General features: G+C 62.0%; 443 protein-coding genes and 3 pseudogenes (1 of these 446 only partly in view). 229 read left to right on the plus strand and 217 right to left on the minus strand.

Annotated features, from left to right (window positions below):
• Positions 1-218: 218 nt before the first annotated feature.
• Complete coding sequence (locus M1L53_RS00005) at positions 219-1,382, minus strand: S9 family peptidase (protein ID WP_007729711.1); 1,164 nt, start codon at positions 1,380-1,382, stop codon at positions 219-221.
• 174 nt (positions 1,383-1,556) lie between these two features.
• Between M1L53_RS00005 and M1L53_RS00010 the strand changes: the two genes are divergently transcribed.
• A complete protein-coding gene (locus M1L53_RS00010) occupies positions 1,557-1,997 on the plus strand; it encodes a VOC family protein (RefSeq protein ID WP_007729713.1) in 441 nt (146 codons plus the stop codon).
• A 21-nt stretch (positions 1,998-2,018) separates the two neighbouring features.
• On the opposite strand, the gene M1L53_RS00015 is transcribed toward M1L53_RS00010, so the two are convergent.
• A complete protein-coding gene (locus M1L53_RS00015) occupies positions 2,019-2,618 on the minus strand; it encodes a TetR/AcrR family transcriptional regulator (RefSeq protein ID WP_003940389.1) in 600 nt (199 codons plus the stop codon).
• Between the two features lie 58 nt (positions 2,619-2,676).
• Complete coding sequence (locus tag M1L53_RS00020; protein ID WP_054188454.1) at positions 2,677-4,110, minus strand: FUSC family protein; 1,434 nt, start codon at positions 4,108-4,110, stop codon at positions 2,677-2,679.
• A 58-nt stretch (positions 4,111-4,168) separates the two neighbouring features.
• On the opposite strand from M1L53_RS00020, the gene M1L53_RS00025 reads away from it, so the two are divergent.
• Complete coding sequence (locus M1L53_RS00025) at positions 4,169-4,684, plus strand: MarR family winged helix-turn-helix transcriptional regulator (protein WP_003940222.1); 516 nt, start codon at positions 4,169-4,171, stop codon at positions 4,682-4,684.
• A gap of 1 nt (position 4,685) precedes the next feature.
• Here the strand turns inward: M1L53_RS00025 and M1L53_RS00030 are convergent, their stop codons facing one another.
• Positions 4,686-5,090: a PaaI family thioesterase gene (locus tag M1L53_RS00030; protein WP_019745591.1), complete on the minus strand. Its 405-nt coding sequence runs from the start codon at positions 5,088-5,090 to the stop codon at positions 4,686-4,688.
• A 117-nt stretch (positions 5,091-5,207) separates the two neighbouring features.
• Between M1L53_RS00030 and M1L53_RS00035 the strand changes: the two genes are divergently transcribed.
• Positions 5,208-5,651, plus strand: a complete 444-nt coding sequence (locus tag M1L53_RS00035) for a helix-turn-helix domain-containing protein (protein WP_042925941.1) — start codon at positions 5,208-5,210, stop codon at positions 5,649-5,651.
• 2 nt (positions 5,652-5,653) lie between these two features.
• On the opposite strand, the gene M1L53_RS00040 is transcribed toward M1L53_RS00035, so the two are convergent.
• The 4 genes from M1L53_RS00040 to M1L53_RS00055 form a co-directional block, all read right to left on the minus strand.
• Complete coding sequence (locus M1L53_RS00040; protein WP_030536493.1) at positions 5,654-6,109, minus strand: PPOX class F420-dependent oxidoreductase; 456 nt, start codon at positions 6,107-6,109, stop codon at positions 5,654-5,656.
• A gap of 33 nt (positions 6,110-6,142) precedes the next feature.
• A complete protein-coding gene (locus M1L53_RS00045) occupies positions 6,143-6,652 on the minus strand; it encodes a hypothetical protein (protein WP_030536492.1) in 510 nt (169 codons plus the stop codon).
• A gap of 70 nt (positions 6,653-6,722) precedes the next feature.
• Positions 6,723-7,538, minus strand: a complete 816-nt coding sequence (locus M1L53_RS00050; RefSeq protein WP_030536491.1) for a DUF72 domain-containing protein — start codon at positions 7,536-7,538, stop codon at positions 6,723-6,725.
• Between the two features lie 44 nt (positions 7,539-7,582).
• Positions 7,583-7,765, minus strand: coding sequence for a hypothetical protein (locus tag M1L53_RS00055; protein ID WP_007729726.1), 183 nt, complete (start codon positions 7,763-7,765; stop codon positions 7,583-7,585).
• An 81-nt stretch (positions 7,766-7,846) separates the two neighbouring features.
• On the opposite strand from M1L53_RS00055, the gene M1L53_RS00060 reads away from it, so the two are divergent.
• From M1L53_RS00060 to M1L53_RS00080, 5 genes are all read left to right on the plus strand, one after another.
• A complete protein-coding gene (locus tag M1L53_RS00060) occupies positions 7,847-8,167 on the plus strand; it encodes a GYD domain-containing protein (protein WP_007729728.1) in 321 nt (106 codons plus the stop codon).
• A gap of 44 nt (positions 8,168-8,211) precedes the next feature.
• On the plus strand, positions 8,212-9,060 hold the full coding sequence (locus M1L53_RS00065; RefSeq protein ID WP_039973116.1) for an LLM class F420-dependent oxidoreductase: 849 nt from the start codon (positions 8,212-8,214) through the stop codon (positions 9,058-9,060).
• Positions 9,061-9,134: 74 nt separating this feature from the next.
• A complete protein-coding gene (locus tag M1L53_RS00070) occupies positions 9,135-9,884 on the plus strand; it encodes an SDR family oxidoreductase (protein WP_054188455.1) in 750 nt (249 codons plus the stop codon).
• A gap of 62 nt (positions 9,885-9,946) precedes the next feature.
• Entirely contained in the window at positions 9,947-10,411 is a 465-nt protein-coding gene (locus tag M1L53_RS00075; protein ID WP_039973110.1) for an Rrf2 family transcriptional regulator, read from the plus strand.
• 118 nt (positions 10,412-10,529) lie between these two features.
• Entirely contained in the window at positions 10,530-11,672 is a 1,143-nt protein-coding gene (locus tag M1L53_RS00080) for a diguanylate cyclase (RefSeq protein WP_007729732.1), read from the plus strand.
• Between the two features lie 27 nt (positions 11,673-11,699).
• On the opposite strand, the gene M1L53_RS00085 is transcribed toward M1L53_RS00080, so the two are convergent.
• Positions 11,700-12,584, minus strand: a complete 885-nt coding sequence (locus M1L53_RS00085) for a helix-turn-helix transcriptional regulator (RefSeq protein ID WP_007729733.1) — start codon at positions 12,582-12,584, stop codon at positions 11,700-11,702.
• 167 nt (positions 12,585-12,751) lie between these two features.
• Here M1L53_RS00085 and M1L53_RS00090 point away from each other — a divergent pair, with 167 nt between their 5' ends.
• Genes M1L53_RS00090 through M1L53_RS00105 form a run of 4 tightly spaced genes read left to right on the plus strand, consistent with a single transcriptional unit; the run spans position 12,752 to position 16,108 of the window.
• Complete coding sequence (locus tag M1L53_RS00090; protein ID WP_030536486.1) at positions 12,752-13,789, plus strand: zinc-dependent alcohol dehydrogenase family protein; 1,038 nt, start codon at positions 12,752-12,754, stop codon at positions 13,787-13,789.
• A 36-nt stretch (positions 13,790-13,825) separates the two neighbouring features.
• Complete coding sequence (locus tag M1L53_RS00095; protein ID WP_232319093.1) at positions 13,826-15,304, plus strand: MFS transporter; 1,479 nt, start codon at positions 13,826-13,828, stop codon at positions 15,302-15,304.
• Entirely contained in the window at positions 15,279-15,665 is a 387-nt protein-coding gene (locus M1L53_RS00100; RefSeq protein WP_054188456.1) for a DUF2255 family protein, read from the plus strand. The genes M1L53_RS00095 and M1L53_RS00100 overlap by 26 nt, the downstream gene beginning before the upstream one ends.
• Before the next feature lie 29 nt (positions 15,666-15,694).
• Entirely contained in the window at positions 15,695-16,108 is a 414-nt protein-coding gene (locus M1L53_RS00105; protein ID WP_050656052.1) for a cupin domain-containing protein, read from the plus strand.
• A 13-nt stretch (positions 16,109-16,121) separates the two neighbouring features.
• Here M1L53_RS00105 and lexA read toward each other — a convergent pair whose 3' ends face one another.
• Positions 16,122-16,811: a transcriptional repressor LexA gene (lexA, locus tag M1L53_RS00110; RefSeq protein WP_185744514.1), complete on the minus strand. Its 690-nt coding sequence runs from the start codon at positions 16,809-16,811 to the stop codon at positions 16,122-16,124.
• Positions 16,812-16,888: 77 nt separating this feature from the next.
• On the opposite strand from lexA, the gene M1L53_RS00115 reads away from it, so the two are divergent.
• A complete protein-coding gene (locus M1L53_RS00115; protein WP_054188457.1) occupies positions 16,889-17,347 on the plus strand; it encodes a hypothetical protein in 459 nt (152 codons plus the stop codon).
• Positions 17,348-17,449: 102 nt separating this feature from the next.
• Here the strand turns inward: M1L53_RS00115 and M1L53_RS00120 are convergent, their stop codons facing one another.
• Positions 17,450-18,949, minus strand: coding sequence for an NAD(P)/FAD-dependent oxidoreductase (locus M1L53_RS00120; protein ID WP_003940522.1), 1,500 nt, complete (start codon positions 18,947-18,949; stop codon positions 17,450-17,452).
• A 516-nt stretch (positions 18,950-19,465) separates the two neighbouring features.
• Here M1L53_RS00120 and M1L53_RS00125 point away from each other — a divergent pair.
• Together M1L53_RS00125 and M1L53_RS00130 are read left to right on the plus strand one after the other, a co-directional pair.
• Positions 19,466-20,125 (plus strand): LuxR C-terminal-related transcriptional regulator, encoded by a 660-nt coding sequence (locus M1L53_RS00125; protein WP_047271918.1) that lies wholly within the window; start codon positions 19,466-19,468, stop codon positions 20,123-20,125.
• A 168-nt stretch (positions 20,126-20,293) separates the two neighbouring features.
• Entirely contained in the window at positions 20,294-21,181 is an 888-nt protein-coding gene (locus M1L53_RS00130) for a ScbA/BarX family gamma-butyrolactone biosynthesis protein (protein ID WP_021331802.1), read from the plus strand.
• Positions 21,182-21,219: 38 nt separating this feature from the next.
• On the opposite strand, the gene M1L53_RS00135 is transcribed toward M1L53_RS00130, so the two are convergent.
• A complete protein-coding gene (locus M1L53_RS00135; protein WP_003940238.1) occupies positions 21,220-21,864 on the minus strand; it encodes a ScbR family autoregulator-binding transcription factor in 645 nt (214 codons plus the stop codon).
• An 86-nt stretch (positions 21,865-21,950) separates the two neighbouring features.
• Between M1L53_RS00135 and M1L53_RS00140 the strand changes: the two genes are divergently transcribed.
• From M1L53_RS00140 to M1L53_RS00160, 5 genes are all read left to right on the plus strand, one after another.
• The gene (locus M1L53_RS00140) at positions 21,951-22,793 is read left to right on the plus strand and encodes an NAD(P)-dependent oxidoreductase (RefSeq protein ID WP_054188458.1); all 843 of its coding nucleotides are present in this window, start codon (positions 21,951-21,953) and stop codon (positions 22,791-22,793) included.
• A 360-nt stretch (positions 22,794-23,153) separates the two neighbouring features.
• The gene (locus M1L53_RS00145) at positions 23,154-24,272 is read left to right on the plus strand and encodes a hypothetical protein (RefSeq protein WP_054188490.1); all 1,119 of its coding nucleotides are present in this window, start codon (positions 23,154-23,156) and stop codon (positions 24,270-24,272) included.
• A 219-nt stretch (positions 24,273-24,491) separates the two neighbouring features.
• Entirely contained in the window at positions 24,492-25,205 is a 714-nt protein-coding gene (locus tag M1L53_RS00150; protein WP_003940486.1) for a FadR/GntR family transcriptional regulator, read from the plus strand.
• Positions 25,206-25,254: 49 nt separating this feature from the next.
• Complete coding sequence (locus M1L53_RS00155) at positions 25,255-26,490, plus strand: MFS transporter (protein ID WP_050656055.1); 1,236 nt, start codon at positions 25,255-25,257, stop codon at positions 26,488-26,490.
• A gap of 183 nt (positions 26,491-26,673) precedes the next feature.
• Positions 26,674-26,820 carry a hypothetical protein gene (locus tag M1L53_RS00160; RefSeq protein WP_020723613.1) on the plus strand — a complete coding sequence of 49 codons (147 nt, stop codon included), beginning with the start codon at positions 26,674-26,676 and terminating at the stop codon, positions 26,818-26,820.
• Between the two features lie 5 nt (positions 26,821-26,825).
• On the opposite strand, the gene M1L53_RS00165 is transcribed toward M1L53_RS00160, so the two are convergent.
• On the minus strand, positions 26,826-27,482 hold the full coding sequence (locus tag M1L53_RS00165) for an alpha-ketoglutarate-dependent dioxygenase AlkB (RefSeq protein ID WP_054188491.1): 657 nt from the start codon (positions 27,480-27,482) through the stop codon (positions 26,826-26,828).
• Positions 27,483-27,576: 94 nt separating this feature from the next.
• On the opposite strand from M1L53_RS00165, the gene M1L53_RS00170 reads away from it, so the two are divergent.
• From M1L53_RS00170 to M1L53_RS00180, 3 genes are read left to right on the plus strand one after another with little or no spacing between them, the layout of a single operon-like run.
• On the plus strand, positions 27,577-27,921 hold the full coding sequence (locus M1L53_RS00170; protein ID WP_003939956.1) for a helix-turn-helix transcriptional regulator: 345 nt from the start codon (positions 27,577-27,579) through the stop codon (positions 27,919-27,921).
• Between the two features lie 2 nt (positions 27,922-27,923).
• Positions 27,924-28,406, plus strand: a complete 483-nt coding sequence (locus M1L53_RS00175; RefSeq protein WP_054188459.1) for an SRPBCC family protein — start codon at positions 27,924-27,926, stop codon at positions 28,404-28,406.
• A gap of 40 nt (positions 28,407-28,446) precedes the next feature.
• Positions 28,447-28,875 carry a VOC family protein gene (locus tag M1L53_RS00180; RefSeq protein WP_007729747.1) on the plus strand — a complete coding sequence of 143 codons (429 nt, stop codon included), beginning with the start codon at positions 28,447-28,449 and terminating at the stop codon, positions 28,873-28,875.
• Here the strand turns inward: M1L53_RS00180 and M1L53_RS00185 are convergent.
• Genes M1L53_RS00185 through M1L53_RS00205 form a run of 5 tightly spaced genes read right to left on the minus strand, consistent with a single transcriptional unit; the run spans position 28,838 to position 32,720 of the window.
• Complete coding sequence (locus M1L53_RS00185) at positions 28,838-29,131, minus strand: Ada metal-binding domain-containing protein (RefSeq protein ID WP_083471237.1); 294 nt, start codon at positions 29,129-29,131, stop codon at positions 28,838-28,840. The genes M1L53_RS00180 and M1L53_RS00185 overlap by 38 nt on opposite strands.
• Positions 29,121-29,840, minus strand: a complete 720-nt coding sequence (locus M1L53_RS00190) for a 2OG-Fe(II) oxygenase (protein ID WP_054188460.1) — start codon at positions 29,838-29,840, stop codon at positions 29,121-29,123. Before M1L53_RS00190 ends, M1L53_RS00185 begins: the two co-directional genes overlap by 11 nt.
• A 21-nt stretch (positions 29,841-29,861) precedes the next feature.
• Complete coding sequence (locus M1L53_RS00195) at positions 29,862-30,881, minus strand: ABC transporter substrate-binding protein (RefSeq protein ID WP_054188461.1); 1,020 nt, start codon at positions 30,879-30,881, stop codon at positions 29,862-29,864.
• The gene (locus M1L53_RS00200; protein ID WP_054188462.1) at positions 30,878-32,254 is read right to left on the minus strand and encodes an MFS transporter; all 1,377 of its coding nucleotides are present in this window, start codon (positions 32,252-32,254) and stop codon (positions 30,878-30,880) included. Before M1L53_RS00200 ends, M1L53_RS00195 begins: the two co-directional genes overlap by 4 nt.
• Before the next feature lie 46 nt (positions 32,255-32,300).
• Complete coding sequence (locus tag M1L53_RS00205; RefSeq protein ID WP_003940592.1) at positions 32,301-32,720, minus strand: MerR family transcriptional regulator; 420 nt, start codon at positions 32,718-32,720, stop codon at positions 32,301-32,303.
• 132 nt (positions 32,721-32,852) lie between these two features.
• On the opposite strand from M1L53_RS00205, the gene M1L53_RS00210 reads away from it, so the two are divergent.
• From M1L53_RS00210 to M1L53_RS00220, 3 genes are all read left to right on the plus strand, one after another.
• On the plus strand, positions 32,853-34,262 hold the full coding sequence (locus M1L53_RS00210; protein WP_003940433.1) for an AarF/ABC1/UbiB kinase family protein: 1,410 nt from the start codon (positions 32,853-32,855) through the stop codon (positions 34,260-34,262).
• A 77-nt stretch (positions 34,263-34,339) separates the two neighbouring features.
• On the plus strand, positions 34,340-36,067 hold the full coding sequence (locus tag M1L53_RS00215; RefSeq protein WP_232319094.1) for a CdaR family transcriptional regulator: 1,728 nt from the start codon (positions 34,340-34,342) through the stop codon (positions 36,065-36,067).
• Positions 36,068-36,146: 79 nt separating this feature from the next.
• A complete protein-coding gene (locus M1L53_RS00220; RefSeq protein ID WP_054188464.1) occupies positions 36,147-37,262 on the plus strand; it encodes an NDMA-dependent alcohol dehydrogenase in 1,116 nt (371 codons plus the stop codon).
• 58 nt (positions 37,263-37,320) lie between these two features.
• Here M1L53_RS00220 and M1L53_RS00225 read toward each other — a convergent pair whose 3' ends face one another.
• Entirely contained in the window at positions 37,321-38,271 is a 951-nt protein-coding gene (locus M1L53_RS00225; RefSeq protein WP_003940156.1) for an alpha/beta hydrolase family protein, read from the minus strand.
• 246 nt (positions 38,272-38,517) lie between these two features.
• Positions 38,518-39,108 carry a heme-binding protein gene (locus M1L53_RS00230; RefSeq protein WP_054188465.1) on the minus strand — a complete coding sequence of 197 codons (591 nt, stop codon included), beginning with the start codon at positions 39,106-39,108 and terminating at the stop codon, positions 38,518-38,520.
• A gap of 184 nt (positions 39,109-39,292) precedes the next feature.
• Between M1L53_RS00230 and M1L53_RS00235 the strand changes: the two genes are divergently transcribed.
• Together M1L53_RS00235 and M1L53_RS00240 are read left to right on the plus strand one after the other, a co-directional pair.
• Positions 39,293-40,462, plus strand: coding sequence for a sensor histidine kinase (locus tag M1L53_RS00235; RefSeq protein WP_054188466.1), 1,170 nt, complete (start codon positions 39,293-39,295; stop codon positions 40,460-40,462).
• A complete protein-coding gene (locus M1L53_RS00240) occupies positions 40,459-41,088 on the plus strand; it encodes a response regulator transcription factor (RefSeq protein ID WP_054188467.1) in 630 nt (209 codons plus the stop codon). The genes M1L53_RS00235 and M1L53_RS00240 overlap by 4 nt, the downstream gene beginning before the upstream one ends.
• A 21-nt stretch (positions 41,089-41,109) precedes the next feature.
• On the opposite strand, the gene M1L53_RS00245 is transcribed toward M1L53_RS00240, so the two are convergent.
• From M1L53_RS00245 to catA, 6 genes are all read right to left on the minus strand, one after another.
• Positions 41,110-41,475: a hypothetical protein gene (locus M1L53_RS00245; protein ID WP_054188492.1), complete on the minus strand. Its 366-nt coding sequence runs from the start codon at positions 41,473-41,475 to the stop codon at positions 41,110-41,112.
• 17 nt (positions 41,476-41,492) lie between these two features.
• Positions 41,493-42,956 carry a benzaldehyde dehydrogenase gene (locus tag M1L53_RS00250; RefSeq protein WP_054188493.1) on the minus strand — a complete coding sequence of 488 codons (1,464 nt, stop codon included), beginning with the start codon at positions 42,954-42,956 and terminating at the stop codon, positions 41,493-41,495.
• Between the two features lie 154 nt (positions 42,957-43,110).
• Positions 43,111-44,058 carry a helix-turn-helix domain-containing protein gene (locus M1L53_RS00255; protein ID WP_039973112.1) on the minus strand — a complete coding sequence of 316 codons (948 nt, stop codon included), beginning with the start codon at positions 44,056-44,058 and terminating at the stop codon, positions 43,111-43,113.
• Positions 44,059-44,064: 6 nt separating this feature from the next.
• Positions 44,065-44,346 (minus strand): muconolactone Delta-isomerase, encoded by a 282-nt coding sequence (gene catC / locus M1L53_RS00260; RefSeq protein WP_003940264.1) that lies wholly within the window; start codon positions 44,344-44,346, stop codon positions 44,065-44,067.
• Positions 44,347-44,359: 13 nt separating this feature from the next.
• The gene (locus M1L53_RS00265) at positions 44,360-45,481 is read right to left on the minus strand and encodes a muconate/chloromuconate family cycloisomerase (RefSeq protein WP_054188468.1); all 1,122 of its coding nucleotides are present in this window, start codon (positions 45,479-45,481) and stop codon (positions 44,360-44,362) included.
• 29 nt (positions 45,482-45,510) lie between these two features.
• Positions 45,511-46,350: a catechol 1,2-dioxygenase gene (catA, locus tag M1L53_RS00270; RefSeq protein ID WP_054188469.1), complete on the minus strand. Its 840-nt coding sequence runs from the start codon at positions 46,348-46,350 to the stop codon at positions 45,511-45,513.
• 199 nt (positions 46,351-46,549) lie between these two features.
• On the opposite strand from catA, the gene M1L53_RS00275 reads away from it, so the two are divergent.
• A complete protein-coding gene (locus tag M1L53_RS00275) occupies positions 46,550-47,320 on the plus strand; it encodes an IclR family transcriptional regulator (protein WP_003939932.1) in 771 nt (256 codons plus the stop codon).
• On the opposite strand, the gene M1L53_RS00280 is transcribed toward M1L53_RS00275, so the two are convergent.
• Positions 47,317-48,255: an AraC family transcriptional regulator gene (locus M1L53_RS00280; protein ID WP_054188470.1), complete on the minus strand. Its 939-nt coding sequence runs from the start codon at positions 48,253-48,255 to the stop codon at positions 47,317-47,319. The genes M1L53_RS00275 and M1L53_RS00280 overlap by 4 nt on opposite strands.
• 273 nt (positions 48,256-48,528) lie before the next feature.
• On the opposite strand from M1L53_RS00280, the gene M1L53_RS00285 reads away from it, so the two are divergent.
• The 11 genes from M1L53_RS00285 (at position 48,529) to M1L53_RS00335 (ending at position 63,266) form a co-directional block, all read left to right on the plus strand.
• On the plus strand, positions 48,529-49,098 hold the full coding sequence (locus M1L53_RS00285) for a flavin reductase family protein (protein WP_007729773.1): 570 nt from the start codon (positions 48,529-48,531) through the stop codon (positions 49,096-49,098).
• A gap of 11 nt (positions 49,099-49,109) precedes the next feature.
• On the plus strand, positions 49,110-50,738 hold the full coding sequence (locus M1L53_RS00290; protein WP_054188471.1) for a 4-hydroxyphenylacetate 3-hydroxylase family protein: 1,629 nt from the start codon (positions 49,110-49,112) through the stop codon (positions 50,736-50,738).
• Positions 50,739-50,998: 260 nt separating this feature from the next.
• Positions 50,999-52,396: a benzoate 1,2-dioxygenase large subunit gene (gene benA / locus M1L53_RS00295; RefSeq protein WP_042447174.1), complete on the plus strand. Its 1,398-nt coding sequence runs from the start codon at positions 50,999-51,001 to the stop codon at positions 52,394-52,396.
• Between the two features lie 11 nt (positions 52,397-52,407).
• Complete coding sequence (gene benB / locus M1L53_RS00300) at positions 52,408-52,917, plus strand: benzoate 1,2-dioxygenase small subunit (RefSeq protein ID WP_003939939.1); 510 nt, start codon at positions 52,408-52,410, stop codon at positions 52,915-52,917.
• Between the two features lie 31 nt (positions 52,918-52,948).
• Positions 52,949-54,502 carry a benzoate 1,2-dioxygenase electron transfer component BenC gene (gene benC, locus M1L53_RS00305; protein WP_054188472.1) on the plus strand — a complete coding sequence of 518 codons (1,554 nt, stop codon included), beginning with the start codon at positions 52,949-52,951 and terminating at the stop codon, positions 54,500-54,502.
• Positions 54,499-55,281: a 1,6-dihydroxycyclohexa-2,4-diene-1-carboxylate dehydrogenase gene (locus tag M1L53_RS00310; protein WP_007729779.1), complete on the plus strand. Its 783-nt coding sequence runs from the start codon at positions 54,499-54,501 to the stop codon at positions 55,279-55,281. The genes benC and M1L53_RS00310 overlap by 4 nt, the downstream gene beginning before the upstream one ends.
• Positions 55,282-55,325: 44 nt before the next feature.
• Positions 55,326-56,711, plus strand: coding sequence for an aromatic acid/H+ symport family MFS transporter (locus M1L53_RS00315; protein ID WP_007729781.1), 1,386 nt, complete (start codon positions 55,326-55,328; stop codon positions 56,709-56,711).
• Positions 56,708-59,410 (plus strand): helix-turn-helix transcriptional regulator, encoded by a 2,703-nt coding sequence (locus tag M1L53_RS00320; RefSeq protein WP_054188473.1) that lies wholly within the window; start codon positions 56,708-56,710, stop codon positions 59,408-59,410. The genes M1L53_RS00315 and M1L53_RS00320 overlap by 4 nt, the downstream gene beginning before the upstream one ends.
• Before the next feature lie 4 nt (positions 59,411-59,414).
• Entirely contained in the window at positions 59,415-60,659 is a 1,245-nt protein-coding gene (locus M1L53_RS00325; protein ID WP_054188474.1) for a benzoate/H(+) symporter BenE family transporter, read from the plus strand.
• A gap of 62 nt (positions 60,660-60,721) precedes the next feature.
• Positions 60,722-61,969, plus strand: a complete 1,248-nt coding sequence (aztD, locus tag M1L53_RS00330; RefSeq protein WP_054188475.1) for a zinc metallochaperone AztD — start codon at positions 60,722-60,724, stop codon at positions 61,967-61,969.
• Between the two features lie 763 nt (positions 61,970-62,732).
• Positions 62,733-63,266 carry a GNAT family N-acetyltransferase gene (locus M1L53_RS00335; protein WP_007729791.1) on the plus strand — a complete coding sequence of 178 codons (534 nt, stop codon included), beginning with the start codon at positions 62,733-62,735 and terminating at the stop codon, positions 63,264-63,266.
• A gap of 88 nt (positions 63,267-63,354) precedes the next feature.
• Here M1L53_RS00335 and M1L53_RS00340 read toward each other — a convergent pair whose 3' ends face one another.
• Entirely contained in the window at positions 63,355-63,822 is a 468-nt protein-coding gene (locus tag M1L53_RS00340) for a VOC family protein (RefSeq protein ID WP_007729793.1), read from the minus strand.
• 102 nt (positions 63,823-63,924) lie between these two features.
• On the opposite strand from M1L53_RS00340, the gene M1L53_RS00345 reads away from it, so the two are divergent.
• From M1L53_RS00345 to M1L53_RS00370, 6 genes are all read left to right on the plus strand, one after another.
• A complete protein-coding gene (locus M1L53_RS00345; protein ID WP_054188476.1) occupies positions 63,925-64,899 on the plus strand; it encodes a YafY family protein in 975 nt (324 codons plus the stop codon).
• Positions 64,900-65,021: 122 nt separating this feature from the next.
• Positions 65,022-66,227, plus strand: a complete 1,206-nt coding sequence (locus M1L53_RS00350) for an MFS transporter (protein ID WP_054188494.1) — start codon at positions 65,022-65,024, stop codon at positions 66,225-66,227.
• A gap of 102 nt (positions 66,228-66,329) precedes the next feature.
• Positions 66,330-66,998 carry a FadR/GntR family transcriptional regulator gene (locus M1L53_RS00355; RefSeq protein ID WP_003939850.1) on the plus strand — a complete coding sequence of 223 codons (669 nt, stop codon included), beginning with the start codon at positions 66,330-66,332 and terminating at the stop codon, positions 66,996-66,998.
• Between the two features lie 21 nt (positions 66,999-67,019).
• Positions 67,020-67,448, plus strand: a complete 429-nt coding sequence (locus M1L53_RS00360; protein WP_228401410.1) for a hypothetical protein — start codon at positions 67,020-67,022, stop codon at positions 67,446-67,448.
• Between the two features lie 119 nt (positions 67,449-67,567).
• On the plus strand, positions 67,568-68,929 hold the full coding sequence (locus M1L53_RS00365) for an HNH endonuclease signature motif containing protein (protein WP_142006257.1): 1,362 nt from the start codon (positions 67,568-67,570) through the stop codon (positions 68,927-68,929).
• A 99-nt stretch (positions 68,930-69,028) separates the two neighbouring features.
• Entirely contained in the window at positions 69,029-69,577 is a 549-nt protein-coding gene (locus tag M1L53_RS00370; protein WP_231782607.1) for a hypothetical protein, read from the plus strand.
• 13 nt (positions 69,578-69,590) lie between these two features.
• Here the strand turns inward: M1L53_RS00370 and M1L53_RS00375 are convergent, their stop codons facing one another.
• Complete coding sequence (locus tag M1L53_RS00375) at positions 69,591-70,472, minus strand: DUF4190 domain-containing protein (protein ID WP_054187486.1); 882 nt, start codon at positions 70,470-70,472, stop codon at positions 69,591-69,593.
• 175 nt (positions 70,473-70,647) lie between these two features.
• Here M1L53_RS00375 and M1L53_RS00380 point away from each other — a divergent pair, with 175 nt between their 5' ends.
• The 3 genes from M1L53_RS00380 to M1L53_RS00390 all read left to right on the plus strand — a co-directional run bounded on the left by M1L53_RS00380 (position 70,648) and on the right by M1L53_RS00390 (position 73,476).
• Complete coding sequence (locus M1L53_RS00380) at positions 70,648-71,352, plus strand: TetR/AcrR family transcriptional regulator (RefSeq protein WP_042446242.1); 705 nt, start codon at positions 70,648-70,650, stop codon at positions 71,350-71,352.
• Entirely contained in the window at positions 71,349-72,086 is a 738-nt protein-coding gene (locus M1L53_RS00385; protein WP_050655985.1) for an SDR family oxidoreductase, read from the plus strand. Before M1L53_RS00380 ends, M1L53_RS00385 begins: the two co-directional genes overlap by 4 nt.
• 82 nt (positions 72,087-72,168) lie before the next feature.
• Entirely contained in the window at positions 72,169-73,476 is a 1,308-nt protein-coding gene (locus M1L53_RS00390; RefSeq protein ID WP_047269434.1) for a serine hydrolase, read from the plus strand.
• 19 nt (positions 73,477-73,495) lie between these two features.
• Here M1L53_RS00390 and M1L53_RS00395 read toward each other — a convergent pair whose 3' ends face one another.
• The 3 genes from M1L53_RS00395 to M1L53_RS00405 all read right to left on the minus strand — a co-directional run bounded on the left by M1L53_RS00395 (position 73,496) and on the right by M1L53_RS00405 (position 75,825).
• The gene (locus M1L53_RS00395; protein WP_054187487.1) at positions 73,496-74,332 is read right to left on the minus strand and encodes a DUF1206 domain-containing protein; all 837 of its coding nucleotides are present in this window, start codon (positions 74,330-74,332) and stop codon (positions 73,496-73,498) included.
• Between the two features lie 61 nt (positions 74,333-74,393).
• Complete coding sequence (locus tag M1L53_RS00400) at positions 74,394-74,795, minus strand: hypothetical protein (protein ID WP_037130583.1); 402 nt, start codon at positions 74,793-74,795, stop codon at positions 74,394-74,396.
• Between the two features lie 58 nt (positions 74,796-74,853).
• Positions 74,854-75,825, minus strand: coding sequence for a serine/threonine dehydratase (locus tag M1L53_RS00405; protein WP_054187488.1), 972 nt, complete (start codon positions 75,823-75,825; stop codon positions 74,854-74,856).
• 167 nt (positions 75,826-75,992) lie between these two features.
• Between M1L53_RS00405 and M1L53_RS00410 the strand changes: the two genes are divergently transcribed.
• Both M1L53_RS00410 and M1L53_RS00415 read left to right on the plus strand, forming a co-directional pair.
• Positions 75,993-76,631, plus strand: coding sequence for an NAD(P)-dependent oxidoreductase (locus M1L53_RS00410; protein WP_030536013.1), 639 nt, complete (start codon positions 75,993-75,995; stop codon positions 76,629-76,631).
• 32 nt (positions 76,632-76,663) lie between these two features.
• Complete coding sequence (locus M1L53_RS00415; protein ID WP_225320166.1) at positions 76,664-77,581, plus strand: nuclear transport factor 2 family protein; 918 nt, start codon at positions 76,664-76,666, stop codon at positions 77,579-77,581.
• A gap of 36 nt (positions 77,582-77,617) precedes the next feature.
• Here M1L53_RS00415 and M1L53_RS00420 read toward each other — a convergent pair whose 3' ends face one another.
• The 4 genes from M1L53_RS00420 to M1L53_RS00435 form a co-directional block, all read right to left on the minus strand.
• Positions 77,618-78,784, minus strand: a complete 1,167-nt coding sequence (locus M1L53_RS00420; RefSeq protein ID WP_007730881.1) for an alkane 1-monooxygenase — start codon at positions 78,782-78,784, stop codon at positions 77,618-77,620.
• 420 nt (positions 78,785-79,204) lie between these two features.
• Positions 79,205-80,188, minus strand: a complete 984-nt coding sequence (locus tag M1L53_RS00425) for an ABC transporter substrate-binding protein (RefSeq protein WP_030536016.1) — start codon at positions 80,186-80,188, stop codon at positions 79,205-79,207.
• A gap of 94 nt (positions 80,189-80,282) precedes the next feature.
• Positions 80,283-81,140: an AraC family transcriptional regulator gene (locus tag M1L53_RS00430; RefSeq protein WP_054187489.1), complete on the minus strand. Its 858-nt coding sequence runs from the start codon at positions 81,138-81,140 to the stop codon at positions 80,283-80,285.
• Positions 81,137-82,081: a D-cysteine desulfhydrase family protein gene (locus tag M1L53_RS00435; protein WP_054187490.1), complete on the minus strand. Its 945-nt coding sequence runs from the start codon at positions 82,079-82,081 to the stop codon at positions 81,137-81,139. The genes M1L53_RS00430 and M1L53_RS00435 overlap by 4 nt, the downstream gene beginning before the upstream one ends.
• 56 nt (positions 82,082-82,137) lie before the next feature.
• Here M1L53_RS00435 and M1L53_RS00440 point away from each other — a divergent pair, with 56 nt between their 5' ends.
• A complete protein-coding gene (locus M1L53_RS00440) occupies positions 82,138-82,824 on the plus strand; it encodes a dienelactone hydrolase family protein (protein WP_019745675.1) in 687 nt (228 codons plus the stop codon).
• Positions 82,825-82,837: 13 nt separating this feature from the next.
• Here M1L53_RS00440 and M1L53_RS00445 read toward each other — a convergent pair whose 3' ends face one another.
• From M1L53_RS00445 to kynB, 3 genes are read right to left on the minus strand one after another with little or no spacing between them, the layout of a single operon-like run.
• A complete protein-coding gene (locus M1L53_RS00445) occupies positions 82,838-84,271 on the minus strand; it encodes an amino acid permease (protein WP_003943087.1) in 1,434 nt (477 codons plus the stop codon).
• 52 nt (positions 84,272-84,323) lie between these two features.
• Positions 84,324-85,589 (minus strand): kynureninase, encoded by a 1,266-nt coding sequence (kynU, locus tag M1L53_RS00450; RefSeq protein ID WP_054187491.1) that lies wholly within the window; start codon positions 85,587-85,589, stop codon positions 84,324-84,326.
• Entirely contained in the window at positions 85,586-86,302 is a 717-nt protein-coding gene (kynB, locus tag M1L53_RS00455; RefSeq protein WP_054187492.1) for an arylformamidase, read from the minus strand. Before kynB ends, kynU begins: the two co-directional genes overlap by 4 nt.
• Before the next feature lie 137 nt (positions 86,303-86,439).
• Between kynB and M1L53_RS00460 the strand changes: the two genes are divergently transcribed.
• The gene (locus M1L53_RS00460; protein ID WP_007730865.1) at positions 86,440-86,931 is read left to right on the plus strand and encodes an Lrp/AsnC family transcriptional regulator; all 492 of its coding nucleotides are present in this window, start codon (positions 86,440-86,442) and stop codon (positions 86,929-86,931) included.
• A gap of 83 nt (positions 86,932-87,014) precedes the next feature.
• Complete coding sequence (locus M1L53_RS00465) at positions 87,015-87,989, plus strand: phosphotransferase enzyme family protein (protein WP_054187493.1); 975 nt, start codon at positions 87,015-87,017, stop codon at positions 87,987-87,989.
• Positions 87,990-88,038: 49 nt separating this feature from the next.
• On the opposite strand, the gene M1L53_RS00470 is transcribed toward M1L53_RS00465, so the two are convergent.
• The 5 genes from M1L53_RS00470 to M1L53_RS00490 all read right to left on the minus strand — a co-directional run bounded on the left by M1L53_RS00470 (position 88,039) and on the right by M1L53_RS00490 (position 93,099).
• A complete protein-coding gene (locus tag M1L53_RS00470) occupies positions 88,039-88,665 on the minus strand; it encodes an MBL fold metallo-hydrolase (protein WP_054187494.1) in 627 nt (208 codons plus the stop codon).
• A complete protein-coding gene (locus tag M1L53_RS00475) occupies positions 88,662-89,750 on the minus strand; it encodes an S-(hydroxymethyl)mycothiol dehydrogenase (RefSeq protein ID WP_007730860.1) in 1,089 nt (362 codons plus the stop codon). Before M1L53_RS00475 ends, M1L53_RS00470 begins: the two co-directional genes overlap by 4 nt.
• 148 nt (positions 89,751-89,898) lie before the next feature.
• Positions 89,899-91,161 (minus strand): response regulator transcription factor family protein, encoded by a 1,263-nt coding sequence (locus tag M1L53_RS00480; RefSeq protein ID WP_003943037.1) that lies wholly within the window; start codon positions 91,159-91,161, stop codon positions 89,899-89,901.
• A gap of 22 nt (positions 91,162-91,183) precedes the next feature.
• Positions 91,184-92,353, minus strand: coding sequence for a DUF4185 domain-containing protein (locus tag M1L53_RS00485; protein WP_054187495.1), 1,170 nt, complete (start codon positions 92,351-92,353; stop codon positions 91,184-91,186).
• A 119-nt stretch (positions 92,354-92,472) separates the two neighbouring features.
• A complete protein-coding gene (locus M1L53_RS00490) occupies positions 92,473-93,099 on the minus strand; it encodes a type 1 glutamine amidotransferase (protein ID WP_007730853.1) in 627 nt (208 codons plus the stop codon).
• Positions 93,100-93,308: 209 nt separating this feature from the next.
• On the opposite strand from M1L53_RS00490, the gene M1L53_RS00495 reads away from it, so the two are divergent.
• The 6 genes from M1L53_RS00495 to M1L53_RS00520 all read left to right on the plus strand — a co-directional run bounded on the left by M1L53_RS00495 (position 93,309) and on the right by M1L53_RS00520 (position 98,643).
• Positions 93,309-93,812: a PASTA domain-containing protein gene (locus tag M1L53_RS00495; RefSeq protein ID WP_054187496.1), complete on the plus strand. Its 504-nt coding sequence runs from the start codon at positions 93,309-93,311 to the stop codon at positions 93,810-93,812.
• Between the two features lie 129 nt (positions 93,813-93,941).
• On the plus strand, positions 93,942-94,718 hold the full coding sequence (locus M1L53_RS00500; RefSeq protein ID WP_223304559.1) for an aspartate/glutamate racemase family protein: 777 nt from the start codon (positions 93,942-93,944) through the stop codon (positions 94,716-94,718).
• 36 nt (positions 94,719-94,754) lie between these two features.
• Positions 94,755-95,438 (plus strand): GntR family transcriptional regulator, encoded by a 684-nt coding sequence (locus M1L53_RS00505; protein ID WP_003942830.1) that lies wholly within the window; start codon positions 94,755-94,757, stop codon positions 95,436-95,438.
• Positions 95,439-95,499: 61 nt separating this feature from the next.
• On the plus strand, positions 95,500-95,877 hold the full coding sequence (locus tag M1L53_RS00510; protein ID WP_054187497.1) for a helix-turn-helix transcriptional regulator: 378 nt from the start codon (positions 95,500-95,502) through the stop codon (positions 95,875-95,877).
• The gene (locus tag M1L53_RS00515) at positions 95,874-96,470 is read left to right on the plus strand and encodes an SRPBCC domain-containing protein (protein WP_054187498.1); all 597 of its coding nucleotides are present in this window, start codon (positions 95,874-95,876) and stop codon (positions 96,468-96,470) included. The genes M1L53_RS00510 and M1L53_RS00515 overlap by 4 nt, the downstream gene beginning before the upstream one ends.
• A gap of 133 nt (positions 96,471-96,603) precedes the next feature.
• Positions 96,604-98,643 carry a YhgE/Pip domain-containing protein gene (locus M1L53_RS00520; protein ID WP_007730843.1) on the plus strand — a complete coding sequence of 680 codons (2,040 nt, stop codon included), beginning with the start codon at positions 96,604-96,606 and terminating at the stop codon, positions 98,641-98,643.
• A gap of 6 nt (positions 98,644-98,649) precedes the next feature.
• Here M1L53_RS00520 and M1L53_RS00525 read toward each other — a convergent pair whose 3' ends face one another.
• The 12 genes from M1L53_RS00525 to M1L53_RS00580 form a co-directional block, all read right to left on the minus strand.
• Positions 98,650-99,849: a DUF4185 domain-containing protein gene (locus tag M1L53_RS00525; protein ID WP_039973188.1), complete on the minus strand. Its 1,200-nt coding sequence runs from the start codon at positions 99,847-99,849 to the stop codon at positions 98,650-98,652.
• 173 nt (positions 99,850-100,022) lie between these two features.
• Positions 100,023-100,808 carry a RhlG family 3-oxoacyl-ACP reductase gene (locus M1L53_RS00530; protein WP_007730838.1) on the minus strand — a complete coding sequence of 262 codons (786 nt, stop codon included), beginning with the start codon at positions 100,806-100,808 and terminating at the stop codon, positions 100,023-100,025.
• Complete coding sequence (locus M1L53_RS00535) at positions 100,805-102,004, minus strand: acetyl-CoA C-acyltransferase (RefSeq protein ID WP_007730836.1); 1,200 nt, start codon at positions 102,002-102,004, stop codon at positions 100,805-100,807. Before M1L53_RS00535 ends, M1L53_RS00530 begins: the two co-directional genes overlap by 4 nt.
• Before the next feature lie 79 nt (positions 102,005-102,083).
• Positions 102,084-103,067 (minus strand): NADPH:quinone oxidoreductase family protein, encoded by a 984-nt coding sequence (locus tag M1L53_RS00540; protein ID WP_003943088.1) that lies wholly within the window; start codon positions 103,065-103,067, stop codon positions 102,084-102,086.
• 31 nt (positions 103,068-103,098) lie between these two features.
• On the minus strand, positions 103,099-104,196 hold the full coding sequence (locus M1L53_RS00545; protein WP_054187499.1) for an acyl-CoA dehydrogenase family protein: 1,098 nt from the start codon (positions 104,194-104,196) through the stop codon (positions 103,099-103,101).
• Positions 104,193-105,386: an acyl-CoA dehydrogenase family protein gene (locus tag M1L53_RS00550; protein ID WP_003943047.1), complete on the minus strand. Its 1,194-nt coding sequence runs from the start codon at positions 105,384-105,386 to the stop codon at positions 104,193-104,195. The genes M1L53_RS00545 and M1L53_RS00550 overlap by 4 nt, the downstream gene beginning before the upstream one ends.
• A gap of 34 nt (positions 105,387-105,420) precedes the next feature.
• Entirely contained in the window at positions 105,421-106,179 is a 759-nt protein-coding gene (fabG, locus tag M1L53_RS00555; RefSeq protein WP_042446291.1) for a 3-oxoacyl-ACP reductase FabG, read from the minus strand.
• A 45-nt stretch (positions 106,180-106,224) separates the two neighbouring features.
• Positions 106,225-107,259 (minus strand): phosphotransferase family protein, encoded by a 1,035-nt coding sequence (locus M1L53_RS00560; protein ID WP_039973187.1) that lies wholly within the window; start codon positions 107,257-107,259, stop codon positions 106,225-106,227.
• Complete coding sequence (locus tag M1L53_RS00565) at positions 107,252-108,034, minus strand: SDR family oxidoreductase (protein WP_007730827.1); 783 nt, start codon at positions 108,032-108,034, stop codon at positions 107,252-107,254. Before M1L53_RS00565 ends, M1L53_RS00560 begins: the two co-directional genes overlap by 8 nt.
• Before the next feature lies 1 nt (position 108,035).
• Positions 108,036-109,256 (minus strand): acyl-CoA dehydrogenase family protein, encoded by a 1,221-nt coding sequence (locus M1L53_RS00570; RefSeq protein WP_019745701.1) that lies wholly within the window; start codon positions 109,254-109,256, stop codon positions 108,036-108,038.
• Complete coding sequence (locus tag M1L53_RS00575) at positions 109,243-110,046, minus strand: enoyl-CoA hydratase-related protein (RefSeq protein WP_054187500.1); 804 nt, start codon at positions 110,044-110,046, stop codon at positions 109,243-109,245. Before M1L53_RS00575 ends, M1L53_RS00570 begins: the two co-directional genes overlap by 14 nt.
• Positions 110,043-110,864 carry an SDR family oxidoreductase gene (locus tag M1L53_RS00580; RefSeq protein ID WP_054187501.1) on the minus strand — a complete coding sequence of 274 codons (822 nt, stop codon included), beginning with the start codon at positions 110,862-110,864 and terminating at the stop codon, positions 110,043-110,045. Before M1L53_RS00580 ends, M1L53_RS00575 begins: the two co-directional genes overlap by 4 nt.
• Positions 110,865-111,021: 157 nt before the next feature.
• Here M1L53_RS00580 and M1L53_RS00585 point away from each other — a divergent pair, with 157 nt between their 5' ends.
• The gene (locus M1L53_RS00585; protein WP_003942878.1) at positions 111,022-111,498 is read left to right on the plus strand and encodes a MaoC family dehydratase; all 477 of its coding nucleotides are present in this window, start codon (positions 111,022-111,024) and stop codon (positions 111,496-111,498) included.
• Between the two features lie 73 nt (positions 111,499-111,571).
• On the opposite strand, the gene M1L53_RS00590 is transcribed toward M1L53_RS00585, so the two are convergent.
• On the minus strand, positions 111,572-112,252 hold the full coding sequence (locus M1L53_RS00590) for a TetR/AcrR family transcriptional regulator (protein WP_054187502.1): 681 nt from the start codon (positions 112,250-112,252) through the stop codon (positions 111,572-111,574).
• A gap of 137 nt (positions 112,253-112,389) precedes the next feature.
• Between M1L53_RS00590 and M1L53_RS00595 the strand changes: the two genes are divergently transcribed.
• Entirely contained in the window at positions 112,390-113,892 is a 1,503-nt protein-coding gene (locus tag M1L53_RS00595) for an AMP-binding protein (RefSeq protein WP_054187503.1), read from the plus strand.
• 74 nt (positions 113,893-113,966) lie between these two features.
• On the opposite strand, the gene M1L53_RS00600 is transcribed toward M1L53_RS00595, so the two are convergent.
• From M1L53_RS00600 to M1L53_RS00625, 6 genes are all read right to left on the minus strand, one after another.
• Entirely contained in the window at positions 113,967-114,254 is a 288-nt protein-coding gene (locus M1L53_RS00600; RefSeq protein WP_007730819.1) for a putative quinol monooxygenase, read from the minus strand.
• A 55-nt stretch (positions 114,255-114,309) separates the two neighbouring features.
• A complete protein-coding gene (locus M1L53_RS00605) occupies positions 114,310-114,942 on the minus strand; it encodes an HAD family phosphatase (protein ID WP_042446307.1) in 633 nt (210 codons plus the stop codon).
• A 38-nt stretch (positions 114,943-114,980) separates the two neighbouring features.
• On the minus strand, positions 114,981-115,655 hold the full coding sequence (locus M1L53_RS00610) for a TetR/AcrR family transcriptional regulator (protein ID WP_054187504.1): 675 nt from the start codon (positions 115,653-115,655) through the stop codon (positions 114,981-114,983).
• Positions 115,656-115,723: 68 nt separating this feature from the next.
• Complete coding sequence (locus M1L53_RS00615) at positions 115,724-117,115, minus strand: MFS transporter (RefSeq protein WP_030536042.1); 1,392 nt, start codon at positions 117,113-117,115, stop codon at positions 115,724-115,726.
• A 250-nt stretch (positions 117,116-117,365) separates the two neighbouring features.
• A complete protein-coding gene (locus tag M1L53_RS00620) occupies positions 117,366-119,021 on the minus strand; it encodes an AMP-binding protein (protein ID WP_054187505.1) in 1,656 nt (551 codons plus the stop codon).
• 3 nt (positions 119,022-119,024) lie between these two features.
• The gene (locus tag M1L53_RS00625) at positions 119,025-119,996 is read right to left on the minus strand and encodes a phosphotriesterase (protein ID WP_003943005.1); all 972 of its coding nucleotides are present in this window, start codon (positions 119,994-119,996) and stop codon (positions 119,025-119,027) included.
• Positions 119,997-120,153: 157 nt separating this feature from the next.
• Here M1L53_RS00625 and M1L53_RS00630 point away from each other — a divergent pair, with 157 nt between their 5' ends.
• The 3 genes from M1L53_RS00630 to M1L53_RS00640 all read left to right on the plus strand — a co-directional run bounded on the left by M1L53_RS00630 (position 120,154) and on the right by M1L53_RS00640 (position 122,343).
• Positions 120,154-120,714: a QsdR family transcriptional regulator gene (locus M1L53_RS00630; protein WP_003943195.1), complete on the plus strand. Its 561-nt coding sequence runs from the start codon at positions 120,154-120,156 to the stop codon at positions 120,712-120,714.
• Positions 120,715-120,816: 102 nt separating this feature from the next.
• Positions 120,817-121,521, plus strand: a complete 705-nt coding sequence (locus M1L53_RS00635; protein ID WP_003943086.1) for a FadR/GntR family transcriptional regulator — start codon at positions 120,817-120,819, stop codon at positions 121,519-121,521.
• 15 nt (positions 121,522-121,536) lie between these two features.
• Positions 121,537-122,343, plus strand: coding sequence for an ABC transporter ATP-binding protein (locus M1L53_RS00640; protein ID WP_054187506.1), 807 nt, complete (start codon positions 121,537-121,539; stop codon positions 122,341-122,343).
• A gap of 12 nt (positions 122,344-122,355) precedes the next feature.
• Here M1L53_RS00640 and soxR read toward each other — a convergent pair whose 3' ends face one another.
• Positions 122,356-122,796: a redox-sensitive transcriptional activator SoxR gene (gene soxR / locus M1L53_RS00645; RefSeq protein ID WP_003943238.1), complete on the minus strand. Its 441-nt coding sequence runs from the start codon at positions 122,794-122,796 to the stop codon at positions 122,356-122,358.
• A gap of 63 nt (positions 122,797-122,859) precedes the next feature.
• On the opposite strand from soxR, the gene M1L53_RS00650 reads away from it, so the two are divergent.
• Positions 122,860-124,290: an MFS transporter gene (locus tag M1L53_RS00650; protein ID WP_054187507.1), complete on the plus strand. Its 1,431-nt coding sequence runs from the start codon at positions 122,860-122,862 to the stop codon at positions 124,288-124,290.
• 32 nt (positions 124,291-124,322) lie between these two features.
• Positions 124,323-124,535: a hypothetical protein gene (locus M1L53_RS00655; RefSeq protein ID WP_007730800.1), complete on the plus strand. Its 213-nt coding sequence runs from the start codon at positions 124,323-124,325 to the stop codon at positions 124,533-124,535.
• Between the two features lie 9 nt (positions 124,536-124,544).
• On the opposite strand, the gene M1L53_RS00660 is transcribed toward M1L53_RS00655, so the two are convergent.
• From M1L53_RS00660 to M1L53_RS00670, 3 genes are all read right to left on the minus strand, one after another.
• Positions 124,545-125,639 carry a GGDEF domain-containing protein gene (locus M1L53_RS00660; protein ID WP_042446343.1) on the minus strand — a complete coding sequence of 365 codons (1,095 nt, stop codon included), beginning with the start codon at positions 125,637-125,639 and terminating at the stop codon, positions 124,545-124,547.
• A 147-nt stretch (positions 125,640-125,786) separates the two neighbouring features.
• Positions 125,787-126,926 carry an EstA family serine hydrolase gene (locus M1L53_RS00665; protein ID WP_042446349.1) on the minus strand — a complete coding sequence of 380 codons (1,140 nt, stop codon included), beginning with the start codon at positions 126,924-126,926 and terminating at the stop codon, positions 125,787-125,789.
• Positions 126,927-127,030: 104 nt separating this feature from the next.
• Entirely contained in the window at positions 127,031-127,924 is an 894-nt protein-coding gene (locus tag M1L53_RS00670) for an oxygenase MpaB family protein (protein ID WP_003943120.1), read from the minus strand.
• Between the two features lie 95 nt (positions 127,925-128,019).
• On the opposite strand from M1L53_RS00670, the gene M1L53_RS00675 reads away from it, so the two are divergent.
• Complete coding sequence (locus M1L53_RS00675) at positions 128,020-128,640, plus strand: TetR/AcrR family transcriptional regulator (RefSeq protein WP_371736619.1); 621 nt, start codon at positions 128,020-128,022, stop codon at positions 128,638-128,640.
• A gap of 9 nt (positions 128,641-128,649) precedes the next feature.
• Here M1L53_RS00675 and M1L53_RS00680 read toward each other — a convergent pair whose 3' ends face one another.
• Positions 128,650-129,342, minus strand: coding sequence for a GntR family transcriptional regulator (locus M1L53_RS00680; RefSeq protein ID WP_003942905.1), 693 nt, complete (start codon positions 129,340-129,342; stop codon positions 128,650-128,652).
• A 9-nt stretch (positions 129,343-129,351) separates the two neighbouring features.
• Entirely contained in the window at positions 129,352-130,494 is a 1,143-nt protein-coding gene (locus tag M1L53_RS00685) for an acyl-CoA dehydrogenase family protein (protein WP_007730792.1), read from the minus strand.
• Positions 130,495-130,621: 127 nt separating this feature from the next.
• On the opposite strand from M1L53_RS00685, the gene M1L53_RS00690 reads away from it, so the two are divergent.
• Positions 130,622-132,148 carry an aldehyde dehydrogenase family protein gene (locus M1L53_RS00690; RefSeq protein ID WP_054187536.1) on the plus strand — a complete coding sequence of 509 codons (1,527 nt, stop codon included), beginning with the start codon at positions 130,622-130,624 and terminating at the stop codon, positions 132,146-132,148.
• 12 nt (positions 132,149-132,160) lie between these two features.
• Here the strand turns inward: M1L53_RS00690 and sfnG are convergent, their stop codons facing one another.
• Positions 132,161-133,285 carry a dimethylsulfone monooxygenase SfnG gene (sfnG, locus tag M1L53_RS00695; RefSeq protein WP_054187509.1) on the minus strand — a complete coding sequence of 375 codons (1,125 nt, stop codon included), beginning with the start codon at positions 133,283-133,285 and terminating at the stop codon, positions 132,161-132,163.
• A gap of 98 nt (positions 133,286-133,383) precedes the next feature.
• On the opposite strand from sfnG, the gene M1L53_RS00700 reads away from it, so the two are divergent.
• Entirely contained in the window at positions 133,384-134,604 is a 1,221-nt protein-coding gene (locus tag M1L53_RS00700; RefSeq protein ID WP_054187510.1) for an SfnB family sulfur acquisition oxidoreductase, read from the plus strand.
• Between the two features lie 6 nt (positions 134,605-134,610).
• Here M1L53_RS00700 and M1L53_RS00705 read toward each other — a convergent pair whose 3' ends face one another.
• On the minus strand, positions 134,611-135,273 hold the full coding sequence (locus M1L53_RS00705) for a TetR/AcrR family transcriptional regulator (protein ID WP_007730788.1): 663 nt from the start codon (positions 135,271-135,273) through the stop codon (positions 134,611-134,613).
• Between the two features lie 119 nt (positions 135,274-135,392).
• Between M1L53_RS00705 and M1L53_RS00710 the strand changes: the two genes are divergently transcribed.
• Positions 135,393-136,787 (plus strand): MFS transporter, encoded by a 1,395-nt coding sequence (locus tag M1L53_RS00710; protein ID WP_003942889.1) that lies wholly within the window; start codon positions 135,393-135,395, stop codon positions 136,785-136,787.
• A gap of 6 nt (positions 136,788-136,793) precedes the next feature.
• Positions 136,794-137,789, plus strand: coding sequence for an ABC transporter substrate-binding protein (locus tag M1L53_RS00715; protein ID WP_054187511.1), 996 nt, complete (start codon positions 136,794-136,796; stop codon positions 137,787-137,789).
• On the opposite strand, the gene M1L53_RS00720 is transcribed toward M1L53_RS00715, so the two are convergent.
• Entirely contained in the window at positions 137,776-138,603 is an 828-nt protein-coding gene (locus M1L53_RS00720) for an AraC family transcriptional regulator (RefSeq protein WP_030536057.1), read from the minus strand. The two genes, M1L53_RS00715 and M1L53_RS00720, sit on opposite strands and share 14 nt — an antisense overlap.
• Positions 138,604-138,743: 140 nt before the next feature.
• On the opposite strand from M1L53_RS00720, the gene M1L53_RS00725 reads away from it, so the two are divergent.
• Both M1L53_RS00725 and M1L53_RS00730 read left to right on the plus strand, forming a co-directional pair.
• Positions 138,744-139,412: a DsbA family protein gene (locus M1L53_RS00725; RefSeq protein WP_007730785.1), complete on the plus strand. Its 669-nt coding sequence runs from the start codon at positions 138,744-138,746 to the stop codon at positions 139,410-139,412.
• Between the two features lie 146 nt (positions 139,413-139,558).
• Complete coding sequence (locus M1L53_RS00730) at positions 139,559-139,990, plus strand: MarR family winged helix-turn-helix transcriptional regulator (protein ID WP_003942924.1); 432 nt, start codon at positions 139,559-139,561, stop codon at positions 139,988-139,990.
• A gap of 54 nt (positions 139,991-140,044) precedes the next feature.
• On the opposite strand, the gene M1L53_RS00735 is transcribed toward M1L53_RS00730, so the two are convergent.
• Positions 140,045-140,737, minus strand: coding sequence for an alpha/beta hydrolase (locus tag M1L53_RS00735; protein ID WP_007730784.1), 693 nt, complete (start codon positions 140,735-140,737; stop codon positions 140,045-140,047).
• A 174-nt stretch (positions 140,738-140,911) separates the two neighbouring features.
• Between M1L53_RS00735 and M1L53_RS00740 the strand changes: the two genes are divergently transcribed.
• Positions 140,912-141,820, plus strand: a complete 909-nt coding sequence (locus M1L53_RS00740) for an AraC family transcriptional regulator (RefSeq protein ID WP_083471174.1) — start codon at positions 140,912-140,914, stop codon at positions 141,818-141,820.
• A 2-nt stretch (positions 141,821-141,822) separates the two neighbouring features.
• Here M1L53_RS00740 and M1L53_RS00745 read toward each other — a convergent pair whose 3' ends face one another.
• Genes M1L53_RS00745 through M1L53_RS00755 form a run of 3 tightly spaced genes read right to left on the minus strand, consistent with a single transcriptional unit; the run spans position 141,823 to position 144,478 of the window.
• A complete protein-coding gene (locus tag M1L53_RS00745; RefSeq protein ID WP_030536059.1) occupies positions 141,823-142,551 on the minus strand; it encodes a YdcF family protein in 729 nt (242 codons plus the stop codon).
• Between the two features lie 55 nt (positions 142,552-142,606).
• Positions 142,607-143,134, minus strand: a complete 528-nt coding sequence (locus M1L53_RS00750) for a hypothetical protein (protein WP_007730781.1) — start codon at positions 143,132-143,134, stop codon at positions 142,607-142,609.
• A gap of 60 nt (positions 143,135-143,194) precedes the next feature.
• On the minus strand, positions 143,195-144,478 hold the full coding sequence (locus tag M1L53_RS00755; RefSeq protein WP_003943177.1) for a CdaR family transcriptional regulator: 1,284 nt from the start codon (positions 144,476-144,478) through the stop codon (positions 143,195-143,197).
• Between the two features lie 136 nt (positions 144,479-144,614).
• Here M1L53_RS00755 and M1L53_RS00760 point away from each other — a divergent pair, with 136 nt between their 5' ends.
• On the plus strand, positions 144,615-145,490 hold the full coding sequence (locus tag M1L53_RS00760) for an SGNH/GDSL hydrolase family protein (protein ID WP_054187512.1): 876 nt from the start codon (positions 144,615-144,617) through the stop codon (positions 145,488-145,490).
• A gap of 52 nt (positions 145,491-145,542) precedes the next feature.
• A complete protein-coding gene (locus M1L53_RS00765; RefSeq protein WP_054187513.1) occupies positions 145,543-146,919 on the plus strand; it encodes an MFS transporter in 1,377 nt (458 codons plus the stop codon).
• Between the two features lie 52 nt (positions 146,920-146,971).
• Here the strand turns inward: M1L53_RS00765 and M1L53_RS00770 are convergent, their stop codons facing one another.
• Together M1L53_RS00770 and M1L53_RS00775 are read right to left on the minus strand one after the other, a co-directional pair.
• On the minus strand, positions 146,972-148,228 hold the full coding sequence (locus M1L53_RS00770; protein ID WP_007730769.1) for a hypothetical protein: 1,257 nt from the start codon (positions 148,226-148,228) through the stop codon (positions 146,972-146,974).
• Positions 148,225-149,553: a lipase family protein gene (locus M1L53_RS00775; protein ID WP_007730767.1), complete on the minus strand. Its 1,329-nt coding sequence runs from the start codon at positions 149,551-149,553 to the stop codon at positions 148,225-148,227. The genes M1L53_RS00770 and M1L53_RS00775 overlap by 4 nt, the downstream gene beginning before the upstream one ends.
• A gap of 156 nt (positions 149,554-149,709) precedes the next feature.
• Between M1L53_RS00775 and M1L53_RS00780 the strand changes: the two genes are divergently transcribed.
• From M1L53_RS00780 to M1L53_RS00790, 3 genes are read left to right on the plus strand one after another with little or no spacing between them, the layout of a single operon-like run.
• Positions 149,710-150,459: a succinate dehydrogenase cytochrome b subunit gene (locus M1L53_RS00780; protein ID WP_047269404.1), complete on the plus strand. Its 750-nt coding sequence runs from the start codon at positions 149,710-149,712 to the stop codon at positions 150,457-150,459.
• Entirely contained in the window at positions 150,460-152,412 is a 1,953-nt protein-coding gene (locus tag M1L53_RS00785) for a fumarate reductase/succinate dehydrogenase flavoprotein subunit (protein WP_007730764.1), read from the plus strand.
• A complete protein-coding gene (locus M1L53_RS00790) occupies positions 152,409-153,158 on the plus strand; it encodes a succinate dehydrogenase/fumarate reductase iron-sulfur subunit (RefSeq protein WP_003943253.1) in 750 nt (249 codons plus the stop codon). The genes M1L53_RS00785 and M1L53_RS00790 overlap by 4 nt, the downstream gene beginning before the upstream one ends.
• Before the next feature lie 3 nt (positions 153,159-153,161).
• Here M1L53_RS00790 and M1L53_RS00795 read toward each other — a convergent pair whose 3' ends face one another.
• Positions 153,162-154,643 (minus strand): anion permease, encoded by a 1,482-nt coding sequence (locus tag M1L53_RS00795; RefSeq protein ID WP_030536065.1) that lies wholly within the window; start codon positions 154,641-154,643, stop codon positions 153,162-153,164.
• Positions 154,644-155,070: 427 nt separating this feature from the next.
• Between M1L53_RS00795 and lepB the strand changes: the two genes are divergently transcribed.
• The 10 genes from lepB to M1L53_RS00845 all read left to right on the plus strand — a co-directional run bounded on the left by lepB (position 155,071) and on the right by M1L53_RS00845 (position 163,345).
• A complete protein-coding gene (gene lepB, locus M1L53_RS00800) occupies positions 155,071-155,811 on the plus strand; it encodes a signal peptidase I (RefSeq protein WP_054187514.1) in 741 nt (246 codons plus the stop codon).
• A gap of 109 nt (positions 155,812-155,920) precedes the next feature.
• The gene (locus tag M1L53_RS00805) at positions 155,921-156,274 is read left to right on the plus strand and encodes a glyoxalase superfamily protein (protein WP_003942961.1); all 354 of its coding nucleotides are present in this window, start codon (positions 155,921-155,923) and stop codon (positions 156,272-156,274) included.
• A gap of 55 nt (positions 156,275-156,329) precedes the next feature.
• Positions 156,330-157,379 carry a saccharopine dehydrogenase family protein gene (locus M1L53_RS00810; RefSeq protein ID WP_054187515.1) on the plus strand — a complete coding sequence of 350 codons (1,050 nt, stop codon included), beginning with the start codon at positions 156,330-156,332 and terminating at the stop codon, positions 157,377-157,379.
• Positions 157,376-157,960, plus strand: coding sequence for a TetR/AcrR family transcriptional regulator (locus M1L53_RS00815; RefSeq protein WP_003943180.1), 585 nt, complete (start codon positions 157,376-157,378; stop codon positions 157,958-157,960). The genes M1L53_RS00810 and M1L53_RS00815 overlap by 4 nt, the downstream gene beginning before the upstream one ends.
• Before the next feature lie 21 nt (positions 157,961-157,981).
• Positions 157,982-158,608, plus strand: coding sequence for an SMI1/KNR4 family protein (locus M1L53_RS00820; RefSeq protein WP_054187516.1), 627 nt, complete (start codon positions 157,982-157,984; stop codon positions 158,606-158,608).
• Entirely contained in the window at positions 158,605-159,705 is a 1,101-nt protein-coding gene (galT, locus tag M1L53_RS00825) for a galactose-1-phosphate uridylyltransferase (RefSeq protein ID WP_054187517.1), read from the plus strand. The genes M1L53_RS00820 and galT overlap by 4 nt, the downstream gene beginning before the upstream one ends.
• Positions 159,705-160,835, plus strand: coding sequence for a galactokinase (gene galK / locus M1L53_RS00830; RefSeq protein WP_054187518.1), 1,131 nt, complete (start codon positions 159,705-159,707; stop codon positions 160,833-160,835). The genes galT and galK overlap by 1 nt, the downstream gene beginning before the upstream one ends.
• Positions 160,836-160,954: 119 nt before the next feature.
• The gene (locus M1L53_RS00835) at positions 160,955-161,404 is read left to right on the plus strand and encodes an Rrf2 family transcriptional regulator (RefSeq protein ID WP_042446409.1); all 450 of its coding nucleotides are present in this window, start codon (positions 160,955-160,957) and stop codon (positions 161,402-161,404) included.
• 31 nt (positions 161,405-161,435) lie between these two features.
• Positions 161,436-162,629: a globin domain-containing protein gene (locus M1L53_RS00840; RefSeq protein ID WP_054187519.1), complete on the plus strand. Its 1,194-nt coding sequence runs from the start codon at positions 161,436-161,438 to the stop codon at positions 162,627-162,629.
• Between the two features lie 92 nt (positions 162,630-162,721).
• Positions 162,722-163,345 carry a LysE family translocator gene (locus M1L53_RS00845; protein ID WP_007730629.1) on the plus strand — a complete coding sequence of 208 codons (624 nt, stop codon included), beginning with the start codon at positions 162,722-162,724 and terminating at the stop codon, positions 163,343-163,345.
• Positions 163,346-163,347: 2 nt separating this feature from the next.
• On the opposite strand, the gene paaK is transcribed toward M1L53_RS00845, so the two are convergent.
• From paaK to M1L53_RS00890, 9 genes are all read right to left on the minus strand, one after another.
• Complete coding sequence (paaK, locus tag M1L53_RS00850; protein ID WP_054187520.1) at positions 163,348-164,649, minus strand: phenylacetate--CoA ligase PaaK; 1,302 nt, start codon at positions 164,647-164,649, stop codon at positions 163,348-163,350.
• 41 nt (positions 164,650-164,690) lie between these two features.
• Complete coding sequence (gene paaE, locus M1L53_RS00855) at positions 164,691-165,770, minus strand: 1,2-phenylacetyl-CoA epoxidase subunit PaaE (protein WP_054187521.1); 1,080 nt, start codon at positions 165,768-165,770, stop codon at positions 164,691-164,693.
• A gap of 4 nt (positions 165,771-165,774) precedes the next feature.
• Complete coding sequence (gene paaD, locus M1L53_RS00860; protein WP_047269445.1) at positions 165,775-166,233, minus strand: 1,2-phenylacetyl-CoA epoxidase subunit PaaD; 459 nt, start codon at positions 166,231-166,233, stop codon at positions 165,775-165,777.
• A 65-nt stretch (positions 166,234-166,298) separates the two neighbouring features.
• Positions 166,299-167,216, minus strand: a complete 918-nt coding sequence (gene paaC / locus M1L53_RS00865) for a 1,2-phenylacetyl-CoA epoxidase subunit PaaC (RefSeq protein ID WP_054187522.1) — start codon at positions 167,214-167,216, stop codon at positions 166,299-166,301.
• Positions 167,217-167,244: 28 nt separating this feature from the next.
• Entirely contained in the window at positions 167,245-167,562 is a 318-nt protein-coding gene (gene paaB / locus M1L53_RS00870) for a 1,2-phenylacetyl-CoA epoxidase subunit PaaB (RefSeq protein WP_007730622.1), read from the minus strand.
• The gene (gene paaA, locus M1L53_RS00875; RefSeq protein ID WP_054187523.1) at positions 167,559-168,527 is read right to left on the minus strand and encodes a 1,2-phenylacetyl-CoA epoxidase subunit PaaA; all 969 of its coding nucleotides are present in this window, start codon (positions 168,525-168,527) and stop codon (positions 167,559-167,561) included. The genes paaB and paaA overlap by 4 nt, the downstream gene beginning before the upstream one ends.
• A 92-nt stretch (positions 168,528-168,619) precedes the next feature.
• Positions 168,620-169,405, minus strand: a complete 786-nt coding sequence (locus M1L53_RS00880; RefSeq protein WP_029256503.1) for an enoyl-CoA hydratase-related protein — start codon at positions 169,403-169,405, stop codon at positions 168,620-168,622.
• A 27-nt stretch (positions 169,406-169,432) separates the two neighbouring features.
• Positions 169,433-170,290: a 3-hydroxyacyl-CoA dehydrogenase family protein gene (locus M1L53_RS00885; protein ID WP_007730617.1), complete on the minus strand. Its 858-nt coding sequence runs from the start codon at positions 170,288-170,290 to the stop codon at positions 169,433-169,435.
• A complete protein-coding gene (locus M1L53_RS00890; protein WP_007730615.1) occupies positions 170,287-171,015 on the minus strand; it encodes an enoyl-CoA hydratase/isomerase family protein in 729 nt (242 codons plus the stop codon). Before M1L53_RS00890 ends, M1L53_RS00885 begins: the two co-directional genes overlap by 4 nt.
• A gap of 107 nt (positions 171,016-171,122) precedes the next feature.
• Between M1L53_RS00890 and M1L53_RS00895 the strand changes: the two genes are divergently transcribed.
• The 4 genes from M1L53_RS00895 (at position 171,123) to paaI (ending at position 174,618) form a co-directional block, all read left to right on the plus strand.
• Positions 171,123-171,734: a TetR/AcrR family transcriptional regulator gene (locus tag M1L53_RS00895; protein WP_007730612.1), complete on the plus strand. Its 612-nt coding sequence runs from the start codon at positions 171,123-171,125 to the stop codon at positions 171,732-171,734.
• Positions 171,735-171,822: 88 nt separating this feature from the next.
• A complete protein-coding gene (paaZ, locus tag M1L53_RS00900) occupies positions 171,823-173,865 on the plus strand; it encodes a phenylacetic acid degradation bifunctional protein PaaZ (protein WP_030536074.1) in 2,043 nt (680 codons plus the stop codon).
• A gap of 6 nt (positions 173,866-173,871) precedes the next feature.
• Positions 173,872-174,183 carry an EthD family reductase gene (locus M1L53_RS00905; protein WP_007730606.1) on the plus strand — a complete coding sequence of 104 codons (312 nt, stop codon included), beginning with the start codon at positions 173,872-173,874 and terminating at the stop codon, positions 174,181-174,183.
• Between the two features lie 66 nt (positions 174,184-174,249).
• Positions 174,250-174,618 carry a hydroxyphenylacetyl-CoA thioesterase PaaI gene (gene paaI, locus M1L53_RS00910; protein ID WP_054187538.1) on the plus strand — a complete coding sequence of 123 codons (369 nt, stop codon included), beginning with the start codon at positions 174,250-174,252 and terminating at the stop codon, positions 174,616-174,618.
• A gap of 18 nt (positions 174,619-174,636) precedes the next feature.
• On the opposite strand, the gene M1L53_RS00915 is transcribed toward paaI, so the two are convergent.
• Entirely contained in the window at positions 174,637-176,427 is a 1,791-nt protein-coding gene (locus tag M1L53_RS00915) for a CocE/NonD family hydrolase (protein WP_054187524.1), read from the minus strand.
• 81 nt (positions 176,428-176,508) lie between these two features.
• Positions 176,509-176,955: a cupredoxin domain-containing protein gene (locus M1L53_RS00920; RefSeq protein ID WP_054187525.1), complete on the minus strand. Its 447-nt coding sequence runs from the start codon at positions 176,953-176,955 to the stop codon at positions 176,509-176,511.
• A 272-nt stretch (positions 176,956-177,227) separates the two neighbouring features.
• On the opposite strand from M1L53_RS00920, the gene M1L53_RS00925 reads away from it, so the two are divergent.
• Positions 177,228-177,590, plus strand: coding sequence for a hypothetical protein (locus M1L53_RS00925; RefSeq protein WP_054187539.1), 363 nt, complete (start codon positions 177,228-177,230; stop codon positions 177,588-177,590).
• Between the two features lie 7 nt (positions 177,591-177,597).
• Positions 177,598-178,737: a cation:proton antiporter gene (locus tag M1L53_RS00930; protein WP_054187526.1), complete on the plus strand. Its 1,140-nt coding sequence runs from the start codon at positions 177,598-177,600 to the stop codon at positions 178,735-178,737.
• Here the strand turns inward: M1L53_RS00930 and M1L53_RS00935 are convergent.
• Positions 178,721-179,482 carry a DUF2127 domain-containing protein gene (locus tag M1L53_RS00935; RefSeq protein WP_054187527.1) on the minus strand — a complete coding sequence of 254 codons (762 nt, stop codon included), beginning with the start codon at positions 179,480-179,482 and terminating at the stop codon, positions 178,721-178,723. The genes M1L53_RS00930 and M1L53_RS00935 overlap by 17 nt on opposite strands.
• 75 nt (positions 179,483-179,557) lie before the next feature.
• Here M1L53_RS00935 and M1L53_RS00940 point away from each other — a divergent pair, with 75 nt between their 5' ends.
• The 3 genes from M1L53_RS00940 to M1L53_RS00950 all read left to right on the plus strand — a co-directional run bounded on the left by M1L53_RS00940 (position 179,558) and on the right by M1L53_RS00950 (position 183,289).
• A complete protein-coding gene (locus tag M1L53_RS00940; protein ID WP_003942939.1) occupies positions 179,558-180,364 on the plus strand; it encodes an alpha/beta fold hydrolase in 807 nt (268 codons plus the stop codon).
• 118 nt (positions 180,365-180,482) lie between these two features.
• Positions 180,483-181,856 carry a 4-aminobutyrate--2-oxoglutarate transaminase gene (gabT, locus tag M1L53_RS00945; RefSeq protein WP_054187528.1) on the plus strand — a complete coding sequence of 458 codons (1,374 nt, stop codon included), beginning with the start codon at positions 180,483-180,485 and terminating at the stop codon, positions 181,854-181,856.
• On the plus strand, positions 181,853-183,289 hold the full coding sequence (locus M1L53_RS00950) for an aldehyde dehydrogenase family protein (RefSeq protein ID WP_054187529.1): 1,437 nt from the start codon (positions 181,853-181,855) through the stop codon (positions 183,287-183,289). The genes gabT and M1L53_RS00950 overlap by 4 nt, the downstream gene beginning before the upstream one ends.
• Here M1L53_RS00950 and M1L53_RS00955 read toward each other — a convergent pair.
• The gene (locus tag M1L53_RS00955) at positions 183,265-184,797 is read right to left on the minus strand and encodes a PucR family transcriptional regulator (RefSeq protein WP_232319023.1); all 1,533 of its coding nucleotides are present in this window, start codon (positions 184,795-184,797) and stop codon (positions 183,265-183,267) included. The genes M1L53_RS00950 and M1L53_RS00955 overlap by 25 nt on opposite strands.
• Positions 184,798-184,960: 163 nt before the next feature.
• Here M1L53_RS00955 and M1L53_RS00960 point away from each other — a divergent pair, with 163 nt between their 5' ends.
• Both M1L53_RS00960 and M1L53_RS00965 read left to right on the plus strand, forming a co-directional pair.
• A complete protein-coding gene (locus M1L53_RS00960; RefSeq protein WP_054187531.1) occupies positions 184,961-186,400 on the plus strand; it encodes an amino acid permease in 1,440 nt (479 codons plus the stop codon).
• A 121-nt stretch (positions 186,401-186,521) separates the two neighbouring features.
• Entirely contained in the window at positions 186,522-187,646 is a 1,125-nt protein-coding gene (locus M1L53_RS00965) for a GGDEF domain-containing protein (protein ID WP_063836244.1), read from the plus strand.
• A gap of 1 nt (position 187,647) precedes the next feature.
• Here M1L53_RS00965 and M1L53_RS00970 read toward each other — a convergent pair whose 3' ends face one another.
• The 7 genes from M1L53_RS00970 to M1L53_RS01000 all read right to left on the minus strand — a co-directional run bounded on the left by M1L53_RS00970 (position 187,648) and on the right by M1L53_RS01000 (position 199,139).
• A complete protein-coding gene (locus tag M1L53_RS00970) occupies positions 187,648-189,975 on the minus strand; it encodes a bifunctional diguanylate cyclase/phosphodiesterase (RefSeq protein ID WP_054187532.1) in 2,328 nt (775 codons plus the stop codon).
• A gap of 237 nt (positions 189,976-190,212) precedes the next feature.
• Positions 190,213-191,835, minus strand: coding sequence for an MFS transporter (locus M1L53_RS00975; RefSeq protein ID WP_042446444.1), 1,623 nt, complete (start codon positions 191,833-191,835; stop codon positions 190,213-190,215).
• Positions 191,836-191,877: 42 nt separating this feature from the next.
• On the minus strand, positions 191,878-193,041 hold the full coding sequence (locus M1L53_RS00980) for a VWA domain-containing protein (RefSeq protein ID WP_047269390.1): 1,164 nt from the start codon (positions 193,039-193,041) through the stop codon (positions 191,878-191,880).
• Complete coding sequence (locus M1L53_RS00985; RefSeq protein WP_083471176.1) at positions 193,038-195,224, minus strand: DUF5682 family protein; 2,187 nt, start codon at positions 195,222-195,224, stop codon at positions 193,038-193,040. Before M1L53_RS00985 ends, M1L53_RS00980 begins: the two co-directional genes overlap by 4 nt.
• A complete protein-coding gene (locus tag M1L53_RS00990) occupies positions 195,221-196,291 on the minus strand; it encodes an AAA family ATPase (RefSeq protein WP_030536085.1) in 1,071 nt (356 codons plus the stop codon). The genes M1L53_RS00985 and M1L53_RS00990 overlap by 4 nt, the downstream gene beginning before the upstream one ends.
• A 59-nt stretch (positions 196,292-196,350) precedes the next feature.
• A complete protein-coding gene (locus tag M1L53_RS00995; RefSeq protein WP_054187534.1) occupies positions 196,351-197,835 on the minus strand; it encodes a DUF5691 domain-containing protein in 1,485 nt (494 codons plus the stop codon).
• Positions 197,832-199,139: an SWIM zinc finger family protein gene (locus tag M1L53_RS01000; RefSeq protein ID WP_054187535.1), complete on the minus strand. Its 1,308-nt coding sequence runs from the start codon at positions 199,137-199,139 to the stop codon at positions 197,832-197,834. Before M1L53_RS01000 ends, M1L53_RS00995 begins: the two co-directional genes overlap by 4 nt.
• Positions 199,140-199,255: 116 nt before the next feature.
• Here M1L53_RS01000 and M1L53_RS01005 point away from each other — a divergent pair.
• Positions 199,256-200,559, plus strand: a pseudogene (locus M1L53_RS01005) (DUF222 domain-containing protein).
• 91 nt (positions 200,560-200,650) lie between these two features.
• Here the strand turns inward: M1L53_RS01005 and M1L53_RS01010 are convergent.
• The 5 genes from M1L53_RS01010 to M1L53_RS01030 form a co-directional block, all read right to left on the minus strand.
• Entirely contained in the window at positions 200,651-201,940 is a 1,290-nt protein-coding gene (locus M1L53_RS01010) for a CdaR family transcriptional regulator (RefSeq protein WP_054187007.1), read from the minus strand.
• Positions 201,941-201,975: 35 nt separating this feature from the next.
• A complete protein-coding gene (locus M1L53_RS01015) occupies positions 201,976-203,409 on the minus strand; it encodes an NAD(P)/FAD-dependent oxidoreductase (RefSeq protein ID WP_030536102.1) in 1,434 nt (477 codons plus the stop codon).
• A complete protein-coding gene (locus tag M1L53_RS01020) occupies positions 203,406-205,253 on the minus strand; it encodes a DUF3556 domain-containing protein (protein ID WP_042451545.1) in 1,848 nt (615 codons plus the stop codon). The genes M1L53_RS01015 and M1L53_RS01020 overlap by 4 nt, the downstream gene beginning before the upstream one ends.
• A gap of 85 nt (positions 205,254-205,338) precedes the next feature.
• Positions 205,339-206,811 carry a class I adenylate-forming enzyme family protein gene (locus tag M1L53_RS01025; RefSeq protein ID WP_054187011.1) on the minus strand — a complete coding sequence of 491 codons (1,473 nt, stop codon included), beginning with the start codon at positions 206,809-206,811 and terminating at the stop codon, positions 205,339-205,341.
• Between the two features lie 148 nt (positions 206,812-206,959).
• On the minus strand, positions 206,960-207,853 hold the full coding sequence (locus M1L53_RS01030; RefSeq protein WP_003943053.1) for a LysR family transcriptional regulator ArgP: 894 nt from the start codon (positions 207,851-207,853) through the stop codon (positions 206,960-206,962).
• Positions 207,854-207,928: 75 nt separating this feature from the next.
• Between M1L53_RS01030 and M1L53_RS01035 the strand changes: the two genes are divergently transcribed.
• Positions 207,929-208,549 carry a LysE/ArgO family amino acid transporter gene (locus M1L53_RS01035; protein WP_042451547.1) on the plus strand — a complete coding sequence of 207 codons (621 nt, stop codon included), beginning with the start codon at positions 207,929-207,931 and terminating at the stop codon, positions 208,547-208,549.
• A gap of 114 nt (positions 208,550-208,663) precedes the next feature.
• The gene (locus M1L53_RS01040) at positions 208,664-209,986 is read left to right on the plus strand and encodes a ClC family H(+)/Cl(-) exchange transporter (protein ID WP_050656935.1); all 1,323 of its coding nucleotides are present in this window, start codon (positions 208,664-208,666) and stop codon (positions 209,984-209,986) included.
• A 43-nt stretch (positions 209,987-210,029) separates the two neighbouring features.
• Here the strand turns inward: M1L53_RS01040 and M1L53_RS01045 are convergent, their stop codons facing one another.
• The 4 genes from M1L53_RS01045 to M1L53_RS01060 all read right to left on the minus strand — a co-directional run bounded on the left by M1L53_RS01045 (position 210,030) and on the right by M1L53_RS01060 (position 214,680).
• Complete coding sequence (locus M1L53_RS01045) at positions 210,030-210,899, minus strand: TIGR03619 family F420-dependent LLM class oxidoreductase (RefSeq protein ID WP_054187010.1); 870 nt, start codon at positions 210,897-210,899, stop codon at positions 210,030-210,032.
• Positions 210,900-211,221: 322 nt separating this feature from the next.
• Positions 211,222-212,412 carry a 4-hydroxybenzoate 3-monooxygenase gene (locus M1L53_RS01050; protein ID WP_050656923.1) on the minus strand — a complete coding sequence of 397 codons (1,191 nt, stop codon included), beginning with the start codon at positions 212,410-212,412 and terminating at the stop codon, positions 211,222-211,224.
• A 98-nt stretch (positions 212,413-212,510) separates the two neighbouring features.
• The gene (locus M1L53_RS01055) at positions 212,511-213,263 is read right to left on the minus strand and encodes an IclR family transcriptional regulator (RefSeq protein WP_003943227.1); all 753 of its coding nucleotides are present in this window, start codon (positions 213,261-213,263) and stop codon (positions 212,511-212,513) included.
• Between the two features lie 49 nt (positions 213,264-213,312).
• Positions 213,313-214,680: an NAD(P)/FAD-dependent oxidoreductase gene (locus tag M1L53_RS01060; RefSeq protein ID WP_003942969.1), complete on the minus strand. Its 1,368-nt coding sequence runs from the start codon at positions 214,678-214,680 to the stop codon at positions 213,313-213,315.
• Between the two features lie 124 nt (positions 214,681-214,804).
• Here M1L53_RS01060 and M1L53_RS01065 point away from each other — a divergent pair, with 124 nt between their 5' ends.
• The 3 genes from M1L53_RS01065 (at position 214,805) to M1L53_RS01075 (ending at position 218,903) form a co-directional block, all read left to right on the plus strand.
• A complete protein-coding gene (locus tag M1L53_RS01065) occupies positions 214,805-215,695 on the plus strand; it encodes a LysR family transcriptional regulator (protein ID WP_003943104.1) in 891 nt (296 codons plus the stop codon).
• A 93-nt stretch (positions 215,696-215,788) separates the two neighbouring features.
• Positions 215,789-217,252, plus strand: coding sequence for a benzaldehyde dehydrogenase (locus M1L53_RS01070; protein ID WP_050656920.1), 1,464 nt, complete (start codon positions 215,789-215,791; stop codon positions 217,250-217,252).
• A gap of 154 nt (positions 217,253-217,406) precedes the next feature.
• Positions 217,407-218,903: an MFS transporter gene (locus M1L53_RS01075; protein ID WP_202426560.1), complete on the plus strand. Its 1,497-nt coding sequence runs from the start codon at positions 217,407-217,409 to the stop codon at positions 218,901-218,903.
• A 27-nt stretch (positions 218,904-218,930) separates the two neighbouring features.
• On the opposite strand, the gene M1L53_RS01080 is transcribed toward M1L53_RS01075, so the two are convergent.
• Together M1L53_RS01080 and M1L53_RS01085 are read right to left on the minus strand one after the other, a co-directional pair.
• Positions 218,931-219,794: an SDR family NAD(P)-dependent oxidoreductase gene (locus tag M1L53_RS01080; RefSeq protein WP_030536111.1), complete on the minus strand. Its 864-nt coding sequence runs from the start codon at positions 219,792-219,794 to the stop codon at positions 218,931-218,933.
• Between the two features lie 47 nt (positions 219,795-219,841).
• Complete coding sequence (locus tag M1L53_RS01085) at positions 219,842-220,729, minus strand: SDR family NAD(P)-dependent oxidoreductase (protein WP_042921616.1); 888 nt, start codon at positions 220,727-220,729, stop codon at positions 219,842-219,844.
• A 241-nt stretch (positions 220,730-220,970) separates the two neighbouring features.
• Here M1L53_RS01085 and M1L53_RS01090 point away from each other — a divergent pair, with 241 nt between their 5' ends.
• Positions 220,971-221,318: a hypothetical protein gene (locus tag M1L53_RS01090; protein ID WP_007730530.1), complete on the plus strand. Its 348-nt coding sequence runs from the start codon at positions 220,971-220,973 to the stop codon at positions 221,316-221,318.
• Positions 221,311-221,961 carry a Dabb family protein gene (locus M1L53_RS01095; protein WP_030536113.1) on the plus strand — a complete coding sequence of 217 codons (651 nt, stop codon included), beginning with the start codon at positions 221,311-221,313 and terminating at the stop codon, positions 221,959-221,961. The genes M1L53_RS01090 and M1L53_RS01095 overlap by 8 nt, the downstream gene beginning before the upstream one ends.
• Positions 221,962-221,966: 5 nt before the next feature.
• On the opposite strand, the gene M1L53_RS01100 is transcribed toward M1L53_RS01095, so the two are convergent.
• A complete protein-coding gene (locus M1L53_RS01100) occupies positions 221,967-222,893 on the minus strand; it encodes an alpha/beta hydrolase (RefSeq protein ID WP_007730522.1) in 927 nt (308 codons plus the stop codon).
• 280 nt (positions 222,894-223,173) lie between these two features.
• On the opposite strand from M1L53_RS01100, the gene M1L53_RS01105 reads away from it, so the two are divergent.
• Entirely contained in the window at positions 223,174-223,896 is a 723-nt protein-coding gene (locus M1L53_RS01105; protein WP_007730520.1) for an IclR family transcriptional regulator, read from the plus strand.
• A gap of 108 nt (positions 223,897-224,004) precedes the next feature.
• Here the strand turns inward: M1L53_RS01105 and M1L53_RS01110 are convergent, their stop codons facing one another.
• Together M1L53_RS01110 and M1L53_RS01115 are read right to left on the minus strand one after the other, a co-directional pair.
• Positions 224,005-224,586, minus strand: a complete 582-nt coding sequence (locus tag M1L53_RS01110) for a PadR family transcriptional regulator (protein WP_050656919.1) — start codon at positions 224,584-224,586, stop codon at positions 224,005-224,007.
• A 138-nt stretch (positions 224,587-224,724) separates the two neighbouring features.
• Positions 224,725-225,990, minus strand: a complete 1,266-nt coding sequence (locus M1L53_RS01115; protein WP_047269381.1) for a cytochrome P450 — start codon at positions 225,988-225,990, stop codon at positions 224,725-224,727.
• Between the two features lie 368 nt (positions 225,991-226,358).
• On the opposite strand from M1L53_RS01115, the gene M1L53_RS01120 reads away from it, so the two are divergent.
• Complete coding sequence (locus M1L53_RS01120; protein ID WP_054187009.1) at positions 226,359-227,405, plus strand: NADP-dependent oxidoreductase; 1,047 nt, start codon at positions 226,359-226,361, stop codon at positions 227,403-227,405.
• A gap of 61 nt (positions 227,406-227,466) precedes the next feature.
• Here the strand turns inward: M1L53_RS01120 and M1L53_RS01125 are convergent, their stop codons facing one another.
• On the minus strand, positions 227,467-228,552 hold the full coding sequence (locus M1L53_RS01125; protein ID WP_003942925.1) for a TerC family protein: 1,086 nt from the start codon (positions 228,550-228,552) through the stop codon (positions 227,467-227,469).
• Between the two features lie 225 nt (positions 228,553-228,777).
• On the opposite strand from M1L53_RS01125, the gene M1L53_RS01130 reads away from it, so the two are divergent.
• On the plus strand, positions 228,778-229,125 hold the full coding sequence (locus tag M1L53_RS01130; RefSeq protein WP_003943172.1) for a hypothetical protein: 348 nt from the start codon (positions 228,778-228,780) through the stop codon (positions 229,123-229,125).
• A gap of 4 nt (positions 229,126-229,129) precedes the next feature.
• On the opposite strand, the gene M1L53_RS01135 is transcribed toward M1L53_RS01130, so the two are convergent.
• Together M1L53_RS01135 and M1L53_RS01140 are read right to left on the minus strand one after the other, a co-directional pair.
• Complete coding sequence (locus M1L53_RS01135) at positions 229,130-230,044, minus strand: CdaR family transcriptional regulator (protein WP_232318990.1); 915 nt, start codon at positions 230,042-230,044, stop codon at positions 229,130-229,132.
• 36 nt (positions 230,045-230,080) lie between these two features.
• Positions 230,081-230,362 carry a hypothetical protein gene (locus tag M1L53_RS01140; protein WP_232318989.1) on the minus strand — a complete coding sequence of 94 codons (282 nt, stop codon included), beginning with the start codon at positions 230,360-230,362 and terminating at the stop codon, positions 230,081-230,083.
• 163 nt (positions 230,363-230,525) lie between these two features.
• On the opposite strand from M1L53_RS01140, the gene M1L53_RS01145 reads away from it, so the two are divergent.
• Entirely contained in the window at positions 230,526-231,353 is an 828-nt protein-coding gene (locus M1L53_RS01145) for an SDR family oxidoreductase (RefSeq protein WP_003942902.1), read from the plus strand.
• Here the strand turns inward: M1L53_RS01145 and M1L53_RS01150 are convergent, their stop codons facing one another.
• The 5 genes from M1L53_RS01150 to M1L53_RS01170 all read right to left on the minus strand — a co-directional run bounded on the left by M1L53_RS01150 (position 231,354) and on the right by M1L53_RS01170 (position 237,414).
• Entirely contained in the window at positions 231,354-232,565 is a 1,212-nt protein-coding gene (locus tag M1L53_RS01150) for a CdaR family transcriptional regulator (RefSeq protein WP_007730515.1), read from the minus strand.
• 37 nt (positions 232,566-232,602) lie between these two features.
• A complete protein-coding gene (locus M1L53_RS01155) occupies positions 232,603-234,156 on the minus strand; it encodes an acetyl-CoA hydrolase/transferase family protein (protein WP_054187006.1) in 1,554 nt (517 codons plus the stop codon).
• Between the two features lie 82 nt (positions 234,157-234,238).
• A complete protein-coding gene (locus M1L53_RS01160; RefSeq protein WP_054187005.1) occupies positions 234,239-235,882 on the minus strand; it encodes an AMP-binding protein in 1,644 nt (547 codons plus the stop codon).
• Between the two features lie 14 nt (positions 235,883-235,896).
• Positions 235,897-236,775, minus strand: coding sequence for a crotonase/enoyl-CoA hydratase family protein (locus M1L53_RS01165; RefSeq protein WP_223304467.1), 879 nt, complete (start codon positions 236,773-236,775; stop codon positions 235,897-235,899).
• A 45-nt stretch (positions 236,776-236,820) separates the two neighbouring features.
• Positions 236,821-237,414, minus strand: coding sequence for a TetR/AcrR family transcriptional regulator (locus M1L53_RS01170; RefSeq protein ID WP_007730510.1), 594 nt, complete (start codon positions 237,412-237,414; stop codon positions 236,821-236,823).
• A gap of 124 nt (positions 237,415-237,538) precedes the next feature.
• On the opposite strand from M1L53_RS01170, the gene M1L53_RS01175 reads away from it, so the two are divergent.
• Complete coding sequence (locus tag M1L53_RS01175) at positions 237,539-238,192, plus strand: nucleoside/nucleotide kinase family protein (protein ID WP_054187004.1); 654 nt, start codon at positions 237,539-237,541, stop codon at positions 238,190-238,192.
• A 14-nt stretch (positions 238,193-238,206) separates the two neighbouring features.
• Here the strand turns inward: M1L53_RS01175 and M1L53_RS01180 are convergent, their stop codons facing one another.
• The 5 genes from M1L53_RS01180 to M1L53_RS01200 form a co-directional block, all read right to left on the minus strand.
• Positions 238,207-238,341: a hypothetical protein gene (locus M1L53_RS01180; protein ID WP_003942853.1), complete on the minus strand. Its 135-nt coding sequence runs from the start codon at positions 238,339-238,341 to the stop codon at positions 238,207-238,209.
• 227 nt (positions 238,342-238,568) lie between these two features.
• Positions 238,569-239,996 (minus strand): aminobutyraldehyde dehydrogenase, encoded by a 1,428-nt coding sequence (locus M1L53_RS01185; protein WP_168421997.1) that lies wholly within the window; start codon positions 239,994-239,996, stop codon positions 238,569-238,571.
• 14 nt (positions 239,997-240,010) lie between these two features.
• Positions 240,011-240,373: a cupin domain-containing protein gene (locus M1L53_RS01190; protein WP_007730501.1), complete on the minus strand. Its 363-nt coding sequence runs from the start codon at positions 240,371-240,373 to the stop codon at positions 240,011-240,013.
• Between the two features lies 1 nt (position 240,374).
• Complete coding sequence (locus M1L53_RS01195; protein ID WP_042921484.1) at positions 240,375-241,979, minus strand: N,N-dimethylformamidase beta subunit family domain-containing protein; 1,605 nt, start codon at positions 241,977-241,979, stop codon at positions 240,375-240,377.
• A complete protein-coding gene (locus tag M1L53_RS01200; RefSeq protein ID WP_054187002.1) occupies positions 241,976-243,430 on the minus strand; it encodes an APC family permease in 1,455 nt (484 codons plus the stop codon). The genes M1L53_RS01195 and M1L53_RS01200 overlap by 4 nt, the downstream gene beginning before the upstream one ends.
• Before the next feature lie 248 nt (positions 243,431-243,678).
• Here M1L53_RS01200 and M1L53_RS01205 point away from each other — a divergent pair, with 248 nt between their 5' ends.
• The 3 genes from M1L53_RS01205 to M1L53_RS01215 all read left to right on the plus strand — a co-directional run bounded on the left by M1L53_RS01205 (position 243,679) and on the right by M1L53_RS01215 (position 246,384).
• On the plus strand, positions 243,679-244,725 hold the full coding sequence (locus M1L53_RS01205) for a LacI family DNA-binding transcriptional regulator (protein WP_054187001.1): 1,047 nt from the start codon (positions 243,679-243,681) through the stop codon (positions 244,723-244,725).
• A gap of 90 nt (positions 244,726-244,815) precedes the next feature.
• Positions 244,816-245,682 (plus strand): S9 family peptidase, encoded by an 867-nt coding sequence (locus M1L53_RS01210; RefSeq protein WP_232318988.1) that lies wholly within the window; start codon positions 244,816-244,818, stop codon positions 245,680-245,682.
• Between the two features lie 336 nt (positions 245,683-246,018).
• Positions 246,019-246,384 carry an antar domain protein gene (locus tag M1L53_RS01215; RefSeq protein WP_054187008.1) on the plus strand — a complete coding sequence of 122 codons (366 nt, stop codon included), beginning with the start codon at positions 246,019-246,021 and terminating at the stop codon, positions 246,382-246,384.
• Positions 246,385-246,496: 112 nt separating this feature from the next.
• Here M1L53_RS01215 and M1L53_RS01220 read toward each other — a convergent pair whose 3' ends face one another.
• Positions 246,497-247,831, minus strand: a complete 1,335-nt coding sequence (locus M1L53_RS01220) for an MFS transporter (protein ID WP_050656991.1) — start codon at positions 247,829-247,831, stop codon at positions 246,497-246,499.
• Positions 247,831-249,546 carry an amidohydrolase gene (locus M1L53_RS01225; RefSeq protein ID WP_054186999.1) on the minus strand — a complete coding sequence of 572 codons (1,716 nt, stop codon included), beginning with the start codon at positions 249,544-249,546 and terminating at the stop codon, positions 247,831-247,833. The genes M1L53_RS01220 and M1L53_RS01225 overlap by 1 nt, the downstream gene beginning before the upstream one ends.
• A gap of 224 nt (positions 249,547-249,770) precedes the next feature.
• On the opposite strand from M1L53_RS01225, the gene M1L53_RS01230 reads away from it, so the two are divergent.
• From M1L53_RS01230 to M1L53_RS01260, 7 genes are all read left to right on the plus strand, one after another.
• Complete coding sequence (locus tag M1L53_RS01230) at positions 249,771-250,673, plus strand: Lrp/AsnC family transcriptional regulator (protein ID WP_007730473.1); 903 nt, start codon at positions 249,771-249,773, stop codon at positions 250,671-250,673.
• A gap of 78 nt (positions 250,674-250,751) precedes the next feature.
• Positions 250,752-251,408, plus strand: a complete 657-nt coding sequence (locus tag M1L53_RS01235; RefSeq protein ID WP_054186998.1) for a FadR/GntR family transcriptional regulator — start codon at positions 250,752-250,754, stop codon at positions 251,406-251,408.
• On the plus strand, positions 251,405-252,208 hold the full coding sequence (locus tag M1L53_RS01240; RefSeq protein WP_054186997.1) for a class I SAM-dependent methyltransferase: 804 nt from the start codon (positions 251,405-251,407) through the stop codon (positions 252,206-252,208). Before M1L53_RS01235 ends, M1L53_RS01240 begins: the two co-directional genes overlap by 4 nt.
• 125 nt (positions 252,209-252,333) lie before the next feature.
• Complete coding sequence (locus M1L53_RS01245) at positions 252,334-252,816, plus strand: acyl-CoA thioesterase (protein ID WP_030536130.1); 483 nt, start codon at positions 252,334-252,336, stop codon at positions 252,814-252,816.
• 45 nt (positions 252,817-252,861) lie between these two features.
• Positions 252,862-254,142 (plus strand): NAD(P)/FAD-dependent oxidoreductase, encoded by a 1,281-nt coding sequence (locus M1L53_RS01250; protein WP_232318987.1) that lies wholly within the window; start codon positions 252,862-252,864, stop codon positions 254,140-254,142.
• A gap of 69 nt (positions 254,143-254,211) precedes the next feature.
• Entirely contained in the window at positions 254,212-254,535 is a 324-nt protein-coding gene (locus M1L53_RS01255; protein ID WP_019745820.1) for a DUF6292 family protein, read from the plus strand.
• An 80-nt stretch (positions 254,536-254,615) separates the two neighbouring features.
• Positions 254,616-256,037 (plus strand): DUF2252 domain-containing protein, encoded by a 1,422-nt coding sequence (locus M1L53_RS01260; RefSeq protein ID WP_030536132.1) that lies wholly within the window; start codon positions 254,616-254,618, stop codon positions 256,035-256,037.
• Between the two features lie 4 nt (positions 256,038-256,041).
• Here the strand turns inward: M1L53_RS01260 and M1L53_RS01265 are convergent, their stop codons facing one another.
• Together M1L53_RS01265 and M1L53_RS01270 are read right to left on the minus strand one after the other, a co-directional pair.
• Entirely contained in the window at positions 256,042-256,299 is a 258-nt protein-coding gene (locus tag M1L53_RS01265; RefSeq protein WP_007730463.1) for a WhiB family transcriptional regulator, read from the minus strand.
• Between the two features lie 19 nt (positions 256,300-256,318).
• Positions 256,319-256,849 (minus strand): HNH endonuclease, encoded by a 531-nt coding sequence (locus M1L53_RS01270; RefSeq protein WP_125052251.1) that lies wholly within the window; start codon positions 256,847-256,849, stop codon positions 256,319-256,321.
• Positions 256,850-257,184: 335 nt separating this feature from the next.
• On the opposite strand from M1L53_RS01270, the gene M1L53_RS01275 reads away from it, so the two are divergent.
• Positions 257,185-258,195: a low specificity L-threonine aldolase gene (locus tag M1L53_RS01275; RefSeq protein WP_007730456.1), complete on the plus strand. Its 1,011-nt coding sequence runs from the start codon at positions 257,185-257,187 to the stop codon at positions 258,193-258,195.
• A 1-nt stretch (position 258,196) separates the two neighbouring features.
• On the opposite strand, the gene M1L53_RS01280 is transcribed toward M1L53_RS01275, so the two are convergent.
• A complete protein-coding gene (locus M1L53_RS01280; protein ID WP_054186995.1) occupies positions 258,197-259,051 on the minus strand; it encodes an LLM class flavin-dependent oxidoreductase in 855 nt (284 codons plus the stop codon).
• On the minus strand, positions 259,048-259,911 hold the full coding sequence (locus M1L53_RS01285) for a patatin-like phospholipase family protein (protein WP_054186994.1): 864 nt from the start codon (positions 259,909-259,911) through the stop codon (positions 259,048-259,050). The genes M1L53_RS01280 and M1L53_RS01285 overlap by 4 nt, the downstream gene beginning before the upstream one ends.
• A 54-nt stretch (positions 259,912-259,965) precedes the next feature.
• On the opposite strand from M1L53_RS01285, the gene M1L53_RS01290 reads away from it, so the two are divergent.
• Together M1L53_RS01290 and M1L53_RS01295 are read left to right on the plus strand one after the other, a co-directional pair.
• Positions 259,966-261,651 (plus strand): dihydroxyacetone kinase family protein, encoded by a 1,686-nt coding sequence (locus M1L53_RS01290; RefSeq protein WP_030536136.1) that lies wholly within the window; start codon positions 259,966-259,968, stop codon positions 261,649-261,651.
• Between the two features lie 101 nt (positions 261,652-261,752).
• Positions 261,753-263,375, plus strand: coding sequence for a long-chain fatty acid--CoA ligase (locus tag M1L53_RS01295; RefSeq protein WP_003943212.1), 1,623 nt, complete (start codon positions 261,753-261,755; stop codon positions 263,373-263,375).
• Between the two features lie 86 nt (positions 263,376-263,461).
• On the opposite strand, the gene M1L53_RS01300 is transcribed toward M1L53_RS01295, so the two are convergent.
• From M1L53_RS01300 to M1L53_RS01310, 3 genes are read right to left on the minus strand one after another with little or no spacing between them, the layout of a single operon-like run.
• Positions 263,462-264,088, minus strand: a complete 627-nt coding sequence (locus M1L53_RS01300; protein WP_054186993.1) for a TetR/AcrR family transcriptional regulator — start codon at positions 264,086-264,088, stop codon at positions 263,462-263,464.
• 13 nt (positions 264,089-264,101) lie between these two features.
• Positions 264,102-264,863: a 3-hydroxyacyl-CoA dehydrogenase gene (locus M1L53_RS01305; protein WP_003942978.1), complete on the minus strand. Its 762-nt coding sequence runs from the start codon at positions 264,861-264,863 to the stop codon at positions 264,102-264,104.
• A 28-nt stretch (positions 264,864-264,891) separates the two neighbouring features.
• A complete protein-coding gene (locus M1L53_RS01310) occupies positions 264,892-266,085 on the minus strand; it encodes an acetyl-CoA C-acyltransferase (RefSeq protein WP_050656999.1) in 1,194 nt (397 codons plus the stop codon).
• A gap of 368 nt (positions 266,086-266,453) precedes the next feature.
• Between M1L53_RS01310 and lanKC the strand changes: the two genes are divergently transcribed.
• The gene (gene lanKC / locus M1L53_RS01315; RefSeq protein WP_054186992.1) at positions 266,454-269,036 is read left to right on the plus strand and encodes a class III lanthionine synthetase LanKC; all 2,583 of its coding nucleotides are present in this window, start codon (positions 266,454-266,456) and stop codon (positions 269,034-269,036) included.
• 669 nt (positions 269,037-269,705) lie between these two features.
• On the opposite strand, the gene M1L53_RS01320 is transcribed toward lanKC, so the two are convergent.
• Positions 269,706-270,329, minus strand: a complete 624-nt coding sequence (locus tag M1L53_RS01320) for a hypothetical protein (RefSeq protein WP_054186991.1) — start codon at positions 270,327-270,329, stop codon at positions 269,706-269,708.
• Between the two features lie 1,103 nt (positions 270,330-271,432).
• Here M1L53_RS01320 and M1L53_RS01325 point away from each other — a divergent pair.
• Entirely contained in the window at positions 271,433-272,671 is a 1,239-nt protein-coding gene (locus tag M1L53_RS01325) for an HNH endonuclease signature motif containing protein (RefSeq protein WP_142006261.1), read from the plus strand.
• Positions 272,672-272,782: 111 nt separating this feature from the next.
• Here M1L53_RS01325 and M1L53_RS01330 read toward each other — a convergent pair whose 3' ends face one another.
• Positions 272,783-273,625 (minus strand): SDR family oxidoreductase, encoded by an 843-nt coding sequence (locus M1L53_RS01330; protein WP_074447109.1) that lies wholly within the window; start codon positions 273,623-273,625, stop codon positions 272,783-272,785.
• Between the two features lie 277 nt (positions 273,626-273,902).
• Between M1L53_RS01330 and M1L53_RS01335 the strand changes: the two genes are divergently transcribed.
• The 4 genes from M1L53_RS01335 to M1L53_RS01350 all read left to right on the plus strand — a co-directional run bounded on the left by M1L53_RS01335 (position 273,903) and on the right by M1L53_RS01350 (position 278,545).
• Entirely contained in the window at positions 273,903-274,910 is a 1,008-nt protein-coding gene (locus M1L53_RS01335) for a diiron oxygenase (RefSeq protein ID WP_003943163.1), read from the plus strand.
• Positions 274,911-274,943: 33 nt separating this feature from the next.
• Positions 274,944-276,671 carry an FAD-dependent oxidoreductase gene (locus M1L53_RS01340; RefSeq protein WP_054188263.1) on the plus strand — a complete coding sequence of 576 codons (1,728 nt, stop codon included), beginning with the start codon at positions 274,944-274,946 and terminating at the stop codon, positions 276,669-276,671.
• A 210-nt stretch (positions 276,672-276,881) separates the two neighbouring features.
• On the plus strand, positions 276,882-277,358 hold the full coding sequence (locus M1L53_RS01345) for a Zn-ribbon domain-containing OB-fold protein (protein ID WP_003943075.1): 477 nt from the start codon (positions 276,882-276,884) through the stop codon (positions 277,356-277,358).
• Positions 277,355-278,545, plus strand: coding sequence for a lipid-transfer protein (locus M1L53_RS01350; RefSeq protein WP_030536146.1), 1,191 nt, complete (start codon positions 277,355-277,357; stop codon positions 278,543-278,545). Before M1L53_RS01345 ends, M1L53_RS01350 begins: the two co-directional genes overlap by 4 nt.
• 30 nt (positions 278,546-278,575) lie before the next feature.
• Here M1L53_RS01350 and M1L53_RS01355 read toward each other — a convergent pair whose 3' ends face one another.
• Positions 278,576-279,382, minus strand: coding sequence for an alpha/beta fold hydrolase (locus tag M1L53_RS01355; protein ID WP_030536147.1), 807 nt, complete (start codon positions 279,380-279,382; stop codon positions 278,576-278,578).
• A gap of 99 nt (positions 279,383-279,481) precedes the next feature.
• Here M1L53_RS01355 and M1L53_RS01360 point away from each other — a divergent pair, with 99 nt between their 5' ends.
• Positions 279,482-280,498 (plus strand): helix-turn-helix domain-containing protein, encoded by a 1,017-nt coding sequence (locus tag M1L53_RS01360; RefSeq protein ID WP_230587526.1) that lies wholly within the window; start codon positions 279,482-279,484, stop codon positions 280,496-280,498.
• On the opposite strand, the gene M1L53_RS01365 is transcribed toward M1L53_RS01360, so the two are convergent.
• Both M1L53_RS01365 and M1L53_RS01370 read right to left on the minus strand, forming a co-directional pair.
• Positions 280,483-281,241 (minus strand): ankyrin repeat domain-containing protein, encoded by a 759-nt coding sequence (locus M1L53_RS01365; RefSeq protein WP_007730406.1) that lies wholly within the window; start codon positions 281,239-281,241, stop codon positions 280,483-280,485. The two genes, M1L53_RS01360 and M1L53_RS01365, sit on opposite strands and share 16 nt — an antisense overlap.
• Positions 281,241-281,951 (minus strand): FadR/GntR family transcriptional regulator, encoded by a 711-nt coding sequence (locus tag M1L53_RS01370; protein ID WP_039973154.1) that lies wholly within the window; start codon positions 281,949-281,951, stop codon positions 281,241-281,243. Before M1L53_RS01370 ends, M1L53_RS01365 begins: the two co-directional genes overlap by 1 nt.
• A 216-nt stretch (positions 281,952-282,167) precedes the next feature.
• Here M1L53_RS01370 and M1L53_RS01375 point away from each other — a divergent pair, with 216 nt between their 5' ends.
• The 5 genes from M1L53_RS01375 (at position 282,168) to M1L53_RS01395 (ending at position 289,741) form a co-directional block, all read left to right on the plus strand.
• Positions 282,168-283,607, plus strand: coding sequence for an aspartate ammonia-lyase (locus M1L53_RS01375; RefSeq protein WP_050655022.1), 1,440 nt, complete (start codon positions 282,168-282,170; stop codon positions 283,605-283,607).
• Positions 283,607-285,052 carry an amino acid permease gene (locus M1L53_RS01380; RefSeq protein ID WP_007730398.1) on the plus strand — a complete coding sequence of 482 codons (1,446 nt, stop codon included), beginning with the start codon at positions 283,607-283,609 and terminating at the stop codon, positions 285,050-285,052. Before M1L53_RS01375 ends, M1L53_RS01380 begins: the two co-directional genes overlap by 1 nt.
• Before the next feature lie 15 nt (positions 285,053-285,067).
• A complete protein-coding gene (locus M1L53_RS01385; protein ID WP_054188264.1) occupies positions 285,068-286,030 on the plus strand; it encodes an asparaginase in 963 nt (320 codons plus the stop codon).
• Positions 286,031-286,205: 175 nt separating this feature from the next.
• Entirely contained in the window at positions 286,206-288,905 is a 2,700-nt protein-coding gene (locus M1L53_RS01390; protein WP_054188265.1) for a LuxR C-terminal-related transcriptional regulator, read from the plus strand.
• A 14-nt stretch (positions 288,906-288,919) separates the two neighbouring features.
• Positions 288,920-289,741, plus strand: a complete 822-nt coding sequence (locus M1L53_RS01395; protein WP_003942972.1) for a hypothetical protein — start codon at positions 288,920-288,922, stop codon at positions 289,739-289,741.
• Here the strand turns inward: M1L53_RS01395 and M1L53_RS01400 are convergent.
• Genes M1L53_RS01400 through M1L53_RS01410 form a run of 3 tightly spaced genes read right to left on the minus strand, consistent with a single transcriptional unit; the run spans position 289,733 to position 292,818 of the window.
• Positions 289,733-291,433 carry a SulP family inorganic anion transporter gene (locus tag M1L53_RS01400; RefSeq protein ID WP_050655018.1) on the minus strand — a complete coding sequence of 567 codons (1,701 nt, stop codon included), beginning with the start codon at positions 291,431-291,433 and terminating at the stop codon, positions 289,733-289,735. The two genes, M1L53_RS01395 and M1L53_RS01400, sit on opposite strands and share 9 nt — an antisense overlap.
• Entirely contained in the window at positions 291,430-292,143 is a 714-nt protein-coding gene (locus M1L53_RS01405) for a GAP family protein (protein WP_042451601.1), read from the minus strand. Before M1L53_RS01405 ends, M1L53_RS01400 begins: the two co-directional genes overlap by 4 nt.
• Positions 292,144-292,158: 15 nt before the next feature.
• Positions 292,159-292,818 (minus strand): GAP family protein, encoded by a 660-nt coding sequence (locus M1L53_RS01410; protein ID WP_007730384.1) that lies wholly within the window; start codon positions 292,816-292,818, stop codon positions 292,159-292,161.
• Positions 292,819-293,076: 258 nt separating this feature from the next.
• On the opposite strand from M1L53_RS01410, the gene M1L53_RS01415 reads away from it, so the two are divergent.
• Positions 293,077-293,289: a hypothetical protein gene (locus M1L53_RS01415; RefSeq protein WP_003943015.1), complete on the plus strand. Its 213-nt coding sequence runs from the start codon at positions 293,077-293,079 to the stop codon at positions 293,287-293,289.
• Between the two features lie 95 nt (positions 293,290-293,384).
• Here the strand turns inward: M1L53_RS01415 and M1L53_RS01420 are convergent, their stop codons facing one another.
• Positions 293,385-293,801: a hypothetical protein gene (locus tag M1L53_RS01420; protein WP_003943077.1), complete on the minus strand. Its 417-nt coding sequence runs from the start codon at positions 293,799-293,801 to the stop codon at positions 293,385-293,387.
• Between the two features lie 145 nt (positions 293,802-293,946).
• On the opposite strand from M1L53_RS01420, the gene M1L53_RS01425 reads away from it, so the two are divergent.
• Positions 293,947-294,420 carry an SRPBCC family protein gene (locus tag M1L53_RS01425; RefSeq protein ID WP_050655037.1) on the plus strand — a complete coding sequence of 158 codons (474 nt, stop codon included), beginning with the start codon at positions 293,947-293,949 and terminating at the stop codon, positions 294,418-294,420.
• Between the two features lie 54 nt (positions 294,421-294,474).
• Here M1L53_RS01425 and M1L53_RS01430 read toward each other — a convergent pair whose 3' ends face one another.
• Both M1L53_RS01430 and M1L53_RS01435 read right to left on the minus strand, forming a co-directional pair.
• Positions 294,475-295,146 (minus strand): cation transporter, encoded by a 672-nt coding sequence (locus M1L53_RS01430; RefSeq protein WP_228232295.1) that lies wholly within the window; start codon positions 295,144-295,146, stop codon positions 294,475-294,477.
• The gene (locus M1L53_RS01435) at positions 295,146-295,490 is read right to left on the minus strand and encodes a helix-turn-helix transcriptional regulator (protein WP_007730375.1); all 345 of its coding nucleotides are present in this window, start codon (positions 295,488-295,490) and stop codon (positions 295,146-295,148) included. The genes M1L53_RS01430 and M1L53_RS01435 overlap by 1 nt, the downstream gene beginning before the upstream one ends.
• Before the next feature lie 124 nt (positions 295,491-295,614).
• On the opposite strand from M1L53_RS01435, the gene M1L53_RS01440 reads away from it, so the two are divergent.
• Positions 295,615-296,385, plus strand: coding sequence for an acyl-[acyl-carrier-protein] thioesterase (locus tag M1L53_RS01440; protein WP_003943026.1), 771 nt, complete (start codon positions 295,615-295,617; stop codon positions 296,383-296,385).
• Here the strand turns inward: M1L53_RS01440 and M1L53_RS01445 are convergent.
• Positions 296,376-296,972, minus strand: coding sequence for a CHAP domain-containing protein (locus M1L53_RS01445; RefSeq protein ID WP_030536161.1), 597 nt, complete (start codon positions 296,970-296,972; stop codon positions 296,376-296,378). The genes M1L53_RS01440 and M1L53_RS01445 overlap by 10 nt on opposite strands.
• Positions 296,973-297,103: 131 nt before the next feature.
• Between M1L53_RS01445 and M1L53_RS01450 the strand changes: the two genes are divergently transcribed.
• From M1L53_RS01450 to M1L53_RS01465, 4 genes are all read left to right on the plus strand, one after another.
• A complete protein-coding gene (locus M1L53_RS01450; RefSeq protein WP_007730367.1) occupies positions 297,104-297,619 on the plus strand; it encodes a toxin-antitoxin system HicB family antitoxin in 516 nt (171 codons plus the stop codon).
• A 65-nt stretch (positions 297,620-297,684) separates the two neighbouring features.
• Positions 297,685-298,560, plus strand: a complete 876-nt coding sequence (locus M1L53_RS01455; protein WP_050655016.1) for a DUF4097 family beta strand repeat-containing protein — start codon at positions 297,685-297,687, stop codon at positions 298,558-298,560.
• Positions 298,561-298,574: 14 nt separating this feature from the next.
• Entirely contained in the window at positions 298,575-299,516 is a 942-nt protein-coding gene (locus M1L53_RS01460; protein WP_007730361.1) for a daunorubicin resistance protein DrrA family ABC transporter ATP-binding protein, read from the plus strand.
• Positions 299,513-300,304: an ABC transporter permease gene (locus tag M1L53_RS01465; RefSeq protein WP_050655015.1), complete on the plus strand. Its 792-nt coding sequence runs from the start codon at positions 299,513-299,515 to the stop codon at positions 300,302-300,304. The genes M1L53_RS01460 and M1L53_RS01465 overlap by 4 nt, the downstream gene beginning before the upstream one ends.
• On the opposite strand, the gene M1L53_RS01470 is transcribed toward M1L53_RS01465, so the two are convergent.
• Complete coding sequence (locus M1L53_RS01470; protein ID WP_050655014.1) at positions 300,259-301,053, minus strand: 2-phosphosulfolactate phosphatase; 795 nt, start codon at positions 301,051-301,053, stop codon at positions 300,259-300,261. The two genes, M1L53_RS01465 and M1L53_RS01470, sit on opposite strands and share 46 nt — an antisense overlap.
• Positions 301,054-301,065: 12 nt before the next feature.
• Positions 301,066-301,893: a transglutaminase domain-containing protein gene (locus M1L53_RS01475; protein ID WP_050655013.1), complete on the minus strand. Its 828-nt coding sequence runs from the start codon at positions 301,891-301,893 to the stop codon at positions 301,066-301,068.
• An 88-nt stretch (positions 301,894-301,981) separates the two neighbouring features.
• Here M1L53_RS01475 and M1L53_RS01480 point away from each other — a divergent pair, with 88 nt between their 5' ends.
• A complete protein-coding gene (locus tag M1L53_RS01480) occupies positions 301,982-302,995 on the plus strand; it encodes an ABC transporter substrate-binding protein (RefSeq protein ID WP_228232297.1) in 1,014 nt (337 codons plus the stop codon).
• Here the strand turns inward: M1L53_RS01480 and M1L53_RS01485 are convergent.
• Positions 302,970-304,262: an MFS transporter gene (locus M1L53_RS01485; protein WP_050655011.1), complete on the minus strand. Its 1,293-nt coding sequence runs from the start codon at positions 304,260-304,262 to the stop codon at positions 302,970-302,972. The two genes, M1L53_RS01480 and M1L53_RS01485, sit on opposite strands and share 26 nt — an antisense overlap.
• Positions 304,263-304,394: 132 nt before the next feature.
• Here M1L53_RS01485 and M1L53_RS01490 point away from each other — a divergent pair, with 132 nt between their 5' ends.
• The gene (locus tag M1L53_RS01490) at positions 304,395-305,516 is read left to right on the plus strand and encodes an endonuclease/exonuclease/phosphatase family protein (protein ID WP_050655010.1); all 1,122 of its coding nucleotides are present in this window, start codon (positions 304,395-304,397) and stop codon (positions 305,514-305,516) included.
• Here M1L53_RS01490 and M1L53_RS01495 read toward each other — a convergent pair.
• Positions 305,487-306,566 (minus strand): alpha/beta fold hydrolase, encoded by a 1,080-nt coding sequence (locus M1L53_RS01495; RefSeq protein ID WP_050655009.1) that lies wholly within the window; start codon positions 306,564-306,566, stop codon positions 305,487-305,489. The genes M1L53_RS01490 and M1L53_RS01495 overlap by 30 nt on opposite strands.
• Positions 306,567-306,672: 106 nt before the next feature.
• On the opposite strand from M1L53_RS01495, the gene M1L53_RS01500 reads away from it, so the two are divergent.
• Positions 306,673-307,275 carry a TetR/AcrR family transcriptional regulator gene (locus M1L53_RS01500; RefSeq protein ID WP_050655008.1) on the plus strand — a complete coding sequence of 201 codons (603 nt, stop codon included), beginning with the start codon at positions 306,673-306,675 and terminating at the stop codon, positions 307,273-307,275.
• Here M1L53_RS01500 and pip read toward each other — a convergent pair.
• Positions 307,263-308,222 carry a prolyl aminopeptidase gene (gene pip, locus M1L53_RS01505; protein WP_050655007.1) on the minus strand — a complete coding sequence of 320 codons (960 nt, stop codon included), beginning with the start codon at positions 308,220-308,222 and terminating at the stop codon, positions 307,263-307,265. The two genes, M1L53_RS01500 and pip, sit on opposite strands and share 13 nt — an antisense overlap.
• Positions 308,223-308,323: 101 nt before the next feature.
• Here pip and M1L53_RS01510 point away from each other — a divergent pair, with 101 nt between their 5' ends.
• From M1L53_RS01510 to M1L53_RS01555, 10 genes are all read left to right on the plus strand, one after another.
• Positions 308,324-308,782 (plus strand): hypothetical protein, encoded by a 459-nt coding sequence (locus M1L53_RS01510; protein WP_003942982.1) that lies wholly within the window; start codon positions 308,324-308,326, stop codon positions 308,780-308,782.
• A 4-nt stretch (positions 308,783-308,786) separates the two neighbouring features.
• Positions 308,787-309,383: a hypothetical protein gene (locus M1L53_RS01515; protein ID WP_007730333.1), complete on the plus strand. Its 597-nt coding sequence runs from the start codon at positions 308,787-308,789 to the stop codon at positions 309,381-309,383.
• An 84-nt stretch (positions 309,384-309,467) separates the two neighbouring features.
• A complete protein-coding gene (locus M1L53_RS01520; protein ID WP_007730330.1) occupies positions 309,468-310,082 on the plus strand; it encodes a TetR/AcrR family transcriptional regulator in 615 nt (204 codons plus the stop codon).
• Between the two features lie 15 nt (positions 310,083-310,097).
• Complete coding sequence (locus M1L53_RS01525; RefSeq protein WP_007730327.1) at positions 310,098-310,958, plus strand: 3-hydroxyacyl-CoA dehydrogenase; 861 nt, start codon at positions 310,098-310,100, stop codon at positions 310,956-310,958.
• 200 nt (positions 310,959-311,158) lie between these two features.
• Positions 311,159-312,202, plus strand: a complete 1,044-nt coding sequence (locus M1L53_RS01530; RefSeq protein WP_003942919.1) for a ParB/Srx family N-terminal domain-containing protein — start codon at positions 311,159-311,161, stop codon at positions 312,200-312,202.
• A 182-nt stretch (positions 312,203-312,384) separates the two neighbouring features.
• A complete protein-coding gene (locus M1L53_RS01535) occupies positions 312,385-317,853 on the plus strand; it encodes a glutamate synthase-related protein (protein ID WP_054188266.1) in 5,469 nt (1,822 codons plus the stop codon).
• A gap of 33 nt (positions 317,854-317,886) precedes the next feature.
• Entirely contained in the window at positions 317,887-319,659 is a 1,773-nt protein-coding gene (locus M1L53_RS01540; protein WP_054188267.1) for a sulfite reductase subunit alpha, read from the plus strand.
• Between the two features lie 46 nt (positions 319,660-319,705).
• Positions 319,706-320,599: a hypothetical protein gene (locus tag M1L53_RS01545; RefSeq protein WP_054188368.1), complete on the plus strand. Its 894-nt coding sequence runs from the start codon at positions 319,706-319,708 to the stop codon at positions 320,597-320,599.
• A 129-nt stretch (positions 320,600-320,728) separates the two neighbouring features.
• Complete coding sequence (locus M1L53_RS01550) at positions 320,729-322,360, plus strand: ABC transporter ATP-binding protein (protein ID WP_054188268.1); 1,632 nt, start codon at positions 320,729-320,731, stop codon at positions 322,358-322,360.
• The gene (locus M1L53_RS01555; protein WP_054188269.1) at positions 322,360-323,907 is read left to right on the plus strand and encodes an ABC transporter ATP-binding protein; all 1,548 of its coding nucleotides are present in this window, start codon (positions 322,360-322,362) and stop codon (positions 323,905-323,907) included. Before M1L53_RS01550 ends, M1L53_RS01555 begins: the two co-directional genes overlap by 1 nt.
• 72 nt (positions 323,908-323,979) lie before the next feature.
• On the opposite strand, the gene M1L53_RS01560 is transcribed toward M1L53_RS01555, so the two are convergent.
• Positions 323,980-325,137, minus strand: a complete 1,158-nt coding sequence (locus M1L53_RS01560; protein WP_054188369.1) for an acetyl-CoA C-acetyltransferase — start codon at positions 325,135-325,137, stop codon at positions 323,980-323,982.
• A gap of 655 nt (positions 325,138-325,792) precedes the next feature.
• Between M1L53_RS01560 and M1L53_RS01565 the strand changes: the two genes are divergently transcribed.
• Positions 325,793-326,173, plus strand: a complete 381-nt coding sequence (locus tag M1L53_RS01565) for a hypothetical protein (RefSeq protein ID WP_054188270.1) — start codon at positions 325,793-325,795, stop codon at positions 326,171-326,173.
• A gap of 96 nt (positions 326,174-326,269) precedes the next feature.
• On the opposite strand, the gene M1L53_RS01570 is transcribed toward M1L53_RS01565, so the two are convergent.
• On the minus strand, positions 326,270-327,355 hold the full coding sequence (locus M1L53_RS01570) for an ABC transporter substrate-binding protein (protein ID WP_030536179.1): 1,086 nt from the start codon (positions 327,353-327,355) through the stop codon (positions 326,270-326,272).
• 54 nt (positions 327,356-327,409) lie between these two features.
• Entirely contained in the window at positions 327,410-328,240 is an 831-nt protein-coding gene (locus M1L53_RS01575; protein ID WP_054188271.1) for a siderophore-interacting protein, read from the minus strand.
• A gap of 173 nt (positions 328,241-328,413) precedes the next feature.
• On the opposite strand from M1L53_RS01575, the gene M1L53_RS01580 reads away from it, so the two are divergent.
• The 3 genes from M1L53_RS01580 (at position 328,414) to M1L53_RS01590 (ending at position 331,879) form a co-directional block, all read left to right on the plus strand.
• Positions 328,414-329,997 (plus strand): AraC family transcriptional regulator, encoded by a 1,584-nt coding sequence (locus M1L53_RS01580; RefSeq protein WP_030536181.1) that lies wholly within the window; start codon positions 328,414-328,416, stop codon positions 329,995-329,997.
• 157 nt (positions 329,998-330,154) lie between these two features.
• A complete protein-coding gene (locus M1L53_RS01585; RefSeq protein ID WP_037130621.1) occupies positions 330,155-331,270 on the plus strand; it encodes an agmatine/peptidylarginine deiminase in 1,116 nt (371 codons plus the stop codon).
• Between the two features lie 36 nt (positions 331,271-331,306).
• Positions 331,307-331,879 (plus strand): TetR/AcrR family transcriptional regulator, encoded by a 573-nt coding sequence (locus M1L53_RS01590; protein ID WP_050654996.1) that lies wholly within the window; start codon positions 331,307-331,309, stop codon positions 331,877-331,879.
• Between the two features lie 3 nt (positions 331,880-331,882).
• Here the strand turns inward: M1L53_RS01590 and M1L53_RS01595 are convergent, their stop codons facing one another.
• Positions 331,883-332,539 carry a TetR/AcrR family transcriptional regulator gene (locus M1L53_RS01595; RefSeq protein ID WP_050654995.1) on the minus strand — a complete coding sequence of 219 codons (657 nt, stop codon included), beginning with the start codon at positions 332,537-332,539 and terminating at the stop codon, positions 331,883-331,885.
• A 167-nt stretch (positions 332,540-332,706) separates the two neighbouring features.
• Between M1L53_RS01595 and M1L53_RS01600 the strand changes: the two genes are divergently transcribed.
• The 6 genes from M1L53_RS01600 to M1L53_RS01625 are packed head-to-tail and all read left to right on the plus strand — an operon-like array spanning position 332,707 to position 340,484.
• Positions 332,707-334,095 carry an NAD(P)/FAD-dependent oxidoreductase gene (locus M1L53_RS01600; RefSeq protein WP_007730290.1) on the plus strand — a complete coding sequence of 463 codons (1,389 nt, stop codon included), beginning with the start codon at positions 332,707-332,709 and terminating at the stop codon, positions 334,093-334,095.
• Positions 334,092-335,246 (plus strand): serine hydrolase, encoded by a 1,155-nt coding sequence (locus M1L53_RS01605; protein ID WP_054188272.1) that lies wholly within the window; start codon positions 334,092-334,094, stop codon positions 335,244-335,246. Before M1L53_RS01600 ends, M1L53_RS01605 begins: the two co-directional genes overlap by 4 nt.
• Complete coding sequence (locus tag M1L53_RS01610) at positions 335,243-336,283, plus strand: NAD(P)-dependent alcohol dehydrogenase (RefSeq protein WP_054188273.1); 1,041 nt, start codon at positions 335,243-335,245, stop codon at positions 336,281-336,283. Before M1L53_RS01605 ends, M1L53_RS01610 begins: the two co-directional genes overlap by 4 nt.
• A 19-nt stretch (positions 336,284-336,302) precedes the next feature.
• Positions 336,303-337,964 (plus strand): class I adenylate-forming enzyme family protein, encoded by a 1,662-nt coding sequence (locus M1L53_RS01615; protein WP_054188274.1) that lies wholly within the window; start codon positions 336,303-336,305, stop codon positions 337,962-337,964.
• Positions 337,961-339,706 carry an amidohydrolase family protein gene (locus M1L53_RS01620; RefSeq protein ID WP_054188275.1) on the plus strand — a complete coding sequence of 582 codons (1,746 nt, stop codon included), beginning with the start codon at positions 337,961-337,963 and terminating at the stop codon, positions 339,704-339,706. Before M1L53_RS01615 ends, M1L53_RS01620 begins: the two co-directional genes overlap by 4 nt.
• A complete protein-coding gene (locus M1L53_RS01625; RefSeq protein ID WP_054188276.1) occupies positions 339,696-340,484 on the plus strand; it encodes an SDR family NAD(P)-dependent oxidoreductase in 789 nt (262 codons plus the stop codon). Before M1L53_RS01620 ends, M1L53_RS01625 begins: the two co-directional genes overlap by 11 nt.
• 1 nt (position 340,485) lies before the next feature.
• Here the strand turns inward: M1L53_RS01625 and M1L53_RS01630 are convergent, their stop codons facing one another.
• The 3 genes from M1L53_RS01630 to M1L53_RS01640 form a co-directional block, all read right to left on the minus strand.
• On the minus strand, positions 340,486-340,965 hold the full coding sequence (locus tag M1L53_RS01630) for a carboxymuconolactone decarboxylase family protein (RefSeq protein WP_019745891.1): 480 nt from the start codon (positions 340,963-340,965) through the stop codon (positions 340,486-340,488).
• Positions 340,962-342,086 carry a dihydrodipicolinate reductase gene (locus M1L53_RS01635; RefSeq protein WP_007730283.1) on the minus strand — a complete coding sequence of 375 codons (1,125 nt, stop codon included), beginning with the start codon at positions 342,084-342,086 and terminating at the stop codon, positions 340,962-340,964. Before M1L53_RS01635 ends, M1L53_RS01630 begins: the two co-directional genes overlap by 4 nt.
• Before the next feature lie 61 nt (positions 342,087-342,147).
• Entirely contained in the window at positions 342,148-342,828 is a 681-nt protein-coding gene (locus M1L53_RS01640) for an NrtR DNA-binding winged helix domain-containing protein (protein WP_054188277.1), read from the minus strand.
• Positions 342,829-342,906: 78 nt separating this feature from the next.
• On the opposite strand from M1L53_RS01640, the gene M1L53_RS01645 reads away from it, so the two are divergent.
• The 6 genes from M1L53_RS01645 to M1L53_RS01670 all read left to right on the plus strand — a co-directional run bounded on the left by M1L53_RS01645 (position 342,907) and on the right by M1L53_RS01670 (position 352,954).
• Entirely contained in the window at positions 342,907-344,844 is a 1,938-nt protein-coding gene (locus tag M1L53_RS01645) for an O-acetyl-ADP-ribose deacetylase (RefSeq protein ID WP_054188278.1), read from the plus strand.
• Between the two features lie 269 nt (positions 344,845-345,113).
• Positions 345,114-346,256, plus strand: coding sequence for an Ig-like domain-containing protein (locus M1L53_RS01650; RefSeq protein WP_042451633.1), 1,143 nt, complete (start codon positions 345,114-345,116; stop codon positions 346,254-346,256).
• Positions 346,253-348,031 carry an Ig-like domain-containing protein gene (locus tag M1L53_RS01655; RefSeq protein ID WP_054188279.1) on the plus strand — a complete coding sequence of 593 codons (1,779 nt, stop codon included), beginning with the start codon at positions 346,253-346,255 and terminating at the stop codon, positions 348,029-348,031. Before M1L53_RS01650 ends, M1L53_RS01655 begins: the two co-directional genes overlap by 4 nt.
• Positions 348,032-348,135: 104 nt before the next feature.
• Entirely contained in the window at positions 348,136-350,259 is a 2,124-nt protein-coding gene (locus tag M1L53_RS01660) for a phosphocholine-specific phospholipase C (RefSeq protein WP_054188280.1), read from the plus strand.
• A gap of 80 nt (positions 350,260-350,339) precedes the next feature.
• Positions 350,340-351,809 carry a cellulase family glycosylhydrolase gene (locus M1L53_RS01665; RefSeq protein WP_054188370.1) on the plus strand — a complete coding sequence of 490 codons (1,470 nt, stop codon included), beginning with the start codon at positions 350,340-350,342 and terminating at the stop codon, positions 351,807-351,809.
• 83 nt (positions 351,810-351,892) lie between these two features.
• Positions 351,893-352,954 (plus strand): alpha/beta hydrolase, encoded by a 1,062-nt coding sequence (locus M1L53_RS01670; RefSeq protein WP_083471231.1) that lies wholly within the window; start codon positions 351,893-351,895, stop codon positions 352,952-352,954.
• Between the two features lie 8 nt (positions 352,955-352,962).
• Here M1L53_RS01670 and M1L53_RS01675 read toward each other — a convergent pair whose 3' ends face one another.
• On the minus strand, positions 352,963-353,289 hold the full coding sequence (locus M1L53_RS01675) for a helix-turn-helix domain-containing protein (RefSeq protein ID WP_019745900.1): 327 nt from the start codon (positions 353,287-353,289) through the stop codon (positions 352,963-352,965).
• A gap of 56 nt (positions 353,290-353,345) precedes the next feature.
• On the opposite strand from M1L53_RS01675, the gene M1L53_RS01680 reads away from it, so the two are divergent.
• Positions 353,346-354,230 carry an SDR family oxidoreductase gene (locus tag M1L53_RS01680; protein ID WP_054188281.1) on the plus strand — a complete coding sequence of 295 codons (885 nt, stop codon included), beginning with the start codon at positions 353,346-353,348 and terminating at the stop codon, positions 354,228-354,230.
• Positions 354,231-354,291: 61 nt separating this feature from the next.
• Here the strand turns inward: M1L53_RS01680 and M1L53_RS01685 are convergent, their stop codons facing one another.
• Both M1L53_RS01685 and M1L53_RS01690 read right to left on the minus strand, forming a co-directional pair.
• The gene (locus M1L53_RS01685) at positions 354,292-354,420 is read right to left on the minus strand and encodes a hypothetical protein (RefSeq protein WP_003943237.1); all 129 of its coding nucleotides are present in this window, start codon (positions 354,418-354,420) and stop codon (positions 354,292-354,294) included.
• A gap of 179 nt (positions 354,421-354,599) precedes the next feature.
• Positions 354,600-355,172 (minus strand): TetR/AcrR family transcriptional regulator, encoded by a 573-nt coding sequence (locus tag M1L53_RS01690; RefSeq protein ID WP_054188282.1) that lies wholly within the window; start codon positions 355,170-355,172, stop codon positions 354,600-354,602.
• A gap of 53 nt (positions 355,173-355,225) precedes the next feature.
• Between M1L53_RS01690 and M1L53_RS01695 the strand changes: the two genes are divergently transcribed.
• Positions 355,226-355,663, plus strand: coding sequence for a DUF2867 domain-containing protein (locus M1L53_RS01695; RefSeq protein ID WP_007730272.1), 438 nt, complete (start codon positions 355,226-355,228; stop codon positions 355,661-355,663).
• Here M1L53_RS01695 and M1L53_RS01700 read toward each other — a convergent pair whose 3' ends face one another.
• The 3 genes from M1L53_RS01700 to M1L53_RS01710 are packed head-to-tail and all read right to left on the minus strand — an operon-like array spanning position 355,664 to position 359,562.
• Positions 355,664-357,289 carry a sodium:proton antiporter gene (locus M1L53_RS01700; protein ID WP_003943093.1) on the minus strand — a complete coding sequence of 542 codons (1,626 nt, stop codon included), beginning with the start codon at positions 357,287-357,289 and terminating at the stop codon, positions 355,664-355,666.
• 39 nt (positions 357,290-357,328) lie between these two features.
• The gene (locus M1L53_RS01705) at positions 357,329-357,994 is read right to left on the minus strand and encodes a YoaK family protein (protein ID WP_054188283.1); all 666 of its coding nucleotides are present in this window, start codon (positions 357,992-357,994) and stop codon (positions 357,329-357,331) included.
• Between the two features lie 14 nt (positions 357,995-358,008).
• A complete protein-coding gene (locus M1L53_RS01710; RefSeq protein WP_003942885.1) occupies positions 358,009-359,562 on the minus strand; it encodes an MBL fold metallo-hydrolase in 1,554 nt (517 codons plus the stop codon).
• A gap of 244 nt (positions 359,563-359,806) precedes the next feature.
• On the opposite strand from M1L53_RS01710, the gene M1L53_RS01715 reads away from it, so the two are divergent.
• Entirely contained in the window at positions 359,807-360,784 is a 978-nt protein-coding gene (locus tag M1L53_RS01715; RefSeq protein ID WP_003942949.1) for an ABC transporter substrate-binding protein, read from the plus strand.
• Between the two features lie 33 nt (positions 360,785-360,817).
• Here M1L53_RS01715 and M1L53_RS01720 read toward each other — a convergent pair whose 3' ends face one another.
• Positions 360,818-361,303, minus strand: coding sequence for a hypothetical protein (locus M1L53_RS01720; protein ID WP_042922885.1), 486 nt, complete (start codon positions 361,301-361,303; stop codon positions 360,818-360,820).
• 71 nt (positions 361,304-361,374) lie between these two features.
• Positions 361,375-362,253 carry an alpha/beta fold hydrolase gene (locus tag M1L53_RS01725; RefSeq protein WP_003942926.1) on the minus strand — a complete coding sequence of 293 codons (879 nt, stop codon included), beginning with the start codon at positions 362,251-362,253 and terminating at the stop codon, positions 361,375-361,377.
• A 98-nt stretch (positions 362,254-362,351) separates the two neighbouring features.
• Between M1L53_RS01725 and M1L53_RS01730 the strand changes: the two genes are divergently transcribed.
• Complete coding sequence (locus M1L53_RS01730) at positions 362,352-364,310, plus strand: BTAD domain-containing putative transcriptional regulator (RefSeq protein WP_054188284.1); 1,959 nt, start codon at positions 362,352-362,354, stop codon at positions 364,308-364,310.
• 4 nt (positions 364,311-364,314) lie between these two features.
• On the opposite strand, the gene M1L53_RS01735 is transcribed toward M1L53_RS01730, so the two are convergent.
• From M1L53_RS01735 to M1L53_RS01750, 4 genes are all read right to left on the minus strand, one after another.
• Positions 364,315-365,889 (minus strand): carboxylesterase/lipase family protein, encoded by a 1,575-nt coding sequence (locus M1L53_RS01735; protein WP_030536200.1) that lies wholly within the window; start codon positions 365,887-365,889, stop codon positions 364,315-364,317.
• 25 nt (positions 365,890-365,914) lie between these two features.
• Entirely contained in the window at positions 365,915-366,592 is a 678-nt protein-coding gene (locus M1L53_RS01740; RefSeq protein WP_054188372.1) for a GAP family protein, read from the minus strand.
• A gap of 74 nt (positions 366,593-366,666) precedes the next feature.
• A complete protein-coding gene (locus M1L53_RS01745; RefSeq protein WP_054188285.1) occupies positions 366,667-368,361 on the minus strand; it encodes a two-component system sensor protein in 1,695 nt (564 codons plus the stop codon).
• Positions 368,358-369,017 (minus strand): response regulator, encoded by a 660-nt coding sequence (locus M1L53_RS01750; RefSeq protein WP_054188286.1) that lies wholly within the window; start codon positions 369,015-369,017, stop codon positions 368,358-368,360. The genes M1L53_RS01745 and M1L53_RS01750 overlap by 4 nt, the downstream gene beginning before the upstream one ends.
• A 173-nt stretch (positions 369,018-369,190) precedes the next feature.
• On the opposite strand from M1L53_RS01750, the gene M1L53_RS01755 reads away from it, so the two are divergent.
• From M1L53_RS01755 to M1L53_RS01765, 3 genes are all read left to right on the plus strand, one after another.
• Positions 369,191-370,636, plus strand: a complete 1,446-nt coding sequence (locus tag M1L53_RS01755; RefSeq protein ID WP_054188287.1) for an MFS transporter — start codon at positions 369,191-369,193, stop codon at positions 370,634-370,636.
• 76 nt (positions 370,637-370,712) lie between these two features.
• Positions 370,713-374,108, plus strand: a complete 3,396-nt coding sequence (locus M1L53_RS01760; RefSeq protein ID WP_083471227.1) for a BTAD domain-containing putative transcriptional regulator — start codon at positions 370,713-370,715, stop codon at positions 374,106-374,108.
• Positions 374,109-374,226: 118 nt separating this feature from the next.
• Complete coding sequence (locus tag M1L53_RS01765) at positions 374,227-375,612, plus strand: FAD-binding oxidoreductase (protein ID WP_054188288.1); 1,386 nt, start codon at positions 374,227-374,229, stop codon at positions 375,610-375,612.
• Here the strand turns inward: M1L53_RS01765 and M1L53_RS01770 are convergent.
• A complete protein-coding gene (locus M1L53_RS01770) occupies positions 375,593-376,921 on the minus strand; it encodes a diacylglycerol kinase family protein (protein ID WP_003943249.1) in 1,329 nt (442 codons plus the stop codon). The two genes, M1L53_RS01765 and M1L53_RS01770, sit on opposite strands and share 20 nt — an antisense overlap.
• A gap of 140 nt (positions 376,922-377,061) precedes the next feature.
• On the opposite strand from M1L53_RS01770, the gene M1L53_RS01775 reads away from it, so the two are divergent.
• The 4 genes from M1L53_RS01775 to M1L53_RS01790 are packed head-to-tail and all read left to right on the plus strand — an operon-like array spanning position 377,062 to position 379,034.
• Positions 377,062-377,496, plus strand: coding sequence for a hypothetical protein (locus tag M1L53_RS01775; RefSeq protein ID WP_054188289.1), 435 nt, complete (start codon positions 377,062-377,064; stop codon positions 377,494-377,496).
• Positions 377,493-377,756: a hypothetical protein gene (locus tag M1L53_RS01780; protein WP_007730221.1), complete on the plus strand. Its 264-nt coding sequence runs from the start codon at positions 377,493-377,495 to the stop codon at positions 377,754-377,756. The genes M1L53_RS01775 and M1L53_RS01780 overlap by 4 nt, the downstream gene beginning before the upstream one ends.
• The gene (locus M1L53_RS01785) at positions 377,744-378,388 is read left to right on the plus strand and encodes a TetR/AcrR family transcriptional regulator (RefSeq protein WP_054188290.1); all 645 of its coding nucleotides are present in this window, start codon (positions 377,744-377,746) and stop codon (positions 378,386-378,388) included. Before M1L53_RS01780 ends, M1L53_RS01785 begins: the two co-directional genes overlap by 13 nt.
• Positions 378,389-378,398: 10 nt before the next feature.
• Positions 378,399-379,034, plus strand: a complete 636-nt coding sequence (locus tag M1L53_RS01790; protein WP_054188291.1) for a DUF5701 family protein — start codon at positions 378,399-378,401, stop codon at positions 379,032-379,034.
• Here M1L53_RS01790 and M1L53_RS01795 read toward each other — a convergent pair.
• Entirely contained in the window at positions 379,031-380,464 is a 1,434-nt protein-coding gene (locus M1L53_RS01795) for an amidase (protein WP_054188292.1), read from the minus strand. The genes M1L53_RS01790 and M1L53_RS01795 overlap by 4 nt on opposite strands.
• Positions 380,465-380,580: 116 nt before the next feature.
• Here M1L53_RS01795 and M1L53_RS01800 point away from each other — a divergent pair, with 116 nt between their 5' ends.
• Genes M1L53_RS01800 through M1L53_RS01810 form a run of 3 tightly spaced genes read left to right on the plus strand, consistent with a single transcriptional unit; the run spans position 380,581 to position 383,386 of the window.
• Entirely contained in the window at positions 380,581-381,165 is a 585-nt protein-coding gene (locus tag M1L53_RS01800) for a TetR/AcrR family transcriptional regulator (RefSeq protein ID WP_232319079.1), read from the plus strand.
• Positions 381,162-382,016, plus strand: coding sequence for an alpha/beta fold hydrolase (locus M1L53_RS01805; RefSeq protein ID WP_054188294.1), 855 nt, complete (start codon positions 381,162-381,164; stop codon positions 382,014-382,016). The genes M1L53_RS01800 and M1L53_RS01805 overlap by 4 nt, the downstream gene beginning before the upstream one ends.
• 59 nt (positions 382,017-382,075) lie before the next feature.
• On the plus strand, positions 382,076-383,386 hold the full coding sequence (locus M1L53_RS01810; RefSeq protein ID WP_054188295.1) for an HNH endonuclease signature motif containing protein: 1,311 nt from the start codon (positions 382,076-382,078) through the stop codon (positions 383,384-383,386).
• An 81-nt stretch (positions 383,387-383,467) separates the two neighbouring features.
• Here M1L53_RS01810 and M1L53_RS01815 read toward each other — a convergent pair whose 3' ends face one another.
• The 4 genes from M1L53_RS01815 to M1L53_RS01830 all read right to left on the minus strand — a co-directional run bounded on the left by M1L53_RS01815 (position 383,468) and on the right by M1L53_RS01830 (position 386,806).
• Entirely contained in the window at positions 383,468-384,166 is a 699-nt protein-coding gene (locus M1L53_RS01815; RefSeq protein ID WP_054188296.1) for a type 1 glutamine amidotransferase domain-containing protein, read from the minus strand.
• A gap of 139 nt (positions 384,167-384,305) precedes the next feature.
• Entirely contained in the window at positions 384,306-385,739 is a 1,434-nt protein-coding gene (locus M1L53_RS01820; RefSeq protein WP_054188297.1) for a lipase family protein, read from the minus strand.
• A gap of 145 nt (positions 385,740-385,884) precedes the next feature.
• Positions 385,885-386,577, minus strand: coding sequence for a TetR/AcrR family transcriptional regulator (locus tag M1L53_RS01825; RefSeq protein WP_007735740.1), 693 nt, complete (start codon positions 386,575-386,577; stop codon positions 385,885-385,887).
• Positions 386,578-386,635: 58 nt separating this feature from the next.
• Complete coding sequence (locus M1L53_RS01830) at positions 386,636-386,806, minus strand: hypothetical protein (protein WP_007735738.1); 171 nt, start codon at positions 386,804-386,806, stop codon at positions 386,636-386,638.
• Positions 386,807-386,960: 154 nt separating this feature from the next.
• Here M1L53_RS01830 and M1L53_RS01835 point away from each other — a divergent pair, with 154 nt between their 5' ends.
• Positions 386,961-387,374: a hypothetical protein gene (locus M1L53_RS01835; RefSeq protein ID WP_003942828.1), complete on the plus strand. Its 414-nt coding sequence runs from the start codon at positions 386,961-386,963 to the stop codon at positions 387,372-387,374.
• 30 nt (positions 387,375-387,404) lie between these two features.
• Here M1L53_RS01835 and M1L53_RS01840 read toward each other — a convergent pair whose 3' ends face one another.
• The 3 genes from M1L53_RS01840 to M1L53_RS01850 form a co-directional block, all read right to left on the minus strand.
• Positions 387,405-388,679 (minus strand): RNA polymerase sigma factor, encoded by a 1,275-nt coding sequence (locus M1L53_RS01840; RefSeq protein ID WP_054188298.1) that lies wholly within the window; start codon positions 388,677-388,679, stop codon positions 387,405-387,407.
• A gap of 3 nt (positions 388,680-388,682) precedes the next feature.
• On the minus strand, positions 388,683-389,111 hold the full coding sequence (locus M1L53_RS01845; RefSeq protein ID WP_007735729.1) for a YciI family protein: 429 nt from the start codon (positions 389,109-389,111) through the stop codon (positions 388,683-388,685).
• A 161-nt stretch (positions 389,112-389,272) separates the two neighbouring features.
• On the minus strand, positions 389,273-389,866 hold the full coding sequence (locus M1L53_RS01850; RefSeq protein ID WP_054188299.1) for a hypothetical protein: 594 nt from the start codon (positions 389,864-389,866) through the stop codon (positions 389,273-389,275).
• A 93-nt stretch (positions 389,867-389,959) separates the two neighbouring features.
• Here M1L53_RS01850 and M1L53_RS01855 point away from each other — a divergent pair, with 93 nt between their 5' ends.
• Positions 389,960-390,931 (plus strand): alpha/beta hydrolase, encoded by a 972-nt coding sequence (locus M1L53_RS01855; protein WP_007735725.1) that lies wholly within the window; start codon positions 389,960-389,962, stop codon positions 390,929-390,931.
• A gap of 9 nt (positions 390,932-390,940) precedes the next feature.
• On the plus strand, positions 390,941-392,020 hold the full coding sequence (locus M1L53_RS01860) for a helix-turn-helix domain-containing protein (RefSeq protein ID WP_232319080.1): 1,080 nt from the start codon (positions 390,941-390,943) through the stop codon (positions 392,018-392,020).
• Positions 392,021-392,042: 22 nt separating this feature from the next.
• On the opposite strand, the gene M1L53_RS01865 is transcribed toward M1L53_RS01860, so the two are convergent.
• Positions 392,043-392,942, minus strand: a complete 900-nt coding sequence (locus M1L53_RS01865; RefSeq protein ID WP_054188300.1) for a LysR family transcriptional regulator — start codon at positions 392,940-392,942, stop codon at positions 392,043-392,045.
• Between the two features lie 140 nt (positions 392,943-393,082).
• On the opposite strand from M1L53_RS01865, the gene M1L53_RS01870 reads away from it, so the two are divergent.
• The 5 genes from M1L53_RS01870 (at position 393,083) to M1L53_RS01890 (ending at position 398,672) form a co-directional block, all read left to right on the plus strand.
• On the plus strand, positions 393,083-394,489 hold the full coding sequence (locus M1L53_RS01870; RefSeq protein WP_054188301.1) for an FAD-binding oxidoreductase: 1,407 nt from the start codon (positions 393,083-393,085) through the stop codon (positions 394,487-394,489).
• Positions 394,490-394,503: 14 nt separating this feature from the next.
• Positions 394,504-395,145: a histidine phosphatase family protein gene (locus tag M1L53_RS01875; RefSeq protein ID WP_054188302.1), complete on the plus strand. Its 642-nt coding sequence runs from the start codon at positions 394,504-394,506 to the stop codon at positions 395,143-395,145.
• Positions 395,145-396,329, plus strand: a complete 1,185-nt coding sequence (locus M1L53_RS01880) for a winged helix DNA-binding domain-containing protein (protein WP_054188303.1) — start codon at positions 395,145-395,147, stop codon at positions 396,327-396,329. Before M1L53_RS01875 ends, M1L53_RS01880 begins: the two co-directional genes overlap by 1 nt.
• A gap of 133 nt (positions 396,330-396,462) precedes the next feature.
• Positions 396,463-397,938 (plus strand): aldehyde dehydrogenase, encoded by a 1,476-nt coding sequence (locus M1L53_RS01885; RefSeq protein ID WP_054188304.1) that lies wholly within the window; start codon positions 396,463-396,465, stop codon positions 397,936-397,938.
• On the plus strand, positions 397,935-398,672 hold the full coding sequence (locus M1L53_RS01890; protein WP_054188305.1) for an SDR family oxidoreductase: 738 nt from the start codon (positions 397,935-397,937) through the stop codon (positions 398,670-398,672). Before M1L53_RS01885 ends, M1L53_RS01890 begins: the two co-directional genes overlap by 4 nt.
• Before the next feature lie 82 nt (positions 398,673-398,754).
• Here the strand turns inward: M1L53_RS01890 and M1L53_RS01895 are convergent, their stop codons facing one another.
• A complete protein-coding gene (locus M1L53_RS01895) occupies positions 398,755-399,396 on the minus strand; it encodes a TetR/AcrR family transcriptional regulator (protein ID WP_261949198.1) in 642 nt (213 codons plus the stop codon).
• A gap of 293 nt (positions 399,397-399,689) precedes the next feature.
• Between M1L53_RS01895 and M1L53_RS01900 the strand changes: the two genes are divergently transcribed.
• The gene (locus M1L53_RS01900) at positions 399,690-401,039 is read left to right on the plus strand and encodes a lipase family protein (protein WP_030537416.1); all 1,350 of its coding nucleotides are present in this window, start codon (positions 399,690-399,692) and stop codon (positions 401,037-401,039) included.
• 17 nt (positions 401,040-401,056) lie between these two features.
• On the opposite strand, the gene M1L53_RS01905 is transcribed toward M1L53_RS01900, so the two are convergent.
• The 5 genes from M1L53_RS01905 to fepB are packed head-to-tail and all read right to left on the minus strand — an operon-like array spanning position 401,057 to position 405,886.
• Positions 401,057-401,899, minus strand: coding sequence for a siderophore-interacting protein (locus M1L53_RS01905; protein ID WP_054188306.1), 843 nt, complete (start codon positions 401,897-401,899; stop codon positions 401,057-401,059).
• 21 nt (positions 401,900-401,920) lie between these two features.
• Positions 401,921-402,745 (minus strand): ABC transporter ATP-binding protein, encoded by an 825-nt coding sequence (locus M1L53_RS01910; RefSeq protein ID WP_054188307.1) that lies wholly within the window; start codon positions 402,743-402,745, stop codon positions 401,921-401,923.
• A 24-nt stretch (positions 402,746-402,769) separates the two neighbouring features.
• Positions 402,770-403,825: an iron chelate uptake ABC transporter family permease subunit gene (locus M1L53_RS01915; RefSeq protein ID WP_083471228.1), complete on the minus strand. Its 1,056-nt coding sequence runs from the start codon at positions 403,823-403,825 to the stop codon at positions 402,770-402,772.
• Positions 403,822-404,868 (minus strand): iron ABC transporter permease, encoded by a 1,047-nt coding sequence (locus tag M1L53_RS01920; protein WP_232319081.1) that lies wholly within the window; start codon positions 404,866-404,868, stop codon positions 403,822-403,824. The genes M1L53_RS01915 and M1L53_RS01920 overlap by 4 nt, the downstream gene beginning before the upstream one ends.
• A gap of 4 nt (positions 404,869-404,872) precedes the next feature.
• Positions 404,873-405,886 (minus strand): Fe2+-enterobactin ABC transporter substrate-binding protein, encoded by a 1,014-nt coding sequence (fepB, locus tag M1L53_RS01925; RefSeq protein WP_054188309.1) that lies wholly within the window; start codon positions 405,884-405,886, stop codon positions 404,873-404,875.
• Between the two features lie 105 nt (positions 405,887-405,991).
• Between fepB and M1L53_RS01930 the strand changes: the two genes are divergently transcribed.
• A complete protein-coding gene (locus M1L53_RS01930) occupies positions 405,992-407,608 on the plus strand; it encodes an AraC family transcriptional regulator (protein ID WP_054188310.1) in 1,617 nt (538 codons plus the stop codon).
• Here M1L53_RS01930 and M1L53_RS01935 read toward each other — a convergent pair.
• The gene (locus M1L53_RS01935) at positions 407,596-407,973 is read right to left on the minus strand and encodes a glyoxalase/bleomycin resistance/extradiol dioxygenase family protein (RefSeq protein WP_003943112.1); all 378 of its coding nucleotides are present in this window, start codon (positions 407,971-407,973) and stop codon (positions 407,596-407,598) included. The genes M1L53_RS01930 and M1L53_RS01935 overlap by 13 nt on opposite strands.
• Positions 407,974-408,073: 100 nt before the next feature.
• Between M1L53_RS01935 and M1L53_RS01940 the strand changes: the two genes are divergently transcribed.
• From M1L53_RS01940 to M1L53_RS01950, 3 genes are all read left to right on the plus strand, one after another.
• Positions 408,074-408,790 carry a TetR/AcrR family transcriptional regulator gene (locus M1L53_RS01940; protein ID WP_054188311.1) on the plus strand — a complete coding sequence of 239 codons (717 nt, stop codon included), beginning with the start codon at positions 408,074-408,076 and terminating at the stop codon, positions 408,788-408,790.
• Entirely contained in the window at positions 408,787-409,224 is a 438-nt protein-coding gene (locus M1L53_RS01945) for a hypothetical protein (RefSeq protein ID WP_030537423.1), read from the plus strand. Before M1L53_RS01940 ends, M1L53_RS01945 begins: the two co-directional genes overlap by 4 nt.
• Before the next feature lie 88 nt (positions 409,225-409,312).
• Positions 409,313-409,675: a hypothetical protein gene (locus M1L53_RS01950; protein ID WP_225320185.1), complete on the plus strand. Its 363-nt coding sequence runs from the start codon at positions 409,313-409,315 to the stop codon at positions 409,673-409,675.
• Between the two features lie 7 nt (positions 409,676-409,682).
• On the opposite strand, the gene M1L53_RS01955 is transcribed toward M1L53_RS01950, so the two are convergent.
• The 3 genes from M1L53_RS01955 to M1L53_RS01965 are packed head-to-tail and all read right to left on the minus strand — an operon-like array spanning position 409,683 to position 413,184.
• Positions 409,683-411,320, minus strand: coding sequence for an AMP-binding protein (locus tag M1L53_RS01955; protein WP_054188312.1), 1,638 nt, complete (start codon positions 411,318-411,320; stop codon positions 409,683-409,685).
• A gap of 14 nt (positions 411,321-411,334) precedes the next feature.
• Positions 411,335-411,799, minus strand: a complete 465-nt coding sequence (locus M1L53_RS01960; RefSeq protein ID WP_003943225.1) for a MaoC/PaaZ C-terminal domain-containing protein — start codon at positions 411,797-411,799, stop codon at positions 411,335-411,337.
• Positions 411,800-411,813: 14 nt separating this feature from the next.
• A complete protein-coding gene (locus M1L53_RS01965; RefSeq protein WP_054188313.1) occupies positions 411,814-413,184 on the minus strand; it encodes an MFS transporter in 1,371 nt (456 codons plus the stop codon).
• A gap of 219 nt (positions 413,185-413,403) precedes the next feature.
• On the opposite strand from M1L53_RS01965, the gene M1L53_RS01970 reads away from it, so the two are divergent.
• Both M1L53_RS01970 and M1L53_RS01975 read left to right on the plus strand, forming a co-directional pair.
• The gene (locus M1L53_RS01970) at positions 413,404-414,102 is read left to right on the plus strand and encodes a TetR/AcrR family transcriptional regulator (RefSeq protein WP_225320187.1); all 699 of its coding nucleotides are present in this window, start codon (positions 413,404-413,406) and stop codon (positions 414,100-414,102) included.
• 38 nt (positions 414,103-414,140) lie between these two features.
• Positions 414,141-414,992 (plus strand): PHP domain-containing protein, encoded by an 852-nt coding sequence (locus M1L53_RS01975; protein WP_007735694.1) that lies wholly within the window; start codon positions 414,141-414,143, stop codon positions 414,990-414,992.
• Positions 414,993-415,290: 298 nt separating this feature from the next.
• Here M1L53_RS01975 and M1L53_RS01980 read toward each other — a convergent pair whose 3' ends face one another.
• Entirely contained in the window at positions 415,291-415,818 is a 528-nt protein-coding gene (locus tag M1L53_RS01980) for a CinA family protein (protein ID WP_007735692.1), read from the minus strand.
• Positions 415,819-415,895: 77 nt separating this feature from the next.
• Entirely contained in the window at positions 415,896-417,044 is a 1,149-nt protein-coding gene (locus tag M1L53_RS01985; protein ID WP_007735690.1) for a glutamate--cysteine ligase, read from the minus strand.
• A 160-nt stretch (positions 417,045-417,204) separates the two neighbouring features.
• On the opposite strand from M1L53_RS01985, the gene M1L53_RS01990 reads away from it, so the two are divergent.
• Complete coding sequence (locus M1L53_RS01990) at positions 417,205-417,510, plus strand: hypothetical protein (protein ID WP_007735689.1); 306 nt, start codon at positions 417,205-417,207, stop codon at positions 417,508-417,510.
• Between the two features lie 57 nt (positions 417,511-417,567).
• Here M1L53_RS01990 and M1L53_RS01995 read toward each other — a convergent pair whose 3' ends face one another.
• From M1L53_RS01995 to M1L53_RS02005, 3 genes are all read right to left on the minus strand, one after another.
• Entirely contained in the window at positions 417,568-417,837 is a 270-nt protein-coding gene (locus M1L53_RS01995) for a Rho termination factor N-terminal domain-containing protein (RefSeq protein WP_003943161.1), read from the minus strand.
• A gap of 87 nt (positions 417,838-417,924) precedes the next feature.
• A complete protein-coding gene (locus M1L53_RS02000) occupies positions 417,925-420,093 on the minus strand; it encodes a catalase (RefSeq protein WP_054188314.1) in 2,169 nt (722 codons plus the stop codon).
• A gap of 143 nt (positions 420,094-420,236) precedes the next feature.
• Complete coding sequence (locus tag M1L53_RS02005; RefSeq protein WP_003943084.1) at positions 420,237-420,473, minus strand: CsbD family protein; 237 nt, start codon at positions 420,471-420,473, stop codon at positions 420,237-420,239.
• Positions 420,474-420,653: 180 nt separating this feature from the next.
• On the opposite strand from M1L53_RS02005, the pseudogene M1L53_RS02010 reads away from it, so the two are divergent.
• The 8 genes and pseudogenes from M1L53_RS02010 to M1L53_RS02045 form a co-directional block, all read left to right on the plus strand.
• Positions 420,654-420,845 (plus strand): annotated as a pseudogene (locus tag M1L53_RS02010) (MurR/RpiR family transcriptional regulator); the annotation flags it as partial.
• 232 nt (positions 420,846-421,077) lie between these two features.
• Positions 421,078-421,530 carry an SIS domain-containing protein gene (locus tag M1L53_RS02015; RefSeq protein ID WP_232319083.1) on the plus strand — a complete coding sequence of 151 codons (453 nt, stop codon included), beginning with the start codon at positions 421,078-421,080 and terminating at the stop codon, positions 421,528-421,530.
• Positions 421,531-421,693: 163 nt separating this feature from the next.
• Positions 421,694-422,824: an ABC transporter ATP-binding protein gene (locus M1L53_RS02020; RefSeq protein ID WP_054188315.1), complete on the plus strand. Its 1,131-nt coding sequence runs from the start codon at positions 421,694-421,696 to the stop codon at positions 422,822-422,824.
• A 49-nt stretch (positions 422,825-422,873) separates the two neighbouring features.
• Positions 422,874-424,232 (plus strand): extracellular solute-binding protein, encoded by a 1,359-nt coding sequence (locus M1L53_RS02025; RefSeq protein WP_054188316.1) that lies wholly within the window; start codon positions 422,874-422,876, stop codon positions 424,230-424,232.
• 50 nt (positions 424,233-424,282) lie between these two features.
• On the plus strand, positions 424,283-425,035 hold the full coding sequence (locus M1L53_RS02030) for a tyrosine-protein phosphatase (RefSeq protein WP_054188317.1): 753 nt from the start codon (positions 424,283-424,285) through the stop codon (positions 425,033-425,035).
• Positions 425,036-425,059: 24 nt separating this feature from the next.
• Positions 425,060-425,953, plus strand: coding sequence for a phosphodiesterase (locus tag M1L53_RS02035; protein ID WP_054188318.1), 894 nt, complete (start codon positions 425,060-425,062; stop codon positions 425,951-425,953).
• Between the two features lie 9 nt (positions 425,954-425,962).
• The gene (locus tag M1L53_RS02040; RefSeq protein WP_054188319.1) at positions 425,963-426,913 is read left to right on the plus strand and encodes a carbohydrate ABC transporter permease; all 951 of its coding nucleotides are present in this window, start codon (positions 425,963-425,965) and stop codon (positions 426,911-426,913) included.
• Between the two features lie 8 nt (positions 426,914-426,921).
• The gene (locus M1L53_RS02045) at positions 426,922-427,839 is read left to right on the plus strand and encodes a carbohydrate ABC transporter permease (protein WP_054188320.1); all 918 of its coding nucleotides are present in this window, start codon (positions 426,922-426,924) and stop codon (positions 427,837-427,839) included.
• A 13-nt stretch (positions 427,840-427,852) separates the two neighbouring features.
• On the opposite strand, the gene M1L53_RS02050 is transcribed toward M1L53_RS02045, so the two are convergent.
• On the minus strand, positions 427,853-428,317 hold the full coding sequence (locus tag M1L53_RS02050) for a hypothetical protein (RefSeq protein ID WP_225320190.1): 465 nt from the start codon (positions 428,315-428,317) through the stop codon (positions 427,853-427,855).
• A gap of 281 nt (positions 428,318-428,598) precedes the next feature.
• Here M1L53_RS02050 and helR point away from each other — a divergent pair, with 281 nt between their 5' ends.
• A complete protein-coding gene (helR, locus tag M1L53_RS02055; RefSeq protein WP_083471229.1) occupies positions 428,599-430,821 on the plus strand; it encodes an RNA polymerase recycling motor ATPase HelR in 2,223 nt (740 codons plus the stop codon).
• On the opposite strand, the gene M1L53_RS02060 is transcribed toward helR, so the two are convergent.
• Positions 430,783-431,544, minus strand: a complete 762-nt coding sequence (locus M1L53_RS02060; protein ID WP_003942865.1) for an IclR family transcriptional regulator — start codon at positions 431,542-431,544, stop codon at positions 430,783-430,785. The genes helR and M1L53_RS02060 overlap by 39 nt on opposite strands.
• Positions 431,545-431,613: 69 nt before the next feature.
• On the opposite strand from M1L53_RS02060, the gene M1L53_RS02065 reads away from it, so the two are divergent.
• Genes M1L53_RS02065 through dmpG form a run of 3 tightly spaced genes read left to right on the plus strand, consistent with a single transcriptional unit; the run spans position 431,614 to position 434,407 of the window.
• A complete protein-coding gene (locus M1L53_RS02065) occupies positions 431,614-432,441 on the plus strand; it encodes a 2-keto-4-pentenoate hydratase (RefSeq protein ID WP_007735684.1) in 828 nt (275 codons plus the stop codon).
• Positions 432,438-433,382 carry an acetaldehyde dehydrogenase (acetylating) gene (locus tag M1L53_RS02070; protein WP_003943168.1) on the plus strand — a complete coding sequence of 315 codons (945 nt, stop codon included), beginning with the start codon at positions 432,438-432,440 and terminating at the stop codon, positions 433,380-433,382. Before M1L53_RS02065 ends, M1L53_RS02070 begins: the two co-directional genes overlap by 4 nt.
• On the plus strand, positions 433,379-434,407 hold the full coding sequence (gene dmpG / locus M1L53_RS02075) for a 4-hydroxy-2-oxovalerate aldolase (protein ID WP_007735683.1): 1,029 nt from the start codon (positions 433,379-433,381) through the stop codon (positions 434,405-434,407). The genes M1L53_RS02070 and dmpG overlap by 4 nt, the downstream gene beginning before the upstream one ends.
• Positions 434,408-434,518: 111 nt before the next feature.
• On the opposite strand, the gene M1L53_RS02080 is transcribed toward dmpG, so the two are convergent.
• Together M1L53_RS02080 and M1L53_RS02085 are read right to left on the minus strand one after the other, a co-directional pair.
• Positions 434,519-435,340: an alpha/beta fold hydrolase gene (locus tag M1L53_RS02080; RefSeq protein ID WP_054188321.1), complete on the minus strand. Its 822-nt coding sequence runs from the start codon at positions 435,338-435,340 to the stop codon at positions 434,519-434,521.
• A gap of 120 nt (positions 435,341-435,460) precedes the next feature.
• On the minus strand, positions 435,461-437,287 hold the full coding sequence (locus M1L53_RS02085) for an ATP-binding protein (RefSeq protein ID WP_054188322.1): 1,827 nt from the start codon (positions 437,285-437,287) through the stop codon (positions 435,461-435,463).
• Positions 437,288-437,362: 75 nt separating this feature from the next.
• Between M1L53_RS02085 and M1L53_RS02090 the strand changes: the two genes are divergently transcribed.
• Entirely contained in the window at positions 437,363-437,737 is a 375-nt protein-coding gene (locus tag M1L53_RS02090; RefSeq protein ID WP_223304479.1) for a response regulator transcription factor, read from the plus strand.
• A gap of 27 nt (positions 437,738-437,764) precedes the next feature.
• Here M1L53_RS02090 and M1L53_RS02095 read toward each other — a convergent pair whose 3' ends face one another.
• A complete protein-coding gene (locus M1L53_RS02095) occupies positions 437,765-438,421 on the minus strand; it encodes a response regulator transcription factor (RefSeq protein ID WP_030537435.1) in 657 nt (218 codons plus the stop codon).
• 356 nt (positions 438,422-438,777) lie between these two features.
• Here M1L53_RS02095 and M1L53_RS02100 point away from each other — a divergent pair, with 356 nt between their 5' ends.
• Entirely contained in the window at positions 438,778-439,239 is a 462-nt protein-coding gene (locus M1L53_RS02100) for a DUF6389 family protein (RefSeq protein WP_054188324.1), read from the plus strand.
• A gap of 62 nt (positions 439,240-439,301) precedes the next feature.
• Here M1L53_RS02100 and M1L53_RS34840 read toward each other — a convergent pair whose 3' ends face one another.
• The 3 genes and pseudogenes from M1L53_RS34840 to M1L53_RS02110 all read right to left on the minus strand — a co-directional run bounded on the left by M1L53_RS34840 (position 439,302) and on the right by M1L53_RS02110 (position 440,242).
• Positions 439,302-439,394 (minus strand): DUF664 domain-containing protein, encoded by a 93-nt coding sequence (locus M1L53_RS34840; protein WP_370852753.1) that lies wholly within the window; start codon positions 439,392-439,394, stop codon positions 439,302-439,304.
• Between the two features lie 79 nt (positions 439,395-439,473).
• A pseudogene (locus M1L53_RS34845) lies at positions 439,474-439,632 on the minus strand (mini-circle protein); the annotation flags it as partial.
• Between the two features lie 133 nt (positions 439,633-439,765).
• Positions 439,766-440,242: a hypothetical protein gene (locus tag M1L53_RS02110; protein WP_030537437.1), complete on the minus strand. Its 477-nt coding sequence runs from the start codon at positions 440,240-440,242 to the stop codon at positions 439,766-439,768.
• Positions 440,243-440,617: 375 nt separating this feature from the next.
• Between M1L53_RS02110 and M1L53_RS02115 the strand changes: the two genes are divergently transcribed.
• Positions 440,618-440,989 (plus strand): SdpI family protein, encoded by a 372-nt coding sequence (locus tag M1L53_RS02115; protein WP_054188325.1) that lies wholly within the window; start codon positions 440,618-440,620, stop codon positions 440,987-440,989.
• Between the two features lie 44 nt (positions 440,990-441,033).
• Here the strand turns inward: M1L53_RS02115 and M1L53_RS02120 are convergent, their stop codons facing one another.
• The 4 genes from M1L53_RS02120 to M1L53_RS02135 all read right to left on the minus strand — a co-directional run bounded on the left by M1L53_RS02120 (position 441,034) and on the right by M1L53_RS02135 (position 444,009).
• Positions 441,034-442,068, minus strand: coding sequence for a HEAT repeat domain-containing protein (locus M1L53_RS02120; RefSeq protein WP_054188326.1), 1,035 nt, complete (start codon positions 442,066-442,068; stop codon positions 441,034-441,036).
• A 13-nt stretch (positions 442,069-442,081) separates the two neighbouring features.
• A complete protein-coding gene (locus M1L53_RS02125; RefSeq protein WP_185744475.1) occupies positions 442,082-442,747 on the minus strand; it encodes a HEAT repeat domain-containing protein in 666 nt (221 codons plus the stop codon).
• 82 nt (positions 442,748-442,829) lie between these two features.
• Positions 442,830-443,300: a DUF2269 family protein gene (locus tag M1L53_RS02130; protein WP_054188327.1), complete on the minus strand. Its 471-nt coding sequence runs from the start codon at positions 443,298-443,300 to the stop codon at positions 442,830-442,832.
• A gap of 34 nt (positions 443,301-443,334) precedes the next feature.
• Positions 443,335-444,009 (minus strand): DJ-1/PfpI family protein, encoded by a 675-nt coding sequence (locus M1L53_RS02135; RefSeq protein ID WP_042448156.1) that lies wholly within the window; start codon positions 444,007-444,009, stop codon positions 443,335-443,337.
• A gap of 205 nt (positions 444,010-444,214) precedes the next feature.
• Here M1L53_RS02135 and M1L53_RS02140 point away from each other — a divergent pair, with 205 nt between their 5' ends.
• Positions 444,215-445,159 (plus strand): GlxA family transcriptional regulator, encoded by a 945-nt coding sequence (locus tag M1L53_RS02140; RefSeq protein ID WP_003942841.1) that lies wholly within the window; start codon positions 444,215-444,217, stop codon positions 445,157-445,159.
• A gap of 9 nt (positions 445,160-445,168) precedes the next feature.
• Here M1L53_RS02140 and M1L53_RS02145 read toward each other — a convergent pair whose 3' ends face one another.
• Both M1L53_RS02145 and M1L53_RS02150 read right to left on the minus strand, forming a co-directional pair.
• Positions 445,169-446,257: an iron-siderophore ABC transporter substrate-binding protein gene (locus M1L53_RS02145; protein WP_232319084.1), complete on the minus strand. Its 1,089-nt coding sequence runs from the start codon at positions 446,255-446,257 to the stop codon at positions 445,169-445,171.
• A 136-nt stretch (positions 446,258-446,393) separates the two neighbouring features.
• Positions 446,394-447,065 carry a DNA alkylation repair protein gene (locus M1L53_RS02150; protein WP_228401482.1) on the minus strand — a complete coding sequence of 224 codons (672 nt, stop codon included), beginning with the start codon at positions 447,063-447,065 and terminating at the stop codon, positions 446,394-446,396.
• A gap of 146 nt (positions 447,066-447,211) precedes the next feature.
• Between M1L53_RS02150 and M1L53_RS02155 the strand changes: the two genes are divergently transcribed.
• Complete coding sequence (locus M1L53_RS02155) at positions 447,212-448,558, plus strand: APC family permease (RefSeq protein ID WP_042922927.1); 1,347 nt, start codon at positions 447,212-447,214, stop codon at positions 448,556-448,558.
• Between the two features lie 25 nt (positions 448,559-448,583).
• Positions 448,584-448,952, plus strand: coding sequence for a hypothetical protein (locus M1L53_RS02160; RefSeq protein WP_054188379.1), 369 nt, complete (start codon positions 448,584-448,586; stop codon positions 448,950-448,952).
• Positions 448,953-449,002: 50 nt separating this feature from the next.
• On the opposite strand, the gene M1L53_RS02165 is transcribed toward M1L53_RS02160, so the two are convergent.
• Positions 449,003-449,707: an SDR family oxidoreductase gene (locus tag M1L53_RS02165; RefSeq protein ID WP_042448150.1), complete on the minus strand. Its 705-nt coding sequence runs from the start codon at positions 449,705-449,707 to the stop codon at positions 449,003-449,005.
• A gap of 108 nt (positions 449,708-449,815) precedes the next feature.
• Positions 449,816-451,150 (minus strand): aminotransferase class I/II-fold pyridoxal phosphate-dependent enzyme, encoded by a 1,335-nt coding sequence (locus tag M1L53_RS02170; protein WP_225320193.1) that lies wholly within the window; start codon positions 451,148-451,150, stop codon positions 449,816-449,818.
• Between the two features lie 79 nt (positions 451,151-451,229).
• Here M1L53_RS02170 and M1L53_RS02175 point away from each other — a divergent pair, with 79 nt between their 5' ends.
• Positions 451,230-451,856, plus strand: a complete 627-nt coding sequence (locus tag M1L53_RS02175; protein WP_030537447.1) for an FMN-binding negative transcriptional regulator — start codon at positions 451,230-451,232, stop codon at positions 451,854-451,856.
• Between the two features lie 39 nt (positions 451,857-451,895).
• Here M1L53_RS02175 and M1L53_RS02180 read toward each other — a convergent pair whose 3' ends face one another.
• Positions 451,896-452,792 carry an SDR family oxidoreductase gene (locus M1L53_RS02180; protein WP_007735622.1) on the minus strand — a complete coding sequence of 299 codons (897 nt, stop codon included), beginning with the start codon at positions 452,790-452,792 and terminating at the stop codon, positions 451,896-451,898.
• Between the two features lie 283 nt (positions 452,793-453,075).
• Between M1L53_RS02180 and M1L53_RS02185 the strand changes: the two genes are divergently transcribed.
• Positions 453,076-454,041 (plus strand): hypothetical protein, encoded by a 966-nt coding sequence (locus tag M1L53_RS02185; RefSeq protein WP_054188329.1) that lies wholly within the window; start codon positions 453,076-453,078, stop codon positions 454,039-454,041.
• A 94-nt stretch (positions 454,042-454,135) separates the two neighbouring features.
• Here M1L53_RS02185 and M1L53_RS02190 read toward each other — a convergent pair whose 3' ends face one another.
• Positions 454,136-454,744 (minus strand): TetR/AcrR family transcriptional regulator, encoded by a 609-nt coding sequence (locus M1L53_RS02190; RefSeq protein WP_221628833.1) that lies wholly within the window; start codon positions 454,742-454,744, stop codon positions 454,136-454,138.
• A 77-nt stretch (positions 454,745-454,821) separates the two neighbouring features.
• Here M1L53_RS02190 and M1L53_RS02195 point away from each other — a divergent pair, with 77 nt between their 5' ends.
• Positions 454,822-455,505: an SDR family oxidoreductase gene (locus M1L53_RS02195; RefSeq protein ID WP_007735616.1), complete on the plus strand. Its 684-nt coding sequence runs from the start codon at positions 454,822-454,824 to the stop codon at positions 455,503-455,505.
• Between the two features lie 25 nt (positions 455,506-455,530).
• Here M1L53_RS02195 and M1L53_RS02200 read toward each other — a convergent pair whose 3' ends face one another.
• Together M1L53_RS02200 and M1L53_RS02205 are read right to left on the minus strand one after the other, a co-directional pair.
• Positions 455,531-455,935 (minus strand): DUF4259 domain-containing protein, encoded by a 405-nt coding sequence (locus tag M1L53_RS02200; protein ID WP_003942974.1) that lies wholly within the window; start codon positions 455,933-455,935, stop codon positions 455,531-455,533.
• Between the two features lie 109 nt (positions 455,936-456,044).
• Positions 456,045-457,130 (minus strand): sorbosone dehydrogenase family protein, encoded by a 1,086-nt coding sequence (locus M1L53_RS02205; RefSeq protein ID WP_054188330.1) that lies wholly within the window; start codon positions 457,128-457,130, stop codon positions 456,045-456,047.
• A gap of 178 nt (positions 457,131-457,308) precedes the next feature.
• Here M1L53_RS02205 and M1L53_RS02210 point away from each other — a divergent pair, with 178 nt between their 5' ends.
• Positions 457,309-458,517 carry an MFS transporter gene (locus M1L53_RS02210; protein WP_054188381.1) on the plus strand — a complete coding sequence of 403 codons (1,209 nt, stop codon included), beginning with the start codon at positions 457,309-457,311 and terminating at the stop codon, positions 458,515-458,517.
• Positions 458,518-458,544: 27 nt separating this feature from the next.
• On the opposite strand, the gene M1L53_RS02215 is transcribed toward M1L53_RS02210, so the two are convergent.
• Complete coding sequence (locus M1L53_RS02215) at positions 458,545-459,441, minus strand: helix-turn-helix transcriptional regulator (RefSeq protein WP_030537174.1); 897 nt, start codon at positions 459,439-459,441, stop codon at positions 458,545-458,547.
• Positions 459,442-459,575: 134 nt separating this feature from the next.
• Here M1L53_RS02215 and M1L53_RS02220 point away from each other — a divergent pair, with 134 nt between their 5' ends.
• The gene (locus M1L53_RS02220; protein ID WP_054188331.1) at positions 459,576-460,598 is read left to right on the plus strand and encodes a zinc-dependent alcohol dehydrogenase family protein; all 1,023 of its coding nucleotides are present in this window, start codon (positions 459,576-459,578) and stop codon (positions 460,596-460,598) included.
• 397 nt (positions 460,599-460,995) lie between these two features.
• Positions 460,996-461,373, plus strand: partial view of an acyl-CoA dehydrogenase gene (locus M1L53_RS02225; RefSeq protein ID WP_054188332.1) — the start only. Its footprint extends 1,458 nt past the window's final position; 378 of the gene's 1,836 nt are visible here — the first part of the coding sequence; its start codon is at positions 460,996-460,998; the stop codon falls past the right edge of the window.

A 461,373-nucleotide genomic window follows, 5' to 3' on the forward strand; every position in this document is an offset into this window, starting at 1 on the left:
ATAATTCATTATTTCCCCCCACCCCCCCCGCTCCCGCCGCAAAACCCTCCCCCAAAATTTTGCCGGCCCACGGGGCGCGGCCCCCCCACCCCCCGCGCCGTGGCCCCCCCGCCCCGCGGGGGGGGCCTACACCAACCACTTGCGACCCCTAATGCCCGTGGGGTCGTGGCCCTGTTGGTGCCCCCCCGACCCTCGGATGAGTTGGATTCTCGATATGTCTAACGGAACAGGTTCGCGACGAACGGAATCGTGTCAGCCTGTGATTCGACCAAAGCGCCGCTGTGGTCGGTGTTGTATGTCTTGAACGTGACCGGTTCACCGTTGGCCACCAACGCTGCAACCAGCGAAAGCGCAGACGGTGCAGGGACATCCACGTCGAGCAAGCCCTGGCCGATGAAGATGGGGCGATCGTATCCACTGGTCGGTACACCCATGTAATCGTTCAGCAGACCCTGGAAGTTCGGGATCTGACTGAGCGGGCGGGAGAAGATGTCACCGAGGACCAGATCCTTGGATGCCTCGTCCAGGTCTGCGGCGCAGAGCTTTTCGGCCGAGTCGACCTTTTCCCTTCCCAAGTCGTTCAGGTAGGAATTCAAGTCGATCTCGGGGTGCGCTTCCCGCAAGCCCGCGAGGATGTAGAGCGCGTACGACGTCAACCCGCCGCCGAGGGCGATGGGAGGGAAGCCCGGACCGGCAGGCAGGAGGGTCAACTCGATGTTGGCCGGCACTCCGGTACCCACGCCACCGCGGTAGTCGAGCGAATCCCCTCCATACTCGGTTGCGTAGCGGGCCGTCGTGATGGCCGCACCGCCGCCCTGCGACTGCCCGACCACTGCCCAACGATTCGAGATCGAGGAGTCGATGACCCGTGCCGCCTTGACCGAGTCGACGACGCTGTGCGCCTCCACCTTTCCGTCGAGGTACGGCATCAGCCCTGGTGTACCCAGACCGACGTAGTCGGTGGCGACGACGGCGTAGCCCTCGGAGAGCCAACGCCCCAGGTAGGGGTAGTCACGCTCGGGCAGGCCAGGACCGACCAGCGAAGGGGCACAGGAATCGTCGAGTCCCGTGGTGCCGTGCGCCCAGGCGATGACGGGCCACCCGCCTTCCGGTGCCGGACCGGCCGGGACGTAGTACGCGCCACTGCTCAGCGCAGGCCCGCCGTTGGAACCGATGGTCCAGTACGTGAATCGCTTGGCGTCGGCGGTACCCGGAATCCACAGATCTTTCGGTAGCGGCTCACTCGACACCACAGTGCCGGTGGCTTGCGACGCGCTCGGTGCCTGTGCGGACGCGATGGGCGCAGCAACTGCGGAGCCGATCGTTGCAGCACAGAGGGCTGCGATGGATATGCGGGCAAACGACTTCGACTGGAATTTCACGTCTGACGACTCCGGTTCGTGCGGTGGGCGACCTCGTTGGACGTTATCGTAGATTTTGTTTAACCGATCGGTCAAGCAAAATCTTGCAGCTTCGTGAAACGTATATGTCGAGATTCCGGCCCCAACTCCGACCTAGCATCGAACCGCACGAAAAAACAGTAGGAGGATGTGTCCATGGCACACGTACAGCGTTTCGACCACATCGGCATCACCGTCGCGGACCTCGAATCAGCGACGGCATTCTTCGTCGGTCTGGGTCTCGAGGTGGAGGGCACCGGATCCGTGGAGGGTGAGTTCGTGGAAACCGTCTGCGGTATCCCTGGAGCCAAGTGCGAAATCGCCATGCTGCGCCCGCCGGGCGAAGGATCACGGCTCGAGCTCTCGTCCTTCGTCACGCCCGAGCACGTACCCGGATCGCCTGCTCCGATGGCCAACGAGATCGGGATACGCAACGTGTCTTTCGAGGTGGGCGATCTCCAGGTTGCGGTCGACGCGGTGGCTGCGGACGGTTACGGACTCATCGGCGGGATCGGCGAGTACGAGAACAGCGTGCGCATGGCCTACGTCCGGGGGCCTGAAGGGATCATCGTGTCCCTGTTCGAGCAGATCGCCTGAAGCGTCACGGCATTCGGAGCGTCAGATCGCCTTCCAGGAGCTGGCCAGAGCGCCCATCGCAGCCGCGAATTCGGCGAACGCCGCGTCGATTCTGACGCGGTCACCGGTGGTCACCAGATCGAGCGTCAACCCGCGAATCTGCGCCAACACGATCGTCGCGTAGCGATCAGCGCGATCGGGTGGACATCCGTGCGCGAGCGCAGCTTCCGCCAAACCACCCAACCAGTCCCCCACCACATGGTCGAGAAACTCGCGATACCGCTCCGGATGCAACAACGCCTGTCCGTAGATCTCGAACATCAAGCGAAAGTTCGGCAACGATTCCGCTGATGTGCGCCCATTCCAGTAACTCGTCAACATCTCGACGATGTCGGTCCCGGAAGAGATGTCGAGAGAAGAGCTGTCTCGCAGGGTGGCAACTACTTCAGTGAGCAGTTGTTCCTTCGAACCGAAATGATGGATGAGTGTCGCATGACTGATCCCCAGATCCTTGGCCAATGGCCGCATGGACAGTTCACCGACGCCGTTCGCCGTGACGTACGCGGTTACCTGCTCGAGCAATTCGGCACGGCGATGCTGGTAACGCAGTTTCCGGCCGTCGATCGGCGTGCTGTCCTCCACCTGCAGGAGCCTACGCAGTACCGGAAACACGGCAGTACCGGAAACACGGCAGAACCGGTTACACGGTGACGTGGTGGCGATCCGATCGACTGATCGTCACAGCGGCGACGACAACTCCGATCACCACGCCGATGAGAGTGTCCGCGACGCGAGCCACTGCCGCTTCGGTCCCGATCGGAGCACTGAAACCGATGAGGAGCAGTGCCATCGGGGTGACGGCCAGTGATGTCAGTGCATAGTTCTTGATCACGAGCAGCTCAGCAGCAGTCTGCAGAATCACGACCACGGCAACCGCTTGCCAGTAGCCGAGCGTCAATGCGATGAGAGCAGCAGCGACGACGGCGCCACCGACATTTCCCACCAACCGCTGAATCCCACGCTGGACGGTCTGCTTGTAGTTCAGCCCCTGCATCGCGGCGATGGCACCCATCGACGCCCAGAGCGGATGCTCCAACCCGGCTCCCGCCGCGAGCCAACCGGCCAGAGCCGACGCTGCCACGATGCGGAGAGCATTCATCCGCACCGGGCGCGAATACAGCCGATTCAATCCTTCGAGAAAATAGCCTTCGGGCGCGGCCAGGTTCTTTGCCGGTGCGAGATCGTGTTCGATCATGCTGGAACGCTTGAGCTTCCGAAGCTCCTTCTCGTGCCGAGCAATGCTGCGAATCAGGGTGGCGTCGCCGTGCAACTGCCACTCCTGAACTGCCGCTTCTGCTTCGTCGAGCACCGCCACCAGTTCGCGTCCGTGATCGGCGGTCGACTTGATCCGGCCACTCGACGCAATAACCAAGCGGGCGTTGGCAATCGATCCGAGCGCCGGTTCCACTCCGCCTGCGCCGGACTGTTCGAGACGCCCCACCGCAGAAACTGCACGGGCAACTGCCAGGCGGGCAGGTCCCATCGGCAGTACGAGCGCTGGGAGCATCGCGGCCGCCCAACCGACCAGAACTCCGAGCGCACCGGCAGTGACCAACCGCGCCAAATCATCAACGCTGGAGGCATATCCGGCTGCACCGGTCGCCGCGAAGACGAGGATGACGGGCCCTGGTCCGGTGATCCGGAAGCCCGACATGAAGCAGTACGACGCACCCGCAAGCAAAGAGAGGATGCCGATCTGCAACCACATCGGAACGCCCGCGACACCCATGGCGCCGCCGAAGGCAATCGAAACCACCAGTGCAGCACCCACCATTGCCAGCTTGCCGGCCAACCGTGGATACGGCTCGTACCTGCCGAACGCGGCGCACAGCGCGCCCAAGGCCGCGAAGCCGGCCAATTCCCGATGCCCGAGCAGTCCGCCGACCACGAGGACTACGGCGGTGGCGAGCCCGACCCTGATCGCGGGGGCGATGGTCGCGTCGGCAGATCCGACGCGAAAAGCCGCTCGCCACGTCGCCCCGGAGACGGTATGTGCAATGGCTTCACTCGAATGAGTGAGACGGCTGGGCGTCCTGGCTGCGGTTTCGGTTCGGGTCACCCACCCAGCATACATTTATTTCACTAGTAAATTACTTGTGAAGTAATGTGAAATCTGTCGCTAAGATGGGGCCATGGGCGCGGCGAACAGATCCGAAGACGACTTCATCGACAAAGTCCGTCGCGAATGGAAGCGCGCCTACCCGGAGTTCGACACCGCCCCCGTCGAAGTGATGGGCCGGATCGCCCGCATCAACGCGCAGTCTCTTCACCAGCTCGACCGCGCACTGGCGTCCAGCGGGGTCTCTCGCGCCGAATTCGACGTGATGAGTGCACTCGCTCGCAGTGACCGTCCCCTGCGGGCGAGCGAAGTCACCGCCGTCACGATGGTCAGCGGCGCCGCCACCACAAAACACGCAGACCGCCTGGCCAAGCTGGGCTTTGTCGAGCGTCAGCGCTTCGAACACGACGGACGAGTGGTTCTGCTTCAACTCACCGATGCCGGTCGCGCATTGGTCGAGGCAGAGTTTCCCCGACGCGTCGAGCGAGACCGTCAAGTACTCACCGGACTCGACGAGGACGAACGTGCCCAACTGACGGCACTGCTCAAACGCATCTCACTCAACATCGACTCGGGGATCTGGGACTGACCTACTTCGGCAGCGGCACGTTCTGCAAGCGCACCTGACCGCGCGCCACCTCTTTCCCCGATTCCGGATCGGTGATGACCACCGACCACAACTGCTGAACGCGTCCCTGCTGTATCGGCACAGCCACGACGTCCACGCGCCCACCCGTACGCGCCCGCAGGAAATCCGTTCCGTTGTGCACTCCGACGGCAAATTCGCCACGGTCCGCCACTGCGGTACTCGCCCCGATGCTCGCGGCCGACTCGACGGCAGTCGTGTAAACGCCGCCGTGGACAACGCCCCACGGAGTGTGGTGTGCCTCGGACAGATCGATGTGCCCGACAACCTTCGTGCCGGACACCTCGTCCAGTTGCAATCCGGCAGCGCTGACGAATCCGCTTGCTGCCTCGAGATTCAATTCCGTCATGTCGACCCCTCATCTGCTCCGTTGGATTTCTCGACCTACCTTCCGCCCTCGAATACATGCCGTCAAGTGCTAAGTTGGAATTCCCAACTAACATTTCCAACTAACAGGGGCCCAGAGATGACGGCGACAAAAGGACGCAACTGCTCCATCGCCAACGCCTTGGAGGTCGTCGGCGAGAAGTGGTCACTGTTGGTGCTCCGAGAAATCGTCCTCGGGCAACGACGGTTCGACGAGATCGCCGCGGGCACGGGAGCCAGCCGCGACATCCTCGCCGCGCGTCTACGCACCCTTGTCGACGCCGACGTCCTCGCAAAGCGTCGGTACGAAGAACATCCGCCGCGCTACGAATACATCGCCACCGAATCAGGGAAGGCGCTCTACCCGATCCTGATGGCACTCATGGAATGGGGAGACACCTTTGCGACGACGGGTCCACCGCCAACCGTCGTCGAACACCGTTGCGGTGAGATCCTGCACGCCCAAGTTGTGTGCGCGCACTGCAAAGAGCCGCTGGCCGCCAAAGACGCGCATGTAGTCGAACTCTCGCCGCCTGCTCGATAGCGTCAGCGTCCGGGCGGAAACCCGCCTGTTGCGATCGGACCCCAGGAGTCGACGGTGACGCGGATCAGGCTCTTACCCTGCTTGCGCATGGCTTCGCGGTACTCGTCCCAGTCGGGATGATCACCGGCGATGGATCGGTAGTAGTCGACCAACGGTTCCACCGAGTCCGGGAGGTCGATCAACTCCGCGGTTCCGTTCACCTGGACGTACGGGCCGTTCCACTCGTCGGAGTGGATACACAGAGACACCGCCGGGGTGCGGCGGACATTCGCGGCCTTGGCCCGTTCCGGGTACGTGGAGATGACGATCCGACCCTCGTCGTCGACCCCGCACGTCACCGGAGAGATCTGCAACTCGCCGGATTTCTTCACCGTGACGAACGTGGCCCGATGGCGCGGCCTGACGAATTCGAGGAGCTCGGCAAACGACACACGATCTGCGCTGGCGATCTTGGACATGACCTCAGCCTAATTCGATTTACGAACTGACGCTCAGGGCATCTCGATGGTCTGTGCACGTGCGATTTCGCCGATTGCACGAATGATGTACGCGCTCTGAGCTTTCTTCACTCCGGTCGACAAACTCCCGATGACCAGAACCGCCGAACGCAGGTACGCGCCGTGCCCGATACGGAACGAATCGTCTTCCAGATCCGAGATCCCGAGCGCCCCGGTGTAGACCGCAGCGAGCGCCTGCACGTCCAGATCCGGCAGCCACACGATCGTGGACTTGGCGCAGGCGGTGAGCGCATCCTGCACGTCCTCGCTGGACAAGCCGTCCGGATGCGTGTCCTCGAGCAATTCGCGCACGATCGCCGCGTGAACCGAGCTGACCTGCTCGAAAGAGAGCCCGCGCAGTTCCTCGACAGCCACGAGTAGTCCGTCACGATTTGCCGCCCGCACCGCGGCGAGTGCGTCGGCCGTGGCATCGGCGATGTCACGGGCGACCTTCGGCCAATGCGTCGGCCAGCTCTGTTCTGGCGTCCGCTGTTCTGGCGTCATCGTGGTATCTCCTCGGTCCTCGTGTTCATGCGGAAGCCTTCCACATCCCACCGACAGGCCAGGCGATCCGTCAGCGCAGCCGCTCCAACAAGGACATTGCGTTGTGCGGCGCAAAGCCTTTCATGTCGTTGTCGAAGTAGACGTACACGTCGAGGCCCTCGTCCATCCAATCCCGAAAGCGCTTGGACCACTTGTCCAGAGCTTCGTCGGTGTACCCACTCGCATACAGTTCCTTGTCCCCGTGCATCCGCACATAGACAAAATCGGCAGTAGGAGTGGTGATGCGGGGATACCTGCCGGCTGTGTCTGCGACGACAAAACCGATGGAGTGCTCGCGCATCAGGTCCACGGCTTCGTCGGTCTCGAAGCTGGCGTGCCGCGCTTCCACTGCGTAGCGAATCGGCACGTCCCTCTCGGTCTGGGCGAACACTCGGTCTTCGGTGAGTTTGTCGTCGTGCTGCGCTGCCAGATCGGCTGCAGCCTGAGTGGTACGGGGAAGACCGTCGAAGAAGTCGGCCAATCGCTGCGATTCGAACTGCAGCGTCGGAGGTAGTTGCCACAGAATCGGCCCGAGCTTGGGGCCGAGGGCGAGTGTTCCGGCGGCAAAGAAGTTGGCGAGTCCGTCACGGGCGTCGAGCAGCCGTTTCATGTGTGTGATGTACCGGCCGCCCTTGATCGCGAACACAAAATCTTCGGGAGTTTCGCTGCGCCATTTGGTGTAGCTTTCCGGCTTCTGCAGCGCGTAGAACGAGCCGTTGATCTCAATCGACGTCAATCTCTCTGCGGCATAAGACAATTCTTTGCGGTGAGCAAGACCTTTCGGATAGAAATCTCCGCGCCACGCGGGATACGTCCACCCGGAGATACCTACCCGAATATCTGCCATCGATTCAGACTAAGCGGCACTCGAGCGTTTTGGCACTCCGTGTTTCAAACTCCGGCGCTGAGCGCGACGGATACCGGTACGACGGTCAGGCACACCACCGCACCGACGAACAACGCGATCACGAGGCGACGGTCCCACTTTCCGCGTGCACCACTGGCAGCGAGCATGAAGATCACAAAACCTACACACACGGACACGATAGTCACGATCACCGGAGTTCCAACCATGCCGTGATTGTCCCCTACCCATTGCCACCGAGCGCCCTACGGGTACACGATCGAAGTACCCATCCCGAGCTAGGAGTGGAAATGCCGAAATACCTCTGGCAAGTGACGTACTCACCCTCCGGCGCCGCCGGTCTACAGCAGGAGGGAGGCACTGCGCGGCGCGACGCGATAACGCGAATGGTCGAAAGCATCGGTGGCACTGTCGAATCCTGCCACTTCGCACTGGGCGGTCACGACATGTTCGTGATCGGCAACCTGCCGGACGACGTCGCGGCAGCCGCATTGAGCATTCGCACGGCTGCGGCAGGTGCAGCACGCTCGGAGTCGATCACACTGCTCACGCCGGAGCAGATCGACGAGGCAGTCAAGCGACCGACCGACTACCGCGCGCCGGGCAAATGACGACGGAAGGAATAGATCCCGGCAGCAGCCGAGTTGCACCCGCTGTGACGGAGACTACGAAAACACCTGACCTGGGAACCTACGGAATCTGGCGAGGAGCGGCTGGTTTGCCGCCCGAGCTGGGAACTGCGATCGAGAAACTCGGTTTCGGCACCATCTGGATCGGCGGCTCCCCACGCGCCGATCTACGGATCGCCGAGAAACTTCTCGACGCGACCGAGCACATCACCGTGGCAACCGGAATCGTCAACATCTGGTCCTCACCTGCGGCTGAGGTGGCGGAGTCCTATCACCGACTCGAAGCCGCGCACCCAGGTCGATTCCTGCTCGGCGTAGGCGTCGGACATCCGGAGGCTACCGGCGACTACACCAAGCCGTACGCCTCGCTCGTGTCGTACCTCGACGAACTCGACGCGGCCCAGGTCCCGGAGGCGCGGCGCGTCCTCGCCGCACTGGGGCCGAAGGTGTTGAAACTGTCCGCCGCTCGCGCCGCCGGCGCGCATCCGTACCTGACCACCCCCGAACACACGGCCGAAGCTCGCGAAATCCTCGGCCCTTCGAAGATCCTGGCCCCCGAGCACAAGGTTGTCCTGGAAACCGATCCGGAGAAGGCCAGAGCAATCGGTCGCCCCGCCGTCGCCAACCCGTATCTGTATCTGCGCAACTACACGAGCAATCTCGAGCGCCTCGGTTTTGCGCCCGAAGAGTTGGCCAACGAGGGGAACGATCGCGTCATCGACGCCCTGGTTGCGCGGGGTACCGCGAAGTCCATCGCGGATCGACTTCGGGAGCATGTCGCGGCGGGTGCCGATCACGTTGCGATCCAAGCACTTCCCGCCGAAGGTGATCCGATCGCGACCTACGAAGCACTGGCCGCCGAACTCTTCGACTGACCGGACAACCCTTGACTTGGATAAGTAGTGTCCGAGTATACTTGGACACGACTTATCCGAGTAAAGGAGAAAACATGAAGATCGTCATTTTCGGAAGCGGACTCATCGGAAGCCAGGTCGCCGCCAAGCTCGCTGACGCCGGGCACGACGTGAAGGCGCTCGGTCGCGGCGACGGGATCGACATCACCACCGGCGCAGGTATCGCCGAGGCAGTCGAGGGTGCCGACGTCGTCGTGGATCTGACCAATTCCCCGTCGTGGTCGGACGACGACGTCTTGGCCTTCTTCCGCGACGGAACCGGCCACATCCTCGCCGCGGAAGAGAAGGCAGGCGTCGGGCACCACGTCATCCTGTCCATCGTGGGTGCCGATCGACTGCCCGATTCCGGGTACATGCGAGCCAAGGTCGCCCAGGAAGACCTGGTCAAAGCGGGCCCGACCCCCTACACGATCGTCCGATCGACCCAATTCTTCGAGTTCGTCGCCGGAATCGCCGACGCGGGAACCACCGACGGCGCCGTCCACGCAACGCCGGGACATCTGCAACCCATCGCGTCTCGAGACGTCGTGTCCCACGTCGCCGAGGTAGTGACCGCCGCGCCGCGAAACGGCACGGTCGAGATTGCCGGACCCGAACCGCTGGGCATCGACGAACTGGTCCGGCGCTTGTTCCTCGTCACCGGCGACAAGCGTTCGGTGATCTCCGATCCCGAAGCCGGCTACTTCGGCGCGAAACTCGACAACTCGGCACTGACCCCGACACCCGGTGCAGATGCATGGATCGCGCCGACAACATACGACGCGTGGCTTGCCGAGAAGGCCTGACGTCGACAACTCGAGCGACGTCCGGCCCGCACCGCTTTCCGCGGCGTCGATAGAGTCCAATCATGAAGCTTTCCGGAGGCGTGGAGTGGTCACTCCACTGCTGCGTGGTTCTGAGCCAGTCCGAAGGGCCGGTACCCACAGCCAGACTCGCCGAACTTCACGGGGTGTCGAAGACATACCTGGCGAAGCATCTGCGAGCGCTCGCGCACGCCGGTCTGGTCAATCCGACCGAGGGCCGAGACGGCGGGTACGTTCTCACCCGGGCTCCCGAGAAGATCACCGTTCTCGACGTCGTACAGGCCGTTGACGGCACCGAACCTGCGTTCCGGTGCACGGAGATTCGACAGCAAGGAATCCTCGCCGCCCCACCGGAACAGTGCCGTTCCGCCTGCGGAATCGCCAAGGTCATGGCCGACGCCGAAAAAGCCTGGCGCGCATCACTGTCGGGGGTCACTATTGCAGATCTTGCTGCAACCCTGGACCTTCCGGCACTCAGAAAGATCCTGACCACACCGATCACACCCTAGAGCAGCCCACACCCCACGAGACGGCAATCCATCGTTCAACTATCGGGTACCTTGTTCGGGGATCAAATCTTGACGAAGAATCTTCCGGGAATTTTCGCAAGATCTCGGAGGGGGTTTCATGGGAGTCAGTGGCGCTGCGGGGTTGGGGCAGAACATTCGTCAAACAACGGGACTGTTGAGTCGCTGGTGGTCTCTTGCGTACGACGGCGAATGGTTCCCGAGGTTCCTGGCTGCTCGATCGATGTTGGGGACAGCCAGGGTGGTCGTCACCTTTTGGTGTGCTGTGTTCGTGGCACTCGCCGTACTGGCTCAATTCGTGAAGGGTGGCGCAACCGAGCTCCCTGAACGGCTCGCGGCGGGCGCAGCATGCATGATCGCGCTCTACTGCATGATTCGCTGGTCACTCGGTCGGTCTTGGCCGAGTCACCATCAATCCGTTCGTTTCGTTTCGCTCACCAATATCTGCTTGTCCTTGATACTTCTCGCCGGAATCCATTCGAGCTTCCTGGCATTGACCGGCACCGTTCTGTTCGTGGTCGTCGCGAACTATTCGTCGGTATTCCACAGCCCTCGAATAGTCACCGCACAGATCACCGGTGCGCTGTTCGTCGTTGCGCTACTGACAATTCGAGCTGTAACCGATCCGGATACCGACTCTTCGCTGTCGGTGTCCACTGGATTCGTCATCGGGTGTGTTATCGCTTCAGCCTCGATGACCGTGCATTTCCTCGTCCTGTATTTGACCGACGACGCACGACACTCTTGGCGTGATCCACTCACCGCTGCCCTGAATCGACGTGGGCTGCACAATGTCTGGCAACAGTTGTTCGGTGTCGGCGAACTCCAAGGACACGTAGTCCTTGCGGTGGTGATCGATGTCGATTCGTTCAAGAGCGTCAACGACAAACTGGGTCACGCGGAAGGCGATCGGATGCTGGTGACAGTCGGCCGGCGCCTGAACTCGGTGGTCGGAGAGGTCGGGCTGGTGGCGCGGACTGGCGGCGACGAGTTCGTGATTCTCATGCCCGTGGAGCCACGTCGCATCGAACAAACCGTGGTGGACATTCACAATTCGATATCGCGGCCCGCCGGCCGGCAGTCGATTTCCGTGAGCGTCGGAGCCAGCGTGTGGCTGTCCTCGACAATCCCGGACGCTTCGGGAACCATCGATCGGATTCTTGCCGATGCTGACAACGCGATGTATCGGGCGAAACGACGAGGTGGAGACCAGGTAGCTTGGGCAGTAACGCATCTAAGCTGAATCGGCACGACTACCTGCCGATCGAATTCAGAGCGCCGCTTCGCTGTCGTTCGCCGGATCCAGCTGATCCTGGGTTGCCGCCCAACTCGCCAAGAGTTTGAGTGCGTCAGCCGTGGGCGTCCCGGGCGCCGCGGTGTAGACCAGCAGTGTCAGCCCGGGATTGGACGGCAGTTCCATCGCCTCGAAGTTCAGCTCCAGGTCTCCGACGACGGGGTGACGAACCTTCTTGAATCCCGTCCGATGAAAGCGCACATTGTGTTTCGCCCACCGGGTGCGGAATACCTCACTGCGAGTGGCAAGTTCACCGATGAGCTCGGTCAGCGCCTTGTCATGGGGATTGCGCCCCGCTTCCGAGCGGAGCATCGCGGCGATGTCGTCTGCCGCGCGCTCCCAATCCACGAAGAAGTCCTGCGATGCCGGGTCCAGGTACACGAACCGGGCGTTGTTCGCCGGCCTACGTGGATCGGCCAACACCGGCGAATACAACGCGCGCGCCATACGATTGGCCGCCAGCATGTCGTGCCTGGCATTACGTACCCACGCCGGTGCGTCGGTGATGGCGTCGAGTATCTGCTGAATCGCCGGGCTCACGCCCTTGGGGGCGGGCCGCTTTCTACTCGGTGCGCCTGCACTGGCCGCCTTCGCGAGGTCGTACAAGTGGGCAGTTTCGGCTTCGTCGAGTTGCAGTGCTCGGGAAAGGCTTTCGAGCACCGAGTCCGACGCTCCCGCCAGATTTCCGCGTTCCATGCGCACGTAGTAGTCGATGCTCACACCGGCGAGCAGAGCGACTTCCTCACGGCGCAACCCCTTGACGCGACGGTTTCCGCCGTAGGCCGGCAGCCCTGCCTGCTCGGGTGTGATGCGAGCACGACGGGAGCTGAGGAATTCGCGGATCTCGGCTCGGTTGTCCATGCAGTTCACGTTACTCGAGCGGAGAAGACCGAGGGAGGTACTGCCGTTACCTGGAACAACAGACACTCCCGCGCCCGCGAGGCGTGGCGTTGACTGATTGCAGTCGACCGGTCCACGCCGAAACGTCGACTTCGAAGCACGCGACACCAGAAGCAAGAGGGGACACCATGCGAGCAACCATCATGTACGGCGCCGGAGACGTTCGAGTCGAGACCGTGCCCGATCCGGCACTGCAGCAGCCGACGGACGCGATCGTGCGGGTCGTCAGGGCGTGCGTTTGCGGCTCTGACCTGCACCCTTACCACAACATGCCGGCCACGCCCGGTGGCTCCCCGATGGGCCACGAATTTGTCGGAGTGGTGGAAGAGACCGGTCGCGAGGTGTCCACGTTGAAGAAGGGCGACTTCGTCATCGCCCCCTTCGCCTGGTCCGACGGGACGTGCGACTTCTGCCGCGAAGGCTTGCAGACGTCTTGCCGACACGGTGGATTCTGGGCCGGAAACGGGATCGGAGGCGGTCAGGCAGAGGCCATCCGAGTGCCGTTGGCAGACGGCACCCTGGTCAAGGCGCCGGTCGGTGAGGATTCCGAACTCCTACCGTCACTGCTCACACTCTCCGACGTCTTCGGCACCGGCTATCACGCGGCGGTCAAGGGTGGCGTCAACCAACGCACGACGGTCACGGTCATCGGCGATGGAGCCGTGGGGCTGATGGCAGTGCTCTCCGCCAAACGCCTCGGCGCCGAGCGCATCATCCTCATGGGGCGCCACAAGACCCGCACGGATCTCGGTCTCGAGTTCGGAGCCACCGACGTGGTTGCCGAACGTGGAGACGAGGGCATCGAGAAAGTCCGCGAACTGACCGGAGGCGACGGCACTCATGTCGTCCTCGAAGCGGTAGGTCACATGCCTGCCTACGAGCAGTCGCTCGGAGTTGTCCGACCGGGCGGCGTCATCAGCCGAGTCGGAGTACCCCAATACGAAGAAGCTCCAATCGGATTCGGGACACTCTTCGGACCCAACATCACACTCACCGGTGGACCGGCCCCGGTGCGCGCGTACATCGAAGAGCTGATGCCGGATGTGCTCGATGGAAAGATCGAGCCGGGCAAGGTCTTCGACCACACCGTCGGACTCGACGACGTAGCGGAAGGCTACCGAGCCATGGACTCCCGTGAATCGTTGAAGGTCCTCGTCCGCCCGTAGTCCACCACTTGCGAAAGTCCACCACTTGCGAAGAAGATGCGCGTGACCCACATTGCCACCCGTCCTGTTGTCGGTCGCATCAATCCCACCGCGATCCTGGCGATCATTCTGATCAGCTATTTCATGATCCTGCTCGACAATTCGATCATCTTCACCGGGCTACCCAGCATCCAAAGCAGCATGGGTTACTCGGCAACCGGGCTGTCCTGGGTCCAGGACGCCTACACCCTGGTGTTCGGCGGGCTTCTCCTGCTGGGTGCTCGTCTCGGGGACATCTTCGGCCGTCGTCGCGTATTCGTGGCCGGTCTCGCGATTTTCGCGATTGCGTCGTTTCTCGTCGGGGTCGCTCCGAACGGTTGGTGGCTCATCGCAGCGCGCGCTCTCCAAGGCGTCGGAGCAGCAGTGGTCGCCCCGGCGTCGCTGTCACTGCTGACCGCCAGTTTCCCGCCCGGCCCGGAGCGAACGCGCGCTGTTGCCTGGTACGGCGCTGCTGCGGGAATAGGCGCCAGCCTCGGACTCGTGATCGGCGGCGCCCTTGCCGACTGGGTGTCTTGGCGCGCAGGCTTTTTCATCAACGTTCCGATCGGTATCGCGATGATCGCTCTCGCTCCCCGGTTCATTCCGGAAACCGAGCCCAACTCCGGACGTTTCGATGTGGCCGGCGCTGTTCTCGCCACACTCGGGATGACCGCGCTCGTCTTCGGCACCGTCAACTCGGCCGAAGCGGGGTGGACCTCACCGATCACCGTTGCGACACTGGCGGCCGGGGCGATACTACTGACCTTGCTCTTCCTCAACGAAGCGAGAGCGGAGCAGCCGATCATGCCACTGAGGTTGTTCCGTAGCCGGGAGCGATCCGGGGCGTACGCCGCCCGAATGCTCTATCTGGGTGCCATGATCGGATTCTTCTACTTCACGACTCAGCTACTCCAAGGCGTCATGGGCTTCAGCGCGTTCCAAGCAGGCATCGCCTTCTTCCCGATGACGATCGTCAATTTTGCTGTGGCGATGCTTATTCCGCGACTGACACCGCGATTCGGAAATTCCGCAATTCTGTCGGTTGGCATTGCCGTCACCCTAGCCGGGATGGCGTGGCTCAGTCTGGTCCATCCCGGCAGCACGTACCTCACTGCGATAGCACTTCCGATGATCTTGATCGGCGCCGGACAGGGGTTGGCTTTCGCCCCACTGACTTCTGCCGGCATCTCCGGGGTACAGGCCGAGGATGCCGGTGCCGCATCAGGATTGGTCAACACTGCACATCAACTGGGCAGTGCTCTCGGACTCGGCATCCTCGTCGCAGTCTCCGCGGGCGCCGGATCCTCTGCCGACGACGCTACAACGGCACTCACCGATCACGTATCAACGGCTCTCACCGCAGGCACCGCCCTGCTCGCCGCTTGTCTCGTCATCGTCCTCGCACTGATCGTCCCGGCTACGAGAACGCAAAGTACCGCAATGCAATTCGACCAGGAGAAAGGAAGCCGAGATGTCGCACTCGTGGACCGAGGCTGAACTGACCAAGATCGGCGACGCCGAGGAGTTGCAGATCTCCGCGTACCGCCGAGACGGAACCGCAAGGCCGTACGTCACGATTTGGGTTGTCCGTACCGACAACCAACTGTACGTTCGCTCGGCCTACGGAACCGACAACCCGTGGTTCGTCCGAGCAACGGCAAGTGGAACGGGCCGAATCCGAGCAGGAGGAATCGAGCGGGACGTGGCGTTCGAGTCCGCCGCACCGGATGCCCACTCGTCGATCGACTCCGCCTATCACACCAAGTACGACCGCTACGGCCCGCAGATCGTCGGCTCCGTCACCGGCCGCGCCGCCGCACCCAACACCATTCGACTTGTTCCGCTGACGCAGAACTGAACCGCCCCTTTCGATTCCGAGGAGACCTCATGGAAATCTTGAAGCCCCAGCCCACCAGCAAAGCACCCAGCGACTGGTTCACCGGCGACGTCTGGTGGGACGTCATCTACGCCGGCCAGGAGCCGTCGAGGATGCGCGCCAACATGGTTCGCTTTGCACCGTGCGCGCGAACCGACTGGCATTCCCACGCCCTCGGACAGACCCTCCACATCGTCTCCGGGACCGCGCTGGTTCAAGCTCGCGGCGGCGAGATCGTCGAAGTCCACCCGGGTGAGACCGTCTACACCCCAGCGGGAGAGGAACACTGGCACGGCGCGGCACCCGACCGTTTCATGAGCCACCTCGCACTGTGGGAAGGACCCGGCGACGGAGGCACCGAAACTACATGGGGCGACAAAGTCACCGATGAGGAATACGGCGGTCCCCGCGCCAGACGTCGTTGAGACCGGACACCTCTCAGATACGTCGCATCACGGAAACAACTTTGCCCAGGATGACCGCGCGATCGCCGTCGATAACGCTGTATGCGGGATTGCGAGGCTCGAGGTACACGTGACCGTCGCGACGCCGGAGCACCTTCACCGTGGCCTCGCCGTCGATCATCGCGGCGACGATCTCACCGGAATGAGCTTCGTCCTGGCGGCGCACCACGACGACGTCACCGTCACAGATCGCTGCGTCGACCATCGACTCACCACGCACCCGAAGTCCGAACACCGTGCCAGAGCCGACGAGCTCGCGAGGAAGCGCAAGCACCTCGTCGGCGTGCTCCTCCGCGAGGATCGGCGCGCCGGCCGCGATGTCACCGACGACCGGAACCGTCACCGTATTCGACGACGACTGTTCCTTCGCGCCTACGAGGAACGGCCGCACGTCCAACTGCCGAGCCATGGCCGCTCCCCTACGGAGGAAGCCCTTCTCGTCGAGACTCTTGAGGTGCTTGGACACCGTCGACGTCGAGCGCAGACCAACCGCGTCTCCGATCTGCCGTGTGCTCGGCGTGCACCCGTTGGCAGCCACGAGATCCCGGATGGTCATCAGAATCTGCTGCTGGCGGAGCGGCAGGGAGGAGGCGTCGAGGCCACCGAACATGTCGAGATCGTCGTAATCGGTCACGACGAGAATCGTAGTGAGGGGTCCCGACATCCAGGCCAGGCAGCCGGAGTCTGCCAGAAACGGCACAGGCAGTTTGTTTCCCGAGCGGCGCATGGCACGCTGAGCTGATGGAGCCTCTCGAACCGATGCGCCCGGTCAGTGTTGCAGTCGACACGCGGTCCAAGACTCCACTCTGGAAGATGGTGGTGCTCTATCCGGCAGTGACATCGGTGTTCATGTTTGCCGCGCTCACCACCCGAACGGGAATTGGTCTTGTCGTACTCGGACTGGCCATTTTCGTAGTCGGCGCGACCACTTACGCGATGTCGGAGCGACGGATGCTTCGGGAGAACTCAGGGGTTCGAGTTCCATACTTCGCCGGACCTCCCGTCGCCCCGCGGCACGTCGATCTACTCGCGGCAGCAGGGATGCCCCTGCTTACGAGTGGAGCTGTGTTGACCGTGCGAGCGTCCGAAGCAGCGCGCCCCTGGGTCTTCATATCGGTGTTCGTGATAGCGATGGTCCTGGCAATAACTGTCCCGATGGTTGTGCATAACGCGCGGGTCAAGCGGACAGAATCAGCCTGAGCAGTCACGCCATACCGACATCTTGCAGCGTCACGTTCAGCCTTCCCAGACGTCGGACCGGCGTCTGGGTGGTGCGACCGGTCCATCCCCCGGTGGAGCCGACTATGCGCTGGCGACCTTGCTATCAGGCACGACAGCAATATCGACCTTGCTGAACTGCAGCACGCCGTCTTCGATCTCGGCGTCGTGCATCAGCTTGCGGTCGCGGTAGTAATTGTTGACCACTTTCCACGCACCGCGGGCACCCTGACGCGGCATCTCTCCGTCGCCGCGCTGGATGTAGCCCGAGGTCAGGGCTCCGCCCATGAGAGATTCTTCGGCGAAGTCCTCAGGTTCGGCGTGAACCTCGAAAGTCGTGTAGTCGCGCTTACGCATGATCTTGAGTACGCGACACAGATAGGACGCGGCCAGGTCTGCCTTGAGCGTCCAGGATGCGTTGGTGTAGCCGAGGATCATCAGGAAGTTCGGGATGTCGGAGTAGAGCACGCTCTTGTAGGCGACCGTCTCGTTGAGCTTGACGGGCTCGCCGTCGATGCTCATGGTCGCCCCGCCCAGGATCTGTACGTTCAAGCCGGTCGCCGTGACGATGACGTCGGCCTCGATTTCGCGGCCCGACTCGGTCACGATGCCCTTCTCGGTGAACGTGGCGATACGGTCGGTGACGATGTCGGCCTTGCCGCTCTTGAGCACCTTGAACAGGTCCCCGTTGGGAACCACGCACAGGCGCTGATCCCACGGGTTGTAGTTGGGGGTGAAGTGACGCAGGTCCACGTTCTTGCCGAGTTGCAAGCGGATCTGGGTGAGGAACAGCTTCTTCGCCAGCTTCGGATTGGTACGTGAGAGCTGAAAGCTGGCGCGTTGCAGTGCGATATTGCGGGCTCGACCGATCTTGTAAGCGATCTGGTCGGGAACGCGTGCAAGCTTGAGACCCTTGGCAACAGGGTCCTCGGACGGAAGCGCCTGGATCCACGTGGGCGAGCGCTGCAGCATGGTGACGTGACCGGCAGTGGGGGCCATCGACGGGATCAGGGTGATCGCGGTGGCACCGGAACCGATGACCACTACCTTCTTTCCGGTGTAATCGAGATCCTCCGGCCAGTGCTGCGGGTGCACGATCTGACCACGGAAGTCGTCCTCACCGGGGAAGGCGGGGCGGTATCCCTTGTCGTAGTTGTAGTAACCACAGGCGCCGACGAGGACGTTCGCGGTCCACGTCTCGGTCTCCCCCGTCGCCTCGACCAGGACGGTCACGGACCACTGAGCAGTCGCGCGATCGAAGTCCATTGCCACGACCTTGCGGCCGAAGTTGATGTGGTCGGTGACGCCGTATTCCTTGGCGGTTTCCTCGACATAGTCACGGATACTGGCGCCGTCTGCGAGCACTTTGGTTCCGATCCACGGACGGAAACCGAATCCGAAGGTGAGCATGTCGGAATCCGATCGGATGCCGGGATACTTGAACAGGTCCCAGGTGCCACCGATGTTCTCGCGGCGTTCGAGGATCGCGTAAGTACTTCCGGTCTGCTCACGAATGAGGTGGCAAGCCGCGCCGATTCCGGACAAGCCAGCGCCGATGATCAGTACGTCGACATGCTGTGTCATGAGGAAACTCGTTTCGTCGGTCGTCGCGAAGCTACTTCTGGCGTCGGCAGTGACCGAGAACGATCGGCCGGTTCAGGCCGGGTTCCCTAAGGTCAGCGCCAATGAACAGGGTATGTGCAACTGACGGTAACAGTCAATATCTCGACCCGGCCGCGCACGGAACATTGAGGCGCGACGCACCGGCCTCGCGGAACTCGATCGAGACGCCTGAATGCCTCGAGACACCGGAGAGTTGTTCACGTCGTCGACGGAACGCCCAATGACTCGTCTACACGGGATGCTCATCGCCCAAATATTCAGCGCCCCAGCATAATTCGAAGGTCCATGATCAGGTGTCGAACGCGCGAGTTTCCATGGGAAGACGGGCAACTGCGATATCGCCGTAACCTTCGTGCGCATCAGCGGAAAGGTCACTGCGATAGCTAACCTGCTGACGAAACCACGCTGAAAGCAACGGTTTTGGTTTCGCAGCGAAGAGAGCGGGCGGAGCGGACCTCCACCGGAGATGTAGTCGCTATGACACTCTCCAGCACAGTCACCGTGTACACCACTCATAGCAATCGAGGGTTCGCCAATGCAATCGCTGCCGGAATCAGCGCCAGGGCTTATTCCGAGCCACAAACCGCAGACATGAGCCTGTTAAGGCATCACACCAGCGATCACGGTAGAGCGCTCGTTCTCCTACCACTCGGGGGCGTCGATTGGCAGGTGAAGGAGCTCTCCGCGCTCGAGGGATCGGTCCTGGTCGGCGATCTCAGTAGCGGCAACTCCATGATTCGGGGGCTCGCAGCGGGCGCCCACGCCGTGCTCAACTCTCAACTGCCATTCACATCCCTGCTCGATGAGCTGCAGGCCGCGATCAACCCCAACTCCGCTCGGTCTGCACACGACAAGTCCTCGCTCGTACAACGCATCCGGTTGCGCACCGAAGAATTCGCACGAATCAGCAGTCTCACCGATCGCGAGTTCGAGATCGTGGGCCTTCTCTACGGAGGCTCGAATGTCGACTCGATTGCTCGAACCGCCCACATCGCACCGACCACGGTTCGCGCCCACATCCGAAGCATCCTGCAAAAACTGGGGGTGCATTCCCAGCTGGAGGCATGCGCGATGCTCCGCCGCTCTGGTCACGACGCACGCAGACACCCACTGGAACTTCGGATCGGACGCTTCTAGCAGGAAGTGCCCCAGACACACTCGCCGAGATGGGGTGCCGCCCCTGATCGAACTCGACCTTCGAAAAGATCGTCAATTTTGACGATTCGATGACGCGCCCGGACGTCGAATATTAGGTCCTACACGACACCGAAGACACGAGTGAACATCGAAAGGTGCATTCAATCAATGGAATACACACGCACAGTGCCGCGGCATCTCGTCCACAGACATGCTGTTGCCGAGGTTTTCTTGACGGACTACCGGATCGAATCGGACTCGGCGTACCAGGTTGCTGTGCAACTCCCGGTCTCGCACCGGATATTCGACGTATCGAGCGAGCAACACGATCCGCTCGGGGTGGCAGAAGCATTTCGACAGGCAGTGGTGCTTCTGTGCCACACCCGATACGAGATTCCACTGCACTACAAGTTCCTCATGGAAACGTTCAGCTTCGAGATGCTGGACGCGCTCGACGTGCAATCAGTCGCGGAGCCGTTGAGTTTCTCGATGACAGTGGACAACCTCACTCATCGCGACGGAGCGGTTTCGGGGGTCGAAGTGTCGGGGATCCTCAGCGAGGGCAACCGGCACGTCGCCAGATGCAACGCTGTTGCGCGAGGAGTCAGCCCCGAGGGATACCGTCGAATTCGGCAAGGACGAGAAGACCACCGCCCGAGCCGGCGCATCCTTCCTTCCGGAGCCGCGGTGGTCGGATCGGAGCGAGTCGGACGCCTAACCGATGGAGATGTGCTCATCAGCACTGATCCTGCTCGGCACGCGATGTTCTGCGCTCCCGATCCGCGCAACCACTCCCTTTTCGACCACCCCGTCGACCACATCCCAGGAATGATACTTTTCGAGGCCGCCCGACAAGCGCTCCGATTTCACATCGGCAACCCAGCAACAAAGATCGCCTCACTCTCGGCGGTCTTTCCGAGGTTCACTGAATGGGAAACGCCGTGCGAGGTGTCAACGATCCCCCTTGACGCGTCGGGCCATGTGCACCGAGTTCGGTTCACTCAAGAACTGGAAACCACCGCGGAACTCGAAATTACAGTTGCGGACCAATCATGAGAGGGAACGAACACGTTCTTCTCGTCGCGTCTTCCACGTCAAGCGCTCGGTGCTTCCCACTCTCTCGGTGCAAGCGCCGCCAGTTGCATGACGTGCGCCAACTTGTCCTCGCGGACGATCGTTGGCAGCACCAGGTTCCACATCTGACTCAACCGCTCGTACAGATCGGTTCTGCCCGTCAGCATTTCCGAGAGAATCTGCACTCCGGTGAACGACCCCACCACAAATCGAGCCAACGCGTCGATATCGGTGCCCGGGACGATATCGCCGGCTTCGGCCGCTTGGGTTGCCACCTGCTTGATAGCCTCGATCCAATCGAGGTACGGCTGTTCGATGGGGCCTTGAATACTGCCGATCTCCATCGTCAACCGCATGCCACCTCGCGCGATGGGCTCGGTCACAAGCTGCCGAGCCATCTCCTGCGAAACGAGCACCAGGGTTTCGACCGCGATGTCGGAGTGCGCAGCAACCCGCCGGGTACCCTCCATCGCCATACCGTGCTGCGCTGCGATGACCGCGTGCGCAAGCTCCTCCTTGGACGCGAAATGAAAATACATCGCACCCTTCGACACACCCCCGTGCTGCAAGATCGTGCCCAAACTGGCGGAGTACCCGAACTTCTCGAAGCTCTTCGCAGCACCCAAAATGACGGCCTGGCGCGTCAGGACAGCACGCTCCTGCATGATCTACCCAGCTCTCGTTGCCGACGGAATGAATCTCAACGATACGTCGAAAGAGCCCGCAGCAACGCTCTCGACACGGACACACCGTGACGACTCTGGTACTCGGGGCCACTGGTTTCATCGGCTCGGCAGTGATGAAACAGCTGGTTTCCCGCCACGGAAACGCTGCAATCGGTTTCGTTCGCACGGCCACCGCAGCCAAACAGTTCGGCCGTGAAGGAATCGCCACCGTGATCGGCGACATCAACGAAAGTGCTTCTCTACGACTTGCAATGAGTCAGGCGTCGACCGTCATCTGTTGCGTGTCGTACGTGGGCGACGACGAACAACAGAGCGTTCACGTCAACCAACACGGCGTACAGAACGTTGCGTCGATGGCCGCCACCGTCGGCGTCGAACGCTTGCTCTACGTCAGTACCGCGGCCGTGTACGGGCCGGGACCGTTTCGAGACTTGCCGGTCAACGGCGCACCTCTCAGCCCCTTCTCACCTGCCAGTCGCACGCGCGCTCTCGCCGAGAAGTTCGTGCGCGACGCCGGAGGCCTGGTCGTCCGGCCGCATCTCGTGTACGGACCCGGCGACAGATGGTTTCTTCCGACACTGACGCGAATTGTCTCTCGCCTCGACTCGATCATCGACGGCGGTAGCGCTGTCCTGTCGGTAGTCGACGTAGACCTACTCGCCCGATCCATCTACGAGTTGTCGGTAGAACAGCAATTTCGCTACGGCTCAACACTTCACGTCAACGAGCCTGTCCCGCGGACAGTCATCGACCTTCTCGAGCAACATGCACGGGAGACCAACTGGACTCTGCCCCAGAACTCTATCCCCCGCGCCGACGCGGTGAAAGCTGCTGCCCAGCTGAGTCTCGACATGCACCAGATCGACATGATCAGCCTCGATCACTGGTTCCGGTCGAGACTGTACTGATGGCACACGGATCACTCCTGCCAAAACACCTGTCTCCCAAATTTTTCAGCCCTCTCTATTGTTCAGCCTCAGCAATCAATAGGACCTATTTCGCAGTCACTACAGGCGAACAGAGAGAGCTCTGATCGACGAAAACCACGGCTGCACAAAGACGGCAGTGATCGCGCACACCAAAGAAGCGGCGTTCACGCGACTGGCAGCAGCCTGGGGCTCCCTTCCGTCCGCCTTCGCCGGCGAATGCAGTGTGTGGCGATCATGTCGTGCGCGACGGGACCGTCGGGATTTCCGACATCAAAGGAGAAAGTTCTCCGTCTCAACGACCTCGGCTACCGTCATCTGAACCAGAAAACGGGAGAACAGATGCTCACTGCGGATATTTTGCTGTCGGGCCCGCGCGGACGCCGGATGCTGCTCGCGTATGCGATCGACGCCGAACGCGCCCTGCGTCCCGAGCCAGGCGACGACATGTTCCGCATCAACGCTCACCGGGCGGCGTATCACCTCGACATCGGACAAGGAACCTCCCAAGTGTTGTTCGGCCCGGGCGCCGAAGAGGCCTGGCAGACCATAGTCACCGCGGAGGGCGTGGCGCGCAGCCTCACGGAAATATCGCTCCCCGACGTCACCGCCGTCGATCTACGCTCCGCCCTCGCAGAAGCGGTCGATGCGGCGCGTTACTGGCAGGATCCCGACGGAGAAGACGTCCTCGTCGCCACCGAAGTTATGCGAGATGAGCTTCGACGCGTCGCCGAGCACATCGCCGGCTCCGAATGCGCGCGGTGGTGGTCAACCTCGCTCGCCTCATCCGACCAATGGTCGATTCTGAGCAGAGGTGAGGAATCTCCGGACACAGACGAAGTGCCTGCTGCGCAACAACTCCTCAGCGAGTGGCGCACGAGCACCCTGGAATCGGAAGCGAGAGCTGAACGTGACCGCCCGGTGGACCCCGCGGCGAACTGGTCAGGTTATTGGTGGTCGAATCCACCCACTCAGGGTTCGACGAGGGCGCTGTTCGACGGGACTCCGGCGGGCTTGTGGTTCGTCGAAGACAGCATGGGATGGGAACGGGTCGTCGTCCGAGCATTGCGGCCACCGACTGGCGCACGCATCTACGAGATCGACAGCGCGCAAGCCTGGTCGGAGCTGTGCAGACGGTTCCCGCTCGAGGTCACCGCAGAAACGCGGCAGGTTTGGTATCGGACTACCGGCCGATCAGGCAGGTGGGTCATCCCCGACTGGGTGCAGGTCGCGGAAAGATTTGAGGGAGTGCACCTTACCGTGACGGGATACCTCGCGGCAGCAGGAACCGCGATCGAGGTCGATACCGAGACGGCGAGCGTCATCGCGGGCTGGGCACCCGACGAAACATACTGGTTCACCGATGCTGCCACCTACATTTCCGAGCCGTGTGCTTGGGTGCTGCACGACGGCCCGGAAGTGACCGACCAGCCCGCATGGACGCTGGAATCGCAGCAATGACCCGCACGTGAGGGTCTGCTAGGCATGAGGTTCCGTGAGGAATCGATCGCAGTTGCCCTTCGAGTCGAGTCAACTGCCCCGTGCGCGGTCGGCAGGAGCACTCACGTGCACGCAGACATGCGGAAGGGCGGTACCCCGCCCAGGCCGATCCGAACCCGAGTGCCCTAGATCACAAAGGTAAACCTATCCACAAATCGCCAAATGTCCTACATTTGACTCATGCCGGATTCCCGTATCGCACCCACCGCACGCAACATCCCACTTTCAGTGCAGATCGCGGAACAACTGCGGTCCCAGATCACTTCTGGCAACTGGGAATTAGGGGAGAAGATCCCCGGCGAGCATCAACTTGTCGAAATGACCGGCGCGAGCCGCAATACGGTCCGGGAGGCCATTCGCGGCCTCGTCCATGCCGGCCTCCTCGAAGCACGCCCGGGAGACGGAACCTACGTCTGCGCGAGCTCAGAACTCGAAATTGCACTTCAAAGACGTGCAGCGGCGGAGAACGTGCTCGAAATCTTCGAAGCCCGTGAAGCTTTGGAGCTCTACGCCGCCCGACTCGCAGCCGAACGAGCCCTGCCCGAAGACATCGACCGAATGACTCGGGCTTTGGATGGCCGAGACGCTGAGCCCGACGTCGCCAAATCCGTCGAGTACGACCTCGACTTCCACCTGGAGATGTTCGCAGCGAGCGGGAACCAACTGATCACGGACATCTACCGCAGTCTCGATCGCTCTGACACCATGAGCATCCCACAAGGTAAGTCCGACAAGGAGACTCGACAGCTGTTCATCGGACCTTGGACCGACGACGACCCACACCGGCAGCTGCTTGCGGCCATCCGTGACCGCGATCCGGACGGCGCAGCCGCCGCAGTGGTCCGACTGATGGACCACAGCCGATCCCTCTTTCTGCAAAACATGCCGAAGTAGCTGACACACAAGAGGTTCAGCGCACAGACAATCTCAGAAGGGCACACCTATGGCTAACGTCATCTCCGACACCGAAAACGTGGCGTCTGCCCCGAGCGCGATACCGATAATGCGCCGAGGACTCGTTATCGCTGGCATTCTTCTCATCGCAGCCAATCTTCGAGCCTCAATCACAGTCGTCGGCCCGCTACTCGGTGAGGTACGCACCGATCTCGATATCTCGTCGACAACAGCATCAGCGCTGATCAGCCTTCCACTGCTGTGCTTCGCAGTGTTCTCCCCCGTTGCCCCGGTCATCGCAGCTCGGTGGGGAATGGAACGGACACTCGCAGCAGCACTCGGCATGCTCGCCTTAGCGATCGTGATCCGCTCTGTTCCGTGGATGCCTGCGCTGTGGATCGGTACCGTATCGCTCGGCATGTCCATCGCAACAATGAACGTTCTACTGCCGGCGCTCCTCAAACGAGACTTCCCGACCGAAGCCGGCCGTTTGACCGGCATCTTCTCGGCGGTCTCTGCAGCCGTCGCCGCAACCGCATCCGGACTTGCCGTGCCGATCGCCGGTCTCACCGATCACGGTTGGCGGATCGCATTCGGAATCTGGGCTGCTATGGCTCTCATAGGATTTGGGGTGTTCCTTCCCCAACTTCGCCGACGCACGCTTCCGAAACACGATCATGCTGCGGCTTTGGATTCCCATCCAGGCGGCCATCGCTCCCCCTGGCGCTCAGCACTCGGGTGGCAGATCACAATATTCATGGGCGTCCAATCTCTCTTCTTCTACACCGTTCTGACATGGTGGCCCACCATTGAAGAATCACACGGCACTACCGCGGCTACCGCCGGACTGCATCAAGGCATCATGCAAATATTCTCGATCGTCGGCAGCCTCCTCACAGCAGTGCTCCTGCACAAACTGCCCAAGGATCAGAGAGGAGCCGTCCTCGGGCTGGTGTCGGTCGCCGCAGTGGCAGTTCTCGGCCAACTCCTCCTCCCCTCCTGGGCCCTGCTGTGGAATGCATTCCTCGGCATCGGCATCGGCGGATCGATTGTCATTGCCTTGTCCTTCTTCGCAATACGCACTGTCAATCACGGTCAAGCAGCGGCACTCTCGGGTATGGCACAGTCCGTCGGATACCTTCTGGCCGCCACCGGTCCTCTCGTTTTCGGTGCACTGCACGACGCCGTCGATTCCTGGACGACTCCGCTGATCGCGTTGCTGGTGCTGCTGGCCGTGCAACTCGTCTTCGGCTCCCTCGCCGGCCGCAACAAGACACTGGGATAAGCGAACCACGGTCGCCTCGAATCCACCCACCAACCTCCCCAGACCCGTGCCGCGACCCGAACTGTCGTCGACGTGCTGAGGTCCGAGGATGTCGACGAGACAGCGGGGCGCTCAACGGCCTACCGAATTGCACCCGGCCCATCCCCGACTGGTGGATCGGAGCCGGAAGTCGATAATGAGGGCATGAACGAGACACAACCCCACAACCTCGAACGAGAGCGCTGGCGCACGCTGCCAACTCCACCGTCGACCGAGTTGATCGAGATGGTCGGGGACGGACCTTCGAGCGCAGACTTCGACCCTGCTGCACCAGTGGCACAGCAGGGGTGAGACAGTCACGACATTCCGGTATCCCGCAGGGTGATGTTCAGCCGCCCGGACGGCAGACCTATGTCGGGACTTGCACTTCCCGCAATAACTTTCGGCACTCCGTGATATGCGAACCGAGACTCTCCACCGAAGACGAAGAGATCACCCGAATGGAGTTCGACGTCGGTGTACGGCTTGTTCCGGTTCTCGGAATTCCCGAATCGAAAGACACAACTCTGCCCGACGCTCAGTGAGACGACGGGAGCGTCGCAGCGCTCGTCCTTGTCCTGGTGCATGCCCATCCGAGCGCCCTCGTCGTAGAAATTGATCAGCGCGGTGTCCGGCGTGTACCGCTCCCCCGCAGTCGGATCATCATAGGCAGCGGCAACTGCGGCCCGGCCGAGGTCGACGAGCCAGTCAGGCACCGCTACGACAGGCGCACCGTTCACGTCGTCGGCGGTGCGCGTGTACTTGTACGGCTGCCAATGCCAACCGAGACAGACTGTTTGCACCGACATCTTGTGCCCACCAGGGACAACAGCGGAGCGCATCGGTACGGGTGCGGTCGCCCACCGTCGGCACTCGGCCACCAAGAAGCGTTGCTGTTCGACGCTGAGCCAATCCGGAACGAGGATCGCCCCCGGCGCCACTTCCAATCGTGGCCGAGGAATCAGAGCGTTCATGGTTTCCACGCTAATCGGTTTCGAAGCATTGACACCCTCGGCATGGGCTCGTACCGTAATCAACAGGTTGGTTGATAAAGGAGATGGTTGACAAGTGATCGTGGATCCAGGGGCAGACGAGCGTCTCGACAAAGCGTTCATGGCGCTTGCCGACCCGGTACGACGGCGGATCATCGCCCGCCTGAGCACCGGCCCCCAAACGGTCAACGAGTTGGCCGAGCCGTTCGAGATCACGAAACAGGCCATCTCCAAACATATTCAGGTACTCGAAGCCGCGGGTTTGGTCACTCGCAGCCGCGAAGCCCAGAGGCGGCCGGTACATCTCAACGCCGCAACTCTCGAGGCTTTGACCGCCTGGATCGACCGCTATCGACTGATCCACGAACAACAGTTCCGCAAGCTCGATCACCTACTCAGCACCACACAGAAGGAGACTTAGCCATGGCTACCACCAATCCCGTCACCATCACGGCTCCTGAGGGCGTGCCGTACATCGACATCACCCGCGAATTCGACGCACCCGTCAGTGCCGTCTTCGCAGCTCATTCGAATCCCGATCTGGTCAAGCAGTGGCTCGGCCCCAACGGATACGAGATGGAGATCGACGAATACGAGTTCGTGAGCGGCGGTCGATACAAGTACGTCCATCGCAACCCCGAGGGCGAAGAGTTCCGGTTCAACGGTGCATTTCACGTCGTTCGCGAGAACGACTTTGCCATCCAGACCTTCGAATACGAGGGATTTCCCGACGTCGTCAGCATCGAATCGATCACGTTCGAGGATCTGGGCAACGGACGCACCCGCCTCTCCGGCCATTCCGTATATCCGAGCCTCGAAGCGCGAGACGGAATGATCGAGAGCAATATGGAGCTCGGCGTCACCGAAGGTTACGAACGCCTGGACAAGATCGTCGCGCAACTCTGACCACCTGTTTGCCCGAACCTCCTCAGCGAAAGGCAGTTTCATGGACTGGACCCTCGAAGTAGTCATCGTTCCCGTCAGTGACCTCGACCGCTCCATCGAGTTCTACCGTGACAAGGTCGGTTTCGATCTCGACCACCACACCGTCAACGAACACATGACGGTCGCCCAGCTCACTCCGCGTGGTTCGGGCTGCTCGATCGTCATCGGGAACCTGCCGTCGCAGACCGAGATGACCCCTGGTTCGTTGAAGGGATTGCAGTTGGTCGTGGCCGACGCTGCAGCGGCTCGCCAAGAGCTCATCGGCCGCGGCGTCGATGCCAGTGAGGTCACCGTCTTCGACGAGCGTGACGGGGGCACCTTCTTCGGATTCGCCGACCCGGACGGCAATACCTGGGCTGTCCAGCAGCTGAAGGTCCGCGGCGACAAGCCGCTCATTCCGAAGGAGTACCGCGACCGCTTCGGCGCGTAGCAACTGCCTTCCAGGCTGCGTAACCTTCGGGCATGCAGACGGCACAGGGGCGATAGCCGGCCGCAATCGCGGTCGGCTCGTCCGCGAAGAACACCCGACTGGCGACATACCCGCCACGCGCGATTGCCTGCGCGGCCCCTCGACAGTCGAGTCGCCCGTAGATCTTCGTTTCCCGGTGCCCGCCAAGCACACCGGGCGTCGAACTCTCGTAGGGTTTGTTGCGAGCGTCGCGGAGAATGTACGTCTTACTCGGCATCGTGAAGCACCAATCCCAATGTTCTACGCGTACCCGAGTGCACCACGCTGACACCATGTCGCACAGGGGCTCTCGACCACCCACGAGAACTCTGCACCGGTCGATCCCGCGTGGTGAAGATCAAAGCGTGACCTTGCCCGAGAACTGTCACCGTCCCTTTCGACTGGGCGCGCGGCCGCTGTTCCACGAGCAAGAACTCGCCGCCGACGTGGTCGATGCGAGGTCTGTCGAGCCCGATCACGACTTGCAAGGGAAACACCAACTCTCCGTACAAGTCCCGATGCAATGCATTCCAGTCACCAGGTCCGTAGGACAGAAGGATCGGGGTAGGGCGATTCTGACCGGCGTCGTGACACTGATCGATCCATTCTTCGAAAGAATCCGGCCACGGTGCACCCTCGCCCAGCTTGAACGCCCACTCCCGCGCCACGGGCAGGAGGTGTCGGTAGAAGGCGGATCGCATAGCCGTGATCGGCTCCGGTACGGGATCACCGAAGTATCGGTACTCCCCTTGGCCGAAACGGTATCGAGCCATGTCGACGGTGCTCCGGAACCGGTCGACCTCCGAGTACCAGGAAGCAATTTCGCGACATTCCGACTCGTCGAGTATCGGCGCCGTCTGGGCACACCCACTGGAGTCGATTCCCTCGATCAGCGCAGGCCAATCGAGGGATTCAACACGAGCAGACAGAGCGGTGAAGAGGTCCATACGTCGTAGACGACGCGGCGGTCAGGAATGTGAGAATGCCAGCAGCTGGTCAGCCAGATCGTTGTACGTACGGGCGATCCCGGCATAACTGAGCACGGGTTCCGGATTCCAGGTCCCGATCTTCCCCGCCTTCACCGCGGGCAAGTTGGACCACGCAGGATTGGTTCCGAGCGTATCCAGTTGCAAACTGGACGGGCGATCGTCGAGGAAGATCATGTCGGCCGGATAGTGGTCCGCCATCTCCCAAGCCAGTTTCTCGACGTAGACCGACGATCCCGCGGCCGGATCGACGACGGCAAGGCCCAATCCCGCCAGATCTGCAAGGATCGGGAAGCCCGAACGACTGACACGAATCGTGTCCGGATCTGCGGACGCGAACAAAACCTGTGAATTATTCAGCGAAGAAGCAACTTCGGAGATCCGTGCACGCGCAGCGTCGTAGTCTTTTCGCTGAGCCTCCATATCCTGGTCCGCCCCGAGTTCCACGGCCAGTTCCACGATCTCTTGCACGGCTCGGTCGATGGTTCCTGCTGCCGTTTCCACGAACAGTACTGTCGACAAGCCTTTCACCGCATCCAAGTTCGCCTCGTCGAGTAGTGCCGAACCACGCAGCTGAGGGACTATGACGACGTCCGGCTCCAGCGCAGCGATCTTCTCGAGTTCCACTTGTCCCCAGAGCTGCCCGACCATCTCGGTCTTCGAGAAATCCAAATTGCCGGAGATGCTGGTGTCCGTTGATCCCGGCGATCGTGTAAGTGCCCCGAAAACTCCGACAGGCACCAGTCCGTAATCCCACAGAGCACCCGCGATACCGGTGTAGGTGACAAATCTCCTTGGTGGTGAATCCAATTCGATCAGATTGCCGCGATCATCGGTGAAGGACCAGCCTGCATCGCCTTCGCCCCCGGCGTCTGCGTCCGAACGCGAGCAACCGGCCGCTGCCAGCGCAGCAGCCAATCCTGCTGCAGCGCCGAGGAACCTGCGGCGATTCCAGTCCATCTCGATACGCCGGTGCGGTCGTGGAGTGAACAGCGTGGTCATGTGTGTGCCCTTTCGGCGATTGGTTGAACTGTTGCAGGAGTTGACGAACGAGAAAAGAGAAGGATCGACACCAAACCCGTGAGCATTCCGACGCCGGCACAGAAGACCAACGGCCACAGCAAGGCGAACTCGTCCGGACCGACGAAGAGCGAGCCGCACAACGCGATTCCGACGGCAAGCCCGAATTGACGCGACGAGTTGGCTGTTGCCGAAGCCGTCCCGGCGCGCTCTGCCGGGGCGTCCGACATCGCGGCACCCGGCAGCACCGGCGACACCATCGCCGAACCGACACCGGTCAGAATCAGCCCGGCGATCAGTGCGGGCCAGACCGGCTCGGTGAGAACGTACAGCATGGCCACGCAACCGATTCCGCAAAGGATCGTCCCGAATCCGATCGACAGTCGAAGGTCGACTCGCTGAAGCCGTGATCCACACAAGGCCGATACGAAGACAAAAGCGAGCGGTTGAATCGAGAGCACGAGTGCGGCCGCCGATGCCGACAGTTCCAGCCCGTTCTGCAGCCACAGTGAAAGGACTACGAGCGGGCCGTAGGCCGCGAGGTAGTACCCGAAAGCAGCGACGAGGACGCCGTCGAATTTCAGGGATCGGAACAATGCCGGATCGAGCATCGGACTGCTGCCTCGACGCTGCCAGAACACAAACGCCGTCAGCGCACCGATTGCGATCAGGAAGGCAAGAGCTGTCGACGACGAAGCCCACCCGATGTCGCCGCCCCACGTCACGCCGAGAACCGCGGCAACGGCAGCGAGGGTGAACAAAACGATTCCGGCCCAGTCGATGTTGTCGTCGCCGCGCTCACTGTCGGCGAAACAGAACACACCCATTGCGAGCGCCACTGCGGCCATGGGGATTCCGAAATAGAAGACCGCACGCCAGTCGAAGAACTGCGTCAGCAGCCCTCCTGCAACATTGCCGATTCCCGCCGCCAATCCAGCGACGGCACCCCACGCGGCAAAAGCCACGTGCCGATCGCGGCCCGAATATGCGTCGCCGAGCAGAGGCAAGAGTGTCGCGAACATCGCCGCACCGGCAATTCCTTGCGCGCCGCGAGCAACGACCAGAACCGTGACGTCCGGAGCAATCGCGCACACGGCCGTTGCAACCAGGAACACGACCAGTCCGCAGATGTAGAGGCGTTTGCGTCCCCACGCATCGCCGAGTGCGCCCATGCCCACAAGAAGCGCGGCAAGAGCCAGCGTGTAGGCGTCGACGACCCATGACATCGCGCCCGTACTGCCGTCCAAGCCCACTGCGATGGCCGGCACCGCGATCGTTGTGATCGTGGCGTACGTCAGTAACAGGAAAGTTCCGATGCATGCGGCGATGAGCGGCAGCCATCGTCGTGCCGACATGGTCAACCTCCGGGTAGGACGGTAAGTGCGCCCTAACTATGAAGGTTCAAGTCAACTTGAAGTCAAGCGCCGCTTCGACACGAATGTCGAGCTGCTCGAGCAACCACGGGCACTGCATCGGACGCTCTTGCCGACACGTCAGGTGATGCTCGAGTATCAGTTTCGCTCGGTTGGCTGCGGAGATCTGTGCCTCGAGCGTCGACACTTGATCTGCGAGAACTGTGAAGAACTGCTCGGACGTGGTGTCGGTTTCGATGAAGGACCGCACCTGCTCCAAGGACATTCCCGTCTCGGTGTACATCCGGATCAATGCCAGCCGTCGCAGCTCACGCTGCCCGTACCAGCGTTTGCCGCCAGTTCGCGACCGCGCGGACAGCAGTCCTTCGTCCTCGTAATACCGCAAGGTCGACGCCGCGATTCCGAACGATTTTGCAACCTCGCCGATCGGGATCAAGTGCTCACGCATTCACCGATCGTAGGCTGAACGCGTAGGCGGTTCCGGCAGTTATGTGTGACTTGGCATACTGACTAACGGAAGGGGTCGCGTAAGTGATCTCACGGCAAAATGCTGGATGCGCTCGTTGAACGAGGGAGAGCTGTGCTGGATCCAACGCGACCTGTCGGGCCGTACTCGTCAGGAGTGCCCGCCACTGCCCTCGAAGTCCGCATGCCGGACCTCGAACGCTTCGGCCTCGCCCAGTTGTGGCGTTCCGCGATCATCGCCGTCGTGTTGTCCACATCGATCATGCTGGCACTGATCGTGTGGCCTTTCCGCAAGCGTGGACGCACCTGGGCGGACGCTGCTTCCGACGGGATGGTCGACGGCTTCATCGCGCTGGGGCCCACCTTCGTCAAGCTCGGCCAACTGGTCGCGTCGTCGTCCGGCCTGTTCCCGGCCCCCGTCGCCAATGCATGCCTACGCTGCCTCGACGATGTTCCGTCATTTCCTGCCGAGCAGGCCAGAAGCGTCGTGCAGAAGGACCTCGGTTACTCCGTGGACGACCTGTTCGCGAAATTCGACGACGTACCTCTCGCGGCCGCATCGGTAGCGCAGGTACACGCGTGCGTTCTGCACGACGGCCGAGAGGCGGTCATCAAGATCCAGCGTCCGGACATCTATGCGCGGATGCTGATCGACCTGCGGGCGGCGTACTGGGGCGCGAACATCCTCGAGAAATTTGTCGAGTTCCTTCGAATTGCCAATGCCACCGCCATCATTCGCGATCTGCACAACGCCACGATGACGGAATTGAACAGCGCGGTCGAGGCCGACCGGCAAACCACTTTCCGGAACAACATCAGTGCGTTCGGCGACAACAAAGGAGTCACGACACCAGAGGTGTACTGGGACTACTGTGGTCCCCGCGTCATCTGTATGGAACGCATGCGCGGCGTTCCACTGGATCGGTTCGTCGCCGGTCCGGACGGCATCGACGAAGCCCGCATGCTGATCCGGCGCGGAGTGAAGGTCTGGCTCGAATCAGTCATCGTTCACGGTCCGTTCCACGGAGATGTCCACGCGGGAAATTTGTGGGTCCTCGACGACGGCCGGATAGCGATGCTCGACTTCGGCATCGTCGGCGTCCTTCCCGAGACCTGGAGATCCATCCTTTCCGACATGTTCCGAGCCACCCTCATCGACGGTGATTTCGCCCGTGTCGCCCGCGGAATTCGATCCTTGGGATATGCAACCGACTACGAGGTCGACGACGATCAGCTCGGTATGCAGGTCGCAACGGCCCTGGCCCCGATTCTCGGCCGTGACCTGGGTGAACTCAAGCTCAGTGAATTGATCATGGCACTGATTCAGTTGGGCAAGCAGTGGGGCGTTGCGAGTCCCGAGGAATTGGTTCTTTTCGGTAAACAACTCGGATACTTCGAACGATATGCGACGGCTTTGGCACCTGGTTGGGTGATCGGACAAGACCTTTATCTGTTCAAGAACGTTTTTCCAGAGGCAGTCGCCGAAAAGGTGCAGGAACTCGGCATCACCATGCCCGACGAATAAATTTGTCCCCTATTTCCTTATTCTGCATTTCGTCTGTCGGGGTTAGCCTGTAGTGACCCACTGGCCGAGGAGCAAATGTGCAGCCACTTTCTGTAGCCCTCCCGCAAGCGTCGACAGGTCCGAGGAATAACGGGCCGAGTGTCGGCACCACCCTCGGCGCCCTCATGCATTCCACGGACAAGTCCGTGATCGAACTTCTGGAAAGCCCGGACGGACTCGATGTCGAAATCCGTTCGATCGCCCTCGTCGAGTCCTCCGATATCGACGGCACCGACAGCCGTGGTGCGATCTCCGACATTTACCTTCCCGTGGGAGTTCCCGAATCGACGTTGACGCAGTGGCTGCGAAAGTTCGAAGGCAGGCCGGCGAGGCGTCGTCCGAAGCTCTTGCTCGTCAAGAATGCGCGCGCGGCGACAACGCTTCTCACCGCCGCACGCAACATCGGAATCGCAGTGGCCGCGGTACATCCGCAGGCTAGTTCCGGACACGTCTATTCACTCGTACAACGACTTCTGACACAGAGCATGTACCGTTCGCGGGCCGTCTCAGGAGCTGTGGCCGGTGGCGATTCGGATCTGTTCGCGCTCTCGGAGACGATCGCCGAATTGACCGGCGGACTCGTGACGATCGACGACACGGCACTCCATGTCATCGCATATTCAGCTGCTCACGAAGGTGAAGACGAACTCCGTCAGCTCTCCATACTGGGCCGGGAGTGGCCGATCGAATACACCGAATGGATAGAGCGCAGAGGCGTGTTCGAGCATCTCAGGCGATCGGACGAGGTCATCAGTCTGCCCTCCGAGCCGAGCATCGGAGCCGCGCACAGGTTGGCTGTGAGCATCACCCGCCCGGACCTGTCAGCGCCGACGGGTTCTGTTGCACACCAACACAATCTCGGCAGCATCTGGGTGCAGCGCGCCTCTGAACCTCTTTCCGACGACGCCCAAGCGGTATTGCGGGGTGCAGCGGCAGTCGCCGCACGCATTCTCATGCGAACCTTGGACGCCTCCAGCCGCGAGAATGCCCAATTGCAAAGGCTGTTCGGCGTTCGCTCCGGCGGAGTCGACATGCACTCGCTGGCCGGCTCCTTCGGCATCAACACCGACGGACCGTCTGCGGTCATCGGATTTGCGACATCACTCGCGCCCGGATCGAATCTCGATCGAATCACCAACGCCTTGCGCCTGCGCGCCAGCGCATTCCGCAGCGACGCGGTCACAACGATCATCGACAACCGGATCTACGTGCTGTTTCCTCAGGCCGAACACGAGGTCGCGATCAGCGACTGGGCTTGCGACACCGTGGGAGTAGTCGAGGCCCGTGCGGGCATCAGCGTGCGCGCCGCCGTCGCGGTCCCGATCGCGCGATTGCACGGCGTACCCGAGGCGCGTCGAGAAGTGGACCGCGTGCTCGATACCACCGATGATCACGAAACCTCGAAGGTCACCACACTCGCGGCGTCACGCACCGCGGTGTTGCTGGGCGAGATACTCGACCTCGTTGCTGATCACGAGCGATTGCGGGACCCTCGTATCGACAGACTCGTCTCCTACGACGACAAGAACACCTCTGACATGCAGTTCACGCTCACGGCCTACCTGACAGCTTTCGGGGATGTGAAGAAGGCCGCCTCGTCTCTGAAAGTACATCCGAACACGCTGCGCTACCGCATTCGGCGCGCTGAACAGATCATGGGCATTTCGTTGGACGAGCCGGATACGCGACTGCTCACCGAACTGCAACTCGCCATCTTGGGACGCACCCCGGACGAGTCTGAAAGATACGAAACGTCCGATCAGTGAGATAGGCCTCGAGCCCGTCCTGAACTCTCGAGTAGACAACTGAGGAAGCCGAAGAACAACTCTTACCTCAGGAGATACCTTGCGCACTCGTGGAGCCGTCATTCGCCAAGCACCAGGCACATACGAGGTGGTCGATCTCGAACTCGATTCACCCCGCAGCGGCGAACTCACTGTCAAAATGGTCGCCTCAGGCCTGTGCCACTCGGACGATCACATCGCAAGCGGCGACCACGGAGTCGGCCGCTACCCCATCTGCGGCGGACACGAAGGCGCCGGAATCGTCGTCGAGGTCGGGCCGAACACGGAAGGATGGTCCGAGGGCGATCATGTCGTGTTCTCGTTCCTCGCCGCCTGCGGCCGTTGCCGTTGGTGTGCAAGCGGAATCCAGAACCTCTGCGACAACGGCGCCGCCATCATGACTGGCAGCAGACCCGGCGAAACCTCGAGTTACAGAATGTCTCTCGACGGTCAGCCCGTCGCACAAACCTGCGGCCTGTCCACCTTCAGTGAATACACCACGGTCAGCACTCTCTCGGCTGTGAAAGTCGACAAGCACCTGCCACTCGACGCTTTGTGTCTGCTCGGCTGCGGCGTCGGAACCGGTTGGGGCGCCGCGGTCAACTCCGCTCAGGTGTATCCCGGGCAGACTGTCATCGTCATGGGCGTCGGCGGAATCGGAATCAACGCGGTGCAGGGCGCCTCGCATGCCGGCGCCGCCCACGTGATCGCGGTGGATCCGGTTGCGTTCAAGCGCGACAGTGCATTGAAGTTGGGCGCCACCCACGCCGTGGCCACCATGGAGGAAGCCACCGACATAGCGCGCTCGTTCACCAACGGCCAGGGCGCGGATTCGGCCATCGTCACCGTCGGCGTGACCACCGGAGAACATGTCGCGCAGGCATTCTCGTCGATCCGCAAGGCAGGAACCTGCGTGGTCACCGGCCTCGGGAAGATGACGGACGTCGGAATTCCCGTGAGCCTGATGGAACTCACGCTGTACCAGAAGAGAATTCAGGGATCCCTGTTCGGTGCATCCAATCCCACCGCCGACATTCCCTGGATGATCGATCTCTACACCAGCGGCAAGCTCGAACTCGAAGGACTGATCACCAACCGGTACACCCTCGACCAGATCAACGACGGTTTCGCCGACATGCATGCCGGTCGCAACCTCCGTGGAATCATCGCCTTCTGAGCGAGTTCTCTCCGGACTTTCGATCGAGAGCAAGTCCGGAGAGATCCTCACTACAGCTTCACCAGGCGTTCATGGTGTCGAGGATTTGTCCTCTGGCCATCCACAATTCAGCAGACCAATACGGCCACGAGTGAATTCCGGCGGGCGGAAAGCTGTACGTCGCTGGGATTCCCAAGGATTTCAGGCGAATTTCGAATGCACGCGCGTGCACCCACGAGAGCGCCTCGAGCCCCATACCCGTCGCCGTGTGGAAGTAATCGATCGGCGCAGAGGGATGATCGTACGGTCCCGGGATGCCGTTGGACGACGAAATGTACATCGACAGTCCGCGAAGCGATTCCGCGTTGACGAACGGGTCGTTGCGAAGCCATCCGGATGACCACGGCGGGCCCCACATCGAATCGACGTTGTACCGGCCGGCGTCGAACATGGCTACGCGGATCGCTTCACGCATACCCGGACCCGAGATATTGATGTAGCCGGACAGCGAGCCGGCGAACTTGAACTGATCCCGATGATGCCCCGCCAGGTTCAACGCGGCACTGCCGCCCATCGACAACCCGATGATCGCATTGTTGGTTGGTGAAACGCCATACCCTGCAAGGAAGTCCGGAAGCTCGCGGGTGAGGAACGTTTCCCACCTGTACGTTATCGGCTGAGCGTTGAAATTGGACGGCGCGTACCAATCCGTGTAGAAACTCGACTCACCGCCGACCGGCATCACCAACGTGATGTTGTCATTGCGGTACTGATCGAGTGCGTTCGTTTCGAAACTCCAAGCATTTCTGTCGTTTTGCGCGCGAAGACCGTCGAGCAGGTACAACGCGGCGTTGCCACCGCGCGCGGCCCACTGCACCTGAACCTTGATGTTTCCCATCGAAGACGGGACCCACAACTCGTCGTACCCACCCCATGGCGCCGAGCGCGCCGGAGTAGCACTCGCAGCGGTCGGACCGAACATACCGCCGAGCAGGAATATCGACAACAACGCCGCTACGAGCACCCGCACCCGCCGTGTATTGCGTTCGGGCAACGTGAATCTGATTCTCTGCAAGGTTGTGTCTTTCCCCGAAACTGCGCATCAAGAAACTCGCTTCGGTAAGTGCATCGTCGGTTCCACTGTCGACGTGTTTGTCCCTTTCCGGGGGCTCCGGTGTTACAAAGTCGAGGTCATCGCAACAATCGGACAACTGTCGTGCCGAGCGAATCCAGGTGGCGAAAAGCACAATTCACGAAGCACGCTGAATGCGCTCACTCAGCCGAGTGACGAAGCGATCGCATCACGACCTGCGGCAGCACACGTTTGGTCCTGCATTCCGTCTGGAGCGCCACCGACACCGATACCGGCGATCGACCCGGCTCCAGCCTTCAATGTGACTCCACCTGCAAGGAAGAGAGTGCCGGGAAGGTCGGCGATGGTTGATCCTTCGCCTTTGGTACGCTGCGAGAGGTCACTGGTGTCGGCTCCGAAAGCTGCAGAGGTGTATGCCTTCTCGCGTGAGGCTTCCACCGTGTGCTGGGCTGCGTTGTCGCCGCGCACCATGGCGATGACATTTCCCGCACGGTCTACGACGGAGACGGTGACGAAGCCGAGACCGTCGGCGCGGCATTTCGCCAGGGCCGCACCAGCAGCCTTCACTGCTGCGTCGGCACTGAGTCGATTCTGAGTGACAATCGCCGAATCGCCGGTCGCAGCAGGCTGCTGCGTAGCAGAAATCGACGTCGTGCTCGATGCGTTCGCCACCGGTGTTTCGGTGGTCGAGCACGCGGCGCTGGCAAGGATTGCGACAACCGGAACGGCGACAGCGAGCGTACGGGGAAGTCGTGTGTAAATGCGGTGGTTCATATCGGGCACACTTTCAGTCGAATGATTCGAAACCGTCCACTACAGCGTCGCGTCCGGGTGCGGGTGCGCACATCGGGCGCTCGGGTGACGAACCGTGCCCCCTACAGCTACCCGGATATCATCCGAATGGTTGATACGACGGCCTGGCGCCCTCCGTAACATTCGAGGGATGAGTAACGGAGCCATGAACGCCGACGCCGAACACGGCCTACGCGGCCCGTTGGCGTATGCGATCCACGCGTCGTTCTTCGTACTGCTGTCTACATCGGGAGTTCGGTACGTCACAGTCCACGGGACCAGCGGTCGGTTCGGGGTGGTACTCGTCCTGGCCGTGGTCCTCGCCCTGCTCTACGCCGTCATGGCCACGGTGTCCTCGCGAGATGTGGTTCGCCAACGGCTGTGGATGTGGCCGGTACTGAGCGCATGGGCAGCGCTGGTCTGGCTTGCCCCGAGTTTCGCGTGGTGTGCGTTTCCCGTTCTCTTCCTCTGCATTCGTCTGTATCCGAGCAAGATCGCCTACCCCCTCGTCGGGATCCTGGGCGTCCTCGCCGGTATCGCGTTCTACCGGGTCACCGGTCGTGCCGAATTGGTGACACTTCTCGGGCCGCTGTGCACCGCGGCACTGGTCGCGGCCGCGTACGGGCAGATGGAACGAGATGCCCGAGAACGCCTTCGGCTTCTGCGTCAGGTAGCAGAAGCGCAATCTGCATTGGCAGATACCGAACGCGCTGCCGGCGTTGCCGCTGAGCGAGAGCGCCTCGCGCGCGAAATCCACGACACCGTTACCCAGGGACTGGCGAGCGCCCTTCTACGGCTCGAGGCAGCCGAACAAACGTGGAATACAACGGGTTCGCCGTCTCGAGCCGATGTCGATGCCGCAGCAGAGAACATCCGAACCAGCTTGATGCAGAGTCGCGACCTCGTCCACGATCTGGCGCCGACCAAGGGCGGTACGGGCGACTTCGACGCCTTGGTCGTGGCCGCCGCCCGCCAGTTCGTCCCGGCCGTTCGGATCCGCACCGTCGGTGAAGCCGTCATCTTGCCCTCGGACGTAGCTCATGCCGTCGTGCGAGTGGTCTCGAGCGCGTCCTCCAACATCGCCCGCCACGCTCGCGCCAAAACGGTGGGCGTGACGATCACGTATCTCGACCACTCCGTCTCCGTAGACATCTTCGACGACGGCGTCGGCTTCGATCCGGGAAAGCTCGCCGACCATTCTCGGTACGGTGGATACGGCCTGCGTGCGATGCGAAGCCGCGTCGCACAGCTCGGCGGATCGTTCACCGTGGAAAGTGCACCGGGAGACGGCACCGTCGTCGCGGCCCAGTTCCCTCTCGAACGGAGGATCCGGTGACCACCACCATTCGCGTGTTCCTCGTCGACGATCATCTGGTCGTGCGAGCCGGGCTGAGAGCGCTGCTGAACACTCAGCCGGACGTCGAAGTAGTCGGCGAAGCATCGTCCGGCGAGGAGGCGGCCACGGCGATACCGTCGGCCTCACCGGATCTGGTGATGATGGATCTGGACATGGGCACCGGCATGCACGGTGCAGAAGCGATCAAACGCCTGCGAAGCGACGGTGTCGATGTTCCCGTACTGGTTTTCACGACGTACGACACCGACGCCGACGTCGTGCGGGCCGTGGACGCCGGTGCCATCGGTTACCTACTCAAGGACTCGACGCCCGACGAGATCTTCGGCGCGGTGCGCGGCGCGGTAGCCGGGCGCAGCGTCCTCTCCCCCGCCGTGGCCTCTCGTCTCGTCCAGCAGATGCAGCGCCCGCAGGAAGCGCTCACCGCCCGTGAGTCCGAACTGCTCAGCCTGCTCGCCGAGGGGATGACCAACCGCGAGCTGGGTAAAGCACTCTTCATCAGCGAAGCGACGGTGAAAACACACCTCGGGCACATCTACGCCAAACTCGGTGTCGATACTCGCTCTGCCGCAGTGTCCGTCGCACTACGTCGCGACGGATTACGCTGACCTCGGCGGCGGCCGAACAGCTCAGCCGCCCATCGCCTTACGCACTCCGTCGATCAGTTCGAGGAATTCAGCCTTGGGAGCAAAGTCGACATACTCCGAGTCGTCGATCGCTCCGGGAACGTGACCGGGTGCCCAGTAGAACACGTCGCCGGCATCGTAGGTTTGCCGACCTGCTTCGGAATCTGTGTAGATCCTTCCTTTCAAGACGTATCCGCAGTGCGGACATTGACAGCGCCCGCCTTCCAATTGTGCGAACGGTTCGGCGAAGTCTGCACCAGCAGGGATTTTGACGAAGTTGACGATCATGTCGCCTTCTTCTCGCATCCGCAATTCGAATTCGCCGTCCTGCAACACGATGGGAAGATCGTGAGCCGAGATGGTGTGCATCGGAGTGCCTTTCGGCTTCAGAAGGGGAAGGTCTGCGCCGCTGGCCGGCTGGTTCGCCACTGCCAGGTGGTGAATTCGTCCCAACTGCTTTGAGTTCCGAATCTCGCGCCGTTTCCGGAGGCACCCGTGCCACCGAATGGTGCATAGGCATCGTTGTTCAAAGTCTGATCGTTGATGTGCACGATGCCGGTACGCAGTCGGTCCGCGATCCGCTCGCCGCGTTCAACCGATCCTGTTTGAATGGCAGCAACCAGACCGTATTCGCTGTCATTGGCCGACCTGACTGCCTCGTCTTCGTCCTTGACGATCACGACGGGCGCCACGGGCCCGAAGATTTCTTCACGGAACGCGGGCATGTCCGAGGTGACTCCGGCCAGGACGGTCGGCTGATAGAAGAGCCCTTCGTATGTTCCACCGGCGCGGATTTCGGCGCCGGCCGCCTTGGTGCCCTGGACGATTCGATCGACGTTCGCAATCTGCCGCGCGTTGATGAGCGGTCCGAGAGCGACGTCGCCTGTATTGGGATCCCCGACCGGCAGGACCGCTGCGCGCTTGGCCAGCAGGTCCAGGTACTGATCGGCGACCGATTCCAACACGATGTGGCGGCCTGCGGTCATGCAGACCTGCCCCTGATGCAGGAACGAACCCCACGCGCCCGCCGAGCTCGCGGCATCCAGGTCTGCGTCGTCGAGGACGATCAGCGCATTGTTCCCACCCAGTTCCAGCGAGACACGCTTGAGCGTGCGACCGGCAGTTGCCCCGACCTGACGGCCGACGGCGGTCGAACCCGTGAAGGACACCATCGCGATGCTCGGGCTCTCGCACAATGCCTGACCAGGTTCCGCGTCACCGGCGAGCACATGCAGGAGGCCTTCGGGAAGACCTGCGGACGTGAACAATTCCGCGATGACCGCACCCCCGCTGATCGCGGTTTGAACATCCGGCTTGAGAACGACGCCATTTCCGAGCGCCAAGGCGGGGGCGACAGCGCGCATGGCGAGGAGAAGCGGGAAATTCCACGGGCTGATCACGCCGACCACACCCAGGGGCACCCGGCGAGCGATGCTCGTGCGCCCCTCCTGGCTGGCGGGCAGAAGGTGCCCGAACGGCTGTGTCGGCAGTGCCGAGGCTTCCCACAGTTCGGAGATGACAAGATCAACTTCGAATGCGGCTTTCCCTGGTACGGAACCACCTTCACGGATCAACCAGCGCTCCACCTCGGCTCGCTCGGCTTCCAAAATCTGCGCTGCCTTACGGATCACCGAAGCGCGAGCCTGCCCGATCGTCGCCGCCCACGCCGGCTGCGCGGCCGACGCGATGTGTGCCGCTCGATCGATATCCGCAGCAGTCGCCGTGCCGATCACACCGAGCACCTCGCCGGTAGCCGGTTCGAGCGACTCGACGGAGTCACCGCCTCCGTCGATCCATTGGCCGTCGAAAATCTTTCCGTGCCATTGCTGATGAGCGAGCAGATTCGTCATGCGTTCCTCGATTCGTAGCTTTCGCTGCGGTCCTCGCTGTTCGTGGACCTGAGCTCTTCGCGAGCCTGAAAAAGCGATCTGAAACACACTCTGCCCCGGTATTCGGGCTCCCAGTTGTCGTGATCGGACACGTTTGTTGTTCGGATGCGACAGATCAGTGACGTTCGCGGGCGTTCGGATCAGGCGAGTTACGTACTTCCGACGGCGCCGCACCGAATTCCGCTTTGAACGCACGCGAAAACGCTGGTGCGTCATGGAAACACCATCGTGCGGCCAGGATGGAGATCGAATGACCCCGCAGTGAGACGTCGGTGAGATCGCGGCGTACGCGAATCAACCGTTCGCGGCGAATGAGCGCACTGAGGGTCAGATCCCCGTCACCGAAGTGACGCTGAACGGTTCGCGGCGACAGGTGCAACGCACCGGCGATCGACGCGACCGAGAGGTCTGGTGAGTCGAGATTCCGAAGCGCATATCGCAAGATCTCTTCTCGCGTCGCACGTCCGGGTGTCGCGGGCGCAGATCCTTGCATCAGAACTGCCGAAGCGAGATTGACTCCAGCATCTCCGAGAAGCCCGGCTGCGCTGCCGTCGACCTGGGATGCAACAGCGCCCGAGATGAAATTTTCCAGCAATGCACCGGACCCACGCCGACCGTCGTGGGTGCGCTCGAGCGCGCAATTCAGTTCTCGCTCGGTCAGACTCACCGCACTGCGCGGTAGGGTCATGACGGTACACGACCAGTGACCGTCGAAACGCAGCGCGTACGAATGCTCGACGTCGTAGAGAATCATCGCGCCGGGCGGGGCCGTCAACTCGCGGTCCGATTGGCGCAGTATCGCGCTCCCGGTTCGGACCGTGCAGATCTTGAGCAGATCACTACCGTGTCGCTTTGCTGCGCGTGCGCTCCGCCGCAGTATCTGCGGTGAACCGGAGATGTCGAAAGCGCCTACGTCCCCGAGACTTACACCGCTGACCGTACCGACAGGCGCGGCATCGACGGAACTCTCGGGGCACAGGCCACCGAAGGTCTCCGACATCTCGCAGTGCCACTGCTGCACAGATTCCGGCAGGCTCGGAGGCGTGGCAGACACGGCAGACACGGCGGGCTACTTGATCGAAGATCCGTGCTGCGTCAACGGCATGACCTCGATGGTCATGTACGGGAACAGGGGCAGGTTCCAGAGAATCTCATGGAGTTCGTCAGCCGACTCGACATCGAAGATGCTGATGTTGCTGAACTGTCCCACAATTCGCCACAGATGCACCCACTTTCCCTGTCGCTGAAGGTCTTGCGAGTACGCCTTCTCCGTTGCGACGGTATCGGCGCGTACTTCCGGATCCAGGTCGCGCGGAATATCGACGTCCATCCGAACGTGAAAGAGTGCCATGTTCTTCTATCCTCTAGTTCCTGGTCCAGGTCTTGACGGCGTCCATGTTCAGTTCGACTCCCAGGCCAGGTCCGGCGGGGAGGTGCAACTGACCCTCGGAATACTTCAGGGGTTCCTGAAGCAACTCTTCGCTGAAGAGCAGTGGGCCGAAAAGTTCTGTTCCGAAGTTGATTCCGGGCTCGGCGCACGCGAAGTGCAACGAAGCGGCGGTGCCGATCGGGCCTTCGATGGACGTCGCACCGTGGCACGCGATACCGGCGGCCTTGGCAATCGCGACGATGTCGCGGCTGCGCTGGAGGCCACCACATTTGGTGGTCTTGAGGGCGATGACATCGGCGGCGCTCCGGCGCGCGATTTCCAGAGCGTCGTGTGGGGTCTGCACACTCTCGTCGGCCATGATCGGAATCGGTAGAAGCCTACTGAGTTCGGCGAGGACCTCGATTTGGTCTGCCGGAGTGGGTTGTTCGATCAGTTCGACTCCACCCTCGGCGAGTTGTGGCAAGTACCGCAGGGCAGTGAAGCGATCCCACCGTGCGTTGACGTCGACACGGACTCCGGCGTAGCCGTCCAGCGCCTGCGCGATGTTGACGATGCGCGCGACGTCGACTGCTGGATCGAGTGCTCCCATCTTGAGTTTGAAGCTGAAATTGAGCCGGGATTCGAGCTTTTCGTGAGCTTCCTCGATGATCTCGTCCGCCGGCGCAGCACCCAGTGCCCACGTGACGTCGACACTCTCGCGGAAAGCCCCGCCGAGGAGCGTGTGCACGGGGACTCCCAGGCTACGCGCCCAGGCGTCGTGCAACGCCACGTCGACGGCGGCCTTCGCGAATCGTGCATTGGCAACAACTTTTTCGATGTCGGCCATGATCGCGGTGATGTGATCCACGCGCCTGCCGACCACCACGGGAGCGATGTACTTCTCGATGATGACCTGCATCGTCTCCACCGATTCGCCACCCCACCATGGCCCGCCCGGAACGACTCCTTCGCCGTATCCGATCACCCCGTCGGAGGTGCGAATCGCGACCAGCAACAACGGCTGCGCCGTCATCGACGTGGTGGCGAACTTGTGGGGGCGAACCAGCGGAACGTCGAGGATGGTCGTCTCGATGGAGACGATCGACAGGTCTGTCATCAAATCACTTTCTTCAGAGCAGTTGTGGATCAGGCCGGATCGAGCACGAAGTCGTATGTGACCCGGTTGGTTCCGTCGGCACCTGGCTTCGGATCGAGAATCAGTTCGGGCTTCGTCGCCGTTGCCACGTCGTTCTCGATCCACTCTCCATCCTTGAAATAGAGCTGGGTGGTGATGGTGCGCTTACCGGGAGCCTTCACCATGAGGTGCAGGTGAGCCGGACGCCACGGGTGCCAGCCGGCCTTCTCGATGAACCAGCCGGTGGGGCCGTCGGTCGGGATCTGGTACGGCGCAGGCTGAATCGTGGTGATCTCGAAGCGTCCCTCGTCGTCGGCGACGATCGTTCCGCGGAGGTTGCCGTCGGGGATGTGCGGCGCGAAATGGGAGTAGTAGCCCTCGTCGTCCGCGTGCCAGAGTTCGACGGTTGCACCGCCCAACCCCTTGCCGTCGAGATCGCGAACCTGGCCCTCGAAGACCAGCTTCGATCCAACCTCGTTGTCACGCATCGGAAGTTCACACTTGGCAGGCAACGTCTTGGCATCGGCAACGTAGTACGGGCCCTCGATGCTTCCCTTGGTGCCGTGCTGGCCGCGGTACGCGACCTCCTCGACGTTGTGCTCGAGGAAGACGTCCAGCCACAGGGGCCACTCGCCGAACTGGCTGATGTCGATGAGCCACTGCTTGAGGACGCGGTACTCGGGGTAGGTGATGCCGTGCTTGTCGATGACGCCTGCGAGTGCCTCGAGCACGTCCTTGGCGATGGCCGAGACGCGTTCGGGCGGGGTGTCCGCGCTGACTCGTTCCTGGAGGAACTTGTCGGTGGCGGCAGTACCCGAACCTACTGCGGTGGGGCTCTCGGAAGTGGTCATGTGGTCCTCCTCGGGGCCGTATGTGGCTGTTACCGGGTGGGTGCCGTACTGCTGGGCTGCGTCGGCTCCCCAAGTTTGGGTTGTACGCTCTGCGTACAACTGTTACGCTGTGCGTACGCTTGTACTGTGCGCCCAGTCACAAGGTTTGTCAACCTTCGAAGGCGCCGATCGGGCATACCCGCAGATGAAAGGCCATTCCGTGAGCGAGAACGATCGCGATTACATCCAGAGCATCGAGCGTGGATTTGCTGTGCTGACGGCCTTCGACGAGAAGAACCCCAACCCGTCGCTCGCCGATCTTGCCGCCGAAACGGGTCTCTCCCGCCCAGCGGTCCGGCGCATCCTCCTCACGCTGCAGAAGCTCGGATACGTCACCGGCAACAACAGTCGGTGGTCGCTCACCCCACGCGTTCTGAGCATCGGGCAGCACTTCTCGGCATCACATGCCTTGACGGAGGCGGCGCTCCCTCGTCTGTTGGAGATCGCAGAACACACCCACGAGTCGGCGTCGCTCGGGGTGCTCGACGGTGTCGACGTGGTCTACGCCGCGCGTGTACCCGTCCGGCGGATCATGAGCATCAACGTCAGCGTCGGCACCCGAGTGCCTGCATATGCCACCTCCATGGGTCGAGCCCTGCTAGCTTGGGCGCCAACCGAAATCGTCGACAACGTCATCGCGAACTCCACGTTCGACGCCCTCACACCCACCACGATCACCGACGAAGGCGCATTCCATACCGCCCTCCGGGTGGTGCGCGAGCAGGGATACGCGCTCACATCGGAGGAACTGGAAGACGGCCTGATTTCCCTCGCTGCTCCCGTCCGCGACGCCGGTGGAAGCGTCGTCGGAGTGACAGCGTGTTCGACCTCGGCCGGACGAACATCCCCGGAAGCTTTCCGCGCCGACGTCGCGCCTTTCCTCGTCGAAAAGGCGAACCAACTCAGCGCGGACATGGGGTACCGAAGCTAGCGCCTCAACACCTCGGAAGGCAGCAATCCGTACTTACGCCGAAAGGACGACGCGAACCGTCCGGTGTGCGTGAAACCCCATCTCACAGCGACATCGGTGACCGTCGTCGAGTCGTCGGCATCCACCAGATCTGCATGGACCCGCTCGAGACGGATGTCGAGCAGGCATTCCGACGGACTCCGGCCCACGTACTGCCGAAATCCCTCCTGCAATCTCCGTACGCTGACGCCCGCCACCTCCGCCATCTCGGCTGCGGTCCACACGCGGGCCGGGTCGTCGTGCATCTCGTCGAGCACCCGCTTGACGATGCGTGGCCTGGCGTGTCGCACCGCGTCCTCGCTTTCGGGCATTGCGGCAAGGACGAATGCCGTGACCACGGCGCCGGAGAGCTGACCTGCCACCAGTTCGTTGTGCAGCACGCCGACCGGGCCGAGTATCTGATCCGACAGTGAGCGAACAAATTTCAGCCATCTGGCTCCGTCGTCGCCCCGAAGATCCACCTGATCAGGCAAGTGCATTCCGGGTCGACCGAGAACCTTTTCCATCTCACGGTCGAGGTACTGACGGTCCATCCGGACTCCGACGATCTCGCAGTCCGCACTCCACCGCGTGATTCTCGTCGTGATGTCGGGTGGACATACCGTCGCAACACCCTGCGTCGAGAGCACGTGCGAGCCCGCGAACACCGACTCGAGCTCGCCCGAGAGCGGGATGTTCACCCCATAGGCACCGGGATGATCGGATTCGACGGCGACGTCAGCTCCCCACCGAATATGAGCGATCCTCAGCGGTCCCAACTCGGCGGTGCACACCCCGACTCCACTGGCCGCATGCCGAGACAACGGCGTCAGCGTGTGCGGAAAGTAGGCGTCCGAAACCGCATGACACGCCTCGTCCCAGTCGCGGGGAGCTGTACCGATCATGGAGTCGACCATCGTCCTTCTTCACCTTCCAAACCCGTGACCAGCCACATTGCCGAGCAAGGGCGCTGAACATCATTGAACACTGTGTCCCCGGTCACTTCCAAGAGAAAACGGGTACGGGCCGCGATCGGGTGCGCAATCCGGATAGCCACCGCGCTGTACGGATCGACCGAAGCCTGCGCCCGCCGTACGTTCGTCTTCACTCCCGGCGCGAGTCGCCCACTACTTCCCTCCCGCACTTCGCGGCACTCTCACTCAACCGCCATCCGACAAGGAGGTCCGGTCATGGAACAAAATCAGCTTCGAGGAATCTTCGGTCAATTCGCGAGCGGCGTCACCGTCATCACCTGTACCAATGCCGACGGTCAACCACACGGAGCCACGGTCACCGCATTCACGGCCATTTCCCTGGAACCACGGCTGTGCCAGATCACGATGACTCGCAAGTCCAAGGCGTGCGGCTACCTCGGCAACGCGCCGTTTGCGGTCAACATCCTTGCCTCCGACCAAGTGGACACGGCCATGCATTTTGCCGGCCGACCGCAGCGCACCGAACCGAGGTGGATCGACGGACCGACCGCTCCCCTGCTCGACGGCGCCGCAGCAACCATCTCGTGCGTCCCGTGGAGGGAGTACGACGGCGGTGACCACATCATCTTCATCGGCGAGATCGTCGACGCTCAGTCGAGTGGCAAGGATCCGCTTCTGTTCTACCGAAGCACTTTTCACGATCTAGGCGCTACCTCGTCGACCACAGTCTGGAACGGAAGTCAGGACGACCCACACAGCGGCTGGTTCGACGCCACCACTTCGTTCACCCCGATTCATCTTCAGCCCGCACCCCAAACGATCTGAAAGGCTTTGCCATGACGACCACCGAAATTCCTCCCACCGGCGTCGATCCCGCAGATTCCGGAGCGCCACAGGTCAATCCGGCCGCCGATTGCGAAGCCAACCGCACGAAGAACTTCGCCACCCGACCGATGACCGGTGACGAGTACATCTCGAGCCTGCAGGACGGTCGCGAGATCTGGCTTCACGGTGATCGCGTCAAGGACGTCACGTCACACCCCGCGTTCCGGAATCCGATCCGCATGACCGCGAGGCTGTACGACGCTCTGCATACGGGCGAGCACGTGGACGCCTTGACCGTTCCGACGGACACGGGCAACGGCGGTGTCACCATGCCGTTCTTCCGCACTCCGACGTCCTCGGCCGATCTGCTCAAGGAACGCGATGCCATAGCGACGTGGGCTCGTATGACCTACGGCTGGATGGGCCGTTCCCCCGACTACAAGGCGAGTTTCCTGGGCACCCTCCACGCCAACAAGGAGTTGTACGCACCGTTCCAGGACAACGCCGAACGCTGGTACCGCGAATCGCAGGAGAAGGTTCTGTACTGGAACCACGCGATCATCAATCCCCCGGTGGATCGCCAACTTCCACCGGACGAGGTCGGTGACGTCTTCATGAAGGTGGAGAAGGAAACCGACGCAGGTTTGATCGTCAGCGGCGCCAAAGTGGTCGCCACCGGATCGGCGATCACGAACTACAACTTCATCGCTCACTACGGTCTGCCGATCAAGAAGAAGCAGTTCGCCCTGATCTGCACGGTACCGATGGACGCGCCGGGTGTGAAGCTGATCTGCCGCACCTCGTACACCGAACATGCTGCGGTGATGGGCAGTCCGTTCGATTATCCGCTGTCGAGTCGCATGGACGAGAACGACACCATCTTCGTCTTCGACAAGGTGTTGGTTCCGTGGGAAAACGTCTTCATGTACGGCGACGTCGACCGGATCAACGCATTCTTCCCTCAATCGGGCTTCCTGCCGCGCTTCACCTTTCAGGGCTGCACTCGCCTGGCCGTCAAGCTCGACTTCATCGCCGGACTGTTGATGAAGGCACTCGAAGCCACCGGCGCCGGCGGCTTCCGCGGAGTCCAGACCCGTGTCGGTGAGGTGATCGGGTGGCGAAACCTCTTCTGGTCGTTGACCGAATCGATGGCACGCGATCCCGAAAAGTGGGTCGGCGATTCGGTGATCCCGAAGCTCGAGTACGGCCTCACCTATCGAATGTTCATGATTCAGGGGTACCCGCGGATCAAGGAGATCATCGAACAGGACGTCGCGTCGGGCTTGATCTACCTGCCTTCGAGTTCACTCGACTTCAAGAGCCCGGACGTGCGTCCGTACCTCGACAAGTACGTTCGCGGTTCCGACGGCATCACCGCCGTCGACCGCGTGAAAGTCATGAAGGCGCTGTGGGATTCGATCGGGACCGAGTTCGGCGGCCGACACGAACTCTACGAGCGCAACTACTCCGGCAATCACGAGAACGTCAAAGCGGAACTGCTGTTCGCAGCCCAGAATCGTGGACACGCAAGTTCCATGAAGGGACTGGCCGAGCAATGCCTGAGTGAATACGACCTCGACGGCTGGACGGTCCCTGACCTCATCGGCAACGACGACGTCTCGTTCTTCAAGAACCGGTAACCCCCGCGGCAGGTAGGGCGGACTCGCGATGTCGAGTCCGCCCTGGTCGTCGTCTTCAGCAGGCATGGCCCATCAGCAGAATTCGACGAACACTGCACCCTTGGTCAGGACTAGGCAATTGCCTAGTGTGACCCGAGACACACGATGTCAAGGTGAATTCAGTACCGGACGCAGCCCCGTCCGGAAAGCGGGTCCCACCGATTTGGTCCGACAGCCCTCGGCTTTCTCGGTAGGCGCCCACTCTTATCTGGAGGACACCCATGACGGATATGTTGGATGCTGCCCGCGGCACCGACCAGTTCGCGAACATCCGCGCCGCCCTCGACGACGCGCTCGTCGAGGACCCGGAGACCGGCCGCTACCAGGTGCGGCGCAGCGTCTTCACGGACGAGCAACTGTTCGAACTCGAGATGACGCACATCTTCGAAGGCAATTGGATCTACCTCGCGCACGAGAGCCAGATCCCGAACGTCGGCGACTACTTCACCACCTACATGGGCCGTCAGCCCATCGTGATCACCCGCAACAAGGACGGCGAATTGGGTGCGCTGATCAACGCATGCAGCCACCGCGGTGCGATGCTCTGTCGCCGTAAGACCGACAACCGAACCACCTTCACCTGCCCGTTCCACGGCTGGACCTTCAACAACAGCGGAAAACTCCTCAAGGCCAAGGACGCTCGCACCGGTGGCTATCCGGAGCAGTTCAACAAAGACGGCTCACACGACCTGACCAGGGTGGCGCGGTTCGAGAACTATCGCGGCTTCCTCTTCGGCAGCCTCAACCCCGACGTGCTGCCACTCGAAGAGCACCTCGGTGACACCACGAAGGTCATCGACATGATCGTCGATCAGTCACCTGACGGACTCGAAGTTCTGCGCGGTGCATCCACCTACACCTACGACGGCAACTGGAAGCTGCAGACCGAGAACGGTGCCGACGGCTACCACGTGTCTTCGACGCACTGGAACTACGCCGCTACCACCGCTCGCCGCACCGCCGGTGAATCGTCCAACGAGACCAAAGCCATGGACGCCGGCACCTGGGGGAAGCAGGGCGGTGGATACTTCTCCTACGACTACGGCCACCTCCTGCTCTGGATGTGGTGGGGCAATCCCGAGGACCGTCCCCTGTTCGAACGCAAGGCGGAGCTGGAAGCTCAGTTCGGTTCCAAGAAGGCCGAATTCATGGTCGGTGCGTCGAGAAACCTCTGCCTGTATCCGAACGTCTACCTCATGGATCAGTTCAGCAGCCAGATCCGGCACTTCCGTCCGATCTCCGTGGACCAGACCGAAGTCACCATCTACTGCATCGCGCCCAAGGGAGAGAGCGCCGAAGCGCGCAGCAACCGCATCCGTCAGTACGAGGACTTCTTCAATGCCAGCGGTATGGCCACCCCGGACGATCTCGAAGAGTTCCGTTCCTGCCAGAAGACCTACCAGGCAGCCGGCGCCCCGTGGAACGACCTCAGCCGTGGCGTCACACACCAGATTCCCGGTCCGAACGACGTCGCGAAGGATCTCGGCATGAATCGCGTGCTCTCGAGCGGAGCCAAGACCGAGGACGAAGGCTTGTATCCCATTCAGCACGGGTACTGGCGCGACGCCATGCTTGCGGCCGTAGATGCCGAGCAAGCCGCTTCCAACCGGACCATCTGAGGACGATCACCATGACTGTCACCACCACCAATGCCGTCGCCCTCGAAACAGTGCAGCAGTTTCTCTACCGTGAGGCTCGCTATCTGGACGATCGCGAGTTCGAGAAGTGGATCGAGTGCTACCACCCCGATTCCGAGTACTGGATGCCCGCATGGGCGGACGACGGCGAGCTGACCACGGACCCGGCCGCAGAGATCTCCCTGATCTACTACCCGAATCGCGGCGGTATCGAGGACCGCGTGTTCCGAATCAGGACTGACCGTTCCAGCGCGACAAGCCTTCCCGAGCCCCGCACCGGTCACAACATCACCAACGTGGAAGTGATCGAAGAACGCGGCTTCGTCGTCGACGTCCGCTTCAATTGGTTCACGCTGTACTTCCGCTACAACACAGTCGACACCTACTTCGGCACCTCGCACTACACGATCGACTTCTCGGGCGAGCAGCCGTTGATCATGAAGAAGAAGGTAGTCCTCAAGAACGACTACATCCATCACGTGGTCGACATCTACCACTTCTGACACGACTTCCCTTCGAATCGAGCTGTTTCCCATGAGCATTCAAGCTGCGCCGACCTTTCAAGTAGCCCTGAGTTTCGAAGACGGCATCACCCGCTTCGTCGAATGCAACACCGACGAGACCGTCGCGGACGCGTCGTACCGCGCACGAATCAACATTCCGCTCGACTGCCGCGACGGAGCATGTGGCACCTGCAAATCACTCTGTGAGTCAGGTACTTTCGACGCCGGCGACTACATCGAGGAGGCCCTGACGGACGACGAGGCCGAGCAGGGATACTGCCTTCCGTGCCAGATGGTGCCGGAATCTGATCTCGTGCTGCAGATTCCCACCACGTCGGCGGTCGCCAAGACCACTGCCGGTTCGTACACGTCCACCATCACCGAGATCATTCGCCATTCGGATTCCACGGTGGGTTTCACCGTCGCAGTCGACAACCGCGCAGATCTGGTCTTCCTCCCCGGTCAGTACGTGAACATCCTCGTTCCCGGAACCGAAGCGACGCGGTCGTACTCGTTCAGCTCCGGCCCTGAGGTCGCGTCGGCGTCGTTCCTGGTCAAGATCACCCCGGGTGGTCTGATGTCCGAGTATCTCAGTCAGCGTGCGCAGGTAGGCGACACTCTCGAATTGACCGGACCGATGGGTAGCTTCTTCCTCCGGTCAGGTCAACGGAGAGCCCTACTGCTTGCCGGTGGAACCGGCTTGGCCCCGCTGCTCTCCATACTGGAGAAGATGCGTACCGAAAGCTCCACTCGGCCCGTCCATCTGGTCTACGGCGTCAGCTCCGACACCGATCTCGTCGAACTCGACAAACTGCACGACTACGCGAAGTCTCTACCCCAGTTCACCTTCGACTACTGCGTATCCGATCCCGACAGCACAGCACCGAACAAGGGCTATGTCACGGGCTTGATCGAGCCCGATCACCTCGACGACGGCAACGTAGACGTCTACCTGTGCGGCCCGCCGCCGATGGTCGAAGCCGTACGTCTGCACTTCAAGGACGTATCGATCACACCCACGAACTTCTACTTCGAAAAGTTCAACAATGCGGCAGCACCGGCTGATTCACCGGCAGCCTCGGCCGAAGAATCAGCTGCCGGCACGTACGAGATCGGTGAAGAACATCTGCCGGTCACGGAGTCGGACGCACAGTTCGACGCTCGGATGGCCCTCGAACTCGGAGCAATGGAACTCACGATCGGCCGCCTCACTCCGGCACAGTTGACGGAGTACCGCATTCTGGCGGAGAACTCGGCTGCTTCCATCGACCGCGATCACTTCACGGACGCAGCGGCATTCACCGAAACCAATGCCCTGTTCCACGACTTCCTCTTCCGCTGCACCGGAAACGAAGTGCTGCTGCAGGCATACCACCGTCTCGAGGTCACACAACTGATGAACCGAGTGCTCCGCACCGCCGATTGGGTGGACGAACATGTCGCGGAGGATCACTCACGTATCGTGAGTGCATTCGAGCAGAATGATCGCGCCGCGGCCCGTGATCTGATCGTCCAGCACAGCGAACACGCCAAGTCGACGATGCACCGCGCCATCACCGACGCTCGGGAAAGTGTGGCGTCGTGAGCACGAGATTCTTCGCCGGCCGGTTCGACGACCGGGTCGTGGTCGTCACCGGAGCGGCTCAGGGGATCGGGCGCAGCGTTGCCGAAAGAGTTTCCGCAGAAGGTGGTTCCGTCGCGCTTGTGGATCGAGCTGAACTGGTTCACGACATCGCGACACCGCTGGAGCGTTCCCATTCGGTGACCGCGGACCTCGAGACGTTCGAAGGTGCCCAGAATGCAATAGATTCCGCATTGGAGCGCTTCGGACGCATCGACGTCCTGATCAACAACGTCGGTGGGACCATCTGGGCCAAACCCTACGAGCACTACACGCCGCAGCAGATACAAGCCGAGGTCACACGATCACTGTTCCCCACGCTCTGGACGTGTCGCGCCGTACTGCCCCATCTGATCGAGCAGGCGAGCGGCACCATCGTCAACGTCTCCTCGGTCGCCACCCGCGGTGTCAACCGTGTTCCTTACGCGGCGGCCAAGGGCGGGGTCAGCGCGATCACCGCTGCACTGGCGATGGAAGTCGCGCAGTACGGAATACGCGTCGTGGCAACCGCTCCCGGCGGAACCGAGGCGCCACCACGCGTCGTGGCACGCGGGCCGGGTGCCGAGACCGACGAGGAGAAAGCCTGGTACCAGCAGATCGTCGACCAGACCGTCGACTCGTCGCTACTCAAGCGTTACGGCACCCTGGACGAACAGGCTGCTGCTATCACTTTCCTTGCCTCCGAAGAGGCTTCGTATGTCACCGGAACGGTTCTGCCCGTCGCCGGTGGCGACCTCGGCTGAATCCAGCCTCCCCCGATTCCTGATCTCTCGAACGGAGATTCGCCATGTCCTCGATCGAACGTGGTTCCTGGGCCAGTGCCCGCCATCGCTCGTCAGTGTTGTGGGTGGTCACCATCGCCGCCATTGCCATTCTGTTCGACGGATACGACCTGGTCGTGTACGGCACGATCCTGCCCGTACTCATGGACGACCCCAGCCATATCGGCACCTTGACCGCATCTCAGGCCGGCGCGTTGGGTTCGTATGCACTCGTCGGAGTGATGGTCGGCGCACTGACGTGTGGAGCGATCGGCGATCACTTCGGTCGCCGAAAGATGATGCTGGTCAACATCATCTGGTTCTCGGTCGGAATGGCACTGGCAGCGTTCGCCACCAGCATCACCACCTTCGGTCTGCTGCGGTTCTTCACCGGCATCGGTGTCGGTGGGCTTGTCGCCACCGCCGGAGCCATGATTGCCGAGTTCGCGCCGCCGGGACGCCGCAATCTGTTCAACGCCATCGTCTACAGCGGTGTCCCGGCCGGTGGCGTCATGGCTTCCGTCCTGGCGATCGTTCTCCGTGATTCCATCGGATGGCGCGGACTGTTCCTCATCGGCGCCCTGCCATTGGTGTTCCTGTTCCCACTCGCCTGGTTCAAACTGCCCGAGTCTCCCGCGTGGCTGATTGCTCGCGGACGTGTCGAGGAAGCTCGCGCCATTTCCTCGAAAACCGGAATTCCATTGCCTGTCGGTACAGATCGACCCAACGACGCCGTAGCCGAGAAGGTCGGCTTCCGAGCGTTGGCGAGCAGACAATATGTCTGGGGCACCGCGCTTCTCGGCCTCATGAGCTTCGCCGGCCTCCTCCTGACCTACGGACTGAACACCTGGCTGCCCAAGATCATGGAAAACGCGGGATACAACGCGAAGGGTTCGCTCTCGTTCCTGTTGGTACTCAACGGCGGTGCCATCATCGGTGGACTTCTCGCCTCCAAGATCGCAGACGTAACCGGTCCACAGCGGGTTGTCGCAACCACCTTCGGCCTGGCCGCACTCGCCCTGCTCCTGTTCACATTCGGGTTCCCGCTTCCCGTACTCCTCGCCTCCGTTGCCATCGCGGGTGTCGGAACCATCGGTACTCAGGTTCTGATCTACGGATTCGTGTCCAACTACTATTCGACGGCCGCTCGGGCCGCAGGTGTCGCGTGGTGCGCCGGATTCGGACGTCTGGGCGGGATATTCGGGCCACTGATCGGCGGAAGTTTGATCAGCGCCGGAATCAGTTCCGAATCGGCGTTCTACGTCTTCGCCGGCATCGCGGTGCTTGGCGCCATCGTCACCTTCTTCGTGCCGAAGCAAGCACCTGATCTGGGTGCCACTGCACTTCGATCCGATGGAGACCGTGCCGAAAAGGAAACCCGTGGTGAGCCCGGCGTTACGGTAGTCGGGTGACACTTCGTGACCTGTTGCTCGGCCGAGAACGCGAGCTCGCCGTTCTCGGCCGAGCCTTGGCCGCGGCAGAGACAGGAGTGCCGACTCTCGTGCTGGTCGAGGGCGATGCCGGTAGCGGTAAGTCCACTCTCGTCGACCGGTTCGCCGAAATCTCTTCCGCTCATACGCTCCGCCGCGCTCGTGGGCTGGAGTGGGAATCGAACACTGCCTTCGGAGTAATCGAACAACTACTCGAACGTCCGGTTTCCAACTCGGACCCGGTCGCCGTTGCACACGAGATCGTCGACGCAGCGGAGCAACTGACCCTGATCGTCGTCGACGATGCCCATCACAGCGATGTCAGCTCGCTTCAGGCAATCACCTCCGCCCTCCATCGAGGCCGAACGGCACCACTGCTGTTCGTCCTCGTCGCCGAGGAAACGCCGTTCCTGCGCGAGGATGTCAGGCAGATTCTCGACCTGCACTGGTCGACGCGATTGCACATCAGCCCGATCGACGCACCCGTCATCATCGACATCGCGCGCATGCGAAGCGGAATCGACCTCAGCTCCGGCGTCGCGCTTGCCCTTCAGGACTTCACCGCGGGCAACACACTCGACATCGTCTCGCTTCTCGACGAGCTGCCACCTACCTATTGGACCCAGTGGCACCGAACTTTGCCCGTCCCTCGCCATCGTGCAGTATCGATCGCCGCCGCCCTCGCTACGTGTTCGGCGGGAGCACGAACGTTGATCGAAGCCGCAGCAGTTGTCGGGCGCAGCACGACGTTGTCGCATCTTGCTCAGCTAGCCGAAATCGACGACGTGGTCGGCGCCTTGGACAGCGCCTTCGCCAGCGGCCTCCTTTCTGTCCACGAGCAGCACGGCAGCACCGAGGTGTCACTGAGCAGCACGATGGTCACGGCCGCAGTGCGCGGGGCGTTGGGACCCGCGCACTTGCATCTGCTGCACACACGCGCAGCCGAGATCGCTTGGGGAGAAGGTGAACGGCTTTTCCACCTTGCCGCTGCCAGCACCACCCATGACGAGGACCTCGCCGCCGAACTCGTTGCGTACGCATCACTACGAGCATCCGACGGCGCGTGGTCGGAAGTCGCCGACGCCATGGTCACGGCAAGCCGTCTCACCACAGCCCGAACCGAACACGAGGACCGACTGCTCCGCGGAGTCGACGCGCTGACCGGATCGGGTGACATCCCCCGCGCCATGGTCTTCGTGCCGGAGATCGAGAGTATTTCGCGCGGGCCTCTCCGCGACGCCGTCCTCGGCTACCTCGCCATCCATAGAGGGCGACCGACCGAGGCCGCCGATCTTCTGACCAGAGCGTGGGACAGCTGCAGCGTGGATCGTGAGCCAGGCATCGCTGCGATGATCGCCCAACGAATGGTCCTGCATTCTCTGGCTCGGCTCGATGGCACGGCGCTCGTCGAGTGGGTTGACCGCGCAGTCGAATTGGTGGGCCCTTCTGATCCCGCAGCAGTGGAGTCCGAAGCGATCAAGGGTCTCGGGCTCGGTGCTACCGGAAGAACCGAGAATGCGCTCGCGGCATACGCCGAACTCTCCGATCGTGTCCGCCCCGGAGCCCAAGCACAGCGCTTCCAGATGGGACGCGGATGGCTCGAGCTTGCGTTGGACCACCCGGAGTCCGCCAGACGCGACCTCGAAAGCGCGGTGTCCACAGAGTTTTCCAGTGGTTCGGCAAGAATCTCACTGTGGGCACAGGCCTGGCTCGCCCGCACTCAATTCGCTCTCGGCGCTTGGGACGAAGCGCTCTCGACCGTCGAGGGCGCCGGTGCCGAGGTGGATCGGTTCGAGATCGAGATCATCCGGCCGTTGGTCCACTGGTCGGGAGCACAGATTCACGCTCTGCGCGGCAACTGGGAACTGGCCCGTGACCATGTGCGACGTGCGTACGCCGGCATTCACGCCTACGAAATCATGTATGTTCCCGCACTTCTCGCCAGGGCCCAGGTTGCCGAGGCCGCCGCCGACTACGCCGAAGTTCTGGTGGCGCTGGCTCCGCTCACCTCGAGCAAGGCGCAACAATGGCTCGACGAGCCGGGCTTCTGGCCGTGGGTCGATCTCTACGCCAATGCATTGGTCATGGTCGGGCGAGCTGATGATGCCGACGCCTTTCTGCAACCACACGAGCAGACCGCACGACGTCGGGAGCACCGCTCAGCTGCGGCACGTCTCGGCTACGTTCGCGGCCGGATCCACGGCGCACGGGGCGAACTCGACTCGGCAAGAGAAAGTTTCGATGCTGCACTACTCGGCATCGAGACGCTGCCGCTCCCCTACGACCGAGCCCGAATCAATTTTGCCTACGGCCAAACTCTCCGCCGGGCGGGGAAACGCGCGGAGGCCGACGTCGTCCTCCGCGCCGCCCGCGAGCTGTATCACTCGTTGGGCGCCGATACTTACGTCGAGCGCTGCGAGCGCGAACTCCGCGCGGGCGGGTTGAACCTCTCGCGGACGGAGAAGGGAATCACCGACCTGACCCCGCAAGAACGAGCCGTCGCCGACCTTGTCGCAGCGGGCAAGTCCAACAAGGAAGCTGCCGGCGAATTGTTCCTCTCCGTCAAGACCATTCAATATCACCTCACGCGCGCGTACGCGAAACTCGGACTGCGATCACGGAGCGAACTCGCGGCTTTGTTCCGCGACCGAGGGCTTTCGGATCCGCATCAGGAGAACTGAGAACATGCCGGACACTACGACGACCGCGCCCGTTCGCGTCGTCACCGAGCCACTCCCCCAACCGCTCTACGGCCCGAAGCGGGTCTTGCGCGACTTCGGCGGAACGTCCATTGCCAACGGAATCATCGGCATCGTCTTCTCGGCCACCGGGCCGGTGGCGGTCATTCTCGCTGCGGGGTTGGCGGGTGGACTGAGTCAAGCCCAATTGGCCTCTTGGCTTTTCGGTGCCTTCTTCGTCAACGGCATTCTCACCATCACGGCTTCCTGGCTGTACCGGCAGCCGCTGGCCTTCTTCTGGACGATTCCCGGAACCGTTGTCGTCGGAGCGTCGTTGGAGCATCTGCCGTGGGAGCAAGTGCTCGGAGCGTTCTTCGCGACCGGCGCCCTGATCTTGCTGTTGGGATTGACAGGGTGGGTCACACCGATCATGGCCGCATTACCCTTGCCCATCGTAATGGCAATGGTGGCAGGCGTTTTCCTTCATTTCGGAACGGATTTGGTCGAAGCGCCCGCCCACGACGCGGTGATCGCCCTGCCGATGATCGCCACCTTTGTCGCTCTGAGCGTGTTCGCCAAGCTGGGAAGATTCGTTCCGCCCGTTCTCGGCGCGTTGATCGTCGGCGTGGTCGTGATACTCGCGGCCGGAAGATTCAACTCCGCCGGCGACGCGCACGAGTGGCTGGCGCATCCGATGCTGACCACGCCAACCTGGTCTTGGCAGGCGATGATCGAACTGGTTGTACCGCTGGCGATCACAGTCGTCGTCGTGCAGAACGGCCAAGGAATCGCAGTCCTCCGCGCAGCGGGTCATCAACCGCCGATCGGGGCAGCAACGGTTGCCTGCGGTGTGTTCTCTCTCGTGAACGCGGCGGTGGGTTGTGTCTCGACGTGCCTTACCGGGCCGACGAACGCATTGCTCACGGCGTCGGGAGAGCGGACACGCCAATACACCGCCGGAATCTTCTGCGGCTTACTCGCCGTCGTCTTCGGACTGTTCGCCCCGACTTTCGTCGCGATGATGTTGGGAACTCCGACGGCATTCATCGTCACTCTGGGTGGTCTGGCCATGCTCAAGGCCTTACAGGGAGCCTTCGTGACCGCATTCGGCGGGAAATTCACCTTCGGCGCTTTGATCGCGTTCCTCGTGACGATCTCCGACATCGAACTACTCAATATCGGAGCCGCTTTCTGGGGACTCGTCTTCGGGGTCATCGCCTCGCGCATGCTCGAACGAGCCGACTACACATGACATGCGAATATTCGCATACTCGACTTTGACAATCATTTACATTAAGCAGTAGATCTATACCCATGCACCTCAACACCCGCATGTCGCGGCGCCTCACCCTTGCCACATCAGTAGGCCTCTCACTCGCCCTCGTTACGGGTTGCTCGTCCGACAACAAGGACTCCGCCCAGTCCGAAACCACGACCACGACGTCGGCCGCACCAACCGAACAGGCCTCGGCAACACCACGTCTCGCCGTGTCGTACGACGGCGGCGTCCTGGTGCTGGATGCAACTTCCCTCGGCGTGGTCGGCGAGACCGAGATCGACGGCTTCACCCGACTCAACCCGGCCGGCGACGGTCGCCACGTCATGATCTCTGCCGGCGAAGCATTCAAGGTGCTCGACACCGGCACGTGGTCTTCGGCTCACGGTGATCATTCTCATTACTACACAGCCGATCCCGCGATGTCCGAGGTCGAGTTCGCAGCAAACGAGCCCGGACACGTCGTACGCCATGCCGGAAAAACCGTTCTCTTCAACGACGGCTCGGGACTCGTCGAGATCTTCGATCCGGCGCAGTTGGCAAAACGCCAACCCCGCGTCGAGACGTACACCACGCCAGAACCCCATCACGGCGTTGCGGTCGCACTTGCCGACGGCAGCCTGTTGACTACCATCGGAAATTCGGAGTCCCGCAACGGCATTGCCATCCTCGATGCCGACCGCAAGGAAATCCTGCGCAACGAACAGTGCCCCGGTGTCCACGGCGAAGCAGTCGCTGCCGGCGAAGCCATCGTGCTGGGCTGCCAGGACGGGTTGCTCGTGTACAAGAACGGAGCGATCACCAAGGTCCAGAGTCCGGATGCATACGGCCGCATCGGAAATCAGGCAGGCTCGGAGGAGTCGGACATCGTGCTGGGTGATTACAAGACCGACAAGGACGCCGAACTCGAACGTCCGCAACGGGTCTCGCTGACCAACACGACGACGTCCGAACTCAAGCTCGTCGACCTCGGCACCAGCTACACCTTCCGCTCACTCGGCCGCGGACCACACGGAGAGGCACTGGTGCTCGGCACCGACGGCGCCATCCACGTCATCGACCCGAACACCGGCGTCGTCACCAAGAAGATCGCCGTCATAGACGCATGGACCGAGCCCACCAAATGGCAAGAGCCCAGGCCCGCGCTCTTCGTAGAAGATCACACCGCTTACGTCACCGACCCAGCGTCGAAGAAGCTGATCGCAGTCGACCTCGAGGACGGCAGCATCCTGACCGAGACCACTCTCGATCACGCCCCCAACGAATTGACCGGTGTCACCGGCTGATTCCCACCCTCGCTTCGGCCCCCATCTCACACCGAGATGGGGGCCGAAGCCGTTCTCGTCCTTCGCCTACTGACCAGGGAATCTCGATACCCAGGCAATCCTCGAGGTGCTACGAGGCGCACCTCAGAGAATCGAAGCCGTTGTCGCCAGCTCTGCTGGAGCTGAGCGATGAGCAGGACCACGATTGACCGCGGCACAAGTCAGCATGGAATAACTCCGTGTGGAGGTTCGTTGGAGATGGTGTCGGTGTTCGGTTCTTTGCCCCGGGTACCACCCCAGAATTGCCACTTCGAGTGGCCACTTGCCGAGAGGCGCAAGACGGGCACCGACGCGCTGGAGCCGCTGGACACCTGCAGGTGTCCGGCGGCTTCGTCGTGTCCGGGGTCGGACCTCGGTCCGTGACGGTCGAGGTCCACGATGTCGACCGCCGAATCTGCAATAACCGAAAACGCGTGGTTTTCCTACCGGAGGGTGGACACTCGATCATGCGCCAAAGCAGCTATGACCGTCCCTCTGCCGACAGGGCACTCCGATGGCTACTGCTGACATGGGGCCTCGGCAACTCTGTGGTGTGGTGGATCCACCTTTCACGGCGAGGCAGTCGCGCAGTCGAGACGTCACCGATACAGCCGGGCCCGTTCGGGGAGGCCAACTGGCTCGATATGGGAGGTTTCCTCGCATACTCCTCGGCCGCAACCTTGTTGATCATCGCGATTTGGTACGTCGCGGCCCGCAGGTGATCCGCACCGATAGAGTCCATGACATGGACGCCCTTTCACAGTCCGAACGGGAGAATTCGCTAGAGACCGACCGACTGCTTCTGCGACCGTTCCGTGTGCCCGATGCCGTTGTCTTGCGGGAGCTCTGGGGTGAGCGCGATCCTCGTGTCCCACCGCATCGTCGGATCGATTCCGATGGTCGACCCTCCATCGGAGACATCGAGGACCAGATTCGCAGTCGCTCACACCAACCCGGTCTACTGGCGGTGGAGCGTAAAGGATCCCATGACGTCATCGGCTACTGCGGCCTGATCGAGACTGAGCACGGACCTGACGGAGAGCCTGAACTGGCATTCGAATTTCTCCGTAGGGCATGGTGTCAGGGATATGCGACTGAGGCCTCATGGGCGGTAATCCAATGGGCGCAGGCATCAGGCTATCGACGTCTGTGGGCCACGGTCCGTGACTGGAACGGCGCTTCTCGCCGTGTGCTGGAAAAACTCGTATTCGTGGCGACCGACCATGCGGAGCCTCACGAAATCCACGGGGACCTGCTGTTCACGACAAAGGCACTGTGACTGCCTCGGCGACACAGGACTCGATGCCGCAATGACGAAGGTGCTGCGACGCGGTGACTCGGAACGCGCGCCGCAGCACGGGGAGTAGCTAGGCCGGGTTTTCGCCGGCAGCGACGTCGAGGATCCACGTCACCCCGAACGCATCGGTGAGCATGCCGAAACCGGGGCTCCACGCCGCGGCGGCAAGACCCTCGATGATCGATGCACCAGCAGAGAGTTTGGCCCAGTAGTTCTGCACCTCTTCGAGGGTTTCACCGCGAACCGAGACGAAGAACGGTTGGTCAGTGATCGTGGTGCCGTTCTCGCGGTGTGTCGAGCCTGCGTTGCCGGCCGAGCCGCCCGACTGTCCAGGGATGTCGTATGCCATCACACAGAAGCCGTCCTCTGTCTCCACCTGGCCGAACACGACGTTCTCAGCGCCGGGCACCTCCTTGGGCATCCCGAAGTCGCCGTAGGTTGCGATCGTGACCTGGCCACCGAAGACGGACTGGTAGAACTCCAGAGCCGCGCGGGCGTCTCCGCGGAAGTTGAGGTGGGTCGTTGTCTTGATGCTCATGTCTGCTCCTGGTGCGAACGTCGCTCGGGTTTTCCCTGACGACGTCGACTCTCACAGCCGTATAGGACTGTTTTCGTCCTAGACTCGTCGTAGTCTCACCGCATGGCGACCACCACTCGACTCTTGAATCTGCTGTCCCTCTTGCAGACGAGACGCGACTGGCCGGGCGCTCTACTCGCCGAGCGGCTCGACATCAGCCATCGCACGGTCCGCCGCGATATCGACCGGCTCAGGGAGATGGGTTACCGCATTGCGGCGACCATGGGCCCGGACGGCGGATACCGACTCGACGCCGGCAGCGAGCTGCCACCCCTGCTGTTCGACGACGATCAGGTCATCGCACTGGCAGTTGCGCTGCAGGCGGCGACGCTGACCGGCGTCGGTATCGAAGAGGATGCGGTTCGAGCGTTGACCACTGTGCGGCAAGTGATGCCGTCGCGTCTGCGCCATCGCCTCGACGCGCTCAGTTTCACCACGATTTCGGCCGGTTCCGGCGACGCAGACTCCGTGTCCCCTGAGGTGCTCGTAGCGATTTCCGCTGCAGTCCGCGGTCGCGAGGTGTTCCGCTTCGATTACTCGAACGACCACTCAACCGACAACAGCGAAATAACACCCCCGCGCCGAGTGGAGCCGCATCATCTGGTGACCTCCAAGCGTCGCTGGTATCTCGTCGCGTGGGATCTCGCGCGAGACGACTGGCGAATCTTCCGCGCCGATCGCATCACCCCACGCACCCCGAACGGTCCCCGGTTCACGCCGAAGGAAATCCCCGGCGGCGACGTCAGCGAATACGTGTCCGCGCGCTTCAAAGGATCGGAACATATCAACAATTGGCCGTGCCATGGCAAGGTCGTTCTCCATCGACCAGCCAGTTATGTTCTTCCCTTTGTCGGGGAAGGCATCGTCGAAGATCTTGGCCCCGAGCAGTGCAGTCTCGAAGCCGGATCATGGTCTTGGACGGCGCTGGCAGCCTCCTTCAACCGATTCGACACCGACATCGATGTCGTCGGCCCGGCAGAACTTACCCACGCTTTCGCGCAACTCGCCGCCCGCAACGCCGCGACTGCTGAGAGTTAGTCAGTCGTCTCGAATGAGATCCAGGTCTCCAACGCAACCGTGCGCCCGCGGGTTCGTGATAGCTTTCAAGTCCTCAGAGGACCTGAGGACTTGAAGACCTGAACGAAGGGATGCCCAAGGAGATGAAGAAGGGGCAAGTTGCATTTCTCACCGGCACACACGTCGTGAACGATCTGTACCAGGGTGCTGTGCCTGCGCTGTTGCCGTTCATGATGCTCGAACGCGGATATTCCTATTCCGCGGTCGCCGGAATCACGCTCGCCGCGACCGGACTATCCAGTGTCGTGCAACCTGCATTCGGCATGCTGGTCGATCGAAAGAGCCGAAACTGGCTGGTACCCACAGGTTTTGTGACGGCCGCAGCAGGCATTGTCGTGGCAGCGATGAGCACCACCTACATCGTCACTTGGCTGGCAATTGCCGTGGCCGGCATCGGCATCGCCGCATACCATCCTCCCGCCACAAATTTGGCACGCGCGGCTGGAGGTCATTCACAGAAAGCCATGAGCGTGTTCTCCGTGGGCGGTACGTTGGGCGCCTCGCTGGCGCCACCGTTTGTCACGCTCGTGGTTGGCTCACTCGGTTTGTCCGGCGGCTATCTACTCGCAGTTCCTGCAGTGGTGGCGGCTATTTGGTGGATGGTCGCCCAGTCGCGATCGGCCAACACGGGTGCGGCCGAGTCAGCCCAGTCGTTGAGTGCGCAACTGGCAGCGAACGGTCCCGTGTCAGACGATTGGCGCTCGTTCACACGACTCGTGCTGGTAACGGTCTGTTGGTCAATTCCGTACGTGACCACACTGTCGTTGGTCTCACCGTTCGTGCTCAACGCACTGAACGGATCGTCCTCGAGCGCTGCAATCGTGTTGTCCTCCTTCACATTGGCAGGAGCGGCCGGAACGCTACTGGGAGGAGTCCTCGCGGACCGTCGTGGTCGACGCGCATCCATCCGACTCGGCTACCTGCTTGCGGTACCTTCACTGGCGCTGCTCGCTGCCGCTCCGAACGTTGCAGTTGCCGAATTGGGAATCGTCTGTCTCGGATTTGCTATGTTCCTGCCCTTCGCGCCACAGGTGACATTGGCGCAGGACTACCTACCGAATCGCCCCGGCACAGCAAGTGGGGTGACGCTCGGACTCGCGATGTCCGTGGGAGGCATCGCATCTCCGCTGTTCGGCTACCTGGCAGATCACTTCGGACCGCGCCTGGCGATCGGGGCGACAACTGCAGTGCTGTTCGTCGGCGCCGTCATCGCATTCACGTTGCGCGATCGACGCCTCGCCCCGGAAGACGAGACGGAGCGCGAACTGGACGTCATCGCCCTTCGATAAACCATAAGACGGCCCCGTAGTCTGAAGATTCATCGGAGGACATGAAGTATTACTCGGCGAGCCGCTCCATTGCGGTTCACCGAGTCAGTCAGGAGCAGTCACATGGCAGTGCGCCAGATCAAGCAGCAGTCGCTGGTACAGAAAGCCGCGGACGAACTTGCGCGCCTCATCGGCGACGGCGAGTGGCCGGTCGGGACCAAAATCCCGAACGAACAGGATCTGAGCACACTCCTCGGAGTCGGGCGTTCGACCGGCAGAGAGGCCGTTCGCGCACTGATTGCGTCGGGCCAGCTCTACTCGCATCAAGGGTCCGGCACCTACGTCATGTCCTCGACACCGGTCACGGAACTCGAGCGAGAACTCAAACGCTCGGACCGCCGCGAAGTCTACGAAGTACGCCGACTTCTGGAAGTGGAAGCGGGCCGCCTGGCTGCCATGCGCCGGACTTCCGCCGACGTCGATCTGTTACAGGCAGCACTCGAAGCCCGTGAAAATGCTTCGACACCAACAGAATTTGTCGACGCTGACATGGAACTACATCGCGCCGTGGTGAATGCTGCGCACAACAGCGTGTTGTCGATGGTGTTCGATTCATTCATCGAAACGCTCCGCAACTCGGCCCTGGACGTGATCACCGACGTCGCGGCGCGAGACCCCGAATCGATCGACGACGAAGCCGCTGCCCACCGAGATCTAGTAGAAGCCATCGTCGCGGGTGATGCCGACGCTGCCAGCGCGGCAACGCGCAGGAACATGGACGGGCTCGACTGACCCTCTCTATCGTTGTCAGGCATGACGTCCACATCGCTCCCTCCACGGGGTCTCCGGATCGGTCTGTCCGCCATCGCGTGGCTAAACCTGCTCTCTGCGCTCGTAGGAATGGCGGGCCTGACGATCGGCGGCGGGATGGGCCTGCCTCCTGAGTGGATCGAGGGAACCGTCTTCCCTTCATATTTCTGGCCCGGAATCCTCCTCGGCGTTGTCGTCGGAGGCATCCAGGCCGCCGCGCTCTTCGCTCAGCACAACAGGTTCCGTCTGACGTGGGGCCTGCACGCGGCCGCCGGCCTGACCATGATGATCTGGATCTTCGTCGAGATCGCCATCGTTCTCGCCTGGTCGCCGCTGCAGGGCATCTTCTTCACCACCGGACTAGTCCAGACGATCCTCGCCGTTCTCGCACTCGGCGCCTGGCCTCACCCCTTCCTCCAACGAGTCGAGTAATGACGGAACCTGTTCTCGAACAACAGAATCACGACGTCCGGGCCCACCTCACCTTCTCGAAAAAGCCCTTGACTCGAAAGTATGTTCGAGTATGATGGGAGGTGGAACGGGGGGTTCTCATGACGATCAACATCACCGACGATGCCGTCACCGACGTGGTCAACAACTCCGCCGTGGGTGTGCGCGGACGATTGTGGCGGCTTCACCCCAGCGACGTCCGCGAGATCGCCATCACCGCGTCAGCGGAAATCCTTCGCCTGGAAGCCATTCGAGTGGCCGCCGTCGACACCCTGACGTTGAACCCGGACGAACAAGTACTCTGCTACCGCGGCACCGGACAATGGCTCGCGAACCACACCATGCTGCAGATCTCCACCGGCAGAAGAATCGCAGCCCTGGGCAAAGCGCTACGGTCGTTTCCCGAGATCGAAGACCAATTCGATGCCGGTGACCTCACTTTCGAGCACGCAGCACTGATCGTGGCGTTCTGCGAATCCCCACCCAAGGCAATGCCCGACGCCGCACTACCGTACTGCCGCGACACACTCCTCGCCGCAGCATCCGGAACCGAAGCAACCACCGTCAAACTGCGCTACGCCATCAGCGTCCTCGAGCACATGTTCGAATCCGACGACCCACCACCAAGCGAAGACACCGACCGCAACGAACTGCGCATCTCCCCCACCCTCAACGGAAGAGTCGCCGTCCGAGGCGATTTCGACGGAGTGACCGGCGAAATGCTTCTCTCCGCCCTCTCCAACCTCTCCATGCCCACCCCCGCCGAAGACGGCACACCCGACAAACGACCCGCCGCCACACGCAACGCAGACGCCATGGCAGAACTCATCCGGCGCTACCTCGACAACGCTGCCACCGGCATCGACGGCGGCCAACGCCCACACCTGAACGTGCACATCAACGCCAAAGACCTGGCCTACCACCGTGAATGCGCCACAACGAGTGATGGCTCAACACCTGTCCCCTCCGAGGACGACGATCCCGGCATGCTCGATCTCGACTTTCACGATCTCGACAAACAAGATCTCGATGTCGGCCACATGCCCTGGATGGGACCACTGAGCGTCGGCCGCACCCGCATGATCGCCTGCGACTGCATGCTCTCCAGCGTCCTCCTCGACGAAAACGGCGCCCCACTCGACGTCACCCCACTCAAAAGGCTTGTCACCGCAGCACAACGCACCGCCCTGATCGCCCGCGACAAAGGCTGCGCCTTCCCCGGCTGCGACTGCGTCCCCGCCTGGACCGACGCACACCACATCAAACACTGGGCCAAAGGAGGACCAACCGTCATGGACAACCTGGTCCTGCTCTGCCGAACCCACCACACCCTGATGCACCGAAAACCCGAATTCACCGGACAATGGGAAATCCGAATGGGCACCGATCACCTGCCCTGGTTCATCCAACCACCGGGCATCGACCCCGACCGGAAACCCCGCCGCTCCACCACACGACTCTGAACCCGGAGGTCACCGAGCAAACGCCTCGGTGACCCATTCCGGCGTGCTTCGATAGCCGGAAAGGGCGGCACGGTATCCCCTATTGCTAGCGTTGAGGGTGTGTTTGCACAGGGAACCAACGCGCTGACGGTAGACGGCCGACCGACGCTCGCGCATATCGATTTTGCCCTTATGGATTCCTATCGATTTCCCGACCGGCAGGGCTTCCCCGATTCATATCGCGCATTCATCGGGCACGCAGGTTGGGCGCGGACCTTCGGACTCTGGCTCATCTATCCGCCCGTCCTTCCCGGATTTGCCGACGGCTGGCAAGGGCGCGCCCGCAACCTCACCGCCCATCTTCATTCGGTCTACAGAGAAGGACAGGATGACGAGTTCGATTGGATGATCGAACCCGACGGCGATTGGTCACTCCCCGACTCGCTGCAGGTTTTCGGATGGAGCGAAAACGGTGACGCCCTCCTGTGGGACACAGCATCACGCGACACCGACGGAGAGTTTCCGGTTTGGGAATCACGCTCGTTCAACTCTCTCCACCGCCTCGGCGGGAGCATCCACGAAGCACTACCGTCCATTCGCACCCGGGCTATGGGCCTGTTCGGACCTCGCACCTCCGACATCGAGCCACTCCAGCCCACCCAACTCTGACGCGCGACCCAAATTATCGATAGGCCGCGGACACAGCCACGAATACGACACCTACGACGACGACCAGCGACAGATAACCGAGAACGAGTCCGGCCACTGCCAATCCTCGCCCACTTTCGCCGGAACGGCGAATCTGGTTCAACGACACATGGCCCACTGGAATAGCAAGAACTCCACCGAAGATTCCAAGTACAAGTGCGACGATGGCCAAGGCATTCGTGCCGACCGCTGGTCGCGCTGGATAACGCGCTTCAAGTTGATCTGCGAGTACCGGAATCCCGTCCGATGTGAAGCCCACTTGTGCAAAAACGGGTCGGCCATCGGCGGTGTAGCCGACCACCCCAGGGAGCGGTGCCGCCACCTGCCTGACAGGCCCGAACGTCGAACGAAGGCTCCTCCCTAACAGCAGCGCCGCGGCCATATACAGCAACAGCCCCGCCACAGATCCGGCTATCCAGGCTCCACGAAACGCCGGCCCGTCGACGTCGAGGATCCTCCCCGCCGCCCTCACACCGGATCCTGCTGCACCGACCGCGATACTCAAATTCACTGCGCCAGGAATAACGGCAAGCATGGCAATGGCACCGACACCAAGCGACAATGCCGGGCCACCGCGACGCCGCCACGCCAACGAACTCATCAGCGCTGCAAACAAAGTCACAGCGGCGCCTAGAAGCCCAGTCACAAATCCGACAACGACTACCGTCTCGAAGTCCCCACCTAGATGACGAGCAACCCACTGTGCCCAGGCCCGCGCGAATGGCGGCCCGAGCGTCAGCGAGACAACGACCGTTGCAACCGCAACGCACGCCACGACACTGATGACCCGCAGAATCCACCCCAGATAACCGAAATGCGAATTATTTTGCGCAACAGTAGTTTCCGAGTAAATCACCAGGATTCCTTCGTTCAGAGTGTGAGAACAGAACGGCTCTAGCCGTCACTCCACACAGAACCGTGGCCGGACCGGCTCACTCATCTGATCAAGTTCTGGCGCCTGTGTCTGTAGTTCGTTCGCACGACCAAACCGGCGATAGCAACGATTACATAGTTGTGTTAGCGTTGTTTTTATGAGCTCGAGAGCAAAGATTCTGGCCGCGGCAACCGAGCTGCTCAACACCTCCCCCAACGGCGACATATCCACCCGCGCCGTGTGCGAGATGGCCGGCGTCGGCGCCCCCGCGCTCTACCGTCAGTTCGGCGACAAGGACGGTCTGCTCGCAGCCGTCGTCGAGGCGGGCTTCTTCGAATACCTCGAAGGTAAACGCGCTGCGACACCTTCCGATGACCCCGTTGCCGATCTACGGGCCGGCTGGGATGCGCACACCGCCTTCGCGCTCGCGCATCCCGCTCACTACCGCTTGATGCACTCACCTTCCGCCCAGAGCGCCGACACCGCCCTGCAGGCCCAGGCGCTACTTCGATCCGTTCTCGAACGATGCGCTGCGGCAGGTGTTCTGACCGTATCGGTCGACGTGGCTACGCAGATGGTGATGTCCGCGAATGCGGGCGTCGCTCTGATGCTCGTCGTCAGGCCGGAACAGTACCCCGATCCGACGCTGTCACAGCGAGTTCGCGACGGAATCTTCGCGTCCATCATCGACGAATCCGGCGCCCACCCGGAAACCTCACTCAACAGAGTTGCATCTACTCTCGACGCCCAACTGGCCGCTGCAGATTCAACTTCTCTCTCCGCCAACGAAGTCGGCCTACTACGAGAGTGGCTTCGCAAGCTGTCCGATGCAACCGAAACCAGTTCAGGAGTTACATCATGACTGACACCACCACCCGCGTCGCCATCGTCACCGGAGCGTCCGGCGGCATCGGGCGAGCGACTGCCGAGAAGCTCGCCGCCGACGGAATGGCTGTCGCCGTGCACTATTCAGGAAACATTCAACGCGCCCAGGAAACAGCTGACGCCATCGTCGCTGCGGGCGGTCGCGCCATCGCGGTGCATGCGGACGTCGCCGACGAAGGTGAAGTCGCCACACTGTTCGATACGGTCGAGGAGGAGTTCGGGGGCATCGACGTCGTCGTTCACGCAGCCGGAATCATGATCCTCTCCACCGTCGCAGAACTGAACTTCGACGATTTCGATCGGATGCATCGGACCAACGTCCGAGGGACCTTCGTGGTCGACCAGCAGGCAGCCAGACGTGTCCGGCGCGGTGGTGCGATCATCAATTTCTCCACCTCCGTGAAGAAGCTGGCATTTCCGACTTATGCCGCGTACGCCGCCACCAAAGGTGCTGTCGACGCGATCACTCTGGTTCTCGCGAAAGAGCTACGGGGACGCGATATCACGGTCAACGCCGTAGCCCCAGGCCCCACGGCCACCGATCTGTTCCTTGACGGGAAAGACGAAGCTACAGTGGAGAACCTGTCCAAGCTGGCTCCCCTGGAACGCCTCGGCACACCGATGGACATCGCGGAGGCTGTCGCATTTCTCGCCGGCCCAGCTCGTTGGGTCAATGGCCAGGTCATCTACGTCAACGGCGGCGTGATTTAGCGAAACCATCGCCTAAGGACCACACCTTGGCAATTCCGACAAAACAGTCAAACCAGTCGACTTTGGTTGTAATGTGCAAACAATGGATAACCAGGATCGAGGGTCCGCCCGGACGTCACGACGGCAGTTCATCAGCGTTGCAGGGCTGGCGGCAACCGCGGTCATAACCCTCGCGACCTCCTCGACCGCCGGCGCCGCCGGCCCCACGGCACCCAATCCAGGTTCGCGGGTCGGCGATCCTGCGGAAGCCCAAGCGGTGCAGCGCGTCGCAGAGACACTGCTGAACAGCGGCGTTCCCGGCCTTGCCTTCGCTATCGTCAAACCGGATGAGAAGAACCGCAAGGCGAGTGTCACCACTACGTACCACTACGGCCAGGCCGACGTCGAAAACGGCGTGAGAGTCACTCCACGAACGCAATTCGAGATCGCCTCGGAGACCAAGACCTTCACCGCTGCACTACTGGCGAAACTGATCTCTCGGGGAGAAGTCGGATTGGACGACCTGGCGAGCAAGTATTCGGATGGCAACCCGCTGCCGAAAGGCATCGGCGGCGAGGAGATCACGCTTCGCCAACTGGTCACCCACCGTTCCGGCCTGAGCGACGACCCGCCCAATCTTTCGGCGGGGTGTGCCGATCCCACACGATCGTGCACGGACGAGAAGGCGAAGTACACCAGAAATATGCTCTGGAAAGGACTCCAAGACGCCGGCGCCTTGGAGTTCGCCCCCGGTAGCCACTGGCTGTACTCGGACTTCGGGTTCGGACTGCTCGGCACACTCATGGCCGACAAAATCATTCCGGGACAAGAGAAACCACCATTCGCGGCGGCAGTCGCCCGCGAAATCACCGACCCGCTCGGGATGATGGGTACCGTGATCGAGACCAAAGCAACCGACCTTGCCGTTCCGTACTACCTCGACGGCACACGAGCGCCTCTGTGGAACAACACGGGTGCGATCGCAGGCGGGGGTGGGCTGGTCAGCACCGCCGAGGACATGTCGATCTGGGCTGCAACAACTCTCGGCTACGGAAACAACCCGCTCAAACCAGTCCTGACCTCGATGCTCGAGCAGATCGACACGCAAGCTCCGGAGAATCCTGCATTCGGAATGGGAATGGCGTGGCAGCTCCAACCCCCGACGCCGAACTTCCCACAACGGTTCGCCAAGAAAAACGGAGACAGCTCGGGATCCAACTGCATCACCCTGCTGGTTCCCGACAGCGGCTGGTCGATCACGATTCTGGCGAACGGTGGAAATGCGGCGATGATCGACCCTGCAGCCGTGAACCTGATGCATGATCTGGTTCCGAGACGACCGATATTCGGTAGCTCGACGGGAAGTTCGTCGGGCAGCGACGTCGGCTTCCAGACCGGGTCATTCGGATAGGCCCACTTACCTACGGGCGCTACATCTTCGTCGAGCGTGCCATCACGAAGCAGTAGAGCCCGTAGGTGATGATGCCCAATCCGGCAAGGATCAGCAGCGCCACTCCGTACGGCTGCGCGCCCAGCGTCTTGAACGCTCCGTCGAGTCCGGAGGACTTGCCGGGTTCGGAACTGTTGACCGCAAGAAGAACCAGAATGCCGACTGCAGCGATGGCCAAGCCCTTGGCGACGTACCCGACGGTTCCGAGTCGGCGCACGAAGTTGCTGGGTGTGCCTTTCAGATCATCGAGGAAGTTCTGGCTCGCGCCCTTGTACACGTGGTACACACCAACAGCGATGATCGCCATCCCGCCGATCACCAATGCGATAGTTCCAAGCGTGTTCTCCATCAAACGCGCCGTGATCCCCGCACTCTGACCGCTGCTGGACTTCCCGCTACCGCGGGCGAATCCGAATGCAGTGAACGCAAAACCGAAATAGACGAGCGAAATGCCCAGAGCCTTTGCGCGGTTGAAGAACTCTTTCTTCTTGTCGTCAGAGGACGGCGACGACGAGCTTCCCAACGCAGCTTCGGCCAATCTCCACAACGCCATGGCAAGGAAGGCCACGACGCCGACCCACAGAGCGAAGACACCCCCTGGCTTTCCTGCCAACTCGGCCATCGCACCCGATTGGTCCGCAGACCCGGATCCACCGAGAGCAAGGCGGATCGCGATATATCCGATCAGCAGATGAACCACACCGCTGACGACGAATCCGGCACGGGCAAAGCGCTCGAAGACATTGTTCTGTGCGACGTCAGCCGCCGTGGACGCAACGCTCTTCTGGTCGTGCGGTGACGATTCGTTATTCATCATGATCGTCGAACCATATACGGGCAGACGCTTCCCTCGAACGCCTGCATCAAGTGTTTCGAGATCAAGGGTTTCGAGGGTTCTGATCCGGCGTCGACCGCGGTTCTTCGGGGTTGGGAACCTTGGGGTCGATCGTGTCTGCATGATCTCGTTGCTGGTTCAGTTCGTCGCGAGAACTCGTCGCCTCTTTCCGATGCTGCGCTGCATGATGTTGCAGCGCAGACGCTTCCGCCGCTTTGGCGTCGGCCTCTGCCTGCACCATGCGCGCTTTGGCTGCTGTCTCTTCTGCCCGCGCCTCGCGCTCGCCTACTTGCAGTGACTTGTCTGCGACGTCTTCGCGGATCTGTTCTGCCTCGATGTGACGACGCTCGTCACGCCTGTTTCGCGCCACCCACAGGAGTGCGGCCACGATCGCTATCACCACGACCACGGCAACAATTATCCAGATAATGCTGCTGGTACTCATACTGCGAGAGGTACCCACCTGCGACTTTCTCACACGCAGGCAAACAAATACGCTGAAATTACAGGTCGGTCGGATGTGTGTTGGCTCCGCATAGAACCACGCACAGTTCACCGTCGGACGGCGGCGACACCGTTCCGTTCAGAACCGGAGCCAATGCTGCTGCGGTTCCCAACTCCACCAGAATCCGGAACTCCCGCCACAGGAATGCCCGCGCTTGCCGGATCGAATCATCTTCGACCACAACACTGTCTACCGAACTCTCATGCAGTGTCTCCCAGGCAATGACGCCAATTCGTGTAGCCCCCAACGAGTCTCCGGCGATGCTGTTCACTTCGATATCCACCGGACGCCCCGCATCGAGCGAGGTGCGCAAGGTGGCAGCCCCGGTCGGCTCGACGGCTACCACGTGATCTTCGGGACGAGCCGCCGCGACGATTCCAGAGACCAATCCGCCGCCGCCGACTGCAACGCAATACGTGATCGGTCCGGATGCGTCGTCTTCGATCTCGAGAGCGATGGTGCCGGCCCCACTGACGATGTCGGGCAGGTCGTAGGCGTGCAGTTCGAGCGCACCGCTGGTGCGTGCGAGGTCCGCCGCAGCGGCAGCAGCGAGTGCATACCGGTCGCCTACCTTGTGAACGGTTGCACCCAACTCTCCGAGAGCCTTCACCTTGGCATCAGGCGCTGTCTCCGGCACCACCACTGTGCAGGTGAGTCCTCGTCGCCGCGCTGCCCACGCGGCCCCGATTGCAGCGTTGCCGCCAGACGCGATCACCACGCCGGCATCGGGCATGGTGCCGTCGGCGACCGCTCGTTCCACTGCATTGAGACTGCCGCGCACTTTGAAGGAACCGCCGTGCTGGAGGTACTCGAGCTTGAACAGAACCGGTACCTCACCCTGTGGCGTCGGTAGCGCAGTGCGAAAGATCGGAGTACGCCGCGCCAGTCCTGCGATACGAGTCCGCGCAGCTTCGACGTCCGAGCGCTCGATTGCCACTGGACCTGCATTGTTGTCGGCGGTGAGAGTCATGTACCAACCCTACGGTTCGCAACGTCGACCCGAAGCAGTCGGCCCATCGTCATCATGATGTCTGTTTTTCACCAAGGAATGCCCGCATCTGACCGAGACAATGCACCTCGGGGTGAATAAATTTACTACTACAAGCACAACGACGACATCAAGGAAAGGCACACCCCATGTCGAAGATCGCAGTATTCGGTGGAAACGGTTTTGCAGGAAGCGCAATCGCGAAAGAAGCCGCTTCACGCGGCCACGAGGTAACCGTCGTCGCTCGCAGCGCGCAGTCCGGAACCGACACGAATGTCGTGCAGGGTTCTGTTCACGACAACACGATCGTGGAGCAGATCACGGCAGACAACGACGTCGTTGTCGTTGCCATCCCCGCTCGCGAGATCGACGGCAAGCGCCTGCTCGACGCCGTCACTCCCCTCGCAGATGCCGCCGCTCGCAACGGTGCTCGCATTGCCGTAGTCGGTGGCGCCGGCAGCCTGTTGGTCTCCGAGGGTGGGCCACGCGTCGTCGACACCCCCGACTTCCCGGACGCATACAAGGGTGAGGCACTCGCTCACGCCGACGTCCTCGATGCGCTCCGCGCGACCGACAGCAATGTCGACTGGTTCTACGTGAGCCCGGCCGCTGCGTTCGGTGCCCATGCCGGCGTCGCCCCGAAGGGATCGTTCCAGTTGGGTGGCGACATTCTCCTGACGGACGCCGAGGGCAACTCCGCCATCGCGGGCGAAGACTACGCACACGCTTTTGTCGACGAGATCGAGACTCCGGCCCACCGTCGCCAGCGTTTCACCGTCGCACACTGAATATGAGCAACCTTCGTAGGCGCGCAGCCTGGATGACTGTTCCCGCTGCCGCCGCACTCCTGCTCACCGCGTGCTCCAACGACGCGGAATCCGCAACGCCCAGCAGTTCTACGACGTCCACGAGCGTTGTTGCCGAACAGGGCGATCAACTCGAATCCAACAAGACCGTCGTCACGGACTTCTACGAACTGGCGTTCAACGGCCGTCAGGTTCAGCAAGCCGCCGACCGGTACCTTGGCGACGTCTACATCCAGCACAACCCCACCGCCGCCGATGGGGCAGCCGGATTTGTCAGCGGCATAGGCGGTTACGTCGAGGCCACACCCGGATTGCATGCCGAGATCACTCGCGTTTTCGCCGAGGGCGATCTGGTTGCCCTCCAGTCCCACACCACGTCTGCACCCGGCGACCGCGGCCAGGCGGTATTCGACATCTTCCGCGTCGACAACGGCAAGATCGTCGAACACTGGGATGCCATTCAAGACGTGCCGGAAACGTCCGCGAATCCGAACACGATGTTCGACGGACCCACCTCGTCGCCGTCCAAGTCGTCAGAAGTCTTGGAGCGCAACACGGCCAACGCGTTGACGTTCCTGCAGCTCGCCTTCAACGAAGGCAAAGCCGCCGAGGCTGCCGACCAGCTGGTCGGTCCGACCTACACGCAGCACAACCCCTCGTTCGCTGACGGCAAGGACGCATTTGTCACCGCACTGGCCGGGATCGAACCCGTTACCGAAGACAAGGCCACCAAGTTTCCACGGACGGTAGCCGAGGGCGACTTCGTCTTTGTTCAGACCTTCGCTTCGTCCGGTGAGGGAACGGCCGGCAGCGGCTCGATGGACATCTTCCGATTCGACGAGAACGGCAAAATCGTCGAGCATTGGGACGCCGTCCAGGACTACCCGTCGACGACTGCAAGCGGCAACACCGTGTGGGACGACGGTCGCTGAGACGACAACTCCGAACAGTTCAGAGAGGGATGCGGATCAGCCGACGTTGATTCGTTCTGTGTCGCCGTCGTAGTAGTCCAACAATCTCTGATCCATCACCCGGCGCCACAGCGGTGGAATCCACGCGATCACGATCATCACTGCGTAGCCGGCCGGAAGTTGCGGCGCTTCGGCCGCGCTACGCAGACTTTGGTACCGCAGCTTCGGGTTGGCGTGGTGATCGCTGTGCCGCTGCAGTTGGTAGAGAAACAGATTGCTCACGACGTGATCGCTGTTCCAACTGTCAGCGGGGCTGCAGCGAACGTACGAGCCGTCGGCACGCTTGCCACGCAGCAGGCCGTAATGCTCGAGGTAGTTCGCGGCTTCGAGGAAGGTGAATCCGGCAACTGCCTGCAGCAGGAGCCAGGGCGCGACCTCCCAACCGAAGATACCGATCAGCGTCGCGAAAAGGACAACGCTCATCGCCCAAGCGTTGAGAATATTGTTCTCGAAGCTCCAGGTTCGTTTGCCTTTCCGCTGGAGTCGAGCGCTCTCGATCCGCCAGGCAGAACGCAGGCCGCCGAACACACTTCGTGGCAAGAACCTCCAGAAGCTCTCACCGAACCGCGAGCTGGCCGGGTCCTGCGGAGTCGCTACACGCACATGGTGGCCGAAATTATGTTCCACGTAGAAGTGCCCGTAGAGAGATTGCGCAAGCGCCACTTTCGCGAGCCACTGTTCGATCTTCTCGCTCTTGTGGCCGAGCTCGTGGGCCGCGTTGATACCGACGCCGGCGACGACGCCCACCGTGAACGACATCGCGATCTTCTCCGCGATTCCCATCGGAGCGTTGATCCAGCACCAGCAGGCGAAGACCAGACCGGCGTATTGCAAGGGGAGGAACGCGTAAGTGCACCAGCGGTAGTAGCGGTCCTTCTGCAGTCGTGGGATCGCATCGTCCGGCGGACTTTCGCCGTCTTCACCGGCCAGCATGTCGATGATCGGGATGACGATGACCAGTAGCCACGCGCCGGTCGCCCAGAACAATCCGAGACGAAGGTTGTCGACGAGAATCCAGGAGAGGAACGGGCTGAGTGGAATCAGCAATCCGAGCGGCCACAGGTACCTCTTGCGGTCGCGCCAGCGCGGATTTTCGCCGGACGGCGAGTCGGTGTTCTGGACAGCGTTCGATTCGGTACGCCGTGCGTCGGAAGTCGCTGTCATTCGCCGATCTCGCCTTTCGTCCCCTCGAACGATTCGCCCCACGCACCGTTCACGCTCAGCAAACCAGAACTAATGTCCGGACGGGTATGGTCCCGAAATCCAGAGCGCCCTGCTCGAAAGACGGCACGAGCGCTTGTACTCACCAAAAACTCCCCCGCACATCACTGCTCACCCCGACAGTAGATACGGACAAAATACCCCACGGATCTGCGGGGATGGCGACCACCTCCGCACGTCGCCGAGGATCGATGATCCCTGCCAGGGCAAGATCGAACCGCGTCGCCCTCGTCGAAGTAACGGTAACCGGCAGTGACAGAAATCATAAGCAGAGGACAGGATTTCCGCTCGTAGTGGCGACCAAAAAGACTGCGCGCCCTCAACTGGTCAGTTGCGGGCACGCAGTGAAAAGGTGAGCAAGCGTCAGAGCGTTGCAAACACCTTCGTTTTCACTTCGTTCAGCCAACCGTTCGCGGTCACGAAGTCTGTGACGCTCGACTGCAATCCGAAGACGTGCCCGGCCTGCGCCGCCGGCAGCCTCGTGAAGAGGTTGTCGTCGAGGACCGCCTGAACCGCCGCACTGGTCGACCCGTCCGCGTTCAGCGGATACAGCACGACCGTCACGCCGTTCAGGATGTCGGCCAACTGCTCCATCGGATAGGACGCGTATCCGGCATCGGTGTAATTGGTCGGAACACCGGGCCCGTACGCCAATCCGAGTTCGTTGACCACCAAATTGCCGATCGCACCGGTGGGCTGCTGAACCGAGAAAGCGCCGGGCGCGTCTCCGAGTGAAATGTGAATCCACTTGTTGGTCGCGATCACGTCGGCGTACTCGCCACGGACACGTTCGAGATTCTCTTCGTAAGCAGTCCGCGTCGACTCGAGCACGTCGGTTTTGCCAATTGCCTCAGCAAGCTCGGTGGTGATCTTCTTCCAGTCGCCTCGGCTCTCTCCCTTGACGATGACGGTGGGTGCAATGCCGGACAGACGGTCGAACGCCGCTTGGTCCACCTCGTCGGCGTCGCCGACAATGATGTCGGGATCCGCCGCAGCGATCGCTTCGAAGTTCATTTCCCCGAAAGGCCCGATGGTCGGGAGCCCGTCGACGAAGGCCTGCTGCTCCGGCGTGAATTCACTGATCCACTTGCCGTAGTCCTGCACAGCAGCCGGTTTCACTCCGAGAGACATGAGCTGCCAAGGAGTGTCGTACGACGCGGCGACGACGCGCTCAGGTGAAACCGGCACCTCGATGTCCCCGTACGCCGACGCGACGGTCCGGACGTCCGTCTGCTCGGAGTCGGCCGACGACGAGGAACAGCCGGTCACCACCATCGCACCTACGACGGCAACCGCCGCCGCTGCGATGACTCTGGAACCGAAAGAAAATGATCGAATTGCGCGCACGCAGAACTCCTACAGGGTGATTGTTTAGCCAACCCTAAGTTCATTCTGCGGCACGGCACAAGTCCGATCGAGGCACTTAGAGTCGCTGTTCGGACTAGTCCTGTAGCCAATCGGTCATTGGCGCGCGCGGATGATCGATCAGGCTTGCAAACTCCCCCGGCGTCACGCCCATCGTTCGACGAAAAGCCGCACCGAACGCGCTTTCGGAACGAAAACCCGTCTTCCGCGCCACAAACGAGATGCTTCGACCGAGTGCCAGAAGTTGCATCGCATGATGAGCCCGCAGTCGCATACGCCATTCCGAGAAGGTCAATCCGGTTTCGGCCGGAAACCGTTGTGTGAGAGTCCTCGTACTGACCTTCGCGTCGGTGGCCCACTCCTCGACCGATCGGGTGTCGGCCGGGCTGGCAACCAACTGATCTGCGATCTGCCGAAGCCACGGCGTCGTCGGCAGCGGCACATCGAAAATCAGTCGCGGAACGGGTTCGACGAGGTCGATGGCAAACGCCTCGGCTCGTCGACGAGCCGCGTCGGTCAAGTCGTCTCGGGTGAGGTGATCGAGTACTTGTTCGAGCAGCGGAGGGGTGGACAAGGCCACCACACGATCCAACCCGGTCACATCGGATGCCACCAACCACGTGCACGACAATTCTGTGCCGCTGCGCGCTGTCACCTCGTGGGGAACAAAGGACGGGATCCACAGACTGACTCCGCTCGGCACCGTGTACACAGTCTCCGGAGTACGGACCTCGAGAACACCGTCGATCGCCCACAGCAATTCGTGATCGCTGTGGCGGTGCATCTCCCAGGTGTAGTCGGAATCGACGGCCAGCCGATTGGTCGCCAACCGCAAGTACCCGTCGGCACTGACGCGCAGCGGTCGAACGACGCGTTGCCACTCGGACAGTTCGTCGAGCGGACTGCTGAGCGGGTAGTCGATCTGCTCGCTCACCGCAGCGTCGACAGTTCGGGATGTCCGAACAGGCCAGGCAACCCACCGGTGTGCAGGAAGACCGTTTTTGATCCCGCCGTGATGGCTTCGTCCTTCACGAGTTGGATCAATCCCGCAAAGGCTCGGCCGGTGTACGTCGGGTCGAGGAAGATGCCCTCAGTACGAGCCAAACATCGGATCGCGCCGGCTGATGCTTCCGTGAGCGTCGAATATCCTTGTCCAACTTGGTTTCGCAGGATCTGAAGATCTGCGGCTCGCGCGGTCGGACCAGGCATCTCGTCCAACAACCCAGCGACAGTCGACACCGGGTCGGCAACAGCCCCGACGTCGACGCCCACAACTCTGTCGACGCCCAGATGCGCGACAAGGCCTGCCATCGTTCCACCCGATCCGAGTGCAACCACGACGCGATCGACGCCGGCGAGTTGCTGTTCGATCTCGCGTGCGCAGTCCACGTATCCCTGCGCAGCCACCGCGCTGGTACCACCGAAGGGAATGACAAAAGGTACACCGCCCGAGTCCGCGACGGCCTGCACCGCGGCGTCGAGCGCGGATGCCGTGTCCCCACCGGCCCAGACGATCTCAGCGCCCGCGAGTGCATCCAGAACGAGATTTCCCTGCGCGGATTCCGGCTCGGCACCACCGAGCACCAGCACACAACGCAATCCCAAACGGGCTGCTGCCGACGCAGTCAAGCGAGCGTGATTGCTTTGCGGTGCACCGGTAGTGATCAGAGTCGTCGCGCCGACGGCCAAAGCCTGAGCGCAGGTGTACTGCAGCTTTCGGATCTTGTTGCCGCCGCCGCCCAGGCCGGTGACGTCGTCACGTTTGATCCACAGATCTTCCGGCCCCAATCCGAGTGCCTGCGCGCAACGCGCCAGAGGTTCGACGGGCGTCGGCCAACTGCCCAAGCTGATCGGCGGAACGGCGGAACTCAACATTTGACGAGTCTAGTTCGACCGTGCACCTACAGGCTGGGCTCGCATACAGTCGGGACATGGGAACTTTCACGACGACCACACGTGATGTACCGCTGACCGTCAGCCGACCGGATTCGCCGAGTGAACCGAGACATGCGGTAGTAGTTCTCCAAGAAGCGTGGGGCGTGAACCAACACATCGAGAGCATCCTCGAACGCCTCGCCGATGCCGGCTACCTTGCCGTCGCCCCGCATCTCTACCACCGCGGCGCACAGACCTCCTTCACCGACTTCCCGTCCGCGAAGGATGCGCTCATGGCACTCGACAGCACAAGCATCGGCCACGACGTACGTGCCGCCGTCGACTACAGCCGATCCGAGGGAGCAGACAAAGTCGGCTCCCTCGGATTCTGCATGGGCGGCACCGCATCCCTGTGGTGTGCCGCCGTACCCCTCGTCGATTCCGCTGTCACGTACTACGGTGGCGGCGTTGCAGAAGCCCGATGGGATGGGATTGCCGCAGGCACCGAACTTGCAGCGCAACTGCAGGTCCCGTGGCTCGGTCACTACGGCGACCTCGATCCGAGTATCCCGCCGGAGAGCGTCGAGCAATTGCGCGCAACCGCGTCCGATCTCGCCCGGGTGTACCGCTATGCCGACGCCGGCCACGCGTTCAACAACGACACTTCGACCAGCCACTACGCCCCGGATTCTGCTGCCCTCGCCTGGACCCGCACTATGGAGTTTTTCGCCGAAACCCTGTGATTGCCAATGTAAGTCAGGGAACCCGCTTGACCACCGTGCCGGTGATCTCGTCCTGAACCTGTTCAGCCGTTACCGCTCGACTCTGCGCCCGACGTGATCGGGTGAAGTAGTAGATGCCGATCACGGCAAGAACAAACGGCACCCCGAACACCAAGGTCATCTTGAAATCCTCGACCCACAATGTCGTGACGAGGATCGCGACCATGAGGACACCACCCAGTATCGTCCCCACCGGGAAGAACGGAATCGTGAACGAGAGGGTTCGTCCTTCGCTCGCCATCCGCTTGCGAAAGAACCAGTGCGTCACGAAGATCAGCAGCCACGTCGCCATCGCCCCGAACATCGACAGCGAGATCATCAAGGTGAATGCCTGCTCGGGAAAGAGCACGTAGACGATGGTTGCGACGGCGATACCCGACGTCGACAGCAGCAAGGCATTGACCGGTGAGCCGTTGGCCCTGACCTTGCCGAGAATGGCCGGCGCGTCACCAGCACGGGAGAGCGAGAACATCATTCGCGAAGACACGTACAGCTGACTGTTCATCGCGGACAGCGCGGCGATGATCACCACGAAGTTCAGCACACTGTCTGCGCCCGGAATCTTCACAACCTGCATCACCGTGACGAAGGGACTTCCGCCGCTCAAGATCTTGTCCATCGGAGCGATTGCCAGAATCAGGGCAAGCGTTGCGATGTAGAAGACGAACAGTCGGACGATCGTCACACGGAACGCCTTCTTCACCGCCACCGCGGGGTTTTCCGCCTCACCGGCTGCAATGGCGATCATCTCGATGCTCAAGTAGCTGAAGATCGATACGATCACGGCAAACCACATGCCGGACAAACCATTCGGGAAGAATCCGCCACCGGCCGTGTAGTTGTGAAATCCGTAGTCCGGGTTCCCGCTACCGAACACTACGTACGCTGCCATCACGATGAACGCCACGATCGCGAAGACCTTGATCGTCGAGAACCAGTACTCCATCGTTCCGAAGGCCTTGACGTTGAACATGTTCACGCCGATCAGCACTCCGGAGAACAACACGATCCACAGCCATGACGGTACGTCGGCGAACCAGAACTGCATATACTCACCGATTGCGGTGACCTCGGTACCGACCGCGAGGACGATGCACGACCAGTAGAGATAGCGAACGAGGAAGCCGATCAACGGTCCGACGTAGAACTCTGCGTACGCACCGAACGAACCTGATGTCGCATGTGCAACAGTCATTTCGGCGAGGGCACCCATCAGCAGGAGGGCGATCAACCCGCCGATCGCGTAACTGATGATGACGCTCGGGCCGGCAAAGCCGATGGCGAACTTACTGCCGAGGAAGAGTCCGGTGCCGATTGCACCGCCGAGCGCGATCATGCTCATCTGCTTGGGGCCGAGTTCGCGTTTGAGACCTGATTCTCGCTGCTGAATGTTTTTGAAATCACTCATGAAAGCTCCTTGCGAAAGGCGGTACCTCCCGGTCCGCGGAAACTTGGAAGAATCAGGTGACTGCGTCGCGCTCGCGGAATTCGGGGCGATCCCAGGACTTGTTCTCGAGGATGTCTCGCAACACGTCGACGGCGTTCCACACGTCGGCGTATCCGAGATAGAGCGGAGTGATACCGAACCTCAGCACTCCTGGTTCGCGGTAGTCGCCGATGACGCCCCGCGCGATGAGAGCCTTCATGATGGAATAGCCCTCGGGATGAACAAAACTCACGTGCGATCCACGACTCTCGTGTTCGCGCGGCGTGATCAACTCCAAACCGTAAGCAGCGCAACGCTCCTCGACGAGGCTGATGAAGAGATCGGCCAGCGCGAGCGACTTGCTGCGGATGTCGGCCATGTCAGCTTTGAGCATGACGTCGAGACCACACTCGACGAGTGACAACGACGTGATGGGTTGAGTACCACTCAGAAACCGTCGTATTCCTGCGCCGGGTTCGTAGGCCGACTCCATCGCAAATGGTCGCGCGTGCCCCCACCACCCGGACAGCGGCTGGATTCCGGTGTTCTGATGGCGACGGTTGACCCAGATGAATGCAGGTGAACCCGGACCACCGTTGAGGTACTTGTACGTACACCCCACCGCGAAGTCGGCGTCGGCACCGCTCAGATCGACAGTGACGGCGCCGGCCGAGTGTGCGAGATCCCAGATCATGAGGGCGCCACGTTCCTGCACTGCTGCAGTGACTTCCGTCATCGCATACAGGTTTCCGGTGCGGTAGTTGACGTGCGACAACATCACTACGGCGGTGTCCGGTCCTACTGCTTCGGTGAGGTCGCCCGGTTGGTCGATCAGGCGTAGTTCGTATCCCTGATCGAGCAGCGAGATGATGCCCTCCGCAATGTAGAGGTCAGTGGGGAAATTGTCGCGCTCGGAGACGATCACCTTCCGGCTGGGATCCTGTGCAGCCGCGATGGACAGCGCGGAGGCCAATGCCTTGAACAGGTTGATCGACGTCGAATCCGTTACTACCACTTCGCCTTCACCTGCTCCCAGCAACGGGGCAAGTTTGTCACCGAGGCGGACCGGGAGGTCGAACCATCCAGCCTCGTTCCAACTGCGAACCAAGCCGTTGCCCCACTCGTCGCCGATCACTCTCGCGGCGCATTCCTGCGCGGCAATGGGACGCGCGCCGAGCGAGTTTCCGTCGAAGTAGAGAACGCCCTCCGGAATCGCGAACTCGCGGCGGAACTCCCTCAGGGGATCCACTGCGTCGGCCTTGACGCAGTCTTCCAACGAAAGTGTGGTTGTCGATGTCATGACGATTCTTCTCCTGCATGTGTCGGCGTTGAGGGTGATGAAGGCAGAGTCCGGAGCACGGCGCGTACCGGGCTGGCATCGAGGTCGAGGAACTTCAGCGGCAGTGCGATCAACTCGTAGTAGCCTTCGTCGACGTCGTCGAGGCAAAGTCCTTCGAGGATCGCGACGCTACGATCGCTTGCCGCGTGGTGCCCGTCCATGGTCTTGCTGTCCATCGGATCGAACGAGGCGCCGTCGATTCCGATCAGAACTCCACCGCGGTCGGCGAACCAGTGGGTCAGCTCCGGAGATACACCGGCGAAGTCGTTGTCCCACTTGCGTGGGTACTTCGGGTACGTCCTCAGAATCAGCCGTTGCGGCAGATGTCCGCCGAGTCGCTCCACCGTCTCTTCGACGGGCCTGATGCAGGCGGCACCGTCGACCCCCGTCATGTCGACCACCAGTGCTTCGCCGAGATAGGGCTCGAGGGGAACGGAACCAATGGTCGCGCCGTCGATGCGAGTGTGCGCCGGCGCATCGGCGTGAGCACCGATATGCGGAGTGGTGGTGATTCGGTTGATGGTGACGGCGTCACTGCCGCCGAGGTCGGACGTGACAGCGCGGGTGAAGGCGGTATCGCCTGGCCACACGGGCGTCGATTCGGAGATCGGCGGGCTGATGTCGATCAACCGCGCCCTCCAGTCGCCCGTGTGGCGGCCGATCCTCGGAAACATCCAGACCCCTTCGTCGCAACAGTCGACTGTGTCGATCTCGACCGTTTGATAATTCGATGTGTTTGGCAAAAGCTAGGATCATCGACGGGCGCGGTCAATAGATGCTGAATATTTTCGCGACGGCAGGGAGAAATCGGATGATAAATGCGATCGAACGGGCAGCTGCCGCAGCTCGGCCGAATCATGTTCGGCTCGACGACGTCGATACAGCGATTCTCCGCGAACTCGTCCGGGATGCACGCATCCCCAACAACGCACTCGCCGAGAAGGTCGGGATAGCGCCGTCGACCGCTCTGGCGCGGATGCGTGCGCTACGCGAATCGGGCGTCATCAAAGGGTTTCACGCAGACATAGACCTCGAGCTACTCGGCCTCGAGATCTCGGCGATGGTGTCGATTCTGATTCACTCCCACGCCAGGAGCCGGATGACGGAAATTGCCGAGCACCTGAGCGGATTGGATTCCGTTCAGCGAGTGTTCCTGATGAGTGGGGACCGTGATCTCCTGGTACACGTGTCGTGTGAATCCCCCACTCGGCTTCGCGATTTCGTCAGCGCGCACCTCAACGATCCGGCCATCGCCAATACCCAGACCAACCTGATCTTCAGCGAACTGAGTCAAGGCGGCTGAACTGCAGCTGTCGCCAAGGCGTCTTCGAGTGCTTCCGAGATCGGCACCTCGATTCGAACTTCTCCCCACTAGAGTCGAACAGCATGTTGCCACTCGGGTTGTCCATGCTCTGGGAGTCGGTGGAGTCGGAAGCCGCTCTGAAGCAGCGATTCGGATTCAACAGCTTCGGCGCAGCCACCCATTGGGTCTCGGCGGTACTCGAGCAGACTTGGGGATTGACGGCCCTCGAGTGCTCGCGAATGGCGATCAGTGACCAGAACGCGATTGTGTGGGTTGCGAGCGACCGAGGTGGGCTGGTGGTGAAGTGGTCGCGCGACACAGAGCGCTTCGCGAACCTGGAGGCGTCGACGCGCCTGCTGAGCGCACTCGCCGCGCAGGGCGTGCCCGTTCCGTCACCAATCACGTCCCTGAACGGATTGGACCGGGAAACACTGCTGGACCGGGAAACACTGGAAGGGCCTTCGTGCGCAGTGTCATTCACCGTACTGCCGGAGTTGGCGGGAGATTGGTTGGACGTGCAAGACCGCGCGGCGGTCCGTTCGGCAGGAGCATGTCTGGCAGAAATACACCGAACGCTCGGCGCCACCCATGTCGACGGATCGGTTTTCTCGTCGCGCAGCACCGGGTTGAAGGAGCGCATCGGTGGTTGGCTCGAGAATTTCGACCGCGGGTTCGCGCCTGAGGCAACGCGTAGGCTCGTGGGCCTCCTGGCGCGTGCGTCCGAGCTCGATGACCAAACACAACTGGTACACAACGACTTCCGTGCAGCCAACATCTTGACTCGAAACTCTCGGACCACCGGAGTACTCGACTTCGACGACGTGGTGATCGACCACCGGGTGAGCGACCTGGCCAAGGCAAGCGTCTATCTGGGCACCCTGTTCACCGATTGGCGACCGACACCGATCGCGGTACGGCAGAGCCTGCGCGCCGGCTACGAATCCGTCCGTCCCCTCAGCCGATCCGAGACAGAATGGTTCGAGATCCTCGAACTGTGGCACGGCCTGATGGCGATCCCGGGTGAGAACGACACCGCCGGTTGGGCATCAGCGTTGTGACAAAAGTGGGGACGCCGGTACCGGCGTCCCCACTTCGCTTCTGATCACATCAGGATCCGGCGCGGATCCATTCTTCGAGATGCGGCGCCTCGGTACCGATCGTCGTGCCGTCGCCGTGACCGGTGTGAACCTTGGTCTCGGCGGGGAGCGCGAACAGCTTGTCGCGAATGGACCCGATGATGGTCGGGAAGTCTGAGTACGACCGCCCCGTTGCGCCGGGTCCACCGGAGAACAAGGTGTCGCCGCTGAACAGTTCCCCCGCCTCGGGCAGGTAGAGGCAGGTCGACCCCGGGGAATGGCCCGGTGTGTGGAGGGCCAGAATGTCCGTACCCGCCACAGCAATACGCTGATCATCTTCCAAGCTCAGATGCTTCACCCCGGGGTGAGTCATCTCCCAGAGGACATCGTCGGCCGGGTTCAGGTAGATCGGAGCGTCGAGTTTCTCGGCCAGCTCCGGCGCAACGGTGACGTGGTCGTTGTGGCCGTGGGTGCAGACGATTCCGATCACCTTGCGTCCACCGACAGCGTCGATGATCGGCTGCGCGGTGTGAGCTGCGTCGACGATCACCACTTCGTTGTCGTCACCGATCAGCCAGATGTTGTTGTCGACGTCCCATGTTCCGCCGTCGAGGCTGAACGTGCCCGAGGTGACGACGCGATCGACTCGCAATGTCACAGGACCACCACCGAACGGAGAACCTCGCCGCGGTGCATCGTCTCGAATGCCTTCTCGACCTCGTCGAGCTTGATGCGCTCGCTGACGAACTTCTCGAGCGGCAGACGCCCCTGCTGGTACAGGTCGACCAGAACGGGGAAGTCACGCTCGGGCAGGCAATCGCCGTACCACGACGACTTGAGGGCTCCGCCGCGCGAGAAGAAGTCCACCAGCGGCATTTCCAGCTTCATGTCCGGCGTCGGAACTCCCACCAGCACTACGGTTCCCGCGAGGTCGCGGGCGTAGAACGCCTGCTTCCAGGTCTCGGGACGGCCGACTGCGTCGACAACCACGTCGGCGCCGAAACCTCCGGTCAGCTCCTGGACCGCTTCGACGACGTCGTCGACCTCGGTCGCATTGATCGTGTGCGTGGCACCAAGTTCCGTGGCCCACTCCAGCTTTCGAGGATCCCGGTCGATGGCGATGATGGTATTGGCACCGGCCAGGCGTGAACCCATGATCGCTGCGTCGCCGACGCCGCCACACCCGATCACGGCCACCGAATCACCGCGTCCGACGTTGCCGGTGTTCATCGCGGCACCCATGCCGGCCATGACGCCGCAACCGAGCAGTCCGACGACAGCCGGATCGGCCGAGGCGTCGACCTTGGTGCACTGGCCTTCGTGAACCAGCGTCTTGTCTGCGAATGCGCCGATGCCGAGTGCCGGCGTCAGTTCGGTGCCGTCTTCGAGCGTCATCTTCTGCTCGGCGTTGAACGTGTCGAAGCAGTACTGCGGGCGGCCACGCTTACACGCACGACACTGCCCGCATACGGCACGCCAGTTGAGGACGACGAAGTCGCCCACCTCGACGTGAGTGACACCGGGGCCGACGCTCTCGACGATGCCCGACGCCTCGTGCCCGAGCAGGAACGGGTACTCGTCGTTGATTCCGCCGTCGCGGTAGGTCAGGTCGGTGTGGCACACACCGCACGCTGCAATGGCGACCACTACCTCGTTGGCGCCGGGATCGGGGATCGTGATGGGGACGATTTCGACGGGGGCACCCTTGGATCGGGCGATGACGCCGCGTACCTGCTGTGGCATGGCTTTGCTCCTGGCTTCGTGCGATTGAGGACGTGTCGTCACATGGCGCCGTGTTTTCACATTGCGATATGTGCACTCGTTGAAAGGTTAGCCCGAAGTAGGTGCCCGCAACCCTGGTCGAACTGACTGACCGACCTGGCCGAAAGGACTAGGGTGCAGGCTTCACGCCGGCCTCGGCGCCCGCGGCGGCCGCCGCACCCCGACTCTCGACGCCCAATTTCCGCAGGACCCCGGCAACATGAAACTTGACTGTGCTCTCACTGACGCCGAGTCGCTCCGAGATTGCCTTGTTGCGCCGTCCGGCCACCAGATGCTCGAGTACCTCGAACTCCCGCGGAGCCAGTTCCGTCAGGACGTCGCGGTTCGGTAGGGCGACGGGCGCGTCGAGCGGGATGGTTGCGCTGATCCGGTTCCCCCACCCGGGCGTCGACTCGGATTCGACGGTTCCACCCAAAGTCTCTACCCTCGAACGTAATTGGCGTTCCACGTCGATCACGTCGGCTTCACCACCACCGTCGTCGCGGATGTCGATCGAGAGCGAAGCCGCGTCGAGGGTCCAGGCCACCCGGATTCGCGAGAGCGTCTGCTGATCCGACAAGGCCAAGACCGCGCCGCGGACGACCGCGCGGGCGCCGTGCGCCACTTCACCGGGTAACCCACGCCCGTCGACGGGTGGCTCCACCAACTCCAACGCGATTTCCCGATGCTTGAGCAGCGAACGCAATTCCCCACGCATCCGCGCAAAAGCGGTGGTGGTCGACTCCTCGGCCAACTCGCGGTGCACGTCGACGGCCGAACGCAGGCCGATCAGGGCCGAAGCCGCAGTCTCCCTGGCCGAGGTTCGAGCACGCGTGTCGTCGAGATCCGCCGAGCGCAGCGTCGCCAGCATCGTCTCGAGGGTGGCCGCATGCACCTCCGTCATCTCTGCCACGGTGCGTGCACGCTCGGACGACGCTGCCCGCGACTCGGCGAGATATGCCGGACTCGCGTTCCGCACCTGGAGCTGAATTCCGGTTGCAGTCACCGCGAACAGTGCCTGGATCAATTCGAGGGATGCCGCCTTCACCGGTCCGGGGTGCGGCGTCAGCACGAGGAGGGTGTCTGTTCGATCGAGCATCGCGAGCACTTCACGGTCTCGGCCGGCGATAGCGCACTTTCCCCGAAATATCTGTCCGACAGTGAGATCCGTACGGATACGGTCGAGTTCGGCGATGGTCACACGATCGACGACAGCTGGATCCCCGGCAACCTTGCGCGGCCTACCGGTGCACTCGCGGGTGAAGATCACCAGAGAGGTGTGCGGCGCCATGTCCGCGATCAGCGTCGAAAATCGTCGGCCGATTTCGGGAAGTGGTCCCACCAACACGTCTCGAAGGGCGGTGATCAGTAGCGCATTGTCGGTGGTGCTCACTGTTCAACGATAACCATCCGGTTCACTGGTGCAGCGTGGTCTTCATGAGCATCACGTTGTAGTCGGACCACGTGGTGGCGAGAAAGTAGAGGTCCTGCCCCTGCGACCAGGGGTGCATGTACGCGCCGTAGAGTCCCGGAACCTCGTCGGTGCCGATCACGACGTCCGGTGCGCTCCACGGACCGGTCAGGTCCGAGGCCGTCCGCAGCACCAGCGCTCCCCACTCGTTGGAGTACATCGCGACGAACTTTCCGAGATAGTTGTTGTACTGCACCGACAGTTCGCTGACATCCCCGTCGAGAACTACTGCAGCGGCAGCAGGATTGTTGGGGACCCATGCCTTTCCGTCCCAGTATTCGTACGCCGCGACGTCCGCGATGGAGGCTTCCTTGACTCGCGAGAGACGCCCCTCGCCAAAGCGTCCGGCGGGGGTGCCGAAGTTGTAGACGTAACCACCGTCTTTGACGAAGGACCCCATCTGGAAGTTGTCGTTACCTGTCAACGGCAGATTGGGCCGGGACGAGGCCGGTTCGATCTGCCAGGTCTCACCGTTGTCGTGCGAGGACGCGATCTGCGAGAAGTTGGTGACCCACTCGCCCGACCCTCCCCACGAACGTATCGACATGTAGTTGACGTACTGAACGCCGCCCACGGAGATACCCGTCGTCGGAATGCTGCTGGTTTCGACGCCGGTGACTTTCAGACTTCCGATGATCTCGCGCGAGTGATTCGGTCGGTCGGTCGGTGAGGAGTCGATGTTCATGCCGTCGGACAGATTTCCGTCCGAGCTACGGAACAGGACGTTGCTGCGCCAGTCGCCGACCACCCCGGAGCACAGAGGGTCAGATCCGATACCGACGGTGTCACCGAAAGCTGTCAGGACCTGACCTGCGCCGTTGTCCCACATGATGCCCAGATCCGTGCCGAGAACGTTGAACCGCTCGACGGTTTGGTTGGGGCTCAGCGCGCCCGTGATGTACTCGACCGCCGAGGTGCGGCCTTGCAATTCCGGCAGTTTGCCATCCGTGCCGTTGAGCCAGGGAATCGGATTGGTCGGCCCACCTGATTGATCCAAGCTCCCGGTGACATTGCAATCCCACGGGGATGCATTGGCCTGGGTCGCCCCCAAGACCGCGGTCGACGCGAGTACACACGTCACTGATGCTGTCGATATCTTCCGCATCCGGCGCATCGCTCCCCTTTCGCGGGGGAGATCCGGACTCTACGAGGTGTGTTGCTCGACCGGATCGGTTCATCCACCCACGAGAACACAAGGTAACAGGTAAATCGGTCAATCAGGACAAAACGGGCTTATTCGGTGGAGATGGATTTCAACCATTTCTCCATCACGGCTGCGGCAATCTCGAGCCCCTGCGACTCGGCTGCACTCAACTGCTGCATGAAGATGCGCGGACCGTCCGCTCCCAGCGAAGCATGCAGCGAATCGCGGTACTCGGCCAGTTCCATCCACTCGCGCGCCACCGCGGAGGACGCTTCGAGGTGAAACTGAACGGCGTAACTCTGCTTGTATCGGAAGAGTTGATTCGGATACTTGGCTGAACCAGCGAGCCGCACCGCGCCGTTCGGAATGTCGAAGGTATCCGAATGCCATTGCATTGCAGGAAATGTGGAGGGCAGATCTCCCCACACGGGATCTTGCCGGCCCTCGACAGTCAAGGTGATCTCCTCAACTCCGACTTCAGGCACAGCGCCCGTGTAGACGCGAGCACCCAGCGCCGCGGCGAGCAACTGCGAACCCAGACACACTCCCCACACCGGGACGTCGCTCTCGACCAGATCGCGAATGTATTCGATCTCGGATGCCAACCACTCGACCTCGCCCTGATCGCCGACGCCCATCGGCCCGCCCATCACGATCACGGCGTCGAACCGTCGATGTGCCGGAAGCGGGTCGGTGCCCAGAAGAACAGTCTGCACGTCTCCGTAGCTCTCCAGGACAGGCGAATACGCCGCTGGGGGTTCACACTGCGCGTGTCGTAGTTCCAGAAAATGCATGTAGGCAATTCCTCTCGAATCCGGTGCCGAAAGCCTATGGTTCTATTCGACATAAGGCACATCGACGGCGTCGGATGTGCTCTGCGCTCGAATCTCCGCTTTCATCGCCCCTTTACCGACAAGGAACGTCTGTGCGCGCACCACACCTCTTTTCGACATCGATTCGCCCGCCCTCAACTGCCGTTCGCATCGGACTCAGCGCATTCGCCTTGGCGTCACTTGCCGCGTGCTCAGGAACAAGCACCGACAGCGAGGCCGAATCAACATCCACCGCGACCACCACTGCAACCTCGACAACTCAACCCACGACGACTCAGGCTCCATTGACCACCTCGGTGACCGGTACGACGAATTCTCCACTGGCCACGACCCCAGTCGCCGCGGAAGTGACGCCCGCTGCAGCTCCCGCGGTCATGCCCAACGTCGTGTGCATGAATCTTCAAGACGCACAGGACACCATTCAGTCGGCCGGAGTCTTCTTCTCCAGAAGTGCTGACGCAACCGGCGCGGGTCGACGCCAACTGGTCGATTCCAACTGGATTGTCGTCGATCAGACACCCTCTGCCGGAAGTCCTTTCGGGGAAATCGAAGCCGTGCTCTCGGCCGTGAAGATCGGCGAACCGAACCCCTGCTGATCGGCTGAGTTCTCGAACTTCGCAATTCCGGGAGCACTGCGCCTTACTTGACAACTACCTCCGACCTCCTTCACTGTAGTCAACATTACGAGTATCCAATATATTGGATGCGAAAGGTTGGATTGCAACATGAAGGTGCCACGAATACGGCAGAGCGCCAGCTCTCCGGCGTCCATGAGCGACCCCGTCATCGGAATACTCGGAGGCATGGGGCCCGCCGCTACTGCCGACTTCTACTCCAAACTCGTTGCGCTGACACCAGGTTCGACGGATCAGGAGCACCCCAAAGTTGTCATCTGGGCCGATCCCACCGTTCCCGACCGGACATTGGCACTCACCGAGAACGGCCCTGACCCCACTCCGTGGCTGATCCGCGGTGCGCGCGTTCTCCGAGAGTCGGGCGCGACGACGCTCGCCATCCCATGCAATACCGCCCACGCCTTCCTGCCCGCCATCTCGTCCCAACTGGGACTTCCCGTCGTCCACATGATCGACGAAGTCGCTCGGCACATCCGGACGCTCTCACCCGCCGTCACATCCGTCGGACTATTGGCCACCACGGGGACGGTCCGCACCGGGTTGTATCAACAATGGCTGTCGGAACACTCGATTGACGTCCTGGTGCCCGGACCTGCGATCCAGGACGAACTGGTGATGCCGGCGATCCGAGCAATCAAGAGCGGCAACGTCGGAGACGAGACCACCGACAAGCTCGTCAGGGCCGCTGATCTTCTCGTCGAATCGGGCGCGCAGGTCGTCGTGGCCGGATGCACCGAGATTCCGCTCGGACTGCCCGCCGACGCCACAACCTGTCAGATCATCGATCCGGCAACAATTCTCGCCCGCGCTCTGCTCCGGCGGGTTGCAGATGCCCGGAGACACCCTTCGATGGTCGTTTCGGGCTGACCTGCAGCAGGGAGGCTGCAGAGTACGCTATCCAGTATGTTGCGTGGCGGTAAACCGGTTGAGCGAGCACGAATGAGCGACATCGCTCTCGAACGCATTCGCGAAGCGATCGTCACCGGTGAACTGGCGCCGGGCTCGAAGATCAAGGACAGCGAACTCGCCGAGTATCTGGGACTGAGCAGAACTCCGGTCCGCGAAGCGCTCGCAAGGCTGGTCGACACCGGACTCGTGGAAGCGAAACCCGGTGCGTACACGCGCATCACCACCCTCGACCGCGGCGACGTCGAGGCAACACTCGCAGTCATCGAAGCTCTCGACCAACTGGCCGTCGTCACCGCTGTACCGAATCTCACCGACGAGATGATCGGGGCGATGCGTTCGGCCAACAAGGACTTCGCTGCCGCCGTCAAGCGAAACGACATAGGCCGAGCCCTGACCGCTGACGATCGCCTACACAGCGTCATCATCGATGCTGCGGCGAATCCGCTGTTGAAGAAGCTGATTCATCAGGTTCACCCACAAATTCACCGCATCTACTACCGCAAGTTCTCGAGCCTCCTCGGGAGCCAGGACTCCGTCGATCATCACAACAGACTGATCAAGCTGTGCGCAGACCACGATGCCGAGGCGGCAGCGACGCTGTCAGCCGAACATCGACGCCATCTCGGCGGGCTGATCGGCGAACTTTTCGACGCCGACGAGTTCGCGCTCTCGGACTGACCGAGTCCGGGTACAAGTTTCGGCGCTTGCCTATATTGGCCATTGCCGATATAAATGACTGGTGCATGCATTCGACGTTCTCGGAGACCCAGTGCGGCGACGAATCATGGAACTCCTGTCCGGCGGCGAGCGCTCGGCGGGTCAGATCGCCGAAGTCGTGGCAGCGGAGTTCGGAATCTCGCAACCGACCGCGTCCGGACACCTGCGAGTACTCCGAGAAAACGGATTCGCCACCGTCCGCAGCGAAGGCACCAGGCGTCTCTATGCCGTCGAGCCCGCGCCATTGCAAGAAGTGGACCAATGGCTCGACGGATTCCGGCAGTTCTGGAGCGGCCCTCTCGACGCATTGGCCACAGAACTCGCACGCGGGAAACGACGCGACTCGAAGCGGAGCAGATCTTCACAATCGAATTCTTCCGACGAAGGAGACTCACAATGACCGAGATCGCGAACCAGGACACCAGCCTCACCGCGGTGGAGCGGAGCATGGGTAAACGCGACATCGCAGAAGGTTCGGCTCGAACTGCCGTACTCAAGCGCCGCTACAACGCGTCGGTCGACGACGTCTGGGATGCCATCACGACCCCTGACCGCATCAACCGTTTCTTCCTTCCGGTGAGCGGAGACTTCCAGGTGGGCGGCTCGTACGCCTTCGAAGGCCAGGCAAGTGGCGAGATCCTGGCCTGCGACGCCCCACACCTGCTGCGACTGCAGTGGACACCGCCCGGCGATCGCGGATACAGCGATCAGGTCGAGATCCGGCTGACTGCAGACGGCCCCGACGCCACCTGGCTCGAGTTGGAGCACGCCTCCGTCGCCGATGTCTTCCGCAACGACCCGGACACCGGCTGCTACGGCGTCGGAACCGGTTGGGAAGGCCCACTTCACTACCTGGGCGAATACTTGCGCGGCACTCTCCCTGATGCGCCGAGCACCGAGTGGTACACCTTCGACGAAGCAGAGGAGCTTCGTCTGGCCAACTTCCGAGGGTGGGAGTGGGCAAAGATCGAGGCAGAGCACGGCGACCGATAACGCCCAATTCTTCGAAAACGGTCACAGGATGGCCGTTTGCTTTGTATCGTGACCGAGCTGGACGTATGTCCAGCAGTTTTGGTGGCTTCCTTTCGTGCCACACCTGCTTCGGTCCACGAGAAGAGAGCTCCACATGGCGCCACAACCCGTAGTCGACAACGCGGCCACGACGCGACGAACGCACATCATCCGGACAGTTCTCGCTGTCCTCGTCATCGCACCGCTGTCGATTGCGGCGTTCTACATGTGGGCACTGTGGGATCCGGGCGACACGGTCAACCGCTTGCCCGTCGCCATCGTCAACGCCGATGCGGGCACAGAACTCGACGGAACACGTCTGCAAGCCGGCGATGAAGTTGTTGCCGCGCTCGTCGAGAGCGGAGACGTTGCATGGAAGGTCGTCTCGGAACAGGAAGCCGCCGACGGCGTCAACGACGGCACCTATTACTTCTCGGTCGTCATTCCGAAAACTTTCAGCGCGGATGTGGCCAGTGCCGCATCAGGTTCGGGCCGCAAGGCCGAACTCGACGTCTTGTACAACGACTACAACAGTCTGGTCGCCGGCCCGGTCGGTGAAAGCATCATCGCTCAAGTGCGCTCGGCGGTCTCCGAGTCGATCGGCGAGCAGTCCATCGACCAGGTGCTGGTCGGGTTGGGTGAACTCGGAACAGGATTCGGTGAAGCAGCAGCAGGAGCGCAACAGCTGTCCGACGGATCCTCCGAAGCGCTTGCCGGAACCAACGAGCTCTACGCTGGAAGCAAGGAACTCGCCACCGGCATGGGCGAAGCAAATCAGGGCGGCAAGGAGCTGGCCGCCGGAGCCGGCGAGCTGGCTGCCGGAGCTGGCGAAGCTGCTGCAGGCTCGGGCGAGCTGAGCAGCGGACTCAACCAGTTGGTCGGGGGAACCGACGAACTCGGCGCAGGCGCCCGTCAGATCAGCGAAGTGGTCGACATGGTCACCACCCCGGTACTCGACCTCGCGGGGTCCTCGGACGCCGTCGTCGGTCAGATCGACGCCCTCACGTCGATGCTTCGAAACTCGGCCGATCCGGTCTCCGCCGGACTCGTCGAAGCCCTGGCTGGACTGCGGGCTTCCCTGACTGCACAACCGTCGGACGACGACGTGATCGGTCAGCTCGGCCAGCTTCGCGACGGAGCGCGGGAAATCTCGCGGCAGCTCACTGATCCGAGCAGCGACTACCGTGGTGGGCTCCTTGCCGCCGCGGCCGGTGCAGGTGAACTCAACACCGGCCTGGGCCAACTGTCCGACGGCGCAGGCCAACTCGCTACCGGTGCACAGGAACTCTCCACCGGGCTGGGGCAGTTGGACACTGGAAGTATTGCGCTCCGTGACGGTCTCGGGCAGCTATCGGCCGGCGTCGGCGAGCTCGACGCGGGCAGCGCGGAACTCGCCACCGGTTTGTCCGACGGTGCCGCCCAGGTGCCGCAGTTCACGGACGACGAGCGCGCCACCACGGCCAATCTTCTCTCGTCCCCGGTTGCCGTCGACGCGCGGAACAACTATCCCGCAGCCGGTTTCGGACCGGGAGCCGTCCCTGCCGTGATCTCAGTGGCACTGTTCCTGTGCGGAATTCTCACGTGGTTCGTCGTCCGCCCACGACGCGGACGTTCACTGAACTCGCACACCAGCGTGGTACGTGAGGGGCTGCGCCGCTACCGCATTCCCGCCCTGGTCACCTTGGTCGCGGCGCTCGTGTTGTCGGTGGTGTCACTGACCGTGGCAAACGTCGAACCACCTAGTGTTCTGGCGATGATCGCAGTGATGATCCTGGTGGGTGCCGCCGCGGTCAGCTCGGGCAGGCTCTTCACCGTTGTGTTCGGTGCCGTCAACGGAACCTTCATCGCTCTGGGCGCCTTGATGATTCAGATCTTCGCCTTCGGCGCGGTATACCCCATCGAACAGATGCCGACGGTTCTGCAGTGGCTGCACGCTCTGATGCCACTCACGTGGGCGCGCAACGCCATGCGCATGGTCCTTGTCGGATACTACGGCCCGAAATTCTGGGTGGCGGTAATCGCTCTGGCTGCCTTGGTGATCGGAGCCGTCCTGTTCACCATCTGGTGGCGCCGCCGACAAGAACCGCCGACCGACGCCGATGACGACGCGCCGATCACCGAGGAGATCGTGTACCTCCAGCAAACGCAAGCGTGAGCCGGATCAGCGAACGAGCGTCGTACGCATCAACATGACGTTGTAGTCGGCCCACGTGGTGGCAAGGAAATACAGATCCGAACCACTGGACCACGGGTGGATGTATGCGGCGTAGATACCGGGAACCTCGACCAGATTGACCAATGTTTCCGGTGCCGTCCACGGACCGACCGGACTGGGAGCGGTTCGCATCACGATCGAACTGAACGCATCGGCGTACATCGCCACGAACTTGCCGAGGAACTCGTTGTACTGAACTGAGATCTCCCCGATGCGGCCGTCCATGACGGGTACGGCCGCAGCGGGATCGGCAAGGATCCAGCCGTTTCCGTTCCAGTACTCGTAGGCGGAAAGATCGAGGATCGCCCCCTCGGGCACGCGAGAAAGTCGAACCTCGCCGGATCGTCCCGCGGGGGTTCCGTAGTTGTAGACGAACCCGCCGTCCTTCACCATCGAGCTCATCTGGAAGTTCTCGCTACCGGCGACGGGGGCGACACCCGCGGGAAGAACCCCACCGATGTTGGGGCGCAGAGTTTCCGGACGAGTGGTCCACGTCTCGCCGTTGTCCGAGGAGGTGGCAATCTGCGAGTAGTTCGTGCTCCACTGCCCGGCCTCGCCCCAGTTACGCACCGACATGTAGCTCAGATACTGCACACCGTTCACTGCGATGCCGCTCGTGGGGATGCTGGAGGCCTCGACACCCGGAATCTTCAGACCGGAAATGATCTCACGCGCCTGAGCTGTGCCGTCCATCGGCGCACTGTCGATGCGCATACCGTCGGCCAGTACCCGATCCGAGCTGCGGAAGAGTACATTGCTTCGCCACTCGCCCACCAAACCGTCGCAGCCGGGGTTACGACTGAGCCCGGTGGTATCGCCGAAAGCGGTCAGAATCTGCCCCGCACCGTTGTCCCACATGATGCCCAGGTCGGTACCCAGGACATTGAAGCGATCAACGGTCTTGTTTGGACTGTATGTCCCGGTGACCTTTTCGATCGCGGCAGTACGACCGGACAGACCTGGCAACCCTCCGGTGTTGCCGTTGAGCCACGGCGCCGCATTGGCCGGACCACCGCTACTACCGACGCCACTGACTCCGACGCAGCCCGGCGCAGCCATCGCCGGCGAAGCCACCGCCGTGACGGCAGCAGCTGCCAGAGCAGCAACTACCCCGAACACCCCCAACGATCTCCCCGCGCGAAACATGACTCCCCCATGGCCGGGATTGTTGGTGTTGTCGTCGTCGTTCCCCCCGAACCTCGGACAATCTAGCAACTGCAGTCACAGATAACCCAATCAGACAAAGACGCGAAAAGGCCTGAAAGTCATAGTAGTTCAGACTTTCAGGCCTTTTCGGACAGAGAAGATCAGTCAGTAGGTCAGCGCGCTCCGCTCGCACCGCCGTCGAGTGGAATCACCGCGCCGGTCAGATAAGCCCCGGCACGTGAAGCCAGGAAAATGGCAAGACCTGCAGCATCCTGGGGAGTTCCGACCCGGCCCAACGGGACCGAGTCCGCCACAGCCTTTGCACTCTGTTCGTCCTCGAGGAGGAATGCCATCATCTTCGACGGGAACGGGCCCGGCGCAATGGCATTGACCGTGATCTGTTCCCCCGCAAGCGTTGCCGCGAGCTTGCGCGTCAACATGTGCACCGCAGCCTTACTGGCTCCGTACGAGAAGTTCTCCGAACCCGACACCACGAGTCCGTCGATCGATCCGATATTGATCACGCGCGCGGGATCTTCCGCCGTGGCTGCAGACCGCAACTGCGGCAACAGCTTCTGCGTCAGTAGGAAGATTGCCTTGACATTGATGTCGAAAATCTTGTCGAAGCCTGCGGCCGGAAAATCGTCGACGGGAGCTCCCCACGTGGCACCGGCGTTGTTGACCAGTACGTCGAGCGTCGGCGAAATCTCGGCGACCTTCGCAGCGAGGCTCTCGACCCCCTCGTCCGTGGACAGATCGGCCGGATGCGAAATGCAGGTGCCGAACTCCGAAAGCTCTCGCGCGGCTTCGTCACAGGCTTCGGCTTTTCGGGCCGAAATGACGACCGTCGCTCCGCCTTCGACAAACCCGCGAGCGATCATGTATCCGATGCCGCGTGATCCACCGGTGACCACAACGGTCTTGCCACTGACGTCGAACAGTCCCTCGATCAAGCTCATGCGACCTCGAAAAGCCCGGCAGCACCCATACCGCCGCCGATGCACATGGTCACCACCACGAGCTTGGCTCCGCGCCGTTTTCCTTCAAGAAGAGCATGGCCGACCAGACGAGCCCCCGTCATTCCGTACGGATGGCCGACGGAGATACCGCCGCCGTCGACGTTGTACTTCTCGGGATCGATCCCGAGCTTGTCGCGGCAGTACAGGGCCTGAGAGGCGAAGGCCTCGTTGAGTTCCCAGAGATCGATGTCGTCGACCTTCAGCCCGTGAAGATCCAGCAGACGCGGAATCGCGAACACCGGTCCGATGCCCATCTCGTCGGGAGCGCAACCCGCGACAGCCATGCCACGGTAGATACCGAGAGGAGCCAACCCGCGGCGTTCCGCCTCGCCTGCCTCCATCAGCACCGACGCCGAAGCGCCGTCGGAGAGCTGAGACGAGTTGCCCGCAGTAATGGACGAATGAGCACTGACAGTCCCGTCGGCCAGAACCGGTCGCAGACTCGACAGCCCTTCCAACGTGGTGGAAGCGCGGTTGCCTTCGTCGCGGGTCAGCGTCACGGACTCGCTGCGGATCTCACCGGTCTCCTTGTCCTGCACCTGCTTGATCGAGGGCAGCGGGACGATCTCGAGATCGAACCGACCTGCGTCCTGGGCCGCTGCGGTCCGCTGCTGGGAGACGAGCGCGAACTCGTCCTGCTGCTCGCGGGTGACTCCGTAGCGCTCGGCGACGATCTCGGCCGTGTGCAGCATCGGCATGTAGATCGACGGCTTGTTTTCCTTCAGCCACGGATCAGCCGCGCGGAAGTTGTTCATGTGATCGTTCTGGACCAACGAGATCGATTCGACTCCGCCGCCGACCGCGATCTGCATTCCGTCGTCCACGATCTGCTTTGCTGCGGTCGCGATGGCCATGAGCCCGGACGAGCACTGCCGATCGATCGTCATTCCGGACACCGAGTCCGGAAGCCCGGCCCGCAGTACCGCTTGCCGCGCGACGTTGCCGCCGGAAGAGCCCTGCTGCAGCGCGGCGCCGAGGATGACGTCCTCGACCTCGCCACCTTCGAGGCCCGCGCGCTGAACTGCATTCGAAATAGCATGTGCAGCAAGCTCTTGAGCCTGAGTGTTGTTGAACGCGCCGCGGTACGCCTTACCGATCGGGGTACGGGCGGTGGAAACGATGACAGCTTGCCTCATCGGGGAATCCTTTCGTCGAACACGAAGTGCTGTGCGCCTTTATTAACCGCCGGGGGTTAATAAAGGCGCACAGCAAGAATCAGGGCTGGAACACGACGCGACCGACCGTGGTGCCGTCGCCGAGGCGACCGATACCGTCGGCAACGTCCGTCAACGACAGCCGCTCACTGATCAGTGGTTTGACCAAGCCGGCATCGGCGAGCCTGGTGAGCTCGACGTGGCAGTCGTCGATGGCCTGCTGGTTGTAGGCCTTGTACAGCCCCCAGTGCAGTCCGATGATCGAATAGTTCTTGATGAGAGCGTGATTGAGTGCCGGCTGCGGGATCGTGCCACCGGCGAAGCCGATGATGACGATCCGTCCCTCGAAGGCGATGCACTTGGTGGACTTCGCGTATGCGTCGCCGCCGACCGGATCGAAGACCACGTCGGCGCCCTTGCCGCCGGTGAACTCCTTGACCGCTGCCACGAAGTCCTCACTGTGACGGTCTACGACGAGGTCGGCGCCGAGCTTGCGCGCGTACTCGGCCTTGTCCGGGCCGCCGACGACACCGATCACCTTGGCGCCTGCCGCCTTGCCGAGTTGCACTGCCGCACTACCGACACCACCCGCAGCAGCGTGGACCAACAACGTCTCACCCTCGAGCAGTTGGGTGCGGCGATGCAGAGCGAACCACGCTGTCTGATAGCCGATGCTCAGAGCGGATGCTTCCGCGTCGTCGAGAGCCGACGGCGCCGGGAACGTGTTGTTCTGATCCAGTACCGAGTACTCGGCGAATCCGCCGGACGGCAGACTCGGATTACCGATCACCCGGTCCCCCACTGCGAATTTGGTCACCGATTCACCGACCGAGACCACTTCACCACACAGTTCGACACCGGGTGTGAAGGGCAGCGGCGGCTTGATCTGGTACTCACCGCGGCACATGAGGACGTCGGGGAAGTTGGCCGGAGCCGCCAGCACCTTGACCAACATCTCCGTCGCATTCGGGGTGGGATCCGCGGTCTCCTCCAACGCGAGCACATCGCGGGGTTGACCGAGTTCGTTGACGCGCCAAGCCTTCACAGCAATTCTCCAGACAGATAGTGGGTGAGTTTCAGGACGAGATCGGGAGGTCGACCAACTCGGCGAGGCGTGCCCGATGCTGATACGCGGTTCCCAGCGACAGCTGATCGCTCTTCGCCCGTTTGAGGTACAGGTGCGCCGGATACTCCCACGTCATTCCGATACCACCATGAAGTTGGACGCACTCCTCCGCAGCATGAACCGCGACGCCGCTGCAGAATGCCTGGGCCACCGTCGCTGCGATCGCCGCATCGGCGTCGCCGCGTGCATAGGTGTCCGCCGCATAGCGTGCTGCCGCGCCCGAAGAGCTGACTTCGAGCCAGAGATCGGCGAGGCGGTGCTTGATCGCCTGGTACGAACCGATCGCCCGGCCGAACTGCTTGCGCTCCTTCACATACGCGAGAGTCGTTTCGAGGCACCACTGAGCTACAGCGAACTGTTCGGACGCCAGAAGTGCGCTTCCGCAGAGCAACGCTTCCTCAACCGCTTGCGCCGCATTGCCGCTGTCGACACGGACCGACGACGAACCCGAGAACTCGACGTCCGCCAATCGGCGCGTCATGTCCAGGGACAGAACCGGCGTGACGGTGGCGTCGGCGATCCGAACGGTATGCAGCTCCAGGCCGCTCTCACCGGCAACCGGAACAACAAGAACATCGGACTCGGCGACGCCGGCAACCGTCGTGACGCTGCCGACGAGTCCACTCGCCGTTGCCTTGACAGTAGGTGTGAAAGTTCCTGATGCAGTGGACAACGGGACGACCAGAGCAGCCGTCGAATCCCCCGCTGCCAATTGACCGAGCACCTCGGTCTCGCCGGCCTTCAGCAACGCCGTCGTCGCCAGCACCGCGCTGGTGAAGAACGGAACGGGAGCGACCGCACGTCCGATCTCCTCCATCACGACCGCCGCCTCACGCGTCGACGCACCTGCCCCGCCCAGTTCCTCGGGTACCAGCAGTCCCGCCAAACCGAGTTCCGACGCCAGCGACTTCCACAGCCCGGTGAAGTCGGCGGACACGTCGTCGTACGCCGTGACCACGGTGTCGGCGCCGGCCCGCTCGCTCAGCAGTCGTCTGACGCTGGCTCGCAGATCTTGTTCGGTCTCGGAGTACAGCAGATCGGCGCTCATCGGGGTAGGTCCTTCCAGGCGATGTCCTTGTCGACGCGATGCTCGGGCGGCAACCCGAGTACACGTTCTGCGATGACGTTGCGCAGGATCTCCGACGTTCCGCCCTCGATCGAATTGCCCTTGGCTCGCAGGTACCGGTATCCGGGTTCACGCCCGGTGAAGTCGACGGAATCCGGTCGACGCAGTGTCCAGTCGTCGTAGCGCAGACCGGCTTCGCCGTGCAGTTCGAGGTCGAATCCAGAAATCTGCTGGGCCAAACCGGCAAACGCGAGCTTCATTCCCGAGCCTTCGGGGCCGGGCTGGCCGGCGGCGAGCTGCTGGCGCAGTCGCTCCCCGGTCAGACGCGCAACTTCGGATTCGGTCCAGAGTCGCATCAACTCGTCGTGCATCGCCGGGTTACGCAGCTCGGGCTCGTCACGCCAGGCCTGAGCGACCTTTCCGATCATGCCGCCCTCACGCGGTGCGCCCGAACCGATGGCAACACGCTCGTTGTTCAGGGTGGTGGTCGCAACCTTCCACCCCTGGCCTTCGGCTCCGAGGCGATTGGCGTCCGGAATCCTGACGTCCGTGAGGAATACCTCGTTGAATTCGGCCTCGCCGGTGATCTGACGCAGCGGCCGGACATCGACGCCCGGATCGGTCATGTCGCAGATGAAGTAGCTCAGACCCGCGTGCTTGGAACGTGACGGATCGGTCCTGGCCACGAGAATCGCCAGCTGCGCATTCTGCGCGCCCGACGTCCATACCTTCTGCCCGTTGACTATCCAGTCGTCGCCGTCGCGGACGGCGCGGGTAGCGACGGCCGCGAGGTCCGACCCTGCGCCCGGTTCACTGAACAGCTGGCAGTAGACCGTCTCCGCAGTCCACAACGGGCGCAGGAACTTCTGCTTCTGCTCCTCGGTGCCGAAGGCAGCGATGGTCGGTGCCGCCATGCCCAGTCCGATCCCGTTCTTGCCGGTGGCCGGGCCCGGTGCACCGGCGGCCTCCAGCTGAGCGTTCACCTGACGCTGAAAGCTCTGCGGTACACCGAGTCCCCCATGACCTTCGGGGAAATGAACCCACGCCAGTCCGGCGTCGAATCGTGCGCCGAGGAAGTCCGATACCGACACGCTGTTCGGATCGTTCTCCGCGAGAAGCGTGTTCACCTTCTCGGTGAGATCACGCGATACTGCCTCTTCGTCGAAAGCCATGCCCATTCCTTCGGTTCGAGCGGTGAGCGGACGGTCAGTCCTTCGGTCCACCGGCGACGTAGACGACCTGACCGGAAACAAAGCCTGCGCCTTCGCTGACAAAGAACGACGCGGTGTGCGCGATGTCCTCGGGCTGTCCGACGCGATTGACCGGAATCTGCGAAGCGGCAGCGGTCTTGAAGTCCTCGAAGCCGACGCCCATGCGCTCGGCCGTTGCGGCGGTCATCTCGGTTTCGATGAATCCGGGGGCAATAGCGTTCGCGGTCACGCCGAACTTGCCCAGCTCGAAGGCCAATGTCTTGGTGAAGCCCTGCATTCCGGCCTTCGCAGCGGAGTAGTTGACCTGTCCACGATTACCGAGAGCCGACGTGCTCGAGAGGTTCACGATGCGGCCGAACTTCGCTTCCACCATGTACTTCTGCACCGCACGCGACATGAGGAACGCTCCGCGCAGGTGGACGTTCATCACCGAATCCCACTCGGCAACGCTCATCTTGAACAGAAGGTTGTCGCGAGTGATACCGGCATTGTTGATCAGCACGGTAGGTGCACCCAGGTCTGCGGCCACACGATCCACCGCTGCGGCGACCGAAGCCTCGTCGGAGACGTCAGCGCCGACGGCCAGCGCCTGTCCGCCTGCGGCCTTGATCGCGTCGACGGTTCCGGCACACGCCGCTTCGTCGAGGTCGAGCACGGCGACGGCAAAACCGTCTTCCGACAGTCGCTTCGCTACTGCCGCACCGATTCCGCGTGCTGCACCCGTGACAATTGCGGTTCTACGTTCCTGGCTCACTGGCCCTCCATACTTTCGTGATTCGACGGACACCGGACGATCTCGTCAGATCCCGGCCTGATCTGCAATTTCCCTGGCTTTGGCGACCAAGGCGTCAATACGTTCCACGGTGGGAGTTCCGCTCTCGGCGGCATTCTGCGGTTCGTCGCGGGCGCGACGCATCACGCCCTCGGCGATCACGGCAATCTTCCACAGTCCCAACGTGTGCCAGAACTTCAGCGCAGCAGGATCCCGTCCGGTGGCCTCGAGATAGATCCGGGAGATCTCCTCTCGCGAGGGGAATCCCGGGAGTGCCGACGCCGGGAAATCGCCGCCGGTATTCTCACCAGCCGCCGGCCAGTACGCCAACAAGCTTCCGACGTCCGCCAACGGATCACCGAGTGTGCACAGTTCCCAGTCGAGGGCCGCGACAACTTCGCCGTTGCTCGCCGAGGTGATCACATTGCGTAGGTGAAAGTCGCCGTGCACCAACGTGGTTTCAGTGTGATCCGGCTGGGCTGCAATCAGGCGTCGGGTGAGATCGTCGAGATCAGGGCATTCCCGCGTCTTCGACTGTTCCCATTGACCTCCCCAACGCTTCAACTGCCGTGCAGCGTAGGGCTTGTGGCTTGCCAGGTCGTCGAGACCGGCCTGCTCGAGGTCGACGGCGTGTATCTTCGCCAGCGTCTGAGCGAGCGAGATTCCGATTGCCCGGCGACGATCTTCCGACAACGCCTCCGCAAGAGGCATTCGGTCCACCACTTCGCCGTCCACGAATTCCATGAGGAGCAGCGGAACTTCGGTGACGGCAGGATCCTCGGTCAACCCGAATACTCGCGGCGAAGGCACGTCGGTGGATTCGAGAGCGCTCAGGATTCGAGCCTCACGCGCCACGTCGTGAGCCGAGGCCAGCAGATGCCCCAGCGGTGGGCGTCGTAGCACCCAGCGATTGCCGTCCTGATCGCGAACCAGGTACGTGAGATTCGACTGCCCCAAGCCGATTCGATCGAAGGACAACGGCCCGGAAAAGTCGATCCCCAGGCCTGCGATCCACCCGGTGACCGCTTCGGTATCGAGTCCCACTACTCCGACGCTAGCCACCGACGGACGCTCCCTGCCGGAACGGGAGTGCGTCACCCAACAACTGGCCACCGTCGATGGTCATGATCTCGCCGGTGATCCACTGGGCTGCATCCGAAACCAGGAAGGCAATGGCAGCGGCCACGTCCTCGGGTTCACCGATGCGTCCGAGAGCAGTCGACGCGGACACCGCTTCTTCGTGTTCTTTCCACAGAGCTTCGGCGAGTTTGGTTCTCACCACTCCCGGCGCAACGGCGTTGACACGAATCTTCGGTGACAACTCGAGCGCCAACTGCTTGGTGATGTGGATCAGAGCAGCCTTCGACGCGTTGTACGTACCGATTCCCGCCTCGAACGCCATGCCGCCGATCGAAGCGGTGTTGACCACGGAACCACCGTGCTCGCCCATCCAGGCCCGCGCTGCGAGTCCGGTCCACAGGACTGGAGCCCACACGTTGACGTCGAAAGTCTTGGCGAAGCGCGAGTGATCCTGGTTGATGATCGGCCCGAACGACGGGTTGGTGCCCGCGTTGTTCACCAAGATGTCGAGACTGCCGAAACGCTCGATCGTCTGCTCGACGCACTTGCGTGCAGCATCCTCGTCCGTCGCGTGAGCGCCGACGCCGATCGCGTTGCCGTTCACCTGCGCGGCAGCCGCATCTGCGGATTCCTGTGAGCGCGAAGTCAGTACGACGTTTCCGCCCGCCGCCGCAATCGCCTGCGCGGTCGCGAGGCCGATGCCCCGCGATGCGCCTGTGACGATTGCCGTCTTACCGGTGAGATCCAGTCCTGCCATGTCAGTTCGCCTTGACTTCGCGGTACTTGCGCAGTTCCTGCTTGGCGATGGCGCGCTTGTGCACCTCGTCCGGGCCGTCGGCCAGGCGAAGGGTGCGCATGTGGGCGTAAGCCATCGCGAGCGGGAAGTCGTCGGTGACGCCGCCACCGCCGTGAACCTGGATGGCGCGGTCGATGATCTTGAGCGCGATGTTCGGTGCCGCAACCTTGATGGCTGCGATCTCGGTGCGCGCTTCCTTGTTGCCCACCGTGTCCATCATGTGTGCCGCCTTGAGCGTGAGGAGTCGAACCATCTCGATGTCGATACGAGCCTCGGCGATCCAGTCCTGGATATTCGCGTTGTCACTGACGGGCTTTCCGAAGGTGATGCGGGTGGATGCGCGCTTGCACATCAGTTCCAGTGCGCGCTCGGCCATTCCGATTGCACGCATGCAGTGGTGGATGCGGCCGGGGCCGAGGCGGGCCTGGCTGATCGCGAATCCTTCACCCTCACCGGCGAGAATGTCCTTGGCCGGGACGCGCACGTCCTCGAAAGTGATCTCGCCGTGTCCTTCGCGGTCCTGGTAGCCGAAAACCGGCAGGTTGCGCAGGATCGTGACGCCGGGAGCATCGATCGGCACGACCATCATCGACTGCTGACGGTGGGTGGCGGCATTGAAGTCGGTCTTACCCATGACGATCAGAACCTTGCAGTTCTGGTGCAAGGCGTTGGAAGCGAACCACTTACGGCCGTTCAGCACGTACTCGTCGCCGTCACGGTCCATACGGAGCTGGATGTTGGTGGCGTCGGAGCTGGCAACCTCGGGCTCGGTCATCGCGAAAGCGGAACGAATTTCGCCTTCGAGAAGCGGCTTGAGGTACTTCTCCTTGTGCTCGTCGGTGCCGAAGAGCGTGAGCACCTCCATGTTTCCCGTGTCCGGAGCGGCGCAGTTGGTGGCCTCGGAGGCCAGGTGGCTGCGGCCCATGATCTCCGCGAGCGGTGCGTATTCCAGATTGGTCAGGCCGGGGCCCCATTCGGGATGGGGATGGAAGAGGTTCCACAGCCCGCGGGCCTTGGCTTCCTTCTTCAAGTCGTCGATGATCGGCGGCTGAAAGTGCGGGTTACCGGACTCACGCATCTGCTCTTCGTAGACCGCTTCGGCCGGGTAAACGTGCTTGTCCATGAAATCGAGCAGTTCGGCCTGGTACTTCTTGGTGCGATCCGAGAACTCAAACACTGACATGTGAACTCCTGACAGAGAGGGAAGGAAAATTGGGGGCTCGATGTTCGAGATGGCTGTTGACACCCTCGACGACATCCGGGCCGTGAAATGCGTTCAGCATCAGCGATTCCGCATGCCTGGCGGAATCAGTGAAGGTCGAGTGCGCGTCGGCACTCATCTGAGATTTGATGACGGAGAGGGACGTCGGCGAGCAGTTCGCCGCGATGTCCTCGGCGTAAGCAATCGCCGCATCCAGAACGTCACCGCCGGTGACCAGGTGGTCGACCAGACCGATGCGGTACGCCTCGTCGGCGTCCACCATCCGGCTGGAAAGCAGAAGATCGACTGCTCGACTGTGCCCGACCAAGCGGGGCAACATCCAGGAGATGCCGTACTCCGCAATCAGGCCTCGACGCGCGAACGCGGTAGTGAATCGTGTTGCGCTCGAACCGAAACGAACGTCGCAGTACAGAGCCTCGACCATTCCGAGCCCGGCAGCGACGCCGTTGACGGCGGCGATCAGCGGCTTGCGGATGGTGGTCGGGAAATGACGGTCTCGCGGCCGGACAAGATCACTTTCGGAGACTTCGCCGACGTTCTTCAAATTGCCGAGGTCAGCCCCCGAGCAGAATCCTCGGCCGGAGCCGGTGACAACAATTGCTCGGACACTGGGATCTTCGTCTGCCACGGCCAGAAAGTCGTAGTACTGATCTTCGAGCTCGTTGGTCCACGCGTTGAGAACGCGGGGCCGATTGAATGTCAGAACCAGCACCGCTCCTCTCTGCTCGGAGAGGACGAGTTCCTCGGTCATCGTGTTCCCGCGAGGAGCGACGCCTGGTACCGGCGCATCCCGCGCAGCCAACGGTCGTAGTCGGCGCCCTTCTGCCGGTACATGTCCAGCACGTTCTTGTGCGGAAGGATGAGAAATTCTTCGGCATCCACTGCCGCAAGAACGATTTCGGCGCATTCGGCAGGCTCGAGAACATTGCCTGCCGCAAGCACGGCTCCGGTTGCGGCCTTGCCGACCGGATCGCCGGAGTTCTCACCTTCGTAGAGAAGCTTGGTGTTGACGCCCATCGGGCACAGGCAACTGACGCGAACACCCTGATCTCCGTAGGTGATCGAGAGCCACTCGGCAAACGCGACCGCGGCATGTTTGGTCACCGAGTACGCGGCGGACCCGACCTGACTGAGCAAGCCGGCCGCAGAGGCCGTGCTGATGAAGTAGCCCTCCCCGCGCTCCGTCCAGCCGGGGACGAGGAGCCTGGCAGCGCGAATGTGGGCGCGAACGTTGACGTCGATCGTCGTGTCCCAGACGTCTTCACTGATGTCGAGGCCCATGCCACCGGTAACGCCGGCATTGGCGAAGTAGAGGTCGACCGGGCCGAATTCCTTTTCCGCCTGCGCGATCAGGCCCGCAATGACCGCCTCGTCGGAGACGTCGCCACCGGCAGACACGGCCGCTCCGGGACGCTCCGCGTTGATCGCCTCTGCTACTGCCGAAGCTGCTGCCCCGTCCAGGTCAGCCACTACGACGCGAGCCCCCTCGGCAGCCAGTCGCTCGGCCAGTGCACCGCCGATTCCCCCGCCGCCACCGGTGACAATTGCTACCTTCTGGGCAACCTTCATGAGCGATTCCTCTCGCTTGCGTCATACCTACGCGCTGACAGTGATCCACGTCTCCCCTCATGTATAGTTGAATCCGGCGTCAGTTTCAACCGTCGAATCGCGACGGTCACCCGAACGGCCCGTTCCGTCCTCCTGAACTGCGAGTAAAGGGATAACGATGACTGAAAACCAATTGCCCGTCCGCCCGTCCACCTTCGCCGAGCTCGAGAAGCTCATCGGCCAGGAACTTGGCCCGACGGAGTGGTACGACATCACCCAGGAGCGCATCAACGCGTTCGCCGAAGCCACAAACGATCATCAGTGGATTCATGTCGACCCGGAACGAGCCGCATCGAGCCCGCTCGGCAGCACGATCGCGCACGGACTCTTCAGCCTCTCACTGGGACCCCAGTTCTCCTACCAACTCATCCACTTCGACGGCTTCGCCCACAGCCTCAATTACGGCTACGACAAGGTTCGCTTCCCCGCTCCCGTTCCCGTGGGATCCCGGGTCCGGATGCGCGCAACCGTCGTGTCCGCGGAGCAGTTGCCCGGCGGAATCCAAGTGAAGATGAGCCAGGTGGTCGAGCGCGAGGGTTCCGACAAGCCCGTCGTGGTCGCCGAATCCGTCGCTCGCGTCGTCGAAAAGAGCTGAACCGAAAAGAGCTGAACCGAGACTGGGACGCCCGGCCGCTCGAACATCGATGCAGCCGGGGCGGCCCACCTCGTCAGAGACGGTCGGGGAACTTCAGAGCGTTCGCCCACAGATCGGTCACAGTGGCGACAATCTGATCGAACTCCGGTGAACGCCCGTCCACCTCACCCTCACGAAGGGTGAACAGACTGTAGGCGAGTCGACTCACCATGCCGGACAGAGCAATCGACGCCGTCATCGGATCCAGCGCCGTGTCCGCGATGCCGCGGGACTGCAGATCTGCGATCCCGCGGGCATTACGGCGTATGAACGCATTGGCACGCTCGCTGCGGAACTTCCGGAACTCCGGGTCGATGTGAGCAACCTGCTCCATGAGCCCCATCAACTTCGCATTGCGTTGATACGCGGCCAGATACGCTCGATTACTTGCCTCGAGCACGGCGTACGGATCGTCCGCGCTCGCAACGCGTCCCATGCCCGGGTGCATCATGTCGTCTCGCGCGACCTCGAGGACGGCGGCGAACACCTCTTCCTTGTTCGCGAAGTACGTGTAGAACGATCCCGTCGCGCAACCGGCTTCTTTTGCGATGTCGATCAAACGTGCATCGAGATAGCCACTGCGCTCGAAAACCTTACGGGCAGCAGCAACCAATGCCGCACGCGTGCGTGTCCCCCGCTCGGTGGTCGGTCGATCCCGGAGCAGCGCGGGCGGAGCCACCGGTAAGGCGGCAATTCGCGATTCGTCGTCGAGCACGGTGCGCTCCTCATCCTTCCGATCAACATCATTTTCGGGACAATCCCAGCAGACTCGATGTTGACGCCGGATTCAAGTGTACGCTCTGGTGAGACCCAGGACACACAATCGGTCGATTCCTCCCGAAAGGCAGAACCATGGTTAGCGTTCTCGACCCGGTGACCCGTCACGCGGAAGCCACTCCGGAAAATATTGCAATTCGCGGCACGGATAGTCATTGGACATACCGACAGCTTCACGACGCGTCTCTGGCGTTTGCCGGCCGCATTCGCGACGAAGGGTTGAGCATCGGCGACCGGGTTCTGCTCGCGGCGCCGTCGGTGCCTGAATTCATCGTGGCGTACATGGGGATTCAGGCTGCAGGTTGTGTCGTGGTGCCCATCAACACGATGTCGGCGCAACCCGAAGTCGAGTACGTACTGGACGACGCCGAGATTTCGCTGGCGATCGCCTGGCACCAGCTCGGTCCCGCAGTTCAGGATGCAGGGAGTGCGCGCGGCGTCCCGGTGTGGACGCTCACCGAAGAATCGGCGAAGGCCGACCATCCACCGGCAACGGTGGTCGACCGCGACGCAGCGGACACCACGGCGATTCTCTACACCTCCGGTACCACCGGACGTCCGAAGGGCGCTCAGCTGACAGTCGGGAATCTGTTGTCTGCCGGTGAGATCGGCGCCGAGAGCAGCCGCGGAAATCCCTCGGACCGCACCGGTACCGGGCTGCCGCTCTTTCACATCTTCGGCCAGGGTTCGGTCATGATGGCAACCTTCACCGGCGGCGGATCGCTGTCCCTGCTCGCCCGGTTCGACCCGGCCGCCATGCTCGATCTGGTGCGTCTGGACAAGCTCACCATCATGGCCGGCGTCCCCACCATGTGGAATGCCATGCTGCACGCCGCAGCCGACGTGGACAGCTCCGACTTCGAACAACTGCGGATCGCAATCTCCGGTGGCGCATCACTTCCCGGTGAAGTCGCTCGCGCCTTCGAAGCACGGTTCAACTGCACAATCCTCGAGGGCTACGGCCTGACCGAGACGAGCGCATTCGGAACTTTCAACAGCATCGACCGCGTCGCAAAGATCGGATACACCGGCCGCGCCGTACCGCGCACCGAGGTCGAGGTCCGTGATCACGACGGAAATGTCTGCCAGGCAGGCACAGTGGGCGAGGTATTCATCAAAGGACCGACGGTCATGAAGGGCTACTGGAAGCGCCCGGCAGACACGGCCGCCGTCCTGTCCGACGACGGATGGTTCCGCACCGGAGACCTCGGCGAGACCGACGCCGACGGTGACCTTCGCATCGTCGACCGCGTCAAGGACCTCATCATCCGCGGTGGATACAACGTCTATCCAGGCGAGGTCGAAGAGGTGCTCTACCAGCACCCCGACATCCTCGAGGCCGCGGTGATCGGTATACCCGACGACTACTACGGCGAGGAGGTTGCGGCGGTGGTGGCCGTTCGCCCAGGCTCCGACCTCGAAGCAGATGACGTCACCTCGTGGGCTCGGGAACGTCTGTCCGCCTACAAGATTCCGCGGGTGGTCCAGTTCATCGACGCGCTCCCGAAGGGTTCGACGGGAAAGATCCTCAAGCGATCGATCGACCGCACCGAACTCCTCGCCCAGAAGCAGAACTGAAAACACAGGTGAACCCCGGCGAGATTTCGCCGGGGTTCACCTGTCCATGCGCTCAGAGTGCCCTGTCCATGCGCTCAGAGTGCGTCGAAGTACTCGATCTGCGGGGCGCCTGCGAGGAAGGGCGCCATCGCCTTTCCCGCGGCCTGGAAATGCTCGGACGATCCATGGGCCTTGATCGCAGCACTGTCTTGATACAGCTCCATGAACTTGTACGAATTCGTATCCGTCTTCGAGCGGATCAGTTGATACAGAACCGTTCCGGGCTCTTCCGTGCGCACCTTCTCGGCAAGTTCGGCGACTACGGCTTCGAACTGTTCGCCGCTTCCGTCTTTGACGGTGATATCCGCGATGACAGCAATCATTCATTCCTCCAAAAGTGTTCCAGCAGTATTCGAGTGTTACCGAGAACCTACAGTTTCACTGCATGGGCAGTAGTCCGAACGTCGATTCCAACTGACTGCGAGTGCTTTCCGCATCGGTGTGGAGAATGCCGGCGATCCCCAATCGTGCCGCGCCGTCGAGGTTCTGTTGCAGGTCGTCGATCATCACGGCGCCTTCGGGCGCTACACCCAGCCGCTCACACGCGATGGTGTAGATCTGACGAGAGGGCTTACGAATCCCTACTTCCGAGGAGATCACCACTTCGTCGGCGAGGTCCTCGAGCACAAAACCCGCGTAGCAATCACGCCCGAAAGCATTGGACACGAGCGCAACAGGGTGACCCGCCGCTCGGACGTCCGCAATCAGTCGCACCATCTCTTCGTCTCGGACAAGCCCGGCCTGCATACGGTCGACCAATCCTTCGCTGTCCACGACGGCGCCGTGCGCTCGTAGCCGTTCCCCGAATCCTGCTTCGAAGGCCTCCTGGTCGATCTTTCCGGATTCGTGATCGGAGAGCAGTTTCTTCGAGACGTCGTCGCGGGAGAGCAGGGTCAACGGAAGTCGTGGGTCGCCCCCAAGCGAGGCCCCGAAATCTTCGAAGGCCCGCAGCACACTGGAGGTGAGAACTCCACCGAAATCGACGAGCACTGCCGTACGCGTGGGTGTCATTGCTCCATCAGACACCAAACATGAACCCGGCGTCAACATCAATTTTGGCGTAGCGAGAATTGCAAAGTGTTGATCCACAACCGGTTGACCGTATCGAGCAGACCATCGAAGGTCACTCCGGCGGCGCCGTCCTCGCCGCCGCGGGATACGAAGTACCCGAACGCAAGTCGACTGATCATCCCGGAGAGTGCCCGAGACGTCAGTAGCGGATCCAGATTCGCGTCCGCCAGTCCGGCCTTCTGCAGCTTCTCGATACTGCGCGCGTTGCGTCGAACAAACGCGTCAGCACGCTCGAGGCGGAGAACCCGGAACTCCGGATCGATGCTTGCTACCTGCTCGAGCAGTCCCATCAGCTTCGCGTTCCGTCGGTATGCCTCGAGGTACGCGCGGTTACTCGCCGCGATGACCTCAGCAGGATCCGCGCCTTTCGGAGTGTGCGGCATACCCGGATGCATCATGTCTTCGCGCGCCAACTCCATCACTGCCGCGAAGATCTCTTCCTTGCTCGCGAAGTAGGTGTAGAAAGTACCGGCCGAGCACTGCGCCTCCACAGTGATGTCGATCAGCCGCGAGTCCAGATAGCCGGACCGTTCGAAAACGGTGCGGGCCGCATCGATCAACGCTCGACGCGTACGCAAGCCACGCTGAGTGGAGGGGAGTTCCCGTGACGCTGTCGACGAAGCATCTTCGGAGCCTGTGCGTGCTGCAGCCATGCTCCAGTTATACGTCAGACGCCCGCTACCGGTGACCGATAGCGGGCGTCTGCTCGAAACCGAAAGAGTTACTTGGCGTACAGGTGCGCGCCCGGAATTGCGTTCGGATCATCCCGAACTTCCTTCGGGTTGGTCTCTTTCAGCACCCAGGCACTGAAGAAGGTCACCAGACCCATGAGGGCTACGAACACGGCAACCCATGTAGTGGTCCCGGTCTTCGCGATGAGTGCCGTCATGATGAACGGAGTACCACCGCTGACCGTGATCGCCGCCAGCTGGTACGCCAACGATGCTGCCGAGTAACGCACGTTGGGCGCGAACAGCTCACCCATGTACGCAGCGATCGGCCCGTAGGTCATCGACTGGAACACGCTGCCGACTGTCACCGCGATGAAGAACAGCGGCAGGGACTTGGTGTTGATCAACCAGAAGTACGGGAATGCCCAGACCACGATCGCCGCGGCGCCGATCAGGATCATCGGACGACGACCGATCTTGTCGGACATCTTCCCGGACCACAGCACCACGCCGACTGTCAGCAACGCGCTCAGGAGCGAGATGATGAGCAGTGAGTTCCGCTTCAACCCCAGTTCGGTTGTGCCGTAGCTGAGCACGCCGGCGATGCTGATGTAGAACAGTGCATTGGTGGCGGCCAGAAGTCCGCAACCGAGCAGAATCTTGCGCCAGTGATCCTTGAGCGCCTGCGCCAGTGGAGCCTGAACGACGACGTCCTTTTGGTTCTTCTTGGCGTCTTCCTGCAACTCGAGGAATTCCGGCGTGTCCTCGACCTTCGTCTGGATGTACAGAACCACAGGGAAGAGCAGCGCGCTGGCGAAGAACGGAACTCGCCAACCCCAGCTCAGGAATGCATCATTGGAAATGGTCGCGGTCGCAACGAGGAAGACCAGGTTGCCCAGCACTACACCGAACGAGACACCCATCTGACCGAAAGTGCCTGAGAATCCGCGCTTCTTGGGACTCGCGGATTCGGTGAGGAGAAGGACGATTCCGCCCCACTGGCCACCGCAGGCGAGACCTTGGATGAATCGCAGTGTCACCAGAAGAATCGGAGCGACGACGCCGATTGCCGACGCACTCGGGATCGCGCCGATCAGGAACGTCGCGACGGCCATCAGCAACAGGCAGGTGACGACAGCGGGCTTACGCCCATACTTGTCGCCGAAGTGTCCGGCGACCAAACCGCCGATGGGGCGGGCAACGAAGCCGGCCCAGAACGTACTGAACGAGAGCAATGTGCCCATCAGTGCGGATGAATCGGGGAAGAACACATGCGGAAAGACCAGTGCCGCAGCCGTTCCGTACAAGAAGAAGTCGTACCACTCGATGGAACTGCCGAGCAGTCCCGCGCCTAGAAGTTTGCGGTGCGCCTTCTTCTTCTTCCGTTCCTGATCGGACAGGCCCCCTGCCTGCGTGCTCGAATCCACTGCCGATCTCGTCATGGGTTACTCCTCGATGGGTCGGACGCTCGTCGCGCCGGGAGTTGAGAAGCGGAGCCGGGCCAGAAGTAGAAACTGACACCAACTTCAACTCTGTGGCGTTGCGATCAGTCTGCGATACAAAAAGAGTGATGTCAATCACTGAAATGCATTGCCGCATAGGGGACTAAATCCCCTACCGATGCTCGTCAGCCACCACGACGAATGGCCGGCTCACCTTGTCGGCGGCCGGCAATTCGTTGGTCAGGTAGATCTAGTTCGGTACCCGCAGTTCACGACGAAGAATCTTGCCGCTCACTGTTTTCGGCAGGTCATTCATGACCTCGACGATGCGTGGATACTTGTATGCTGCAAGCCTTTCCTTGCAGAACTCGACCAGATCCTCGGTGGTCGCCTCGGCACCGTCCTTGAAGGACACGAAGGCCTTCACGGTTTCGCCGCGATACGGATCCATGACACCGACGACAGCAGCCTCTCGTACGGCAGGGTGTTCGTAGAGAACATCTTCCACTTCGCGTGGCCACACTTTGAAGCCCGAGGCATTTATCTGATCCTTCATCCGGTCGACGATGTAAAACCAACCGTCGCCGTCCATGAATCCGATGTCGCCGGTGTGAAAACGCCCGTCCGGCATGGCATGTGCGGTCTCGTCCGGCTTGTTCCAGTATCCGAGTGCAACCTGGGGACCGGAGACCACGATCTCGCCGTACTCCCCGACCTGTACCGGCTTGTCGTTCTCGTCCACCACCTCGGCGTACGTATTCGATACCGGTACGCCGACAGCAACGGCCCCCGACGCCGGATCTACCGGCGCTTCACGCGAATTCGGCACCACGATTGCCGGGCTGTTCGTCTCGGTCAGCCCGTAGCCGTTGTGAATGTAGTGACCGAACTTCGCCCGGAACGCTTCCAACGCCGCGTGCGGGATCGGCGCGCCACCTGAATACACCGACTCGAGAGAGCTCAAAGATTCCTTCGAGACTGCGGCGCTGTCCGTCCACGCGATGAATACCGTGATCGCTCCGATGATCGCGGTAGCCCGATGCTCCGAAATTGACTCCGCTGCAACGATGGGATGGAATCGGCAGGTCAGAATCGTGGGCGCGCCGGCCAGGAGTGGAGCCGCGACGTGCCCGATCAACCCGGTGATATGGAACAGTGGCGCCACCGCGAACATCGCGCCGCCGGGGCGCAACCCCAGCCAGTCCCGATAGATCTGCGCTGCGAACACGACATTTGCGTGCGAGTTCATCGACCCCTTCGGCGGGCCGGTTGTCCCTGACGTATAGGGAAGGTAGGCAAGGTCTTCCGGGGACAGATCGACCTTCTCGGGCTTCTGCCCTCGATGAGCCTCGATCAATTCCAGTAGATCCGGAAATCCATCGTGCCGAATCCTGGACGCCGAACCGAAGATCCGTTCATCGTCGCGCGACTGAAAATCCCGTTCCGACGTAGTGATGACCCGTCGCACTTCGGTGCCCTCGGACGCAGTCGCCACGGTCTCGGCCGAGGACTCGAGACAGATGACTGCTACCGCTCCGCTGTCGGCCAGTACGGTGGACAGCTCACGGTCGCGGTACATCGGATTGACCGGAACGACGACGGCACCGAGCTTCCAGACCGCGACTGTCGCGATCACGAACTGCGGAACATTCTGCAGGACAAAGGAAACTCTGTCTGCGAACCCGATTCCATCCTTGGCGAGGGCTACGGCAAGCGCATCCGACATCTCGTCGAGCTCGGCAAAGCTGACGGTCCTGTCGAAGTACCTGATGATCGGGGCGGTGCGATCGCGCTCCAGCGAAGCACGGAACATCGCGAGGGCGTCGACGTGCTCGATGTCTACGTTCGGCGGAGTGTCGGCGTCGTAATTGGCGAGCCAGGGCTTGCTCTCGTACACGTTGGTCATATCTCAGCTCTCGAAGTACCGACGTGGGTTGTCCACCAGCATCGCCTTGACCTGGTCTTCGGTGACACCACGTTCGAGCAGCGCCGGAATGACATCATCACTGATGTGGGTGTAGTTCCAGTTCGGAAGTGCCACTTCTCTTGCCGCGCTGGGGAAGTAGTCGATGAAACACGACGCGTCATGCGCCAGAACCATCTTCTCCGCGTAACCGCGACGGGCCATCTCCACCACGGTGTTGACACGATCCTCGAACGACAGGAACGGTTCGAGACCGAAACGGTCCATCCCCAATAGCGAACCGGCATCGGCCAGCGCACACAAGTAGTCGAGATCGGTGGTGTCGCCGGAGTGACCGATGACCACCTTGGTCAGATCCGCACCCTCTTCGGCCAGAACCTTCTGCGCGACCAGCCCGGATTCAGTGTGCGGATTGGTGTGCACGGTGATCGGCACTCCCGTTTCCACCTGCGACTGTCCGACCGCGCGCATGACCCGCTCGACGCCGGGGGTAAGGCCCGGCTCCTCGATGGCGCACTTCAGGAAGGAGGCTCGGACACCGGTTCCGGCGATTCCTTCCCTGATGTCCTTGACGAACAGTTCGACCATCGGCTCGGGGCCGTCGAACAGCAATCCCGGTCCGGTGTAATGGAATTGGAAGGGAATGTCGTTGTAGGTGTAGATGCCGGTAGCAACGATGATGTTGAGATCGACCTGCTCGTTGATCCGGACGATGCGCGGAATGTACCGGCCGAGGCCGATCACCGTGGGATCGACGATCGTGCTGATTCCGCGGGACTTCACCTCGGTCAGCTTTGCCACCGCGTCCGCTACCCGTACTTCCTCGTCCCAGGGTTCGGGGTAGTCGGGGTAGTTCTGGCGCAACTCCTCACCCAGAACGAAGACATGCTCGTGCATCAACACCTTTCCCAGATCGGCTGTATCCACCGGCCCACGAACGGTTTGTACTGAACTCATCGATCGAACCCCTGACTGTGATCGCCATCACTAACATGAGACAATGAGCTAGTGTGTCTCACGTGGCCAGGTTCGTCAATAGGCTCGATCCCCCGAGGCTCACCATTTTTCAACGGCCGAAATTGTGCAGTACCGGACAACCGGAGAGAATGTCCCGATGCCTACCGACCTCGAACGCCGACGCGCGATCGACACCGCCGCGAGCATGTACCTCGCGGAGGAACCACTCGACATGTCACTGCTCGCCGAACGTCTCGGCGTAGGCCGCGCGACGCTGTACCGCTGGGTCGGCAACCGCGACGAACTGCTCGGAACAGTGCTGGCCGAGGCCACCGAACGGACATACCGAAAGGCGATGTCACAGGCGTCGGGGCAAGGTCCGGAGTACATTCTCGACGTCTTCGGCCGCGTTATGCGATCGGTGGAATCGTCGACAGAACTGCGCGCGCTGACCAAACGCGAACCGATGGTGTTCATCAAACTCGCGATGATGCCCGGCTCCATCGAATCGATCTCCGCCTCCATCACCGCCGAAATCTTGCAGTCCCAGGTCGACGCCGGCCAACTGACGATCACGCTCTCGCCGCAAGTGCTGGGCGAAGCCCTCGTTCGCATCTGCGACGTACACCTCTACGCCCCCCTGCTCGGCCGAGAAAAGGCCGAGATCGAGACTGCCCTCGACCTGATCGCACTGCTCCTCGGCGTCACCCGCAACTGACACGCTTCGACCGCGTGAACACTACGGCGACACACCGGCCACCCGAGTCCTCAGACGTCTGATGAGTTGTTACTCTTTCGGTACCCACCCGAGAGGCGAGCCGTGTCCGACGACCACACAGGATTCACACTTCGCAGTGGTCCGCTGGTACCGCAACTCGAACAGTTGCTGCGCGGGCGAATCATGCATGGAACGTGGGCGCCGTCCGAGCGCATACCGAGCGAGGCGGCCCTCGCCGTCGAACTCGGCGTCGGGCGTTCCTCGATTCGCGAGGCAATCCGCCTCCTCGCTCGCGACGGACTACTCGAAGTCCGACACGGCGTCGGAACCTTCGTGGCTGCCGCGTCCGAACTCGAGCACGTCGACGAATTCACCAAACTTCTTCGACGCTCGAGGATCCTCGAGGTCTTCGAAGTCCGTCGCGCACTCGAGATCGAGGCCGCCAGACTGGCCGCGGAGCGGGTACAACCCGAGGACCTCGACGGCCTGCGGCGTCGACTGACCATGCGACACAGTCATTTCGAGGGTGATGTCGAGAAGTTCGTCGACGTCGACCTCGACTTCCACACCGAAGTCGTTCGACTGTCGGGAAACGCAGTTCTGCTCTCGCTTTTCACGTCGGTGCGTCCACTCCTTCGTGAATCCCTCGTCGAGATGATGGCCCACGAGGCCGGCGTCCCCGACACCTCACATGCCCATGATCAGTTGGTCGAGGCCCTTCAAGACGCCGACCCAGAAGCCGCGGTAGCGGCAACTCGAGCAAACATCGACACCGTCCTACGACGACTGCGTGTGCTCGACGCCTAAGAGAGGTTAGTTCTCGTGCAACACCCCACCGGCACAGTTCTGTCTACCGAACACGTGGATCTCGTCCGCGACGGCCGATACTTGTTGAAAGACATCAACATTTCGATCGAACCCGGACAACACTGGGTCCTCCTCGGCGCGAACGGCGCGGGCAAGAGCACGCTTCTGAGCCTGCTCGGAGCAACCGCCCACCCGACTCGCGGTTCCGTTTACGTCCTCGGCCACAAGTTGGGCCGCGTCGACATGAGGGAACTGCGGATGGACATCGGGCACGTGAACCCTCGTCACACGATCGGAATTCCGATCACCGTCCGCAACGTCGTGATCACCGGCCTCACCAACACCACCGAGGTGATGCCGCGCTGGTCACCGACGCCGGAGCAAGAGGCTCACGCCGACGCACTGATCGATCTACTCGGAATGAGTCCGCGTTCGGACGCGCTGTGGCCCAACTTGTCCCAAGGCGAACGGGGACGAGCCCTGATCGCCCGCGCACTCATGGTCGAACCGCGCCTGCTTCTGCTCGACGAACCGGCGACCGGGCTCGATCTTGCTGCACGCGAACAACTCTTGACGGCACTGGACGACCTCCGCAATCAGAACCCGTCACTTGCCAGCATCCTCGTGACGCACCACATCGAGGAGATCCCCAGCACCACCACACATGCTCTTCTGATCAAGGACGGCGTCGTGACCGCCAGCGGCCTCGCCGAGGATGTGATCACCACCCGGAACATCAGCGAGTGCTTCTCGCATCCCATCGAGATCGAGCGTCGTGGTGGTCGGTGGAATGCTCAGTCGCGGCCACGCGAAAGAGTGTGACCGACAGTAGTTTCAGAGACGTCTGGCGCCGGGTCCCTCCCGGCCCAGTTCGTCTCCAGGGTTGAGCAGGTTGCATGTTTTCAGTGACAGACACCCGCAGCCGATACAGCCCGTCAGTTCGTCCTGCATCCGGTTGATGGCCTGCTTGCGATCCTCGAGGCGCTGATTCCACTCCGTGGAAATCTTGCGCCAGTCTTTCTTCGTCGGAGTTCGCCCCTGCGGCAACGATCCGAATACTTCGGCAACTTCGGCCAGGGGTATCCCGAATCTGACTGCCAACTGGATCAGCGACACCCGCCGGATCGAATGCCGCGGGAACTTCCTCATATTTCCTGCCGTCCGCTCCGCAGGAACCAGACCGAGTGTTTCGTAGTAGCGCACAGCCGACACGGCGACGCCAGTGCGCTCCGATACCTCGCCGATCGAGAGAAGTTCGTCACTCTTACGGATCATTCTGCCTCCCAATGGCTGCGCGACATTGACCTGAAGCGCACTCGAGATTCTACCTTCGACAACATGCACTCCCCCACCGATGCTCCCGCCGGAACCTGGCGGCAACTCCTGAGCGGTCGATACCTCGGCACCGCTACCGTCCTCGCAGGCGGCGTTGCGCTCTACGCGACCAACGTCTACCTGACGACCAGCCTGCTTCCGACTGCCATCGACGACATCGGCGGTCAGCAGTACTACGCCTGGACCGCGACGGTCTTCCTCATTGCTTCCGTCATCTCTTCGATGTTGGTCACCAACGTCCTCGCCGCCAGGGGACCGCGCGGGGCCTACCTGATCGGCCTCGCGATCTTCGCGCTCGGCACCGTTGTCTGTGCGGTCAGCCCGACGATGGAATTGCTGTTGGTCGGCCGCACGATCCAGGGTTCGGGCGGTGGCCTGCTGGCCGGTCTCGGTTACGCCGTCATCAATGCCGCGCTCCCCAGACATCTGTGGACTCGCGGGGCCGCGCTGGTTTCGGCGATGTGGGGAGTCGGCACCTTCGCCGGCCCTGCAATCGGCGGTGTCTTTGCTCAGTTCGGAGCCTGGCGATGGGCTTTCGGCGTCCTGGTCATCGCGACGATCGCAGTCGCCGCTCTCGTCCCCAGCGCGCTACCGGCACATGAACCGGGCAGCACCACCAGTAGCCCGGTGCCGGTCCTCTCGCTGGCATTGCTGACTGCGGCAGCTTTGCTGGTCAGCGTTGCCGGAATTCTGTCCAACCTCGCCGTGACCGCCGCAATGGTTCTCGCCGCTGTGCTGCTACTGATCGCTTTTGTCGCCGCTGACCGTCGCTCGCGCCACGGCGTACTACCGCCGTCGACGTTCAACTCGTCATCTCTCAAATGGGTGTACCTGACCATCGTCGTCCTCGCCGTCGCGTCGACCGTCGAGACGTTCATTCCACTCTTCGGGCAACGACTTGCCGGCCTGGCGCCTCTCGCGGCCGGATTCCTCGGGGCCGCACTCGCTCTCGGCTGGACTCTCGGCGAAATCCCGAGCGCCTCGGCCACGACCCCTCGTATCGTGCGACGAATCGTTGTCAGCGGTCCGATCCTCGTCGCGATCGGGTTGGGCATCATGGCAGCATTTCTCACCGAACACGCCGGCGCCGGTGCGATGGTCGCGTGGGTGATCGGACTGCTGTTCGCCGGCGTCGGAATCGGCATCGCCTGGCCTCATCTTGCAGTCGGGGCGATGACCTCGGTCACCGATCCCGGAGAAGGTGCGCGTGCCTCGGCTGCCATCAACACCGTTCAGCTGATCGCCAATGCCTTCGGTGCAGCCCTGGCCGGAGTGCTGGTCAACATCGGCGAACCGTCGACGCTTCGTTCTGCGCAATTGCTTCTCTTCACCTTCGCCGCTGTCTCGATCATCGGCATTGCCGTGGCAGCTCGCGCACTTCCGCGAACGCCCGACAAAATCGGCAGCCCCGAAATCGTTCACGACGCTCGCTAAACTGTGAGAAACCCACACGGAGGAGTTGGCCAGTGACAGAACCGGATCCGGGCACAGTGGAAACCGACTTCCCGAAGACGGGAGCTCCCGCACAGCGCGCGCTGATCGCAGCGGGTTACACCCATCTCGCGCAGCTGACGTCCGTGTCCGAGAAGGAACTCGGCGCTTTGCACGGGATGGGACCGAAGGCCTTGAGGATTCTGCGCGAAGCACTCGCCGAACGTGGTCTGAGCTTCGCCGACTGAGCTCTCACATCAGACCAGGCTCGCCCGCACCTGGTTGCCACCTTCGCGCTTCGCTTCGTACATCACCGAGTCCGCGACGCGGAAGAGTTCGGCAAAAGCAGCGTCGACGGACTCACCCGGATTCCGGGGCGCGGTGCGGACCGCCATTCCGATGCTCGCGCTCGTCGGAGGGTCATCGTTCGCTCCGTCCATCGCGGAGCGGATCTGTCCTTCCAGCCTGGAGATCACGCTGACCGGTACCCGTTCGACCACGACGAACTCGTCACCGCCCATACGAGCAGTCAAGGCGGACTGGGTTGTCCACAAACGGATGCGCAGTGCAGTTCGCATGATCGTGCTGTCTCCTACGTCATGGCCGTGAACGTCGTTGATCGTCTTGAAGCGATCGAGGTCGATCACCACTACGAGCAGTGCATCCGCTTCGGTGACCGGAGCGCCCATCAAGTCATTCACCCGACGCGCCAATCCGCGACGGTTGAGCAGTCCGGTCAACGGGTCGATGTCGGAGGTAGTGGCATCCGAACCCAGGACCGCCAGAACAATCTGTGACACAACAGGAATCACGATGATCGTAGCCAGCACAACCGAGATCTTCGCCAGCCCCAAGCCGACGTCCGCTGCTGGCCCGAACAACAAAGTCCACCCCGAAAGCACCGTGACGGTCGAGGCGAAGACCAAGTGACCGACTTGGAGTTTCGGATTGTGGAAGAACGCGATGTAGCCGCCGATCGACGCGAAAACGACGCACGCGATGAGTCGTCCCAGCGGTTCCGAGTCGGTTGCGGCCGCCGCCGCAATCGCGACGTCGGAACCCACGACAAAGGTGTACGACCACAGCGGCGTAGGCGGAAACAGCCACCAGATCAGGGCCGCGCCGAGGCACAGCGCGATGACCGCCAGATTGACCGCTCGCCAGAACGTACCTTGCGGACCGACGTCACTGAATCGCGCCGACAGCAACACCAGCCCCATCCAGAATGCTGTTCCGCCGACCAGCGCCCGGCAGGAAGTCAAGAACCCGCGGTCCTGGAGGTACCTGCTGAAACTGTGGAACTGGTCCGGCAACTGCCACCAGCGCATGACGACGTCGACCAAACCGTTCATCGCCGATCAGCCGATGCAGCTCCGCAACTTTTGGGCGTACTTCGACGAAACGGACTCGCTGATTTCCCCCCGGAGCACACTGGCATATCCGGCAGCATAGTCAGCGGCGACAGACAAAAACCGTTCTGCCGGATTTGAATCGGTCGATCAACTCAAAGCGTCGTAGGCCGCCGATACGTACTGCGCCGATCTCTCGGAACCGAGCAGACCCGGCCCCATCTTGTTCATCACGTACGAGAACGTCATGCGCTTCTCGGTGTCGATGATGATCTGCGAGCCACCCCAACCTCCCCAGAAGCAGATTCGCCCCTCCGGAATGAACGGGACGGACTCGGGCGTCGGCAATCCGAATCCGACGCCGAAGCGGACCGGCACGCCGAGGACGAGGTCGACCCCGTACGACTGCTCCTCGAAGATCTTGTCGATCGTTTCCTCCGACAGCAGGCGAACGTCACCGACCTTGCCACCGCACGCGATCACCGATTGGATCCTTGCGAGTGCCCTCGCATTCGAATGACCGTTGGCCGCACCGATCTCGGCGGCGCGCCACCCGTCGGTCCACGAACCTGTAGCGTCAGCGGGCGGCGCGGTGAATGTCTTCACCATGATGTTGTCCATCCCGAGTGCCGCGATGTCGATCGGCAACGGCGGTGGCGCAATCACATTCGAGACTCGCCCGTATTCCGACTTCGGCAAGCCCAGGCGGAAATCAGCATCGAGTGGGCCGGCGATTTCCTCGTCGATGAAGCGGCCGAGGGTTCGTCCGTCGATGCGCCTGACGACCTCGCCGATCAGGTGGCCGTAGTTGAGGGCGTGGTATCCGGATGCCGTACCCGGTTCCCACCACGGAGCCTGCGTCGCCAACCGGGCGGTGGCATATTCGTCGTCGCAAATGTTCTCGAGGGTGAACGGTTGATCCCACCCCGACACACCCGAGGTGTGCGACAACAGTTGCCGGACCCGAATTCGGTCCTTGCCCGCTGCTGCGAATTCCGGCCAGTACTGCGCGACCGGGGCGTCGAGATCAAGCAACCCGCGGTCGACGAGCATGAGCGCGGCCAGTGCGGTCACGGTCTTGCTGCAGGACCAGACATTGGTAACGGTGTCGCGAGACCAAGGAGCAGTGTGCTCGACGTCGACCCAACCGCCCCACATGTCGACGACGGATTCGCCGTCGATCGTCAGTGCGATCGCTGCCCCGACGTCCTCGCCGGAATCGAGATTGCGTGCCAGCGCCTCCTTCAAGCCAGAGAATCGCTGGTCACATACGCCTTCGATGTTCGCCACTGACAGCCTCCACAGGAATGATGAAACTTGACGTCAACTTCAACTACGTTGAGTATGTGTCCGATTCACCTGTGGTGTCAATCACTTCAAGTGCCAGAGTCGGCTCAGACCAACGGGATTCCCTTGGCGATGCGCCGACGCAGATCCCAGAGATAGAAGTTGTAGGGAAACATCCGCAGAATCTTCGGACTGAACCGATTGACCAGCGCGGCGACGCGCATGGATCGGTCGAAGTTACGCTGCTGACGCACTGACCACGGGAGCCGCATTTCGTCACGAAAGGCTTGGGGCAGGAACCCGGTGGTGACAAATCGATTGAGCGGACCGACCACGGGATGCAACAACTTCGGCGTGAAGGTCGCCGACGCGATCCCGTAGAGATGCTCACGAATCGTCTCGTCGATCGCCACCTTGTCGAGGTTCTCGTTCCAGTAGACCTCGAACGCATCCCGGTCCGCCGGCCACATGTCGCGTCGCATCTGAAGGGTTGTACCGAACGTGGCGCTGCGCTGATAAAACGCATCCCGGGTTACCGGATCGAGATCCCCGTACAAGATTTTGTAGACGTCCTCGAAGCCTCGGTACAGACAGGCGGCCACCCACAACTGCAGTTCCGGATCGAACGCGTTGTACTCGACTGCACTGTTCTCATCGGAACGAACATGCTTGTGCGAGCCGTTGACTGCGCGTCGGTACAGCTTCTTTTCTTCGTCCGTCGCCAGGCTTGCGACGGCGAGATACGTCAGCGTCGTCCGGGTTCGCTTCACCGGATGCCGATCCAACCGACCCGTCTCGACCTTGCTCTCGTACACGCCGTACCCCACCGCCGGACGCGCGAGCTGCATGATGACATTCGCGCCGGCTGCCAACAACCCGAGACCGGACATCGCCTTTTCGACTTCCGCATCGATGTCGATCGCTTTGGTGTCGACCGCTTCGATACCGCCGACTGCCTCGGTTTCCCCGCGCCCGCCCGTCGAATCCCTACTCACCGTCATGGCAGAACCCCTTCGAGTCGATATCTGCGAACGCATGTTCTCAGATGAGTGAAACGCTGAAATGCCGAGATGTCAAGCAATCTCTGGATGCAAAGATGGTCTTCATGAATGACCAACCGCGTTCGTACGCTGGCGTCGACGGCGCGCTCCGCGTAGCCCAACGACGGGAGGCGCTGATCGAGGCCGGTCTGGAACTCATGGGCTCCGCCGAGCCCGAACTGACGGTCCGCGGAGTGTGCAAGAAGGCCGGTGTCGCGGCGCGGTACTTCTACGAGAGCTTCACCGATCGTGATGCTCTGATGTCGGCCGTCTACGACACCGTCATCACGGACATCGCCGTTTCAACCCAGGCTGCAGTGGACGCCGCCGAGACCGAACGCGGCAAGGCGCTCGCTGGAATCGCGAACATCGTCCGCACTATCGCGAACGATCCCCGTCGCGGACGTCTACTGTTCTCCAGCGCCCTGACGAGCCCTGTCCTGGCCGAGAAACGCCAAGCGTCGACGACGATATTCATCGGTCTCCTGGCCGCCAACGCGAAGACCTTCTACCGATTGAACGACAGCGGTCATCTGACCCTGACCGCCACGTTCCTGGTCGGCGGCCTGGCGCAGACCCTCAGTGCATGGCTCGACGGGTACATCGACGTGACGGAAGAAGAACTGGTCGCCGAATGTGCGGCGATCCTGCTCGCACCCGCCCTGCCGCCGTCTTGAGCTCCTGATTCAGTCCCAGATCCCGATGTTGTCGAGGTGAGCGAGAAGTCGAGCAGCGCCGTCGGAGAACTGCAGACTCATCTGCGCGTCCACCTGTTCTCGATCGTGCTTCTCGAACGCCGCGATCAAAGCATCGTGGCTCGATACCGCAAGCTCACCCCAGCCTGGATCCGTCGCGTAGAGACGAGCAGGGGTGTACCGAATCGCGCCGAACAGGAACCATGCCAACTTCGCACCACCCGCAGCGCGATTGATCAGGCGATGGAACTCGAATTCGCACTGCTCGATCGCAGCTGCATCCGAAGCGTCGACCGCCGCTCGCAAATCGGCATTGAGTTCCGTGAGTTCCGCGAGTTGATCAGCGGTGATGCTGTCCATCGCCCGCAACGCCAGCTTGACCGCGATCTGCCCCTGCAACCAGAAGATGTCTTCGATGTCCTGGCGACTGAGGGGCGAGACGAGATAGCCGCGATGCGGAACCAACTCGACCATCCCCTCGCCGCGTAATGCGACGAGGGCTTCTCGCACCGGCGTGACGCTGACCCCGAGGTCGGCCGCGGTTTCGTCCAGCCTGACGAACTCGCCCGGACGGACCGAGCCGGACATGATCAGGTTGCGAACGTGGTTGGCCACGTCCTCCGACAACTGTGGCCGTCTCCTCAGCTCAGATGTCGCTCTCCGAGTGCGTGCAGACGTTGCCACAACCGATCCTCACAGTCCGTACGTTTTGCCGATGATGTCTCGCTGAATCTCGTTGGTACCACCATAAATGGAGGACACAAGAGTCTTTCGCACATGGTGCTCCATGTCGAACTCAGTCGCGTAACCGTACCCACCCATCATCTGCATCCCCTCGAGCGCGACCTTCTTGGCGGTCTCGGTCAGCTTGAGCTTGGCCATCGACGCTTCCCGCGGGAACATCTTGGTCGGGTTGGCGTCGACCATCCTGGCCACGCTGTAGACCAGCAGACGGCCGCATTCGATCTCCGTGGCGAGATCCGCGATCCGATGGCGAAGCGCCTGAAACGATCCGACCGGACGGCCGAACTGCTTACGCGTGGTGACGAATTCGAGGGTGTCGTCGAAAGCGCGCTGCGCGGTCCCGAGCATCATCGCCGCGAGGATGAGGCGTTCGATGTTGAGTCCGGCCATGAGTTGACGCCAGCCGTTGCCGACTTCCCCAACCACCGCGTCCTCGGGCAGGAATGTGTCGGTGAAGTAGAGATCGTTGACCTCCTTGCCGCCCATGGTGTCGATTCCACTGATCTTCAATCCGGAGATGTCGGCCGGGACATGGAACATCGTCAGGCCCTCATGCTTGCCTTCACCTCGGGATGTGCGAGCCACCAGAAGGATGTTCTCGGCGAAGTGCGCGTTGGAGCACCACGTCTTCTGGCCGTTGATCAGCCACCCACCGTCGACCTTCTCGGCGCGGCAACTCAGATTTCCCACGTCGGAGCCCGCTTCGGGTTCGGACATCGAGATCGACTGAGACGCGCCACGGACGATCCCGCCGAGCACTGCCTCCTTCTGGGCCGGACTGCCGAACTTCTCGTATGCAGCCCCGGTGATGACGGTCGGGCCCAGTCCACCGATCGGCGCCATACCCTTGGCGGCTTCCTCCAGGAAGATGCACAGGTCGACCGTGCTTCCGGCGGATCCGCCGTATTCCTCCGGGACAGTCAGCCCGAGCCATCCCAATTCCGCCATCTTCTCGTAGAACGCCTGGTTGTGGTTATGGGCGCCATGATCGGTCAGCAGGTCTCGCTGCTCACGGGTACCACTTTCCTTCTTGCAGAACGACGCTACCGACTTGGCGAAATCAGACTGCTCCTGCGTGAAATCCATGTACATCGAAAACTCCCGAGTGAGATGAGGCTGGAGGCTTGTCGGAGCCCGGTCCGACGCATACTGTGACTACCAGCACAGTAAATCACATCACATATATGTGATGCACCGACATGTGGAGGATCTGAAGAACATGACAGAACAGCTCGGCCGCCAGAGCACGTCCACGTCGACAGATCCGAGATCGGACGATCACACTTTCGCGAGCCTCGACCCTCGCAATGATTCCGTGGTCGCGCAGCACCCCATTGCAGACCAGCAGGAGATCGAGAAAGCGGTCGCCGCAGCACGCACGGCGTCGAAGTGGTGGGATCAACTCGGATTCCAAGGCCGCCGGAAGGTGCTCGGCAATTTCCGCGCCGCGATCGCCACTCACGCCGAATCGATGGCGGCGATCATTTCCGCCGAGACCGGAAAACCCAGCGACGACGCACTACTCGAAGTCATGCTGGCCGTCGAACATCTCGACTGGGCGGCACGCAACGCACAGAAAGTGTTGCGCCGCAGACGCGTCGGTGCAGGACTGATCAGCGCCAACCAGTCTGCATCCGTTGGCTACCGGCCGATGGGCGTCGTCGGCGTGATCGGCCCCTGGAACTATCCGCTGTACACACCGATGGGGTCGATCGGCTACGCACTGGCCGCCGGCAACGCCGTAGTCTTCAAACCGAGCGAACTCTCACCAGGCGTCGGCGTCGAATTGGCCCGGCTGTGGAACATCGCCGCACCCGGACACCCTGTCCTGCAGACCATTACCGGTGACGGAAAAACCGGTGCACTTCTGTGTTCGTCCGGTGTCGACAAGATCGCATTCACCGGTTCGACCGCTACCGCAAAGCGCGTAATGGCCGCCTGCGCGGACACCCTCATCCCCCTGGTCGCCGAATGCGGCGGCAAGGACGCCATGCTGGTGGACTCCGACGCCAACCTCGATGCGGCCGTGAGCTTCGCGGCATTCGGGGCAGTGGGCAACGGCGGACAAACCTGTGCCGGCGTCGAACGAATCTACGTCGCAGCGCCCGTGTACGACGCCTTCCTGTCCAAGCTCACCGCCGCGCTACGAGACGCCCACGCCGGCGCCACCGACAGCTCGACCTACGGGCCGATGACGCTGGGAAAGCAGACTGGGATAGTCCGGGGCCAGATCGAAGACGCTCTCAGTCGCGGCGCGAAAGCTGTACTCGGCGGACTTGATTCGTTCAACGGTCCGTTCATCGATCCGATCATCCTGACGGATGTTCCGGAGGATTCCACGGCGATCACCGAGGAGACGTTCGGCCCGAGCGTCGTGGTGAACAAGGTCGCCGACATGAACGAGGGGATCGAACGCGCCAATGCGTCGAAGTACGGCTTGGGCGCCTCGGTGTTCACCAAGAGTTCGTCGAAGGGCCGAGCAATTGCCGAGAAGCTCGACTGCGGTGTCGTCACGGTCAATTCGGTTCTCGGTTTCGCCGGAATCGCCGCCCTGCCGTTCGGCGGGGTCGGCGATTCCGGATTCGGCCGTATCCACGGAGCCGATGGGCTGCGTGAGTTCAGCAGTGTGAAATCACTGGCCGTTCAGAAGTTCAGCGCTCCACTGGACCTGCTGACCATCGAGCGAAAAGCCAGGGACATGAAGATCTCACGTTGGATGCTGGCGAAACGCCACGCGAAGTCCTGAGAGATCAGGCGATCAGCCGGCGGTGACGAGCACCTGCTCGTCGCTGTCGGCTGCTTCGAGTTCACGAACCAGCGGAAGCACCTTGGCCCCGAAGTATTCGATCTCCTCCTGGAAATGCAGGAATCCGCCGAGAATCAGATCGACACCGCGACGGCGATATTCGACGATCCGATGCGCGATTCGTTCCGGCGTGCCGATCAGTTGCGAGCGGAAACCGTCGTTGTACTGAACCAAGTCCTCGAACGTCGAATCCGCCCACATCCCGTCCTTGGACGCGGTCGATGCGCCGGCCTGTTGGACTGCATTCTTGAATCCCTCGACCGCAGGGCGGTTGGCCTTGGCGATGATCTCGCGCAGTGTGTCCTTTGCTTCCGCCTCGGTGTCGCGGGCGATGATGAATCCGTTGAGCCCGAACTTGACCTCCCGATCGTTCTCACGAGCAACACGGCGAACGTCGACCAACTGTTCGGTGACGCCGTCGTAGTCCTTGCCGTTACTGAAGTACCAATCCGAATACCGGCCCGCGTTCTCACGGGCTGCCGCCGAGTTACCACCTTGGAACAGTTCGGGATTGGGGCGCTCCGGAGTGTTGAGAGGCTTCGGCTTCAACGTGAAGTCGTGGATGCGGTAGAAGTCGCCGCGGAAATCGACGTCGTCCTCCGTCCAGATCTTCCGAAGAACCTGAAGGAACTCGGCGCTACGCCGATAACGCTCGTCGTGCTCGAGCCACGGCTCGCCTAGATGTGTGAACTCGTCCTTGAACCAACCACTGACGACGTTGACGGCAAAACGACCGTTCGACAAGTGATCGGCGGTAGCGCCCAGTTTCGCCAACACGGCCGGCTGCCAGAGTCCCGGATGCACCGCGGCGATCACCTTGAGCTTCTCAGTGGCCAGGAGAAGCGCAAGGCTGAAGCTCGTGGATTCGTGCTGGAATTCGGCCCCGTAGCTCGCCTCGTAACGTACCTGACTCAGGGCGTACTCGAAGCCGTTGTTCTCGGCGGTCTGCGCCAGCTTCTTGTTGTACTCGTAGTCCCAGCTGGTCCGCTGCTCGATGTCGGAGGTGACCAGACCACCACTGACATTGGGCACCCAGTAGGCGAACTTGATCTCGTCGGCGATACGTTCAGTAGACATGAAACCCAGCAAACATGCAGTTCCCAGTGGTTTCCAGGGTAGCGATCACACAGGTTGTAAGTGTTGGGTGGGTGCTGCGACTGTGAAACGGTGGCAGCATGACTGCTGTGGACATTCAGGAGATCGCGCACCGCATCACCAGCGAGGACGAGGCGCTCTCGGTGGCGTCACAGCTGTCCGACGAGTTCGCGGCAGGTGCCGGAGTCCGCGATGCGCAGCGCCACCTTCCCCACGACGAGGTTCGCACCCTGGCGCGGTCCGGCTTGCTCGGACTCTCGGTGCCGAAGGAGTTCGGTGGCATCGACGCAAGCACCGAGACGTTGGCCGAGGTCTTCCGCCTACTCGCCGAGGGCGATCCCAGCATCGCGCAGATTCCGCACAGCCACTTCACTTTCCTGGAAGCGCTCCGGTACCAGGGGTCTAACGAGCAGAAGCAGTTCTTCTACGCCGAAGCATTGTCGGGCAAGCAGTTCGCCAACGCCCAGAGCGAGCGCGGCAACAAGACCATCGACATCGACCGCACCACTCTCACCCCCGACGGGGAAGACTTTGTGCTCGAAGGTCGAAAATTCTATTGCACAGGAGCACTTTTCGCAGATTGGATCGTGGTGCGTGCCGCCAATGCGGATCAATTCACCGAGACCGGCGCACAGGTGAAATCCGCGGTCTACCTACCCCCGAATACTCCCGGACTGTCGATCGTCGACGACTGGGACGGCATGGGACAGAAGACAACTGCAAGCGGAACTGTGACCCTGGAATCCGTTTCGGTGCCGCGGTTCAATGTCGTACCATTCACGTCGCTCTTCACTCACCCGACCACCTACGGAGCACAGGCCCAGATCCTGCACGCCGCGATCGACACCGGCATCGCGTCGGCTGCACTGCGTGAATCCGTGAAACTCGCGGCAAAGGCGCGTCCCTTCTTCGAGGCGAAAGTCGATACAGCGGTGGAGGATCCACTGCTCGTTCAACTCGCCGGCGAAGCGGCAATCGAGGTTCGCGCTGCCAGATCCCTCTTGGCGGAAGCAGCGCGATCGATCGACGTGGCGCGTCGTGATCCCACCGAGGACTCCACGGCCCGAGCATCCATCGACGCTGCAACTGCCAAAGTGGTCGGCGCCAGGGCGTCATTGGCGGCCACGAGCACTTTGTTCGAGATCGGTGGCACCAGAAGCGCGGGCGAATCGGCGAACCTCTCCCGATTCTGGCGTGACGCGCGCACGCACACCCTGCACGATCCGACGAGGTGGAAGGTCCAGCACATCGGCCGGTGGACACTGTCCGGGACAATCCCACCGCGGCACGGACTGCTGTGAACACACTCAGTCGGAGTTCATATATCCGCTGATCAAGACTTCCAGTCCTTCCAAGTAGCTCTCAGTCGTCGTCCCTCCCGGCCAGTCCTCGAGCACCTCACTGAGCACCGGCAGTTTCTCGGGCCCGATTTCTCGGATCTTGACCGCGAGAGGTGACACGCTGCCTTCCGGTCGCGTAGTGGTGTCGTAGATGTTGAGCAATGCGCCGAGTGTGTAGTTCCACAGCGCTCGATAGATCAACAGTGCGCGACGAGGTGACATACCGAGTTCGACACACGCGGCCATCGCCCGATCGACCAAGACCACAGCGCCGCTCCCACCACGGCCACCGCGCTGAAGCAACTCGATGATCCAGCGCTCCGACGCCAGCTTTTCGAAGATCGCGGTGAAGATCGTGCGAAGCCGTTCGACCTGATCCTGCGGCAGGACCAGCGCGCCGAGATCTTGTGAGTACACATCGAGCACCGCGCTGATCAGCTGTTCCTTGTCGCCCACGTGCCGGTACAGCGCCATCGGCGTGGTGCCGAGCGACTTCGCCAACGCGCGCATGCTCAACGCGTCGGCGCCGCCGGTCTGAAGCTGCCGTTTCGCCTCGTCGACTATCTGCTCCGACGTGATCGTCGGGGGACGTCCGAGCCGCGGTGATCTCGGTTCCATCTTTTCGGCCATCCGTCGATTGTGCGCGCCCCTGCTACGACGCTCTCGCCCGGGGAACCCCTTGCATCTCAGTCGCCAGCAAGGTAAACCTAACTACTTATGAGAACGCGTATACAAATTAGGTACCTGCAATGACAACAACAACTCGAGCGGTAGCCGCACCGGCTCTGGTCCTCACAGCCGCCGCGGCAGCGCAGTTCCTGGTGGCCTTCGACATGTCGGTCATCAACGTCGCGCTGCCCGACATCCAGGAATCGCTGAACTTTTCCGACGCCGGGTTGTCCTGGGTCGTCAACGCGTACGCCCTCGCCTTCGGCGGACTGCTGCTTCTCGGCGGTCGTCTGTGCGACGTGATGGGCACTCGTCGAGTTCTGGTTTCCGGGCTTCTGCTGTTCGCCCTCGTCAGCATCGTCGGCACCTTCTCCGTGTCCGCCGAAATGCTTGTCGGAGCTCGGGCGCTTCAAGGCGTCGGCGCTGCACTGATCGCGCCGGCCGGGCTCGCCGCCCTCAGTCAGGCCTTTCCCACCGGACGCGCCAGGGCCAAGGCATTCGGCATCGGCGCAATGTCGTCAGCACTGGGCGGCGCACTCGGTGTCGTCCTGAGCGGCATTTTGACCGAAGGGCTCAGTTGGCGATGGGTGATGTTCGCCGGCGCACCAGTGGCCCTGATCGCCGCAGTTGCCGGTGCCCGCGGCCTGCCGGCCGGCCAAGCCGCCAGAGGCGGCTCTCTCGATCTCCCCGGAGCCATCTTGGCGACGGCCGGAATCACCGCCCTTGTCGGCACAGTGATCGCCACGGAATCACATTCCTGGACTTCAGGTTACGTGCTGGGTGGATTCGCGCTCACGATCGCGCTGCTCACTGCTTTCGTTGTGGTCGAAAGCCGCTGCGCCACACCACTGGTACGACTGTCCACCCTGCTTCGACCCCGAATCGGACTGGCCAACGCCATCATGTGCCTGGTGTGCGCGGCACAGTTCAGCGCGTTCTTCTTCGTCTCACTCTTCCTGCAACGCGGGCTGGGCTATTCACCGACCACCACCGGTCTGGCTTTCCTGCCCTTCTGCTTCGGCCTGGTGATCGGCATCCTCGCGTCCACCAAACTCCTTCCGCGCTACGGAGTTCGACCGCTGCTCGTAGTCGGGACAGCAGTCGCCGCAATCGGAACTTTCATGTTTTCGACCATGAACCTCGACAGTCCCTTCTGGGCCGTCATCCTGGTGCCTTCGCTTCTGGCGAGCATCGGCATCGGTCTGTCGTTCATGCCGCTCAGTAACGTCGCCACCGCCGACGCTCCCCCCGAAGAAGTCGGCATGGCATCCGGGCTACTGAGTACATCGCGTCAGATCGGCGGTTCACTCGGACTAGCCGTTCTCGTGAGCGTCGCCGCTTCCTCGACGGCACGTTCGGACAGCGCGCCGACCGAAGCACTGGTTTCCGGATACTCCCAGGCCCTCTTCGTCTGCTCCGGCCTACTGCTGGCCGGTACCCTCCTGTCCTTCTTCTTCCCACGAATGGATCGTTGACCTCAGATGTTCACCACCCGAACCGCATTCGGCATCGTCTCGGCGCTTCTCCTGACCGTCGCCGGCGCAAGCGCGTGCAGCAGCTCCGCCGAGTCCGACACCGCCTCTGCAACTCGCTCCGTCACCCACGAACTCGGCACCGTCGAAGTTCCGGCCTCACCGCAGCGCATTCTCGCGCTCGACGAGTACGCGGGGTTGAGTGCACTCGCACTCGGCGTGAAGCCCACCGTCGTCTACAGCACCCTGCGATCGGACGTCGCCAAGTCGATTCTGGGCGAGCAGGGCGTCGAAGTTCTCGACAAGCCGACTTTCTTCGCCAACCCCGCCGTCGAGGAGATCGCGTCCGTCGAACCCGACGAGATCTTGATGAGCAATGCCGGTCCACTACCGAGCCTGTTCGCGCAGATCAATTCCGTGGCGCCAACCTTGGTCCTCCCGTACTCGGCGCCGTGGCGTGATGTGCTCGAACACGCTGGGGCACAGCTCGATCGAGGCAGCGAAGCTACCGCCATGATCGGAAAGCTGGAATCCGGCCTCGAAGGCGTCAAGTCCGCGGCTGCCGGCCAGAGCCTTGCGATCCTTCTCGGCTACAGCGGAAACCTGTTCACCGTGCCACCGACCACTCCCATCTCCACACTGGTCACCGAGGCCGGATTCACCAGGCCGGCATCGGAAGTCAACGCGACCAACAATCAAGACACCGGCACGATTTCCCCCGTCTCGCCGGAACTCCTACCCGAGCATGCGGCGCAGACCGTCGCCGTACTTTCCGGGCAGCAGTACGACGCATCCATCGTGCGAAACACTCCACTGTTCGACAACCTGACACCCGATCCGGCGCACGCTCTGGACGTCAGCGGTGATCTCTGGTTCGGCAGCCATCCTTTTGCCATCTACTGGATCATCCAGGATCTGGACGGCATCGCACATGGCAAGGGGCAGAACAGTATCGGAACCCTCGACAGCGCCGACGCGCGATGGGCGGCATTCAGCGCGCTCTGACGTCCTGACGGAAGGTCAGCGGAGAAACACCCACCCGGGTGGCGAAGAACTTCGTGAAGTTCGCAGAATCGTCGAACCCCAACTTCGACGCCACCTGGGTGACCGTGTCCGTGCCGAAAGACAGCAGACGTTTCGCTTCGAGAACCACACGCTGATCGATGTACTGCTTTGCCGTCATCCCGGCAGCGGCTCGGGTGGCCCGCAGCACAGTCTTCTCGGAGTACCCGATCTTGTTGGCGTACTCCGAAACCGAACGGACCGTGGCGAAGTCACGTTCGACAACGGCATGAAACCTTTCGAACACGTCATTGTGCGCCAGCACGGAACTCTGTTCCTGTCCACCGAGATGGGTCAGTTTCAACAGAATTGCTGTCAGCGTGTGCCGCAGAATGGCCGCGCGAACGACCGGCGCGGAAGTATCCGGGCAGCCGTAGTTCAGGTTCAGGTGTTTCATACCCGTGCTGATGGTCTCGAGGTTCTCGCCGGACAACTGCCACGCTGCCTGCCGACTGCGGGCGTTCCCGTCCAACAACTGCTGGCTGACGGCATCGAGCGACGAGGGCGTGAACAGAACAACCGTCGCCTCGAAGTCCTGGATTCGCCCCCACTGTTGCACCTGCCCCGGTCTGACCCAGAACACGGTCCCCGGGCTCACCGCGTAGTTCACGAAGTCGATGGTGTGTAGCGCCGAGCCCTCGGTCACCAGCGCGAGCAAGTGAAATTGCGGACGTTGGGGGCCGACGAACTCTGCGCTTCCCCCGTTGATGCGAATGGTGTCCAGGCTGAGTACTTCGATCTCGGTCGCGTCAGCCACCGACGATGCGTACCCGACGTCCCGGACGGGTACTTGTCTGTTTTTCACTAGTTCGGGACTCATCTTCACCGTGACCGAATACCCGAATGCGACATATCGTCAGGGTATCAATCAGTTCACGCTCGGATAGGAATCTTCCAGTGCAGACATCACGCTCGGAAACAGCAGGCAAGACGCAACTCACCTACGTCTTCGACGCCTATTGCGGGTGGTGTTTCGGCTTCGGCCCTGCGTTGACGGAGTTCGTCCGTCAAAATGCCGATTCCATCGACTTGTCCGTGGTCAGCGGCGGACTGTTCACCGGTGAGCGCGTCGCGCCCATGTCTTCGGCTCCGTACCTGAAATCAGCCAACGCGACCATCGCCGCCCAGACCGGCGCTGTCTTCGGTGACGGATATTCACAACTGGTGACTGATGGGCGGTTCGTCATGGATTCGACGGATGCAGCGATCGGACTCGCCGCACTGCGCGCGCAAGATCCGACACGCGCCCTCGACATCGCGGAGGCCATGCAGATCGCGTTCTACCGAGACGGTCGCAGCCTTTCCGATCCCGAGACGTACCGATCCATCGCGGAATCCCTCCAACTCGACCCATCTGCCGCGGTGTCTTCCCTGTTCACCGCCGCCTCGAAGGATGCCGCCCGCGCTGATTTCGTCCGAGCACGCAGGCTCGGCGCCACTTCGTTTCCGACGCTGTTGTTCCACGGGAGCGACGGGTCCGTCGTGAAATTCGGTTCTCCGACCAGTACCGCGGCCGATCTCACCCGCGACCTGAACACGTGCGTGCGGGCGTATGCGGTGGCTTGACCCACCCACCTTGCGAGCGAAAGGTACGCCCGGCGCCTTCAGTACGCCGAACGTACCTTTCGCTCAGCGTGACTTCACCCAAATCACTTCGGCCCCCCTTCTGGTTTGATGAACACCGAACGAATCGCACCAAAGGGGAAACGACAGTGGTTTCAGATCCGATCACGGGCCTGGAGATGGAACTTGCCGACATGTGGCAACGAGGACGCGCCCAGGCGCGCACCTATGCGCGCGCAATTCATCCCAAACTCGATCCGGCGCTCTACCCGGTTCTGGTCATCCTGAACCGTTCGGATGCGGTGCGGATGTCCGACCTGATCTGCACCCTCGATATCGAGAAGTCCACCTTGACCAGGCAAATCGACGCCGCAGCTCGACTCGGCCTGGTGGAACGAATCCCCGATCCCGACGACGCTCGCGCCAAGTTGGTAGCTCTGACCCCTGAGGCGCGAACGAAGCTCACGACCATCCGCAATCACCAGATAGATCGCTGGCGCGCCCGACTCGCGAAATGGGATACGGACGACATCACCACGCTGACAGCGCTGCTTCACCGACTGGGCAGTTCCGAGGACTGACGACAAATTAGTCGTGATGGGCAGCCCACTCGAACAGCCGGACGATTTACGCCGTCACGACAATTCTGCAGCAGCACGCAGGATCAACTGGGTGACCTCGTGCGGGTGGGACGCCAAGGATGCATGGCCTGCGTCGAGTTCCTCGATCTCGCGGGCACCGATACGCTCTGCCATCCATCGCTCGGTTTCCGGCGGAATCATTCGGTCCTGCCCTGAAACCTGATACCAACTGGGCTTCCCACGCCATGCCGGCGGCCCTGACGGGTCCGAGAAGCACTGACCCGCAATGGGTTTCTGCGTCAGTGCCATGACCAATGCTTCCGTGTCGTCGAGATCCTGACTGAAACTCTCCTGAAACTTGTCCGGGGCGATCCACAAGAAGCCCTCGGCGTCCGGCGCGATGTTCGCCGCGCCCGCCGGCTGATCCGTGCGGGCGAAGATACTTCCCAGGCTGTCACCCTCGTCCGGCGCGAAGGCAGCGATATATACCAGTCCCACAACGTTTTCCGCATGACCCGCGCCTGTGATCACCGCGCCGCCGTACGAGTGTCCGACCAGCAGGGTCGGGCCGTCCATCGATTCGGCCAACTTCCTGGTCCGGTCCACGTCGTCGGCGAGCGAAGTAAGCGGATTCTGGACCGCAACCACTCGATGCCCGGCGTTGTGCAGGGTGGGTATGACGTGACGCCAATGAGAACCGTCTCCCCAGGCTCCATGCACCAGAACGATGTTTACCTTCTCTGTCATGACCAACTCCTCCAGATACGCAGTGCGACGAATACTCCGACGATCGGCAAGCCTTCGAAACCCAGACCTTGCCTGTTACCCACGTTAAGGGGATCCTGGATCAATAACCATGACCAGATTGCCAAGTTTTTGTGCAGAAACGCCGAATGCTCAAGACATCGGAGTGATCGATCCATGAGGACAACATCATCACAGCGGTACGTACCCACCACCGACGAGACTCGAACCCGGGACACCCTCTCGCACGTTCTCGAAGTCGTCCACCTTCGCGGTGATCAGATTCATCGCTGCGTCCACGGCGAGAACTTCACCGTGGAGGTACCCACGGGGGTGCGAGCACTTCACATTGCCGAGCACGGTGACATCGTGATCAGAACGCAGGGCAAAGCCCCGATCGAACTCGGCCCCGGGGAACTCGTACTGTTACCCCATGGGCATGCTCATACGATCGAGAATGCGATGCTGATGCCCCCGAAAAACGAAACATGTTGGCTTTTCGGTACTTTCACACTCGACGACGTCGCAGCGCAGCGACTGCTGTCCGTTCTGCCGGACTTCGTCGAACTGCGCGCGACACAAGGGACCCCGGTCGAGTGGCTCGATGTGAGCAGCCGACTGTTGGGCGCCGAGGTGGACGATCCGAAACCTGGTTCCTCCGTGATGGTTTCCCGGATTCTCGACCTTCTCTTCGTCCAGATCCTCAGAGCGTGGGCTCGAGCGGACGGATCGAACGGCGGATGGTTGACCGCAGCAATGGATCCACGAATCGGGCAGGCCCTCGAGGCCGTCCACAACGACCCGTCACGCAACTGGACCATCGACGAACTGGCGACGCTGTCCACCCTGTCGAGATCGTCTTTTGCGGAGCGCTTCTCGCGACTGGTCGGCCAGACGCCCGGCGCTTACATCACCGAGCGCCGACTCGACCGTGCCGCCGAACTACTCGTGCAAACCACCGAGCCGGTCGGAACCATTGCGATAACTGTCGGCTACGAATCCGATGCCGCGTTCAGCCGCGCCTTCCGTCGACGATTCGACGCCTCGCCGTTGAACTGGCGAAAGTCCAACTCCCACAATCACTGACGTCAGGTCGCAGCGATTACGCCTGCGACCGGGATCCGGCCGAGAACTGCTACGCGGAAGTCCACCATCGCGCGCTCCACGTGATTGGCGCTCGAGACCACAACCACGCCGGTCGCGCCTCGATCGGCGAGAATCCGCGCAGAGTTGATCGCATTCTCGACTGTCGACCACGAAGTTCCCTCTTCGGTGATCCGGCCCGGGTTGACGCCGTTGGCAACGAGCCATTCGCGCATCGCCCTGGCTTCCGTTACTCCGGCCTTCGGAGCCCCACCGCTTGTGATGATCGGAGACTGCGGGTACTGACGGGCCAGCTGGAGCGCCGCCTGAAGCCGGTCGACCAACATCGGACGCATCGTGCCGTCGTCGAAGAGGCCGGCACCCAAGACGACGATGTTCGTGCCCACGGGGTTGAGGTCGAGCAGCACGGGCGACTGGCGTGTCAGCGTCTCAGCACTCGTGCACGCAAGAATGAGAGACCGCACCGGTGTTTGGCAGCCGCCCACCGTCGACAGGATGCCGTTGACGACCGTCGTCGGAGTGATGTCGGCACTCGCTGTCGCCGGCGACAATCCCACTCCGGCTGCGGCGATTACCGAAGCAGCAATCAATCCCTTCGTCAGAGACCTACGAACATTTGCCATGTAGCCGAACCCCCAGATTGTCGATTGTCCAGCCCACGGTAACGAACATTTCGTCGCGATTGCATCATTTGACTCAAATTTACTGTTCACTGACCGTCACACAGATTAAACATAAATATTGGGCAACAATTCGGGTTCGAAACCGTCATCTACCAGCATCTCGAATCGACGCGCCTGCCGCGTTACCGATCTGAGCTGCAGCATCCCCGAGCAGGCCGGCGACACTGAACGGCAACAATTCGTTGTTGCAGATCACGATGTTGCATCCGGGTGTTCCTGCTCTCCCCGTCCCGACCATCGTGTCGAAGATCAATTCGGGGTTCGCGAAGCCGACGAGCTGTGACGGATCGTCGATGAGCGGACCACCCGACCCATGCACGGGAGGCCCGACGTACGGCGGCGGTGGAACGTCCACGATCGAAGCGACGACAAGCCGCAAGAACTCCTGGAGATAGAGATCCCGAGGCGCGTTCTGCCACACCGGATGCGAAACATACTTGCTCACCGGCGCATTCACGGAGTAGAAGTCCTCGCCCGCGTTCACCCAGGTCAAGAAGCCGTACCCCCCATTGGACGGAGAGGGCGCGGACAACTCGTCGAGGTAGGCGGAGTCGATCAACGTCTGATCACGCCACGCGCCTCGTTGCACCATCAGCTGACCCAGTCTGGCCATGTCTCCCGGCCGGATTGCCAATCCGAGAATCAGACACGTTCACAGAGAACCACAGACGCATCACGTTTGGGAAGAGTCCGCCTCCATTCCGAGCGCGCGACGCGCTCCCAGCGCCATGGTGACCTGTACAAGATCTTTCGGTGACGACAGGTCAAGTCCCGTCAGGGAACTCGCTTTACGCAGGCGGTACACGACCGTGTTCGGGTGTACGTGCAACTGCCGAGCGGTGGTAGCTCGATCGAATCCGGAGTCGATGAAAGATTCGAGCGTCTCGAGCACGGCAGGATCGGACTCCAACCGCGACAACACATCTGCGAGGATCGGCAGCGCAGCGCTCGGGCGGGTCAGTTGATACTCGACTGCAAGATCCTCGAGACGCACGACCCCACTTGTACGGCCGTACTTTCGGGCAACGTTCAGCACCTCGCGCGCCTGCGACACCGCTGCGGGAATTGCCGGCGGTGCCGCGACATGTACGGCGGCAACCGTCGATGCACCGATGACCTTCTCGAGATCACCCAATCGTCGACACAATGAAAGATACTGCGGACTCGACGCCCAGTTCCCCTCAGCGGGTTCCGATTCCACAATAGGAATCAGTACGGCTCCGCCACTGCTCCCGAGCACCCCGAGCGCTTTGTCACGCCCCACCTGATCAAGCTCTCGTTGCAGGTGGCGCACCTTTCTCCGCTCGGCGACGGCAGTGTCCACCTCGGTCGAGGACTCGTCGTCATTCCGTTCGACGTGCAGCGCCACCACCCAGTACAGGCGCGCCAACCTGATGCCCACATCGTCGGAGACCCGATCAACATCGACACCCGTCGAAAGTGCTACGAACAATGACCTTCGCGCAGAATCCTCGTCCGTCTGGGTGGCGTGGTCGGAACCGTAGCCGGCAAGAACCGCCGACGCGGAGGCCGCGGTGTATGCATTCAAGAGTCGTCCGGTGCGGGCAAGTGCGACACCGTCTTCCGGGACCGCCCATTCGCTGATGGTCTCCCACCACAGCCCGGCAGCCAGGTGATATGCCCGCAGCACCTCACCGAGCGGAACCAATTCCTGAGCCCGTTGGCGAGCCGATTCGCTGATGTCGGCGAGCAACTCGGGCGCCAGATCGGCGCCGGTCCGCAGCATCGAAATGAACAGTTCCAGATTGCGCCTCACGATGGTGGTGACGTCGTTACGTAATGCCTCGTCAGGGAGCAACCGGTAGAAGGTGACGTCGCGGTGGACCAGATCGACTGTCTCAATGACCAGTGGATGGGTGCGTTGCGCCAGTCGGTCGGCCAGAGATCTGCCACCAACCAGGATCGGCTCGAACGGCAGATCTTTGTTTCCTGACACAAAACCCTCCACAGAATTGAATTGCCACCACAAGGCCGACCTGCCTTTTTCCTATCACTATGTAACCCACGCCACTCACGAATTCACAATCATCGGCGTAACTGGAAGTCCCACCTTCGACCAAGAGGAGCCTCGAGTGACGTGGAAAACGCGCAGCGCAGCCATTCTGGCAGGCGTCGTGGCTGCCGGTTCGATCGCGGCTCTCGGGACCGGTGTGTCGAGTGCCGAGACACCGGTCAGCACTATCCAGTACGTCGCACTCGGCGATTCCGCGGCGGCCGGCCCACTGGTCACCGCGCAGGACTCGTCGTCACCGGGCTGTCTACGATCACTCGACAACTACCCGTCCGTGGTGGCGCGAGAACTCGGCGCTGAACTCACGGATATGACCTGCTCGTCGGCGCGATCCGCCAACGTCACGGACACCGCACAATCGACGTTCTCCGGTCAAGTATCACCGCAGGCAACAGCATTGGGGCCTGATACCGACCTCGTCACCATCACCATCGGTGCCAACGACATCTCGTTGTTCCCGACAGTTCTGAGCTGCGTCAATCCACTCCCCGAACCCGCCGGAACGTCCTGCCGTGACAAGTTCACCTCCGGTGGCGTCGATCAACAGCGACAAATGATCGAAAATGCGTCCACAGGTTGGAGTTCCATGATCGAAGTCGCGCAGGATCGAGCACCGTCGGCGCGCATCGTCGTGGTCGGATACGGAACATACATCCGTGGTGGCGGCTGCCCCGGCACTCAGCCGTTCTGGCCGCGCGACGCCGACTATCTCCAGAGTGTGATCGACTACGGCAACACGGTCATGGCAGCAACTGCGGCCCGTCACGGCGTCGAGTACATCGACATCACCGAAACCACTGCCGGGCATGACATCTGCACAGACCCTGCCACTGCTTACTACACGGGAATCGTCCCTACCCAGCCGGCGGTTCCACTGCATCCCACTGCGGCCGGGATGCAGGCGATCGGGAAAACGGTCGCCGACGCTCTGTCCTGAGCCTCTCCCCCAACACAATTCATTCAGCACTCGCGAAAAGGGTGGAACAATCATGTCAATTCAACGAGACGCTCCGCCGCTGCCGTCCATCGACGGCGCCCCTGTCGGAACACGTGACAAACTTCTCGGCGGCACACTCGTCGCCCTGTTTCTCGCGAACATGCTCAACTTCTTCGACCGGGCGATCCCCTCGGTCGTTGCCGAGCCGATCAAGAACGAGTTTTCGCTCAGTGACTTGCAATTGGGATTGATCACCTCTGCATTCACCCTCGTCTACGCAGTCGCAGGACTGCCTCTGGGCCGGTTGGCCGACACGAAGAACCGTCCCAAGATCATCGGGATCGGACTCCTGGTGTGGAGCGGACTGACGGCAGCAACCGGTGCCGCCGGCAGCTACGTGCTGTTCATCCTCGCGCGTCTCGGCGTCGGTGTGGGCGAAGCGACCTTCACACCCGCAGCAAACTCGATGATCGGCGATATCTACCCGGCGGAACGACGCTCACGCGCACTTGGTGTCTTCATGCTCGGTTTGCCAATTGGCCTCATGCTCGCCTACTTCACCGTCGGCAAGATCGCCGAGGCATTCGACAGCTGGCGTGCACCGTTCTTCCTCGCGGCGATTCCCGGTGTCCTGCTGGCAGTCGTGCTCTACCGCATGGCAGATCCGGTTCGTGGTGGTTCCGAAAGTCCGGAGGCCCGCGCAGCCGCTGTTTCACAGGCACCGATCACCCGCCCGATCCGTCGTCTGCTCGCAATTCCCACGCTTCGTTGGCTCATCCTTGCCGGGCTGACGTTCAACTTCGCCGCCTACGCAGTGAATTCGTTTGTCGTCCCACTGCTCATGCGCCAGTACCACCTGAAACTGACTGCGGCGGCATCGGTCACGGGCATCATCGTCGGAATCACGGGCCTGATCGGATTGCTTCTCGGCGCTCGCTACGCTGACAAGGCCAGCGCACGCTCACCACGCGCACGGTTGATGATCGGTGTCGGAACCTCGGCATTGGCGGCACCTTTGACGGCGCTGGCACTGTTGCAACACGGCGGAAACGTCGTGATGTTCACGCTCTTGTTCTCGGCCGGGTGGCTTCTGGCCTACGGCTTCTACATCAGCGTCTACCCTGCCATTCACGACGTCGTGGTTCCCAGGCTCCGCGGCACTGCGACGGCGCTGTTCTTCGCTGCCATGTACCTTCTCGGCGGATTCTCCGGACCGGTTGCCGTTGGAGCGATCTCGGACTGGTTCGCCAAGCGTGCACTTGCAGATGCCGGTACCGGGAAGTTGGCTCAGTACGCCGGCGACGGGTTGAACTCGGCCATGTATCTCGTGCCGATCATGTTGGCACTCACCGCGGTATTCATCTACCTGGCTACCCGCACTGTCGGCAAGGACTCCGCGCGCATGCAAGCAGAGCTGAGCCAGGCCTGACCGACAAGTTCACGGGCGGTGGCGGGACCCTGAGGCCCCGCCACCGCCGAGTTCAGTTGACCGTAATCGCCAGAGTCGACAACATGGACCGCAACATGTCCGGCAAGCGAGCGATCATTCGCTGCTCGGTTATCCGAACGGAGACGGGCGCGGCCAGCGTCGCTCGCCACAGTTCCGGTTGATTCTTCATCAGGTTGTTGTAGACCGGGAGCAACTGATCGTTGATGTAGGTCCAACGACCATCCCGGTCCGCCCAGTTGAAGTCCGGAAGCGGCGTTTGCACAACAGCATTGCCCACCGCGAACGAGAGCGGGTTCGACTCGCGTGGCGGCACGACGCCAGGCATCGACGGTGATGCGGCGAAGGTGGTCAAGTAAGTCAACGAGCGACCAACGCTACCGCGGTAGGCCTTCGCCTCGTCCCACTGATCACCCACCGACTGGTACTGCTCCCTTCGCAGCAGACGCACATTGCCGTCGAAGACCGATTCCGGTGTCCCCGAAGCAATGTTGTTCCACGCGATACGGGCGTTCTCGTCGAGCAGCCCTGCGCGATCGAGTTCGGCGATGCCGTCGACACCGTCGTGAACCCACGCCATGTGCATGGGAATCAGGTCCGAGAAGATGTGTTTGCTCATCGCAATCACTTTCCCCTGGAACCACATCACGTCCTCGGGGCGAATCTCGTGGCCGACCTCGAGAAGTGCCGCAATGTCCTCGGGTGCTCCCATCGACGATGCAACCGGCGACCCGATGCGGTCGATCTCTCGCCAGACCAGTGCCATCGCCTCGCTGATCGCTTGGACTTCCAGCACAACCCGCCCGTAGTCCAAGTCGAGGAGTCCACCGGCGAAAGCGGGCCCGACCATTCCTCCCATACCTGCCCACTGCAGCTCTCGATGCTCAAGCTGGAGTCGCTCGTAGAACTGGAAAGTGTTGGTGAGGTTTCCGAGATTCGCGTGCACACCGTCGAACGGAGTCCACGAAGCGAGATCGATACCTGCCGACTCCGTCCCGACCGCGAGCCAGTACTGCTTGAGCAGTGTCTGATAGCGATGCGGATCCACTCCCGAGGCTCGGGCGGTATCCACCAAAGACCGCAGCGTCGCGGAATCCGATGGCAGAGAAGGATGCAGGCCGCCCGTGGCTTCGGCGTTTGCGTTCACTGCTTCCAGGTCGAGGTACCTGTCGAGCTCACCAGCACCCGCGGACGCCCTGCCTCCCAGTACGACGGCACCGCCGATACCTGCCGAAGCAACGAGAACCGTGCGCGCAAAATCCCTGCGCGTCAGAGACTTCCGCAAGCTCATCGTCCCTCGGCTTCGTCGAACGTCTTTGCCAGCCAGGCGATGTCCTGCATACCCAGCTGATCGGTCACCGTCTTGTACAGGTTGGTCACGTAATCGAGCGGCCCGCAATGCGACGGGAGCAGGTCCACGTTGCCGCCGTCTGCTCGATATGTCTGCGCCAATTGCTCTGCCTCACTGAAGGGAACGAGAAAGTCGTCCTCACAGGAAGAAATCAGAAGCTTGGAAGCCGGCGCCTGCTTTCCCAACGTGTTGTCCGCGTACGCCGCGGCCAGCGCAGGGATCGTTCGGGGCGAAGGGTTGGTGAGTAGGACGTCGAACGGAACGAATGGGAGTCCGAGGTAGAGCGCCTGGCAGGACGCGCGGAAGGCTGCGGCGACGTTGTGACCGATCGGAGTCAGATGGTCGTCGAGCCGAACGTCGGGGTAGCCCGCGTCGAATCCGAGAATGCTCGAGAAGACGAATCCGGAACCGATCCCACCGGCCGCTGTTTCCTCGAACGTTGCCGGGTCGATCATCATCGCCTGAATGGCACTGGCCTGGACGTTCAGTTCCGGCGCATATTCATGGGCCTGTTCCGCGGCAAAGCCCGCTGCGACACCGCCTCCGGCGACACCGTAGATGCCGACAGGGGTGTCTGATTCGAGGCCGCCTTCCGGAAGCGCGAGTGCTGCCCGAACGCCGTCGAGCGTTGCCTTCCCTGAGAACTGTCCGATCGAGAACGGATGGGGAGCAGTGTCGCCGTCGTTGCCGACGTCGCTCATCATCACTGCCCAGCCGTGGCCGAACATCTGAGCCACCGGGCCGAGCGCCGAGAACATCGCCGGGTCGCTCTGATTGCCGCCGGTCCACTGGTGACTTGGTGCGCAGTTCGCGCCGAGGCTGTCGTTCGCCTCGGCGTATCCGATGATCTTGCGATCACCTGGCGCAGTTCCGTCCTCGGGAATCATCAGAATTCCGGTGCTGATCACCTGCCGACCGAAGTGATCAGTGGTGGTGTACATCAGTTGATGAGCCGAGACCACGTCGGGGCGGACCTGGTAGACCTGCACGCTGACCGGACGCGCTTTGAGAAGTGTGCCGGGGGCGGTACCCGGCTCGATTTCGGGTTCGTCGAACCACGGATCATCGGACGAGAGCCCGAGTGGAGTCAATTCGGTGGAAATGTCAGCGCCTTGGAGTGCCTTCACGACCAACGGATTGAACACGTCGGCCAGGTCGACGGTCTCCTGCGCACCAGCCGGCGACCCCACCGCAAACAAGGCCACTGCCAGGGCCGATGCCGTTCCGGCGCGCCATGACCACCGTCGCCACGTCGAGTCAAACATCGTTCACGAGTTCCTTACTTTCGGGTAATGAGCACCCCTACACTCCCATTCACCTGCATTAACAGACAAGTCGGGCACCCATCCGTTGGCCGAAAACCCCGATCGGGCTTAGGCTGACGGCACCTGTCCGGCAAGTCTGGCGTGGGAGGTTTGTCTGTGAGTGCTCCGACCCGTGTATCGCGAGCTACCGGCGATTCACTCCAAGCTCGACCGCGGCCGTCCAACATCACGTGCAAGATTCTGATGGCCGTGACAGGACTGATCTTCGCCGCTTTCGTTCTCGTCCACATGATCGGAAACCTGAAGGTCTACACCGGTGCCGATCACTTCGACGACTACGCACACTGGCTACGAACGGTGTTCGAACCCTTCCTGCCTTACGAGGGACTTCTGTGGATTCTTCGCATCGTCTTGCTCGCGTCATTGGTCGCACACGTCTGGTGTGCCTGGCTGCTCACCGTCCGCGGACGCCGAGCTCGAGGAAAATTTCGACGTAAAGGTCTGGGAATCAAGTCCTTTACAGCGCGCACGATGCCCGTCACCGGAGCTGTGCTGCTGCTATTCGTCATTTTCCACATACTCGACCTCACGACCGGAACCCGACCCATCGGCAGCAGCGAGTACGAAGCGGCCACGCGCACACAGAGTTACGCATACGACAATCTGATTGCCAGCTTCGAGCGTCCGCTGGTGGCAGCGTTCTACATCGTCGCGATGGCTCTGCTGGCAATGCACCTCGCACACGGACTCTGGAGCGCGGTCAACGATCTCGGCGTGACCGGCCAACGACTGCGCCAGATTGGCGTTGCACTCTCCGGAATCTTTGCGCTCGTCGTGATGGTCGGAAACATGTCGATCCCCATCGCGGTCATGACCGGCGCCATCTCGAAGACAGGAGCGTCATAAGTGAACAGCTTCGAACTCGACGATCTGCGCAGCATCGGGACACCGGTGGACGGTAAGGTCCCGGCCGGCGATCCGGCGACGGCCTGGCCCACTCGCAAACTCGACTACAAGCTCGTCAGCCCACTCAACCGGCGCAAGTTCACGGTCATCGTCGTCGGTACCGGCCTCGCCGGCGCGGCCTGCGCCGCCTCCCTCGGTGAACTGGGCTACCACGTCGAGTCCTTCACCTTCCACGATGCACCCCGCCGTGCACACAGTGTCGCCGCGCAAGGAGGCATCAACGCTGCTCGCGCTCGAAAAGTGGACAACGACAGTCTCGCCCGCTTCGTGAAGGACACGGTGAAGGGCGGTGATTTCCGGGGCCGTGAGGCCGACTGTTTCCGTCTCGCCGAAGAATCCGTACGCGTCATCGATCACATGAATGCCATCGGGGCACCGTTTGCTCGCGAGTACGGCGGCACTCTGGCCACCCGATCCTTCGGCGGCGTTCAGGTGTCGCGCACGTACTACACGCGCGGGCAGACAGGCCAGCAGTTGCAGATAGCGTCGTCGCAGGCACTGCAGCGTCAGATCGCAGCCGGAACGGTCAACCTACACACCCGAACCGAGATGCTCGATCTCATCGTTTCGGACGGGCGAGCACAAGGGATAGTCACACGCGATCTCGTGACCGGTGAGATCGGCGCCACCACAGGCCATGCCGTCGTACTGGCATCCGGCGGCTACGGAACCGTATTCCACAAGTCCACACTTGCGAAGAATTCCAACGCCACGGCCGCCTGGCGAGCGCACCGACGCGGTGCGTTGATGGCTTCACCCTCGTTCATCCAATTCCATCCGACGGCACTTCCCGTCAACTCCGAGTGGCAGTCGAAAACCATTCTGATGAGCGAATCCCTGCGCAACGACGGCCGGATCTGGGTACCGGCCAAGCCCGGAGACGATCGTGAGCCCGGCGACATTCCCGAAAACGAACGCGACTACTACCTCGAGCGCAAATATCCGGCGTTCGGGAACCTCTCTCCCCGCGACGTCTCTTCACGGGCCGCCCGCGAGCAAATCGACTCCGGTCACGGCGTCGGCCCTCTGAAAAACAGTGTGTACCTGGATTTCCGCGATGCGTTGGCACGGCTCGGCCGCAAGACCATCGAGGAGCGATACGGAAATCTGTTCTCGATGTATCGCGACGCCACCAGCGAAGACCCCTATACGGTGCCGATGCGCATCGCCCCCGGAGCCCACTTCACCATGGGAGGACTGTGGAACGACTACGACCAGATGACCTCCATCCCCGGCTTGTTCGTCGGTGGTGAGGCAGGCTGGGGATACCACGGGGCCAACCGCCTCGGCGCCAATTCGTTGCTCTCGGCATGCGTCGACGGCTGGTTCACCCTCCCGTACGCGATTCCGAATTATCTTGCGCCGCTGCTCGGATCCACTCCACTCGAACTGTCCGATCCCGCTGTGACGTCGACGCTCACTGACGTGAGGGGTCGGGTGGACCTGCTGCTCTCGGTCGGCGGAACACACGGCCCCGACAGGTTCCATCGACAACTGGGCGAGATCCTCTATGCGGGTTGCGGTGTCACCCGAACGGCCGAGGGCTTGACCAAGGCGATCGCCGAAATCCGCGCACTGCGAACCGATTTCTGGTCGAACCTGCGAGTTGCCGGCAGCGGAAACCAGTTCAACCAGGAGTTGGAAAGGGCCGGCAGGGTAGCCGATTTCCTCGAGCTCGCCGAACTGATGTGCGTCGATGCTCTCGATCGTGACGAGTCCTGTGGAGCGCACTTTCGTGCCGAACATCAGACTCCCGACGGCGAAGCGCAGCGAAACGATCAGGACTGGTGCTTCGTCTCCGCGTGGGAAACCGCCCAGGACGGCAGACACGTTCGACACGACGAGCCGTTGTCCTTCACCGCTGTTCCACTGCAGACGAGGAACTACGTATGAAAATCACCGTGGACGTGTGGCGCCAATCCGGACCTGAGTCGTCCGGCGCATTCGACACCTACCAAATAGACGACGCGACGGTGGAGATGTCGCTGCTGGAGCTCCTCGACCGACTCAACGACCAACTCGTGGAGAGCGGCAACGAACCCATCGCCTTCGATTCCGACTGCCGAGAAGGGATCTGCGGGTCCTGCGGCATCACGGTCGACAATGTTCCCCATGGACCGGTTGCGAACACTCCCACGTGCCGTCAGCACCTGCGTAGCTTCTCCGACGGTGACCGAATCAAACTGGAGCCGTTCCGCTCCGCAGCCTTTCCAGTGGTCCGCGACCTCGTCGTCGATCGCTCTGCGCTCGACCGGGTGCTCGAAGCCGGTGGATACGTTTCGGTCAATGCAGGAACCGCGCCGGACGCAGACAGTCAGCCGCTCTCGCATCAAAGTGCCGAAGCTGCACTGGACTTCGCCGCGTGCATCGGCTGCGGCGCTTGCGTGGCAGCCTGCCCGAACGGTGCCGCGCACCTCTTCACCGGGTCCAAACTGACCCACCTGTCTCTCGTCACGCAGGGCCGCAACGAACGTGGCAAGCGGGCCCGAGCGATGTCGCACCAGATGGAGGCCGATTTCGGGCCGTGCTCGACCTACGGTGAATGTGCGCAGGTGTGTCCCGCGGAGATACCGCTGACCGCGATTGCCGCTGTCAACAAGGAATCGATGCGATTCGGATTGCGGCGCAAGGACAACTGATCGTCACCAGGCGCCGATCAGCTTCATCCACGCGCCGCCGATGATCGTCCAGATCAGGATGATCACGACGCTCATCACGAAACCGATTCGGAACCATTCCGAGGTCTTGATGTATCCGGAACCGTAGATCACTCCGGCCGGACCGGACGCGTAGTGCGAGATACCGCCGAACAGGCTGCCGATGAAGCCGAACACCAGGGCCGAGAACAGCGGCGGTGCACCGGTTGCCACCGCCGCGCCGAGAAACACCGCGTACATCGCGACGATCTGCGCGGTGTTCGACGCAAACAGATAGTGCGCGTAGAAGTACACCAAGGTCAGGATCGCAAAAGCCCAGATCCACGGCAAACCGTCGACGCTCGAGGAGACCTGGGTTCCGATCCACGAGATCACGCCGAGTTCTTCGAGATGGCTTGCCATACCGACCAGAACGGCAAAGAACACGAGCGTCTGCCACGCCCCGGTGTCGTGGACCAGGTTGTTCCACGTCAGCACCTTGGTCACCAACAGGATGCCGATTCCGACGAATGCTGTTGTAGTGGCATTGACGTTGAGCTGCGAGCCTAGGCACCAGAGCACCAGCAGCAGAACGAAGGTGGCGGCCATGATCTTCTCGTTGCGGCTGATCGGACCTGCCTTGCGCAGTTCCTCCCTGGCTTGCTCGGGTGCTTTCGGAGTCTTCAACATCGTGGGCGGGAAGATCTTCGACATCACCCACGGGATCGCGATGAGACTCGCAATTCCCGGAACCGATGCTGCCAGCGCCCATTTGCCCCACGAGATGTCGATGCCGATCTTGGCAGCCGCATCGACGGCGACGGGGTTACCCGCCATGGCGGTGATGAACATCGCGGAGGTCACGACGTTGACTTGCAGCGACGTGAGCAGCAGATATGCTCCGAGCTTCTTGCGAGAGTCCTCGGGCTCGGGATTGGAGTCCTCCAACTTGCTCAGTGAGACGATGATCGGATAGACGACGCCACCAGCGCGGGCGGTGTTCGACGGTGTCGCCGGAGCAAGTATCAAGTCCGTCAACGCCATTCCGTAGGACAAACCGAGGCTCGACTTGCCGAGCTTGGTCACGAACATGAGTGCAACCCGTTTCCCGAGTCCGGTGACCAGGAAGCCTTCGGCAATGAAGAACGACGCGACGATCAGCCAGATCGTGGTATTGCTGAAGCCGGACAACGCTTCCGTCGGCGTCTCGGTCTGGGTGATCATGGCGATCGACAGGCCTACCAGCGCCACAGAACCCGTCGGCAGAGGCTGCAAGATCAACGCCACGATGGTGCCGACGAAGATTCCGAGCATGTGCATGCCCTTGGGATCCACACCGTCCGGAACAGGCATGAAATAGATGATCAGGCCGAGGATGACGGGCACCGCAGCCGGGTAGTACCGCCTGAGCACCGATTGTTTCGACGGCTCCGCCGGCGGTGTCGTCTCAGAAAAAGACTCAGTGCTTTCGGATTTGGCCTCGGACATTTGCATCTCCTCGACTTGTCGCCCCAGGTGATCGCCCCAGATGATTGTCCCCCAAACATCAGGTTTTCGTGCGGTCAATCCAGGTTCGAGAGAAATTGCCCGGAAGTACAGTCGTCCTTACGAGGCGCTGTCTCGCACCGACGCTTCAGTGGGAGAATGCCCATCTCTCGCAAAAGATTGTGCCAATCGATCAACAGAGGCGCCGGCGTGCTGCACGCTTGAATCTCGGAGAGTTGTTCAACCTGCTTCTGCGAAAGGTATTCGTCGGCACGATGTTTGGGTCAGGACTGCGCGGATTGCCGATCTCGACCGGATCTTCGCGCGTGATGTGATCCAATTCCGAAGCATGTCAGCCGACAGACAGACCCACGAACCGAGAAGATTCGTATCGGGCCGACGAGTGGTTGCGCCATCTATTGTCGGGAGTGTGACGGAATCCGACGCCCACGAGGACTCGACCGACTCCACTGAATCGGCAGTGGCCGATCACCCGAGGAAACGTCCGCTGTGGCGTGAGATTCTGATCCTCGTTGTCGTCGCACTTGTCCTGAGTGTTGTCATTCAGAACTTCGTCGGACGCATTTTTCTGATCCCGTCGGAGTCCATGGAACCGACACTTCACGGCTGCACCGGCTGCACGGGAGACAAGATCTTCGTCGACAGAATCAGCTATCGATTCGGGGATCCGCAACCTGGGGATGTGGTCGTGTTCAAGGGACCCGAGTCCTGGAACGACGAGTACAAATCCATTCGATCCGACAATTCGATTGTTCGCGCGTTTCAGGGACTCGGGTCCATCGTCGGCTTGGTCCCGCCGGACGAAAACGACCTCGTGAAGCGGGTAGTCGCGGTCGGTGGCCAAACCGTACAGTGCCTGTCCGAGGAAGAGGGGCTTCGGGTGAACGGCAAGCCGCTGACCGAACCGTACCTCGACAAGCGCATTCCGGGCAACGATACCTCTTGTCAAGGAAAGTATTTCGGGCCGGTCACGGTTCCCGACGGGAACCTGTGGGTGATGGGCGACAACCGCGCCCATTCGAAGGATTCACGTTTCCATCTCGATGACGAACACAGTGGAACGGTGCCGATCGACAATGTCATCGGCAAGGTTCAATTGATCGTCCTTCCCTTCTCACGGTGGGGAACTGTGAGCTCGTTCGATCCGTAGTGACAGATCGAATCAACCAGGCGGCCCGCATCTTCGGACGGCACAGTCGACATGGCTCCGCTTTCGGACGATCATCGAGCGCATCTGTTACCGAGGGTAGGAGAACCACATGCGCGCTCGACGCATCACCGCCAATCTCAAAGTCGCCGATGTCGGAACCGCCAAGAGCTTCTACTCCGACTTTCTCGGCCTGAGCACCGAAGAGTTCAACATGGGGTGGGTCGCTCGCTACACCTCTCCCGACACCGGCGCGAACGTACAGCTCGTCACGCACGACGCCACTGCAGCCGAGGACTCGGTCATCTCAGTCCACACGGACGACGTCGACGGCGCCTACGAAGAGGCCCGCAGGCTCGGCTACGAAATCGTGCACCCCATAACGACCGAAGAGTGGGGTGTTCGCCGATTCCTCGTCCGGGCACCCGATGGCAACGTCGTCAACATCGTGCGACACCGGGACTGAGCAGCGGAAAGAACCCCATTCGACGTTTTAGGTCATTTGACCTAGAGTTAGGTGCATGACCGATTCATTGCAGTATTCAGCCGACGGCCCGATCCTCGTGGCCGGCGGATACGGAACCGTGGGCAGCGCCCTGACAGCGTTGCTCGCCCCCGACTTCCCACTACTCCTCACCGGACGCACCCCCGAGCGAGGCGACGAACTGGCCGGCCGTCACGGCGCTTCCGTCCGCCGCTGGGACCTCCTCGACCCGACACCCTTCGGCGCGTCCGTACGCGCGGTCGTGTCGACGGTCAACGATCCCCACGATCGTGTCCTGTCCGCCGCCGTCGAGGCGGGCATTCCGTACGTGGACATCACCCGCTGGACAACCCGCGTCGCTCGCGCCGCCACTCTGGCGGGTCAGAAGTCGCCGAGCGCACCGGTGTACCTGTCGTCCGGATGGATGGGCGGAGTCACCAATATCGTCGCCGCAGCGCTGGCCGAGGAACTGGGTGGCGCGAGCACGATCGACGTCTCGATTCGCTACGACGTCAACGACATTGCCGGGCTGGACTCCGTCGACTTCATCGATCGGCTCGGGCAGGATTTCGAGGTGATGCAGCAAGGAAACCCGATCACCGTCAGCCCGTTGACGGATACACGCTGGGTCGACTTCCCCGGATCGCGCACCAAGGTCGGAAGAATCGACACTCCGGAACAATTCACGTTCCCCATGACCTTGGGCGCCGAAACTGCCAGCACTCGAATAGGTTTCAGTTCGGATGCATCCACAACTGCGCTGCTCGCCGCCAAGAAGGTGGGTCTGTTCCGTTGGGGTCGCGGCGACCGCTTCACACCGCTACGACGCGGACTCCTGTACTCGCCGGGCAAGGGCGGGAGCGCGCAAGTACGCATCGATGTCACCGGCCCGAGCGGCACGACAAGCGCGACAATCGTCGACCGGCAGGGCCAGGCTCACCTCACCGCGGTGGGCGGCGCGCTGGCCGTCAGACGAGCTTTGGCCGACGATGCCCGGCCTGGAGTCACTTTCCCCGAATCGCTTCCGAACCCTCGCCGCACCGTCTCCGAGTTGGAGAGCTTCGGGGTGGCAGTATTGCGACCATGACCCTCTCCAAGGGCGCCGCCCGTGCGGCAGCACTTCTCGACGCAGCAGAACAGGTCCTCACTACTCAGGGCAATGCCAACTCGGCAATGCGCGATTTCGCAGCCGCGGCCGGAGTGCGGGTAGGACATCTGCAGCACTACTACCCCACCCGTGCAGATCTGATACGCGCAGTGATGTCACGTGCATTGACCCGCTCACTGGATCGCCTTGCCGTCGTCCCCGATACGGATCAGAGCCTTTCCCGCGAGGAATCCGAACACTTCATCGGAGTCCTGCTCGGAGAACAGGACGACCAGGCCACGGTGCGTCTGTACGTCGAAGTATGGGCCATTGCAGCGGCGGACCAAGAAGTCGCGGTCGTGCTTCGAGACTTCTACGCCCAGTACATCGCACACGTAGAGCGCGCAGTCGCGTGTGCACAACCGGAGCTGGATGCGGCGGAACTTGGCGCGACAGCGCAGACCATCGTGAGCCTGCTCGAGGGTTCCGCAATTCTCCGATCGGGAATCACCGGCCGAAAGTCCGAGGCTTCGGACCGAAAGCTCGTGGACACACTGCAGTACCTGATTCACGGGTCCTGACTCGGACGTATCGTAAAGCCCATGAGCGTTGCAAACGAATGGAGCCGAATCGAAGCGTGGTGCCGTACAAACGCACCGGTGACGGCTGCAGCGTTTCAACCAGGACTCGGTGACGCCGTTATCGAGGAATTCGAAGCCTCGACCGGCGTCACGTGGCCCCAGGAACTTCGCGACCTGTATCGGGTCCACAACGGCAGCCTGACCCACGACGACCGGACCGGCCTCTTTCTCGGCAGCGTGCTCCCGGACAAGTTCTTCTACCCCATAGACGTCGCAACCGAAGTTCGTCTCACTCTGCTCGAAACGTGGGACGAGACGATCTACGAGAATCCAGACCTCTACGCCGAGGACGAGATGGATCGACACGATCAACGCGACGCAGGCACTGCCGCAACCATGTTCATCCCCTCGTTCGTTCCCTTTGCCGGACTGGACGAGTACCACTACTTCGTGGACACCCGTAGCGGCGCACTCCACCATTGTGTGACCGAGTATGCCTCGGACGCCACTGACAACGGCGGTCCGATCTGGGCGTCCATCTCGGTAATGCTGGCCGCCCATGCCGTAGCGCTGGAAACAGGATCAACGATCGGAGTGTGGAAACCCGTTGTCAGCAAGGGTGTTCTGGAATGGGAAGTCGACGCATGACACCCAAGCAGGATCCGACCCGTCGCACCCTCGCCGACGGGCGTCAGATCTTCTACTTCGACGATGCCGGCAGTGCCCGCGCCCACTCTGCGCGAGATTCCCGCGAATTGCCGGCTCTCGACCACTCGTCTCGGATGAGATTCGACGTTCTCACCGGGGAGTGGATCACCATGGCTTCGCATCGCATGACACGGACACATCTCCCCTCCGCCGCCGAATGTCCATTGTGCCCGACCGACGAAACACGCACGCCCACAGAGATACCCGACGGAGACTACGACGTCGCGGTGTTCGAGAATCGGTTTCCGAGCTTTGCCGCGGCGCCTGAGGAAGCCATTGACAGTCCCGGAGACGGTGCGGGCGATCGCCCAGCGGCCGGTCACTGCGAAGTGATGTGCTTCTCGAGCGATCACACGGCGTCCGTCGCCGAGCTTCCACTCGAACGCATGCGCACGATTGTGGGCGCCTGGATTTCTCGGACCGAAGAGTTGTCGGCGGATCCGCTTGTGGAACAAGTGTTCTGCTTCGAGAACCGCGGCGAAGAAATCGGGGTGACACTCACCCATCCACACGGACAGATCTACGCATACCCGTATGTCACGCCACGCACCCGATCGATGCTGACGCAGGCGCACAAACACTTCGAGCGCACCGGTCGCTCACTACTCGCCGATGTTCTGGCGTTCGAGCGCGAGGACAAGGCCCGGTTGATCTACGACGGCGATCACTGGAGCGCCTACGTCCCGACCGCCGCACGATGGCCCATCGAGATTCACCTGGCACCGCACCGAGACGTCCCGGACCTTCCCTCGCTGAACGACCAAGAGCGCGAAGAGCTTGCGGTCGTCTACCAAGATCTCCTACGCCGTATCGATCGCTTCTATCCGGGCGTCGACCGGGTACCGTACATCGCGGCTTGGCACCAAGCTCCCGTCCGCATCAACCGACCTCTGGGCCGACTGCATCTTCAGCTGTTCTCGATCTTGCGCGCACCGGGCAAACTCAAATACCTCGCCGGGTCCGAGTCCGCCATGGGTGCCTGGGTGAACGACACCGTTCCCGAGGCAGTCGCGGCCCGTCTACGGGAGTTGAAATAGTGGATACCGCCTCGAACAATTCTGTGCTCCACCAGTTTCACGCCACCTACGGCTATCCGGCAACCGGAGTGTGGGCGGCACCCGGTCGAGTCAACCTGATCGGTGAACACACGGACTACAACGGTGGATTGTGCCTACCGGTCGCTCTCGAGCAGCGAACACTGGTTGCCGTCGCACTGCGCAGCGACGGGGTCGTCCGCGTGCACAGTCGGCAATCCGCCGAGACGTACACCGGGCCCCTCGGCGACATCGCCACAGGGTGGGCCGCCTACCCCACAGCCGTTCTGTGGTCTCTTGCGCGCAGAGGCCTCCCGATCGAAGGAATCGATCTTGCCGTCGACTCGTCGGTACCGGTCGGGGCCGGGCTGTCGAGCTCCGCTGCCCTCACCTGTTCGGTTGCGTTGGCCGTCAACGAACTTCATGATTCACCTTTCGCCCGCGATGAGCTGGTACAGGTGTGCATCCAGGCGGAGAACGACGGCGTCGGCGCACCGACCGGAGGGATGGATCAAACCATTGCCCTCTTTGCTCAGCCCTCGACTGCGCTCCTGCTGGACTGCCAGGACGGATCCACCGAACCCATACCTTTCGAACTCCACGGTGCAGGGTACGAACTGATCGCCATCGACACCCGGGTCAAACACTCGCTCGCAGACGGACAGTACGGAATGCGGCGCTCTCAATGCGTCGCTGCAGCAGCAGCTCTCGGCGTCGGCAGCTTGCGAGAGGCTACAGCAGACCAGGCCGAGACAGTGCGAGACCCGATCCTCCGGGCGCGGGCACGGCACGTCGTGACCGAGATCGAGAGGACGCGGAAGACCGCAGAACTTCTGCGCAGCAGCAGATTCAGTGACGTCGGCGAGCTGTTCGACAACTCGCACGCCTCGTTGCGCGACGACTTCGAGGTCTCGTGCGATGAACTCGACGTCGCCGTTGCCGCAGCACGACGCGGCGGCGCGATCGGTGCGCGGATGACCGGCGGCGGATTCGGAGGCTCAGCCATCGCGCTGGTTCCGGAAGGAAGCGGAGCGGAGGTCATCGCATCGGTGAGCCGCGACTTTGCGGCGCGAGGTTGGCGAGCACCACACTTTCTCGGCGTCGTTGCCGGGGGTTCGGCCGCCCGTCTCTGAGCGAACGGCACGTTCAGCGCACTGGAGGTGCCGAACGTACCGTTCGCCCTGGTTGGGGCACCTCGAGATCCCCCTCACATAAATAGTCATCTCAGATGCGAATTATGTAGGTTCAGATCATGCAACTGACGCAGTTCACCGATCTGGGATTGCGCGTCGTCATGCGGTTGGCCGTACTCGACGCGGATGCCTCCCCCAGCACTCGGGATGTTGCGCAGCAGCTCAACGTGTCGTACTCCCATGCCACCAAGGTGGTTACACGGCTCGGTGAGCTCGGCATCGTGACAACCAGGCGCGGCCGCGGCGGTGGGCTTTCCATCACCGAACTCGGCCGCACCGCCACCATCGGCTGGCTGGCCAGACGCCTCGAAGGCCCGGGTGAAGTCGTCGACTGCGAAGGCGACAAACCGTGCCCATTGCGCGGAGGTTGCCTCCTTCGAAGTGCGTTGCGCGACGCTCAGGAAGCGTTTTTCGTTTCACTCGACGCGGTCACGATCGAAGACGTCATCCGGCAGCCGTCCAAAACTGTCCTGCTACGCCTCACCACCCGGAGCGACGAAGCAGGCTGATCAATCGAATTTCGACCGAACGGAGCAGCTCATGCTTTCCCCACAGTCAACCGAGGTCATTCGCGCCACCCTTCCCGTGGTCGGCGCTGCCATCGGCGATATCACAACCCTGTTCTACCGCAGGATGTTCGACGCGCATCCTGAACTCGAACGCGATTTGTTCAATCGCGGCAATCAGAAGCAGGGCGAACAGCAGAAGGCTCTCGCCGGCGCCATCGCGGCATTCGCGACGCTTCAGCTCGAGCCGGACAGCGCCAAGGTCGATCTCATACTTTCACGTATCGCCCACAAGCATGCGTCGCTGGGAATCACGCCCGACCAGTACGCAATCGTGCACGAACACCTCTTTGCCGCGATCGTCGAAATACTCGGCGATGCAGTCACTCCCGACGTCGCAGCAGCCTGGGACGAGGTCTACTGGCTGATGGCGGAAACCCTCATCACGATGGAGCGTGGCCTCTACCAACTCGCCGGCGTGGACGCCGGTGACGTCTGGCGCACAGTCAGGATCAGTGAACGAGTTCTTCAGTCCGCCGACACCGTCTCACTGACGCTCACGTCGCTCGACGGCAGTGCACTCCCCACCTTCGCTCCCGGACAGTATCTTTCGGTCGGGGTTACGCTGCCCGACGGCGCCCGCCAGATCCGCCAATACAGCCTGTGTTCGATACCGAGCAGCGCAGACTGGCGGATCAGCGTCAAGCGAATCTCCGGAACTGCCGATGGCGAAGTGTCGAACTTCCTCTACAACAACGTATTCGAAGGTCAAGAACTCTCCGTCACCACACCTTTCGGTGATCTCACCATGCCGGACGACAACTCGCCGCTCCTGCTCGCGTCGGCCGGAATCGGTTGCACACCGATGATCGGGATGCTCAATCATCTCGTGGACACCGGCGCTGACCGTTCGGTATCTGTCATCCATGCGGATCGATCCATTGCGGATCACGCGCACCGCGCAGAACTCAGCACACTCGTCGACCAGATTCCCGCCGCAACCCTGCACCGTTGGTACGAGGATCTCGGCACGCACGTTGCGTTCGGATCGGTTCACGAAGGACGGGCGGATTTGCAAGGTATTGCAGTGGAGCCCGATACCCAAGCCTTCCTTTGCGGGCCGATGCCGTTCATGTTGGCGATGCGCGCATCGTTGCTCGAAAGGGACGTCCCGGCACAGAATATCCACTACGAGGTCTTCGGGCCCGACAGCTGGGCCAACACCTGAGCGGACCACTGCCTGCGAACTGGACCTTGGCGCGCGACTGCAAACCCTTGTGTACTCGACGAAACATACGCATCGAGTAGTGGGAGACCGACATGATCACGTCAGCGTCGATGACGGGAGTCGCGCTGATCGCCCTGGCGATGGTTCTGACACCGGGCCCCAACATGATCTATCTGGTGTCCCGCAGCATCAGCCAGGGCCGCCGGGCGGGTTTGATCTCGCTCGGCGGAGTCGCAACCGGTTTCCTGGTCTACCTCACCGCCACGTGTGCAGGGCTGACGGCGGTTCTCTTCGCCGTACCAACGGTGTTCACCGCGGTGAAAATCGGTGGTGCCCTGTACCTGGCCTATCTCGCCTGGTCGACACTCCGACCAGGTGGGAAGTCCGCTTTCGAGGTGGGCGAGGTCGACCGCCACGGTAGCGGCCGTCTGTTCGGGATGGGGTTGACCACCAATCTGCTCAATCCCAAGATTGCGCTGATGTACGCGGCCCTGATCCCCCAGTTCGTCGATCCCACTGCGGGTCCGGTCTGGCAACAGGCACTCGTACTCGGCGGCGTGCAGATCCTGGTCGCAGTCACCGTCAACGCGTTGATCGTGTGCTGTGCGGCAGCCGTGTCGACCTTCCTCATGGCGCGTCCGGTGTGGATGCGGGCTCAGAAATGGCTAGCTGGTGGCATTCTCGGAATCTTCGCCACCCGCATGGCCCTGGAGTAGTTTCAGTCCTTCGGACGTTGGTCGATCAGACGACGCGCTTTGCCGATCGAGCGTTCGAGTCCGCCGGGTTCGAGAACGCTCACCTCGACCGTGACACCGATCTTGTTCTTCACCAGCTTCTGCAACGCCGAAGACGCTGCCGCATGATCGGAAATTGCCGCGTCAGGACGAGCCTCGACGCGCACTGTCAGAGTATCCATCCGGCCCGGACGCTCCAGCACACACTGGAATTGGGGTGCCAGGGCGGGGACGGTCAGGATCAGCTCTTCGATCTGTGTGGGGAACAGATTGACCCCACGCAGGATGATCATGTCGTCGGTCCGGCCGGTGACCTTCTGCATCCGACGCATCGAGCGCGCCGTACCCGGCAACAGTCGGGTCAGGTCCCTGGTTCGGTAGCGAATGATGGGCAGCGCTTCCTTGGTGAGAGAGGTGAAAACCAGCTCACCTTCTTCACCGTCCGGCAGCACTTCGCCCGTGACCGGATCGATGATCTCCGGGTAGAAGTGGTCTTCCCAGATATGGAGCCCGTCTTTGGTTTCCACACATTCCATTGCCACACCCGGGCCCATGATCTCGGAGAGCCCGTAGATGTCGACCGCATGCATGTCGAGTTGCTGTTCCAGCTCGGTACGCATCTGTTCGGTCCACGGCTCCGCTCCGAAAACTCCCACCCTCAGTGAGGTCTTCGAGGGATCGATGCCTTTCTTGATCATCGCATCCACGATGGTCAACATGTACGACGGAGTCACCATGATGGCGTCGGGCTCGAAGTCCTCGATCAGTTGAATCTGCCGCTCGGTCATGCCACCGGACATGGGAATGACCAGGCAGCCCAAGCGCTCCGCACCGTAGTGTGCTCCCAACCCACCGGTGAACAGACCGTACCCGTAAGCCACGTGAACCTTGTCCGAAGACCGCACGCCGCCGGCCGAGAGACTGCGCGCGATGAGATCGGCCCAGTTGTTCAGGTCGTTGCTCGTGTACCCCACCACCGTCGGGCGACCGGTGGTCCCCGAAGACGCGTGAATTCGCGAGACCCGGTCCTGTGGCACCGCAAACATCTTGAACGGATAGTTCTCACGTAGATCCGCTTTGGTGGTGAAGGGAAACTTCGCGAGATCGCTCAGATCCTTCAAGTCGCTCGGGTGGACGCCGGCGTCGTCGAAAGCTTTGCGGTAGTGCGGAACATTGGTGTACGCGTGCATCAGGGACCATTGCATCCGCTCGAGTTGGAGCGTCGAAATGCGGTCCCGACTGGCAAATTCGATTTCTTGCGAAGTAGCAGTGACGAGTTCGGTCATGATTGTCTCCGGTGGGCTCAGTGAGGGCGCTGTGCGGGCGGTCAGGCGTCGAAATCGACTGTTATCTGTTCACCGACAGGGAAGGTCTGGCAGGTCAATACGAAACCCGCGTCGACTTCGTAGTCTTCGAGTGCGTAGTTCCTGCGCATCTCGACGTCACCGCAGGTGACCTTGGCGCGACACGTTCCACAGACCCCGCCCTTGCACGCGAAGGGCAGATCCGATCGGTACTGTTCCGCTGCATCGAGAATCGACTGGTCTCGCGGAAGTGTCGCGGTGGTCGATCGACCGTCGAGCGTGATGGTGACCTCGCTGCCTGGTCCCACAATTCCGGGCTCACGATGCACCGCGACCGGCGGCGCGACGTCGTCGACGTAGAACAGCTCGTGATGGATGCGATCCTTGGCAATTCCCAAGCCGGCCAGTACTTCCTGGGCGTCGTCGACCATCCCGAACGGACCACACAACCAGAAGCCGTCGACCTGGTCGCACGGAACGAGAGAGATGAAGATCTCGCGCAACCGGTCGGCGTCGAGACGGCCCGAGAACAACTCGACCTCGCGCGGCTCGCGAGAGAGAACATGAATAACGTCCAGGCGTGCACCGTACCGGTCCTTCAGGTCGGCGATTTCTTCGGCAAACATGACCGAACGGGTGCGCCTGTTCCCGTACAGCAGGGTGACATCGGCCTCGGGGTTCACCAGCAGTGTTGCAGCGATGGACAACATGGGCGTGATTCCGGAGCCCGCCGCGATCAGAACGTGCCGTCCACCCAATGCCGGATCGGCGACAAAATTGCCCGAAGGGCCCTGGACGTCGATTCGATCCCCGGCCTTGACGTCTCGCACCAACCAGGAGGAGAAGAGTCCGTCTGCCACTTCGCGAACCCCCACCCGTGGAGACGCCCCTACCGGTGCACAGATCGAGTAGGAGCGACGGTGTTCGACGCCGTCGATCATCCGCCGCAGTGTCAGTGACTGCCCGGCGCCGAAGTCGAATTGATCGGCGATATCGGCAGGCACGTCGAAGGTGACGGCAACTGCGTCGTCGCACAGTGATTCGACACCGGCGACCGTCAACGGGTGAAATGGTTTGTTCCGGTTCGTCGTTGCAGTACTCATCTGTTCAGATCTCCTTCACGTGATCGAACGGCTCGAGGCAGTCGAGGCAGCGATAGAGCGCTTTGCACAGGGTCGCACCGAATTCCGAACTCAGTCTGGTGTTTGCCGAACCGCACTGGGGGCACAGGATGTCGCGCGGCTTGGCCGTCAAGGTCAAGGCGATCGGGCCGGAGGTGCGACGCGGCGCGGCCCCCGGCACCGAGTACCCGGCCGTCCGAAGTTTCGCGAGCCCCTCTTCGCTGATCCAATCCGAACTCCAAGGCGGCGACAGTTGAGTCTTGATCTGGACGCTGCCGTACCCCGCGTCGGTCAGCTTGTGCTCGATGTCGTCTCGCATCGTCGCCATCGCCGGACACCCGGAATAGGTGGGAGTGATTGTCACACAGACCAAGTTCGCTTCGACGTCGACCGATCGGATGACGCCGAGATCGGCCAAGGTCAACAGTGGCATCTCCGGATCCATCACCGAGGCGACGATCTCCTGCGCCGAAGAGACAGTAGCGGAAGAGACGGTAGCGGCAGTCACGGTCACCACACCCCTTCCGGATGCTCCCGAGCGACGCTCTGCATTTCGGCGAGAAGTAGCCCCAGTGCCCCGGTGTGCAGTCCGGCACGCCCGCCGCGGCCGCCGACGAAACCGGAGAAACGCGAAGGGGGCTCTTCCATTTCGGCTGCATGGAGGACCTGGGCAAGAACAGCGTCGAACTCCGGCCGAACAGTACGCGGATCCACTCCGACGCCAACTTCTGCCAAAACGAGTTCGTCCTGGGTGGGAACAAAGAGTTCGTCCACGAACGGGAAGATCTCGAGCAGGGCCGCGGCAGTCCGACGCTTGGATTCTGCCGTGCCGGCGCCCAACGTGACGACCCATCTTGCCGCGTAGTCGCGGTGGTAGGTCAGTTCTTTGATGCCCTTGTTCGCCACAGCTGCGAGAACCGGATCGCGCGACATGCGCAGCCGATCGAACAGCGCCAGCCGCCAGGTCGAGAACACGAGTAGCCGAACGACCGTGTGCGCGAAGTCGCCGTTGGCGAGCTCCACCAGTCTCACGTTGCGGAAACCGAACTGATCACGAAAGAAGGCGAGCGCATCTTCGGCCGGCACCGGTGACGTATCGGAGATGAACGGAACCACAGTGGAATCGGCTGCTGCCGCGCGAGCCAGCAGCAGCCTGGCCTGCCCGATCAGATCCAGACCGACATTCGCGAGAGCTACCTCTTCTTCGAGTTCCGGTGCCCGCGTCGACCATTCGGCGAGGCGCTGCGAACTGACGAGCGCGTCGTCGCCGAGCATGAGGCAGTAGCGCGCCAGCGCACCGAGATCGACGTCATCCGGCACCGTGGTGTCGACTCCGGCGAGGGGGTCGTCGAAGCTGGTTCCGAACGCCCACTGACCGTGGCCGTCGCCGTCGACCAGGCCGTCGTAGGCACTGTCGTGATCGTTCATCTGTTGGTCCTCGAAGTCGAAGTGATTCTCACATGTGCGGAACGGAGTCCGGGATGTCGTAGAAAGTCGGGTGCCGGTAGACCTTGTCGCCGCTCGGCGCGAAGAACGGATCCTTTTCTGCCGGACTCGAAGCCACGATGTTCGCTGACGGCACGACCCAGATGCTCACGCCTTCGTTACGTCTGGTGTAGACGTCGCGCGCGTGGCGTAGGGCCATCTGATCGTCTGCCGCGCGCAGGGATCCGACATGCACGTGGTTCAGTCCGCGCTTTCCCCTCAGAAATACCTCGTACAAAGGCCATTCGCCCCGCACCTGATCGCGCTGTACCTGATCGTTCTCGCTCATGATGTTTCCCCAGTCGTGCGATCGTGCGCGAGTCTCTCGCGCTGTGCAAAGGCGTACGCGGCGTCGCGAACCCAGGCCCCGTTGTCGTGTGCGGCTTTCCGATTGGTGATCCGCTCGACGCTCGCCGCTCCGTTGCCGCGGACCACGTCCATGAATTCGCTCCAGTCCGGCTCGCCGAAATCGTGTGCGCCACGCTCGGGGTTCCAGCGCAGGTCGGGATCAGGGAAGGTCACACCGAGTATCTCGGCCTGCGGTATCGACATGTCCACGAATCGTTGCCGCAGTTCGTCGTTCGTGTGCCGCTTGATGCGCCACTTCATCGACTGCTCGGTGTTCGGCGATTCGTCGTCCGGCGGTCCGAACATCATCAGAGCGGGCCACCACCATCGGTCGACGGCTTCCTGCACCATTGCCCGTTGAGCGTCCGTGCCGCGCATCATCGTCGCCAACAGCTCGAAGCCTTGCCGCTGATGGAACGATTCCTCCTTGCACACACGGATCATCGCGCGCGCATACGGCCCGAAGGAGCTGCGGCACAGCGGAACCTGATTGCAGATAGCAGCTCCGTCGACCAGCCAGCCGATCACACCCACGTCGGCGTATGTCAGCGTCGGATAGTTGAAGATCGAGGAGTACTTCTGCTTTCCCTCGATCAGTTTGGTGGTCAGATCGCCACGATCGGCACCGAGCGTCTCGGCCGCGGAGTAGAGATACAGACCGTGCCCGGCTTCGTCCTGGACCTTCGCCATCAGGATCGCCTTGCGTCGCAACGAAGGCGCACGGGTGAGCCAGTTTCCCTCGGGCTGCATTCCGATGATTTCGGAGTGCGCATGCTGGGCAACCTGACGGATCAGAGTCTTGCGGTAGCCGTCCGGCATCCAGTCGCGAGGCTCGATGCGCTGGTCTGCCGCGATCGTCTCGTCGAACAGGTTCTGCAGGTCTTGTGGAGCTTCCACGTTGGTCATCGTACCTACCTTTTATTACCGAATGATCGGTTGGTAACTAGTATGCACCGAGGTGTCCCAGCACACAAGAGAATCTTTCGCCGCACCAGAAATCAGCGGCCCTCGAAAACCGGCTTCTGCTTCGACAGGAAAGCCGTGACTGCGCCTCGATGATCTGCCGTGGAACCCAGCTCCACCTGTGCGTTCGCCTCGGCCGCCAGCGTCTGGGAAAGCCCAGGAGCAACGGCACGGATCAGCGATTTCACGTGGGCGAAGGCCGCGGTGGGTCCGTCGGCAAGCCGACGCGCGAGTACCCGAGCCTCAGCTGCGACGTCCTCGTCGGCCACCACGCGATGAACCAAGCCCCACTCCAGCGCGCTCTGCGCGTCGAACTTGTCGCCGAGCAACATCAGGCCACTGGCGCGGCTAGGTCCGAGCGCGTGCACGAGCGCATGACTGAGCCCGGAGTCACTGGCCAGACCGATGCCGGTGAATGCCGTCGCAAAGCTCGCGCGAGCCCCCACGACACGGATGTCTCCGGCCAACGCGATTCCCAACCCGGCCCCGACGCAGGCTCCGCCGATACCCACCACCACCGGGACAGAGAGCGTCGACAGTGCCGTGACGATGGGGTTGTAGTGCGCCTCGACGGTATCCATCGCGTGCGCCGGATCAGCATCCAACGCTGCGGCGTGCTCGCCCAGATCCTGACCGACGCAGAAGTTCTTGCCTTCGGCGAGAATCAACACCGCTCGAACCTCTGCGTCCGCGTGGACCTGCAGCAACGCTTCGAGCAGCTGAGACTTCATTTCGCCGTTGACGGCATTGGCGGCCTTGGGTCGGTCGAGAGTGATTGTCGCCAAACCTCGCTCGATCTCCAAGCGAATCACGTCAGTCATCGATGTTCCTTTCGCAGGCAGTTCGGTTCAGCTCCATGTGTGAAAACCCTGTCCCGTCTTGCGCCCCAACTCGCCGCGAGCCACCTTCTCTCGCAGCAGTGCTGGAGGTGCAAATCGATCACCGAGCGTGCTCGCGAGGTGTTCGGCGATCGCCAGGCGCACATCCAACCCGACCAGATCTGTCGAACGCAGCGGGCCCATCGGATGCCGATACCCCAATTCCATTGCTCGGTCGATCGATTCCGCGTCCGCCACACCCTCTTCGAGCATGCGGATGGCTTCGAGCCCGAGACCGACACCAAGCCGGCTGGTTGCAAAACCAGGTGAGTCGTTGACGAGCACCTCGGCTTTGCCGAGCATCGACACCCATGCTCGTACCGAGTCGACAACCTCGGGGCGGGTCTGAGGCGCCCGGACGATCTCGACCAACAGCGACGCCGGGACTGGATTGAAGAAGTGCATACCGATGAACCGGCCCGGATCCGTCAGCGCTGCGCCGAGTTCGGCGATCGACATGGAACTGGTGTTGCTGGCGATCACGGTGCTTTCTCCGGCAACGGTTTCCGCAGCGGCGAGCACCTCGACCTTGAGGGCCGCAATTTCCGGGACCGCCTCGACGATCAGGTCGAGCGACGGCGGCAACGAGGTCACTGCGTCCACGGTGCTCACGCGCGCCAGCACCGTCGCGGGGTCCTGGTCGTCGAGTTTCCCTCGCTCGTGAGCTCTGTCGAGGCCGGCGGAAACACGCTGCAACGCGGCCGCGGTGTCGCCACTCTCCGCGATGGTGACCGCCCCGCCGAGACTGGCGAACACCTGGGCGATACCCGCACCCATGCGTCCACCGCCGATGACTCCGACGGTCTTCGGTGCAACTGCTTCAGTCATGATTTCTTCTCCAGGAAGGCCGTCATGCGATCGCGCTTGTCCGAACTCTCGAACAGGACGGCCTGGGCGATGTCGTCGGCAAACGGATGCGATCCCGGCGCATCGACGATGATCTTGGTCAATCGCAGTGCCAGCGGGGACAGTCGGGAAATGCGGTCGAGCAGCCGATGCGCTGCGTCGACGTGGCAGTTCGGTTCGGTTACCTCGACAACCAGGCCCGCTCGTAGCGCCTGCTCGGCGTCGAGGTTCCTGGCACCGAGGAGCACCTGCTTCGCGATCGAGACGCCGACGAGCTTCGGCAATCGATAGCTGGCGCCGGCGGCTGCCATTATGCCGAGATTGGGCTCCGGATTCCCGAAGACCGCCGTCGTTGTCGCGATGCGAATGTCGCAGGCGTAGGTCAACTCTGCCCCACCGCCGAGCGCGTAGCCGCTCACGGCGGCCACGGTGGGAAGCGGGAGCTTTCCGATTCGGTCGAACAGCGTGCGGTTGATACCCGCAAACGCTTCCTCTCGTCCGCGCTCTCGGAGCTCCGCGATGTCAGCGCCGCCTGCGAAGTGGTCGCCGCGCCCCGCAAGCAGGAGCAGCTTCGGATCCCGTTCGAGGCGTCCACAAACCTGATGCAGTTCGTCGATCATTTCCGCGTTGATCGCATTGCGTTGCGCGGGCCTGTCGAGGGTGACCACGACGCGATCCTCGCGCTCGTCCACGTGCAGGGTGTTCACATTCGCTCCTTCTCGCTCTTCTCCATTAGTAACCGAACATTCGGTCGTTTGGCAAGGGTGAGAACGAGGATGGTGCACAGCTTTGCCCGAACTGAGAAGATGGGGACATGACTACGGCACGCCCCACTCGACGCACCGGCCTCCCCGGACGTCCCGGCTACGACCTCGATTCGCTCCTGGCCGTGGCCGTGAAGGTGTTCAACGACAAGGGCTACGACGGCGCCAGCATGGAGGTGCTCGCCAAGAAACTCGGCATCACGAAGTCCTCGATCTACCACCATGTGTCCGGAAAGTCAGAACTTCTCGAACTCGCCCTTTCGCGTGCACTCAACGCCCTGTTTGCGGTCACGACCGAAGAGGGCGCCACCACCGGTCCGTACATCGACCGGCTCGAATACCTGGTCCGGCGCAGCGTAGAGGTGCTGGTCGCAGAGCTTCCATACGTCACCCTGCTCCTGCGCGTCCGCGGCAACACGACGGTCGAGCGCGCCGCGCTAGCTCGTCGACGCGAATTCGACAACTTCGTCGGAGGTCTCGTCGCGTCCGCCGCAGCGGAGGGAGACTTGCGCCCGGACATCGAACCAGCCCTCGCCAGCAAGCTGATGTTCGGCACCGTCAACTCACTGATCGAGTGGTACAAACCCCGAGCGGGTGAGTCCGTCTCCGACATCGCCGACGCGGTCGTCGCCGTCACTTTCGACGGACTTCGCAAGGCCTGACTCCAGGCAGTTCTGCCGAATCCTTGACAACGCGGCGTTACCGGGCGATCGTAATTACCGACCGAACGTACGGTGATATGGAGTTGTCGTGAGCAGACTGTTGGAAAGCTATGTGGCCGGTCAGTGGTACGCCGCACCGGACGCAGGTACCCCGTTGCCGAGCGCAGTGGACGGATCGGAGGTGGCCCGGATCTCCGCAACCGGCATCGACCTCGCCGAGATGGTTACGTACGCCCGCGAGGTCGGCGGGCCTGCACTGTCCGCGATGACCTTCCACGAACGTGCCGGCGCGCTCAAGGCTCTCGCCCTCACGTTGATGGCAGGAAAAGCCGAGTTCTACACACTCTCCACTGCCACCGGTGCGACGACGCGAGATTCCGGGGTGGACATCGACGGCGGATTCGGGACCCTGCTGAGCTACGCGAGCAAGGCTCGGCGCGAATTGCCCGACAGCACAGTCTTTCTGGACGGAAACGTCGAGCCTCTCGGCAAAGGCGGAACCTTCCTCGGGCAACACATCTATACATCACGTCGCGGCGTCGCCGTGCAGATCAACGCCTTCAATTTCCCGGTGTGGGGGTTCCTGGAGAAGCTGGCACCGGCATTCATCGCGGGGGTGCCGTCCATCGTCAAACCTGCCAGTTCCACGGCATATCTCACCGAACTCGTCTTCCGGCGCATCATCGAGTCAGGCTTGCTCCCAGAGGGTTCCGTCCAACTGCTCTCCGGTAGTGCACGCGGCCTCCTCGATCACCTCGGCGGGCAGGACTCAGTGGCATTCACCGGATCCGCCGACACCGCGGCAACGCTGCGTGCTCACCCGAACGTCGTCGGCAAGGGCGTCCATTTCAATGCCGAAGCCGATTCACTCAACGCGTCGATCCTCGGCGAGGACGCCGTACCAGGAACGCCCGAATTCGATTTGTACGTCAAACAACTCGTCACCGAGATGACGGTCAAGGCGGGCCAGAAGTGCACGGCGATCCGGCGCGCCCTGGTCCCGCTCTCGCTGGTCGACGCCGTTGTCGATGCCGCATCCGAGCGACTGAACAAAGTGGTCGTGGGACACCCCGATGCTGATGGCGTCACTATGGGAGCTCTCGCCAGCATCGAACAGCGTGACGAGGTCTTGAAATCCATTCGCGGTCTGACGAAGTCGGCAACCATCGTATTCGGAGACCCGGACAACGTCGACGTGGTCGGTGCCGACGGCCAGTCAGGAGCCTTCCTTTCCCCAGTCCTTCTCCGGGCGGAAGAGAATGCGCACGAGGTACACGAACTGGAGGCCTTCGGACCCGTCAGCACCGTCATCGGATACGACGGCATCGATCATGCGATCGAACTCGCGGCCCGTGGCGAGGGAAGCCTCGTCGCCTCGGTGGTCACTGCCGACACCGACATCGCACGTCGACTGGTGCTGGGTCTCGCAGCTTTTCACGGCAGAGTGCTCGTGCTGAACCGCGACGACGCCAAGGAATCCACCGGCCACGGCTCTCCCCTTCCAGTCCTCGTACACGGCGGTCCCGGCCGTGCCGGCGGCGGTGAGGAGCTGGGTGGCATCCGCGGAGTTCTGCACCACATGCAGCGGACCGCCGTACAGGGCACACCCGACGTCCTCACCGCAGTCGGCGAGCGCTGGTTCACCGGATCGCAGCGCACGACCGGATCCGAACATCCATTCCGAAAGAGTCTCGCCGAGTTGAAGATCGGTGACACTGTTGTCGGCGGTCCGCGCCAGGTCACACTCGCAGACATCGATCATTTTGCAGAGTTCACCGGTGACACCTTCTACGCTCACACCGATCCGGTGGCCGCTGCGGCGAATCCACTCTTCGGCGGCATCGTCGCGCACGGCTATCTTGTTGTCTCACTCGCTGCGGGCCTGTTCGTCGACCCGGCTCCCGGCCCGGTTCTCGCGAACTTCGGCGTGGACAGCCTCAGGTTCCTGACTCCGGTCAAAGCCGAAGACAGCCTGACGGTCACCCTCACAGCCAAGACCATCACACCTCGCAGCAGCGCCGACTACGGTGAGGTTCGTTGGGACGCCGTGGTGACGAACCAGGACAACGATCCGGTCGCGACATACGACGTCCTGACTCTGGTAGCCAAGACTCGCCCCGAAGGGAATTGAAAGCACATGACCTATCGAGTAGCAGTGTGTTACGGACGCCCCACCGATCCGGAGGCTTTCGACAAGTACTACAACGAGATCCACGTCCCGCTCGCCAGCGCAGTGCCAGGGCTCTCGGACTTCACGTTCAGCAAGTGCTCGACGCTGGACGGCTCCGATCCAGTCTTCTATGCCGTCGCCAACCTCGAGTTTCCCGATCTCGAGACTATGCAGAGCGGCCTGAAGTCCCCGGAGATGGGCGCCGCTGGAAAAGATGTCGCAAACTTTGCCACCGGCACGGTCGACATGTATGTCCAGGAAGTTGTCTCGGTCCTCTAGACCCCTGCAATTTCCCGATCACACAGGAGTTGTCTCGTGAGTACAGGAAGCATCACCGCCAGAGAGATGTTCGACGCGGACCAGGCATCGCAGGCACTCGGTATCGAGATTTCCGAGCTGGCGCCCGGTAGCGCAACCGTGACCGTCACCGTGGGCGAAACCATGGTGAACGGTCACGGAATCACACACGGCGGTTATGTTTTCCTGCTCGCGGACACCGCGTTTGCGCTCGCCTGCAACGGCTACGAGGATTCAGCCGTTGCAGCGCGCGCGGACATCAGATTTCTGCGTCCGACCCGTCTGGGCGACACCTTGACCGCGGTCGCCACCGAGAAGGCTCGAGGCGGCCGATGTGGGATCTACGACGTGACCGTTCGCAATGGCGACGCCGTCGTGGCCGAGTTCCGCGGCGACAGTCGAACCATCACCCGCTGAAATTCAGCCCACGGTGTATCAGCCCACGACGGGAAGTTCGAGGGGGCCGGAACCGTCGGCAAAGATCGTCACCGGCATACCTTGCAGTCCCCCACGGAAACTGATGTCGCCACCGGTGATCGCGAGACGCACGGAATGCCCTGGCTCGAATCGATGCACTATCGCCGGCATCGTCACCGGCACCGGCTGCGACGGATCACTGATGCGTATGGGTGCGATGAGTCCGTTGATCAGCGAGGAAGTTCCGTCCGGAGCCACGTCGTAGAGTTTCGCGAACACCACCGGCTGTCCGGGCGCCGCAACACGCAGCGTCACAGTGGGGGCTCCCACCACGTCCATCGCCTCGGTCATCGGCGCAGTGGTCCAGAGCGCCTCGGTTCCCGGAATCTGTGCATTCGGAATGTTTCCGGCCGGATTGATATTGAGTGGCTCTACGCCCGTCGGCAGCCCAGCCGGTGCGGTGACGATCGTCTTCGAACCCGGTATCACCGGCGTGCCGTCCGGTAGCAGTCCCCCGTCAGCGGACAGATGGAAGGCGCGAGCGGTCCCGACATCGACGGTGTCGGACGTCGCGTAGGCCGGTGCCGCGTTTCCCTCGTAGTCGATCCAGTTGCGGAAATACGCGAATTCCGGGCCGGTCTCCGTGTTCTCGTCCTTGAGGTAGTGATCGAACCAGTCCATGAAGCGACCGGTCTCGTACTGGGTATCCTCGTCGGGTGCGGAGAAGCTGAACTCGCCCGGCGCAGCGGCCAAGTGGCTGTGCCCCCACGAATGCCAGATCATCTTGGCATCGACGCCACGATCCTTCAGCGCGTCGTAAGTCGCGGTTGCCTCGTTCAGATCGAACAGGGTGTCCTGTTGCCCCTGAGCAAGCAGTACCGGAATGTTGATCCGGTCGACGAACGACGAGACCGACGACGCTCGGAGCTCACTCACTACTTGCGGTCCGATATCGCCGGTCACCACTGCCTCGGCGATCGCGTTGCACATGTAAGGGACGTAGTTCGGGCAGCCGGGTAGCCGTGCGGGATCTGCGATGTAACCGTCCACACCGGGATTCGCGATGCCCGCGCCGAAGAGCAGCGATGCAAAGAGCACCTTCGCTGCTCCCGGCTCCGCAGTCGACACTCCGGAGATGGTCCCGGTGCTGTTGGGCGCCAGAGAATACGAGAGATCGTTCCAGGTGATCATGGGGATGATGGTGTCGATGCGGGGATCGACACTCGCGGCGGCGAATTGAATGCCGCCGCCGTAAGAGCCACCCGTCATTCCGACCCGCGGGTCGTTCGTCGACGGTGCACCGGTGTGATCGACGGAGTCCTGAACGACCGTGGTGAGCGCCGGATAGGGCTGCGTCAGAGCCTGATCCGTGAAGGCAATCCCTTCTTGGCCGCCGAGGAAGCTGACCAACTGGGAAGCGGCGATACCGTCGTATGCGGGAGAGTCGAGTGTGATCTTGCAACTCGTGCCGCCGAAACCCAATCCCGAATACGTCAGTCCGACGTACCCGTTCTCGGCGAAGTTCTGCAGGGCAGGAATCTGGTCCTTGTACGAACCGCCGAACCCGTTGGTGGTCAGGATCGCGGGAGCTGGGTTGTCAGCGTCGACACCATCGGGAACAAAGAGTTCACCGACGACGGTGCACGGCGTCGAGAGTTCAGGCCCGACATCGACCGAGAAGTACAGCAGCTGTGACGAATACGAGCCGTTCGGTGAATCCGCGAGCGCCGGCGGCGAAAAGCCGAGGGCGCAAACCACGAGCGTGACGACACTGATCGCAATTCTCCGGCGCACCTGAAAACCGTACACCCGGATCTGTTCTCCACCAGCTCAATCCGGCGCGTGCCGCCAACGTTTTCTCGCGAAAGTCACGCCAGACCGAGCCGACCTCTACTTGACCGTCAAGGTGCCGCGCATGCTCGGATGATAGGTGCAGTGGAACGTGTACGTTCCCGGCTCGTTCGGCACCGTGATGGTTTCCGTCTCGCCGGCCTCGATGTCCTCACTGAACAGTCCTGCCGTATCGGACGTGACCGAGTGTTCGACGGTGTCGTTGTTCTGAATGGTCAGTACCTGACCAGGCATCACCGACTCCGGTGTCGAATACTCGAAGCCGCTGATCACGATTCCCATCGACGACGCTCCCGGCGTCGACATACCCAGAGGCATGCTCGGCATCGACATACTGGTCGGCATGCTGGTCATCGGCATACTGGTCATCGCCATGCCGTCGTGATCGGCCGAATCGTTGTCCGACGAATCGTTGTTGTCACTGCACGCGGTCAGTGCGAACACCGCCAGGATCAGCGCTGCGAGCACTGCGAGAATCCGCTTCATTGCTTCGCCTCCTGCTCGTTCCCCCGCAGTCTGCTGATTACCCGCCGCCTAGGGGGCCAAACAGCTCCGATGTGGTGCCTGCGGCGCTGATAGTGCACGATTTCTGCACCAGCTCCACTCGCGGACCGACACTGAAGGAAACAGCACAGATGGCCAAGAGCAAAACGTCGAAGGCAGCCCAGCCGAAGGCGTCGAAGGCAGCGCAGCCGAAGGCTCCCAAGACAGCAGAGCCGAAGGTAGCCGAGAAGGCTCCCGCCGTTCTCTGGAAGGACCTGCCGGACGAGCACGACTACCCGGCAGCCCGCGATTACCTCCAGTTGGGCGCGACGCCGGTTCAGGTCCAAGCTCTCGTGTACGCCCTCAAGACGGCGACGCTGGTCTCGAAGAAGGCCAAAGACATCCTGCGGGCTGCTGGGCTCCCTCTGCTTCCGGTCGACAACCCACACGTTGCTGCCGACCTGTTGAAGATCCGCAAGGGGATCGCGCTGTCGCCGATCCTGCTGGTGCAGGGAGACTTCCGCGCCGGAGTACCGGCGCAGATCGCCGACGGCTACCACCGTGTCTGTGCGAGCTACCACGTGGACCAGAACACCGCCATCCCCGCGAAGATCGCACCCTCGACAGTTAACTCGTAGGTCGTCGATGACCTTCGGCATCCTTGCCCTCGTCGCGCTGGCCGGCATTCTCGGCCCGCTGCTCGGCGCTCGCGTCAGCTGGCATGTCCCCGTGGTGGTCGGCGAACTTGCCGCGGGCGTCGTCTTCGGTGTCACAGGTTTCGGGCTGCTGGACTCTTCCGACCGGACTTTCACCTTCCTGGCCGATATCGGGTTCGCGCTCACGATGATGGTGGCCGGCTCACACGTCCCGGTCCGCGATCCGGCAGTTCGTGCGGCAATCGGCAAGGGTGCCGTTCGCTCGGTTGTCGTCGGGCTCCTGTCGGTTGTTGCCGGCTACGGTGCGGCGACGGCATTCGGCACCGGTCACGCCGCGCTGTACGCGGTCCTGATCGCGTCGTCGTCCGCGGCGTTGATTCTCCCCATCGTCGATTCGCTGGGGCTCGGTGGAACCTCGGTTCTGCAGATGACTGCCCAGGTCGCGATCGCGGACACCGTCTGCATTGTCGCGCTGCCTTTGGTGATCGATCCGGACAATGCCCCTCGTGCCGGTGTCGGCGCACTGGCTGTGGCGGCGTGTGCGGTTGCCTTGTTCTTCGTACTGCGAGCCTTCCACCGGTCCGGCCATTGGCGAAGGCTCCACAAATTCTCGGAGAAAAGAAAGTTTGCACTCGAACTCCGGATCAATCTGGTGATCCTCTTTTCTCTGGCAGCGCTGGCGTCGAGCACGCACGTGTCTATCATGCTCGCGGGCTTCGCCTTCGGGCTCGTTCTTGCCGCGATCGGTGAACCCCGCCGCCTCGCCAAACAGCTCTTCGCCATCACCGACGGCTTCTTCGCCCCCCTCTTCTTCGTCTGGTTGGGAGCGGCGATCAATCTGCGCGACCTCGTCACCCATCCGTCCGCCATCTGGCTCGGATTGGTCTTGGGCGGAGCAACTCTCGTGGTTCACGCCGCGATACGCGCCCTCGGTCTCCCGCTCCCTCTCGGCGTGCTGTCCGCCGCACAACTGGGAGTACCGGTTGCCGCAGTTACGGTGGGCACTCAATTGGGGGTGATGGGCGACGGTGAACCCGCAGCCATCCTCCTCGCCGCCATGATCACGATCGGTGCAGCAACGCTGGCGGGTGCTGCCGCGTCGAAAGCTGGTCTCACGAAGCCTGCTTGACCGCGGCCCTCTCCACCGTCAGCAAGCTCTCCTCCGAATGTTCGGCGTGATACGCCGCGCCGCCGCCGCGGACACCGAAGAGTCGCTTGCTCCAGATCAGCCATACGACGGCAGCGATGTTCACCAGCAGCAACCCGGCCCTCAACCACGTGATCTTCTCGGTCAATTCGTAGATTTCGAGGGGCAGGAACAAGCTGGTCGCCACCACCGCGAAGTACTCGCCCCAGCGTTCGACCATCCACAGGCCGACTGCCTCGATCACTTGAAGGCCGGCGTAGACCAACAGCCCGACTGCGATCCAGGTGAGCGTCGTAGCGGACAACGAAAACGCCTGCTCGATGTGATGGACCAGTTTGGAATCGTCGATGTTCCAGCCCAATTGACGGGCAAGTGGCCTGATCAACGGCAATTCGTTCTCGAAGGCGTCCTCGGCGCGACCCTTCGACGATCTCAGTTCGAACACACCGATCGCCAGAAGAACCAAACCCAGAGCGCGGAACATTCTCTCGGTGGCGAGAAGTCGCATGATCAACCGGTCGCGAAGCAGCCTCCCCCGCGGAACCTCGGGGGCGGCGTCCGCCGGTCCCGATGCTCGGGGCGCTCCCAGGACGAAGTTGCCGCAACGTAGGCACCGCCACGCCTGACCCACCGCAGTATCCACATGTAGTCGATCCCGCAGCTCAGGTTCGTCCGGAGCGTAGGTCTCGTGACCGTGCCAACTGCACGAGCGCAATGCGAAGTCCACGGGTGAACTCTATGCCGCATATGCCCGGTACCGTGGATACCCGCTGACCGTGCACTTCGAACGATGAGGATTCCGATGACAACCACCAAGATCGAAACCCGGCATGGCGTCATGGCAGTCGACGACAGTGCCACCGACGGTTTTCCGGTTGTCTTCATCCACGGGAACTCGGCCAGCCGCTCCATCTTCCGTCATCAGGTCGACGCCGACTGGGCCGGCGACTACCGCATGATCACTCTGGACCTACTCGGCCACGGCGACTCCGAGGACGCGAGCGATCCCGAAGCCGCATACACGCAGAACGGTTACGCCGACGCCATCGTCGATGTTCTGACCGAACTCGGCGTCGAAAGAGCCGTTGTCGTCGGCTGGTCGCTCGGCGGACACATCGCTCTCGAGTTGATCGCGAAATTCCCCGGGCTCACCGGAATCGTCATCACCGGTACGCCGCCGGCAAATCCCGAGACGCTCGGCGACGCCTTCAATGCCGGCGACGGATTGTCCATCGGCGGCACCGAGGTCATCACCGCGCAAGAAGCCGAACTCTACGCACGAATGACCGCCGTTCCCTTCGAGCAGGCTGCCCTCGACGCCGCGATACGCACGGACGGACGCGCTCGCAAGATCATGTTCGACGCATTCGGCGCCGGCCGCGAATCGGATCAGAAGGCTCTGGTTGCAACGGCGTCTGTGCCTCTCGCGGTGATCGACGGCGCCGAGGACCCGTTCGTGAACACGTCGTATGTCGCGTCGTTGACCTTCGCGAATCTCTGGGAGGGCACGTATCACGTGATTCCCGGTGTGGGGCATGCAGCGTTCTGGGAAGCCCCTGAGGTGTACAACCCACTGTTGCAACGATTCCTCGGCAGTTTCGCACAGTAACCTGCTGGACAACCTGCTGGACGCGGCGTCCTATGAGATAGAAGCCACTCGACAATCCGGCCATGTCCGGATCATTCATCGCCGTCCTACAGTTCGGAAAACGACTGGAGGCACTGCGATGACCATTCTCAAGCACGGCACGGAAACGTGCATCGGTGGACCGACCCTTCCCCAGATACGACGCCTCGTCACCGAAGTGCCCGGCCCCAACTCGCGCGCTTTGGCAAAGCGCCGGAGCGCCGCACTGCCGGCCGGGCTGACCAGCGGATCCAGCATTTACGTTGCCGCAGCGGGCGGAGGAGTTGTCGTCGACGTCGACGACAACTCGTTCATCGACTTCGGCAGCGGCATCGCCGTGACCACCGTCGGAAACAGTGCGCCGCGCGTGGTCGAACGCACCACGCGCCAGCTCGGTCAGTTCACCCATACGTGTTTCCTCGCAAACCCCTACGAGGGGTACCTCGAGGTCTGCGAAGCGCTCAACCGCCTGACCCCGGGAGATCACGAGAAGCGAACAGCGCTGTTCAACACCGGCAGCGAGGCGCTCGAGAACGCCGTGAAATACGCACGTGCCGCCACCGGTCGCCCGGCAGTTGTCGTCTTCGACCACGCATTCCACGGTCGCACGTTGATGACCATGACGATGACAGCCAAGAACCAGCCGTACAAGGCCACATTCGGCCCGTTCGCACCAGAGGTCTACCGGGTTCCGATGGCATACCCCTACCGTTGGCCGAGCGGCCCCGAAAACGCGGCCGACGAAGCATTCGCCCAGTTCCGTCTTGCGATCGACACTCAGATCGGCGCCGAATCGGTAGCCGCTGTGGTCGTGGAACCGATTCAGGGTGAGGGCGGTTTCATCGTTCCCGCTCCGGGATTCCTGAAGCGAATCTCGGAATTCTGCCGTGAGCGCGGCATTCTCGTCGTCGCGGACGAGGTCCAGACCGGTATCGCACGAACCGGAGCCTGGTTCGCCAGCGAGAGTGAGGACTTCGTCCCCGACATCATCACAACCGCAAAAGGTCTCGCCGGCGGAATGCCACTCGCCGCCGTGACCGGCCGTGCCGACGTCATGGACGCCGCGAATCCCGGTGGTATCGGCGGTACGTACAGCGGCAATCCCGTTGCCTGCGAGGCCGCCCTGGCAGTTTTCGAGACGATCGAGATGGAAGGGCTCCTCGACCGCGCCAAGGACATCGGCGACATTCTGACCACAGGTTTGTCCGAAATCGCTTCGGACACAGACATAATCGGCGACATTCGTGGACGCGGCGCCATGATTGCAATCGAACTCGTCCACGACGAGGACAAGGCTCCGAATCGCGAGGCCGTCGCCCAGATCGTCAGCTACGCCCACACGCACGGTCTCCTTCTGCTCACCGCCGGCACCTATGGAAACGTCGTCCGCTTCCTCCCGCCGCTGAGCATCTCCGACGAGTTGCTGACCGAAGGACTCGGTATTCTTCGCGACGCTGTGGCCGCAGTCCGATGAGCGTCGCAGTGCGCAGCTTGATCGGCGGAGCTTGGGTCACGGGCAGCGACGGCACACTGACGGACACCAACCCGGCCCGTCCCGACGAGGTTGTCGCCACCGGAGGCCGCGCCGGTGCCTCCGAAATGGCGACCGGTGTTCGCGTCGCCCGCATCGCCGCGAACGACTGGGCCCGCCTGCCGATGTCCGCACGCGGCGCATACCTCACTCGCGCAGCGGAAATCATCGAATCCAACGCTGAGGCCTGGGGCGAAGAACTCACCCGCGAAGAAGGGAAAACGCTGGCCGAGGGTATCGGAGAGGTGCGCCGCGCAGCGCAGATTCTGCGTTACTACGGCAACGCCGCCGACCGCGAGACCGGAACGGTGTATTCCTCCCCACGTAGCAGCGAGCAGATTCTCGTCACTCGCAAACCTCTCGGCGTGGTAGGCGTCGTCACGCCGTTCAACTTCCCGATCGCGATCCCGGCATGGAAGATTGCGCCTGCCTTGGTGTACGGAAACACCGTCGTCTGGAAACCGGCTGCCGCGGTGCCCCTTCTGGCCTTCCGTCTCGCGCAGGCACTGACCGAAGCGGGCCTACCCGACGGAGTCCTGAACATGATCCTCGCCGACAGCGCGGCCGGTGAAGCGCTGGTCGATCACCCGGACCTCGACGCCGTCACCTTCACCGGTTCCACCGGAGTCGGCCGAAAGGTCGCGGGATCTGCTGCGGCGCGCGGAGTTCCGGTACAGGCGGAAATGGGTGGAAAGAACGCAGCCGTCGTACTTGCCGACGCAGATCTCGAGCTTGCGGTCGAGCAGGTGATGCTGGGCGCATTCCGGTCAACCGGCCAGAAATGCACGGCCACTTCACGTCTGGTGCTCCATGAATCCATCGCCGAGGAATTCCTGGCCAGGCTGACCGTTGAAGTCAAGCAACTGAGAGTCGGAGATCCACTCGATCCCGACGTCACGACAGGTCCCGTGGTCAGCGCATACGCGCAGCAGTCGATCATCGAGGGGATCAATCGAGCCGTCGACGGCGGCGCCAGGGTTGTGGCCACCGCCGAAGCGCCGCAGTCGGGCTACTACGTCCAGCCGACAGTGCTGGAACTACCGTCGAGCACCGAACTGTGGTTCGAGGAACTCTTCGGCCCGGTACTGGCGGTGCAGCGGGCAGCAACAACCGCAGACGCATTCCGCTTGGCGAACGAGGGCGAATTCGGTTTGTCCGCAGCACTGTTCACGCAAGACCTGACCAGTGCACTTGCCGGTATCGACGATCTGGACGTGGGGATCCTGCACGTCAATTCGGAATCGGCGGGCGCTGATCCCCACGTACCTTTCGGCGGCGCGAAGAGGAGTGGATACGGGCCCAAGGAACAAGGCGACGCGGCACGAGAGTTCTTCACTCACACCACCACCGTCTATCTCAGGGGCGGCAGAGCATGATCTGAATTCGATTCCGCCTGCAGCAGTTCACGAGCTTTGAGTGCGATCCACAACTCGGACCGGGTGTGGGCGGAATCGAGATCTCGGCCGATCAACTCGGCAGCCTTGTCCATGCGATTACGCAGCGTGTGCCGGTGAACACCCAATTGCGCTGCAGCGGATTCCCATTGACCATTGTGGTGCAGGAACGCTTCGATCGAGTCCACCAGACGGGAACCGTTCTCGGCGTCGTAGCCTTCCAGCACACCGAGACCGCCGGCCGCGATCGACTGCAGAACATCGCTCGACTGCACACTCAACAAGAGACTGAAAGTCCCGAGTTCTGAGAACGGAACGAGCGTGTGTCCTTCGACCTGCCCCACTTTGGCAGCAGAGACGGCCTCGCGCAGACTGGCCGCAACACCGCTCATCGGCCGGACGCCACCGATTCCACCGTTGATACTCCGGCGTGAATTCTCCCGTACTCTCGCATACACACTGCGTGTGACCTTCTCCGCAACTTCACTTTTCACGACGAACCACACACCGGTTCCGTCAGTCAGCGGGGCCAACAGGTACGGCACCGACTCTTCTTCCAGGGCCGCTGAAGTGATGTCGGTGGCCGCAAGCAAAGGTCCGACATCGGTCAAGGCGGTTGCCACCACCGTGGTTTCGGATTCGAATCCGAAGTACCGCAACAGACTTTCGTCGACGTCACCGCCGGCCTGGCGCACCATCGTCGTAACGGCCAACCTCAGCCGCTGTTCGGCATCGACAACCCGCAACGGCTTGGCAAGCTCGATGGTCAACAGCGACACCGTGTGGCCCACCAACAATCGCTCGGACTGATCCAAGGCGGCCTCGGACGCCACGGCCAGCGTGCCGCTCACAGCAAGGCGGTGAATGGCCAGGTGACCGTCGTCGTCCACCACGATCCGGCTGCGCTCCTTACCTGATCGCTCCCTGATGCGTTCGGGCAGAGACGAACTCGCACCTTCCGTCAGAGCCAGCACCGCGCCGTCCCGATCGAGAACACAGACTGCTGCGTGAACGGCTCGACCCAGGGCAGTGATCAGAGCCGGCACCCCGTCGAGCAGGGCACGCGCCAACTTCTCCTGCGCGTCGACCACCGCCTGCACCGTTCGTATCTGGTCGGCGGTCAGTTCGTCGATCACGGCCCGCGAAATGGCGATGAACGGCGTCTCCTTGGCGACGGAAAGCACGGCGAAACCCAGTTCGTCGCCGGCCCTGATGATCGCGTCCGGCACCCTCTCGTGCACGGTGCCGGTGTCGAACGCCAGTGCCACCGCACCGGTCTGCGCGATGCGCTCGACGTACTCGTATTGCTTTGTCGCCGAACGCGGAAGGTGTAGCCCCGTCGTCATGACAAGCTCTCCACCGGCGAGCCAACGGGTCGGATCCTGCAATTCGATTGCGTGCGCCCAGCTGATCGACAGATCCACGTCGTCGTGACCGGCAACGATCGTGAGGCCGAGCGAGGTGGTGGCCGCCAGGCGCCGGACAGTCATCGGCATTACCGGAACCTCCGAAGGCAGTGAATAGAAAGGCAGTGGACAGAACTGACAGTTTCCAGTTCAGATTTGTACATCAAGTCCATGTTCTGGATCACACGATGAGCTTAGCGTCTCTCCGAAAGAACTGATCGCGTCATGCAATAGGAGCTGAGCCCAGATGCCCGACAGCAGCACCGAAACAGCCGAAGCCGCCAGCGTTCATTCGACACTCAAAACAGGCTTGAAGAAGCGCCACCTGACCATGCTTTCCATGGGCGGCGTCATCGGCGCCGGTTTCTTCGTCGGTCTGAGCGGAATCATCAACCAGGCCGGCCCCGGCGCAGTCATCACGTGCGCGATCTGCGGGATCATCGTGTTCCTGGTGATGCGCATGCTCGGCGAAATGGCCGTGGCCAAGCCGTGTACGGGATCGTTCACCGAATACGCCCGCATGGCGTTGGGCGACTGGGCGGGTTTCACCACTGGCTGGCTCTACTGGTATTTCTGGGTGATCGTCGTCGGCATCGAATCCGTCGTCGGAGCAACCTTGCTCTCCCGGTGGATCCATGGTGTCCCGCTCTGGCTCATGTCAGCGGTACTCCTGTTGGTGATGACCGGGGTCAATCTTCTCTCCGTCAGCAACTTCGGCGAGGCTGAATACTGGTTTGCGGGTATCAAGGTCGCCGTCATCATCGGCTTCATCGTGCTCGGCAGTCTGTTCGTCTTCGGCATCTGGCCCGGCAGTGAAGTCGATTTCAGCAATCTGACCGGCCACGGAGGATTTCTGCCGAACGGCTTCACCCCCGTACTGGTGGGCGTTGTCGCCGTGATCTTCTCCATGACCGGAGCCGAGCTTGTCACGATCGCCGCAGCGGAATCCGCCGAACCTGCCGGAGCGATCAGGCGGGCCACGAACACGGTCGTCTTCCGCATTCTCGCCTTCTTCGTTGTCGCCACCTTCCTCCTCGTGACGATGCTGCCGTGGGATTCGTTCGTCGTCGGCGATTCTCCGTTCATCTCCGCACTCGACCTGCTCGGAATTCCCGGCGCCGCCGACATTCTCAATCTCGTGGTTCTGGTCGCGGTGCTGTCCTGCCTCAATTCCGGCCTGTACACGGCGTCACGGATGCTCTTCGCACTCTCCGTCTACAACGACGCGCCGGCCTGGATGACACGGACCAACAGCCGCGGCGTGCCGGTGAAGGGCGTACTCGCCTGCACCGTGGCCGGGTACTTCTGTATCGCGGCCGGCTACATCTGGCCGGATACGATTTTCTTGTTCCTCGTGAATTCGTCGGGCGCAATCTGCTTGTTCGTTTACATCCTGATCTGTGTATCCGAACTACGCCTCCGACGCCGATGGGAACGCGAAAGCCCCGAGATTCTGAAATTCCGTGTCTGGTTGTATCCCGGCCTGCCGATAGTGGTCACTGGTCTGATTCTCGTGATCCTGGTGGGAATGGGGCTCAACGAACCCACGCGCGCGGAATTCGTCCAAAGCCTGGTCGCGCTGGGGGTCATCCTCGCCGCTTACGGCGTGAGAAAGTCTCGTACGCGAAAAGTCGTATCGTTCGCGACCGGCTCGAACAACGCACACAGCAGTTCGAAGAAGGCTTGAAACAAGCATCGAGTAAGCACTCGACTCGATAATTGAACCTCTTCCCCGAAAAGAGCCGATCCGATGGAAGCGGTCGAACATAGATTTTCTCTTTACCTAAATTCAAGGCAAAATGGACAGCATGCCGAGCCCTGTCATCGCCTCCGAGGGGCACAGTTCTTGGCGAACACTTCACGAATGGTTCAACGAACCACACGACTACGAGTGGATAAAGCACCAGAGATCCGGCCGGGCAATCATTCCGATCTTCCGAACCTTGCTCGGAATGATGACGATCATCTTCGGACTGTCCGCTTTCTACAAATTGATCGGTCCGGATACGCCGCCGACCACACCCGGCAAAGCTCTTTCGATTTTCATGATCTGTACGTGTGTGGGAATCGCCGCATGCTGGTTCACACAACCGTTTCCCGGACGCCGGGGGTTGCTTGCATTCGGAATATTCGCAGATCTCGGGATCGCGGCTGCCGTCCTCCTGGTGCCGGATCGCTCGTCCGGGACGTTCGGTTGCATCGTCTTTGCGGTCACCGGAACCTTTGCGACGCTTTTTGTCAGCGCAAAGTGGCTTGTCGCTCATGTCGTTTGGTCGACGACCGTCACGACTACCGTTTTCGTTCTTGCATATATGGAAGGCGACGTCGATATCACGACGCTTCTGGCCCGCGGCACCGTTCTTTTCGGAGCTGTCACACTCGTTCCCATTTTTGCGCACCTGACTTGGCGCACTCTCTACCGCGATGCCCAGTATTCGGACCGGGATCCCCTCACCGGACTGTTCAACCGTCGGGGACTGGAAGGGGCAGTCGGCGATCTCTTCGAGAGCGCCCGAGACGATTCTTCATCTCTCGCCTTCATCGTCGTCGATATCGACAAATTCAAAACAGTGAATGATCTTCACGGTCATGCCGAAGGCGATCATGTCATCAGGAGAACCGCGAACCGATTGAGCACACATCTCGGCGAACGCGGAGTCATCGCTCGAACCGGCGGGGAAGAATACCTGGCCGTCATCGCCGGCGATCCCGAATCGACAACCCTGTTGATCGAAGGGATAAACGCGGCGCTGTCGGATTGTTCCGACGCGATCCCCACAACGGTGAGCGTCGGAGCGGTGATGATGACCGCCGAATCGAAGGCGTGGAGCGGCGGTGCTTCCGCAATCCTGGCGGCGACAAATGTCGCGGATTCGATGATGTATCAAGCGAAAGCGGCAGGCGGTAATACGATCCGCTCGGCTCAGATCTGATTCACAGCCACGTAAGTGGGTGGACGCTGCGCCCGGTTTCCGTGTCCGTCGCGGCAAGATACACATCGACGCGCTCAGCGGTCAGAGCCTTGCTGATGTGGTAACCCTGGACCAGGTCACACCCGACCCACTGGACGCGGCGGAACTGCTCGATGGTCTCCACGCCCTCGGCCAACGATTTCATACCGAGGGCCGCGGCCAATTCGACAATGGACTTCACCACGGACATCTTCGGATCGTCCGAGTCGGTGACCAGCATGCGATCGATCTTGAGAACGTCGATTGGAAGTCTCTGGAGCGTGGCGAAGGACGAATAGCCGGTGCCGAAATCGTCGAGTGCGACGGTAACCCCGAGCTCACGCAGCTTGTAGAGATCCCGGATCGCGCGATCGTCCACAACACCTGTCTCGGTGATTTCGAGCTGCAGCAGTTGCGGAGGCAAGCCCGAATCCGTCAGCGCTTTCTTCACCATCGCACCGAACTCTCGCGACACCAACTGCACTGGTGAAACATTGACCGAGACGCCGATTCCGGTCGGCCACCCCGCAGCAGCGGCGGTCGCCATCGCCATTGCCTGCGCGCCGAGGGGAATGATCATTCCGGTTTCCTCCGCCACCGAGATGAACTGGCTGGGCCCGATGAGGCCGCGGCTGGGATGGTTCCACCGAAGAAGAGCTTCGAAGGCCACCACTTCACCGGTCTGAGTGTCGACCTGAGGCTGGTAGTGGAGATCGAACTGCCCTTCCTCGATCCCTCTGTCCAGCTCGTGCAACGCCGTTGCCCGCGCCGATGCCCTCGCCCGCAGCAGCGGTGAGAACTTGCCCACTCGATTGCGTCCCGTCGACTTCGCCTCGTACAGAGCCAGATCTGCCAGCATCACCAATCCGTCGGCGTCCGTCGAATCCTCGGGCGCGCTCGAGTAACCGATCGTGGCCCGCACTTCGATCCGATTGCCTTCGACGAACAATGGTTCGTGCAGCACTTCCAGGTACCGATCGAAGATCACACCGGGATCGTCGCGCGAAGAGGTGCAGACGATCAGCCCGAATTCGTCACCGCCCATCCGCGAGCACATGTCCGAACCGATCACGTCGCGAAGGCGTTTCGTGACTTCGAGAAGTAATTGGTCCCCGATCGGATGGCCAAGGGTGTCGTTCACCGATTTGAAGTTGTCGAGGTCGAGAATCCCGACGAGAACCTGCTTCTCCGGCGCGCGGGAGTCGATCGCTTCCTCGAGCGCCACTCCGAACGCACGACGGTTCGGTAACCCGGTCAACGAGTCGGTGGCCGCAAGGCGAAGGATCTCCTGCTCGTGGACATACCTCTCCGTGATGTCGGAACCGACACCGCGCCAACCCAGAATCACGCCGGATTCGAGGACCCGTGGATTGCCGGAAAGAGACCACCAGCGTCGCCTACCGTCGACATGCACCGGCACGACAGTGTCCCGGAAGGGAGCACTCGATTCGAGTTTGTCGATCATCTGGGCCGCGGCCGCACGCCCCTCCGGACTCGATGCGATCTGGAGTCTGGTGAGGAGTTGTCCGAAGGTGAGTTGCTGCAACTCGTCCACCGTCATACCTGCGACCTCGGCGAGACGTGCCGAGGTGTGGGAGAACCGGCCGTTGGTGTCGCACTCCCACAGCCAGTCGCGGGAACCGCCCTCGAAACCGTCGAGCAACAACGCCACAGTCTGACGCTCGGATTCCGCCTGAAACTCTGCGAGACAACGTCTCTGGAAAGAGGCCGACAGATAGACCGCCCCTACGGTGAGCGCAAACATGTAGATGCACAACTGAATCGCAAGTATGCGAAAGTGGGGTTCGGCGTGGACGACGAGAACAGTGAAGACGCCGAGGCCGTGAATGTAGATCCAGGTCAGGCTCACCGATCTCAGACTCGAGAACGTCACGGTCCCGGCGCCCATGATCCCGGCCATCGTCGCGATCAGAACCAAGTCGCGGAAGACGTCCATGTCGTGAAAGAGCAGAGCGAAAAGTGTGACGTCGAGGGTCGCGACCACGATCACTTCGACGAGCAGACCCACGTAGTCGTAGCGCGGGGTGTGCTTCGACGGCCGCCAGCGAAGGGGAATCCATACTCGGATCGAATTCGCGAGGACGAGAAAGATGAGGGCGCCACCCAACCACCTGAGCGTCTGACGTCCGGGCGGGACGGTGTAGGTCAGAATCACGACCAAACTCGCCATGTACGCAAGATTGGCGAACGGCGCGACGGCTGCAGCTTCGTCTATCTGACGGCGAAACAGGCTGTTGCAGTCGGCCTCCGAAGCAGGATCTTGCCTGCCCAATCGACTCGGACGGCTCATCAGCGAGGCATCCCGACATCTGCGCAGGCGCCATCAGCGGGCGTCGAATCCGCTCGCCTGGCCATCCGAACCTCCCCTGGCTCCCCACCGAACCCTTATCCGGTGAAACGTCAGTGTTTCAGACTCGCTGCTTGTTTCCTTCACAACGGTAGCCATCTGACGAATCGATTGTGCGCAGATCACTATATCCAGAGGTCGTTCCGTCGATCGTCCAGGTCGATCCGCGATTGCTGATTCTTAGCTCGAACCACGTTTGTCGCCGACCGCGACGCGGGGGATTCGAGCGGTCGGGAACAACGCGGCGATGGCGAGCAGCGCTGCCACGGCAAAAGCGACACGCAACGCGTCCAGCCTGGCTTCTTCGTTCACGTCCACGATCGCATCCGCCGTGGACTCGGCGACGCCGGCGTCATCGAGAGCGGATCGGAGTTGCGTCGTCGACAGGAACGGCACGCCCGAGGCCATGTCGGTGCTCGCTTGCTGCTGCACCGAAGTCGGAACCGCCGGATTGTCTTCGATTCCGGCGATCGCCGACGTCGTGAGAGTGGCAATGAGAACCGATCCGATCAGGGCAGTTCCCAAGGAAGCGCCGAGGTTGGTGGCGGTGTTCTGCAACCCGCCGACCTCGGTGCTGCGCTCGTCCGGGACCGAGGACACCGTGACGGCTCCGAGCTGCGAAGACAGGCACCCCAAGCCGAAACCCATGAACAGCATGGGAATCATCACGATCGCCGCATTGGCGCCGGGGTCCATGCCTGCAACGAGCATCAGAATGCCGACGACCATGACCAACAATCCGACTCGGACCACGCGTCGCGGGTTCGCGGTAGGCCGTAGCTTCGGAATACCGATCGCCGCCACGACGAGCGCCGCCGACAACGGCAGGATGCGAACTCCCGTCTCCAGGGCACTGAGCTCCAGAACTACGGACAAGAACAACGGGACCGCGAAGAACACGCCCGCCTGGACCAGAAACTGCGCGAAGAACATCGACAGCCCGCCACTGAGCTCGCGGTTTCGCAGCATCGCCGGATCAAGCAACGGCTCCTTCCCCGCAGCGGCCAGGCGTCCCTCCCAGCGCAGGAATCCGTACACGACCAGGAGCCCGGCGATCAGCAGCCACACCACCGGGGAAAGCCCGACCAACTGCGGTCCGTCGGGTTTGGCCTGCACCCAACCCCACTCGCTCGAGCGCAGTACGCCGAAGACGATCATGCCCAGCCCGACCACGGACAAGATCGATCCGACGTAGTCGAGGCGCGACTTCGACGGTGGGACGTCGACCACCTTGCTCAGCACCAGCAAGATCAGGACAACGATCACGACTTCGCCGACGAACACGTAACGCCATGACGCAAATGTCGTCGCGGCGCCGCCGATCAGCGGCCCGACCGCCACGGCCATCGCGCCGGCGGCAGCGACCAGACCGTAGGCAGCCGGGCGCTTCTGCGCCGGAAAGTTGGTGGCGACGAGCGCGACGATCGCGGGCATGATGAGTGCCGCACCGACGCCTTCGAGGAACGACCATCCGATCAGCAGGACCGCAAGATTGGGAGCGAGCGCCGTTGTCAGAGAACCTGCGCCGTAGATGATCAAGCCGAGCGCGAAAGCCCGGCGACGACCCATCATCGACCCCAGCTTGCTGCCCGTGATCATCAGCGTCGCCATGACCAGGGTGTACAGCGTGATCGCGGTTTGAATACCGGTGATGCTCGTGCCGACGTCCTCGGCGACGGTTGCCATCGAAACGTTCATGACCGAACTGTCCAAGGTCATCAGGAATTGGCTGGATGCCAACACCGTGAGAACCAGTCCTGAACCCGCCTGCGTCGTCGAACCAGCAACCTGTCCGTCACCCATCGTGCGGGTGTACCCGGTGTTCAGGTTCTCGAAGCAGACCGGTCAGTGCTGTTCGAGGCTGAGCTGATCCGCCCAAGCCGACACGTCCCCGCGTTCCAGAGCCACCGCCAGCAGTTCCGGAAACTTGTCCGGCGTGCACGCAAACGCGGGAATCCCGAGGGCACTCAGCGACGCTGCATTGTCGTGATCGAACGACGGTGCCCCGTCGTCCGAGAGTGCCAGTAGAACCACGACTTGAACGCCGGAGTTCTTCATGGCGGCCATCCGGCGCAACATCTCGTTGCGAATACCGCCCTCGTAGAGGTCCGAGATCAGAACGAACATCGACTCGGCAGGACGCGAGATCAGTGACTGGCTGTACGCGATAGCGCGGTTGATGTCCGTGCCCCCACCAAGTTGGGTCCCGAAAAGGACGTCGACTGGATCGGACAGTTTGTCCGTCAAGTCGACGACGGCAGTGTCGAAAACCACGAGCGAAGTCTTCAGCGCCTGCATCGACGCCAACACCGCGCCGAACACGGATGCGTAGACGACGCTGGACGCCATCGAACCCGATTGGTCGATCGCCAGGACTACGTCGCGCTGCACGGATTTCGACTTGCGGCCGTATCCGACGAGCCGCTCGGGGACGACGGTTCGATACTCCGGAAGGTAGTGCGACAGATTTGCTCGGATGGTTCGGTCCCAGTCGATGTCACGCAACTTCGGATTCGACGTTCTGGCCGAACGATTGAGTGCCCCGGTCACCGCGGCCTTCGTTTTCTGCGCGATTCGCTCTTCGACTTCCCGAACCACCTTGCCGACGACCATTCGAGCAGTGGCCTTGCTGGCCTCCGGCATGACCTGGTTGAGGCTCAGCAGCGTCCCGACCAGATGCACATCGGGCTCGACGGCATCGAGCAGTTCCGGTTCGAGCAGCAACTGCGCCAAACCCAGTCGGTCGATCGCGTCCTTCTGCATCACCTGCACCACCGTGCTGGGAAAGTACGTCCGGATATCGCCGAGCCATCTGGCGACGGACGGAGCCGACGCCCCCAATCCTGCTGAGCGGCGTCGCCCCTTGGTCGGGCCGGACGAATCGTAGAGTGCGGCAAGAGCTGCATCCATTCGACGCTCGCCCGGTTGGCCCAGCCCACCCGTCGATTCTTCGGCGGATTCCCCGAGCATCAGTCTCCAGCGTCGAAGGCGCTGATCGTCGTCGCTCATGCGCCCACCCCCAAGATGTCCGCAACGACCGCCATTGCCGCTCTGCCGCGTCGAGCATCGGTCTCCACTGTCGTTTCGACGCGTCGTCCACCTCTGACCGCCTGACCGATCGCTCGACGCTCCCCCGCCTCGAACGCTCCGAACGTACGTCGAAGCAGTGGAAGCGTGTCGATGAAGTCCTGCTCACGAAGTTGGCGAACCCACGTGTCGATCAGCGTGAGCAACGCTCGATCGTGAACGAGCACAAGCCCTCCTCCACCGAGAAACCCGTCGACCCACCCGGCTTTGGCGGTCGGCGTGCTTCCCACGGACAGGGCCCGAGACAAGCGCTGGGCTGCAGCGGTTTCCGTGATCGAACCGCTGTCGCGCAGTAGCCGCACCAACCGTCCGACGAGTAATCCGTTGACGTCGTCACGGTCGATCACGCCGGCCATGGCCTGCAGCCACCGTGCGCTCGCATCGCGATCGTCACGAACCATGACTGCCGAGTGAACCTTGTCGAGGTGTTCGCGAAACTCCTCGGCACTGGGATCGTCCAGGCCCGTGACGGCGACTGCGAGGCCGGTGCAAATGCGGATCAACAGGCTGTCGGCGACGTCGACCAAGGCAGACACGTCGGTTCCGCGCACATCGCCGTACCGCAGCGTTCGCGTCAGCGTGGGCAGCGCCGCCATCAGGTGCGACACGTCATGATCTAGTGCCGCCACCGTTTTCACACTTTCCAGCACAGCGGACAACGCTGCCGGCAGGTTTGCCAGGAGCGAGTTCTCCAGTAGTCCGATCAGTGACGCGAGAGTGATGTCCGGCTCGTTGATCTTCGAGACGACACGTGATGTTGCCGCTGCAGCCACCGTCGTGCCCCACAGCGACGCCTCGATCACCGAGACCGAGAATTCGGGCTTCCATTGCAGCGCCCAAGTCTCCCGGAACGTTCCGGTGGAACGGACCTCACTGTCGGCCGGGGTTCCCCAATCGATCTCGAGTATCCCCAGTCGGTGCAGGAACTGGGAACGCTCGACGTCGATGTCGCGTCGCAGGTCCAGATCGAGAGTCTTTGCTCCCGCTTGTTGTTTGAGCCGCAAGGTCTTCGAGCGTGCGCGCCGGTCTGCTTCGAGTGGGACTGTCGGAGTTTCCTCGGGCACCGCGCCCAGCGCTTCGCCCACAACCAATCTTCGCGTGATCAGATCCAGAAGAACGTCGTTCCCGTCGCACATCACCGACCTCGTTGCCTCGGTGACCTCCGACAATCCCGCCAAGGGTCGAGAACGCAGTGCCGCCAACGTATCTGCCAACCGGACAGCTTCGATGACGTGAGCACTCGAGATCGGAAGGTCCTCGTCCCTGAGCACCCGCGCAACTTTGGTGAGCCACCGCGTGATCGTCTTGTCGTTCGCGGTGAACAGGTGGTGATACCAGCCCGGCGAGGTGATTCCGGCGCCGTAACCCGATGCCGACGCCAGGCGTGAATGTGTCCAGGGAACCCAGGTCAGCGAGGTCTTGACCTTGGACATTCCTTTGAGGATGCGAGCATCGGGTGCCGCCGGCCCCAAGGCTCCGACCAACGCCGGCGCGTGCCAGGCTCCGCAGACGACCGCTACCCGCTCAGCGCCATCTTTCAACGTCTTTCGCAGCACCTGACGCATGTACGCTTCGCGATGCGCTGTCTCCTCGTCGATCGGCACTGTCTCACGCAGCGCCTCCATCGCCTCGGTGATCGCATCGAAAGAATCTGCGCCCGAGCTCGATTCGATCACCGAATCCCACCAGCGCTCGGTGTCGTCGAAACCCGCGGCCGCGGCCAGTTCCGACAGAGGATCGCCCTCGCGGACAGTACGAATCCCCTGATCCGCCAACACGTTGAAGGCGGGCAGATCGCAGAACCGTGCCTGCACACCGTTCTTCGCAGCCCACTGCAGCGCTTGCCATTCGGGTGAGAACACCGCAAACGGCCAGAAGGCCGCCTTCGACGGCTCGCCAGTGGCGTACGCGAGCAACGCAATCGGTGGTTCCATCGATTCCGACGCTGCCAGCATCACCAACGGGTCTGCGTCCGAAGGCCCTTCGATCAGGACGACGTCAGGCGAGAACTCTTCCAGACCCTGCCGAACCGAACGAGCAGATCCCGGGCCGTGGTGACGGATACCGAAGACCCGGACACGCAGGTCCGGAATCACGATGGTCACCCGGTGACCTCGCGGCACGCCCGGTAGAAGTCGGACCACTCGCCGCGTTCACGCACTACTGCCTCGAGGTACTCGTTCCACACCACCTTGTCTGCGACCGGATCCTTGATCACCGAACCCAGGATTCCGGCAGCGACGTCGGATGCCCGCAGTACGCCGTCCCCGAAATGCGCAGACAACGCCAAACCGTTGGTGACCACCGAGATCGCCTCCGCCGTCGACAGAGTTCCGGACGGGGACTTCAACTTGGTGCGGCCGTCGGTGGTCGCGCCTGATCGCAGTTCCCGGAACACGGTGACGACCCGGCGAATTTCCTCGGCTGCTGCGGGGGTTGTCGGCAATTCCAGTGCTGCGCCCAGCTGTTCGACTCGACGTGCCACGATGGCCACCTCGTCTTCCTCGCTGGCCGGCAACGGGAGGACTACGGTATTGAACCGTCGACGCAGTGCGGACGACAGATCGTTGACACCGCGATCGCGATCGTTGGCGGTAGCGATCAGATTGAAGCCCTTGGCGGCCTGCACCTCGATGCCCAGTTCCGGCACCGGCAACGTCTTCTCGGAGAGAATGGTGATGAGAGCGTCCTGCACGTCGGCCGGGATACGCGTCAACTCTTCGACGCGGGCGATCTTCCCGGTTTCCATCGCCGTCATCACGGGAGAAGGCACCAGCGCACCGGCGGTCGGCCCCTCGGAGAGAAGACGTGCGTAGTTCCAGCCGTAGCGGATAGCTTCCTCGGGCGTACCCGACGTGCCTTGAACCAGGAGCGTCGACGCACCCGAGATTGCGGCCGAAAGGTGTTCGGAGACCCAGGTCTTGGCCGTACCGGGAACCCCCAACAGCAGTAGCGCCCGGTCGGTGGCAAGAGTTGCGACGGCCACTTCCATCAACCTCCGTGGACCGACGTACTTCGGTGAAATGACGGTTCCGTCGTCGAGAGTGCCACCCAACAGATACGTCACGACGGCCCAGGGCGACAAGTTCCACGACGGTGGACGCGGACGAGCATCCTGCGCGGCCAGTGCTTCGAGTTCGAGCGCGTACTCCTGCTCTGCGTGGGGCCGCATCAGCTTTCCCGGTTGCGCGAGCTTTTCCGGTTCCGTGGTGGGCACGGTTACGCTGTCAGTCACTTGAGCTCCTCGAGCAGAGTCTTGCGGTGGGTGATGGCACTGGCAGTTCTGGCGAAGGTTTGCCGCCAGTCGGGGTCACGAGCACGCTCCGCCGCACGCTCCAGCAAAGTTACTGCGCTGTAAGGAAATCGAGTCTCGGCCAGGCGCAGCGATGCGACGTACTTGTAGCGTGAGAATTCGCCGGCCTTGGCGCCTCCGTCGGCACGTCTGGCCGCAACTCGTTCCCACTGGGCTACCACTGCCCGGGTGATGTCCTCGGGCCATGGACCTCGCAGAGCGTCGTAGATCGCTGCCCGGCCCGGGTGCAGAACATTGGCGTCGCCGTTTCCGGACCTCAACAGATCAGCCAGCGCCTTGGCCTGCACCAACGGGAGCACGCGTCGATCGGTTGCGGTGCCGCGCATACGAAAGAGTTCCAGCGCCCATTCCGTATTGTTCTGCGCGACTGCGGCGGTGGACCACGCGTCGTGAAGGATCGGCTCCCAGCTTTCGTCAACGCCCATCCCCAAGACCTTGCCTGGTCCACCGATCATGTTGTTCCACAGAGACAACGGCGCAGAACTGATCGCCTGACGCACATACTCGGCACGATAGTCGGTGTGTGGATTCGGCCGGTCTTCGATGCCGTCTCGCCTCGCCGCTGAATCGACTTCCTCAGGCGGGACGATGACGAGCGTGGACCGAACGAGTTTCCGTTCCACCCGCACCCATTTCCGAACCCGAGCAGCCATTCTCTCCCCGAACTCCGATTCGGGGAGTTGTCCGAGTACTTCCACTGCCGCGCGTCGCACGTCCTTGCGACGGTCGTCGAGGGCTTCCTCCAACAATGGTTGATCATCCGCGCTCAGTCCGTTTGCCAGCGCCGCGACGAAGGCAGCCTTCTGTTCGCCCCGCTCGGTGGCCCAGGACTTTCGGAGTTCGGCCAGCGCCAGCGCGGGATCTGTTCGACGAGTGTCTATCAGCCACTGTGTGCGCTGCGACGAACTTCCGTGACGCCACACGTCCGGGTTGGCATCCCTGGTTCGGACGAGTTTGCTCCACTCGGGGTTTTGCGCGGCAAGCCATCGACCACGCTCGCCGACAATCTGCAGGATGCTCTCCCGGTGAGCTTCACTTGCACGTGCAAAAGAAAGCAACTCGGCGACCAGATGATCAGGCGCACGGTAATTGTGCTCCAACGCGACTGCGAACCATTCGTCGAGCAAGGTCGCCTTGGCCGCGAGCATCGACAGCAGATGCGCCGATGAGGATTCCGGCAGCGTGAATCGAACATCGTCTGGCGCAGGTGTCGGCACCGCCGCCGTGGTGGAGCCCGCACCGCCACGGCGGTACGCCCTCTCCAACGCTGCTCCTGCGAGAAGCATCTCGGCAGGATCGCCGTCGAGTTCGCGAGCGTAGCCACGCACTTCAGCCGGCAGCTCCTCGAATGTTGTTGCTGTTCTGGCTGTCCCAAGGAGCGCCGCTGAGATCAATGTACTCACAGCACGATCACCTGCCCTCCCGTGAAAACCGAGATCGGAGTAAGAGCCAGCGCGTTCCACGTTCCGCAGACTGTGACCGGGTAACCGCCGGAAATGCCGAGCAACTTCCACAGAAGATCCGAATCACCCTCTGCCCGAAGCGCTGTGCCCGATTCGTCGACGACAAACCATGATCCGTCGACGAACGACGGGACCACCGAACTGATCACTGCCGGCCACGAGCGCAACCATGGATCCGCGGCGAGGGCATCGGTAAACTGCTGCAACGCAGTGTCGATGCTTCCGAACGGCATGGTTGTGAAGGGCTCCGGTTCTCCGTGCGTGACCCCTATCCGCGCCCGCAATGCCGCGGCACCGGGATAGAAATGAACATCGGCGTTGAGCAGAAACCCGACTGGCGGCGTTTCGGTGGCAAAATTGGCCGACCCGTGGGAGAAGTCGAGCAGCATGGCCCACCGCTTCGAATTCCTGCCGAGCATCCACACCGTTCGGGTGAACAGTCGCTTCTCCTCGGTGATCCCGGAACCGAGAATCATCCAGTTCTCTTTCACCGGAATCGATTCCATCACACTCTCGGTTGAGACCGGATAGCCGACGTGTGCTTTCACCGAATAGGCAAGATCTTCCGGCAACTCGGACAGCTTCTGATGCGCAGCAACCAGCAGGTGCAACCGAGCCAACTCGTCGAGGACTTTCTCGGGCCAGTTCTCGGTAGACGCAACGGTGCCCGCCAAGGCTCGAAGTGTGCCTGCGACACCAGGCGCCTGAGCATCCACCATTCGAGCAGCTACTGCGTCGAAGCCCGCCCAGGATGTGTCCATCGCTGCCAGACCACTGCGAATCTGATCGGTGATCCACAGGTCCAATTCGACGAGCCCGCTCGCAACGCGGTCGGCGCGCTTCTGCGCTGTCGCCGGGTCGGGAGCCCTCTTGGGAGCCTCGTCGCCGGTCTCAGCCCTTTCGCCGCGGGTCTCGGCCTTCTCCTCGCGGCGCAACAACCACTCTGCCGCGAAGTCGGCGGGCTCGTCCGCCGACGGCACACGCCCTTCCGACCATTCCACCAACAGCCCCAGAGCATGTTTGCACGGAAACTTTCGACTGGGGCACGAGCACTTGTATGCAGGGCCCCGCAGGTCGACCACTGCTTGATACGGCTTCGAGCCGCTGCCCTGACACAGCCCCCAGAGCGCGAGACCTATGTTGCCGGCATGGCTCCACGAACCAGCCAACTTGCGCGCAGCGGCCAGCGATGCGGCGTCCGGAGCTACCGACGCCACCTGCCCAGCTGTCCACGGCGAAGTCACTCGACCACAGTATGACAACCCGCTGACATCACAGAGCCAGGCCGATTCGGTGGTGAATGACCCCTTGACTCGAACACATATTCGAATATGATTTGGGGAGGGGATCGGGGGATTCAATGAGCGTCTTGTTGTCGGATGTGGTGTCGGGTTCTGCGGTGGGGTTACGCGGACGCCTGTGGCAGTTGACTGCTGCCGAGTTGCGCGCTGCTGCTGTCGAGGCGAGTGCGGAGATTCTGCGCCTGGAAGCCGTTCGAGTGGCGGTGGTCGACGAACTGTCGACGCGCCCGGATGATCAGGTGATTGCCAGCCGCGGTGTGGGGTCCTGGTTGGCGGCGAACACGATGTTGCAGGTTCGGGACGGGAAGAAGATCGCCGCGTTGGGTGCGGCTTTGCGGCCGTTTCCGGCTGTGGCGGCTCGGTTCGATGGCGGGGATTGCTCGTTCGATCATGCCGTGTTGATCGTGGCGTTCTGCGAGTCACCTCCGAAGGGGATGCCGGAGGAAGCACTACCGAAGTGCATCGACCTGTTGCTCGCAGCTGCGTCGGGGGTGGAAGCGACGACGACGAAAGTGCGGAACGTGATCGCGACCTTGGAGCGGTTGTTCGAATCCGATGAGATTCCGCCCGCCGAAGATGTCGACCGGAACGAGTTGCGGATCGCCTCGACATTGAACGGTCGGGTGGTGGTGCGCGGCGATTTCGACGCCCTCACCGGCGAAATGCTGCTCTCCGCGTTGTCGAATCTGACAATGCCGACCCCAGCACCGGACGGGACGCCGGATGCCCGGTCGGCGGCGAAACGCACCGCGGACGGGTTCACCGAACTGATCCGCCGGTATCTGGACTGCGCGAAAACCGGTACCGATGGTGGGCAGCGTCCGCATGTGAACGTGCACATCAATTGTCGGGATCTGGCGGAGCACCGGGACTGCGCCGCAACACCCTCCATGGCTGATGGTGAAGAGTCTCTGTCGGATCTTGATGTCGGGCACATGCCTGGCTCGGACCACTGTCCGTATCGCAGACCAGACTCCTCGGGTGCGATTGTTTCCTCTCCACCGTGCTGCTCGACGATCACGGCGCACCGCTCGATGCGAAACCCGGAAAACGATTGGTCACCCCCGAACAGCGAGTGGCGTTGATCGCCCGAGACAGGGGCTGCGCGTTCCCGGGGTGTTCATGTGTGCCTGCCTGGACGGATGCGCACCATATCCGGCACTGGGCGAACGGCGGCTCGACGGTGATGAACAACCTGGTCCTGCTGTGCCGTTCACACCACCGACTGATGCACCGCAAATCCGGGTTCGTCGGGAAATGGGCGATCCGCATCGGCGCCGACAACAAACCCTGGTTCATCCCGCCACCCTCGATCGACCCGCAGCAGCACCCGCGGCCGGCGAACACCACCTTCAAAACCTGAGAAGAACCTCAGGCACAACAGAACACGGCCAGGCTCCGCATCGGACATCAAACCCCGATACGGAGCCCACAGGCCGTGTCGCATCCACGACTCACGACGATTTGGCCGGGCGCAAGACCGATCTGCCCAACAACTCACAAACCTGCAGGGCCAGAGCAAGATCCAACTTGTCTCGGCCGGCAGCAACTGGATCGCCGAGCGCCTTGTTGATGCGATACTTCACCGTATTCCGGTGCAGATTCATGTGATTGGCAGTGTGCAGATGACTTTCACCATGTGCAAAGTACACACTCAACGTCGTCCGCAAGGATGCAGCAGAGGGCGTATCTTCCGCCAACGGGCCAAGCACCTCCCAGACCCATGACTTCGTCGAATCGATGTTCTCGGACAGAAGTGAAACCACAGCGACGCCGCGGTCTCCGAAGCTCACCACAGGTCGCTGCGGTGTATCCGGGACGGCAGCAACCGAATAGGCGGCGGTTGCCTGTTCGTGGGACCGTTTGAAACCGTCGACCCCTGACCCCGGCAGTCCGATTGCCACCCGCGCCCCGCCGTCCAACGGCACTGCCGCCGCGAGAACCTCCGGATCCGGCGCAGGCACCCGGCGACCGAACGGCAGCCACGCCCACACCGTGCGCCGATCGATGGCGGTGATGATCGGCGGCTTGTCCGCTCCCGCCGCTGCGCCGAGATCACGTACGAGTCGGTCCAGCGTATTGATGCCCATGACGTCGGCATCCCACGTCGACCAGACCACCAGGGCGACGTGGTTCTGACCGAGGCGGTACCCGGTCTCCGCTTCGAAAGCAGCGGTATCTGCGTTGGCGCCGGACAGGAGGGCGTGGATTGCGGCCGAATGGAGGTTTCCCTGCGCTGCCATCCATCGACTGCGTTCCCGCTCGTACGCGTCGAAGACGTAGAGCGTGATCCAGTCGATGTAGCTGTAGACCACGTCCGAAGTGTGTTTCAGGACAGCCAAAGTGAGTCGCGCCGGAATATCCAGTGTGCTGATCTCGTCGTGGCAGATCCGCATCAGATCGCCTTGGCCCATGTGATAGGCCCGGACAAGGGAGTTGGACGGGACATCCCGCTGCGCCAGACGCAGCGCGTATTCCACTGCAGCAGTGGTGGGTTGGAGATGATCGATCGGAATGTCGTTGGCCAATACGTGGATGATCGTCGTGATGTTTCCCTGCACGCTGGCCTCGAGCATTTCGAGCAATTTGGCGTCTGCATCCAATTGGTCGATTTCGTGAGCCATCATGAAGGCCATCTCACGCGCGATGTCGGCGCTGCGCTCGTCGAGTCGTCGTGCCAACTCGGCAACCACCGCAAGCACTTCCGGCTCCGCGGCTGCAGGCACTCGGGCGAGGCGCCGCATCGCACCGGCGCCTCGCTCCTTGTGCGATGGACTACTCACAGAACTTCCGCACCCTTTCGTCGCAGGTACTTCAGAGCCGATTCGGCTGCGTTGTACCCGCACATTCCATGTGCTCCGGCACCCGGCGGGGTCGAGGCCGAGCACAGGTAAGTGCCCGCGATCCCCGTGCTGTACGGATCGACTGCGACGCGCGGACGCAAGACAACCTGCAGTTCGGTGTTGGCACCTCCGATGATGTCGCCGCCTACCTGATTCGGATTGTCCTCTGCCAGGTCAGCTGTACCACTGCTCGACGTCGCGACAATCTGCTCCCGGAATCCTGGCGCAAACCTCTCGATCTGACGGATGATCGCCTCCGTAGCGTCGCCGGCGTAACCGTGAGGCACGTGCGCATAGGCATACAGCGGATGAACGTTCCCGGCAGATCGGGTGGGATCAGCCAGGTATTGCTGACCTAGCAGCACGAACGGCCGGTCCGGCATGCGGCCTGAATTCGTCTCACGCTCAGCGGCCACGATTTCGTCGAAACCACCTGCCAGATGGACAGTTCCGGCCCGAGCACAGTCCGGATTGGTCCACGGCACATGACCTTCGATCGCAAAATCGACCTTGAATGCTCCGGGAGCCTGCTTGAACTTTCGATAGGCCCTCGCCACTCGGCCAGGGAGTCGATCGCCCAGAATTTCGAGCGCACCCCCCGGATTGACATCCAGCAGAACAACATCGGCGTCCGGAATCTCGGAGGCCGTACGAACCCGAACGCCGGTGTCGATCTTGCCGCCGTGATCGAGGAGCATCGCAGCCATCGCGTCGGTGATCGACCGCGAACCTCCCTCGGCAACCGGCCAACCGTAGCGGTGACCAGCAGCAGTGATCATCAATCCCACCGCCGAGGTGGCCGGACGGTTGAGTGGATAGAAGGCGTGTGCGGCAACCCCGCCGAACAGCGCCTTCCCCTTGTCCGTCTTCCACAGTTTGGCGGTCACCGTTGCCGGAAGCAGCGCTCGCGGACCGAAAGCTGCGAGCCGCAGCGGATGGTGCGGAACATTGACGATCGGGCGCATCAGATCGGACGCCAGCGCATCGAACCCAGTCGACAAGTCACCGAACATGCGTTGCCATCGAGGCCCGTCAGCGCCGAGTCCCGCAGCCGTCTGCTCCAGCGAGCGGTACAGAACCCCGGCGTCCCCGTTGTCGAGCGGATGCGCGCAGTCCACCTCTGCCCATCTCCAGATCAGCCCGTATCGCTCGAGGTCCAGCTTGGACAGGTACGGCGAGCCGATACCCATCGGGTGAAACGCCGAGCAGTGATCATGGATCAACCCCGGCACGTCGATCGGACCGGAGCGGGTGCCTCCGCCGATCTGGTCGGCAGCCTCGAGCACCTGCACGTCCACACCGCTACGTGCGAGGTGTACCGCGGCAGCGAGCCCATTGGGCCCGCTGCCGACGACTACGGCCTTTGTCACTTACTCACCTCTTGCTCGCTACCGCTGACCCTCGTACGCATCTTCGGTTCGGAGACAACCTGCGGATCCGTTGCCGCGCGGTCGGCCCGTACGTCCAGTGTCCACTGAACGTCGAACGGAATGGGCCCGTTCGGCAACCACGGCTGTTCGGCGACTGCGTCGGCGACCTTGAAAGTACCTCGTTCGATGACACCGAGAGCGGCATCGATCACCTGGTACTCCTGCGTTCCCTTGTGGATGGGCTGCGATTCGATCCAGGTCACCAGGAACTCACCGGGTGCGAAATTGCAGCGACGCTGAATGGCTGCGATCAACTTCGCGTCGTGCAGGTGCCCGTCACCGAAGTTGAAGGCGACGATGGAGTTGCACATGAACTCTGCTTCCCGCAGTGAGTACGTGTTGATGTCGTCGCCGAGGTGCCTGATCATCAGAGAGAACAGCGCACGCCCCTGGCTGTGCATGGAACGCCAGCCCAACAGCTGATGCAGAACGACATCGGACACATCTTCGGGGTACATCGTCATCAACTGATTGCGCGTATCCGGCGACGGACGCTTGATGAACTGGTCGATCTTGGCTTCAGCGCCCGGCGCGAATGCCCACGTCGCGGATGCCCAGTTGCCGGCGTACTGACGCATCGACGGCAGGAAGGACACCAGATCGGGTCGAAGGTTTCCGAGAATGGGGAAGAAGGCAAGGGCTGCAACAATTCCCGCGGTAATCCACGGTGAGGACATGGCGCCGAGTCCGTAGCCGTCCCATGCCGGGAATCCCAGGAACAGGAAGACCGAGGCGTAGGCGAACAGAAGATTCCATTCGAGTGGGACGGCAAGCGGGAAGGTCGACGCGATGAACAGATGGAATCCGACCATGAGGATCACGGCGAGGATCGTGAGGGTCTTGTTCGTCGAGAACAGCAGTATCAACGGGGTGACGATTTCGACCATCGTTCCGGCCACGTGTGCGACGCCGCCGCCCAGGTGTGAAGGCCGCAGATCCTCCGGGAAATTCCGGTAGTGGGCGCGCTTGATCTTCTTCGACGGGATCCACGGGGTATTGCTGAGCATCGGAGGAACCACCAGCGAGAAATGGCGACCGAACTTCGAGACACCGGCACCGATCCACACCATGACGATCAGCAGTTTGAGCGCCAGGATCATGTCGACGAACGGCAGGAATGTGAAGAAGAAGATCGCCGGCAGGTACTGCTCACTACGGGCAGCGATGAAGGGCACCTTGTCCCGCAACCCGAGAATCACCATGAGTACCAGGAAGGAGTACAAGACCGTCGGGCGCACCAGTCCGGCATTGTCAGCGATTGCCGAGTCGATTCCTGTGGTGTGAACACCGGGGAGAACAGCGGCAACAAGGAGATTGGCGACTGCGGCGACATAGATGAAGACGTCGAACACCGTGCGGGTGTCACCCGAGGTGAGCGGCACTTTGCCCGGCCACGGTGGCAGACGTATGGTGCCGGGGCGGAGCCAGTAGAGAACTCCACCGGTCATCGGCTTGAAGTGGCCGGCGAGCGGCCCCCAGGATCCTGCCAAGCCCAGCATCTCGAGCATCATCGTCCAGATGATGAGTTTCTGGTAGACGATCGGCTGGTTCCACCACGATCCGATGTCGAACCACGAGAGACCGGAAGTCAAAGTGGCAACGGCTGTTCCAGCTGCCAGGTAGAGGAACAACAGTTTCATGATGTAGACGGTGTGGACCATCTTCGGCGTACCGAAGCCGTAATCCACCCAGTGCGTGGACATGTCACGCAGACGCTCGAGAAACGGCTTGTCCATGAACGTTGCCGGATCGACGGGAGGGAAGTTTCCTTCTTTGAATCCCATGATGTGCTCCTGAAATACGGAATGTGGGCATGACGGATCAACTCGACGGACGTCGTCGAGTTGTGCTGGTACTACGGGGAAGTGACTAGTGAGCGGGAGTTGCGCTCAAAGCTCGTCTCATTCCAGGTTTGTCGATCTTGCCCACCGGGTTTCGGGGAAGCGCATCGACGACGTAGATCGCCACTGGCACCTTTACTCGGGTGAGCAAGGCCGTGACATGTTCGAGCAGTTCGTCTTCGGTGACGGGCGCATCGGGGTAGGCGACAACATAGGCAACTGGCACCTCTCCGTAGACCTGGTGCGGAGCGCCGATGACGGCTGCCTCGAGCACGGAAGGGTGTGTAGCGAGCGAGTTTTCGATCTCCTTGGGGTAGATGTTCTCTCCCCCACGGATGATCATGTCCTTGATGCGATCGACCAGGGTCAGGTAGCCGTCCTCGTCGAGGACTCCGACGTCACCGGTATGCAACCAACCATCCTTGACGGTCTTCGCAGTTTCCTCCGGCTTACCCAGATAGCCACGCATCACGTTGTCACCCTTGATGACCACCTCTCCGGCAGTCCCGGCGGGCGCAAAGGTTCCGTCCTCGGCAAGAATGGCAATCTGCTGGCCGGGCAACGCCGGGCCGACCGTACCGAGTTTGCGCACGCCGTCCACAGGATTGCAGGCCGACGCACAGGTCCCCTCGGTGAGTCCGTAACCTTCCACGATCACGAAACCGAAACGCTGCTCAGCGCGTTCGAGGAGTTCCTTGCTGATCGGCGCCGCACCGCACACGGCAAACCTCAAGGACGACGTGTCGATCGAAGGGTCTTCCGGCTGTGAGGTCAGCATCGCGTAGATTGCCGGCACCGCCGAGAAATACGTGGGGCGAAGCCGCGCGACGTCGTCGAAGAATCTCGAAACCGAGAACTTCCCGGTGACACTCACCTGTCCGCCGACAAGTAAGGGCGTCAAGACGCTGACGCAGATCGCGTTGACATGGAACAGCGGCAGAATCAGCAGGCAGTGATCCGCGCCGGTAACACCGATGTTCTTGCCCATCGACGAAGCCATGAACTGCAGGTTGGCATGAGTCAGCATCACTCCCTTGGGCCGTCCGGTGGAGCCGCTGGTGTAGATGAGCAACGCCAGATCGTCTGCTGCAACATCGATTCCGGGTCGGGGATCGGTCGGCGGCACTGTCGCCAGATCCTCGACGGCCAACACTGCGCGGCCGCCCGAGGGTGCGTCGGCAGTGGCGGTGATGACCAACTCGGCCCCGGAGTCCGCGATCTGGTAGTCCGCTTCGTTCGCGGTGAACATCGGATTGATGGGTGTAGCGGCAGCACCGATGCGCCAGGCAGCCATGATCGCGATCAGCAACTCGACGCGATTGGGCAGCATGATCGCCACCACGTCACCGAGGCCGATTCCGAGTCCGGCCAATTGCGCGGCAACAGCTTCCGTGCGATCTGCGAACTCTTCATACGTGAGTTCGACGTGGTCGTCCCGCAAGCACGGCTTCTGCCCGTACTTCTCTGCAAGATCCCAAGCCAGATATCCGATGTTCGCCACGAGAGTCAGCACCTTTCATTCGTGTGTGACTCAAAACACTATCGGCGTCCTGCGGCCGAAGAAACGGTCCCAGGGGATCAACTTGTCCAGGTTCTTTGTTCCCTGAGCACAACACCGCCCGAGCACAACACCGCACGTGCGGTGCACATCAGCTCGACGGCTGATGCAACACCTCGTGGGCGCGTCTGGTCACCACCTCGGAGATCCGGCGCAAGACAGGTGACGACAGTTTCCACTGCTGCCAGTACAGCGGAACGTCGTCCACGAAGTCCGGATCGAATCCGATCAGCACGCCGGAGCGATCGTCGTCGCCGCGCTGCAGGTCCGGTATCAATCCCCAGCCGTATCCCCGCCTGACGGCGTCCGCGAAGTCTGCCGATGAAGGAACAAGATGACGGGGCGGATCGGCGGGGTGGCCGACCTTTTGATCGAGGTAGCGATCCTGCAGTAGATCCTTGCGATTGAACACAACCAGCGGCGCCTCCGAAAGGGATTCGGCCGTGACACCGTCTGCGAACCAACGACGGCAGAACTCTGCACTCGCCATCGGCCGATACCGCATGATGCCCAAACGGCTGGAGGTACACCCTTGAATCGGTGACGCAACAGAGGTGACGGCAGCCATGACCGAACCGTCGCGCAGTAGTTCGGTGGTGTGGTCTTGATCGTCGAGATGAAAATCGAAACCGACTTCTTGCGTGAACTCCGCGAGGGCCCCGAGAACCCAGGTGGACAGCGAATCGGCATTGACCGCGATCGAGACGCGTGCAAACATCCCTGAACCATTTTCAAGGCCGAGTTCTCGCACGGTGTCACGCGACAGTGCGTCTATCTGACGGGCAAGACGCAGGACTTCTCTCCCCGAATCGGTGACCCGGATGGGTTTGGTGCGCTGCACCAGGATCCGGCCAACCGAGGTCTCGAGACCTTTGATTCGTTGGCTGACCGCCGAAGGCGTGATGTGTAACTTCCGCGCCGCCGCCTCGAAGGTTCCCTCGTCGACCGCGGCGTGCAATGCCCTCAGTTGCTCGAAATCCAACATAATCTGAAGCTACTCTGATGCATCCTAAGAATCATTAGCTGGACTGACTGAAATCCGAGCGGCAGGCTCGACGACATGCTCAGCACCAACGACCCTGCGTCGGCCCTCGTCGGTTTCGGGGTCGGACTGTCTTTGATCGTCGCAATCGGCGCCCAGAATGCGTTTGTTCTTCGTCAAGGCCTGACGCGATCACACGTACTCCCGATCGTCGCAGTGTGCGCGTTGTCAGACGCAATTCTCATCCTCGCGGGCGTCAGCGGAATCGGGACCCTCCTCGAACACGCACCGTCGATGATCACGTTCGTTCGTATCGCCGGCGCCGTTTTCCTCCTCAGCTATGCGCTCTTCGCCGCCAAGCGGGCACTTCACCCCCAGACGTTGGCGCCGGATCGACATGGCAACGGGTCGAGGCTTGCCGCCGTCACGATGGCATTGGCTCTCACCTGGCTCAATCCACACGTGTACCTCGACACCGTCGTGCTCATGGGTTCCATCGCCAACGGTCGCGGCGAGATCGGACGTTGGTGGTTTGCCGCCGGTGCCATCACGGCAAGTGTGGTCTGGTTCGGCGCCCTCGGTTACGGCGCACGTCTGCTGACGCCGCTTTTTGCGAAACCCAACGCCTGGCGGGTTCTCGATGCTCTGATCGCCGTGATGATGGCGGTTCTCGGAATCAGCCTGCTTGTCGAATTGTGACCAGGCTGCACAACCTCGATCCGACCCTGCGGGTAGCGCGATGGGTTACCGTCCAAGGTGAGGAAGCTCAATTCACCTGTCGCGAGTTGTGACCATCAGGTAGGGCTGATCACGATGACCGAGGACGATGGCGGCACCGAACCGCGTGACTCCAACCGCGGACTGGGTTTGCTGTGTCTACTCGCTGCGGTCGCCGGCGTCGGGGTCGGATTTGTCGGCGGCGCGTTCCGTTGGTGTCTGATCAGGGCCGACGAACTTCGTCAGGCGATCGTGAACTGGGCGCATCACGTTCCGTACGTCGGGTGGCTCGTGCCGGTCCTCCTGGTGGCCCTGTGTACCGTACTTGCCGTACTGATCGTCAGACGAGTGCCCCTCGCAAAGGGAAGCGGCATCCAGCACGTCGAGGCGGTGTCCCGCGGTGAAGCGAAACCGCCGGGAATCAATCTCGTGCCCGCCAGATTCATCGGCGGCCTCTTGGCGATCGGCTCCGGTCTGGTTCTCGGTCGTGAAGGCCCCACCGTACACATGGGTGCGGCGATCGGAGCAGAAGCGGGACGGCGAGCCCGCCTCACCGAACCCGACGTCGCCATGCTGCAAACATCCACGGCCGGAGCAGGACTCGCTGTCGCATTCAACGCGCCGATCGCGGGGGCACTGTTCGTCTGCGAGGAGGTGACGCGCTCGTTCCGGCTGCGCACCGTGCTGCCAACCCTTTTCGGTGTTTCAGTGGCGGTGGGCTGTGCACGGATCGTCATCGGTGATCAACCCGATTTCGAAGTCGGCACCGTCCCGACACCTCAACTCGCATTCTTGCCACTGTTCGTCGTCTTCGGAATCCTCACGGGGCTACTGGGTATTGCGTACAACCGCCTGATTCTAGGACTACTCGACATCGTGGCACGGCTCGACAAGATCCCACCGACTGTCATCGGCGCAACGATCGGCGCCGTCATCGGCCTGACGCTGTTCCTCGACCCGTTGGCCAGTGAGGGCGGCGACGTTCTTGCACAGATGATCGTCGGCGGAAGGACCTTCGTACTGCCGATCCTGCTGCTGTACTTGGTGGTTCGGTTCTTCACCGGCCCGCTCTCGTATGCCGCTGGAACTCCCGGCGGACTGTTCGCTCCCTTACTCGCTCTCGGCGCGCTCTGGGGGTCGATCTTCACCGGACTGTCGAGCTTCGTGCCCGGAGTGGACGCCGGGCTCACGGTCACCATGGCCACCGTCGGTATGGCGGCCTTCTTCGGCGCCGTAGTACGCGCACCGTTCACCGGCATCGTGATCGTGGTCGAAATGACCGCGGTGACGTCGACGCTGGTCCCGATGCTCGCTGCCACTGCGGCAGCGGTATTCGTCACCACGTCGGCAGGGTCGGCACCTATCTACGACAGTCTGCGCGAACGGATGTTGGAGCCGCAACGCCCGCATACGGATTGATCCCCGCACACGGGTCATTGCAGCACAGGTGCGCTACGTGAATTCAGAATTTGCAGATGACTTCCTCGGAGAACCTGCGTACCGCATCTTTCTTCGCTTCCAGGTCGCAGTCGAACCCGAGGCCGTACATGGCCCAAGGAATGACGATCGATTCCGTCACTCCGCTATCGGCCAGTTCCAGGGAGCCGTCGAGACCGAAGCGATCGGCGCAGACGGCCTGAATTTCGAACGGGGACTCGGCGCGCCCGTACTCGACCCGCAGGACGCCGATCCTCGCGATGAGAGCTTGCAGATCAGCGAAAGAGACTGTAGCCGAGGTCCAACCGTCACCCACTCGCGCTGCACGGCGCAATGCGGCCGCGGAATGTCCTCCGATGTAGATGGGGACGGGATCGACCGGCGCCGGGCTCATCTGCAGCCTGTCGAAGTCGAAGAACTTGCCGTGATGTTCGACCATACCGCCGCCTAGAACCAGTCGCAGTACCTCGAGCATCTCGTCGACTCGCGGGCCTCGATCCTTGGGGGAAGCGCCGCACCACTCGAATTCCTCTGGCGCCCAGCCCACACCGACCCCGAGACCGAAGCGGCCTCCTGTCAGATTCGCGACCGACCCCACCTGGCTTGCCAGCAGCAGAGGATTGCGTGAGCTGAGCTCGAGCACCTGCGGATAAAAGCGAATCTTCGACGTTCCGGGTCCCATGAAGGCCGCGGCAATCATGGGGTCTACAAATGGTTTCTTCACGTCCCACATCCGCACACCGTCAGCGGTATACGGATACCCGGTAGCGCCCCGCTCGGGAAAGAACAGTGAGTCGGGCATCGTGATCGAAGAAAAGCCGCATTCTTCGGCCACTTTCGCAAGTGCAACGAGTTGAGAGAGGGGAATCATCGCCACGGCGAGGCTGAACTTCATCGGAAGATCCCTCTGTTCAGTTGACCGGAGCGACTGAAGTGCCTCGATGAGCTCGAAGTCGGTTCGCACCGATCGGCTTGGGAGACAGTGGATCCTGAACAGTCACTTCTTGCAACGCTCAGTCATACGACAACTCCCCCGCAGTGCGGTCGAAGCATCAGCCACCCTCGGTTGGACAAGGACGTGTTCGAGGTTACAAAGCTCCCGCTACTTCGGCTCGGCGGCTTCCCGCCAGGCGGACACATACCAAGAACTTCGGGGTCCTGGTGACACCTGGCACCCCACTCCCCCTGATTTCGCACCGTGCAACCTGCGAATCGGCCTACTGATGCAAGGGAGTTCCGACGTAGTTCTCGGCGATCAGCGTTCGTCCGGCCACCGAACGCGTGACCATGTCCAACTCGGCCAACTGTCGGCGATGCCCGAAACCGCTGTCGTCTGGCAAGCGATGGAGCATCGACGACATCCACCACGAGAAGTGCTGCGTCCGCCACACACGCGGCAACACCGTTTCGGTGTACCCGTCCAGCATCTTTCGGTCGGACGAGGTGAAGAAACCGTCCATTGCCTTCGCCAGTGCGTAGACGTCGGCGATCGCGAGATTCATTCCCTTCGCGCCGGTCGGCGGCACGGTGTGCGCCGCATCCCCTGCAAGAAACAGGTTGCCGTGCTGCATCGGCTCACACACGAAGCTGCGGAACTGGAGGATCGACTTCTGAAAGATCCTGCCGTCCTTGATCTCCGCCCCCTCACCGTCGACGCGCATGTGCAGCTCGTCCCAGATTCGATCGTCGGACCAGTTGTCCACGGAGTCGTCCGGATCGACCTGAAGGTAATGACGCTGTACCTCGGGCGTCCGTGTGCTGATCAGTGCAAACCCGCGCTCATGGTTGGCATAGATCAGTTCTTCGGACGACGGCGGCGCCTCGGCCAGGATGCCGAACCACGCGAAGGGATACTGGCGGAAATGATCTGTTCGGATCGACGGTTCGGGAATCAGCTTTCGCGTTCCGGTGCGTGAACCGTCGCAACCGGCCACCAGGGCGCACTCGAGCTTCTGATCATTTCCGTCCGAGTCGACAAAAGTGATACTCGGGCGATCCGATTCGTGATCGTGTACTTGCGCGTCGGACACTCCGAATCGAATGTCCCCGCCGTCAGCGAGACGCCGCGCGATCAGATCCTTGAGCACCTCGTGTTGCGGATACACCGTGACTGCTCGCCCGTCGGTCAGTTCGTCGAACGCGATTCGGTGCCCTCGTCCACCGAATCGCAACTCGATTCCGTGATGTTCGAGGCCCTCCCGCTTCAGTCGATCACCGAGTCCGGTCTCGACCATGAGATCAACCGTGTTCTGTTCGAGCACGCCGGCACGAATGGTGCCTTCTACCTCTTCGCGGGTGCGGCATTCCAGGACAACCGAATCGATTCCCTTCAGATCCAACAGATGCGAGAGCATCAACCCGGCGGGACCACCACCGACGATTCCGACCTGGGTGCGTGAAGAAGACATACAGAGAGCTCCTGAGGTGAGTGACGATTGAGACCACCCTCGACCACGATCACTCCTCTGAACAGCTGCAATTTCACTCAGTGAAAGACCGAAACGAGCTATCGAAACCCACCGCTACCAAGCCCGCGTGATATTCCACGGGCGGCCGCGACCAACGCCGGCAGTAAAGGAGCCGGATCCTGCTCCACCGGAACAACTGTCGAGACCGCTGCCACGACACTGCCCCCGGCTTCGCGGACAGGAGCGGCGACGGCAAGGGTTCCGACGTTCAGATACTCGCGACAGACCACGAATCCGGCGCGCCTGATCTCGTCGAGAGTTGCTCGCAAAATCCGCTCGGAAGTAATGGTTTTGGGAGTGAACGACTCGAGGCCGGCGCGAAGGACGTCGTCGAGAAGCTCGGTTCCGCCGTGCGCGAGGAGAATCAATCCACCGCTGGACGCGTGCAACGGCAATCTTCCGCCGGCACGGCCGACCACGGTGACGGCGCTACGCGAGGACAAGCGCTCGAGGTACAGAGCCTCGGTGCCCTCACGAACGACCAACTGCACGTTCTCTCGGGTGACCTCGTACAGGTCCTCGAGGAACGGCAACGCCACCTGCCGTAGGCCGTGAGCGCCGGGAGCGAGAGCGCCGATCTCCCACAACCGGACTCCGACCTGGTACTTGCCGTCACTCCGACGCTCGAGTGCGCCCTCAGCCACCAACTGCCCACACAGTCTATGGACGGTGGGCAGAGGCAAACCGCTGCGACGACTGATCTCCGACTGCGTCAACCGCGGCGATTTCGCGTCGAAGGCACCGAGCACGATAAATGCCCGGCCGATCAACGAACGCTCGCCTGATGCCATTCACACAGTGTGACTGACATCAGGCGAAACGTGTTCAGGCGGTGCGGAGCTACGCGGAGTGCGCCAATTCCGGTTCGCGTTCGGTCACCGGCGGCGTGGCCTCGATCTTCATCGGCTCCTGCGCGTAGTGGAAGTGCGGACGACGGTGACCGATGAACGAACCGAACCACGACATCACAGCGACATACCGGTTGCGGAAGCCCACCAGATACATCACGTGCACGGCCAGCCACATGAACCAGGCGATCGTGCCCTTGAACTCGACCTTGCGGACGCGACACACAGCGCTGAATCGGCTGATGATCGACATGCTGCCCTTGTCGAAGTATTTGAAAGGCGTTCCGGCCTTGACCTTTCCGTTCACAGTCTTCGCTGCGTGACGTCCACCCTGCATTGCAACGGGCGACTGACCAGGCAGACCGTTCAGCGAAGTCATGTCGCCGATGGCAAAGACGTTGGCGAACCCGCCGACGGTCAAGTCCGGATTGATGAGCAGACGACCTGCACGGTCACTCTCACAACCGGTCGCCTCGCCGAGCACTGCTGCGAAGTCGTTGGCGCGAACACCGGCCGACCAGATGACGGTCTCGGCGTCGATGCGCTTCTCTTCCTTGGTCTTTGCCGAAGAGACGGTGACACCGTGCTCGTCGATGGCGGTGACCATAGTGTTGAGAACAACCTCGACACCCGACTTCTCGAGCGAGGCCTGTGTGTACTCACTGAGCTTGCCGCCGAAGGCCGGAAGCGCAACGCCCGCGCCCTCGACCATGGTGACCGTGACCTCGTCGGCGCTGATGTTGTTGATGGACTTGGCGAAGTAGCGACGCGCCAGTTCCTTGATCTGTCCGGCGAGCTCGACGCCGGTCGCGCCTGCACCGACGACAACGAAGCTGAGCAGGTTGCGGCGAACCAGCGCGTCGTTGGTGGTGTGAGCCTCTTCGAAGCAACGCAGGATCTGCTTACGCAGGACCTCGGCATCCTCGACGGTCTTGAGCTTGTAGGTGACCTTTTCGAACTCGTCATGACCGAAGTACGCCTGGGTGGCACCGGTGGCTGCGATGAGCGAGCGGTATCCGAGAGTGTGGCGGGTGCCCGAAGCCTCGTAGACGACGGTGTTCTCTTCGGCGTTGACCTCGACGACGCGACCGAGACGCACGTCGGCGTTGGGGTACTTCTGCAGGATCGTGCGGATGGGCGGAGCAACTTCGCCTGCCGACAGAACGCCCGTCGCCACCTGGTAGAGCAGCGGCTGGAAGAGGTGCTCGGTGGTGGCGGAGATGAGGACGAACGGCGTCTTGGACTTCGCGAGGGTCTTGGCCGCGGCGAGGGCTCCGAATCCCGAACCGACGATGACTACCTGAGTCTGCTCGTGTCCAGTCGCGTCGATGTCAGCGCGACCCGCAGCTGTTCTATCCACAACAAATCTCCTCAACCAAATTGAAAGTATGACTATTACGGTATGGACTGATCATGGGTCGGGTCCAGCTAGCTGGAGTATTCGCAAGACTGTTATCTCGATTGCTCATAAGTAAGCTGTCCTCATGGACTTCCGCCAACTCAAGTACTTCCTCGTCGTGAGCGAGGAACTGAGCTTCAGTCGCGCTGCCGAGCGCTGCTTCATCTCGCAGTCGGCGATCAGCCATCAGGTCGCCCGACTGGAGAAGGAGCTTGGCGCGACACTCTTCGAACGCTCGACCCGAGCCGTTCGCCTTGCCCCGGCAGGATCGCGACTCGTGCCCATCGCGCAGCAAGTCCTCAGCCTCGAAACGATGGCCTACTCCGTCGCACGCGACCCACGAGCCCGGATCCGGATCACCGGAAACATGAGCTTCGCCGCTCAGACGCTGGACGCCATCGCACACGTGCGCGAACTTCATCCGGACCTGGACGTCGAGTTCGTCATCAAGAGTTTTGCCCACCGCATGGACGCCGTGGCCTCCGGTGACGCCGACATCGCGCTGATTCGCGGCGGCGTCGACCGCCCCGGACTCGAACCCTTGGACCTCGGCGTCGAAGATCTGCTGGTCGTCATGTCGAGCCGGCACCCCCTGGCCGGCCAGCAAAGCGTCGACCTCAATGATCTGGCCGCATACCCCCTGCTCCTGCCGCCGCGCCAAAGCCAGGTGCTCATTCACAAGGTGGTCGAGGACGCGTTCCGCGAGATAGATCGACGCGTCCAACTGGGCCCTGCAATTCCGAGCGATCACACAGCCACGCTGGACGTGATCACCAACCCGCGCGCCTGGACCCTGCTGTATTCGATCACCGCAGGCGAATCTCCACGCGCCGGCATCAGCTTCATGCGAGAATCGCACGGCCGCTTGCGAATTCCCGTCTCGGGAGTGACCCGCAGCGGCGCCACCCACTCGACCGAGTTCGCCGATCTGATCCAAGCGCTCAAGGACGCCATGAATCCGTCTTTCACTGAGTGAAAGTGCGATGGCGATCGACTCCCCTCACGGAGCAACGTGGTCCACAACCATGTGATGCGGCGCGCGGTTGCATCCCTTTACCGAGGAGCGGCCATGACGCGTTTGCTGAGCGAACCTGTGTGGGAATCGAAGATCTTCGACGGCGAATGGGTTCTCGGTAGCGCCGACGATCGTATTGTCGTCGAACCGGCCACCGGCAAGCAGTTGACGACGGTCGGCATGGCAACACCAGACGACGTGGCAGCCGCTGCAACAAAAGCTACTGCCGCTCAGAAGGATTGGGCAGCAAGGCCGTACACCGAACGAGCCGCCGTTCTACGCCGCGCCGGTCAACTGTTCGAGCGGTACGCCGACGAAATCGGCGAATGGGTAATCCGCGAGGCCGGCAGCATTCCCGCCAAAGCCGGACTGGAAACCCACACCGCTGCCGAAGAGTGCTACAACGCAGCAGCTTTGGCCGCACACCCCGTCGGCGAGGTGCTGCGCTCGGAGCAACCGCGGCTGAGCTTCTCTCGTCGCGTCCCCGTCGGCACCGTCGGCGTCATCGCACCGTTCAACTTCCCGATCATTCTGTCGATCCGTGCAGTCGCTCCCGCACTGGCACTGGGCAATTCGGTGATCCTCAAGCCTGATCCGCGCACGGCGATCTGTGGCGGTGTGGTTCTTGCCCGCATCTTCGAAGAAGCCGGTTTGCCTGCCGGAGTGTTCGGCATGCTGCCGGGTGGCGCTGACGCCGGTGAGGCAATCGTGGTTCATCCGAGCGTTCGCGTCATCGCATTCACCGGGTCGACCCGGGCAGGACGCGCTGTCGGTGAACTGGCGGGCCGCCATCTCAAACGAGCACACCTCGAACTCGGAGGAAACAACGCACTGATCGTCATGGACGACGTCGACCTCGAAAAGGCTGCATCTGTAGGCGCTTTCGGCTCGTTCATGCACCAGGGGCAGATCTGCATGACCACCGGCCGCCAGCTCGTCCACGAAAGCATCGCCGCCGATTACACCGCACTCCTTGCCGAACGCGCCGACAAGCTTCCGGTAGGCGACCCGTTCACCGGTCAGGTCGCACTCGGACCCATCATCGACGCCAAACAACGCGACCACATCCACTCCCTGGTCACCGGAAGCATCGCGGCCGGAGCAAAACTGGCGGCCGGCGGCACCTACGAGGATCTCTTCTACCGGCCCACCGTGCTGGCCGACACCCCACTCACCGCGCCGGCATTCGCCGACGAAGTCTTCGGGCCAGTCGCACCGGTCACCTCCTTCGCCACCGTCGAACAAGCCGTCGCCATAGCCAACGATTCCGAGTACGGGTTGTCGCTGGGCATTCTGACCTCCGACGCCATGCGCGGGCTCGAGCTCGCCCAACAAATCCCCACCGGCCTCGTACACATCAACGATCAGACCGTCGGCGACGAAGCAGTCATCCCGTTCGGCGGCATGGCGTCTTCGGGTAACGGTGGCCGCGTCGGCGGTATCGGCGCAAACCTCGACGCCTTCACCGAAACGCAGTGGGTGACTGCGCAGAGCGCACTCCCGGTCTACCCCTTCTAGTCCGGAACACGCCGAGTTGGTCCTGAATACACCGAGCTGGCCCCAGGGGCTCACTGACCAGCATTGACGGGATCGATCTCGCGGACTTACCATCCAGAGAAAATTACTTCGGCACATTAAGCAATTTCTCTTGTAATTCCCGAGAAGGACCCACTTGACGAATTCAGTGACGACCGACAGCGCCGCGCAGCCAACGGTCCACGACACCCCGGATGTATCCGTCGTAACATCGCCGCGCCGCGAGGCCGTCATCATCGGGGCGCTCAGCCTGGCCGCGATGATCGTCTCGATGATGCAGACACTGCCCGTCCCGATTTTGGGGCGTATTCAGTCCGATCTGGGCGCATCCGCGGCCGGCATCAGTTGGGTGACGACGGCGACGTTGCTGTCGGCCGCCGTTTTCACTCCCCTGTTGGGCCGCTACGGCGATCAGCACGGCAAGAAGCGCACGCTGGTCGGCGTTCTGGTCGTCATGGTCATCGGTTCGATCGTCGCCGCACTGGCACACAATCTGCCACTTCTCATCCTCGGACGCGTCCTCCAGGGGACCGCCACCGCCATCTTCCCGCTGGCTCTGTCGGTCCTGCGCGAAGAGGTCCGCCCACACAAGCTTCCCGGCGCGATGGCATTGGTCAGCGGAACTCTCGCATTCGGCAGCGGGCTCGCCCTCGTAGCCACCGGACTTCTCACATCGGCTCCGGATGCCGACTACCGCAACGCCTTCTGGATGGCCACCGGGTTCGCGTTGCTTGCCCTCGTCGCCGTCATCACGCTGGTTCCGGCAACCAAGCACAAGAGCGGCGGGCGCGTCGACGTCATCGGCGCGCTGAGCCTGGGTGCTGCACTCCTTCTGCTCCTGTTGTCGATTTCGCAAGGCCACCAATGGGGTTGGTTCTCACCCGTGACCATCGGTGTTTTCCTGGGCTCGATCGTGATGTTCGCAGTCTGGGTCTGGATCGAGAAGATCGTCGACGAACCACTGGTCGACATGCGAATGTTCGTCCACCGGCCCGTGATGATGGCGAATCTGGCGGGGGTCATGCTGGGCTTCGGAATGTTCGCCAACTTCCTGGGCATCTCCTATCTCGTCCAGCTTCCCCACGCCCTCACGGGATACGGATTCGACGCCAGCATTCTGCGTGCGTCGGTGGAATTCCTGCTGCCGGGTGCGATTGCCTCGCTGATCGCAGCACCGATCGGTGGGCGGCTCATCAGAGTGCGTGGGCCACGCTTCGTCCTGGGACTCACCGCCATCTGTGGTGCGGTGCCGTTCGCCTGGCTCGCGTACGACCACACGCACACCGCGTCGGTCATCGGTGCCGGCATCGTGATCGGCGCCGCCGTGAGCCTGGGCTACGCGGCCATGCCCGCGATCATCATGTCGAGCGTTCCGCGACACCAGAGTGGAATAGCCAACGGCATCAACTCGATCTCCCGTTCCACCGGCAGCGCCATGGGCAGTGCAGTGGTGACTACGATTCTCGCCTCGATGACCATCGCGAACCTGCCAGAGGGCGTATCCGCTCTGCCCAGCGAATCCGCCTTCACCGTCACCTTCGTCACTGCCGCCGTAGCTTTCGCTCTGGTCGGCCTGGTGGGTTGGTCAGGCCTCCCCAAGAGTGCGTCGACGTCTGTCAACGGCAGCGCGTGAACAGGCCTGCTCCGAACAGCTCCGCATTCACGAGATGCCCATGCGTGTGAGCATTGTGCGAGGATCGGCGGGAGGTAGCAGGTCTCGAAGCTGAGCGGCTCGGCGGTCGGTGAACTGCCGACACGCGTCGTCGTCGGAGAACACCCAGAAGTCCCCACGCGCTATTGCTTCGGTCATGTGCTCGGCGGCATCGAGCGGGTCGAGTCCGGATTCGACGTTCGCCTGTTGCATTGCATCGAAGACAGCGTTTGCCGTGACGTTCGTAGTCGGCGCGTCACGCTGGGCCGCACGAAAGATCTCACTCCGGATCGAGTGTGGAACAACAGCACTGACCTGAATCGGAGAGTCGACCAACGACAGATCTTGGTGCAAGCTCTCGGTCATCGCCAGCACCGCGAACTTACTGACGATGTACGGTCCTTGCACCGCGGCGCTGTTGATCCCGCCGACAGAAGACAGATTGGCCACACACGCCGGCCTACCCACCTTCAACATCAATGGCACGAAAGCACGAAGGCAATAGAAGACGCCGTCGACGTTGATCTCCATCAACCGTCTCCACCGCGCACCACTGACTTCCCACAGCAACCCGGCCGTCTCCACTCCGGCATTGTTGACAAGCAACTCGACGCTGCCGTGACGATCGAACACATTGTCCGCCATCCTCTTCACGGCATCGGCATCCGCTACGTCCACTCCATGGACGTCAGCTCTCCCACCGGCCGCGCGAATGTCCTCGGCGACGAGCGACGCACGCTCCTCGTCGATGTCGGCAACGACCACCGTCATTCCCAGCCGCGCAAGGTGACGGGCGAACCCTGCACCGATACCGGCCCCCGCACCGGTCACGACGGCCGTACCGGTACCGAACCGGCGTTCAGCGTGGGACATCTCCACTCCTCGGGTTGTGTCGCCGAAACTATTGCTCGACAAAGACTTCAGATTCCTTCGGGCAGAATGTTGGGATTGCACCACGTCGGTGGCTCACGTCTGGGCATCAGCCCTTGCCCGTCGAGCGCCTTCACGACCAGATCCTGATACCAGGGAAAATGAAGACTGAAGGCTACAAGGCCGGTCCGCTCGGCCGCGGGAAGAGAACACATGGCCAGTACCGTCTCGGCAAGATACTCGACGGGCTCGGTTTCGTATCCATCCGGAATGAGTGCGTCGGCGCCGGGAGTCGAGATCGCAGTGGAAGGCCCCACCGAGTTGACCGCGATATTGTCGTCCAGCACCTCCGCGGCGAGGCCCTGTGTGAACCTGTGCAGTGCTGCCTTCATCGACGCGTAAATCACGTCACCCGACGTCTTGTTGTAGTCGCGGAAGGGCCTGATCGGATTCAGTCCCGTCGAGGAACCGATGTTCACGATCCAGCCTGCGCCGCGCTCTCGCATGTAGGGGATGGCTGCCTTCGACAGGGCGAACGGCGCGCGAATGTAGTGGTCGAGGGTCCGATCGAACGTCGCCAGCGACATCTTCTCGATCGGCGCGTAGTCGGCAAACCCGGCATTGTTCACGAGGATGTCGATACCTCCGGTCCGCGAGACGACCTTCTCGATCAATCCGTCGCGAGCCTCGGAATCCTCGAGATCGGCCGGAATGGCAAGTGCACGACCGTGTTGCGACTCGATCATCTCGACGGTCTCGGACAACGTACCGCCGATGACGACATTACTGTCGGCACGGACTGCCGCGGTAGGCCGAGTCGACCGTGCGGTGACGACCACGGTTGCCCCCTCTGCCGCCAGTCGCCTGGCGATCGCCCTGCCGATGCCTCGACTGCTCCCGGTCACCAGCGCGGTCTTCCCTACCAGCGAGTGATTCAACTGCTCCTCCAAGGCTCTTCCACTTCACGACATCGAACACATGACGTATGTGTTCGACCTGAGTTCGACTGCATTTCACGCAATCGTTGTCCGCCATGTTGCATCATCCGATTCTGTTGCACAGCAACGATTCCCGCCTGACGGGAGGTGTCGAAATGCCGGGCACATGACCAAATTCGCTATCTCCCGCTGTGTGAGATCGAAAGCATCACAACGGGTTAGGGGAAAGTAATCTTCACCAATGGCAGATGAAACGCTCTACGTGATCGATCGGATAGTCACGAAACCGGGATGCGGTCGACAGTTCGTCGACGCGCTACTCGACCAGTATTTGCCGAGTGCACAGCGTCGCGGCATGACACTCGCCGACGTACTCGTCAGCCCTCCGTTGTGGTGCGATCAAGACCCGAACACCTTGACCGTCACCTGGACGGTCGACGGCACGGCCGGCTGGTGGTCGATGACGCGCCAGGGCCGCAGAGACTCCACCCTCAGGCAGTGGTGGGATGCAATGGCTCCGCTCATAATCGAACGGAGTCGCTCCATGGCCGCCGCAGCAAAGGACATCGAAGGACTGAGCAATGTATAACGTGACAAGAGTCGTGCACGCCGCCAACGGGGCGGGCGCCGACGAGTGGACCGCTGCAGTGAAGAACATTGCCGCAGTTGCCGAATCGTCGAACGCGCTGCGTCGTCTCGTCTGTACGACACTTCCCGGCGTCATCAACGGCGGAGATCTGATCGTCCATCTTCAGTTCGAAGACGAGATGGCTTGGCAGACAGCCCGAGATGCGGTCGACGACAGCCTGCGCTGCGCCGCCGTCGACCACTTCCACGGTGCCGAGTACTCGTCCGGGACCACGGGACGTTCCGGCGCCGAAGCCGCCGGTCAGGTGTACCGAGCGCTGTTCATCCGGGTATCCCCCAGCACACCCCAGGACGTACTCGAGGAATTCGAACGGGATCTGCTCAGGATGCCTACCCATATCTCGTCGATCTGCGCCTGGCGTCTCAGCCGAGTCGACGCAGCGATCGGGCACACACCATGGACTCATGTCTGGGAGCAGGAGTTCACCGACCTCGGCTCACTGCAGACCCAGTACCTCGATCATCCGATTCACTGGGCAGTGGTGGACCGGTGGTTCGACCCCGAATGTCCCGAGGCCGTGGTCCACGACAGAATCTGTCACACGTTCGGCAATCTCACCGAGAGACTCCTGACAGTGAAGTGATCTGCCTACTCGCTACCGAGCGCCTCGCGCGTCATCGCCCAAAGCTTCTGTCGCGCAGGCTCGGTCAGTGACAAAGACGGGATAGTGAGGAAGCCGTGGAACAATCCTTCGAAGCGATGATGGCGCACCGAAACGCCAGCCGTCGCGAGCATCTGCGCATACGCGTCACCTGACGAACACGGCGGATCGAGTTCGGCTGTCACGACGACAGCAGACGGAAGACCGGCGAGCGTCTCCGCACGCGTAGGAATCACACGGGCGTCGTCGCGACCTTCAGGCGCGTACTGCTGCCAGTACCATTCCATCGCTGCGGTGGTGTTGTAGTGACCCGTGCCGTAGAGCCGATACGACTCGGTTTCGAAGTCGTCGTCGATCACGGGGTAGATGAGAACCTGAAGGGCGATTTCCGGACCACCCCGATCCCGAGCGGCAATAGCCACGGTCGCCGCGAGGTTCCCTCCCGCACTGTCGCCCACAAGTGCGATTTTACCTGCGTCGGAACCGTATTCGGCAGCATGCTCGCTGGCCCACGCCACCGCGGCGTAGACGTCGTCGTGGGCTGCCGGTGCCGGATGCTCCGGCGCCAACCGATAGTCGACGGCAACCACTACTGCGCCGACTCCCTGCGCCATCGATCGACAGAATTCGTCGTGACTGTCCAGATCGCAGAACACGAAACCGCCCCCGTGAGCGAAGACCACGAGAGGAACGTCGTTCGAGGTTCCATGCGGACGAAAGACGCGAATTGCCAGATCTCCACCGGGACCGTCGATTACGTGATTCTCGACTGAAAGCATGTCGGGAAGACCCGTCAGCGGCGCACGTCGGTTCCGAATCAGAGTTCGTAGCTCCGACGGCGGGACACTGGTGACATCCGGGAATCCAGCGTTGAGGGTTGCAAGCATCGTGGTGACTTCCGCTTGAATCGTCATATCGTCTCCTGGTCTCTCAGCCCGGCGGGTGGCGCTACGTCTGCGCCGGCATCCGCGTTTGTCCACTTGGCGTGTGATCACGTCAACGTAGATCGCCCACCACCAAGCAAGGAACCCGCTCTCCCGATCAGTGGTCCGTTTCCGCCGACGAGCACCGGAGGCGTCCGATCCACAGGGTGGCCTTCTTCACAAAGCAGAAAAAACATGTCATCATTCCTAATCGAAATAGCCTTGTCCAGGGCAGTTGTCCAACTTGACTACGGGATAGCAGAGGGAACACATGTCGCTCCAGCTCGAGGTCGATCCCGCAACGCCGAACGCCTTCCTCGACCGAGTCTCTCTGCTACTGGATGCGTTCGGCGGTCGAGATCGTCTCACCCTCGCCGAGATTGTCCGACGAACCGGGCTTCCAAGGTCTTCAGCCCACCGCATACTCGACCATCTGGTCCAACTTCGGTGGCTGCACCGCAGCGGCCGCGATTACACGCTCGGGTTGCGGCTCGTGGAACTCGGCTCGTTGGCCGTGTACCAGGACAGACTTCACTCAGCTGCGCATCCGCACCTGTACGAATTGCACCGGCGTACCGGACTGATCGTCGAGATGACGATTCTCGACGGCTCAAATGTGGTGTGCCGCGCCCACATGGCAGGTCGTTTCGCCAGCATGATTCCGAATCGGATCGGTTTCAGCACGCGCGCAGACGGAACTCTCGTCGGCAGGGTCCTCCACACCTTCAACAACGAGCGAGGAGAGGCGGCCGACGAGGTCCGAAAAACCGGCGTGGGATACGGCCGTGACACGCCGATCGACGGATTCGGCACGATCGCCACTCCGATCGGCCCGATCGGCGTCGCGACCTCCGCGCTGTCGATCTGCGGACCGCTCCGACAAATGCCGCTCGACGAGCGGAACTCGCCTCTCACCGGGCTTCTTCGGGAAACAGCCGCTTCCCTGTGGCGAAATGCGGGCGTCCGGACCACCGAAAGCATGCGAGCTCAGTAGGCACGAAGACTAGGCACGAAGACTGGGCACGAAGACTGGGCACGAAAACCTCGACAGCACAATTCTATTGGCGTCGGGCAGAATCTGGAGAGTTGTACCTCCGCACGCTCAGATCAACTTCCAACTACCGGCATTGACGGGCTGCGGCAAGCCGAGAGCGTTGGCGTCGCCTTGCGCGAATCGAGCGGCGGCCTCATCGATGTCATCGAGCAACTGAGCGGCGAGGTCGATCTCCATCTGAAAATGGCGGCCTATCCATCGCAGACTCATCTCGGTAAATGCCCAGGCGGGTTCATTCTCCGAGTTATCGGCGTGTTCGATTGCCTTGAGCTTCTTTGCCTCGAGATTGTCGATGTGATCGAGCACTATCGACTTGAGCTGATCGGGGTCGTTGAGGTGGCCGACCCACAGTCTCAACATCACTCCATGTTTGAGAACGGGGGTTTCGATCTCCGATCGGCGTGACCATGATCTGAGAGCCTCGATACCGGATTCGGTTATCGTGAACACTCGTCGACGACGCCCACCCGACTCCGAAACCTCCCGCGAACTGACGAATCCCAGCGTTTCCAGCTTTTTGAGCTCGGTATAGACCTGGCTCACCGACGGGCTCCAGTAATAGAACCCGATGCTCCAGTCGGCCCAGCTTTTCAGATCGCTGCCACTGAGTTCTTCTCCGAATGTGAGCATTCCCAGCACTGCCCAACTTGTCGCGGGCAATGCCGGGTAACACGCAGTTGCGGGATCAGGCACCGGCCCAGACTAACAAGACGTCGACCATCTGACACCGACTTGCCCACCGAGTGGTCTGTTCACGAATTCGTGCAATCAGAAAAGGTTCAATCGCAGTTCGGAGACACCGCGGATAAAGGCCGTGCCACCCCACGTCACTCCACCGTCGACGAGCTCGGTCTTCGGCGCTTTGTCGATCAACGCCTTCAGGATGGTCTTGATCTCCAGCCGGGCCAACCACGCACCGAGGCAAGCGTGCGCACCGTGACCGAACGTGATGTGGTCCCGGACATTTGACCTCGACCAGTCCAATCTGTCCGCGTTCGGACCGAATCGAGTTTCATCGCGATTTGCCGACGCCAGCCACGTCACAATGTGATTTCCGGCCGGAATCACCGCATCTCCCACCGCGTAATCCTCGGGAGCAATGCGAATCATCAACTGCGCCGTCGGCTCATAGCGCAGGACTTCTTCTACCGCGTGATCGAGCAGTGCCCTGTCGTCGACGAGTCGTTCCCACTGATCACGATGGCCCATAAGTGCATTCATGGTGAGACCGACCTGATTGACTGTGGTGTCCAGTCCGGCGATGACCAAAGTCTGCACGGTAGCGGCAACTTGATCCGGCCCGATTATCTCGCCTTCGTCGCCGGCGGAGATGAAGTCCGACAGGATGTCGTCGCCAAGATTGTTGCGCTTCCAAGCGATAACGTCCTGAAGGTGTGCCGAGAAATCACGCTGAGCGGAAATGTAGTCGCTGGTCTGCTCGGCAGTCAGAAACGGATCGAGTAGGTTGAGTCCCTTACGGGTCCACTCGAACATCGTATCGGTGTCGGCAGGTACGGGGATACCGAAAATTTCGCAGACCAGGCGAATCGGTAGCGGATGAGCAACTTCCGTCACCAGCTCGATCTCGGAGCCCCGTCCATGATCGGCAAGCAACTCGTCGACGATTTCCTTCGCCCGCGCGTCGTAACGCTTGATTGCCCTGGGCGTGAACGGGCGCGCCAGTAGCTTGCGCAATGCCAGATGGTCCGGTGGATCCAGCTTCGACAACGATGGGCGCAACAAGTAGGCGTCGCTGCCACCGGCCGCCTTGATCCGCATATTGCGCGGTGCCTCGAGTGCATACTGTTCCGACGAACTCAGCGACTTGTCCGCCAGTGCGCGTTTCACGTCGTCGTAGGCGAAAAGCATGTATACGCCATTCGAATGCTGTTGTACCGGAGCAACTTCTCGCGCAATCGCGTACCGCGCGTACGGATCGGACAGGAAGCCTGGCTCCGTTGGATCGACCAATCCCGTTCTGAGCCAATCCGTTGTGTCATGAACCGCACGCTCCGAACCCACCGGCGAAGTCATAGTCAACCTCTCGTCCTCGACAAAATCACTCACACAAGATCTGGCAGATCATTGACGCCCTCGTAAAAATCCACAGCCGAATACCACTGGTGACGAGCGTCAGCGCTGCGCTGAACTGAACTGCGCAGAGCTTCACAGTCGGACTACGAGGCAACCAACAAACCGCCCGCTGTATGGGAAATGAAGTCGCGCTCCGGACGTCGGGTTGCCACATTCTCACTGAGCGGGCGGGAAGGTGCGCTCCTTGCTGCTCGAGGACAGAATTCCCAGACGTCTTCGCCGTGAATCAGTAAGGCGGCGAGATCAATTCCGGGCAATCGTCCCGAGAAGTGATGCGAACCGGTGTCGAAGCAGATTGGAAATTGCGCATGACCGAATATGTGAACCGCGCTGTGCGAGTCGTTCGAGCTCCCCGCGGCTTGCCTGTCGTAGAAGATTTTCGGATCGACGAGGTCCCGATCCGGCCGCCCGCGGACGGCGAAGTTCTGTTCCGCGCCCACTATCTTTCGATCGATCCGGCGATACGAAGACGCCTACCGTCCACCAGCTCTGCCCCCGGGCCGTTGGGAGCTACTGCCGGTATCGGCGACGTCGTCTTGGCTGGAGTAGTGCCTGCGCACTCCGGTTTGGACGGCATCGCAGTCGGCGAAGTGATTTCTTCGCGGCATCCTGACTTTGCGGCAGGTGATTTGGTTCGAGGCGGCACGCACTGGCAGGTTTATCACACAATCAAAGGCGCTGCCCTGGACCGCATACCGAGGGAGAATCGAGCTTCCCTAGGAGATGAACTCGGAATTCTAGGACAGCCAGGATTTGTCGCACACTGCGGAATGCGGTTGGTCGCCGACGTCCGAGAGCGAGACACAGTCGTGGTTTCGGCGGCCGGCGGAGCAGTCGGCATGGTTGCAGGCCAAATCGCGAAGCTGGCGGGCGCCCGGGTGATCGGAATCGCCGGGGGTGAGAAGACCGAATACGTTGTGGAGGAATTGGGGTTCGACGCCTGCATAGATAGGAAGACGGCGAACATCGGCGAGCAGTTGGACGAATTGTGTCCGAAGGGCGTCGACGTCTATTTCGACAACGTCGGAGGCTCGATCACGCGAGCGGTTTTCGATCGCATGGCCGATTTCGGAAGGGTCGTCGTGTGCGGAATGATCAGCGAATACAACCAGGATGAAAGCGAAGTCGGGCCTCCCCTACGCCCTGTACTACGCAAACGTCTACGCATCGAAGGGTTCATCTGCTACGACCACTACGACCGGTACCCGGAGTACCGGGCGTGGGCGTCCGCTCGAATCGCCGAAGGTGGACTGCGCTACCGCAACGATGTCACCGAGGGCATCGAAAATGCCCCAGCGGCCTTGATCGGGCAGCTTTCGGGGCACAACCGGGGGAAGCAGTTGGTGAGGATTTGACAAAGGGAGACCACACGTCGTTGTGTGGTCTCCCTTTTCGATTCGTTCAGCCGATCAGGCGTCAGCCTCTGGGCCGAGCATCTACCTTGTCGTCATCGTCGTCGCGCTCGCCGGTTGCGAGCTGGACGCCGGATTTCTCGATGCTGCCGTCAGCACCTGACTTCTCGAGGTCGATCGGTGCATCACCGGTCGCAACCTCTTCGGCCTCAGGCTCTTCCGGTAGCGGCTTCTTGAGACTCAGGATGATCGAGCCTGCCAACACCACGATGATCACCGCGAGGCTGACCAGTGAGGGAATCTCGGGGATCGACGTGCTGATCACCTTGTGGCTGGCCTGCATGATCAGCTTCACGCCGATGAAGGCGAGGATGATCGACAGACCCTTGGACAGGTAGTGGAACTTCTCGAGCAGGCCCGAGAGCAGGAAGTACAGGGCACGCAGACCCAAGATCGCAAACGCGTTGCTGGAGTACACGATGAATGGATCGTCACTCACTGCCAGCACTGCCGGGACACTGTCGACTGCGAACACGAGGTCGGCAGCTTCGATGGCGACGACGACGGCGAACAGTGGTGTTGCGACGCGCTTTCCGGCTTCCTTGACGAAGAACTTGGTTCCTGCGTATTCCTCACGGACCGGCATGATCTTGCGCAGCAAGCGAACCGCCAGCGAGGTTCCCGGATCGAAGTTCTCGTCGTCGTCCTTGAGCAGCTTGTAGGCGCTGTAGAGCAGGATGGCGGCGAAGACGAACAGCACGGCCGTGAACTTGCTGACCACGGCAACGCCGGCGGCGAGGAAGATACCGCGGAAGATCAGGGCGCCGATGACACCGAAGAACAACACGCGGTGCTGGTATTCACGGGGCACCTTGAAGTAACCGAAGATCAGGGCGAACACGAACAGGTTGTCGACGGAGAGGCTCTTCTCCAACAGCCAGGCCGTGGTGAATTCGACGCCCGAGTTCACCCCCAAGGTCAGGGTGACGACCACCGCGAATACGAGAGACAAACCGACCCAGAGTGCACTCCACCAGGCCGCTTCCTTGAAGCCGATGACGTGCGCGCCGCGGTGGGCGAGCAGGTCGATGAGCAACATGACGACGATGACTGCGGCGAACGCGGCCCACGCCCACATGGGAACGTTCATCGCTGACCACCTACCCGAATGGCACTGATGACTGCGGTCACGGGGAGCTCCTTCACTGGGTTCGGACGGCCGTCTCGCCGTCTTCTCCAGTGTTCCTTGCCGACTTCTATCCATCCCGGTCGAAATATCGACGACTTTCACACCTGAAGTTGCCGAAACCATGCAATCTGAGGGTGTTGCGTCCGAAACCGCCGCTGGACGGCATCTTGTTCTAGCCTGGCAAGCATGAGCACCTCGTTGTACTACTCCGCCGTCCGCACCACACCGCTGACCGACGACGAGAAGGCCGAAGTCGACCGACTCATCGCCGTCCACAACGACGAATTTCCGTTCGACTACGAGGTCCTGGACCTCTATCCGTCGGATATCCCCAACACTCTGCTCAACGGTTCGACAAAGATCTCGAGCGACCCGACCGAGGTAATCCCTTCGCTCGTCTACTGGTTCAACGCTCTGACCGAACTCCGGCGAGCGGTGCCCGACGCAGACTGGGACGTTTCACTCGACGACACCCCCGCCGATTGGGATGACAGCTCCGGCTATTCGCTCCCCGGGCTCGACGACATGCAGTAGCGAGTCACGGGTTCGCCAGGAGGGCGGCTCCGTAGCTCTCCAGCGCGATGAGCGCCAACTCTGTTGGCAGCCGACGCTGGTCCACGCTGCGGTCTAACAGCTTTTCGGCCTGATCGAGTCGATACCGCACGGTGTTCTTGTGCAGACCGAGCGCCACGGCAGTAGCGGCTGCAGTGCAATTGTTCTCGTAATAGACCCGAACGGTGTCACGGATACGCGTCGTGACACCGTCCGCGCCGGCGAGGCCTTTCAATTCCCGAGCCACCAACGCACGCAGTTCGTCCAGATCTTCGGTGAGCAGACAGGGAACCTGAACATCTTCGTAGACGGTGACCCCCGGCGAACCCGTCGAACGGACCGCGATGCGCTGCGCGGCGAGAGCCTCGCGGTGACTGCGCGCGAATCCTTCCATTCCGTAACCGCTGGCCCCCACCGCGACACGGAGATCCGAATTCCGAGCACGATCGAGCGCCGCCCACTCATGGTCGTCGAAATGCGCGACCCACGACCACACCTCGCGCGCCCCCGAAGGCAGCGTCAGCACGCGCTCGGCGTTCGACTCGTCCACAAAGGAACGCGCATACGAGTCCAATCGGGCCAATACGTCGGCGGCCGGATCGGTGTCGTCCGTCCAGAGAACAAACGCAGTGTGGCGCCGCCGCATCGGGTAGTCGAGAATCTGCGACACCTCATCGGAGTGAAGTGCTTCGCCTGCGACAATCGCGTGCACCGTCTCGGACCGACGCGCAAAAGCGCCGCGCGCCAAGCTCTCACGCTCCTTCGCATACGTTGCCACCAACAATTCGGTGGTCACTTCCAGCCATCTCATCGCCGAACCCCACACTCGGACCAGAAGTGCGCGCTTGAGTTCCGGACCGATCGGAAGTGCTTCTATCGACTCGTCGACGAAGCCCAGCATCGCGAGGCGTCCGGCACCGTAGATCTTGAGCAGGACTCAAAGATCCATACCGCGCCTGGCAACGGTGAGTGCAAGCGCAACCGACTCCGGCGGCGGCGTGACCTCCTGGGAACCGCCCGCGATCGCGGCCACGATGACGCGAAGCTGCGCCGCAGTGCTCGCATCCACATCGCGTCGTAGCTCCCGATCACCCGCCACTTCAGGATTGGCCACCGCAATGGCGTCGTCGATGCGTTGAACGAAACCGTCGATCACCTCCGGCTGGAGATAGATGGGCGCGAGATTTGCAATCCAGCCGTCCAACTCCGATGTGTCCATGGCGCCTCCCGACTTGTCACCCTGATTGTGACTTAGTCACAAATCTATCGTCTCACTTCGGCCAAGAAGCCCTAGCAACCCGGTTTCGACTGGTCCACAATCACATCTCACTGCAGATTCATCTCACTGCAACCAACCCCTATCTTTGGAGACGCTGGAGTAAATGAACAAACCTTTCGACGGTCAGGTAGTGGTCATCACCGGCGGCGCCCGGGGCATCGGATACGCCACCGCGAAGCGGCTGATCAGCCTGGGTGCGACGGTCGCGATCGGCGACATCGACGAAGCCACTCTCGCGCGAGCAGCCAAGGATTTGGGCATCCGCACGTTCGGGCGCCTCGACGTCACCGACCCCGCCTCGTTCTTCGACTTCCTCGACACCGTCGAAGGTGAACTCGGCCCGATCGACGTGCTGGTCAACAATGCGGGCATCATGCCGGTCGGACGGATCGTCGACGAGGACGACTCCGTGACCAGACGCATCATCGAGATCGACGTCCTCGGCGTGATCACGGGAACCAAGCTCGCATTGCGACGGATGCTTCCGCGCGGACGTGGACACGTCATCAACATCGCTTCGCTTGCAGGCGAACTCCCGTGCCCCGGTTTGTCGACGTACTGCGGCGCCAAGCATGCGGTGTTGGGCTTCACCGATTCTGTCCGCAAGGAAGTTCGTGGCACCGGAGTTCACATCTCGTCCGTGCTGCCGACGCTCACCAACACCCAACTCACCTCGGGCACTTCGGGAATGAAGGGATTCCGAGAGGTTCAGCCGGAGGAAATCGCCGAAGCCGTCGTCGGCTTGATCACCAAACCGCGTCCACGCGTACGTATTACGCGGGTTTCCGGGCTGCTCGTGCAGGCACAGGGCTTCTTCCCCCGGCGGCCGTACGAGGCATTGAGCCGACTGTTCGGCGTCGAGACGCAGTTTCTCGGCGACGTCGACACCGCGGCACGTGCTGCCTACGAAGAACGCGCCCGCGCAAGCTGATCAGGTCAGCTCGGTGGCCGGCCAGTCGAGCAGCTTCGCACCCAGTACGGCAGCGTGGAGCGCGAAGCTGTCGTTGGGATCGTTGACGTTCTGACCGGTGAGTTCACGGATGCGGTCCAACCGGTACGTCACGGCGCGGACGGACAAATGCAGGTCTCGGGCGGTCTTAGCCGTATTGCCGCCGGCGGAAAAGTACGCGAGCAGTGTGTCGATCATCGGTCCAGCGCCACCACGCGCCTCGAGCAGCGGTGTGAGAAGGGTGTGGATCAGGTCGGTGACCGCCGGTCTGTCGTTGACCAGAACCCGGTAGACCAGCAGGTCACGAGCATCGATGATCGGTGCGGTCAACGACAGGCGCTGCGCCAGGTCCAGTGCGTCCAGCGCCTCCCGGTACGACGCCACCACGCCCGAAGCGGTGGTTCGAGGGCGCCCGACAGCGATCTGCCACGTGCCGTCCAAAGGACGCCGCTGCAACTGCACTCGCCCGTCGTCATCGGTCCCCGGCCCGAGAGCCGACCGAATCCCTGCCAGCACGTGGTCGACGGCATCGCGATCCGGCGCCGCGAAAACGACCACCAGTTTGCCGCTCTTGCTGGCGACCAACGCATCGGCGTCACCCTTGCTACCCAGAACGGCACGTTCGACGGCGCGCACCAAAGGGTTGTCGTCGGTGAACTCACGGGCGGCGGTCACTACCGCCACGGCATGCGGACCACTGAGGTGGAGACCGAATCCTGAAGCGCGATCCAACAATCCGACGACGTCAGCGCCGCCGGTCAACAAGTCGTCGACGAACTCGCGGCGTGCCGATACCTGCGAGCGGACCAGAGAACGTCTGGCCAACTGAAACCCTTCGGCCAGTTCGGCGACGGCATCGTCGACGGCACGCAGCATCACTTCGCCGGCCGCGACGACGGCATTCGGATCCGATTGTGCCGCAATAACAGCAGGCAGTTCACGCCACAGACGCCAGGCCGAGGAGAGATACAGATCGAGCAGGGCTCGCAAGGCGACACCCTGCTGCGCTGCTTCTTCCCCGCGAGCGCGGAAGCGGTGCAGCTGGCGACGCTGCAGCGGTTTCCCTTCACAGACAGCGTCGCTGAGCACGTCGAGGAAATCACCCAGCAGTTCGACGGGCAGGCCACCGGCGTCATCGGCCCCCGCCGCGGCAACCCGGCGTATGGCGTCGTCAGGTACCCCGGTTCGGCTCACCCTCGCATTCTCTCACTGCCGGCAGCATTGCCTGGCGTCACGAAAGGCGCATCGAACCCGTGTCGATGTACCGCTGATGGAACGAGAATGCCTCGCCCAGGATGTGCGGCGTCTGCCCCGCACCCGGTTGAGCGTCGGCGCGAGCGATGTAATCGTGGAGCAGTGGCCGGAATTCCGGGTGAGCACACTTGTCGACGATCAGGCGCGCGCGTCGCCGCGGCGACAGACCTCGCAGATCCGCCAACCCCTGCTCGGTCACCAACACCTGAGTGTCGTGCTCGGTGTGGTCGACGTGCGGAACCATCGGCACGATCGCCGAGATCTCACCGCCGCGGGCCGTCGACGGGCTCAGGAACATGGACACGTAGCCGTTGCGGGCGAAGTCCCCCGAGCCGCCGATTCCGTTCATGATCTTCGTCCCCATGACGTGCGTCGAGTTCACGTTGCCGTAGATGTCGGCCTCGAGCATGCCGTTCATGGCGATGATTCCGAGTCTGCGCACCACCTCCGGGTGGTTGCTGATCTCCTGCGGACGGAGCGTGATGTGGTGGCGGTAGAAGTCGATGTTCGCGGTCAGTTCTTCGATGCCCTCTTCGGTGAGCGCCAAAGCCGTCGACGACGCATGCGCGACGGTTCCGTCCTTGATCAGCTTCAGCATCCCGTCCTGGATGACCTCGGAGTAGCAGGTCAGGCCGCGATACGACCCCCGATCGAGCCCTCCGAGCACCGCGTTGGCGACATTGCCGATGCCCGCCTGCAGCGGAAGCAACGTATCGGCCGGCATCCGTCCGGCGCGCACCTCGAAGTCGAAGAATTCCAGGACGTGGCCGGCGATCGCCTCACTGACGGCGTCGGGTGCAGTGAGAGGGCTCGCGCTGTCACGGCAGTTGGTCTCGACAACGGCCACAACCTTCGTGGGATCCACTCGGAACGTGGTCTGGCCGATCCGGTCCTCGACACGAATGATCTCGAGCGGCTTGCGATGCGGCGGCAGCGCGGTGCCGTAATAGACGTCGTGAATACCTTCCATCGCCTCGGGCACCCACGAGTTGACTTCGAGGATGACCCTGTCGGCGACGTCCAGCCAGGTCTTGTTGTTGCCAATCGACGCGGAGGGAATCAATTCCCCTGATTCGGTGATACCGGCGACCTCGACCACCGCGACGTCTACGTTGCCGTAGTAGCCCTCCCACACCTGCTGAGCCACGTGGGAGAGATGGATGTCCACGTAGTCCATACGACCGTCGTTGATCCGGCGACGTGCGGTGGCCTCGGACTGATACGGCATGCGCAGCGCGATTCCGTCGACCTCCGCGAGCAGCCTTTCGGTCTCGGTGGACACAGAAGCGCCGGTCAGGAGATTGATCGTGAAGTTCGATCCGTTGCCGCGGGTCCGGTGAATACGCTCGGCCAGGGCCGGAATGACAACCTTGGGTGTACCGGCGCTCGCGAAACCGCTGATCGCGACGGTGTCGCCCGGGTTGATGAACTTCACGGCGTCGGACGCGGACATCACCTTAGACGCAAACGCTGTGGCGCGAATACGGTTGGAGGTGGCGTTGTGTCCGGTCTCACCGAAGGTTGAACTCACGGCACCAGGATAAACAGGGCACGTCGAAGCGATTTACGGGGATAACCCAGACAGAATCGCTCCGACGTGCTATGAGCACCGATCAGTTGACGACGCCGTACACGCCTTCGCCGACCAGGCTCGCAATTCGATATTTCTGGATCTTGCCCGACCCTGTCAGTGGGAACGCCTCCGCGCTGAACCACTCCTTGGGCGCCTTGTGGCGCGCCAGTCGCTCGGTGCAGAACTCGACCAGCTCGGCGGCGGTCGGTTGGTCGGACTCGTCCTTCCAGCGGATGACGGCGACAACTCGCTCACCCCACACCTCGTCGGGCACACCCACGACCGCCACGTCGAGAATCTTCGGATGTGTGAAGATCACGGACTCGACCTCACGCGGATAGATGTTCTCACCGCCGCGGATGATCATGTCCTTGAGGCGGCCGGTAACCCGGACGTATCCACGTTCGTCCATCGTCCCCAAATCGCCGGTATGCAACCAACCGTCCTTGTCCACGGCGTCGGCCGAAGCCTCCGGATTACGGAAGTACTCGGTCATGACGAGGTACCCGCGCGCGCAGATCTCGCCTTGTTCGCCGAGCGGCACGCTGTCCCCGGTCACGACGTCGGAGATCTTCACTTCGACCTGCGGCAACGCGAGTCCGACCGTCTCCGACTTGTCCTCGGGGGTGTCGGCCGGGCTGGTCTGTGTGATGACGGGGCTGGCCTCGGTTTGTCCGTAGACGATGCTGAACCCCGCCCCGAAGGCCGACTCCACCGTGCTGACGAGTTCGGGCGGGACCGACGACCCGCCGGATACGACCACCGAACAGGCCGAAAAGTCGCGACTCGCGAAGCTGGCGTCGTTGATCATCGCGATCAGCATCGTCGGCACTCCACTGACCACGTCAGCGTGAAAGCGTTCCGCCGCATCGAGAACCGCAGTCGGATCGAAGTACTGGATCAGGCCGATGGACATTCTTCGCTGCGCGGCGCCGAGAACCAGGATGCCGCACCCGGCGGTGTGGAACAGCGGCATGGCCGACACAACCGAACCCCGCTCAGGGAATCGGCCTCTCCGACTCACAAAATCGGCATTGTTGACCAATCCGCGGTGATGCAACAGAGCACCTTTGGGAACTCCGGTGGTTCCCGACGTGTACTGGATCTGCGCATTGTCGTCAGGCGAGACTTCCGGCAGAGCGCCCCGTTCGCCCGCCCAACCTCGAACCTGGCGATCCCACTCCTCGAAGTTGACTGCGAGAACTTCTTCTCCCGAAATCGAAATCGCCTCGGATGCAACCGCTGCCATATCGCCACCGCGAAACTTTCCGGTGTGGAAGAGCCCCCGAGACTGGGACTGCGACAAGACGTACGCCAGCTCCTCCGCACCCAACGCCGGATTGGCGGTCACCAGAACCATCCCGGCGAGCGCGGCGCCGTATTGCAGAATCATCCATTCCGGAACGTTCGGAGCCCAGACAGTGATCCGATCTCCGCAGTCGAACTGAGACAAGAGGTAGTGCGCACACCCCTCTGCTTCGTCGAGAAGCTCCGCGAAGGTCCACGTGCGATCGGTTTCAGCCGCCCCGGAAAGCGAATGCGATTGCGTCGGAACCACTTCTCTGATTGCAATCAGATTCGGCGAGTCCGCGGCGCACTCTCGCAGCAGCCCACCCACCGTTTGCTCCTCTATCGGGTCAGACACGTCAGCGGGGAAGTACGACGTTTCGAGAACACTGCTCATCTCACATCCACTTTCTATCGAGGAGGGGTGTCGGACGCGGGGAGCGGCCCGCCTCCGTCTGGAATCTTGCGTCCGGAATCGCGGTACTGAACCGCGGCATGGAATCCGTCGCGCTCGGCAAAATCCTTGAACCAGCGCCCCTCCGGGGAGTGACGCGTAATTCCGTCGAACAGGGTTGCCAGTACCTGGGTGCCTTGCAATCCCATGTTGTCGTACGCCTGGTTGATCATCATCTTCTGCATGGCCAACTGATTGAGCGGAACACCGGCGATGCGATCCGCCAACGCTTCCACCGCCGAGTCCAATTCGTCGGCCGGCACCGCTTCGAGCGCCAATCCCCAGTCAGCCGCAGTGACACCGTCAATGGTGTCTCCCGTCAACAGCATTCGCTTGGCACGCTGGGCGCCGAGCCGGTACACCCACATCGCCGTCGTCGGGCAACCCCACACACGCGCAGGCGGGTATCCGATGCGAGCGTCGTCGGCCATGATCAGCATGTCGCAGGACAGCGCGATGTCACTCCCACCGGCAATCGCATATCCCTGAACCTTGCAGATCGTCGGCTTGAGCGATCGCCAGAGCGTGAAGAAGTCGTCGGTGTTCTGCTTCATCCCGCGAAAGTCCTTGATGGGGTCCCAGACCGGGCCCTGGTTCCACTTTCCGTCAAGGTCGCCTTCGGCAAACTTCTTGAGGTCGTACCCGGCACAAAACGCCTTGCCCGCACCTTGCAAGACGATCACACGGACCTCGTCGTCGTCATTGGCTGCTGCCACCGCGTTTCGAATGTCCGACGGCATCCGGTCGTCGATCGCGTTGAGCCGATCGGGACGGTTGAGCGTGATATACGCTTTACCACCGGACGTCTCGTACTTCAGGGTCGCAAAATCCGTCATCATCGGTCCTGTCGACAGAGCGCGCCTCGCTCGGAACGAGTTGCGCTAGTTCTGGGTGAGGAGCAGGCGAACGACGCCTGCCCATTGACTGATCGAACGACGCGCAGACGCGTCGCTCTTCTGCACTGCCCGGGACAGCGCCAAACCACGGAGCATCAGCACCGTCAGATCTGCAATCTGCGAATAGTTCTCGGAAGCAACAATTTCGGGACCGAAAGCGTCGTGGACAACTCGCCGCAGATCCCGTCCGGCGATTCGCTCCGATTCCCGGAGCACCTCGGCCAACACCGGATCCGTCCGCGCTGCGGACCACAGTTCGAGTTCCGCTTGAAATGGCGGCTGAGTCAACGCCGAATACAGAGCGGAGATCGAGTTCTCGATCGTGTCAACCGACGAATCCTGCCGAGACATGGCAGCTCTTACCGCCACCTCGTTCCGTACGACGATGTTCGACACTAACGCCGCAGTGAGCTCCTGCATGTTCGGAAAGTGGTGCAGCAGAGCGCCCCGACTGACTCCGGCAGCGGTTTGCACCGACTGCGCCGTCAGAGATGAATAACCGTCCGCTATCAGTAAATCCGTTGCCGCATCGAGAATCCGGTGGCGCGTCGCTTCGCGCTGCGCATCGCGCAGGGTCACGGTCTCACCTCCAACTTCTCGAGTGGCATGGATCACAGTTTCACAGTCCATTCAGACTGTCAATGGCCGAAAGCCTCCGGCGTACTCTCGATGCACCGGCCCTTCGGACTGATCGGAGCAACACGTGACGACCTCACCGCCGACCGTCTCGCTGACGCTCGACCAACTTGCTTCACGCGCTGCTTCCCTGATCACCGACGACGGTCGGAGAATCCTCGGCATCACGGGCGCACCGGGAGCCGGAAAGTCGACGGTGTCACAGGCAATTGTGCGGAAATTAGGTTCTCGTTGCTCCATCGTCGAGATGGACGGTTTTCATCTTGCCAATCGGGAACTCGACCGACTCGGCAGGCATGAACGCAAAGGCGCACCGGACACCTTCGACGTCGACGGCTACGCGGCTCTACTACGCCGACTCCGAGCCTCGAACTCGACGGTCTATGCTCCGGTCTTCGATCGCGAGTTCGACGAATCAATAGGCAGCACAACGGCTGTCGATCCATGTACACCGCTGATAGTCACCGAGGGGAACTATCTCCTCCTACCCAGTCGTGGATGGCAGGAAGTGCGAGCAGCACTCGACGAGGTCTGGTATCTCGACGTTCCGGAGGAAACTCGGACGAAGCGCTTGGTGAAACGCCACAGCCGCTTCGGAAAGAGTTCCGAAGCGGCTGCAGAGTGGGTGAAACGGGTAGATCAGCCGAACGCCGAGTTGATCAGCGCAGTCAGGCCACGCGCGGATCTGATCGTCAGAATCGATCGGTCCGAGCCTCACTGATGTCAGCTGAAAACCTAAGAACCGCCGCCGGTTCCGAGAAAAGTGGCCAGCCCGGCAACTCCGGCGATTCCGCCGAATATCGCCGCCAATGCACCGGCGACGGTGATTACGCTGTCGAGCGCTTTGAGATCGGTGTCGGATGAACCCATGGCAGTCTCCTGGAGTCAGAATTGAAAGTGGGGTTGAATGTGCGCCGAAGTGCGCAATGTTGCACACGTCACTTTACCGGCATTCGCGACCCGGATCAACGAAAATTCTCTCCAAATATGTTGCACTGCAACATATTTAAACAGCATCTTGCAGGTCCACCGAGGCACGACGACGGCCACCTGCCCGCAGCGCGGGCAGATGGCCGTCGTTGGATATTGCCGAGGAGTCAGACGCTCGTCACATGCATGACGTGCTTGGCCCTCGTGTACTCCGCCAGTGCGAGCTCCGACAGATCCTTGCCGTAACCCGACCCGGCGAAGCCACCGTGAGGCATCTCAGCGGCGAGCATTCCGTGGGCTCCCACCCAGACGCAGCCGAAGTCCAGTTCGGCCGTCATCCTCATCGCGGTGCCGTGGTCGGACGTCCACACGCTCGACGCGAGAGCGTACTTGGTCCCGTTCGCAAGTTCGATCGCTTCAGCCTCGGTGGAGAACGACTGTACGGTGACAACCGGCCCGAATATCTCTTCCTGGACCAGCTCATCTTCCTGCTGCACCCCGGAAATAACAGTCGGCAGATAGAAAAACCCTGGTCCAGCTGGCTTTCCCCCGCCAATACATACGTTCGTATTTGCTGAGCGTCTCTCTACTAACTCCGCCACTCGATCACGGTGAGCGCGGCTGACCAGGGGGCCGAGACAATCGCCCGATTCCGGTCCGCCCAACCTCAAGTCCGCGGCCGCAGCCGTCAACTTCTCGGTGAACTCCTCCGCAACCTCCTCTTGAACGAGAATCCTCGTCGCAGCGGTGCAATCTTGACCGCTGTTGTAAAAGGCTCCGGCAACAATCCCCGCGACTGCGCCGTCGAGGTCCGCGTCGGCGAAAACAACGGCGGGTGCCTTGCCTCCGAGTTCGAGATGCAACAGCTTGACGTCTTCCGACGCGGCCTTTGCGACCGAAATACCCGCTCTCGTCGATCCCGTCAGCGCAATCATCCGAGGAACCGGATGAGCGACGAGCGCGGCTCCGGTATCGCGATCGCCGCACACAACGTTCAACACCCCCGGCGGATAGATCTGCGCTGCAAGCACTCCCAGCATCACCGCGGTTTCCGGCGTCTCCTCGGCCGGCTTGAGCACGAGGGTGTTTCCCGTCGCGAGTGCCGGCGCGATCTTCCAGATCGCCATCATCAACGGGTAGTTCCAAGGAGCGATCGCACCGATCACGCCAATGGGTTCACGTCTGACATAAGACGTAGCACCCTCCGTGTACTCCATTGCGGCAACGCCCGGCAGAGAGCGGGCAATACCCGCGAAGTACCGCAGAAAGTCAACACACTGCGGGATCTCGTCGTCTCGCACCTGCCTGAGAGGCTTGCCGGTACTGCGGCATTCGACCTCGAGGAAATATTTCGCGTTTGCTTCCAGCGCGTCCGCGAGGGCCAGCAGCAACTCCTGACGGCGCGCAGGGGTGGACCGGCGCCAGGACCGCGCAGCCTTCTCGGACGAACGGCAGGCTCGGTCGACGTCATCGGCGGAACCGACGGCAGCACGGGCGTATACATTGTCGGTCACCGGATCGACCAGCACGGAAAGTCTACCTGCCGGGCTCTCGCACGTTCCGTTGATCACGTGACCAAACGCTGCGACAGTCATCGAAGTTTCCACCGTCATGAGCGCGATCCGGGGAGCGCGACGAAGAACTTCTTCGACGGCTCAACCGTCTCCCAGGTACCGCGAAACGACTGCGGCACGAAAAATGCTTCCCCAGCGGAGAATTCGCGACGGTTTCCATCGAGGTCGATCAGCGCCACCCGGCCGCTGATCATGATGCAGACCTCGTCGTACGGATACGGGTCGCACAAGAGCGTGCCGGGCTCGCCTTCCCAACCACCGCCGAAGTATTCCCCGTTCGGATCTCCGAATGACCTCCATTCGGATTCCGACCAGTTCGGGCTCGCGTCGTCACCCCACTCCGGGATGAACCGCGTCCCCTGCCCTGGCCCGAACATTCGAATGTCGTTGACACTCATGTCATTTTTCCTTCGTGTTGGAGCTGGAAATTCGTGCAGCAAACAGATTCAGTACGTTTGCAGTTATTCGTTCGGTGAACGGATCGTGATGGATCAGCCCGTTCACCCATTCGGTGGAACCTGCGTTGAACACGGAGCCGAGACCTCGCTTGTGACAGGCGACCATTCCCGATCCGTATTCGAGATCACGAAGGTGATCTGGAGGCTCACTGCCATAGAAGCATTCGATGATTCCCTGCACTTCGGCGAAAGGCGCACCGATCGGAACTTTCCCGTTCCATTTGTCCCGCGAACCCGAAACTGCCGGCGCCATCGCGATGATCTCCAGATCCTCGGGAGCGCCGTCGACGCCGGTCGCATACGGCTGGCCCTTCCGGAACGTGAAATCCACGCCGTCCATCTCGAATCCGGCAACACAGATCGGGGCGATCCCGAAGTTGTCTCCGTAGTACAGGTCGGTTCCGTTCAACGCCCAATGATCCGGCCGGTATACCGTGAAACCGCCCGAAGACCTGGGAGTTGTTGCACCGTAACGATTGTAGACACCGGCCATGCCGGTCAATCCCATCGTCCACGCCCCCGGTCGGGCAACCTCGGGCGAATCCCACGCCGTCGTCACCCGGGTCGGGTCGACTTCTCGCATCGGATCGTCGAACGGATTCTTGTAACAGACTTGTGCGTCGTTTTCGAGGCGTACCTGCCACAGGAAGTTCCCGCCGAATCGCGCCAGACCACCACCCTCTTCGACGAAATCATCTATGCGGTCACGCATCTCCCAGGACCAGTACTCGTCGTGACCGACGACAACTGCGCATGAATATCCCTGCAGCGCCGACGGATCGTTATGCAGATCGTGTTGTGTCACGTGGTGGACGCGGAACCCCTGCTCTTCCGCCCAGACCGTGAACGGCCTCTCGTAAGTGGCCCAGAAGGCGTCCGCATGGTGACGCGAGTAACCGTTCACCCACGCCCATTCGTACGGCGGGTGACGGGGAATCCATCCGATTCCCGGTGTGTCGGTGTGGATGTTGCGTGCTGCACCCTCGGGTTTGCGCAACATCCCCCGCGCGACGGGACGCTGCGTCGAGGAAATCGGTGTCGGCACATCGCCGGAGCCGTCCGGAACACCTCGGTAGTGGTTTGCCCCACCCCAGTCGTTGTAGGCCAACATCGTGCTGGTGGTGTGAATGAGTACGAAGTCGGCATGCTCGGGTTCGCGCGCCTTGACGACGAAGAAGCCCTCCCGCTCAATAGTCACCCCTTCGTGGAGCATCCGGACCAGAACCAAGTACATGCCGGACGTCCATTTCGGATCTATCTCGACGGCAAGGGATTCCGCCCAGTCGCAGCCCACTGCGTACGCGTCGGCAGGCGTCTGCTGCTGCTTGCCCGGCAGACCGACGTATTGCGCGACCTGTTGCGGCCGGGCGCCGTCTCGAACAATTTCGAGGTCGTATTCTTCTGCGGTGGTATGCACTCGGATCGAGACGGTGTCACCACCGAAGTACGAGAACCTGTCCGCATAGACCCATATCTCGGGAGCGCCCGGAACAATTCCGGGACGTTCGACCAACCCTCCGGGGACCGACCATGCGTATTCGCTCATGCCGACAACTCCTCGACCGAGTGTTCACGTACGCGCATCCCGCGGACCACGCCGAATGCGAAAGCCAACAGCAATGGCGCTGCCAACAAGAAGTTTTGCGCGGTGGTCAACCCGGTCAGGTCACTCATGTTCATCAAGAGGTATCCGAGCGCGACGATCAACGCCACTGCAGCGAGCGAGGGTGCAATCAACCTCTGCCACAGACCTTCACCGCGAGAATCCTGCGAGAAGAACCTGAGCACGGCGACGGAAGTGAGAACCTGCAACACCAGCACACCGATGATCGTTGGTGTATTCGTCCACACGACTACTTGGGTGTACGGGTCTGCGGGCGTCAGCGCAAAGCCGGCGATTGCCGCGAATACCAGTGCGCCTTGTGTGATTCCGGCGACGCTCGGCGTTCCAGTGGTCGGCGAAACCCGTGCAAGCGCGGCAGGAAAGACTCTCGCGCGCCCCATGGTGAGCAGATAGCGACTGCAAGCATTGTGGAGGGCAAGGCAACCCGCGAAGAAGCTCGTGACGATCAACAGATGCATCATGTCGGTCATCATGGAGCCGGCAAATTCATTGTTGAGATCGAAGATCAGCTCGGACGGGTCACCGCCGAGTAGGTCGCCCATCCGACTCGGGCCGACGGCCTGCACGATCACCCAAGCACAGAATGCGTAGACCACAGCCAGAACAGTGACTGCTGTGTAGGTCGCACGCGACACTGTGCGTTTGGAATCGACAACTTCCTCGCTGTAGATCGCCGTTTGCTCGAAACCGACGAAGGAGGTGAAGGTCAACACGAAGACGCTCGCCAGTCCGGCTGTCATGAAGGTCGACGGCGAAAAACTGTCGAGCGACAGTCCTTCGTGGCCGCCTTTCAACAGAACCGCCACACAGAAGACTGCGAGGACGCCGAGCTCGAGCGCCATCAAAACGGCCAGCACCTTCGCGCCGATATCGACCCTGCGATATCCCACCACCACGACCAGAACTGCGACCGCCAATGCGCAGGTGTAGACGGAAACGGTTACTCCCAAGAACAACTCGATCGTCGACGAGAGAAAGATGCCGCAAGCGACGACGAATCCGATCTGGCCACCGAGATAGCCGATGTAAGCCAGCACAGAGGCGCCTGCGCCGACTGTTTTTCCGAGCCCTTCGGTGATGTAGGCGTAGAACGCGCCCGCGCCGCGGATATGCCTGCTCATCGCCGTGAAGCCGACGGCGAACAGTAGATAGACGATCCCGGGAACGACGTACCCCACCGGAAGCGCAGCGCCGGAAACCATCAGGCCCAGTGGCGCGAATCCCACCAGGATCGTCAGTGGCGCCGCTGCGGCGATGACGAAGAAGACCAGATGACGGCTGTTGATAGTTCCGGCGCGCAGGCCCGAGGATGACGTGGGAGAACCGGATTCAGAATGCGTTCCTGCACCGGGAGGGTCGGTTTTTTCGGTCATGGGGAGGCTCCGCGAGTTAAGGCAAGTATGCGCCTGCCTGGTCAGGTTTCCCGAGGTTCGCCCGAATTTCTCTCGACGTTCGCCCGGTGTTCCTAAGAGAGTGCCGAATCGTTTCATCAGTGTCAATACCTGCGCTGAAACGATTCGACGTTTTGTTTTGAGGTGCCCCTCACCGGTGCACGCAACATGCCGAAACGATTGATCGATAGGCTGGAGACAAACCGACCAACGAGTAGAAACGATCCGCAGTGGCTACCCCTGTTTCGCCGACGCTTCGTGATGTCGCCAACGCCGCCGGCGTCGCGGTGTCCACGGTCTCCTATGCACTCAACGGCAAGGGCCGGGTCGACGCGGCCACTCGCGCTCGGGTTCGAGAGGTTGCCGACCGCCTTGGATACCGTGCCAATCGGTCGGCCCAGAATCTCAGGTCGGGTCGGACTGCCACCCTCGGGCTGATGCTCCCCGCTCCCGACCAACTGTCATCGGCCGAGTACCTCAATTTCGACTGGTACGGGCGCGTGGCGACCGCCGCGACCCAGGCTGCATTCCACGCCGATCACTCACTCCTCCTACTACCGTCGATGAAAGATCCGAACGGACTGCGGCGCATCGAGATGGACGGCGTACTGGTCGTCGACCCGATGGTCGACGACCCGCGCGTCGAGGTTCTGCAGAAGATCGGAATCCCCTCTGTCGCAGTGGGTCCTGGACACTCCGGGCAGTTCGGATACTCCACCTCACCGGACCTCGTCTCCACCACAGAGACTCTTCTGAACCACCTCGCCGAACGTGGGGCAAGGGACATTTTCGTCCTCACTCCCGGAATGCATTCGGAGTGGACCCGCGCAACGACTTTCGCTTACTTCGAGTGGTGCCGCGCCCGAGGCGTGGCACCACGCACCAGCGAGGAATTGACGTCGTTTCCGGGCGCCAGCACCGTCGAAGGCCTCATCGGCGCCGCGTATGCGGCCACCCGCGAGGCCCTCGACTCCTCGACTCCGCCGGACGCGATCCTGTCGTTGATTCTCGGTTGCGCCCCGGCAGCGGCGCGAGCGGCCCTCGATCTCGGGCTGTCGATTCCCGGTGACGTCTTGATTGCACAGGACAGTGACGAACCCGCCCTGCTGGTTTCCCAGCCCCCGATCACCGCATTCGACTTCTTCCCCCAAGAACAGGCGGCAGCGGCCGTGCGGGCGCTGTTGGCTCTGGTCAACGGTGACGAACCCGCAGTTCAGAGCTATACGCCTAGCGAACTCCGCGTGCGAGCGAGCACGGCCCATTCGCTCACACCATAAATTCACCTGGCACCGATAGACTGATTTCCGAATTATCGTCCGTCGCCTGCCGAGAGGAATCAGGTCATCGCGCACCGCTCCCGCGACCGCTTGGCCGGGTATCTCGCCGTAGTGCTGGTCTGTGCACTCGCCCTCCTCGCATCTGTCAGCAGTGCGACCGGCCTCGACCGCGACGTCGCTCCGGTCCGCATCGCCTACGCCGCGGCCGCAGACACTTTCGGCGATCTGTATCTTCCAGAAGGATCGGACGGTGACCTGCCGGTCGTCGTACTCATTCACGGCGGTGGATGGGCCCAGAAGAGCAATCTCGAATACGCGGGCGCGTGGGCAAAAACCCTGACCCCGTACGGAATTGCGGTCTGGAACATCGAATACAGACGCGTCGGCGGTCAGGGTGGTTGGCCGACCACGCTCTCCGATACCGTTACGGCCACCAACGCCCTGGCCGGCATCGTTCAGGAAAAGGCTTCCGGGCGACTGGATTTGAGCCGTATACACATCGCCGGCTACTCCGCGGGTGGACAACTTGCCGCCTGGGTCGCATCGCGATCCCAACAGGGTGCAGACGCCCCGGAACCAAACCTCTCGGTGCCGGTTCGCTCGACGACGATCATGGCCGGCGTCTTCGACATGACGCTCGCCGCAACCGCGGGCAAAGATCGATTTGTTCGAAATCTTCTGGGCGGCATGCCTACCGATCAGCCCGATCGCTACCGCATCGCATCACCGATCGAGCACCTCCCCACCGGCCTCCCCGTCACGGTGATCCACGGACTCGGAGACAAGGTCGTGTCGGTCGAACAGAGTCGGCGCTATGCCCGTGCCGCCCGAGCAGCAGGCGACGTGGTCGATCTGATCGAACTTCCCGGCGTCGGCCACGGCGAGTTCGGCAACCCGACGACCGACGCCTGGGCTACCACCAAGCAAGCAATAATCGGCCACATAAATGCCTCTTGAGCAGGTAATACGGGCCACAGTGCTCTCAGCCGCTCGAAATAGAATTAGCTGAAACTCAATCGATGACGTACGGTGGGGTTATCAGAGGGCAGCCGTCAGTCAGGCAGCCGGTCGCTTCGCCCGGAACAACAGTTCCAGTATTCGTTCCAGGGGCAGACTTCCAGTTCGGTGCAAATCCGCGCCTTTGATCACTACGCACTTTCATCAGTCCCGCAGATTGTTGACCAGGCCGAAGGCTCCGACGGAGTCCGCCGCCAATCGCGTACCGACTGCACCAGTATCAACATGCGCTACACACCGCACGGGCCCAAAGACCCTGCGGTTCAAAGGAATACCTTGATCAACACCATGATTCACCCCGACGACACGAACAACCAGACGAACAGCAACTCGACGAACGGTCTACGGATCCCGACTACTTCGGGCCGGATCCGCGAGCGCGGTATCGAAATCGTCTGCACCCTCTACCGTTGCAGCACCGACGAAGCCGCCGAGCTGTTGCTCCGACATTCTCAGACCAACAACCTCAAGGTCACCAGCCTGATCAAAGCGCTTGTCGCCCTGATCGACGAAGACACGTCCGGCACTGGTTACGGAAGCAGTAACACGCTGGCGTCTCACTTCTGGCTGCGTGAGATCAGAAATCTCAGCCAGACCCACCGACGCAGCGATCATTTTCATCGCCATCTCGTCGGCGCGTAACCGGCGCTGAACGACAACTGACCTGAAACGACAGCTGGGGCAGTACACGGAAATCGTGTACTGCCCCGGCTGTCGTGTTTTCAGTTGTCAGGCGGAAGCCGACTCTCGGCAATCAGGCGGAAGCCGATTCCTTGTTCAGGCCCTGCTGAGCACTGTCGGTATCGGTCGCCTCGTCCACGTGCTGCGGAGCGAAGAGCAGGCACACGATGCTCAGGATGCACATGCCGATCAGCAGTGCGATGACCGGCCAGATGCTGCCGGTTGCCTTGTACATCAGCGTCGACACCAGCGGTGACAGTCCGCCGAAAATAGCGCCTGCACCTTGGTACGCCAACGAGATGCTCGTGTAGCGCGCCTGCGGCTTGAACATCTGCGACAGGACGGCGGCGATCGGACCGTACGTGGCCGCCAGCACCAGTCGCATGACAGCGAAGGTCAGGAAGATCAGGAACACGGATCCGGACTTCAGCACCAGGAACTGCGGCGCTGCGAGAATCGCGACTGCCGCAAGGCCCCAGATGACGACGCGGACGCGTCCCACCTTGTCGCCGAGCCACGCCACGCCGAGAGTCGCGATCAACTCGACCACTGCAGCGACACTGAGCGCGTTGAGAATCAACGTCTCCGACAATCCGACATCGGGGTCGGTTGCGTATGCCGTGATGAAGGTCGTCACGAGGTAGTAGCCGCCGACTGCGACGGGCAGAATGCCGATGCCCAGGATGATCGGGCGCCAGTTGGTCACCAGCGCGTACTTGAGCGGGAGCATTTCCGGTACGTCCGCGGACTTCACCTCGGATTCGAAAACCGGGGACTCTTCGACCTTCAGGCGAACGACCAAGCCGACGAGAATCAGCAGCGCCGAGCAGAGGAACGGCAGACGCCAAGCCCACTCGCGCAGAGCGTCGTCGCCGAAGGTGGAGAGAATGCTGAAGAAACCTGTGGCCAGGAGCGCGCCGGCCGGGTTGCCCAGCTGAGCGAAACCGCCGTAGAAGGTCTTCTTGTCCTCGGGTGCATGCTCGACGGCCATCAGGACCGCGCCGCCCCATTCGCCGCCGACGGCAAAGCCCTGGACGAAGCGGAGCAGTACCAGCAGTAACGGCGCCCAGAACCCGATCGACGCGTAAGTGGGCAACATGCCGATGAGGAACGTGCCTGCACCCATCAGCGTCAAAGTCACAACCAATGCGGTGCGTCGGCCCATCTTGTCACCGACATGGCCGAACACGATTCCGCCGAGCGGGCGAGCGAAGAAACCGACGGCGTATGTCGCGAACGCCGCCGCAACGCCGGTCAGGCGGTCGGTTCCAGGTGGGAAGAAGATGTCACCGAACACCAGGGCTGCTGCCGTGGCATACACGTAGAAGTCGTACCACTCGATAGTTGTACCGACGAAGGCTGCAAATCCCGCCTTGCGGGCCTTCACGATCTGTTGCTCTCGGTTCATTACTTTTCCTCGGTGGTCGAAGTGCTCGACAATAGGTGGTTATGACCTGAATGTGCGAGTTCGCCGTCGATCCAGGTCTCTCGGACCTCGATCTGCGCAATCGCGTCGGCCGGAACCTCGAGGGGATCCGCGCCCAGAATGACGAAGTCGGCCCGCTTGCCGACCGAGATGCTGCCCAGCTCTGCTTCGCGGCCCAGCGCACGCGCACCGTTGAGGGTGTGAGCCTGCAATGCCTGGTCGGCGGTGATGCGGAGTGCATCGGAGCCGAGCTGATGGCCCTGACGCGTCACACGAGTAACGGCTGCCTGAATTGCTTCGAGCGGCTTCGGCTCTGCGACGGGGGCGTCGGAGCTGATGGTCACGGGAACTTCGGCAGCGATGAACTCGCCGAGCGGGTTGAACCGCTCGCCCGGAGTGCCGATCGCAGCGGTGACGCCCTCGCCCCAGTTGTAGTAGTGCTGTGGCTGGTTTACCGGATAGACACCGGCCAGGTTCATCCTTGCGATCTGCTCGGCTGTCGGGAGTCCGCAATGCTCGATGCGGTGACGAGCGTCGGTGTCGGGGTGAGCCTTCTGCGCAGCTTCGATGGCATCGAGCACCATGTCGATGGCGGTCGGTGACTGAGCGTGCGTGGCGGTCTGCAGACCCACCGAATGTGCCTTGGCAATCAGCTCCGAGTAGTCCGCCGGCTCGTGGTAGAGCTGCCCGGTGCGGCACGGGTCGCCCACGTAGCCATCGGGGAAGTATGCGGTCCAGCCGCCGAGTGTGCCGTCGGCGTAGAACTTGATGCCCCCGAACGCGAGCCGCGAATTGCCGAAGGCTCCGTGCATTCCCGTGTCGATGACGTGATCGAGGAGGTGGCTGAGCATGTACATGCTGACGCGGGTCTTGAGCTGATCCTGCTCGGCCAGACGCAGGTACATGTCGAATTCACGCCGGGTCACCTGGCAGTCACCGATGGTGGTGACGCCACCGGCCAGGAACTTGTCCTGAGCGACCGACAGCTGGCGAAGGTGCTCTTCCGGCTCGTCCTCGAGATGGAAGTTGGGGCCGTGATGGCCGACCTTCACTCCGTTGACGCCGGTGAGAATGTTGCACGCGGCGTCGGAGAGCTCACCGGTGAGTTCGCCGTCTTCATCTCGGAAGAACTCGCCACCGGCCGGATTCTCGGTGCTCGCGTCGATACCGTGCTTGTCGAAAGTGAAGGAGTTGACGACGCCGCCGTGACCGCTCGCGTTCATGAGATAGACCTCGCGATCGGTGGCCACCTGATCGAGCTCTTCCTTGAGCGGGTGACGCCCTTCGATCAGGTTGCGGTGCTCGTAGCCGTATCCGCGAATCGGGACGCCCGCAGGTGCTGTGAGCGCCGCTTCCTGAAGTAGCGCAATGATTCCGGGGATGGAATGTGCCTTCTCCGGCCCACAGTCCACCCAGCTGAGCATCTGCCCGTACATCAACGGGTGTGCATGTGGATCGACGAAGCCGGGGACGACGGTGGCGCCGTCGAGTTCGACCACCGCGGTTGTGCGAGTGCTCAGCCGACGCGCCTCGGTGCGGCATTCCTCGAGCGTTCCCACCGCTGCAAAGCGGTTTCCGAACACCAGGAACGCTTCGGCTCCCACCGTGCTGTCGTCAACGGTGTGGATCTTGGCGCCGGTGAAGATCGTGCCGGTGGCGTCGAGAGGCGAGGCTTCGTGCGTGTGCAACTTGCGCATGGTGGTCCTTCGTCGAGATGGTGGTGCAGGTCACTGCGTGTTGAGCGAAAACTACGCCCTGACCTGTAGCTATGCAATGCATCAAAGTTTCAGACCAGGCGGTATACAACTTTTTTGTATGAGTTTTCGAGCATTTCTGCACTTATCCACATCATTCATGGCCACATGCGACTGTTCTAATAGGAAGCTCATACAGAAAAATCTCTGGAAAAGTTGGGGCAACCATGACGGTCGATCTCGATTCCAAGCTCATTGCCGCACTTCAGCGCAACGGGCGAGCGACGTACCGCGAACTGTCCGTGGCGGTCGACGCCCCACGAGCGGCGGTGTCCACCAGAGTGCAGGCGCTACTCGACTCGGGAACGGTGTCCGTAGTGGCCGTCGCGCACCCCGAACTTCTCGGGTTGAAGGCGCTTGCACACGTCTCGATCGCAGTGTCCGGACCGATGACCCCGGTGCTGGACGCGTTGATCGCATCCGAGGCCGCCGTCTACATCTCGGCAGTCAGCGGGCAGTACAACGTGATTGCGGAACTTCGGGTGCCCAGTCACGACGATCTGTACCGTGCCATCGCCGAACTCCGCTCACAACGTGGCGTTCGATCCGTGAGCACGCTGGTCTACGTCGACGTCATCAAGGGAATCTTCATGCCCGAGACCGCTTTACAAGCCGATATCCGACTCGACTCGACAGATGTCGCGTTGATCGAACTGCTCGAGCGCAACGGGCGAATGCCCTTTCTCGAGCTGGCCGAACACACCGGACTGTCGCCGAGCGCCGTGCGCAACCGGGTCAATCATCTGATCGCGAGCACGGCACTGCGCGTCGGCGCTGTCGTCAAGCGGCGAGGTGGTGGCCGAACGCTGGCGATGGGCATCGGCGTCAATCTGGGCTCACGGGACGACAACGCGGTATCGGAGATCGAGTCGCTGCCCGGAATCGAATTCCTCGCCCGGACCCTCGGACGATACGACGTGATCGCGACGGTTGCCGCCAACTCCTCGAGCGACCTGCATGCGCTGTCCGAACGAATCCGCGGGATCGACGGTGTCAGCGGCTTGGAATCTTGGGCACATCTCGAGGTATTCAAGGAGCACTACGCCCGCAGCCTGGACGTACGCGGGTAATTTCCGAGTCATTGACCCACTTGGTCGGGCACGCTAACCTCGATCAAGTCATTGACCCACTTATCCGAGGTGACATACATGGCCGATTCCGGACGCAAGGTAGACATCGTCGCCGCGGCGATCGAGGAGGCGATCTCGACCGGCCGATGGCCCGTCGGATCAAAACTCCCGCCGGAGACCGCACTGGTCGAGGAATTGGGAGTCGCCCGAAACACCATGCGCGAAGCGGTACGGGCGCTTGCACACGCCGGAGTTCTGTCCGTTCGTCACGGTGGCGGCGTGTACGTCATGGCGGCGTCGCCGGTCGAAGGACTACTCGGGCGCAGGCTCGCCAGAGGTGACGTTCTCGACGTACTGAGCCTGCGACGCGGACTCGAGGTCGAAGCCGCGCGACTTGCAGCGCAGCGCCACACCCCCGAAGATCTCGCGCGGATACATGCAGCCTGGAATGCCCACCCCGGTCATGTCGGCGGCTTCACTGTCGAAGCCGGCATGGCCCTGCACCTTTCGATCGTCGAGGCGTCCCACAATTCCGCACTGATCGACGTCTACCGGGGAGTCCTTGCCGCCGTGACGGATTCGCTGTCCGCAGTCAGTGTCGGTCCAGGTTTCCACGTCGACGAGCACCGACCCTTGATCGCAGCCATCGAGGAACGCAACCCCGACGAAGCAGCGCACGCGGCAGGCGCAGCGCTCGACACGGTCATCGACGCCGTCGAAAGGAGCTTGGCGTGAATCGGGGAAACTGGAACGGTACGACCTATTCGCCTCTTGCCGAGCAACTCTCACCGGCATCGACGGAGGCACTGCGCTCGATCGGGCATGTGAGCACGGTGTACGACGTCTGCGCCGGAACCGGGAACTTTGCGCTCCCGGCAGCTCAGTCAGGCATGACGGTCCACGCACTCGACCTCTCCGCCAGCCAGCTCGAGGTCGCATGCGAACGCTGGATTCCCCACCCCGGCACTACCCAACCCAACTTCACGATCGGCGATGCGCAGTCTTTACCCTGGCCGAATTCGAGTGCCGACGCCTGCGTCAGCATCTTCGGGATCATCTTCTGTCCCGACCCCTCGATTGCCCTCGCAGAGATGATGCGGGTGACCCGGCCAGGCGGAAAGATCTGCGTCGCAACGTGGTCGGAGAACGGGTGGGCAGCAGCACTCCGCCGGGAGGCCGCCTCGGCGTGGAATGGCATCACACCACTACCGACGACATGGTCGAGCTCGAGCGAATTCGAGAAGGCAGCAGCCGGATTGGAGTCGGTGAGCTCGGCCTCGCACCTGCTCGAGTGGCAACTACCAGCCGGATCGGATCCCGTCGAGGAACTGTGCGACCAGGCACCGGCGTTGAAGAACTTTCGCGAGGCCGTTCGAAGCACAGGGAATTGGGCTTTGATGTCAGCGCACCTCCGCTCGACGCTCGAGCCCTATCTCAGGTCGAGCGCGGCCGGCCCCGTCGCCACCAGCGAATACGTCCTCCACACGGGCACTGTCCCGAACTCTGACACCGCGCTCTTCCGAACGCGCGGGTAACCCTCTTGGCCGGATACGGTCTCTTCACCGTCCACCGAACCGAAGAGGCCCGCTTGATGTCTGAATCGAACTCCCTACCTGAATTGAAGCAAGCATCGCAGCAAGCATCGAAACAAACCTTGTCCATGTCCGTCCTCATGACGCCGGACATGTCAAACTTCTCGGGCAACGTGCACGGCGGAACGATTCTGAAGTTTCTCGACCAGGTTGCCTATGCGTGCGCGAGTCGATATGCCCAGACCTACGTCGTGACTCTGTCGGTGGATCGTGTGGTGTTCCGCGAACCGGTGCATGTCGGCGAACTCGTCACGTTCAGCGCTTCCGTGAATTACACCGGGCGCACCTCGATGGAAATCGGAATTCGAGTCGAAACCGAAGACATTCTTCTCGGAAAATCTCGCCACACCAATAGTTGCTATTTCACGATGGTGGCGATGGGAAGCGACGGGAAACCGGCTGAGGTACCCCAACTCCGGCCGACCGGAACAATCGCCAGGCAGCGATTCGAGGCCGGGCGACGGCGTCGTGAACTGCGCAGAGAGAACGAGCTTCGTGAACAGTCCATCCGGGCCGCAGTTCGGGACTTAACGCCCGAACACGATGACTGAATCCAGTCATATTTAAGTTATAACCTTATGCATTAAGCTGATCGAGTGACTTCGAAGGCACGGGAAAAGTATGACGTTGTGATTGTCGGCGCGAGCATCGCGGGATACGCGGCCGCCATCATGTACGCCCAGCAAGGTCTGCGGATAGCGCTTCTCGACGCTCGCTCCGACATCCGGGCGCACAAAGTCCTGTGCACTCACCACCTGCAACCGTGCGGTGCCCCGATCTTGCAACGACTCGGCGCCACGGAAAAACTGCTCGCCCTGGGAATGGTGGAAACCGTTCCGACATTCTGGACCCCGTGGGGAGTGATCACCCCTGACGCGGCAGAGAACTCACCGCCACCTGGGTTCAACGTCCGAAGGGAAACTCTCGACCCCCTACTGCGCCAACTCGCGAACGACTACCCGAACGTCGACCTTCTTCTCGGGTATCGCGTTTCCGGACTGCTGACCGAGAACGGCACTACTGCAGGCGTCTACGGCACCGAACAGGGTTCGGTCTTCACTGTCGAAGCACGATTGACCGTCGGAGCGGACGGCAAGGATTCGACCGTCGCACGATCCGCTCGTTGCGACTCCGTGACTGCATCCAACGGGCGTTTCAGCTATTTCGCCCAACTCTCCGGACTTGAACGACCCGGCGGAGAAACGTCATTGTCGTGGTTCATGGATCCCGACGTCGCCTATCTGCTCCCCAACGACGGCGGAATCAGCGTGCTGGTGGTCTTCCCTGCCCTCGACAAGCTCGGCTCGTTCGCTGACGACCTGTCTACTGCTTTCCTCGAGTACGCCAACGCATTACCCGGCGCTCCGCTTGTTCGGCGAGAGCACATCGTCGGGAAGATCGTTGGTACCAAACACTTCTCCACAACCCTCACCGAACCCGTAGGTAACGGGTTCGCACTCATCGGCGACGCTGCGGCAACCAACGACCCGTTGTGGGGTATCGGATGCTCGTGGGCACTCGAGACCGCTCAGATGCTGGTCGATGCGACCGCGCACATGCTGACGGAGACGCCGGCAGACACACTCGACTCACATCGGAACGTGACCGCTGCATTGACCGAATACCGTAGCGCCAGAGCAAGTATGACGAATCACATCGACTACATGAGCGGTTACGCCGGTGGGCGAAAGTTCACCGCGATCGAACGTCTGCTCATCTCCGCGGCCACCCACGACCACGACGAAGCCCGAAGGTTCTACTTGTTCGGTTCCCGGTTGATACCGGCCGAACAGTATCTCTCGACTCGCTCGGTCGCGCGGGCAGCACAAAAACATCTCAGGCACCGTCTGCGTCGTAGATCTGTGGCCGGGACGTAATCTGACAAGCGTTTTTTCGGCGCCGGCAACGGGGAACCCTCCGATCGCAACCGAGTCGGAGGAGCGACCATGCGTGCACACATCGCCATTCCGAGTGAATCGACTTGTCACAGGTACGTAGTCGCCGTCGCCAGCTCCACCTTCGCCGAATCGGTCATCTGGTGCGACGGCCCCGCGTTCGACGCAGTACTCGTTCTGGGCAGCGAGATTCCGCAGCACAGTGGCCACCGAGCCGTACTCGCCTGGAATCACTACTTCGGGTGGGCGCTCGGCGTGGAAACGACACCGGATACGTCGTTCGCCGTTGTCGAATGCCTCGGTATCGGGAGAATGCCGGATCCTGAACTGTGCGCCGACCGCGCTGTCGAGTTGATTGCCCAGGCGGGTAGTTAAGGAACTCGTCGCGCGGCGCACAATCCGGCGGGCATAAGATCGAGCGCGAGTTTCGCACGCCCGACGAAAGAGAGCCCGACATGGACCCGCTGAACAGGCCTGCCGGTCAGCTGGCTCTCGAGAACGAACCGGACGGCAGGGCGACTTTGCGGGCGCGTCAGACGCCCCGCAGTGAGCGTCGCAAGATCGGGAAAGGCCTGCGCAAGCGAGTGGCGCGATCGTCGCTCGGCGACTGGACGCCCCCATCCGATCGACGTGACCCGGTCGATCAGGTCAACACGGCACACGAGGGAAGACTCGACTGGTTGGTTCCGATCCGTGTGGGGCGAATGGTCGCTTCGCCATACGGATTCCTGCGCGGTACCGCCGGATTGATGGCAGAGGACATGGCGCAGCTGCCGTCCACCGGCATCACTCCCGTCATCTGTGGAGATGCGCACGTCGGAAACTTCGGGTTCTACGGATCTCCGGAACGCGAACTTGTCATAGACCTCAACGATTTCGACGAAGCACATCCCGGCCCCTGGGAATGGGATCTACGAAGGCTGGCTGCGAGCATCTGGGTGGCCGGTCGGCAGAACGGTCTCACCGAAGCTCAATGCGAAACAGCAACAACCTCGTGTGTGTCCGCGTATCGCCTCCACTTGGCGAAGCTGTCCGAGCGTCCACTGTTCGATCGCTCCTTCGACCGGGTCGATCTCGACGGACTCACCGACCACGTCACCGATCCTGGGTTGCTGGCCGAGATCAGGCGCGCCGCGGAGCGCGCCCGGCGGCGTACGAGTGACCATGCGGTGCCGCGGTTCACCGTCGAGGATCACGGACGGCGCCAGTTGGTCGAGAACCCGCCGCTCACAACACGACTCACGCCGCAGGACACCGACTTCCTCCTGGAGGGTCTGGACGAGTATCTCGAAACCCTTGCACCACACTGGCGCCGAGTCGTCTCGGGATACAACGTCATCGACGTCGCGCACCGGGTTGTCGGAGTCGGGAGTGTCGCTCTGCGCGCCTATGTGGCCCTGTGCGAAGGGAGCATCCCGGACGACGTCATCTTCTTGCAGCTCAAGCAGGCTCGCCGATCCGTCGTTGCACCCTTCGTGCACGGTGACTCGGCCTGGCACGACCACCAAGGACGACGCGTCGCGGAATACCAGCAGGCTCTCCAGACAGTCAGCGATCCACTGCTCGGGTGGTGCACCGTGGACGACCGCCAGTACTACGTCCGTCAGTTCCGGAACATGAAAGGTTCTGTGGACCTGAACAATATCGATGCAGCAGCCTTGACCGACTATGTCGCGATCTGCGGTCGCCTACTGGCCAAGGGACACGCACGAACCAGTGGCGCGTCACTGATTTCCGGTTACCTGGGAACCTCGGACACGGTCGACACCGCCCTCACCCGGTTTGCTCGGCTCTACGCCGATCAGACCGAACGTGACCACGACGCTCTGTGCCGGGCGGTGTCGGCCGGCACGATCGCCGCGGAGCCGGGAATCTGATCCCTCACGCCGCGACAATCCTGCCCTGCTCGAACTTCACTCCACCCCAGATTCCGGTCTGACCAGTGGCAGAGGCGAATTCACGACACGAAGCCACAATCGGGCACCTGTTGCACACGTCGGTCGCGTAGTCGTATCCCTCGGACGGAAAGGGAAACCACCGGTCCGGCTCGGGGTCTCCTCGGCATTCCGCCTGCCACCACGTCCGGTCGTCCGAGATCGGCAAAAGCTCAGCCAAATTGGAGATTTCGTCAGCGCACATCACTGGCTCCCTTCGACTGTCACGTCCGACTCAATTCGCGCCAGATCTTCTGCTGCACTTTCTCGATGCGCCGAGGTGCCTTCGGCTCCCACAGCAGCCGCATACCGGCCTCGGCCGGAGTGCGATCCGCCTTGCGCTGATTGCAGGAACTGCAGCACGCCACCAGATTTCCCCACGTGTTGGGCCCGTTACGGCTCCGCGGCTGGACATGGTCGATGGTCGTTGCCCGGGCGGCGCAGTACGCACATTGACGACCGTCCCGGTCGAAGACACCGGCAAAAGTGGCCCGACTGGAATCGGTGACCGTCACCCGGTGAGCAACGTACACGTACTCGGCGAGCAGGATCGTCCTCGGCAGTGGGATTTCGACGTGCTTGGAGCGCACCGGAAATATCGGGGTCACGTCTTCGGTGGACTGCGCGGAGCCGGTGGCGATCAGGACGACCGCACGATCGGCGCTCACTTCACCGAGGTACTCGTACGTGGCGTTGAGTACCCGGACGGGGCGGTTCATCCAACTGTGAGCAAGTGCGCGGTTCGGGTTCCGCATGAGAGTTCTCAGTTCGTGTCGAGGAGTGAAACTCCTGGACACGAAGACGGGTCAGGAGCAAATGCAAGAAATGGGGAACGGCATATATCCAGCGCCGCTCTGTTCCCCGAATGCGGGATGGGAAATACCGCGGGGTGAGTGCCCGCGCAGGTGCAACGCTTGCTTCCAGTCGCGCATGCCTGTCCCCTTCCACTTCTTGTTCTCGTCACCGGCGATTGCCGGCGCTCATCATCACACGGAAGGCATCCTCAGCGATATCGATTTATCAGGCCGGAAGAGCCGTCCTGGAAATACCGCGGTTTGACGCCGGAACACGCGGCTTGATCGAATGAGCCATGACTTCGTCGTACATCGACCTACGCTCGGACACCGTCACCAAGCCTGATGCGGAGATGCGGAAGGCGATGGCCGACGCCGAGGTCGGTGACGACGTCCTCGATCACGACCCGACCATGGCGGCGCTCGAGGAAGAGGTGGCGCACACTCTGGGTTTACCGGCGGCACTGTGGGTGCCGAGCGGATCGATGGGCAACCTGATTGCGCTGATGCTGCACCTTCACCGCGGCGATCAGTTCCTGGCACCGGAACACTCTCACGTCTTGGGCTCCGAATTGGGCACCGCTGCCTGGCTCGCCCAGGGAATGCCGATGGCGTTGCCGCACGACGGCGGACCCGGACGTCCCACCCCCGAGACTGTCGTGAAGGCGGCGGGCTCCCCCGGCCCGTACTTCGCGTTGAACACCACGCTGCTCTGTCTCGAGAACACTCATAACTTCGCCGGCGGTGCCGTCATGAATCCGACCGAATGGACGAAGCTGGTCGACGCAGCGCGATCACGCGGCTTGAAGATTCACCTCGACGGCGCCCGTCTCTGGAATGCCGCTGTTGCACTCGATGTTTCGCCCACCGAATTGACTTCCGGCGCCGATACCGTTCAGGTGTGCCTGAGTAAGGGACTCGGTGCGCCGGTCGGCTCGATACTCGCCGCATCACCCGAATTGATCACCGAAGCCCGAAGGATCCGCAAGATGCTCGGCGGCGGCGTTCGTCAGGGCGGAGTGCTGGCCGCAGCCGGCATCGTCGCGTTGCGCTCACAAGCTCGCCTCTCCGACGATCACGACAACGCGCAGCGCCTCGCGTCGGGGCTTCGTGAACGCGGTTGGGCCGTCGACGAACCTGCCACCAACATCGTTCTGGCCGCGACAGCCGATCCGTCGGTCACCGTTGCTCAGCTCGCCGCTGTCGATGTCGGCGCGGTCACCGTTGCCGGGAAGGTTCGGTTCGTGACACATCGCGACGTGAGCACTGCCGACATCGACGCGGTTCTGTCCAGAGTAACCTTCTGAACTACGCCACCAGGGGTTGAACCTCCTGCGCGACAAAGCGAATGAACTCGCGGACATCCGGCTCGTCAACAGTCGGTTGGAGTGCCACGGTGGTTGCACCTGCTGCAACCCATCGCCGTGTTGCTGCCGCGACTTCGGCCGCGTTGCCCACGGCAATCGCATCCTCCGGCGACTCGCTATCGGACGCTGCGGCCTCGGCAAGGGCGCGCTCACGACCGCCGGAACCGAAAGCACAGATGACGTAGACGACGACCTCGTGATCCGACGCCCCGATGTGAGCGATCGCCCGACGCACGCCGTCCGGGGTCGTCCCACCCGAGAGCACGGTGCCCTGCGCCAACTCGCCACTGAGCGCCAAAGTCTTTGGCCCCGTGGCGCCGACGAGCAACTGCGGCACCGTCTCCGGTGGCCACGCCAGCGTGACGTCCGTGAGATTCACGTATCGACCGGACACCGTCACCGACTCACCGCCCAGTAGCCGCTCGACTGCTCCGAACTGCTCCCGCAGGAGGGTCAACGGCGATTCGGCTTTGGCCCCGATCTGCCGCATCCAACTCTGAACGCCGTGACCGAAGCCAACCCGTAGTCGATCCGGATGAACTCTGGCCAGCGCTGAAATCTCCATCGCCGTGATCGCGGTGTTGCGCATCGGGGTCGGCAGCACACCGATCGCCACACCCACGCGATCGGTCTCAGCCAATACAGTTGCAGCAGTGGCTATTCCTCCGCCGAAGAAGCAGTCTTCCCACAACCAGACCTCGTCGATACCGACTTCGTCTGCATACCTGGCATGTCGAACCAGATCTTCCGGAGATTGCTCCGGGCGCACGACGACGGCAATCCGTGCGGCGCTCATGCCGTCACCAGAAACGCGGCGATCTCGTCGGCGGTTCGACGGCCCTGTTCGCGGCCGAGTTCGGCTGCGGGGCGCCTGGTTGTCGGTGAAAGCGAGTTCGTTCCGATCGCTTCGACGACGGCGTCGTCGGCGAAGACAGGCAGCACGGGCAAGGGCGTCATCGCGTCGATTTCCTCTCGTAGGCTGCCGCCAAGCAGATTCGGGGCGGGATCGGCAGCAGGTGAAAGAACCACGACCACATCGCAGTCGGCAGCCAGATGAACATTCGAGCCACTCGCCATTCCGCCGTCCATGTACCGGTGACCGTCGATCGTGACTACCGGCCACACCCCGGGGACAGCGCAACTCGCTCCGACTGCGTCGATCAGGTCGACGCCGGAGGCATTGCCGAACACCCTCAACTCACCGGTCTGCGCGTTGATCGCCGGGATGCGCAACTCCCGGTCGGGCCACAACCGATTGGGCAGCCGCGCCTCGATGACCGCACGACGCACGGCGGGTTCGACGGTATCGGCTCTCATCGCTGCCTCGCCGAGCAAACGGAGCTGCTCGGCCCGGTCCTGCGATCCTGCAATCGCGTCGACGAACATCTGACCGAGTACCTCGACATCGACCTTCGGGTCGATTTCGCCGGTAGCCTCCGCTGTTTGTGCGTCGAAAAGTTCTTGCAGTGTCACGCCGCTCGCTATCTGAGCGCTCACCGTGGAACCTGCGGAAGTGCCGATCAACACGTCCGCCGTCAGCAGCGCAGCGGCAGTGTCCGGTGATTTGTCCTGAAGGCCCAACAGAAAACCTGTTTCCCAGGCGATTCCCGCAACGCCGCCACCGGCAAGTACCAACCCCAATTTCACGCCGTCCACCTCTCGTCGATCGTGATCCGTGCCCGAAGTCGACGTTAGACCTACTCTGAAGTGATGTTCATGCGCAGCGCAAAGACATTTGTTCCCGACGCACTCCGTGGGTTGATCGCATCCACCGACGACATCGCGTGGAATCCCGATCCTGGGTACCTCACACGCGCAAGGCCACTTCCCCGCGGACGGGTCGCGCTCGTCTCCGGCGGCGGATCAGGCCACGAACCCATGCACGCCGGATTCATCGGCGAAGGAATGCTCACAGCCGTCTGCCCCGGATTGGTCTTCAGCTCACCCAATGCACTTCAGATCCACGAGGGGTCCAAGGCTGCCGACGCCGGCGGCGGCGTCCTTCACATCGTGAAGAACTACACCGGCGACGTGATGAACTTCGGTATCGCCCGAGAGTTGCTACGCGAGGACAAGATCGATACGGACGTCGTCCTGGTCGACGACGACGTCGCGACCGAACGCGCAGACGGCAGTGGCCCGGGGCGACGCGGTACTGCGGCAACCATCGTGGTGGAGAAGGTCTGCGGCGCATCCGCCGCCCGCGGCGACGACCTGGCCGAGGTGACCCGGATCGGACAACACGTCGCGCACTCCGCTCGGAGCATGGCCGTCGCCCTTCGCCCATGCACTTTGCCGGGGGCTGACGAGCCGTCGTTCGACTTGCCGGCGGGTCAGATGGAACTCGGTATCGGCATCCACGGCGAACGCGGCACAGAACGCGTGGACGCCCTGCCCGCACCGGAATTGGTGCGGCGGCTGACGGACCCGATCATCAAGTCCCTGAGTCTCGCCGAAGGCGACCGCGTCATCGCCGTCGTCAACGGTCTCGGCGCCACCCACCCGCTGGAGTTGCAACTTCTGTTCGCCGAACTCGGAGATTATCTGGACGAACAGGGAATTCACATCGAGCGGACACTGATCGGAACCTTCGTCACTGCATTGAACATGGCAGGCGCGTCCATCACCCTTGTTCGCACAGACAAAGAAATCCTCGAATTATGGGACGCACCAACAAAAGCGCCCGCCTGGCCGAATGCTATAGCGCGTGAGTACACCGGCATGGGCACGCGCGAATCTTTCGGTCCCACATTCACACCCGACACCTCACGCACCGCCGAAAGCAGCTTCGTCGGAAGCTGGATTGCGGACTGGGCCGAGAAGGTACTGGATCAGGAACCGGCACTGACCGATCTCGACCGACGAGCGGGCGACGGCGATTTCGGGACCAACATGGTGGCCGCACTGGATCAACTCGACATCTCGGCGATCCGTGACACGTACTCCACCGCAACGATATTCGATGCAGTCTCACAGGCGTACCTCGGCCACGCCGGTGGCACCTCCGGCGCATTGTTCGGCATCTGGTTCCGGCATTTCTTCCGCGTTGCCGCAGACTCGGCGGACTCCGAACTCGACCTCGGCGCGATCGCGGCTGCAGCGCGAGCGGGACTCGACAACATCACCTCGCTCGGCGGCGCACGCGTCGGCGACAAGACGATGGTCGACGCGATAGTTCCGGCGGTCGAGTCGTTGGAGCGATCCGTGAGCTCGGAAGCCGATCGAGATGCTGCGCTGGCGAGCGCAGCGGAAGCCGCAGCGGCCGGGGCGGAGTCGACCGAAACCATGCTCGCGAACCGCGGACGTGCAAGTTATGTGGGCGAAGCCGCTCGCGGAGTAGTCGATCCGGGAGCGCTACTCATAGCGTGGTTCTTCGCCAGTGCAGTGGGTCACTAGCGAGCACTTCGGGGCTGTGACTAATCTGGCAGCCACAGCACATCGTTTGTGACGACCCGTGGGCAAAAGCACCGGTCTCACACACCACACAGGAGCAGCCCATGCTGAGCACCATGCAAGACGCCCCCCTCTCCATTGCTCAACTTCTCCGCCACGGTGCCTCCGTTCACGGCGCCTCCGAGGTTGTCACGTGGACCGAGTCCGGCCCGCGCCGTGTGTCCTACGCTGACGTCGGCAAGCGCTGTGCTCAGCTTGCGCACGCCCTGCGCGGGCTCGGCGTCGAGGGCGACGAGCGAGTCGCCACGTTCATGTGGAACAACTCCGAGCACCTCGAGGCGTACCTGGCGATCCCCTCGATGGGCGCTGTGCTCCACACCCTGAACATTCGTCTGTTCCCCGAGCAGTTGATCCATGTCGCCAATCACGCCGAGGACCGCGTGATCATCGTCGACCCGTCCCTGATTCCGCTTCTCTCTCCGCAGCTTCCGTCGCTGACCACCGTCAAACACATCGTCGTCACCGGCTCCTCCACTGCAGGACTCGAAGCTCCCGAGGGAGTGCAGGTTCACACCTACGAGGGCTTGATCGCCGATCAGCCCACCGAGTTCGACTGGCCCGAGGTCGACGAACTGAGCGCTGCCGCAATGTGTTACACGTCCGGCACCACGGGTGACCCCAAGGGCGTCGTCTACTCCCACCGTTCGATCTACCTGCACTCCATGCAGGTCTGCATGAGCGACGGCCCCAACCTCGCGCAGGGCGATCGTGCACTCGCCGTGGTGCCTCAGTTCCACGCCATGTCGTGGGGACTTCCCTACGCCGCATTCATGATCGGTGCTTCGCTGATCATGCCCGACCGCTTCCTCCAGCCTGCCCCGTTGGCTGCGATCATCGCCAGCGAGAAGCCGACGTTCGCCGCAGCCGTCCCCACCATCTGGCAGGGCCTGCACCTCTACCTCGAGCAGAACCCGCAGGACATCTCCTCGATGCGCGAGGTTCTGATCGGTGGGTCCGCGGTACCGCCGGCCCTCATGCACGCATTCGAAGCCGACCACAACGTCTCCGTCCTGCACGCCTGGGGCATGACCGAAACCTCCCCACTCGGATCCGTCGCCCGCCCGCCGGCCGGTGTCACCGGCGACGCAATGTGGAAGTACCGCTACTCCCAGGGGCGATTCCCGGCATCCGTCGAGGCACGTCTCATCGACGACGACGGCAAAGTTGTTGCACACGACGGCGTTTCCGTCGGCGAGCTCGAAGTGCGCGGCCCCTGGATCACCGGGTCGTACTACGGCGTCGATGCGGAAGACAAGTTCAACGACGGCTGGCTCAAGACCGGCGACGTCGGATCCATCACGGCCGACGGCTTCCTGAGCCTGTCCGACCGCTCCAAGGACATCATCAAGTCCGGCGGCGAATGGATCTCCTCGGTCGACCTCGAGAACGCCGTCATGGGTCACCCCGACGTCACCGAAGCTGCCGTCATCGGCGTGCCGGACGAGAAGTGGGACGAGCGCCCGTTGGTTGCGGTTGTCCTTCGCGCCGGTTCCGAAACCACCATGTCCGAACTGCAACAGTACCTTTCGGACAAGGTTGCCAAGTGGCAGCTGCCCGAGAACTGGGCCGTGGTTCAGGAAGTCCCGAAGACGAGCGTCGGCAAGTTCGACAAGAAACGCCTTCGCGCCGACTACCACGAGGGCGGACTCGAAGTCACGAGACTCTGACACGGAGTGAATGCCGAAGTATGAATACTGAAGGTGGGCAACAGGTTTTCGACCTGTTGCCCACCTTCGTTCACGAGCGATGCACTTTACGGCCGATAGCCGACCGTGTGAAAAGCGATGTCGACGTACTTCTGCGCCAATTGCGACGGTGACATCGGACCGCCGGTCTGGAACCAACGCGGCAGTGACTGCGCCATACCGAGTATTGCCCGGACGGTCTCCTCGGTATCCGTGACCGCGAAATCTCCCGATGCCACACCGTCGTCGACGATCCTGCGCATCAGCAACTCGAGCCGCTTACGACTGGCGGCGTACCGACTTCGACTTTCCGGTGAGACATGCCGGATCTCGGTGTCCAACGCAGCGTGCCGCGACCGGTGGGTCATATAGAGAACAATCGCCTCCACCACCAAGGCGAAGCGTCGTACCGGATTTTCGCCGGCCTCCGCTTCTGCCGCTTCGGTTCTGGTATTCAGCTCACTCATCGAGATCTCGAACAAAGCGACGAGAACTGCCTCTTTGTTCGCGTGGTGATAGTAGAGCGCGGGAACGGTTACCCCGACACGATTGGCAATCTGGCGCACCGTCGTGCCGTGGTAACCGTTCTCGTCGAACAGTTCGAGCGAAGCCGTCAGGATGTCGGTCATCACCAGCGGCGGGAAGGACCTCCAGTCCACTGCCACCGAGCTCACCGACTCCACCTCGCCAGTCATGTGATAGCCGAAATTACCGCGGTGCCATACGGATTGCACCGTCGAGGCGTATCGTCTCACCATTGAGCATGGGGTTGGAAACGATGTGCGCAGCAAGCGCGCCGTACTCGCTGGGATCACCCAGGCGGGAGGGGTGAGGCACCTGCTGACCCAACGACGCCTGGGCTGCTTCGGGCAGTCCGGCCAGCAACGGGGTCTTGAACAAGCCGGGTGCAATGGTGTTGACGCGGATCAGCAGCGACGCGAGGTCACGGGCGATGGGAAGCGTCATACCGACGACGCCGCCCTTCGACGCGGAGTACGCAGCCTGCCCGATCTGGCCGTCATACGCTGCGACCGAAGCGGTGTTGATGATGACGCCGCGTTCACCGTCGATCGGCTCGGTCTTCGAAATACGTTCCGCAGCAAGACGAAGGACGTTGAAGGTGCCGATCAGATTGACGTCGATGACCTTCTTGAACGCGTCGAGCGGGAAAGCGCCCTTCTTGCTGACCGTCTTGACTGCGTTGCCGATTCCGGCGCAGTTGACTGCCACGCGCAGGGGTCCGAGGGATTCGGCCACGTCGAGTGCCGCGGTGACCGCAGCCTCGTCGGTGACGTCTGCAGCCGCGAAGCGGACCCGGTCGCCAAGTTCCTTGGCGATGGCTTCACCGTTGGACGACGGAAGGTCGATGATGACGACGCTGGCGCCGTCAGCAAGAAGGGCTTTGGTGGTGGCCAGGCCGAGGCCGGATGCTCCACCGGTGACGACGGCGACGCTGTCGTTGACGATCATGAGAGTTCCTTTCGAAAGGTTATGTGTTTCAGATGCGTTCGATGATTGTGGCGTTGGCCATGCCGGCGCCCTCGCACATGGTCTGCAATCCGTAGCGTCCGCCGGTGGCCTCGAGGTGGTTGACCATCGTGGTCAGCAGGCGAGTACCCGAGGACCCCAGGGCATGGCCGAGTGCAATCGCGCCGCCCCACGGGTTGAGCTTTGCCGGGTCGGCGCCGAACTCGTGAGCCCAGGCGAGCGGTACGGGAGCGAAGGCTTCGTTGACCTCGTAGGTGTCGATGTCGTCGATGCTCAGACCCGCGCGAGCGAGCACCTTGTGGGTGGCTGGGATGGGTGCGGTGAGCATGAAGATCGGGTCATCGCCCGCAACGGAGAAGGAATGGAAACGAGCTCGCGGCGTCAGCCCCAGCTTCGACGCCATTTCTTCGCTCATGATCAGTGCTGCGGACGCGCCGTCGGTGAGCGGCGACGAGTTACCGGGAGTGATCGACCACTGTGCCTCGGGGAAGCGCTGCGCGTACTTCTCCGAGTAGAACGACGGCTTCAAACCGGCGAGTCCCTCGGCGGTAGTAGACGCGCGAACCGTCTCGTCGACGATATGCGAGACGGTCTCACCGGCGGCGTTGGTCACCGAGATCGGCAGAATCTCCTTGTCGAAGAGCCCCTTCGCCGCTGCCTCTGCTGCCCGCTGGTGGGACTGCGCGGAGAATGAGTCGAGAGCGTCGCGGTCAAGCTTCCACTTGGCGGCGATCAATTCTGCAGAGATTCCCTGGTTGACCAGGCCTTCGGGGTAGCGAGCCGCGACGCCCGGACCGGAAGCGTCCTTCCCCATCGTCGTGGTACCCATCGGGACACGACTCATGGATTCGACGCCTGCCGCGATCACGATGTCGTAGGCCCCGGCGATCACGCCCTGCGCCGCAAAGTGCGCAGCTTGCTGACTTGATCCGCACTGGCGATCAATCGTGGTGGCGGGTACCGACTCGGGGAACCCTGCCGACAGGACCGCGCTGCGGGTGATGTTGAGCGCCTGCTCACCGGCCTGGCCGACGCAACCGCCGATCACGTCGTCCACCAGGGCGGGGTCGAGGCCGTTTCGCGAGGTGATGGAACGCAGAACGTGGGCCATCAGTTCGACAGGGTGCGTCCCGGACAGTGCTCCGCCCGGCTTTCCCTTGCCGGACGCGATCCGGACTACATCGACGATCACTGCCTTGGTCATCTTCGTTCCCTTCGAGGACGTGCATTGCTGGGGCGGTCCGGCACCCGAGTTTCGTGGCGCCGGGTACCGGACCGAGATCGAGGGAGCACCCTGACTTAGCGCTCGCTAAAGAACTACCACCGACTTGATCCTCTCGTCAAGAGGGGGCCTCCGAACTCGAAACAAATGCGGCCGACTAAAAGCTGGGCGATCAGTGACCTCGCCTGGCCCACGCCATTCATTAGTACTTTCGAATGATAGGTTTTCAATCTTCGCCCGAAATGTCCGGAATCGGATAACCTTCCGCCACAAGCAATCCAAGCCACAGGGGATTCGGGGCGTGGCACCAATCGATGACAACCGCAGGGGGACTGACCGGGAGGTTTGGCGTGGACCTGCGATACGTTACCTTCACGCGTGCCGACCCGCATTTCTACGACCGAATCAGAACGGTCACCCGACCAGATACATCAACTGACCAGCACTTTATCCCCGCGAAGTCGGTGGATTGGTCGCTCTGGCGGCGCGGTCCCCAAAGTGGACCGTGGAACTACTTCCAACCGCCCGACGGTCTGCTGCCAGAACAAGGATGGAAGATTCACTGCTCCGCTACCCGAGCCAACGCGCAGGAGCTGCTCGATACCGTTTCCGTGTATTGCGGTCACAATCATGTGCCGTTCAAATTTCTTCGGACGGCAGCAGACCTCATGTTGTCCAACAGCAAGCAGGCCAATCGAACTTCCAGCGGAAAATTCATCACGATCTATCCGGCGGATGGTGTTGCCACACAACGTGTCATCACCGAACTGGACAAGCTTGTCGCCGGTGCCGACGGGCCGTACATCCTCAGCGATGTGCGATGGAACCGGGGACCGCTCTACTTACGGTACGGCGCGTATCTGCCCATGCAGACCTACGATTCATTCGGCGATCGCGTCCCCGCAATTCGGCGTCCTGACGGATCGCTCGAACCCGATGTGCGCGGCACTTCCTTCAGAACTCCGGACTGGGTACAAATCCCGGACTTCGTTCGCGCGCAGCAAGACAAGCTGAAATCACATGACGAATTCCCCTATTCGATCAATGAAGCCCTGCACTTCAGCAACAGCGGGGGGATCTACTCCGCGTTCGACGACGCCGGCATCGATCTGGTCATCAAAGAAGGCCGTCCCTTTACCGCCCCGGACGCCAACGGCCGGTACGCAATCGACCGCATCCGTAACGAGTACGACAAGTTGACTCACCTTGCCGACAACCCGTACGCACCTTCTGCGATCAGGTTGTTCGAGCGCGAGGGACACCACTTCCTTGTCACCGAGCGCGCCGCCGGCACTCCCCTGAATCAGGAAGTTGCGCTCCGCCACCCACTGATACGCGCGGACCAGACACTCAGTTCCCGAACGGAATACAGAACCTGGGCACTCGACATTGCACAACAGTTGACTACCGCAGTCGAGAGCTTCCACAACGCCGGAATCGTTCATGCCGATCTTCACCCTGGCAACGTCATGTGCTCACCGTCCGGTATTCGGATCATCGACTTCGAGATGGCCCACAACATCGACGAGCATCCGCCCCGGTCCACCGGAGCCCCCGGATACACAGCACCTCGACAGTTGACAGGAATCGCGGCGGATCGATACTCGTTGGGATGCATCGAGCTGGGACTCTTTGTCCCACTTACTACATTGTTCCCTCTCGATTGCAACAAGATTCCCGAACTCATCGACTATGCGGTGTCTCGATTCGATCTTCCTCGTGCCTTCGGTGCCTCGCTCTATTCGATGCTCGACGTACAGGCGCCGGAACCGGAGAATCGCCCGCATCGTTGGGACACGTCGCCCGGGGAAAACCTGCAACGGGCGGCCGCTCTATTGCGCTGCGGCATCCTCGCCTCGCTTGATCTCTCCCGCCCTGATCGACTCTTTCCCGGTGACATCGCCCAGTTCGAAGTGAACGGCTACGGCATTGCTCACGGCTCGTGCGGAAACCTGCTCGCCGATGTACTTCCCGCAGACACCTTGGAGTCAGTTCTGGAATGGACTGAACATCAAGTTGATTCGGATACTCAACCAAAGTTCGGCTTCTTCGACGGGCTCGCGGGTGCGGTGCATACCTTTCGGCATCACGGGCGACATTCGACAGCCGACAGGTGGGTCGAGACTTTGCGTCGAGCCCCACTCGACGACATCGACTCCAGCCTTTTCAGCGGCCTTTCCGGAATCGGTTGCCTCCTACTCGAGGAATCGGTTTCACGACCGACTGTGTCACCCACTCTCGCTGTCGTGACCGAGACTCTGCGCGAACGAATTTCAGCTGCTCGCTTGCATGTCCGCGACGCCGGCGGAACACCTTGGGCAGTGGCCGGCCGAGGTGGGCTGATGCGGGGACCGAGCGGACAAGCACTGTTCTGGACTCGCCACTACGAACTGAGTGGTGATCCTCGATCGCTGGAACACGCACGCGAGCTCGTCGACATCGATCTGTCTGTGATGTCGATGTGCCCTGACGGGTCGATGCAGCTGAGAGAGGAGCGCCGGACGATGCCGTATCTCGGATCCGGGTCTGTCGGTGTGGGCCTGGTACTTCTACAACTTCTGCGCCATATCGACGAACCGCGTTACGCAGCTGCGGTGCGTGCGATATCCCGCGCCGCCACAGTCGAATTCACTGCCCAAGCCGGACTACTCAACGGGCGAGCCGGGCTGATTCTCTTTCTCGGCGAACTCTCCAAGAGTCCATATGCCGGCGCCGATTGTGAGCAGACGCTTGCCCAGCAGTTCCAGCTTCTGGGCTTGCACAGCCTCAATCACGCAGGAGGACTGCACTTTCCAGGTGAACAGAACCTGAGACTCTCGACAGACTGGGCAACCGGATCTGCAGGAATACTGGCGTTGCTCCGATATACCGGATCGGCAACTGCCCGACAGTCGTTTCCACTGATGTGCGCGTCGAACTGCCACATCTCCTAGTTGTTCGGAAAGTTATCACCCCGGAAGATTGGAGCACAGAAGCATCAGGCCAAAAACCTGAAATGGAATCAGCACCGCAAGACAATTCGATCGATCAAATCCATCGGTAAACATGCCGATCAACAAAGGAAATGACAATGGACGCTATTCTCTCCCTTCAAGATCTGTCAGTCGCCGCCGGCAACGTCGGAGATGCAGGCCAGCTCGAGCAGAACGCGGCAATCAGTTCGCTCAGTTTCTTCTGCCTCTGACCTCAGGCCGATACCTCGGAGCAGGTCCGGGGTATCGGCTTTCGGAATCCGTGCGGATCATCAGACGAACAATATTGTTTCATCATGAGACGCATCCGCACTTCACCGAGCTGTATTCGCCGATGATGTGTGCGACCTGGCGGCGATGCCGAGGGTAGATCGCATGGTCACTGGCGACGATATTCCTACTGATCCTGACAGCCGCACTTTCGGGCTGGTTCGTTCAGCGTTGGGGCGAGAGTTGGGACTTCGGGGACATCTGCTCGCGCTGGTACGACGGGGGTGGCGGTTGCCGCGCCGCCACCGCCTTGACCTTCACGACGCTTTTCGTACTCCTACTTCCCTTCGCCTCAGGAATGCTGGTCGGCGTCACCACATTCGCCCGAGACTTCGAGCGGAGGGTCTGGTGGTTTGAGTTTCAATAGCTGTCAACGACAAGATGAGGGAATCGGTACCATCCGCCCCCGATGTCTTCCAGCCGGAGCTGATTGAAGGTCTTGTCGGACACACCATCGGGTGCATACACCCAGCCGGGATTGTCCAAGATGTCCAATCCATCTCGTGCGTCATAGAAATAGACGTGGCCTTCACTGCTGACGTTGGCATAGGAGATATCGAATCTGCCGATTCGTAGATCACGATGATACCCATCGGAATAGGGATCGTCAGGTTCTTGAAGTAGTTGCTGTGCAACGGTTTCGAAGTCTGCCCGATACTGATCGAAATGTGGCTGCCCCGCGGCCGCGATCCCGAGTGCGATCACCACGAGAACCGGAACAGCGACATCGGACCACAACCATCGGCGTCGCTGCCACCAGCACACTCCGAGCAGCACGATTGCAACACTCGCCGTGAGGACCCAGAGAACGACCGCACCGGCGATCGAGAGTGCACTATCCGCAGGTTCGGGCCAGGTGAGATGGCATTTCGCTGCGACATACATCGCCGACGCCGACGCTGCGATAAGTGCGTTTACCAAAACAACCCAACGAAGAGCACCGGACCTTCTCGTTGCCTGCGAGTTCGACACTGCCTGATCCATTCGATGAGAATAGCGAGCTGTTTGTCGCGGACTAGCAGTAACCACTTCCCCGATCTCACGATCGATTGTTTCTCGGCACGGAGAAAGTGTCCACGGTGCTATCTTTGCTGGCTATGGGAAGCAGGGCTGCGAGGATGGTCGATTTGAACTACCGATGTCAGGAGAGCTCGGCGACTCCCAAAGTCGACAGGTCAATTTTGAGCACGGCCGGATTCGGTGGATCGCAGCAACCAATACCATCGTCACCCCATGATGACGTGACTGTTGCGGGCGAGTCGTGAAGATTCGATTATTACGAGCAAGCCAAGCGTCTTTAGCAATATCGCTGATCGCACTAACCTTGGTCTATTTGTTGGACGCATTTTCTTTGCGCCTCCAACATCAGCCCAGCTGGTGCATTGATCACTATGGAATCCCATCACGATTCAATTATCTCCTTCCCGGCCGGGCGGAGAGGGTAGCGGCAGGAATTACAGACTTCTGAGGATGGTTCCCTCCAGGCATAAGCTGTACATTCACTGATGCAGTGACCAAAGAAAGCGAAACGGTGGCACCGGCCGCGGACAGGTCGTACATCGTCGTCGTTCTTGTGGCGCTGATCATGATCTCGACTGTCGGCGTATTGTTCGGCCGCCGGAAGCGCTGAAGATTGGTTTTGGCTCGGGACTGCAGATGCGCACTCGACACCAGACCGATGAGTAATAAATCGGTGTCCGTCGTGTCCGGCGCTTCCACCACTCGTCGATCTTCGCGAATCCACCAGCCTTGTTCGAGGGCATTTCTTGCGGGTCCTGGTGGTCTTCGTTCCCATCACGCTGGCGATGACACTCCTGGGCCTGGTGCTCGGCTGGACCCATGCGCTTGCCGGGGACAGGCGGCAACATGATCGACGCCGATTGCAAAATGTGCTGGGGCTCAGACAATTCCGACGTGATGCTGTTGCGCTCCGGGTTGATGGTGGCGCTCGCACTCGTCGGCGCACGTGGACTACGTCGGCGACCCGCCTATAATCGACTGTCCGAAATGTCGAAATCGATTTGATAGCAGCAATTTTCGATCCACATTCTCTTGTGTTCGAAACTTTGTTCGATTATGCTTTCGGCATGGACAGTCGGGATGCGTGGCAGCTGGATGGCGAGGGCCTCAAGGGGGAGGTTCTGGATCTGGTGCGCGCCCGGCACGAGTTGCAGTCGCGGATGGTGTTGCTGATCGTGGAGATGTTTTCCCGGGACGTTCTCGGCGGGAAGGGTTTTCGGGCGATCGCGCAGTGGTTGCACGGGTCGACGAATCTGGAGATCGGTGAGTGCAGTCTGCTGGTCGGGTTGGCGCGGTTGTTGATGCTCGAACCCGTTGTGGGCGATGCGTTTCACCGTGGTGACGTGGATGCGTTGAAAGCCCGGCAGGTCGCGTCGTTCTGTCAGCATCCACCGAAGAACATGACCCCGACGGATGTGGACAAGGCCCGCAGGATCCTGCTTGGCCTGGCGTCGCAGAACATCGCCGATTGTGATGCAGTGCGGGCAGCGATCCGCCGAATCGAGAAGCAGTACGGCAAGCGCGAGGACGGCATCCCGGTCGGCGAGGATTCCGAACGTAACGAGTTCTACGCCTCGAAAGGCTTGTACGGGCGGGTCACTGTGAAGGGGGATCTGGATGCGATCAACGGGGCCCGGTTGATCACGTTGTTGTCGAGCCTGTCTGCGCCGACGCCGGAGAAGGACGGCGTGAAGGACACCCGTACGCCGGCATTACGACGGGCGGACGGGTTCTGCGAATTGTTGCGGCGGTACGAGCGGGCGGGGTTGGGTCCGATCGAGGGCGGGGTGAAACCGCACATCACGGTGACTGCGTCGGCGAAAGACATGACGGACCTGCAGGCGTTGAAAGACCTCTTGCCGTCGACTCAGGAACTGGGTTTCGCGTGGACGGATTGGGTGGGCCCCATCAGTATCGATACCGCGCGGATGTTGGCGTGCGACTGCACCGTGACGCGAATTTTGTTGGATGAGAACGGTGTTCCGCTCGACTGCGGCAAGGAAGCGAGAACAGCGACGGTTCCGCAAAGGCGAGCACTGGCCGTCCGGGATGGCGGGTGCGCGTTTCCGGGGTGCGGGACTTCGTCGGGGTGGTGCGATGCCCATCATATTGTTCACTGGAACGATGGTGGCCCAACAGATCTCGACAACCTGGTTCTGTTGTGCGGTCATCACCACCGGACGATGCACCACACCGAGTGGCGTGTCGAGATCGGCCCGGATCGGAAGACGGTGTTCTATCCACCCATGTCGATCGATCCGTATCAACAGCCGATCGGCGGGAACAGCCCACCCACAGCGGCGTGAATCGCGACAATCGAATACATCAGCACCGGGGACGAACCATGCCCCGGTGCTGGTGCACGTTTCTGGTCAGATCCCAACCCCTCAAATCCCAACCCCTCAAATCCCAGCCCCTCAGATCCCAGCCCTTCGCACGAGAGCGTCAGTGGCAGAAGGGGATACAACGTCAATCGCTCGTAACAGCCCCGCGTACCGCGGATACAGCTCGACGGGACGCGTATTGATCGCCCTCAAGATCCACGATGCAGCTTGATCGGCCGTCAGCGCTGGCTGGCTCACGTAATCCGCCGTCGGCGCGATCATCGGTGTTCGTATGAGTGGGAATTGCACTGTGGTGACATCGACACCGGTGCCGTGACATTCCGCGCCGAGGCTTCGGCCGAATGCACTGAGAGCAGACTTCGACGCGTGATAGGCGCTGAACCTGGGCATCACGCCCGCAGTGACTCCCCAGGTTCCGACGTTGATGATGTGTCCGGACTTCGCCTCGAGCATCGCGGGCAGTAGCCGCAACGTCAGTCTTGTCGGCCCGAAGTAGTTCAGCGCCATGGTGCGCTCGTAGTCATGGAATCGGTCGACCGAATCCAACGCGGTACGCCGGATCGAGCGACCCGCATTGTTGACGAGGATGTCGACCGACCCGAATCGATCCGCGATCGTCTCCGCGAGTTCGTCAACGGCTTCACCGCGGGAGAGGTCCGCAGGCACGATGTGTGCCCATCCTCCCCTGCGGTGAATCTCGTCCCGTACGTGTTCGAGGTTTTCCTCACCGCGCGCGACCAGGATCATCTCGGCTCCCCGACGAGCCAAAAGATGAGCTGTCGCCTCACCGATCCCCGACGAGGCTCCCGTCAGGACGATGGTCTTGTCGGAAAGCGTGACGCCGCGAGACGGAACAAGGGAGCGCAGACGCGTCGGCGGTCTCAATGCAAGATTGCTGAGAATCGATCTGATCACGTCGGCCTCGGTTCGATCTTCGCGTGCGATTCGGTGCGAACCCGTCCCTGAACAGCCCACTTCGGACGCACCGCGGAAATTACTCAAAAGTAAGTTATGGCGCCGTTTCGGCCGTGTCAAGAATTCGTCGGGATTCAGGAGTATCTGCCACTAGCTTTTCCTGATACCTCGGGTTACATTAAATCCAGACCGAGTGCCAGCGATCACACAACCGGCCCTCGATTCCACCGAACACCGCGAGAAATACCAGCGGTGACCGAAACGAAGAGGAGACGCCATGACGCTCACATCGCCGCTCGACAAGCGCGGAGAAGCATCCGACGACTCGTACAACGAGACGCTTCGACTCCTGTCCGAGGGCTCGGTGCACAAGCACTTCGACCCGTACCTCGACATCGACTGGGACTCCCCCGAGTTTGCCGTCGTCCCGAACGATCGCCGCTGGATCCTCCCGGCCGAGACTGACCCGCTGGGCGCACACCCGTGGTACCAGTCGCAGTCCGAGGCCAGGCAGATCGAAATCGGCATGTGGCGCCAGGCCAATGTCGCGAAGGTCGGTCTCCAATTCGAGAACATCCTGATCCGCGGCATGATGCAGTACGTCTTCTCACTGCCCAACGATTCGGCCGAGGCGCGCTACTGCACGCACGAGTCGGTCGAAGAGTGCAACCACACGATGATGTTCCAGGAGATGGTCAACCGCATCGGTGCCGACGCTCCCGGGATGAGCCGTCCGATGAAGATGCTTGCACCCTTCATCCCCCTCGCTGCGGGTCCGTTCCCCGAACTGTTCTTCGTCGGTGTCCTCGCCGGTGAAGAGCCCATCGACCACATTCAGAAGAGCATCCTGCGCGCCGGCGGCCAGATCCACCCGATCATGCAGTCGGTCATGGCCATCCACGTAGCCGAGGAAGCGCGTCATATCTCGTTCGCGCACAAGCTTCTGAGCCGCCGCATCCCGCTGATGTCACGCCCGAACCGGTTTGTCCTCTCGCTGCTGTTCCCGATCGTCATGCGCATTCTCTGTGACGCCATCGTCATCCCGCCGAAGTCCTTCTGGAAGCAGTTCGACATCCCGAAGTCCGTGAAGAAGGACCTGTTCTGGGATCTGCCCGAGTCGCGACAGACCCTGCGCAACTACTTCGGTGACGTCCGCATGCTGGCCACCGACACCGGCCTGATGAACCGTGCCTCGCGCCTGGTGTGGAAGGCCTGCAAGATGGACGGCCGCGCATCACGCTTCCGTAGCGAACCTCACCGCAGCTCGCACAACGCCGCCGCGTAGCTCCCGGACAGTCGAGATCGGACTCATAGCGCCATGCCACACGTAGTCACGCAGTCCTGTTGCAGCGACGCCTCGTGCGTCTACGCCTGCCCGGTCAACTGCATCCATCCGACGCCGGACGAGCCGGACTTCCTCACCGCCGAGATGCTGCACATCGATCCGCAGGCCTGCGTCGACTGCGGCGCATGCGTCTCGGCCTGCCCGGTCGACGCCATCGTCCCCGAGTCGAAGCTGACCGACCCGCAGCGAGTCTTCCTGTCCATCAATTCGGACTTCTACAAGGAAGAGCGGCCCAGGCCGCTTCTCGCCAAGGTCATCCCGGCAGCCCACGTCGACAAGGGCCGACCGCCGTTGCGCGTTGCCATCGTCGGTTCCGGACCGTCGGCGATGTACGCCGCGGACGAGTTGCTGACTCAGCCTGACGTGCAGGTCAACGTCTTCGATCGCCTTCCTGTGCCTTACGGCTTGGTTCGCGCCGGCGTTGCTCCGGACCATCAGAAGACCAAGCAGGTCACTCGCTTGTTCGACAAGATCGCCGCACAAAAGGGTTTCGAGTTCTACCTCAACGTCGAGATCGGCAAGCACATCTCGCACAGCGAACTGCTCGAAAATCACCATGCGGTGCTCTACGCAGTCGGCGCTTCGTCCGACCGTGGTCTCGGCATTCCGGGCGCTGATCTGCCTGGCACGGCCTCGGCCACCGACTTCGTGGCCTGGTACAACGGCCACCCCGATCACGCCGACGACGTCTTCGATCTCTCGCATCGCCGCGCGGTCATCATCGGAAACGGAAACGTCGCGCTCGACGTCGCTCGCATTCTGACGGCCGATCCCGAGAAGTTGGCGGGCACTGACATCTCCGCTCACGCACTCGCCGCTCTGCGGAAGAGTCGCGTCGAAGAAGTTGTCATCGTGGGTCGACGCGGAATCGCGCAGTCCGCGTTCACAGTCCCCGAGTTCACCGGCCTGATGGCACTGCCGGACATCGAACTCTCTGTCGGACCCGACGACATGGTTCTCGACTCGGCCACCGAAGAACTGGCAAAACGCGGCGAGCTTCCGCATGCCGTCGAGCAGAAGTTGCGTCTCCTCGAAGCACTGAAGAACCGCGATCACGTCGACGTCGGCAACAAGCGCATCACGTTGCGCTACCTGCTCACACCGACCTCGATCACCGGCGACGATCAGGTCAGCGGAATCGAGTTCGCTCGCAACGCTCTTGTCGACGCCAACGGAACCGTGCAGATCGAAGCAACCGGCGATACCGAGACCATTGATACCGGCTTGGTCCTCACCTCGATCGGCTACCGCGGAGTGCCCATCCCCGGCGTCCCGTTCGACGAGCGTGCGTCGGTCATTCCGAACGAGAACGGCCGAGTCCTCGAAACTCCGAACGGTGATCCCGCCACCGGGGTCTACGCGACCGGTTGGATCAAGCGCGGACCGAGTGGGTTCATCGGCACCAACAAGTCCTGCGCGCAGGAAACGATCAGGATGCTCGTCGACGACTTCAACGACGGACGCCTGACCAACCCGGTCGCAGACGACTCCGCAGTCGATCGTCTGGTCCGGGCGCGACAGTCCGACGTCGTCGACCGCGAGGGCTGGCACGCCATCGACAAGGCGGAACTGGAACGCGGCGCTGCGCACGATCGTGCCCGCGAAAAGGTTCTGGATCAGGTCGAGATCACCTCCATCCTCGACGCTGCGGCCCGAGTGAAACCGACGCGTCGATTCGGTCGACCCGTACGCGTTCGCTGATCCACTACAGGTAAACAGCTACTTTCACGCACACCGCCCCGCCTGCAGACTCGTCTGCCCGGCGGGGCCGTCTGCGTTCCGGCAACGTCCCACTCAGCGAAAATTTATGCCCGTCAGCGGCCGAAATCGTGTAATACTGCAACCTGTTCCAGTAAGCGGCACAGCGAGCCACGATCCCCGGATCACGCTCGCCAACCAGATGAGGATTGCATGAGCGAGACTGCAACGCCGGCGCCGAACGGGAGTGTGACACCTGCAGTAGAGGGTTGGTTCACCACCGGCGACGAACCTGCTCTGATCGGCACGAAGTGCCAATCCTGCGGCACCATTTCCTTCCCTCGTGAGGCGACGTTCTGCAAGAACCCGAGCTGCTTCAGCGAGGAGTTCGACGACGTGGAACTCTCCCGCCGCGGCACTGTCTGGTCGTACACCGACGCGCAGTACCAGCCCCCGCCGCCGTACATCCCGCGCTCGGATCCGTACGAGCCTTTTGCTCTCGCAGCAGTCGAACTGCCCGAGGGCATCGTCATCCTCGGCCAGGTGGCCGACGGATTCGGCGTCGACGATCTCAAGGTCGGCAATACCGTCGAATTGGTTGTCGAGCCGCTGTACACCGACGAAACCGGAGTACGTACGACGTGGCGATGGAAGCCTGTCGCCGCAGCTGATCAGGAGTTGCAGTCATGAGCAAGGACGTCGCAGTACTCGGTGTCGGTATGCACCCCTGGGGCAAGTGGGGGCAGTCGTTCGTGAAATACGGCGTTGCGGCCGCTCGCGCCGCGCTCGCCGATTCGGGTGTGAATTGGCAGGATGTCGACTTCATCGTCGGCGGCGAGACCGTCCGCAACGGGTACGGCGGATACGTCGCCGGAGCCACCTTCGCGCAGGCACTCGGCTGGAACGGCGCTCGCGTCGCCACGTCGTACGCCGCGTGTGCGACGGGAGCCCAGGCACTCGACACCGCTCGCGCACGAATCCTGGCCGGCCTCAGCGAAGTTGCCCTGGTCGTCGGCGCCGACACCACGCCGAAGGGCTTCCTCGCTCCCGTCGCCGGTGAGCGTTGGGACGACCCGGACTGGCTGCGCTTCCGCCTCATGGGTATGACCAACCCGGCGTACTTCGCGCTCAACGCGCGTCGTCGCATCGACCTCTACGGCGCCACCGCGGAGGATTTCGCCAACGTGAAGGTCAAGAACGCCAGGCACGGGCTGAGCAATCCGAATGCGCGCTACCGCAAGGAAGTCACCGTCGAGAACGTGTTGGCCTCCCCCGTGGTGTCCAATCCCCTTCACCTGCTCGACATCTGCGCGACGTCCGACGGCGGCGCCGCAATCTTGCTGACGTCGATGGAATACGCCCGCAAGATGGGCATCGCGGAACCTGTTCGCATCAAGGCTATTTCGACAGTCACGCCGACGTTCCCCCAGACGATCATGGACATGCCGAACTTCTCCACCGATTCCAGCTCCGCCGTTCCCGCTCCGGAGCGCACGTTCAAGGAATCCATCGGCTACGCCGCATACGAAGAAGCCGGGATCTCTCCCGAGGACGTCGACGTCGCCGAAGTCTACGACCTCGCTACCTCCGTGGAACTGGACTGGATCGAAGACCTTGCCCTCTGCAAGCGGGGCGAGGCCGAGCACCTCCTGCGTGCGGGTGACACCAGTATCGGAGGCCGCATCCCGGTCAATCCGTCCGGCGGTCTCGCGTGCTTCGGCGAAGCCGTTCCCGCACAGGCACTTGCGCAGGTGTGCGAGCTCACTTGGCAGCTTCGTGGACAGGCCGAAGGCCGTCAGGTCGAAGGCGCCCGCATCGGTATCACCGCCAACCAAGGTCTGTTCGGACACGGCTCCTCGGTAATCGTTTCCGCCTGACCCTGTTCTACTTTCGTGGCGGTCGCACACTCACCCGTGAGCGGCCGCCACGATCACGTCTGCCACTGCCCCTGGCCGGGAAACCAGCGATGCGTGCGAGGTCGGGAGTTCGCTGGTGTTCGCGCCCATCCGATTTGCCATGAACCGCTGCGCCGATGCTGGGATCACGCGATCCTCACCGGCAACCAGATACCAGCTCGGTGTGTTCGCCCACGACGGTGGCCCGCCGAGCTCGAGGTTCGCCCACAAAGCCGCAGACTTCTGATGCGCCAACATCGTTGCCGCTGTCTCGTCGGAAACATCCTGAGCGAAGACGGAATGGAAATACTCGTCCGTGACGTAGCCGTCGGCGTTCTTCCCGCCGATCGCGTGAGGATCGTCGACGATCTTCAATCCCAGAGCCGGAGGAAGCAATTGGCTGCCAGGAAACCTGATGGGATCGATCGTGATCTGCACCGGCTCACCCTGAACCGGAGCAAACGCCGCGATGTACACCAACGACTGCACCTTCGGGTCGTGAACATTGGTGATCACCGCGCCGCCGTACGAGTGTCCGACGAGCACGACAGGTCCGTCGATGTCCGCAACCGTCTTCTCGATCACGGACGCGTCGTAAGCGGGCCCGCGTAGAGGATTGTCCGGCGTCACGACGCGATAGCCACGCGAGCGTAGATCGGCGGCAACGCCGTCCCAACTGGTCGCGTCGGCAAAAGCGCCGTGGACGAGAACGACGGTTGGCTTGGGGCTCGCCACCGCAGCGCCGGAGCCGAAGATCACTCCAGCCGCGACTGTCATGAGTAACGCCAGAACTGCGGTGAATACACGTGAGATCTTCATGCGTTTCCTTCACTCTCGTCGAAAAGCGAGAAACTGCGGTAGGCCGGGACACGCCCGTTTCGATCCTAGAAATACCTGCTGCGACGGACGTGACTGTCCGTGCAGACTTTTGAGCTCACACTGCACAACTTCTGGTTGAGCGTCCGCATCGCGGGGTATCAGGGCTGCATGGCTTTGCTCCTGGATACTTCCGTGTTGGAGCCTGACCAACGCGCGGACGCCTTTGTCGACGCGATGGGTCGTGCCTCGGTCCCGTGTGCAATCCACTTGGAGAACCCGGAACGGGTGAGCGCGAGAATGAACGTGTGGAACCTCGGTGCAGCATCACTGTTCCGCTCCGAGTCGACCGGTATGCGGTTGACCCGAACACCACGTCACGTCCGGTCCGCGTCGATGCCCGTCCTTGCGATTGCCCTGCAGGAGATCGGGATCGGCCATCTAGATCAGCACGACGAACAACGCAGAGTGCCCGCCGGTGAGCTGTTGATGACGGACCTGACGTCGACCTACGATTTCTCCTGGCCGGGAACGGGCGCTTCCCAGTGCCTCTACGTTCCGATGGATCGGCTGGGACTGCCGATCGACACCGTGCGGGACGCAGCTACCCGGCCTCATCACAGCAATCTGTACCCCGTGATGATCGCGCACGTTCGTGAATTGTTCCGCAGCGCCGCTCTGTTGGAGACCGATCCTGCCGCCGAACAATTGGGCGAGGCCTCGATCGAACTCGCACGTGCTTTGGTCGCTTCGATCGCACATGCGAATCCTGACGCATCCGCTCCGAGATCGGCCCTTGCCATGACTTCGATCCGTCGATACATCCGTGAACACCTTCACGATCCGACACTGAATCCCGCACGAATTGCTCAAGCCCACAACATCTCACTGCGACAGCTGTACAAGATCTGCTCGGACAACGGCTTTCGGATCGAACAGTGGATCATCACCCAGCGCCTGCAGAAGGCTCGGGACGAACTGGCTCGACCCGCTACCGTCGATCTGCCGATCGCGACCGTTGCGCACCGGGCGGGGTTTGTCGACGCCGGACACTTCAGCCGACGCTTTCGACAGGCCTACGGGCTGAGCCCGACTCGTTGGCGTCAGCTCCGCGATTGAAGCAGCGCCACAACGTCCGACTGACCACGACTTTCGGCATTGTCCAACGCGGTCTTCCCCGATGCATCGCGGATCGAGGGATCTGCCCCCGCGTCGAGAAGCTGAGTGATCACGTCGATATAGCGCGCCGAACCATCGCCGTACACAACGGCTTCGAGTAGCGCCGTCCACCCGGGATCGTTGATGTGATTGACCGGAACCCCGGCAGCGATCAGCATCCGGACGGTCTCGACATGCGCGTGTTCACTCGCCGGAATCAGCGCCGTACCGCCGTAACGGTTCACGCTGTCGACGTCCGCGCCGTGGGCGAGCGTGAGCGCCAGAATCTCGTTCAAACCCTCGGCTCCGGAATACAGGAAGGCCGAATCCTGCATGGAGTCCTTCGCGTTCACGTCAGCGCCGGCAAAAATCAACGTAGAAGCCGCAGCGACGGCGTTGTTCTTGGTGGCCTCGACGAGTGGAGTCCGTTCGCCCTCGCCGCGCGCTTCGATGTTCGCGCCGGCAGTCAGGGCAGCGGTAACAGCTGCGGGATCATTGCGGTCCACAGCATCGAAGAGCGCGCGTTCGGATTCCGGCGTCGATGGTGGATTTACACCCGTAGGCGGTACAGCTGCCGTTGTTGGTGCTGACGCCGCGGTTGTCGGCGTCAGCGGGGTGTCGGACGAACTGCAGCCAGCCAACGCTCCGGTCACCGATGCCGCGAAGATTGCGCAGGCGAGGACAGACTTGCGCGGCCGCGCCATCACAACGAATCACTTTCTTGGACAAGTGTTTCGAGCGTCATCCTGACGGCGTCCAGGTGTTCGGCCATCGCCCTGGAGGCGTGGTCGTAACTCCCGGATGCAATTCCTTCGACTATTCGTTCGTGTTCCTCGTTCGACTTTTCCTGGCGACCTGCAACAAGATTGAGTGTCTCGGATTGCCTTGTCAGCGCTTCACGGATATCGACGATTACCGACTCGAAGACACGATTCCTACTGGCTTTCGCGATCAGTCCGTGAAATTGGGCGTCGAGTGCAACCCATACGAGCGGATCGTCCTCGTCACGCATCTGCTGTACCAGTCCGCGGAGGGCTGCCAGTTCCTCCGCGGTGTGCCGTTGCGCAGCCCATCCTGCGGCCGGAATTTCGACATGAGGCCGTGCTTCGACCAATTCGTTGGCCGCGTAACTGCCGAAATCGAGGTCTCGCGCTATCGAATCACTGACGACGAAGGTGCCGAGCCCGGATTTTGTCTCGGTGAGCCCGAGGGCATGGCACGAGCGCAGGGCTTCACGGATGACCGATCGACTGACCCCGTGTCTTTCGGCCAGGGACGCCTCGGACGGGAGACGCTCTCCGACTGCCAGTTCGCCGGAGGTTATTGCGGCACGGAGGTCGGCGAGAACCGCCTCGGCAGCACTCACCCGCGAGGCGACGGGTCGCCTGGTGGCCCAGCTGTCTGACAGGTTCATGCCGTCATTGTTGCGACTGCCGAAGACCCGCGTCAAACATCGCACTTGATGAAGGGTTGACGTGCCGGAGTGAGCGAGGTAACAATTACACCTGTCAGACAGCCTGATAGCCCGATAGCTGGGCGGGACTACTACTCGACCGTCAGCGCTGCGATCCCGAAATACACCCACCGCGCAGAGTGATGCTTGCGCGAAGAGACACGAGGAATTGATCAAGTGCTCGAAACGCGAACAGAACACGATCTGCTCGGCGATCGCGAGGTTCCAGCCGATTCGTACTGGGGTATCCACACCTTGCGCGCAATGGAGAACTTCCCGATCACTGGTCGAACAATCGCCACGAACCCGCATCTGATCCGCGGCATCGCTTACGTCAAGTGGGCCGCAGCCAGCGCAAACGAAAAGCTGGGCATCCTCGACCGCCCGCGCGCGGAGGCCATCTCACAGGCATGCAAGGAGATCGTGGACGGGCGGTGGCACGAACAGTTCGTGGTGGACGTCATCCAGGGGGGCGCCGGCACGTCGACGAACATGAATGCGAACGAGGTCATCGCCAATCGCGCGTTGGAAATCCTCGGCCACCAGCGCGGCGACTACGAACGGCTTCACCCCAATGAACACGTGAACCTGAGCCAATCGACCAACGACGTCTACCCCACGGCCGTGAATATCTCGACGATCTTCGCGATCGATGACCTGCTGGATGCACTTCTTACACTCCAGAACGCATTCACGACCAAGTCTCTTCAGTTCGCCGACACAGTGAAGATGGGACGCACCCAACTGCAGGACGCCGTGCCGATGACTCTGGGTCAGGAGTTCGGGACCTACGCGGTCATGATCGAGGAGGATCGGGCGCGTCTGGCTGAGGCCGCTCTTCTCGTTCACGAGATCAACCTCGGCGCGACTGCTATCGGCACTGGCCTCAACGCACCCGCCGGCTACGCCGAGGTGGCCTGTTCCGACCTGGGCGCACTGACCGGACTGCCGCTGGTGTTGGCAACGGATCTGGTCGAAGCGACCCAAGACGTGGGCCAGTTCGTCCACCTCTCCGGCGTCCTCAAGCGGGTCGCTGTGAAGTTGTCCAAGGTGTGCAACGATCTCCGACTGCTCTCTTCGGGCCCGCGAGCCGGATTGAACGAGATCAATCTTCCACCGGTGCAGGCAGGTTCGTCGATCATGCCGGGCAAGGTCAATCCTGTCATTCCCGAAGTCCTCAATCAGGTCGCGTACGAAGTCATCGGCAACGACGTGACGATCACGATGGCTGCGGAATCCGGTCAGCTCCAACTCAACGCTTTCGAGCCGATCATCGTGCACTCACTGTCCGAAGGAATGCGACACCTCGGTGCGGCTTGCCGCATTTTGGCGGACCGGTGCGTACTCGGCATCACGGCTAACACCGAACTGCTGCGCGCCCGAGTCGAAGACTCCATCGGCCTCGTCACCGCGCTCAACCCCTACATCGGATATACCGCGTCCACTCGGATCGCCCAGGAGGCGTTGATTTCCGGGCGTCGCGTCGCCGATCTCGTAATCGAAGCCGGCCTGCTCGACCGCGAGGAACTCGATCGGTTGCTCAGCCCCGAACATCTCGCCAATCTCCGCGTTTCGGGGGAGAAGCCTCATGCCACCGCTGTTGCGGAGGAGGTTTGATGACCGTCGAACGGGAAGAGACAGGCCGCGCCGAAGTTGCCACTGAGGAGGATCTCGGATATCAGAAGGCGCTCGGCCCCAGACAAATTCAGATGATCGCGATCGGTGGCGCGATCGGAACCGGCCTTTTCATGGGGGCGGGAGGGCGACTACAACAGGCGGGCCCGGCCTTGGTTCTCGTGTACGCGCTGTGCGGATTCTTCGCGTTCCTGATCCTGAGGGCGCTCGGCGAACTGGTGATGCACCGACCGACTTCCGGATCCTTCGTTTCCTACGCACGCGAATTCTTCGGCGAAAAGATGGCTTTCGCTGCGGGCTGGTTGTACTGGATGAACTGGGCAATGACTGCCGTGGTCGACGTCACGGCTGTGGCGTTGTACATGAACTTCTTCAAAAAGTACTGGGCGCCACTGGGACACATCGATCAGTGGATGTTCGCTCTGATCGCGGTGTTGCTGGTTCTCGGACTGAATCTCGTGTCCGTGAAAGTCTTCGGAGAGTTGGAGTTCTGGTTCGCGTTGATCAAGGTCGTGGCCTTGACCGCATTCCTCGGGTTCGGTGTCTATTTCGTACTCTTCGGCACGCCCATCGAAGGGCATTCCTCCGGATTCAGCCTGATCGCCGACAACGGTGGGCTGTTCCCCAACGGAATACTCCCGGCAGTCGTGGTGATTCAGGGCGTCGTGTTCGCTTACGCTTCAATTGAACTCGTGGGGACCACGGCTGGAGAGACCGAAAATCCCCGGAAGGTGATACCCAAGGCGATCAACACAGTGATCATTCGGATCCTCGTCTTCTACGTGGGGTCGGTCCTGCTGCTCTCGCTGTTGCTCCCGTACACCGAATACCACGCCGGTGAAAGTCCATTCGTCACATTCTTCGGTTCGATCAACATCCAAGGCGCAGATGCGATCATGAATCTGGTCGTTCTCACGGCGGCGTTGTCTTCCCTCAATGCCGGACTGTATTCGACCGGACGAATACTCCATTCGATGGCGACGGCCGGTTCGGCGCCTGCCTTCGCTGCCAGAATGAACAAAGCCGGAGTGCCGTACGGGGGAATCGCACTCACCGGCGTGGTCATCCTGTTCGGCGTCGGGCTCAATGCTGTTGTCCCAGCGCAAGCCTTCGAAATAGTCCTCAATCTTGCGGCACTGGGCATCATCAGTGCATGGGCGGTAATTGTGCTGTGCCAGTTGAGGCTCTGGCAACTTGCGAAACAAGGCAAAGTCACTCGCCCTTCCTTCCGCATATTCGGCGCACCGTACACCGGGATCGCGACACTGGTCTTTCTTGCGGTCGTTATCGTGTTGATGGCATTCGACAACCCTGTTGGAACGTGGACCGTCGGATCCATCGCGATCATCGCACCGCTCTTGATGATTGGTTGGTACGCCGCCAGGAATCGTATTCGCGAGTTGGCCATCCACCACCCCGCAGCTTGACGTGAAAGGACCACAGTGTCGAAAGTCGCAGTTGTCACTACCGGTGGCACCATCGCCAGCACCCGGGATGCGCATGGAATCAGCCGGCCCGCAATCACCGGTGCAGATCTGGTCGGCAACGAGCAGAACGACATCGAGCTTCGAGTCGTCGACGTGATGTCGAAGGACAGCTCGAGCATGACCTTCGCGGACATGGATCGTGTTCGCGACGCCGTAGCCGATCAATTGAAAGATCCCGGACTCGACTCGGTGGTCGTGCTTCACGGCACCGACACGATGGAGGAAACTGCGTTCTTGTTGGACCTGCACCACGACGACCAACGCCCGGTGGTCTTCACCGGCGCGCAGCGCACTTTCGACCATCCCGAATCCGACGCTCGTTCGAATCTCGCCGCGGCGATCTCAGCCGGACTGGACATCTCGTCACACGGGCGTGGTGTCCTCATCGCCTTCGGCGGTTCGGTCCATCCAGCCGCAGGTACGCGAAAGTCCGATACGACGGCACTCGATGCCTTCCGCCGCGTGCACATCGATCCGCTCCTGCTGCGTAATCCCGAACCATTGCCGTGGCATCCGATTTCGGACACCCGCGTTGACATCATCGCCGTGTATCCCGGGGCAGACCGCGTACAAATCGACGCCTGCGTGCACGCCGGGGCGCAGGGACTTGTTCTCGACGGACTCGGTTCGGGAAATGCCAATCCGACGATAGTCGAGGCCGTACGAGACTGCGTAGGCGCTCACATTCCGGTAGCCGTGACAACTCGGGTGCCCTCGGGGCCAATCTCCCCGGTTTACGGTGGCGGTGGTGGCGGGCACGACTTGATCGCCGCAGGCGCTGTATTTTCCACCGATCTTCGAGCCGGGCAGGCACGTGTACTTCTGGCAGCCTTGTTGTCAGATCCGGATCTCGTGGGCCTGGAAAAGGTATTCGACCGCTATTCGAGGTTTGCTCGCACCCCGCCGTTCGGGCGGTAGAACTGGCGACACCATTCATTGTTCGAAATTCACTCCACTAAATCAGGGACTTTGGTCCGAATTTTCGACTTGGACGCTTATTTGGTGTCCGAATTGGGTAGTTTCACATCATCTAACTCGTTCAAAATTTCGATCCAGCGGTCACGTCCAGTGCAGCCAGTCGAACAGGAGTCGGATGAGCAGCCCATTTCGTGATGCCGCTGCAGTAACGCTCGACGCGGCTCACCGCGTCGGGCAAGCGCACGTGCCAGGCGCCGCACTCAACGGTCGTTTTCACCCGCCAACTGCCGTGAAAGGACTGGTCGCGCGTCCGCGCCTGCACCGCAAACTCACCGCATCCACTGCCACCAAAGGCTCAGGCCCCGGGCCTGTCGGGTTGCTCTCGGCTCCGGCCGGTGCGGGGAAGACCCTACTTCTGGCCGATTGGGCTCGCGAATATTCTCGAGCCTCCCCTGATGTTGCGCTGGCCTGGCTGACGTTGGCCGAGCGCGACAACAACGTGTCGATACTGTGTGAATCCCTCGCCGAGGCGATCGCGACCTCCGTCGATGCGGCCGGCCAGAGGCTCCCCGTGCAGACCGGATCCAGGCCGCCCGTCGAGCAGTGGCTCGCGCACTTTGCGGAAACCCTCGAAACGCACGAGCGCCGAACAACGTTGATCCTCGACGACGTTCACACCCTCCACGATCCGATGTCGATCGGTCTCCTCGATCGGATACTCACACAGACCCCGGGCAACCTGTCGATTATCGTTGCCGCCCGCTACGAACCACCGCTCACGTGGCATCGTCTGGCTCTCGACGGCCGACTCACCCGCTTTGCATCCACCGATCTCGCTTTCGATCGCTCCGAGATCACCGCGATATTCGGCGAGTACGACATCACGCTGCGCGACGACGAACTCGCAATCGTCGAGAACTTCACCAAGGGGTGGGGCGCCGTCGTTCGCCTGACCGCCGCGTTTCTGGCTGGCCGCAGTGACATCGGCGATGCACTGAACGAGTTCACGCACACACCCCGCCCGATCGCCGACTTTCTCGTCGACGAGGTACTGACGTCCTTGCCCGAACATGTCACCTCGTTCATGTTGCGAACATCGGTGGTCGATTCTTTCTCCGCCCAACTGGCGGAAACTCTGACGGACTCGAACGCTCTATCCGAGATCGACTCGCTGATTCAGTTCAACTTCCCCGTGACCCGTACCGATTCCGCCGACCACACAACGTGGTTCAGCTATCACCCTCTCTTGCGCGAGCACCTTCGGGCAGAGTTCCGTCGCGTCGATCACGTCGAGAGAAACCGCGTACACCTGCGAGCAGCAAGCTGGTTCGAAAGCAATCACTTCGAACTCGAGGCGCTCGAACTCGAGGTGTCGATCGGAGACCCACACCGCATTCTCGCGTTTCTCGAACGCTGCGGGCTGGGCCTCGTACTCGACGGGCACTGCGGGGACGTCGTGCGAGTCCTGGAATCGGTGTCGACGCAGGTTTCGGAATCCCCGATCACCCGACTGGTGCTGGCGGCGGCCGCCCTCCACTCCGGTGACGTGACCTCGGCGACCACGTGCCTCGATCTTCTCGAGGCAACTCATCCACCGATTGCAGAAGATCCATTGTTCCTGGCGATGAGCCTGGAAATCTCCTGCGTTACGGCGACTTCCGACAACGAGCCGCTGGCGGCACGTCTGGAGCGGCGTCAGAAAAGCACCCACTCCGACATCGAAGCCTACGCACACATGGAATTGGCGACGGCACACTTACTGCGACGTGAGTTCGACAGGGCGACTGTCGAATACACTCAAGCCGTCGCACTCGGGACAATACGGGGCAGGGCGCGATTCGTCTTGAAGTCGCTGACCGGACTGGGCTACGTAGCTTCTCTCAGCGGAGACATCGGGGCGATGAGGGCTCACTCCGTCTACGCTCTCGACTACGCGGTCGAACATCGCATCACGACGACTGCGGAGTACGAGTTGTCCGCGTCGGTGGCCGCCTTTGCCACATATCTCTGCGCTTCGAGCGAACTCCCGTACCGCATCCCGACAATCGGAAACTACCGGAGCACAGACGTTCTCGGCGCCAGCGCGCCGGTGTTCGGGTGGCACTCCGTCGTAACCTTCGGCCTTCACAGTCTCGACGGCTCGACCGACCGACGCTCGACCGCCGCCGATGTCCGCGACGCGATGCTCAGCGCGATCGAATTACGTACCTTCGCGTTCGCGACCTTGGCTCTTCTACCACCCGTCGTCCACGCATGCCTTTCCGTCGGCGAGGTGGAATGGGCAGCGAGACTCGTGCGTGACGCAGCCGATCAATTCGGAGAAACGTCGGAGATACATCTCGCACGGGGTGCCGTCGCCTTCTCGTCCAACAAGTTCGCGGAAGCACTCGTCGAAGTTTCCGAAGCTCTCGGGTCCTCCGAAATCCCGTTGCTCGCACATCACGTCTACGCCTGGACACTCGAAGCCGGGATCCACGCTGCAACAGGTCACGAGCGCAAGTCGTTTCGCTCCCTCCACAAAGCGCTGCGCGCCGCGGAAGCCGGTAGCCTGCTACGCCCCTTCCTCGACTACGGCGCATCCCTGCGGCCGGTGTTCGACGAGTTCAGTGGACATTTCGGCGATCAGGAAGCATTTGCCGAACAGGTACGTAGCCGCATTCGCCCACAAGAATTGGTGAGTGCACCGATCCTCACGCCAGGCGAATACACCGTGCTCCGTGAACTGGCTTCCGGAGACACCACCGAGTCCATTGCCGACACGCTGTTCCTTTCCGTCAACACCATCAAGACGCATCTTCGCGGGATCTATCGCAAGTTGGAAGTGAGCAACCGACGCGACGCGCTCAAGGCTGCGCGACGCGGCGGACTCATCTGAGCAAGACTGCTTCCATGCCCCCGAAGCTGTATTCCGATACGCGCGATCGATTGACCGTGTGGGCGAGACGTACACCCAGTCGACGGTTGGCGACTGATGCAACCATCGGGGTCTTCGAAGTCGGGCTCGTGGACAGCGCCATGACTTTGGCGGCCCAGGCCTTTACGTCATTGCTCCCGGTCATGATTGCAGCGTCGACCTTGGAGAAGCTGAAGCCGTTGGCTGATGCCGCCAAAGACGACCTCGGCGTCCAACTCCCCGACACCGTATTGACCAGTACCTCTACCGCGGCAGCGTTCGGGATTGTCGGCTTGCTCATGCTGCTGATCAGTTCCACGTCCTACGCTCGCGCTCTCGGCCGGATGTACGGACGGATCTGGAGCGTGCCGACGGCGACACTCCGTCAGGCGTGGCGGTGGTTCGCGGTAGTGTGCGTCGTGGCCGCGTCGGTGGTCGGTGCGGCCCTGTGCCGTGAACTGAATGGTGTTCCGGGAGTAGGCAGAGTCCTGGAGTTCACAGCGGTCTACGTCGTGTGGGCACTCGTGTGGACAGCCGTGCCCATGCTGCTGACGGCCAATCGCATGACCACTCGAATGTGCGTCGGGTCAGGATTGCTCACCGCGACGGGCCTGACCGGACTGCACGTGGCCGGCACTCTTTTCCTCCCCCGAATGACAAAGACGTCGCAGGACGAGTTCGGTCTTCTGGGCGTGATGTTCACCGTCATCGGCTGGCTGTTCATCTTCTCGGCCATCGTGGTTGTCGCGTCGTCGATCGTCGGATCAGTGGCCAAAGATTCCGGTCCCCTGGGAATCTGGCTACGGACATCACGCTGAGGTGTTGTCTCGACCTGCAAGCGCTTTCGAGACGGTCGGATAGACGTCGACCTTCAGCGCGCCCTGGTCGGCACCGGACAGAACGTCGCGGAACTGCCCGATGTCGCGTGCCACTCGGAAGCTCACATTTCTGCGTGCCAACGAATCTCGAAGCTGAGCCAACATCTGCGCAGCGCTGACGTCGATGAACGGTGACGTCTCGGCGTCGAGAACGACCATGGTGGTGCCGGCGGTCACCAGACCGGTGATCTGATCACGCACGTGATCGGCATTGGCGAAGAACATCCCCGCTTCGACCCTGACCACTACGACGCCGTCGAGTGTCTTCAGATCAGGATGCCCACTGATGTCGACCCAGCGCGTGCCGTCCTTGGCCAGAGCGGCCACGTGCGGTTTGGAGACCCGATACAGGAGCAGCAACATCGAGACGGCGATTCCGATGATCAGACCGGGCAACGTGTCGAAGAGGAGAACCCCGAACATCGCCGCGATCGCCGCCGCGAAATCGGCCCGGGCAGCGTGCCCGTAGATACTGCCCAACCTCTTCGTCCACACCCGGTACAGCGCTGCGAGGGAGGAGAAATCGACCAGTTCGATCACTGCTGCGATGACCACAGCCGAGAGCGTCGCCTCTGGCAACTTCTCGAACAGGCCGGTGAGAAACAGCAGTGTCACCAGCGTCAGCGCCGCGACCACCAGTCCGCTGACCTGAGATTTGGCGCCCGCTCCTCCGTTGACGGCGGTCTTCGACAGGCTGCCGTTGACCACCATTCCCGAGCAGAGACCCGATCCGAGATTGGCCGCACCCAGTCCTGCCAGTTCACGATTGGCGTCGATGGTGTAGCCGGCTTTGGCCGCGTATGTCTTTGCAGCGCCAAGACCTTCGGCGAAACCGATGAGCAGAACGCCGACCGCCGGTCCGACCAGGTCGAGGTAGTCCTCAGCTCCCACACCACTCGGCAGACCCATCGACGGCAGGCCCGAGTCGATGTGTCCGACAATGTCGATGCCACGATCGTCGAGGCCGAACAACGCTACTGCGGTAATGCCCAGCAGCACGACGAGGAGCGAACCCGGTACGAGCGGAAGCCATCGCTTGACGCCCAGGACCATTGCCAGGCTGAGCAATCCGATGATCACGGTCGGTAGGTCGACCTCACCCAGTTCCTTCACCACTGTCCACGTCTGGACGAAGAAGTTTCCCTCCCCCTTGTCCACGCCCAGGAGTTTGGGTACTTGACCGATGATGATCGTGAGCGCCAGACCGACGATGAATCCCTTGAGAACCGGCTCGGAGATGAAGGACGCGATGAATCCGAGGCGCATGAATCCTGCGAGCAGTCCGACGAGCCCGGTCACGATCGCCAATGCCGCCGACAGCGCGATGAATCGGCCGTCGTTTCCTGAAGCCAATGGCGCAATCATCGCCGCGGACAACGCTGCGGTCGCCGACATCGGCCCGACGATCAGATGGCGCGAACTGCCGGCTGCTGCATACAGAATCAATGACGGAACCGCAGCATAAAGCCCGACCACCGGCGGAACTCCGGCGATGGTGGCGTACGCGAGCGCTTCCGGAACAAGGACAGCCCACACCGTAAGGCCCGCAATGATGTCGGGGCGAAGCCAAGCGCGTTGATAGTCGGACAACGATCCGAAGACCCACCAGGTCCGCGTGTGCGGAGCACTCATAGTCCTTGCACCCCTTTACTGATCTGCATCGCCGCGATCAGGACGAGGAGCCCGACGTTCAGCAAGTGCGTGTTGGTGGCTATCCAGGTGCGGATCTTCAGCAGCGGTTCGGTTGCCTCGTCCTTCTTGATCAGCAGGAGGGCAACAGGTACCGCGACCGAGGTCACGGACACCAACGAGAAGATCACGGCCGAGACGATCTGCGACGTCGGTGCCACGGTGCTGAGACGAAGGTTCATCGCTGCTGCGATGGCACACGACATGTCGATGGGGTTGAGAACGAACAGCGCGAAACCGAGCACACCGGATCGCATTGGTTGGAAGTGCTCAACCGATTGCAGCATCTTCGGCAGCTGAGGGGCCGCAGCCACAACGTCGCCAGGGGCAACTGCAGCCGCCATCGCCTGAACCCCGCGACGACTGCGTGAGTAGACGAACCAGGCACCCGCCAGCAGAGTTGCCCCGAGAACGAGATGGATGATGGGCACCCACAGCGGAGGGTGTGTGCGCTGATGAACCTGGAGTGCGGTCAAGATGACGTACGAACCGGCCAGCGCGACAACTATTCCGAGATACCACCCGATCAGGTACGCAATGCTGTTGATACGCGCTCGTTCGGAAAACAGTACGGCCACAACGGCGACAACCGCCAGCGGGCTCATGATGATCCCGAGCGCCAGCGGGATCTGTTGCAGTAGCAGCGATCCCATAACTACCTCCAGTTGTCAGAGACCGCCGATGCCCTTGCCGATGAGAACAACACCGATAACCAGGATCAACACACTCATCACCGTGGCGTTGTTTTCCTGCAACCACACCTTCAGCTTGGCCAGCGGACCACGCAGTCGCTCCGCGGCAACGAGGTAGCCGATCACGGGCACGCACACTGTGCAGGCCGCGATGATCGTGAAAACCAGAATCGCGACAACAACTTCTCCGGAGCCCAATGACGCGGATCCGATCGAGATTCCGGCCGCGATACACATCATCAGATTCTTCGGATTGATCGCAGCCAGAGCGAAGCCCAAGCCGAGGCCTTTGACAGCGGTCATGTCATCGATGGCGTGCATCCACTTCGGGGTTTCGTGCTCGCCTCCGCGTCCGCGCCATTGCTTGACTCCGAACGCAAGAAGCAATACACCCAACGCCAGCTTGATCCACGACACTGTCGCTGACGGATCACCTTCGGAGTCACCGAGCTTGCTGGACAGAAGCACGAAGATCACGGTGGCGACGACGATTCCCAGTATCCAGCCCAGCGCGAACCCGACGCTCGTGCTGCCGGCACGCTTGGACAACAACATCAAGATTGCCGCGATGATCGGGATCGGCGATACCGCAACGCCGACCGCGAGGGGTAACAGATCCCCGATGACAGATCCCATGCCGACCTCTTCTCTCTCCCGGTCGACACTAGGGGTGGCGACTCTACGGAGCCTCACACAAAAGGGATGAACGGACCCGCGACGACATTCACCCGTAGGGGATGACGCCCCGAGCGCGTACGGGAGTAAGACTGGATCCCACGGATGCGGAGTCCTGGATCGGGCAGCGACGCCGATTGCACTTGACGACATGCGATTTCGAGGCTCGGAGCGCTGCCTTCTCGAACCTCATGGCCCTACGAAATGGAGCGGATACTGATGAATGCTCCCACTCGGTATCAATTCCTCATCGACGGCGAAGTGTCGGACCGCGTCAAGGCCGCATTTCCTGAACTCAGTGTCGCCAGTGCCGCCGGCGGGTTCACCAGTTTGTACGGACCCGTCGCGGACCACACGGCTATGCGGAGCATCATGGCCCGTCTCGATTCCCTCGGCCTGACCGTCGCCGAAATGCGTCGACTCCCAGACTGATCCGAGCCACACCCTGTCGAAATGTCCCACGCACGAGCGATGGTCCCGACCGAGTCGACTCGGTCGGGACCAACTGCTCTCGGGTTGTTCGGTGCCTAGACTCTGTCCCTGTCCCAGGTCGCGACCGCCCAGATCACAACGACATCGAGCGCGATGACCAGGATCGACCACAGTGGGTAATACGGCATCCACAAGAAGTTGGCGATGATCGAGAGCGACGCAATGACGATTGCCGCCGCCCTGGCCCACACTGCACCGGTGAAGAGGCCGAGGGCCACCACGATCCCGATGATGCCCAAGATGATGTGGATCCAACCCCACGTCGTGATGTCGAACTTGTACGTGTAGTTGATACCCACGACAAACAGATTGTTGTCGGCAACGGCCGCGATGCCCTGAAGCAGAGCGACAATGCCTGCGGTGAGCAGCAGAATTGCTGCTGCAAACGTCGTACCTACCGCGAAACCCTGCCGGACAGGGTGATTCGCGGGTTCCCGCGGTGGAGCAGTCATCAGCGTTCCTTTCGACAGAATGCACTTCCCTTACTCAGTCTCGAGGGGCTGGAAGGCGAAAACATCACCCGTCGCGGATGAACCGCAGGTCACCGACCCGTACCCGCTTGCCGGGATCGCAAACCAATGTTGGCAGACTGGCACTGTGCAACACACCGTAGTCGTGATCACCGATATCTATGCTCCACCGGCGGTGATCTTCGATCTCGAACTCGACATGGACGAACACTCGGCCTCGCTCCGCGCAACAGATGAGGTGGCAGTCACGAGTACGGGTAGATCGACGCTGGGAGAGGGCGACGAGGTGTCGTTCACTGCTCGGCATCTCGGGTGGAGATTCTCGATGACAAGCCGGATCACGCAGTACAACCGTCCGTACTCGTTCACAGACGAGCAGGTCCGCGGCCCGTTTGCCGCAATGCGGCACGAGCACGTCTTCGACGTTCAGCCGGGTGGGTGGACGCGGATGCATGACCGCTTCACGGTTACGGCCCCCTTCGGGGCGCTCGGACACCTGGCGCTGAGGTTGGCTGTCGGCCCGTATCTGCGGCGCCTTCTCGAGCAACGCGCCGCGCACATCAAGGGCCGCGCAGAAGTCGGCACGCCTTTCATCGAGTGAACACCCGCTCTGACGCACCGCAGCGAGTGCTCACTCGACAAAACCTGTGTTCACTCAGCAGCAGTCGCACTCGTCACCGCTCTCGGGCACAGCCACAACCGGGCAGCACGGATCGCCCTTCCACGCGTTGATGCCTTCTTTCACCGCGATGACGGCGATGACCAGTGCAGCAATCGGATCTGCCCACGACCAGCCGAGTACCGAATTGAGCAGCAAACCGACCAGCAAGACCGCAGAAAGGTAGGTACAGAGGAGCGTCTGCTTCGAATCCGCGACCGCCGACAGCGAACCCAACTCCCGACCGGCTCGGCGTTGCGCATAGGACAGAGCCGGCATGATCGCCAAACTCACTGCAGCCAAGAGTATTCCGACGCTCGTGTGCCGAGCTTCCCCCAGACCGAACAGCGACCGAATCGCGTCGAACGAGACATACGCAGCGAGCCCGAAGAACGAGAATGCGATCACTCGCAGTGCCGCCTTCTCACGGCTCGTCGGATCCGGCGCCGAGAACTGCCAGGCAACAGCTGCCGCCGAGGACACTTCGATCACCGAATCGAGGCCGAAACCGAACAGTGCTGCGGACGACACTCGTGTGCCCTCCGCCAGCGCGATGATCGCTTCGACGACGTTGTAGCTGATCGTGATCGCCACGAAGATGCGAATTCTTCTCGACAAGAGCGCACGCCGGTCAGTCGAGAGCCCGACACCGTCAACGGGCGCAACCATCAGCAGCACCCCTCTGATTCGCTGTCCGGGCAGTACGACGGATCCACCGCGAGTACGACCCCGAGCAGGTCGTCGAGGGCCCGACCGATATGTACATCGGCGAGTTCGTATCTGGTCCGGCGCCCTTCCGGGACGGCCACCACCAAGCCACAACCGCGCAGGCACGCCAGATGGTTGGACAGCTTCTGCCTGGTCACAGCCAGCGTTTCAGCGAGGTCGGACGGATACCGCGGTGCGGTCTTCAGTTCGAGCAGTATCCGTGTCCGAGTCTCGTCGGACAGTGCATGCCCGAACCTCGCAAGCACCGCCACGTTGGTCACCACATCTACGCCCTCGATATCCATACGTGCGACAGTACATCGAAAACTGGATTCAGAAAACGATGAACTCCGATGGTTCAAGATCCCACCATCGGGTAACGCAAGCGTGAAGCCACCCAACCAAGCGAACACCGGGAGCCCACATCCGATGAACCGTACAAAAGTCGACGACCACGTAGCGATGGCCGAACTACCGACAACCGGAAGCATCTTCCAGGCCTCGTGGCCGGTGCGTACGGGTGACATCCACACCGACAAACAACTGCGCCTCGACGCGATCGCGCGCTACCTCCAAGACGCGGGCTTCGACAATCTCGTCGACCGCGGCGCCATGGATACACACCCGCTGTGGATGGTACGAAGAACGGTGATCGATGTACTCGAACCGGTCGTCTGGCCGGATCGAGTTCACCTGCAGCGCTGGTGTTCAGGCCTGTCGAACAAGTGGTGTTCGATGCGAGTTCGCATCAGATCCGATGGCGGCGGGTTGATCGAAACCGAGGCGTTCTGGATCAACATCGACCCGAAGACGGGAATGCCGGCATCCATCAGTGAGAAGTTCACCGCTGCCCTGGCATCGACGGCCGTGGACCAGCATCTTCACTGGCGTCGGTGGATCGACCCGACCCCGGACACGACGCCGTCAGCGGATACGCCGTTCCCGTTGCGCTCGAGCGATTTCGACCCCTTCGATCACGTGAACAACGCAATCTACTGGCAGCCCGTGGAAGATGCGCTGCCCGACAGATTACGAAGCGGGCCCTTTCGCGCGATCCTCGAGTACACCCAGCCCATCAAGAGAGGTGAGCAGGTGAGCGTGCGAACCGGCACGAACACGCTGCACATCGACGCAGGCGACGAGGCACGTGCGTCGGCGCGGTGGTTCGCCTTGTCTCCGAAGAGCAACGATCAGGGGTGAAGTTTTCCGAATCCCACGACGGCAGAGTCGGATTGCCAGTCCAGGTCATGAACCCGCACCTTGCCGAACTCGTTGCCGCCAACCGTGATCGCAGAGTTGCCGTCCACTGCCACAACGATGTTGGTGTGCTGACCGACCCATCTCGAACTGTCGTAGATCACCACATCACCCACATTCGGGGTGTACCCGCTGCCGTTCTCGGCGTACGCGCCGATCCCTTGGTAATACTCCTGCAAGGTGTACACCCCCGGGATGCGCCAACTTCCGGAGTTCGGGTTGGACAACGGTCGACCCGCTTCCCTCATGATCCAGCTGACAAAGTCGGCGCACCACTCTTCGTCGATGCCGTCGGAATAGAAGGTGCCCGGACGGTCCTGCTCATGCTCGGATTGCAGTAGCTCGAGCACCCGACCTTGATCAGACGTGAGCGCACTCGCGTCCACCGCCGGGAACTCAGCCGTGTCCCAGGGCAGGTACCGCGATGGTGCGATCGCGACGACCACCACCCCAACCACGATCACGACGCCGAGCACCCCGGCAATCCAGAGCACGATGCGGCGTCGGCGGTTCGATTCGGCAGGACTCACCCTTACGAGTGTGCCAGCCTGCCGCGGACCGAATCGCCAACCACCCCGATGACCTGGCAATTCTCACCAAATTCACACGAATGTGCCACCAAACTATTGCGATGGCACCAAAGTGGTGCCATAGTGATGCCATGGACTTGACACCGTACGTAGACAACCTTCGCCACGAACTCGCGGTGGCGGCCGAAGCAGGCGGAGAAGACGCAAAGGCACTCGCCGATCGTTTGACCGCACCGCTGGAATCAGCAGTGCGACTCACCCTTCTCGACGCATTGTCTGCGGCAGCCGCCGAGATCACGCGTGACCTCGCCCCGGGTTCGGTGGACCTGCGCCTGCGGGGACGCGAACCCGAATTCGTGGTGGCACCAGCCATCAGTGAACCGGTTCCAGCCCCCGTCGAAGAGGACCCGACTCCGGCACCGCGCCCCGTCACGGAGTCCGACGACGCCTCGATGACTCGAATCAACTTGCGGCTGGGGCAAGACCTCAAAGACCGGATCGAGGCGGCGGCCCGGGAAGCCGGGATCTCCGTCAACGCGTGGCTGGTTCGCTCGGCTGCAACGGCTCTGGAAGGCGGCGCGAACAGAAGCACTCCGAGACAGCGCACGTCCCAAGGTTCCGAAAGCTTCAGCGGCTGGGTGCACTGACACCGGCTTCATCTTTCGCACCACCCTCTTTCATCAACCGAGACAACCTCATCGGGAGTATCACCATGCCTACATTCAGCACACCTGACCCCATCACCTTGAACTTCGACGTGGCAGTCGCACACATCCGGATCACGGCGAGCAGCCGCAACGACACTGTCGTGGAAGTGTTGCCCAGCAACTCGTCTCGCGAGGTCGACGTTCGAGTCGCCGAACAAACGCGCGTCGAATTCGCAGGTGGCCGGCTGCAGATCAAGACTCCGAAACAGCGCGGCCTCGGCATCTTCGGGAAGACAGGATCTGTGGACATCTCCGTTCAGCTTCCCTCCGGCTCGGAACTCGAAGGCACTGCTGCAGTTGCCAGCCTCCGTAGCGAAGGCACTCTCGGACGAACACGGGTGAAGGTTTCCGCGGGCGATTGCACACTGGAAACCACCGGGCCGCTCAACGTCAGCACCGGGGCCGGCGCGATCATCGTCGAGCACGTGGCCGGTGACATCGACACGAGCACCGGGTCCGGAAGCATCCGCATCGGCCGCGTCGACGGCAACGCGGAGGTCAAGAACTCCAACGGCGACATCAACATCGGCACGATCACCGGCGCACTGAAGGCGAAGACCGCCAACGGCAGTGTCGCCGTCGAGCACGCCGAATCCGACGCGAGCGCCGCAACCGCCAACGGCGACATCCGTTTCGAGACCATCGAGAGTGGAGTCGTATCCGCCAAGACGGCCGCCGGGCGAATCCATATCGGCGTTCGATCCGGAACCGCCGCACGATTCGACGCTCATACGTCCTTCGGCCGCGTCGACAACCAGATGAATGCCACGCACGGTCCGGCTTCCACTGAACGCCGGGTAGACGTCCGGGCACACACCAGCTACGGCGACATCGTCATTCGACGTTCGGAGCCTCGAGAAGAATCCAACAAGAAGATCTAGCGAAAGGAACGCTGATGTCCCGTAAACCAGCCATCACCGCGACGGGCCTGAAGAAGGCCTACGACGACAAGACGGTACTGGACGGAATCGACATCTCCGTCGACCGCGGAACCGTCTTTGCGCTCCTCGGCCCCAACGGCGCCGGCAAGACCACCATCGTGGAAATTCTCTCGACCCTCGTTCCGGCAGACGGCGGCAACATCCGCATCGCCGGGTACAACCCTTCCGACGATCCCGACGCGGTGCGTTCGCGCATCGGCGTCACCGGGCAGTTCTCAGCGGTCGACGACTATCTGTCCGGTGAGGAAAACCTTCTCCTCATGGCCGACCTGCACCATCTCGGCAAGGACGAACGTCGAACGCGCACTGAAGAACTCCTGAAGAAGTTCGATCTGATCGACTCCGCGGACAAGCTGGCGTCGACCTACTCGGGCGGCATGCGTCGACGGCTCGACCTGGCAATGACGTTGATCGGGCGGCCGGAGATCATCTTCCTGGACGAACCCACCACCGGTCTCGACCCCCGGAGTCGACGCACCATGTGGCAGATCATCCGGGAGTTGGTCGAGGGCGGTGTCACCATCTTCCTCACGACCCAGTACCTCGAGGAAGCTGATCAACTGGCCGACCACATCGCCGTCCTCGATCAGGGACGGATCGTCGCCCAAGGTACGGCAGCGGAACTCAAACGGCACATCCCCGGCGGCCACATTCGTCTTCACTTCTTCGACCGAGATCAGCTCGATTCTGCTGCAGCTGTTTTCGACGAATCATCACGTGACGATGCCGCCTATGTCCTCCAGGTCCCCAGCGACGGGGGTGTCCGCTCGCTGCGCTCTCTTCTCGACCAACTCGACGCTCACTCGATCGACGTCAAGGAACTCTCCGTGCACACACCCGACCTGGACGACGTGTTCCTGACTCTGACCGCCACCGAAAGGACCGACGCGCGATGACCACCATGACGCTTGCCTATCAAGACTCGAAAACCATGCTGCGTCGCAGTATTCGACACATCCTTCGATATCCGTCGATGACGGTGATGCTCGTCGGAATGCCAGTCGTTTTCCTACTGCTGTTCGTCTACGTGCTCGGCGGAACGCTCGGGAACGGCCTCGGCCCCGGCGGTGGCGGTCGAGCCGAGTACGTCAATTACGTTGCACCGGCGATCATTCTGATGACCGTGGCATCAGCGGCACAAGGTACTGCCATCTCCGTCGCAACCGATATGACCGCCGGGATCATTGCACGATTCCGAACGATGGCGATCACGCGCACGTCCGTCCTGACCGGTCACGTTCTCGGCAGCCTCCTTCAGACGATCGTGAGCCTCGTTGTCGTCATCGCCGTAGCGATAGCCGTCGGCTTCCGGCCCACTGCAGGCTTCGTGGAGTGGGCCGCGACGTTTGCACTCCTCGTCCTGGTCTCCATCGCCATGATGTGGTTGTCGGTCGCCTTCGGCCTCGTCAGCAAGAGTGTCGAGACGGCCAGCAACCTTCCAATGGTGTTGATCCTCTTGCCGTTCCTGGGAAGCGGCTTTGTCCCCACCGACTCGATGCCGACCGTGTTGCGATGGTTTGCCGAGTATCAGCCGTTCACTCCGATCATCGAGACTCTTCGAGGACTTCTTCTCGGCGAAGCTATCGGGAACAACGCGATACTCGCGATCGGATGGTGCGTCGCAATCACCTTCCTCTCCTACCTCTGGGCGCGGAGTTTGTTCAACCGACGCCCGGTGCGCTGACCTCGAAACACACGATCTTCGAGAACAGGTACGGTGTCGCTGTCGTCGAGTTCCGAGGCGATGGCGACGTCGTGTGGAAACCCCATGACGATCAACTCGCGCCCTGAGGCGCAGTCCCGTAACCGTTCCTCGTACGAATCCGACACCGCCGTCCAGGCAGTCGCCGCCATCTGCGCCTCGGGCGATGGGGACCCTTCCCAACCAGTCGCGGTCAACGCCGTGACAACCGCACCGGCGCCCCACAGATCCTCCACCGCCGGACGCAACTCTCCACCGGGCCACTTTTCACCGGACGCGACTATCGCAACCCTCGATCTCGAACCATGTTCGTGCACAATCCAATCCGCGACGGCGGAAGCGTTCCTCAACGAAGCGCCGACACACACCGCAACCTGAGACGCCAACGCAAACGCGATAGTCGACCCGTTCGGCGACGGCAGCACCAGCCGACTCGACACCTCGGCTTCGCGAATCGTCTTGGGAGACAGACTGATCTGACCCTCCGCGGCTACGCTCCGCCTCACCGCCAGGACCGCATCGGCATCACGCGCGTAATCGACCGCGCGCTCGTCGTTCCAGGAAAAGGGAAGTACGTCGATTCCCGCGTCGGCGGCAACGCTCAGCGTCGTCGTGAACGAGAGAACGTCTACCACCACTGCCACGTCGACGCCGGCAGCAATCGCTTCGGCGCCGCGCAACCCCCAGTCGAATCGAAGTCCGTAATCGAGTTGGCGATGCTCCGGATTCATCGCACCAGCATCTCAGAAACGAATCAGCTTGTCCGGCACGCGCAAGTCATCGTGCTCGTACAGTGCTCGCACGGCAACGGGATCGTCGGCGGCGCACACCGCGGCGACATCGTCCAACAGTAGGTCGTAGTCGGCGCCTGTCTTTCCGTCGTAGGCGTCCGTCATACGACCCCACTCGTCCCACGGCAGAGTTTCGACCTTGTTCATCGCGGCGAGATCCTTCACAGCGTTGCCTCGGATCTCGGCCGGCCCCCAGTTCTCGGTGCCGTACACCCCGAACTGGGACGCGTCGATCTCCCCGCGTCGATATGCCAGCCACGCCTCACCACCACTGAGGAATTCTCCCGGCTGCAGATCATGGGCGTGAGGAAGGACGTTCTGTCCGAGGATCTCGGAATCGATGCGGATCCACCGCTTGCCCGCGTCGTCCCAGTACTCGGTGATCCAGTGGTCCACGCCCTGTCCCGGTTGAAAGTAGGTGGCGAAACCACAACGGACCCGGGCGGCAAAACCGCGGTAGCGCAGAAACGCACAACTCAAAACTGCAAAGTGCCGACAGGTTCCGACGAGCCGCTTGTCGGGTTCACGGGCGGAGGTCACCGGTGCCGGATCGAGCGCAAGCAGGCGTTGGAGCAGAACGCTTGCCGGCCGGATCTGGTTTTCGTCGAATCGGTCGGCAGGCAGATTCAGCGACTGAGCATCGGTGGGTTGGACCACCAGGTACGGCACTACCCGGCATATTTTCACGGGGTCGGTGGAGAGCGACTCGAGGGCGAGCATGTCCACCCCGTCGATGCGGGTGAACGGTCCTGCTGATGTGTAGTCGAGAACCGCCGTCATGGGCGGAGGTTAACAAACACTGCCGACACAGCAACTCCACTATGGTTAGGGTCCCATAACCATGAAACCCGAGGTTGCCGTGAACCCTATGTTGAGCCGCCGTGCCATGCTGTCCGTCACTTTCGCAACAGCAGCCGGTTTCGCCCTTGCTGCCTGTGGCGACAGCGCGAAGGACGAATCCACTCCCGGCACCGAAGGTGCTCACGCCGAGGCCAACGCCTTCCCGGTGACGATCGACCACAAGTTCGGCTCCACCACCATCGAGCAGGCACCCAGCCGCATCGCAGCGGTCGGTATCGGCGACGCGGACGTTTTGCTTTCCCTCGGGCTGACGCCCGTCCTGGTCCCGGTGTGGAAGGGATCGACCGACGACGGAATCGGCGTCTGGGCCGACTCTGCAGTCCAGGGCACCGAGCCGACGCCATTGGCCAACGCCACCACCGATTTCGACATCGAAACGATCGTGGCTGCAGCGCCTGACTTGATCATCGCCGTCAACAACGCGATCGACGAGGATCTGTACAAGCAGCTCAGCGCCATCGCGCCGACGGTGCTGCACGCCGCCGATCAGACGGATTGGGTTCTGCCCTGGCAGGAAGTCACGACCCGTATCGGCACCGCTGTGGGCGTTCCCGCGCAGGCAAAGCAGGAGGTTCAGGAAGTCGAAGACCTCATCGTTCGCACCCGCGCGGAGAACCCCCAGTTCGAAGGCAAGACAGCAGCTCTCGTCATTCGCTGGAGCGATGGAAATCTTCGAGCGTTCAGCCCCGAGGCTGCGCGCGCTCAGCTGCTCACGCAACTGGGATTCACGGCTCCTGCCGCACTGAAGGATCGGTTCGCGGGCAAGCTGAACTACGAGATCTCCGCCGAGAACTACGACCTCCTCGAGTGCGACTACCTGCTCTTCGACAACTACGAGAAGGCTCGCGCCGAGATGGAGTCGCAGCCGGCGTTCACCAATCTGAACGTGGTCGAGACCGGAGGCCTGATCAGCTTGGACCCCATCGTCAGTGACGCGGTGTCCATGCCGAACCCGCTCACCATTCCGTTTGTGCTGGAAGATTTCGTCGCAAAGATCAATCAGACGATCGCGGGTCGATAACTTTCGTTCGGCCTGACCACACCCACAACACCACAGCCGACACGGCCACGCAGAGCGCAACGATCACCCATGGTGACGCCGGCGCTGCGTGGCCGTTGTCGACGAGGTCGTACACGAATCCGACTCCCACGGTTCCCAGGAGCGCGAGCAGACCGCCGATCGTGTTGAGCATGCCGAAGTGCGCTCCGAGGTTGCTTTCACGACCGAGGATCGCGATGGTGTCTCGCATCGGCGGCACCATCAACATCTGTCCCAGGTGCAGCAGCCCGATCCACACCGCCAGACCGACTATCTGCGTCGACGCCGAAGCTGCGGAGTCGACGCCGGTGACCAGCGGAACCAGGAACGACACCGAAATGAGCACAAGCCCGAAGGTGATCGCGCGCCGATGCCCGATGCGGTGGGCAACCGCGACCGTCGGTCCCTGCCCGACGATCACCAACACCGCCGCGCCCACGTAGAACCATCCCAGCGCCGACTGCGAACCGATTCCGCGCTCGAGCTGTTCCGGAAGCATCAGGTACAGCTGGCTGTACGCAACCAGCTGAAAACTGCAGAGCGTCGCGAAGAGCAGAAAGTTGTTGTTGGTCAGGACACTTCGCCAGACGTCGCGCAGCGTATAGGTCGACACCGGGCCGTCGTGGGCATCGCCCGGTCGGGGGAACCAGATGAAGAACCCGACCCACATGATCGCAAAGAGCAACGCGGCGCTCGACGCCGTCCACGAGAACGGAAACATCAACAGAGCAGCTCCCAGCGCCGGACCGATCACGGTTCCCAGGCGGCTGCACATCTGTTCCACTGCAAACAAATCGGTACGACGCATAACTCCGGCGGACTCGAGTTCGCGTCCGTACTCCGCGTTGGCCGACTCCACTGCGGGCGCGAAGAGCGCGGCAGCAAAGCCGACCAGGAGCACGCCGACGATCACGGCGCTCATGCTTTCTGCCAGACCGAGCATCAGAAAACCGACTACACGAACGGCTATGCCCAGCAGGATGATCGGACGCTTGCCGAACCTGTCGGCGAGGCTTCCACCGATGAAGAACATGCCCTGCTGACTGAACATCCGCAATCCGAGGACGAGGCCGACAATCCAGGCCGCAAATCCGAGGTCCTCCGAAAGGTGCACCGCCAGAAAGGGGACAACCAGATAGAACCCGATGTTGAACAGCACCATCGAGAGGAGGAGCAGCTTCACCACCGGCGGCAGGACACGAACCTTCGCGAAGGTCTTGTTACCGGGGAAACGCTCACTGAGTACCACGATCAGAAGACTATTGCCCGCACGGCGTTCTGAGGAAATCTGCCATTTTACAATTGGTTAACTGTCCGTTTAGGTAGCGATGGTAATCATCTTCCGGGGGTTCGAGCACACGACAACGAGAGCCGGGATTTGATGAATGGATTGACGCGCCGCCAGATGGTCAAGGCGATGGCGGTAGCCGCGGGCACAGTCACCGCGAGCGCATTTACATTGGGTGCCAATACCTCCGTCGCGGGGGCGAGCCCCGCGCAGGAGATCAAAGCGCTCTCCCTCAACACCTGGCACGGCGGAACCAAGATCAACGGTGGCCTGCAGCTGATCGCCGACATGATCATCTCGACACAGGCGTCGATAGTTCTCCTGTCGGAAGCCGGCACTGCGACAACTGCATTGGCGGACATGCTGACCAAATCAGGAACCACCTTCTACGGAGCAGCGTCCTCCGACGTGGGGATTCTCTCCAAGTTTCCGATCGAGGAAACAGCCGACCTGAACTCGATGATCAAGGCAGTCGTGACGGTCGACGGCAAACAAATCGCCGCCTACTCGGCACATCTGGCCTACACGTCCTACGCGACGTATCTACCGCGCGGATACGGCGCGGGTGTTCCCAAGCCCGGAGAGTTCTCCGAGTTCGGCTGGAACAAGATGCCGTCCGGTCCGGTCACGGACCCCGAGACGGTTCAGCGCGTGAACATCAATTCGGGACGACCCAAGGCAATTTCGACGTTCGTCGACGATGCGGCAAAAGAACGGGCCAAGGGCAGATCCGTCATCCTCGGTGGCGATTTCAACGAACCGTCGGCCCTGGATTGGACCGACGGCACGCGAAATCTGTTCGACCACAACGGTGTAGTCGTTCCTTGGGAATCCACCCGCCTGCTCGACCAAGCCGGATTCGTCGACGCTTACCGCAGTAAGTACCCGAACCCGGCCACACACCCGGGCTTCACCTGGCCGTCCGACAATCCCGACGTCGACACCTCACAGCTCACCTGGGCACCCGAGGCAGACGAACGCGATCGGATCGACTACATCTTCGCCGATCGCGCTTCGGACCTGAAGCTGGGATCCGTCGGGATCATCGGCCCGCGAAAGACGATCGTGCACAACCAAAGAGTGGAAGAGAACTCCCAGGACAACTTCATCGCTTCGCCGACGCCGTGGCCGACCGATCACAAAGCCGTTCTTGCGACGTATCGTTTTGCCAGCTTCGGCGGCGGATCATCGACCGGTTCGTGGAGCGGTTCCTGACAGGGCATCTCGTAGCCAGTCGATCATCATCGGCGTCAACTCGGGCAGCTTGGTCACTGCGCAGTGCCCCGCATCCGGGATGACGTGTACCTGCGTGTTCGGGCGCTCCTCGAAGAGAGTGGTGTCCGAGAGCGGGATGTGAACGTCGTCGGCCCCGTTGACCACAAGCATCGGGGTCCGGCCGTCGTCGGCGGTCATCAAGACACTGCGATCGAAAGCACGCAGACCCTGTACCAGCGCCTCTTTGGTTGCCGGTGCATCGAAACCCAGTGCGTTTCCGACGATGTCACCCATGCCGTAGACCAGGCGCTCCGCGTTCGCGGTCTCGAACGCGCCCTTGACCGGGGCGCCGATGTTGATCACCGCATCGACGGCGCCGGTCAACCCCGACCGCACGGCGAAGTTGCCACCGAAGGAGACTCCCAGGTGTGCCACCTGGCCATTGCCGAGGGCGCGAGCCGTCGCCACCAGTCCGTCGATCACCTCGTCACCGAAAGCGTCGAGAGGAACCGGTGATTCACCAGTTCCCGGCTGGTCGAAGGCAACAACAGTCACTCCGGCGTTCTTCGCGAACGCACTGACCAACGGATGCATGTCCATCTTCCAGCCGTCGACGCCGCCGCTGAGCAACAGGACGGGTGCATCCTCGTACCTCCCGTCCACGGAGAGAATGTGCACCGGTAGCTCGATCTCGCCGGATCGGTAGGGCAGGGACAGGATTCGACGCTCGAACTCGAGCCCGAATCCCGGTGCTGCCTTGACGTATTCGTCCACCTGATTCTGCAGGGCCCGGCGCCGCGAATCGTTGGCCAGGACGGGGAACTTGGCGATTCCGTAGATCATCGCCGCGAGTGAATGATTGCCGGCCGCGGAGTACTTTGCTGCCAACGCCGACCACTCGTACGACCAACCACCCGGCGCGTCGGCCCAGGTCGAGTGGATGGACGCGCGCAGTTCCTCGAGATCCGAGACGGGGAGCCCGAAGCTCAGAAACTGTCCTGTGCGCTCTTCGAAGAGGCCTCGGTGATCGACAGGAAATTCGTATGACATGGGAAAACACCCCTCAATTCATCTCTAATGCAACGATCAGTTGCATTAGCTCAGTGAACCACGTGCCTCCAGCTAACACAACACCTTGTTGCGATAAGGTTGACTCATGACTTCGACACCACAACGGCCCGGAGGGCGTAGTGCCAGGGTGCGCGAGGCCGTCCTGGCAGCCACGGCGGCCGAATTGTCCGAACGCGGATTCGCCGCGATGACCATCGAGGACATAGCCACCCGCTCCGGAGTCCACAAGACCACGATCTACCGGCGATGGAGCACGCTGTCCCAACTGGTGGCCGACGCGGCCGTCGAGGTATCGGCAACCACCGTTCCCATCCCGGATACCGGTTCCATCGAATCCGATCTGCGCGAGATGGCCAGATCGATAGTCGCACTGGTGACCAGCGAGTCAGGCGGCGCGTTGGTGGCTGCACTGTTCTCCGATGCGGTCCGCACGCCCGAGGTCGCGAGACTCAAGCGCGAGTTCTATTCCGCACGTTACGAACTGGCAGACATCGTCGTTCGCCGAGCAGTCGAGCGCGGGGAGATCTCCGAGAAGGTCTCGGCCGCTGATCTTCTGGCGGCCGTCGCCGCACCCATCTACTATCGCCTGCTGGTCGCCGATCTACCGGTCGACCAGTCGGTTGCCGATCGTGCTGCTGCCGGCGCGCTCGCTGCGGCCCGCGCCGGGGCACTCGATCAGGCCGAATGAGCCAGTGAATTCAGCGCTTCCACGATTGCCTCGTTGAATCCGCTGCCGCCATGCCCGGCGCCGTCGAGTACCACCAACTCACTACCCCGCCAACGCCGGTGGATCGCCCAGGCAGTGTCGAGTGGCCCGGAAATGTCATACCGTCCGTGCACGAGAATCGCGGGAATCTCAGCGAGACGGTCCATTCCGTCCAATATCTGATTCGGCGCCAGGAAGCAGTCGTTACCCCAGTAATGCGTAACCAGCCTGGTCATCACCCGGCGGAAGTCCGGATTCTGGTATCGAACACTCGGAGTCCACCCCGGCATCAGCGACACGTGCACGTCTTCCCAACGGCACCACTGCAACGCGGCATTCTCGCGCACAACAGGATCCGGATCGGCAAGCAGTCGCGCGTACGCCGCGGGGAGGTTTCCGTCACGCTCGTCCACCGGCAACGGCGCCACGAACTCCTCCCATTCACGCGGAAATACCCGGCCCATGGCACGGGTGATCCACTCGATTTCGACCCTCGTCCCGCCGGTGATCGCGCCCAGGGCCATCGCTTGCACCCGCGCGGGAAACGCCTGCGCGTACACCAGACCCAAACTCACGCCCCAGGAAAGTCCCGTGACGATCCATCGCTCGATACCGAGATGCTCACGAAGACGCTCGATGTCTTCCACAATGTGCGCCGTGGTGTTCACGGTCAGATCGACGTCCGGACTGCTCGCTAGCGGAAGACTGCGCCCACAGCCTCGCTGATCGAACAGAACTGCGCGAAAGACTTCGGGATCGAAGAAACGCCTGGCGCCGACAGTGCATCCCGAACCAGGACCGCCGTGTAGGTAGAGAACCGGAATGCCCGCCGGATTGCCGACTGTCTCCCAGTAGAGACTCTGACCGTCCGCCACTTCCAACAGCCCCGACTCGTACGGCTCGACGGGCGGGTACAGGACAGCAGTCATAGGCGGTGATTCTTCCATCAAGCTGCCTACTCGAGTAGGCAGCACGCGGCCGAGCAATGGCCTAGCGTGGACAGGACACCACTGCGACGGGAGTACACCAGATGCGTGATGGGTTCAGGTTGCCGGGATACGGCGGCGCCGCAGTCTTCCTTCGCAGTCATGCGGTTCCCGCCACTGTCTTCGAATCCGACGTACCCACACTCGTTTTCGACGTCGGGCTGCTCAGCCCCGACCGCTTCAATCAGTATCTCAGCCGACATACGGACGACGGATTCGTCGAACGGCTGGCGGCGTTCTTCTTTCACGCGGCCGCAGACTTCCATCCCGAGAAATCGCTTCCGGCGTTCACCGACGAACGACTCGGGCTGATGATCTCGGTCTGTTCCAGCACCGATCGAGAGGTGGAACTCGACTTCTCACTCGCCGAAGATCCCGAATCGGAGGACACCGAACGCGACGAGATGACCTTCGAGACAAGCCGAGTCGTCCTCGCGACCTCGGCGCAGACGGTTTCTCGACTGACCGGTGGAGTAACCACCCACTTCGACGGGGAGTTGTAGAGACATGGGTTTTCTCTTCGAGGTTCTCGATTTTCCCGAAGGCAGTCGGATGACCGATCTGTGGAACAACACATGGGCTGAGCCGGCAATGGGCGAGGAAATTGCCTCCGGCCACTTCATTCATCTGGGCGACGATCAACACGTCGACGTGGAGACCGATTTTCTCAGTAGCCACCTACCGTTCAACGTGGCAGGCTTCGGTGGAGTCTTTCCCGACGGCAAACCTTGGATGTTCGTCATGCAGAAGGCGCCGGCGGACCTCGCGACCAGGCTTCGCGGCGAGGACGATCCGCACTCACTTCTGCGCGGATCACTCGACCGCGCCATGTCTTTCAACCCTGATGCACTGGTGGCCGAGGAATTGTCCTGGAGGCACGCCGATCTGGTGAAGGTGTACGAGGAAGAGGGAATCCCTGCGGTATCCGTCGCGGGTTGGTCGGTTGCGGATCTCCTGCGTGGCCTCTTGGCGCAGTGTTGCAACGTCGAACTTGCCGCCGTCGTCGCCGGATACCCAGAGTGCGCCTATCCCGAATCGGCGCATGCGTGCGAAGCGGACGTGTTCTCAGACGTGTTCGCCGGTTGGGTCAGCGGACTGCGGTGATGTGACGGAGGAGACTCCACCCTCCCGATATTTCGGAGTAGACTCATTTATGAGCGTGATCCGAAATGGAACGAGGTGAGCGGGATGACGAAGCCGGACCAAGAGCTGGGCCGTCGCGAACGCAACAAACTCGAGAAGCAGACACGCATCTTCGACGCCGCTGCCGAACTGTTCGCGGAAAAGGGCTACAGCGCAGTCACAACTCAAGAAATTGCCGACCGCGCCGATGTAGCCGGCGGCACTCTCTTTCGTTACGCCGCAAGCAAAGCCGAGTTGCTGCTCATGGTGTACAACGCGGAATACCGCAAGCAGATCGAATTGGGAGAAGAGTGTGAAGCCAAGTCGACCGGCACAGAAGATCGTGTGCTCGAGCTGGTTTCACCCCTGCTGATCGCAAGTCGCCGAAGCGACGAGAACACCGGCATCTACCAACGCGAGGTGTTGTTCGGTGAGCCCAGCGAGTGTTTCCGGGCCGAAGGCCTGGAACTCTCGCAGCGCCTGCAAACGCGGATTGCGCAAATCTTGCACGAGGCACACCCCCACCACACCACCCGAACCACCACTGCAGCGCGAACGATTTCCAACGTGCTGCACTTCGAAATAGCCCGCGCGGCATTGGACCGGATCACGGCTGACGAACTCACGAACATCGTTGCCGCACAGGTCCGATTGACGCTTGCCGGACTACCCACCGAATAGGATTGAGGATCGAAAATGACTGAACTGAAGCAGATCACCGTTCTGGGTACCGGAGTTCTCGGCTCACAGATCGCCTATCAGGCCGCCTATCACGGCTTCGACGTCGTCGCGTACGACATCAACGCCGAGGTCATCGAAAAGGCCAAGGCTCGGTTCGACTCGTTGGCCGCGGCCTACAAGGCCGAGAACGTCGAGGGTGCCAAGGAAGGCAAGGCTGACGAAGCGCTGCAACGTATTACGTACTCGTACGATCTAGGCGAAGCCGTCGCCAAGGCCGACCTGGTCATCGAGGCAATTCCCGAGGACATCGCCATCAAGCGCGACACCTACGAGAAGCTTGCCACGGTTGCTCCTGAGCACACGGTGTTCGCTACCAACTCCTCGACGCTGCTGCCGAGCGATCTCAAGGAGTTCACCGGCCGCCCCGAGAAGTTCCTCGCACTGCACTTCGCAAATCACGTGTGGGTCAACAACACTGCCGAGGTCATGGGCACCGAGTCCACCGACCCCGCCGTGTACCGCGAGGTCGTCGAGTTCGCGAAGAACATCGGCATGGTGCCGATCGAACTCAAGAAGGAGAAGGCGGGCTACGTACTCAACTCGCTCCTGGTCCCGCTCCTCAACGCGGCCTCCGACCTGCTGATCGACGGCATCGCCGATCCCGACATGGTCGACAAGACGTGGCGTATCGGCACCGGAGCCCCGTTCGGCCCCTTCCAGATCATGGACGTCGTCGGGTTGACCACCGTCTACAACATCTCCTCCCAGGGCGGCGAGAAGCAGCGCGAATTCGCCGACTACATCAAGAAGAACTACATCGACGAGGGCAAGCTCGGCGTTGCTGTCGGCGAGGGCTTCTACAACTACAAGGGCTGATCAATTGCAAGGCTGATCAATTGCAAGGCTGATCAACTGCAGGGCTGATCAACCAACAGGCTCACCGCGCGGTGGTTACGACGTGAATTCACGTGGTAGCCACCGCGCGGACGTCTGTTGTCAGTAAGTCCGAAACCACCCTGAGCGATTGTGACGCAAGCTTCTTCACGTGCGAACCCATCATCAGGAGAGATCCCCATATGCGTCGTTCCGCCATCTCGGCACTCACAACACTGGCACTGCTCGGCGCCGGAACATTGGTCAGCACTCCCGCTGTCGCCGCTCCCCTCGCGTGTGGCGGAATCTCCACCGGTTCGTTCTCAGGCTCCGCCGGCGGATCGGAGTACCTGTGCGCCAAGGAAGGTGATCTCCTGGACGTGCGCATCGGCGACGTTCACGCGACACAACCGTCACTCGGCTACGACGAGGTGTACTACAAGCTCGGGCGATACACGCTCGGAAAAGACACGATCAACAAGAAGTTCGACGACTGGTGTGAGGCGAACGGCCAGATCCAGGCCGCGACCGCTACTGCGGCGTCGACGCTGAAGGACCCGTCGTCCTTCACCTGCCAGCTCCCGGTGGGTCAGGAAACCGCGGAGAGCATCGCGCCCATGAAGACCGTGGTCGTCGGACCCCGCGGCGATCTCTACCTGACCGACGGTCACCACACCCTCACGTCCTTCATCGAGACGGCCGACGGAGGCCCCGACCTGCACGTGCGACTGCGGGTTCTCGGCAACCTCAGTGGCCTGAGTGAAGGCGCCTTCTGGACCGAGATGGAAAAGAACAAGTGGGTCTGGTCGCGTGACGTCGACGGAAACCAGGTACCGGTCCAGGCTCTGCCGAAGAGCGTCGGCCTGGCCAACTTCGCCGACGACAAGTACCGCAGCTTGATGTACTTCTCCCGCGACATCGGATTCGCCGCAGGCACGATTCCGTTCCAGGAGTTCTACTGGGGCGCCTGGGTCCGCGACACCGCGCCCGTCGACCTCACCAACTGGAATCGCGATGATCTCTCCAGCTACCTGGGCACCGTGAAGTCGGTGACCAAAGCACAGACAGCGTTGACGGGCGATGCCGTCGTCGACAGCGGATTCACTGCCACCGATCTTGGCGTCCTGTCGGCCTGGAACGACGGCAAAGCCGAGTCCAAGGGCGAGTTCGCAAAGCTGTCCAAGCCGTACACAGACGACAAGCCGGGCAAGATCGCCTACGCACTTGCCTACAAAGCAACCCTCTGACCTGCTCAGATCCAAGTCACACCAAGCAGACTTGACTAAGGTAAGCCTCTACTCAGTAGTCTGAACCCATTCGGGTGCCGCTTCATCGAAGCAGCGACGCCCTGCCCTGACGGAATACATGCCGTCGTATCTGCCCGGTCGAACAATCTCCGGGCAACCAGGACAGGGAGAAGGTTGCTGCAGTGAGCACGTCCATCGTCGGTTTGTACGACCCCGCAGATGACAAGAGCAGTTGCGGGGTCGGGTTCATCACGCGCAAGGACGGCGTGCAGACCCACGATGTCCTGATCAAGGGCCGCGAAGCGCTCTGCTCGGTTCCGCACCGCGGCGGTATGTCCTCCGAGGGCGTCGGCGACGGCGGCGGCGTCTCGGTGGACCTCTCCCTCCGGTTCTTCCGCAAGGTAACCGGGCGCTCCGACCTTCGCGCCGGACGCTTCTGCGTCGGCAACTTCTTCCTTCCGGACGACGACGCCCAGCACGCTCGCGCTGCCGCCCTGGTCGAACGTGAACTTCTCGATCGCGGTTTCACCACTCTCGCAGTGCGCGACGTCCCGGTCGACAACTCGGCGATTCGGCCGGCCGCGATCGCGCATCAACTTCCGGTCAGGCAGTGGATTTTCGAGGTGCCCACTCCTCGCCCCGAGCCTGCGGTAGTCGATCGCCTCGTGCACGAAGCTCTGCTCGCCATCGAGGCAATCGCGTACAACACCCCTGCACTACGCGGGTTGTACCCACTCTCGCTCAGCGCGCGAACTCAGGTTCTCAAAGGTCGCTTGAACTCCGACGAAGTGATCCCGTACTTCCGCGACCTGGTCGACCCCGATCACGCCGTGCACACGATGTACTTCCATACGCGGTTCTCGACCAACACGGACCCGCATCCCACGATGGCGCAGCCGTTCCGGTTCATGGCTCACAACGGAGAACTGAACACGGACAAGAAGAATCGGCTCTCCGAAGCTGCTGTCGCCAGTGCAAAACGACGTGCGATCGTCCGTCCGCCCGGCCAGTCCGACAGTTGCCGACTCGATCAGACCCTGGAAGCTCGCGTCATCGAGGACAGTGTCGACCTGGTGACGGCTGTGGTCTCGATGATGCCGCCGGCCTGGGAAAACGACACCACTCTCTCCCCCGCAGTGCGTGCGATGTTCGAGTACTTCTCGCTGTACGAGGAGAAGAACGACGGACCGGCAGCGCTGGTGTTCGGCGACGGCACCATCATCGGTGCGCGCCTGGATCGCCTCGGTCTGCGTCCACTACGCACGATCGAGACACACGACTACGTGTGCGCATTCTCCGAAGCCGGACAGATCGCGTTCGCACCCGAGACGGTGATTCACCGTGGCCGCGTCGAGGCCGGCGGAATGTTGTACTTCGATCATCGCGATCGCCATACCTACACTGCCCGCGAAGCTCTGGAAAAGATTGCCGCTCAGCGCGACTACCAGTCGTTGCTGGAGCAATCGCGAATCCTGATCGAAGACATTCCCGCCGTGCCAGCGGAGAAAGTCAGCTCCCCGACCCGTTACAACGGCACCTTCGAGGTTCATCAGCGCTACATGGCGTACTCCCTGGATCAGGAAAGTTTCAAATTCCTGATGGATCCGATGCTCACGCACGGAGCCGAAAAGGTCTCCGCCATGGGTTACGGCAACGCCATCAACGCATTCAGCGACCGCGAAGGCGGTGTGGCACGTTACTTTTCGCAGCGATTCGCCCAGGTCACCAACCCTCCCCTCGACAGCATCCGTGAAGCGGACGGTATGACCCTCCGGGTCGCATTGGGTGCAAAGATGTCCCCCGGACAGGGCAAGCAGATCGTCATCGCCTCGCCGATCCTCGGGCACCTGGACATGCTCAAGATCCGCGAACAGAACCACACTCCGCACCGCCGCTTCGAAATGCTCTACCCCGCCGAGGGTGACGCGCAGGCAATGGTCGACGCGATGACCGCGCTCGGCGATGCTGTTGTAGCCTTCGCGGCCGAACAGGGCGGAATCGCAGTCCTGACCGACCGCCACGTATCTCACGAGCGCGCAACACTTCCCGCGATCATGGTCGTCGGAGCATTGAACCAACGCCTCATCGACGCGGGCCTGCGATTGCGCGTCTCTCTCATCGTCGAGAGCGGCCAGATCGAGTCCTCACACCACGTTGCGGCCGCACTCGGTTTCGGCGCTTCCGCCGTCTACCCGCTGTCCGTTCAGTTGCGAGCCGAGGAGAAGTTCGCCGCTGACCCGGATGCCGCGTTCCGACGCTTCGCGAAGGCCGCCGAGAAGTCCCTGATGAAGACGATGGGACGCGTCGGTCTGTGCACCGTCGAAAGCTACATCGGCGGAGAATTTTTCGAACCCAACTTCCTCGATACGTCCGACCCTGTTCTGCGCCAGTGGTTCCCCAACATGAAGTCACCGGTGGGTGGCGTCGGTTTCGACACCGTCGCGGTGACCTCGAAGCAGTGGCACGAGCGTGCGAGCGCAGTCGGGGGCGAGAAGGATCTGCCACTGCTCGGCCTGTTCAAGGAGCGTGCAGACGGCGCAGGGCATTCGTTCGGTACCACCGCGGTCCGTAAGTACGTCGAACTCACCGAAGAGAAGATCGCGTTCGACAGTCCCTCCGGAACAGAACAATTCGAGGCTCTACGTCTACTGCCGCTCGGACGGCTCGACGACGCCTTCCGCCTCGACGCCGGGGCATACCGGGCGACGAGCTTCGACCGGTTGACCACCGAGCAGATCGACGACTTCGACATCACCGCCGGGTACCGGGACTTTTCCACTGTCATGGCTGCGGAACGATCGCGTCGTCCCGCCGCGTTGCGCGATGTCATCTCCGTGCCCGGTGATGTCACATTTGCGGTGACGACAGCCGAGTTCACCGACCAGATCAGCCGATTCTCGGTGCGCGGCAATAAGACGATCGTGATGCGTGGAATCCGGTGTGAATCTGCCGCGGACGGCCGGTACACACTTAGCCTGGACGGTCCACTGGCCGACGACACCGCTCGGGTGGTAGCACTCGGCGATGCTCTTTCCGTCGCCTTTGCCGACGACGTCACCATCGAGGCCACCGACCCGGATCTGGTGCTGAATGCAACCGGTATTGCGGCAGAGTTCCTGTCCAAGCTGAGGGTCGCACCGGCAGGTGTACCTCTCTCCGAGGTACAGAGTGCAAGCGACATCACCCCGAAGTTGGCGTCGGGTGCCATGAGCCATGGCGCACTGAACGCTCCGGCGCACGAAGCCGTCGCGCACGGCACGAACATGGTCGGTGCGATGTCCAACAGCGGCGAAGGCGGCGAACACCTTTCGCGCTACGACACGATTCGTGCATCGCGCATCAAGCAGTTTGCATCCGGACGCTTCGGAATCTGGGCGGGCTACCTCGCCGATCCGATGCTCGAAGAGATCGAGATCAAACTCGGCCAAGGCGCAAAACCCGGTGAGGGCGGGCAGCTTCCGGCCGCCAAGGTCACCGTCGACATCGCTGCCGCCCGCGGCGGAACGCCCGGGGTCGAACTGGTTTCGCCGCCGCCTCACCACGACACGTACTCCATCGAGGACCTCGCTCAGCTCATCCACGACTGCAAGGCAGCTCGCATTCGGGTGATCGTGAAGTTGGTGTCCTCGGAAGGAATCGGCACCATCGCCGTCGGTGTCGCCAAGGCCGGCGCCGACGTCATCAACGTCGCCGGAAATACCGGTGGCACCGGCGCAGCTTCGGTGACCAGCCTCAAATACGCGGGTCGTGCGGCCGAGGTCGGTATCGCGGAGGTCCATCAAGCTCTGTGTGCCAACGGCCTTCGCCAGAAAGTCGTTCTGCGATGCTCGGGCGCGCATCAGACCGGCAGCGACATCATCACTTCCGCCCTACTCGGCGCAGACAGCTTCGAGTTCGGTACGTCGGCGCTGATGATGATGGGCTGCGTCATGGCCAAGAACTGCAACATCAAGTGCCCCGCCGGTCTGACCACCAACCCGGAACTGTTCGACGGCGATCCCCGCGCGATGGCGCAGTACCTTCTCAACATCGCTCACGAAACTCGGGAACTGCTCGCGAATCTGGGAATGCGGTCCCTTCAGGAAGCGCGGGGTCGAACGGATCTCCTGCATCTGCTCGATCACCCGTCTATTGTCGGCAATCTGAAGCTGGACGCGATGTTCGAGTCCGCCCCGGACATCACCATCGACAATCCTGTGTACCTCGAACGTGAGTACGCGCTCGACGAGAAGATCATGGACGAGGTTCGTACGGTGTTCTTCAACCGTGGCGAGGCCTCGGTCGCCGTGTCCGGACCTGAATTCGCCGAAGGTGCACTGCACCTGGGTAACCGGAACAAGAGCGTCGGTGGTCAGTTGGCGATCGACCTCGAACGCGAACTCAACTACGGAGCGCCCGGCCTTCTCGCTCCGGGAGTACTGACCGACGAGCGTGGGCGACGCTACCTGGCGCCGGGCAGCGTGCGCGTCCTGACGACCGGATCTGCGGGCCTGTCGTTCGGCGCATTCTGCAACGACGGCATGCACCTGGAACACACCGGGACATGTAACGACGGCGTAGGAAAGAGCATGAGCGGCGGCGTGATTGCCGTGCGCAGCCCAGGCGGCGGCTCCAGTGACGCCGGTGGAAACGTGTTGATCGGCAACTTCGCACTCTTCGGCGCCACCGGTGGACGAGTGTTCGTCGAAGGTGAAGCAGGCGATCGCTTCGCAGTTCGTAACTCCGGCGCCAGTGCTGTCGTAGAAGGTGTCGGAGACTTCGCCGGCGAGTACATGACCAACGGTGCTGTCGTGAATCTCGGCGAGTTCGGCAAGGGTGTCGGCAACGGCATGAGCGGCGGGTTCTTCTACCAGTACGACCCTCGTGGCGAATTGGCACTGCGAGCAAGTACCGATTCCGTACTGCTGGGTTCGATCACCGCTGCGACCGATCCTCTGGCCGCCGTCCACAACCACGCGGTACAACTCCTGCTCGAACTGCATGTGGAAGCAACGGGATCCGCGCTCGGAACCCGACTACTCGAGAACTGGGAAGTCGAACAGCACTCGTTCGTCTACGCCATGCCCAAGGCATTGATGCTTTACCAGGACAGCGATGCAATCCTGGCTGCGAAGTCGCACAAAGAGCTTCTCGAAGAATTGGCGTCCGCCATCGCAGCACGTCAGGTCCGCACGTTCAAACTCGCAGTGCGCGATGGGCGCCCCGCACTGAACGGAGCAGTCCCCGCCTATGGCGAGACCGATACCGCGACGATGTATGCGCTGCTCAGTGCGTACACCGTGCTTCACTTCGCACAACAACTCGCCGCCGCCCGCACGCCGGGTGCGTCCGGACCCGACGATCCAGCAGTGCAGAAGGCGGCCCGAAACCTGGTGCTGACCGAGGACTTCGCCCTCGTCCAGCACTTGGTCAAGTACTCGAAAGAGATTCTGGCCGACTACGACGACGAACAGTTGGCTGCGCTGATTGCAGCCAAGCGGGTCGACGACTACAAGCAGGCGCTGAGCCTACGCAACGTGTTGGCCATGGACAGCCCGGCGACGTACGGGTGGATTCTGTTTCAAGACAACAAGAATCGGGACAAGCTCGGATCACTGCCGAACTTCGACGAACTGTTCGCTTCGCGCACGATCCCCGACCTGGTGTCCTGACCTCCTCCCCCGAAAGTAGGTGAGCTTCAAATCATGGAAATCCCGTACATCCCCGAATACGCACCGTTCACCGGCGACCAGCGCGCGTGGCTTTCCGGATTCCTGGCCGGTCTACACTCGCGAACTGTCATGTCCGGTCAAACCGGTACTGCAACAGCGACAGTGGAGAGAGCTGCCGGCGCAGCCGTGCACATCCTTTACGGAAGTCAGACCGGCAACGCGGAGTCCTTGGCTGAAGACGCAGCCGCAGCTGCTCGTGCCCACGGTCTCGAACCACTTGTCGCGGGTCTGGACACCGTGGATATCAATGCACTTTCCGCCATGCGCCGGGTGCTCGTCATCACCTCCACCTACGGCGAGGGCGAGATGCCCGACAACGCGCAGCTGTTCTGGGATGCAGTCGAATCCGAGAGTGCGCCCCGGCTGGAGGGTCTCTACTTCGGAGTACTCGCACTCGGTGACACCAGCTACGACGGGTACTGCCAGTCGGGAAAGAACATCGACGCCCGCTTCGAAGCGCTCGGCGGGACCCGGGTTGTCGACCGCACCGATTGCGACGTCGACTACGAGGATCCGGCGGCCGAGTGGATCGTTCGGGCCGTCGCTGCGGTGGCCGGTGTCGACGGTGATGCGGGGGCCGCTGCCTCGCCGGTTGCGCCCGCTCAGACGAAGACCAAGTCCCAGTGGACTCGCAAGAACCCCTATCCTGCAACCGTCCTCGCCAACCGGCTGTTGTCCGGCGAGGACTCAGCCAAGGAAGTCCGCCACTTCACCTTTGCGCTCGGCGAGGACGGTCTGGACTACGAGGCCGGAGATGGATTGGGCATCCGCCCGATCAACGACCCCGCCCTCGTCGAGGCGATCATCCATCAGCTCGGTGTCAGCGGCGATTATGTGGTTACCGCGAAAGACGGCTCGTCCGCACCGTTGGACCAGGTGTTGACCAGCGACTACGAGATCTCCATTCCCTCGCGCGATTTGATCGAAGACATCGCCCGACGCAGCGGCGACGCCGAACTGCAGCATATTCTCGACACGGAAGATCGGGAAGCGCTCGATGCGTGGCTGTGGGGCAAGGACGTTCTCGATCTCCTCCAGTTGGACAACAGCATTCGGCTGAATCCCGAGGATCTGCTTACACTTCTTCGCCCGCTGCAACATCGGGTCTATTCGATCTCCTCCAGCCCGCTGGCCCACGACGGCACCGTCCATCTGACGGTAGCGAGTGTGCGCTACCGCTCGGGCGAGCGGGACCGCGGCGGCGTCTGCTCGACGTACCTGGCGGACCGCGTAGGCGAGGGCGATCGGGTCGGAGTTTTTGTCTCAAAGAATAATTCGTTCCGCCTACCAGCCGATGACGCTGTTCCCGTCGTGATGATCGGCCCCGGAACCGGCATCGCACCTTTCCGCGCTTTCCTGCACGAGCGTCGCGCGCGCAACGCGTCGGGGCAGAATTGGCTCTTCTTCGGCGATCAGCATCAGTCGAGCGACTTCATCTACGAGGACGAGTTGAACGGGCTGACCCGTGACGGTGTCCTGACTCGCCTCGATCTGGCCTTCTCGCGCGATCAGTCCGAGAAGATCTACGTCCAGACTCGTATGCGCGAGCAGGGCCGAGACTTGTTCGACTGGCTCGAAAACGGTGCGCACATGTACGTCTGCGGCGACGCCACTCGGATGGCAAAGGACGTCGACGACGCATTGCACGAGGTCGTCGCCGAGCACGGTGGGTTGGATGCGGACGCCGCCGAGGATTACGTCAACAACCTCAAACGATCGAAGCGGTACCTAAGGGATGTCTACTGAGATGTGCCCGCACCGTGGCGAATGTCGTTGCGCAGCTTTGGCACGCATGTCGGACCTGGACGCACTGCTTGCGCGTCCAGGATTCCGCGGCGGACTGATCGACACCGCACCTGAGGTAGTCGGCAAAATGCTGCCACTCTTGGACGACGCCGTAGCAATCACCGTTGCAGGTCCGGTGGCTGTCAACGACTCGGGCAAGTACTCCGTTCCGACATTTCCCGGCGATCCGTTGGTCTGCGCGCCCGGGCTCGTCTCTCTACGTTTGAACGTTGCCTCCCTCGGCTCGGTGGTGACCACTGAAGCAGGGCAGCACCTACCGCCGACGCTCCGCATGTTCGACATCCACGGATCAAGTTCACACACCACGTATTTGACCCCGGCCTCGGATCGTCTCGCCTTCGAAGCGATGCGAACTGCGCCGAGCACTGCGAGGGAAACAAGCCCTCCCATCCAGACATCGAATACGCCCGCATTCTGGGCCGAAGCCGATCAGCTGACACAGCTCGACTTCATCCTCGCGGACGGCGGCAGCGAACGTCGTAGCGGCCTGGTCGCTCTGGGCGCCCTCGGTTACCGGCGAGTCGATCCTCACCTCATGGCTGCCGGGATGGAGCACCTGTCCTACCACCAACTGCCCGTCACGACCGTCGTCGCCGGGAACGGATGCCTGCAGATCCACCGTGGTGACCTCGACGCCGCAGCCATGTTCGGGGGGACGCTGACTTTGGCGTCCGACACCTGCCGGACGATGATCGACCTGAATGGTGTCTCGGAGTGCTGGCTGACCCGCACCCACGGCGTTCACGGCCTGACCAGCTCGATCGAGATGTACGACTTCCGCCGCAAATGCGTGGCAGTCTTCACCCAAACGGGTCCAACCGAACCCGCAGTCATGGGCGTGTGGGAAGACGTCATGAGTTCCATCTCGGCCGCATCCTGACACCGACGGATGCTGGGCAAGTGTAAGAAATCGGCGTACGGCGATAACCACATGGAGCCATCGACCCCTAACCTTAGGTCTCGGTCATTTGTCGTGCCTGCACCCTGACGCTGATTCAAGGAGTTATCCATGCCCCGCCCTCTCGTCGAACCGTCGCTGGTCCCGGCCTTGCGCCCGGCGCTGCCTGCATTGGCTGCCGGGGTCGTCGCGGCCGCAGCGTCGGGGGTCGCGATGCTCGGGGCGCTCTGGTGCGTCGTGCAACTCATCGGTGAACCGTCGATGAGCTGGGCCGGGTGGGCATGTGCGCTCTGGCTCGTGGGCGTCGCGCTCGCTGCCACATCGTCGTGGCTCTCGCACCACGCGGAATCGCTTTTCGAGGCAAGGGTTCGCCGCCAACTCGCAGCCCACCTCGTTCGCCTACCGGCAAGCACGCTGTCCCGCTACAGCGGAGACGCACTGCGGAGGCTCGTTTCGGACGACATCTCGGCGCTGCACCATATGACTGCGCACCTACCGGCAGAGTTCGCCACACTCATCGTGGTCCCCGCGGTCACGATCGCGGCGTTGGTTGCCTCAGCCGGCCCCGTGGCGCTTCTCGCTCTGGCTCCCGGCACCGTGGCAGCTCTGTTCTACCTGGTCGTGATCCCCCGAATGGCCGCTCGGCACAGCGCTGAAAGCGCGGATGTCATGGGCGACATCGTGACTGCCGTGGACGACTATGCCCGCGGCATCCGCGTCTGCCGGATCTACGGTGCGCAGACCGGCGCTGCCGCCGACTATGCAGAATCGACAGCACGGTTCACCCGGGGAATGCAGGAGCGCGTTCGACTCGTGGCTACCCCTGCGGCCGTCGCCGTTGCCCTCATGCAGGCGACGGCGACGTTCGCGATCGCCTATGCCGTCGGATTTCACTGGGATGCAACGACGTTGGCCGCCACCATTCTCTTCAGCCTCGCAATCGTGACACCGGCCCTGCGGCTCGGGCACGGCCTCGACTACGTCGCTGCTGGACGCTCTGCTGCGGGCCGGCTCGCCGCTGCCCTGGACGAACCCACCCTCCCTGCCGGTGAAGCGCCAACCGTTCCGGCCTCGAGTCCCTCCGATCGACTGGAGATCGTCAACCTGACTGTCACGATCGCGGACCGCAGAGTCGTCGACGACGTCACGCATGCATTCCGCCCAGCCACGATCACTGCGATCACGGGACCGAGTGGAGCGGGCAAGTCGACGCTCCTGAAAGCATTGGCCGGCTTCGAGATCCCGGAACTGGGTACCGTCCGCTACGCAGGTCGTAGCATCACCGTGATCGACGAGAACCTGCGGCCACAGTCCCTTCTGCTCACACCCCAGGGCGCAGACGTGTTACCTGCCACGGTGCGCGAGAACATCGCGCTGGCCGCCCCCGATGCAACGGACGCGGAATACACCGCCGCACTACGCCGGGCACAGATCGACGTCAGCCTCGATGCCGACGCCACTTCACTCTCCGGAGGAGAACGTCAGCGCGTCGGGCTTGCTCGGGTGTTCCTCTCGCCCGCAGCAGTACTGCTGCTCGACGAGCCGACCAGTGCACTCGACGATCGCACGGCCGCCGAACTGCTGAAGGAATTGCGACACCTCGCACATGACGAAGGAAAGACGATTGTGATCGTCACCCACGACCCCGCTCTTGCAGACGATGCCGACGATCGACTCGACCTCGGCGGTCGAAACGTGAATGACGCCGCCTCGCACAATGCAGCCCTGACTGGAGCCGAATAATGAACAGCGCCAATGCAGCCCGACGACGCTTGATCACCATCGGACTCGGTTGGGTGTCCGTCGCTGTCCTCGAAGCGATCGCGTTCACCACCCTCGCGCTCTCGATCGCTGATCACCGGTCGCCGGTCCTCGTCCTGGCCACGGCCACCATCGCTCTCTTCGTGACCGTCCTGGTCTCACGGGGCGGTTACTTCACCGGGGCTCGACTCGTCGGCGATCTCTACGACGCTCTCGGCGACGCCTTCGCCCGTGCGAAACTGTCCTGGTTCACCGACGACAACCGGGCACTGCTCGCCACCGTCGCCGGGCGCGGAATCCCGTCGCTGATGAGTGTTCCCGCGCACCAACTTCAGACCTTCCTGGTTGCACCGCTGATCCCGCTGCTCCTGCTTCCTGGGATCGCGGTCGTCGCGGGGCCAGGCGTCATGCTGCTCGTCGGTGGACTGCTCGCCGTGTCGCTCGTCGCTCAGACGCTGGCCCAACGTGCGCTCAGCCGAGCGGACGAGCGCCGACACGAAGCCGAGCTCGCAGCAACTCAGTCGACACTCGAGCTCACCGACCACCTCGAATTACTGCGCACAGCAGCCGGTCCCACACGTTCCGTCGAACGAATCGAGCGAAGCTGGCGGAATCAGGAAGCCGCGCTTGCACGGACAAATCTCGCCGCGGCACCAGCGACATTCATCTCGGCGATCGCCACCATTGTGCCGCTGGCAGGTGCAGTGATTTTCCTCGCCGCCACCGGATTCGACGATCCCGCAGCCGCTCTCGCGCTTGTCATCCTCACCGCCCGCGCCGCTGCGCCGCTCGACGAACTCGCCCTGGCCGGAATCGGAGTCAACGAGCTGCGCGCAACGGTTCGCGACTACCGCACAGCGACTTCGGCTCCCGCACTGGCCGAGCCCGCACCCCGGGACGCCGCGCGCCCTGTTGGAACTGACATCGAGGTCGCCGGGGTAGACCACGCTCCGGTTCTGCGCGGCATCACCGCGAAGATCCCCGCGGGTGAGCGAGTTCTCGTCGCAGGACGCTCGGGTACGGGGAAAAGCACACTTCTCGGGCTGCTCATGCGCTTCGACGATCCTGACCAAGGCAGCGTCACTCTGGGCGGAGTTTCATTGCGCGACTTGCCCTACGACGCTCTGGCGGCACATATCGGCTACGTGCCGCAGGACCCACTCGTGTTCTCGGGCACCCTCGGGGAGAACATCGGACTTGGAAGACCGGGCGCTACCGAAACCGAGATCGAGGACGCCGCAAGGCGCGCTGCCCTCGGCGCCGTTCTCGACCGCTCGACGCTCGGCATTCATCAGGACATCGGACACCAGGGTGCCGCTCTCTCCGGCGGCGAACGTCAGCGGGTGGCGATCGCTCGCGCCTTCCTCAAAGACGCTCCCGTCCTGGTTCTCGACGAAGCCACCTCGGCCCTCGACGAGGCCACCGAGCGCCGTATCGCCGGCGCCGTGCGGGAATTGGCGGCCACCGTCTTCGTCGTCACCCACCGCGACCCCGCCATCTGGGAGCCCACCCGCACGATCACCCTCTGACATCGCTTGTCTTACACGCGGGGATACATTGCCGGTCCCGTCGCACCCAGGTGATGACCGCAGTCGGCGATTTCACCTCAGCCGCTCGATGATGGTGACGTTCGCGGTCCCGCCACCCTCACACATGGTTTGGAGACCGTACCGTCCATCAATGCGGTCCAACTCGTGCAACATCGTGGCGAACAACTTGGTGCCAGTGGCCCCAAGAGGGTGGCCCAGTGCGATTCCACCACCGTTGGGATTGACCCGGGAGGGATCTGCACCCGTCTCGATCAACCAGCTCAGAACTACCGAAGCGAATGCCTCGTTCATTTCTACGGTATCCATCTGGCCGATCGCCATGCCGGATTTCGCCAGTGCATACTTCGTCGCGGGTATCGGCGCCGAGAGTTGCAGCATCGGATCGTCGCCGCGCACGCTCATATGATGAATGCGCGCACGTGGCTTCAATCCATGAACCTCGAGCGCCTTCTCGGAGACGATCAGGGCCGCTGATGCGCCGTCACAGATCTGCGAAGCCACAGCAGCCGTCAGCAACGAGCCATCCCTCAATGCGGGCAGTGCAGCCATCTGCTCCATGGATGTCTCTCGTGGGCATTCGTCAACGACGCATTGGCCCAATGACACTGTCTCACGCTCGAATCGGCCGTCTGTGATGGCAGCACGGGCACGCTGATGCGATTGCAGTGCCCATTCCTCCATGTCTTCACGGCTGATACCCCATTTCTTGGCAATCAGGTCGGCGCCGACGAACTGTGAGATTTCGGCCTCGCCGAATCGTGCTGCCCACCCCCGGGACTTACTGAAGGGCGTGTCGAATCCGTACTCGTTGCCGGCACGCATCGCCGCCGAGATAGGAATCGAGGACATGTTCTGCACACCGCCGACAAGCACCACATCTTGGGTCCCGCTCATGACCGCTTGCGCTGCGAAGTGGACGGCTTGCTGTGAAGATCCGCATTGTCTGTCGACTGTCGTTCCTGGGATGTCCAAGGGTAGGCCTGCTGAAAGCCAGGCGGTGCGGGCAATGTTGCCCGATTGCGGCCCGATAGCGTCGACACAACCGAAGATCACATCGTCGACGGCCATCGGGTCCAGTCGAGTGCGGTCGAGAATCGATGTGATCACGTGGGCCCCCATGTCCGCTGGGTGCTCTCCTGCGAGCGAGCCGTGCCGTTTACCCACCGGAGTGCGGAGCGCATCGACGACATAAGCCTGAGGTGCAACCATACGAACTCCTTCGAAATCGAGCTTTGTCGGGCTTTCGATGTCGCACACACTTTAGCGATCAAGCATTTGTTTGGTAGATGAAACGTGATTTCGAGACCCGCAGCTACCGACACAGGATTGGTCTCCGCACTTCTATCCAACGAAATCCACTGCTGTCGCAATCATTCGACAGTTCGATGCTCGACCCCCCCAACGCGACTTGGCTGCCCTCGCTGCAGACCCCTCACGCCAGCGTGAAACGGCGAAGGATTCGAGAACAGCTGCGGGAGTGCATCTTCGAGCGGAACGAGTGCATCATCCAGATCCATTGCCTTCGCTGAGAAATCGTTCAGCCCGCCTTGCAAACAACACCAGCTTTGTCGAGCTACACCGCAAGCCGGCTGGCCGATGGCTGGAAAGTTAGTACTTTCGGTGGAGCCCAGCACGATTGGGCTATTCACCGCCCGATACAGGCTTCGTATACCGATACGCGTTGCAGGACAACGATTCTACAAACGGTCACGCACTCAGCGATTCACGAACCGCCGCTGGCTCGAAAACTGGATCCCCTTGCGGTAATTGCGCCCCGGGTAGAGCATGGGCACCACACCGTCTTCGATTACCGGAGGTTACCGTGACGAATCTCGTACGCCGACTATCTGCCTGCGTATCCATAGTGGCCGTATCGGTTCTCGCGCCCGCAGCCGTTGCCTCCGCTGCGGTCACCGTTCCGTTCCAGATCAACCCGGCGCCGTTCGGGAACCCAAACGGCAGCTTCGACGCACCCCCTGTCCACTGTGTGGCGGTAGTCGGCGAACAACCTGGCACGGTGACGATCACCGGCGCCAAAGAAGAGCGGTGGGGTTGCATGCTTTCGACGGAAGTGCGCTGGATGAACCTCTCGACAGGAGCCTCCGGCTCCGGTCGGCTTTCTGGCGACAACCAAGGAACCCCGGGAGAGGCAACCCTGCAGACTGGAGCCGGGCAAGTTGCCGTCGCCATATTGCCTGCCGCCGGACCTGTCACCCCGGGTTTCGCAACCTTCTTCGTCCCATAGGCAACCCCCAAACCCGGGACACCTGCTGTACGAACGACCCGTCGCCACACAATCGTGTGGCGACGGGTGAGTGCTTTCCGTTCTCCAGTTGTACGCCTACAGCTTCGCGCTGATGAGCGGCACGATATGTTCAGCCGCCCACATCGTTCCGATCGGGCCACCGCTCGTGATTGCCCATAGAACATCCCCGCCGTCTGCGGTACGCGGAGGCAGGGCGACCCAACGACCGGAGGACACCGCTCCCAGCGCTTGGAAGAGCTTCCCGCCGGTCAGCTTGTCGAAATCCTCCTCGCTGCCGGCGGCACTGCGGCCGATCAGCAGGAAGTCCGCATCGATGTTCTCTAGAAGTTCCTCGCCGACAGTGCTTTGGGTGACGAACTCCTGTGCACGCGGGTTCTCGGCAAAACCGAGCTCGCCCAAGAAAGTTGCCGGAGCCGAATCGGGCGCTGAAAGGTACTGCAGCCCATTGCCGGTTCCGTAGAAGATCGCCCAGGTTGCGGTCAGGCCAGTGAGTTCAGGGTTCTCCTGACGCACCTTCGCAAAATACCGATCATGGTCCGCCACGATCTTTTCGGCTGCCTTCGAGAGGTCGAGTGTCTCGCCGAGTACGCGGATCGATTCCTTCCACGGCACGAGCATCCGCGACTTCGTGTCGGGGCTCGTCACCACCGGTGCGATGGAGGACAAACGTTCGTAGTAATCGCCCATCGACAAACCACCCAGGCCGTCGGCCCAGCCGACGGCGACGATGAGGTCAGGTTCGCTCGCGGCGATCGCTTCGACGGGAAGTGTGCCGCCCATCGCGAACTCGAAGGTGTCGAGATCCTCTGCGCCGTAAGGCAGCAAGTACGACTGGGAAGCCGACTCCTTGACCATCGACGAGGAGAGAACGGGTTTGACGCCGAGCGCGAGGAGCATTTCCGTGTCGACGGCATTGGGGACGATTGCGGCAACCCGCTCCGGGCGCTTCTCGAGAATACTTGTACCATATGGCGATTCCAGGGTCAGCGGGTAAGTAGTCGTTCCTTCCGCAGCGGGAAGGGCGTTCCCCTCCGAACCGGGAGTGGACGCCGTTTTCGAGTTTTCGGCCGAGGCCGAGCACCCGGACACAAGGAGCGCTGCGGCGAGCGCGGCCCCGATCAGTCCGATGATCCGTGATCGTCTGGTGCGCAGGACTGTCATTTCTGCCTTTCGGTGTTATCGAGCGCTTCGGTCTTACCGAGCGATGGAGCCGGGTCAGGAATCTGTGCGCACTGTGTCGCTGCGTTTCCAGTAGCCGGTGAAATCGATGTCGGTCTTCGCAATTCCTCGATCACGAATCAAATGACGCCGAAGCGAGCGAATCGTCGCCTGTTCGCCTGCAAGCCAAGCGAATACGCGTCCGTCAGGCCATTCGACTGCACTGACCGCGTCGAGCAACAAAGAATTAGTGCCGGGCTCCGCCCCCTCGCGTGGCAACCACGTGACACTCACCCCGGGCAACTCGCGCACCGATTGAATGTGAGCCGAGTCCGCAATTTCGACGAACACATGCCCCCTGGCATCGGCAGGCAATTCCTCGAGCAGACGTGCGATCGCAGGTAGCGCCGTCTCGTCACCGACGACGAGCAGATACTCGCAATCTTCCGGGAGTCCCTGCGATACAGAGGGACCCGCGATGTGCATTCGGTCGCCCGGGCCGGCGTCGCGCGCCCAGGTGGTAGCAACTCCACCGCCGTGAACGACGAAATCGACGTCGAGTTCACTTGTTCGCGGATCGTAACGGCGCACGGTGTACGCGCGGGCAAGTGGACGGCGTCGCGCTGCGAAAGTCACAGTGCCGTCGACTATCACCGGCAAGACCGGATCGGTTTCGCCAGGATAGGCGAACAACAATCGGAGGTCGTCGTCGAAGCCGGTGCTGACGAAGGCGGGCTCGGCAAAGCCGTCGGCGTTTGTGAAGGTGTCGAGCTGCGCTCCGGTGAGCGTCACTCTCCGCATGCCCGGCGTCACGTCTGTCACCCGACGTACCTCGAGTTCACGCAAGGTGACTGAGTACGCCGTTGTCGGACGGGTGTTTCGGGGCACGGAAAGACTCCTCGGAAGCGCACAGACGGGGGGGTTCGACCCACGCTCGATCACGGCGGAAGGGCCATTGAATAAAGCTAGCCTCCCCTAATCGGCTACGGTTATCCGTGCGTGCCGACTTCTTACACTCATCGGTGGCTGCGTGAGAAAGCATCTGAATCGGGAGGGCATACGTGGGACCACGGTTGGTGTTCTCCGCGGGCGAAGTCCCCGAGATCCCCGCGTCCCGACTCTCCTTGATCGCGAATGCACGTGAGCCACTGCTCTTCTGGGTACACACCGGACACGCGGAACTACAGATTGGCGACCGCACCCGCAGCGTGACCGCTGGGGCGGCAACCTGGGTGCCCGCGGGAATCGCCTACAGCATCCGAGTCGACCCGGGAGCGGTCGCGTTTCCCATTCCGATGCCCGCTGCCGACCTGCCGCCCACGTTGAACCGGATCATCGATTTCGAGATCCCGGCAGCCTGGCAGGACTGGCTCGTCCACCAGTTCGCGCACAACTTGGGATTTCTGCGCGGTGGGGCGACTGTGGGGGCCGGACTACTCGAGCTTGTCGCGGGGGCCCATTCCAACGACGCCGACGCTTCGGTGTCGTACGCCCCACCGAATTTGCCACGCTCGGCCGAGACCCTCGAGATCGCTCGCACGCTTCTACGGACGCCAGCCGACGACACGGAGCTTTCCCAGTTCGCCCGGCAACTCAAGATCGGCGTCCGCACCCTGCAGCGCCGATTCACGGAGGAGACGGGGTTGCCTTTCGCGCGTTGGCGCACCTCGGCCCGGATCGCGGCAGCAATCGCATACCTGAACTCCGGCCGCGAAATCGGATGGACGGGTGGGCAGGTCGGATTCGCGACGCCCGCGGGATTCACCCGTGCCTTCCGTGAACACACCGGTGTGACACCCAGTGACTACACACGTGCAAACCAAGGCTCAGCGCCGATCCATGAGAACGAGACCTTGGCACAGAGCGTCGCACTCTTGTCCGAGGAAGGCGCCCACTCAGGCTCGGCGCCGATACCGCCGACGATTCCCGCAAGCGGAACGTGGGCCAGGGTCAACAACTTTCACGTCGTCGTCTGGATCTACCGAGGCTCCGCCCGGGTCACTTTCGGCGACCGAACCTGGAATCTGAGGCGGGGCGACGCGATGTGGCTTCCCGCGGGAGTACGCAACAGCGTCGAGATCGCGGAGGGTTCGCTTCTACTTCCGCTCGGATCCCAGCCTGGCGACTCTCCCGTCACTGCACCGCCGCCACGAGTGCTGCACTTCGCGCGCGAAGCGGAGGCGTATCTGTTGCACACGGTCGTTGCGAATTACACCCTTCTGCGCCCCGAAATCCATGACCCAGCGAGGATCTCGAGGCTGATCCGAAACAGCGCGGCGACGCGGACACCCGGCGGCCGAACCGATCCTGTCGAAACGATCCTTACCGCACTCCGCGCGGACCCCACCGATTCGCGCACGCTGCCGGAGTGGAGCGCTCGACTCGGCGTCGACGAGGGCCTGCTCCACAAACGCTTCGTAGCGGCCACCGGCCAGAGCTTCCCGCGCTGGCGCGGTCAGTTGCGGATGACCCTCGCCCGCGCTTATCTCGAGGAGGGCTTCTCGGCCGGAGAGACCGCCCGTCGACTCGGCTACGCGCACGCGTCCGGATTCACCAAGGTCTTCATCGGTGCCCACGGCATGTCGCCCCGGGACTACCAGCGCCGCGGATGGCGGGGAACGGTCGAAGGACTCATCGACTCGTGACCTTCCGACGGATGAGTCCTTCGATCCGTCGTGTCGCCCGCCGAAACGGTCTCGAACTGGCACTACTTCCTTGACTAAATTTTCAGTCAAGGTTTACGCTCCATGCAAGCAGGACGCGGACCGGGCGCGCACGCACACAGCACAAGGAGTCACCGCAATGCAAAGACGTCGGTTCATTCAGGCAGGCGCCGCTGCGCTCAGTGGCCTCTTTTTGGCAGGCTGCGGCGATTCCGACTCAGCCTCGGGCGGGAGCAATGGAGACGACGATCTTCGCGAGTGGGTGATGCCGGAAGAGGGTGATCCACACAAGCGCACCTGGATGGCGTTCGGTGCCAGCGAAGCGATCTGGGGAGCAGCCCTCCTGCCCGAGGTCCAGCGCAACCTCGCGACGATCGCGCAGACCATCGCGCAGTTCGAGCCCGTCTCGATGCTTGTTCGTTCCGAGGAACTGGACTTGGCTCGCTCCCTCGTCGGCCCATCGGTCGAACTGATCGCCGCGCCTCTCGACGACCTCTGGATGCGCGATACCGGCCCCGTATTCGTGAAAGGCAACGGGACCAAAGCGGGTATCGATTTCAACTTCAACGGTTGGGGCGAGAAGCAGGATTTTGATCAGGACGGCCAGGTCGCAGCTTTCGTTGCCGCCCGCGCGGGAGTCGAATCATTGCCTACCGACCTGATCCTCGAAGGCGGCGGCATCGAGGTCGACGGCGAAGGCACAGCCATCATCACCGAAAGCTGTGTACTCAACAACAACCGCAACCCGGGATGGTCGAAGTCGGACGTCGAAGCCGAACTCGGCCCCCTGCTCGGTCTCGACAAGATCATCTGGCTACCGGGAATCGCCGGCAAGGACATCACGGACGGCCACACGGACTTCTACGCCCGTTTCGCACGCCCAGGTGTCGTGGTCGCAGGCCTCGACACAGACCCGGAGTCGTTCGACCACGACGTGACCGCACGTCACCTCGAGATTCTCCAGAACGCGACCGACGCACAGGGACGGAAGCTGGAAGTGGTGGTCCTCGAGGCGCCGGTCGCGATCAGGCCCGACTTCGAATCGGACGATTTCGCAGCCGGATATATCAACTTCTACGTATGCAATGGGGCGGTCATCGCACCCGAGTTCGGTGACCCCGAGGCCGACCAGGCCGCCAGAAGTGAATTGGAGCGCCTCTTCCCCGACCGCCGTGTCGTGCAGATCAACATCGACGCCATCGCCGCGGGTGGTGGCGGCATTCACTGCACCACCCAGCAGGAACCCGCGGACTAGAAACCTGTCCCGACCACCCTCGTAGAATTCGGACTCGTGTCGAACCGCCAAACGCAAATCTTGGAAGCAGCAGTCCGCGTCATTGCCCAACACGGCGTACGCGGGCTGAGGGTGGAGACGCTCGCTGCCGAGGCCGGAGTGTCGACGGCACTCATCTACTACCACTTCCAGAACCGTGCAGGTGTGCTGCGCCGGGCCCTCGATCACATCAACGATCGCGCCGCGCTGTACACCGAAAGCGCCTTCACGGAGACAGACCCTCGTGCGCAGCTCGAGCAGATGCTCCTGCTGGAGTTTCAGAATGCCCCGAAGATTCGAGAGAACAGCATCGCCTGGGGTGAACTCCGAGCAAGCGCAGTCTTCGCCGACGAACTGCGCGAACCGCTACGCACCACGACGCAAGAGTGGGCCGACGACGTCGAATCTTTGATCCGCCAAGCGCAGGATGCCGGGCTCGCTGACCCGAAGGCAAGCCCGGCCGACGCCGCCGAGCGACTCACCGCCCTGGTCGAGGGTCTGAGTGAACGCTGGCTGAGCGGCTCGATCCCCATCGAACGAGCCAGAGAACTGCTCACCGGTGCGATCGGCGTGGAGATCGATCCGAGCTAGCCTCTACCGCTCGTCGACGCCCTTCGATTCCGGCGACAGGGCCGGGAACCAGATGTCGGTCAGAACCTCGGCCGCCTGCATCCGAGTCACGTCGATCGTCCCCTGCACGGCCCAGCGTGTGAAGAATCGCTCCAACTGACTCACGAGCAGTTCGACGCGCAACCTCGCCTCGTCGTGCTGTTCCTCCGGCCAACGGCCCAGGTACTTGGGCATGGCATTCGGTAGTTGGGTCATACCGTCTCGCGCTGTCTCGCGGAACTCCGGTTCGAGTGCCACGGCCTCGTCCCACGCCGGCAGCAGGCGCTTGTTCTCGTCGAACCAGTCGAAGGCACGCTCCAGCCACGCAGTGAACTCCACGCGAGAGTTCGTGTCGAGGACCCGATCGAGATCGATGTAGAAAGCGAACGCACTCGCCGCCATCCCGGCCGCGCCGATCGTCTTGAGCATCTCCACTTTGCTGGCGAAATGCACGTAGAACGTGGCTCGACTGCATCCGACGACCGAGGCGATGTCATCGACTGTCACGGCCGCGTATCCCCGCTCCTCGAACAGAGTGCGTGCGGCGTCCACGAGTTTGGCCCGCGTCGCGCGTTTCTGCTCGTCGCGAAGTGTTCCCCGCCTGTTCTTCGGGCCGTCCGTAGTCGTGCTCACGTCGCCCACCTTGCTCGCATTTCAACCTCCTGGCAAATCACCGACTCGCCGTCACCAAAAAACATTGCGTCATTCATTGACACAACGTCAGCGAGTGGCGCACTATGACTCAAGTCACTTCTCGGGATTCGATTCTTCTTCTCGCACGCCCGAAACAGAACAGAAAGCGATGGCGAATGAGCCCCTCCCCCTTGCCGAGCGTGTGCATCATCGGCGCCGGGCCTACCGGAATCACGACGGCCAAGCGAATGAAGGAATTCGGAATACCCTTCGACTGCTACGAAGCGTCCGACGAGGTCGGCGGAAACTGGTACTACAAGAATCCCAACGGGATGTCGGCCTGCTACCAGAGCCTGCATATCGACACGTCGAAGTGGCGCTTGGCATTCGAGGACTTCCCGGTCTCCGCTGACCTTCCCGACTTCCCGCACCACTCCGAACTCTTCCAGTACTTCAAGGACTACGTCGAGCACTTCGGACTGCGTGAGTCGATCATCTTCAACACCAGTGTTGTTGCAGCAGAACGTGATACAGACGGGCTGTGGACCATCACGCGCTCGGACGGCGAAGTTCGCACCTACGACGTCCTGATGGTCTGCAACGGACATCATTGGGATCCCAACATCCCGGACTACCCAGGTGAGTTCGACGGGGTCCTCATGCACAGCCACAGCTACAACGACCCGTTCGACCCGGTCGACATGCGCGGCAAAAAGGTAGTCGTGGTCGGAATGGGCAACTCCGGCTTGGATATTGCCTCCGAACTGGGCCAGAGATACCTCGCCGACAAGCTCATCGTGTCGGCTCGCCGTGGAGTCTGGGTACTGCCGAAATATCTCGGCGGTGTACCCGGCGACAAACTGATCACCCCGCCCTGGATGCCGCGTGGTCTACGACTGTTCCTGAGTCGTCGATTCCTCGGCAAGAATCTGGGAACGATGGAAGGCTACGGTCTGCCGAAGCCGGACCACCGCCCCTTCGAGGCCCACCCGTCGGCCAGCGGCGAGTTCCTCGGACGCGCCGGGTCAGGCGACATAACCTTCAAGCCTGCCATCACCAAACTCGACGGAAAGCAGGTTCACTTCGCGGACGGCACCGCCGAGGACGTCGACGTGGTCATCTGCGCCACCGGCTACAACATCAGCTTCCCCTTCTTCAGTGATCCGAATCTGCTGCCGGACAAGGACAACCGATTCCCACTGTTCAAACGAATGATGAAGCCCGGAATCGACAACCTCTTCTTCATGGGACTCGCGCAGCCCATGCCGACGCTCGTCAACTTCGCCGAGCAGCAGAGCAAGCTCGTCGCGGCCTACCTCACCGGTAAATACCAACTGCCGTCCGCGAACGAGATGCAGGAGATCACCAAAGCCGACGAGGCGTACTTCCTCGCCCCCTATTACAAGTCACCACGCCACACGATTCAGCTCGAGTTCGATCCCTACGTCCGCAACATGAACAAGGAAATCGCCAAGGGCACCAAGCGTGCTGCGGCCTCCGGAAACAAGCTACCTGTTGCCGCGCGTGCAGCAGCACACGAACTCGAGAAGGCGGATCGCGCATGAGTCTGGTGAACGGTCACTGCGACAACGAGTTCGACGCCGTCCGCACCGCCTTCGAGGCTCAACTCGAATCCGGTGAAGAACTCGGCGGCTCTGTTGCCATCACCGTCGCCGGAGAATCCGTGGTCGATCTCTGGGGCGGGTACGCCGACGAATCCCGTACCACTCCATGGGGCAGCGACACCATCGTCAACACGTTCTCCATCACCAAGACCATGACGGCCCTGTGTGCGCTCCTGCTGGTCGAACGCGGCCAATTGGACGTGTACCAGAAAGTTGCTCACTACTGGCCCGAATTTGCGGCAAACGGTAAGGAAGACATCGAAGTTCGCCACCTCCTGTCGCATACGTCTGGTGTCTCCGGTTGGGAGCGCCCGATCGAACTGACGGACATCTACGACCTCGAGGCGTCCACCGCTCGCCTCGCTACCCAGAAGCCTTGGTGGACCCCGGGTACGGCGTCGGGCTATCACGCGATCAACTACGGCCATCTCGTCGGTGAGGTCATTCGTCGCATCGACGGGCGAACTCTCGGCAGGTTCTTTGCCGAAGAGCTTTCCGGTCCACTGGGAGCCGACTTCCATATCGGCACGTCCGCAGAGCATTTCGGTCGAATCGCCACCATGGTTCCGCCGCCCGCGTTGGAGTTCGACCTGTCCACGCTCGACCAGGACAGCATCTTCATCAAGACCCTGACCTGCCCACTGCTCGACTACCCCGAGGTCAACACCGCACCCTGGCGGGAAGCCGAGATCGGCGCAGTCAACGGCCACGGCAACGCACGTTCTATCGCTCGGGTCCAATCCCTGATCTCGAACGGTGGTGTGCTCGACGGCCGGAAGCTGCTCTCGCAGAGCACCATCGACCTGATTTTCGAGATCCAAGCCGACGGTATCGATCTCGGGATCATGACACCACTCAAGTTCGGCATCGGCTACGGACTGCCACATCCGGTTACCGCGCCACTGATTCCCGACGGACGCACCTGCTGGTGGGCAGGTATCGGCGGCTCGATGCTGGTCAACGATCTGGACCGACGGATGACCTTCGCCTACGTCATGAACAAGATGGCACCGGGTCTGATCGGATCCGACCGCAGCAACGCGTACCTGAGCGCCGCATACAACTCCGAGGTCAGCGAGGTCAGCTCATGAAGGCAGCCCAGCTCATGGGGCCCGGGCTCCTGGAAATCAACGACGTGCCGGTCCCGGAGATCGGCCCGTCGGAACTACTGATTCGGGTGGGCGCAGCGGGAATCTGCCACTCCGATCTCCATCTCCTGCACTTTCCGTACAAGATGCGCGAAGAACCGCTGACAATCGGCCACGAAATTGCCGGAACGATCGAAGCAGTCGGCAGTGCCGTCGACGGCCGTTCCGTCGGAGAGCGTGGCGTCGTCTACCTCTGTTGGTCGTGTGGACAGTGCCGAGAATGCATGAGCGGCAACGAGAATATGTGCCTCGCCGCTGGACGCACCGCGATGCCGCCCTGCCCCGGGCTTGGTCCCGAAGGCGGGATGGCCGAGTACGTCAAGATCCCGGCTCGCTCATTCGTACCTGTCGGAGACCTCGACTTCCTGCAGGCCGCACCTCTCGCCGATGCGGCACTGACGAGCTACCACGCCATTCGCGGTGCCCGCGAACATCTTCAGCCCGGTGCCACCGCCGTCGTGATCGGCGTCGGCGGACTCGGTCACGTTGCAGTACAGATACTTCGCGCGATCAGTGCCGTGCGCATCATCGCCGTCGATGTCGGACAGGATCAACTCGATCTCGCCAAACGTTGCGGCGCCGACATCACGCTCGAATCGGGACCGGACACCGCGCAGCACATCCTCGACCTCACATCGGCCAGAGGCGCAGAAGTCATCTTCGACTTCGTCGGTATCGACGCAACTGCACAGATGTCCGTTCAAGCGGTTGCGCCGAACGGCGCGTATCGCATGGTAGGTCTCGGAGGCGGAAACCCCGGAATCACTGCCGAAGCTGCCGGCGGACCAGGCTGGCCGTGGGGCGCATCGATCCGGAAGTCCTACGGCGGCACCAGAAACGACCTCGTCGATTCCATCGCCCTGGCACAGGCCGGTCTGGTAACGGTAGAAGTAGCCCGCTTCGACCTCGCTGATGCCCGCGACGCACTCGACCGTCTCGAACACGGCAAGGTCACCGGACGCGCAGTGCTCGTACCCTAATCTTCGAAAGGCACTTCACGTGACTACTTCCGCTGATACACAAGCATTCATCGCGTCCGTCATGGCCGGGCTGACCGGCCCCGGTGGTCCTTTCGAGATGCAAGTCGAGGATGTACTCGGCAGTTCGATGCCCGTCATGAAGAACCGCGACAAGGCACTCGGCGACGTGCTCGCTGCATCCTTCGACTACGGATCACGCGACTATCTGGTGACCAAGGACCGACGCTTCAGCTACCTCGAGCACGGCGAGGCCGTAGCAGCATTGGCGACGGCGCTGCGCGAGCGGTACGGCGTCCGCAAGGGTGATCGGGTCGGCATACTTGCTGCCAATACGCCGGAATGGGTGATGACCTTCTGGGCGGCTCAGTCCCTCGGTGCCATCGCCGTCGGATTCAACTCGTGGTGGGTGGCCCGCGAGGTGGCGTACGGCATCGATCACACCACCCCCACAGTGGTGATCGCCGACGCCAAACGCGCGCAGATTCTTTCCGAACTGAACACCGATGTTCCCGTACTCACGATGGAAGAAGATCTACCTACCTTGATGGAGAAGTATTCGGGATCGACACTGCCCCGTACTTCCGTCAACGAGGACGATCCGGCCGTCATCCTGTACACGAGCGGAACCAGCGGCCGCCCCAAGGGGGCTGTTCACAGTCACCGAAACGTGTTGGCCGTCATCGACTACCACCGCTACAGCGATCGCCTCGCTGCGGCGTTCGCCGGCAAACCCAGCGACGGCCGACCGAGTGACTTGCGGTATCTGCTGACCGCGCCGCTGTTTCACATTGCAAGCCTGCATAACCTGGCGATCCCACGACTCGCGACGGGCGGAGCGGTGGTCATCCATCAGGGCGCCTTCGACGTCGACGAAGTCCTTTCCCTCGTCGAACGCGAGAAGGTCACCAACTGGGCGGTGGTCCCCACCATGGCAACCCGTCTCCTCGAGTACGGCAGTCTCGAGAAGTACGACCTGACCTCACTGAGCGCCTTTGCGCTCGCGTCTGCGCCGTCATCTCCGGCCTTGCAGGACCGACTGCGCGCACGACTGCCTTTTGCGCAGCACACCTTGGTCGACAGCTACGGGCTCACCGAATCCTCCACCGGCATTTCAGTTGCCACACCACCGGAACTTGCCGCGTTCCCCGGAACTCTCGGCCGGCCGATCATCGGGGTGAGCGTGGAGGTGCGCGACCCCTTCGGTGTTGCAGTCCCCGACGGCGAGGAAGGTGAGATCTGTGCGCGCAGCGCCTATGTGATGTTGGGGTACTGGAACGACGAGACCGCGACTGCAGCCGCTATCGGTCCTGATCGATGGCTCCGAACCGGCGACTTCGGAGTATTCGAGGACGGCCGACTCCGCCTGACGGGTCGCCGATCCGACCTGATCCTGCGCGGCGGCGAGAACGTCTACCCTCTCGAAATCGAGCAGACCATCGACGAGCATCCCGCCGTACTCGAATGCGCTGTGATCGGCATTGATTCGGCAGACCTCGGCCAAGAAGTTGCAGCCGTCGTCGTTTTGCGGAGTGAGGGAGCCGCCGGCGAAGAAGAACTACGCGACTACGTCGCCGAACGACTGGCTTACTTCAAGGTGCCGGTGAAGTGGAAACTGAGCACAACTCCTCTGCCCCGCAATGCAACCGGAAAAACGATACGTGCAAAGGTGGTTCTCTCATGACCTACGACGCCGTGATCAACAACGGTCTGTGGTTCGACGGCACCGGGGCCAAACCAGCTGTCCGCAATCTGGGTATCCGCGATGGGTTGGTTACTGCCACCTCCCTCGATCCACTCGACGAAACCGACTGTCCCCGTGTCATCGACGCCAGGCGCAAGTGGGTGATCCCGGGCATCGTGGACATCCACACTCACTACGACGTCGAGATCCTCGAAGGCCCGGCGCTGAGCGAATCTCTCAGACACGGGGTCACGTCGATCTTTGTCGGATCGTGTTCCCTGTCCACCATTCACGCCAGCCCCTCCGACGCGGGTGATCTCTTCGGCAGAGTAGAGGCAATTCCGCGTAAGCACGTCGTCGACGCACTCAACCGTGCCAAGACCTGGAACTCTGCGAGCGAGTATGTTGCTGCACTAGAGGCGCTTCCGCTAGGTCCCAACGTTGCAGCCTTCATCGGACACTCCGATATGCGGGCCGCCGAGATGGGACTGGATCGTGCTACCAGGAAGGACGTCCATCCCACAGACGCCGAACTCGCGTCGATGGAAGCACAGTTGACCGAAGCTCTCGACGCAGGATTCGTCGGGATGTCCAGTCAGCAATTGTTGTTCGACAAACTCGACGGCGAGACCTGCCGCTCACGCACGCTGCCGTCGACGTATGCAACCACGAAAGAACGACGCCGACTCAATGCGATCCTGCGCCGTCGGGGACGGGTATTTCAGGCCGGACCTGACCTCTCCAACCCGATGAGTACCGGAGCGATGGCGTTCTCCAGCGCGGGTATCTGGCGTAAGCGACTCAAGACGAGCATGCTTTCGGCGGCCGACATCAAGTCCAACAAGTTGGCCGTGGTGATACTCGGCCCACTGGCACACTTGGTCAATCGACTCGGCGGCGACCTGCGCTGGCAGCACCTGCCAGTTCCCTTCGAGGTATATGCCGACGGCATCGACCTGGTTGTCTTCGAGGAGTTCGGATCCGGCGCTGCAGCACTGCATCTGACCGACGAGATGGAACGCAACGTCCTCATGCAGAGCGAGGATTACCGTCGACAATTCCGCAAGGACTACGACCAGAAGTTCGGTGTCAAAGTTTGGCATCGCGATTTCTTCGACGCCGAGATCGTGTCCTGCCCCGACGAATCCCTGGTCGGCAAGAGCTTCGGGCAGGTCGGCGTCGAACGTGGCGGCCTCCACCCTGTCGATGCATTCCTGGATCTGGTCCTCGAACACGGCACGAAAGTGCGTTGGCGCACAACCATCTCGAACCACCGGCCGGAGGTTCTGGACAAGTTCGCCCAGGACAATGGCGTCCAACTCGGGTTCTCCGACGCCGGAGCGCATTTGCGCAACATGGCGTTCTACAACTTCGGCTTACGCCTACTACGACGTGTCTACGATGCCCAAAAGGTCGGCCGTCCGTTCATGACCGTCGAGGCAGCGGTGCATCGTCTCACCGGTGAACTCGCCGAGTGGTACGACGTCGATGCCGGGCACCTTCGATTAGGTGATCGCGCCGACCTGGTTGTGATCGATCCCGCTCATCTCGACGATTCGCTCGACACTTATGCGGAAAGCCCGGTTGTGGAGTACGACAACCTCTCCCGCATGGTCAATCGCAACGACCAGACCGTCACCGCAGTGTTCGTCGGCGGCGAGTACGTCTTCGGCGACGGAGAAGCAGCACCCGTTCTCGGCAACCGCCGAACCGGAAAGTTCTTGAAAGCAGGTGCCCATTAACACGTCCAGATTTGCCGGGAAAACAGCAGTCGTCACTGGAGCAGCATCAGGTATCGGTGCAGCCATCGCACTAAGGCTTATCGACGAAGGCGCACAGGTAGCTGGAATCGACATCGCTGCAGAGGGTTTGAAAGAGATAGCCTCCCAGCAGGGCGGGGCTTTCCTCGCCGTTCCCACTGACGTCACCAAGGAATCCGATGTTGCCGAGGCCCTTGCCGCGGCGGCGGCGGAATTCGGCGGTATCGATCTGGCTTTCAACGTTGCCGGTGCGTCGAGGGTGGGGCAGATCGTCGACCTCGACGAGGCCGACTGGGACTTCACCATCGACCTGGTGCAGAAGGGCGTCTTCCTCTGCACCAAACATGAAGCGCGGCATATCCGAGAGCACGGTCGCGGTGGTGCGATAGTCAACGTGTCCTCATTGAACGCGCACGTGCCGAGCCCCTACGGGAGCGCATACGCGACAGGCAAAGCCGGAGTCGAGATGTTCAGCAAGAATGCCGCGATCGAACTGGCTGCGTCGGGGATCCGGGTCAATGCCGTTCTACCCGGCCTGGTCGACACGCCACTGGTCGCGCCGGTCATGAACTACGAACCCGCCCGCGACATGTTTCTCAGCCGAATCCCCATGTCCCGAGCGGCAACTCCCGACGAGATCGCGGGCCCCTGCCTCTATCTCGCCAGCGACGACGCCTCGTACATCACCGGAACCAGTCTGGTCGTCGACGGCGGCTGGGAGGTCTCGAACTACCCGGATCTGACGACGCTGGGCAACTAGTTCAGTTGCCGGGCAACACACATTGAGTATCGAGGCCGAGGACGTGGTTGAGCCTGCCGAAGGCCAACCACGATCCGAGGCACATGCTCAACTCGACGATTTCTCGCTGGGAATAGTGAGCGGTCATACGTTCCCAGAACTCGTCGTCGAGCCCGTGGTGGTCGAGGGCGTATCTCTCGGCGTATTCGGCAGCGAGGCGTGTCCTGTCGTCGAAGGCATCGGTGGTGCGCCAGTCGGTGACAGCCTGATCGAACGTCGACTCCACAGTCTCGCCGTCACGCTCGGTGCGCCAGTCCTGACAGAAGATGCACCCGTTGATCTGAGCGATCCGGAGCCTGGCCGCCTCGAACTCACGGAGGCCGAGAGTTCCGTCTGTGTAGACCTTTTGGGAGAACCCGGCGGCTGCGGGTCCGATGCCGGGGACCATCTCTCCCCACACGTAGCCGATCGGGTTCTTGCCTTCGGGTATGTCGATATTCATGTGAGTACCTCCGAGTTTCGGGCACCGAGCTTGCCGACGCCGGGTGTGAGCGGAACGTCCAGCGCGTCGTAGAGACCGGGTTCAGCCTGACGTAGCCAGGGAATTGCGTTGACGAGACGTCCTACGGCCGTGGCATTTCCACCGGCCGCGCGGTTTCCACCTTCATCGGTGGCTTCGACGTTGATCTCGATTCGTGGTCGTCCTTCGACGATCACCTTGTGCGCGCCGTCGCCTCCGTCTGGCGGGAGCGGCCAGTCGCGGGCACAGGACGGATGAATACGCGTGACGTGTTCGATCACGATCAGGGGTTCCCCGCCGACGATTCCCTGAACCTCGAATCGCAGTGCGCCTTGGGTGCCGACCGCGAACTCCCCCATATGTTCGGTCGACACGGTTTCCTCGAGCGGGCGGCGCAGCAAGGTCTCGCGGATCTCGTCGAGTTCCACCCCGAGTGCCCGGGCGATGAGCCGAATCTGCCCGCCCCAGACCATGGTGGGTACGGTCGGCGCGACCATGGGAGGTTCGTAGTCCATCGGCTGACCCATCCCGATCAGGTAGCGGACAGAATCCGGCTGTTCGTAGGTCGTGTAGTCGAAGATTTCCTGACACCGGATCTGGTCGATTGTCCCCGCGAGCCCGCTGACGAGAATCGGCAGGATGTCGTTGCCCCAGCCTGGGTCGATACCGGAGACGAACAGAGCGCCGCCGCCCGCCTTGGCTGCAGCTTCGACGGGATCACGAAGTTCGGGAGGCGCAGATTTCGGGTCGTACAGCGCATATACGGAGGGCGTGACCACTACAGCTCCGGCGGCCAGTGCCCGCGTGATGTCGGCAACCGCGTCGTCGGGCCGAATGTCGCCGGACGCCGCGTAGACCACCGCGCCGGGAGACGCTGCGAGCACGGCATCGGCGTCGTCGGTAGCCGCGACGCCCAGGTGCACTCCCAGATCGGCGAGGTCACCGGCGTCTCGCCCGACTTTCTCGGGGTTCGCAACGATGACGCCGACAAGTTCGAGGGCCGGATTGGCTGTCACAGCGCGAATCGATGCACGCCCGACGTTGCCGGTACCCCACACGACAGTCGGAATCTTGGACTCGGCTTCATTCGAAACTGCACCCATCAATCGGACATTACCCAGCTCAGCGCGTCAGGTCAGCAGAACTGCAAGAATTCGTTTCACTTCATCCGGTCAAAAATGCCATTGCCTGCGCAGTCAGTGCGCCGTCACCCCGCCTCCGGTACGTCTCGGCGGGTCGGCCGTTACCTGGTCTGCTCATCTCGCCGGTACTTTCGAGCGCTTCGAACACCTGCCGGCGGAAGCTGTCCTTCTGGAACGGACGATCGAAGATCACCTCGTACAGTCCCCGAAGTTCGGCGACGGTGAACGTCCCGCCCGACAATCCGTCCGGATCCACGTACGACGCATACCTCGTGCGTAGGTCCGTGACCGCGAGTCGCACCATGTCGGCGTGATCGAATGCGAGTCCGCTCACTGCCTCGTCGTCGTACACATCGACGAGAAGCGCCGAATCGGGCAGTGCCGATTCCGGTAGGCAAGCCGTGTGTGCGACCGACAAAACCCATCCACGGTCGTCGCGGTCCGGTCGGTCGAAGATCGCCAACTGGTGGAAGCTCGTCTGGGCCAACTCTGCCTTGACCGACAGGGCACGATCGGCTGCGGCCGTGAGCAATTCGCGTTCGTGCAGAAATGTTCCCGGTAGCGCCAGCGCACCGAGACGGTGCCGAACCACCAGAACTTTCAGAGATCCACCGCTGTACGTCAGCACCGCGACGTCCACTGCCACAGACGGACGCGGATAGTCCGTCAATCCCTTGCCGCTCGTGTCTGTCCATTTATTCACCCTTGCATGTTATCTCAAACATGATCTATGGTTAGCGCAAAGTTGATCAAACGATCATCGCGAACCGAAGAGGTGGCTATGAAACTCACCGCACAGCAGTCCGATCGAGCGGCCGGCGTTCTGCTCGGCACCGCAGCAGGAGACGCACTCGGCGCCGGCTACGAATTCACCTACCCGAAGGCCGAGGTCACGATCGACATGATCGGTGGCGGCCCGTTCGACTGGGCGCCGGGAGAATGGACCGACGACACCTCGATGGCAGTTGCGATCGCCGAGGTGGCCGCGACCGGAATCGACATCGGAAGCTCTGACGGTCTCGATGCCATTGCAGCACAGTTCATCCGGTGGTACGACTCGAAGCCCGCGGACATCGGCAACCAGACGCGAGCAGTGTTGTCCGTCCGCTCCGAAAGCGCAGCGGCGATGGCGGATCGTGCGCGGGCGATCAGCGGCCGCAAGGCCGGCAACGGCTCGCTCATGCGGACTGCTCCCGTCGCCCTCTCCTACTTGGACGATGCAGAAGGTGCCAGGTCGGCAGCGCACCGGATCAGTTCACTCACGCACGACGACCCGCGTGCCGGACAGGCGTGCGAGTTGTGGACCCATGCCATCCGCCATGCCGTTGTCTCCGGCAACTTCGACGGTGTTCGCGGCTTCCTCTCCGTTGCCGATCAGGACGTCGCCGAATACTGGGGCCCGCTGCTCGATCAGGCCGAAACCGGGAACCCGCAGGACTTCTCCAAGAACGGTTGGGTGGTGCATGCACTTCAGACTGCTTGGTGGGCAATCACTTCCACGGACAATGGCGATGCTCGCCACCTCCAGTACGCATTGGAAGCAGCAGTAAGAGCCGGCGGGGACACCGACACGACGGCGGCCATCGCGGGTGGCCTCCTCGGCGCCCGCTGGGGAGCGTCGGCGGTTCCCGCCCGTTGGCGCCGAATCATGCATGGCTGGCCGGGATACCGTTCCTCCGATCTGATTCGCCTGGCAATAAAGACCGCTCGCGGCGGTACCGACGACAAGAACGGATGGCCGTCGACGGCAGAACTCGACTACTCGAGGTTTCGCGGAACCCACCACCTGACGACGCACCCGCACGACGACGGCGTCATGCTCGGCGGCGTCGATGCGGTGTCCACTGCAGACTACGACGCCGTGGTCAGCCTGTGCCGCATGGGAACACGACAGGTCGCCCCTGATCACGTCGAGTTCTGGTTGGTCGACGACGGTCACGATTCCAACGCCAACCTCGAGTTCGTTCTCGACGACGCAGCGCGCACCGTCCAGGCGTTGCGGGCCGAGGGAAAGCGCGTACTCCTCCATTGCGTTCAGGCGCACAGTCGCACGCCGTCGGTTGCAGCGCGATACTCGATGTTGATCGGACGTGACCCCTACGACGTACGCTCGGCTATGCCGTGGGCTCGCCCGAAGCGTGAACTCTGGAACACGGCAGTCGGAAACGCGTCCGTCGGACACACAGCCGTCGGATACACAGGAGGATCCATGCCCGCTATTACAGTCGTCGAAGGTGACATCACGACGCTGACCGTCGACGCCATCGTCAATGCGGCCAACTCCAGGCTCCTCGGCGGCGGCGGTGTCGACGGCGCGATCCACCGTGCCGGGGGACCGGAGATCCTGAAGGCTTGCGAGGTATTGCGCAACACCAGCCTTCCCGACGGCCTGCCGGTGGGTGCGGCCGTAGCCACCACCGCCGGAAAGCTGCACGCCAAGGCCGTGATTCACACCGTCGGCCCGAGGTATTCGCGCTCCGAGGACCGTTCCGGTCTGCTTCGGTCGGCGTACACCCGCAGCCTCGCCGTGGCCGACTCGATCGGCGCCCGTACCGTCGCCTTTCCGTTGATCTCGGCAGGGGTCTACGGCTGGCCGAAGGAAGATGCCGTCCGACAGGCCGTTTCAGCGATTCGCGCGGCGAAGACCGAGGTCGAGACGGTCACACTGGTCGCATTCAACAAGGAGACGGCAGACCTGATGCGCCGCGCGATCGCCTGACCGTTTACCGGGCCCACTTCACGCCACGTTAAAGCAGTGCAGAGCGGTCGGAGAAGTGGAGAAATTTCACCGGTTGGACGTTTGTCCAACAATTTGTCCGAATCGCATATTTTGCGGCTCGCTCTGTGTTCTACTCCTCTCCAGGGTTTGAGCTGGTGGTGAGCAAACGACGAGACGTATTCGATTCTCTGTCAGCTCGAGGCCGGTTCCCGGACCCGGCTTCAAGCCGAGAGCTCGATCTTGTCGAGCGCTACTCAAGGAGAATGTGAATGGTGTCGACGTTGATGCGCCGAGGAGTGGGGGTGGCCGCGTCGTTGACCGGATGCGTTGCCCTCGTGATCGGCGGAACCGGAGTCTCGTCCGCCGCTGATGTGGACCTTCCGTTCACGGCATCGTGCCACGGGTGGCAGTTCCCCGGACCGATCACGCACAACGAGACGCGTGATTCCGGCGTCACGATCAGTGCGCCGGCCGTGGTCCCGCCGAACTCCACCTTCACATACCGCCTCGCGCCCAAGCCGATGACGGTCCCCAAGGACGGTTACGACCTCAGGTCCGTCGTGAACTGGACGCGTCTCAAGTTCGATTTCGACATCCCCGCAGGCACCTCCTACGTGGGGGCGCAGATCGTGGCCGGCACCAGCTCGAATCTGGGTGGGGTCGCCCCGACGATCACGCGGGTGAACGATGCCGGTTCACCCGATCCGAATGGGACGCATCTTCGTATCTCCGGCAACAACATCACGGCGGGCAACGGACCCAACACCGACGACAACGGCGGCGGCGGAATCGAGGTCGGTGGAGGAAAGACGTTCCAGCTCCCGGCAGTCGACGTCACCGTCACGTCAGGGGCTGTCGGCACCCAGATCAAGCCCATGCTGCGCGTGTCCGACTCTAACTCGGGTTCCTACGACAGTGCCGCCAACTACCTGACCTTCCTGCAGCAGGAGACCCTGCTCGGCGGCGTCAAATACTGGCTGACCACCAATTGCTCACCACGCGACAATCGTTCGGCCGGATTGAACGCCGGCGGCCGGCCGCTCGCCGTGATCAACGTCGACTCCAGCCTCGCTCAGACACAGACGCGAATCGACGCACCCGGTAAGGCCGTCGTCGGTGACTCCGTGGAACTGACGGCAACGGTCACTCCGTGGCCGTCGGGAGGAACAGTGCAGTTCCGTGACGGAGGGGTCGACCTCGGCGCTCCGGTGGCCGTCGTCAACGGCGTCGCGAAGGCCAACCGCACGATGACAACAGCGGGCGACCACAACATCACGGCGTACTACACGGGATCGGCCGGTTTCATGGAGTCGATGTCGGGCGCCGTGACGATCAACGTCGTCGAACCGTCCGAGCCCGAGCCTGGCACCGGTAGCCTCGGCAGCCTTGGTACCCCCGGATTCGGGTCGTGAAAACTGTGAACAGAAACCAGGATTCGACGACGAACTCGAAACTCCTACGCGGCTCTGCGATTGCAACCATCTCGGTACTGGCCGGCGGCTTGTTCTCCATCGTCGGCGGCGGGATCGCCTCTGCTGCCCCCGAGACCAAGAGCGTGGCCTTCACAACTGCATGCCATGTGCGCGAGATGGACGGTGTGGCAAGCCCGATCACGTTCAACGAGACACTCGGCTCGGGAGTCACCATCACCGCGCCGACCACCGCGGCACCAGGTGAGACCGTCACCTACCGCGTGCAGCCGAACGAGATGAAGACAAACAGCGGCGGCCATGCCAGCCGTGGAGTCGTGCATTGGGCCCGGATCAAGTACGACTTCGACATCCCGTCCGGCGTCGAATTCGTGAGTTCCCAGCTTGTGGCGGACAGTGCGTACGGCCTCGGATCCGACAGTGCCACTCCGACAGTCACACGGATCGACGACGGCGGTAATCCATCGGCATCCGGTACGCACCTGCGTATCTCCGGATCGAATCGGACCACCGGAAACGGTCCGTCCTCCGCAGTTCGATCGAGTGACGGCATCATCGTCGGTGCCAACACCAAGTTCCGACTCCCCGCAGTCGACGTCACGGTCAAAGCTGGTGCGGCCGGTACCGAGATCAAGCCTTCGCTGAGGGTTTCCGATCCCGGTTCCGCCAACTACGACGACGACCGAAATGCGCTCACATTCGTCCAGCGCGAAAAGGATGTCTTCACAGTCAACTACTGGGAGCGCTACAACTGCTCCCCGCGGGACAACAGGAACTCCGGCCTTAACGCCGGTGGGCAGGCCCTGACCACCATCTACGTCAGCCAACCGACAACCACCACGATCCAGATGCCCGGCTCGATCCAAGCCAGCACACCGACCGAGCTTGTCGCAAAGGTGGATCCGGCTCCGGTCAACGGAAACGTGCAGTTCAGGGTGGACGGCGCCGACGTCGGTACACCGGTCACGCCCGGTGCCGACGGCACTGCCCGGCTACCGCATACCTTCTTCACCGCCGGAACCGCGCGGGTCTCCGCAACGTTCCAGGGCGTCAACGGATTCCAGAGTTCCAACTCGACCGAGGCAATGGTCACGGTGACTGCCGCACCTGTCGTCAAGCAGACCGACACTGCCGTGAACGTTCCTACCGATGCGAAGACGGGCATATCGGTGTCGCTGAGGGCGCAGGTCACGCCGACACCCGCCGGTGGCACTCTCCAGTTCAAGGACGGCGCTGCAGATATCGGCGCTCCGATCCCGGTGGGCGCTGACGGCAAAGCCACTCTGGAACATGCCTTCACCTCGGCTGGATCTCATGCCGTCTCGGCCTACTACTCCGGCGCAACAGGATTCATGCCGTCGATGGCATCCGCTCAAACGGTCACCGTGTCTGATCCCGCACCGTCCGATGTCACCACCTCGACCTCACTGGCAGCTCCCGCGACGACCAAGCAGAATGTCGCGGCAGAACTGTCCGCGACTGTCACCCCCAACCCCGGCGGGGGCTCGGTTCAGTTCTACGACGGCGACCAACCCATCGGACAGCCCGTTGTCGTCGGAGTCGATGGAGTGGCGCGACTGACGCACACTTTCGCATCGACGGGCGATCATCGGATCAAGGCGGCATACGCCGGGCGAAGTGGATTCACACAGTCCGCGTCGGACGAATCCGTCGTCAAGGTTTCTGCTGCGCCTGACGACGGCGGGAACGGCGGTTCGGGCAGCCTCGGTTCACTGGGCGGTCTCTTCGGTTCCTGATCGAATTCTTCTCGACGCTGTTGCCGCTGCACCGATTCGGAGCAGCGGCAGCAGCCTGTTGCGGCCGTGGTCATAGAACTGATTGATTTATCGATGGAGCACAAGTGTCCAGGAATTCTCTTTCTCGACGGTCGTTTCTCGCCGCCGGGGTCGGTGCAACTGCAGTCGCCGCTACTTCCCTTCTGCCGCCGTCGCTTCAACGTGTACTGGCGACACCCGCAAACTCCGGCGGGCTCGATTCGATCGAGCATGTAGTCCTCGTCATGCAGGAGAACCGATCTTTCGACCACTACTACGGCGCGCTGAGGGGTGTTCGCGGCTTCGGTGATCCGAATGCGTTGCGTCTACGCAGCGGCAACAGCGTCTTCGAACAACCCGGTCCTACCGGTCCTGTGCTCCCCTTCCCCATCCGCGATTCCGCTGCGGCACAACGCATGGACACCCAGAACGTGACCGGACTCGACCACAGCTGGGCGGGCGGACATGCCGCACTCGCCGACGGCTGGCACGACGGTTGGATCGCGGCAAAAACCAGTACGACAATGGCGTACTACGACCGGCAAGACATCCCGTTCCATTACGAACTGGCGGACGCGTTCACGATCTGCGACGCCTACCACTGCTCCGTACCGACATCGACGAGCCCCAACCGGAACTATTGGGTCTCTGGATACACCGGATACGAGCCACATTCGCCTAATCCGACCGAGTCGGTCTTGCCTTCGGATCCGCCCGGCCCCGAGGGAAGAGCTGTAACCAATGCGGCCTATAACCCCTGGCACGCCGGCTACGGATGGACGACGGTTCCCGAGCGGTTGCAGTCCGCCGGCATTTCCTGGAAGACCTACCAGGAGTGGGACAACTTCGGAGACAACAACCTCGAATACTTCACTGCCTTCAAGAAAGTGGCGGCAGGACTGCTTGGTCGGCCAAGCCTGCTCCCCTACGAACTGCAGACCTTGGCCGGGTTCTATCTCGCCCTGCCGTCGATGCCGGCGCCGGTCCAGGACGCAGCGGTACTGGCCCTCGAGAATGCTGCAGACCAACTGTCGCCTGCTGATCGCCAACTCTACGATCGCGCACTGTACCGATCCCGGCCCGGCACACTGGCCGCCGAGTTCAGGAAGGACGTCGAGTCGGGCCGACTGCCGCAAGTCAGTTATCTCGTTCCGTCCGAGGTGGATTCGGAGCATCCATCGGGTTCGTCACCTGCGGCGAGCGCAACACTGCTCTATCAAGTACTCGACGCCATCGCGTCCGATCCGGATCTGTGGGCGAAGACGGCCGTGATCGTCAACTTCGACGAGAACGACGGGTACTTCGACCATGTACCGCCACCTCGACCGCCGCGCTCGGTCGAAGCCGAATGGGTCGGCAATCAGCCGCTCGGTCTCGGCCCGCGGGTGCCGATGACGATTATCTCGCCGTGGACTGTTGGCGGTTTCGTTTGTTCACAAGTATTCGACCACACGTCCGTCACGCAGTTCCTGGAGACGCGGTTCGGAATCACGCAAACGGAAATCGACCCGTGGCGACGCACGGTGAGTGGCGACCTGACGTCGGCGTTCGACTTCGCCAACCCGCGTAGCCGGCCGACGTTGGCGCGCCCGCAACCCACACCGCCGCTGGAACCGCGATGGACGCCAACACCTCCCACCGAACAGAGAATGCCCCTGCAGGAAAGCGGCACTCGACCAGCACGGGCCCTTCCCTATCAGCCCGACGCCTACACGACGGTGAACCCGGAAACCGGCTCGTTGACGGTCCATCTGGTCAATGCCGGTGCCGCATCAACTCACCTGGCCTTGTACCCGTACGCAGGTGAGTTCGACGAGCCACGGCATTACGACCTCCTGGGCGAGGTCGATGACACCGTTGCGCTCAGTGATCGCGTCTACAGCCTGACCCTGTTGGGTCCCAATGGTTTCAGGCGCGAGTTCAGTGGAGCTACAGACAGTGCGGCAGCCTCGCTCGACGTCTCGACAACCATCGACGCAGGGACGCGCGCGCTTGTACTGACCGCGAACAATTCCGGAAGTCGTGCACTCTCCGTCGACGTCGACGGAGACCGACGGAAGCTCGCTGCCGGCGCACGCGGCCGGTGGGCGGTGGCGTCGGTGGACGGCTGGTATCAGGCCATCGTGACGGTCGACGAAGATCCTGAATTCAAGCGCGTGCTCGTCGGACACATCGAAAACGGGCGGACCAGTGTAAGCCAACCGACGTGAATCGACACCGAGCGTTCAAGCCCAGGGCCGAATCCCCATTCGGACAAGTCAATCCATCCACACACCCAGAAGGAGTTTCCGTGCGTCGTATCCCGCTCTCAGCACTGATAGTCGCGGGCTCACTGATACTGGGCGGCGGAATTGCCGCGGCTCAGGGCAGCCTGCCCACGTCGGGGAGCGCCGATGGCACGTCGGTGCCACCGTCGTACCTGACCGACGACGCCGGGCGCTCCTTGATCCTGCGAGGGTTCAACACGGCGTCGAGCGCAAAAAGCGCACCCGACGGCATGCCGAAGTTCACCGAAGCCGATCTCGAGCGCGAACATGCCGACATGGGAACAAATTTCGTGCGTTTCCTGATCTCCTGGCGTTCGGTGGAGCCAGAGCCGGGACAGTACGACCAGGAATATCTGGACCGCGTCGAGGACCGGGTCAGCTGGTACGCCGAGCGCGGCTACAAGGTCATGCTCGACATGCATCAGGACGTCTACTCCGGCGCGATCACACCAGAGGGCAACAGCGGCAACGGCGCCGGCAACATCGGCAACGGCGCGCCGGCCTGGGCGACCTACATGGACGGCCTTCCGGTCACCCCTCAAGACCGCTGGGAGCTGTACTACGTCCAACCCGGTGTGATGCGTGCATTCGACAACTTCTGGAACACCACCGGCCAACATCCCGAACTGGTCGAGCACTACGCGAACGCCTGGCAGGCGGTGGCCGAACGTTTTGCAGGCAATGACACCGTCGTGGCATACGACCTGATGAACGAGCCGTGGGGCGGTTCCCTCCAAGGCCCCGCCTTCGAAGGTGGGCCCCTCGCTGCCCTGTATCAGCGAACCACCAACGCCATCAGGGAAGTTGATCAGGACAGCTGGGTGTGTGTGGCCCCGCAGGCCGTCGGCGTCAACCAAGGTGTCCCCAGCGGACTCACGAAGATCAACGACCCACGAGCCGGCGAACAGCGAATCGCCTACTGCCCACACCTGTACCCACTGCCCCTCGACCTCGGTGACGGATACTCCGGCCTCTCACGCACACTCACCGACGCGACCATCGACACCTGGCGCGACAGCGTCGAACACATCGCAGGCAACGTACTCGGCGGCGTTCCGATCATTCTCGGCGAATTCGGGCTCGACACAACACTGCCCGGCGCAACCGACTACATCGACCGCGTCTACACGACCGCCCGAGAACTCGGCGCGGGTGTCTCCTACTGGTCCAGTGATCCAGGTCCTTGGGGCCCGTACCTGCCGGACGGATCGCAGACACTCCTCGTCGACACCCTGAACAAGCCGTATCCGCGTGCCGTCGCGGGCACACCCACCGAATGGTCCTCGACCGTTGACCGCCTTCAGCTGACGTTCACCCCGAACCCCGCGGTAACGGCACCGACCGAGATCTATCTACCCGAGAGCGGCTTTCCCGGCGGCGTCGACGTCGCGGGCGCCGACATCGTTAACTGGAACCCCCAAAGCCGGCTTCTCACAGTGGAAACCGCGGACGACGCGGGCCCCGTCACAGTCACGGTGACACCGGCAAGCTGACCGCGAGCGCCGAGATTCCTGGATATTTGTCCGGTTCTTTCGTAACGTACAAGCGACGGGTGATCAGCCGACGGAAGGCGAGTATGTCCACGGAGAAGATGTCTGTCCAAGATCGTGTTGCGCGGGTGGTGCTCGATGTCGTCGGCGCCTTACCGACCGGCGCGCAGCGCATTCTCGGTGGCAAGCCGAAGGAGATCGACGGGCAGACTCTGCACCCCGAGATCCAGCTTGCGCTGAGATTGCTCTCAGCGGTCGAAGGTACGAGCTTCGAGCATCTTCCGGTCGAAGAGGGACGGGCTCAGATCGACGCCGAATCGCGACTGTTCGGCGGTACGCCCATCGACATCGAGACGGTACGTGACCTCGAGATCCCGGCCGGGGATCACGCGATTCCGGCTCGGCTGTATCGCCCGGCCGGAGTCTCAACGCCCGCTCCACTTTTGGTGTACTTCCACGGCGGCGGGTTCGTCCTCGGCAGCCTCGAGAGCGGCGACAGTGTGTGCCGCTTCCTGGCCCGCCACGGCGAGGTCAGTGTGTTGTCGGTGGACTACCGGTTAGCACCGGAGTTCCCGTTCCCCGCCGGGGTCGATGACGCCGTCGCCGCATTCCGGTACTGCGTCGAGCATGCCACAGAGCTGGGTGCAGATCCGAAATCCATTGCGGTAGGCGGAGACAGCGCGGGTGGGAACTTGGCTGCCGTCGTCGCGCAGTCCACGACCGAAGACGACGTCAAACCAGTATCCCAACTGCTCTTCTTCCCCTGGGTGGACCTTTCGTCGAAGCGCCCTTCGCACAAGATGTTCGGCACCGACTTCTTTCTCACCGACGCCCAACTCGACTGGTATGCAGCCCATTACCTGTCGGGCGGCGCTTCGGCTCTCGACCCGCGAGTCTCACCGCTGCTCACTCCGGACCTGGCCGGCCTACCGCCCGCGTACGTTGCCGTCGCCGGTTTCGACCCACTACGCGACGAGGGTGAGGAATACGCGAACCGGCTGCGAGAGGCCGGAGTCCCGGTTGCACTCAGGCGTCACAGTGGATTGATCCATGCCTTCGTCAACACCACCGGCGTCGGCCATACCGGTCAAGATGCGATGTTCGAGGCCTGCGGCGCTCTGCGGGTTGGACTTTCGGGCCCGCACTGAGGGCAGGGTCACGAAACGGGGAGTGCCAGATCCGCCCACTCGACCATCGCTTCGAGCACGGAGCGCAGTTCCATCCCCGTCGCGGTGAGTTCGTACTCCACTCGCGGCGGCACCTCGGCGTAGGCAGTCCGGGTCACCAGATCGAACTCCTCGAATCGCTTGAGCCTGGCGGAAAGTGTCCTGGGACTGATGCCGGGCAATGCGCGTCGTAGTTCCGTGAAGCGCATCGGGCCGTGCGTGAGCTCACGAACGATCAGCGTTGCCCACGGTCCGTCCAGAACCAGCAGAAAGCGCGCGACGCCGCACTCCGGAAGCACGTGACCTGATTCACTCATCGATTCCCCATTAGTTCACTTGAAGTAACTGGTTCCCAATCTGAACTATAGGCGTCATGACTTACACAGTGCATGGCGCCACCGGCGCACAGGGTTCTCCCGTTCTCGCGGGATTGGTCGCGGCTCTCGCCGGATCGACAGGTGCCGAAGTCCGAGCAATCACCCGCAACCCCGACCAGACGTTCGAGGGTGCGAACACCGTCGTCGCGGACAATGCGTCAGCCGACTCTCTCGCCGACGCTTATCGCGGGGTAGACGGGGTGTTCTTCCACCTGCCACTCGCCGGTGACACCGAGACGCTAGCTGGTTACGCCCACAACGTTCTGGCAGCAGCAAGAGTGACACGTCCTTCGCGGTTCGTGATCTCTACCAGCGGCACGGTGACCGGCGACGCTACTTCGCCGCTTGCCGGTCCCAACACACCCGTTCTCTCCGAGCTCGTCGACGGACTCCGCGCCGAAGGTATCGCGGTGACCGTCCTGACCCCGCGTTTGTTCCTCGAGAATCTTCTTCTGCCTACCGTGCTGTCGGGGGTGAAAGACGAAGGGGTCCTGCGTTACCCACTGCGTGCCGATCTCGCGGTCGCATGGAGTTCACATCTCGACGTCGCTGATGCAGCCGTTGCGGCCCTGACTCTCGACGTAGCACCGGACGCGGTCGACATCGGACAGATTCCGGCGATCACCGGCATCGAACTCGCCGAGGCATTCGCCGAACACTTCTCGCGCGCGGTAACTTTCGAAGCCGTGACGCCCGATGCCTTCGGTGCGTCGATTGCGCCGATCATCGGAGGGGGCGCAGCAGCCGGGGTTTCCCAGCTCTACACGGGACTCGAATCTGCCGACAGCGTCGCGTTCGACTCCGCGACGGGTTCTGCCGTTGCCTTGGGCATCGTCGCCCGCAGCACCCGGGCCTGGCTGGTAGATCTCGGAGTGAACTGACCGGAACAACGCAAACGGCCGGCTCCGCGAAGTATCGCGTGGAGCCGGCCGATTTCCGGGGTTACCGGTGCGTGCGGGTCTTCAACTGGCGGTTCAGCTGCCGACTCCCGAAGTCCAGACCGGCACCGTCACTGGTGGCCAGCACGGTGAGTCCAGCGGCGACCAGCAACGAAATAAGCACAACGCTCATGGTGAGTCACCTTTCTTCCTGTCGTGAAACGGTTTTGCGCCTCCGGGAAATGTCGACATATCCGGCACCCCACTTCAGCTGACCTCAAAGTATCTGTAACTATGGGTTACGCGCAATGTGTGGTCCCTCACCTGAAAGCGCAGGGTGATGCGCAGATCACGCTGCGTTCGACGGCGGACTTACCTGGCCAGAACCATGTTCACGAACTCGTCGGCGAGCGCGTGAGCGTCCACATCGCCGCGAGGAACCGCATCGGGCGCACTGTGCACCAGTTGCATCTGCCCCAGGTACATCGAATACGCAAGTACGCCACGATGTTCCGCTTTCTGCCTGTCCATCCCCAGATCGACCAACAACGTCACGATGTAGGTAACTCGACGCTCGGTGACACGTCGAACCGCCGCCGAAACCAAAGGATGGTCGATCCCGGCAAGCAGTTCCAACTCCGCACGGCGACCGGCCAATCCGGTCGTGACCGAATCCACCAGACGACGCAACCTCACCTCCGCCGGTTCACCAGAGGACTCGACGGAGGAGATCAGTCTCTCGGTTGCCAAAACTTCCCACCGGCCGAGCGCAGCTTGCAGCAATTCGTCGCGGTTGGCGAAGTGCCAATAAAAGGAACCCTTGGTCGATCCGAGCGTGCGCGCCACCTTTTCCACTGCAACTGCATCAGGCCCATGGCTTGTCAGAGCCTGGAAAGCTGCATCGATCCACTGGTCACGAGAGAGTCGGGCGCGGGCATTCGTCACCTCCGTACGGTACCGTATGGGTAAGTTCCATACGGCACCGTACGGAGGACGAAATGACACTCGCTTTCAAGGCAATGCCTGCACCGGACTGGGCAGAAGCCACCACGATCACCATCCCGTCTGTTCCGACCCATACATCCGAGGAGTGGGCGCAGGCAGTCTTCGACGTCAGGAATGTCCCCGCACCCGTCCTCGCGATGTTCTGGCTCAGGGAGCGGATAGTCGGACTGCTCGGCATCGCCAAGGGACGCCCCGACACCTTTGCCGTCGACAAGATCGCCGACGGCGAGGCCCTCATCGAAGCGGACGAGAAACACCTACGATTCGTCGCCTCGGTTCAGGCCGACAACGACGCCGGCCTCCTGCACGTCGTCACCGCCGTGGAGCTGAAGAACCGCGCGGGCCGAATCTACTTCGCACCCGTTCAGGTACTGCACGGCGTGATCACGCGGGCAATGATGACGTCCGCTCGAAAGCGACTGTGCACGTGATCAACCATCCGGACCGCCCTTGAGTTCGAGGCTGATCTGATCGGCATCCAGCGCGGCAAGTGCCGATCCGAGCATCCGTGCGTCGAACACGCCATCGTCACGTGCGTCGAGCAGTGCCTGACGCTGCGCGTCGATCACGTCGAGGCGGATCCTCTTCTTCGACCGACCCTCTGGCGGAACGACACTCGCAGCAGCATCTTCGAGGAGGTCGAGCAACCTGCGATGCTCGTCTAGTTCGGATTCGGTGAGGTCCTGCGCTGCCGGACCGGTCGCCACTACGACGCGCTTCAACGTTCCTCCCTGAAGGATCAACGAGCCTGCTGCCACCAGGAACGCAACCAAGATCAGGAGCGATCGACTCGGGGTGTCTTCCGGCAGAGTCTGCGCTGCAGCCAGAGTGACCGCCCCGCGCATGCCGGCCCAGATGACGATCGTGCCTTCACGCCATCCCAACGGCGCAGCAAGGTAGTAGTCGATATCGGCAACCGTCCGCCGAACCCGAACCTTGAACCTTTCCATCTGATTCGCCGAAGGTGCCCGGCGCCTGCTGCGTCGTTCGTCTGGCGGGTAATCCTCGGGATTGTCGAGGCGATTCGCGATGTCGGAGAGTCTGGGTTTCATGCGTTCACGAAAATTCGCCCGCGCTTGGAGCGCTCGCAGGAGCGGGGCCACGTACAGAGCCCGCACCAAGATCGTGAGGAACAGTGCACCCGCCGCCACGAAGACCGCCGTGGATATGCCCTCGTGGTCGACCCGGACATCGTCGACTATCGACGAGAGTTCAAGGCCCATCACCAGGAAGATCGCACCTTCGAGGACCAATTCGACTGTGCGCCAGTTCTGGGAGTCGGACAACCGGTGTCGCGGTGACAGCTTCCGAGGAGCGTCGTAGCCGGTGACGAGCCCGGCCACGACTGCAGCAACCAACCCTGACGCACCCAACTCTTCGGCGGGGATCGCCGCCAGAAACGGCACCGTGAACGAGATGACCGTGTTGACCGTCGAATCGGTGACACGGGCGCGAACCATCAGGTTGACCTTGCCGACGACAACTCCGATGACCGCGGCCACGACGACGGCAAAAGCGAACTTGCCCAACACACTCCACAGCGACACCGATGCGGCGGCCCCGGCGATGGCAGTACGCAACAGAACCAGAGCGGTGGCGTCGTTGAGCAGGCTTTCGCCTTCGAGGATCGACACCACCCGCGGCGAGACCGGGAGTTTCTTGACGATGGACGTCGCGACGGCATCCGTCGGGCTCACGATCGCACCGAGTGCAATGCCCCACCAGATACCGAGTCCTGGTATCACCCAGGAGAAGAACACACCGAGAACAAGCGCACTCACGACCACGAGCAGAACGGAAAGCCCACCGATGGCACCGAACTCACGCCGAAACTCCATCGACGGCATCGAGACCGAGGCGGAGTACAGCAGTGGCGGAAGCACGCCTGCCAGAATCCATTCCGGGTCGATGTCCACTGCTGGGACAAATGGTAAGAGGCTGACAACGATCCCGGCCATCACCAGAATCAACGGTGCTGCGACTCCGATCCGCGCTCCGAGCGTCGAGGCCGCGACGATTCCGAGCAGTCCGAGCACCACGATGATCAGAGCATCCACTGCTTCCCCCTGTACCCCCGGATTTGTGTCTGGCTCTTTCTACACCTTTGCCGGAGACGGGGGCGAGACCTGCCAGGCAACGGCGATCAGAACAACCGTGAACGCCGATGCGGGCCACAGAGCGTGAAGACCGATCCATCGGTGAACCAATGCACCGACCACCGCGCCCGCGATCAACCCGGCACACATCCCGAAGTGCTGCAGCCACGCCCACTTCGGACCGCCCAGAAAGGCTCCGGTCAGACGCTGGCCCATCTTGACCAGCGCACCGGTCATGTACGTGACGCCGATCGTCACCTCGCCGTCGCGCTGGAACACCGAGTTGACGGCTCCCATCGCCAAAGCCATCGCCGAGATCGCGCCGGGGGTGACGTCGAGGCTGCTCATCACCGAACCGATGGCCAGCAGCCCGGCTACAACCGCGAGCACCGTCACCTTGCGGGCCCGGACCGAATAGCGCTCCGTGAAGTGGGTGACGACGGTTCCCAGCGCGATTCCCAGAAGGAAGAGCACGATGATGCCGCCGGCCACCCGCGCGGTCGACCACACCCCGTCGGCAAATGCGACGCTCGCCTGCGTCATGTTGCCGCTCATGAACGAAACGAAAGGCCCACCGAGCGTGATGAATCCGAGCGCGTCGACGTAACCGGCCAACCCGGCGAGCGCTGTCGCCAGGCCGATCAGCGACCTGCTGTATCCCGTCACCCGACGAGCTCGGTTCAGCTCAGCTTGCTGGTGCGCAGCTCGTGGCCCTTGGACGTCTTGCAGCGGCCGGTCTCGAGATCCCACTGCCAGCCGTGCAGATCGCAGGTGAGGTTGGTGCCGTCGACGACACCGAACTTCGACAGGTCAGCCTTGAGGTGGGGGCAACGACGCTGAATCTCGTACCCGCCCAACTCGATAGACGCGCTGTCGTCGTGGGCCTCGGCGAACCAGCCGTCGGCGTACGCGATGCGCTCGTCGGTGAGGCACTTGAAGAACGTGTAGAGGAATTCGTTGTACCCACCGATGCGCCACGCCGTGAAGCGTGTCGACAGGAAGATGGTGTTGACCCAGTCGGGCTCGTCGTCACGCAGAACGGTGCGAACCAGTTCGGGAGCGATGCGGAAGCCGTAGCGGTACTTACCTTCTCCGTCGATGGGCTCACGAACGATCCGCTTCGGGAAGTCGAGGACGACCGTCTCCTCTCCCATCACGAGTCCGACGGGGTAGCCGATTCCGTCGCAGATCAGATCGGACTGAGCCATGATCGGCTCGAACTTGGCCTTGAGACCGTCGAGCAGCGGCTCGCCTTCGGCCGGAGCCCACGTGGCCTTCTGCGCGGCGATGACCGGTGCCATCTTCTGCGCCATCTTCTCGATGTACTCGGCCTTGTTGGAGAAGATCTTGTCGACGTCTGCGTCCGGGATGGGATGCGTCAGCGCGACCTTCTCGCTTCCGCGAAGTTCGACGGCCGAGCCGGGGATCATCAGCAGACCACGATCGTTGCCGTTGATGCGCATCTGCTCGAGGAACGTGATCTGGTCGGGGAAGATGTTTCCCTCGTCGCCGTGATCGTCGTTGAGGTAACGCAGGTCGTCGTCGAGGAAGACCGGCGGGCCGGCCGACGGGACAACCCAGGCAGCGTCGACCTGGGAGATGTAGTTGCGGCAGCGGTCCATGCCGCGCTGACGCTTCTGCTTGCCGAAGTTGCGCTTGGTGCCCTTCGGGATGTCGTAGACCATCGGGTACCAGATCGCGCCCGAGTACTGCAGCAGATGGATGTCGACCTTCCCGAAGGCGTCGGTCAGCGGGTCCAGGTCGACGGGCCTGGCGTCGTTCATGTTGAAACAGGTGGTTTCCCCGTCCGAGACGACGAGGCCCGAGTCACCGATCGGACCGTCCGCGGGAGCGCGCAGAGCGATGATCATGATGTCGAGATCGCCCTTGGGACCGCTGACGGTGTGCTTGACGGAGTCTTCCGTCTCGAAGAACTTGTGGAAGCCGAGCTTCTCGAGTTCACGCTTGAGGTCCGGCACCGGGTAATCGGGGAGCAGGACTGTGGCGTCCTTGTTGACGTGCGCGATCAGATTCTTCGGATCGAAGTGGTCCTTGTGCAGGTGCGAGACGTAGAGGTAGTCGCAGTTGCCCAGCGCGTCCCAGTCCAACTCTGTGTTGTCGGGGAACGGCACCCAGGACGCAAAATACGTCGGGGTCACCCATGGATCACACAGGATGGATCCGGCCTCGGTCTGGATGTGAAATCCTGCGTGGCCGACGCTGGTGATCTGCATTGCAACCTCCGAAATCGTACTGCTGGTCAACTCAGCATAGTCGGCGCGATCAGGGCCAAATCGCGATCGAGGAGGCGGCCGGTTGTGACGTCATGCACGTCAGAGGTCGAAAGTGGGTTGTGAATCAGACCTGCCGGTGACGCGGACAACACTCTCTGTGCTGGCGTGTTCGCCGTATTTCTTGGCGTTCGCGGGAGCTGTTTCAGCATTCCCGAAGACAGCCCCTAAGGCTAACCTAACAAGCATGACTCGACTCCTTTCTCCCTCCACGACCGATCGCGACTACTGGGCGATCGTGGACAACCTGACGCGACGCGGTTTCTTCGGCGTCGGCGCGGGCGTCGCTGCGGCCGCGTTTCTCGCCGCCTGCGGCAGCACGGAAAGTTCGACGCCCGAGAACGCGGAGACCTTCGAGTTCACGCGCGGCGACGAGAAGCTGATCATTCCGACGGACCCGCAGAACGTCGTTGCCCTCGACCCGCGGGACGGCCTCGAATTGTCGATCCTCGCCGGATACCCGGTGACCGCCTACCCGACCGGCGCAGCCGAACACCTACGCCGTGAGGTCCCGGATGCCACGGGTGTCGAGATCTTCGCCGAAGGTGCTTCCGATCCCAACTTCGAATACATCTCGACTCTCGGCGCAGACCTTCTCGTCCTCAGCGCCGGCTGGTGGGACACCGGGTCGTACGGCAACGACCGGATGCAGCAGATCGCACCGGTCCTGCCCGTCGGCAAGGACTTCACCCCGGAGTGGCGGAAGGTCATGTCGGACTTCCTCACCGGCATCGGGCGCAGCGATCGCGCCGAAGAAGTACTCGCCGAGTACGACGCCCATGTAGCTCAGGTCCGCCCGACCGTCGAACCGCTGATGGCCGGCAAGAAGGTTGCCTTCGTCGCCGCCGCGGAGGATCAGATCGCGTGGTTCCAGAACGATTTCCGCACCGCCGTCGCCGAGGACCTGGGATTCGAGGTGCTCCGTGAAGGCCCCGACCTTCGCGTGATGCTCGGATCGGAGCAGTTCAACCGTCTCGAAGAAGCCGACGTCATCTTCGCCTTGGATCGCAGCGCCTCCGGCAGCGTGTACACCTCGCCGACGTGGCAGCGTCTGCCCGCCGCGCAGGCTGGTCGAGTGATTCCCTTCGACTACTACAAGGCCGCGGGATACGCCTTGACCGCCAAGGTTCTCGTCGACGACTTGGCGGCCGGGGTCAAGCGGTAGAACCCGACCTTCGTCGACCCGACGGGGCCCCGATCATTCGGCACCGGCGGCTCGTCCTGTCACGCGGTCCCGAAACTCGCGGAACGCTTGGAAACCACCGGTGAGCGCCCGCGCCAGTTCCTCGGCGCTGTCGACCCAGACGACGTCCTCCAACTCGGAAACGTCGTCGGGCTCGTGATTGCGCTGGGGAACGAGAAACGTCGGGTCACCCTGAGGGTTGACGATCAGGAACCCAGCCGCCGCGCAGAGGTCGTAGACGAACGCGCACTCGGCAGGCGACAGCGTCGCGTGGAAGATTCCACCACTGAGTGGATCGCTCTGCTCGAGCGAGTCGAGATGAAGGTCGGAGAAGGCCCCGTCGATCGTCAATGCCCTGTCGTCACGGTCGACGATCTCGCCTCCGTACGGGCTCTCGACCACGCGCAGCCCGTGCTGATCGAGGAAAGCGGCGACCGCCGCCCGATCAACATCGAGTTGCACGTCCTTCGTCACCCGCATGAAGTGCAGCGAGAAACCCATCGATCCCCCTCGTCCATTCGCGACGCACGTGATGCGCTCGCCAGTACCTCGACAGCCGAGAAGCGTCAAAACTACCTCTCGAGTAGGGTCCGGATCGCCTCGACCACTTCGGCAGGCGCCTCTTCTGCCATGAAGTGACCTGCGGACAGCGTGCGGTGCTCGAGATCGGGCGCCCACGCTTTCCACAGGGCCTCGGCGTCGTAGCCGAGCATCGAGCCCCAGTCCTGCTGAATGACCGTGACCGGCATGTGCAGTTGGTTGCCCGCCTCCCGATCGGACTGATCGTGTTCGATGTCGATGCCTGCCGACGCCCGGTAATCGGCAACGATCGACGGCACCGCCTCCCGTGAGGCGCGCAGGTATTCCGCCCGCACGTCTACCGGAATCGCTTCGCGGTTCTGCGTCCACACGTCGAGAAAGTACTCGAAGAACGCATCGGCGCTGGCGCTGATCATCTGCTCGGGAAGACCAGGTGGCTGAGCCATGAGATAGAGATGGAACGCCACAGCAGCATTCGATCCATGCAGGATGTCCCACATATCCAGGGTGGGGAGCACGTCCAGCGAGCCGAGTTGCGTGATCACATCCGGATGATCCAGCCCCGCTCTGACGGCAACCAGTGCGCCACGATCGTGGCCGACGAGGGCAAACTTCTCGTGTCCCAATTTCCTGGCCACCTCGACGATGTCGGCAGCCATTGTTCGTTTGGAGTAGGTGTCCGGGTTTTCCTCGACCGGTTTGTCGCTGGCTCCGTATCCGCGTAGATCCGGGCAGATGACAGTGTGATCCGACGCCAAGGCAGTGGCTACGTGACGCCACATGAGGTGAGTCTGAGGGAAGCCGTGCAGGAGGACGAGTGGTGTTCCGCTTCCGCCGACCGCGACGTTGAGCCGCACTCCGTCTGCTGTGGAAATCTGCTGGTAGTCGAAGCCTGGAATGGTGATAGTCATCGGTCGCTCTCGTTAGTCGGGGTGATGGCAGGTCGGGGTGATGGCAATCAGCTTCGCCGCAGTCGATGAGCGTTCGATGAGCGCGATAGCGTGGGGAAATGCGAGACCACACATTTGAAGCCCCGGCTTTCGGAGTGCTCGGACCCGTGGTCGCGTGGAACGAGTCTTCACACCAGATCGATCTGAAGGGTCCACGACACCGAGCGGTCCTCGCTCGTCTCGTCGTCGCCCGCGGACGTGTTGTTCCCGTGGACGTGATTGTCGACGACCTCTGGGTCGATCCTCCGTCCGGCGCTACCAGCGCAATACGTACGTTCGTTTCCGCTTTGAGGCGTGCGCTCGAACCGGATCGCGCGCCGCGAAAGAAGCCGAAAGTCATTGTCACCGAAGGGCCCGGTTACGCCTTTCATGCAGCACCCGACGCGGTCGACGCTTGGGAATTCGAAAGACTGGTGCGTGAAGCCGCGGATTCGACGCCGGCAAAATCACTCGAACTGCTCCGAACCGCGCTGCAGCTGTGGAGAGGGCCGGCCTACGCGGAGTTCGCCGACGAGCCTTGGGCCCGAACGGAGCGATCACGCTTGGAGGAACTGCGTCTGGCTGCCGTCGAACGCTTGGCATCCGCGCAGCTCGATCTCGGGCGAGCTGCCGAAGCGATTCCCGATCTGGATGCCCACGTGACGGAACACCCTTGGCGTGAGGAGGGTTGGCGACTACTCGCTCTGGCGCTGTACCGGTCCGATCGTCAAGGCGATGCTCTGGCAGTCCTACGTCGCGCACGGAAGTTACTCGCCGAAGAGTTGGGCATCGACCCTGGTCCACGACTGAACGACCTCGAGTCCGACATTCTCCGCCGGGAAACCCGCCTGGATCCTGTAGGGGCAGAACAGATCTTCAGTCAGGTTTCGGCAGCGTACGACCGGACCGTAGCGCCAGGATCGAAATCGAGATTGGAGTCAACCGTCGGCCTCCTCCGAAGTTTGGCAGTTGCGGGCGGAAGCGGACTCGAGACTGCCCGAAACCAACGACTGACAATCATCGGCGCCGCTGAACAATTGGACGATGTCGAACTCACCGCGCGGATCATCGGCAATTACGACGTGCCCGGGATCTGGACGCGATCCGACGATCATCGGCAGGCTACGCAGATCGTCGAGGCCGCTCAGCGCACTCTCGATCGACTTCCGGCCGGCAACGAACCCGCTCGGGCGAGACTGTTGGCGACAATCGCACTCGAATCGCGCGGACTGCCCGGTCATCACGGTCTCGAATGTGCCCGTGCCGCAGTACAGATCGGTCGCGCTCTCGACGATCCAGGGCTCCTGGCCTTCGCTCTGAACGGATTGTTCATGCAGACGTTCTGGACTACCGGTCTGGCCTCCGAGCGCGACGACATCGGCCGTGAACTGGTCGACCTCGCCATTCGACACGGCCTGGCTACCTTCGAGATCCTCGGCCATCTGATCCGCATGCAAGCCCTCAGCGCCCTTGGGCAATTCGATGCAGCCGAGCTACATGCCGAGACGGTTGATCGATTGGCCGGACGTCACGAACGCCCATTGGCAGCGGTGTTCACCACCTGGTTTCGCGCTATGCGTACTGCCGCTGCCGGCGCGGAGGCCGCGCACTGCGAGAAGCTGTACGAAGCTGCGGCGGTCAATCTTTCCGATGCCGGCATGCCGGGTCTCGCGGACGGCATACTCCCTCTCGCAATTCTCGCCCTCCGCGTATGGCGGGGACTGCCGGCGATTTTCGACCCGACCACGCAGTGGGGCCCGTACGAACCCTGGGCCCGGCCACACCTGCTCATCGCACAGGGGCAGACGAACGAAGCAGCGAAGGCCGTCGAGGCATTGCCGGACCCGCCCGAAGACCTACTCTCCGAGGCACTGTGGTGCTTGACTGCCGCAGCGGCGACTGCAGTCGGCGACCGTCGAGTCAAGGAGCGTGCGCGAGCGGCGCTCCTACCTGCCGCCGCCGAAATAGCCGGCGCCGGAAGCGGAATGCTCGCCGTGGGACCCGTCTCGCACTACCTGGCCGAATTGGAGCAGGGCTGAACCGTCAGGTGAATGCAATCACCGTCTCACCCCACGCCTCCCGGATCTCGCGGTCGAGATCAGCGACGACCGCATCGCGTTTGTCGATCAACAGTGTCGAGCGTGTGTCGGTGTCGTAAGTGGGCCACCCCGGGTCCGCACCCAGTTCGCGATCGTCCCCGGCGTCGTAATCGCCTGCAGCTCTGGCAAAGTCCAACCACCTCGCCTGCATGCGCTCAGAGACATGACGCGCCGCGCTCAAGCCACCCAACTTGTAGGTAATGTCTCGTGCCCCGTGGTTGATGTTGCCGAAGACGTAGGCAAGTTCGGTGCCGTGGGTCGCACCGATCTTCAGCGCCTTGAGCATCGGCGGCGCGTAGTCGAAGCGATACAACCACGTCGGCGCAACCTTGCTGTGCGCCTCGGCGATCCACAACGTAGGCAGCCGGAATCCGAAGTCACGGGTCAAACCGAGACCGGCGCCCAGCTTGGACAGTCCCGAATACGCGCCTTCGATTTGAGAATGATCCGGTAGCTCGAGTCCTGGATGCTCGTCGGCGATCTCCGCGAACATCGACGTGATCACGACGGGATCGATCGGCATCAACGGCGACTTCATCATCCGGAAGAGCGAAGATTCGTCCTTGTTGGTTCCGATGATCAGCGGAATCGGGTGTGCATTGCCGTGACGGAACGCGCGCACCGGGTAGTCAGGGAGCAGATCACCGTCGACGATCGGCGCGAACGCCAAAGTGCCAGGCGTCTCCTGGGGGACGCGAGCAAACAGTTCGTCTGACGGCCCGATCAAGTCTTCGGCAGACGTGGACCGCAACAGACCCAGATCGCTTCCGCCGCTGAAGATCTCGAGAAACAGCTTCGCGACGATCTCACCACGTTCACTACCGTACACCGAAGTGGCGGGCGAACTTTCGGCAATAGCGCGATGAAACAGGCCGCGAGCGGACGGGACGGTCATCAGCGTCGTCACCGCGCCGCCACCTGCCGACTCGCCGAACAACGTCACTTTGTCGGGATCGCCACCGAAAGCCGCGATGTTGCCTTGAACCCATTGCAGCGCTGCAATCATGTCGCGGAGAGCGACATTGGGCTCGAAGGTATGTTCACTCGAATTGAAGGACGAGAAATCGACGAAGCCGAACACACCGATGCGGTAGTTGATCGAGACGACGACAACGTCGCCGTTCTCAGCCAATGTGGTTGCGTCGAAAAGTGGTTGGCTGGACGCTCCGCGGAAATACGCTCCGCCGTGAATCCAGACCATCACCGGTTTACCCGGCGCATCAGAACCGACGGGGCCCGGTGCCCACACGTTGAGGAACAGGCAGTCTTCGTCCATCGGAACGTTCTCACCGAGCGGGATCATCGCGAGTCGACTTTGCGGCTCACACGGCCCGAATTCTGTTGCGTCCTGGACCTCGGTCCATGGCTTCGGCGGAACCGGCGCGCGAAATCGCAGCGGACCGACCGGAGGTGCCGCGTAACGAATCCCCTTCCAACTCGACACCGAGCCTTCCGTCGATCCTCGAACCGGCCCGTACGTTGTCTCGACTACCGGCGCTTCGCTGGGTGTGATCGTCATTCGATTTCTCCTCGAAAACAAGTTGCTACTTCGACAGGGCTTCGACAACGTGCGAGAGTTCCAATGCTGCCAGCATCAGGAACAAAACGGTCATGATTGCTGCATTGTGGCGGATCAGAATGCTTTTGGTGGCGCTCAGTGCATCGGTCACCTTCGCCGGGGGCACGGCAGCCAATGCTGACAGCACGATCAAAGCGATGGACGCCGCTACCGCGAACAGAACGGAGTACGCGACCACTGATACCCAGCCGAGGTGCCCGCCACCGATGATCGAACCTGCCTTGAGTTCGAGCGGCAGGTTCTTCGCGTTGGGTACGGTCAACAACAGTCCCAGAACCGCAGCTTTGGCCGGTTGCATCGAGTCGATCTGTGCCAGCCACGACGGCATCGCCGGCTCGGCATCGTCTTTCGGACGGCCACGCCAACTCGAGTACGCGAGCGCCAGAAAACCGACAGTGAACACGACGGCGAACACCGTCTGGACGGTATGCGCGCTGCCGCTGGACTTCGATTCCACTCCGGTGGTCGAGAGTGCCGTCGCTGCTGTGATCGCTGTCGCGGCCAGCACGATGCTCGCGGTGTACGCGAATGCATTTGCCTTCGCCCGAGTGGACAGCAGGATCGCGATGATCGCAACCAGAGGAATCGGGCTGATGACGACGCCGGTGGCGAGTGGGATGAGCTGCGCAGTAATCGATTCCATTTCTGCGACCGTACAAGCGGCCAATCCGGCCATTGGCGAAACGTTCGGCCTCCACGACATCGCCACTCACGGTGTCACAGAAGCACGGCTGTGAGGACCACCCGGTCTTCCTCTTCGACAAGTTCGAGGGACGTTACCGTACCGGCGAGCGATTCAAGCCCGATCCCTGAGTCCCGTGCCACCGGCATCCGACCCGGCGAACTGATCCGCACTACTACCGCCCGAGCATCGGCGAGTGTCACCTCGAGGAAGACGGGCCCTCCTGCACCGTGTTTCACGGCGTTGGTCAGTCCCTCCGACAGGATCTCCACCACGCTGTCGAGCCGAGCGGAGCCGGAACCGATCACCGCCCAGACTTCGTCGTCGACGTGACTGACGACCGGAATTGCGTAGCGCCACACCGTGACAAGATCATCGATACGCTTTCGGGCATCGGAGTCAGCCGGCTGATCGGATGACGCAGACAGGTCGCTTTCCAAGCCGTCGAGAATGTGGGCAATGGTTGCCGCAACATCGACTGGGCGACCGGCAACGGCGCCCGAAGACCATGCGGCCGCTACGAGTTCGCCCTGCACCGACGAGTGCAACAACCTGGCCAGTCCACGTCGGGTGTGCATGAGCTCGGCATGAATACGAGCTGCATCGAGCGCTTGCCGGCTCAGGGCGCTGCGGAGTTGATGCTCCTCGTCCTGGCGCTGCGTATCCGCAGCCCTGATCAGACAGACGGACAGCGCAACCAACGGGTAGACGGCCATCGACGAGAGATAGAAAGTCGGGGTACGGCCGAACACCGTCAGGAGCAGCCACGTCGCGGTACTGCTGATCAACGCACTCGCGCAGTACACCGCAGAAAGAGTCGCGATCCGTCTCAGAGGGCCGTCTCCGCTGCTGACAACTCGGCGAGCGCACGCATTGCCACCGACGAAGAGCCAGAAACCGACGCCGAGCTGGACCGCCGTGAACGTCACGCCGTAAGTCGTGAGCAGGTAGACGGTCACCAGTGCCGTGTACGCGAACACCGGTACGTACAGTGGCGCCGGTTCAACACTGCGTACGACGCCGATCAGTCGATCTCTCGCCGTCAGCCGCACCGTCGGCGTCGGTGATTCGATCGGGGGAATCTCCCGGAACAGTCGATGACTCATCGGGCGAACCACGTCGTCCGAGATTCGCTTCAAGAGCGCTGCTCCTCGCACTCCCTCGAGTTCCGTTTCAGCAACCGCGTGCATGACCGTCTCGATACTGCGCTCGAGCTCTCGCCGACACTGCGCACGGGTTTGGCCGAGGCGGAATCGATCCCGGGTCTGTTGGAGTTGGACGGCGGCCCCGGCAACCTTCAAACTCCGTTGCAGCGCGAGGCGGTCACGGAGAGCGCTTACCAGTACGGCGGTCAACGACAAGAAGACAACGCTGCACACGACGTTGAGGGCCACCCGGACGAGCATCGGTCTGGGGTCGACGGGGAGTTCGAGCGCGCGGGTGATCGCGTCGAGGACGAACGGGCGGATCGCGCCGATCATTGCGAACAGGGCCAGGGCTGCGAGCTGCGATCGGTGCGCTGCAAGAACAGCCCTCGCCATCAGCAGCATCACACCGACAACGCAGTGGGTCGCGAAGGCGCCGACTGCCATCACGCCTACTTCGCGCACCCCGGTACACAGGTAGTAGTTGGCCATCACGGTCACCGCGAACGGCAGCGTCAGAATCCAGGACCACTTGGTGACGATGTTCCGATCACCGAGTCGAAGCCACCACTCGCGCGGGTTCACACCGAGTCGGTCACTTCGGGCACACCGAAATGGCGGATGAAGATACTCGCAGCAAGCACTCGCGGATTGGTGGACGAATCGTGCGTCAATCCCAGGCTCTCGAGAGTGCGCGCGATGAGCTTCTCCACACCTCGGATCGAGGACCCACGATGCGCTGCGATTGCGCTGTTCGACCAGCCGAGCGAGATGTAACGCAGAAGATCGAGCTGTGATCTGGTGAGGCTCGACAGGGCGGAGTACGGATCACTCCCGAGCGTCGGTGGCTCGGTTTCCGTCAACGCGGCCTCCACTACGCCGATCAACTGATCCGCCGACTGGACAGCCGCCTTGTCCACGAACAGCGACTTCGGCGGCACACCCGCAGAACCTGGCGCTGTCGATGCGTTGGGGTAGTTCGTCAGGAACACGATCGCGCAATGCGGGGCCTTCACGGTGACGATGTTCGCGAGATCGACGCCGTTCGGCCGCACGCCAAGGTCGATGTCCGTGACCAAGAGGTCAGGATCGAATCCGTCGAACTCCGTGAGCGCTTCGACCGCCGATCCGGCCGTATGGACCACGAACCCGGCGTGTGTGAGCGTGTCACCGACGAGCGCACGCATCAGCGGTTGGTCTTCCACCACCAACACCCGTCGCACCCACTGGCTGGTCTCCATGACCAGAGATTAACCGTTGGGAGAGTGCGTATTCGACCGAGCAGGTGGTGACGGATTCCGAGTAACACGGCAGTTATCAACCATGCGGGTTCCAAGCATTTCGCCCGATATGTCCCAAGCGTCGGAGCCCAGGGTGTTCCGAGTACACACCCCTTCGACCATCAGGACGGGCCATGACCGCACCGATCACCCCGAAGAACACCGCAGTACGACGAGCCACTCTGCTGGCAGTATGCGTGAGCACCGCAATGCTCATGCTCGACATCGCCGTCGTCAACACCGCCCTGCCGTCGATCGCATCCGATCTCGATACCGGAGTCAGCGCCCTGCAATGGGTGATCGACGCGTACACGCTGGCATTGGCGACGGTGGTTCTCAGCGCCGGATCGTGGGCAGACCGACGGGGTCGACGCCATGTTTTCATCATCGGCATTCTGTGGTTCACCACGGCATCTCTGTTCTGCGCTCTGGCGCCGAACATCTGGGTGCTCGACCTCGCGCGGGCCGCTCAGGGTATCGGCGGTGCCGTACTCTTCGCCTGCTCACTTGCCTTGCTGGCGGACGTGTTCGAGAAGGGTCCCCAGCGCGCGACTGCTCTGGCTGCATACGGCGCCACGATCGGGGGCGCGTTTGCCGTCGGCCCACTGGTGGGCGGGTTGCTCACCGAGTTGTTGGATTGGCGCGCAATCTTTTTGATCAACGTTCCGATCGGGTTGATCACACTGGCGATGACGGTGCGGTGGGTTCCCGAGTCACGCGATCCTCGACCTCGCCGCGCGGACGTGCCCGGGCAGATTCTGGTGTCCACCGGCCTGGCAGCTCTGGTGTTCGGTTTGTTACGCGGTAACGAGGATGGGTGGTTCGAGCCGCAGCCGATGATCGCCGCGGTGATCGCCGCGGCCGCCATGATCGGTTTCTCCCTGCACGAGCTTCGTACCACCGAGCCCATGCTGCCCCCGCATCTGCTCGCCAATCGGGCCTTCGCCGGAGCGCAGGTCGCAGCGTTCTCGATCTCCGCCTCCATGTTCGCGGTGTTCGTCTACACGACCATCTACCTGCAGAACGTGCTGCATCTGTCTCCCGTGGACGCCGGCCTGGTGTATCTACCGGCGACGATAGCGATGTTCGTCGTCGCGGGCGCCACCGCGAAATTGGACGGGCGCATCCCCGTCTCGGTCTCGTTGACGTGCTCGCTTCTACTCGTCTCGGTGGGGCTGGTCATGATGACCGTCGTCGACGTGACCAGTTCGCCGTACGCGATACTTCCCGGATTTGTTGTCGCGTGCGTGGGGGCCGGGGTGTTCAACCCCGTCATGAGTGGGTTGGTTCTGGGCGAAAGCACTTCGAACCATTCCGGATTGGCCGCAGGGATCAACGACGCGTTCCGGCAGACCGGCATCGCAGTCGGGGTTGCCGTGCTCGGCGCCTTCCTTCCGGCGCAGTCGATGCTGCCCGGCGGATCACCGGACGACTTTGTCGGTGGACTTCGGTTGGCTCTGTTTGTCGCAGCCTTCATCGCAGCTCTCGGTGCGTTGGTCTGTGCGGCGACGCTGCGCACTACCAGCGTCAACCAGACTCTTTCCGAGGAATCCGAGCAGATGTTGACGAGAACTAGTTGACCGTTTTGTCCTGCATGTATGAATTTCGCTCCTTAGAATCGAACCGTCCTGCGTCCGCAGGTACGAGGGGAAACGGATGATCTATCGACTGCTCGGGCCGTTGGAGGTCGCACGGGGTCCGGCGACGAGCGACGTGATCGATCTGGGCCCTCGAAAACAACGAACGGTCCTTGCCGTTCTACTGCTCAACCGTGGTCGCGTCGTCTCCACCGACCGGCTGATCGATGCTCTCTGGCACGACGACGCACCGGCGAGTGCGATGGCAAGCATCCAGGCGTATATCTCCAACCTGCGCCGAGCGCTACGCGTCGAAACCGGTACGGCGTCACCGATAGTGCGTCAATCGCCGGGCTATGTCCTCGAGGTCGCTCCGGCAGACGTCGATCTGTCGGTCTTTCTCGACGACGCCGAAACGGCGCGACAACACGCTGAGAACGAACGGTGGCAGGAGGCTTTGACGACCGCTGACCGTGCCCTCGCCTCGGTCCGGGGGCAGCTTCTGGACGACCTGAACGACGCGCACTGGGTGGAGGTGGAAGCCGCAGCCTTCGAGGAAGTGCGGACCGAGTGCCGGGAGACCCGGATAACGGCGCTTCTGGCTCTCGGGCGCCTGGCACCCGCGCTGGTCGAAGCTGCTCAACTCTGTAGCGAGTACCCGTTCCGCGACCGGACCTGCTGGCTGCGAATGGTTGCCCTGCATCGGGCGGGCAGGTCACCGGAAGCCTTGGAACAGTTTCGATTACACGCGTCTCGGCTCGACGCCGAGCTGGGACTGGAGCCCGGCGGGGAGCTGACAGCATTGCAAGGCGCGATCCTGCGCCACGAACCCGGCCTGGCCGCCTGGCCGCGCACTCCGGGATGGACGGGGGCCGAACAAGTGTCGGTCCCGGCTTCTCCCCCAGCCGTAGCAGCGATGCCCGAGACGGATTCCTCACGCTTGTTCGTCGGGCGCGACGCTCAGACGATTGTCGCCGACAAGATGCTCGACGACGTTCGCCGTGGCTCACCTCGCTGGTTGATCTTGACCGGCCCCGCCGGCATCGGCAAGACACGATTCGCCGAGGAGTGTTCGTCGAGAACAACGTCCATTCGAGGAGCCACCGTCTGGGCACGTTGCCCGGAGGACGACGGAACGCCGCCGTGGTGGCCGATCCGCCGACTGGTTCGGGAACTCGGAGCCGACGCCGATTTCGTACTGACGCCGCCGACGGACATCGATCCGGACGAAGCGAGATTTGCCGTCTACGAACGGGTTCGCACCACCATCGAAGCTGCGGCGAAAGATGCACTGTTGACCGTCGTCATCGACGACATTCAATGGGCCGATCCCACGTCCCTTCGTTGCCTGACCTACCTGGTCGGCGCAATGACCAGTGCCAGAGTCTGGTTCGTGTCGACGCTCCGAGACTCGGAAGTCGGGCCGGCAGTGCGCAAGTTCGAAGAAGCCGTACTCCACGGCGAAGGAAACCGAACCATGATTGTGCCGGCGCTCGCGCAGGGCGAGGTTGCAACACTCGCAAGGTGCGTCTCCGGGGACACGCTCGACGACGCGGAGGCGCGAACCCTGGCGGAACGAACCGGCGGCAACCCGCTGTTCGTCTCGGAGTACGCCAGGCTTCCCCGGAACGAGCGACTGGGCGACGGCATCCCCGTCGCCGTTCGATCTGTCCTCGGTCGACGGCTTGCCGCAGTGGAACCGGCAGTGTTGCAAGATCTTCGGGTTGCCGCAGTTATCGGCGACGCCATCGAGGTGTACACGCTGGCCGCAGCCACCCGTCTCGACGTCGACACTCTCGCCGACCATCTCGACGCGGCTGCTGATGAACGAATCATCGTCGCGGACTCGGCAAACGGCGGTTACGTCTTTGCTCACGGCCTACTCCGAGACGAAGTCCTCGAAGCGATACCCACGCTTCGTCGCCAGCGGATACATGCCCGAGTTGCCGAAGTGCTCGAAAATTCCTCCGATCCGGACCGGCTGAGCCGCCGCGCGCAACATCTGATGTCGGCACTTCCCCTGGTCGATCCACTCGTCGTTCTGGAGGCATGCACGGCTGCAGCGCAGGATGCGACCGATCGGTGGAGTTCGGAGACCGCGGCCGAGTGGTGGGAGGCAGCTGTCCGCGCATTCGACTCACTTCCGGTGTCCCAGCAATCCGCTGACGATCGGGACGACCTGCTGGTGGCCAGAGTCGAGGCCCTCGCCCGCGCAGGTCGAGGGCAGACAGTTCTCGACGTCGTCAATGCCGGTCTCCTCGAGGCTGTTCGGGAGGGGCGGACCTCCGCCGTCGGACGATTGGCAGGCGCATTACTTCGGGCCGCCGGTGCGTGGCCGTGGGTTTCCTACGGTACCGATCCGGGACCACTGCTCGAACGGCTCGCGGCGGTCGAGCCCTTGGTCGAGAACGACAGGGCAGCTCACGCACGGGTTCTTGCTGCGCTGGCGGTGGGAAGTTGCTACCACCCCGAAGCCGAGATCCCGAATCGATGGAGCGCCCGCGCTCTCGACATCGCCCGCGAACTCGACGATCCGGATGTGATCGCGGACGCGCTGCTCGGACGGATTCTGCTTTTCTCCGGAGTCGCGCTGCACAGCGCGGAGTCCATGCGCCTACTGCGCGAGCTTTTCGAACTGCCGCACCAACAATCGCGTGTCGACAGCGTCGTCGGACACGCCGTCGCGAGCATGACGGAGATGAATCTGGCCAATGTCGATGCCGCCGTCAAACACGTCAGGCAGGGGATCATCGGCTGCGAGCTACTGAGACTCCCGGTGGTTCGGGTCCAATTACGCTGGATGGAAGCAACTCTCGCCGAATGGTACGGAGACTTCGCGCAAGCCCGCCGGCAGTACGAGACGGCCAGGCAGATCCATCTGCAAACGGAGTTGTACACGGCTGGCAGCGCAGATCTGGCGTTCAACACTCTGGAATGGGAGCGAGGTGCGTTGGCAGAATCTGATCCCGGTGTCGTGGAACCTGATTCGTGGACCATCGCCATCGATGCCGCCCGAGGCGAGCGCGAGGCCACTTCCGAAGGCATCAAGAAGTGGCTGATCAATCGCGGGCCACAGACGTGGACGACATTGGGACACCAGACACTACTTGCACGCGTCGTGGCAGATCTGGAACTGGTCGAATACGCCGACACGTTCATCGGCCTTCTCTCGCCATACACCGGCTGCATCGCAACGGTGGGCCATGTCGGTGAACTGGGCTCGGTCGCCGAAGCCTCCGCGCGTCTGCACGCGCTTCTCGGTCACGTCGAGCAGGCATCGACTCTCCTGGATCAGGCCGAGAAGATCGCCACTGGCTCCGGTGGAGCACCAACACTGCTGCGCTGTCGACTGCTTCGGGCGCTGCTTCGAGAGCCGTCCGCCGAACGTGAACGGGAGCTGACGGAAGTGGCGGCCGAATCGGAGACACTCGGCATGCGGGGCGTAGCTGAACGAGCGCGATCGACATCGCCCTGAACTGCGAGAATGCGCTTGGATAAAACTTGGATCCGCTTGGGATACATACGTCAAGAACCACCCAAGCCTGTTCGGACATCCTTCCCTTGACCGAAAGACGGATGAGGAAAGGAAGACCATGAACCTTCAAACCCCCACGCTCGACGCCGCGGTCGAATCACTGCGCGCAGAGGTGACCGGTTCCGTTTCCCTGCCTGGCGAAACGGGATACGAGTTGGCGATTCCGTGGAATGCAGCGGTTCCCGTCGCGCCTGGCGCGGTGGTGGCAGTCGAGAGCGCGCAAGACATTGCCGCAACTGTGCGATTCGCGGCGAAGTTGGGCCTGCGCGTCGGTGTTCAGCGCACCGGCCACGGCGCGGTCCCTCTCGGCAGTGACGTTCTCCTCGTCCACACCGGCAGGCTCACGGAGTGCGTCGTCGACCCCGAAAACCGCACTGCCCGAATCGGCGCGGGCTTGATCTGGCAGGACGTCATCGACGCTGCCGCACCCCACGGCTTGGCGCCACTGGCAGGTTCTTCACCCACTGTCGGAGTCGCCGGCTTCCTCACCGGTGCCGGCATCGGCCCGTTGGTGCGCACGTACGGGCTGTCGTCGGATCACGTTCGTTCGTTCGACATCGTCACCGGCAGTGGCGAACTCATTCATGTCACCCCCGACGAACATGCCGAATTGTTCTGGGGGCTACGCGGCGGCAAGGCCACACTGGGCATTGTCACAGCCATCGAGATCGACCTACTACCTGTCACCCACTTCTACGGCGGTGCACTCTATTTCGACGGCGCAGATGCAAGCGCGGTCGCGCACGCCTGGCTGGACTGGGGCGCCGACCTGCCTGAGCACAGCTCGACCTCTCTTGCCTTTCTGCAACTTCCACCCCTTCCACAGGTTCCGCCGCCGCTGGCCGGCAGGCTCACCGTCGCGGTCAGATTCGCAAGTCTTGCCGAGGAATCCGATGCCAAGTCACTGATCGACCGAATCCGTTCAATCGCAACACCCTTGATCGACGCAGTCGGTGTGCTGCCTTATGCCGCCCTCGGGGCAGTGCACGCCGATCCCGTCGACCCGATGCCGACGCACGAATCCACGGCATTGACCAACGAGCTGTCACACGAGGCCGTCGACGCATTGCTGGCCGCTGCCGGACCCGGATCCGGTTCACCCCAAACCGTCGTCGAATTACGTCTCCTCGGGGGCGCCCTCGCACGGGAACCTGAGCACCGCAGCGCCTTCTGCCATCGTGACGCTGCCTTCTCGCTGTTCACCGTCGGAGTTCTTGCCCCACCGATGGTCGACGCGGTAGTCCCGCACGCCGAGACTCTCGGACGAACGATGGCGCCATGGACGAACGGGCATGCACTGCCCAACTTCGCGCCGAGCGTCGACCCGGAGAAGATCGCCCGCACCTACGACGAGGACACCGCTCACTGGCTGAGCGCTTTGGCGGACACGCATGATCCGCAGGGAGTCCTGGCCGTCGGTCAGGTCATGCGCCGGATCGCCTGAACTTCGCCAACTCTCGCAACCGGACCAGATCCCAGGCGTGCCGGGGGCGACGGATGCCCGGTCGATCTCGGGGGACTCTGACCCTCAGCGCCTGCGGACTGACCGTGCATCTGACCGGAGTTGGCATCACCAGCGCCTCGCCGTCGACGCCGACCGGAATCTCGTCGGTGTCGGCGTCGACGATCACCTCGAATCCGGTGCCCTGAGCCAGACCGTGTTGATGCGCCCGATGGAGCAACCCGATGGCCTGACGGGCACTGCTGACGGAGATCGCGACGATTCCGAGAGTGCCCCGGTCCAATCGCGGCCGATGACCGAGCCCCGCCAGGTCGTTCATCTCGTACGGGCCGTTGCTGACCAGCACAGCCTGTGGACCCACCGCGGACACGCTCGGGGAGCGCGCGGTCAACACCGCTCCGGCACGTCCGGCGAGGAGATCCGGGAGCATCTGCAAGAAGGTGCTGGTCTTGGCGTCGCGGTACTCCGGACTCTGGACTACCTCGGCGTACGCCCCGAACGATGCGTTGTTGACGAAAGTTCGACCGCCGACATTTCCCAGATCCACCGTGACCTCGACGCCGTCGACGAGCGCGTCGAGGCACCGAGATGGATCCTCGAGATCGAGCCCCAGATCCGCGGCGAAGTGGTTGCGCGTTCCCGCGCTGACGACGAGGAAGGGCAGGTCGTGTTCGGCCGCGACAGCAGCAACCAGTGCCTGTGTTCCGTCGCCACCGGCCACACCGAGTAGGTCGGCGCCGTCCGCGACCGCCTGCCTGGCCAAGGCCGTCACGTCGATCTTCTCGGGCCCCTCGAGCAGTGCGACCGTGGCCCCCCGTTCCTCGGCCTTGCGTTTCAAGTCGAACTTCTCGACCTTGCCACCACCGGAGTTCGGGTTCATCACGAAGAACGGCTTGACGGGCGGCGGTGCCGGTCGCTCGACAACCGGCAATTCCTTCTCCTCCCCCGCCAAGGCGGTGCGAGCGCAGATACCGGCTACGACGAACAACCCGATCGCGAGCAGCACCACCCACAGGAGTCGTTCTCGGACCAGGAAGGTGAGCACCACGATCGGGGTCAGTACCACCACCGCCAACGAGATCCAGCGGAGGAATCCGCGGGTGGTCAGAAACCAGTACACGGCTACGACGCACACGACCACCCCACCGATCCCCAGGATCAGCATGGTCAAGGCTTTCAGTCCGGCGAAGATCAGGAGCACCGCGACTGCAAGAACCAGGGCCGCGAAGGCTGCGCGCGCCAACCAACTCTGTTTCGACGAGGGCCGATCCGTGTGGGCAGAGGTCGTCATCGAGCCACCTCCCCGCGATTGTCATTTCGGCCGGTACTTCGACGCTATCCCTTCGAAGCAGGCCAGTCACCTACCGGCAAGAATCTCGCGATCGCGCACTGCTACTTTATGACGACACCTCGTCATAAAAAGGAGTAACCGTGACAACACCGACGTCCGAAGCGTGGGAATCCGCCGAAGGAACCCTGACCGGCATTCGGAAAGCCGGACTCCACGGACTGCGTTGGACGGCCTGGTTGGCCGGCGCGACAGGTCTCGCACAGTTGGTGTCGATCGGGCTGAACTTCACCGACACTGTCAGCGGAATCGTTCCGGCCACGTACCCGCCTGTAGATGTGGCGTGCAGCGTCGTCGCGCTCGTTCTTCTGGTCGGCCTGCTTGTCGGCCGCCCCAACGGTCCCGCGATGTTGTCGAGTCTCGCCCTCCTCATGGCCATGCTGATGGCGCCCACCCTTCACAAACATGCACCCGAGTCGCTCTGGCTGGCGGCGGCACACGCCGTCTCGGTCGTCGCCGTCATCACGCTGTCCGTGATGACTTCGCGGTTCTCCAGTGCCGAGTTGGATCGGTCGTGACACCGGATTCACCCCTCTCGCTTGCAGCCGAGGAATGGATCACTGATCTCACTACCGCGGAGATGGAGCGATTGCGCAAACGCACGACGCTCACACTCGCCGAAGAACAAGAGGTCTGCCGATCCGTACGCTCGATCGCGCAGCAGATGATGCTCGCACCCGTCTCGATGTGGCAAGGTGATCCGCGCCTTGTTGCGGACCTGTTCGACCTCCCCGTGACCGTGAATCAGACCCAGGAGGATCGACCATGCCGAAGTTGACCGGTGGCGCGACAACCGCAGAGCACAAAATCGCCACCCGAGAAGCCATGTTGGACGCATTCATTCGCGAACTTCACGAGCAGGGCTGGCAAAACGTGAAGCTGCAGACCGTGGCCCAGGCGGCCGGCGTCTCGCGGACAGCGGTTTACAACTACTTCCCCGACAAATCCGCGTTGCTGCTCGCCTGGTCCACCCGCGAGATGGATAGATTCCTACTCCTGGCCGAGCGTGAACTCGCGGACCGCGAGAATCCTGTGGACCGACTCGAAATCCTCGTCAAACTGACACTCGTCGAGTTCTCACTGCAACGATTCACAGGAATCGCGTTGGTCGAATTGTTGTCAGCGCAGGATCGCGAAAGTTTCCTCGAACATATTGTCCCGCTGTCGGTTCTGGTCGAACAGCTCGTCCAGGAAGGTGTCGACGCCGGTGTCTTTGTCGATTCCGATGCTGCCGCATCCGCGCAACTCATCCTCGCCTGCGTGGAAAGCCGACGCCCGATGCTCATGGCCGGCGACCGAGTGGACGCCGTCGTAGCGACCACCGTCCCGTTCATCATGCGCGCGTTGGGCGTTGCGTGGCCGACTTCCCTCGCGGCCGAACCCTCCGATCGCTCTGCTCACGATCGGTAGGATCGCAGATATGCATTTCGACCTCCCGCCCATCGATCAGCAGGCCGAGCGATTGATCGAACTCGGTGTTCACGAGATGGCCGGACTTTCTGCCGGCGATGTCAGGGAGGCCGCAACCGGGCACGGTGATGTCGGACTACTCACCGTGCACGAAAAACTGGCTCCGGCTTCAGTTCTGACTCCGTTGCTCGAGCTCGGGAACAAGCGCGGATTCATAGTCGTCGACATGGCGGACGTCGATCTGTTCACCCCCACCGAGCAGTCAACGCTGCCCGAAAGCCCATTACATCTGCTCAGTGGAGTCGACCGCGGGGATCACCTGGCCAACTGGAGTCCGGACGAAGCATTGCCCGCAATCGTCGACGCAGACCGTACGCCGCTGACGCTTACCGAAGGCATCCACTGGCTGTTGCAGCGCCCCGACATTCTCGAACGCGGAAAGTGTTTCATGACCATCGGCTCCCGACTGCGCAAACCTGACGGATCCTTCGACACCAGAACTCCCGCCGTGTGGATCAGCAACGGAACCGGTCGCGACGGCAAAGACAACCGCAAAGCCCCGAAAGTCGGGTGGTGCTGGTGGGGTAACCGCCACACGTGGTTGGGGTTCGCATCGGCGAGCGACCGGGTACCGCTCCCGAACTAGAGCACGGTTGCGCGGTCGAATCGGTACCGATCCTTCCACGGCATCTCGGCCTCGAGCATTGCAGCGGCAGAAAGTAATTCCGCGTCGCAACCCCATTTCGCCGAGATCATGATGCCGAGTGGAACGCCGTCTTCCGTCCAACCGAGTGGCAGACTGATCGACGGGAAACCGGTTGCATTGGCGACGACGGTGTTTCCGGTGAAAGCGACCATGTCGATCAGTTCGGTCGCGGGATCTTCGTCGTTGCGCAACTCCCCGATCGCAAGCGGCGGCTTCGTCACAGTCGGAGTGACAACAAGGTCGGCGTCGGCGTAGTCGAGACTCCATCGCCGCGCCCAGGCCTGAACAATACCGATTGCCGCGGCCAGCTCACCCGAAGACACCTGGTTTGCTTGAACTCGCAAGTGCTGCACTATCGGACGCAGAAGGTGTTCGTACTCCTCCGGGATCGGCTTGGTTCCCGCCAAAGACGAGAACATCTTGACGAAAGCATCGATGAAAATGTCATCGCGAGCCTGCGGTCGCTCGAACACGTTGTGACCCAGCCCCTCCAACACAGACCCAACCTTCGATACAGCAGCCGAGAGCTGCGCATCCACGGCTCCGCCGGAGACCGATCCGTGAGCAAGAGCGACGGTCAAGGGGCGAGCCCGAACTCCCCCAGCCTGTACGACGAACTCTTCGAACGACTTCGGCCGAGGCGGGTGGATAGTTCCGGCGCCGGGTCGCGTCGCCAGAACGTCCAGCAGCGCAGCGGTATCGCGAACTGTCCGGGCGATCGGCCCCTTGCTCGCAAATCCGAAGTTGTCATGCCCCGCCACGCCCATCGTGATCAAACCGCGGCTCGGCTTGAGGCCGACGACTCCGCACGTACTTGCCGGCGAACGCAACGAACCGGCGGTGTCACTTCCCTGTGCAAACGGCACCAGACCAGCGCCGACGGCGGCAGCAGCGCCGCCACTGCTGCCGGCGGCACTCCGCGTGCGATCGAACGGGCTGCGAGCAGGCGGAGCGACTTCCGGCTCGGTGTAACAGGCTGCCCCGAACTCGGGCACCGTCGTCTTACCGATGTCGATCAACCCACCTTCTCGGATCGCCTCGACGATCTCGTCGTCAGCGTCCGGCACGAAGTCGCGAAAGAGCGCCGATCCGAAGGTCGTGCGAATGCCGCGCGTTGCATCGAGGTCTTTGATTGCCGTCGGAACGCCGAACAGCCGCGGAAGGGGCCCGGCGTCCCGCTCGTCCAACCTGCGCTGCGCTTGTTCGGCGAGGGCGACTGCGTGCTCCCCGGCGATCGTCGTGAAGGCGCCGACGTCATCGGAAGTGGTCGCACGGTCGACGAAGTACCTGGTGACTTCGGGAATCGAGACCTGTTTGGCGGCGATCACACCGGCAAGTTCGACGGCGGACAGTTGATGGAGATCGGTCATCGGGCAGCGCTCCTTGGAGGTCGATGGACACTTGTAATTTCGATACGCGTATCGCTATTGTTGTCAGCATGGTATCCGAATCCACCAGCTCTGCAAGGGCTGGTCGACCAAAAGCATTGAGTCACAGACAGATTCTTGATGCCGCGGCAGAGATCGCCGATACGGACGGCCTGGATGCGGTGTCATTTCGAGTGCTCGCCGAACGACTCGGCATATCGCCGATGTCCGTCCACCGCACAACCGGCGGCATCGACGCCTTGAGGCGAGATCTGATCTCGACTCTCGTAGGCGAAGCCGTCTCGTCGATCGACTGGCCGACCGATTGGCGCGGGGTTGCCCGCACGTTCGCCTACGGCCTCCACGACCTCCTGATGCGCCATCCCCTGGTCCTGGAAGCCCATCGGCAGGCATCACTGGAAGCACCCGGGGCCGACGATACCGCCCACCGAGTCGTGAGCGCCCTTTCCTTGGCAGGCCTCGAGGACGAGCAGGCCACGTACGCATACGGCGCGCTGCATGATTTCGTCACCGGACACGTCGCAATTCAATTGGGACGCGGCGCTTTCGACAGCGCACCTGCCGATCGACGCGAGGCATCGGTGTTCGCACTTCATCACGATCCCACCCGAAGGTTCGAGTTCGGAGTCGCCCTCATCCTGGACGGTGTGGCGTCGAACGCGCAGCAAGGAACCACATCATGACGAGCAGCGTGACCACAACCGAAATTCGCGACGCGTCGGGGCGTCGTATCGCATTCTGCGAGTACGGCGATCCGACTGGCCAGCCGGTAGTCGTGGCCCACGGATCACCTGGCAGCCGATACGAAGGGCTCTCACTCCACAACGCGTCTTCGACGGCAGGCATACGGCTGATAGTCCCCGATCGACCCGGCTTCGGACGCACGGATCCGTACACGGACAAGGGATTTCATTCCTGGGACGACGACTTCGTCACCCTGGTCGATCACCTCGAGTTGGGCTCGGCCACACTGATGGGTTTCTCCGGAGGCGGCGGTTACGCGCTCGCAGTCGCTGCAGCCGTTCCCGAACGAGTCTCGAAACTGGTGCTGGCGTGCGCCATGATCCCCGGGGCACCGCGAGATACTTTGCGACGCAGAATAAAACTGGTATCTGCGTTGTACTTTGCCGCCAACTGGGCTCCCCGTGTGGCCGGCGCAATACTCGCAGGAACCGGAGTGTTCTCCAAGCTACGCAGCGACTCAGTCTCGATCTGGCCGGCCGCCGATCAGGCCGTCATGACCGACGAGGTACATCGCCCCGCTCTCCAGTTGGATTCATCCGAAGGGATCGCACAGGGCGGATCCGCAGGGGTTGTCGACTTGGCTCGGTATCGCCACGAGATGCCTGGACTCTTCCAATCGATCTCGGTACCAACGGTTTTCCTACACGGAACCGACGACGGAAACGTACCCATCGAAGTAGCCCGCTGGGCACACTCGTTGATTCCCGACTCTCGCTTCGAAGAGATCAACGGAGGCGGCCATCTGTTCGTCGTCGCGGACCCCACTCCACTCCTTCGCGCCCTCGCCTAATTCCCTCTTGACTCGAACGCGTGTTCGAGTATGATTTGGGGAGGGGATCGGGGGATTCAATGAGTGTCTTGTTGTCGGATGTGGTGTCGGGTTCTGCGGTGGGGTTACGCGGACGGTTGTGGCAGTTGACTGCTGCCGAGTTGCGCGCTGCTGCCGTCGAGGCGAGTGCGGAGATTCTGCGCCTGGAAGCCGTTCGAGTGGCCGTGGTCGACGAGTTGTCGTTGCGCCCGGATGATCAGGTGATCGCGAGCCGCGGGGTGGGTGCGTGGTTGGCGGGCAACACGATGCTGCAGGTTCGGGACGGGAAGAAGATCGCCGCGTTCGGTGCAGCGTTGCGGCCGTTTCCGGCGGTCGCGGCTCGGTTCGATGGCGGGGACTGCTCGTTCGAGCATGCCGTGTTGATCGTGGCGTTCTGTGAGTCACCACCGAAGGGCATGCCAGACGCCGCGCTCCCTCGCTGTATCGACCTACTGTTGGCGGCTGCGTCGGGTGTGGAAGCGACGACCACGAAAGTGCGGAACGTGATCGCGACCTTGGAGCGGTTGTTCGAATCGGATGAGATCCCGCCCGCCGAGGATGTCGATCTCAATGAGTTGCGGATCGCCTCGACGCTCAATGGTCGGGTGGTGGTGCGTGGGGATTTCGACGCCCTCACCGGCGAAATGCTGCTCTCCGCGTTGTCGAATCTGACGATGCCCACCCCGGCACCGGACGGGACTCCCGATGCTCGGTCGGCGGCGAAACGGACCGCGGATGGGTTCACCGAACTGATCCGCCGCTATCTCGACTGCGCCAAAACAGGCACAGACGGTGGTCAACGCCCGCACGTGAACGTGCACATCAATGCTCGTGATTTGGCTGAGCATCGGGACTGTGCCGCACAGTCTTCGGATTCGGGTGATGACGGCTCACTGGAGCCGGCCGATCTTGATGTCGGGCACATGCCCTGGCTCGGACCGCTGTCGGTGTCGCAGACCAGGCTTCTCGGGTGTGATTGTTTCCTGTCCACGGTTCTGCTCGACGGTCACGGCGCGCCGCTCGATGCGGTACCAGGGAAGAGGTTGGTCACCGCCGAACAGCGAGTGGCGTTGATTGCCCGAGACAGGGGCTGTGCGTTCCCGGGTTGCACATGTGTGCCGGCGTGGACTGATGCGCACCATATCCGGCACTGGGCGAACGGTGGCCCGACGGTGATGAACAACCTGGTCCTGCTGTGCCGTTCACATCATCGGTTGATGCACCGGAAATCAGGGTTCGTCGGGAAATGGGTGATCCGGATCGGTGTCGACAACAAACCGTGGTTCGTCCCACCACCCTCGATCGACCCCGGCCAGCACCCACGGCCCGCGAACACCACCTTCAAAACCTGAGAGGTCAAACCTCTTTGGCGACAACAGAACACGGACCAGCGCCGCATCGAGGAGACCTCGATGCGGCGCCAAAAAACATGCTCAGCCCAAGTCGGCGACAATCCGCTCGGCGAGAGGCCGTGACGACGCCGGATTCTGACCGGTGTAGAGCTTGCGGTCCACCACGACATAAGGCGACCACGCCTCAGCCTTCGAGAATTTGCCGCCCAATTCGCGTAGGCGAGTTTCGAGCAGCCACGGAGCCTTGTCCGCCAGACCAGCCTGCGTCTCCTCTTCGTTGGTGAACGCGGTCAGCTGATAGCCGTCGAACAGCCAGCTTCCATCGGGTCTCTGGGCCGGCAGGAGTGCCGCCGGCGCGTGACAGACCGCCGAGACCACCTTGTCCGCGTCCAAGAAGTTCACGAGAAGCTCACCGAAGGATGCCGACACCGCAAGATCCTCCATCGGTCCATGTCCACCCGGCACAAAGACCACGTCGTAATCGGCAGCATCGGCGTTCTCCAAAATCTCCGGCGAATCGAGCACCGGCTGCAGATCGGCGATGTACTTGCGCATACGGTCGGCGCCTTCTTGCCCGCCGTTCACCTCGGGCGCCAGGCTTCCCTCGTCCACAACGGGAGCTCTACCGCCAGGCGTCGCGATCACGATCTCGTAGCCGGCGTCGACGAAAACGCGATGCGCCTCGACCAGTTCTTCCGCCCAGTACCCGGTCGGGTGGGGTGTTCCGTCCTTCAGCGTCCAGTGATCTGCAGAAGTGACCGCAAACAACAGCTTTGTCATCGCGCAACCTTTCGTCGGTAAAAGGAACCCATTGGTGACAAGACACCATCTTCAAGGCCCGATCAATGAAATAACGTCCAGTCAGTGCAACACGCTGCCCTTGTGAGAATTCCTCACCACCGCAGAATCACGTCACCCGTCAGGTCCCGATCGGCTTGCCGAACAGTCCCGCGACGAGTTCACCAACCGCATCCACCCAGACTGGCCAGGTCCTCTGATCAAGCGCCATGGATCCAGCGTCGAAGGTGCTGCATCCCTGCTGAGCAGGCACACCAGCGAACCGATCGCGAAGCCACAGTAGAGCACTCGGCAAAGCGACGACTTCCATGCTGACATGCTCACTGAAGTGGTCTCTGGTGTAAACGACACTCGCAGAAGGATCTTGGCAATAGGTATCGACAAGTTTGTTCACCGGGCCAACAGGCACCAACCAGTCGGGATTCGACTGATAAATGTACATCGGCACGTCAGGAACAGACTTACCCATGGCAGCTCGGGAGAGCGCAGCTCTCACCGTGGGGTGTTGGACCGGATCTCCCGGGACATCGAGGAAGCCCTTGATGTTGAGGAAGGGCACTGCAGCCGACGTCCAGAGCATGCACAGGTTGTCCTTGGCAGCGAAAAGCGCTCGGCCGGCAGGGTTTATGTGCTGATCGATGAAACCTGCAAGTTCAGGATCTTCTCGGCTCACTCCGATTACACCGGCAGCGACGATCCCGGCCCCGAGAGCGTTGTTGGCATTGTCGAGCAAAGCGCCGAGATCCGCGGCAACACCACCTTCGGCGACTCCGACGATATTCAGTTCCGGCGCGTACGCCTGCCGTATTTCAGCTGCGTGACCGGTAGGAATCGATCCACCCGAGTAGCCGAGCAGCCCTACGCGAGTTGACCGCCCTTGCAGCTCCATGGGTTCGAAGTTCTCAGCAGCACGAATACCGTCGAGCGTGATCCGGGCCGCGACGGGGCCGGAGGCGAAGGAAGAATTGGGTCCCTGATGATCGGGCACCGACAATGCCCAACCCTGCGCCAGTGCCGCCTGCACTTCGAGGAATTGAGCCCCACCGGTCGCAGCGCCCGTCACCAGCCACGGCAACGCGCCTTGCTGCATGACATACGAAGGTGCGCAGTAGTTTCCGAGTGAATCCTCTGCCATCTGAAAGGACAGCAGCGGGCGCGGGCCTCCATCGCGAGTGTCGCCACGCGGCTTGATCACTGTGGTGACAGCAGGAATTGCCTCGCCCGCAGCATTATTGGATCGATACGAGATCTGCCACGCATCCACGTTGGTCGGAATCAGGTTGAGAGTACCGAGATTCACCGCACGAGCGGCGATGATCTCACCCGGTTGCTTGGATTCGACGACCTCGACAGGCGGTTCATAGAAGGCCTGGTCCAGTTCAGGCAAAGGCGGTACAACCGCAGGCGGCAGGGCAGGCTGGACCTGAATTTGGGCGGGAACACCTTCGTCCGGTGCCGCTGAGGCAGGTGCCGAAAGTCCGATCTGCCCGATTACTGCAATCACGGCAATCGCGAGGCCCCCGCATTGTCGGTCAGTTGTCCAGCGTCGTCCCATACCAATTCCTCCCCGGAAAAGCACAGATTGCCTTGTGTTGCCGCAGTTCTCATCACGAGCACACAAGTTAGATGCGAGTGTCTAACACATTGAGGACGAGAGTAGAGCGTTGTGGGCCGGATTACAATCCCCTGGTGTTCGTGACCTATTCGTCGGCGTGAAGGGGCGCGTCGTCGATCAACGCATTCAAGAGCACCGTCATCAGATCGACCAGTACCGACACGGGAGGACGAGGCTCCGCAGTGCTCCACTGGTGCACCAGCGCGGTAAGCGCGCCGATGAAGGCGGTGGACGCCCACCGGTAACCACCTGGCGGTTCGTAATCTTCGCCCACGATCCCTTTGATGATCGACTCGAAAAATGTTGCCCAGACCGAACGTTGGTCCACACGATGCTTTTCCACCCGGGGACTGACACCTACGACGTCGATGAAGGCAACGTGTGCGCGTCGTGGGTCACTTCCGACCGACTCGACGAAGGCGGCCATGGCCGTCGCTGCCTTGTCACGGAGATTGACCGAAGGCTCTGCATCGAGTGCGTCGACCATTGCAATTCTGGCGTCGAGTTGGATCTGGTCATACAGCGCGAGGAGTAGATCCTCGCGACTACCGAACTCGTCGTAGAACTGCCTTCTGGCCAGACTCGCGGACGCGCAGATATCCGCCACCGAACTTCCGGCATACCCCTGGTCTGCAAACACGCTGAGAGCAGCATTCAAAAAGAGGGAACGGCGTTCGGCCTTGCGAGCCGCGACCGACCTTCCGCCGTAATTTCTGTCTGTTTCAGCGATTGCCACGTCTGCCAGAGTATGCGGCATCGCGCCGCACACAAAACGCATCTGACCTGCTGCAAAGTTCCTTCACCACCACTACCGGCGCACCGGCACTGCAGCACGATCAGGCCAATACGAAGGCCACGGCAAAAAGTGTCCAGGCGGCAGCGAGAACCGTTGACGCCGCAGTAACTGCCCCGGTCACGGCAGGTCGAGTGCTGCGGTTGCGCGCGGCGATGATCCCGACCGTCATCAAAGTCAACGCCACCAGGAACGACAAAACCACGATTTTCACCAGCAACCCCTTCGACGGCGGTCAACAGAACCGGAGACTATTTAGATAGTACACAAATAAATCGTGCATTAATTAAACTCGAAGTCCGTCAGGGAACTCTTGACAGAATTCAAGAGCGCCTGTCAGGCTGGTCCTGACGAAAGGAGAACTTCTCATGGAAGACCTGATCGAACGCGCCCTGACTGCGAAGATCGAGACCGCCGCGATCACCACGGTCAACGCCGCGATCACCGAGGCCGGCACTCAGGCAGACAAGATTGTCGGAACAGATCCTTTACCTGGTAGCCCTGAGTGGGAGGCAGAACAGGACACCGACATCCCGGCGCAGCGTCAGATGGCGTGGCAGTTGGCCTGTTTCCGGATTCAGCTCGCCGCGGGTATCGATTCGACGGCAAGCGTCATGAGCCTGCGTAGATTCGGCGCAACATGGTCAACCATCGGCCGCGCTGCCGGAATGACCCGTCAGTCCGCGCATGAACGGTGGGGTCGACGTGTATCGGACATGCTCGATCCCTACGGAGTCGGGATGCCGCCCATGGTGCCGAATGATGATCCGACTCAGCCCTGACTATCAATCGCGCGACTAACAATCGCGTCACTACCGATCCGGCAGCAGCGCATCTGCTTTCGCGACCAGCATAGCGCGCTCACGCTCGTTCCCGGCCAGACGAGCCGCTTCGAGGAGTTCGGTTCTAGCCTCCTCGGATCGGCCGAGCTGACTGAGCAACTCCCCCCGAACGCTGGGAAGCAGGTGGTAGTCGGCCAGTTCACCTGAAGCGACAAGCTTGTCGACGAATTCGAGCGCAGGGCCAGGACCGTATGCCATGAATACCGCCGCCGCATGATTGAGGTCGACCACGGGCGATGGCGCCAGTTGCGCCAGAGCCTCATAGAGGATGACTATTTTCTTCCAATCGGTGTCTTCGAAAGTTGCTGCTCGCGCATGACATTCGGCAATCGCCGCCTGCAGGCCGTACGGGCCTCGTCCACGCCCGACGGCGTCAGCTCGTTCCAGCGCGGCAAGCCCACGCGAGATCTGTAGGCGATCCCACCTCGTCCGATCCTGGTCAGCCAGCAGGATGGGCTCACCGGTCGAGGTTGTCCGAGCGCCGAATCTCGAGGCTGTCAGCTCCATCAATGCGACAAGGCCGTGTACCTCGGACTCCCTGGGGACCAATTCGGCGAGTATTCGCGCGAGCCGCAGAGCCTCAGCACTGAGCTCCGCCCGCATCCACTCGTCCCCGGAACTGGCTGCATAGCCTTCGTTGAACACCAGGTACAGCACTCCGAGGACGGCGCTCAATCTGCTCGAAAACTCTTCTCGCCCTGGAACTTCGAAAACCGCTTTCGAGGCGGTCAGCGCCTTCTTCGCGCGGACTATCCGCTGCTGCACCGTCGCCGTCGGCGTGAGGAACGCTTTCGCAATCTCTTCCGTGGTCAAACCGCCCACCACTCGAAGCGTCAACGCCACCTGCGCTTTTCGATTCAACACGGGATGGCAGGCGATGAACATCAGACGAAGGACATCGTCGTCGATGCGGTCCGGATCCCAGCTGACGTCGTCGAAATGTGAAGCGTCGTTCTCGAGTTCACGCGCAAAGTGGGCGTAGCGCTCGTCCAACCTCTCACGTCGTCGCCACCCGTCGATTGCTCGTCGTGTCGCCACAGATGTCAGCCAGGCAGCGGGGTTTCTCGGAACCCCCGTCGCGGGCCACTGCTCGACGGCTTCGAGCAGAGCCTGCGCGGCCAGATCCTCGGCGAGATCAAGATCTCCGACGGTGCGAGTCAACGTGGCGACAATCTTCGCGGATTCGATACGCCAGACCGCGTCGACAGCCTTTCTCGTTTCTTCTCGCACCGCCTCGTCGGTCATGGTTCAGCCTGCGACCGGACGATCGGTACCGAGCTCTTCACGCCAGCCGGCCTCTTTCTGGATGTACTCGTTGTCCTGATCGAAGTCCGACATCTCGCTCACGCGGCGTACCTCGAGCTTGCTTCCCGGCCCGAGCGGGCAGCGCTTCGCCCATTCCAAGGCTTCGTCTTTGGTCGACGTCTGAATGATCCAGAATCCCGAGAACAACTCCTTCGTCTCCCCGTACGGGCCGTCGGAGACCAGCGGAGGATCGGACTCGAAATCGACGATGAATCCCTCCTCCATCGCCAGTCCCTCACCGGCCAGCAAGACACCTGCCTTGATCAGGGACTCGTTGTACTGCCCCATCGCCGCGATGATCTCGTCGAAGTCCATGTCCTTGGATGCTTCGATAGCCTCATCGGTGGAACGCATGATCAGCATGTACTTCATGAGAATCTCCTTCGTTCGTGGACCGCTCTGTTCGGTCCCTCTGCTTACACGTCGAACGGCGCACTCACCGATCGACAAACTTCCGAAACAATTTTTCCGAGGACATAACCGCCGGTCGCGATACGCTGCCCACGGTATCGGCGGACGGGCCGTCGGGCCGGTCAGAAGTCGAGAAATCCCGGCACAACTTCGCGAACGAGCCCGGTCGCGTCAGAGCTCCCGTAGAAATACACCGACCCGTAACCGAATAGGTACTCCTCTACGAAATCGGGGTGGGACTCAGCAACCACCGGCCACCCCTCTTCGTTGATCTGGAACAGGAAGCTGTGTCCATCCGCCTCGACGGCATCGGCGTAGGACGGTTCGTTCTGAATGAGCACCGGTTGCGGAGCTATCAACACCAACGGCATCACCTCGTCGTCCGAGGGAATCCTGATCAACGCCGCGCTGCCAAGGCCCGCATGGCTGCCCGCCGATTCCGCACTTCGTGACGACGGCAAGTGCAGGACTGCCCTAACCCCGATGTCCGGGTATTCGAGGTCGTCGTCGCCGATGGAGAAACCTCGACGGATGAAGATCGAAAGCTCTCGCACGCCGAGCCACGGCGCCGTGTGTGCCTCGAGCGTCAGAAGGTACTCGTGCGACCGCAGAATCGCCTGACCAGCGAAAACCTGCGGAGGTCGTCCACCAATCCGTGCCCCACTTTTCGAATCGCTCGAACCCACCCCGAGATGTACCCTGTCCACCGGCGTCATCCTAGGGAGATCCGACGGGTGTCGGAGGGAGACTCTCCGATTTCCTACAATCCGCTGGTGACGTAGGCCACAATCAGGCTCGATGATGGGTGCATGACAACATTCCCGACTCTCGACCCCGAACTCGCCGCGGCACTCACCATGCTCCCGAAGGTGGACTTCGCTGACCTCCCCAACGCACGGGCCACCTACGACGCTCTGGTCGGCACCATGTTGGCCGACCTGTCATTCGACGGAGTCTCGCTTCGTGAACTGTCGGCACCCGGCCTGGACGGCGATCCGGAGGTCACGATTCGTTTCTTCACCCCGGACAACACTGCCGGCCCTGTCCCCGTTCTGCTCTGGATCCATGGCGGCGGATTCGCAATCGGCACCGCAGAATCCAGCGATCCATTTTGCGTCGAGGTGGCGCGGGAACTCGGATTCGCCGTTGCGAACGTGGAGTACCGCCTCGCCCCCGAAACCCCCTTCCCCGGCCCCGTCGACGACTGCTACGCCGCACTCCTCTACATCCACGCCCATGCCGAGGAGCTGGGGGTCGATCCACGCCGCATCGCAGTGGGAGGGCAGAGCGCAGGCGGTGGACTGGCCGCAGGCACTGTCCTCAAAGCCCGTGACGAGGGCGTTGTGCCCGTGGCCTTCCAATTCCTCGAAATCCCTGAACTCGACGACCGCCTGGCGACGGTCTCGATGACGAACTTCGTCGACACCCCCTTGTGGCACCGCCCTAACGCCATCCTGTCGTGGAAGTACTATCTCGGCGAGTCGTATTCCGGTCCCGAAGATCCTGACGTGTCCATTTACGCTGCGCCGTCCCGGGCTACCGACCTCACCGGCCTGCCGCCGACCTACCTGTCCACCATGGAACTCGACCCGCTCCGCGACGAAGGAATCGAATACGCCCTTCGGCTGCTGCAAGCGGGAGTCAGCGTCGAATTGCACTCCTTCCCCGGAACCTTTCACGGGTCGGCACTGGTCGCGACCGCCGCGGTCAGCGAAAGAGGTGCCGCCGAAGCCCTCACTGCGCTCAGGAGAGGGTTGCGTTCGCTCTCGCCGGTCTCGTAGCGTTGCGAGATGCAAGGACTGATGTACCGGCTTGCCGAGCTCGATGCAGACTCGGCAGGCCTGGTACGTGTCATCGATTACTTCGACGCCCTCGTGCGGCACGGCTCCGACACCGCGTCTTTGCTTCGTGCGAGCGCGCAGTTGGCGGACTGCGTCGTGGGTATCGAGATCGTCGAGCGCGGCAGAAGCAAGAAGAATTTGCGCCGTTGCGATCCGCGCGGCCGCTGGTCACCCGATCCTCAGCTCCCACCGAGCATGACCAGAAACATTGCCGTAGACGACGAGGTTCTCGGAACGGTATGGATCGAACGACCCGGGGCCAGCTTGCCACTCGACGAAATGCTCGTCGACCGGATGGCCCTGACCGCAGCGATAATTCTGCAACCGCGACGCCTGCCTACCGAAGCCGAGCACACTCGAAATCTGTTGTTCCCGATGGATGAACTCGCGGTGCTCACCTCCTGCGCCGGTCTCGGTATCGCACCCCAAACCCCAGTCCGTGTAATGGCAACCAAGGCAGTCTCAGACACGGCCGACGGCACTGCACACCTCGTCATTTCGCCAGATTACAAACCTGGCAAAGCCACTGGGATAGACGCTGACGGCGAGTATCTGAATCTCGTGACGGGTTCGTTCGCGGCGACACCCGAGCTGTCCGAGGCCGCGCTGTCGTCATTCATTCGCGCCGGAATATCTTTGACTGCTCCCGCTTCCGAAGTGAGCACAATACTGAGCACTGCACGATTCGCTCGTACACAGGCGTCGGCAACAACACCGATCGTGAACGCCGACGATCTCGGCGCCCTCAACCTCTTGGCGCCGGGACCACACATCGATCACTCGCGAATACCGGATCTGGTTCGTGCCGAAGAGATCGGCGATACCAAACAGGGGTTAGAACTACTCGAAACCTTGAGGTCATACCTGCAGTCCGGAACCTTGAGGGCCGCAGCAGATTCCATGCATCTTCACCACAGCAGCGTCGCGCACCGATTGGCGAAACTGTCCCAGCACGTCGGATTCCACGTCGATTCCATCGAGAACCGAGCACGCGCAACGGCCATGATGCTGGTCCTCGATGGCGGATAGGACCCACCGCGCATCACAGGCACTACGCAGTGGTTGACGATCTTTCGCGTTGAGCGAGCGCAACAAACGGCGCAAGCGCCGGATTCGGATTATCCGGGCGGTAGGTCACTGCCACGTCGAGAGTTGGTTGCTCACCGGCGATCTCACATAGATGGACACCCGGGATGCGGAGCATCCGCGCTCTGCCCTGGGGGATCGGCGCAATACCCACCCCGTCCGAGACGGCATGCAGCACCTGCTCGTCGTCGGCCTCGAATCGAACGATGCTGGGCGCCCCGTTTGGCCAAAGTTGTTCGAGCGTACGCAAATACATCCCCGGGGCGTTGGCCTCCGGCCAGAACACAACGGGGACGTCCACCAGATCTCCGAGTTCGAGCGTCGCTCGATCTCCGAACGGATGATCCACGGGAACAGCGACCAGGATAGGTTCGGTATCGAGGACGATCAGGGGAAGTTCTCGATCATCTTCATCGAGCGGCGGGCGAACAACCGCGATGTCGACGGCTCCGGTTCGGACGAGGTCGACAGTCTGCGCCGAAGTGCCACGATGAACGACAACTTCGACGCCCGGGTAGAGCCTTCGATAGGTGCTGACCAGATCCGCGACTGCGCCGCCCGCCCACGAACGGGTGTACGCGATGCGCAGTTCTCCGTCCACACCGCGCGCGGCCAACCGAATTCGTTCGACCGCCCGGTCCGCACACCCGATCAAAAAGCGCGCCTCTCGTACCGCCACCTTGCCGGCTTCCGTGAAGGTGAACTGCGGACCCCGACGATCCACCAGCGGAACTCCGAGTTCGCGCTCGAGAACCTTGATCTGCTGACTGAGGGCCGATTGCGCAACGTGGACGTTCGCAGCGGCTCGAGTGAAGCTCCCATGATCCGACAGAGCGATCAGATAACGGGCACGCTGCAGGTTCATACGGCGATTATAAGAAAAACAGATGGTGGTGTCACTACTTGGTCTTGGACACGGCATCACCTGAGGTCGGAGGATCGAGTTCACGTTGATCCACCGTCTGTCTCCCGAAAATTGTCACCCGAACGATCACAAGGTTGCACATGAATCCCCGAGCACTCACTGAACCTGCAACAGACGCGAGGCTTCTCGACGCCCTCGCAGAGATCGTCGGCCACACGCATGTCCTTACCGATCCCGAACTGATCGAGGGCTACACACGTGACTGGACGGGACGTTGGATCGGCGACGCGATCGCGGTCATCCGCCCCGGCAACACTTCCGAAGTGTCTGCGGTTCTTCGAGCATGCTTCGACGCGGGGGTTCCCGTCACACCGCAAGGCGGCAACACCGGACTGGTCGGTGGTGGAATCGCCTCGACTGGGTCCGTGGTGCTGAGTACCAGACGTCTGGAGACGATCGAAGCCGTCGACCCCATCGGTCGGACAATCGCAGCCGGCGCCGGCGTGACCGTTGCTCGCGCCGACCTGGCGGCATCGGCACACGGTCTCCGCTTCGGAATCGATTTGGCATCAAAGGAATCCGCGACACTCGGCGGCATCGTCGCAACCAACGCCGGTGGGACGCGCATGGTCCGATACGGAAATACACGCGCACAGATACTCGGTATCGAAGCCGTGCTCGCGGACGGTTCGGTACTGAGTAGATGGACTCCACTCGTCAAAGACAATGTCGGATACGACATTCCAGGACTTCTCGCCGGCAGTGAGGGAACGCTCGCAGTCATCACCAAGGTCCTGATGAAGCTGGTCACCCCGGCGACCGACACCCAGGTCGTGCTCGCGGGTGTGCGCGACGTCGATCAAGCGCTACTTTTGTGTAATCGCGTGCGTCAGAGCGGATTGACCGTCGAAGCCGCCGAGATCATGACCGACGACGGCATCTCCCTCGTCTGCGCACACACCGATGCCCGTCGCCCGTTCGGCACCCCTTCACCGATGTACACACTCATCGAGGTGTCATCACCGCGCGAAACGGAAGAGTCGCTCCTCGAAGTACTCTCCGACTCTGCCGACCTCATCGAGGACGCGACGGTCGAGCCTGGGCCCGCTCGAAAACTGTGGACTCTGCGAGAAAGCCATACCGAAAGCATCAGCGCGTCGTCGACGACGCCGGTAGTCAAGCTCGACATCTCCGTCCCCTTGTCCGTGATGGGAATGTTCATCGACAACCTCCGAGAAAGCCTGGCACAACGATTCCCCCTCGTGCGGCCAATCCTGTTCGGGCACTTCGCCGACGGAAACATTCATGTGAACCTTCTGGATGCCGAGCCGAGGGTCGCACACGAACTGACCGATACGGTGTTCCGACTCGTCGCCGCCCACCATGGAAGCATCAGCGCCGAGCACGGGATAGGCCGCGCGAAGTCGCCGTGGATATCGCTGGGGCGCACTGAAACCGACATTGCCGCAATGCAGTTGATCAAATCCTCCTGGGATCCCCGTGGAATCCTCAATCCTGGAATACTGTTGCCGGAAAAAGTCGGATAAGCAAAAGGGGTCTCGTGCAGGATCTTTACGTCGTCACTCATCCTCATGCCGAACACACAGCGCAGGACGTAGTCGGCGGTTGGCACAATTCGGTTCTCACCCCCGCTGGTCGGCGCGATGCAGGTTTGATCGCCGAAGCACTGAAACGACGACGCACAGGAACTTCGCGCCCGGTCCGCATCACCTCGTCCGACCTCAATCGTTGCACCGAGACATCCACGATCATCGCCCGGACACTCGATGCTCCGGCGACAACGGATTCACGATTGCGCGAAATCAGCTTCGGCGAAGCCGAAGGACGCCCGAACTCGTGGCTGGCCCAGCGGCAGGTCCCGGCCCCTGACAACAACCGCCTCGATCACCGTGGCCCCGTTGCCGGTGCCGAGACCCGCCGCGACATCGCATCAAGGGTTCACGAGTGCATGTGCGAACTGATGGACGATCTCGATCACGATCACATCGTCGTAACCCACGGCTTTGCACACACATTCGTCGTCTCCGCCTGGCTACAGATTCCCGTCGAAGCCGCAGGATTTGCGACCTTCGCGACCACCCCGGGTGCAATCACACATCTCCGACACGACGACTACTGGCGCAACCGAACCCTCGTGCAACTAGCTGATACGACGCACCTGGACTGTGGCACGATGGCCTGATGCGCCATGTCTCCGACGACGAACGCCGTGCTCGCATAGGAGTACGTCATGCGCTGGAGCCAATGTTTCACGTCGATTCGCCGGAAGCTGCCACGCGGGCGATGACGGTACTGCACGCCACCGAGTCAGCGACGGTCTATCTGTCTTGCTGGGCGAGGGTTCGGTCCGTGGACGCCGCCGACGTCGACCGCGCCCTGTACGACCAACGCAGTCTCGTGAAGCAATTGGCAATGCGCCGCACACTCTTCACCTTTCCCCGCGACTTGCTGCCGGCCGCGTGGTCGAGTGCGTCCGCCCGCGTCGCGAACACCGAGCGGGCACGAATGGCCAAGGATGTCGTCAAGGCCGGACTCGCCGTCGACGGCAACGACTGGCTCGATCGCGCACGGACGGAAGTGCTGAAGTTGCTCACCGATAGGCCTGAAGGGCTTTCAGCGGTAGAGATTCGTCAGGCCGTGCCGATGATAGACGTCAAGGTCGAGGGTTCGGCAGGTGAAATCTGGTCGGCACCCAGGGTTCTCACGCATCTCGGGGCGACCGCAGACATCATGCGCGGCACCAACACCGCCCGCTTCCCCGTCTCACGCCCACTGTGGACTCTCACTCGACACTGGCTCGACGACGCCCCCGTCGATCTCGAATCTGCAGACGGCTATCGAGAAATAGTCCGCCGTTGGCTCTACACCTTCGGACCGGGCACGGAAGACGACATCGTCTGGTGGCTGGGCTCGACGAAGACGGTCGTCCGGGCCGCCCTCGCCGAACTCGACGCCGTTGCAGTCTCACTCGACGGAGGCGACACCGGCTGGTTGCTACCGGATGACGTCGCCACGGTGCCTGATCCAGGTCCTTGGGTGGCACTCCTACCGGTGCTCGACCCGACGATCATGGGGTGGAAGAACCGTGACTTCTACCTCGGCCCGCACCGCAACCAACTCTTCGACACCCGCGGTAATGCCGGCACCACCGCTTGGGTCGACGGTCGCGTCGTGGGGTGCTGGATCCAAGATGAAACCGGTGTGGTGCACGTCCGATTGCTCGAGACCGTGTCAGCGTCTGCGCGACGTTCTCTCGATGCCGAGGCGGCGCGCCTCACCGAGTGGCTGGGCGGCGTCAGAATCGGCACGGGGTACGTCTCACGGGCTATGAAGCAGGCGGCTGAAATTGCTGGAGCCACGCCTTGACGATGTGACCAGAACACTGTTCTAGCTGTTCTTTCTGCTAACGCCATCCATGCGCGGCAAGGCAACCATCGACAAGTGTACGAAACGTACAGTACACTTCGAACTTCACCGATTGACCGATCTAGGAGGATCCATGGAAGGTCAAGCAGTTCGTGAATACGGTGCGTACATCGATGGAGCGTTCCGAGCCATCGGCACATCCACCTTCGAGGCGCGTGACGCCGCTTCCGGCGCTCTGCTCGCCTCACTGTCCCGATGCGGGGCAGAAGAAATCAATGATGCGGTCGAAGCCGCCGGACGGGCATTTCCGGCGTGGGCAGGCCTGACGACCGAAGAACGGTCCGCACAAATCTTGCAGTTTGCCGCACTGGTGGAGGAACGAACTGAAGAGCTTGCCCAACTCGAGTGCATGGACACCGGGCGACACATCAGGGAGATGCGAGAAGACTATCGGGCCGCAGTGTCGCACCTACGATACTTTGCGTCAGTTTCGTTGGCGCACCACGGTTTCGGCCGCGAATTGGCCTCGGGGTATCTGGTTGCGAAACGGGTACCCTTGGGCGTGTGCGGACAGATCATTCCCTGGAACGATCCCGTTGTGATGACGGCATTCAAGATTGCTCCCGCTCTCGCTGCCGGAAACACCGTCGTACTCAAACCTGATGAAAATGCCTGTGTTTCAGTCATGGAACTGGCGAGGATCGCCGCCGAAGTGTTCCCGAAAGGCGTTCTCAATGTTGTACCCGGCCTCGGCGAAGAGGCCGGCGCAGCCCTGATCGGTCATCCGAAAGTCAGCAAACTCGCTTTCACCGGGAGCACCGAAGTCGGCCGGCTGGTGGCACACGCCGCAGCATCCCGACTGATCTCGACCACTCTCGAACTCGGCGGCAAGAGTCCGAGCATCGTCTTTCCTGACATCGACGACGTCGATGCGGTAGTCGCAGACGCGACCTCCGGCGTCCTGATGTGCAACGGTCAATCCTGCTTAGCCGGAACACGTCTGTTCATCCACGAGGATATCTACGACGCCTTCGTGGAAAAACTCGTCGCCGCATTCCGATCGTTGCGAGTCGGGCCACCTCTGAGTGAAGACACCGAACTGAGTGGATTGATCCACAAGGAACATGCCAATCGTGTGATCTCGATGATCAATTCCGGAATCGAAGAAGGCGCACAGGTACTTACCGGCGGCAAACGAACGGTAGTGCCGGGATTCGAAGCCGGAAACTTCGTCGAACCGACAATTCTGGAGGTCACGAACTCGATGCGAATTGCGCAGGACGAAATCTTCGGACCTGTTTTGTGCGTCCTCAAGTGGAACAATTACGAGCAAGTGATCACAGAAGCCAACGACACTCCATACGGACTCGCTGCTGGGATCTATACCTCGAACCTGAAGAACGCCATGGAAACCGCGGACCGTCTCGATGCGGGCTGCGTCTGGATCAATCAGTACTTCAATCTGGGAGGCGGCGTCCCCTTCGGCGGATTCAAGGAAAGCGGTCTCGGGCGAGAGTTCTGCCTCGAGACGCTCAACGAATACACCCAACTCAAATCCATCACTGTCGCCACGTCGACGCCCACGACAAACCAAGGAAACACACATTGAATATCTCGGGAAATACCATCTTCATTGCCGGCGGAACCTCCGGTATCGGGCTCGCACTTGCAGTGGCATTGCAGAACGAGGGGAACAAGGTAATCATCGGTGGACGGCGATCCACTCTGCTGCAAGAGATCTCGAGCAAGCATCCGAAGATCAGTACCGTCGTCATCGACGTAGACGACCCGAAATCCATTCGAACGGCGTATGAATCCGTAACGGAGGACTTTCCCGATCTGAACGTCCTTGTGACGATGTCGGGAATCATGTACCCGGAGGACCTGAAGAACCCGGACTTCCTCGACGTCGCCGAACGAACGATCACGACGAACCTACTCGGGACTATTCGACTGGTCGGCCAGTTCATTCCGCATCTGTTGACGAAGCCGACCGCCACCATCGTCACTGTGTCATCCGCCGTCGGCTTCGTCCCACTTCCCATCACGCCCACGTACAACGCCACGAAAGCTGCCGTTCATCTCTTCACCGAGAGCATGCGCGTTCAACTCGCCGATACTTCGATCCAGTGCATCGAACTCATCCCACCGGGCGTCCGCACCACACTGATGAACCAGGAGAACTCGGAATCGGCTCTACCCCTTGATGATTACATCGAAGAAACCATTGCTCTACTGAAAGCTGACGACAACGCCACAGAGATTGTGGTCGAAGCGGCCAAGCCACTTCGTCATGCCGAGATCAACGGTGAATACCAGAACGTGCTGAAAATGCTCAGCTGACAGTGCCGAGTTGACACACATCGCGCAACGCTGGAGAGGGCAGTACCCTCTCCAGCACAAAGGATTTCAGCGAATATCCCGTTTAGACACCGTTCCGGAGTCCACGAACTGCATGATCGATGATCGAGCGCACCGTGTTGTCGTCGATACTCGCGTGCCCCACCAACATCCGGTAGATCAAGGGACCGAAGAAGAGATCGATCGCTTCCTCGATCTCGATGTCGTCGCGGAAGTATCCGGACTCAACACATCGTCGAATCAGTTCGGCGAAGCCGCGACGACGTTCGTCGAGGAAGAAGGTACGGAAGTATGCAGCCGTCGTCGGGTCGTTGGCACACGCGCCGACAAGTTCGGCAAAGATCGACCCGAGTGGACCTCGGTAGAACCTTCCGATGTCCTCGAGGTAATCGTTCAAATCGTCTTGCGCACTGTTGGTCTCCGGAAACGTCAAGTGCCGGGCCATGAGCACACCGAACGCTTCAGCGGCGATCGCCTGCCGCGACGGCCAGTGCCGATACAGCGTTACTTTGCTGACGCCCGATTGCTCGGAGATCGCATCGATGGTCGCCGCCTTCATTCCCCCGGATTTCAGAAGCGCTTCCGCTGACCGAAGGCCCTTCTCGTGGGCCGCCTCGCTACGTGCACCGCTCGGAGGAGTGAGCAGTCCAGCCTGGGCGCCGGCCGAGTCTCGAAACACGCCGTCATCGGGAGCGCGCTTACCCATGTCCACTCCTTCGTCCTTCAAGACCGTGCAGCACAGAACATTTCCCGGAATCGGACGACCCGGAACAGCCCAAGGCAGCAGCTCGTCGCGACAGCTACTAGTCGTATCGTACACATGGCATCCTGAGCAGAATTATCAAGGCCGCTTCAAAGATCTCAATCACATTGCGTTCATGCATGATTCAAACAACCAGCGCAAGCCTCTCGTTTATTACTCAAAAGTAAGATAGCGTGTGGTCGTCATCACACCAGCCCGTCAAGTACCGAGAGACATACGAAACCGAAGGGTCGATCGTGGCATCAAAGATTCTCTTTCAGGGAGCGGTGGCGCTGACAGCCATTGCACTCACAGGCATCACAGCACCTACTGTCGCCGCGCAACCGTCGGCGGATTCCTTCTATCAGTACGACGGTTCGGCACCGCTGTCGTCGTATCAGCCTGGGGCCGTGCTCAAAACGAGAACCTTGCCCTATCACGTCGTCAACATTCCTACCCCGTTGCAAGCCGTACAGGTGTTGTACCGGTCGACCGACGCTCTCGGCCGGCCGTCTGCGAATGTCACATCGATTCTTCGACCACCCAATGCCCAGCCGGACAAAGTTGTCTCGTTCCAGTCGGCCTACGATTCACTGAACCCGGAAGACGGGCCGTCACGAGCAATCGCGGGGGACACCCCGATCGGCAGCCTTACCGCCAGCGGGCGCAATGTCGCCTTCGGCGGGACTCTCGCTTCCGGCGAAGCCGTCATGTTCGGTCCTCTACTGGCGCTGGGCTACACCGTCGTCATTCCCGACACCGAGGGCCCGAACGCGGACTTCGCGGCGGGACCCGAATACGGAATGATGACTCTCGACTCCCTCCGTGCCGCTCGCAACACTCCCGAGACAGGTATTTCCGACTCAGCCGAGATCGGTCTGATGGGATACTCGGGTGGAGCAATCGCCACCAACTGGGCGTCCATCCTCGCTCCGGACTACGCCCCGGACATCAACGAGGACCTGATCGGCGCCGCCCAGGGTGGTCTGTTGGTCAACCCGGCAAACAACCTCCGGTACGCAAACGGAAGCATCGGTTGGGCAGGCGTTGTCGGGATGGCAGTCGTCGGACTTGCCCGTGCCTACGACATAGATTTCGATCCGTATCTCGGCGATCGCGGACGCGAACTCCTACCTCGGATCGAGGATGCCTCGATCGGGAACGTCATCCTGCAGTACCCGGGGGTGACCTGGCAGGACCTTGCCAAACCAGAGTATGCGAACCCCAACTCGGTGCCCGAGTACGTCGACGTCGCCAACAAGATCAACATGGGCAACGCGCCGATACCCACCATCCCGATGTTCATCGCTCAAGCCGCAAACGGAGCCCTCGAGGGCACCCAGCCAGGTGGACCGGGCGTCGGCCCTGGCGACGGAGTCATGGTTGCCGGGGACGTCCGCTCACTCGCCACTCGCTATTGCGACGCAGGTTTGTCCATCCAGTACGACCAGTACGACACCATCAGTCACGTTCCGGGTGGCGCGCTGTGGCTCCCCGGCGCCATCACCTGGCTCAACGACCGTTTCAACGGAAGTCAGTTGCCGAACAACTGCTCGAACATCGCACCGGGCAATTCCCTGGCGCCGGAAGAACACGCGGCGGGCTGACAAATCCAACAGTCGCATCAGATACCGATTGCCAGATCGTCGATGTCTGCGAGCGTGCCGCCGTTTTCGAGGATGCTCGTGTAGTTCCGAAGTCGGTTCTGATCTATCTCGGTAGTGCTGACCCCTCGCTTCCAGTACCCGAAGACAACTACATCGTCCTTCGCCAGGCCGACTGTCTTACGGAAATGCGCTCGAATGGCTCGCATCTCGTCCCGTTCCCCGGCACCCCACACCGCGTAGTCTCCTGGGTTATCGAGTTCGAGGGCGTACTCGGCGAGTCCATCTTCGACATGGTGCAGCTCGAGGCCGGGGATCACGGGCAGTTCCGCGAAAGCCTCGGCGTCACCGGTGGCGACCCAGCCGACGCCGGTCAGTCCCTCGGGCCACTGAAGCAGAATCGAATAGAGGGCAGGTATCGCGGTGTCGTCGGCGAAAAGTGCGACGCGGCGACCAGCGATCTCGGGAACGAGGAAGTGCGGGCGAGGACCGGTGAGCGAGAACGTGTCACCCACACGACGGTCGTCGGCCCAGCGCATCATAGGGCTGGTGTGACCGTGCAGCACTACGTCGAAGGTCATCGAACCGCTCGACGCATCGAAGGTGCGCACCGTGTAGACACGAGAGACGTCGTCGTAGTGCGGACCGAGCTGGATGCGAAATGCGACGTTGGGCCGCAACCAATTCGGGTCGTCCGCCGACGAAGTCAACTGGACGGCGATGCGCAAGATGCTCTCGGTCGGCCGTTCGACGCGTTCGACGACGGCAACCACGTCGTTGAGACCGCGGTCGTGGTCTTCTCCGCGTGGCGCCTTTGCCGACGCAGACGTTTCAGTTTCTTCAGGTCGAGATGCGGTAGTCATTGATATCTCCTGATCGGTGGTTCAGTTGTGGACGGGTAGCTGACTGACAGGTCTTCGATCACGCGGAACAACAAGTGGCCGTCCGGTTTCCGGGTCTTCGAGAACCAGCGCCTCGAGGTCGAAGACTTCGCGCAGTAACTCAGGGGTGAAGACGTCCGAGGCACTGCCCTGCATGACAATTTTTCCGGACCGCATGGCAACTACGTGCGTGGCATATCTGGCCGCGAGGTTCAGGTCGTGCAGGACCGCGACCAATGTTCGACCGGACTGGTGGAGTTGGAAACAGAGGTCGAGAACCTCGATCTGGTGTGCGATGTCGAGAAAGGTGGTCGGTTCGTCGAGCAACAACACCGGGGTGCGCTGCGCAAGCGTCATGGCGATCCATACCCGCTGACGTTGTCCCCCACTCAGCTCGTCCACCAATTGGTCTGCTGCATATCGCATTCCGACTTCATTCAGGGCCTCGGAGACAACATGCTCGTCTTCGGGTGACCACTGGCGCAGCATGCTCTGATACGGATATCGGCCGCGGGATACGAGGTCTGCGACACTGATCGCTCCAGGCGAGAGCGGGGACTGTGGCAACAGGGCGATTCGCCGGGCGACTTCTTTGGTTCGATAGGACCGAATATCGTTACCGTCGAGCACAACACGACCCGATCGAGGTGTGAGCATTCTGCCGAGCGCACGCAACAATGTCGACTTGCCACACCCGTTCGGTCCGACGACGACGGTGAACCCGCCATCGGGGATCTCGAGACTCAACTCGTCCACGATGGTTCGATCGGCGTACCGTAGTTTGATCTTCTCGGCGCGCAGCCGCGATGTTGGGGTGGCAGTAGTCATGAATCTCTTTCGTAGCGAGTTTTTTCAGGCCTGACGAGCGAGCAGCCAGATCAGATAGGCACCACCGAGCAGACTGGTGACGAGACCGACCGGAGTGCGGAGACCGACCTCGACCGCTTGCGCGATCAAGTCGGCGCCCGCCAGCAGAACTGCGCCGAGCAGGAAGGAAGTCGCGACAAGAACACCGCTGCGCCGTGCCAACCGTCGTGCGATCTGGGGAGCGGCGAGCGCCACAAATGCGATGGGGCCGGTGGCCGCGGTCGCCGCGCCGGTGAGCGCGACCGCAAGCAGAATGCCGGCAAATCGGTATCGCTCCGCGGAGATCCCGAGCGAGGACGCTGCGTCGTCGCCCATCTCCATCATGGTGACGCGCCGGGACACCACGACGAGAGCAGGAACGAGAACACCGACGGCGATGGCAACACTGACCGCGTGTGGCCAACCGCGCCCGGTCAGCGAGCCGGCCGTCCACTGCTGCACAACGGTGGCGTCGTCGATATCCGCACGCACCACCAGGAACGACATCACGGCGCTCAGCATCGCGCCCACGCCGATACCGACCAGGACGAGTCGAAGACCGCCGCTGACTCCGTCTTTGCGTGCCAGCGCGTACACCAGAAGCGCCGTCAGCATGCCGCCGAGAACAGCGGCGCCCGCGGTCTGCAGTACCCCGCCTCCGAAGAAGACGATCTGAACCACGGCTGCAGTCGCAGCGCCGGTGGTGAAACCGATGATGTCCGGCGAGCCGAGAACATTGCGCGAAAGCGTCTGGAAAACCGCGCCGGCCACACCGAGGCTTCCGCCCACACCGATCGCCGTGATCAGTCGAGGCAGTCGGCGATTCTGGACGGACCGAACCGCCGCTGGGGTGCCTTCGCCGTGCAGGGCACGCCACACATCCCCCAAGGACAGATCCAAGGTTCCGTACATCAGCGTGGCAAACGAGAGCGCCGCCAATGCCGCACTGATTGTCACGGCTACGAACAGCACTCGCGGAACTATCCGCCACGAGTACGGCCCGAGTCGAACCACCCAGCCGCGGAACAGCGGTGGAACCGGCTGCGCCGCAATCGCGTTCACAGCGACGCCACCCGACGCGAGCGAACGAGCGCAACAAACAAGGGTCCACCGAGCACCGCCACGGCGATCCCCGTCTGCAGATCTCCCGGCGCGGTGGCAACGCGACCGAGAACGTCGGCCAAGAGCAGAAATGCCGGGGCGACAACGAGCACGCACGGCAGAAGAAATCGCAGATCCGGCCCGACGACGCCGCGCACGATGTGCGGCGCAGCCAGGCCCACGAATCCGAGCGGTCCAGCCGCCGCAGTTGCGGCCCCTGCCAGCAGAATGACTGCGACAGCGGATCCGACCCGTGCGGGTCCGGTGCTGGCACCGAGCCCTTTGGCGACATCCTCGCCGAGCGCGATTGCGTTGAGTGGACGAATCAGCAACAACGACAACACGATACCGACGATGACGAAGGGCAGAACAGTGACGATCACGTCTCCGCCGCGGCCTTGCAACGAACCCACTGCCCAAAATCGGAACTGATTGAATGCGGCCTCGTTGCTGATGAGAACCATGCTGGTAAGAGCCGTGATCGCCGTCGCAACAGCCGCACCGGCAAGCGCCATGCGCGCTGGGGTCGCGGCGCTGCGATGCGCCGACCCCAACATGTACACACCTACCGAGGCAACGGCCGCGCCGACAAGCGCGAACCACAGATAGCCGCCGACCGAAGTCACCCCCAGATAGGCAATCGCAATCACGACTGCTGCTGATGCTCCGGCGTTCACACCGAGTAGTCCCGGATCGGCCAGAGGGTTGCGGGTGATCGACTGCATCAGCGCGCCGGCAAGACCGAGCGCGGCCCCGACCACAAGCCCGAGAATTGTTCGAGGCAAACGTGATTCGATCACAATCAGGTGCTCGTTGTTACCGGCGTCGTAGGAAAGAACTGCATCGAGGACAGTGGAGACGGGGATGTTGCGTGAGCCGATGACGAGTCCGCCGACGGATGCCAGCACGATTACAACGATGGAGACGAGGACCAACAACCCCGCACGCGCGGCCGTCCCGGACCGCAGTGGCGCTTCGGTCCGGGACTGCACAGAAACACCCACGCGGTCATCCACCGAACGTGGACACCAGCGACTCGACCGTCTGCTTTGCACTGAAGTAGTCGAGACGGAAGGCTGCCGTTCCCATCGCGTATACCCGATAACCCTTGACCGCAGGTTGATTCGCAAGGAGCGGGTCGGCCGCGAGTTGCTTCTCCACGTCCTTGGGCCCCATCGAGACGGCAAACAGCGTCTGCGCCCCGTCTAGTGCGGCAGACATGTTTTCGGAGCTGACGATCGCGACGCCGGAGGCACCCCGCTTGTCCGGAGCGACAAACTGCTCGGCGGGCTCGGCATAGGTGAAGCCGAGCGAGGCCAGCAGATTGCCCTGCGGGCTGTCCGCTCGGAACGTCCAGACACCGTCGGCACCCATGTAGACCAGTGCCGTCACCGGCTGCTCGGGAAGTTTGATCTTCGCGGCTTGGGTGGTGACCCAGCTGTCGTATTCGTCGACGGTTTTGGCGGCCTCGCTCTCGAGTCCGGTGACAGCCCCGAGCTGATCAGCGAGCTCCTCCCAGGAGCTGGCGCCGTAGTCGAGAAGAACAGTGGGTGCGATGTCGCTCAGCTGTGAGTAGGCATCGAGTGTCGAGTCGCCGCCGTTAGCGGAGCCGATGATCAGATCGGGCTCGAAGGTCTCGATCGCGTCGAGGTCCAGCTCGAGATTTCGGTAGAGCACCGCGACGCCACGATCAGCCGCCACGCCCGACCACTGGGAGAAAAACCCCTGGTCATCGGTCATTCCCGACGGCGTTGTCGCCGCACTCGCGACCACCGGCGCTCCGATCGCAAGCAGCGTGCCGGTCAACGACGGCGAGGTGGACACGATCCGAGTCGGCTTTGCAGTGATCTCGGTACTGCGGCCGCCGTGATCGACGGTGCGCGGCCAGCCCTCGGTGGCCCCGGAGGTTTCCTGGGTGCCCTCGGTTCCGGTGTCACTACCTGACGAATTCGAGCAGCCGGCAAGAGCGAGGGCGACGACCGCGGCGAGTACTGCCGCCGTCGGGCGTAGAGATCTGCGCATGAGTATGTGGCTTTCTGAAGATACGAGAGTGCGCCGCTGCGAACGCAGTCGGCAGAGGTAAAGTTAGCCATACTTAAGTCGCAAGGGTTGTCCAGGAGCGCCAACGTGTTACCACTATCGGGAAGGTCGGACGCAATCGACTTGGGGCCGATCCGCGCCTGCCGCACCGAGCCAAGCATCGGCCGCTCACCCCTGTTGTTCTGGGTTCTCGCAGGCAGTGGACGCGTCAGGACCGGATCGACCGTCTACGAGGTGCCGGCAGGCGAGTTGCTGTGGATCCCGGCGGGCGTGCGATATTCGATGGAGACGGACTCGGAATCCGTCGCGTTTCCCATCCTGCTTCCGCCCTCGAACGGCGTCAGCGCCGGGCCGGCTACCGTGACGCGTCTGCGCGTTCCGCCCGGATGGGAAGACAGACTGATCCACGAGTTCGTTCACAACCTGGGCTATCTGCGCGGCGACGCTGCACACCCGTCGTCCTTGTTCGAAATGATTACCCGGGCCGACGACGGGGCCACCTCGCTGCCGCAATTGCCGCAATCACGGGAAGCGTTCGAGATCGCGCACGCCCTGTTGCGAACACCTGGCACCGACGACACCGAGGCACAATTCGCGAAGCGTGCCGGGATCAGCATTCGAACGCTCCAGCGATACTTCGTGGAAGAAACCGGCCTCACCTTCACGCGCTGGCGGCTTCGAGCTCGGATCGCCGCGTCGTTGGAGTACCTGAAGCAGGACCGCGAGATCGGTTGGATTGCAAACGAAGTCGGCTTCGAAACGGGCAGCGGATTCACGCGTGCGTTCCGGTCCCAGATGGGAGAGAGCCCGAGCGACTATCGCCGCCGGGCCCTCTCCGGTCCAACCGATCGCAGCGTGGACACCGACAACGATCAAGCATTGGTCCGCATGCTCGCAGAGCCCAGGCAGCCCGGGGAAACAACGCCGCCGATACCGGCCAATGCGACGTGGCCGCGCGTCAACGGCGCCCACGTCGCCGTGTGGGTCTACCGAGGCCAAGCCCGGGTGGACGTCGCGGACCGCAGTTGGGAACTGCGCACCGGAAAGGCCATGATTCTTCCTGCAGGCGTCCTCAATACCGTCACGGTTCCGACTGGTTCACTGCTTCTGCCGCTCGGCTTCCGTTCCTCGAACGGGTCGACCGTATCTGCCGACGCCCTCGAGACCGTGCAGTTCTCCCCCGCTGACGAGTTGGCATTGCTGCACACTTTCGTCGCCGCATACACGCCCTTGCGCCCGCACGGCCACGACAGTTCCGCAGCATTCGACATCATCGCCACCGGCCCTCTTGCACAACCGGTTTCGAACACCTCGCCCGCCGATTCGATTGCCACACGACTGGCAGCGACGATCGCCGCCCGGCCGGCCGACCCTCGCACTCTGGGCGAGTGGGCGCAAGAGTTCGGTACTGACGCGGCCAGGCTGCGCCGGGAGTTCCGTATCGAAACCGGCACCACGTATCCGCAGTGGCGATCGCTTTCACGGATGACCCAGGCACGCACCCAACTCCAACTCGGGGTTGCACCCGGCACGGTGTCGAGGAACCTGGGTTACGCGCACCTGCCCGCATTCAGCCGAGCGTTTCGCACTGCGCACGGGATCTCACCGCAGCGCTTCCAAGCCCAGTCCGTCGAACGCGCCCTCTGGTTACGTTCTGTGCCGCGCGCCGCGGAGCCGAGCGCTCGGGTTCTTCACACCCACTGAACGAGTTGCCACACGATTCCGTTGGGGTCGACGAACTGGCAGTAACGCTCACCCCACGGTTCCGTCTCCGGTTCGGTGACGACGGAGGCACCTTCAGCAGCGATGCGGGCGAACTCGGCGTCGACATCGTCGACCACGAATGCAATGAGCAAGCCTTGACCGGCCGGACCTGCGACGAAGTCGGGCTTGAACGTCCCGAGCCCGGTGCGCAGGAAGACCACGTTGACCCCGGCATCCGGATGATTCAGGGAAACGAAGCCGTCATCGGCCATGGCCTCGGTGAAACCGAAATGGGTTTTCGCGAAGTCTGCCGATGCGTCGGTGTCGGCGACGTTCAAGGACAGAGCAGTGCTGGTGATTTTCATCGTGGGCCTCCCATGATCGATAAACCTTATGCAGTGCATACAGTATGCACCGTATAAGGTATACCACCGTTGAGGTATTCCCGATTTCTGGAGACGACTGATGGCCCGCGAACTGATCGACCTGCTCTGGCGCGATCACCCCCTCGCGCCGAAGGGTGGCACCCGCGGCCCGCGAGCGAAGGTCACCACCTCACAGGCGGTCGACGTCGCGATCTCCGTCGCGAATACCGACGGCCTCGACGCCGTGACGGTCCGCCGATTGGCCGCCGAACTCGGAATCTCGGGCATGGCGGTGTACACCCACGTCGGATCCCGCGACGATCTGCTGGTGCTCATGGTCGACGCCGTACACGGACACAGCCCACTCCTGCCGTACGGGAACATGACCTGGCGCCAACGTGTGCGTCGGGTCGCCGAGGAAGAACTTGCCCTCTATACGGAGCATTGGTGGCTCCTGGACATCTCCGATCAGCGCTCCGCGTTGGGTCCGGGAACTATCGCGAAGTACGACCACGAACTTCACGCCTTCGACGGCACGGGACTGAGCGACATCGACCGGGACTCCGCCCTGACATTTGTCGCCGACTTCGCCCGATCCTCGGCGCAAGCGCGGCGCCCTGACCCCCGAGCAGCCGACATGGCCGAGGTGTGGTCGTCCTGGAACCAGCGTCTGGCTGCCTATCTCGGCGACGACTTCCCGCTGGCGCAGCGAGTCGGAGGGGCGGCCGGCGAGGCCAAGAACTCCCCGTACAGCCCCGAGGCGGCCTGGGAGTTCGGGCTGGACCGGGTACTGGACGCCCTCATTCACATCGAATGACATTCCTGCAATTCGTGGGAGACAATGTGTCCGTGCAGCGTTTCGGTTGGTCTCGACGGTCCGACGGCGACCCTTCGGTGTTCGAACCGCGAGAGCTGTTGCACGCCTACGAGAATCGATCGACCCGAGAGGTACGAGATTCCGGCGAGCTTCTCATCGAGATTCCGCTGAGCGACGCAAGCATCGTCGAGATCACCGTTCTTGATGCCTCTGCGGGCTGGATCGACTCCCGCGTGCGAGGACTCTGCAGTTCCCTGGACAAGATCGACCGCCGGGCTCAATGCGTACTTCGAGGGGGATTCAGCATCGGCTGGATCGAACTCGAATCGGAGCGCCACGGCGTCATCGACTACTGGGAAAACGGGGTCAACAACGAATACCCCATCTCCATCGTGTGGAACGGAAACTCCTGGGAAGAAGCGGCAAGCACCTAGCCTCGAAATCGGCGGCATATATCCGCGAAGACGGGGTAGACGAGTAGATACCAGCGGCACATCGACTCAACTCCAGGCGTGGTGGACAATGTTTCTCAGCGACCAGTCAATTCGTCACCACACCCGCCGTTTCGGAGCAGCTCTCTCGCCTTCACACAAGTGGCCTCCGCCCACCGAAACACAGCGCATCGCACGCTGGAGTGAGCGGTCTGAGATGCTCGGCGCGCTGTCGGTACTCCTGTTCTGGGCTTTCGGCTTCGGCATCCTGCTGGGCGTCGGCGCGATCACAACAGGAATCTTCGCGCTCCGACGTCACCCGAAGAAGTCTGGCGGGCATCTGCTCTCGAATGCCCGCCAGCTGCCATGGGATGCAATAGTCGGCCTCTTCACCGGATTCATCGGTCTGGCACTGAGCGGCTGGTTCTTCGTGGTGGTCCTACCCAACATGTAGCCCTCTGCTAGCCGAGTCCGTTCGCGGAGGTGGCCAGCGCTCGGAGTTCACGTCGGAGGATCTTGCCGGTAGTGGTGAGCGGCAAGCTGTCGATGAACGTGATCTCCCTCGGGTACTGGTAGAAAGCAAGGCGACTTTTCACGTGGGTCTGCAACTCCTGACGGAGGTCCTCCGAGGAGTTCGACCCCTCGGACAGTACGACAAAAGCGTGAACCGCTTCGCCGCGCAACGGATCCGGAACACCGATGACACCTGCCATGGCTACCTCGTCGTGCGAGAGCAGGCACTCTTCGATCTCTCCGGGGCCGATTCGGTACCCCGCGGACGAAATGACGTCATCGGCACGTCCCTGGTACCAGAAGTTCCCGGCGTCATCAGTCCGACCCAGATCACCGGTGTGAATCCAACCGTCGTACACCTTTTCATCGGTCTTCGACTGCTGGTTCCAATATCCGAGGAACTGTCCGGGATTGCCTGCCTTCACACAGATCTCGCCTACCTCACCAATCTCGACCGGCTCGCCGAGTGGATCGAGGAGGGTGACTTCGAAGCCGGGGAAGGCGCGGCCCATCGAGCCGCTGGCGGGACTCCACTTCGACCGCGACGTGCCGATGGTCAGATTCATTTCCGTCTGCCCGTAGAACTCGTTGACATCTACACCGAGCGTGCTCGCAACCCAGGCTTGCAGGGCGTCACCGAGCGCCTCACCACCAGTTCCCAATGCCCGCAACTGAATACCACGTGCAGCAGTCTTGTCGATGCCGATGCTTCGCATCTGCTTGAGGGCAGTGGGCGGAATGAAGGCGCCCGTCACCTTGTGACGGCTCAGAATCTCGACCGCACGCGAAGGCGTGAATTTGTCGGGCGTCGCAACTACGGGGCACCCCAACGCAAGTGCGGGGAACAGTACGTCGAACAAACCACCGATCCAGGCCCAGTCTGCCGGCGTCCAGAAGACGTCTCCCAGCTGCGGAGCATTGTCGAACGCCGTCCGCATACCGGGCATGTGCGCCAAAAGAATTCGGTGCCCGTGGAGCGCGCCTTTCGGATTCCCGGTCGTCCCTGAGGTGTAGATGATGATGGCATGTGAATCGGGGCCCGTGGCTACCGGTTCACTACTTTCTGCGGCATCGTCGACGAGGCTGTGGAATTCGAGGATTTGCACGGGCGTCGAATCGGAGAGCCGATCGAGCCTTCCGACCACGATTACGGCTTCGAGACCCGGTATCTCACCGATTCCGTCGGCAACTCTTTCATAGCAGTCCTTCTCGACCACAAGAACTTTCGCGCCGGAGTCACGCATCCGATGTACTAACGCATCCGATCCGAACTTGACCGAAAGTGGAACGGTGACCATTCCGGATCGGAAGGCGCCCAGATGTGTCGCCAGAACCTCGATTCCCTGTGGGACCATCACACCGACGCGATCGCCTGAGACCAGGCCGAGATCCGCGAGCACGGTCGCGAACTTTCGGCTCATCGTGGCGACTTCACCGAATGTGTACCGCGCCCAGTGCCCACCGGTGTCTACGACGAGGGCCAGATCATCGGGATTCTGTACATCGACACATGCGTGCGCAATGTTGAAGTGCTCTGGCACAGCCCATTCGAAGTGTTCTGCTTCGAGGTCCTGCCACCATGACATATGCCGCCGAGAACTCACCGAGCACCCACTTCGAGGTCGAGGGAATGGGTCTCGCCTACCAGGAATGAGAATTCGCCGGAGAAGACAAGGTCTCCGTCTTGGTTGACCAGTGAGCCTTTCGACGTCACGATCGCGGTCTCACCGTCCGAGCGAGGGCGCACCGACAGCACTTCCGACACCGCATGCACCGAGTCGCCGAGGTAGGTCGGCCGGTGGAATCTGACCTGATCGAGCCCGTAGAAGCACTGCAGGTAACGGGGGTCCAACTCCACCAGACCGAGCAAGGTGGACAACATGAGAGCACCGTGGGCGATCTGGCGACCGAAGCGCGTCTGCTGCGCGTAGTCGGGGTCGAGGTGAAGAGGATGGCGGTCCCAGGTGAGGTCGGCGAAACTTCGCACATAGTCTTCGGTGACGACCCGCGGGTCCGTCACCGCAATGTCTCCGACAGAGATCTCTTCGAAACTCTTTGTGATCATTGAAGTTTCCTCTATTAGTTGACAACCGTGGGGCGTTGATCGACCGGCGGCAGATACGCCCCGTTGTCATCGATGTACATGTCGCGACTTCCTTCGTCGAGGTCGGTGTCACGGACGAAGTAGACGCTGATCAGCGAAATAACCGACAGGGCAGCGATATACACAGCGACCGCAAACGATCCGCCGGTTGCGCGAACCAACATGGCGGCAACCATCGGCGCGATTGCACCACCCAAGAGCACCCCGATCTGAAAAGCGATGGACGCTGCGCTGTACCGCACCCGTGCGTCGAACAGTTCCGCGATGAACGTCGCCTGCGGCCCGTACGAGATGCTGAGCATGAATGCGCCGACTGCCAATGCGCCGGTGGTGATCCAGAAGTTGCCGGTATCTATCGCGGCGAATGCAACGAAGACCCACACTCCCATGCCGGTGATGCCGACCATCAGGATCCGGCGTCGGCCGAATTTTTCGGACAGTTGACCGAAGATCGGAATGAAGATGACTGCAACGAGCGCGGACACCATGACCGCTCCGAGCATGAGGTTTCCGGACAGCAGATCGAACTGATCGGCGTAGGTCAGGCTGTAGGTGTTGAGGATGTAGAAGTAAGCGCCCGTGCTGATCATCGAACCTGCGGCAAGAATGATTTGACGAGGGTAGTTCTTGAACGCGTCGACCATCGGAATCTTGACCGCAGTGTTCTGCTGCTTCACGCGAGCGAATGCGGGAGTCTCTTCCAACGCGGTGCGAATGTAAAGCCCGACGGCGACCAACGCGATACTCAGCAGGAAGGGAATTCTCCACCCCCACACCAGGAATTGGTCCCCGGTGAGCGCCTTGGTGCCGAACATGACGGCCGTCGCCAGCAGAAGGCCAGCAGGCACACCGACCTGCGGCATACTGCCGTAGAAACCGCGGCGGTTCTTGGGTGCGTATTCCACAGCAGTCAGAACTGCACCGCCCCACTCACCCCCGACGCCGAAGCCCTGAATCAGTCTCAGCAATACGAGAAGAATCGGGGCCCACACACCGATCTGGGCGGAGGTCGGAAGGACGCCGACCAGGAACGTCGCTGCTCCCATCAAGAGAAGTGCGAGCACCAAGACCTTCTTGCGTCCGATGCGGTCGCCGAAGTGGCCCATCACAACACCGCCGAGTGGCCGCGCCAGGAAGCCGACAGCGAAGGTGGCGAAGGAAAGAATTGTCGCCAGCGCGGGGTCTGCGCCCGAAAAGAACAGCGGCGCAAAGACCAACGCGGCGGAGGCGCCGTAGATCTGAAAGTCGTACCACTCGATCGTGGTGCCGACCAGAACCGATCCGGCCACACGCCGCAGGGCAGGCCTGTCGACAGTTGCGGGAGATGGGGGATTCGCGTCGTTCATGTCATTGCTCCTTGTATGGAGTGCCCTGTTAGCTCTCGCACCGAGAGGGAGGCTCGACAAGGAGACTATGCAGTGATCCAGGGCACAGTCAAGCTTTTTTCAATCGATCGATTGATTAGTTGAGATGCAATTTGCCAGTACACAAACAGCTATCAATCGACTGATTGACAGCCGGCCGATTTCGGCGGCGATGCTAGCATGATTGGGCAACCAACCGAAATGAGGATCATGGACCTGGGGCGCGTTCAACGGGCGGCAGTCACGCTGTTCGCGACGAAAGGATTCGCCGCCACCGGCATTCGTGAGCTCGGAGCCGAAGCCGGCATCAACTCGGCAACGCTCTACCACTACGTCGGCAGCAAAGAGTCACTGTTGGCCTCGATCATTCGGTCCTGCCTCGACGAGCTGACGCAGTCGGGAGAGCGGGCAATGCGCCGAAGCGCCGATCCCGTAGTCCAGCTCGCCGGCCTGGTGTCGTCACACGTCGGCATTACCGCCGTCAACCAACTGACTGCCCGCGTCGCCGAGTACGAGATGCGCGGGTTGACCGGAGACAACCGCATCGAGTTGCAGACCCTGCGCGACGAGTACGAGCAACTTTTCGGACAGATCCTCGAACGCGGACAACGCGTGGGCGCCTTCGACATCGAAGATCTGGCATTGAGCCGACTCGCGATACTCGAGATGTGTACCGGGGTCGCGCATTGGTACCGGCCCGGTGGGCGTCTCGAGTTGGAAGATGTCCAGCGATTCTTCGTCAGCACCACGTGCAAGCTTCTGTCGGTTCCGTCCGACGAACTGCACGGTGTGGAGTTCATTCACGACGTCCGAAAGCTGGACAGCGAGCCCGAGACTCAGTCCTCCGAGATCTGGGGAACCACTGCACAGAGCGAATTCGCGCGACAGTCCGAGCTTTAACCGCCCCCCGAAACTCCCGGCTCTGGTACGAACTGAACATGCAACTACCCGCGGACAGTCATGTTCACAGCGAGTGGTCGTGGGACACCGGTGGACCGCTGTCGCACGCATCCGGACGAATGCAACAGACTTGCGCGCGTGCCCAAGCAATCGGATTGCCGGCGTTGGTGTTCACCGAGCATCTCGACTTCGATGGCCGGTGGCGCACAACCGCCGCAGATCTGATGCCCCATCAACATCACCTGCTGAGCACCGACGGCTATGTCCGCGCACCGATCCTGGACGTCGACGGCTATCTCGACAGCATCGAACGATGCCGACACCGTTTTCCTGAATTGCGGATACTCACCGGCGTCGAGTTCGGACAACCGCACCTGCACGAAGCGCAGGCGTCGCACCTCCTTGATCTCGGTGTCATCGACCGGGTATTGGGTTCCTTGCACACGCTCGAAGTCGGCGACGATCGGAGTGAACCGAACACTCTGTTTCGAACGTGGAGCGCCGACGAAGTCATGTGGGCATACCTCGATGAGATCCCGCGTATGGTGGCTGACTCTCGGACCTTCGAGGTGTTCACCCATATCGACTACGCGGTGCGTGCATGGCCGATCGAAAGTGCCGGACCTTTCGATCCCCGTCGATTCGAAGAGGGATTCCGAAATGCGATGCGCGCCATCGCCGACAGCGACCGGATCCTCGAGATGAACACCCGTCGGCTGTTGCCCTGGATACCCCAATGGTGGAGCGAAGAGGGAGGTAAAGCGGTGACATTCGGCAGCGATGCACATGTGCCCGAAGCTCTGGCAGCCAATTTTCCGGAAGCGACCGCGATGCTCGCGCACTACGGATTCCGTCCGGGTCAACGTCCCGAAGAGTATTGGACCCGCTGATCCGCCTGATTCCCAGACCGATATTTCCGTGAGCTCGGGTTGTCGGAGACGGATCAACCCGCAATAGTCGATGTATGGATCGGTACAAAATCACGATGCCCGACGGCTCTTCGACCGAGGAACCTTTCAATTCCGACAAGGAAGCAATCACTTGCGCAGTGGATGCGAACCGAGGAGTCAGCAAGAACCTCGTAGTCGAAAAATACACGGCCGACGGTCATCTGGTTCCAACCGCGCAGGCGCCTGCGAAACACACAGGTCGTCACAAGAAGAACCGTTCGAAGAGTTGAAAACTCGACTAGTTCACAACTCTCGAACTCGGCGTGTGGCGACCGGATGCGTGACGCAGAAGTAGTTGGATCGCGTGCTCGACAGTTGCACCGAGGACAGCTTCGGGGTCGCCCGAGAAAACCTGCTTCTCCGTTTCGGCGGTCCCATGGTCGACGACTCCGAACCACACAGTTCCGGGTCGAACGTTCTCCTGGGTATCAGGACCGGCTTCACCGGTGACGGCCAGCGCCAGCGACGCACCCATCAGAGTGGCGGTGCTGTGCGCCATGACCCTGGCTGCCTCTTCGCAGACCACTGGCCCGTCCGGAACATGAAGTACGGAATGTTTCACCTCGCGGGTGTACGCGACGATCCCACCACAAAACCACGATCCGGCGTCCGGCGCCTTTCCCAGATGTGCGGCGATGTTCCCGGCAGTCAACGATTCCGCCGTCGCCACCGACAGACCGTGTTCCTCTACTGCCGCAGCCAATTGCCTGCACATATCGTCGAGATCCTTGTCCGACGGAAGCTCGGGTCGTGGATCGCCATTCATATGTTCCTCCTCCTGCAGTCCGATCGGTGACTTCGACAAGACACTGAAAGTTCTCGAATGCCCATTCCAACCGTGCCTTACAGCTCACTGCCCCCTTGCGAACTGCACCCTTCGAAAGTGCGTCGAGCGCACTCGTCGATCACATCAGCTACACGTGACCGACGCGTGAGTTGACGGCGCTGCACGATCGCCCCGTTTCCGTTGCTGAACACCTTGTCCAAGGAGGCCGTGACCTGCTCGAATTCTCCGAATGCAGTCAACGCAGGTTCGACGTGATCCACCAATTGCCGAACCGCCTGGTGTGCAGTCAGCAAGCGCACGGATTCCACGTCCAGCGACCTCCCGTCGAGTCCGTCACGCGCCGCCCGCCAGCAAGCCGCGCGGAGTAGCTCGTGATCGACAGCAGGCGCTGCTTCACCTTTCGTGATCGCGGCGGATGCGGTACCGACGAGTGCCTGCACCAGTGTGGCCAGAGTCATCGTCTCCTCCACGGTGGCGGGCACGTCGCTGATCCGAATCTCCACGGTGGGAAGGTGATCCGACATGCGCACATCCCAATAGACCATGTGTGGATCGAGAATGACCCCTGTCTCCAGCATTGCTGCAACAGCATCTTCGTAGTGCGCCACGGACTCGAAGTAGGGCGGCGGACCCGAACTGGGCCATCGGCCGAACAGAACGTAACGCCAACTCGCATAACCGGTATCGCGACCGGCGCTGATCGGAGAGTTCGCCGTCAGTGCCAACAAGGTCGGTAACCATGGGCGCAGATGGTTGATGATCTGGACCGATCGTTCTCGATCTTCCACACCGACATGAATGTGGCAACCACACATCACACCTTCGGTGATCGCTCTGAATTGACCGGCCATTCGCTGGTATCGCGACGTTTGAGTGATCTCGTCCACCGGCGGATCGTAGAACGGCGTCCCGACTGCGATGAGTTGACAACCCACACGGGCAGCGGCGTCGGCGGTGACGGCACGCGACTCACAGAGTTGATCACGAAGATCACGAATATGGTTTCCGATCGACGTAGACGTCTCCACCTGACAGCGCGTGAGTTCGAGTTGCAGCGAGATACCGAGTTCCCGCCCGGCGGCAGCAACCTCGGAGTTGCGCAGAGTGGGATGTCCAGTCTGCGGATCGCAGAGCAAGAACTCCTCTTCGACACCGAGAGTCGGTGTACCTACCGAGAATATGTCGGGAGTCGGCTTCGCGTTCATAGGGCTTCCTCGCACCGGTTTTCATCCACATCCGATACTTCGAGCGTACGACCTTCTACCCCTTTCGGCACTACTCCGACCGTTTCATCCAGTCACCGATCGGGTAGTTGCCCTGTGGACCGACGACGAGCGAAGAATCGCAAGTCTTCATGAGCTCAGGATGGAGTGTGCCGTGACAAACGCGAGCGAAAGTTCACCGGTAGATGACGAACACACAAATCGATCGCACGTAGGGGAGGCAATCAGCGACGGTCGCAACTATCCCGGATACCTGCTGATCGGGCTGGGCCTGGCAACACTCGGATTGACCTTGGTGGCAGCAGGTTACGGATTTCGTGGTTGGGCAGTCATTGCCGGCGTCGTGTGTGTGGTGTCCTTCATCGTCGGAACACTGGCCATCTTGATGGAACACCGACGGGTCAAACGACTGGAAGGTCAGGAACTCTTCGATCAAGAAGGGCACTGAACCGACCGCTCGAGTCGTATTCTGCACAAGCAGAATACGACTCGAGCAGAACACAGCTCAGTGAGTGCGGAGCTGCTCGATCAGCTCACCCTTGTTCAGCTTCGAATAGCCGTGCAGATCGAGTTCCTTGGCACGTTTCTTCAGCTCGTCGACTGTCCACTCCTCGTACGGCGAGGATTGTCCGCCGGACTTGGCGACATTCGACCGCCCTCGATTGGCGGCCGCATTGGAGATTCGGGCCGCCTTCTCCTTGGAATCGCCCTTCTCGCGTAGCTCTTCGTAGAGTTCTTGATCCTTGAGTTGAGGTTGTGAGTCCTTGCGAGCCACTGTTTCGTCCCTTCACTCGTCTTCACTCCGACGGTGTGGCCGAACTGGCAATTCGGCCACACCGCAGGTTCGAACGTACGTCGGCACTCAGGATGTAGGCGGCACCTCGAAACGCCCCCACACGCGGTGCGTCTTCAGAAGCTGAGCCAGCGAGGCGAGCGCTCCTTCCGCGTCTGCATCGACGACGACTCCCAATGCAGACTCGTCGATACCGGCCGCAGCCAGCGCACTCATGCTCTCTCCCCAACCACCAATTGCCTTGCTGTGACGATACATTTCGTTCAGCAGAGTCTCCACCCGTGGATCCAACTTGCCCTCGCCGATCCGAGAAACGTCGCCGCTCAGCAGGATTGCATCGAATTCGATCGAACGAGCTGTGAGGTACGTTCGCTGCACCGTCACCGCGTCGTCACCGTCCCCGATGGTTCCGCCGTGCGGGCCGAGGATCAGCGGCACCATGCCGGCGTCGAAGATCTTGTCTCGAACGGCGACAACCGTTTCGAGATCGGAGTTCTCATCGACCAGTAGTGCGATGATCCTTCCGTCTACCGGCCATTCCGCACCAACCTGGGACAATGCAGGGCTGAGCTCCGGATCACTCAACGGCTCGGTCGGTTCGGGTACCGGAAGGCCAAGCCCCCCTGCGACGATCGACACGAGACCCGCATCGATGTTCGCCAAGATGCCCAGATTCCGGGTCTTGATGTTCTCCTCGTAGCACTTGCCCAATTCGAAGGTATACGCCTGCGCGACGTGCTCCTGTTCGACAGGGGAGAGACTGCGATAGAAGAGTCGAGCTTGCGAGAAGTGATCGTCGAACGATGCCGGCGCCTGCCTCACCTTTCGCCCTGAAACTTCTTCGGGCACCTCGATATAGGCCGCGCTCTCCGCCGAGGCCAAGAACGGGCACCCACCGTCCAACGAATTGGGATGGTACGGCGCAACTCCGGTATGTACACCGTCCTGATGAAAGCCGTCGCGAAGCATGTCGTTGACAGGCGCGTGAGGCCGGTTGATCGGGATCTGATCGAAATTGGGGCCACCGAGTCGCGTAATCTGGGTGTCGAGGTACGAGAACAAACGTGCCTGCAGGAGACGATCGTTGGTGATGTCGACACCCGGAACCAAGTGACCCGGATGGAATGCAACCTGCTCGGTCTCGGCGAAGAAGTTCGTCGGATTGGCGTCGAGTGTCATCGTTCCGATGACCTGAACCGGCGCGAGTTCTTCGGGCACGATCTTGGTGGGATCCAATAGATCTATGCCTTCGAACATTTCGTCTTCGGTATCAGGGAACACCTGCACGCCCAGATCCCAGGACGGATATGCGCCCGCCTCGATGGCGTCGGCAAGATCGCGTCGATGGAAATCCGGATCCACACCGCCGGCGATCTGCGCTTCCTCCCACACGAGTGAATGCACTCCGGCGGCCGGCTTCCAGTGGAATTTCACCAGATTCGTCTCGCCGTCGGCATTCACGAGCCTGAACGTGTGAATACCGAAGCCCTCCATCATGCGATAGGAGCGCGGGATGCCGCGATCGGACATGTTCCACAATGTGTGCGCCGTGGCCTCGGTGTGCAGCGACACGAAATCCCAGAATGTGTCGTGCGCGCTCTGCGCCTGCGGGATCTCGCGGTCCGGGTGGGGCTTCGCGGCATGGATGATGTCCGGGAATTTGATGCCGTCCTGAATGAAGAACACCGGGATGTTGTTGCCCACCAGGTCGAAGACACCTTCGTCGGTGTAGAACTTGGTGGCGAAACCGCGTGTGTCGCGTACGGTGTCCGCCGAACCTCGTGAACCCAGCACCGTCGAGAACCGCACGAACACCGGGGTTCGAGCACCGGAAGCGAACACCGATGCTTTACAGATGTTTTCGGCCGCGCCATTCGCCAGGAACATTCCGTGTGCGGCCGCCCCGCGGGCGTGGACGACGCGCTCCGGAATTCGCTCGTGATCGAAGTGTGTAATCTTCTCACGCAGGTGGTGGTCTTGAAGAAGAGTCGGGCCGCGCTCGCCGGCAGTGAGTGAGTGGTCGGTCTCGTAGAGACGTGTACCGGTTGCGGTGGTGAGGTACTCCCCCCGCTGGCCGCGACCGTTTCCCTTCACCTTCTCCTCGGCACCCGCGACGGTACGCACCTCCGGCTGCCGCTGGTCATCCTTGGGCGGCAACGGCTGTCGAGGCTTGACCGGCTCTTTCAGGTCCGGCGCTTTCGGGGCCGGTGCACCTGGGACGGACTGAGATGAAGGCATCGAACAGCTCCTCTTGATCGTCATGCTGGGCGCAAGAATCTTGTTACGCCTTATGTAAGTAGAGATTTCAAACTGAACGCGGAGCCACGACTCACCCCCGGATGGGATCAATCCCAGGCCGAGGGTGACGAGTGCGTCAGGGGCTATTGCTCGGACTTCTGTCGCGCTTCGTCCGCGGCCGCTTCTGCGCGAGCCTTCTCGGCTTCTGCCTCTTTCTTCGCGACTTCTCGCTGGCTTTCGGCCTTGTCCTGCTGGGCGCGGCCCTCTCGGGTCAAACTGTCGTTTCCGGAAACCGCACCCACCGCTTCCTTGGCCTTACCCTTGACGTCCTCTACGACGCCTTTGATTCCCTCGCTGGGACCGCTCTTGTCATCTGGCACGTTGACCCTCCAATACGTTTCGGATTGTTGCTCCGGGATCCCACACAGGTAGGAATCCCCCACAGAAGGCCCTACCCCGTCGAAATTCGCATAAACATCCGTGCACCGACACGCCGCAACGCGTACAAGAAGCGGCCACCGAGGGGAGTGCCGTTCACTCTCGTGTGTTATTCAGTGCTCATGAGCCAGTTACAGACCGATCCCCCCGTGGGCGGAACGCTGTCCACGATTCGCGCGCTTGCGCCCAACCTGGCTCCGAGCGAGCGACGCGTCGCGGACATCTGCATAGCCCGGCCCAAGGAGTTCGCCTGGTGGTCGGCGGCAGATGTGGCCGAGCACGCGTCCACGTCGACAGCAACGGTTATTCGAGCGTGTCAGAATCTCGGATTCAAAGGCTTTCAACATCTGCGGATGCTGCTGCTCAGAGATCTCGGCGCAACGGAATCACGCGTGCAGGATGCATCGCACACCAAGGACAGCATCGGGCTGATGCAAGCGGTATTCGGCGAAGTGGCGGCCGATCTCGGCGGAGCACTCACCACTGGATCGCGATGCTTTCGACCAGGCCGTCGAAGCCATCGCCGACGCCGACCGCGTACTCGTTGTGGGAAACGGGGTATCCGGGCCGTCGGCATCCGCAGTGGCTGTGCGGTTCATCCTGAACGGACGGACCGCGGAAGCACCCACCGATGCAGTGATGCAGCAGCTGACAGCCCGCCACCTCACCTCTCGAGACGTCTGTCTGGCGATCAGTGACAGTGGACTCAACTCGTTGACCCTCCAACCGGCCCATGCCGCGAAAGAGGCCGGCGCCACCGTCATCGGCGTGACCGGATACGCACGTTCCCCACTGGTGGAACTGGCCGACATGGGCCTGGTTCTCGGTGGCGGAACCGGGCCGTGGGGCGCGCACGGCGCTTCGGCAACCGTCATCCAGCTGACCTTTCTGATCGGCCTCCAGATCGCCGTCAGTGAACGACGCGGCGGGTCGGCGGAAGCTGCCGCCCAGACCCTCGAGCATGTGATCGGAATCCTCAATCACGGTTCCAATAGCTGAAATTCGGAGCCTCCATACGTTCCGGCCCGAATAGTTGCCCTGAGAATTACGGACATTTACGACGGCGTTCGATCACCGTTCACCTTCGACTGGCTAACTTCCGATGTAACGAAAATCCCCAATTTGATGCGATTGGGTAACGTCATTTCATCGGGAGAAGCCAATGGGCAGGATTCGAATAGAGAATCTGAGTCGGAAGTTCGCAGATGTCACCGCAGTCGACAACATCGACATCGATGTTCGTGACGGCGATTTCCTGGTCCTCCTCGGGCCCAGTGGCTGCGGTAAGACGACACTGCTGAGGATGCTCGCCGGCCTGCTGGAACCGACCAGCGGCCGGATATTGCTCGACGACGAAGACATCACCACCGCCCCCGCGCGTCGACGCGACGTCGCCATGGTGTTCCAGAACTATGCGCTCTACCCGCACCTCTCCGTGGCAAAGAACCTCGGATTCCCCTTAAAGGTGAAGAAGATCGACAAAGCCTCCGCAGTAGAGCGTGTCGAGGAGGTAGCACAGCAGCTCGAGATCGCACATCTGCTGGAGCGCAAGCCGAAGGAATTGTCTGGTGGCCAGCGCCAGCGAGTGGCGGTGGGACGCGCGATCGTTCGAAATCCGAAGGCGTTCTTGATGGACGAACCTCTGTCGAATCTCGACGCGAAGCTCAGAACGGCGACCCGTCGTGAGCTCACCGACCTCCACCGACGGTTGGGTGCCACCTTCGTCTACGTCACCCACGACCAGGTCGAGGCAATGACAATGGCGACGCGTATCGCACTGCTCAACCATGGCAGGCTCGAGCAACTCGGCACCCCGGAGGATGTCTACGATCGTCCGGCATCGGTGTTCGTCGCAGGATTTCTGGGCAGTCCAGCCATGAATCTTGTTGATGCGAGAGCATTCTCGACTGACGGACAAGTGAGGATTTCGGCAGAAGGACTCGAAGCCTCACTCTGGTCAGGGGAGACCGATTCGCGCGACGTCGTTCTCGGCATTCGTCCCGAACACCTCACACCGATACATCCAGGCACGGATTCCGGAACCGGTGCGCGTATCACCGTCGACGTCACTTCGGTCGAGAACCTCGGAAGCGAGCAAGTGGCATACTGCCAGGTCGGGTCGACCACGATCTGCGTGCGCGCTCCGCGACCGATCGCACTTCACGAGGGTCAGCCCGCGGTGCTGTCCGCCGAACTGCGCCATCTTCACCTCTTCGACCGATCCAGCGGACGGCGACTCGAATGGCTGGACATACCAGCAACATTGGACCTCGATTCACCTGTTCTCAGCTGAACCTTCAACTCGTCCTCGAACACTGCATTTCACCACCAGGAGATTTGTCATGCGCAAAACACGATGGAAGATCGCCACAGCATTGGCGGCATCCCTCGCCCTTGCCGGATGTGCCACGGGAGGTGCCACCACCGGCGGCTCCGATTCCGCAGTACAGGTTCCGGAACTCGACCCGAATCAGCAGGTCGACATCGTCTTCGAATCCTACAACCTTGCCCAGGCAGGTTTGTGGACAGACACCGTCACCGGTCTCATCTCCGACTTCGAGGCCGCCTACCCGAATATTCACGTCAAAGCTCAGCCGCCGCAGAGCGGTGGTGCGGCCGGTTCCGGCACCGCGAGCAGCGTGCAAACACAGATGCTCGCCGGTTCGCCACCCGATGTCGCTCAATTGACCTTCGACACACTTGATTTCGCCGTCACCGCGCTGAAAGCAAGAAATATCGACGACCTTGTCGGCAAGGACGCAGTGCAGGCGAACTTCGGCGGCGACCATCCCTTCCACCCCAGAGCTGCAACACTCGGCGACTGGAATGGGGAAACCTACGGCGTTCCGTACGTGTTCTCCACCCCGACATTGTTTTACAACTCCACCGCACTGACCGAGGCCGGGCTCCCGGCCGATACCGATCTCTCCACCTGGAGCAAGGTTGCCGCTGCCGCAAAGGCAGTGACCGCCAAGACAGGAAAGCCGTCGCTCGGAGTGAGCTGTTCGGTCAAGGGTGGCAGCTGGTGTATGCAGGCACTCTTCAAATCGGCCGGAGGGGGTGTGTTGTCCGAAGATCGCAAGACCATCGAATTCGGCGAGCCTGCCTCAGTGTCGGCAGTCTCCATGCTTCGTGGACTCTACGAGGACGGAGTCTTGGTGAACGCGGATTCGGCCACACAGTACGAAGGTTTCGCAAAGGGCGACATCGCGATCGATCTCAACACGTCTGGGCTGCAAGGCATGTTTGTCAGTTCTGCGGCCAAGGCGGGTTGGGATCTGCGCGCTACCGCGATGCCTGCCTTCGACGGGCACGCAGCGGTCCCCACCAATTCAGGTTCGGTCCTCTCCGTCTTCTCGCAAGACCCGGCAAAGGCCCGCGCTGCTTGGGAACTGATCAAATTCATGACCAGCGATCACGCGTACACACAGATCTCCACCAAGATCGGATACCTGCCTCTCCGCTCTTCGCTGACACAGGATCCTGCTGCACTCAAGCCATGGGCCGACAGCAATCCGCTACTGGCGCCCAACCTCAAGCAGCTCGACTCGCTTCAGCCGTGGCAGTCGTACCCCGGCAACAGCTACGTCCAGGTCGACGACATTCTCGCGCAAGCCATCGAGGAATCCGTGTTCTACGGCAAGGACCCGAAAGCGACCATGCAAGCCGCGCAGCAACGGGCTCAGGCCTTGATCGGCTGACACGGTCCATTCCAATTCCAGCGAACATCACTTCCGAATCGGGAACAACTATGACTACAGCTCTTCCGGTTCAGCGGGCCAATCGTCGGCTCGACCTGAACGGCACCTACAACTTTCGCGACGTGGGCGGATACGCTACCCGCGACGGCCTCAGCACCAAGTGGAACAAGCTCTTTCGTGCGGACGCTCTTCATCGACTCGATCAAGCTGACCGCGAGATCCTCCGCGCCCGTGGGCTGGCCTTCGTCATCGACCTGCGCGAGCAGGAAGAGTTGGACACAGCACCGAACGCTCTCGGAGGACTTGACCTCCAGCAACTCCACCTGCCCATCTTCGAGAGCGAAATAAACTCTCGAGAAACAAGTTTGGACCTCGCAGCAATCTACGCGAAGGTCATCGATCAATGCGGTGTCCGACTGGTTCGAGCTGTACGCGCAATAGCAGAGTCCGACGACAGCGCAGTACTCGTGCACTGCACGGCAGGCAAAGACCGTACCGGCCTCGTCGTTGCACTCGCTCTGGCAGCGGTCGGGGTTGACTACCGCGACATCGTCGCGGACTATTCGCTCTCGGAGGTCATGTTGGCCGGCGAGTGGGCAACGGCCATGGCCGTCAGGATGCGCGAATACGGCATCGGCGACGGGGAGAACCTCGCCCAGCTCGTCGGGGCAAGCCCGGCTGCGCTCATGCGTGCAAGCCTGCAAACCATCGACGATTCGTACGGAAGTGCGTCCGATTACCTTCTTGCCCATGGAATGAGCTCCGAAGAACTCGACCGCCTACATCTTGCACTGGTCAACTGACACACACTTGAAGGAGAATTTTTCATGTCCCAGTACGGCGAACCCGATCACTACATCTTGCACCTCAGCGATACTCACTTCGTCACCGACGGAGATCTTCTCCACGATTCCGTGGACAGCGATGCCAATCTGGCACGCATCTTCGAGCGACTGGAACGGACTGGCCAGAGTCCTGAGGCTATCGTCTTCACCGGAGATCTGGCCGACATGGGGGAACCCGAGGCATACGTGCGACTGCGCCAGATCGTCGAACCGGCCGCCGAACGGCTAGGCGCAAAGGTGATTTGGGTCATGGGAAATCACGACACACGCCCGGCATTCCGTAGCGGCCTGCTGGATGCCGCTCCGACCCAGGAATCCGTCGACTCGGTGGTCGACGTGAACGGCCTCCGCATCGTCGTGTTGGACAGCACTGTTCCCGGAAGCCATCACGGCCTGATCACCGACGAACAGCTCGCTTGGCTCGAAGAGGTTCTGGCTGTACCCGCACCACACGGAACCCTTCTCGCGCTGCACCATCCGCCAGTCCCGTCGGTTCAGGATGTCCTCACTTTGGTGGAACTGAAGGAGCAGAACAGACTTGCCACGGTACTCGAGGGAACCGATGTTCGCGGTATCCTCGGTGGCCACCTGCACTACTCGACCACCTGTACCTTCGCCGGAATTCCCGTCTCGGTTGCCTCAGCGACCTGCTACACACAGGATCTTCTTGCGAGCAAGGGCAGCACGCGCGGCCGCGACGGTGCGCAGGCATTCAACATGGTCCATGTGTTCCGAGATCGGGTTCTGCACACGGTAGTTCCGGTAGAGGAGTCGGCAACTGTATACGAAATGAGCGCGGAGTATTTTGCGGAGGCGATCTCCAAGCTGGTTCCTGGGAGCAATTCGTCCAGTCCCTCTGCTGCACTGGCGAATTGAGTTTCGAACATGTTTGTCGAAGTTCCAAGCACCGGCGGGTCGGAGTGTGCCGTAGCGGCGCGCCCGGCCCGTTCCGGGTTGGCGCCCCGCGCCTTGGTGCCCTATCTGTACCTGCTGCCGGCTGTGGTGTTGTTGATCGTGTGGATCTACAAGCCACTCGGCGAGACTGTCAATCTGTCCTTCTACAAGTGGAACATGGTTCCTACCACTCCCAAAGTAGCTGTAGGACTAGATAATTACACGCGTGTGCTCTCGTTGCCCGAGTTGCATCAGGCACTACGGAACACCGTGGTCTACACACTCGCCTTCATGCTGTTCTCGCTGTTGCTGCCGATCGTAATCGCGTTGGTGTCCAAGCGGATATCCGGACGATCCAAGACGATCTATCAAGCTCTGATCTTCGTCCCGTTCCTGGTGACACCGATCGCGGGCAGTGCCGTCTGGCGTTGGCTTTTCAATCCCGACGGCGGCGCAATCCCACGGGTGGCCGCAACGTGGGGAATAGAGATGGGCAACATCTTTCGTGATCCGAAATTCGCACTGCTAGGCGTCGTCGTGATCGTCGGATGGCAAATGCTCGGGTTCGGTGTCCTGGTCATCTCGGCTGGGCTTGCCGGCATCAACCCGGACTACGCTTCGGCAGCGTCACTCGACGGCGCATCCGAGGCGACGATCACCCGAAAGATAACGCTGCCACTGCTCTCCCCGACACTGGTCTTCCTCGCCCTCATGACGATTCTGCTGGGTGCGCAGTGGGCGTACCCCGTGATCGACATTCTCACCCAGGGTGGACCGAGCGGTGCGTCCACGAACATCTACTACCTGTTGTACCAGTTCGGTTTCCAGAACTTCGACGCCGGACTGTCAGCAGCCGCAGGCACTCTCTTCTTCATCGGCTTCGGAATCATCGCCGTCATCTTCGTCCGCCTGTCGGACCGACTGAGCTTCTACGACAATTAGGAACTGACATGGCATTTGTTCTGGTCGACGCGCCCAGCCAGACGCATGGTCCCGGTGCAACTCCGGCGGTGGAACACCTCGACAAACGGAGCAAGAACAATGACGGACCGGTCCGGTCCCGCTCTCGAACGCGGCGAGTGCTCGGGCATGTTGTCCTCGTGGCCGTGACCGTGTTCAGCATTTTCCCGATCTACTGGCTGTTCACCACGGCCTTTCGTCGCCCCGACGATTCTCTGTCGGCGAGTCCCCTCCCCTCGCCTTTCAGCCTCGAGAACTTCCGCTACGTGTGGAACACGATCCCGATGGCGTCGATGATGGTGAACACCTTCACCATGGCTTTGGCCATGTCGGTCAGCCAGCTGTTCGTCGCAATCCTTGCCGCGTACGGGTTCGCGCGGTGGAACTTCTTCGGCAAACAAGCGTTGTTTCTGCTCTTCGTCGGGTCGTGGCTGGTTCCGTTTCAGGTCACGATGATCCCCAACTACCTTCTCATTTCCCAGATGGGCTTGCTTAACACCGTCGCAGGCATCGTGATCCCGAACTTGTGCTCGGCTTTCGGAGTTCTGCTGATGCGTCAGCATATGGAGGCATTTCCACGGGAGTTACTGGACGCCAGTCAGATCGACGGACAGAACTCGTGGGCAACGCTGTGGAAGGTTGTGTTGCCCAACATGAAGCCCGCTCTCGCTGCACTCGGCATCATGCTGTTCATCTCGGCCTGGAACGAGTACCTTTGGCCCGCGCTGATCATGCGTCAGTCGAATTCCGTGCTGCAGATCGGTATCCGTAGCTTCCTCGGCGCCGAGGGGAACAACTGGGGTGCGATCATGGCGGCGTCCGGACTCGCGTGTCTGCCGATCTTCCTGATCTATCTCTTCCTTCAGCGCTACGTGCGCGACGCATTTGTTCAGTCCGGCCTCAAGTAGCGATCACCCGTTCTCAAAAACTGTTTACCGGGCACAGGAATTGGCGGGACTCGTTCCAGAAGGGGAAGAGGTCGGTGGTGGTGGCCGTGGGGTGGTCGATCTCGGCGAGAGTGTAGAAATCGAGAATCGTCCGCCCGGCGGTTGCGCTGACCTCGCATGCCTGCAAGCTCAGTTTCGCCTCCGCCACGAAGCCGATACTGCGGGCGAAAGGTCCGAGGGTCCCGGCATTGACAAAACCCTCGAGGTTTTGTCCCCACTGGTTGTAGTCCGACTGCAAAGCAAAGCTGCATGTTTCACCGAACAACTCGGTGCAGGTTGTCGGCTTCCCACCGATCGTGTGAACCGTATCGGCGAGCTCGTGCGAAGTACCTTCGCGCGGTGATCCGGAAAGGAGAAGCAAGACGGCGACGGCCAAGGCAACCACCAGAAGGATGCTCGCGGCCGTTGCCAGTATCGCCTTCACAATCCCTCGATCCACGTAAGTTCATGAGGGGAACCGTTTTTGGAACACCGGTCACTGGATTTGTACCCGTGACACTCGGGGTCCAAACATCGACCAGGCTGGGAGCCGTGCATCAGGCTGGGGGGTCGCGAGAGGATCTGTGGGAAAAAGCCGGGGGAGGATCGACACCCCCTTCCACTACCAATGTATATCGCACCGGGGGCCTTGCGGCAAGGCCCGGGTAGTGCCGCAGAATGGCTCTTCCGATCCCGCACGACCCACTACGGGATCGGAACAGCCAGCGGAAGTGAGGGCACGTGCCAACCCAGGGATACGAAGAAGAACTGCGATCCGAGCGGAACTATGTGGAGGGGCTCTACGCTCGCCTCGATGCGGAGCGCGCCCGAGTCAAGGACAGGTACAACACCGCTCTGCGCGGAAACGGCGAAGCACTCATGGAACGCGACGCCGAGGTGCGCGCGCTCGCCAAAGAGGTGAAGAGGCTGGACGTAGCCGACAACGGCCTGTGCTTCGGCCGGTTGGACTCGCTGTCGGGTGAGACTTCGTACATCGGCCGAATCGGCCTTCTCGATGCGGACAACGACTACGAACCGGTGCTGCTCGATTGGCGGGCGCCGGCATCTCGCCCGTTCTACGTTGCCACCGCTGCAAACCCGGAGAACATGCGTCGACGCCGTCAGTTCCACACACGCAGTCGACACGTGGTCGATTTCACCGACGAGGTACTCGGGCGCCCTGACGGCGCGGAACACGACACCCACAGCGATTCCGCCTTGCTCGCAGCAGTCAATGCACCCCGCGGTGAGGGAATGCGGGACATCGTGGCCACGATCCAGGCCGAACAGGACGACATCGTCCGACTCGAACACCCCGGGGTGCTGGTGATCGAAGGTGGCCCCGGTACCGGGAAAACCGTCGTCGCCTTGCACCGCGTCGCCTACCTGCTCTACACGCAGCGTGAGCGAATGGAACGTCACGGCGTTCTCGTGGTCGGGCCGAACCCGGCGTTCCTGAACCACATCGGCCGCGTACTGCCCTCACTGGGCGAGTCCGACGTGGTGTTCATGACCACCGGTGATCTCGTTCCCGGTCTACGCGTCACCGCCGAGGACACTCCGGAGGCCGCTGGGCTCAAAGGTTCGCTGAAGATCCTGGACGTTCTCGGCGCAGCGATTGCCGATCACCAACGATTGCCCGAGAACCCACTGTTGATCGAATTGGCGGACGTCACAGTGCGAATCGACGCCGAAACTGCGGAATGGGCCCGAGAAGAAGCTCGTTCGAGCGGACTCCCCCACAACGACGGTCGGACTGTGTTCACCGAAATCGTCACCTGGGCACTGACCGAGCGGGCGATAGCGCGGATCGGTAAGGGATGGTTGACACGCAGTGACCGTGAAGCCTGGGAACAAGTGCGCGCAGATCTGACCGCAGAGTTGGCGGAGAATGACGCGTTTGCCGCCGCACTCGACGCACTCTGGCCGATCCTGACACCGAAAGAGCTACTGACACAGCTGTTTACTTCGCCGGAACGCCTACGCAAGGCAGGCGCAGACGAGACACTGTTGCGCCGAGAGGGCGATGCCTGGACGGTGTCCGACGTTCCGCTTCTCGACGAATTGGTGGACATGCTCGGCCGGGACAAGCCCGTCGACCAGAGTGCCGAACGTGAACGCCGCGACGAGGCTGCGTATGCAGCGGGCGTGCTGGACATGATGATCAGTCGCGAAGACTTGATGGACGACGAGGATCATCTCCTCGCCCAGGACATGCTGTACGGCGAGGACCTGGCGGATCGTTTCGTCGAACGCGATACCCGGGAGCTCGCCGAACGCGCTGCTGCTGACCGAGACTGGACGTACAGGCATATCGTGGTCGACGAGGCACAAGAGCTGTCCGAGATGGACTGGCGAGTCCTGATGCGCCGTTGCCCGGACCGGTCTTTCACGGTGGTAGGCGATCTCGCGCAACGACGTTCACCCGCAGGTGCTCGCTCGTGGGCGACGATGATGGAGCCGTACGTTCCCGGCCGCTGGATCTACCGATCCCTGTCGGTGAACTATCGCACCCCCGCCGAGATCATGAGCGTCGCCGCCGCCTTGCTCGCCGAGTTCGCGCCAGACGTCCAGCCACCCGAGTCCGTCCGCGCCTGCGGGGTCCAACCGTGGTCCAAGCGAATCTCCGCCGACGAACTAGCCTCCGCCATCGACGAATTCAATCAGGACGAGGCCGGACGCGAGGGTACGAGCGTCGTCATCGGACCTGCGAGTGTGCCCGGCGCTGTGCCGGTTTCGGAAACGAAGGGCCTCGAGTTCGATGCCGTGCTCGTCGTGGAACCGGAGCGAATCATCGCCGACGGTCCACGTGGCGCCTCGGAGCTCTATGTCGCCCTCACCCGCGCAACCCAACGTCTCGGCGTCTTACACGAGGGGCCATTGCCGCACGCATTGACCGGGCTCGTCCGGGTCGGGACGGCCAGATCACCGCAGTCGTTCGCGGCGAGCGATGGTGCTGTGTAGGCCTTCGGCAGCGGCGCGAACGTAGGACACCTGGCTCTCGGGGACGAAGCGACTGGTGGGACCGGTGACACTGATGGCGGCGACGGGTTTGTCGTTGGTTCCGAATACCGGCGCTGCAACGCACGCGAGACCCGGCGCTGATTCCTCGCGCTCGAACGCAATACCGGTCTCGACCACTCGGTTCAGTTGGGTATTGAGAATGCCGGGCGCAACAATTGTGTGCGGGGTTCGGCGCGTCATCGGTTCCGACAGCACCTCGCGGCGAAACTCGTTGTCGGAGAATGCCAGGAGCGCCTTGCCGATCGCGGTGCAATAAAGCGGTATCCGGCCGCCGGTCCGGGACGGCGAGTTGGCTTGCCGGTGTCCGCCGATCTTCGCGACGTACACGACGTCGTGGCCGTCACGGACCCCCAGGTGGACTGTCTCGTGGGTCCGCTCGTACAGGTCCTGGAGGAACGGCATCGCCATCTCCAGGAGGCTACGTTCGAGAGAGGCGAGCATGCCGAGTTCGAAGAGGCCGCCGCTGAGCCGGTAGCCACCGTCGATACGGTCGAGTAGCCGGTTCGCGACCAGTTCGTTGGCCAGGCGGTGCACCGTCGCCTTGTGCAGGCCCGTCCGCTGGACCAGGGTGGCCAGAGGCAACACGTGGTCGTCGGCCCGGAAGGCGCGCAGGATCGTCACCGCCTTGCCGAGCACGGTGTCGAGGTTTGCGCTGCCAGTCACCTCCCCAGCGTATCGCTGAGTGAGACAGTTCCCTGGCGCAATCTCGGTGCCGCGGCGAAAGTAGTGGCCATGAGCCAGCCCACGAATACCAGTACAGCTAGCGAGACCGACATCGCAGCTGCTGCGGACCGCCTCGCAGCCGCCATCGCGAGCGGCACTCCCTGCGCGCCCGTGCGCGATCTGATCGGCGCCGACGACCTCGTCGCCGCCTACGCCGTCCAGCGCCGCGTCGACGAAATCCGTCGGCAGGCAGGGGCCGTGGTCGTAGGCCGCAAGATCGGCCTGACCTCGGTGGCAGTCCAGCAGCAGCTCGGTGTCGACCAGCCCGACCTCGGCGTGCTGTACGCCGACATGGAGTTCCCCGCCGGCGGCGCCATCCCCATGAGCCGTTTGATCCAGCCCAAGGTCGAAGCGGAAGTTGCCTTCGTGCTCGGTGCCGACCTCGTGGACGGACCGCTGGACAGTGCGCAGGTGCGCGGTGCGATCGACTACGCCGTCGCCGCGATCGAGATCTGCGACAGCCGCATCGAGTCGTGGGACATCAAGTTCGGTGACACCGTCGCCGACAATGCGTCCTCGGGCGTGTACGTCCTGGGAACCGAACGACGCACCCTCGACGAGGTGGAACCCGCCGGCGTCGTCATGTCGATGTCCGTCGACGGCACCGAGGTGTCCACCGGCGTCGGAACCGCCTGCCTGGGCGATCCGATCGAAGCCGTCGTCTGGCTCGCCCGCACTGCACGTGAGTTGGGGCAGCCGCTGACCGCAGGGCAGGTGATCCTGTCCGGCGCTCTCGGCCCCATGGCACCGGTCACCGCAGGCAACGTAGTCACCGTGACCGTCTCCGGGCTCGGTTCCGTCACCACCAGTTTCTCCAGCGAAGAGGACAACGCATGAGCAAGGTCAAGGTCGCGATCATCGGATCGGGCAACATCGGCACGGATCTGATGATCAAGGTGCTGCGTAACTCCGACTACCTGGAGATGGGCGCGATGGTCGGTATCGACCCCGCGTCCGACGGCCTCGCTCGCGCCGCGCGTCTGAACGTGCCGATCACGGCAGAAGGCGTCGAAGGCCTTGTCGGTCTGCCGAACTTCGACGAGATCGAGATCGTCTTCGACGCCACCTCGGCAAAGGCTCACGTGGCCAACAACGCGCGGCTGGCTCCCCTCGGCAAGCGCATGATCGACCTGACGCCTGCCGCGATCGGACCGTACGTCGTACCGGCCGTCAACGCGGACGAGCACTTGGACGCACCCAACGTCAACATGGTGACGTGTGGCGGCCAGGCCACCATCCCGATGGTTGCCGCTGTTTCTCGGGTCGTCCCGGTGGCGTATGCGGAGATCGTCGCGTCCATCGCCTCCAAGTCGGCCGGTCCCGGAACGCGCGCCAACATCGACGAGTTCACCGAGACCACGTCCGAGGCGATCGTGGCAGTCGGCGGCGCTCGTCGCGGCAAGGCCATCATCATCCTCAACCCCGCTGAGCCGCCGCTCATCATGCGCGACACGGTCTTCTGCCTCGTCGACGCACCGGACCCGGCTGTTCACGACGAGATCCGTCAGTCGATCGAGAAGATGGTCGGCGACGTGTCCGCGTATGTCCCCGGCTACCGGCTCAAGCAGGAAGTCCAGATCACCGAGATCCCGGCCGACCAGCCCGTCGAGACGTTGCTCGTCGACGGCAATCGCCCCACCCACCAGGTGTCGGTGTTCCTCGAGGTCGAGGGCGCGGCACACTACCTGCCTGCGTACGCCGGCAATCTCGACATCATGACGTCCGCCGGAATGCAGATCGCGGAGCGCATCGCCCAGCAGAAGGAAGCAACCAAGTGAGCAACCGCAAGATCTTCGTCCAGGACGTCACCCTTCGTGACGGCATGCACGCTGTCCGCCACCGCATTTCGCCCGCCGACGTCAAGCGGATCGTCACAGCTCTCGACGCTGCCGGCGTCGACGCGATCGAAGTAGCACACGGTGACGGCCTCGCCGGCGGCTCGCTCAACTACGGCCCCGGCTCGAACACCGACTGGGAATGGATCGAAGCAGCGGCCGAGGTACTCGAGCACGCTCGTCTCACCACGCTGCTACTTCCGGGTGTCGGCACGATCAGTGAACTCAAGCATGCCTACGACCTCGGTGTTCGCTCGGTTCGCGTTGCCACGCACTGCACCGAGGCCGACGTCTCCGCGCAGCACATCGAAACCGCCCGCGAGATCGGCATGGACGTCTCGGGCTTCCTGATGATGAGCCACATGGCGCCTGCCGAAGAACTGGCCAAGCAGGCTAAGTTGATGGAATCGTATGGCGCGCACTGCGTCTACGTCACCGACTCGGGTGGACGTCTGGTGATGAACGACGTCGCGGATCGTGTTCGTGCATACCGCGACATCCTCGACGAGGGCACCGAAATCGGTATCCACGCCCATGAGAATCTCTCGCTCTCGGTTGCCAATTCCGTTGTTGCAGTGCAGAACGGCGTCACCCGCGTCGATGCTTCGCTTGCCGGTCACGGCGCCGGTGCCGGCAACTGCCCCCTCGAGGCCTTCATCGCCGTCGCCAACATCGAGGAGTGGGAGCACGGCTGCGACCTGTTCGCCCTGCAGGATGCCGCCGACGACATCGTCCGACCGCTGCAGGACCGGCCGGTCCGCGTCGATCGCGAAACCCTCACTCTCGGCTACGCCGGCGTGTACTCGAGCTTCCTGCGCCACGCCGAAGCTGCGTCGGAGCGCTACGGAATCGACGTTCGCACACTGCTGCTCGAAGCTGGACGCCGCCGTCTGGTGGGTGGTCAGGAGGACATGATCGTCGACATCGCGCTCACCCTCGCAGCGCAGGCGACAAAGGAAGCAGTCTGACGCGCTGCCGAGTTCGCTGACACCCGAGTCCCGTCTCCGGACGAGGGCGGGACTCTGTCACGTAAAGGCCGGTGGTGACCATACGGTCACCACCGGCCTGGGCTGAATGGCTTACTTGGCGATAAAGTCGAGAATGTCTGCGTCCAAAGCCTTCTGGTAGTCGCCGTAGATTCCGTGCGGCGCACCCTTGTAGATCTTCAATGTGCCGTCATTGACCAATTCGATTGCCTTGAGGGCGGCTGCGCCAATGGGAACGATCTGGTCGTCGTCACCCTGCGCAATGAAGACGGGAACGGTCAACGCCTTCAAGTCCTCGCTGAAGTCCGTCTCCGAGAACGCCTTGACACAGTCGTAGGCAGCTGCCAGATTGACCAGCATTCCCTGGCGCCAGAAATCGTCCTTCGCCCCCTGGGACACGTTCGACCCCTCGCGATTTGCGCCGAAGAACGGCTCGGCGATGTCGCGATAGAACTGCGAACGGTCGGTGAGAACTCCGGACCGGATATCGTCGAACGCTTCGATCGGTGTGCCCTCCGGGTTGTTCTCCGACTTCACCATGATCGGCGGAACGGCGCCGGCGGTGATCACCTTGGCAACACGCCCTGCGCCGTGTTGCGCTGCGTACCGAACGACCTCGCCGCCTCCGGTCGAGTGACCGACGAGCGTCAGATCGTGGAGGTCGAGCGCTTCGACGAGTTCAGCCAGATCACGGGCATAGGTATCCATGTCGTTGCCCTGATAGGTCTTCGAGGACCGGCCGTGGCCGCGACGGTCGTGTGCGATGGCACGGTAACCGGCGTCGGCGAGCACCTTGAGTTCCAACTGCCAGGCGTCCGAGGAGAGGGGCCAACCGTGGCTGAGCAGCACAGGCCTCCCGGCGCCCTGTTCGGTGGAGTAGATCTCGGTTCCGTCGGAAGTGGTGATGTACGGCATGATGTCCTCCTGGGCGAAAGGTTCTCGTTGGGTAACAAGAACATTCGTCCACTTCAGGAGCGATGTCGTCGCTGCTGGCTTCCATTGTGGGGGAGCGCTACCCGGGGAACCCACTACCGGCTAACTGGTAGAGGGATCGATGCGAACGGTGATGGTGGTGCCACCACCGACCGGGCTCGAGATCGTCAGAGTTCCTCCAACCGCGGCAACGCGGTCCTGCAGCCCGATCAGACCCGAACCGCTTTCGGCGTCTGCTCCCCCCTTGCCATCGTCACTGATGGTGAGGTCCAGACGACCCTCTTGCGAGACGGCCGCGATCGTAACCACGGACGCGTCGGCATATTTCGCGGTGTTGGTGAGCGCTTCAGCGACAACGTAGTACGCCGCGACTTCCACAGAATCGGTTAGTCGAGTGACGATCTCGGCTGTGAGCGCGACCGGGATCGGACTGCGGCGAGCCAAAGTCTTCAGCGCCGGCGCGAGACCCCCGCGGGACAGGATCGCCGGGTGAATCCCTCGCGAGAGTTCACGAAGATCGGTATTGACTTGAGCCAGTGTCTCAACGGTGCGGGCCAAGCTGATTCGCAGCTCATCGAATCCGTCGGGAACTGCGGCCTGCGCGCCGCGTAACTCCATCCCGAGAGTGACGATCCGCTGTTGCGCCCCGTCGTGCAGGTCACGTTCGATGGTTCGGCGGGCTTTGTCGGCTGCAGCCACGACGCGCGCCCTGGACCGTGTGAGCTCGCGCCTGGTTTCACCGTTGTAGACCGCGGTTGCGAGCAGGTCTGCGAAGTCGGTCAACCGGTCCTCGACGTCACTCGCGAGAACACGTCCCGTACCGCCGATGATTACAGCTCCCCACGTCCGACCGTCGACGTTGATCGGTACCCCGATTCCCGTACGCAACCCGCGTCCGCGCAGCCTCCCCGCGATCGCCCCTGTCGCAGTGGTGAAGTCGATGGCAATCGGCGCACCCGAAGTCTCGACAATCGTGCAGACGTTGTATCCACCGACAGGGAAGCGTTCACCCGGGATCAATCGTTCTCCGGTTGTAGTATCGTCCCGCGCAGCGAGAATTGTGAAGTAGTCGTCGTCGTCGTAACGCACGACCGACACGTGTTCGATGTCCAGTCCGTCGGCCAACTCCGCGGCGACAGCATGATGGACATCGTCGGGTTCGGCTCTCGAGGCAACAAGTGTCGCTACGCGTCGCAGTGAAGCCTGCCGACGCGCCAACGCGAGAGTCTGTTCGAGAAGTACCCCGCGATCTCGCACAGCGGCAAGCAGGGCCTCGAGCGACGGTACGATTCGTTGAACGCGGCGAGCATCGGCCTGGGTCAACTCTGCCGGTACAAGTAGCGAACCCGCGACACAGGCTCCATCCCGTAGAACGATCCGCCTCTGCCCGCGCCCCACCGGGGCATCCGCGGGCCCTAACTTCGCATACGGCGCGGGCAGGTCGAGCACGGCGGACAATCGCACGCTCGCGTCGTCAAGCATCTCCACTACATTCGACGTCCGAAGCATCGTCCGAGCCAGCGCAGCCAACAGATCCGCCTCACGACGACGCTGATCCGATTCCATGGCGCGAAGACGTGACTGACCGACGAGAACGTTGGTCAGCAAGGCCAGGACGAGAAAAACCACCACTGCCGGTACAAGGCTTTCACGGCTTTCGACGACGTGGATGTAGGCGTACGCGGCAGTGCTGGCAACCGCCGTCGCAATTGACAGCCGAAATCCCCAGCCTGCCGAAACGACGAGGACACCGAAAAGAAAAACCGCGCCGAACGCATTCTCGGGTGCAATCCGCTTCAACATCAGAACGAGAAGAATCTCCACGACAATCAATCCCGTAGCCAGGGCGATGCCCCAACCGAGGGGAGGAGCGCTCGGACGCAGCACGGACGTGACGAGACGGCCGCGCAACGGAACTGACGAAGTCATCGGACGCCCGGGTTCCCCGAGAAATTACGGGTAGCGGTAATGCCGGGTGCGCCGACGTCTGACAGCCTTGACAGGGTGAAGTCTTCCGACCGGAGCTGCCTCATCGTCGACGACAGCGATGCATTCTGCACCGCTGCACGACGAGTGCTCGAGGCCGCGGGTATGACGGTTGTCGGAACCGCATCCAGCCTCGGCACGGCCATCACAGTGGCCGAAGCTACCCACCCCGACCTGGTCCTGGTGGACATCGACCTCGGTTTCGAAAGCGGATTCGACGTGGTGGAGGTTCTCCACGCCGCCGGTTTGGCGCCGACGCCGGCCATCATCCTTGTGTCGACACACGACGAAGAAGACTTCGCCGATCTTGTCGAATCGAGTTCAGCCATCGGATTCCTCTCGAAGTTCGAACTGTCCGCAGACTCGATTGCGCGGATTCTTTCGCAAGGATGAGTATGCCGATTCAAACGCAGACACCCGTCAGCTGACGGCATCGAGATACATGATGACTGCGCGCACGCGGCGATGGTCGTCGGCGGTACTCTCCAGATCGAGCTTGGTGAGGATGCTCCGCACGTGCTTTTCGACGGTGCCCTCGGTGATCCACAGCCGACGCCCTATCCCCACGTTCGACAGGCCTTCTGCCATCAGCGTCAGCACTTCTCGCTCGCGGACGCTAAGTGCCGCCAACGGGTCGTCACGTCGCCTGGCCGCCACCAATTCGTAGACCAGAGCGGGATCGATGACCGAGGCGCCGGCTGCGATCCTGTCGAGCGTCGCGACGAAATCGTCTACGTCGGTCACTCGACTCTTGAGGAGGTACCCGATCCCCTTCCCTCCGTCGAGAAGCTCCAACGCATGATCGACCTCGACATGTGCTGACAGTAAAAGCATTGCAACGGAGGGGAACTCTCTTCTTATACGCAGCGCTGCGTCGAGCCCTTCCGAAGTGTGTGACGGTGGCATCCGGATGTCGATGATGGCCAGTTGCGGATTTTGCCCGTCGACCAGTGTCAGCAGTTCGTCCGCATCCCCTGCCTGTCCGACGATTTCCAGGCCTGCCCGAGTGAGCAGGCTGGCCACCCCCTCCCGTAGGAGCACGTCGTCGTCGGCGATGACCACTCGCAGGGCCGTCACAAGACTCGGCTCGATACCTGTTGCACGAGGGCCGCCTTCCACTTGCAGTCCGCACTCGCAAGTGCGTGGCGGCCGGAGATGGGACCACCGCTTAAAAGATAACGGACATATGCCACCTTCACCGCTCTGATCTCGAGGAGCGAAACCGTCGTGCGCAGATTCCGCACTCAACGCTGCGAGTCTCCCCACATCAATACAAGCCAAACCCTATCGATTTCCGAAAATGCTTGCAGGCGAATGGTTATCCTTTGACACGAAGATGCACTGCGAGTCCCCCAGGTCTCGTCATCGCTCCACATTTCGGCCAAGACCCGATACCACCATGCTCGAAGCCACGAGTTCTATATTCTGAGTCCGTGGAAGCTACCGAATACCGTGACTCGCTGAGGTCCGTCCTCGACACCACATCGTCGGTAGTCGAAAGCCGGCTGGCGGCGATGCGCGCCGCGGCGACAGCACATGCCGAAGGCATTGTCATCGACGTCTCCGTGGACCAGGACGGCGAGGGCACTTTCGGCGTCTGGGCGCGATTCGACGATCCGGATGCGTTCAGTTTGAATCAGCAGATCGGCGACGAGCGGGAGCTTTTCAGCGTGATCTGGGGTGAGGAAGGCTGGGAGCCACCGGTTCCCACTCGTCCGCGAGAGTGGTCACGCACGGAACTCGAGAAAGTTATCGTCGGTGTCGTTGCCGAGTGGATCGGCGCGCTCGTTCCCCCGACTGCATCCGAACTGCACTGGGAAGTAACAACTCCCGACGGAGCGACCGACCCGATACCTGTGGGCCCCGATTTCGGTAGTGGACATTCGCCTCAATGAAGCGCGGAAGCTGTCGGCGAGACGGACGACTTCGAACCACTGTTGTGATCGATGTTGCGATGTCACCGACCGGTCGAACCGTCGATAAGTTCGCGGAGGATGTCAGCGTGCCCGGCATGGCGCCCGGTCTCTTCGCTGAAACGTCGCTTTCCAATCCGTCACGTTTTCGGCGAGAAACATCGATCGTTCGACAAAGGTCAAATGATTGACCAGCCCGAGCAAGGTTGTTCCCGACCGAACAATTGTGGTGCGCACCTGAGGTTCCGGAGCACCTTCAACCTCGGCAGCGATCGAATCACGCAGGTAGTCGAGAAACGCGCGCAGCGTATCGGTCTCGCTAATCCCTGTCCGGGGCGGTGGGACATCACGGCGGCTCCGACGCGACGTTGCCATGGTGGATCTCCTTCCTCGGTGAAGAACGACGAAGAGGCTTCATTCCTGGATAGGCAGTACCGATCCTTCCGAACTCACGCCGATCCCGCATCAAATTTTGCCGTTGCGGCAAAGGCCGGCTTAATTGCCGGTATCACCGCGCCGAATGCAGGTCGCGCACAAGTTGAGGCGTCCGCCACTTGCCGACCTCGAACGGCCACCGCCGCAGCGGATAAGCGAGACGGGCCACGAAGTAATTGACGTATTCGACGACGCCGAAAGCCCACACCACCATGATGGCCGCCGCAGTGACGAAATGATCTGGTAGCCAAATGAGCACGCCGAGGAGACCGACCGCCAAGACGACAATGTCGAGGACCCGAAACACACGGTAGAGCGCCGCGAGGCGGGCAGGCATCGGCGCCTGCTCGACCCAGCCTCGGGCAAGCAGCCAATAGACACCCGCTTGCACGAGAACCACGAGCATTGGGGCCAGCGCCGACCACAGCGCCGCGGAGTCTTTCGGACCTTCGAGCCGAGGCATCACGACGCTGACAGCCACGGCGGCAAACACTCCCGCGGCGGCCAGTTCGCCAAGACCGAGGCTCAGGTACCTGCGTCGCAAACTCATTCGCCGTTGATCCACCACGTGAGAGACCATATCCGTTGATCACCGCGCAGCGGGTGCGCAGCAGCTTCGAGGCTTTGCCTGAGATGGATCAGGCTCACAGCCAAAGGAATACGGTTCACCTCGACTTGATTCGGGCGGATCATCCGGCACGTGTTGGCGGATCCGGCGGGAAACCTTTTCTGCCTAGGCAATCCACACTAGGGCTTGTCTGAAAACTAGTCCGAGATCGAGTCCACTGCTCATCCGACAAAGCCTGAAAGTGCGTCACCCGATCAGCAGTACATACATTCGTTCGCATACAGTCGGATGTGTCCCAGCGGCACCCCAGACTGGAATGTCCGCTGTGTCAAATCTGCCGACAGGGGGGCTGGACGGGTGGGATCGCCTGACTTACTGGGTCTGACGGCCTCGCTGTCGTCGTCGACGCTTGTCCTCGCGTTCGTTGCCGGGATTCTTCCGCGAGTCGTCGGTGATGAACCGAATCCCGTTGTCGGCATACGCACGAAGGCGACGATCTCGAGCCCCGAGGCGTGGCAATTGGCCCATCGGATTGCGTGGCCCCTTCTACGCCGGACGGTGTGGATAGCCGTAGTGGGACTGTGCATGCAGGTCGTCATCGGTGTCGTGACAGGTTTCGGATCTGTGGTGTCGGCTGTCGCCTCAACAGTCGTGTTTCTAGCGGTGCTCCTTGTCCTGCTCTGTGCAGCGTTGAAGGGCAACGCTGCGGCAAAATCGTTGCGGCGCTGACCACCCGGGCCCGCATTTGTCAGAGGTGCCCTAGTTCTCCGATTTCAGTTCCCGATACGCGGTCGTTCGCGCCGGCGTGGTCCACGGTCCCGCATCTCGAGGATCGCCGCTGCCGTGGACGCGACCGTCTTGTCGTCGTCGCGTGTCAGCCGGGCGAGCGCTTCCCGGGCCGCCGCGCCGGGAATCTCAGCGAGTGCCTGCGTGATTCGCAACCTCGTCGGGGCGTCGTCAGTGCCGTCGAGTCTTGCCTGCACGGCATCGACGACCTCACCGCTTGTCGGTGAGTGCTCCGCGAGAAGACCGAGCACCTCTCCGGCCTCGACGTCGCGTCGCCCGTCGGCGACCATCTCGAGGAGAGCGGGCATCGAAACGGTCTCTCCGCGAGATCCGAGGGTGAGAGCAGCGTCGGCGCGGACTATCGCGTCCGAATCATCGAGAGCTCGCTTCAGCGCCCGAGTTGCTTCCTCGGTGTGGATCCCGGAGATGGCCGACGTCGCGCGGCGTCGAACCTCGACGTCCTCCGATTCGAGCCCCTTCGTGAGACCTGCAAGGCCCGCACCTTCGGTCCTCGCCAACGCCCACTGCAACGCTCCGGCCACGTTGGCATCCTTCTCCGACAGGATGGCCTCGACGAGTGCGTCGACGGGCAACGCCGCATTCAGCTCCTGCGACAGGATCGCTTGCTGACGATGAGCAGCGAACTCGGATTCGAGTGCACGCAACAGCGAGACCATGCGCAGGACGTCGTCCCACTCCGAAGGGGCGCTGGCATCGACCCTTTCGAGTTTGGTCAGCAATTCCTCCTCCGCCGCGATCCGTTGCCGAGTGTGTTGCATGAGTTCACCCACCAAATCGGCCGGCGCGAAGTCGGGTTCGTCCAGTGCACGCTTGGCCTCGTTCAACGAGAGCCCCAACGTCCTCAAGCTCTCGACGTGGAAGAGTCGACGGATGTCGTCGGCGGAGTACTCCCGGTAACCGCTGGATGTGCGGCCCGTCGGCTTCACCAGTCCCAAGGTGTCGTAGTGACGCAGCATCCGTGTGCTGACACCACAACGCCGCGAGACCTCGCCGATCAACATCCGTCTCCCCTTCCTACGCGTCCGGGCCGATTGCCGCGACGCGCTTCGCCAACTCGTGTGAGAGTGCGAACCCACCGTCGGGGTCGTGCCAGAGTTGCTTTGTAGCATCAGCATGCGCCCGGGCACGCGGATTCGGGCTCATTCCGGCCGCGTCGAGCACCGGGAGTACAGCCTCGCCGAGCCCGGTCAGAGCACGGCTCAGACTGAGCTGCATCTGCAGTTCGCCCCGCCCGAGTTCGGTCGCCAGATCCGCTGCGAGTGCACCCTCGACTCCTGCCGGCACGAGTGCCACTGCGGCGCGCCACGCACTGCGCGCGACCTCGTCGTCCTGGTCGTGCACCAGCGCAGAGACCTCGGGCCACGCGATCGGATCGCCGATCTTGGACAAGGTGTGGAGCGCCTGACTGCGGGCTTGCGAACCATCGGACCCGAGCTCACGGATCAGCCTCGGCACCGTAATTTCGGCCGGCAAGCGGCACAATGCCCAGGTCAGCATGTCGCGGACGAAGAAGTCCGGCTCGACGGCGCACCGATCGATCAGGGCATCCGTCAGCTCAGGGTCCGGGCGCGTGCCGACAGCGAGCGCGGCGCGCAGCCGAACCGAGGGATCAGCCGCGGCCAATGCGTCGACGAGGTGAGCATTCTGTCCACCATGGTTGGTTGTGTTCACGACAACCACCTCCTTCGTCGACCATTGGAGTCCTTGTCACTGTGTCAAGGTCAAGCGTCGCTGTCTCCGACACGGGAAATATCGCCTCGGATCACACGCCGGTTGTCGATCCTGGCCGAAAGATCATCAGCACGACGACAACGGCCCAGAGCAGATTGAAGATCCCCGTCGCTGTGCCCAGTCGACGGGTGAGCCGCGTTGCGACATCCACAACGGACCCGGTTCCTTCGATCGCCGCCATTGTCAGCCGTTGGGCGGGAAGCACGACCGCGGCGAGTATCACGGCGGCAACGACGGTGAGTGCGATCGAGGTGAGGATCCACAGGTCACCGAGCACTCCGAGATTGACGGCGGTGGCGACACCGAGCATCGGAACGACAACGCCGATCGTGGCATACACCCGAACGATGCGATGCAGCATGCCCGTCGTCGCAACACTCGCGCTGTCCGGATCGGCGAGCGCGGCGCGGCTCGCCACCGGGAACATACTCGCCGCCACAGCGACGGGGCCGATGGCAAGAATGGCCGCAATCACGTGGAGGGACAGCAGGATTCCGGTCATGAGATTTCTCGCGTTTCGGTACGCACAAGCGTATTCACGCAGCGTCCGGGGCGAAGGTGATTACAGGCTCGGCGCCCTTGGCCGACCACACCGTTCCACGACGCTCGTAGTCGAAGAGCGCTTCGACCTCGAGACTTATCCGGGGCCCGAGGCATCGTTCCAACAGGTACAGGCCAAGGTCGAGACCGGACGTCACACCGCCGGCGGTGATCAGGTCACCGTCGTCGACGATTCGCGCCTGGATCGGAATAACGCCGCCGGCCGCCAGTGCGTCCACGGCAAGATGGTGTGTCACGGCGCGGCGCCCTTCGAGAAGCCCCGCCATCGCCAGCGCCAAAGATCCTCCACAGACGGTCGCAACAAGAACACCAGGATCGTCGAGTGCACGCCGCATCATGACGGGCAGTTCGGTTTCCGTTGTGGCCGCGAGTCTTTCCGGCAAACTGGTGCCCGACTGGTCCGCATCGGGTTCGAAGAGACCCGATGCTCCGGGAACGATGATCAGATCCGCGTGTTCGACATCGAGGGTTGCAGTGGCGGTCATAGCGAGTTCACCACTTCCACTCAGGACGGTCCGAGGCCCCTCCGCGCTGACGAGTTCGACACTCAACGCCCCACCGCTGGCGAGACCCCCGGCGTAGAGCACCTCGTACGGACCCACGACATCCATGGGATCGAATCCGTCGAACAACACGATCTGCGCGTGCACTGCAACCTCCGATTTTGTGCGACGCGCTCCTGTGCGCGTCGCTGTTCCTACGACAGTAGGAGGAAGTTGACCCCTGCGGCGACGGCTGAAAGCCAACCTTCGACGGCTTTCAGCCAACCTCACATATTCTGTGAAATACCAGTTGAGAGGATATTTCACGACACGAGATCACAGAATCTCGCGCCACATACGCTACGTTTCAGACATGCATGACGTTGCAGTTCTCGCGTTGCCCGGAGTGGTGCCGATGGACCTGGCAGCACCCCTCGAAGTCTTCGGACGATGCAGGCTTCCCTCAGGCGCACCGGCCTACCGGACCGCCGTGTGCGCGCTCACCGAGGAGGTGGAGACCGGAACATTCACGATGCGCGTACCGCACGGACTGTCACGTCTCGCCCAGGCCAGCACGATCATCATCCCGGGCACCGCCGATCTCGATGTGCCGATCGACCCCGAGATCATCGAAGCCCTCAGAACTGCCGCGGATCGCGGCACGCGCATCGCCTCACTGTGCGTCGGCGCATTCACCCTCGCCGACACAGGCCTGCTCGACGGACTTCGCGCGACGACGCACTGGGCGGCTGCGTCGGAGTTGGCCCGCCGGCACCCGGCTATCGACGTCGACGCTGCCGTTCTCTACGTAGACAACGGGCACGTCCTGACTTCCGCCGGCGCCGCGGCCGCACTCGACCTGTGTCTGTACATGGTGCGTCAGGACTACGGGTCTGCCGTCGCCGCCGACACGGCACGTCTGAGCGTGATGCCGCTCGAACGTGCCGGAGGGCAAGCACAATTCATCGTTCACGAGCCTCCCGTACCCAGCGGGACAACCCTCAGGCCGCTACTGAACTGGATGGAAGAGAACCTCGGGGAGCAACTCGACATCACGACAATCGCGGCCAAGGCAACGATGAGCACTCGCACGCTCAACCGCCGATTCCAGGAACAAATCGGTACGACGCCGTTGCAGTGGCTCCATCACGCGCGGCTCCGCCAAGCGCAATTTCTGCTCGAGACTACCGACCACTCGATCGAACGTGTTGCGGGACAAGTCGGATTCAATGCCGTCACGACATTCCGCGAACGCTTCCGAGACCTGGTCGGTACCAGTCCACAGCGATACCGGACGCAGTTTCGAACTTCCCGCTAGCGGGCCGGGTCAGCCCTTGACGTTGCCGGCAGCGGTGTTCAGAACTGTGGCGACGTCGTCGAGGATGTACGGGATGGTCAGGACCGTCAGTCCGCCGAACGCGAAGTTCTTGTCGACGCTGAAGTCCTTGGTGGATGCCGTACGCCCATCGACGATCACCGGCTGAGCTGCCACCAGTGGCTCGGCGAGGAACGCGTTCAGAGAGTCCTTGTCGTAGGCCACCACGAACAGCACGTCAGACGCAATCAGCGGCGCCTGCTCGGTGCTCAGCTCGAAGTACACGGCCTCCGGATCCTTGGCGGGATCGGCCTGCTGGATCGTCGGCTCGTTCTTCAGACCCAGCTGCTCGAGGAACTCGACACGCACGTCGGCGTTCTTACTCACCGCGAACGTGCTCGGGCTGTTCGGGAGTGCGATGGTGACGGTCTTACCTTGCAACGCAGGGTTCTTCGCAGCGGTCGCGCTGATCGCGGCGTTGGTCTTGTCGATGAGTGCGCCGGCCTCGGCCTGCTTACCCAGCGCCTGACCGGCGATGGTCACCTGGTCTTGCCACGACGCGGTCCACGGCTCGTCCGGGAAGGAAACCACCGGCGCGATCTTCGACAGTGCGTCGAATTCCTGCTGAGTGAGCCCGGAGTACGGGGCGAAGATGAGATCTGGTTCAGCCTTGGCGAACTGCTCGACAGGTGCTTCGCCCGTTCCGTCACCCGACAACAAGATCGGCTGCTCGCCACCGAGCTTGTCGAGTGCCTCGGCGTCCCACTTCAGAATGCCCTGCGCGTCGGCCCCGTACTGAGGTCCGGAAAACGTGGGCATCGCGACCGGGACGACCCCGAGCGCCAGAAGGGCATCCTGGTTGGACCAACCCCAGGTAGCAACCCGCTTGGGCTCGTCCTTGATCTCGGCCGTGCCGAGAGCCGACGTGATCGTCACCGGAAACGCGGCATTCGCCGCGGACGAAGTCTCGGTGCCACCACCGTCGTCGTTGCTGCTGCAGGCCGCCATTCCAGTTACGAGGCCGCATGCCGCCAGGACAGCTACCATCCCGCGGACACGGCTGCGCCGCTCCGATGACGCTCGACCCGGAATCCTTGTCACTGAAGCACCTCTCGACCGATTGACCTGCTCAGACACCTCCAGCGGGTGACGACGCCAAACGTAGCACAAAGGTTACCCTTGCCTCAGTTCCAATAGGGTCAAGAACCGCACGCCGGCCCCGCGACAAGCGATCGAGCTATTTTACAGACTGACGCCGCACCATCTCCGAGATCCAGATCGGCGCAAACGGCGAGGTACAGTTCGGCGGAGTCGGGTAATCCTCGAGCACTCGCAGACGCTCACCGATCTCGATTGCCCGGGCGCGGTACTCGGCATGTTCGATCCCGATCTGAGCCAGGCAGTGGTTCATCGCCCATTGCAGGCGGTCAGGAGCATCCTTCATCTCCGCCTCGATGACGTCGAGTAGCCCTGAAAGGTCAAGTCCCTCGGGCTTCTTCGCGACACGTTCGGTGGTCAGAGCCCACCCGGCGCTAGCGACCACAGGATCAGGGTCAGCGGTCCAGGCCACCCGCAACTCCTCGGCATGCGGGTTCTTCTTCACCACGTAATTGACGAGCCAGTCCTGCACCTTCGGAGTGCGGGCCTCTCGCAACATGACATCCAACTCGTCACGCTCGAACGCCTTCGGGCGGCAGATCAAAAGGGCCAACAATCGCGCCGCGGTATCGCCCGTCGCCCAAAGCTGTTGTGCGAGTTCCTGCTGAGTCTTCAATCGCTTCGCAACAGCGCGCAGTTTTGTGAGGTTCACACCGTGATCGTCACCGTGCTTCTCGTTCACCGCACGCGCCTTCGGATCTTCGAGAGCAGCCAACTCGTCCATCACCGCGGCAACCGTCGTTTCGGCCACTTCGTCCTCCAGTCACTACTTCTGCGATTCCCCTACAAGCAAAGCACGGGAAGGCGGGCAACCTACGTTTGAAACCTCGGCCAATGGGTACATGACTGCTCCTGAGGTGGCGGCACGCCACCATGAAGACAGGACGAACCTTGCATATGCGACGCGCCGCGGGTGCTGAGAACGTGGACGAAACCGCAGGCGGAGATGAAGACGGCGGTAAGAACATTCTCACTCGGGCTATAACCGGCCCACTCCTTTTCGTGTTCATCCTCGGAGACGTTCTGGGTGCCGGCATCTACGCGTTGGTGGGCGTCATCGCCGGTGAAGTTGGTGGAGCCGTCTGGGTACCACTGCTCGTAGCGCTCGTCATGGCATTGCTGACAGCAACGTCGTATGCCGAACTGGTCACCAAATATCCGCGAGCGGGCGGCGCAGCCGTCTTCGCCCAACGGGCGTATCGGAAACCACTGATCTCGTTCCTTGTCGGCTTCTCGATGCTGGCGGCCGGCGTAACCAGTGCGGCGGGACTCGCCCTCGCATTCTCGGGCGACTATCTCAAAGCCTTCATCGACGTCCCAACCGTTCCAGCGGCGCTCGTCTTCCTGCTCCTGGTGGGACTTCTCAATGCCAGAGGCATCAAGGAGTCGATGCGCGCCAACGTCGTCATGACAGTCGTGGAGGTCACCGGGCTCGTCCTCGTTGTCGTCCTCGCTTGCATAGTTCTCGGGCGCGGCGACGGAACCCTGAGCCGCGTCGTGGAGTTCGACGACAGCCGATCGCCTGCACTCGCGGTGCTGGCTGCGGCACTCCTCGCGTACTACTCTTTTGTCGGCTTCGAAACGTCCGCGAACGTCGCCGAAGAAGTGAAGAACGTGAGCAAGGTCTACCCACGCGCACTGTTCGGAGCATTACTGACAGCCGGCGCCGCCTATGTCCTTGTCGGCCTGGCTGTCTCGGTGGTCCTGCCCGCCGACGAACTTGCCGCATCCTCCGGGCCACTGCTGGAAGTTGTGTCAGCTGCCGACGTCGGCGTTCCGCCTCGCCTGTTCAGCCTGATCGCGTTGGTCGCCGTCGCCAACGGCGCACTGCTGACAATGATCATGGCGAGCAGGCTGACATACGGGATGGCATCGGAAGGCTTGCTCCCGAGCGTCTTCGCTCGGGTACTGCCGCAGCGACGGACCCCCTGGGTGGCGATTATCGCGACCACAGCAGTTGCCATGGCTCTCTGCGTCACCGGATCGCTGTCAGCCCTGGCGGAGACGGTGGTACTCCTGCTGCTTTTCGTATTCATCAGCACCAACATCGCCGTCCTGGTTCTGCGCCGTGACGCAGTGCAACACAAACACTTCCGAACGCCGATCATCTTCCCGATCCTCGCTCTCGGTACGTGCGTTGCGTTGCTCACCCAGCAGAGCGCTGCGACGTGGTTACGCGCATCATTACTCTTGGCCGTCGGAGTAGTGCTGTACGCCCTCTCCCACCGCCGATCCACGAAGTGAGGTGCGATGTACAGGAGCCGGTGTGATGACCGACAGTTCTGACGCGTCAGATGTAATTCAGCGTCGAGAGCGAAAGATCAACAGGCGAACCCTGACGTACGGCTTGTCAGTCGTTCTGGCTACCGCGGTTTTGGTTATCGCGATCGTGTGGTTGGGCTCCCGGCGGGGCGAATGCTTCGGTACCGACACCTTGCTGTGCTCACAGAAGGATCGCCGACTGGCGGTCTTCGTCCCGAGCCTGATGTTGCTGCTCGGGACCGTGGGTGCGTTCTTGCGAGCCTCCCTGCGATTGCACCGCCTGCGGCGCCTCTACATCCGGCCGTACATGGCGTGGGGCTTGGCGGGCCTCACCCTGACGTATCTGACCGGAGCTTACTTCTTGATCGGGGTCTAGATTCTCTGAATACGTCTGTTCAGCAACCAGATTGAGTCGACAGCCGCAAATCAGAATCGCGGATCGTCGATCGCAGTGAGGACTACTTCCCGCACTGACGTCGAAGACGACAAACTCGAGATCGAGCGCACCGTATCCACAACGTCATGTACCGGGACCAGAGATCCCTCTCCCCTGGCGGCAGCGACGTCTCGGGGCACGTCGAGTCCGTCTTCTGTATTGAGATATCCGAGATGAAGGACAGTCACAGCGAGTCTGTCCTTCCGGTAGCCCTCTCTCAACGCGTCGGCAATGCCGTTGATCGCGAACTTCGATGCACCGAACGCAACCTCCGGCCTACCGCTTCGCGGGAGTCCCGAGGTGGACCCGGTCAAGATGATCCGAGGTCGAGGACGGCCGATCATTCTCGGGATCAGGCGCTTGAGCAGGAGAATTGTGGCCGTGATGTTGGCGTTGATCATTTCGAGCATTTCGACATCGGATTGATCTGTGAACGCATAATCGGAAGTGAAGGCATCCCCTTCCCAAATTCCGACGTTGCAGATCAGGGTATCTACACCACCGACAAGCTCCTGATCGATCGAATTCGCTGCCGTAACAGGATCGGTCAGGTCGGCTTCGATCCACTCGGAGACGTCGAACCCGTCAGGACGCCGACGCGATATGCCGAGAACTTCGTCGCCATCGCTCCTCAGACCCTCGATCAAAGCACGACCAAGACCTCGGCTCGCACCGACAACAACCGCCCTCGCCACAATTACACCCTTCGTCGTCGCTCGAACCGATCCTATCGATCCAGCCGTCGCCGGTAGTTTCGTCGAGAAGCGAGAGACTCAGATTCGCACCGTAGTGCAGCTGGACAACTACGGGCTCGCCAATATTTCAGCCAGGGCACTGGCGAACTCGCGTGCTTGGTCAGAGGTGATGGTGGAGGCGGTCACACGAAGTGCCCGGTGGCACTGACCCGGCGTCGCCGAGAACTGACTTCCGTCCCGCACGAGCCAGCCAGACTCGGCGAGTCGCTCGACAATCGGTTCGGAATCCCGATCCAGCGGAACCCAGACATTGAGTCCGTCGAAAGTGTCAGGAACCTCGATATCATGTTCTGACAGTGCAGATTTCAGAAGGGTTCGGCGGCGCTCGTAGACAGCGCGAGCATTGGCGAGGCCGTCGATCACCGTCGGATCACTCAGCAGTTCAGCACTCAAGCGCTGCTGCAGGTGACTGACCCAGTTGGCGCCCGACCGGAGATGAGTGCTCAGCCGAATGCCGGTGTCGAGGTCCGAGGCGACCACTGCCACGCGCAGGTCGGGCCCGAGAAATTTCGACACGGAACGAACAAGCGCCCACCGCGTCGTGCTCATCGGAGCGAGCCGACAGTACCGATTGCTGGACACGGCAGAGAAGTGATCGTCCTCGATTACCAGAACGTGAGGGAACTCGGCCAGGATGCTTCCGAGAATCGCCGCTCGGTCGGCGCTCATGCTGACCCCGGTGGGGTTGTGCGCACGAGGGGTGCAAATAATCGCGCGCACACCACTTTCGAGAGCACGCAGCAGCCCTTGCGGGGTAATACCCGAAGTGTCGATGTCCATCGGTACCGCTCGGAAGCTGTTGGCTTTGAGCGTTCCGATGCTCGCCAGGAAGCACGGATCCTCGATCGCGACGGCGTCACCTCGGGTCAAATGAGCGGTCAACAGTCGCTCGACCGCGTCAACGGCACCGTTGGTGATGGTGATCGAGCACGGCCTTAGAACCTCGTCCTCGATCGAGGAACGTGCCCAGGAATCGAGTAGAGGCTCGGTGGCTGCGGCGCCGTACAACCGGGGCGTGTAAGTGGTCCGGTCCAACGAGGCTCTGAGATCAGGCAGCAATGCCGGATCAGGATTTCCGCTGGCGAGATCCACGCTGCCAGGAAGAGCGATACCGCCTTCTCCTTCCAGGAACGGTATGGCTCGCACGAAGCTGCCGCGCCGGCCCTGTGTCTCCACAACTCCCGCCGCCACGAGCAAGCGATAGGCTCCGGCAACTGTGTTCCGGTGAACCTCGAGATCGTCGGCCAAGGCCCGTATGGGCGGCAACGCATCCCCTGGAGCCAATACCCCAGCACTGATGAGATTGCGGATGCCCTCGGAAATCTCGCCCGCTGTCCCGCGGACGACATAGAGCCTCACCTGGTCCGCCACAGTGCTGGTCACAGGCTCACTCTATTAGCACATGACAAAACCTCCACGCTGTGACACATTGTCACATGACAAAAAATCTGTGAGGAGACACATGATTCTGCCCGGACAATTCCGCCTCTCCGACGACGCGGTCGCCGACTCTCTCCACGCCGGTGGATTCGGACACCTGGTCACACCGGGCCCCGAGACCCTCGAAGTCACGTCGATGCCACTGCTGTACAACGCCGAAGGAAACGTGTTGGAGGGGCATCTCGCCCGGACGAATCCGCATTGGCGATACACCGGGACATCGGAGTCTCTGGTGATCCTCCCCGGCGCCGACGCCTACGTGAGCCCCGAGTTCTACCCGAGCAAGAGCGTCCACGGGAAGGTCGTCCCGACGTGGAACTACGAAGTTCTCTACGTCTACGGCCAACTGGTTGCGCACGACGACGAGCAGTGGCTGCGTGCGCACGTCACCGCACTGACAGCTCGACATGAATCCGGCCGTGAGAACGAATGGAAGGTCACCGACGCGCCGCCGCAGTTCGTCGATGCGCAGCTGCGAGGGATTGTGGGGATCGAACTGCACGTGGCCCGTGTCTACGGAAAAGCGAAGTTGAATCAAAACCGTTCCCCCGCTGATCGCTCCGGCGTCATCCGGGGTCTGGAGAAGGGCTCATTCTCCGAACGAGAGACCGCCGCAGCGATGGTCGCCGCGGGCCTCGACAACGGTTGACCGTTACGCCGTCGTCGTACGCCTTGTCTAGTCGCACATTCAGGTGAGCGGTTTTCCACCCGTCACGCCGATGACTTCCCCAGTGGTGTAACTGGATTCGCCAGAGGCGAGAAATACATAGGCGGGAGCAAGCTCGGCCGGCTGACCTGCCCGCCCGAGCGGAACGTCGTCCCCGAACGTCTCGAACTTCTCCTTGGGCATCGTCGCCGGAATCAGTGGCGTCCAAATCGGTCCAGGTGCAACGGCATTGACCCTGATTCCCTTTCGTGCGACATCGGCGGCCAGCCCCTTGGTGAAGTCGATGATGCCCGCCTTTGTCGTGGCGTAATCGAGCAGCTCGGGCGACGGGGACGCACCTTGGATGGACGAGGTATTCACGATCGTCGATCCGGGCTCCATCTGCGCGATCGCTGCTTTGGAGAGCCAAAATAGTGCGTAGAGGTTGGTTTTCATCACACGGTCGAATTGTTCGGTGGTGATATCGGCGATGCCGCCCATCTGCACCATCTGAAACGCGGCGTTGTTCACCAAGATGTCGAGTCCGCCGAGTTCACGCACCGCGGTTTCGACCAAAGCAGAACAGTGTTCCTCGCTTCGGAGATCTCCCGGCACCGAGACGGCTTTGCGACCTGCCTCCTCGACCCAGCGAGCGGTTTCCCGAGCGTCCTGTTCTTCCTCGTCGAGATAACTCAGGACAACGTCCGCGCCTTCTCTGGCAAATGCAATCGCGACCGCACGTCCGATGCCCGAATCCGCTCCGGTGACAATCGCACGCCTTCCTTCGAGTCGACCGCTTCCTCGATAGGTGTTTTCACCGTGGTCGGGAGGAGAAATCATGTCTGCGGTGAGACCGGGGTGTGCGATCTCCGCCTGCCGCTCACGCACAGGAGCGGGGAACCGCGTGGTCGGGTCCTGCATTGCGTACTGGTCCGGCATATCGATACTCCTCGGGTGACGCAGTTTCTCGCGGGCTTCTGGATGGATGCACTGCACATGCCTCCTTCCCGCCGAATAGAAATCGAAACCTCGGGGTGGCCGGGGTCTCACTCATCCTGGTGCCGACGATCTCGATGCGTCGACCCCACTTGTTCGTTGTGGTTACTACGCGGTAGGTCGGGGTAGCCCGCGTAGCGGCGGTGGCTCCGCGACCCGCGGAGCACTCGTCGAGCAGAAGCTGAACATCACGTAAAGCACGCACCGACGAAGGGACGACCCCGATATGAGCAACTCCGAAACCACGTCCGCCTTGATCACCCAGTTACGCATCCTCCTCGGTCTGACGCACACCGAGATCCAGGTCGCCGAAACGCGCGTCGCACAGGCCAGAACCGAGGCTGTTCGACGCGAATTGACGGAAAACGCAGAGAACGGCCGTGAAAGGGCGAGTTCCATAGAGTCCACTGTTCGCGATCTGGGGGGCGTGCCGGAATTGGTCGGTCCGTTCATCGGACGCGCGACAGCCGGAGTGAAAGCGATGGTCGAACAGGCTCAGCCCTTCGACGAAGCGGTATTGGGAGACCTTGCGCTCGAACATCAACTCCTCGATCGCTCCCGCTACCTCAAGGCCCTGGCCACTGCCGGCGGCGATCAGACCGTCGCGGCGTTGGCCGACCGCCTCATCACTGCACACTCCGCGACCGTGGACTGGCTCACGACTGTCTTGGCCGAAGAGGCACTCGGTGGACCGGCAGCTTTGCGCCGCACACCGATGCAAGCTGCCACCGGCGCGGCGATACGGCTGGTCAACGTTCCGGTCTCCTGGTCGACCCGCAGTCTCGACCGTGCCATCGACGCTGTTCGCACCTCACCGCCGGTACTGGGTGAGCTGATCAGCTGGGGCGCATATGCCGGTGACGTGACTGTGAAAACACTCTCGGCCAGTAGGGATGCGGCCATCGCCACGGCTGAGAAGGTCACTCGCCGAGAAGGTGCTGACGGTGCCGCCGACGTTTTCCGTTCGGTACGGAAGTCGAGTGGGCTACTCGACCCCACTGAACTTCCCATCGAAGACTTCGACGAACTCAACGTCACCCAAGCCGTCTCCGCCGTGAAGGAACTGACCGACGCCGCACAGGTGCGGGACATCGTTGCGTACGAGGAAGCGCACAAGAACCGACACGGCGTCGTATCCGCTGCCCAGGCAAGACTCGCAGCGATCGCCCAGGAAGTCGTCGGAATCAACTAGAGCGTTCAATCGACATATCGAGAGTCCGACTCTCGGAACCGCGAGCACTGGACCTCGTGAAAGCGGGATTCGCGGCCAGGGGCACCCGAGACCGTCAAGAAGATGACAGCGGCTCTCGAAGCCCTCTGATCAGTTCGACGCGCGCGGAATCGAGAATTTCCTCGGAGAGCGGGGAACCCTTGGTAGCTCGCGAAAGAACCAGTGCACCGAGCATGGTGGAGAGCCGGAGGAGACCGACAGCTTCGTCGTCGGCAAGAGCTGCGGCAAAATCCCCCACTCCCTCCGTGTAAACCCGACGGGCCTCGCTGTCTGCAGGCTCGCGCGCCATGTCGGCGGCGAGCGCAGCAGCGGGGCATCCGCCTGCCGGGTTGTCGCGATGCGCCACCGAGAGATAGGTATCGATCAAAGCTTTTCGGGCGGAGTCACGTTGCCCTGCATGCTCTTCGAGTCCCGCAGAATGCAGCTGAGCCAGTTCCTTGAAGGCGTGGGTGGTCGCTTCGTCGATGAGCGCGTCCTTGGACGCGAACTGCTTGTAGAAGCCACCGTGGGTCAGCCCCGACGCCTTCATCAGGTCGGCGACGCTGAGGTGAGTGCCCTTCTCTCGGAACAGTCGGGCTGCGGTTTCCACGACGCGCCGACGGTTCTCTTCCGCTTGTTGCTGCGATACGCGGCCCATCACAACGCCTTCCAGTTTGGATTTCACTTGACATCTATCCTAGCCGACACTTAGATTTGATTCATAATCTAAACGTCACGAGCAATCACAACACTGGGAGAATCATGGACCTGAACAAGACGGTTGCGGTCGTCACAGGAGCCAATCGCGGGCTCGGACGCCATCTGGCTGCGGGACTCGTCGAGCGCGGTGCAAAGGTGTACGCGGCTGCGCGCAATCCGGAAACTGTCGATCTACCCGGCGTCATCCCCCTGAGGTTGGACGTGACGGACGCCGAATCGATAACCGCCGCCGCGCAAATCGCATCGGATGTGACCTTGCTGGTCAACAACGCAGGTATCTCTACCTCGGCGCCCTTGATCGGGGGCGACATCGATGACATTCGACGAGAGATGGACGTCAACTTCTACGGCCCGCTCGCCGTGACCCGGGCGTTTGCTCCCGTCATCGAAAACAACGACGGCGGAACAATACTCAACGTTCTGTCGGTGCTGTCCTGGTTCCATCCAGCCGCGCTCGGGTCTTACGCGTCGTCGAAGGCAGCGGCCTGGGCGATGACCGACGCCGTTCGAGAAGAACTTGCGCCGCGCAAAATCTCCGTATCGGCACTGCATGTCGCATACATGGATACCGACATGGCCGCTGGCGTACCCGCCGAACAGAAGATCGATCCTGCCGACGTCGCCGCGCAAGCACTGGACGGTATCGAAAGCGGGCTCGCCGAGATCCTCGCTGACGACACCACCCGGTACGTCAAGGGGAGTCTGTCCTCGTCGAACTCCGAGTAAGCAAGGGACTGCAGACGAGTGACGCTTACCCCACCGTTTTGAGGCTGGCCAATCTGCTCAGGATCGGTGCCCGCCAAGCTGCGAGGTCTTCCGGACCGTTCTCTTCCCACAACTCGTACAACTCCGAAGTGTCGCTGTCGGAAACTGCACGCTCGAGTGCGGAGAGGACCCAACTCTTCTGCTCCGGGCTCAAGGTGCTGACGTACCCGGCGGCGTCAATTCCATCCAGCTGCACAGGCTTCGGCGCAACGCCGTGCGCAACCGCAAGAATCTCGGCGACGGCGATTGCTGTTTGAGCATCATCGGCATCGAGATAACCGCCATCGGGGTGGCTAGCGTAATCGTCGATGTCGTAGTCACCCGCCTGTACTGCGCTGAGCAGGTCGCCCGCTACGTCGTTGTCGAAAGGTCCTGAACCCCAAGTCCCCATGCTGTCTCTCCGATCCGTACCCGGCGCACCTGTCGTAAAGATATTAGTGAATCACAGGCTTCGGCCAGGACCCTCGGGCTGGAAGTACTGCGTTCGCCGGAAATCGACATCAGCGCAACGGCACGCGAAGGATGCGGTCATCACCGCGGTTGGGGTCGCCACGACCGTCGGTGTTGTTCGTCAGTATCCACAGCGACCCGTCCGGTGCAACTACAACGTCACGGAGGCGCCCGTATACGTCGACGAACTGCTCATCGGCGGTCGCGGGGTCAGCCAACGGCACAATGCGGAGTCGCTCACCACGAAGGTTGGCAATGTAGATCGAGCCGTCGTGGATGGCGATTCCGCTGGGGCTGGCATCGTCAGGTGACCATTGTTGGAGCGGATCGATGAATCCGTCTTCACCCGCAATCCCTTCGACCTCGGGCCACCCGTAGTTGCCACCGGCTTCGATCCGGTTGAGTTCGTCCCAGGTGTCCTGCCCGAACTCGCTGGCGTACATCGTGCCGTCCTCGGTCCAGGCAATACCCTGGGAGTTGCGGTGGCCGTAGCTGTAGACAAACGAGTTCGGAAATGGATTATCTTGCGGCACATCACCATCCGGAGTCATGCGCAGAATTTTCCCGGACATCGAGTCGAGGTCCTGAGCTCTGTCTCGACTACCGGCATCACCGACGGTCACGTACAGCATCCCGTCCGGGCCGAACGCGATGCGACCACCGTTGTGGTAGTTGGCCGAAGCGAGCCCGTCGAGAATCGTCTCGGCCGGCCCGAGCGCGAATTCCCCCGGAGCACCGATGATGTCGAAGCGTTCGATCCGGTTCTCCCCGTTCGCGGTGAAGTACGCGTACAGGCGGTTTTCACGTACTGCGATCCCTAGTAAACCGCCCTCACCTCTTGGGCTGACGCCGTCGACGACTCCCACCTCGCGGCTGTTTCCGCCGGCGTCGAGTTCGAGGATTCGCGCGCTGTCGCGCTCACTGACTAGTGGTGTATCGCCGTGGAATGCGATCGACCAGGGCGCGTCCAAGCCGTCGGCGACGGTCTCGGGTTCACCGAAGGCCGCGGCGGGCGTCGATCGTGTTGTCGTGCTTGCCTGTGGACCGGGCCCTTCAGGATCCTCGCTACCGCAGGCAGTCAGGAAGGCCGAAAGGAGCACTGCGGCGCCAAGCCCTCGGATCTGTCGTCGTGTCATGGGCGCGCCTCCCGGGTTCAGGCAGTCTTTGCGCCGACGGTAGCGCGCAATCGGTCACACCGGGAGTCCCTTCGAGTACCCCCAACGACCGGGACTCCCTCGCAGGCGACGGGCGTGATGCCCTGGACGGGTGCGCCACGACATGCGCGTCGTCAACAGAAAGAGAACTGACCACCTCATGATTTCCGCCCCGACCGTCAAAGAAACCGGCCACCTGCCGCTCGTGATCTACGTACTGGCCGTCGGAGTTTTCTTGATGGGCACAACCGAATTCGTCGTCGCCGGCATTCTTCCCGAAATCGCGGGTGACCTCGGTACGTCGATCGCGAACGTCGGCCTGCTGATCACCGTCTTCGCGATCGGAATGATTGTCGGCACGCCGGCGATGGCGATCTTGACACTCAGGGTTCCCCGACGCGTGACCTTGAGCTCGGCTCTGATTGTTTTCGCGATCGGACACGTCATCGTCGCGCTCTCGTCCAACTTCGGACTCATTCTCGGCGCCCGCTTCCTCACAGCCGTGGCGACGGGCGCCTTCTGGGCAGTCGCTGCAGTGGTCGGAGCAAAAGCGGCAGGCCCGGCGTCTTCCTCGCGCGCGCTCGGCATCGTCTTGGGCGGAGGCATGCTCGCGAACGTCATCGGTGTTCCGCTCGGCGCTCTGGCCGGTCAGACCATCGGCTGGCGCGGTCCTTTCTGGGCCCTCGCCGCCCTCGCACTCGTCGCCGCGGCCGTCGTCCACCGATTGGTACCCGCCGACACCGACTCCGGTGCGGTGCCGTCCTGGCGAGCGGAGATCGCGAGCCTACGGGACGGACGCATCTGGCTCGTTCTGTCCGGTTGCGCCGTCGTGTGCGGGTCGTCGCTGGCGGCGTACAGCTTCATCTCTCCGCTGTTGACCGAGAACACGGGACTTGCTGCGTCGGCAGTGCCGCTAGTGCTTGTCGGCTACGGACTCGGTGCGTTCGTCGGCTCCAATCTCGGCGGTCGACTCGGTGCGAAGCATCAGTACGGGGTCTTGTTCGTCTCGGCAGCGATGACGTTTCTCGTGCTCGGGGCGCTCTGCCTCTTCTCGCACAACGTGATCGTGACGGTGTTTCTCGTAGTCATGCTGGGACTATTCGGCATGTCGACCAATCCCATCCTGATCGGGATGGCTGTGCGTTATGCCGATCAGGCGCCGACGATGGCTTCTGCTCTCAGCACCTCGTCGTTCAATCTGGGCACCGCGGTCGGCTCCTGGATCGCCGGGTTTGCGTTCGCCTCGAGTCTCGGTGCCACTGGGCCGGTGTTGGTAGGCACCGGCGTTGCCGCTCTCTACTTTCTGCCGCTGATGATCCTGTTGCGCAAGGAACGCACGAAGCGCACCGCCGTCGAAGTCGTCAACTGACGACCCGATCAACCGTCGCGCAGTTCGTCAGCCGTCCGTCAGCGACCGCTCCGACACGTGAGGCGAAGAGTCCGCATTCTCACTGGCTGCCAACGAGGCGAGTAACTGCATCCGTTCCGCGGACGGCGATCCCGGCTCTGCGGTGTAGATCGTGAGCGTCAACCCCGGCTCGGCGGCCATCTCCAAACCTTCGAAGGCAAGCGTCAGCTCCCCCACGGCGGAGTGGTGAAATGTCTTGAATCCGGTGCCGTGATGGCGGACGTCGTGCGCGCCCCACCGACGCCGGAATTCCTCACTCCGAGTGCTGAGTTCACCGATCAGATCGTGCAATTCCTTGTTGTGAGGATCTCGCCCGGCCTCGGTTCGCAGAATCGAGACGGTCACCTCGGCAAACTCGTTCCAGTCCGGATAAAACTCGAAAGCCCTTTCGTCGAGGAACGTGAAGCGCGCGATGTTCGGGGGCTGCCCCGGCATGTCGTAGAGGTCCTTGTAGAACGCACGCGCGAGTGGGTTGACAGCAAGAAGATCCATGCGACCGTTCCGCACGAAAGCGGGTCCCGCGGTGACTGCATCAAGCGCCCACTGCAGGCTCTGATGGGGCTTCCAGCCCTTCGCATTTCGCCGACGCGGGGGTCTGGCTACCGGGCTTGCCGCGTGCGCGAGATCAAAAAGGTGGGCGCGCTCGGCGTCGTCGAGTCGTAAGGCCTTCGCGATACTGTCGAGTACACCCGGCGATGCGCCGCTGATCGCTCCGCGCTCGAGCCTCGTGTAGTACTCGACGCTCACGCCGGCGAGGGTTGCCACTTCACTTCGACGTAGACCGTCCACGCGGCGGTTCGATCCGGCCGGAAGTCCAACTTGTTCGGGCGTGACTCGGGCGCGCCGCGAGGTCAGGAATTCGCGTACTTGCGCTCGATCGTCCATGCCATCGAGCGTAAGTCAGTGACCGGTAGCGAGGGAGTCCCTCGCAGTACCACTATCGCGCGGGACTCCCGCACGCCGCCAAATCGTGATCAGGTTGAAGTGACACGAAGAAACCGATGGTGAGGAGCCACGTCATGCGCGCTGTCGTCATGCATGCCCCCGGCGATGTCCGGGTCGAAGAGATCGATGCGCCGGTGATCGTCGAACCGACCGACGCGATCATTCGCGTTACAGCCACCTGCGTCTGCGGTTCCGACCTCTGGCCGTATCGCGGCATCGAAGAGCTGAATGGCCCGACGCCGATGGGACACGAATACGTGGGCGTCGTCGAACAGGTCGGCCCCGACGTCAACGACATCGAAGTTGGGGACTTCGTCGTGGGCTCGTTCGTCGCGTCGGACAACACCTGCGAAATCTGCGAGGCGGGCTTTCAGTCTCGCTGTATCCACCAGGTCATGATGGGCTCGGTCGGCACCCAATCCGAATACGCTCGCATCCCGCTCGCGGACGGCACCCTCGTCCCTGTCCGCGGAGAGCCGACCGAGCGGCAGGCTCGCAGCCTCCTTGCAGCCTCCGACGTACTCGGCACCGGTTGGTTCGCCGCCGTAGCTGCGGAAGCCGGACCTGGCAAAACAGTCGCCGTCGTCGGCGACGGCGCAGTCGGACTCCTGGCGATCCTCGCTGCCAGACAACTCGGCGCCGAGCGGATCATCGCCATGTCACGTCACGCCGACCGGCAGGCACTCGCCACACAATTCGGCGCCACCGACATCGTCGAAGAGCGGGGCGACGCGGGCATCGCGAAGATCAAGGAACTCACCGGCGGCTACGGCGCCCACTCGACCGTCGAAGCCGTAGGCACCCAAGAATCGATGATGCAGGCTATCGGAGCTACCCGCCCCGGCGGACATGTCGGCTACGTCGGGGTATCCCACGGCGTCGAACTCGACGGCATGAACCTGTTCTTCGCGACGGTGAGCCTGCTCGGCGGTCCCGCGCCGGTCAGGCGATTCCTACCCGAACTGATCGAGCTCATCATGACCGACCAGATCGACCCAGGCATCGTCTTCGACCTCACTCTCCCGTTGGAGGACGCCGCCGCCGGCTACCAGGCGATGGACGAGCGGCGCGCCACCAAAGTGCTACTCACCCTCTGACCGATACCAAAGGCTCACGAGTCAGAACTGGGCTCTCCACGCCGATCGAGGAACGTCTCGGCTACCAACGAGAGGCGCTCTTGGTTTACCGAGCAGCATGTTCACTGATCACAGCGAATGCGTATGACGCCGAAGGTGAGGATGGGTACTTCTATTGGTGCGCAGCCGCTTTGATCCAAGAGGATGCTACGCGACTGATATGCACCCCCACCAGCGGAAACCGATTGTACGAGTGAATGTTTCAATGAGAGCGACTCGGCGCTACTTTGTAGCAACGAAACTCGTCTCTACCTACGGTTGCGTACTGAATTCCTTGTGGGGCAGGCTTTCTTGTGTACTGCTGACGAGCCGTATCTGCTGACGAACCGTATTGCTGACGAACCAAGGTCGGAGAACAATGGGTCACTACAAAAGCAACGTGCGTGATATCGAGTTCAATCTGTTCGAGGTACTCGGGATCGGCGAACTGCTGGATGCCGGCGCTTACGGGGACCTCGACACCGACACTGTGCGCAACATTCTTGCGGAAGTATCGAGGCTGGCAGAAGGCCCGGTCGCCGCGTCCTTCGCCGACGCGGATCGAAACCCTGTCGAATTCGACGCACCCAATCACGCCGTTGTGGTCCCGGAACCTCTACGCAAGACGGTCGAGGCGGTGAACGAGGCCGGTTGGTCGCGACTCGGCCTACCCGAAGGCATGGGTGGTGTTCCTGCTCCGGCGCCGTTGGTCTGGGCGATCGGCGAAATGTTGGTCGCGGCAAACGGATCCGCAAGC

Source organism: Rhodococcus sp. T9N, from assembly GCF_024436645.1.
Lineage (GTDB): Bacteria > Actinomycetota > Actinomycetes > Mycobacteriales > Mycobacteriaceae > Rhodococcus_F > Rhodococcus_F qingshengii.

Coding starts and splice junctions, on each gene's coding strand:
- M1L53_RS00325 (WP_054188474.1), top strand. CDS start 59,415: ATGCCGGACACTACGACGACCGCGCCCGTTCGCGTCGTCACCGAGCCA.
- M1L53_RS00670 (WP_003943120.1), bottom strand. CDS start 127,924: ATGACGGTGAGTAGGGATTCGACGGGCGGGCGCGGGGAAACCGAGGCA.
- M1L53_RS01905 (WP_054188306.1), bottom strand. CDS start 401,899: ATGACTACCGCATCTCGACCTGAAGAAACTGAAACGTCTGCGTCGGCA.
- M1L53_RS02160 (WP_054188379.1), top strand. CDS start 448,584: ATGACCGACAGTTCTGACGCGTCAGATGTAATTCAGCGTCGAGAGCGA.
- M1L53_RS00095 (WP_232319093.1), top strand. CDS start 13,826: ATGCGCGTGACCCACATTGCCACCCGTCCTGTTGTCGGTCGCATCAAT.
- M1L53_RS02110 (WP_030537437.1), bottom strand. CDS start 440,242: ATGAGTTTGCGACGCAGGTACCTGAGCCTCGGTCTTGGCGAACTGGCC.
- M1L53_RS00415 (WP_225320166.1), top strand. CDS start 76,664: ATGACTGTTCCCGCTGCCGCCGCACTCCTGCTCACCGCGTGCTCCAAC.
- M1L53_RS01730 (WP_054188284.1), top strand. CDS start 362,352: ATGCGAGACCACACATTTGAAGCCCCGGCTTTCGGAGTGCTCGGACCC.
- M1L53_RS02035 (WP_054188318.1), top strand. CDS start 425,060: ATGTCCCAGTACGGCGAACCCGATCACTACATCTTGCACCTCAGCGAT.
- M1L53_RS01955 (WP_054188312.1), bottom strand. CDS start 411,320: ATGTCATGGTGGCAGGACCTCGAAGCAGAACACTTCGAATGGGCTGTG.
- paaA (WP_054187523.1), bottom strand. CDS start 168,527: ATGACCAACGTGGAAGCTCCACAAGACCTGCAGAACCTGTTCGACGAG.
- M1L53_RS01320 (WP_054186991.1), bottom strand. CDS start 270,329: ATGGATCAGGCAGTGTCGAACTCGCAGGCAACGAGAAGGTCCGGTGCT.
- M1L53_RS02180 (WP_007735622.1), bottom strand. CDS start 452,792: ATGCCGGACCAGTACGCAATGCAGGACCCGACCACGCGGTTCCCCGCT.
- M1L53_RS01095 (WP_030536113.1), top strand. CDS start 221,311: ATGTATAACGTGACAAGAGTCGTGCACGCCGCCAACGGGGCGGGCGCC.
- M1L53_RS01165 (WP_223304467.1), bottom strand. CDS start 236,775: ATGACGGATTTTGCGACCCTGAAGTACGAGACGTCCGGTGGTAAAGCG.
- M1L53_RS01855 (WP_007735725.1), top strand. CDS start 389,960: ATGACAACATTCCCGACTCTCGACCCCGAACTCGCCGCGGCACTCACC.
- M1L53_RS01970 (WP_225320187.1), top strand. CDS start 413,404: ATGAGGATCATGGACCTGGGGCGCGTTCAACGGGCGGCAGTCACGCTG.
- sfnG (WP_054187509.1), bottom strand. CDS start 133,285: ATGTCTACTGAACGTATCGCCGACGAGATCAAGTTCGCCTACTGGGTG.
- M1L53_RS01895 (WP_261949198.1), bottom strand. CDS start 399,396: ATGGGTAAGCGCGCTCCCGATGACGGCGTGTTTCGAGACTCGGCCGGC.
- M1L53_RS01130 (WP_003943172.1), top strand. CDS start 228,778: ATGAGCACCTCGTTGTACTACTCCGCCGTCCGCACCACACCGCTGACC.
- M1L53_RS01225 (WP_054186999.1), bottom strand. CDS start 249,546: ATGCGCAAGTTGCACACGCACGAAGCCTCGCCTCTCGACGCCACCGGC.
- M1L53_RS00160 (WP_020723613.1), top strand. CDS start 26,674: ATGAACGAGACACAACCCCACAACCTCGAACGAGAGCGCTGGCGCACG.
- M1L53_RS00040 (WP_030536493.1), bottom strand. CDS start 6,109: ATGTCCAAGATCGCCAGCGCAGATCGTGTGTCGTTTGCCGAGCTCCTC.
- M1L53_RS01985 (WP_007735690.1), bottom strand. CDS start 417,044: ATGAACGCGAAGCCGACTCCCGACATATTCTCGGTAGGTACACCGACT.
- M1L53_RS00035 (WP_042925941.1), top strand. CDS start 5,208: ATGACGGCGACAAAAGGACGCAACTGCTCCATCGCCAACGCCTTGGAG.
- M1L53_RS00535 (WP_007730836.1), bottom strand. CDS start 102,004: ATGAGGCAAGCTGTCATCGTTTCCACCGCCCGTACCCCGATCGGTAAG.
- M1L53_RS02000 (WP_054188314.1), bottom strand. CDS start 420,093: ATGCCTTCATCTCAGTCCGTCCCAGGTGCACCGGCCCCGAAAGCGCCG.
- M1L53_RS00090 (WP_030536486.1), top strand. CDS start 12,752: ATGCGAGCAACCATCATGTACGGCGCCGGAGACGTTCGAGTCGAGACC.
- catC (WP_003940264.1), bottom strand. CDS start 44,346: ATGGCACTCTTTCACGTTCGGATGGACGTCGATATTCCGCGCGACCTG.
- M1L53_RS00545 (WP_054187499.1), bottom strand. CDS start 104,196: ATGAGCGCCGATCTGCTGTACTCCGAGACCGAACAAGATCTGCGAGCC.
- M1L53_RS01255 (WP_019745820.1), top strand. CDS start 254,212: ATGCGTGCACACATCGCCATTCCGAGTGAATCGACTTGTCACAGGTAC.
- M1L53_RS00970 (WP_054187532.1), bottom strand. CDS start 189,975: ATGAGCCGTCCGAGTCGATTGGGCAGGCAAGATCCTGCTTCGGAGGCC.
- M1L53_RS01755 (WP_054188287.1), top strand. CDS start 369,191: ATGACCGCACCGATCACCCCGAAGAACACCGCAGTACGACGAGCCACT.
- M1L53_RS01265 (WP_007730463.1), bottom strand. CDS start 256,299: ATGTGCGCTGACGAAATCTCCAATTTGGCTGAGCTTTTGCCGATCTCG.
- gabT (WP_054187528.1), top strand. CDS start 180,483: ATGACCATTCTCAAGCACGGCACGGAAACGTGCATCGGTGGACCGACC.
- M1L53_RS00775 (WP_007730767.1), bottom strand. CDS start 149,553: ATGTTTGACTCGACGTGGCGACGGTGGTCATGGCGCGCCGGAACGGCA.
- M1L53_RS01195 (WP_042921484.1), bottom strand. CDS start 241,979: ATGAGCGAATACGCATGGTCGGTCCCCGGAGGGTTGGTCGAACGTCCC.
- M1L53_RS01740 (WP_054188372.1), bottom strand. CDS start 366,592: ATGGAATCGATTACTGCGCAGCTCATCCCACTCGCCACCGGCGTCGTC.
- M1L53_RS01635 (WP_007730283.1), bottom strand. CDS start 342,086: ATGGGTGCAGTTTCGAATGAAGCCGAGTCCAAGATTCCGACTGTCGTG.
- M1L53_RS00565 (WP_007730827.1), bottom strand. CDS start 108,034: ATGGCAGGACTGGATCTCACCGGTAAGACGGCAATCGTCACAGGCGCA.
- M1L53_RS00475 (WP_007730860.1), bottom strand. CDS start 89,750: ATGCCACAGCAGGTACGCGGCGTCATCGCCCGATCCAAGGGTGCCCCC.
- M1L53_RS00465 (WP_054187493.1), top strand. CDS start 87,015: ATGTTGCCACTCGGGTTGTCCATGCTCTGGGAGTCGGTGGAGTCGGAA.
- M1L53_RS02130 (WP_054188327.1), bottom strand. CDS start 443,300: ATGACCGGAATCCTGCTGTCCCTCCACGTGATTGCGGCCATTCTTGCC.
- M1L53_RS01940 (WP_054188311.1), top strand. CDS start 408,074: ATGGCCCGCGAACTGATCGACCTGCTCTGGCGCGATCACCCCCTCGCG.
- M1L53_RS00740 (WP_083471174.1), top strand. CDS start 140,912: ATGAGGACAACATCATCACAGCGGTACGTACCCACCACCGACGAGACT.
- M1L53_RS00230 (WP_054188465.1), bottom strand. CDS start 39,108: ATGAACCACCGCATTTACACACGACTTCCCCGTACGCTCGCTGTCGCC.
- M1L53_RS00735 (WP_007730784.1), bottom strand. CDS start 140,737: ATGACAGAGAAGGTAAACATCGTTCTGGTGCATGGAGCCTGGGGAGAC.
- M1L53_RS00950 (WP_054187529.1), top strand. CDS start 181,853: ATGAGCGTCGCAGTGCGCAGCTTGATCGGCGGAGCTTGGGTCACGGGC.
- M1L53_RS00445 (WP_003943087.1), bottom strand. CDS start 84,271: ATGAGTGATTTCAAAAACATTCAGCAGCGAGAATCAGGTCTCAAACGC.
- M1L53_RS01380 (WP_007730398.1), top strand. CDS start 283,607: ATGACCGTCGAACGGGAAGAGACAGGCCGCGCCGAAGTTGCCACTGAG.
- M1L53_RS00485 (WP_054187495.1), bottom strand. CDS start 92,353: ATGCGCCGGATGCGGAAGATATCGACAGCATCAGTGACGTGTGTACTC.
- M1L53_RS01400 (WP_050655018.1), bottom strand. CDS start 291,433: ATGAGTGCTCCGCACACGCGGACCTGGTGGGTCTTCGGATCGTTGTCC.
- M1L53_RS00195 (WP_054188461.1), bottom strand. CDS start 30,881: ATGACCACGCTGTTCACTCCACGACCGCACCGGCGTATCGAGATGGAC.
- M1L53_RS01050 (WP_050656923.1), bottom strand. CDS start 212,412: ATGTCTTCTTCACGCACCCAGGTCGGAATCGTCGGTGGTGGTCCCGCC.
- M1L53_RS01135 (WP_232318990.1), bottom strand. CDS start 230,044: ATGCTGGGCTTCGTCGACGAGTCGATAGAAGCACTTCCGATCGGTCCG.
- M1L53_RS00620 (WP_054187505.1), bottom strand. CDS start 119,021: ATGACCAACGTGTACGAGAGCAAGCCCTGGCTCGCCAATTACGACGCC.
- M1L53_RS01790 (WP_054188291.1), top strand. CDS start 378,399: ATGCATTTCGACCTCCCGCCCATCGATCAGCAGGCCGAGCGATTGATC.
- M1L53_RS00955 (WP_232319023.1), bottom strand. CDS start 184,797: ATGACTGTCCGGCGCCTGGCGGCCACCACCTCGCTCGGCCTCACGATC.
- M1L53_RS02020 (WP_054188315.1), top strand. CDS start 421,694: ATGGGCAGGATTCGAATAGAGAATCTGAGTCGGAAGTTCGCAGATGTC.
- catA (WP_054188469.1), bottom strand. CDS start 46,350: ATGACCACTTCCGAGAGCCCCACCGCAGTAGGTTCGGGTACTGCCGCC.
- M1L53_RS00580 (WP_054187501.1), bottom strand. CDS start 110,864: ATGAAGGTTGCCCAGAAGGTAGCAATTGTCACCGGTGGCGGCGGGGGA.
- M1L53_RS00940 (WP_003942939.1), top strand. CDS start 179,558: ATGACAACCACCAAGATCGAAACCCGGCATGGCGTCATGGCAGTCGAC.
- M1L53_RS01120 (WP_054187009.1), top strand. CDS start 226,359: ATGACCGAATATGTGAACCGCGCTGTGCGAGTCGTTCGAGCTCCCCGC.
- M1L53_RS00075 (WP_039973110.1), top strand. CDS start 9,947: ATGAAGCTTTCCGGAGGCGTGGAGTGGTCACTCCACTGCTGCGTGGTT.
- M1L53_RS00835 (WP_042446409.1), top strand. CDS start 160,955: ATGCAACTGACGCAGTTCACCGATCTGGGATTGCGCGTCGTCATGCGG.
- M1L53_RS00185 (WP_083471237.1), bottom strand. CDS start 29,131: ATGCCGAGTAAGACGTACATTCTCCGCGACGCTCGCAACAAACCCTAC.
- M1L53_RS00345 (WP_054188476.1), top strand. CDS start 63,925: ATGGCGACCACCACTCGACTCTTGAATCTGCTGTCCCTCTTGCAGACG.
- M1L53_RS00105 (WP_050656052.1), top strand. CDS start 15,695: ATGGAAATCTTGAAGCCCCAGCCCACCAGCAAAGCACCCAGCGACTGG.
- M1L53_RS01750 (WP_054188286.1), bottom strand. CDS start 369,017: ATGGAGACCAGCCAGTGGGTGCGACGGGTGTTGGTGGTGGAAGACCAA.
- M1L53_RS01650 (WP_042451633.1), top strand. CDS start 345,114: ATGGTGTCGACGTTGATGCGCCGAGGAGTGGGGGTGGCCGCGTCGTTG.
- M1L53_RS01880 (WP_054188303.1), top strand. CDS start 395,145: ATGCGCCATGTCTCCGACGACGAACGCCGTGCTCGCATAGGAGTACGT.
- M1L53_RS02065 (WP_007735684.1), top strand. CDS start 431,614: ATGAGCCAGCCCACGAATACCAGTACAGCTAGCGAGACCGACATCGCA.
- M1L53_RS02080 (WP_054188321.1), bottom strand. CDS start 435,340: ATGCCGTACATCACCACTTCCGACGGAACCGAGATCTACTCCACCGAA.
- M1L53_RS00610 (WP_054187504.1), bottom strand. CDS start 115,655: ATGGCTGCAGCACGCACAGGCTCCGAAGATGCTTCGTCGACAGCGTCA.
- M1L53_RS00285 (WP_007729773.1), top strand. CDS start 48,529: ATGGAACAAAATCAGCTTCGAGGAATCTTCGGTCAATTCGCGAGCGGC.
- M1L53_RS02215 (WP_030537174.1), bottom strand. CDS start 459,441: ATGGACGATCGAGCGCAAGTACGCGAATTCCTGACCTCGCGGCGCGCC.
- M1L53_RS01715 (WP_003942949.1), top strand. CDS start 359,807: ATGACTCGACTCCTTTCTCCCTCCACGACCGATCGCGACTACTGGGCG.
- M1L53_RS00920 (WP_054187525.1), bottom strand. CDS start 176,955: ATGAAGCGGATTCTCGCAGTGCTCGCAGCGCTGATCCTGGCGGTGTTC.
- fepB (WP_054188309.1), bottom strand. CDS start 405,886: ATGCGCAGATCTCTACGCCCGACGGCGGCAGTACTCGCCGCGGTCGTC.
- M1L53_RS01140 (WP_232318989.1), bottom strand. CDS start 230,362: ATGGACACATCGGAGTTGGACGGCTGGATTGCAAATCTCGCGCCCATC.
- M1L53_RS02205 (WP_054188330.1), bottom strand. CDS start 457,130: ATGACACGACGACAGATCCGAGGGCTTGGCGCCGCAGTGCTCCTTTCG.
- M1L53_RS01335 (WP_003943163.1), top strand. CDS start 273,903: ATGACGCTCACATCGCCGCTCGACAAGCGCGGAGAAGCATCCGACGAC.
- M1L53_RS02155 (WP_042922927.1), top strand. CDS start 447,212: ATGCGACGCGCCGCGGGTGCTGAGAACGTGGACGAAACCGCAGGCGGA.
- M1L53_RS01620 (WP_054188275.1), top strand. CDS start 337,961: ATGACCTACGACGCCGTGATCAACAACGGTCTGTGGTTCGACGGCACC.
- M1L53_RS01040 (WP_050656935.1), top strand. CDS start 208,664: ATGACCGAGGACGATGGCGGCACCGAACCGCGTGACTCCAACCGCGGA.
- M1L53_RS01850 (WP_054188299.1), bottom strand. CDS start 389,866: ATGACGCCGGTGGACAGGGTACATCTCGGGGTGGGTTCGAGCGATTCG.
- M1L53_RS01090 (WP_007730530.1), top strand. CDS start 220,971: ATGGCAGATGAAACGCTCTACGTGATCGATCGGATAGTCACGAAACCG.
- M1L53_RS01470 (WP_050655014.1), bottom strand. CDS start 301,053: ATGAATCCGGAGCATCGCCAACTCGATTACGGACTTCGATTCGACTGG.
- M1L53_RS01645 (WP_054188278.1), top strand. CDS start 342,907: ATGAAACTCACCGCACAGCAGTCCGATCGAGCGGCCGGCGTTCTGCTC.
- M1L53_RS00710 (WP_003942889.1), top strand. CDS start 135,393: ATGACAACAACAACTCGAGCGGTAGCCGCACCGGCTCTGGTCCTCACA.
- M1L53_RS00585 (WP_003942878.1), top strand. CDS start 111,022: ATGACTGAAAACCAATTGCCCGTCCGCCCGTCCACCTTCGCCGAGCTC.
- M1L53_RS00280 (WP_054188470.1), bottom strand. CDS start 48,255: ATGGTCGACTCCATGATCGGTACAGCTCCCCGCGACTGGGACGAGGCG.
- M1L53_RS00675 (WP_371736619.1), top strand. CDS start 128,020: ATGGTCTTCATGAATGACCAACCGCGTTCGTACGCTGGCGTCGACGGC.
- M1L53_RS00060 (WP_007729728.1), top strand. CDS start 7,847: ATGCCGAAATACCTCTGGCAAGTGACGTACTCACCCTCCGGCGCCGCC.
- paaE (WP_054187521.1), bottom strand. CDS start 165,770: ATGAGTACTGCAACGACGAACCGGAACAAACCATTTCACCCGTTGACG.
- M1L53_RS00660 (WP_042446343.1), bottom strand. CDS start 125,639: ATGAACGGTTTGGTCGACGTCGTCATGCGCTGGTGGCAGTTGCCGGAC.
- M1L53_RS00080 (WP_007729732.1), top strand. CDS start 10,530: ATGGGAGTCAGTGGCGCTGCGGGGTTGGGGCAGAACATTCGTCAAACA.
- M1L53_RS00155 (WP_050656055.1), top strand. CDS start 25,255: ATGGCTAACGTCATCTCCGACACCGAAAACGTGGCGTCTGCCCCGAGC.
- M1L53_RS00930 (WP_054187526.1), top strand. CDS start 177,598: ATGACCTTCGGCATCCTTGCCCTCGTCGCGCTGGCCGGCATTCTCGGC.
- M1L53_RS00805 (WP_003942961.1), top strand. CDS start 155,921: ATGCGCGCTCGACGCATCACCGCCAATCTCAAAGTCGCCGATGTCGGA.
- benC (WP_054188472.1), top strand. CDS start 52,949: ATGAGCATTCAAGCTGCGCCGACCTTTCAAGTAGCCCTGAGTTTCGAA.
- M1L53_RS00895 (WP_007730612.1), top strand. CDS start 171,123: ATGACTACGGCACGCCCCACTCGACGCACCGGCCTCCCCGGACGTCCC.
- M1L53_RS00335 (WP_007729791.1), top strand. CDS start 62,733: ATGGACGCCCTTTCACAGTCCGAACGGGAGAATTCGCTAGAGACCGAC.
- M1L53_RS00350 (WP_054188494.1), top strand. CDS start 65,022: ATGAAGAAGGGGCAAGTTGCATTTCTCACCGGCACACACGTCGTGAAC.
- M1L53_RS00840 (WP_054187519.1), top strand. CDS start 161,436: ATGCTTTCCCCACAGTCAACCGAGGTCATTCGCGCCACCCTTCCCGTG.
- M1L53_RS01835 (WP_003942828.1), top strand. CDS start 386,961: ATGGAAGACCTGATCGAACGCGCCCTGACTGCGAAGATCGAGACCGCC.
- M1L53_RS00290 (WP_054188471.1), top strand. CDS start 49,110: ATGACGACCACCGAAATTCCTCCCACCGGCGTCGATCCCGCAGATTCC.
- M1L53_RS01820 (WP_054188297.1), bottom strand. CDS start 385,739: ATGGGACGACGCTGGACAACTGACCGACAATGCGGGGGCCTCGCGATT.
- M1L53_RS01785 (WP_054188290.1), top strand. CDS start 377,744: ATGCCGAAGTTGACCGGTGGCGCGACAACCGCAGAGCACAAAATCGCC.
- M1L53_RS01295 (WP_003943212.1), top strand. CDS start 261,753: ATGCTGAGCACCATGCAAGACGCCCCCCTCTCCATTGCTCAACTTCTC.
- M1L53_RS00820 (WP_054187516.1), top strand. CDS start 157,982: ATGAGCGTTGCAAACGAATGGAGCCGAATCGAAGCGTGGTGCCGTACA.
- M1L53_RS01355 (WP_030536147.1), bottom strand. CDS start 279,382: ATGAAGATCTCACGTGTATTCACCGCAGTTCTGGCGTTACTCATGACA.
- M1L53_RS01865 (WP_054188300.1), bottom strand. CDS start 392,942: ATGAACCTGCAGCGTGCCCGTTATCTGATCGCTCTGTCGGATCATGGG.
- M1L53_RS00965 (WP_063836244.1), top strand. CDS start 186,522: ATGCCGAGCCCTGTCATCGCCTCCGAGGGGCACAGTTCTTGGCGAACA.
- M1L53_RS01300 (WP_054186993.1), bottom strand. CDS start 264,088: ATGACTGGCGAGGTGGAGTCGGTGAGCTCGGTGGCAGTGGACTGGAGG.
- M1L53_RS00045 (WP_030536492.1), bottom strand. CDS start 6,652: ATGACGCCAGAACAGCGGACGCCAGAACAGAGCTGGCCGACGCATTGG.
- M1L53_RS01990 (WP_007735689.1), top strand. CDS start 417,205: ATGGAGTGTGCCGTGACAAACGCGAGCGAAAGTTCACCGGTAGATGAC.
- M1L53_RS01070 (WP_050656920.1), top strand. CDS start 215,789: ATGACGCGTTTGCTGAGCGAACCTGTGTGGGAATCGAAGATCTTCGAC.
- M1L53_RS00790 (WP_003943253.1), top strand. CDS start 152,409: ATGAAAATCACCGTGGACGTGTGGCGCCAATCCGGACCTGAGTCGTCC.
- lexA (WP_185744514.1), bottom strand. CDS start 16,811: ATGTCGGGACCCCTCACTACGATTCTCGTCGTGACCGATTACGACGAT.
- M1L53_RS00030 (WP_019745591.1), bottom strand. CDS start 5,090: ATGACGGAATTGAATCTCGAGGCAGCAAGCGGATTCGTCAGCGCTGCC.
- galT (WP_054187517.1), top strand. CDS start 158,605: ATGACACCCAAGCAGGATCCGACCCGTCGCACCCTCGCCGACGGGCGT.
- M1L53_RS00135 (WP_003940238.1), bottom strand. CDS start 21,864: ATGCAGGAGCGTGCTGTCCTGACGCGCCAGGCCGTCATTTTGGGTGCT.
- M1L53_RS00055 (WP_007729726.1), bottom strand. CDS start 7,765: ATGGTTGGAACTCCGGTGATCGTGACTATCGTGTCCGTGTGTGTAGGT.
- M1L53_RS02120 (WP_054188326.1), bottom strand. CDS start 442,068: ATGTTGATCGGCGAGGTCTCGCGGCGTTGTGGTGTCAGCACACGGATG.
- M1L53_RS01480 (WP_228232297.1), top strand. CDS start 301,982: ATGTTGAGCCGCCGTGCCATGCTGTCCGTCACTTTCGCAACAGCAGCC.
- M1L53_RS02195 (WP_007735616.1), top strand. CDS start 454,822: ATGGACCTGAACAAGACGGTTGCGGTCGTCACAGGAGCCAATCGCGGG.
- M1L53_RS02085 (WP_054188322.1), bottom strand. CDS start 437,287: ATGACTTCGTCAGTTCCGTTGCGCGGCCGTCTCGTCACGTCCGTGCTG.
- M1L53_RS01420 (WP_003943077.1), bottom strand. CDS start 293,801: ATGACTGCTCCACCGCGGGAACCCGCGAATCACCCTGTCCGGCAGGGT.
- M1L53_RS00435 (WP_054187490.1), bottom strand. CDS start 82,081: ATGTTGAGTTCCGCCGTTCCGCCGATCAGCTTGGGCAGTTGGCCGACG.
- M1L53_RS01710 (WP_003942885.1), bottom strand. CDS start 359,562: ATGCAGATCACCAGCGTCGGCCACGCAGGATTTCACATCCAGACCGAG.
- M1L53_RS01325 (WP_142006261.1), top strand. CDS start 271,433: ATGGACAGTCGGGATGCGTGGCAGCTGGATGGCGAGGGCCTCAAGGGG.
- M1L53_RS00615 (WP_030536042.1), bottom strand. CDS start 117,115: ATGACGAGATCGGCAGTGGATTCGAGCACGCAGGCAGGGGGCCTGTCC.
- M1L53_RS00575 (WP_054187500.1), bottom strand. CDS start 110,046: ATGACCGAGGAACTCGTCCTCTCCGAGCAGAGAGGAGCGGTGCTGGTT.
- M1L53_RS02025 (WP_054188316.1), top strand. CDS start 422,874: ATGCGCAAAACACGATGGAAGATCGCCACAGCATTGGCGGCATCCCTC.
- M1L53_RS01030 (WP_003943053.1), bottom strand. CDS start 207,853: ATGTTGGATTTCGAGCAACTGAGGGCATTGCACGCCGCGGTCGACGAG.
- M1L53_RS00165 (WP_054188491.1), bottom strand. CDS start 27,482: ATGAACGCTCTGATTCCTCGGCCACGATTGGAAGTGGCGCCGGGGGCG.
- M1L53_RS02210 (WP_054188381.1), top strand. CDS start 457,309: ATGATTTCCGCCCCGACCGTCAAAGAAACCGGCCACCTGCCGCTCGTG.
- M1L53_RS00885 (WP_007730617.1), bottom strand. CDS start 170,290: ATGACTGAAGCAGTTGCACCGAAGACCGTCGGAGTCATCGGCGGTGGA.
- M1L53_RS01980 (WP_007735692.1), bottom strand. CDS start 415,818: ATGAATGGCGATCCACGACCCGAGCTTCCGTCGGACAAGGATCTCGAC.
- M1L53_RS01630 (WP_019745891.1), bottom strand. CDS start 340,965: ATGAATATCGACATACCCGAAGGCAAGAACCCGATCGGCTACGTGTGG.
- pip (WP_050655007.1), bottom strand. CDS start 308,222: ATGACTGCTGTCCTGTACCCGCCCGTCGAGCCGTACGAGTCGGGGCTG.
- M1L53_RS00605 (WP_042446307.1), bottom strand. CDS start 114,942: ATGACACCCACGCGTACGGCAGTGCTCGTCGATTTCGGTGGAGTTCTC.
- M1L53_RS01760 (WP_083471227.1), top strand. CDS start 370,713: ATGATCTATCGACTGCTCGGGCCGTTGGAGGTCGCACGGGGTCCGGCG.
- M1L53_RS01345 (WP_003943075.1), top strand. CDS start 276,882: ATGAGCGAGACTGCAACGCCGGCGCCGAACGGGAGTGTGACACCTGCA.
- M1L53_RS01340 (WP_054188263.1), top strand. CDS start 274,944: ATGCCACACGTAGTCACGCAGTCCTGTTGCAGCGACGCCTCGTGCGTC.
- M1L53_RS00100 (WP_054188456.1), top strand. CDS start 15,279: ATGTCGCACTCGTGGACCGAGGCTGAACTGACCAAGATCGGCGACGCC.
- M1L53_RS01405 (WP_042451601.1), bottom strand. CDS start 292,143: ATGGGATCGCTGCTACTGCAACAGATCCCGCTGGCGCTCGGGATCATC.
- M1L53_RS02220 (WP_054188331.1), top strand. CDS start 459,576: ATGCGCGCTGTCGTCATGCATGCCCCCGGCGATGTCCGGGTCGAAGAG.
- M1L53_RS01495 (WP_050655009.1), bottom strand. CDS start 306,566: ATGTCATACGAATTTCCTGTCGATCACCGAGGCCTCTTCGAAGAGCGC.
- M1L53_RS01410 (WP_007730384.1), bottom strand. CDS start 292,818: ATGGGATCTGTCATCGGGGATCTGTTACCCCTCGCGGTCGGCGTTGCG.
- M1L53_RS01770 (WP_003943249.1), bottom strand. CDS start 376,921: ATGACGACCTCTGCCCACACGGATCGGCCCTCGTCGAAACAGAGTTGG.
- M1L53_RS00205 (WP_003940592.1), bottom strand. CDS start 32,720: ATGCGTGAGCACTTGATCCCGATCGGCGAGGTTGCAAAATCGTTCGGA.
- M1L53_RS00025 (WP_003940222.1), top strand. CDS start 4,169: ATGGGCGCGGCGAACAGATCCGAAGACGACTTCATCGACAAAGTCCGT.
- M1L53_RS00380 (WP_042446242.1), top strand. CDS start 70,648: ATGAGCTCGAGAGCAAAGATTCTGGCCGCGGCAACCGAGCTGCTCAAC.
- M1L53_RS00715 (WP_054187511.1), top strand. CDS start 136,794: ATGTTCACCACCCGAACCGCATTCGGCATCGTCTCGGCGCTTCTCCTG.
- paaD (WP_047269445.1), bottom strand. CDS start 166,233: ATGGATCCGGAGATGCCACTGTTGACCTTGGCCGATCTCGGCGTCATC.
- M1L53_RS00515 (WP_054187498.1), top strand. CDS start 95,874: ATGACCGAGATCGCGAACCAGGACACCAGCCTCACCGCGGTGGAGCGG.
- M1L53_RS01450 (WP_007730367.1), top strand. CDS start 297,104: ATGGACTTGACACCGTACGTAGACAACCTTCGCCACGAACTCGCGGTG.
- M1L53_RS00175 (WP_054188459.1), top strand. CDS start 27,924: ATGGCTACCACCAATCCCGTCACCATCACGGCTCCTGAGGGCGTGCCG.
- M1L53_RS00810 (WP_054187515.1), top strand. CDS start 156,330: ATGACCGATTCATTGCAGTATTCAGCCGACGGCCCGATCCTCGTGGCC.
- M1L53_RS01035 (WP_042451547.1), top strand. CDS start 207,929: ATGCTCAGCACCAACGACCCTGCGTCGGCCCTCGTCGGTTTCGGGGTC.
- M1L53_RS00505 (WP_003942830.1), top strand. CDS start 94,755: ATGTTGCGTGGCGGTAAACCGGTTGAGCGAGCACGAATGAGCGACATC.
- M1L53_RS02185 (WP_054188329.1), top strand. CDS start 453,076: ATGAGCAACTCCGAAACCACGTCCGCCTTGATCACCCAGTTACGCATC.
- M1L53_RS00600 (WP_007730819.1), bottom strand. CDS start 114,254: ATGATTGCTGTCATCGCGGATATCACCGTCAAAGACGGAAGCGGCGAA.
- M1L53_RS01435 (WP_007730375.1), bottom strand. CDS start 295,490: ATGGATATCGAGGGCGTAGATGTGGTGACCAACGTGGCGGTGCTTGCG.
- M1L53_RS01585 (WP_037130621.1), top strand. CDS start 330,155: ATGCAAAGACGTCGGTTCATTCAGGCAGGCGCCGCTGCGCTCAGTGGC.
- M1L53_RS02200 (WP_003942974.1), bottom strand. CDS start 455,935: ATGGGGACTTGGGGTTCAGGACCTTTCGACAACGACGTAGCGGGCGAC.
- M1L53_RS00190 (WP_054188460.1), bottom strand. CDS start 29,840: ATGGACCTCTTCACCGCTCTGTCTGCTCGTGTTGAATCCCTCGATTGG.
- M1L53_RS01045 (WP_054187010.1), bottom strand. CDS start 210,899: ATGAAGTTCAGCCTCGCCGTGGCGATGATTCCCCTCTCTCAACTCGTT.
- M1L53_RS01080 (WP_030536111.1), bottom strand. CDS start 219,794: ATGTCCCACGCTGAACGCCGGTTCGGTACCGGTACGGCCGTCGTGACC.
- paaI (WP_054187538.1), top strand. CDS start 174,250: ATGTTCGACGCGGACCAGGCATCGCAGGCACTCGGTATCGAGATTTCC.
- M1L53_RS00440 (WP_019745675.1), top strand. CDS start 82,138: ATGGGAACTTTCACGACGACCACACGTGATGTACCGCTGACCGTCAGC.
- M1L53_RS01065 (WP_003943104.1), top strand. CDS start 214,805: ATGGACTTCCGCCAACTCAAGTACTTCCTCGTCGTGAGCGAGGAACTG.
- M1L53_RS01910 (WP_054188307.1), bottom strand. CDS start 402,745: ATGACTACTGCCACCCCAACATCGCGGCTGCGCGCCGAGAAGATCAAA.
- M1L53_RS01105 (WP_007730520.1), top strand. CDS start 223,174: ATGTCGCTCCAGCTCGAGGTCGATCCCGCAACGCCGAACGCCTTCCTC.
- M1L53_RS02070 (WP_003943168.1), top strand. CDS start 432,438: ATGAGCAAGGTCAAGGTCGCGATCATCGGATCGGGCAACATCGGCACG.
- M1L53_RS02140 (WP_003942841.1), top strand. CDS start 444,215: ATGCATGACGTTGCAGTTCTCGCGTTGCCCGGAGTGGTGCCGATGGAC.
- M1L53_RS01765 (WP_054188288.1), top strand. CDS start 374,227: ATGAACCTTCAAACCCCCACGCTCGACGCCGCGGTCGAATCACTGCGC.
- M1L53_RS00180 (WP_007729747.1), top strand. CDS start 28,447: ATGGACTGGACCCTCGAAGTAGTCATCGTTCCCGTCAGTGACCTCGAC.
- M1L53_RS01310 (WP_050656999.1), bottom strand. CDS start 266,085: ATGACCAAGGCAGTGATCGTCGATGTAGTCCGGATCGCGTCCGGCAAG.
- M1L53_RS00700 (WP_054187510.1), top strand. CDS start 133,384: ATGACTGCTGTGGACATTCAGGAGATCGCGCACCGCATCACCAGCGAG.
- M1L53_RS01560 (WP_054188369.1), bottom strand. CDS start 325,137: ATGGTTGCACCTCAGGCTTATGTCGTCGATGCGCTCCGCACTCCGGTG.
- M1L53_RS01100 (WP_007730522.1), bottom strand. CDS start 222,893: ATGACGATTCAAGCGGAAGTCACCACGATGCTTGCAACCCTCAACGCT.
- M1L53_RS01390 (WP_054188265.1), top strand. CDS start 286,206: ATGAGCAGCCCATTTCGTGATGCCGCTGCAGTAACGCTCGACGCGGCT.
- M1L53_RS01305 (WP_003942978.1), bottom strand. CDS start 264,863: ATGATCGTCAACGACAGCGTCGCCGTCGTCACCGGTGGAGCATCCGGC.
- M1L53_RS01185 (WP_168421997.1), bottom strand. CDS start 239,996: ATGACTGTCGCAGCGTTTGGTCACGTGATCAACGGAACGTGCGAGAGC.
- kynU (WP_054187491.1), bottom strand. CDS start 85,589: ATGACATCGACAACCACACTTTCGTTGGAAGACTGCGTCAAGGCCGAC.
- M1L53_RS01960 (WP_003943225.1), bottom strand. CDS start 411,799: ATGATCACAAAGAGTTTCGAAGAGATCTCTGTCGGAGACATTGCGGTG.
- M1L53_RS00355 (WP_003939850.1), top strand. CDS start 66,330: ATGGCAGTGCGCCAGATCAAGCAGCAGTCGCTGGTACAGAAAGCCGCG.
- M1L53_RS02175 (WP_030537447.1), top strand. CDS start 451,230: ATGATTCTGCCCGGACAATTCCGCCTCTCCGACGACGCGGTCGCCGAC.
- M1L53_RS01440 (WP_003943026.1), top strand. CDS start 295,615: ATGAACCGTACAAAAGTCGACGACCACGTAGCGATGGCCGAACTACCG.
- M1L53_RS01350 (WP_030536146.1), top strand. CDS start 277,355: ATGAGCAAGGACGTCGCAGTACTCGGTGTCGGTATGCACCCCTGGGGC.
- M1L53_RS01570 (WP_030536179.1), bottom strand. CDS start 327,355: ATGACAGTCCTGCGCACCAGACGATCACGGATCATCGGACTGATCGGG.
- M1L53_RS01695 (WP_007730272.1), top strand. CDS start 355,226: ATGACACTCGCTTTCAAGGCAATGCCTGCACCGGACTGGGCAGAAGCC.
- M1L53_RS00390 (WP_047269434.1), top strand. CDS start 72,169: ATGGATAACCAGGATCGAGGGTCCGCCCGGACGTCACGACGGCAGTTC.
- M1L53_RS00980 (WP_047269390.1), bottom strand. CDS start 193,041: ATGAGCGACGACGATCAGCGCCTTCGACGCTGGAGACTGATGCTCGGG.
- M1L53_RS00070 (WP_054188455.1), top strand. CDS start 9,135: ATGAAGATCGTCATTTTCGGAAGCGGACTCATCGGAAGCCAGGTCGCC.
- M1L53_RS01290 (WP_030536136.1), top strand. CDS start 259,966: ATGTTCATGCGCAGCGCAAAGACATTTGTTCCCGACGCACTCCGTGGG.
- M1L53_RS00130 (WP_021331802.1), top strand. CDS start 20,294: ATGGAATACACACGCACAGTGCCGCGGCATCTCGTCCACAGACATGCT.
- M1L53_RS01515 (WP_007730333.1), top strand. CDS start 308,787: ATGGGTTTTCTCTTCGAGGTTCTCGATTTTCCCGAAGGCAGTCGGATG.
- M1L53_RS01455 (WP_050655016.1), top strand. CDS start 297,685: ATGCCTACATTCAGCACACCTGACCCCATCACCTTGAACTTCGACGTG.
- M1L53_RS01550 (WP_054188268.1), top strand. CDS start 320,729: ATGCCCCGCCCTCTCGTCGAACCGTCGCTGGTCCCGGCCTTGCGCCCG.
- M1L53_RS01825 (WP_007735740.1), bottom strand. CDS start 386,577: ATGCGTTTTGTGTGCGGCGCGATGCCGCATACTCTGGCAGACGTGGCA.
- M1L53_RS01460 (WP_007730361.1), top strand. CDS start 298,575: ATGTCCCGTAAACCAGCCATCACCGCGACGGGCCTGAAGAAGGCCTAC.
- M1L53_RS00905 (WP_007730606.1), top strand. CDS start 173,872: ATGACCTATCGAGTAGCAGTGTGTTACGGACGCCCCACCGATCCGGAG.
- M1L53_RS01720 (WP_042922885.1), bottom strand. CDS start 361,303: ATGGGTTTCTCGCTGCACTTCATGCGGGTGACGAAGGACGTGCAACTC.
- M1L53_RS00405 (WP_054187488.1), bottom strand. CDS start 75,825: ATGACTCTCACCGCCGACAACAATGCAGGTCCAGTGGCAATCGAGCGC.
- M1L53_RS01540 (WP_054188267.1), top strand. CDS start 317,887: ATGGAAATCCCGTACATCCCCGAATACGCACCGTTCACCGGCGACCAG.
- M1L53_RS00400 (WP_037130583.1), bottom strand. CDS start 74,795: ATGAGTACCAGCAGCATTATCTGGATAATTGTTGCCGTGGTCGTGGTG.
- M1L53_RS02030 (WP_054188317.1), top strand. CDS start 424,283: ATGACTACAGCTCTTCCGGTTCAGCGGGCCAATCGTCGGCTCGACCTG.
- M1L53_RS01735 (WP_030536200.1), bottom strand. CDS start 365,889: ATGACGATCACACCCAGCGAAGCGCCGGTAGTCGAGACAACGTACGGG.
- M1L53_RS00010 (WP_007729713.1), top strand. CDS start 1,557: ATGGCACACGTACAGCGTTTCGACCACATCGGCATCACCGTCGCGGAC.
- M1L53_RS02045 (WP_054188320.1), top strand. CDS start 426,922: ATGGCATTTGTTCTGGTCGACGCGCCCAGCCAGACGCATGGTCCCGGT.
- M1L53_RS01370 (WP_039973154.1), bottom strand. CDS start 281,951: ATGAACCTGTCAGACAGCTGGGCCACCAGGCGACCCGTCGCCTCGCGG.
- M1L53_RS01885 (WP_054188304.1), top strand. CDS start 396,463: ATGGAAGGTCAAGCAGTTCGTGAATACGGTGCGTACATCGATGGAGCG.
- M1L53_RS01415 (WP_003943015.1), top strand. CDS start 293,077: ATGAATGCTCCCACTCGGTATCAATTCCTCATCGACGGCGAAGTGTCG.
- soxR (WP_003943238.1), bottom strand. CDS start 122,796: ATGATCCGTAAGAGTGACGAACTTCTCTCGATCGGCGAGGTATCGGAG.
- M1L53_RS01245 (WP_030536130.1), top strand. CDS start 252,334: ATGTCCGTCCTCATGACGCCGGACATGTCAAACTTCTCGGGCAACGTG.
- M1L53_RS01235 (WP_054186998.1), top strand. CDS start 250,752: ATGGCCGATTCCGGACGCAAGGTAGACATCGTCGCCGCGGCGATCGAG.
- M1L53_RS00145 (WP_054188490.1), top strand. CDS start 23,154: ATGCTCACTGCGGATATTTTGCTGTCGGGCCCGCGCGGACGCCGGATG.
- M1L53_RS00570 (WP_019745701.1), bottom strand. CDS start 109,256: ATGTCAGTGTTTGAGTTCTCGGATCGCACCAAGAAGTACCAGGCCGAA.
- M1L53_RS01670 (WP_083471231.1), top strand. CDS start 351,893: ATGTCCACGGAGAAGATGTCTGTCCAAGATCGTGTTGCGCGGGTGGTG.
- M1L53_RS01280 (WP_054186995.1), bottom strand. CDS start 259,051: ATGAGCGCCGCACGGATTGCCGTCGTCGTGCGCCCGGAGCAATCTCCG.
- M1L53_RS00630 (WP_003943195.1), top strand. CDS start 120,154: ATGCCTACCGACCTCGAACGCCGACGCGCGATCGACACCGCCGCGAGC.
- M1L53_RS01555 (WP_054188269.1), top strand. CDS start 322,360: ATGAACAGCGCCAATGCAGCCCGACGACGCTTGATCACCATCGGACTC.
- M1L53_RS00245 (WP_054188492.1), bottom strand. CDS start 41,475: ATGCACACCATCTCGGCTCACGATCTTCCCATCGTGTTGCAGGACGGC.
- M1L53_RS01975 (WP_007735694.1), top strand. CDS start 414,141: ATGCAACTACCCGCGGACAGTCATGTTCACAGCGAGTGGTCGTGGGAC.
- M1L53_RS01110 (WP_050656919.1), bottom strand. CDS start 224,586: ATGCTCACATTCGGAGAAGAACTCAGTGGCAGCGATCTGAAAAGCTGG.
- M1L53_RS01965 (WP_054188313.1), bottom strand. CDS start 413,184: ATGAACGACGCGAATCCCCCATCTCCCGCAACTGTCGACAGGCCTGCC.
- M1L53_RS00685 (WP_007730792.1), bottom strand. CDS start 130,494: ATGTACATGGATTTCACGCAGGAGCAGTCTGATTTCGCCAAGTCGGTA.
- M1L53_RS01430 (WP_228232295.1), bottom strand. CDS start 295,146: ATGGTTGCGCCCGTTGACGGTGTCGGGCTCTCGACTGACCGGCGTGCG.
- M1L53_RS01465 (WP_050655015.1), top strand. CDS start 299,513: ATGACCACCATGACGCTTGCCTATCAAGACTCGAAAACCATGCTGCGT.
- M1L53_RS00960 (WP_054187531.1), top strand. CDS start 184,961: ATGCCCGACAGCAGCACCGAAACAGCCGAAGCCGCCAGCGTTCATTCG.
- paaB (WP_007730622.1), bottom strand. CDS start 167,562: ATGAGCGAGAACGATCAGGTACAGCGCGATCAGGTGCGGGGCGAATGG.
- M1L53_RS00250 (WP_054188493.1), bottom strand. CDS start 42,956: ATGACGAATCTGCTCGCTCATCAGCAATGGCACGGAAAGATTTTCGAC.
- M1L53_RS01525 (WP_007730327.1), top strand. CDS start 310,098: ATGACTGAACTGAAGCAGATCACCGTTCTGGGTACCGGAGTTCTCGGC.
- M1L53_RS01610 (WP_054188273.1), top strand. CDS start 335,243: ATGAAGGCAGCCCAGCTCATGGGGCCCGGGCTCCTGGAAATCAACGAC.
- M1L53_RS00085 (WP_007729733.1), bottom strand. CDS start 12,584: ATGGACAACCGAGCCGAGATCCGCGAATTCCTCAGCTCCCGTCGTGCT.
- M1L53_RS00410 (WP_030536013.1), top strand. CDS start 75,993: ATGTCGAAGATCGCAGTATTCGGTGGAAACGGTTTTGCAGGAAGCGCA.
- M1L53_RS01490 (WP_050655010.1), top strand. CDS start 304,395: ATGAATGGATTGACGCGCCGCCAGATGGTCAAGGCGATGGCGGTAGCC.
- M1L53_RS00460 (WP_007730865.1), top strand. CDS start 86,440: ATGATAAATGCGATCGAACGGGCAGCTGCCGCAGCTCGGCCGAATCAT.
- M1L53_RS00020 (WP_054188454.1), bottom strand. CDS start 4,110: ATGTATGCTGGGTGGGTGACCCGAACCGAAACCGCAGCCAGGACGCCC.
- M1L53_RS01520 (WP_007730330.1), top strand. CDS start 309,468: ATGACGAAGCCGGACCAAGAGCTGGGCCGTCGCGAACGCAACAAACTC.
- M1L53_RS00845 (WP_007730629.1), top strand. CDS start 162,722: ATGATCACGTCAGCGTCGATGACGGGAGTCGCGCTGATCGCCCTGGCG.
- M1L53_RS01190 (WP_007730501.1), bottom strand. CDS start 240,373: ATGAGTGTCAACGACATTCGAATGTTCGGGCCAGGGCAGGGGACGCGG.
- M1L53_RS01795 (WP_054188292.1), bottom strand. CDS start 380,464: ATGACCGATCTCCATCAACTGTCCGCCGTCGAACTTGCCGGTGTGATC.
- M1L53_RS01950 (WP_225320185.1), top strand. CDS start 409,313: ATGTTTCTCAGCGACCAGTCAATTCGTCACCACACCCGCCGTTTCGGA.
- M1L53_RS00595 (WP_054187503.1), top strand. CDS start 112,390: ATGGTTAGCGTTCTCGACCCGGTGACCCGTCACGCGGAAGCCACTCCG.
- M1L53_RS00705 (WP_007730788.1), bottom strand. CDS start 135,273: ATGGCCGAAAAGATGGAACCGAGATCACCGCGGCTCGGACGTCCCCCG.
- M1L53_RS01935 (WP_003943112.1), bottom strand. CDS start 407,973: ATGAAAATCACCAGCACTGCTCTGTCCTTGAACGTCGCCGACACCGAC.
- M1L53_RS01510 (WP_003942982.1), top strand. CDS start 308,324: ATGCGTGATGGGTTCAGGTTGCCGGGATACGGCGGCGCCGCAGTCTTC.
- M1L53_RS01160 (WP_054187005.1), bottom strand. CDS start 235,882: ATGAGCAGTGTTCTCGAAACGTCGTACTTCCCCGCTGACGTGTCTGAC.
- M1L53_RS01545 (WP_054188368.1), top strand. CDS start 319,706: ATGTCGGACCTGGACGCACTGCTTGCGCGTCCAGGATTCCGCGGCGGA.
- M1L53_RS01125 (WP_003942925.1), bottom strand. CDS start 228,552: ATGAACGTTCCCATGTGGGCGTGGGCCGCGTTCGCCGCAGTCATCGTC.
- M1L53_RS00500 (WP_223304559.1), top strand. CDS start 93,942: ATGAAGGTGCCACGAATACGGCAGAGCGCCAGCTCTCCGGCGTCCATG.
- M1L53_RS00115 (WP_054188457.1), top strand. CDS start 16,889: ATGGAGCCTCTCGAACCGATGCGCCCGGTCAGTGTTGCAGTCGACACG.
- M1L53_RS01230 (WP_007730473.1), top strand. CDS start 249,771: ATGACGGTCGATCTCGATTCCAAGCTCATTGCCGCACTTCAGCGCAAC.
- M1L53_RS01220 (WP_050656991.1), bottom strand. CDS start 247,831: ATGAACCGAGAGCAACAGATCGTGAAGGCCCGCAAGGCGGGATTTGCA.
- M1L53_RS01840 (WP_054188298.1), bottom strand. CDS start 388,679: ATGACCGACGAGGCGGTGCGAGAAGAAACGAGAAAGGCTGTCGACGCG.
- M1L53_RS00385 (WP_050655985.1), top strand. CDS start 71,349: ATGACTGACACCACCACCCGCGTCGCCATCGTCACCGGAGCGTCCGGC.
- M1L53_RS00360 (WP_228401410.1), top strand. CDS start 67,020: ATGACGTCCACATCGCTCCCTCCACGGGGTCTCCGGATCGGTCTGTCC.
- M1L53_RS01200 (WP_054187002.1), bottom strand. CDS start 243,430: ATGACCGAAAAAACCGACCCTCCCGGTGCAGGAACGCATTCTGAATCC.
- M1L53_RS01680 (WP_054188281.1), top strand. CDS start 353,346: ATGACTTACACAGTGCATGGCGCCACCGGCGCACAGGGTTCTCCCGTT.
- M1L53_RS01180 (WP_003942853.1), bottom strand. CDS start 238,341: ATGGGTTCATCCGACACCGATCTCAAAGCGCTCGACAGCGTAATCACC.
- M1L53_RS00990 (WP_030536085.1), bottom strand. CDS start 196,291: ATGCGGCCCCACGCAGAGCAGGAGTACGCGCTCGAACTCGAAGCACTG.
- M1L53_RS01395 (WP_003942972.1), top strand. CDS start 288,920: ATGCCCCCGAAGCTGTATTCCGATACGCGCGATCGATTGACCGTGTGG.
- M1L53_RS00650 (WP_054187507.1), top strand. CDS start 122,860: ATGCACTCCCCCACCGATGCTCCCGCCGGAACCTGGCGGCAACTCCTG.
- M1L53_RS00420 (WP_007730881.1), bottom strand. CDS start 78,784: ATGACAGCGACTTCCGACGCACGGCGTACCGAATCGAACGCTGTCCAG.
- M1L53_RS00315 (WP_007729781.1), top strand. CDS start 55,326: ATGTCCTCGATCGAACGTGGTTCCTGGGCCAGTGCCCGCCATCGCTCG.
- M1L53_RS01685 (WP_003943237.1), bottom strand. CDS start 354,420: ATGAGCGTTGTGCTTATTTCGTTGCTGGTCGCCGCTGGACTCACCGTG.
- M1L53_RS01675 (WP_019745900.1), bottom strand. CDS start 353,289: ATGAGTGAATCAGGTCACGTGCTTCCGGAGTGCGGCGTCGCGCGCTTT.
- paaC (WP_054187522.1), bottom strand. CDS start 167,216: ATGAACGATCACGACAGTGCCTACGACGGCCTGGTCGACGGCGACGGC.
- M1L53_RS00550 (WP_003943047.1), bottom strand. CDS start 105,386: ATGGCTTTCGACGAAGAGGCAGTATCGCGTGATCTCACCGAGAAGGTG.
- M1L53_RS01860 (WP_232319080.1), top strand. CDS start 390,941: ATGCAAGGACTGATGTACCGGCTTGCCGAGCTCGATGCAGACTCGGCA.
- M1L53_RS01020 (WP_042451545.1), bottom strand. CDS start 205,253: ATGGGATTCAAAGAAGGAAACTTCCCTCCCGTCGATCCGGCAACGTTC.
- M1L53_RS01115 (WP_047269381.1), bottom strand. CDS start 225,990: ATGACTTCGCCGGTGGGTTCGGAGCGTGCGGTTCATGACACAACGGAT.
- M1L53_RS01275 (WP_007730456.1), top strand. CDS start 257,185: ATGACTTCGTCGTACATCGACCTACGCTCGGACACCGTCACCAAGCCT.
- M1L53_RS01725 (WP_003942926.1), bottom strand. CDS start 362,253: ATGACTATCACCATTCCAGGCTTCGACTACCAGCAGATTTCCACAGCA.
- M1L53_RS00770 (WP_007730769.1), bottom strand. CDS start 148,228: ATGAGCTTGCGGAAGTCTCTGACGCGCAGGGATTTTGCGCGCACGGTT.
- M1L53_RS01055 (WP_003943227.1), bottom strand. CDS start 213,263: ATGGCATCAGGCGAGCGTTCGTTGATCGGCCGGGCATTTATCGTGCTC.
- M1L53_RS01945 (WP_030537423.1), top strand. CDS start 408,787: ATGACATTCCTGCAATTCGTGGGAGACAATGTGTCCGTGCAGCGTTTC.
- M1L53_RS00340 (WP_007729793.1), bottom strand. CDS start 63,822: ATGAGCATCAAGACAACGACCCACCTCAACTTCCGCGGAGACGCCCGC.
- M1L53_RS00975 (WP_042446444.1), bottom strand. CDS start 191,835: ATGGGTGACGGACAGGTTGCTGGTTCGACGACGCAGGCGGGTTCAGGA.
- M1L53_RS01010 (WP_054187007.1), bottom strand. CDS start 201,940: ATGCGGCGCCTCGCCCGAGTGCCTGCAGCCGCGGAGCCGGAAGTGCTT.
- M1L53_RS01270 (WP_125052251.1), bottom strand. CDS start 256,849: ATGCGGAACCCGAACCGCGCACTTGCTCACAGTTGGATGAACCGCCCC.
- M1L53_RS00530 (WP_007730838.1), bottom strand. CDS start 100,808: ATGAGCTTGATCGAGGGACTGTTCGACGTCAGTGGCAAGACCGTTGTG.
- M1L53_RS00750 (WP_007730781.1), bottom strand. CDS start 143,134: ATGGCCAGACTGGGTCAGCTGATGGTGCAACGAGGCGCGTGGCGTGAT.
- M1L53_RS00765 (WP_054187513.1), top strand. CDS start 145,543: ATGTCAATTCAACGAGACGCTCCGCCGCTGCCGTCCATCGACGGCGCC.
- M1L53_RS01145 (WP_003942902.1), top strand. CDS start 230,526: ATGAACAAACCTTTCGACGGTCAGGTAGTGGTCATCACCGGCGGCGCC.
- M1L53_RS01365 (WP_007730406.1), bottom strand. CDS start 281,241: ATGGCGCGGCCGCGCAAGTCTGTCCTCGCCTGCGCAATCTTCGCGGCA.
- M1L53_RS00795 (WP_030536065.1), bottom strand. CDS start 154,643: ATGTCCGAGGCCAAATCCGAAAGCACTGAGTCTTTTTCTGAGACGACA.
- M1L53_RS00200 (WP_054188462.1), bottom strand. CDS start 32,254: ATGTCGGCACGACGATGGCTGCCGCTCATCGCCGCATGCATCGGAACT.
- M1L53_RS01530 (WP_003942919.1), top strand. CDS start 311,159: ATGCGTCGTTCCGCCATCTCGGCACTCACAACACTGGCACTGCTCGGC.
- aztD (WP_054188475.1), top strand. CDS start 60,722: ATGCACCTCAACACCCGCATGTCGCGGCGCCTCACCCTTGCCACATCA.
- M1L53_RS00235 (WP_054188466.1), top strand. CDS start 39,293: ATGAACGCCGACGCCGAACACGGCCTACGCGGCCCGTTGGCGTATGCG.
- M1L53_RS01600 (WP_007730290.1), top strand. CDS start 332,707: ATGAGCCCCTCCCCCTTGCCGAGCGTGTGCATCATCGGCGCCGGGCCT.
- M1L53_RS00690 (WP_054187536.1), top strand. CDS start 130,622: ATGACAGAACAGCTCGGCCGCCAGAGCACGTCCACGTCGACAGATCCG.
- M1L53_RS02040 (WP_054188319.1), top strand. CDS start 425,963: ATGTTTGTCGAAGTTCCAAGCACCGGCGGGTCGGAGTGTGCCGTAGCG.
- benA (WP_042447174.1), top strand. CDS start 50,999: ATGACGGATATGTTGGATGCTGCCCGCGGCACCGACCAGTTCGCGAAC.
- M1L53_RS01815 (WP_054188296.1), bottom strand. CDS start 384,166: ATGACAAAGCTGTTGTTTGCGGTCACTTCTGCAGATCACTGGACGCTG.
- paaK (WP_054187520.1), bottom strand. CDS start 164,649: ATGACCGAACTCGTCACTGCTACTTCGCAAGAAATCGAATTTGCCAGT.
- M1L53_RS00395 (WP_054187487.1), bottom strand. CDS start 74,332: ATGATGAATAACGAATCGTCACCGCACGACCAGAAGAGCGTTGCGTCC.
- M1L53_RS00525 (WP_039973188.1), bottom strand. CDS start 99,849: ATGTTTCGCGCGGGGAGATCGTTGGGGGTGTTCGGGGTAGTTGCTGCT.
- M1L53_RS00365 (WP_142006257.1), top strand. CDS start 67,568: ATGACGATCAACATCACCGACGATGCCGTCACCGACGTGGTCAACAAC.
- M1L53_RS01810 (WP_054188295.1), top strand. CDS start 382,076: ATGAGTGTCTTGTTGTCGGATGTGGTGTCGGGTTCTGCGGTGGGGTTA.
- M1L53_RS01805 (WP_054188294.1), top strand. CDS start 381,162: ATGACGAGCAGCGTGACCACAACCGAAATTCGCGACGCGTCGGGGCGT.
- M1L53_RS00520 (WP_007730843.1), top strand. CDS start 96,604: ATGGCGCCACAACCCGTAGTCGACAACGCGGCCACGACGCGACGAACG.
- M1L53_RS00125 (WP_047271918.1), top strand. CDS start 19,466: ATGACACTCTCCAGCACAGTCACCGTGTACACCACTCATAGCAATCGA.
- M1L53_RS00150 (WP_003940486.1), top strand. CDS start 24,492: ATGCCGGATTCCCGTATCGCACCCACCGCACGCAACATCCCACTTTCA.
- M1L53_RS01475 (WP_050655013.1), bottom strand. CDS start 301,893: ATGACGGCGGTTCTCGACTACACATCAGCAGGACCGTTCACCCGCATC.
- M1L53_RS01605 (WP_054188272.1), top strand. CDS start 334,092: ATGAGTCTGGTGAACGGTCACTGCGACAACGAGTTCGACGCCGTCCGC.
- M1L53_RS01260 (WP_030536132.1), top strand. CDS start 254,616: ATGGACCCGCTGAACAGGCCTGCCGGTCAGCTGGCTCTCGAGAACGAA.
- M1L53_RS00050 (WP_030536491.1), bottom strand. CDS start 7,538: ATGGCAGATATTCGGGTAGGTATCTCCGGGTGGACGTATCCCGCGTGG.
- M1L53_RS00625 (WP_003943005.1), bottom strand. CDS start 119,996: ATGAGTTCAGTACAAACCGTTCGTGGGCCGGTGGATACAGCCGATCTG.
- M1L53_RS00815 (WP_003943180.1), top strand. CDS start 157,376: ATGACCCTCTCCAAGGGCGCCGCCCGTGCGGCAGCACTTCTCGACGCA.
- M1L53_RS01870 (WP_054188301.1), top strand. CDS start 393,083: ATGAATCCCCGAGCACTCACTGAACCTGCAACAGACGCGAGGCTTCTC.
- benB (WP_003939939.1), top strand. CDS start 52,408: ATGACTGTCACCACCACCAATGCCGTCGCCCTCGAAACAGTGCAGCAG.
- M1L53_RS00880 (WP_029256503.1), bottom strand. CDS start 169,405: ATGACTGACGTGATTCGCTTGGAGATCGAGCGAGGTTTGGCGACAATC.
- M1L53_RS01845 (WP_007735729.1), bottom strand. CDS start 389,111: ATGAAGTACATGCTGATCATGCGTTCCACCGATGAGGCTATCGAAGCA.
- M1L53_RS01500 (WP_050655008.1), top strand. CDS start 306,673: ATGACTTCGACACCACAACGGCCCGGAGGGCGTAGTGCCAGGGTGCGC.
- kynB (WP_054187492.1), bottom strand. CDS start 86,302: ATGTTTCCGAGGATCGGCCGCCACACGGGCGACTGGAGGGCGCGGTTG.
- M1L53_RS00265 (WP_054188468.1), bottom strand. CDS start 45,481: ATGACAGACCTGTCGATCGTCTCCATCGAGACGACCATCCTCGACGTT.
- M1L53_RS00120 (WP_003940522.1), bottom strand. CDS start 18,949: ATGACACAGCATGTCGACGTACTGATCATCGGCGCTGGCTTGTCCGGA.